At 59.7% G+C, this 457,922-nt stretch carries 437 protein-coding genes, 6 tRNA genes, 6 pseudogenes and 1 riboswitch (2 of these 450 cut by a window edge); of the genes and pseudogenes, 254 read left to right on the top strand and 195 right to left on the bottom strand.

What is annotated here, in order from left to right:
• The 6 genes from BD293_RS09125 to BD293_RS09100 form a co-directional block, all read left to right on the top strand.
• Positions 1-387 carry the final stretch of an acyl-CoA dehydrogenase C-terminal domain-containing protein gene (locus tag BD293_RS09125; RefSeq protein WP_142081038.1) on the top strand. Its footprint begins 1,389 nt before the window's first position, so the window shows 387 of its 1,776 coding nt (coding positions 1,390-1,776); the start codon falls outside the window, past its left edge; the stop codon is at positions 385-387.
• 63 nt (positions 388-450) lie between these two features.
• Positions 451-663, top strand: a complete 213-nt coding sequence (locus BD293_RS09120) for a hypothetical protein (protein ID WP_142081036.1) — start codon at positions 451-453, stop codon at positions 661-663.
• Between the two features lie 268 nt (positions 664-931).
• Entirely contained in the window at positions 932-1,561 is a 630-nt protein-coding gene (locus tag BD293_RS09115; protein WP_142081033.1) for a glutathione S-transferase family protein, read from the top strand.
• A gap of 12 nt (positions 1,562-1,573) precedes the next feature.
• Complete coding sequence (locus BD293_RS09110) at positions 1,574-2,785, top strand: acetyl-CoA C-acetyltransferase (protein WP_142081031.1); 1,212 nt, start codon at positions 1,574-1,576, stop codon at positions 2,783-2,785.
• Entirely contained in the window at positions 2,785-3,276 is a 492-nt protein-coding gene (locus BD293_RS09105; RefSeq protein ID WP_142081029.1) for a cupin domain-containing protein, read from the top strand. Before BD293_RS09110 ends, BD293_RS09105 begins: the two co-directional genes overlap by 1 nt.
• A 1-nt stretch (position 3,277) precedes the next feature.
• Positions 3,278-5,473, top strand: a complete 2,196-nt coding sequence (locus tag BD293_RS09100) for a 3-hydroxyacyl-CoA dehydrogenase NAD-binding domain-containing protein (protein WP_142081027.1) — start codon at positions 3,278-3,280, stop codon at positions 5,471-5,473.
• A 42-nt stretch (positions 5,474-5,515) separates the two neighbouring features.
• Here BD293_RS09100 and BD293_RS09095 read toward each other — a convergent pair whose 3' ends face one another.
• The 3 genes from BD293_RS09095 to BD293_RS09085 all read right to left on the bottom strand — a co-directional run bounded on the left by BD293_RS09095 (position 5,516) and on the right by BD293_RS09085 (position 8,258).
• On the bottom strand, positions 5,516-6,178 hold the full coding sequence (locus BD293_RS09095; protein WP_142081025.1) for a Hint domain-containing protein: 663 nt from the start codon (positions 6,176-6,178) through the stop codon (positions 5,516-5,518).
• A gap of 212 nt (positions 6,179-6,390) precedes the next feature.
• Positions 6,391-7,128: a Hint domain-containing protein gene (locus tag BD293_RS09090; RefSeq protein ID WP_142081023.1), complete on the bottom strand. Its 738-nt coding sequence runs from the start codon at positions 7,126-7,128 to the stop codon at positions 6,391-6,393.
• A 65-nt stretch (positions 7,129-7,193) separates the two neighbouring features.
• Positions 7,194-8,258 carry an IS630 family transposase gene (locus tag BD293_RS09085; protein ID WP_142079384.1) on the bottom strand — a complete coding sequence of 355 codons (1,065 nt, stop codon included), beginning with the start codon at positions 8,256-8,258 and terminating at the stop codon, positions 7,194-7,196.
• A 200-nt stretch (positions 8,259-8,458) separates the two neighbouring features.
• Between BD293_RS09085 and BD293_RS09080 the strand changes: the two genes are divergently transcribed.
• Positions 8,459-9,522, top strand: a protein-coding gene (locus tag BD293_RS09080; RefSeq protein WP_142079576.1) for an IS630 family transposase whose coding sequence is annotated in 2 segments (ribosomal slippage) — positions 8,459-8,944 and positions 8,947-9,522 — 1,062 coding nt in all. Because the reading frame shifts where the segments join, the coding sequence is not laid out codon by codon here.
• 148 nt (positions 9,523-9,670) lie between these two features.
• Positions 9,671-10,711 (top strand): hypothetical protein, encoded by a 1,041-nt coding sequence (locus BD293_RS09075; protein ID WP_142081021.1) that lies wholly within the window; start codon positions 9,671-9,673, stop codon positions 10,709-10,711.
• A gap of 39 nt (positions 10,712-10,750) precedes the next feature.
• Here the strand turns inward: BD293_RS09075 and lnt are convergent, their stop codons facing one another.
• The 6 genes from lnt to BD293_RS09045 all read right to left on the bottom strand — a co-directional run bounded on the left by lnt (position 10,751) and on the right by BD293_RS09045 (position 16,998).
• The gene (gene lnt, locus BD293_RS09070) at positions 10,751-12,274 is read right to left on the bottom strand and encodes an apolipoprotein N-acyltransferase (protein WP_142081019.1); all 1,524 of its coding nucleotides are present in this window, start codon (positions 12,272-12,274) and stop codon (positions 10,751-10,753) included.
• A 25-nt stretch (positions 12,275-12,299) separates the two neighbouring features.
• A complete protein-coding gene (locus BD293_RS09065; protein ID WP_142081017.1) occupies positions 12,300-13,172 on the bottom strand; it encodes a transporter associated domain-containing protein in 873 nt (290 codons plus the stop codon).
• Positions 13,173-13,187: 15 nt separating this feature from the next.
• On the bottom strand, positions 13,188-13,709 hold the full coding sequence (gene ybeY / locus BD293_RS09060) for an rRNA maturation RNase YbeY (protein WP_142081015.1): 522 nt from the start codon (positions 13,707-13,709) through the stop codon (positions 13,188-13,190).
• A gap of 4 nt (positions 13,710-13,713) precedes the next feature.
• A complete protein-coding gene (locus tag BD293_RS09055) occupies positions 13,714-14,730 on the bottom strand; it encodes a PhoH family protein (protein ID WP_142081013.1) in 1,017 nt (338 codons plus the stop codon).
• Positions 14,731-14,906: 176 nt separating this feature from the next.
• Positions 14,907-16,226, bottom strand: a complete 1,320-nt coding sequence (gene miaB / locus BD293_RS09050) for a tRNA (N6-isopentenyl adenosine(37)-C2)-methylthiotransferase MiaB (RefSeq protein WP_142081011.1) — start codon at positions 16,224-16,226, stop codon at positions 14,907-14,909.
• 31 nt (positions 16,227-16,257) lie between these two features.
• The gene (locus BD293_RS09045; protein ID WP_142081009.1) at positions 16,258-16,998 is read right to left on the bottom strand and encodes an endonuclease/exonuclease/phosphatase family protein; all 741 of its coding nucleotides are present in this window, start codon (positions 16,996-16,998) and stop codon (positions 16,258-16,260) included.
• A gap of 100 nt (positions 16,999-17,098) precedes the next feature.
• On the opposite strand from BD293_RS09045, the gene BD293_RS09040 reads away from it, so the two are divergent.
• Positions 17,099-18,274 carry a TIGR03862 family flavoprotein gene (locus BD293_RS09040; protein WP_246086256.1) on the top strand — a complete coding sequence of 392 codons (1,176 nt, stop codon included), beginning with the start codon at positions 17,099-17,101 and terminating at the stop codon, positions 18,272-18,274.
• 105 nt (positions 18,275-18,379) lie between these two features.
• Here BD293_RS09040 and BD293_RS09035 read toward each other — a convergent pair whose 3' ends face one another.
• Positions 18,380-19,621, bottom strand: a complete 1,242-nt coding sequence (locus BD293_RS09035; RefSeq protein ID WP_142081007.1) for an MFS transporter — start codon at positions 19,619-19,621, stop codon at positions 18,380-18,382.
• A gap of 62 nt (positions 19,622-19,683) precedes the next feature.
• Entirely contained in the window at positions 19,684-23,136 is a 3,453-nt protein-coding gene (gene smc / locus BD293_RS09030; protein WP_142081005.1) for a chromosome segregation protein SMC, read from the bottom strand.
• Between the two features lie 208 nt (positions 23,137-23,344).
• Between smc and BD293_RS09025 the strand changes: the two genes are divergently transcribed.
• Positions 23,345-24,556, top strand: a complete 1,212-nt coding sequence (locus tag BD293_RS09025) for a TsoY family (seleno)protein (protein ID WP_142081003.1) — start codon at positions 23,345-23,347, stop codon at positions 24,554-24,556.
• Positions 24,557-24,960: 404 nt separating this feature from the next.
• Here the strand turns inward: BD293_RS09025 and argF are convergent, their stop codons facing one another.
• The 3 genes from argF to BD293_RS09010 form a co-directional block, all read right to left on the bottom strand.
• Positions 24,961-25,887, bottom strand: coding sequence for an ornithine carbamoyltransferase (gene argF / locus BD293_RS09020; RefSeq protein ID WP_142081001.1), 927 nt, complete (start codon positions 25,885-25,887; stop codon positions 24,961-24,963).
• Between the two features lie 73 nt (positions 25,888-25,960).
• Positions 25,961-27,136: an aspartate aminotransferase family protein gene (locus BD293_RS09015; RefSeq protein ID WP_142080999.1), complete on the bottom strand. Its 1,176-nt coding sequence runs from the start codon at positions 27,134-27,136 to the stop codon at positions 25,961-25,963.
• Between the two features lie 211 nt (positions 27,137-27,347).
• Positions 27,348-27,683 (bottom strand): DUF2794 domain-containing protein, encoded by a 336-nt coding sequence (locus BD293_RS09010; RefSeq protein ID WP_142080997.1) that lies wholly within the window; start codon positions 27,681-27,683, stop codon positions 27,348-27,350.
• A 145-nt stretch (positions 27,684-27,828) separates the two neighbouring features.
• Between BD293_RS09010 and BD293_RS09005 the strand changes: the two genes are divergently transcribed.
• From BD293_RS09005 to smpB, 5 genes are read left to right on the top strand one after another with little or no spacing between them, the layout of a single operon-like run.
• A complete protein-coding gene (locus BD293_RS09005) occupies positions 27,829-28,956 on the top strand; it encodes an S-(hydroxymethyl)glutathione dehydrogenase/class III alcohol dehydrogenase (protein ID WP_142080995.1) in 1,128 nt (375 codons plus the stop codon).
• Positions 28,953-29,357 carry a hypothetical protein gene (locus tag BD293_RS09000; protein ID WP_142080993.1) on the top strand — a complete coding sequence of 135 codons (405 nt, stop codon included), beginning with the start codon at positions 28,953-28,955 and terminating at the stop codon, positions 29,355-29,357. Before BD293_RS09005 ends, BD293_RS09000 begins: the two co-directional genes overlap by 4 nt.
• The gene (locus BD293_RS08995; protein WP_246086255.1) at positions 29,350-29,844 is read left to right on the top strand and encodes a GNAT family N-acetyltransferase; all 495 of its coding nucleotides are present in this window, start codon (positions 29,350-29,352) and stop codon (positions 29,842-29,844) included. The genes BD293_RS09000 and BD293_RS08995 overlap by 8 nt, the downstream gene beginning before the upstream one ends.
• Positions 29,845-29,874: 30 nt before the next feature.
• Entirely contained in the window at positions 29,875-30,582 is a 708-nt protein-coding gene (locus BD293_RS08990; protein WP_142080990.1) for an NYN domain-containing protein, read from the top strand.
• Between the two features lie 33 nt (positions 30,583-30,615).
• Complete coding sequence (smpB, locus tag BD293_RS08985) at positions 30,616-31,089, top strand: SsrA-binding protein SmpB (RefSeq protein ID WP_142080988.1); 474 nt, start codon at positions 30,616-30,618, stop codon at positions 31,087-31,089.
• Between the two features lie 78 nt (positions 31,090-31,167).
• Here smpB and BD293_RS08980 read toward each other — a convergent pair whose 3' ends face one another.
• A complete protein-coding gene (locus BD293_RS08980) occupies positions 31,168-31,884 on the bottom strand; it encodes an LrgB family protein (protein WP_142080986.1) in 717 nt (238 codons plus the stop codon).
• Positions 31,877-32,356, bottom strand: a complete 480-nt coding sequence (locus BD293_RS08975) for a CidA/LrgA family protein (RefSeq protein WP_342781395.1) — start codon at positions 32,354-32,356, stop codon at positions 31,877-31,879. Before BD293_RS08975 ends, BD293_RS08980 begins: the two co-directional genes overlap by 8 nt.
• On the opposite strand from BD293_RS08975, the gene BD293_RS08970 reads away from it, so the two are divergent.
• A complete protein-coding gene (locus BD293_RS08970; RefSeq protein ID WP_142080982.1) occupies positions 32,345-33,238 on the top strand; it encodes a DMT family transporter in 894 nt (297 codons plus the stop codon). The genes BD293_RS08975 and BD293_RS08970 overlap by 12 nt on opposite strands.
• Before the next feature lie 4 nt (positions 33,239-33,242).
• Here BD293_RS08970 and irr read toward each other — a convergent pair whose 3' ends face one another.
• On the bottom strand, positions 33,243-33,680 hold the full coding sequence (gene irr, locus BD293_RS08965) for a Fur family transcriptional regulator Irr (RefSeq protein WP_142084457.1): 438 nt from the start codon (positions 33,678-33,680) through the stop codon (positions 33,243-33,245).
• A 137-nt stretch (positions 33,681-33,817) separates the two neighbouring features.
• On the opposite strand from irr, the gene fabA reads away from it, so the two are divergent.
• On the top strand, positions 33,818-34,327 hold the full coding sequence (gene fabA / locus BD293_RS08960) for a bifunctional 3-hydroxydecanoyl-ACP dehydratase/trans-2-decenoyl-ACP isomerase (RefSeq protein WP_142080980.1): 510 nt from the start codon (positions 33,818-33,820) through the stop codon (positions 34,325-34,327).
• A 7-nt stretch (positions 34,328-34,334) separates the two neighbouring features.
• Here the strand turns inward: fabA and BD293_RS08955 are convergent, their stop codons facing one another.
• From BD293_RS08955 to rbfA, 4 genes are read right to left on the bottom strand one after another with little or no spacing between them, the layout of a single operon-like run.
• Positions 34,335-34,841 carry a DUF1643 domain-containing protein gene (locus BD293_RS08955; protein ID WP_142084455.1) on the bottom strand — a complete coding sequence of 169 codons (507 nt, stop codon included), beginning with the start codon at positions 34,839-34,841 and terminating at the stop codon, positions 34,335-34,337.
• A gap of 14 nt (positions 34,842-34,855) precedes the next feature.
• The gene (gene truB, locus BD293_RS08950) at positions 34,856-35,764 is read right to left on the bottom strand and encodes a tRNA pseudouridine(55) synthase TruB (RefSeq protein ID WP_142080978.1); all 909 of its coding nucleotides are present in this window, start codon (positions 35,762-35,764) and stop codon (positions 34,856-34,858) included.
• Between the two features lie 30 nt (positions 35,765-35,794).
• Positions 35,795-36,550 carry a phosphodiester glycosidase family protein gene (locus tag BD293_RS08945; protein WP_246086254.1) on the bottom strand — a complete coding sequence of 252 codons (756 nt, stop codon included), beginning with the start codon at positions 36,548-36,550 and terminating at the stop codon, positions 35,795-35,797.
• Positions 36,531-36,953, bottom strand: a complete 423-nt coding sequence (gene rbfA / locus BD293_RS08940) for a 30S ribosome-binding factor RbfA (protein WP_142080976.1) — start codon at positions 36,951-36,953, stop codon at positions 36,531-36,533. Before rbfA ends, BD293_RS08945 begins: the two co-directional genes overlap by 20 nt.
• 110 nt (positions 36,954-37,063) lie before the next feature.
• Here rbfA and dapB point away from each other — a divergent pair, with 110 nt between their 5' ends.
• The 4 genes from dapB (at position 37,064) to BD293_RS08920 (ending at position 39,941) form a co-directional block, all read left to right on the top strand.
• The gene (dapB, locus tag BD293_RS08935) at positions 37,064-37,864 is read left to right on the top strand and encodes a 4-hydroxy-tetrahydrodipicolinate reductase (RefSeq protein WP_142080974.1); all 801 of its coding nucleotides are present in this window, start codon (positions 37,064-37,066) and stop codon (positions 37,862-37,864) included.
• A gap of 61 nt (positions 37,865-37,925) precedes the next feature.
• Positions 37,926-38,279 carry a dihydrodipicolinate reductase gene (locus BD293_RS08930; protein WP_142080971.1) on the top strand — a complete coding sequence of 118 codons (354 nt, stop codon included), beginning with the start codon at positions 37,926-37,928 and terminating at the stop codon, positions 38,277-38,279.
• A gap of 473 nt (positions 38,280-38,752) precedes the next feature.
• Positions 38,753-38,950 (top strand): putative quinol monooxygenase, encoded by a 198-nt coding sequence (locus tag BD293_RS08925; protein ID WP_342781412.1) that lies wholly within the window; start codon positions 38,753-38,755, stop codon positions 38,948-38,950.
• An 88-nt stretch (positions 38,951-39,038) separates the two neighbouring features.
• Positions 39,039-39,941, top strand: coding sequence for an alpha/beta fold hydrolase (locus BD293_RS08920; protein WP_142080969.1), 903 nt, complete (start codon positions 39,039-39,041; stop codon positions 39,939-39,941).
• Between the two features lie 10 nt (positions 39,942-39,951).
• Here the strand turns inward: BD293_RS08920 and BD293_RS08915 are convergent, their stop codons facing one another.
• The 4 genes from BD293_RS08915 to BD293_RS08900 are packed head-to-tail and all read right to left on the bottom strand — an operon-like array spanning position 39,952 to position 46,671.
• Complete coding sequence (locus BD293_RS08915; RefSeq protein ID WP_142080967.1) at positions 39,952-42,027, bottom strand: hypothetical protein; 2,076 nt, start codon at positions 42,025-42,027, stop codon at positions 39,952-39,954.
• Positions 42,024-44,789, bottom strand: a complete 2,766-nt coding sequence (locus BD293_RS08910; protein WP_142080964.1) for a DUF4159 domain-containing protein — start codon at positions 44,787-44,789, stop codon at positions 42,024-42,026. The genes BD293_RS08915 and BD293_RS08910 overlap by 4 nt, the downstream gene beginning before the upstream one ends.
• Complete coding sequence (locus BD293_RS08905; RefSeq protein WP_142080962.1) at positions 44,789-45,667, bottom strand: DUF58 domain-containing protein; 879 nt, start codon at positions 45,665-45,667, stop codon at positions 44,789-44,791. Before BD293_RS08905 ends, BD293_RS08910 begins: the two co-directional genes overlap by 1 nt.
• Entirely contained in the window at positions 45,664-46,671 is a 1,008-nt protein-coding gene (locus tag BD293_RS08900) for an AAA family ATPase (RefSeq protein WP_142080960.1), read from the bottom strand. Before BD293_RS08900 ends, BD293_RS08905 begins: the two co-directional genes overlap by 4 nt.
• A gap of 88 nt (positions 46,672-46,759) precedes the next feature.
• Between BD293_RS08900 and BD293_RS08895 the strand changes: the two genes are divergently transcribed.
• From BD293_RS08895 to BD293_RS08865, 7 genes are all read left to right on the top strand, one after another.
• Positions 46,760-47,350: a DUF1285 domain-containing protein gene (locus BD293_RS08895; RefSeq protein WP_142080958.1), complete on the top strand. Its 591-nt coding sequence runs from the start codon at positions 46,760-46,762 to the stop codon at positions 47,348-47,350.
• A gap of 235 nt (positions 47,351-47,585) precedes the next feature.
• On the top strand, positions 47,586-47,897 hold the full coding sequence (locus BD293_RS08890) for an ETC complex I subunit (protein ID WP_142080956.1): 312 nt from the start codon (positions 47,586-47,588) through the stop codon (positions 47,895-47,897).
• Between the two features lie 16 nt (positions 47,898-47,913).
• On the top strand, positions 47,914-48,819 hold the full coding sequence (locus tag BD293_RS08885) for a DMT family transporter (RefSeq protein ID WP_246086253.1): 906 nt from the start codon (positions 47,914-47,916) through the stop codon (positions 48,817-48,819).
• A gap of 168 nt (positions 48,820-48,987) precedes the next feature.
• Positions 48,988-50,097, top strand: a complete 1,110-nt coding sequence (locus BD293_RS08880; protein ID WP_142080954.1) for a TRAP transporter substrate-binding protein — start codon at positions 48,988-48,990, stop codon at positions 50,095-50,097.
• A 103-nt stretch (positions 50,098-50,200) separates the two neighbouring features.
• A complete protein-coding gene (locus tag BD293_RS08875) occupies positions 50,201-50,758 on the top strand; it encodes a TRAP transporter small permease subunit (protein WP_142080952.1) in 558 nt (185 codons plus the stop codon).
• 1 nt (position 50,759) lies between these two features.
• A complete protein-coding gene (locus tag BD293_RS08870; protein WP_142080950.1) occupies positions 50,760-52,148 on the top strand; it encodes a TRAP transporter large permease in 1,389 nt (462 codons plus the stop codon).
• A gap of 145 nt (positions 52,149-52,293) precedes the next feature.
• Positions 52,294-53,252, top strand: a protein-coding gene (locus BD293_RS08865; RefSeq protein WP_142079597.1) for an IS630 family transposase whose coding sequence is annotated in 2 segments (ribosomal slippage) — positions 52,294-52,635 and positions 52,638-53,252 — 957 coding nt in all. Because the reading frame shifts where the segments join, the coding sequence is not laid out codon by codon here.
• Between the two features lie 85 nt (positions 53,253-53,337).
• Here the strand turns inward: BD293_RS08865 and BD293_RS08860 are convergent.
• The 7 genes from BD293_RS08860 to BD293_RS08830 form a co-directional block, all read right to left on the bottom strand.
• Positions 53,338-53,937 carry a superoxide dismutase gene (locus BD293_RS08860; protein ID WP_142080948.1) on the bottom strand — a complete coding sequence of 200 codons (600 nt, stop codon included), beginning with the start codon at positions 53,935-53,937 and terminating at the stop codon, positions 53,338-53,340.
• Between the two features lie 102 nt (positions 53,938-54,039).
• Positions 54,040-54,606, bottom strand: a complete 567-nt coding sequence (locus BD293_RS08855) for a sarcosine oxidase subunit gamma (protein ID WP_142080946.1) — start codon at positions 54,604-54,606, stop codon at positions 54,040-54,042.
• On the bottom strand, positions 54,599-57,613 hold the full coding sequence (locus BD293_RS08850) for a sarcosine oxidase subunit alpha family protein (RefSeq protein WP_142080944.1): 3,015 nt from the start codon (positions 57,611-57,613) through the stop codon (positions 54,599-54,601). The genes BD293_RS08855 and BD293_RS08850 overlap by 8 nt, the downstream gene beginning before the upstream one ends.
• Complete coding sequence (locus BD293_RS08845; RefSeq protein ID WP_142080943.1) at positions 57,610-57,933, bottom strand: sarcosine oxidase subunit delta; 324 nt, start codon at positions 57,931-57,933, stop codon at positions 57,610-57,612. The genes BD293_RS08850 and BD293_RS08845 overlap by 4 nt, the downstream gene beginning before the upstream one ends.
• Before the next feature lie 105 nt (positions 57,934-58,038).
• Complete coding sequence (locus BD293_RS08840) at positions 58,039-58,413, bottom strand: hypothetical protein (protein WP_142080941.1); 375 nt, start codon at positions 58,411-58,413, stop codon at positions 58,039-58,041.
• 255 nt (positions 58,414-58,668) lie between these two features.
• Entirely contained in the window at positions 58,669-58,854 is a 186-nt protein-coding gene (locus BD293_RS08835) for a hypothetical protein (protein WP_142080939.1), read from the bottom strand.
• A gap of 124 nt (positions 58,855-58,978) precedes the next feature.
• The gene (locus BD293_RS08830; RefSeq protein ID WP_142080937.1) at positions 58,979-60,226 is read right to left on the bottom strand and encodes a sarcosine oxidase subunit beta family protein; all 1,248 of its coding nucleotides are present in this window, start codon (positions 60,224-60,226) and stop codon (positions 58,979-58,981) included.
• A gap of 217 nt (positions 60,227-60,443) precedes the next feature.
• Here BD293_RS08830 and ccmI point away from each other — a divergent pair, with 217 nt between their 5' ends.
• The 7 genes from ccmI to BD293_RS08795 all read left to right on the top strand — a co-directional run bounded on the left by ccmI (position 60,444) and on the right by BD293_RS08795 (position 67,896).
• The gene (ccmI, locus tag BD293_RS08825) at positions 60,444-61,709 is read left to right on the top strand and encodes a c-type cytochrome biogenesis protein CcmI (protein ID WP_142080935.1); all 1,266 of its coding nucleotides are present in this window, start codon (positions 60,444-60,446) and stop codon (positions 61,707-61,709) included.
• Positions 61,709-62,191: a Holliday junction resolvase RuvX gene (gene ruvX, locus BD293_RS08820; RefSeq protein WP_211841006.1), complete on the top strand. Its 483-nt coding sequence runs from the start codon at positions 61,709-61,711 to the stop codon at positions 62,189-62,191. The genes ccmI and ruvX overlap by 1 nt, the downstream gene beginning before the upstream one ends.
• Before the next feature lie 74 nt (positions 62,192-62,265).
• Positions 62,266-62,499 (top strand): DUF1289 domain-containing protein, encoded by a 234-nt coding sequence (locus BD293_RS08815; protein ID WP_142080933.1) that lies wholly within the window; start codon positions 62,266-62,268, stop codon positions 62,497-62,499.
• A gap of 259 nt (positions 62,500-62,758) precedes the next feature.
• The gene (locus BD293_RS08810) at positions 62,759-64,321 is read left to right on the top strand and encodes an ABC transporter substrate-binding protein (RefSeq protein WP_142080930.1); all 1,563 of its coding nucleotides are present in this window, start codon (positions 62,759-62,761) and stop codon (positions 64,319-64,321) included.
• Positions 64,322-64,403: 82 nt separating this feature from the next.
• Positions 64,404-65,357, top strand: coding sequence for an ABC transporter permease (locus tag BD293_RS08805; protein ID WP_142080927.1), 954 nt, complete (start codon positions 64,404-64,406; stop codon positions 65,355-65,357).
• Positions 65,358-65,359: 2 nt separating this feature from the next.
• On the top strand, positions 65,360-66,274 hold the full coding sequence (locus BD293_RS08800) for an ABC transporter permease (protein ID WP_246086252.1): 915 nt from the start codon (positions 65,360-65,362) through the stop codon (positions 66,272-66,274).
• A 5-nt stretch (positions 66,275-66,279) separates the two neighbouring features.
• A complete protein-coding gene (locus BD293_RS08795; protein WP_142080923.1) occupies positions 66,280-67,896 on the top strand; it encodes an ABC transporter ATP-binding protein in 1,617 nt (538 codons plus the stop codon).
• Between the two features lie 12 nt (positions 67,897-67,908).
• Here the strand turns inward: BD293_RS08795 and BD293_RS08790 are convergent, their stop codons facing one another.
• Genes BD293_RS08790 through tsaD form a run of 4 tightly spaced genes read right to left on the bottom strand, consistent with a single transcriptional unit; the run spans position 67,909 to position 70,696 of the window.
• Positions 67,909-68,328, bottom strand: coding sequence for an EVE domain-containing protein (locus BD293_RS08790; protein ID WP_142080922.1), 420 nt, complete (start codon positions 68,326-68,328; stop codon positions 67,909-67,911).
• The gene (locus BD293_RS08785) at positions 68,328-68,603 is read right to left on the bottom strand and encodes a YciI family protein (protein ID WP_142080919.1); all 276 of its coding nucleotides are present in this window, start codon (positions 68,601-68,603) and stop codon (positions 68,328-68,330) included. Before BD293_RS08785 ends, BD293_RS08790 begins: the two co-directional genes overlap by 1 nt.
• Positions 68,604-68,615: 12 nt before the next feature.
• Positions 68,616-69,566: an NAD(P)H-dependent glycerol-3-phosphate dehydrogenase gene (locus BD293_RS08780; protein ID WP_142080917.1), complete on the bottom strand. Its 951-nt coding sequence runs from the start codon at positions 69,564-69,566 to the stop codon at positions 68,616-68,618.
• Positions 69,563-70,696 (bottom strand): tRNA (adenosine(37)-N6)-threonylcarbamoyltransferase complex transferase subunit TsaD, encoded by a 1,134-nt coding sequence (gene tsaD / locus BD293_RS08775; RefSeq protein ID WP_142080915.1) that lies wholly within the window; start codon positions 70,694-70,696, stop codon positions 69,563-69,565. The genes BD293_RS08780 and tsaD overlap by 4 nt, the downstream gene beginning before the upstream one ends.
• Positions 70,697-70,795: 99 nt before the next feature.
• Here tsaD and BD293_RS08770 point away from each other — a divergent pair, with 99 nt between their 5' ends.
• The 12 genes and pseudogenes from BD293_RS08770 to BD293_RS08715 all read left to right on the top strand — a co-directional run.
• Positions 70,796-71,539 carry a uroporphyrinogen-III synthase gene (locus BD293_RS08770; protein ID WP_142080913.1) on the top strand — a complete coding sequence of 248 codons (744 nt, stop codon included), beginning with the start codon at positions 70,796-70,798 and terminating at the stop codon, positions 71,537-71,539.
• A gap of 56 nt (positions 71,540-71,595) precedes the next feature.
• Positions 71,596-73,131 carry a COG4223 family protein gene (locus BD293_RS08765; RefSeq protein WP_142080912.1) on the top strand — a complete coding sequence of 512 codons (1,536 nt, stop codon included), beginning with the start codon at positions 71,596-71,598 and terminating at the stop codon, positions 73,129-73,131.
• A gap of 10 nt (positions 73,132-73,141) precedes the next feature.
• Entirely contained in the window at positions 73,142-74,611 is a 1,470-nt protein-coding gene (locus tag BD293_RS08760; RefSeq protein ID WP_142080910.1) for a heme biosynthesis protein HemY, read from the top strand.
• 47 nt (positions 74,612-74,658) lie between these two features.
• Positions 74,659-74,734: transfer RNA gene (locus BD293_RS08755), tRNA-Thr, on the top strand.
• 304 nt (positions 74,735-75,038) lie between these two features.
• Entirely contained in the window at positions 75,039-76,250 is a 1,212-nt protein-coding gene (locus BD293_RS08750) for a glycosyltransferase 61 family protein (protein ID WP_142080908.1), read from the top strand.
• Between the two features lie 135 nt (positions 76,251-76,385).
• Entirely contained in the window at positions 76,386-78,359 is a 1,974-nt protein-coding gene (locus BD293_RS08745) for a protein meaA (protein WP_211841005.1), read from the top strand.
• Between the two features lie 171 nt (positions 78,360-78,530).
• On the top strand, positions 78,531-79,145 hold the full coding sequence (locus BD293_RS08740) for a LysE/ArgO family amino acid transporter (protein WP_211841004.1): 615 nt from the start codon (positions 78,531-78,533) through the stop codon (positions 79,143-79,145).
• A gap of 65 nt (positions 79,146-79,210) precedes the next feature.
• Entirely contained in the window at positions 79,211-80,647 is a 1,437-nt protein-coding gene (locus BD293_RS08735; protein ID WP_142080906.1) for an FAD-linked oxidase C-terminal domain-containing protein, read from the top strand.
• A 101-nt stretch (positions 80,648-80,748) separates the two neighbouring features.
• On the top strand, positions 80,749-81,849 hold the full coding sequence (locus tag BD293_RS08730) for an FAD-binding protein (protein ID WP_142080905.1): 1,101 nt from the start codon (positions 80,749-80,751) through the stop codon (positions 81,847-81,849).
• Between the two features lie 6 nt (positions 81,850-81,855).
• A complete protein-coding gene (gene glcF, locus BD293_RS08725; RefSeq protein ID WP_142080903.1) occupies positions 81,856-83,172 on the top strand; it encodes a glycolate oxidase subunit GlcF in 1,317 nt (438 codons plus the stop codon).
• Positions 83,173-83,251: 79 nt separating this feature from the next.
• Positions 83,252-84,082: a trypsin-like serine peptidase gene (locus BD293_RS08720; protein WP_142080901.1), complete on the top strand. Its 831-nt coding sequence runs from the start codon at positions 83,252-83,254 to the stop codon at positions 84,080-84,082.
• Positions 84,083-84,277: 195 nt separating this feature from the next.
• Positions 84,278-84,397 (top strand): annotated as a pseudogene (locus tag BD293_RS08715) (heat-shock protein); the annotation flags it as partial.
• Positions 84,398-84,412: 15 nt separating this feature from the next.
• On the opposite strand, the gene BD293_RS08710 reads toward BD293_RS08715, so the two are convergent.
• A protein-coding gene (locus BD293_RS08710; RefSeq protein WP_142079576.1) for an IS630 family transposase occupies positions 84,413-85,476 on the bottom strand; the annotation gives its coding sequence in 2 pieces (ribosomal slippage) (positions 84,413-84,988 and positions 84,991-85,476; 1,062 coding nt in all).
• Between the two features lie 99 nt (positions 85,477-85,575).
• On the opposite strand from BD293_RS08710, the pseudogene BD293_RS08705 reads away from it, so the two are divergent.
• Positions 85,576-85,935: pseudogene (locus tag BD293_RS08705) on the top strand (Hsp20 family protein); the annotation flags it as partial.
• 101 nt (positions 85,936-86,036) lie between these two features.
• Here BD293_RS08705 and BD293_RS22675 read toward each other — a convergent pair.
• The 4 genes from BD293_RS22675 to lgt all read right to left on the bottom strand — a co-directional run bounded on the left by BD293_RS22675 (position 86,037) and on the right by lgt (position 89,014).
• Positions 86,037-86,183: a hypothetical protein gene (locus BD293_RS22675; protein ID WP_170207091.1), complete on the bottom strand. Its 147-nt coding sequence runs from the start codon at positions 86,181-86,183 to the stop codon at positions 86,037-86,039.
• 118 nt (positions 86,184-86,301) lie between these two features.
• On the bottom strand, positions 86,302-87,066 hold the full coding sequence (gene pgeF, locus BD293_RS08700) for a peptidoglycan editing factor PgeF (protein ID WP_142080898.1): 765 nt from the start codon (positions 87,064-87,066) through the stop codon (positions 86,302-86,304).
• Positions 87,063-88,127 (bottom strand): class I SAM-dependent methyltransferase, encoded by a 1,065-nt coding sequence (locus BD293_RS08695; protein ID WP_142080896.1) that lies wholly within the window; start codon positions 88,125-88,127, stop codon positions 87,063-87,065. Before BD293_RS08695 ends, pgeF begins: the two co-directional genes overlap by 4 nt.
• The gene (lgt, locus tag BD293_RS08690; protein WP_142080894.1) at positions 88,124-89,014 is read right to left on the bottom strand and encodes a prolipoprotein diacylglyceryl transferase; all 891 of its coding nucleotides are present in this window, start codon (positions 89,012-89,014) and stop codon (positions 88,124-88,126) included. The genes BD293_RS08695 and lgt overlap by 4 nt, the downstream gene beginning before the upstream one ends.
• 118 nt (positions 89,015-89,132) lie before the next feature.
• On the opposite strand from lgt, the gene BD293_RS08685 reads away from it, so the two are divergent.
• Positions 89,133-89,387, top strand: coding sequence for an accessory factor UbiK family protein (locus BD293_RS08685; RefSeq protein ID WP_142080892.1), 255 nt, complete (start codon positions 89,133-89,135; stop codon positions 89,385-89,387).
• 46 nt (positions 89,388-89,433) lie between these two features.
• Here BD293_RS08685 and BD293_RS08680 read toward each other — a convergent pair whose 3' ends face one another.
• Entirely contained in the window at positions 89,434-91,302 is a 1,869-nt protein-coding gene (locus tag BD293_RS08680) for a hypothetical protein (RefSeq protein ID WP_142080890.1), read from the bottom strand.
• A gap of 147 nt (positions 91,303-91,449) precedes the next feature.
• On the opposite strand from BD293_RS08680, the gene BD293_RS08675 reads away from it, so the two are divergent.
• From BD293_RS08675 to rplA, 11 genes are all read left to right on the top strand, one after another.
• Positions 91,450-93,753, top strand: a complete 2,304-nt coding sequence (locus BD293_RS08675; protein ID WP_142080888.1) for a DNA topoisomerase IV subunit A — start codon at positions 91,450-91,452, stop codon at positions 93,751-93,753.
• Between the two features lie 81 nt (positions 93,754-93,834).
• Entirely contained in the window at positions 93,835-94,455 is a 621-nt protein-coding gene (locus BD293_RS08670; RefSeq protein ID WP_142080886.1) for a hypothetical protein, read from the top strand.
• 188 nt (positions 94,456-94,643) lie between these two features.
• Positions 94,644-95,819, top strand: a complete 1,176-nt coding sequence (gene tuf, locus BD293_RS08665) for an elongation factor Tu (RefSeq protein WP_142080884.1) — start codon at positions 94,644-94,646, stop codon at positions 95,817-95,819.
• Positions 95,820-95,892: 73 nt separating this feature from the next.
• Entirely contained in the window at positions 95,893-97,743 is a 1,851-nt protein-coding gene (locus BD293_RS08660) for an ABC transporter ATP-binding protein (RefSeq protein WP_142080882.1), read from the top strand.
• 184 nt (positions 97,744-97,927) lie between these two features.
• Positions 97,928-98,599 (top strand): CatB-related O-acetyltransferase, encoded by a 672-nt coding sequence (locus BD293_RS08655; protein ID WP_142080880.1) that lies wholly within the window; start codon positions 97,928-97,930, stop codon positions 98,597-98,599.
• A gap of 51 nt (positions 98,600-98,650) precedes the next feature.
• A tRNA-Trp gene (locus BD293_RS08650) sits at positions 98,651-98,726 on the top strand.
• Positions 98,699-99,607, top strand: coding sequence for a hypothetical protein (locus tag BD293_RS08645; protein ID WP_142080879.1), 909 nt, complete (start codon positions 98,699-98,701; stop codon positions 99,605-99,607). Before BD293_RS08650 ends, BD293_RS08645 begins: the two co-directional genes overlap by 28 nt.
• A 90-nt stretch (positions 99,608-99,697) precedes the next feature.
• Positions 99,698-99,895: a preprotein translocase subunit SecE gene (gene secE, locus BD293_RS08640; protein WP_142080877.1), complete on the top strand. Its 198-nt coding sequence runs from the start codon at positions 99,698-99,700 to the stop codon at positions 99,893-99,895.
• A gap of 182 nt (positions 99,896-100,077) precedes the next feature.
• Positions 100,078-100,611: a transcription termination/antitermination protein NusG gene (gene nusG, locus BD293_RS08635; RefSeq protein ID WP_142080875.1), complete on the top strand. Its 534-nt coding sequence runs from the start codon at positions 100,078-100,080 to the stop codon at positions 100,609-100,611.
• Between the two features lie 111 nt (positions 100,612-100,722).
• Entirely contained in the window at positions 100,723-101,175 is a 453-nt protein-coding gene (rplK, locus tag BD293_RS08630) for a 50S ribosomal protein L11 (protein ID WP_142080873.1), read from the top strand.
• A 4-nt stretch (positions 101,176-101,179) separates the two neighbouring features.
• Positions 101,180-101,878, top strand: coding sequence for a 50S ribosomal protein L1 (gene rplA / locus BD293_RS08625; protein WP_142080871.1), 699 nt, complete (start codon positions 101,180-101,182; stop codon positions 101,876-101,878).
• 125 nt (positions 101,879-102,003) lie between these two features.
• On the opposite strand, the gene BD293_RS08620 is transcribed toward rplA, so the two are convergent.
• The 4 genes from BD293_RS08620 to nudC all read right to left on the bottom strand — a co-directional run bounded on the left by BD293_RS08620 (position 102,004) and on the right by nudC (position 104,410).
• The gene (locus BD293_RS08620; RefSeq protein ID WP_142080869.1) at positions 102,004-102,447 is read right to left on the bottom strand and encodes a molybdenum cofactor biosynthesis protein MoaE; all 444 of its coding nucleotides are present in this window, start codon (positions 102,445-102,447) and stop codon (positions 102,004-102,006) included.
• A gap of 2 nt (positions 102,448-102,449) precedes the next feature.
• Positions 102,450-102,701, bottom strand: coding sequence for a molybdopterin converting factor subunit 1 (gene moaD, locus BD293_RS08615; protein ID WP_142080867.1), 252 nt, complete (start codon positions 102,699-102,701; stop codon positions 102,450-102,452).
• The gene (pgsA, locus tag BD293_RS08610) at positions 102,698-103,366 is read right to left on the bottom strand and encodes a CDP-diacylglycerol--glycerol-3-phosphate 3-phosphatidyltransferase (RefSeq protein WP_142084444.1); all 669 of its coding nucleotides are present in this window, start codon (positions 103,364-103,366) and stop codon (positions 102,698-102,700) included. Before pgsA ends, moaD begins: the two co-directional genes overlap by 4 nt.
• A gap of 102 nt (positions 103,367-103,468) precedes the next feature.
• The gene (gene nudC / locus BD293_RS08605; RefSeq protein ID WP_142080865.1) at positions 103,469-104,410 is read right to left on the bottom strand and encodes an NAD(+) diphosphatase; all 942 of its coding nucleotides are present in this window, start codon (positions 104,408-104,410) and stop codon (positions 103,469-103,471) included.
• Positions 104,411-104,639: 229 nt separating this feature from the next.
• Here nudC and BD293_RS08600 point away from each other — a divergent pair, with 229 nt between their 5' ends.
• The 4 genes from BD293_RS08600 (at position 104,640) to gcvP (ending at position 111,399) form a co-directional block, all read left to right on the top strand.
• Positions 104,640-106,580, top strand: a complete 1,941-nt coding sequence (locus BD293_RS08600) for a bifunctional 2',3'-cyclic-nucleotide 2'-phosphodiesterase/3'-nucleotidase (RefSeq protein WP_170207090.1) — start codon at positions 104,640-104,642, stop codon at positions 106,578-106,580.
• Between the two features lie 140 nt (positions 106,581-106,720).
• Positions 106,721-106,813: riboswitch (glycine riboswitch) on the top strand.
• 134 nt (positions 106,814-106,947) lie between these two features.
• On the top strand, positions 106,948-108,087 hold the full coding sequence (gcvT, locus tag BD293_RS08595) for a glycine cleavage system aminomethyltransferase GcvT (protein WP_142080861.1): 1,140 nt from the start codon (positions 106,948-106,950) through the stop codon (positions 108,085-108,087).
• Positions 108,088-108,099: 12 nt separating this feature from the next.
• Entirely contained in the window at positions 108,100-108,459 is a 360-nt protein-coding gene (gcvH, locus tag BD293_RS08590; RefSeq protein ID WP_142080859.1) for a glycine cleavage system protein GcvH, read from the top strand.
• 99 nt (positions 108,460-108,558) lie between these two features.
• Complete coding sequence (gene gcvP / locus BD293_RS08585) at positions 108,559-111,399, top strand: aminomethyl-transferring glycine dehydrogenase (RefSeq protein WP_142080857.1); 2,841 nt, start codon at positions 108,559-108,561, stop codon at positions 111,397-111,399.
• 214 nt (positions 111,400-111,613) lie between these two features.
• Here gcvP and trpE read toward each other — a convergent pair whose 3' ends face one another.
• The 4 genes and pseudogenes from trpE to BD293_RS08565 all read right to left on the bottom strand — a co-directional run bounded on the left by trpE (position 111,614) and on the right by BD293_RS08565 (position 116,996).
• On the bottom strand, positions 111,614-113,140 hold the full coding sequence (gene trpE, locus BD293_RS08580; protein WP_142080855.1) for an anthranilate synthase component I: 1,527 nt from the start codon (positions 113,138-113,140) through the stop codon (positions 111,614-111,616).
• 6 nt (positions 113,141-113,146) lie between these two features.
• Positions 113,147-115,003: a peptidylprolyl isomerase gene (locus BD293_RS08575; RefSeq protein WP_142080853.1), complete on the bottom strand. Its 1,857-nt coding sequence runs from the start codon at positions 115,001-115,003 to the stop codon at positions 113,147-113,149.
• 75 nt (positions 115,004-115,078) lie between these two features.
• A pseudogene (locus tag BD293_RS08570) lies at positions 115,079-116,164 on the bottom strand (aminotransferase); the annotation flags it as partial.
• 7 nt (positions 116,165-116,171) lie between these two features.
• Positions 116,172-116,996, bottom strand: a complete 825-nt coding sequence (locus BD293_RS08565) for an IS5 family transposase (protein ID WP_142079963.1) — start codon at positions 116,994-116,996, stop codon at positions 116,172-116,174.
• 357 nt (positions 116,997-117,353) lie between these two features.
• On the opposite strand from BD293_RS08565, the gene rlmJ reads away from it, so the two are divergent.
• Complete coding sequence (gene rlmJ, locus BD293_RS08560; protein ID WP_142084442.1) at positions 117,354-118,136, top strand: 23S rRNA (adenine(2030)-N(6))-methyltransferase RlmJ; 783 nt, start codon at positions 117,354-117,356, stop codon at positions 118,134-118,136.
• An 89-nt stretch (positions 118,137-118,225) separates the two neighbouring features.
• On the opposite strand, the gene BD293_RS08555 is transcribed toward rlmJ, so the two are convergent.
• The 6 genes from BD293_RS08555 to BD293_RS08530 all read right to left on the bottom strand — a co-directional run bounded on the left by BD293_RS08555 (position 118,226) and on the right by BD293_RS08530 (position 124,564).
• Positions 118,226-119,218: an ABC transporter ATP-binding protein gene (locus BD293_RS08555; RefSeq protein WP_142080850.1), complete on the bottom strand. Its 993-nt coding sequence runs from the start codon at positions 119,216-119,218 to the stop codon at positions 118,226-118,228.
• Positions 119,211-120,203: an ABC transporter ATP-binding protein gene (locus BD293_RS08550; protein ID WP_142080849.1), complete on the bottom strand. Its 993-nt coding sequence runs from the start codon at positions 120,201-120,203 to the stop codon at positions 119,211-119,213. Before BD293_RS08550 ends, BD293_RS08555 begins: the two co-directional genes overlap by 8 nt.
• Positions 120,203-121,144 (bottom strand): ABC transporter permease, encoded by a 942-nt coding sequence (locus BD293_RS08545; protein WP_142080847.1) that lies wholly within the window; start codon positions 121,142-121,144, stop codon positions 120,203-120,205. Before BD293_RS08545 ends, BD293_RS08550 begins: the two co-directional genes overlap by 1 nt.
• 12 nt (positions 121,145-121,156) lie before the next feature.
• On the bottom strand, positions 121,157-122,143 hold the full coding sequence (locus tag BD293_RS08540; protein ID WP_142080845.1) for an ABC transporter permease: 987 nt from the start codon (positions 122,141-122,143) through the stop codon (positions 121,157-121,159).
• A 94-nt stretch (positions 122,144-122,237) separates the two neighbouring features.
• Positions 122,238-123,836, bottom strand: a complete 1,599-nt coding sequence (locus tag BD293_RS08535; RefSeq protein WP_425467923.1) for an ABC transporter substrate-binding protein — start codon at positions 123,834-123,836, stop codon at positions 122,238-122,240.
• A gap of 254 nt (positions 123,837-124,090) precedes the next feature.
• On the bottom strand, positions 124,091-124,564 hold the full coding sequence (locus tag BD293_RS08530) for a MarR family winged helix-turn-helix transcriptional regulator (RefSeq protein WP_211841003.1): 474 nt from the start codon (positions 124,562-124,564) through the stop codon (positions 124,091-124,093).
• Positions 124,565-124,872: 308 nt separating this feature from the next.
• Here BD293_RS08530 and ectA point away from each other — a divergent pair, with 308 nt between their 5' ends.
• The 8 genes from ectA (at position 124,873) to BD293_RS08490 (ending at position 132,177) form a co-directional block, all read left to right on the top strand.
• Positions 124,873-125,415, top strand: a complete 543-nt coding sequence (gene ectA / locus BD293_RS08525) for a diaminobutyrate acetyltransferase (RefSeq protein WP_142080840.1) — start codon at positions 124,873-124,875, stop codon at positions 125,413-125,415.
• A 51-nt stretch (positions 125,416-125,466) separates the two neighbouring features.
• Positions 125,467-126,747, top strand: coding sequence for a diaminobutyrate--2-oxoglutarate transaminase (gene ectB / locus BD293_RS08520; protein WP_142080837.1), 1,281 nt, complete (start codon positions 125,467-125,469; stop codon positions 126,745-126,747).
• 5 nt (positions 126,748-126,752) lie between these two features.
• Positions 126,753-127,139 carry an ectoine synthase gene (locus BD293_RS08515; RefSeq protein WP_071480637.1) on the top strand — a complete coding sequence of 129 codons (387 nt, stop codon included), beginning with the start codon at positions 126,753-126,755 and terminating at the stop codon, positions 127,137-127,139.
• 44 nt (positions 127,140-127,183) lie between these two features.
• Positions 127,184-128,617: an aspartate kinase gene (locus BD293_RS08510; RefSeq protein ID WP_142084439.1), complete on the top strand. Its 1,434-nt coding sequence runs from the start codon at positions 127,184-127,186 to the stop codon at positions 128,615-128,617.
• A gap of 372 nt (positions 128,618-128,989) precedes the next feature.
• The gene (gene rpsA, locus BD293_RS08505; RefSeq protein ID WP_142080835.1) at positions 128,990-130,669 is read left to right on the top strand and encodes a 30S ribosomal protein S1; all 1,680 of its coding nucleotides are present in this window, start codon (positions 128,990-128,992) and stop codon (positions 130,667-130,669) included.
• Positions 130,670-130,872: 203 nt separating this feature from the next.
• Complete coding sequence (ihfB, locus tag BD293_RS08500; protein ID WP_142080833.1) at positions 130,873-131,160, top strand: integration host factor subunit beta; 288 nt, start codon at positions 130,873-130,875, stop codon at positions 131,158-131,160.
• Positions 131,161-131,166: 6 nt separating this feature from the next.
• Positions 131,167-131,520 (top strand): lipopolysaccharide assembly protein LapA domain-containing protein, encoded by a 354-nt coding sequence (locus BD293_RS08495; protein ID WP_246086251.1) that lies wholly within the window; start codon positions 131,167-131,169, stop codon positions 131,518-131,520.
• A 9-nt stretch (positions 131,521-131,529) separates the two neighbouring features.
• Positions 131,530-132,177: a phosphoribosylanthranilate isomerase gene (locus BD293_RS08490; RefSeq protein WP_142080830.1), complete on the top strand. Its 648-nt coding sequence runs from the start codon at positions 131,530-131,532 to the stop codon at positions 132,175-132,177.
• 17 nt (positions 132,178-132,194) lie between these two features.
• Here BD293_RS08490 and BD293_RS08485 read toward each other — a convergent pair whose 3' ends face one another.
• Positions 132,195-132,683 carry an RrF2 family transcriptional regulator gene (locus tag BD293_RS08485; protein WP_142080828.1) on the bottom strand — a complete coding sequence of 163 codons (489 nt, stop codon included), beginning with the start codon at positions 132,681-132,683 and terminating at the stop codon, positions 132,195-132,197.
• A 237-nt stretch (positions 132,684-132,920) separates the two neighbouring features.
• On the opposite strand from BD293_RS08485, the gene BD293_RS08480 reads away from it, so the two are divergent.
• The 16 genes from BD293_RS08480 to BD293_RS08405 all read left to right on the top strand — a co-directional run bounded on the left by BD293_RS08480 (position 132,921) and on the right by BD293_RS08405 (position 146,373).
• Positions 132,921-134,243, top strand: a complete 1,323-nt coding sequence (locus BD293_RS08480) for an NAD(P)/FAD-dependent oxidoreductase (protein WP_142080826.1) — start codon at positions 132,921-132,923, stop codon at positions 134,241-134,243.
• A 107-nt stretch (positions 134,244-134,350) separates the two neighbouring features.
• Positions 134,351-134,707: a DUF5368 domain-containing protein gene (locus BD293_RS08475; protein ID WP_142080824.1), complete on the top strand. Its 357-nt coding sequence runs from the start codon at positions 134,351-134,353 to the stop codon at positions 134,705-134,707.
• A 267-nt stretch (positions 134,708-134,974) separates the two neighbouring features.
• Positions 134,975-136,474: a cysteine--tRNA ligase gene (gene cysS / locus BD293_RS08470; RefSeq protein WP_142080822.1), complete on the top strand. Its 1,500-nt coding sequence runs from the start codon at positions 134,975-134,977 to the stop codon at positions 136,472-136,474.
• Positions 136,471-138,099 (top strand): citramalate synthase, encoded by a 1,629-nt coding sequence (gene cimA / locus BD293_RS08465; RefSeq protein ID WP_142080820.1) that lies wholly within the window; start codon positions 136,471-136,473, stop codon positions 138,097-138,099. The genes cysS and cimA overlap by 4 nt, the downstream gene beginning before the upstream one ends.
• The gene (locus tag BD293_RS08460; protein ID WP_142080818.1) at positions 138,087-138,830 is read left to right on the top strand and encodes a class I SAM-dependent methyltransferase; all 744 of its coding nucleotides are present in this window, start codon (positions 138,087-138,089) and stop codon (positions 138,828-138,830) included. The genes cimA and BD293_RS08460 overlap by 13 nt, the downstream gene beginning before the upstream one ends.
• Positions 138,823-139,593 (top strand): squalene/phytoene synthase family protein, encoded by a 771-nt coding sequence (locus BD293_RS08455; protein WP_142080816.1) that lies wholly within the window; start codon positions 138,823-138,825, stop codon positions 139,591-139,593. The genes BD293_RS08460 and BD293_RS08455 overlap by 8 nt, the downstream gene beginning before the upstream one ends.
• A gap of 193 nt (positions 139,594-139,786) precedes the next feature.
• Positions 139,787-140,110: a preprotein translocase subunit YajC gene (yajC, locus tag BD293_RS08450; protein WP_142080814.1), complete on the top strand. Its 324-nt coding sequence runs from the start codon at positions 139,787-139,789 to the stop codon at positions 140,108-140,110.
• Positions 140,111-140,161: 51 nt separating this feature from the next.
• On the top strand, positions 140,162-141,829 hold the full coding sequence (gene secD, locus BD293_RS08445; RefSeq protein ID WP_142080812.1) for a protein translocase subunit SecD: 1,668 nt from the start codon (positions 140,162-140,164) through the stop codon (positions 141,827-141,829).
• A 10-nt stretch (positions 141,830-141,839) separates the two neighbouring features.
• On the top strand, positions 141,840-142,811 hold the full coding sequence (secF, locus tag BD293_RS08440; RefSeq protein ID WP_142080810.1) for a protein translocase subunit SecF: 972 nt from the start codon (positions 141,840-141,842) through the stop codon (positions 142,809-142,811).
• A 1-nt stretch (position 142,812) separates the two neighbouring features.
• Positions 142,813-143,169 (top strand): Mth938-like domain-containing protein, encoded by a 357-nt coding sequence (locus tag BD293_RS08435; RefSeq protein ID WP_142080808.1) that lies wholly within the window; start codon positions 142,813-142,815, stop codon positions 143,167-143,169.
• Positions 143,170-143,231: 62 nt separating this feature from the next.
• Entirely contained in the window at positions 143,232-143,855 is a 624-nt protein-coding gene (gene ccmA, locus BD293_RS08430) for a heme ABC exporter ATP-binding protein CcmA (RefSeq protein WP_142080806.1), read from the top strand.
• On the top strand, positions 143,852-144,508 hold the full coding sequence (gene ccmB, locus BD293_RS08425) for a heme exporter protein CcmB (RefSeq protein WP_142080804.1): 657 nt from the start codon (positions 143,852-143,854) through the stop codon (positions 144,506-144,508). Before ccmA ends, ccmB begins: the two co-directional genes overlap by 4 nt.
• Positions 144,509-144,559: 51 nt before the next feature.
• Positions 144,560-145,291: a heme ABC transporter permease gene (locus tag BD293_RS08420; RefSeq protein ID WP_142080802.1), complete on the top strand. Its 732-nt coding sequence runs from the start codon at positions 144,560-144,562 to the stop codon at positions 145,289-145,291.
• Positions 145,288-145,446 (top strand): heme exporter protein CcmD, encoded by a 159-nt coding sequence (gene ccmD / locus BD293_RS08415; protein ID WP_142080800.1) that lies wholly within the window; start codon positions 145,288-145,290, stop codon positions 145,444-145,446. The genes BD293_RS08420 and ccmD overlap by 4 nt, the downstream gene beginning before the upstream one ends.
• On the top strand, positions 145,439-145,975 hold the full coding sequence (locus BD293_RS08410; protein WP_142080799.1) for a DsbE family thiol:disulfide interchange protein: 537 nt from the start codon (positions 145,439-145,441) through the stop codon (positions 145,973-145,975). The genes ccmD and BD293_RS08410 overlap by 8 nt, the downstream gene beginning before the upstream one ends.
• Complete coding sequence (locus tag BD293_RS08405; RefSeq protein ID WP_142080797.1) at positions 145,972-146,373, top strand: GNAT family N-acetyltransferase; 402 nt, start codon at positions 145,972-145,974, stop codon at positions 146,371-146,373. The genes BD293_RS08410 and BD293_RS08405 overlap by 4 nt, the downstream gene beginning before the upstream one ends.
• Here the strand turns inward: BD293_RS08405 and BD293_RS08400 are convergent, their stop codons facing one another.
• The 3 genes from BD293_RS08400 to acnA all read right to left on the bottom strand — a co-directional run bounded on the left by BD293_RS08400 (position 146,374) and on the right by acnA (position 150,336).
• Positions 146,374-146,769: a hypothetical protein gene (locus BD293_RS08400; RefSeq protein WP_142080795.1), complete on the bottom strand. Its 396-nt coding sequence runs from the start codon at positions 146,767-146,769 to the stop codon at positions 146,374-146,376.
• Positions 146,770-146,875: 106 nt separating this feature from the next.
• Complete coding sequence (locus tag BD293_RS08395) at positions 146,876-147,589, bottom strand: SDR family NAD(P)-dependent oxidoreductase (protein ID WP_142080793.1); 714 nt, start codon at positions 147,587-147,589, stop codon at positions 146,876-146,878.
• On the bottom strand, positions 147,586-150,336 hold the full coding sequence (acnA, locus tag BD293_RS08390) for an aconitate hydratase AcnA (RefSeq protein ID WP_142080791.1): 2,751 nt from the start codon (positions 150,334-150,336) through the stop codon (positions 147,586-147,588). The genes BD293_RS08395 and acnA overlap by 4 nt, the downstream gene beginning before the upstream one ends.
• Positions 150,337-150,580: 244 nt before the next feature.
• On the opposite strand from acnA, the gene BD293_RS08385 reads away from it, so the two are divergent.
• The 3 genes from BD293_RS08385 (at position 150,581) to BD293_RS08375 (ending at position 154,078) form a co-directional block, all read left to right on the top strand.
• A complete protein-coding gene (locus tag BD293_RS08385) occupies positions 150,581-151,297 on the top strand; it encodes a DUF1223 domain-containing protein (protein ID WP_142080788.1) in 717 nt (238 codons plus the stop codon).
• Positions 151,298-151,379: 82 nt separating this feature from the next.
• Positions 151,380-151,853, top strand: coding sequence for a (2Fe-2S)-binding protein (locus BD293_RS08380; protein WP_142080787.1), 474 nt, complete (start codon positions 151,380-151,382; stop codon positions 151,851-151,853).
• On the top strand, positions 151,850-154,078 hold the full coding sequence (locus BD293_RS08375) for a xanthine dehydrogenase family protein molybdopterin-binding subunit (RefSeq protein WP_142080785.1): 2,229 nt from the start codon (positions 151,850-151,852) through the stop codon (positions 154,076-154,078). The genes BD293_RS08380 and BD293_RS08375 overlap by 4 nt, the downstream gene beginning before the upstream one ends.
• Positions 154,079-154,088: 10 nt before the next feature.
• Here the strand turns inward: BD293_RS08375 and BD293_RS08370 are convergent, their stop codons facing one another.
• Complete coding sequence (locus tag BD293_RS08370) at positions 154,089-155,300, bottom strand: cytochrome P450 (protein ID WP_142080783.1); 1,212 nt, start codon at positions 155,298-155,300, stop codon at positions 154,089-154,091.
• 139 nt (positions 155,301-155,439) lie between these two features.
• Between BD293_RS08370 and lptF the strand changes: the two genes are divergently transcribed.
• From lptF to BD293_RS08350, 4 genes are all read left to right on the top strand, one after another.
• Positions 155,440-156,555: an LPS export ABC transporter permease LptF gene (lptF, locus tag BD293_RS08365; RefSeq protein ID WP_170207089.1), complete on the top strand. Its 1,116-nt coding sequence runs from the start codon at positions 155,440-155,442 to the stop codon at positions 156,553-156,555.
• Positions 156,552-157,646 (top strand): LPS export ABC transporter permease LptG, encoded by a 1,095-nt coding sequence (lptG, locus tag BD293_RS08360; protein ID WP_170207088.1) that lies wholly within the window; start codon positions 156,552-156,554, stop codon positions 157,644-157,646. The genes lptF and lptG overlap by 4 nt, the downstream gene beginning before the upstream one ends.
• On the top strand, positions 157,646-159,880 hold the full coding sequence (locus BD293_RS08355) for an LPS-assembly protein LptD (RefSeq protein WP_142080777.1): 2,235 nt from the start codon (positions 157,646-157,648) through the stop codon (positions 159,878-159,880). The genes lptG and BD293_RS08355 overlap by 1 nt, the downstream gene beginning before the upstream one ends.
• A 162-nt stretch (positions 159,881-160,042) precedes the next feature.
• Entirely contained in the window at positions 160,043-161,284 is a 1,242-nt protein-coding gene (locus BD293_RS08350; RefSeq protein ID WP_142080775.1) for a peptidylprolyl isomerase, read from the top strand.
• Positions 161,285-161,338: 54 nt separating this feature from the next.
• On the opposite strand, the gene BD293_RS08345 is transcribed toward BD293_RS08350, so the two are convergent.
• Entirely contained in the window at positions 161,339-162,352 is a 1,014-nt protein-coding gene (locus BD293_RS08345) for a GlxA family transcriptional regulator (RefSeq protein ID WP_142080774.1), read from the bottom strand.
• Positions 162,353-162,518: 166 nt separating this feature from the next.
• Between BD293_RS08345 and BD293_RS08340 the strand changes: the two genes are divergently transcribed.
• The 4 genes from BD293_RS08340 to BD293_RS08325 all read left to right on the top strand — a co-directional run bounded on the left by BD293_RS08340 (position 162,519) and on the right by BD293_RS08325 (position 165,664).
• The gene (locus tag BD293_RS08340; RefSeq protein ID WP_142080772.1) at positions 162,519-163,886 is read left to right on the top strand and encodes a class II 3-deoxy-7-phosphoheptulonate synthase; all 1,368 of its coding nucleotides are present in this window, start codon (positions 162,519-162,521) and stop codon (positions 163,884-163,886) included.
• 94 nt (positions 163,887-163,980) lie between these two features.
• The gene (locus tag BD293_RS08335) at positions 163,981-164,487 is read left to right on the top strand and encodes a GNAT family N-acetyltransferase (RefSeq protein WP_142080770.1); all 507 of its coding nucleotides are present in this window, start codon (positions 163,981-163,983) and stop codon (positions 164,485-164,487) included.
• Between the two features lie 45 nt (positions 164,488-164,532).
• Entirely contained in the window at positions 164,533-165,216 is a 684-nt protein-coding gene (locus BD293_RS08330; RefSeq protein WP_142080769.1) for a molecular chaperone DjiA, read from the top strand.
• Between the two features lie 7 nt (positions 165,217-165,223).
• Entirely contained in the window at positions 165,224-165,664 is a 441-nt protein-coding gene (locus tag BD293_RS08325) for a hypothetical protein (protein ID WP_142080767.1), read from the top strand.
• Here BD293_RS08325 and BD293_RS08320 read toward each other — a convergent pair.
• Positions 165,574-167,226 (bottom strand): Ppx/GppA family phosphatase, encoded by a 1,653-nt coding sequence (locus BD293_RS08320; protein WP_142080765.1) that lies wholly within the window; start codon positions 167,224-167,226, stop codon positions 165,574-165,576. The genes BD293_RS08325 and BD293_RS08320 overlap by 91 nt on opposite strands.
• 204 nt (positions 167,227-167,430) lie before the next feature.
• Between BD293_RS08320 and serS the strand changes: the two genes are divergently transcribed.
• The 4 genes from serS to BD293_RS08305 all read left to right on the top strand — a co-directional run bounded on the left by serS (position 167,431) and on the right by BD293_RS08305 (position 169,997).
• Positions 167,431-168,723 carry a serine--tRNA ligase gene (gene serS / locus BD293_RS08315; protein WP_142080764.1) on the top strand — a complete coding sequence of 431 codons (1,293 nt, stop codon included), beginning with the start codon at positions 167,431-167,433 and terminating at the stop codon, positions 168,721-168,723.
• 123 nt (positions 168,724-168,846) lie between these two features.
• The gene (locus BD293_RS22670) at positions 168,847-169,002 is read left to right on the top strand and encodes a hypothetical protein (RefSeq protein WP_170207087.1); all 156 of its coding nucleotides are present in this window, start codon (positions 168,847-168,849) and stop codon (positions 169,000-169,002) included.
• Between the two features lie 144 nt (positions 169,003-169,146).
• Complete coding sequence (locus BD293_RS08310; protein ID WP_142080762.1) at positions 169,147-169,491, top strand: TfoX/Sxy family DNA transformation protein; 345 nt, start codon at positions 169,147-169,149, stop codon at positions 169,489-169,491.
• Positions 169,488-169,997, top strand: a complete 510-nt coding sequence (locus BD293_RS08305) for a lytic transglycosylase domain-containing protein (protein WP_142080760.1) — start codon at positions 169,488-169,490, stop codon at positions 169,995-169,997. The genes BD293_RS08310 and BD293_RS08305 overlap by 4 nt, the downstream gene beginning before the upstream one ends.
• Before the next feature lie 52 nt (positions 169,998-170,049).
• Here BD293_RS08305 and BD293_RS08300 read toward each other — a convergent pair whose 3' ends face one another.
• Both BD293_RS08300 and BD293_RS08295 read right to left on the bottom strand, forming a co-directional pair.
• Entirely contained in the window at positions 170,050-170,493 is a 444-nt protein-coding gene (locus tag BD293_RS08300; RefSeq protein WP_142080758.1) for a DsrE family protein, read from the bottom strand.
• Between the two features lie 453 nt (positions 170,494-170,946).
• Complete coding sequence (locus BD293_RS08295; protein ID WP_142080757.1) at positions 170,947-172,764, bottom strand: extracellular solute-binding protein; 1,818 nt, start codon at positions 172,762-172,764, stop codon at positions 170,947-170,949.
• Between the two features lie 293 nt (positions 172,765-173,057).
• Here BD293_RS08295 and BD293_RS08290 point away from each other — a divergent pair, with 293 nt between their 5' ends.
• Together BD293_RS08290 and BD293_RS08285 are read left to right on the top strand one after the other, a co-directional pair.
• Positions 173,058-173,831 carry a 3-hydroxybutyrate dehydrogenase gene (locus BD293_RS08290; RefSeq protein ID WP_142080755.1) on the top strand — a complete coding sequence of 258 codons (774 nt, stop codon included), beginning with the start codon at positions 173,058-173,060 and terminating at the stop codon, positions 173,829-173,831.
• 132 nt (positions 173,832-173,963) lie between these two features.
• Positions 173,964-174,998, top strand: a complete 1,035-nt coding sequence (locus tag BD293_RS08285) for a patatin-like phospholipase family protein (protein ID WP_142080753.1) — start codon at positions 173,964-173,966, stop codon at positions 174,996-174,998.
• Here the strand turns inward: BD293_RS08285 and BD293_RS08280 are convergent.
• The 3 genes from BD293_RS08280 to BD293_RS08270 form a co-directional block, all read right to left on the bottom strand.
• Positions 174,991-175,686, bottom strand: coding sequence for a DUF502 domain-containing protein (locus BD293_RS08280; protein WP_142080751.1), 696 nt, complete (start codon positions 175,684-175,686; stop codon positions 174,991-174,993). The two genes, BD293_RS08285 and BD293_RS08280, sit on opposite strands and share 8 nt — an antisense overlap.
• Positions 175,687-175,751: 65 nt before the next feature.
• Positions 175,752-176,654 carry a pseudouridine-5'-phosphate glycosidase gene (locus tag BD293_RS08275; protein WP_142080749.1) on the bottom strand — a complete coding sequence of 301 codons (903 nt, stop codon included), beginning with the start codon at positions 176,652-176,654 and terminating at the stop codon, positions 175,752-175,754.
• A gap of 10 nt (positions 176,655-176,664) precedes the next feature.
• Entirely contained in the window at positions 176,665-177,561 is an 897-nt protein-coding gene (locus BD293_RS08270; RefSeq protein ID WP_142080747.1) for a PfkB family carbohydrate kinase, read from the bottom strand.
• 69 nt (positions 177,562-177,630) lie between these two features.
• Here BD293_RS08270 and BD293_RS08265 point away from each other — a divergent pair, with 69 nt between their 5' ends.
• Positions 177,631-178,203 carry an aldehyde dehydrogenase family protein gene (locus tag BD293_RS08265; protein WP_142080744.1) on the top strand — a complete coding sequence of 191 codons (573 nt, stop codon included), beginning with the start codon at positions 177,631-177,633 and terminating at the stop codon, positions 178,201-178,203.
• Positions 178,204-178,215: 12 nt separating this feature from the next.
• Here the strand turns inward: BD293_RS08265 and BD293_RS08260 are convergent, their stop codons facing one another.
• Positions 178,216-178,434 carry a hypothetical protein gene (locus tag BD293_RS08260; protein WP_142080742.1) on the bottom strand — a complete coding sequence of 73 codons (219 nt, stop codon included), beginning with the start codon at positions 178,432-178,434 and terminating at the stop codon, positions 178,216-178,218.
• Between the two features lie 275 nt (positions 178,435-178,709).
• Between BD293_RS08260 and recA the strand changes: the two genes are divergently transcribed.
• The 4 genes from recA to BD293_RS08240 all read left to right on the top strand — a co-directional run bounded on the left by recA (position 178,710) and on the right by BD293_RS08240 (position 183,366).
• On the top strand, positions 178,710-179,777 hold the full coding sequence (gene recA, locus BD293_RS08255; RefSeq protein ID WP_142080739.1) for a recombinase RecA: 1,068 nt from the start codon (positions 178,710-178,712) through the stop codon (positions 179,775-179,777).
• Positions 179,774-180,352, top strand: a complete 579-nt coding sequence (locus BD293_RS08250) for an MOSC domain-containing protein (protein ID WP_142080737.1) — start codon at positions 179,774-179,776, stop codon at positions 180,350-180,352. The genes recA and BD293_RS08250 overlap by 4 nt, the downstream gene beginning before the upstream one ends.
• Before the next feature lie 69 nt (positions 180,353-180,421).
• The gene (gene alaS / locus BD293_RS08245) at positions 180,422-183,082 is read left to right on the top strand and encodes an alanine--tRNA ligase (RefSeq protein ID WP_142080734.1); all 2,661 of its coding nucleotides are present in this window, start codon (positions 180,422-180,424) and stop codon (positions 183,080-183,082) included.
• Positions 183,079-183,366 carry a DUF1330 domain-containing protein gene (locus BD293_RS08240; RefSeq protein WP_142080732.1) on the top strand — a complete coding sequence of 96 codons (288 nt, stop codon included), beginning with the start codon at positions 183,079-183,081 and terminating at the stop codon, positions 183,364-183,366. The genes alaS and BD293_RS08240 overlap by 4 nt, the downstream gene beginning before the upstream one ends.
• Positions 183,367-183,386: 20 nt before the next feature.
• Here BD293_RS08240 and truA read toward each other — a convergent pair whose 3' ends face one another.
• Complete coding sequence (gene truA, locus BD293_RS08235; protein ID WP_142080730.1) at positions 183,387-184,181, bottom strand: tRNA pseudouridine(38-40) synthase TruA; 795 nt, start codon at positions 184,179-184,181, stop codon at positions 183,387-183,389.
• Between the two features lie 36 nt (positions 184,182-184,217).
• A complete protein-coding gene (locus tag BD293_RS08230) occupies positions 184,218-185,069 on the bottom strand; it encodes an SDR family oxidoreductase (RefSeq protein ID WP_142080727.1) in 852 nt (283 codons plus the stop codon).
• 118 nt (positions 185,070-185,187) lie between these two features.
• Here BD293_RS08230 and BD293_RS08225 point away from each other — a divergent pair, with 118 nt between their 5' ends.
• The 3 genes from BD293_RS08225 (at position 185,188) to BD293_RS08215 (ending at position 187,008) form a co-directional block, all read left to right on the top strand.
• Positions 185,188-185,643, top strand: a complete 456-nt coding sequence (locus tag BD293_RS08225) for a DMT family transporter (RefSeq protein WP_142080725.1) — start codon at positions 185,188-185,190, stop codon at positions 185,641-185,643.
• A gap of 108 nt (positions 185,644-185,751) precedes the next feature.
• Entirely contained in the window at positions 185,752-186,789 is a 1,038-nt protein-coding gene (gene ppk2, locus BD293_RS08220; RefSeq protein WP_246086250.1) for a polyphosphate kinase 2, read from the top strand.
• Positions 186,790-186,918: 129 nt separating this feature from the next.
• Positions 186,919-187,008 (top strand) — tRNA-Ser (locus tag BD293_RS08215).
• 235 nt (positions 187,009-187,243) lie between these two features.
• On the opposite strand, the gene BD293_RS08210 is transcribed toward BD293_RS08215, so the two are convergent.
• A tRNA-Arg gene (locus BD293_RS08210) sits at positions 187,244-187,320 on the bottom strand.
• Positions 187,321-187,454: 134 nt separating this feature from the next.
• Here BD293_RS08210 and BD293_RS08205 point away from each other — a divergent pair.
• Together BD293_RS08205 and BD293_RS08200 are read left to right on the top strand one after the other, a co-directional pair.
• Positions 187,455-188,483, top strand: coding sequence for a LacI family DNA-binding transcriptional regulator (locus BD293_RS08205; protein WP_425467922.1), 1,029 nt, complete (start codon positions 187,455-187,457; stop codon positions 188,481-188,483).
• Between the two features lie 99 nt (positions 188,484-188,582).
• Positions 188,583-191,633: a valine--tRNA ligase gene (locus BD293_RS08200; protein WP_142080723.1), complete on the top strand. Its 3,051-nt coding sequence runs from the start codon at positions 188,583-188,585 to the stop codon at positions 191,631-191,633.
• Between the two features lie 77 nt (positions 191,634-191,710).
• Here BD293_RS08200 and BD293_RS08195 read toward each other — a convergent pair whose 3' ends face one another.
• On the bottom strand, positions 191,711-192,319 hold the full coding sequence (locus tag BD293_RS08195; RefSeq protein WP_142080721.1) for a MarR family winged helix-turn-helix transcriptional regulator: 609 nt from the start codon (positions 192,317-192,319) through the stop codon (positions 191,711-191,713).
• A 97-nt stretch (positions 192,320-192,416) separates the two neighbouring features.
• Between BD293_RS08195 and BD293_RS08190 the strand changes: the two genes are divergently transcribed.
• Entirely contained in the window at positions 192,417-193,271 is an 855-nt protein-coding gene (locus BD293_RS08190) for an RNA polymerase factor sigma-32 (RefSeq protein ID WP_142080720.1), read from the top strand.
• A gap of 53 nt (positions 193,272-193,324) precedes the next feature.
• Entirely contained in the window at positions 193,325-193,729 is a 405-nt protein-coding gene (locus tag BD293_RS08185) for a VanZ family protein (RefSeq protein WP_142080718.1), read from the top strand.
• Here BD293_RS08185 and BD293_RS08180 read toward each other — a convergent pair.
• Entirely contained in the window at positions 193,679-194,629 is a 951-nt protein-coding gene (locus BD293_RS08180; protein WP_142080716.1) for a DUF2125 domain-containing protein, read from the bottom strand. The genes BD293_RS08185 and BD293_RS08180 overlap by 51 nt on opposite strands.
• Before the next feature lie 68 nt (positions 194,630-194,697).
• Between BD293_RS08180 and BD293_RS08175 the strand changes: the two genes are divergently transcribed.
• The gene (locus BD293_RS08175) at positions 194,698-195,237 is read left to right on the top strand and encodes a gamma-glutamylcyclotransferase (protein WP_142080715.1); all 540 of its coding nucleotides are present in this window, start codon (positions 194,698-194,700) and stop codon (positions 195,235-195,237) included.
• Here the strand turns inward: BD293_RS08175 and BD293_RS08170 are convergent.
• The 3 genes from BD293_RS08170 to proS form a co-directional block, all read right to left on the bottom strand.
• The gene (locus BD293_RS08170; RefSeq protein WP_142080713.1) at positions 195,234-195,800 is read right to left on the bottom strand and encodes a hemerythrin domain-containing protein; all 567 of its coding nucleotides are present in this window, start codon (positions 195,798-195,800) and stop codon (positions 195,234-195,236) included. The two genes, BD293_RS08175 and BD293_RS08170, sit on opposite strands and share 4 nt — an antisense overlap.
• Before the next feature lie 140 nt (positions 195,801-195,940).
• Complete coding sequence (locus BD293_RS08165; RefSeq protein ID WP_142080711.1) at positions 195,941-197,083, bottom strand: beta propeller repeat protein; 1,143 nt, start codon at positions 197,081-197,083, stop codon at positions 195,941-195,943.
• A gap of 64 nt (positions 197,084-197,147) precedes the next feature.
• On the bottom strand, positions 197,148-198,488 hold the full coding sequence (proS, locus tag BD293_RS08160; protein WP_142080709.1) for a proline--tRNA ligase: 1,341 nt from the start codon (positions 198,486-198,488) through the stop codon (positions 197,148-197,150).
• Between the two features lie 136 nt (positions 198,489-198,624).
• Here proS and BD293_RS08155 point away from each other — a divergent pair, with 136 nt between their 5' ends.
• Positions 198,625-200,964 carry a Tex family protein gene (locus tag BD293_RS08155; RefSeq protein ID WP_142080707.1) on the top strand — a complete coding sequence of 780 codons (2,340 nt, stop codon included), beginning with the start codon at positions 198,625-198,627 and terminating at the stop codon, positions 200,962-200,964.
• A 3-nt stretch (positions 200,965-200,967) separates the two neighbouring features.
• Here the strand turns inward: BD293_RS08155 and rimO are convergent, their stop codons facing one another.
• The 3 genes from rimO to BD293_RS08140 form a co-directional block, all read right to left on the bottom strand.
• Positions 200,968-202,356, bottom strand: a complete 1,389-nt coding sequence (gene rimO / locus BD293_RS08150; protein ID WP_170207192.1) for a 30S ribosomal protein S12 methylthiotransferase RimO — start codon at positions 202,354-202,356, stop codon at positions 200,968-200,970.
• A 40-nt stretch (positions 202,357-202,396) separates the two neighbouring features.
• Positions 202,397-203,383: a class I SAM-dependent methyltransferase gene (locus BD293_RS08145; protein WP_142080704.1), complete on the bottom strand. Its 987-nt coding sequence runs from the start codon at positions 203,381-203,383 to the stop codon at positions 202,397-202,399.
• Positions 203,384-203,484: 101 nt separating this feature from the next.
• On the bottom strand, positions 203,485-204,114 hold the full coding sequence (locus BD293_RS08140) for an ImuA family protein (RefSeq protein WP_142080702.1): 630 nt from the start codon (positions 204,112-204,114) through the stop codon (positions 203,485-203,487).
• 139 nt (positions 204,115-204,253) lie between these two features.
• On the opposite strand from BD293_RS08140, the gene BD293_RS22665 reads away from it, so the two are divergent.
• The 3 genes from BD293_RS22665 to BD293_RS08125 all read left to right on the top strand — a co-directional run bounded on the left by BD293_RS22665 (position 204,254) and on the right by BD293_RS08125 (position 206,317).
• Positions 204,254-204,514 (top strand): I78 family peptidase inhibitor, encoded by a 261-nt coding sequence (locus tag BD293_RS22665; protein ID WP_170207086.1) that lies wholly within the window; start codon positions 204,254-204,256, stop codon positions 204,512-204,514.
• A 70-nt stretch (positions 204,515-204,584) separates the two neighbouring features.
• Positions 204,585-205,625 carry an aldo/keto reductase gene (locus BD293_RS08130; protein ID WP_142080698.1) on the top strand — a complete coding sequence of 347 codons (1,041 nt, stop codon included), beginning with the start codon at positions 204,585-204,587 and terminating at the stop codon, positions 205,623-205,625.
• Entirely contained in the window at positions 205,625-206,317 is a 693-nt protein-coding gene (locus tag BD293_RS08125) for an HAD family hydrolase (protein ID WP_142084431.1), read from the top strand. The genes BD293_RS08130 and BD293_RS08125 overlap by 1 nt, the downstream gene beginning before the upstream one ends.
• A 19-nt stretch (positions 206,318-206,336) precedes the next feature.
• Here the strand turns inward: BD293_RS08125 and dtd are convergent, their stop codons facing one another.
• The 9 genes from dtd to hisB form a co-directional block, all read right to left on the bottom strand.
• Positions 206,337-206,780: a D-aminoacyl-tRNA deacylase gene (gene dtd / locus BD293_RS08120; RefSeq protein WP_142080696.1), complete on the bottom strand. Its 444-nt coding sequence runs from the start codon at positions 206,778-206,780 to the stop codon at positions 206,337-206,339.
• Entirely contained in the window at positions 206,780-207,868 is a 1,089-nt protein-coding gene (locus BD293_RS08115) for a TFIIB-type zinc ribbon-containing protein (RefSeq protein ID WP_142080694.1), read from the bottom strand. Before BD293_RS08115 ends, dtd begins: the two co-directional genes overlap by 1 nt.
• Before the next feature lie 124 nt (positions 207,869-207,992).
• Positions 207,993-209,105 (bottom strand): SPFH domain-containing protein, encoded by a 1,113-nt coding sequence (locus tag BD293_RS08110; RefSeq protein ID WP_142080693.1) that lies wholly within the window; start codon positions 209,103-209,105, stop codon positions 207,993-207,995.
• A gap of 48 nt (positions 209,106-209,153) precedes the next feature.
• A complete protein-coding gene (locus tag BD293_RS08105; RefSeq protein WP_170207085.1) occupies positions 209,154-210,110 on the bottom strand; it encodes a DUF2927 domain-containing protein in 957 nt (318 codons plus the stop codon).
• A 58-nt stretch (positions 210,111-210,168) separates the two neighbouring features.
• The gene (locus tag BD293_RS08100; protein ID WP_142080689.1) at positions 210,169-211,347 is read right to left on the bottom strand and encodes a toxic anion resistance protein; all 1,179 of its coding nucleotides are present in this window, start codon (positions 211,345-211,347) and stop codon (positions 210,169-210,171) included.
• A gap of 45 nt (positions 211,348-211,392) precedes the next feature.
• Positions 211,393-212,259 (bottom strand): 5-bromo-4-chloroindolyl phosphate hydrolysis family protein, encoded by an 867-nt coding sequence (locus tag BD293_RS08095; protein WP_142080688.1) that lies wholly within the window; start codon positions 212,257-212,259, stop codon positions 211,393-211,395.
• Positions 212,260-212,491: 232 nt separating this feature from the next.
• On the bottom strand, positions 212,492-213,424 hold the full coding sequence (locus tag BD293_RS08090; protein ID WP_142080686.1) for a pseudouridine synthase: 933 nt from the start codon (positions 213,422-213,424) through the stop codon (positions 212,492-212,494).
• Between the two features lie 54 nt (positions 213,425-213,478).
• Positions 213,479-214,117: an imidazole glycerol phosphate synthase subunit HisH gene (gene hisH / locus BD293_RS08085; protein ID WP_142080685.1), complete on the bottom strand. Its 639-nt coding sequence runs from the start codon at positions 214,115-214,117 to the stop codon at positions 213,479-213,481.
• 5 nt (positions 214,118-214,122) lie between these two features.
• On the bottom strand, positions 214,123-214,710 hold the full coding sequence (gene hisB, locus BD293_RS08080) for an imidazoleglycerol-phosphate dehydratase HisB (protein ID WP_142080683.1): 588 nt from the start codon (positions 214,708-214,710) through the stop codon (positions 214,123-214,125).
• Positions 214,711-214,808: 98 nt separating this feature from the next.
• Between hisB and deoD the strand changes: the two genes are divergently transcribed.
• The 3 genes from deoD to tsf all read left to right on the top strand — a co-directional run bounded on the left by deoD (position 214,809) and on the right by tsf (position 217,453).
• Positions 214,809-215,522: a purine-nucleoside phosphorylase gene (gene deoD / locus BD293_RS08075; protein WP_142080681.1), complete on the top strand. Its 714-nt coding sequence runs from the start codon at positions 214,809-214,811 to the stop codon at positions 215,520-215,522.
• Positions 215,523-215,697: 175 nt separating this feature from the next.
• Positions 215,698-216,477, top strand: coding sequence for a 30S ribosomal protein S2 (rpsB, locus tag BD293_RS08070; RefSeq protein ID WP_142080679.1), 780 nt, complete (start codon positions 215,698-215,700; stop codon positions 216,475-216,477).
• 82 nt (positions 216,478-216,559) lie between these two features.
• Complete coding sequence (gene tsf / locus BD293_RS08065) at positions 216,560-217,453, top strand: translation elongation factor Ts (RefSeq protein WP_142080678.1); 894 nt, start codon at positions 216,560-216,562, stop codon at positions 217,451-217,453.
• A 387-nt stretch (positions 217,454-217,840) separates the two neighbouring features.
• Here the strand turns inward: tsf and BD293_RS08060 are convergent, their stop codons facing one another.
• The 8 genes from BD293_RS08060 to BD293_RS08025 form a co-directional block, all read right to left on the bottom strand.
• Positions 217,841-219,601 (bottom strand): SulP family inorganic anion transporter, encoded by a 1,761-nt coding sequence (locus BD293_RS08060; RefSeq protein WP_246086249.1) that lies wholly within the window; start codon positions 219,599-219,601, stop codon positions 217,841-217,843.
• Positions 219,602-219,791: 190 nt separating this feature from the next.
• A complete protein-coding gene (guaB, locus tag BD293_RS08055; protein WP_142080673.1) occupies positions 219,792-221,240 on the bottom strand; it encodes an IMP dehydrogenase in 1,449 nt (482 codons plus the stop codon).
• A 68-nt stretch (positions 221,241-221,308) separates the two neighbouring features.
• Positions 221,309-222,301 (bottom strand): TDT family transporter, encoded by a 993-nt coding sequence (locus tag BD293_RS08050; RefSeq protein ID WP_142080671.1) that lies wholly within the window; start codon positions 222,299-222,301, stop codon positions 221,309-221,311.
• A complete protein-coding gene (gene gph, locus BD293_RS08045; protein ID WP_142080669.1) occupies positions 222,298-222,963 on the bottom strand; it encodes a phosphoglycolate phosphatase in 666 nt (221 codons plus the stop codon). Before gph ends, BD293_RS08050 begins: the two co-directional genes overlap by 4 nt.
• A complete protein-coding gene (rpe, locus tag BD293_RS08040) occupies positions 222,960-223,658 on the bottom strand; it encodes a ribulose-phosphate 3-epimerase (protein WP_142080666.1) in 699 nt (232 codons plus the stop codon). The genes gph and rpe overlap by 4 nt, the downstream gene beginning before the upstream one ends.
• A gap of 153 nt (positions 223,659-223,811) precedes the next feature.
• Positions 223,812-224,762 (bottom strand): lipoyl synthase, encoded by a 951-nt coding sequence (gene lipA / locus BD293_RS08035; RefSeq protein ID WP_142080664.1) that lies wholly within the window; start codon positions 224,760-224,762, stop codon positions 223,812-223,814.
• A 115-nt stretch (positions 224,763-224,877) separates the two neighbouring features.
• A complete protein-coding gene (locus tag BD293_RS08030) occupies positions 224,878-225,813 on the bottom strand; it encodes a hydrogen peroxide-inducible genes activator (protein WP_142080661.1) in 936 nt (311 codons plus the stop codon).
• 51 nt (positions 225,814-225,864) lie between these two features.
• A complete protein-coding gene (locus BD293_RS08025) occupies positions 225,865-226,803 on the bottom strand; it encodes a nucleoside hydrolase (RefSeq protein ID WP_142080659.1) in 939 nt (312 codons plus the stop codon).
• A 150-nt stretch (positions 226,804-226,953) separates the two neighbouring features.
• On the opposite strand from BD293_RS08025, the gene BD293_RS08020 reads away from it, so the two are divergent.
• From BD293_RS08020 to BD293_RS07885, 28 genes are all read left to right on the top strand, one after another.
• Entirely contained in the window at positions 226,954-228,117 is a 1,164-nt protein-coding gene (locus tag BD293_RS08020; RefSeq protein ID WP_142080657.1) for an isovaleryl-CoA dehydrogenase, read from the top strand.
• Positions 228,118-228,340: 223 nt separating this feature from the next.
• Entirely contained in the window at positions 228,341-228,676 is a 336-nt protein-coding gene (locus BD293_RS08015; protein WP_246086248.1) for a lysozyme inhibitor LprI family protein, read from the top strand.
• 48 nt (positions 228,677-228,724) lie between these two features.
• On the top strand, positions 228,725-230,329 hold the full coding sequence (locus tag BD293_RS08010) for a carboxyl transferase domain-containing protein (RefSeq protein ID WP_142080655.1): 1,605 nt from the start codon (positions 228,725-228,727) through the stop codon (positions 230,327-230,329).
• A 128-nt stretch (positions 230,330-230,457) separates the two neighbouring features.
• A complete protein-coding gene (locus BD293_RS08005) occupies positions 230,458-232,401 on the top strand; it encodes an ATP-binding protein (protein WP_142080654.1) in 1,944 nt (647 codons plus the stop codon).
• A gap of 79 nt (positions 232,402-232,480) precedes the next feature.
• Positions 232,481-233,122, top strand: a complete 642-nt coding sequence (locus BD293_RS08000) for a glutathione S-transferase family protein (protein ID WP_142080653.1) — start codon at positions 232,481-232,483, stop codon at positions 233,120-233,122.
• Positions 233,119-233,976, top strand: a complete 858-nt coding sequence (locus BD293_RS07995; RefSeq protein ID WP_142080652.1) for a hydroxymethylglutaryl-CoA lyase — start codon at positions 233,119-233,121, stop codon at positions 233,974-233,976. Before BD293_RS08000 ends, BD293_RS07995 begins: the two co-directional genes overlap by 4 nt.
• Positions 233,976-234,758: a crotonase/enoyl-CoA hydratase family protein gene (locus BD293_RS07990; RefSeq protein WP_142080651.1), complete on the top strand. Its 783-nt coding sequence runs from the start codon at positions 233,976-233,978 to the stop codon at positions 234,756-234,758. The genes BD293_RS07995 and BD293_RS07990 overlap by 1 nt, the downstream gene beginning before the upstream one ends.
• A 265-nt stretch (positions 234,759-235,023) precedes the next feature.
• Positions 235,024-235,389, top strand: coding sequence for an NADH-quinone oxidoreductase subunit A (locus BD293_RS07985; RefSeq protein WP_142080650.1), 366 nt, complete (start codon positions 235,024-235,026; stop codon positions 235,387-235,389).
• On the top strand, positions 235,389-235,913 hold the full coding sequence (locus BD293_RS07980) for a NuoB/complex I 20 kDa subunit family protein (protein WP_142084429.1): 525 nt from the start codon (positions 235,389-235,391) through the stop codon (positions 235,911-235,913). The genes BD293_RS07985 and BD293_RS07980 overlap by 1 nt, the downstream gene beginning before the upstream one ends.
• Before the next feature lie 12 nt (positions 235,914-235,925).
• Complete coding sequence (locus BD293_RS07975; protein WP_142080649.1) at positions 235,926-236,534, top strand: NADH-quinone oxidoreductase subunit C; 609 nt, start codon at positions 235,926-235,928, stop codon at positions 236,532-236,534.
• A complete protein-coding gene (locus BD293_RS07970; RefSeq protein ID WP_142080648.1) occupies positions 236,531-237,754 on the top strand; it encodes an NADH-quinone oxidoreductase subunit D in 1,224 nt (407 codons plus the stop codon). The genes BD293_RS07975 and BD293_RS07970 overlap by 4 nt, the downstream gene beginning before the upstream one ends.
• Positions 237,754-238,887 (top strand): NADH-quinone oxidoreductase subunit E, encoded by a 1,134-nt coding sequence (locus BD293_RS07965; RefSeq protein WP_142080647.1) that lies wholly within the window; start codon positions 237,754-237,756, stop codon positions 238,885-238,887. The genes BD293_RS07970 and BD293_RS07965 overlap by 1 nt, the downstream gene beginning before the upstream one ends.
• Before the next feature lie 22 nt (positions 238,888-238,909).
• The gene (locus BD293_RS07960; RefSeq protein ID WP_142080646.1) at positions 238,910-239,137 is read left to right on the top strand and encodes a DUF5337 domain-containing protein; all 228 of its coding nucleotides are present in this window, start codon (positions 238,910-238,912) and stop codon (positions 239,135-239,137) included.
• A 21-nt stretch (positions 239,138-239,158) separates the two neighbouring features.
• Positions 239,159-240,457 (top strand): NADH-quinone oxidoreductase subunit NuoF, encoded by a 1,299-nt coding sequence (nuoF, locus tag BD293_RS07955; protein ID WP_142080645.1) that lies wholly within the window; start codon positions 239,159-239,161, stop codon positions 240,455-240,457.
• A 2-nt stretch (positions 240,458-240,459) separates the two neighbouring features.
• Positions 240,460-240,957 carry a DUF3291 domain-containing protein gene (locus BD293_RS07950; protein ID WP_142080644.1) on the top strand — a complete coding sequence of 166 codons (498 nt, stop codon included), beginning with the start codon at positions 240,460-240,462 and terminating at the stop codon, positions 240,955-240,957.
• 4 nt (positions 240,958-240,961) lie between these two features.
• On the top strand, positions 240,962-241,387 hold the full coding sequence (locus BD293_RS07945) for a DUF5333 family protein (protein ID WP_142080643.1): 426 nt from the start codon (positions 240,962-240,964) through the stop codon (positions 241,385-241,387).
• A 2-nt stretch (positions 241,388-241,389) separates the two neighbouring features.
• The gene (gene nuoG / locus BD293_RS07940; RefSeq protein ID WP_142080642.1) at positions 241,390-243,408 is read left to right on the top strand and encodes an NADH-quinone oxidoreductase subunit NuoG; all 2,019 of its coding nucleotides are present in this window, start codon (positions 241,390-241,392) and stop codon (positions 243,406-243,408) included.
• 5 nt (positions 243,409-243,413) lie between these two features.
• A complete protein-coding gene (locus tag BD293_RS07935; RefSeq protein ID WP_142080641.1) occupies positions 243,414-243,827 on the top strand; it encodes a hypothetical protein in 414 nt (137 codons plus the stop codon).
• Between the two features lie 15 nt (positions 243,828-243,842).
• Positions 243,843-244,880 carry an NADH-quinone oxidoreductase subunit NuoH gene (gene nuoH / locus BD293_RS07930; protein ID WP_142080640.1) on the top strand — a complete coding sequence of 346 codons (1,038 nt, stop codon included), beginning with the start codon at positions 243,843-243,845 and terminating at the stop codon, positions 244,878-244,880.
• A 2-nt stretch (positions 244,881-244,882) separates the two neighbouring features.
• On the top strand, positions 244,883-245,374 hold the full coding sequence (nuoI, locus tag BD293_RS07925; RefSeq protein ID WP_142080639.1) for an NADH-quinone oxidoreductase subunit NuoI: 492 nt from the start codon (positions 244,883-244,885) through the stop codon (positions 245,372-245,374).
• A 99-nt stretch (positions 245,375-245,473) separates the two neighbouring features.
• A complete protein-coding gene (locus tag BD293_RS07920; RefSeq protein ID WP_142080638.1) occupies positions 245,474-246,091 on the top strand; it encodes an NADH-quinone oxidoreductase subunit J in 618 nt (205 codons plus the stop codon).
• A 74-nt stretch (positions 246,092-246,165) separates the two neighbouring features.
• A complete protein-coding gene (nuoK, locus tag BD293_RS07915; RefSeq protein WP_071468931.1) occupies positions 246,166-246,471 on the top strand; it encodes an NADH-quinone oxidoreductase subunit NuoK in 306 nt (101 codons plus the stop codon).
• A gap of 4 nt (positions 246,472-246,475) precedes the next feature.
• Positions 246,476-248,440 (top strand): NADH-quinone oxidoreductase subunit L, encoded by a 1,965-nt coding sequence (nuoL, locus tag BD293_RS07910; protein ID WP_142080637.1) that lies wholly within the window; start codon positions 246,476-246,478, stop codon positions 248,438-248,440.
• On the top strand, positions 248,440-249,981 hold the full coding sequence (locus tag BD293_RS07905; RefSeq protein ID WP_142080636.1) for an NADH-quinone oxidoreductase subunit M: 1,542 nt from the start codon (positions 248,440-248,442) through the stop codon (positions 249,979-249,981). Before nuoL ends, BD293_RS07905 begins: the two co-directional genes overlap by 1 nt.
• Positions 249,982-249,992: 11 nt before the next feature.
• Positions 249,993-251,432, top strand: a complete 1,440-nt coding sequence (gene nuoN / locus BD293_RS07900; RefSeq protein WP_142080635.1) for an NADH-quinone oxidoreductase subunit NuoN — start codon at positions 249,993-249,995, stop codon at positions 251,430-251,432.
• Complete coding sequence (locus BD293_RS07895; RefSeq protein ID WP_142080634.1) at positions 251,422-252,168, top strand: biotin--[acetyl-CoA-carboxylase] ligase; 747 nt, start codon at positions 251,422-251,424, stop codon at positions 252,166-252,168. Before nuoN ends, BD293_RS07895 begins: the two co-directional genes overlap by 11 nt.
• A gap of 16 nt (positions 252,169-252,184) precedes the next feature.
• Positions 252,185-252,973: a type III pantothenate kinase gene (locus BD293_RS07890; RefSeq protein ID WP_142080633.1), complete on the top strand. Its 789-nt coding sequence runs from the start codon at positions 252,185-252,187 to the stop codon at positions 252,971-252,973.
• Entirely contained in the window at positions 252,970-254,643 is a 1,674-nt protein-coding gene (locus tag BD293_RS07885; protein ID WP_142080632.1) for a ribonuclease J, read from the top strand. The genes BD293_RS07890 and BD293_RS07885 overlap by 4 nt, the downstream gene beginning before the upstream one ends.
• 127 nt (positions 254,644-254,770) lie before the next feature.
• On the opposite strand, the gene BD293_RS07880 is transcribed toward BD293_RS07885, so the two are convergent.
• The 3 genes from BD293_RS07880 to BD293_RS07870 form a co-directional block, all read right to left on the bottom strand.
• Positions 254,771-256,768, bottom strand: a complete 1,998-nt coding sequence (locus BD293_RS07880; RefSeq protein ID WP_142080631.1) for a capsular polysaccharide biosynthesis protein — start codon at positions 256,766-256,768, stop codon at positions 254,771-254,773.
• Between the two features lie 15 nt (positions 256,769-256,783).
• The gene (locus tag BD293_RS07875) at positions 256,784-257,791 is read right to left on the bottom strand and encodes a polysaccharide biosynthesis/export family protein (protein WP_246086247.1); all 1,008 of its coding nucleotides are present in this window, start codon (positions 257,789-257,791) and stop codon (positions 256,784-256,786) included.
• Positions 257,792-258,006: 215 nt separating this feature from the next.
• On the bottom strand, positions 258,007-259,314 hold the full coding sequence (locus tag BD293_RS07870) for a capsule biosynthesis protein (RefSeq protein WP_246086246.1): 1,308 nt from the start codon (positions 259,312-259,314) through the stop codon (positions 258,007-258,009).
• 162 nt (positions 259,315-259,476) lie between these two features.
• On the opposite strand from BD293_RS07870, the gene BD293_RS07865 reads away from it, so the two are divergent.
• The 6 genes from BD293_RS07865 to BD293_RS07840 all read left to right on the top strand — a co-directional run bounded on the left by BD293_RS07865 (position 259,477) and on the right by BD293_RS07840 (position 266,916).
• Positions 259,477-260,082: a riboflavin synthase gene (locus BD293_RS07865; RefSeq protein ID WP_142080629.1), complete on the top strand. Its 606-nt coding sequence runs from the start codon at positions 259,477-259,479 to the stop codon at positions 260,080-260,082.
• 50 nt (positions 260,083-260,132) lie between these two features.
• Positions 260,133-260,915 (top strand): segregation and condensation protein A, encoded by a 783-nt coding sequence (locus tag BD293_RS07860; protein ID WP_142080628.1) that lies wholly within the window; start codon positions 260,133-260,135, stop codon positions 260,913-260,915.
• Positions 260,916-260,923: 8 nt separating this feature from the next.
• Positions 260,924-261,604 carry an SMC-Scp complex subunit ScpB gene (gene scpB / locus BD293_RS07855; RefSeq protein WP_142080627.1) on the top strand — a complete coding sequence of 227 codons (681 nt, stop codon included), beginning with the start codon at positions 260,924-260,926 and terminating at the stop codon, positions 261,602-261,604.
• Between the two features lie 66 nt (positions 261,605-261,670).
• Complete coding sequence (locus BD293_RS07850; RefSeq protein ID WP_142080626.1) at positions 261,671-262,831, top strand: M20 aminoacylase family protein; 1,161 nt, start codon at positions 261,671-261,673, stop codon at positions 262,829-262,831.
• Between the two features lie 311 nt (positions 262,832-263,142).
• Positions 263,143-264,108 (top strand): TAXI family TRAP transporter solute-binding subunit, encoded by a 966-nt coding sequence (locus tag BD293_RS07845; RefSeq protein ID WP_142080625.1) that lies wholly within the window; start codon positions 263,143-263,145, stop codon positions 264,106-264,108.
• 102 nt (positions 264,109-264,210) lie between these two features.
• A complete protein-coding gene (locus BD293_RS07840; protein WP_142080624.1) occupies positions 264,211-266,916 on the top strand; it encodes a TRAP transporter permease in 2,706 nt (901 codons plus the stop codon).
• 51 nt (positions 266,917-266,967) lie between these two features.
• Here BD293_RS07840 and BD293_RS07835 read toward each other — a convergent pair whose 3' ends face one another.
• The 3 genes from BD293_RS07835 to BD293_RS07825 all read right to left on the bottom strand — a co-directional run bounded on the left by BD293_RS07835 (position 266,968) and on the right by BD293_RS07825 (position 269,680).
• Entirely contained in the window at positions 266,968-267,927 is a 960-nt protein-coding gene (locus BD293_RS07835; RefSeq protein ID WP_142080623.1) for an NAD(P)H-binding protein, read from the bottom strand.
• Between the two features lie 69 nt (positions 267,928-267,996).
• Positions 267,997-268,509 carry a flavin reductase family protein gene (locus BD293_RS07830; protein ID WP_246086245.1) on the bottom strand — a complete coding sequence of 171 codons (513 nt, stop codon included), beginning with the start codon at positions 268,507-268,509 and terminating at the stop codon, positions 267,997-267,999.
• A gap of 64 nt (positions 268,510-268,573) precedes the next feature.
• Positions 268,574-269,680, bottom strand: coding sequence for a UDP-3-O-(3-hydroxymyristoyl)glucosamine N-acyltransferase (locus tag BD293_RS07825; RefSeq protein ID WP_142080622.1), 1,107 nt, complete (start codon positions 269,678-269,680; stop codon positions 268,574-268,576).
• A 119-nt stretch (positions 269,681-269,799) separates the two neighbouring features.
• Here BD293_RS07825 and BD293_RS07820 point away from each other — a divergent pair, with 119 nt between their 5' ends.
• The 9 genes from BD293_RS07820 (at position 269,800) to cueR (ending at position 280,675) form a co-directional block, all read left to right on the top strand.
• Complete coding sequence (locus tag BD293_RS07820) at positions 269,800-270,510, top strand: SGNH/GDSL hydrolase family protein (RefSeq protein WP_142080621.1); 711 nt, start codon at positions 269,800-269,802, stop codon at positions 270,508-270,510.
• A gap of 12 nt (positions 270,511-270,522) precedes the next feature.
• The gene (locus tag BD293_RS07815; RefSeq protein ID WP_142080620.1) at positions 270,523-270,885 is read left to right on the top strand and encodes a hypothetical protein; all 363 of its coding nucleotides are present in this window, start codon (positions 270,523-270,525) and stop codon (positions 270,883-270,885) included.
• Positions 270,878-272,026 carry a succinyl-diaminopimelate desuccinylase gene (gene dapE / locus BD293_RS07810; RefSeq protein WP_142080619.1) on the top strand — a complete coding sequence of 383 codons (1,149 nt, stop codon included), beginning with the start codon at positions 270,878-270,880 and terminating at the stop codon, positions 272,024-272,026. Before BD293_RS07815 ends, dapE begins: the two co-directional genes overlap by 8 nt.
• Positions 272,023-272,445 (top strand): GNAT family N-acetyltransferase, encoded by a 423-nt coding sequence (locus BD293_RS07805; protein ID WP_142080618.1) that lies wholly within the window; start codon positions 272,023-272,025, stop codon positions 272,443-272,445. The genes dapE and BD293_RS07805 overlap by 4 nt, the downstream gene beginning before the upstream one ends.
• Before the next feature lie 136 nt (positions 272,446-272,581).
• Positions 272,582-274,825: a ribonuclease R gene (rnr, locus tag BD293_RS07800; protein WP_142084423.1), complete on the top strand. Its 2,244-nt coding sequence runs from the start codon at positions 272,582-272,584 to the stop codon at positions 274,823-274,825.
• Between the two features lie 71 nt (positions 274,826-274,896).
• Positions 274,897-276,072, top strand: a complete 1,176-nt coding sequence (locus tag BD293_RS07795; RefSeq protein ID WP_142080617.1) for an acetyl-CoA C-acyltransferase family protein — start codon at positions 274,897-274,899, stop codon at positions 276,070-276,072.
• 77 nt (positions 276,073-276,149) lie between these two features.
• Positions 276,150-277,694 carry an FAD-binding domain-containing protein gene (locus BD293_RS07790; RefSeq protein WP_142080616.1) on the top strand — a complete coding sequence of 515 codons (1,545 nt, stop codon included), beginning with the start codon at positions 276,150-276,152 and terminating at the stop codon, positions 277,692-277,694.
• 120 nt (positions 277,695-277,814) lie between these two features.
• Positions 277,815-280,295, top strand: coding sequence for a heavy metal translocating P-type ATPase (locus BD293_RS07785; protein WP_142084421.1), 2,481 nt, complete (start codon positions 277,815-277,817; stop codon positions 280,293-280,295).
• Positions 280,292-280,675 (top strand): Cu(I)-responsive transcriptional regulator, encoded by a 384-nt coding sequence (cueR, locus tag BD293_RS07780; protein WP_142080615.1) that lies wholly within the window; start codon positions 280,292-280,294, stop codon positions 280,673-280,675. The genes BD293_RS07785 and cueR overlap by 4 nt, the downstream gene beginning before the upstream one ends.
• Before the next feature lie 77 nt (positions 280,676-280,752).
• Here the strand turns inward: cueR and BD293_RS07775 are convergent, their stop codons facing one another.
• The 4 genes from BD293_RS07775 to BD293_RS07760 all read right to left on the bottom strand — a co-directional run bounded on the left by BD293_RS07775 (position 280,753) and on the right by BD293_RS07760 (position 283,135).
• On the bottom strand, positions 280,753-280,995 hold the full coding sequence (locus tag BD293_RS07775) for a hypothetical protein (protein WP_142080614.1): 243 nt from the start codon (positions 280,993-280,995) through the stop codon (positions 280,753-280,755).
• A 325-nt stretch (positions 280,996-281,320) separates the two neighbouring features.
• Entirely contained in the window at positions 281,321-281,617 is a 297-nt protein-coding gene (locus tag BD293_RS07770; RefSeq protein WP_142080613.1) for an FtsB family cell division protein, read from the bottom strand.
• Positions 281,618-281,719: 102 nt separating this feature from the next.
• Positions 281,720-281,935: a hypothetical protein gene (locus BD293_RS07765; protein ID WP_142080612.1), complete on the bottom strand. Its 216-nt coding sequence runs from the start codon at positions 281,933-281,935 to the stop codon at positions 281,720-281,722.
• A gap of 6 nt (positions 281,936-281,941) precedes the next feature.
• On the bottom strand, positions 281,942-283,135 hold the full coding sequence (locus BD293_RS07760; RefSeq protein WP_142080611.1) for a phosphoglycerate kinase: 1,194 nt from the start codon (positions 283,133-283,135) through the stop codon (positions 281,942-281,944).
• Positions 283,136-283,276: 141 nt separating this feature from the next.
• On the opposite strand from BD293_RS07760, the gene BD293_RS07755 reads away from it, so the two are divergent.
• The gene (locus BD293_RS07755; RefSeq protein WP_142080610.1) at positions 283,277-283,783 is read left to right on the top strand and encodes a peptidylprolyl isomerase; all 507 of its coding nucleotides are present in this window, start codon (positions 283,277-283,279) and stop codon (positions 283,781-283,783) included.
• The gene (locus BD293_RS07750; protein ID WP_142080609.1) at positions 283,776-284,390 is read left to right on the top strand and encodes a peptidylprolyl isomerase; all 615 of its coding nucleotides are present in this window, start codon (positions 283,776-283,778) and stop codon (positions 284,388-284,390) included. Before BD293_RS07755 ends, BD293_RS07750 begins: the two co-directional genes overlap by 8 nt.
• Positions 284,391-284,491: 101 nt before the next feature.
• Here BD293_RS07750 and BD293_RS07745 read toward each other — a convergent pair whose 3' ends face one another.
• From BD293_RS07745 to BD293_RS07725, 6 genes are all read right to left on the bottom strand, one after another.
• Positions 284,492-284,884: a DUF4168 domain-containing protein gene (locus BD293_RS07745; protein ID WP_142080608.1), complete on the bottom strand. Its 393-nt coding sequence runs from the start codon at positions 284,882-284,884 to the stop codon at positions 284,492-284,494.
• A 153-nt stretch (positions 284,885-285,037) separates the two neighbouring features.
• Entirely contained in the window at positions 285,038-286,222 is a 1,185-nt protein-coding gene (locus BD293_RS07740) for a vWA domain-containing protein (RefSeq protein WP_142080607.1), read from the bottom strand.
• Positions 286,223-286,226: 4 nt separating this feature from the next.
• Positions 286,227-286,391 (bottom strand): hypothetical protein, encoded by a 165-nt coding sequence (locus tag BD293_RS22660; protein ID WP_170207084.1) that lies wholly within the window; start codon positions 286,389-286,391, stop codon positions 286,227-286,229.
• Positions 286,392-286,409: 18 nt separating this feature from the next.
• Positions 286,410-287,762 carry a DUF2927 domain-containing protein gene (locus BD293_RS07735; protein ID WP_142080606.1) on the bottom strand — a complete coding sequence of 451 codons (1,353 nt, stop codon included), beginning with the start codon at positions 287,760-287,762 and terminating at the stop codon, positions 286,410-286,412.
• The gene (locus BD293_RS07730; protein WP_142080605.1) at positions 287,759-288,205 is read right to left on the bottom strand and encodes a GNAT family N-acetyltransferase; all 447 of its coding nucleotides are present in this window, start codon (positions 288,203-288,205) and stop codon (positions 287,759-287,761) included. The genes BD293_RS07735 and BD293_RS07730 overlap by 4 nt, the downstream gene beginning before the upstream one ends.
• 1 nt (position 288,206) lies before the next feature.
• On the bottom strand, positions 288,207-289,049 hold the full coding sequence (locus BD293_RS07725) for an AAA family ATPase (protein ID WP_142080604.1): 843 nt from the start codon (positions 289,047-289,049) through the stop codon (positions 288,207-288,209).
• Positions 289,050-289,293: 244 nt separating this feature from the next.
• Here BD293_RS07725 and dksA point away from each other — a divergent pair, with 244 nt between their 5' ends.
• The 6 genes from dksA (at position 289,294) to BD293_RS07695 (ending at position 294,267) form a co-directional block, all read left to right on the top strand.
• Entirely contained in the window at positions 289,294-289,716 is a 423-nt protein-coding gene (gene dksA / locus BD293_RS07720; RefSeq protein WP_142080603.1) for an RNA polymerase-binding protein DksA, read from the top strand.
• A gap of 87 nt (positions 289,717-289,803) precedes the next feature.
• Positions 289,804-290,970, top strand: coding sequence for an FAD-dependent monooxygenase (locus BD293_RS07715; protein ID WP_142080602.1), 1,167 nt, complete (start codon positions 289,804-289,806; stop codon positions 290,968-290,970).
• Positions 290,971-291,034: 64 nt separating this feature from the next.
• The gene (locus BD293_RS07710) at positions 291,035-291,619 is read left to right on the top strand and encodes a retropepsin-like aspartic protease family protein (RefSeq protein ID WP_142080601.1); all 585 of its coding nucleotides are present in this window, start codon (positions 291,035-291,037) and stop codon (positions 291,617-291,619) included.
• A 108-nt stretch (positions 291,620-291,727) separates the two neighbouring features.
• A complete protein-coding gene (gene trpB, locus BD293_RS07705) occupies positions 291,728-292,954 on the top strand; it encodes a tryptophan synthase subunit beta (RefSeq protein WP_142080600.1) in 1,227 nt (408 codons plus the stop codon).
• 375 nt (positions 292,955-293,329) lie between these two features.
• Positions 293,330-293,680, top strand: coding sequence for a hypothetical protein (locus BD293_RS07700; RefSeq protein WP_142080599.1), 351 nt, complete (start codon positions 293,330-293,332; stop codon positions 293,678-293,680).
• Positions 293,681-293,745: 65 nt separating this feature from the next.
• Positions 293,746-294,267, top strand: a complete 522-nt coding sequence (locus BD293_RS07695; RefSeq protein WP_246086244.1) for a helix-turn-helix transcriptional regulator — start codon at positions 293,746-293,748, stop codon at positions 294,265-294,267.
• On the opposite strand, the gene BD293_RS07690 is transcribed toward BD293_RS07695, so the two are convergent.
• The 3 genes from BD293_RS07690 to pth are packed head-to-tail and all read right to left on the bottom strand — an operon-like array spanning position 294,264 to position 296,431.
• On the bottom strand, positions 294,264-294,647 hold the full coding sequence (locus BD293_RS07690) for a DUF2237 family protein (RefSeq protein ID WP_425467921.1): 384 nt from the start codon (positions 294,645-294,647) through the stop codon (positions 294,264-294,266). The genes BD293_RS07695 and BD293_RS07690 overlap by 4 nt on opposite strands.
• A 60-nt stretch (positions 294,648-294,707) precedes the next feature.
• Entirely contained in the window at positions 294,708-295,745 is a 1,038-nt protein-coding gene (locus tag BD293_RS07685) for a DUF2332 domain-containing protein (RefSeq protein ID WP_211841002.1), read from the bottom strand.
• Positions 295,742-296,431, bottom strand: coding sequence for an aminoacyl-tRNA hydrolase (pth, locus tag BD293_RS07680; protein ID WP_142080597.1), 690 nt, complete (start codon positions 296,429-296,431; stop codon positions 295,742-295,744). The genes BD293_RS07685 and pth overlap by 4 nt, the downstream gene beginning before the upstream one ends.
• 118 nt (positions 296,432-296,549) lie before the next feature.
• Between pth and hmuQ the strand changes: the two genes are divergently transcribed.
• Complete coding sequence (gene hmuQ / locus BD293_RS07675) at positions 296,550-296,879, top strand: heme-degrading protein HmuQ (protein WP_142080596.1); 330 nt, start codon at positions 296,550-296,552, stop codon at positions 296,877-296,879.
• 60 nt (positions 296,880-296,939) lie between these two features.
• On the opposite strand, the gene BD293_RS07670 is transcribed toward hmuQ, so the two are convergent.
• On the bottom strand, positions 296,940-297,560 hold the full coding sequence (locus tag BD293_RS07670) for a 50S ribosomal protein L25/general stress protein Ctc (RefSeq protein WP_142080595.1): 621 nt from the start codon (positions 297,558-297,560) through the stop codon (positions 296,940-296,942).
• A gap of 253 nt (positions 297,561-297,813) precedes the next feature.
• Here BD293_RS07670 and purB point away from each other — a divergent pair, with 253 nt between their 5' ends.
• From purB to BD293_RS07655, 3 genes are all read left to right on the top strand, one after another.
• Positions 297,814-299,121: an adenylosuccinate lyase gene (gene purB, locus BD293_RS07665; protein ID WP_142080594.1), complete on the top strand. Its 1,308-nt coding sequence runs from the start codon at positions 297,814-297,816 to the stop codon at positions 299,119-299,121.
• 64 nt (positions 299,122-299,185) lie between these two features.
• Complete coding sequence (locus BD293_RS07660; RefSeq protein ID WP_142080593.1) at positions 299,186-299,350, top strand: adenylosuccinate lyase; 165 nt, start codon at positions 299,186-299,188, stop codon at positions 299,348-299,350.
• A 136-nt stretch (positions 299,351-299,486) separates the two neighbouring features.
• On the top strand, positions 299,487-300,593 hold the full coding sequence (locus tag BD293_RS07655) for a FliG C-terminal domain-containing protein (protein ID WP_170207083.1): 1,107 nt from the start codon (positions 299,487-299,489) through the stop codon (positions 300,591-300,593).
• 68 nt (positions 300,594-300,661) lie between these two features.
• On the opposite strand, the gene BD293_RS07650 is transcribed toward BD293_RS07655, so the two are convergent.
• Positions 300,662-302,458, bottom strand: a complete 1,797-nt coding sequence (locus BD293_RS07650; RefSeq protein ID WP_142080591.1) for an acetate/propionate family kinase — start codon at positions 302,456-302,458, stop codon at positions 300,662-300,664.
• 206 nt (positions 302,459-302,664) lie between these two features.
• Between BD293_RS07650 and BD293_RS07645 the strand changes: the two genes are divergently transcribed.
• Positions 302,665-304,293, top strand: coding sequence for an alpha-D-glucose phosphate-specific phosphoglucomutase (locus tag BD293_RS07645; protein WP_142080590.1), 1,629 nt, complete (start codon positions 302,665-302,667; stop codon positions 304,291-304,293).
• Positions 304,294-304,363: 70 nt separating this feature from the next.
• On the opposite strand, the gene BD293_RS07640 is transcribed toward BD293_RS07645, so the two are convergent.
• Positions 304,364-304,822 (bottom strand): iron-sulfur cluster assembly scaffold protein, encoded by a 459-nt coding sequence (locus BD293_RS07640; RefSeq protein WP_142080589.1) that lies wholly within the window; start codon positions 304,820-304,822, stop codon positions 304,364-304,366.
• 63 nt (positions 304,823-304,885) lie between these two features.
• Between BD293_RS07640 and hisI the strand changes: the two genes are divergently transcribed.
• Positions 304,886-305,254: a phosphoribosyl-AMP cyclohydrolase gene (hisI, locus tag BD293_RS07635; RefSeq protein WP_142080588.1), complete on the top strand. Its 369-nt coding sequence runs from the start codon at positions 304,886-304,888 to the stop codon at positions 305,252-305,254.
• Here hisI and gluQRS read toward each other — a convergent pair.
• The 6 genes from gluQRS to sciP form a co-directional block, all read right to left on the bottom strand.
• On the bottom strand, positions 305,238-306,098 hold the full coding sequence (gene gluQRS, locus BD293_RS07630) for a tRNA glutamyl-Q(34) synthetase GluQRS (protein WP_246086243.1): 861 nt from the start codon (positions 306,096-306,098) through the stop codon (positions 305,238-305,240). The two genes, hisI and gluQRS, sit on opposite strands and share 17 nt — an antisense overlap.
• The gene (gene trmFO, locus BD293_RS07625; protein WP_142080587.1) at positions 306,076-307,428 is read right to left on the bottom strand and encodes a methylenetetrahydrofolate--tRNA-(uracil(54)-C(5))-methyltransferase (FADH(2)-oxidizing) TrmFO; all 1,353 of its coding nucleotides are present in this window, start codon (positions 307,426-307,428) and stop codon (positions 306,076-306,078) included. The genes gluQRS and trmFO overlap by 23 nt, the downstream gene beginning before the upstream one ends.
• 336 nt (positions 307,429-307,764) lie before the next feature.
• Positions 307,765-309,855 (bottom strand): ATP-dependent DNA helicase RecG, encoded by a 2,091-nt coding sequence (gene recG, locus BD293_RS07620; RefSeq protein WP_142080586.1) that lies wholly within the window; start codon positions 309,853-309,855, stop codon positions 307,765-307,767.
• Between the two features lies 1 nt (position 309,856).
• On the bottom strand, positions 309,857-311,965 hold the full coding sequence (ligA, locus tag BD293_RS07615) for an NAD-dependent DNA ligase LigA (RefSeq protein ID WP_142080585.1): 2,109 nt from the start codon (positions 311,963-311,965) through the stop codon (positions 309,857-309,859).
• A 117-nt stretch (positions 311,966-312,082) separates the two neighbouring features.
• Positions 312,083-312,799, bottom strand: coding sequence for a response regulator transcription factor CtrA (gene ctrA, locus BD293_RS07610; protein ID WP_142080584.1), 717 nt, complete (start codon positions 312,797-312,799; stop codon positions 312,083-312,085).
• A gap of 85 nt (positions 312,800-312,884) precedes the next feature.
• Complete coding sequence (sciP, locus tag BD293_RS07605) at positions 312,885-313,163, bottom strand: CtrA inhibitor SciP (RefSeq protein ID WP_142080583.1); 279 nt, start codon at positions 313,161-313,163, stop codon at positions 312,885-312,887.
• A 144-nt stretch (positions 313,164-313,307) separates the two neighbouring features.
• On the opposite strand from sciP, the gene mnmA reads away from it, so the two are divergent.
• From mnmA to rsmA, 3 genes are all read left to right on the top strand, one after another.
• Positions 313,308-314,447 carry a tRNA 2-thiouridine(34) synthase MnmA gene (gene mnmA, locus BD293_RS07600; protein WP_142080582.1) on the top strand — a complete coding sequence of 380 codons (1,140 nt, stop codon included), beginning with the start codon at positions 313,308-313,310 and terminating at the stop codon, positions 314,445-314,447.
• Between the two features lie 92 nt (positions 314,448-314,539).
• On the top strand, positions 314,540-315,505 hold the full coding sequence (gene pdxA / locus BD293_RS07595) for a 4-hydroxythreonine-4-phosphate dehydrogenase PdxA (protein WP_142080581.1): 966 nt from the start codon (positions 314,540-314,542) through the stop codon (positions 315,503-315,505).
• Positions 315,502-316,344: a 16S rRNA (adenine(1518)-N(6)/adenine(1519)-N(6))-dimethyltransferase RsmA gene (rsmA, locus tag BD293_RS07590; RefSeq protein ID WP_142080580.1), complete on the top strand. Its 843-nt coding sequence runs from the start codon at positions 315,502-315,504 to the stop codon at positions 316,342-316,344. The genes pdxA and rsmA overlap by 4 nt, the downstream gene beginning before the upstream one ends.
• 3 nt (positions 316,345-316,347) lie before the next feature.
• Here the strand turns inward: rsmA and BD293_RS07585 are convergent, their stop codons facing one another.
• Positions 316,348-317,319, bottom strand: a complete 972-nt coding sequence (locus tag BD293_RS07585) for a hypothetical protein (protein ID WP_142080579.1) — start codon at positions 317,317-317,319, stop codon at positions 316,348-316,350.
• Positions 317,320-317,818: 499 nt separating this feature from the next.
• Between BD293_RS07585 and BD293_RS07580 the strand changes: the two genes are divergently transcribed.
• From BD293_RS07580 to BD293_RS23065, 5 genes and pseudogenes are all read left to right on the top strand, one after another.
• On the top strand, positions 317,819-318,754 hold the full coding sequence (locus BD293_RS07580) for a phosphoadenosine phosphosulfate reductase (protein ID WP_142080578.1): 936 nt from the start codon (positions 317,819-317,821) through the stop codon (positions 318,752-318,754).
• Positions 318,755-318,803: 49 nt separating this feature from the next.
• The gene (pyrC, locus tag BD293_RS07575) at positions 318,804-319,838 is read left to right on the top strand and encodes a dihydroorotase (protein ID WP_142080577.1); all 1,035 of its coding nucleotides are present in this window, start codon (positions 318,804-318,806) and stop codon (positions 319,836-319,838) included.
• A 14-nt stretch (positions 319,839-319,852) separates the two neighbouring features.
• A complete protein-coding gene (locus BD293_RS07570) occupies positions 319,853-320,515 on the top strand; it encodes an orotate phosphoribosyltransferase (RefSeq protein ID WP_142080576.1) in 663 nt (220 codons plus the stop codon).
• 357 nt (positions 320,516-320,872) lie between these two features.
• Positions 320,873-321,004, top strand: a pseudogene (locus tag BD293_RS23545) (PRC-barrel domain-containing protein); the annotation flags it as partial.
• Positions 321,005-321,067: 63 nt separating this feature from the next.
• A complete protein-coding gene (locus BD293_RS23065) occupies positions 321,068-321,256 on the top strand; it encodes a hypothetical protein (RefSeq protein ID WP_246086241.1) in 189 nt (62 codons plus the stop codon).
• Here BD293_RS23065 and BD293_RS07560 read toward each other — a convergent pair.
• A protein-coding gene (locus tag BD293_RS07560; RefSeq protein ID WP_142079576.1) for an IS630 family transposase occupies positions 321,244-322,307 on the bottom strand; the annotation gives its coding sequence in 2 pieces (ribosomal slippage) (positions 321,244-321,819 and positions 321,822-322,307; 1,062 coding nt in all). The two genes, BD293_RS23065 and BD293_RS07560, sit on opposite strands and share 13 nt — an antisense overlap.
• A gap of 350 nt (positions 322,308-322,657) precedes the next feature.
• Here BD293_RS07560 and BD293_RS07555 point away from each other — a divergent pair.
• The 5 genes from BD293_RS07555 (at position 322,658) to BD293_RS07535 (ending at position 328,783) form a co-directional block, all read left to right on the top strand.
• A complete protein-coding gene (locus BD293_RS07555; protein WP_142080575.1) occupies positions 322,658-323,233 on the top strand; it encodes an ANTAR domain-containing response regulator in 576 nt (191 codons plus the stop codon).
• Complete coding sequence (locus BD293_RS07550) at positions 323,230-324,399, top strand: CmpA/NrtA family ABC transporter substrate-binding protein (protein ID WP_142080574.1); 1,170 nt, start codon at positions 323,230-323,232, stop codon at positions 324,397-324,399. The genes BD293_RS07555 and BD293_RS07550 overlap by 4 nt, the downstream gene beginning before the upstream one ends.
• A gap of 255 nt (positions 324,400-324,654) precedes the next feature.
• Complete coding sequence (locus tag BD293_RS07545; RefSeq protein ID WP_142080573.1) at positions 324,655-326,019, top strand: CmpA/NrtA family ABC transporter substrate-binding protein; 1,365 nt, start codon at positions 324,655-324,657, stop codon at positions 326,017-326,019.
• A gap of 26 nt (positions 326,020-326,045) precedes the next feature.
• Positions 326,046-327,116, top strand: coding sequence for an ABC transporter permease (locus tag BD293_RS07540; protein WP_142080572.1), 1,071 nt, complete (start codon positions 326,046-326,048; stop codon positions 327,114-327,116).
• 5 nt (positions 327,117-327,121) lie between these two features.
• A complete protein-coding gene (locus BD293_RS07535; protein ID WP_211841001.1) occupies positions 327,122-328,783 on the top strand; it encodes an ABC transporter ATP-binding protein in 1,662 nt (553 codons plus the stop codon).
• A gap of 4 nt (positions 328,784-328,787) precedes the next feature.
• Here BD293_RS07535 and BD293_RS07530 read toward each other — a convergent pair whose 3' ends face one another.
• Both BD293_RS07530 and BD293_RS07525 read right to left on the bottom strand, forming a co-directional pair.
• Complete coding sequence (locus BD293_RS07530; RefSeq protein ID WP_142080570.1) at positions 328,788-329,048, bottom strand: hypothetical protein; 261 nt, start codon at positions 329,046-329,048, stop codon at positions 328,788-328,790.
• Complete coding sequence (locus BD293_RS07525) at positions 329,035-329,319, bottom strand: BrnT family toxin (RefSeq protein ID WP_142080569.1); 285 nt, start codon at positions 329,317-329,319, stop codon at positions 329,035-329,037. The genes BD293_RS07530 and BD293_RS07525 overlap by 14 nt, the downstream gene beginning before the upstream one ends.
• A 196-nt stretch (positions 329,320-329,515) precedes the next feature.
• Here BD293_RS07525 and nirB point away from each other — a divergent pair, with 196 nt between their 5' ends.
• The 5 genes from nirB to cysG are packed head-to-tail and all read left to right on the top strand — an operon-like array spanning position 329,516 to position 337,242.
• Positions 329,516-331,957 carry a nitrite reductase large subunit NirB gene (gene nirB, locus BD293_RS07520; RefSeq protein WP_142080568.1) on the top strand — a complete coding sequence of 814 codons (2,442 nt, stop codon included), beginning with the start codon at positions 329,516-329,518 and terminating at the stop codon, positions 331,955-331,957.
• A complete protein-coding gene (gene nirD, locus BD293_RS07515) occupies positions 331,954-332,286 on the top strand; it encodes a nitrite reductase small subunit NirD (protein WP_142080567.1) in 333 nt (110 codons plus the stop codon). Before nirB ends, nirD begins: the two co-directional genes overlap by 4 nt.
• The gene (locus tag BD293_RS07510; protein ID WP_142080566.1) at positions 332,283-334,883 is read left to right on the top strand and encodes a nitrate reductase; all 2,601 of its coding nucleotides are present in this window, start codon (positions 332,283-332,285) and stop codon (positions 334,881-334,883) included. The genes nirD and BD293_RS07510 overlap by 4 nt, the downstream gene beginning before the upstream one ends.
• Positions 334,880-335,872, top strand: a complete 993-nt coding sequence (locus tag BD293_RS07505) for a glycosyl transferase family protein (protein WP_142080565.1) — start codon at positions 334,880-334,882, stop codon at positions 335,870-335,872. Before BD293_RS07510 ends, BD293_RS07505 begins: the two co-directional genes overlap by 4 nt.
• Positions 335,869-337,242 carry a siroheme synthase CysG gene (gene cysG / locus BD293_RS07500; protein ID WP_142080564.1) on the top strand — a complete coding sequence of 458 codons (1,374 nt, stop codon included), beginning with the start codon at positions 335,869-335,871 and terminating at the stop codon, positions 337,240-337,242. Before BD293_RS07505 ends, cysG begins: the two co-directional genes overlap by 4 nt.
• A 21-nt stretch (positions 337,243-337,263) precedes the next feature.
• On the opposite strand, the gene mltG is transcribed toward cysG, so the two are convergent.
• The 4 genes from mltG to fabG form a co-directional block, all read right to left on the bottom strand.
• Positions 337,264-338,430: an endolytic transglycosylase MltG gene (gene mltG / locus BD293_RS07495; RefSeq protein WP_142080563.1), complete on the bottom strand. Its 1,167-nt coding sequence runs from the start codon at positions 338,428-338,430 to the stop codon at positions 337,264-337,266.
• The gene (gene fabF / locus BD293_RS07490) at positions 338,427-339,692 is read right to left on the bottom strand and encodes a beta-ketoacyl-ACP synthase II (RefSeq protein WP_142080562.1); all 1,266 of its coding nucleotides are present in this window, start codon (positions 339,690-339,692) and stop codon (positions 338,427-338,429) included. The genes mltG and fabF overlap by 4 nt, the downstream gene beginning before the upstream one ends.
• Positions 339,693-339,934: 242 nt before the next feature.
• A complete protein-coding gene (locus BD293_RS07485) occupies positions 339,935-340,168 on the bottom strand; it encodes an acyl carrier protein (RefSeq protein ID WP_142080561.1) in 234 nt (77 codons plus the stop codon).
• Between the two features lie 182 nt (positions 340,169-340,350).
• On the bottom strand, positions 340,351-341,088 hold the full coding sequence (gene fabG, locus BD293_RS07480) for a 3-oxoacyl-[acyl-carrier-protein] reductase (RefSeq protein WP_142080560.1): 738 nt from the start codon (positions 341,086-341,088) through the stop codon (positions 340,351-340,353).
• Between the two features lie 165 nt (positions 341,089-341,253).
• Between fabG and BD293_RS07475 the strand changes: the two genes are divergently transcribed.
• From BD293_RS07475 to BD293_RS07435, 9 genes are all read left to right on the top strand, one after another.
• Positions 341,254-342,480 (top strand): glycerate kinase type-2 family protein, encoded by a 1,227-nt coding sequence (locus BD293_RS07475; RefSeq protein WP_142080559.1) that lies wholly within the window; start codon positions 341,254-341,256, stop codon positions 342,478-342,480.
• Between the two features lie 40 nt (positions 342,481-342,520).
• Positions 342,521-344,080, top strand: a complete 1,560-nt coding sequence (gene guaA / locus BD293_RS07470; protein ID WP_142080558.1) for a glutamine-hydrolyzing GMP synthase — start codon at positions 342,521-342,523, stop codon at positions 344,078-344,080.
• A 192-nt stretch (positions 344,081-344,272) separates the two neighbouring features.
• Positions 344,273-345,454, top strand: a complete 1,182-nt coding sequence (locus BD293_RS07465; protein WP_142080557.1) for an ABC transporter substrate-binding protein — start codon at positions 344,273-344,275, stop codon at positions 345,452-345,454.
• A gap of 113 nt (positions 345,455-345,567) precedes the next feature.
• Entirely contained in the window at positions 345,568-346,359 is a 792-nt protein-coding gene (locus tag BD293_RS07460; protein WP_142084409.1) for an ABC transporter ATP-binding protein, read from the top strand.
• Positions 346,352-346,894 (top strand): hypothetical protein, encoded by a 543-nt coding sequence (locus tag BD293_RS07455; RefSeq protein WP_142080556.1) that lies wholly within the window; start codon positions 346,352-346,354, stop codon positions 346,892-346,894. The genes BD293_RS07460 and BD293_RS07455 overlap by 8 nt, the downstream gene beginning before the upstream one ends.
• Before the next feature lie 3 nt (positions 346,895-346,897).
• A complete protein-coding gene (locus BD293_RS07450; protein ID WP_142080555.1) occupies positions 346,898-347,608 on the top strand; it encodes an ABC transporter ATP-binding protein in 711 nt (236 codons plus the stop codon).
• A gap of 4 nt (positions 347,609-347,612) precedes the next feature.
• Positions 347,613-348,626, top strand: a complete 1,014-nt coding sequence (locus tag BD293_RS07445; protein WP_142080554.1) for a branched-chain amino acid ABC transporter permease — start codon at positions 347,613-347,615, stop codon at positions 348,624-348,626.
• A complete protein-coding gene (locus BD293_RS07440) occupies positions 348,623-349,927 on the top strand; it encodes a branched-chain amino acid ABC transporter permease (RefSeq protein ID WP_142080553.1) in 1,305 nt (434 codons plus the stop codon). Before BD293_RS07445 ends, BD293_RS07440 begins: the two co-directional genes overlap by 4 nt.
• Entirely contained in the window at positions 349,924-350,526 is a 603-nt protein-coding gene (locus BD293_RS07435; RefSeq protein ID WP_246086240.1) for a nucleotidyltransferase family protein, read from the top strand. The genes BD293_RS07440 and BD293_RS07435 overlap by 4 nt, the downstream gene beginning before the upstream one ends.
• Here BD293_RS07435 and BD293_RS07430 read toward each other — a convergent pair.
• From BD293_RS07430 to BD293_RS07395, 8 genes and pseudogenes are all read right to left on the bottom strand, one after another.
• Positions 350,511-351,644, bottom strand: a complete 1,134-nt coding sequence (locus BD293_RS07430) for an NUDIX domain-containing protein (RefSeq protein WP_142080552.1) — start codon at positions 351,642-351,644, stop codon at positions 350,511-350,513. The genes BD293_RS07435 and BD293_RS07430 overlap by 16 nt on opposite strands.
• Positions 351,641-352,099, bottom strand: a complete 459-nt coding sequence (locus tag BD293_RS07425; protein ID WP_142080551.1) for a TrgA family protein — start codon at positions 352,097-352,099, stop codon at positions 351,641-351,643. Before BD293_RS07425 ends, BD293_RS07430 begins: the two co-directional genes overlap by 4 nt.
• Positions 352,100-352,182: 83 nt before the next feature.
• Entirely contained in the window at positions 352,183-353,424 is a 1,242-nt protein-coding gene (locus tag BD293_RS07420; RefSeq protein WP_142080550.1) for an SAM-dependent methyltransferase, read from the bottom strand.
• A 37-nt stretch (positions 353,425-353,461) separates the two neighbouring features.
• Entirely contained in the window at positions 353,462-354,880 is a 1,419-nt protein-coding gene (locus tag BD293_RS07415) for a cryptochrome/photolyase family protein (protein WP_142080549.1), read from the bottom strand.
• A 26-nt stretch (positions 354,881-354,906) separates the two neighbouring features.
• Positions 354,907-355,407: pseudogene (locus tag BD293_RS07410) on the bottom strand (aminotransferase class V-fold PLP-dependent enzyme); the annotation flags it as partial.
• A 17-nt stretch (positions 355,408-355,424) separates the two neighbouring features.
• Complete coding sequence (locus BD293_RS07405; RefSeq protein ID WP_142079320.1) at positions 355,425-356,384, bottom strand: IS1595 family transposase; 960 nt, start codon at positions 356,382-356,384, stop codon at positions 355,425-355,427.
• A gap of 68 nt (positions 356,385-356,452) precedes the next feature.
• Positions 356,453-357,214: pseudogene (locus BD293_RS07400) on the bottom strand (aminotransferase class V-fold PLP-dependent enzyme); the annotation flags it as partial.
• Between the two features lie 69 nt (positions 357,215-357,283).
• The gene (locus BD293_RS07395; RefSeq protein WP_142080546.1) at positions 357,284-357,922 is read right to left on the bottom strand and encodes a lytic transglycosylase domain-containing protein; all 639 of its coding nucleotides are present in this window, start codon (positions 357,920-357,922) and stop codon (positions 357,284-357,286) included.
• A gap of 179 nt (positions 357,923-358,101) precedes the next feature.
• On the opposite strand from BD293_RS07395, the gene ssb reads away from it, so the two are divergent.
• From ssb to BD293_RS07370, 5 genes are all read left to right on the top strand, one after another.
• Positions 358,102-358,584 carry a single-stranded DNA-binding protein gene (ssb, locus tag BD293_RS07390; RefSeq protein ID WP_142080545.1) on the top strand — a complete coding sequence of 161 codons (483 nt, stop codon included), beginning with the start codon at positions 358,102-358,104 and terminating at the stop codon, positions 358,582-358,584.
• Positions 358,585-358,629: 45 nt separating this feature from the next.
• A tRNA-Gly gene (locus tag BD293_RS07385) sits at positions 358,630-358,703 on the top strand.
• Between the two features lie 166 nt (positions 358,704-358,869).
• Positions 358,870-359,799: a class I fructose-bisphosphate aldolase gene (locus BD293_RS07380; protein ID WP_142080544.1), complete on the top strand. Its 930-nt coding sequence runs from the start codon at positions 358,870-358,872 to the stop codon at positions 359,797-359,799.
• 126 nt (positions 359,800-359,925) lie between these two features.
• Positions 359,926-361,137: a zinc metallochaperone GTPase ZigA gene (gene zigA, locus BD293_RS07375; RefSeq protein ID WP_142080543.1), complete on the top strand. Its 1,212-nt coding sequence runs from the start codon at positions 359,926-359,928 to the stop codon at positions 361,135-361,137.
• 3 nt (positions 361,138-361,140) lie between these two features.
• Positions 361,141-361,449: a DUF6525 family protein gene (locus tag BD293_RS07370; protein ID WP_142080542.1), complete on the top strand. Its 309-nt coding sequence runs from the start codon at positions 361,141-361,143 to the stop codon at positions 361,447-361,449.
• A gap of 45 nt (positions 361,450-361,494) precedes the next feature.
• Here the strand turns inward: BD293_RS07370 and BD293_RS07365 are convergent, their stop codons facing one another.
• Positions 361,495-362,721 carry a lytic murein transglycosylase gene (locus tag BD293_RS07365; RefSeq protein ID WP_142080541.1) on the bottom strand — a complete coding sequence of 409 codons (1,227 nt, stop codon included), beginning with the start codon at positions 362,719-362,721 and terminating at the stop codon, positions 361,495-361,497.
• Between the two features lie 168 nt (positions 362,722-362,889).
• Between BD293_RS07365 and BD293_RS07360 the strand changes: the two genes are divergently transcribed.
• From BD293_RS07360 to BD293_RS07340, 5 genes are all read left to right on the top strand, one after another.
• Positions 362,890-364,137, top strand: a complete 1,248-nt coding sequence (locus BD293_RS07360) for a lytic murein transglycosylase (protein ID WP_142080540.1) — start codon at positions 362,890-362,892, stop codon at positions 364,135-364,137.
• Positions 364,138-364,185: 48 nt separating this feature from the next.
• Positions 364,186-365,340, top strand: a complete 1,155-nt coding sequence (locus tag BD293_RS07355; RefSeq protein ID WP_142080539.1) for a sulfotransferase family protein — start codon at positions 364,186-364,188, stop codon at positions 365,338-365,340.
• A 115-nt stretch (positions 365,341-365,455) separates the two neighbouring features.
• Positions 365,456-366,745, top strand: coding sequence for an O-acetylhomoserine aminocarboxypropyltransferase/cysteine synthase family protein (locus tag BD293_RS07350; protein ID WP_142080538.1), 1,290 nt, complete (start codon positions 365,456-365,458; stop codon positions 366,743-366,745).
• A 124-nt stretch (positions 366,746-366,869) separates the two neighbouring features.
• Positions 366,870-369,797: a hypothetical protein gene (locus BD293_RS07345; protein WP_142080537.1), complete on the top strand. Its 2,928-nt coding sequence runs from the start codon at positions 366,870-366,872 to the stop codon at positions 369,795-369,797.
• A 50-nt stretch (positions 369,798-369,847) separates the two neighbouring features.
• Complete coding sequence (locus BD293_RS07340; RefSeq protein WP_142080536.1) at positions 369,848-370,447, top strand: inner membrane-spanning protein YciB; 600 nt, start codon at positions 369,848-369,850, stop codon at positions 370,445-370,447.
• A 40-nt stretch (positions 370,448-370,487) separates the two neighbouring features.
• Here BD293_RS07340 and BD293_RS07335 read toward each other — a convergent pair whose 3' ends face one another.
• The 7 genes from BD293_RS07335 to BD293_RS07305 form a co-directional block, all read right to left on the bottom strand.
• Positions 370,488-371,189, bottom strand: a complete 702-nt coding sequence (locus BD293_RS07335) for a glutathione S-transferase N-terminal domain-containing protein (protein ID WP_142080535.1) — start codon at positions 371,187-371,189, stop codon at positions 370,488-370,490.
• Positions 371,190-371,306: 117 nt separating this feature from the next.
• Positions 371,307-372,095 (bottom strand): FAD binding domain-containing protein, encoded by a 789-nt coding sequence (locus BD293_RS07330; RefSeq protein WP_142080534.1) that lies wholly within the window; start codon positions 372,093-372,095, stop codon positions 371,307-371,309.
• Between the two features lie 13 nt (positions 372,096-372,108).
• The gene (locus BD293_RS07325; RefSeq protein ID WP_142080533.1) at positions 372,109-374,481 is read right to left on the bottom strand and encodes a xanthine dehydrogenase family protein molybdopterin-binding subunit; all 2,373 of its coding nucleotides are present in this window, start codon (positions 374,479-374,481) and stop codon (positions 372,109-372,111) included.
• A gap of 82 nt (positions 374,482-374,563) precedes the next feature.
• On the bottom strand, positions 374,564-375,049 hold the full coding sequence (locus tag BD293_RS07320) for a (2Fe-2S)-binding protein (protein ID WP_142080532.1): 486 nt from the start codon (positions 375,047-375,049) through the stop codon (positions 374,564-374,566).
• Positions 375,050-375,121: 72 nt separating this feature from the next.
• Complete coding sequence (locus BD293_RS07315) at positions 375,122-376,150, bottom strand: molybdopterin-binding protein (protein ID WP_142080531.1); 1,029 nt, start codon at positions 376,148-376,150, stop codon at positions 375,122-375,124.
• On the bottom strand, positions 376,147-377,133 hold the full coding sequence (locus tag BD293_RS07310; RefSeq protein ID WP_142080530.1) for an XdhC family protein: 987 nt from the start codon (positions 377,131-377,133) through the stop codon (positions 376,147-376,149). The genes BD293_RS07315 and BD293_RS07310 overlap by 4 nt, the downstream gene beginning before the upstream one ends.
• Positions 377,134-377,265: 132 nt before the next feature.
• Positions 377,266-377,478, bottom strand: coding sequence for a hypothetical protein (locus BD293_RS07305; protein WP_142080529.1), 213 nt, complete (start codon positions 377,476-377,478; stop codon positions 377,266-377,268).
• A 160-nt stretch (positions 377,479-377,638) separates the two neighbouring features.
• Between BD293_RS07305 and BD293_RS07300 the strand changes: the two genes are divergently transcribed.
• The gene (locus BD293_RS07300; protein WP_142080528.1) at positions 377,639-378,409 is read left to right on the top strand and encodes a glycerophosphodiester phosphodiesterase family protein; all 771 of its coding nucleotides are present in this window, start codon (positions 377,639-377,641) and stop codon (positions 378,407-378,409) included.
• Here the strand turns inward: BD293_RS07300 and trhA are convergent.
• Positions 378,401-379,060, bottom strand: coding sequence for a PAQR family membrane homeostasis protein TrhA (gene trhA, locus BD293_RS07295; RefSeq protein ID WP_142080527.1), 660 nt, complete (start codon positions 379,058-379,060; stop codon positions 378,401-378,403). The two genes, BD293_RS07300 and trhA, sit on opposite strands and share 9 nt — an antisense overlap.
• Before the next feature lie 170 nt (positions 379,061-379,230).
• On the opposite strand from trhA, the gene BD293_RS07290 reads away from it, so the two are divergent.
• The 6 genes from BD293_RS07290 to BD293_RS07265 all read left to right on the top strand — a co-directional run bounded on the left by BD293_RS07290 (position 379,231) and on the right by BD293_RS07265 (position 383,054).
• Positions 379,231-379,842, top strand: a complete 612-nt coding sequence (locus BD293_RS07290; RefSeq protein ID WP_142080526.1) for a ribonuclease D — start codon at positions 379,231-379,233, stop codon at positions 379,840-379,842.
• Positions 379,843-379,845: 3 nt separating this feature from the next.
• Entirely contained in the window at positions 379,846-380,481 is a 636-nt protein-coding gene (locus BD293_RS07285) for a hypothetical protein (protein ID WP_142080525.1), read from the top strand.
• A 13-nt stretch (positions 380,482-380,494) separates the two neighbouring features.
• On the top strand, positions 380,495-380,989 hold the full coding sequence (locus tag BD293_RS07280; protein ID WP_246086238.1) for an LptA/OstA family protein: 495 nt from the start codon (positions 380,495-380,497) through the stop codon (positions 380,987-380,989).
• A 4-nt stretch (positions 380,990-380,993) separates the two neighbouring features.
• Positions 380,994-381,746 carry an LPS export ABC transporter ATP-binding protein gene (lptB, locus tag BD293_RS07275; protein ID WP_142080523.1) on the top strand — a complete coding sequence of 251 codons (753 nt, stop codon included), beginning with the start codon at positions 380,994-380,996 and terminating at the stop codon, positions 381,744-381,746.
• A 193-nt stretch (positions 381,747-381,939) separates the two neighbouring features.
• The gene (gene hpf, locus BD293_RS07270; RefSeq protein WP_142080522.1) at positions 381,940-382,506 is read left to right on the top strand and encodes a ribosome hibernation-promoting factor, HPF/YfiA family; all 567 of its coding nucleotides are present in this window, start codon (positions 381,940-381,942) and stop codon (positions 382,504-382,506) included.
• Positions 382,507-382,589: 83 nt separating this feature from the next.
• Complete coding sequence (locus BD293_RS07265; protein WP_142080521.1) at positions 382,590-383,054, top strand: PTS sugar transporter subunit IIA; 465 nt, start codon at positions 382,590-382,592, stop codon at positions 383,052-383,054.
• 10 nt (positions 383,055-383,064) lie between these two features.
• On the opposite strand, the gene BD293_RS07260 is transcribed toward BD293_RS07265, so the two are convergent.
• From BD293_RS07260 to cysQ, 7 genes are all read right to left on the bottom strand, one after another.
• Positions 383,065-384,501, bottom strand: a complete 1,437-nt coding sequence (locus BD293_RS07260; RefSeq protein WP_142080520.1) for a nodulation protein NodH — start codon at positions 384,499-384,501, stop codon at positions 383,065-383,067.
• A gap of 26 nt (positions 384,502-384,527) precedes the next feature.
• Positions 384,528-386,192, bottom strand: coding sequence for a DUF5927 domain-containing protein (locus BD293_RS07255; protein ID WP_142080519.1), 1,665 nt, complete (start codon positions 386,190-386,192; stop codon positions 384,528-384,530).
• Positions 386,189-387,199: a glycosyltransferase family 2 protein gene (locus tag BD293_RS07250; RefSeq protein ID WP_211841000.1), complete on the bottom strand. Its 1,011-nt coding sequence runs from the start codon at positions 387,197-387,199 to the stop codon at positions 386,189-386,191. Before BD293_RS07250 ends, BD293_RS07255 begins: the two co-directional genes overlap by 4 nt.
• Before the next feature lie 85 nt (positions 387,200-387,284).
• Positions 387,285-388,244: an IS1595 family transposase gene (locus BD293_RS07245; RefSeq protein WP_142079320.1), complete on the bottom strand. Its 960-nt coding sequence runs from the start codon at positions 388,242-388,244 to the stop codon at positions 387,285-387,287.
• Between the two features lie 213 nt (positions 388,245-388,457).
• Positions 388,458-389,486: a glycosyltransferase family 2 protein gene (locus BD293_RS07240; RefSeq protein WP_246086237.1), complete on the bottom strand. Its 1,029-nt coding sequence runs from the start codon at positions 389,484-389,486 to the stop codon at positions 388,458-388,460.
• Positions 389,487-389,571: 85 nt separating this feature from the next.
• Positions 389,572-390,465, bottom strand: a complete 894-nt coding sequence (gene galU / locus BD293_RS07235) for a UTP--glucose-1-phosphate uridylyltransferase GalU (RefSeq protein WP_142080518.1) — start codon at positions 390,463-390,465, stop codon at positions 389,572-389,574.
• 117 nt (positions 390,466-390,582) lie between these two features.
• Positions 390,583-391,383 carry a 3'(2'),5'-bisphosphate nucleotidase CysQ gene (cysQ, locus tag BD293_RS07230; protein WP_142084401.1) on the bottom strand — a complete coding sequence of 267 codons (801 nt, stop codon included), beginning with the start codon at positions 391,381-391,383 and terminating at the stop codon, positions 390,583-390,585.
• A 146-nt stretch (positions 391,384-391,529) separates the two neighbouring features.
• Between cysQ and BD293_RS07225 the strand changes: the two genes are divergently transcribed.
• Positions 391,530-392,351, top strand: coding sequence for an ABC transporter permease (locus BD293_RS07225; protein WP_142080517.1), 822 nt, complete (start codon positions 391,530-391,532; stop codon positions 392,349-392,351).
• A gap of 9 nt (positions 392,352-392,360) precedes the next feature.
• On the opposite strand, the gene pyrF is transcribed toward BD293_RS07225, so the two are convergent.
• The 9 genes from pyrF to BD293_RS07180 form a co-directional block, all read right to left on the bottom strand.
• Positions 392,361-393,062 carry an orotidine-5'-phosphate decarboxylase gene (gene pyrF / locus BD293_RS07220; protein WP_142080516.1) on the bottom strand — a complete coding sequence of 234 codons (702 nt, stop codon included), beginning with the start codon at positions 393,060-393,062 and terminating at the stop codon, positions 392,361-392,363.
• Positions 393,063-393,128: 66 nt separating this feature from the next.
• Positions 393,129-394,766 (bottom strand): peptidoglycan-binding domain-containing protein, encoded by a 1,638-nt coding sequence (locus BD293_RS07215; protein ID WP_142080515.1) that lies wholly within the window; start codon positions 394,764-394,766, stop codon positions 393,129-393,131.
• A gap of 34 nt (positions 394,767-394,800) precedes the next feature.
• Positions 394,801-396,018, bottom strand: a complete 1,218-nt coding sequence (locus tag BD293_RS07210; protein ID WP_142084399.1) for a phenylacetate--CoA ligase family protein — start codon at positions 396,016-396,018, stop codon at positions 394,801-394,803.
• A gap of 43 nt (positions 396,019-396,061) precedes the next feature.
• Positions 396,062-396,886, bottom strand: coding sequence for an ABC transporter ATP-binding protein (locus tag BD293_RS07205; RefSeq protein WP_142080514.1), 825 nt, complete (start codon positions 396,884-396,886; stop codon positions 396,062-396,064).
• Positions 396,887-396,951: 65 nt separating this feature from the next.
• On the bottom strand, positions 396,952-398,244 hold the full coding sequence (locus tag BD293_RS07200) for an ABC transporter substrate-binding protein (RefSeq protein WP_246086236.1): 1,293 nt from the start codon (positions 398,242-398,244) through the stop codon (positions 396,952-396,954).
• Between the two features lie 47 nt (positions 398,245-398,291).
• Complete coding sequence (locus BD293_RS07195; RefSeq protein WP_142080513.1) at positions 398,292-399,368, bottom strand: branched-chain amino acid ABC transporter permease; 1,077 nt, start codon at positions 399,366-399,368, stop codon at positions 398,292-398,294.
• 3 nt (positions 399,369-399,371) lie between these two features.
• Complete coding sequence (locus tag BD293_RS07190; protein WP_142080512.1) at positions 399,372-400,358, bottom strand: branched-chain amino acid ABC transporter permease; 987 nt, start codon at positions 400,356-400,358, stop codon at positions 399,372-399,374.
• Positions 400,359-400,384: 26 nt separating this feature from the next.
• Positions 400,385-401,209 carry an ABC transporter ATP-binding protein gene (locus BD293_RS07185; RefSeq protein WP_142080511.1) on the bottom strand — a complete coding sequence of 275 codons (825 nt, stop codon included), beginning with the start codon at positions 401,207-401,209 and terminating at the stop codon, positions 400,385-400,387.
• 17 nt (positions 401,210-401,226) lie between these two features.
• Entirely contained in the window at positions 401,227-403,209 is a 1,983-nt protein-coding gene (locus tag BD293_RS07180; RefSeq protein WP_281286627.1) for an AMP-binding protein, read from the bottom strand.
• A gap of 190 nt (positions 403,210-403,399) precedes the next feature.
• On the opposite strand from BD293_RS07180, the gene BD293_RS07175 reads away from it, so the two are divergent.
• The 3 genes from BD293_RS07175 to BD293_RS07165 all read left to right on the top strand — a co-directional run bounded on the left by BD293_RS07175 (position 403,400) and on the right by BD293_RS07165 (position 406,586).
• Entirely contained in the window at positions 403,400-405,328 is a 1,929-nt protein-coding gene (locus BD293_RS07175; RefSeq protein WP_142080509.1) for a hybrid sensor histidine kinase/response regulator, read from the top strand.
• Positions 405,325-406,029: a response regulator transcription factor gene (locus BD293_RS07170; protein WP_142080508.1), complete on the top strand. Its 705-nt coding sequence runs from the start codon at positions 405,325-405,327 to the stop codon at positions 406,027-406,029. Before BD293_RS07175 ends, BD293_RS07170 begins: the two co-directional genes overlap by 4 nt.
• Before the next feature lie 95 nt (positions 406,030-406,124).
• Entirely contained in the window at positions 406,125-406,586 is a 462-nt protein-coding gene (locus BD293_RS07165; protein WP_142080507.1) for a universal stress protein, read from the top strand.
• 41 nt (positions 406,587-406,627) lie between these two features.
• Here the strand turns inward: BD293_RS07165 and BD293_RS07160 are convergent, their stop codons facing one another.
• From BD293_RS07160 to BD293_RS07125, 8 genes are all read right to left on the bottom strand, one after another.
• A complete protein-coding gene (locus BD293_RS07160) occupies positions 406,628-406,870 on the bottom strand; it encodes an HP1242/YdcH family protein (protein ID WP_142080506.1) in 243 nt (80 codons plus the stop codon).
• An 84-nt stretch (positions 406,871-406,954) separates the two neighbouring features.
• The gene (locus BD293_RS07155) at positions 406,955-409,435 is read right to left on the bottom strand and encodes a DUF3772 domain-containing protein (RefSeq protein ID WP_170207082.1); all 2,481 of its coding nucleotides are present in this window, start codon (positions 409,433-409,435) and stop codon (positions 406,955-406,957) included.
• On the bottom strand, positions 409,419-410,450 hold the full coding sequence (locus BD293_RS07150) for a cysteine synthase A (RefSeq protein WP_142080504.1): 1,032 nt from the start codon (positions 410,448-410,450) through the stop codon (positions 409,419-409,421). Before BD293_RS07150 ends, BD293_RS07155 begins: the two co-directional genes overlap by 17 nt.
• Before the next feature lie 96 nt (positions 410,451-410,546).
• Positions 410,547-410,993, bottom strand: coding sequence for a hypothetical protein (locus BD293_RS07145; protein ID WP_142080503.1), 447 nt, complete (start codon positions 410,991-410,993; stop codon positions 410,547-410,549).
• 121 nt (positions 410,994-411,114) lie between these two features.
• Positions 411,115-411,897, bottom strand: a complete 783-nt coding sequence (locus tag BD293_RS07140; RefSeq protein ID WP_246086235.1) for a DUF2189 domain-containing protein — start codon at positions 411,895-411,897, stop codon at positions 411,115-411,117.
• Positions 411,898-411,983: 86 nt separating this feature from the next.
• Positions 411,984-413,111 carry a peptide chain release factor 2 gene (gene prfB / locus BD293_RS07135; protein WP_142080502.1) on the bottom strand — a complete coding sequence of 376 codons (1,128 nt, stop codon included), beginning with the start codon at positions 413,109-413,111 and terminating at the stop codon, positions 411,984-411,986.
• A gap of 115 nt (positions 413,112-413,226) precedes the next feature.
• Positions 413,227-415,752 carry a penicillin-binding protein 1A gene (locus BD293_RS07130; protein WP_142080501.1) on the bottom strand — a complete coding sequence of 842 codons (2,526 nt, stop codon included), beginning with the start codon at positions 415,750-415,752 and terminating at the stop codon, positions 413,227-413,229.
• A 90-nt stretch (positions 415,753-415,842) separates the two neighbouring features.
• Entirely contained in the window at positions 415,843-416,988 is a 1,146-nt protein-coding gene (locus BD293_RS07125; protein WP_142080500.1) for an N-acetylmuramoyl-L-alanine amidase family protein, read from the bottom strand.
• Between BD293_RS07125 and BD293_RS07120 the strand changes: the two genes are divergently transcribed.
• On the top strand, positions 416,987-418,051 hold the full coding sequence (locus tag BD293_RS07120) for an IS630 family transposase (protein WP_142079384.1): 1,065 nt from the start codon (positions 416,987-416,989) through the stop codon (positions 418,049-418,051). The genes BD293_RS07125 and BD293_RS07120 overlap by 2 nt on opposite strands.
• Here BD293_RS07120 and BD293_RS07115 read toward each other — a convergent pair.
• Positions 418,022-418,264 carry a hypothetical protein gene (locus BD293_RS07115; RefSeq protein ID WP_142080499.1) on the bottom strand — a complete coding sequence of 81 codons (243 nt, stop codon included), beginning with the start codon at positions 418,262-418,264 and terminating at the stop codon, positions 418,022-418,024. The genes BD293_RS07120 and BD293_RS07115 overlap by 30 nt on opposite strands.
• A gap of 199 nt (positions 418,265-418,463) precedes the next feature.
• Here BD293_RS07115 and BD293_RS07110 point away from each other — a divergent pair, with 199 nt between their 5' ends.
• The 3 genes from BD293_RS07110 to BD293_RS07100 all read left to right on the top strand — a co-directional run bounded on the left by BD293_RS07110 (position 418,464) and on the right by BD293_RS07100 (position 421,518).
• Entirely contained in the window at positions 418,464-419,330 is an 867-nt protein-coding gene (locus BD293_RS07110; protein WP_142080498.1) for a DsbA family protein, read from the top strand.
• Positions 419,331-419,555: 225 nt separating this feature from the next.
• Complete coding sequence (locus tag BD293_RS07105) at positions 419,556-420,842, top strand: lipoprotein-releasing ABC transporter permease subunit (RefSeq protein WP_142080497.1); 1,287 nt, start codon at positions 419,556-419,558, stop codon at positions 420,840-420,842.
• Positions 420,835-421,518 (top strand): ABC transporter ATP-binding protein, encoded by a 684-nt coding sequence (locus BD293_RS07100; RefSeq protein ID WP_142080496.1) that lies wholly within the window; start codon positions 420,835-420,837, stop codon positions 421,516-421,518. The genes BD293_RS07105 and BD293_RS07100 overlap by 8 nt, the downstream gene beginning before the upstream one ends.
• 19 nt (positions 421,519-421,537) lie before the next feature.
• On the opposite strand, the gene BD293_RS07095 is transcribed toward BD293_RS07100, so the two are convergent.
• Positions 421,538-422,203 (bottom strand): GntR family transcriptional regulator, encoded by a 666-nt coding sequence (locus BD293_RS07095; RefSeq protein WP_142080495.1) that lies wholly within the window; start codon positions 422,201-422,203, stop codon positions 421,538-421,540.
• Between the two features lie 164 nt (positions 422,204-422,367).
• Here BD293_RS07095 and BD293_RS07090 point away from each other — a divergent pair, with 164 nt between their 5' ends.
• The gene (locus BD293_RS07090; protein ID WP_142080494.1) at positions 422,368-422,916 is read left to right on the top strand and encodes an SRPBCC family protein; all 549 of its coding nucleotides are present in this window, start codon (positions 422,368-422,370) and stop codon (positions 422,914-422,916) included.
• Between the two features lie 63 nt (positions 422,917-422,979).
• Positions 422,980-424,149 carry an alpha-hydroxy acid oxidase gene (locus BD293_RS07085; RefSeq protein ID WP_142080493.1) on the top strand — a complete coding sequence of 390 codons (1,170 nt, stop codon included), beginning with the start codon at positions 422,980-422,982 and terminating at the stop codon, positions 424,147-424,149.
• A gap of 117 nt (positions 424,150-424,266) precedes the next feature.
• On the opposite strand, the gene BD293_RS07080 is transcribed toward BD293_RS07085, so the two are convergent.
• The 10 genes from BD293_RS07080 to iscR form a co-directional block, all read right to left on the bottom strand.
• A tRNA-Arg gene (locus tag BD293_RS07080) sits at positions 424,267-424,343 on the bottom strand.
• 48 nt (positions 424,344-424,391) lie between these two features.
• A complete protein-coding gene (locus tag BD293_RS07075; RefSeq protein WP_142080492.1) occupies positions 424,392-425,612 on the bottom strand; it encodes a cysteine desulfurase in 1,221 nt (406 codons plus the stop codon).
• 1 nt (position 425,613) lies between these two features.
• Positions 425,614-426,186, bottom strand: a complete 573-nt coding sequence (locus tag BD293_RS07070; RefSeq protein ID WP_170207081.1) for a YIP1 family protein — start codon at positions 426,184-426,186, stop codon at positions 425,614-425,616.
• Between the two features lie 25 nt (positions 426,187-426,211).
• Positions 426,212-426,712, bottom strand: a complete 501-nt coding sequence (locus BD293_RS07065) for a YIP1 family protein (RefSeq protein WP_142080490.1) — start codon at positions 426,710-426,712, stop codon at positions 426,212-426,214.
• 70 nt (positions 426,713-426,782) lie between these two features.
• Positions 426,783-428,078, bottom strand: a complete 1,296-nt coding sequence (locus tag BD293_RS07060) for a SufB/SufD family protein (protein ID WP_142084393.1) — start codon at positions 428,076-428,078, stop codon at positions 426,783-426,785.
• A complete protein-coding gene (gene sufC / locus BD293_RS07055; RefSeq protein WP_142080489.1) occupies positions 428,078-428,839 on the bottom strand; it encodes a Fe-S cluster assembly ATPase SufC in 762 nt (253 codons plus the stop codon). Before sufC ends, BD293_RS07060 begins: the two co-directional genes overlap by 1 nt.
• A 129-nt stretch (positions 428,840-428,968) precedes the next feature.
• Complete coding sequence (locus tag BD293_RS07050; protein WP_142080488.1) at positions 428,969-429,223, bottom strand: hypothetical protein; 255 nt, start codon at positions 429,221-429,223, stop codon at positions 428,969-428,971.
• Positions 429,223-430,734 carry a Fe-S cluster assembly protein SufB gene (sufB, locus tag BD293_RS07045; protein WP_142080487.1) on the bottom strand — a complete coding sequence of 504 codons (1,512 nt, stop codon included), beginning with the start codon at positions 430,732-430,734 and terminating at the stop codon, positions 429,223-429,225. The genes BD293_RS07050 and sufB overlap by 1 nt, the downstream gene beginning before the upstream one ends.
• Before the next feature lie 50 nt (positions 430,735-430,784).
• Positions 430,785-431,831, bottom strand: a complete 1,047-nt coding sequence (locus BD293_RS07040; RefSeq protein WP_142080486.1) for a cysteine desulfurase family protein — start codon at positions 431,829-431,831, stop codon at positions 430,785-430,787.
• Positions 431,832-431,882: 51 nt separating this feature from the next.
• Positions 431,883-432,341, bottom strand: coding sequence for a Fe-S cluster assembly transcriptional regulator IscR (gene iscR, locus BD293_RS07035; RefSeq protein ID WP_142080485.1), 459 nt, complete (start codon positions 432,339-432,341; stop codon positions 431,883-431,885).
• Between the two features lie 256 nt (positions 432,342-432,597).
• Between iscR and BD293_RS07030 the strand changes: the two genes are divergently transcribed.
• The 5 genes from BD293_RS07030 (at position 432,598) to typA (ending at position 436,949) form a co-directional block, all read left to right on the top strand.
• Positions 432,598-433,257, top strand: a complete 660-nt coding sequence (locus tag BD293_RS07030) for an alpha/beta hydrolase (RefSeq protein ID WP_142080484.1) — start codon at positions 432,598-432,600, stop codon at positions 433,255-433,257.
• 157 nt (positions 433,258-433,414) lie between these two features.
• A complete protein-coding gene (locus BD293_RS07025; RefSeq protein ID WP_246086234.1) occupies positions 433,415-434,113 on the top strand; it encodes a M48 family metalloprotease in 699 nt (232 codons plus the stop codon).
• 11 nt (positions 434,114-434,124) lie between these two features.
• On the top strand, positions 434,125-434,454 hold the full coding sequence (locus BD293_RS07020; protein ID WP_142080482.1) for a DMT family transporter: 330 nt from the start codon (positions 434,125-434,127) through the stop codon (positions 434,452-434,454).
• Position 434,455: 1 nt separating this feature from the next.
• A complete protein-coding gene (locus BD293_RS07015; protein WP_142080481.1) occupies positions 434,456-435,058 on the top strand; it encodes a YitT family protein in 603 nt (200 codons plus the stop codon).
• A 70-nt stretch (positions 435,059-435,128) separates the two neighbouring features.
• A complete protein-coding gene (gene typA, locus BD293_RS07010; protein WP_142080480.1) occupies positions 435,129-436,949 on the top strand; it encodes a translational GTPase TypA in 1,821 nt (606 codons plus the stop codon).
• Between the two features lie 63 nt (positions 436,950-437,012).
• On the opposite strand, the gene thrS is transcribed toward typA, so the two are convergent.
• A complete protein-coding gene (gene thrS, locus BD293_RS07005; RefSeq protein ID WP_142080479.1) occupies positions 437,013-438,959 on the bottom strand; it encodes a threonine--tRNA ligase in 1,947 nt (648 codons plus the stop codon).
• A 142-nt stretch (positions 438,960-439,101) separates the two neighbouring features.
• Here thrS and BD293_RS07000 point away from each other — a divergent pair, with 142 nt between their 5' ends.
• Positions 439,102-440,409 carry an MFS transporter gene (locus tag BD293_RS07000; RefSeq protein ID WP_142080478.1) on the top strand — a complete coding sequence of 436 codons (1,308 nt, stop codon included), beginning with the start codon at positions 439,102-439,104 and terminating at the stop codon, positions 440,407-440,409.
• On the top strand, positions 440,402-441,142 hold the full coding sequence (locus BD293_RS06995) for an alpha/beta hydrolase (RefSeq protein ID WP_142080477.1): 741 nt from the start codon (positions 440,402-440,404) through the stop codon (positions 441,140-441,142). The genes BD293_RS07000 and BD293_RS06995 overlap by 8 nt, the downstream gene beginning before the upstream one ends.
• Before the next feature lie 28 nt (positions 441,143-441,170).
• Here BD293_RS06995 and hisN read toward each other — a convergent pair whose 3' ends face one another.
• Complete coding sequence (gene hisN, locus BD293_RS06990) at positions 441,171-441,977, bottom strand: histidinol-phosphatase (protein ID WP_142080476.1); 807 nt, start codon at positions 441,975-441,977, stop codon at positions 441,171-441,173.
• Between the two features lie 122 nt (positions 441,978-442,099).
• Entirely contained in the window at positions 442,100-442,468 is a 369-nt protein-coding gene (locus BD293_RS06985; RefSeq protein WP_142080475.1) for a helix-turn-helix domain-containing protein, read from the bottom strand.
• 357 nt (positions 442,469-442,825) lie between these two features.
• Here BD293_RS06985 and BD293_RS06980 point away from each other — a divergent pair, with 357 nt between their 5' ends.
• The 6 genes from BD293_RS06980 to BD293_RS06955 all read left to right on the top strand — a co-directional run bounded on the left by BD293_RS06980 (position 442,826) and on the right by BD293_RS06955 (position 447,673).
• Complete coding sequence (locus BD293_RS06980) at positions 442,826-443,791, top strand: NADPH:quinone oxidoreductase family protein (protein ID WP_142080474.1); 966 nt, start codon at positions 442,826-442,828, stop codon at positions 443,789-443,791.
• A 143-nt stretch (positions 443,792-443,934) separates the two neighbouring features.
• Positions 443,935-444,720 carry a Bax inhibitor-1/YccA family protein gene (locus BD293_RS06975; protein WP_142080473.1) on the top strand — a complete coding sequence of 262 codons (786 nt, stop codon included), beginning with the start codon at positions 443,935-443,937 and terminating at the stop codon, positions 444,718-444,720.
• Positions 444,721-444,983: 263 nt separating this feature from the next.
• Entirely contained in the window at positions 444,984-445,487 is a 504-nt protein-coding gene (locus tag BD293_RS06970; RefSeq protein ID WP_142080472.1) for a type III secretion system chaperone family protein, read from the top strand.
• Between the two features lie 70 nt (positions 445,488-445,557).
• Complete coding sequence (gene proC / locus BD293_RS06965; protein WP_142080471.1) at positions 445,558-446,370, top strand: pyrroline-5-carboxylate reductase; 813 nt, start codon at positions 445,558-445,560, stop codon at positions 446,368-446,370.
• Complete coding sequence (locus BD293_RS06960) at positions 446,367-446,708, top strand: tRNA-binding protein (RefSeq protein WP_142080470.1); 342 nt, start codon at positions 446,367-446,369, stop codon at positions 446,706-446,708. The genes proC and BD293_RS06960 overlap by 4 nt, the downstream gene beginning before the upstream one ends.
• Positions 446,709-446,719: 11 nt before the next feature.
• The gene (locus tag BD293_RS06955) at positions 446,720-447,673 is read left to right on the top strand and encodes a 2-hydroxyacid dehydrogenase (protein WP_142080469.1); all 954 of its coding nucleotides are present in this window, start codon (positions 446,720-446,722) and stop codon (positions 447,671-447,673) included.
• Between the two features lie 152 nt (positions 447,674-447,825).
• Here the strand turns inward: BD293_RS06955 and BD293_RS06950 are convergent, their stop codons facing one another.
• The 3 genes from BD293_RS06950 to BD293_RS06940 form a co-directional block, all read right to left on the bottom strand.
• Positions 447,826-449,631, bottom strand: a complete 1,806-nt coding sequence (locus BD293_RS06950) for a M3 family oligoendopeptidase (protein WP_142080468.1) — start codon at positions 449,629-449,631, stop codon at positions 447,826-447,828.
• Positions 449,632-449,693: 62 nt separating this feature from the next.
• On the bottom strand, positions 449,694-449,984 hold the full coding sequence (locus tag BD293_RS06945) for a DUF4389 domain-containing protein (RefSeq protein WP_142080467.1): 291 nt from the start codon (positions 449,982-449,984) through the stop codon (positions 449,694-449,696).
• 24 nt (positions 449,985-450,008) lie between these two features.
• A complete protein-coding gene (locus BD293_RS06940) occupies positions 450,009-451,100 on the bottom strand; it encodes an anhydro-N-acetylmuramic acid kinase (protein WP_142080466.1) in 1,092 nt (363 codons plus the stop codon).
• A 64-nt stretch (positions 451,101-451,164) separates the two neighbouring features.
• On the opposite strand from BD293_RS06940, the gene tyrS reads away from it, so the two are divergent.
• The 3 genes from tyrS (at position 451,165) to BD293_RS06925 (ending at position 453,890) form a co-directional block, all read left to right on the top strand.
• Positions 451,165-452,415 (top strand): tyrosine--tRNA ligase, encoded by a 1,251-nt coding sequence (gene tyrS / locus BD293_RS06935; protein WP_142080465.1) that lies wholly within the window; start codon positions 451,165-451,167, stop codon positions 452,413-452,415.
• Positions 452,416-452,537: 122 nt separating this feature from the next.
• Positions 452,538-453,137, top strand: a complete 600-nt coding sequence (locus tag BD293_RS06930; protein WP_142080464.1) for a L,D-transpeptidase — start codon at positions 452,538-452,540, stop codon at positions 453,135-453,137.
• A 153-nt stretch (positions 453,138-453,290) separates the two neighbouring features.
• Positions 453,291-453,890, top strand: a complete 600-nt coding sequence (locus tag BD293_RS06925; protein ID WP_142080463.1) for a L,D-transpeptidase — start codon at positions 453,291-453,293, stop codon at positions 453,888-453,890.
• Positions 453,891-453,970: 80 nt separating this feature from the next.
• On the opposite strand, the gene trpS is transcribed toward BD293_RS06925, so the two are convergent.
• Positions 453,971-455,005, bottom strand: coding sequence for a tryptophan--tRNA ligase (gene trpS / locus BD293_RS06920; protein ID WP_142080462.1), 1,035 nt, complete (start codon positions 455,003-455,005; stop codon positions 453,971-453,973).
• An 80-nt stretch (positions 455,006-455,085) separates the two neighbouring features.
• Here trpS and BD293_RS06915 point away from each other — a divergent pair, with 80 nt between their 5' ends.
• The gene (locus tag BD293_RS06915) at positions 455,086-455,760 is read left to right on the top strand and encodes a rhomboid family intramembrane serine protease (protein WP_142080461.1); all 675 of its coding nucleotides are present in this window, start codon (positions 455,086-455,088) and stop codon (positions 455,758-455,760) included.
• On the opposite strand, the gene murJ is transcribed toward BD293_RS06915, so the two are convergent.
• Both murJ and BD293_RS06905 read right to left on the bottom strand, forming a co-directional pair.
• On the bottom strand, positions 455,737-457,305 hold the full coding sequence (gene murJ / locus BD293_RS06910) for a murein biosynthesis integral membrane protein MurJ (RefSeq protein WP_142080460.1): 1,569 nt from the start codon (positions 457,303-457,305) through the stop codon (positions 455,737-455,739). The two genes, BD293_RS06915 and murJ, sit on opposite strands and share 24 nt — an antisense overlap.
• A protein-coding gene (locus BD293_RS06905) for a [protein-PII] uridylyltransferase (protein ID WP_142080459.1) crosses the window boundary here: on the bottom strand, positions 457,305-457,922 show its 3' portion. It continues 2,130 nt past the right edge of the window; the window shows 618 of its 2,748 coding nt (coding positions 2,131-2,748); its start codon lies beyond the right edge, outside the window; the stop codon is at positions 457,305-457,307. Before BD293_RS06905 ends, murJ begins: the two co-directional genes overlap by 1 nt.

Below are 457,922 nucleotides of genomic sequence, written 5' to 3'. Positions count from 1 at the left end.
ATGGTCAAAACCTTCATCAAGGAAAACGAAGGGGATGCGCGCCTCGAAGGCTTCCTTGTGCCACTCAAATCCGCGTCAAAGGATTTGCAGGCGGCGGGCATGTATTTCATGCAGCATGGTATGAAATCCCCAAATGACGCGCTCTCAGGTTCGAGTGATTTCATGCATCTCTTCGGGCATGTCTGCCTAGGGCTGGTCTGGGCAAGGATGGCGAAAGCGGCCTATGCGGCGCTTGATGGCGGCGCAAGTGATCGTGACTTCTATGAAGCCAAGATTGCGACGGGTCGCTACTACATGGCACGCCAACTGCCCGCCACAGCGCTGCATCTTGCCCGCATCCAAACCGGGGCTGAAACCGTCATGGCTCTGGACGCCGCGCAGTTCTGAGTGGACAGTGGCGCGCAGGACACGCGCGCCACTGCGCCCAAGATCTGTGAGAGGGAATAGATCATGCCAAAGCGGTTTCGACTGACACGCCGCGTCAATATCGCAATGACCGAAGACGGCTATCGGCGGTTGCGTCGCTTCGCACAAGATGCCGGGCTGGACGAGGGCGAGGCACTCTCGTTCCTGTTCGAAAACTTCGATTCCATCACCGATGAAGAAAAACTGGGTCATCGCCTCAGAGTGTTCAACTCGGATCTGGAGGATCGGAAGAAATAAAAAGGCGCCTCCGGCGGGAGCATTTGGGCAAGAAAATGAATGGAACAGCGTAACCCCGCCTGACTGACGGCCCAGAGTAGAAACAAAAAGGGTCCGGGCGGCCGACAGGCGGGGCATTTCCTTGCACGGTCATCGGCTCTCCAGCCTGTACCGCACATTAACCTTAACGCGCGGCGGTTAAAGAAAAGTGAAGGATGCGGGCATTTTCTTGCCAAAAATACTCAAACACCCGATCCGACACCGGGTGTAACGCCAGAAGGGAAGAGCGATGAAACTGCACTGTTTCGGAGAGAGCGGAAATGCCTATAAGGCGGCCCTGACCCTCAGACTGTCCGGTCTGGAGTGGCAGCCCGTCTGGGTCGATTTCTTCGGCGGTGCCACGCGCAGCCCCGAATTTCGCGCCTTGAACCCCATGGGTGAAGTGCCGGTCCTTGAAGATGAGGGCATTATTGTAACCCAATCTGCGGTCATTCAGCGTCACGTCGCCGCGCGCGCCGGGCAATTTCTGGGCGCGGATGACGCCGAGAGCCGCGAGGTGCTGCGCTGGCAATTCTGGGACACACATAAACTGTCGGGTCTTGCCGGATCGACACGGTTTTTGATGAATTTCCTGCCCGAAGACAAGCGCCCGCAAGCGGTGATTGCCTTTCAGCAGGCGCGACTTGAGGCAAGCTGCAAAGTGCTGGAGCAGCACCTTGGCGCGCGTGACTGGATCGTGGGCACCACCCCGAGCCTCGCGGATTTTGCCTGCTGTGGCTATCTGTTCTACCCCGAGCCGTTTGGTTTCTCGCGCACCGAATGGCCTGCAATCGACCGTTGGCTGACCCGCATCGCGGATTTGCCCGGCTGGAAACACCCCTATGATTTGATGCCCGGTTCGCCTGCGGACCGCACCTGAGGAGGAGCAACAATGCAAGACGCTTATATTTTTGATGCCATACGTACACCGCGCGGCAAGGGCCGCGCCGATGGCAGCCTACACGAGGTGACATCTGTGCGCCTGTCAGCCCTGATGCTGAACGCGCTGAAATCGCGCAATGATCTTGATACGCGCGCCATTGAAGATGTGATCTGGGGCAACGTCACCCAAGTGGGCGAACAGGGTGGCTGCCTTGCGCGCACAGCAATCATGGCGTCGGATTTCGATGAACAGGTGCCGGGGCTTGCGATTAACCGCTTTTGCGCCTCGGGTATGGAGGCGGTGAATATCGCCGCCAATCAGGTGCGCGGCGGCGCGGGCACCGCCTATGTGGCAGGCGGGGTCGAGATGATGAGCCGTGTTGCCATGGGCTCGGACGGGGCAGCGGTGGCGGTTGATCCCGCCGTCGCAATGGAGCGCTATTTCGTCCCGCAAGGGATTGCCGCCGACATTATCGCCACCGAGTACGGCCTCACCCGCGAGATGGCCGATGCACTGGCCGTTGAGAGCCAGCGCCGCGCTGCCCTTGCATGGGATGAGGGGCGGTTTGCAAACTCTGTTGTGCCTGTCACCGATGTCAACGGGCTGACAATTCTGGACCGCGACGAATACCCGCGCCGCGGCACCGACATGCAGAGCCTTGGCGCCTTGAAGCCTGCCTTCAAGGATATGGGCGAAGTGATGCCAGGTTTCGACAAGGTTGCGCTGATGAAATACCCGCATCTTGAGAAGATCAGTCATATTCACCATGCGGGCAATTCGTCGGGCATTGTCGATGGTGCCGCTGGTGTGCTGATCGGCAGCAAGGAATTTGGCGAGAAACACGGGCTCAAACCCAGAGCGCGCATTCGGGCAACCGCCAAGATCGGGACAGACCCGACGATAATGCTGACGGGTCCGGTTCCTGTGACAGAGAAGATCCTGCGCGACGCAGGCATGCAGATCTCTGACATTGATCTGTTCGAGGTGAACGAGGCATTTGCCGCAGTCGTATTGCGCTTCATGCAGGCGTTTAATGTCAGCGAAGACCGCGTCAATGTGAATGGCGGCGCGATTGCCATGGGCCATCCGCTGGGGGCCACAGGGGCCATGATCATCGGCACGCTGCTGGATGAATTGGAACGTACCGGCAAGAGCACCGGGCTGGCGACACTCTGTGTGGCGTCGGGCATGGGGGCGGCGACCCTGATTGAGAGGGTGTAATGCCGAAACTTGATCTGTCCAAGGCCCCGGTCAAAACCGGCTCGGTCTACCCTGAACCCTATGCCAGCCAGATGGTGGGGCGTTCCTCGCAAAGACTGGGTGAGCAGGCGGGGCTGACGCAATTCGGTGTCAATATCATCACGCTGGAGCCGGGCGCTGTTGCCTCGCTGCGCCACTGGCATTTGCGCGAAGACGAGTTCGCTATGGTGCTGGAAGGGGCGCTGACGCTGGTCGAGGACGATGGCGAGGCGGAAATGCAGCCCGGCGATTGCGCGGCGTGGAAAGCAGGGGTTGCGAACGGGCACCGGTTTGTGAACCGATCCGAGGCCCTTGCGCGGTTTCTGGTCGTGGGCACCAAGGTCGAGGAAGATGTCTGCACCTATGTCGATGTGGACATGAAGGTCCATATTTCGGGCGCGCAAAATACATTCACTTATCACGATGGCAGCGACTGGGCCGGACCCCGCGATCTGCCGAGCGGAGGGAACTGAGATGACCGATTTTCACTATTCCACAGATGCCGATGGCGTGGCTACGATCACTTGGGACATTCCCGAGAAGTCGATGAATGTCCTCTCGATGGAGGGGTTGCGCGAGTTGGATGCGCATATTGACACTGCCTTGGCCGATGCGGCGGTCAAGGGTGTCATCATCACCTCGGCCAAGGCGGATTTCGCGGGTGGCATGGACCTGAATGTCATTGCCAAGATGAAGGAAATGGCCGGCGATCAGCCCGAGAAAGGGCTGTTCGAGGGGATCATGTCGATGCACCATGTCTTGCGCAAGATCGAGCGCGCGGGCATGGACCCGAAATCGCTGAAAGGTGGCAAGCCGATTGTCGCGGCGCTGCCCGGCACGGCTCTGGGCATCGGCTTGGAGATACCGCTCTCCTGTCACCGGATCATCGCGGCGGATAACCCCAAGGCCAAGATCGGCTTGCCCGAAATAAAAGTGGGCATATTCCCCGGCGCAGGCGGCACCACGCGACTGGCGCGAAAGCTGGGCGCGATGGGCGCGGCCCCTTTCTTGCTGGAAGGCAAGCTGTCCGAGCCGAAAAAGGCCAAATCCGCCGGGATCATTGACGAGGTTGTCCCTGCCGCAGACCTGTTGGCGCGTGCAAAAGACTGGGTTCTGGGCGCCACAGAGGCCGATCTGGTCAAGCCGTGGGATGCGAAAGGCTACAAAATGCCTGGTGGCGCGCCCTACCATCCGGCGGGCTTCATGACTTTTGTGGGCGCGTCCGCCATGATCAATGGCAAGACGCAAGGGGTGTATCCTGCCGCCAAGGCGCTGTTGTCGGCAGTCTATGAGGGCGCGCTGGTGCCCTTTGACACCGCGCTGAAGATCGAGGCGCGCTGGTTCACGCATGTGCTAATGAACCCTTCGTCCAGTGCCATGATCCGGTCGCTCTTTATCAACAAGGAAGCGTTGGAAAAGGGCGCGAACCGCCCCGATGTTGCGGATGAAAAGGTGCGCAAGCTGGGGGTTTTGGGTGCGGGCATGATGGGTGCGGGCATTGCCTATGTCGCGGCCAATGCAGGCATCGAGGTGGTTTTGATCGACGCTGAACAAGCCTCTGCCGAGAAGGGCAAGGCACATGCCGAGGGGATACTCGACAAGGGCATGTCGCGTGGCAAAGTCAGCGCCGAGCAGAAAGCCGAAGTGCTGAACCGCATCACTGCGACCACGGAGTATGCCGCGCTGGACGGGTGCGATCTGGTCATCGAGGCCGTGTTCGAGGACCCATCCGTCAAGGCCAAGGTCACCGCCCGCGCCGAGGCAGTATTGGGCAAGGACGCGATTTTTGCCACCAACACTTCGACCTTGCCGATCACCGAACTGGCCAAGGCGTCGGAACGGGCCGAGAACTTCATTGGCATTCACTTCTTCAGCCCGGTCGACAAGATGCTTCTGGTCGAGATCATCAAGGGCCAGAAGACAGGCGCGCGTGCGGTTGCCAAGGCGCTGGATTTCGTCCGCCAGATCCGCAAAACGCCAATTGTTGTCAATGACGCGCGGTTCTTCTACGCCAATCGCTGCATCATCCCCTATCTGAATGAAGGGATGCGGATGGTGCGCGAAGGGGTTGCGCCTGCGCTGGTCGAAAATGCTGCGCGCCTGATGGGCATGCCGCTGGGACCGTTGCAACTGGTCGATGAAACCTCGCTCGATCTGGGCGCGAAGATCGCCAAAGCCACCCGCGCCGCAATGGGCGCGGATTATGCGGATGGCGATGTGGACGAGGTTGTCTTCTGGATGGTGGATGAGGGGCGTCTGGGGCGCAAATCCGCAGCCGGGTTCTATGAGTATGATGGCAAGGGCAAGCGCCAGGGCTTGTGGCCGGGGCTGGCCGCGAAATTTGCCCCCGCTGATACGCAGCCTGATCTGATAACCGTGCAGCACCGTCTGATGTTCGCGCAGGCGCTGGAAGCCGTGCGCGCATTGGAAGAAGGTGTGCTGGAGGATATCCGCGAAGGCGATGTCGGCGCCATTCTTGGCTGGGGGTTTGCCCCGTGGTCAGGTGGGCCATTTGCATGGCTCGACATGCTGGGTGCGGAATTTGCAGTGTCGGTTTGCGATGATCTGGAAGCGCGCTATGGGGCGCGGTTCAGCGCCCCTGATTTGCTGCGCCAGATGGCGCAGGCGGGGCGTGGCTTCTACAAAATCAAAGATGCGCAGGCGGCCTGATAGGCCACCCTCTTGCCGCGCGGTGAAAGCCGCGCGGCGCGATTAATGTCCGTTCTCTGCGTTGACCAGTTCAAGAACCTGTGCCTGCGTCAAACGCGGATACACATTCCGGTCGGCCCCGACAGTTTCTGCAAAGGGCGAAAAACAGCGCTCGCTTTGGGCCAGCACCAGAATCTCGCCATCTGTCTGCACGATCTGTTCTTCCTTGAATGTCAGCATATGCAGTTTGATGTCCGTCATGATCGGGTGACGCGTGATGCCCTGATAACCCGCAAGCAAAACGGCGGGGGTCAGCACAAAAGCGTTTCCAAACATTTCCTCGGCTGCATCTGATTCAAGAATAACCTCCTGCATCGGCAGCAAATTCAGATCAGTGCGGTTGCCCAGAACACCGCGCGGCACAAACATGCTAAAGGCCTTGTGGTCGGGGATGTCCTTGCGCCGGATCACAATTGCGCGGTTTTGCACCACGGTCTGCATCCCATTGTCAAATGTCATGATCTGGTCATCGGCAAGGACACGTTCAATCGGGCACCAGCCGGTATCTGTGGCGACCATTGTGCCCGACATCAGGCCGACTTCGCGCAACATGGAACCGGTTGATGGCACCTTAGCCGTCGAGCGGCGCGGCGCGCGCGCCGAAATATCAAGAAAAGGCTTCAACCGTGTTGTGAGAATATCCATCGAAGATGACAAGAGGGACATGGGCTTTCCTTCAATTCCGGCTGTGTTGCGACGCGGTTTGCGCCTGTCTGTGACTTTATTTAGACGTGTCTACGCGTCCAAAATTGGCCGCAAATAAGGTAACTTTATGTCGCGCGCTTTTGCCCGATGGTGCGCTATGCGCGGGGCAGGGCGGAACATGGCACCCCCCAAATGCTGGACAACCATATCTTTGGCGGGTGGGGCGCATGTTCCTATAATTTGAGCTTCGTGTTAAGATCGGCCCATGTTTCTTCAATGCTTTGCGCCGCAAATGCTGGGTAGGCGATGGGGGCATCGTTTCGCCATTCCGCAACCAGCATCATTTCATTTTGGGTAAGGCGCGGATAGGCGGCGTCGGCGTGCAACCGATGCGGTGCATCGCTCAGCGCGCTCGCCAGCATTTGCCCAAGTGCCAGCAAGCCGCCATTGGTGTAGATAATCTGCTCTGTCTCAAACAGCAGGATGAAAACCTGCAAGTCATCGTCAAAACTTTGCTTTTGAATCCCCCTGTAGCCATCCAGCAGATAGGCAGGCATCAGCACGAAAGGATCGCCAAACAAGGTTTCCGCGCGGTCCGACTCGACGATCAACTCCTGCATCGGCAGGATGTGCATGTCCTTGCGATTGCCAAGCGCCCCTTTTGGCACGAACATGGTAAAGGCCTTGTTTAACGGGATCGCCCCGCGCTCCAGGGTCACATGATGTTTTGCCGCAACTCGTTGCATTCCGTTGTCGAATGTCAGCACCATATCGCCGGGCGCGATGGTGTCCACTGATACCCACCCGTTTTGGTTGGCGACCAGTGTCCCAGACAACAATCCCTTTTCTCGCAATGTGTGGTCAGATTGATAGGGTTGGATGGATTCGCATAATGGGTCTTGTGTCGTGTATCGGTAATGGCTGCCAAAACGCGCAGCAAACTGGTGTACTGAGGGATCAAGGGAAATCATATTCGTATCCTTTATCTCAGTGAATCGGGCAATTACCCGGTTTGGTAATGATTGTTATACCCGCCTTACGCGAAAACCCGAAAATTGTCGTGTGAGATGACACGGAAGTTGTCGGAGATGGTGTCGCGGAAGCTCCGCCATTCGTTGGGGAGGGTTTTTCGAAAAAATGCGAGTATCGCATCGGCAAATTGCTTTTGCGTGGGATAATACTGATTGTGTGTGACACAGCGGTGCATGACGGCCCACAATCGTTCAATCGGGTTGAGATGTGGGCAATATGGCGGCAATGGGATCAAGTGGATGCGGCAGTCCGGCCTTGCAAGGAAGTCTCGCACCTCTTGCCCTTTATGATACGCCGCGTTGTCCCAGATCACGTGGATGAGGCGCTTGTAAGGGTTGGATGCCTCGATTTTGGCCAAGAGCTGGACAGCGCTGATCCCGTCTACCGTAATCGGCTCGACAAACGACAAATCGAATGTTTCCAAGTTCAGTGCACCATGGATGTTCACACGCCCACGCCCTGCTGTGGTCTGCACGGCAGGATTTGTCCCGGCCTTCACCCAACCATAAGCCGGTTTCGTCTGATACTCCGGATGCACGGCATCTGCGAAATAGACAGCTTCATCAGCCCCCAACTCGTTCAGCAAGCGCTGATACATCTCGATGAAGGCGGCTTGTGCTGCGGCAGGCGCAACGCGCGGAAGTCCCTTCGGCTTGCGATACTCAAACCCCAGACGCGTCAGAAGCTTGATGCAGCCAGAATGGGAATACTCCAAGCCATACGTCGCGGAGATATGGGCCCGGACCTCGGTCGTCGAACGACAAAAACGATCCTCCAGCCACGCGCTGAGTTCGGCCTCCTGAGCCGAGGTCATCCGGGATTGACCGCCCTTCCATCCATCAGTGGATAGGAGGTCCCAGCCCCCTTCGCGGTAAGCCTTGTACCAAAGACGAACCGTATCATCGTCAAGGTAAAGAAATTCGGCGATCAGTTGGCAGGATTTGCCCTCATCCAGCAGCAAAATCGCATTGGCGCGACGCGCAACACCGTGATCCTCGCGATGGCGTCGCACACAGGACATCAGCTCAGCACGTTCTGAAGATGTCAGGAATTTCGGCTCAATACGCATGAACCCATCAGAATCCAATCAAACCGAACCGTCAAGCAAAACTCGGGTTCCACAGGACTCGGAGTATAACAAGACCGAAACGGCGAAAACGCGAACTAATACCAAGTCTCGCGAAATCTGACTCTTCTGAGGGTTTTGGGATTCCCAAATCTATGAAGATCTGACTCAATGGCGTCAGATTTTCTGGGGAGGGCCTCTCTATGGGCGCAGCGCTCGCGTTACGGACAGACTACGACGGCATGAAGTTGAGAGAACTTGCGCGAAAGACAAAGGATGCCAACCAAGCCCGCAGGCTTTTGGCGCTGGCGGAGATCTATGATGGCGGTCGGCGCAGCGATGCTGCTCGGATTGGTGGTGTTGGCCTACAAATTGTCCGTGACTGGGTGGAGCGGTTTAATGCCCGCGGGCCTGACGGCTTGATCAACGGCAAAGCTCCTGGTCAGCAGTCTAAGCTTAACGATGAGCAGCGCAGGGCGCTTGCTGCAATTGTTGAGAGCGGTCCGACCTTATCGGTCCATGGGGTCGTCCGCTGGCGCCTGAGTGATCTGAGGAAATGGATTGCAGACACATTTGGGATTTCACTTCACGAGACGTCGATAAGCCGGGAACTCAGGGCGCTTGGTTATGTCAAACTCACAGCACGCCCGCGCCATCACGCGCAAGATACAGCCGCACTGGAGGACTTTAAAAAAAAGGGTTTGCAGCCGCAGTAGCAAAGCTCCGCGCACGGCTCCTGCAAGGCACTGTGATCGAAGTCTGGTTCCAAGATGAAGCGCGTGTCGGCCAGAAAAACAAGATCACGCGCCGATGGGCGAAGCGCGGTACGCGACCTTCCGCCCCACATGATCAGCGCACGAGTTCAAGCTACATCTTTGGAGCGATTTGCCCAGCCCTCGGGAAAGCTGCAGGTCTTGTGCTGCCAGCGTGCAATACCGAAGCGATGGCCCTGCATCTTGCTGAAATCTCCCAAACTGTCGCACCCAAAGCACATGGGGCTGTGCTCGTGGATCAAGCCGCATGGCACATGACTGACAAGCTGGTCATTCCGGACAACATCACCATCATCCCGATCCCCGCAAAATGCCCAGAACTCAATCCAGTCGAAAACATCTGGCAATTCATGCGAGACAACTGGCTATCAAACCTCATCTTCGAAACCTATGAAGACATCGTAGATCATTGCTGCAAGGCTTGGAACAAATTGGTCAGCATGCCCGACACAATCACCTCCATTGGAACCCGCGACTGGGCTCAAGAGTTCTGATCAATGCTGATTGGTATAATCGGGGCTTTTTCGTGTCACGATAATCTGCAGAATCGCATTTTGCAGTCCGATATGGGGTATCTGAACGCTGGCTTTGCAAGCAGCCTTGATGTAGGATCCCGCAAAACAACAAGAGCAGGCAGGCGGCATGACCGCGCTCGAGCAGTATCGCAGACTAGAAGGTCCGGGTTTATGGACCGCCTCTGGTAATGACCAGAGGCGCGACGTCGTGGTCAGCTTCGGCGAGGCAACGCTCGTTATTGCCGACAGCCGCAGCATGATCGTACTCAGCCATTGGTCGCTGCCCGCCGTGATCCGCCTGAACCCCGGCAAGCGCCCCGCGCTCTATAGCCCCGAAGGCGACGGGGGCGAGGTGCTGGAGCTGGATGATGACTGGCTTATTGATGCGCTAAAGGTGGTGCAAGCAGCACTCAGCCCCCCCCGCAGCCTGATGGCGCGATTGCGCAGGCCCATACTTGCGACCCTCAGCCTTGGGGTGGTGCTGGCGGCGGCGCTGATTGTGCCGCCCGCCCTTGTGCAGCATACTGCCTCTGTGGTGCCGATGGCAAAGCGGGTCGAGTTGGCGGACCGGATGCGCCATGACCTTGTGTTGACAGGGGCGCGCGAATGCCTCAGCCCTTATGGCGGCCCCGCGATTGCCAGTCTGCAACGCAGATTGTTTCAGACCCCTGCGCAGATTGTTGTCATGCGCGGGCTGCCGGTCGATCAGCCGCGCGTGCAGCATGTCATGGGGCGGCTGTTCATCATCGATGCCCGCCTGCTGGATGAGGCCGACAGCCCAGAGGCTTTGGCCGGTGCATTGCTTATGGCAGCACAGCGCAACGCAGATGACGATCCGTTGCACCCGCTATTGACCTATGCGGGCGTGGTGGCGACCTTCCGTCTGCTGACTTCGGCAGAGATGCCCGCTTCGGCAATGTCGGGCTATTCAGAAGCGGTGTTACGTGCCCCGCTTGCTGTGCCCGACGCCAATGAGGTCTTGGAGCGGTTTGCGCGGGCCGAGCTGTCGACCCGCCCGCTGGTCGACAATCCCTTCCCCCTCGACCCCGCGCTGGAGCAACTTGGCGCAGCACTGCGCGCAGGCGATCCAATGGCCGGAGAGCCGCCCATGTCCGCCCTGTTAACGGATGGGCAATGGGTCAGCCTGATGAATATCTGTGACGGCTGATCTGCCCTGACCGAATGGCAGTTACCCAATGGCGTTGCGTCAAGCCTCACCAAGTCTGCGGCGCAGTCGGCAGGCCGTGACCGCCCCACCCAACAAAACGGCCAGCACCAAAATCATGGGCCAATCGCCGTGGCGTGCGTATACTGTGGGGGGCAGGGCACCGGGAATGGCGCTGTCGATAAACCCCGTCTCGCCCAGTCCCAGCTTCGCTATGATCGCGCCGCGGGCGTCGATAAAGGCCGACACGCCTGTATTCGCCACCCGCAACACCGGCAAGCCCTGCTCGACTGCGCGCAAGCGCGCCTGTTCAAGATGCTGGAAGGGGCCGGTCACTTCGCCAAACCATGCGTCATTTGTGACTTGCAGCACCCAATCGGGGCGCGTCTCGGTGCGCAGATGGCGCGGAAAAATCGATTCGTAGCAGATCAGGGGCAGCGCCAGCCCCAATGGCCCCAGATCCAGCACTTCCGGCCCCGGACCGGCGCTATAGCCGCGCAACGCCTGACCCGCCAACCCGCCAATGGGCGTGCCCATCAGCCATTCGGCCAAAGGGATATATTCGCCAAACGGCACAAGGTGATGCTTGTCATAGATATGGGTGATGTCGGCATCGACATTCAACAGCGCAAGGCTGTTGTAAAACCGCTCCTCCTCCAGACGTTGCACCCCGAAGCCGACCACTGTGTCCGGCCCCTGCAAGGCTGCCGCATCCGCGATGATCTGCAACGCATCGCCTGCATATTCCAGCAAGAACGGCACCGAGGTTTCCGGCCAAAGGATCAGGTCTGGCGCAGGGTCTGCCGGACTTGCAGTCTGGTCCAGCAACCGGTTGAAGAACATCAACATATTGTCGTCGCGCCATTTCTGGTCTTGTGGCGCATTGGGTTGCGCAAGGCGCACAGTGGCATCACGCGAAGCGGGCAGGGCGGTTTGCGTGCTGCCCCACCCCCACAGCGCCGCAAGGCACGCCGCTCCCAGTGCAGCACCCGCGCCGCGCATCGCCCAACCGCGCCCCAGCACCGGCACAGCCGCCACCAGCACCAGCAGCAGGCTTAGCCCGCCCGCACCCGTAATGGCCGCAAGCTGCATCAGCGGCGTGCCGATCAGCGCATGGCCCAGCATCGCCCAAGGAAAGCCGGTAAAGACCCAGCCGCGCACCATTTCCAGCGCCACGATCAGGACCGCCAGCACCAACAGCCGCAAACGCCCCTGCGCCAGTCGCGCTGACAGCAGGCCCGCAAGCCCCCAGAACAGCGCCATGCCCGCCGCCATCAGCACCAGCGCAAAAGGGGCCATCCAGCCGTGTATCTCGGGTTCAATGAAAAACGGCTCGATGATCCAGAACAGCGCCGCGCCGAAATAGCCGGTGCCCGCCAACCACATCCGCCCGCCAAAGGCGCGCGGCGTGCCCGCCAGCGGCAGCGAAGCGAACACCCCCGCCAAGGTCGCGATAGACAGCCACCACCACCCCAGCGGTGCCTGACCTGTGGCCACAACCACACCAAGCCCGCCATAGAGCGCCGCGAGCCGTGCGCGGTGCAGCCAGAGGTGCCGGGCGCTCATGCCTGCATCCGCAAATCAGCAAAGGTCATTGTGCCGCGTCACGCAAGGTTTCAGGCAGGTGCACACGCAACCGCTTGATGCGGCGCGGCTCGGCATCAATCACCTCGAACTCAAGCCCGGACGGGTGGGCAATCACTTCGCCACGCACAGGCACGCGACCTGATAGCAGAAAGACCAACCCGCCAAGCGTGTCGATTTCTTCCTCTTCATCCTCGTCGGTCAGCGCAAAGCCCAGTTCTTCTTCCAGTGCGGCCAAGGGCGCACGCGCATTGGCCAGCAGGCTTGCGCTGCTTTCGCGCACGATGTCGGCCTCGTCTTCGGTGTCGTGCTCATCCTCAATCTCGCCGACGACCTGCTCCAGCAGGTCTTCGATTGTGACCAGTCCGTCAACGCCGCCATATTCGTCAATGACAAGCGCGAAATGCGTGCGCTCGGCCTGCATCTTGCGCAGCAGAACCGACAGCGGCATCGAAGGGGGGACATACAGGATCGGGCGCAGAATGGCGCGCAGATCAATGGCGTGATGGCCATTGAACCCGTAGCGCAGCGCCAAGTCCTTCAGCAGCAGCAGCCCCAGCGGCTTGTCGAGGGTTTCATCATAGACCGGAATGCGCGAATAGCCGGATTCGCGGAATGTTGCCACGATGTCGGGCAATTCCGCGCCTTGCTCCAGCGCGATAATCTCGGCTTTGGGGATGGCGACATCTTCCACCTTCAGGCGTTGCAGATTGGCCAGCCCCGGAAGGGTCTGTCCCAAAGCATGCGCCCGCTCGGGGTCATCTTCGTCATCGGGGGTTAAGGCATCGAACAGCCGGCCAAACAGGCCGCGCGTGTAACTCTCTTTTAGATCCTCTAGCGCGCGATGCGCTGCTCTAGATCCGTCGGTCGTATCGCCCATTTTTCCTTTCCAGTATCACAAGGGCATCTCGGCCCCAGCCTCATATGGGTCTGTTACCCCAAGTTGCGCAAGTATCCGCACTTCGGTTTCTTCCATCAGCGCGGCATCTTTGTCACGTATATGGTCAAATCCCAGCAGATGCAGCACCGAATGCACGATCAGATGGGTCACATGCGCGTCAAATGGCTTGCCCTGCGCCAGCGCTTCGCTTTTGCACGTGTCATAGGCCAGCGCGACATTGCCCAACGGCTCTGGCGCATTCTTTGTGCCTGCTTCGGGCGGCTCCGGTGCATCGCCTTCTGTTTCCGCCGACAAGTCCCATTCTGGCCAGCTGAGCACATTGGTGGGCAACGCCTTGTCCCGAAAATCGCCGTTCAGGGCTGCAATCCGCGCGTCATCGCAGGCCAGAAGCACAATCTCATACCCGTCAGGCGCATGGCCCAGATGGCGCAACGTGGCGCTTGCTGCCTGTTCGGCCAGACGCGCCAACGCATCCTCATTCCAGCGCGGGTCTTCGCTGACCACATCGACAAGCACGCGCCTAACTCACTTTTTCTTCGTCGCGCTCATAGGCCTGAATGATGCGCGCGACCAGCGGGTGGCGCACAACATCAGCCGAGGTGAAATAGCTAAACCCAACCCCCTCGACGCCGTCCAGAATCCGCTCTGCGGCACGCAGGCCCGAATTGACACCGCGCGGCAGGTCAATCTGGCTGCGGTCACCCGTGACCGCCATGCGAGAGCCTTCGCCCAAACGGGTCAGAAACATTTTCATCTGCATCTCTGTGGCGTTCTGTGCCTCATCCAGCACCACGAACGCGTTGGACAATGTGCGCCCCCGCATAAAGGCCAGCGGCGCAATCTCGATGCGGCGCTCCTCCATCAGCTTTTGCAACTGCTTGCCGGGCAGAAAATCATTCAACGCATCATAAAGCGGCTGCATATAAGGGTCGATTTTTTCCTTCATATCACCGGGCAAAAAGCCCAGCCGCTCGCCCGCCTCGACCGCCGGACGCGACAGCAGAATCTTGTCGACCAGCCCGTCCGAGAACATCTGCACTGCAACCGCCACCGCGATATAGGTTTTGCCAGTGCCCGCAGGACCAATGCCGAAATTCAACTCGTGGTTCAGCAATGCGCGGGTGTAATCCTGCTGCGCCTTAGTGCGCGGGGCGATGATTTTCTTGCGCGTGCGGATTTCCAGCCGACCCGTGCGGAACATCTCCATCTGCTCGGCCGGACCCTCTGGCGTATCCGGGGTGGCGCCAAGCTTTATCAGTGCCGCCACATCCCCCGGCTCCACGCTGCGGCCGTCCTCCAGCCGTTCATACAACGCTTCAAGAATGCGGCTCACGTGATCGCGCGCATCTTCGGTCCCGATGATGTCCAGTTGGTTGCCACGCCGGATAATCTGAACGCCAAGATGGCTTTCTAGCTGGGTCAGATTGCGATCATACTCACCGCAAAGATCGACCAGCAGGCGATTATCGGAAAATTCCAGATGCGAAGGCGCGCTGCCTGTCGCGGCGGTCGGGGGGGTCAAGGCGCTGATGCCCAAGCAATTCTCCCTATGATGCGGTCAAAAGCAACCGCGAGTCGCTAATGATATGCTGCCAACGGACGGTTGGCCGTGCAAGCTTTGTTTTCAAGTGCCACGCGTAAACAGGCCAGATTCAGCCAAATCACACAGTAACACCCCTATATCTTGCGCTATTATCGGGCAGGGCACCTGCGTCACACCAGCACACCTGCCAGCGAATTCGAGGTGCGGCCCGTGATACGCACACGCGCAATCTGGCCGATCTGCGGGCGGGGGTCGGTCACATGCACCGCGTGCAGATATTCGGATTTGCCCACCATCTGCCCTGTCTCGCGCCCTGTCTTCTCGAACAAAACCGATACGTCGCGCCCAATCATGGCGTCTTGTGCGGCATATTGCTGTTCGGTCAGCAGGGCTTGCAGGCGCTGCAACCGCGCGGACGCCACCTCATCGGGGACGCCTGCGCGCTCGGCTGCGGGTGTGCCGGGGCGGGCGGAATATTTGAAACTATAGGCCTGCCCATAGCCCACCGCGCGCACCAGCGCCATCGTGTCATCAAAATCCTGATCGCTCTCGCCCGGAAAGCCAACGATGAAATCGCCCGACAGCAGCATGTCTGGCCGCGCGGCGCGCAACCGCTCGATCAATCGCATATAGCTGTCCGCCGTATGCTTGCGGTTCATCGCCTTCAGAATCCGATCGCTGCCCGATTGCACCGGCAGATGCAGATAGGGCATCAGCTTCGGTTCATCCCCATGGGCGGCGATCAGATCATCTTCCATGTCATTGGGGTGCGAGGTGGTGAAGCGGATACGCTCCAACCCCTCAACCTTCGCCAATTCGCGGATAAGCCGCGCCAGCCCCCAATCCCCGCCATCCCCTGCACCATGATAAGCATTCACATTCTGGCCCAGCAGCGTGATCTCGCGCACCCCGCGCGAGACAAGATCGCGCGCCTCCGCCAGAATACGCGCCACAGGGCGCGACACTTCCGCTCCGCGCGTATAGGGCACCACGCAAAAGGCGCAGAATTTGTCGCAGCCTTCCTGCACGGTCAGAAACGCAGTTGGCCCCCGACCGGCGCGCGGCCCTTTTGGCAGGTGCTCGAACTTGTCTTCTTCGGGAAATTCGGTGTCGACAGCGCGCGCGCCGGCGCGCACAGCTTTCTCCATCGCGGGCAGGCGGTGATAGGTTTGCGGCCCGACCACCAGATCAACTAGCGGCTGGCGGCGCATGATCTCCGCGCCCTCGGCTTGCGCGACGCAGCCTGCCACCCCGATTTTCAACTCAGGATTGGCCGCTTTCAACGCCTTGAACCGCCCCAATTCCGAATACACCTTTTCCGCCGCCTTCTCGCGGATATGGCAGGTATTGAGCAAGATCATATCTGCGTCATCAGCAGTATCTGTCGCCACATAGCCCGACGCGCCCAGCGCTTCGGCCATGCGCTCGCTGTCATAGACATTCATCTGGCAGCCATACGTCTTGATAAACAGCTTCTTTGCTTCGGCCATGGGCCCTCTCGCGCGATTGGGGGTCTGCGGCTCACATAACCGCGCTTTGCACGCGGGGCAAGTTCAGGGCCGCGCGAATGGGCAAATGGTCCGACGCCTTGCGTGCCAGAATGCTGTCATGGATGCGCAGATCCCCGATTTCCGCCCGCCTGCACCCGATGATCCGGTCCAGCGGCAGAACCGGCATTTGCGCGGGAAAGCTGGCAATCGTCTGGGCCGAGCGTTTGACCGCGCGCAATTCGCGCCGCAACGGCATTAGCGAACAGCCCGCCCCCAACCGCCATTCGTTGAAATCGCCCATCACCAGCGTGGGCCGCCCGTCACCTTCTTCGATCACCTTGGACAAAAACCTCGCCTGCAACAGCCGCGACTGGTGCAGCAGCCCCAGATGCGCGGTAATCACCCGCAAGGGCTGGCCGTTGATGCGAATATCTGCAACGATCGCGCCACGCGGCTCCAGCCCCGGCAGGGTGACCGCGCGCGCCTCTTCCACCTCGGCGCCGCCATGCAGCAGCAGCAGATTGCCATGCCAGCCATGCGCCCGCGCGCCCAAGCGGTCCGTCAGCGCAACAGGCACCAGCCCGGTCACGCTGTGCAGCATCTCGGGGTCCAGCACACCCCTGCGGTCGCCAAAGCGCCGGTCCACTTCCTGCAAAGCCACGATATCCGCACCGATTTCCCGAATGACCTGAACGGTGCGCGTCGGATCGCGGCGCATATCGGTTCCGACGGCTTTGTGAATGTTGTAAGAACTGACAATCAGGTCGGACATGGGCCTCTTGGGGGTTTTGGCGCTGCTCTGTCTCGAATATGTGGGTTTTGAGATGATTTAACAATATCCATGAAACCTCACAGAATCGTTAAAGGGCACCATGCAGGAAAAAGAGGCAATCGACGCGCTGGTGATCGGGGCTGGCCCGGCGGGTCTGATGGCGGCCGAAGCCATGGCGCAGGCAGGCCGCAGCGTGGTCATCTGTGACGCCAAACCCTCGCCCGCGCGCAAATTCCTGATGGCAGGCAAATCCGGGCTGAACCTGATGAACGCGGCCCCGCTGCCGCGCCAGATCGCCACCTACGGCGCAGCGTCCGATTGGCTGGCCCCGATGCTGCATGCCTTTGGCCCCGACCAGATCCGCGACTGGGCCACGGGCTTGGGGCAAGAACTGTTCACCGGCTCATCTGGGCGCATCTTTCCCCGCACGATGAAAGCCTCGCCGCTTTTGCGCGCATGGCTGGCACGGCTCGAAGGGCAGGGTGTCAGCTTGCGCCGCAACTGGCGCTGGACGGGGGACGAATTTGCCTTCGCAACCCCGCACGGCCCGCGCATCCTCGCCCCCAATGTCACAGTGCTGGCGCTTGGCGGCGCAAGCTGGGCGCGGCTTGGCTCGGATGGCGCATGGTCCGCACATCTCAGCGCGCGCGGCATCCCGCTCGCCCCGTTCCAGCCCGCCAATATGGGCTTTCACATCGCGTGGTCCCCTCATATGGCCCCCCATTTCGGCCAGCCCATCAAGGGCGCACGCCTCCACGCGGGCAGCCAAAGCCTGCGCGCCGAGTTTGTGATCTCGCAGCGCGGGGTTGAGGGGGGCGGCATCTACGCCCTCTCGCGCGCCTTGCGCGAAGGCGCGACACTCACGCTCGACCTGTTCCCTGACCTCAGCCTGCCCGAAATATCCGCCCGCATCGCCCGCCAGCCGCGCAAACTCTCCACGGCCAACCGCCTGCGCCGCGCGCTGCGCCTTGAGGGGGCGCGGCAGGCCCTCGTCATGGAATGCGCGCGCCCCTTGCCCGCGACCCCCGATGCATGGGCAGCACAGCTCAAATCCCTGACCCTGCCCCTGCAAGGCCCGCACCCGATGGATGAGGCCATCTCGACCGCAGGCGGCATCCCCCGCGCGGCCTGTGACGCGCGCCTTATGCTCACCCAATGGCCCGGTGTCTTTGCCGCAGGCGAAATGCTGGATTGGGAAGCGCCGACAGGCGGCTATCTGCTAACCGCCAGCTTGGCCACAGGCCACTGGGCAGGCCGTCACGCGGCAGAATTCTGATCTTATTTTCTTGCTCTAAATACTCCGGGGGGCAAGGGGGCAGCGCCCCCAAACCCCGCCAGCGGCACGTGCCCAGATGGACATAATGCAAAAACCCGATAATGCTCACGCCGCCCGCAAATTCAGCGCACGCTCGCGTACCGGCAGATGCACGATGGCCGAGAACAGCCCCACACCAACCCCCACCCACCAGACCAGCGTGTAATCTCCATGCAGATCATACAGCGCGCCACCCAACCAGACGCCCAGAAAACTGCCCAGCTGGTGGCTGAAAAACACAATCCCATAAAGCGTGCCCATATAGCGCAACCCATAGATATGCGCGATCAACCCCGAGGTCAGCGGCACGGTTGCCAGCCACAGCGCCCCCATGACCAACGAGAACAGCAGCACCGAGCCCGGCGTGATCGGCGACAGAATAAACGCCGCCGCCACCACTGTGCGCGCCATATAGATCGAGGCGAGAAGGTATTTCTTGGAATAGCGCTTGCCCAGCCATGCGGCGGCAATCGTGCCGCCTATATTCGCCAGTCCGATCAAGGATATGGCGACCGCCCCCAGCGCCGATGTGGTCGTGATCCCGAACGCGGCCAGCATCCCGTCAGGCGCAATGGGGCCGCACATCTCGGTCACCATCGCCGGGAAATGCGCGGTGACAAAGGCCAGTTGGTAGCCGCAGGAAAAGAAGCCCAGAAAGATCAGTGTGAAACTTGGGTCACGAAATGCCTGTTTCAGGGCCGCCCCCATGCTTTGCTCCAACTCGCGGCGGCTGGCGGGGGCGGGGCTGCGCATCATGGGCAGGGCAAACAGACTTAGCAGCACCAGCCCGGCAAAGATGATGAACACAACTTGCCACGTATAAAATGACAGCAAGACCTCGGCCAAAGGTGCGCCAAACACCTGCCCGGCAGAGCCGGCGGCGGTCGCAACCCCCAGCGCAAGGCTGCGATTCTCGTCCGAGGCCGCGCGGCCCACCACCGCCAGAATCACCCCGAACCCTGTGCCCGCAATCCCGAACCCCACCAGAATTTCCAACACCTGATGCGCGCCGGGTGTCACCGCGAAAGACGACAGCACCAACCCCGCCGCATAAACCAGCGCGCCCAGAATAATCGCGCGGCGGTCGCCGAATTTCTCGGCAATCGCACCGAAAATCGGCTGGCCAATGCCCCAGGCCAGATTCTGAATGGCAATCGCCAAGGAAAACTCAGCGCGCAGCCATCCAAATTCTTCCGCAATCGGGATCTGGAACACGCCAAAGCTGGCGCGAATGGCAAAGCTGATCATGATGATGATGCAACCGCCAATCAGCACAGGCGTCATCAGGGGTGTTTGCGGTTGGGTCATGTCGGATGCTCTGGCCGGATTAAGACCTGAACATGTGAAATTATCGCACTGCGGTCAAGCGCTCACGCGACCAGCGTTTCGGCCTGTTTCAGATCGACACTGACCAACTGGCTGACCCCGCGTTCGCCCATCGTCACCCCGAACAGCCGGTCCATCCGCGCCATGGTCAGCGCGTTATGGGTGATAATCAGATAGCGCGTATCGGCACGCCGCGTCATTTCATCCAGCAGGTCACAGAACCGCGCCACATTGGCGTCATCCAATGGCGCGTCCACCTCGTCCAGCACGCAGATCGGCGCGGGGTTGGCCAGAAACACCCCAAAAATCAGTGCCAGCGCAGTCAGGGTTTGCTCGCCCCCGGACAACAGCGACAGGGTCGACAGTTTCTTGCCCGGTGGCTGGCACATGATCTCCAGCCCTGCATCCAATGGGTCGTCGCTTTCCACCAGCACCAAGCGCGCCTCGCCGCCCGAGAAAAGATGCGTGAACAGCGTGGTGAAATTGGCGTTCACCTTGTCAAAGGCAACCAGCAACCGCTCGCGCCCCTCGCGGTTCAGCGCATTGATCCCAGAGCGCAGCTTGGCAATCGCGGCCTCCAGATCGGCTTTTTCCTGGACCAGCGTGTCATGCTCGGTCTGCACCTCGCGCGCGTCTTCTTCGGCGCGCAGGTTCACGGCCCCCAGCGCATCGCGCGCGCGGCGCAGGCGGATCAGTTCTTCGTCCAGCGCGCTGGCATCGGCCATCGTCTCGGGGTCGGTTTCCAACTGCGCGAGCAGGGCATCGGGCGAGCAGCCCATTTCCTCGTCAATGCGCCCGGCGGCAACTGCGACAGTCTCGCGCGCGGCGTCGCGCCGTGCTTCAAGGCGCGCGCGTTCCTCGCGGGCGTCTGATGCGGCGCGCTCTGCCATGCGCTCGGCCTCGGTCGCCATGCGCAAGCCGTTCTCTGCGCCGAACAGCGTGTCTCTGGCAGCGGTAGACCTTTGCCCTGCGCGTGCAATCTCGTCGCTCAGCGCGGCACGTTTTGCGGCCATGTCTTCGGGGGCCGTGCGCGCGGTCGTCAGGTCGGCTTCGGCCTTTGCCTTGCGCGCGTTAAGGTCATTTATACGGCTATCGGCACTGTCCAGCCGCAAGCGCCACCCGCTGAGCGATTTGGTGATCTCCTGCGCGCGGGCCGTGCGTGCAGTGGCTTCGCGGCGCAACTCATCCGCCGCCGCACGGCGCGAGATCATGGCAATGCGCGCGCCCTCGACATTTGCGCGCAGATCATCCGCGCGGGCGCGCTCTACCTCCAGTTCAGGCAACTCGGCCTGCTGGGCCTGCGCCTCCTCCAGCACCTCCGCCAGATCGGCCATTTCCTGTTGCAACCGGTCCAGTTGCGCTGTCGCGGCATCCAGCCGGTTCACGGCCCCAGAGCGCGCGCTTTCGCTGCGCGACAGGGTGCGCGTGGCCTCTGTCAGGCGCTGGTCGGCGGCGCGGCGGGCCTCGCGCGCGCTGCGCTCGGCCTGCGCCAGATCGTCCAGCCGCGCCTTGCGCGTGGCGTGCGTGGCCTGCATGTCATCGCGTTTCGCATCAAGCTGCGCCAGATCATCGCGCAACACGTCCAGCCGGTTAATCTGTTGCAGGCGCAGTGCGGTCGCGCTGGGGGCATCGCTGGCGGCCATATGCAGCCCGTCCCAGCGCCAGACATCCCCCTCGCGCGAGACAAGCCGCTGGCCGGGGCGCAAGCCAGATTGCAGGCGCGCGCCATCCTTTGCATCGACAAGCCCGATCTGCGACAGGCGCCGCGCCAGCGCATCGGGCGCTGTGACATGCGCGCGAAGCGGCGCGATTGCGTCGTCAAGCGGGGTGGCGTCGTCATAGGGCGCAAGCGTCACCCAGCCAGAGCCAGATTTTTCCGCCAAGGGCGCGCGCAGATCATCGGCCAGCGCTGCCCCAAGTGCTTGTTCATAGCCCGCAGCCACGCGCACAAGGTCCAACATGCGCGTGCCATCGCCGCGGTCGCGCTCCAGCAGGCGCGCCAATGCAGCCACTTCGGCGCGCAGGGTCGCGGCCTCGCCCTCTGCCTCGGCCAATGCGCCACGGGCGGTGGCTTCGTCGGTCTGCGCCTCTGCGCGCGCGGCTTCGATATCGACAAGCGTGGCCTCTGCCTCTTCGGTCAGGGCTTGCGTTGCGTCCAACTCGTCTTGTGCGGCTGCAAGTTCCGCTTCCAGTTCCGCCAAGGCCGCTTCGGCATCGAGTTTCGACAGGTTGGCGGTTGTGCGCGCGCCTTCGGCCTTGGTCAGGCTGGCGCGCAATTCGCTGATCTGGCGATGCGCGGACTGGTGGCGGGCAGCAAGGCGCGCGACATCTTCCGTGACCCTGCTCAGGGCGGTTTCAAGGTCTTGCAGGGCTTGCGCTGCCTCTGCGGCAATGTCCGAGGCTTCGGCAACCGCGTCGTCCTGACCGTCCGCCGCCTTGGCGATCTGTGCTTGCTCCCATTCCAGTTGGGTGACCATCTCCTGCGCGTCGCGGTTCAGGCTGGTTTCACGCTCAATATCTTTGGCAAGCTGGACAATGCGGGCCTCCAACGCTTCCAAAGCTTCGGCGGCGCGGGCTTCTTCAGCCGCCAGCGTGTCGCGCTGCACTTCCAGGCGCTGCAAGACCGCGCCCGCAATGGCTTCTTCTTCGCGCAGCGCAGGCAGTCCGTCTTCCGAGGCCGCGCGCCGCTCTGTCGCCTGTTTGGCGGCGATTTCTGCATCGGCACTGGCGCGCAGCGCGGTTTGCAGGGTGTTCTCAGCTTCCAGCCGCGCCTGATCGGCCTCGCGCCAGCGCCGGTACAGCAACAACCCCTCGACCTGACGCAACCGCGCGCCGATCTGGCGGTAGCGCTCGGCCTGCCGCGCTTGCCGCGACAGTTGCGCCAACTGCCCCGCCATCTGGTCAATCACATCGCTGATGCGCTCCAGATTGGTTTCGGTCGCGCGCAGGCGCAACTCTGCCTCGTGCCGGCGCTGATACAGGCCGGAAATGCCTGCCGCTTCTTCCAGAATGCGGCGGCGCGCCTTGGGTTTGGCGTTGATCAATTCGGAAATCTGCCCCTGCCGCACAAGTGCCGGGCTATGCGCCCCGGTCGAGGCATCGGCAAACAGCATCTGCACATCGCGGGCGCGCGCTTCTTTGCCATTGATCTTATAGGCGCTGCCCGCATCGCGGGTGATGCGGCGCACAATGTCCAACTGGTCGGCATCATTGAACGCAGCAGGGGCCAGCCGTTCGGTATTGTCGATTTGCAGATGCACTTCGGCAAAATGCCGCCCCCCGCGCGTGTCGGTGCCTGCGAAAATCACATCTTCCATGCCCGCGCCGCGCATGGCGGTGGGGCGGTTTTCGCCCATCACCCAGCGCAACGCTTCCAGCAGGTTCGACTTGCCACAGCCATTTGGGCCCACCACACCGGTCAGACCCCGATGGATCACCAGATCCGTCGGGTCGGTAAAGCTTTTGAAGCCGTTGAGGCGAAGACGGGTGAACTGCACGGGGGGCCAGACTTAGGGTTGGGTACGCCGATACTTTCACCGCAGACCCGGCACGAGTCAAGATGATTGCGCTGCATTTGGGCGATCATGCGCCAATGCCTGCAAGATATAGAGTTTTGACCGCAGGGATTGCGACACTCCGCCACAGTGCAATCCCACCAACACATAGACATATTCACATTATAGAATTTGCATAGGAGGCAAGACCATGTCCCACGTTCCAACACGTCCATCTGACAACTATTCCCCGCTCTACTTTCTGGCCTCACTTGGGGCAGGGGGGCTGGCGGTCACCTTCTTCATGTGGCTGATGCACTGGATACCACATCCCGGCAAGACAGTCCCGGTCTATGAGGATATCGCCGCTGCATTCACGGGTGGCCCGCTCATGACCCAAGCCATGATCGTGGTGGCGATGGCCGGGATCGCGGTGTTCTCATTTCTGAACCTGAAACTGCTGGTCTGGAACCTGCGCCGCTTCAGTGCGTGGACCAAGACCGAAAGCTTCGCCAAATTCAGCCAGACCAATGCGCAAAGTCAGGTTCTGGCACTGCCGCTGGCGCTGGCCATGTCGGTCAATGTGCTGTTCGTTATCGGCATGGTGTTCGTGCCGGGGCTGTGGTCGGTGGTCGAATATCTGTTCCCGCTCGCACTGGTCGCATTCCTCGCAATCGGCGCCTATGCGTTCAAGCTCTATGGCGGGTTTCTGGGACGCGTGCTGACCGAAGGCGGCTTTAACTGCGCGGCCAACAACAATTTCGGGCAAATCCTGCCTGCCTTTGCCTTCGCGATGGTGGGCGTCGGTCTTGCGGCCCCTGCCGCGCTCAGCACAGTGCCTGCGCTGTCGGGTCTGGGGCTGGTGCTATCGACCTTCTTTCTGATGACCTCTGGCCTGATTGCGGTTGTCGCCATGATCCTTGGGCTGCGCTCGATGATGGAAAACGGGGCAAACCCTGAAACCGCACCGACGCTGTCGATCATCGTGCCGCTGCTGGCCGTGCTGGGCATCCTCAGCCTGCGCCAGAACCACGGACTGGGCGAACATTTCGGATCAGCCGAGATGTCCGGGGAAACGCTGGTGATGCTGGCCCGCTTCCTGTCGGTGCAAGTGCTGTTCTTGCTGTTCGCCGGTCTGATCCTGATCCGTCAGTGCTATGCCAAACGCTTCTTGTTCGGGAATGAGACTTCACCCGGCTCTTACGCGCTGGTCTGTCCCGGCGTGGGCTTTGCGGTGTTGATGCATTTCTTCGTCAACAAAGGGCTGGTCGATGCGGGTCTGATTGCGAAATTCGGCGCAGGCTATTGGGCGCTGACAGCCGTGGCGCTGGCCTCGCAACTGGCAATGATCTGGCTGGTGCTGCATCTGAACCGCCGCCATTTCGGAGCGCCCAAAAGCGCTGAGGCAGTGCCCGCAGAATAAGCCAGACTGCGGGATGCAAACAGGCCGCGCAGGGATGCGCGGCCTTTGATTTTTGGTTGATATGCAGTGTGACGAATTGGGGCATTGTGGACGATGAGGCTATGTACCTGCGCGGAATAGAGGCCGAAGGCCGCCGCGCATCGCCGGGCCGCCCCCGGGCACGGCGATTTGGCTGACATAGGCGCAACGCTTTGCTTTCGCGCGGATTTGGCCAGAATAAAACACTTTAGCAGAAAGGTATGATCGCCATACCGCGGCCCGACGCTGCGCGGCTTGATCCACTCCGCCTTGCCGGGAAAGGCGAGGCCATACGCCCGCTCAAATGTCGCTCCAATGGCCCACAGTCGTTGTCTGCAACCCGAGGCCGCGCAGGGATGCGCGGTCTGTGTCATATTCCGCTAGGATCACAGCCCCAGACAATAGCGCATGATCGCCTTTTGCGCATGCAGGCGGTTCTCGGCCTCGTCAAACACAACCGATTGCGGGCCGTCCATGACCGAATTGGTGACTTCTTCTTCGCGGTGGGCGGGCAGGCAATGCATGAACAGCGCGTCAGGCTTGGCGCGCGCCATCAGCGCGTCATTGACCTGATAGGGGCGCAGCAGGTTGTGGCGCCGCTCGCGCGTGGATTGGCTGTCATGCATGCTGACCCATGTGTCGGCCACAATCAGATCAGCCCCCTCAACCGCGCGTTCTGCGTCGCGGATGATCTCGACCTGCACCCCTTGCGACCGCGCCAGCGCCACGAATTCAGGGTCAGGGTCCAACTGCTCTGGCCCGGTGAAGGTCAGATCAAAGCCGAACTGGCCCGCCGCATGCAAGAACGAGGCGCAGACATTATTGCCATCGCCCGACCAGACCACCTTGCGCCCTGCAATCGGGCCACGATGTTCCTCAAACGTCTGGATATCGGCCATGATCTGACAGGGATGCGTGCGGTTGGTCAGCCCGTTGATGACCGGCACAGAGGCATATTCCGCCAATTCCTGAAGCACCGATTCCTCGAATGTGCGGATCATGATCATATCGACATAGCGCGACAGCACGCGCGCGGTGTCGGCAATCGTCTCGCCATGCCCCAGCTGCATTTCCGAGCCGGACAGTACCATGGTCTGCCCGCCCATCTGGCGCACGCCGACATCGAAACTGACGCGCGTGCGGGTCGAGGGTTTCTCGAAAATCAGCGCGACCATGTGGTTTTTCAGCGGTTGCGCCGCGTCTGGCGTGCCTTTGGGGCGGCCATTGCGCGCGGCTTTCATGGTATGCGCCTGATCGATCATGGCGCGCAGCGCGGTCTTGTCGGTGGTGTGGATGTCTAGAAAATGCGGCATCGGACTCAAGGCCTCTCAAAGGGGGGTGCGAGGGCGCTGCCCTCGCGCTCCCGGAGTATTTGGAGCAAGAAAATCAGGACAGCGACGCCGCCGCGCGGTCAAGGCGCACAAGGGCTTCGGTGATCTCATCTTCGGTTATGGTCAGGGGCGGCAACAGGCGGATGACATTGTCAGCCGCCGGAACCGTCAGCAGCAAGGCCGCCTGCGCCGCCTTGACGATCTCGGTATTCGGAGCGCGGCATTTCAGGCCCAGAATCAAGCCCTGACCGCGCACCTCCTCGAAGATGTCGGGATGGCTGGCGACCAGCCCTTCGAGGCGCTGACGCATCAGCGCGCCCTTGGCGCTGACCGCGTCCAGAAACCCGTCTGTGGTGATGATCTCGACGACCTTGGCGCCCACCGCGCAGGCCAGCGGGTTGCCGCCATAGGTAGAGCCATGCGTGCCCGCCCCCATGCCGGATGCGGCCTTCGCGGTGGCCAGCACCGCGCCCAGTGGAAAGCCGCCGCCAATGCCCTTGGCGACCATCATGATATCGGGTGCGATACCGGCCCATTCATGGGCGAACAGCTTGCCCGTGCGCCCCATGCCGCATTGCACTTCATCCAGCACCAGAAGCGCGCCAGTCTGGTCGCACAAATCGCGCAGCCCCTTGAGGCATTGGTCGGGCAGGGGGCGGATGCCGCCTTCGCCCTGAACAGGCTCGATCATCACAGCGGCGACCGATGTATCAAGGGCGGCGCGCAGTGCGTCATGATCGCCCCAGGCCAGGGTTTTGAATCCGGGCATTAGCGGGCCAAACCCCTTGGTCATCTTCTCGGACCCGGCGGCGGCGATGGCCCCGGTGGAGCGGCCGTGAAACGCGCCCTCAAAGGTCAGGATGGTGGGACGCTCGGCCCCCAGATCAGACCAGTATTTGCGCACCATCTTGATGGCCAGTTCAGCCGCCTCGGTGCCGGAATTGGTGAAAAACGCAGTGTCGGCAAAGGTCTGGTCAACCAGCGCCTGCGCCAGCGCTTCTTGCGCAGGAATGCGGTACAGGTTCGAGACATGCCACAACGCCTGCGCCTGCGTATGCAATACGTCGACCAAAGCGGGATGCGCATGCCCCAGCGCATTCACGGCAATTCCAGAGGTCAGGTCCAGATATCGCGCGCCCGACTCCTCGATCAGCCAGCTGCCTTCGCCGCGGACAAAACTCAGCGGCGTGCGGTTATAGGTGGGCAATAGCGCGGGGAAGGGTGCGTTCATGGATATGGTCCCGTTCAGGCAAAGCACTGACCTGCCAAAGCAAGAGGGTCAAGTCAACACAGGTTTTTCGGAGAGGTTGAATGTCGCGCCATGTCGGTGACAGGCGCGCAAGTGAACAGTCGCGCGCTCAGCGGCGTCGCAGGGCAGATGCAGAGGGGGTCAGACTGTTCATGCATATCGATTAGCAACTGCGCAGGGCGCTGTAAATCCCCTAATCCTTGATGACGCGCAGCATCTTGCGTTCCAGCACCTTGAGCACCTGCGCCAGATCATGCCCGCGCTTGAGGATCTGCCCGTCCATCCCGATCACGCAATACATGCCTTGGCGGTTGCGCAGGTCAGGGTGTTTCTCGATCCGGTAAAGCGGGTGCTCAGCGGTGCGCCGGAACACCGAAAACACGGCCGAGGCGCGCAGGCAGGAAATCCCGTAATCGCGCCATTCCCCCGCTGCCACCATGCGACCGTAAAGTGACAAGATCACACCAAGTTCGCGCCGGTCAAAGCTGACCTGCTGATCGGTGCTGCGAAAAGGTGTTTGCATATTCATCACACGGGAGTGTGAGGCGGCGGGCGCGGAAAATCAAGCCTTAGCTGTGCGCGGCGGTTTCAAGCTGCAAACCGGCGTTCTTGTGCTTGCGCTGGGGTTTGCATTTGCGTCATGGTAGCGCCAGCAAGATATGGGGAGAAAAAACATGCGCACACGTGCCGCCGTGGCCCTAGAGGCCGGAAAACCGCTGACGATCATGGAGGTGAACCTTGACGGCCCGAAGGCGGGCGAGGTTCTGATTGAGATCAAGGCAACAGGCATTTGCCATACGGATGAATTCACCCGCTCGGGCGCGGACCCCGAAGGGCTGTTCCCCTCCATTCTGGGTCATGAGGGCGCAGGCATCGTGATCGAGGTCGGCGAAGGGGTCACAACCCTGAAACCGGGCGATCATGTCATCCCGCTTTACACGCCCGAATGCCGCGAATGCTATTCCTGCCGCTCAGGCAAGACCAACCTCTGCACCGCCATTCGCGGCACCCAAGGCCAAGGGCTGATGCCCGATGGCACGACGCGGTTTTCGATGCTCGATGGCACGCCGATCTATCACTATATGGGCTGCTCGACCTTTGCCAATCACACAGTCATGCCGGAAATCGCACTGGCCAAGGTGCGCGACGACGCGCCCTTTGACAAGATCTGCTATATCGGCTGCGGCGTGACGACCGGCATTGGCGCGGTCATCAACACAGCAGGGGTTGAGATCGGGTCCACTGCGGCGGTGTTCGGGCTGGGGGGCATTGGCCTCAACGTCATTCAGGGTCTGCGCATGGCGGGTGCGGATATGATCATCGGGGTCGACCTGAATGACGGCAAGGAAGAGATGGCGCGCAAATTCGGCATGACGCATTTCATCAACCCGTCCAAGGTCGAGAATGTGGTGGCTGAGATTGTGAAACTGACGCAGCGCGGCGATGACGCGATTGGCGGCGTGGATTATTCGTTTGATGCGACAGGCAATGTGAAGGTGATGCGCGACGCGCTGGAATGCAGCCACCGGGGCTGGGGTGTGTCGGTCATTATCGGCGTGGCCCCTGCGGGTGCGGAAATCTCGACCCGGCCTTTTCAGTTGGTCACGGGGCGCGTGTGGAAAGGCACGGCGTTTGGCGGGGCGAAGGGGCGCAGTGATGTGCCGAAATTTGTGGACTGGTACATGAATGGCAAGATCGAGATCGACTCGATGATCACCCACAAGCTGACACTCGACCAGATCAATGACGGGTTCGATCTGATGCATGAAGGCAAATCCATCAGGGCGGTGGTCGAGTTTTGATCTGCCTTCGTCCCCTGATTGTGTCCGGCGCGCTGGGAGTTGTGGCAGCAGGCCCCGCCACCGCCGACGCGTCGGAGATCATGCTGGAGTTTCACGCAGCGACAAGCCAGTTTTCGGTCGCGTTGCAAGATATGGACATCGTCCATGACCCGGCGGGCGGCGGCCAGATGCACTATCAGATGACGGGCGATGACCGTTCGGGTTTCATGGCCTTCACCGAAACCGCACTCGGCGAGAGGGTTGTCACGTCGGTGTGCGATACGGTTCTGTCTGAAGCTGTCATCATGGCGCAGATCGACAGCGGAGTCTTCGTCCACACGATCCCCGAGGCCGATCTGGCAGATGCCATTGTTGCAATGGCCACGGACGGGGCAGAATGCGCGGGTATTGAACGTGAATGACAGCATCCATATCCGGCCTATCAAGGACGCGGAATATCCGTCGCTCTGGGCGATGCTGGAGCCTGTGTTTCGCGCGGGCGACACTTATGCAATTGACCCGGCCATCAGCCGCGCGGATGCGCTGGACTGGTGGTGCAAAGGCACGCACCGCGCCTTTGTCGCCACGGTGGAGGACAAGGTACTGGGCAGCTATTATATCTGCCCGAACCAACAAGGCGGGGGCGCGCATGTGTGCAATTGCGGCTTTGTCACCGACGCTGCGGCGCAGGGGCGGGGTATCGCGCGGGCGATGCTGCTGCATGCGCTGGAAACAGCACGCGCCGCAGGCTTCCGCGCCATGCAGTTCAATTGCGTGGTGGAAAGCAACACCCGCGCCGTGGCCTTGTGGCAGTCGCATGGGTTTGACGTGGTGGGCCGCTTGCCGGGCGCGTTTCACCATCCCAAGCTGGGCTATGTCGATGCGCTGGTGATGTACCGTCAACTGTGACAGGGTGACAGAAATACAGGAGTTATGCTTATGGCCCGCGCAGGGATTCCGCTGCTTGCCGTTCTGATCGACGCTGACAATTCCTCGCCCAGATGGGCCGAGGCGATTTTCGAGGAAATCGCCTCGCTGGGAGAGGCCAGTGTGCGGCGCATTTATGGCGATTTCTCGCGCCAGCAAATGTCAGGCTGGCAGGACAAACTGCCGATGCTGGCGCTGGTACCGCATCACCAGCCCGCCAATACCGTGGGCAAAAACTCCAGCGATATCGCACTGGTGATTGATGCGATGGATTTGCTGCATTCAGGGCGCTTCGACGGGTTTGTTCTGGTCAGTTCCGACAGCGATTTTACGCGACTTGCCTCGCGCATCCGCGAACAGGGGCTGGATGTCTACGGCATCGGCCAGCAAAAGACGCCAGAGGCGTTTCGCAAGGCCTGCAAACGGTTTATCTTTGTCGAGAATATCCTGCCCGAGACAGAACCGAACCCCACCGGCAAGGACAAGAAAGCCGCGCCTGCGCAGGCGGTGCCGCTGATCAAGGCGGCGATGGCGCATATCGACAAGGACGAAGAGTGGTTCTCTCTGGGGCCGCTTGGGCAGTTCATTGTCGCCGCCAATCCCGATTTCGACAGCCGCAATTATGGCTGCGCGAAACTGAGTGAACTGGTCGCGCGCACGGGGGCGTTTGAATTGCGGAAATCTGCGGGCAATGCAATGCAAGTGCGGCTCAAGCCCTAGACAGCGCGGCACGCGCCCCTTATCTGCAAGATCATGGCCGAAAAATCAGACCCGAATTACAAGATCATCGCTGAAAACCGCCGCGCGCGGTATGATTACGCTATCGAGTATGACCTCGAATGCGGGATCATGCTGTTGGGGTCCGAGGTCAAGTCATTGCGTGTGGGGCAGGCGAATATCGCCGAAAGCTATGCCAGTGTCGAGAATGGCGAGCTGTGGTTGGTCAATTCCTATATCGCGCCCTACAAACAGGCCAAGACCTTCGGCCATGACGAGCGCCGCCGCCGCAAATTGCTGGCCTCTAACCGCGAATTGGCGCGGCTTTGGGCGGCCACCGCCAAGGATGGCATGACCCTTGTGCCGCTGGTGATGTATTTCAACCATCGCGGGCTGGTGAAGCTGAAGATCGCGGTCGCCAAGGGCAAGAAACTGGCCGATAAACGCGCGACCGAGGCCAAGCGTGACTGGGACAAGCAAAAGCGCCGGTTGATGAAAGAACATGGATAGGTTTTTCATCAGGTGAAAAAAGGGGCCTCTCGCGGACCTCTGGCCTGCGCAAGTTTTTTCATCTGTTGAAATGGGCTTTCACATAAACAACCCAAGCGCCCAAGGGGCCAGAAACGCCGTCAGCATCGCGTTGAGCGCCATGCCGATCCCTGCGAAGGCACCCGCCTGCGGATTGACCTGAAACGCCCGCGCCGTGCCGATGCCATGCGCCGCCACCCCCACCGCCAACCCACGCGCGCGCCAGTCGCGGATGCGCAAGGTGTTCATCAAAGGCGTGACCACAATCGCGCCGATCATGCCTGTCAGGATCACCAGCACTGCGGTCAGCGTGGGAGAGCCGCCAAGGCTTTGGCTGATGCCCAAGGCCACCGGCGCTGTGGTGCTTTTGGGCGCAAGAGTGGCCAGAAGCTGCGGGCTGAGGCCAAGAGCATGGCCGATTGCCAGCGCCGACAGCACAGCCGTGACGCTGCCTGCCAGCAACGCCGCACAGATGGGCAGAAAGGCGCGGCGCACGGCATGGCGTTGTTGCCATAGCGGGATGGCCAGCGCGACGGTTGCGGGGCCAAGCAGGAAATGCACGAATTGCGCGCCCTCGAAATAGGTGGCGTAGCTGGTCTGGGTCAGCCACAACAACGCCGCCAGCAGGATCACCGCAATCAGCACAGGGTTTGCCAGCGGTGCGCGGCCTGCGGCCTGTGCCAAGGCGTCACCGATCACATAGGCGATCAGCGTCGCTGTCAGCCAGATCAGCGGGCTTGCGGCCAGATAGGACCAGATTTCCGCAAATTCAAACATCTTCGCTGCCCTTGTCGCCAGTCAGCCGCGCCACAAGCACGAACGCCCCGGCCCCTGCGCCAAGCGCCAGCACCGTCGAGACGATCAGCGCCAGTGCAAGGCCCAACCCGTTGGTGCCAAGTTGCTGCAAATGCCCGACCACCCCCACACCCGCAGGCACAAACAAAAGCGACAGATGGCGCAGAATGCCTGTCCCTGTGGGCGTGACCAGTTCCGCCACCCGCACCGAGGCCAGCATCAGCGCAAATAACAGCGCCATGCCCAGAACCGGGCCGGGAACGGGCCAGCCGAACAGGCGGGCCAGCGCTTCGCCCGCAAGCTGGCAGGCAAGGATCAGGGTCAGGGCATGAATCATCGGGCGTGGCCTTGTTGTGACATGTCCCCCATAGGCCCAGATCCTGCGCCAAAAGGAAAGAGTTACGCGCTTGACACCCGCAATGCCCGCGCGCAGGACTGTCGCATGAATAGCCATCTGAAAGGGTTGTTGATCACCACGCTGGGCGTGCTGTTCATTGTGCCCGACTCACTCTTTATCCGGCTGATCGACGCGGATGCGCTGGCCATCGCATTTTGGCGCGGGCTGATCGGGGGCGGGTTGATCCTTGGCTTTGTGCTGATGCGCGAAGGGGTGGGGGCGTTCGGGCAGGTGTTGCGCGCAGGGCGGCCCACACTTGGCTATATCCTGTTTTTCGGCATCTCTGCACCGGGCTTTGTGTTGGCGGTTTCCCTGACAAGCGTGGCGAATGTGGTGTTTATTCTGGCCGCAATGCCAGTTTTTGCAGCCATTTTCAGCCGGATTTGGTTGGGCGAGCCGATTTCCAGACGTATGGTCTGGACGATGCTGGGGGTGTTTGTGGGCCTTGGCGTGATCTTGTGGGGCTCGCATGAGCGGGCAGGGGCCACGTGGCAGGGCGATCTGGTGGCGTTGGCGGTATCGGCGTCTTTCGCGGCGGCCCTGACTGCGGTGCGGGGGTTGCGTACAAGGTCGATGTTGCCCGCCGTGCCGATTGCGATGATCGGGGCGGCGCTGCTGATCTTGCCGTTTACCGATGTGATGGCCCCTGTGGCGGCGCAATGGCCGCTTTTGCTGGGCCACGGTGTCTTCATCGCTTTTGCGGCGGGGCTGATGGTGCTGGGACCACGGTATCTGAGTTCGGCAGAGGTGTCGTTGCTGATCTTGCTGGAATCGGTTCTGGCGCCGCTGCTGGTCTGGTTCGCCATTGGCGAAGACCCCGGCCCGTGGGCGCTGGTGGGCGGCGGGCTGGTGATCTGTGTGCTGCTGGTGTCAAATCTGGTGATGCTGGTGCAGGTCAGGCGCATACGGGCGACCCTGCCGCAGACGGACGCGCTGTAGGGTGTCAGCGCCGCCGCAGGCGGATGACGACATCAACGCGCGCAATCTCGGCCCCTTCGGGCGGTTCTGGCAGGCGTGAGAACGCAACTTCTGCCGAGGGGGCATCTGTCAGTTCCTGCGTATCTTCCCAGAAGTAATGCGGATGATCCTCGACACAGGTGTCGAAATAGGACCGCGTTGCATCGACCGTGATTTCATTCATCAGCCCTGCATCGCAGAACGCCTTGAGCGTGTTGTAGACGGTCGCCAGCGAGACCGCCTCGCCGCTGGCCTTGGCCGCGAGAAACAGCCCTTCGGCGGTCACATGCCTGTCCTTGCCATCCCCGACCAGCAGGGCCGCGAGCGACATGCGCTGCCGCGTCGGACGCACTTTTGCATGCGCCAGCCATTTTGTGCCTGACGCCAGTGCCGTATCAGTGAGTGAAGCGAAGCTGTGATCCATCATGCCCTTATATAAAGTATGATTTGGGTAGATTTCAAATGAAATTCAGTCGCAGGTCATTCTGTAGCGCTGACCGGCGGGGTTGTCAGCGCTTGGAGCGGGGTGCTAGAGGAAGAAAACCCTTGCAGGAGTATGATATGTCCGCTTTTCCCAGTTCCTTTGACAAAGAGGCCTTGCTGGCCTGTTCGCGCGGCGAATTGTTCGGCCCCGGCAATGCACAACTGCCTGCCCCACCCATGCTGATGATGGACCGGATCACCGAAGTTTCCAGCGACGGGGGCGCACATGGCAAGGGCCATATCGTGGCAGAGTTCGATATTCACCCTGATCTGTGGTTTTTCGAGTGCCATTTCCCCGGCAATCCGATCATGCCGGGCTGTCTGGGGCTGGACGGGCTGTGGCAATTGACCGGCTTCAACCTTGGCTGGCGCGGCTGGCAGGGGCGGGGCTATGCGCTGGGCGTGGGCGAGGTGAAGCTGACCGGCATGGTGCGCCCGGATCGCAAACTGCTGACCTACAAGATTGATTTCACCAAGGCCCTTCAGACGCGCCGCCTGACGATGGGGGTGGCCGATGGGATTGTCGAAGCGGATGGCGATGTGATCTATCAGGTCAAGGATATGAAGGTCGCGCTGTCCGAGGCGTGAGGCGCGGCTAAGCCCAAGGCACCGGCTGCACGGCATAGCCGATATAGAGCGGGTGCTTGGGGTGGCCGTGTTTGCTCAGGCCCAGATGCGACAGCGCTTGGCCGGTTGCGCGCAACACGGCCTCGACCTGCGCGCCGCGGTTCAGATGCGCGCCATGTGTGCCCCATGCGCAGATGATCTGATCGGCCCATGCCGCACTTTCGGCGATAGCTGCGTCATTCAGGGGGCCAACCGGGTCAGGGGCGGCGCGCATGACGCGCGGGTCGGTCGCGCGATAGGCAAAGATGTTGCACACGCGGAACGCACCAAACCCCAGCGCGCGGGCGCGGCGTTCGCAGCGCTCGACCGTGGGGTCGTTCTGCACTTCGGTCGCGGTGGAGGGGTTGAGCATGACAAACAGCGCGCGCCCCCGCTCGGGCGCCCATTCGCGCGTCAGCATGTAGCGAAAACATTCGCAGGGCGAGTACACCGCGCTGGAAGCCGCATCGCCCTTTATATGGGTGCGGGTTATCAGGTCGGGTTGGTCCATCAGTCGGGGTTGAACACGCGATTGGGGTGCAATTCGCCAGCCTTGTAGATGCCCACTGCCACAGCGCGGCCCTGATAGCTGGCCCATGCCGTGTCGCCATACGCAACCGAGGATGTCAGCACCATGCCGGGATTGCCGTTGCGCAGTTTGGCGGCCCCTTCGGGCGTGGCGGGCAATTCGGGCAGATCGCACAGGCCCTGCTCCAATGGGCGCAGGTGGGTGTCGAGCGCGGGGCTATGGGCCAGCGCCTCGATTTGTTCCATGCTCAGCCCGTCGCTTGCCTCGAACGGGCCGGACCATGTGCGGCGCAGCCATGCGACATGGCCTTGGCACTCGAGCGCTGCCCCCAGATCGCGCGCGATAGAGCGTACATAGCCGCCCTTGCCGCAGACCATTTCCAACTCGACATGGTCCGCGTCCGGGCGGGCAATCATGTCCAGCCGTTCAACCCAGAGCGGGCGGGCGGCCAACTCCATCTCGTCGCCTGCGCGGGCAATGTCATAGGCGCGCTCGCCCTCGACCTTGACGGCGGAGAACTGGGGTGGGATTTGCTGGATGTCGCCGCGAAAGGCGGCCAGAGCGGCCACGATCGCCGCGTCGGTGGGGCGCTGGTCTGATGTGGCGATAACCGCGCCTTCGGCGTCATCGGTGGTGGTGGCCTGACCCAGCCGCACCATGAAACGGTAGCACTTGAGTGCGTCGGTGATGAAGGGCACTGTTTTCGTGGCCTCGCCCAAGGCGACAGCCAGAACGCCCGTTGCAGCAGGGTCCAGCGTGCCTGCATGGCCCGCCTTTTGCGCCTGAAGCGCCCAACGCACCTTGTTGACCACTGCGGTCGATGTGATGCCCGCAGGCTTGTCGATCACCAGCCACCCCGAAATGGCGCGGCCCTTGCGCTTGCGTCCCATGTCTGTCCCTTGTTGCCGTATCGCGGTCTGCTAGTTGGTCGGGGTGGTGACGTCAACAACCTTGCCGACGATTGGCCCCAGCAGAGTGCCCCAGTCCGACCGCCTGAGCGCGGGCGCATGCAAGCGCGAGACATTGCCATCAATATACAACGCCTGCGGCATTTCCAGATAATCACGGAAAAACCGTGCAAATTCATAGAAATTCACCGGGCTATTGGCGATGGCGAAAACGGCGCGCTTTCCATCGGCGCTGACACCCACACCATTGCGGATCAGCCGCGAGTCGGAATCGTTCAGAAAGCGCGGATGATAGGCACCGTCAATCACCAGCATTGGCCCCGATTGCGCGGCATATTGGCATTGTGGCGGGGCCGACGCAAAACTGCGGCTCTCAATCAGGGTAAAGCGGCTGTCTTCGATGCAGAACACACCATTGGGCAACAGCCCGAAATTGCCCGGCCCCTCTGAGGTGACAATGCGCGAGACCTCCTCACCCTTCTCAACGAACAGGCCCACCGGGCTGCGGTCGGGGTGATACATGCTGCCATTCATCGCAAAGGCCAGCTTCTTGCCATCGCGGGCCAAGGCTTCGTCCACTGTGCGGAAATTGCCGTAAACCTGTGTGTCTTTGGCATAAAGGAACAGGCGGATATCGTCGCTGGCATTGGCGCGGCAATAGGTGAAGTTCTGCCCCTGAAACTCGGTGTTGGCGCAGTCGGCAGCGGCGCTGGTTGCACACAGCAAAAGGGCCGCCAAGGCCGCGAGGTTACGCCTGAGGTTCATCATCCTCGCGTCCGTTTGCGACGTCGCGCTGCACGCGTTCATCTTGCAGCAATCTGCGCGTTTCTTCCATCCGGTCAAAGCTTTCATCCAGTTGAAAGCGCAGATCGGGGGCATATTTCAGGGTCATGTCGCGCGTCATCTGGTGGCGCAACTCGCCTTTGTTGCGCCGCAGGGCTGCCAGTGCTTCTTTCTGGCCTTTGCCGCCCAAGGGCATGATATAAGCTGTCGCCACCTTCAGATCGGTGGCCATGCGCACTTCGCTGACGGTGATGACCCAGCGCGTCAGCTCCGGGTCATGGACATCCCCACGCGCCAGCACTTCCGACAAATTGCGTCGGATCAGCTCGCCCACGCGAAGCTGACGTTGAGATGGCCCTCGAGGTGTATCAAAGCGATTTGTTCCCATAAGCATCACTTAGGTCAAAGCTGGCGCTTGCGCAACGAGGCTTTGCCATTTTCCGCGCCGCTGGTTATGCATACGCGAAAATGTGACTTTGTCAGGATAGAGGTGCAGGAATGGTCAGGATTGCCGTGATGGGGGCTTCGGGGCGCATGGGGCAAATGCTTGTGCGGCTGGTGGATGACAGCGATCTGGCGACATTGTCGGCGGTGGTGGAGCGCGCGGGCCATGACTGGGTGGGGCGCGATCTTGGCGTGGCGACGGGGGGGAGTGCTCGCGGGCTGATCGTGACCGATGACCTTGATGAAGCGCTGGAGCAATCCGATGTCGTGATAGATTTCACTGCGCCTGTGGTGTCGGTCGCCTTGGCGCACAAGGCTGCTGCGGCAGGGGTGGCGCATGTGATCGGCACGACAGGCTTTAGCGCGGAGGATCTGAGCGCCATTGCGCAGGCGGGCAAAACCGGGCGGATTGTGCGGGCGGGCAATATGAGCCTTGGCGTCAATCTGCTGGTCAAGCTGACACGACAGGTCGCCGAAGCCTTGGGCACGGATTACGATATCGAGATTGTCGAGGCGCATCACCGCCACAAGGTCGACGCCCCCTCGGGCACGGCATTGATGCTGGGCGAGGCTGCCGCAGACGGGCGCGGTGTGGCGCTGGGCGATGTGGCAGACAGGGCGCGCGACGGGATCACGGGCGCGCGCGCCGTGGGCGATATCGGCTTTCATGCCATTCGGGGGGGCGATTACATCGGCGAGCATGATGTGATCTTCGCGGGCGAGGGCGAGCGGATCGTGCTGCGCCATGTTGCATCCGACCGGGCTTTGTTCGCGCGCGGGGCCATTCGCGCCGCGATCTGGGCCGAAGGGCAGGGGCCGGGCGAATACTCCATGCTGGATGTGCTGGGATTGTGAAACTAATCCAGCTTGCGCATCGTCACGTACACCACATGCAACCTAGTGTGGAGTATCACCGATGCGGATCATCACAGGATATATCACAGCATTCATATTGAGTGCGGCACCGGCATTTGCAGATTTCCAACCTGTCCGTGAGGAAAGCAATTTCCGCGCACTGGTGGAAGGCCGCGATCTGACGCGGTTCGGTGTGCGATTACAGGTCTTGCCCCAAGGGCAGATCACAGGGCGCGGGTTCGGGATGCGCGTGGGCGGTGAATGGGAATGGCGCGACGGCTATTTCTGCCGGACCCTGGTGTTTGGCCAGTCGGGCGACCCGTATAATTGCCAGCTGGTGCTGCAAGATGGCGACACTTTGCGCTTCATCTCGGATCAGGGGCAGGGCGATCAGGCAGATTTGCGGCTGCGGTAGAGGGCGTTTCTGGCATTGTTGCTTGCTGTCCGTGCAGGTGCATTGCGGACCTTCCATGTTACGTCCCATGCGCGGAGTAAAGGCCGAAGGCCGCCGCGCATCGCCGGGCCGCCCCCCTGCACGGCGATTTGGCTGCCCCAAGCACGATGCTTTGATCTTTCTCGGATTTGGCTGGCATAAAGTGCCATAAATCGGCGGGGGATCGCCGTACCGCGGCCCGACGCTGCGCAGCTTGGTATGCGCGCCCTCTATGTCTGAAACGTCCCGCACAGCTGTCCGCTACCGCTGCGGCGCGCATCATTTCTGAACTGGCTTTGGTACTTTGTTTGTGGGAACTATTCGTCGGAATGGGCATCGAACAGAAAGGCAGGTCGCACATGGATATGGATACCGGGCACGTGCGTCTGACGGGGTGCCTGATTTGCCGTTCGGCGCAGGATGTGGAGACAGTTCAGCGACATCTGCCTTAGCATATCCGCCTGACCAAGGCCGAGGCAGGATGCGTTTCTTTTGAGGTTTCCCAGTCGGATAACCCCCTTGTCTGGAATGTTGACGAGTGTTTTGTCGACAGGCAAGCGTTTGAATTCCACCAGCAAAGAACCCGCGCTTCGACTTGGTGGACGGCCACTGCGGAAATTCCACGCCAGTTCGAGGTATCCGGGCTTTCGTGAGAAACGCCTGTTTGTGCGCAGGTTCGGAACGCATTGACGCGCCAGCCGTTCTGGCCACATGCTTTTGCAACAGCGGAGGGGCGCAGGGATGGCCACAGAATCTGACACCGGACTGATGCCCGTGAACGGGGTGGAGATTGCGTATACGGTCAAAGGGCGCGGCCCGCCCGTCTTGCTGCTGCATGGCTTTCCGCAGACGCGCGCCATGTGGGGGCCGGTCACGCAAGTGTTGGCGCAGCGTCACACAGTGGTCATGGCGGATTTGCGCGGCTATGGCGGATCAGGCAAGCCGGGGCTGGACCGCCCGCAAGATTGCGCCGCATACAGCTTTCGCGCGATGGGGCTGGATCAGTTTGGCCTGATGTCGGCGCTGGGGTTTGAGCGGTTTCATCTGGTGGGCCATGATCGCGGGGCGCGGGTTGCGCACCGGATGGCGCTGGATGATGGTGCGCGCCTTGCCAGCCTGACGTTGATGGATATTGTGCCCACGCATCTGCTGCTGACAGAGCTGCATCACGCGGTGGCGCGCAGCTATTTTCACTGGTTCTTTCTTGCACAGCCGCACCCGTTTCCAGAGCAGATGATTGCCACTGACCCCGATTATTTCTTTGAAAGCTGTCTGTTGGGCTGGGGCGGTGCCACGCTTGAAGACTTCGCGCCAGCGCAGATGGCGGCTTACCGTGATGCCTGGCGCGATCCGGCGGTGATTTTTGGCATGTGTCAGGATTACCGCGCGGCGCTGGATCATGATCTGGCGCAGGACGCGCAGGCTATTGGTGCCAAGTTTGATGGCCCGTCACTGGTGCTGTTTGGCGCACAGGGGGCTATGGCGCAGCATTTTGATGTGCCCGCCACATGGGGGCCGTGGCTGGCGAACATGCAGGCACAGGGGATTGCGGGCGGGCATTTCTTTCCAGACACCGCTCCGTCTGAAACGGCACAGGCGCTGCGGGATTTTCTGGGCGCGCAGGCGGATGTCGTGCAGCGCTAAGGCGTGCAGGTCAGCGGCTGCGCCCCTCGCGCAGCCACGCGCCCAGTGCCAGCCCTGCTGCCAGCAACAGCCATGCCCAGCCCGGCAGCACGGCTGCGGTGCGCAACTGCGTTGTCACATAGGCATCGCGCGGGGTCAGGCCCATCCAGCCGCGACCGGATGCGGCACGCCCTTCGCGTACAAAGCGAAGCTCGGGCAGATCATCGTGCACGCGCATAACACCGCCGCGTGTGGCGGTGACCAGCGGGCGCAGCTTGTCGGCGGTGGCAATCGTTTCCTCAAACTCGCGCGGGGCTTGGGGACCAAGGGCCACAACTGTGTCCAGTTCCCCTTCGGACAGGCGGTAGAGGCCGATTTCAGGCGCGTCAAATTCGGCGCGGTAATCGCCCGGCGCGTCCTCGGTCAGCTTTAACGTGAAGCTTTCGCCATCGGGGCCGGTGACTGTCACCTCGCCCACTTCATCTTGCAGCGAGCGGCGCAGGACGGTCACGCGCTGCCCTTCGGCGGTGGCGGTCAGGGTTTCCTCTTCGAGATCCGGCTCGCCCATCATCCAATGGGCCAGACGGCGCAACAGTTCCAGTTGTGGCCCGCCGCCCTCATAGCCGCGATCCCACAGCCATGTCTGGTCAGAGGCCAGAAGTGCCAGCCGCCCTTCGCCAACACGGTCCAGCATCAGCAGCGGGCGCCCCTCAACGCCGCTCATCACGGTTTGACCGCGCTCTGGTTCCAGCTCGATCTGGCGGAACCAGCGGCCCCAGCCCGGCCCGTCTTCGGTGGCAGGCACCAGCGCTTCCAGCCCTGACGTGACAGGGTGGCGCTGGCCCAGTTCAGTGATCTGCGGGCGGAATCCTTCATCAATCACGCGGGCGGTGGGCCGTGCGGGGAACACATCGCCCAAGGGCGAGCGCCAGATGCTGTCCGCGCTGGCCAGTTCCGGCCCGCCAACAACCAGCAATGCGCCGCCTTCTTCGACATAGCGGGCGATATTGCTGAAATAGCTGTTGGGCAGGATGCCGCGCCGCCGGTAGCGGTCGAAGATAATCAGATCAAACTCGTCGATCTTGTCGACAAACAATTCGCGGGTCGGAAAGGCGATCAGCGACAGCTCGTTGACCGGCACCCCGTCATGGCGGTCGGGCGGGCGCAGAATTGTGAAATGAACCAGATCAACCGCCGGATCGGATTTCAGCAGGTTGCGCCACGTGCGTTGTCCGGCATTCGGCTCGCCCGAGACGAGCAGCACACTCAGCCGGTCGCGCACGCCGTTGATCTGCACGATGGCCGAGTTGTTGCGTGTGGTCAACTCGCCCGGTTCTTCTTCCACCTCGAATTGCAGGACGTTCATGCCGCCGCGCTCTAGCGTGACGGTGATTTCCATATCCTCGCCGACGGGCACCATTGCCGTGCTGGGGTCTTCGCCATCAATAGAATAATTCAGGGTTGCAAAGCGGCTTTGGTCGGGCGGGACTGCGCCCTGATCTTCGACCCGCAGGCCAAGGGTGATCGGCTCTCCCAGAATGGCGAAGGAGGGGGCGTTGCGGATAATCAGCCGCCTGTCCCAATCGTCAGCCTCGCCTGTTTGCAACAGATGAAAGGGGGCAGGAAGGGACAGTTCTGGCATCTCGTCATGGACCTGCCCGTCAGAGATGGCAAACACCCCCGCCAGCCGGTCGCGCGGCAGATCGGACAGCGCTTCGGCCATGACTGTGTTCAATTCGGTGCCGGTGTTGCGTGGCCCGTCAGGCACCGAGACGATGCGTGTTTCCAACCCGCCAAGGCTGTCGAGTTCGGCCTCAAGATGGGCGCGCGCGGCCTCTGTCTGTTCGCCGCGCACGCCAAGGCGGTTGGACGCAGAGTCGTCGACGACGATCAGGGCGATGTCGGACAGGCCATCACGTTCCTCGGATTGCAGCGAGGGGTTGGCGAGGGCTGCGATCAGTGCGAGTGCCGCCAGCCCGCGCAACCACCAGCCGCGCAAGCCCTGCCACAGCGCCAGACCGACCATCAGCGCGCAGACCCCCATCAGCGCCCAAAGGATCGGCCAATCCAGCCGCGGCGCAAAGACAAGCCCGTCCCACCCGGTCATTGGCCGATCCTTTCCAGAAGGGCAGGCACATGGACCTGATCAGATTTGTAATTGCCCGTCAGCACATGGGTGATGAGGTTCACACCGAAGCGGTACGCCATTTCGCGCTGCTGCTCGCCTGTGACGCCCATGCCAAGCCGTACAAGCGGGCTGCCTGCATCATCCACGGCCCAAGCCGAGGCCCAGTCATGCCCGCCAATGATCACTGGCGTCACCCCGTCATTGAGGTTGCGAAACGGCATCCCGTCTGCGCGTTCGGCATCGGCGGGCGACGCCTCGACCCAGACATCGCGGCCTGAGAACCGGCCCGGAAATTCCTGCAACAGATAGAAGGTGCGGGTCAGGACATGGTCTTCGGGGACGGGTTCCAACGGGGGGATGTCGAGCGGGCGCGCGATGGCTTGCAGGCGGCGCGCTTCGGGGGTGGTGCGGGTCAGGCCCGCCAGTTCGGCGTCGCGGGTATCGAACATGATCATGCCGCCGCCGCGCAAGTAGCGGTTGAGTTTGGAATAGGCGGCGTCTGACGGGATCGCGGACTCTTCTGTGATGGGCCAGTAAAGGAAGGGAAAGAAGGTCAATTCATCGCTTTCCAGATCGACGCCGATGGGTGGGCCTGGCTCGACCGAGGTGCGCGAAAAAAGCGTGCGGCCCAAGCCCAGAAGGCCCGCGCGCGCCATGTCATCGACACGCGCATCACCGGTCAGCACATGAGCCAGCACCATGTCGGATGTCGCCTGTAGGGCCAGCCGGTCATCGCCCGGTGCGTCATCCGCCTGCGCTGGCGTGCCGTGCAGTCCAAGGGCGACGAGCGCCAGAATGGCGGTTGCCCCGCGCAAGCGGCCCGAGATCCAGAGTGCGGCCAGTATGTCGATCATGAGAGCCCCTAGGCCAAGTGTCAGAAAGAAAGCGGTCAGGTCGCGCTCTTCGCGTTGTGTGTCGCGCTCGACCTGCACGGTTGCAGGCCAGTCGCTGGTGCTTAAGGTCATGTCGGCCTGCCCGATATTCAATGCCAGCGACCCGACAGCACTGCGGTAGACGCCGGGCAGAAGGTCGGGGCCATACTGCCCTTCGGCCAGAACCTCGCCCGGTACAACCGGGTTGGCGCTGGCGTCGATGACCTGCCCGAATCCATCCAACAGGCGCTCCGGCTGCCATTGTGTCCCGATCAGCGCGTCGCGCGTGGGCGCTGTGGGGCGGGTGGATACGGCAAGCCGCTCCAGCATGTCGACAAACAGGCCAGAGAGCGGCAGGGTCGACCATTCCGCATTGGCGGTGGTGTGGATCAGCGCGACCTGACCGTCGCCCGAGAATTTGCGCGTCACCAAAGGCGTGCCATCGGCCAGTGACGCAATTGTCCGCTCGCCCAATGCGGGGTCGGGCTGGGCCAGCACTTGTGCGCTGATTGTCACCTCTTGCGGGATGGACAGCCCGGCAAAGGGCGAGTCCTGACTGAACTCGCGCAGGCGGCGCGGCTCGCCCCAACTCATGGCACCGCCGACCGTGCGCCCGCCAATGCGCAGGCGCACCGGCAAGAGCGGGTCTTCTTCGGCGCGGGCGACGTCACTGGCGGCAAGGCGCGGACCTGCAAAGCGCAAGAGCAACCCGCCATCATTGACGAAATCGAGGATTTGCGCGGTTTCCAGTTCGCCCAGTTGCGCCACATCCACAAGGATCAGCACATCGGGCGAGGTCAGCAGCAGATCATCGACGGACGGGCTTTCGATCAGTTCCGCGACCGGCTCCAACGCTTGCCGCAGATAGAAAAACGGTGACAGCAGGTCCAGCCCCTCGCGCCCGTCACGGCCTGCCAGAAGTGCGACCTTGCGCCGTTGAAGCGCGTCATCGGCCAGCGCCACAGCCCCGGCAGAACGCTCGCCGCTGATCTGAAAGCGGGTGATCCGGTTGCGCAATTCGGGTTGCAGGGTCAGTTCCAGCGTTGTTTGGGTGGCGTCTGCGTCGAAACGGGTCGCAGCGCTGGCGAGTACCCGTTCAACCCCTGCCGGATCGCGGCCAGAGGCGGTGATCTCGATCTCGCGCTCTGGCAGGCCTTCGGTGCGGTGGGCGGTCAGGTGGATCACGCCTTCGCGCAATTCGGGCGGGGCGAGGGCAACGACCGGGCGCGATGTCTCGAAGGCGGTGAGCACGCCGCGCGCTTGCAGCGCGTCGGTCAGCCCGTCGCGGTAGTCATGCGCTAGCCCGTCCGACAACCAATAGGTGTCAAACGCGTCGGGCAAGCGGTCCAGCCACGCGTCCAATTGCGCTTGGTTTGCGGTGAAGGGGGCAGGGGCGAGCCCCGGCACGCGCTCGGCCCAGTATTCGGCGGCACGAAATGCCGTCTCGCCCGAAGGCAGGTCGGTCAGGGCCACCACGGCAACCGGGCGGCTGGCGCGCTGCGCCTCTGACAACAGGTCTTCGACGCGTGTCTGGCGGCGTTGCCAGTCGGCCGCACTGGCCCAACTGGCATCCATCACGATCAGCAGCGGGCCCGTGCCATCGCGCGCGGCCTGCGGGTTGAGCACAGGGCCGGAGAACCCGAAGATCAGCGCGGCCACGGCAAGTGCGCGCAAGACCAGCAGCCACCACGGGGTCTTGTCCGTCTCGGTGGTTTCATCCTTCAGGCCGATCAGCAGCGCCACACCGGGAAAGCGCCGGATCACCGGCGCGGGCGGCACCGCGCGCAACAGCCACCACAGCAGCGGCAAGGCCACCAGTGCCAGCAGCAGGGCGGGTGTTGCGAATCCAAGCGGGCCAAGTGTGAACATCAGCGCCCCCGCCCTGCGTCAAGTTCATGCCACAGCCACATCAGTGCAGTTGCGGCAGGCTGGTCGGTGTGATGGGTCAACACTTGCCAGCCCGTGACGCGGGCCAGTTCTGCCAGCATGTCCTTGCGCTCGGCCAGTCGCAGCCGGTAGCGCGTTTGCAGATCATTGGCGCGCAATGTCTCGTGGCGCAGCCCGCCTGCCATGGATTCAAAGATCGAGCGGCCCTGATAGGGAAACTCTTCTTCTGCGGGGTCGAGTACCTGTACCAGCGCCCCTTTCACACCTTGATCCGCCGCACGGCCCACAGCCTCTTGCAAGGCGGTGGGGTCGCCCAGAAAGTCCGACAGGAACACGGCCTGTGAATAGGCAGGCAGATGGCTTAGCGGCGGGGTGCCGTAATCGGTAGTGTCTGCCGCGTCGTGCAGTGCAAGCGCCAGCGGGTCAAGCTGTGCGCGGCCAGAGCGGGCGGGCAGGCCGGGCATCAGCCCCACGCGCTCGCCGCTTTTGAGCAGCAGGACCGACAGCGCCAGCGCCAGAAGCTTGGCGCGCTCGGCTTTTGGCAGGCGGGCCTTGTCGCCTGTAAACCCCATTGCCTGCGATTGATCGACCCACAGCGTCACCGACTGCGCCGCCTGCCATTCGGTTTCGCGCACGAAATGCACATCGGCCCGACCAGAACGCCGCCAGTCGATTCGCGCGCCGCTGTCGGACGAGGTCGCTTGCCGGTATTGCCAGAACTCATCGCCCATGCCTGCCCGCCTGCGCCCGTGTGCGCCAGGTAGAACCGACGCAGACAGATGCTCTGCCTGCGCAAGCAGCGCGGGCAGGGGGGCGGCCAATGCCTCGGCATGGGTGCGCAGGGTGGCGGGTGTCGTCAAGCTGCGGCCTCCATCTGCGTGGCGGTGGCGGCCACGCGGGCGATGATCGCGCTCAGGCTTTCGCCGCGTGCGCGCGCCGCAAAGCCCAAGGCCATGCGGTGGGTCAGGACAGGGCGCGCCATTGCCGCCACATCCTCGACCGACGGGGCAAGTCGTCCGTCCAGCAAGGCGCGGGCGCGCACGGTCAGCATAAGTGCTTGGGCGGCACGTGGCCCCGGCCCCCAACTGACGGAGCCCTTGACGGCCTCATGGGCCTCTGCCTCATCAGGGCGGCAGGCGCGGACCAGATCGAGAATGGCCTCGACCACGGTGTCCCCGACGGGCATGCGGCGCAGCAATTGCTGTGCGGCCATCAGTTCGGCGGAACTGAACACTTCATGCGCGGCATCCTCGCCCTCGCCTGTGGTGGCGATCAGGATGTCGCGTTCGGTGGCGCGGTCGGGATATTCGACATCAATCTGCAACAGAAACCGGTCAAGCTGGGCTTCGGGCAGGGGGTAGGTGCCTTCTTGCTCGATCGGGTTCTGGGTGGCCAGCACGTGAAAGGGCCGCTCCAACTTGTGATGATCGCCCGCAACAGTGACTTCGCCTTCCTGCATGGCTTGCAGCAGGGCGGCTTGTGTGCGCGGGCTGGCGCGGTTGATCTCATCCGCCATCAGAAGCTGGCAGAAAATCGGCCCCTCGATAAATCGAAAGGCGCGGCGCCCGTCTTCGGCCACGTCCAGCACTTCAGAGCCCAAAATATCGGCAGGCATCAGATCGGGCGTGAACTGGATGCGGTTGCCTTTCAGCCCCATGACCGTGGACAGCGTGTCCACCAGCCGGGTTTTGCCCAAGCCGGGCAGACCAATCAGCAACCCATGCCCGCCGCAGAGCATGGCGGTCAGGGTCAGGTCGACCACATTCTTCTGTCCGATAAAGCGGCGGTTGATGCTGGCGCGCGCCAGTGCGAGTTTCTCACCCAGCGTTTCTATCTCGGCGATCAGATCGGTCTCGGTGCTCATGCGCGTTCCTCGTCGGGGTGAAATTCCGTGTTTGCAACTTATGTGCTATCATCAAACATATCGCATAGGCATCCAATGGCAAAAAATCATGAGTGAACAAAATACCGTGACACCGACCCCCGATACGCTGGCTCAGGCCGCGAGTGCCGCGTCAAAAGGCAAAGGTCTGCCGCCCGTGCATCTGTGGAACCCGCCGTTTTGTGGCGATATTGATATGCGGATCGCCCGCGACGGGACGTGGTTCTATGAGGGCACCCCCATCGGGCGGCCCGCACTGGTTAAGCTGTTTGCTAGTATCCTGAAGCTGGAAGACGGCAAGTTCTATCTGGTCACACCGGTCGAGAAGGTGGGAATCACAGTCGATGACGCGCCGTTTGTCGCGGTGGATTTCCGTGTTGAGGGGGACGGGCGCGCGCAAAAGCTGACCTTCGTCACCAATCTGGGCGATGAGGCAGAGGCGGGGTCTGCGCATCCCGTGCGCGTGATCCGCGATGCCGACACGGGCGAGCCGTCACCCTATGTCATGATCCGTGCCGGGCTGGAGGCGCTGATTGACCGCAAAAGCTTTTATCGGCTTGTCGAGCTTGGGTCGCATGAGCCCCATGAAGGGGAAAGCTGGTTCGGCCTGTGGTCGGGCGGGGTTTTCTTTCCTGTGATCGCGTCGAAAGAGTTGGGCTGAGGGGCAGGGCCGCTTGGGCATTCACGGCGGTCTGCGCGAAAAGATGAGTTTGAAATGTAAAATAAGTTGCAGGGCCTGTTTTTGAGTTTAAATCTGAGTTGGCAGGCAGGAAAAGGTCGCGGCCCGGAAGACTTACTCCTCGTTCCCTCCTTTCGGGCGACCCTTTCCTGTCTGCACCCTTGTCTTTGGCCTGTTTTTTTCCCATAAGATGCGCAATTCGCAAGGAGCAGCACATATGCGCGCACGCATCTACAAGCCCGCCCGCAACGCAATGCAATCAGGAAACGCCAAGGCCCACGGATGGGTGCTGGAATTTTCACCTGCGCAGGCCCGCGAGATTGACCCGCTGATGGGCTGGACCAGTTCGGGCGACATGGATTCGCAGGTCAAGCTGCACTTCGCAGATCAGGCCGCCGCCGAAGCCTATGCGCGCGCGCACGGCATTGACTATAACGTGATCGCGCCCAAAAGCCGCCGCGCCAATCTGCGCCCCGGTGGTTACGGCGACAATTTTGCGACCAACAGGCGGCAGGTGTGGACACACTGACAGCCCTGACAGTGTCGTGACGCCCGATCTGGCGGCCAGCGACACGCAACCGGGACGTGCCGCATTGTGGATGTCCGGGGCGATTGTGTCGTTTACGGCCATGGCCATTGCAGGGCGTGCCATCCAGCAAGAGCTGGATTCATTTGAATTGATGTTCTGGCGCTCGCTTATCGGGTTTGCGATTGTCGTGGGCGTGGTGCTGTATTCCCTGCGCAAGCCCGGTCGGATGCTGGCGGAAATCCGACCGACCAGCCCGAAGCTGCATCTGACGCGCAATCTGTTTCACTTTGCAGGCCAGAATCTGTGGTTTTACGGGATCATGGTGATCCCTTTGTCGCAGCTTGTGGCGCTGGAGTTTACCATGCCGATCTGGGTGGCGCTGTTGGCCCCGCTGGTGCTGGGCGAGCGGTTCACCCTGCGCCGCGTAATGGTGGCGCTGTTGGGGTTTGCGGGCATTGTGATCGTGGCGCAGCCGGGTGTGCAGCCGCTGAACACCGGGCATCTGGCGGGGATGCTGTGTGCAATCGGGTTTGCCATGAATGTCATGCTGACAAAACGGATCATGCGGGCAGACAGTATCCTGTGCGTTTTGTTCTGGATGACGTTGTCACAAACGCTTTTCGGGCTGGTGCTGGCGCAATGGGGAGGTTTCACATGGCCGCCTGCTGCGATCTGGGGGTGGCTTGCCGTTGTCGGGGTGACCGGATTGAGCGCGCATTTCGCCTTGTCATCCGCGCTTGCGCTGGCGCCTGCCTCTACTGTGGCGCCGATGGAGTTTTTGCGCCTTCCGGTGATCGCATTGGTCGGGGTCTGGCTGTATGCAGAGGCGTTGGAGCCGCTCGTCTTTGTCGGGGGGGCGGTAATTTTATTTGCGAACTGGGTGAACTTGCGCAACACAGATATCCAACCCCGACCCAGTTAGGGCGTTTTCACGACAGATTGTAAAGCAATGGAGTAAATTGCCCGAAATTTCAGCAGATTTCAGGGGGTATGCCCTGAAAAAAAAGGTTCACACCTCGGTCACACTGTGCTTTTAATCAAGCCCCTGTCCGCAAGGGCAATGGATAAAAATAACCCATGGGAGGAAAACATGGATCGTCGTTCTTTTTTGAAAACCTCGGCGCTGGGTGGCGGCGCGGCTGCTGCCACGAGTCTGGCGGCACCTGCTGTTGCGCAAGGGCGCATCAACTGGCGCATGGTCACAACATGGCCGCGCAACTTTCCCGGTCTGGGAACAGGGGCGCAGCGCGTCGCTGACCGGATCAATGCCGCCGCTGATGGCGCTATGAATGTTGAAGTGTTTGCCGCAGGCGAGATGGTGCCCGCGCTGCAATCACTGGATGCTGTGATCGACGGCTCGGCTGAAATGAGCCATGGTGCGGCTTATTACTGGCAGAATAAATCTGTCGGCCTGTCATTTTTCACAGGTGTGCCCTTCGGCATGACCTCGCGCGAGTTGGCGGCTTGGGTGCGCTATCTGGGCGGTCAGGAACTGTATGACGACATCTACGATGATTTCGGCCTTCAGGCGTTTCTGTCCGGCGATACCGGCACGCAGGCGGGCGGCTGGTTTCAGGACGAGCTGACAGGGATTGACGACATTCAGGGTATGCGCTTCCGCACACCCGGTCTTGGTGGTCAGGTCTGGCAGAAAATGGGCGCGTCTGTCACCAACCTTGCGGGCGGTGAAATCTTTGCGGCGCTGCAATCTGGTGCGCTGGACGCGGCTGAATTTGTTGGCCCCTATAATGACCGCGCGCTGGGCTTCCATCAGGTGCGCAAGCATTACTACACCAGCTCCTTCATCGAGCCGGGACTGGCGACAGAGCTGGTTGTGGACAAGGCCAAGTATCAGGAATTGCCCTCGAATCTGCAAGCGATCATCCGCGATGCGTGTCAGGCGGAATACGATCAGGTGCCGTCAGAGTTCTATGCCAATGACCCGATTGCGCTGAATGACATGGTCGAGAACCATGATGTGATCGTACACAACGACTGGCCCGAGAGCATTCTAGAATCCGGTGCGGCTGCGTCGCGCGAATTGCTGGTCGAGATTCTTGACAGTTCCGACGCGAAGACCAAAGCCACTGCGGAAAGCTTCGTTGAGAACTTCAATCTCTTGCGCCAGCGCACCGAGAATACGGATCTGACCTTTGCGCAGGCCCGTCTGAAGTATTTTGATATTTCGGACCTTGGCTAAACATCACGCGCGTCGGCAGTTGCCGATGATCTGCTAATATGAGATGGCCCCGGACATGATCCGGGGCCACTTGTCCACCTGACCCCCACCGCCGGAGGATGACATGATAGCGCTTTCCTATCTGATGCGCCTTATCAATCTGGTTAACCGCATCATGGGCAATGTGTTCATGTGGCTGTCGGTTGGCATTGTGCTGGTTTGCTTCTGGGTGGTGGTGGAACGCTACCTGTTCCAGAATACGCGCCTGTGGATGCAGGATTTATACCCTTGGATGAATGGGGTCATGTTCACGGCTGTTGCGGGCTATGCGCTTTATCGCAACGACCATGTGCGGGTCGACATCTTCTACAGACCGGCCTCGACGCTGCGCAAGGCGTGGCTGGATTTGCTGGGTGTGTGCATCTTCCTGACACCATTTGCTTGGGTGGTCTGGAGTTATTCGCTGGTGTTCGTCCAGCGCTCGATCCGGCTGGGCGAAGCCTCGGCCAATCCGGGCGGGATGCCGGGGCTGTGGCTGCTGAAAAGCTTTATACTGGTGCTCGCGGTCGTCATCGCGCTGCAAGGCATAGCGATGGTCATTCGGTCGATCCTGATCATTGCCGGACGGTATGATCTGGTGCCTGACGACTATAAATACAAATACGACCCGGAGATCGTCTGATATGGACCCAGTGCTGATTGGCGAGATTCTTGCCGGGCTGATGTTTTTTGCCGTGATTGGCTTTTTGCTGATCGGCTTCCCCGTGGCCTTTACACTGGCGGGCACATCGGTGCTTTTTGCCTATATCGGTCTGTATTTTGGCGTGTTCGACATGTCGAACCTGCGCGCCCTCGCGGGCCGCTACACAGGCTATATGATTAACGAGGTGCTGGTCGCGGTGCCGTTGTTCATCTTTATGGGCGTGATGCTGGAACGCAGCAATATTGCCGAGCAATTGCTGACCACAATGGGCCGCTTGTTTGGTGATCTGCGCGGCGGGCTGGGTATATCGGTCATTCTGGTGGGCGCGCTGCTGGCGGCGTCGACGGGCGTTGTGGGTGCAACTGTGGTGACGATGGGTCTGATCTCGTTGCCTGCAATGTTGCGGGCGGGGTATGACCCGAAACTGGCCAGCGGGGCGATTTGTGCCAGCGGTACGCTGGGGCAGATCATTCCCCCCTCAACTGTGCTGATTTTCATGGGCGACATGATTGCGGGCATGAACTCTCAGGTGCAGATGAGCCTTGGCAATTTCGCCCCCAAGACTGTCTCGGTGGGTGATCTGTTTGCGGGGGCAATGATCCCCGGTTTGCTGCTGGTGGGACTGTATATCAGCTATATCATCTTCAAGGCGGTTTTCGACCCTGAGAGCTGCCCCGCAACCCCTGTGCCACCGGAAGAAAAGCAAGGGCTGTGGAAGGAAATCCTGTCCGCACTGGTGCCGCCATTGTTGCTGATTGGTGCGGTGCTTGGGTCCATTCTGGGCGGGATCGCCACCCCGACCGAGGCGGCATCGGTGGGTGCTGTAGGCGCGACGCTGTTGGCGGCAGCCCGTTGGCGGTTGTCCTTTAAGGTTTTTGCCGAAGTGGCGCGGCGCACGGCAGTCGTGACCTCGATGATCTTTATCATCCTTTTTGGCGCGTCGGTTTTTGCCATCGTCTTCCGCCAGATGGGTGGCGACAATCTGGTGCGCGAATTCCTGACCACCATGCCGGGTGGCGCGATGGGTGCGATGATTACCGTCATGATCATCATGTTCGTGCTGGGCTTTATCCTTGATACATTCGAGATCATTTTCATCGTGTTGCCAATCACTGCGCCGACCCTGCTGCTGCTGGGGATCGACCCTGTGTGGTTGGGGGTTATGATCGGGGTGAATTTGCAGACGTCTTTCCTGACCCCGCCCTTCGGGTTTTCGCTGTTCTATCTGCGCGGGGTGGCGCCAAATTCGGTCAGCACAGGGATGATCTACAAGGGGGCGATCCCGTTTGTGTGCCTGCAAATTGTGGCGATAGCGCTGCTGTTCATCTTCCCCGGACTGGTCTTGTGGTTGCCATCGCTTTTGTTCTGAGACTTGCGCAGATTTGGCGGCTTGCCGCCCGTCTGAGGGGGGCGGACCATCTTCGGTGTTGGTCTAGAGCGCCGCGCTTGAAACGTGAATCGATGGATTCCCTTTGAGGTTGATTTGTGATTCATGTTCCTTGGGAGGATGTCTTATGTCATCAGCATTGCCGTCAGCGCTTCGTGCGCGGTTTCAAGAGTGTATTGTAGAAGGATTGAGCGGTCGTGCCGCAGCAGCACGGCTGAAGTTGTCCGCCGCCACTGGTGTGCGATGGCAACGCAGGCTGCGGGAAACGGGTTCGATTGAGCCGGAGCCCCAAGGCCGTCCTCCTGGTCATGGGAAGCTGTCTTCTCATCAAGCGTTGCTGGAAGAATTGGTGGCGCAGGATGGTGATATCACTTTGCCAGAACTTGCCGGTGCATTGGAAGCTGCCACTGGCATTACCGCGCACGCGGCCTCCATCGGGCGGTTTCTGCGCAAGCTCGGATACACATATAAAAAAAGTCGCTGGTTGCCACCGAACGGTTGCGCGCTCATGTGAAGGAGCGGCGTAAGAACTGGTTCAGGCATCACCTGCCTGCCATGCAAGCGCATCCTGATCGGCTTGTCTTTATTGATGAAACCTCCGTCAAAACCAACCTGACCCGTCAATACGGACGCAGTCTCTGCGGAAAGCGCCTGGAAATGGATGCCCCGTTCGGGGCGTGGGGAACGCAGACATTTATCGCTGGTTTGACGCACGACAATCTGATCGCGCCGTGGGTCATCAAAGGGGCAATGGATGGTGAAGCCTTTGAGGCCTATGTCCGAAATGTCCTGGCCCCGGAATTACAGCCAGGCACTGTCGTTATTTGCGACAACCTCGCCACCCATTACAACAAGGCTGCTGCGACGGCTTTAAGAGATGTGGGATGCTGGTTCTTGTACCTGCCGCCATACTCCCCTGACCTCAACCCCATCGAGATGGCTTTCTCAAAGCTCAAGGCACATCTGCGTAGGATTGGAGCCAGAACATTCGATCAGATGTTCGACGCGCTCACGGAAATCTGCGACCTCTTCACACCGGACGAATGCTGGAACTTCTTCTGTGGGGCTGGATATGCATCAGGTTAAAGGCTCGACGCTCTAGAGCATGTCCGTGATCTGCATAAAAAAAGGGGCGCAAATGCGCCCCTTTTTCGTGAATGTGCAAAGATGCTTACATCCGGCCTGCGACGTTTTCCCAGTTCACCAGCTTCTCAAGGAAGTTGCTGAGATAGGCCGGGCGCTTGTTGCGGAAGTCGATGTAATAGCTGTGTTCCCACACATCGCAGCCCAGTAGGGCTGTTTGGCCAAAGCACAGCGGGTTGACGCCGTTTTCGGTCTTGGTGACTTTGAGCGAGCCGTCCTTGTCCTTGACCAGCCAAGCCCAGCCAGAACCGAACTGACCTGCGCCTGCGGCCGAAAACTCTTCCTTGAACTTGTCGACAGACCCGAAGCTTTCGACCAGTGCTTTTTCCAGTGCGCCCGGCATACCGCCAGTGCCCGGACCCATCATTTCCCAGAACTGGGCATGGTTCCAGTGCTGGCTGGCATTGTTGAAGATGCCCGATTGCGCGACCGCGCCCGACTGATAGGTGCCGGTGATGATATCCTCAACGGATTTGCCTTCCCATTCGGTGCCGGCGATCAGTTTGTTGCCATTGTCGACATAGGCTTTGTGGTGAATGTCGTGGTGAAACTCCAGCGTCTCGGCGCTCATGCCCAGATTGGCGAGCGCATCATGCGCGTAGGGTAGGTCAGGAAGTTCAAAAGCCATGTTTTCCTCGTCTGTGTTATTGTGTTTGACTGTCTTGAATAAGGGCCTTCCCCCCCCGCAGGTCAAGGGGCGGGGAGAAATAACTCTGAAAAATCTGAGGGCTCAGCGATAAAGCGCAGGTTCAGAGCCGGGCTTGGACACAGTCGAGAGAAGCTCGAACATGTACTCCGCGACAGATCGGAAACAGACCAATGTCGCCTCGTCCGTGCCAGACACCCAGATCGCGGCTGCGACCTGAGCCGCACGGGTGCGGCGGATATCGCCTTCGGTCAGTGTGCCGAAATCGACGGGGCAGATTTTTGCCAGCGCGTTGCGCCAGCCTGCGCCGTGCAGGGTGAAGACCGCGCGGGCGTCCGACACGACTGCGAGTGTTGCGAAGCTGTCCTTGAGCGCGTCAGCAAGGCCGCTTGCGATTTCGCGCGCTTTGTCATGCGGGCACAGGATCATCACCTCGTCCGGCGACATCCATGCCACTGCATATGCGCCTGTCGATGTCACGCGCCGTGGCGCTGGCATGGCGCAACCCGTTGCCTGCTGCACGGCGTTGGTGACTGCTTCGCTGTCCAACGCACCGCGCAATGTGATCATGCCCTGCAAGCCTGCTTCGCGCACGCTCACAAACCCATCGAACTGTGCGCCGGGCAGGGCGCTTTGTGCCAGATCAGACATTTTGCTTCTCGCCTTCCTTGTCATAGAGCACGGTGTCCACGATCCGGGCCTTGATGCGGGTGTCGCCGTCGCCTGCAAAAGCAAGCTCCTCGCCCATGCGGTCTGGCCCGCGTTCGACCAGCCCCATCGCAATGCCGCGCCCCAGCGTGGCCGAATAATAGGTCGAGGTTACGCGCCCTTCGGTGACGGCTTGGCCATTGGCGTTTTTCTCTGGCCGGACCGCCAGCGCCCCATGCGGCAGCACAGAGCCATCCAGCGTTTGCAGCCCGACCAGCTTCCAGCGTGTGGGGCTGAGCATGGCTTCGCGCTCCATGCCGCGCTTGCCAAGGAAGTCTTCCTTCTTCTTGCTGATCGCCCAGTTCAGGCCCAGATCTTGCGGAATCACTGTGCCATCGGTTTCGTCCCCGATCATGATGAACCCTTTTTCCGCGCGCAGGATATGCAGCGCTTCGGTGCCGTAAGGCATGATGCCCAGATCAGCCCCTTCGGCCAACAGCCTGTCCCAGAAGGCGCGGCCCTGACTTGCGGGCACCGCAACCTCGAAGCTCAACTCACCCGAAAAGCTGATGCGGAAGACCCGCGCGTTGAAGCCCCCCAAGGTGCCTTCGCGCCAGTCCATAAAGGGCAGGGCGTTGCGGCTGACATCCATGCCGCCCAGTCGCTCCAGCAGTTGCCGCGCTTTCGGCCCGACAACGGCGATCTGGGCGAATTGCTCGGTCAGGTTGATCGTGTGAACCTTCCAGTCCCACCATTCGCATTGCAGCCAGTCTTCCATCCACGCATGGATGTGATCGGCCCCGCCAGAGGTGGTGTGCACAAGGAAAGACTGGTCATCAATCCGCGCGACGACACCGTCATCCATCAGAAAACCGTTTTCATTGCACATCAGCCCATAGCGGCATTTGCCGGGCTTCAGACTGCTCATCATATTGGTGTAGAGCATATCAAGGAAGCGGCCCGCATCCGGCCCTGAGACAAGGATTTTCCCCAATGTAGAGGCGTCCAGCAAGCCTATGTTCTCGCGCGCATTTTTTACTTCGCGGTTCACGGAATCATGGCGCTTTTCGCCTGCGCGCAGATAGGTATAGGGCCTGCGCCACTGGCCCACGGGTTCCCAATCCGCGCCATTGCCCTCGTGCCAGTCATGCAGGGGTGTGCGACGTAGGGGCTGGAAGATCGGCCCGCGTGCCTCGCCCGCGATTGCGGCAAGGGAAATGGGGGTATAGGGCGGGCGGAATGTGGTGGTACCCGTTGCCGGAATAGGTTGTCCCAATGCATCAGAAAGTATCGCTAAGCCGTTGATATTGCTTAGCTTTCCTTGATCCGTCGCCATGCCCAATGTGGTGTAGCGTTTGGTATGTTCGACCGATTGATACCCTTCGCGCGCAGCCAGCTGCACATCGGCAACTTTGACATCATTCTGGAAATCCAGCCACATTTTCATGCGCAGATCATATTCTGCGTTGCGCGGCATCATCCAGACGGGTTCCATCGGCTCATTCGTGGCGACCGCGTCTGTCGCGGGGGGCGTGGGGTCCGCGGTTGCCCCAAGGATCTGAGCGGCGCTAAACCCGCAGGCATGGGCATCGGCCAGCACCGCGCCCAACGCGCCCGCTGCGGACCCGCACACGCGCACGAAGCCCGCACCATCTGCACCCAAGGGTGGGCGTTCCGGGTCGGGGCGAAAGAAACTGCCTGCCTCGTCCCAGATCAGTTTGCCGCCGCAATGCGACCACAGATGCACAACCGGCGACCAGCCGCCTGACATGGCGACGGCGTCACAATCGAATTTCTCTGTGAAAGCAGTGCCTTTGCTGTCGATCCGGCAGATTTCAACACCGGTGACGCGCTTGCCGCCCTTGACCTTGCGAATGCCGCGCCCGGTCAGGACGCGGATACCCTGCGCGCGTGCTTGCTGCGGCAGTTCCCCGGACGCCTCGGCGCGGGCATCGACCACTGCGGCCACACCGACACCTGCGCGGCGCAGGGCAATCGCTGTGCGGTAAGCGTCGTCATTATTGGTGACGACCACCACTTCTTGCCCCGGTGCCACTGCGTAATTCACCAGATAGTCGCGCATTGCGCTGGCCAGCATGACGCCGGGCACATCATTGCCCGCAAAGGACAAGGGCCGCTCGATTGCACCCGTTGCGGTGATGATCTGGCGGGCGCGCATCCGCCACAACCGGTGGCGCGGCGCGTCGGATTGCGGCAGATGATCGCTGACACGCTCATACCCCAGCATATAGCCGTGGTCGTGCACACCAGCCCCCATGCACCGCAGGCGAAGATGAACATTGTCCATTTTTTCAAGGGCTTCTATGGTGGAGTCAATCCATGCCTCTGTCGGCTGCCCGTCAATTTCGACCCCGTCGACAGGGGCGCGTCCACCCCAATGGTCGGTCTGTTCCCACAAGCAAACTTGTGCGCCTGCCTGTGCGGCTGTCAGGGCTGCTTGCAGACCGGAAATGCCGCCGCCAATGACCAGCACATCGCAAAACGCATAAATCTGCTCGTAGGTGTCAGGGTCGCGGGCGTCTTGCTTGGGCGCTTTCCCAAGACCGGCAGAGCGGCGGATGATCGGCTCGTACACATGTTTCCAGAATGCGCGCGGTTGGATGAAGGTTTTGTAGTAAAACCCTGCCGTCAGGAATTGCGGCACCAGATTGTTCAGCGCCATCATATCGAAATTCAGGCTGGGCCAATGGTTCTGGCTTTCTGCGACCAGACCGTCGAACACTTCGGTTGTGGTGGTGCGCTGGTTCGGCTCATACCGGTCGCCGCGCGACAGCCCGACAAGCGCGTTTGGTTCCTCTGCCCCTGAGGCCACGACCCCGCGCGGGCGGTGATACTTGAAGGACCGGCCCAGCAGCATTTGATCATTGGCCAGCAGACTGGCGGCAAGCGTATCGCCCTTAAACCCGTTCATGGGTTTGCCGTTAAAGGTGAACTTCTGGACTTGGGCGCGGTCGATCAACCGCCCTCCGGTGGTGAGGCGGTGGCTCATTCATAGCCCTCCCATTGCGGGCGTTTTTCTTTAATCTTGGCGACAATCTCGGCGGGGGGTGCTGCGGTCTGGGCGGGGTAGGTGCCAAAGACTTCCAGCGTCATGGTATCGCGCGCGGCCAAAAACCATTTGCCGCACCCATAGGCGTGGCGCCAGCGTTCAAAATGCACACCGCGCGGGTTTTTGCGGTTGAACATATAGGCCTCGAAGTCTTCGTTTGACGACCCCGCGCCAGAGCGTTTCAAATGTGCCTCACAGCCCGGCGCAAATTCGGTTTCTTCGGCGGTGACGCCACAGCAGGGGCAGGTTAGCATCAGCATGAGCGCGCCTTTCTTGGTTCGCCGTGATGGCGGGACATGCAAAAGCCGGGCGTCGCAAAACGCCCGGCTTGGGAAACGGTGTCAGTGGAATCGCAGTCGACTGTATCAGTCAGCGGGCGCAGGTTCAGGTGCAGCTTCGCCTGCATCATCTGTGGCGGCTGGCTCTTGTGGTGCTGCCTCTGGCTCTGCCGCGGGTGCTGTTTCCGTTGTGGATGTGCCCGGCTCGACTGTGATGTTGGTCGAGCTGTCGACAGCGCCGCTGTTTGTTGGCGCGGCATTGTTGGTGCCAAAGCCGTCGAACAGGAAGTACAGAATGACAAGCCCGACAGTGACACCGCCGACAACGAATGCCAGCACAGTGTTGCTACGCTTCTCTGGTGGTGGGGCGGATGGTGTTGTGTGAATGTGGGTTTCATTCCGCGCGCCCGGCTCGGTGCCGGGAGTCCGCGGCGGTGTGTGGGGCGTGTTGTTGTCAGCCATGTCTCTCTCTCCAAGTAGGAAATTCTGAGAGAAATAACACGGCTAGATAGGCTATTGTTCCGTTCTGCGGCAGGCGACCGGTATGACATTACCGTGTTCTGTGGCCAAGCGGATGCGGGGCGCATGTATGGAATGCGAAGGCCCACCCCGCCAAATGAGAGCGCGCATGTGGTCTGGCGGGGGGTGGTGGTGTGAAAAGCGCCGCTTTCCATAGGAATACGACCAGCGCAGATGATCGGGGCGCAGGCCCGTGTGTCAGTCGGTCTGGACGACAAATGCCGGTGGGCGCGGGTCCACCAAGGGGCCAGCAAGCCCGCCGGACGTTTGCGCCCAAATAAGGGCCGCGACGACAAGTGGAATGCCTGCGCCACATAAAAAGCCGAGGGTCTTGTGTGGGTTGGACTGGGCCGCCGCAAGAACCCGTTGCACCGCTTTACGCATGTCGTCTCCTCAGGTTGATCTGCGAGAGACTTAGGGTGTGGTGTGGCAGTTGTCATCGGGCGAAACTGACCTTTGGGTGGATTTTTGCTTATTTCGCGCTGGGGTTGCAAAGGCTGGGGGGTCATCAATGCGCCACCCCTGCCGCGACACTCTCGTCGATGAAGCGCCCCTCGCGGAAGCGGGTCATGGAAAATGCCTCGGCCAGCGGTCCCGGTTCGCCTTTGGCGATCAGTTCGGCCATGGCATAGCCCGACCCCGGTGTGGCCTTGAACCCGCCTGTGCCCCAGCCGCAATTGATAAAGCAATTGCCAAGTGGCGTTTTCGAGATGATGGGCGAGCGGTCGCCGGTCATATCGACGATCCCGCCCCATTGGCGCAGCATTTTCAAGCGCGAGATCATGGGAAAAGTCTCGACCAATGCGCGCACGGTTTCCTCGATATGGTGCCAAGAGCCGCGCTGGGTGTAGTTGTTGAACCCGTCAGCGCCGCCACCGATGACCATTTCGCCCTTGTCGGATTGCGACATATAGCCATGCACAGTGTTGGCCATGACGACCACATCCATGCAAGGTTTGATCGGTTCCGACACCAGCGCTTGCAGGGCCACCGATTCGACGGGCAGCCGGAAGCCCGCCATATCGGCCAGCGCGCCGGAATGGCCCGCGACGACGATCCCCAGCTTGCCACAAGTGATGCGGCCCTTGGTGGTGTTGACGGCTGTCACCTGACCGCCCTCGGAGTCCACACCCGTGACGGCGCATTGCTCGATGATATGCATGCCCATGTCAGAGCAGGCCCGCGCAAAACCCCAAGCGACCGCGTCATGGCGCGCTGTGCCGCCGCGTGCCTGCCACAACGCGCCAAGGACGGGGTAGCGCGGCCCGTCAAGATTGATGATCGGCACCAGTTTCTTGACCTCGGCGGGTGGGATGAAGCGCGTCTCGACGCCTTGCAGGGCATTGGCGCGTTCGGTGCGCAGATAGCCGCGCTTTTCATGCTCGGTTTGTGCCAGCATCATCACGCCGCGGGGCGAGAACATGATGTTGTAGTTCAGTTGTTGCGACAGCGTCTCGAACAGGCTGCGCGATTTCTCATAGAGGGCGGCAGACGGGTCTTGCAGGTAGTTCGAGCGAATGATCGTGGTGTTGCGCCCGGTATTGCCGCCGCCCAGCCAGCCTTTCTCGATCACGGCCACATTCTTGATGCCGTAGCGGTGGCCAAGGTAATAGGCTGTGGCCAGCCCATGCCCGCCGGCCCCCACGATCACGACATCATAATGTGCGCGCGGCTCGGGGCTGGCCCAAGCCTGTTTCCAGCCTGTATGCTGGCGAAACGCCTCTCTGGCGATGGCGAAAGCGGAATAGCGTTTCATGCGCGGGCAGCTCCTGCGTCAGGGCGGGTGTGTGCTATGTGGCTTACCCCGGCGCAGACAGGTTTTCCAGAAGCGTCACTATGAGGGCGAAAACCGAAATCATACGCGCCTGCGACCCGCCGTCGCGGTTTGCAAGTTTGTGAGGGGGGAGGGCGCCATTTCGCCTTTTGTGTCTTGGTAAGACAAGATAGACAGCGGTGAACCGTCAGGAGGACGCATGGGCTTTTTTGTTCAGACCGCAGGTTTCTTTGTCATCGCACTGTTGGTGGGTGTGATCTTGCTGCGGGCGATGGCGCGCGCGGGGCAATCTGCCGCCGCCGATGGTACAGAGCGCGCGATGCGGGTGTATCGTGACCAGATTTCTGAAATTGAACGCGATCTTGCGCGCGGGATCATTGCCGAGAATGAGGCCGAGCGTTTGCGCCTTGAAGTCTCGCGCCGGATTTTGGACCTTGATAAGGGCGACCGTGGACGCCCCGTTGGTGGACCCGCGCCAAAGACCATGCGCATGATTGCCTTTGCAACGATCATCGTTGCAGTCGGGGGCAGTGGCTTGCTGTATCTGAGCATTGGCGCGCCCGGCTATTCGGACATGCCCTTGGTTGAACGTCATGCCCAAGCTGCCGAGGCGCGGCTCAGCCGCCCCCGACAGGCCGAGATGGAGGCGGAATTTGCCGCAGCTTTCCCCGAGCCAGAGGATTTTCCCGGTCGCGCAGAGTTGGAACCGATGGTCGCGCAACTGCGCGAAGCGCTTGCCACACGTCCGCAGGATGAGACGGGCTTTTCCTTGCTGGCGCAAAACGAAGCGCGGCTTGGAAATTTCCGCGCCGCGATTGAGGCACAGGTCCGCGTGATCGAGCTGAAAGGCGATGACGCAGATGTCGAGGATTATGCCTATCTGCTGGACCTGATGGTCATTGCAACAGGCGGGTTCGTGTCGCCAGAGGCCGAGAATATCATCGAGCAGGTTCTTCGGCGGGATTCGACGAATAATGTGGCGTTGTATTATTCGGGTCGGATGTATGCACAGACAGGTCGGCCCGACATGACCTTCCGCGTCTGGCGCAGGCTGCATGACCTCAGCCCCGGCGATGCCCCTTGGATGCCTGAAATCCGCGCGGCCCTGCCAGAACTTGCCCAGATTTCGGGTGAGCCGCGCTATCAGTTGCCACCACGCCCCGCACCCGCGGATGCGCGCGGCCCCAGCGAGATCGATCTGGAGGCGGCCCAAGACCTGCCGCCCGAGGACCGCGCCCAGATGATCGAGGATATGGTCGGCGGGTTGTCTGCGCGGCTGGCCAATGATGGCGGCACCGCCGAGGAATGGGCGCAGCTTGTCCGTGCCTTGAGCGTGCTGGAGCGCGAAGAGCAGGCCGTTGCCGTCTTGCAAGAGGCGCGCACTGTCTTTGCAGCGCGCGCAGAAGACCTTGCACTGATCAATGCCACCGCCGAAGAGGTGGGCCTGAGCATCACGGCGCCCTGATGGCGGTGATCAACGATTTCGACGCGTTCGCAGCGCAGTTGCGACCGGGATGGGCGCTTGCGGGGCTGGATTTGGGCGAAAAGACCATCGGCGTTGCGGTGTCTGACCGGATGCTGTCTGTCGCCTCGCCTTTGCAAACGATCCGGCGCTCGAAGTTCCAGTTGGATGCGGCGGCTTTGCTGGCGATTATTGCTGCGCGCGAAATCTGTGGCTTGGTGTTGGGACTGCCGCGCAATATGGACGGATCAGAGGGGCCACGGTGCCAGTCGACACGCGCTTTTGCCCGCAATCTGTCAAACCTGACCGAAGTGCCGATAGGGTTTTGGGATGAACGCCTGTCAACTGTCGCCGCCGAGCGCGCCTTGCTGGAGGCAGACACCTCGCGGCGCAAACGGGCGGCAGTGATTGACCATGTGGCGGCGGGCTACATCCTGCAAGGTGCGCTGGACAGGCTGGCGGTTATGCGGCGTCACAATTCTTGACGGATTGGCTTTTTTCTACTGGTCGCGGTGCAGAGTTCGGTTATCTGACGTGAAACGAATGAGAGTATCGGGCGATGACCGACGAAATCTGGAAACGCGAAGAGATTGCAAGCCCTTGCATCAAGGTCTGCGTCATTCACCCCGAGGCGCGGCTGTGCACCGGTTGCCTGCGTACGATTGACGAAATCACGCAATGGAGCCGCATGAGCCACGAGCAGCGCCATCAGGTTATGGCCGAATTGCCAGACCGGAAAACGCAGATCGCACAGCGCAGGGGCGGGCGGGCTGCACGTTTGGCGCGCGGATAATCGCGTCATGGCCCATTAATCAGGCAGTTGCGTTCCCCATCCTATATTCTGGCCGAACAAGAACTTGATTGACGCGTCAGTCAATCACAAGGCTTGACTGCTGCGCGTCAGCGGGTAAACCTGACGTTACATACATCAATTTGGTTGTAATTTTGTTACAACGCCTCATGATAATCAGGGGAAGACCGCGGCTTATGGCCGGGTATAAGTGTTGGCAGGTTCTTAAACCTGTCGCGGCCAATAACAGGGAGAAATCAAGATGAACAACACGACCAATCGTCAGGGCGTGACCCGTCGGGGACTGATGCAGGGTGCGGCGGCCCTTGGGGCGGCAGGGCTGATCCTGCCTGCCAGCATGCGCAAAGCCAAAGCCGAGCCGCAGCGCGGCGGCACGTTCCGTGTCGGCATCGGTCATGGGTCCAGCACCGACTCGCTTGATCCGGGGCTGTGGGACAACTTGTATGTGCAGGTTTTCGCAGCCGCGCGTCACAACCAGCTGATCGAGGTGGATAATGAGGGACAGTTGATCCCCGAAATCGCCGAGAGCTGGGACAGCGATGATGGCGCGACATGGGTGTTCACCATCCGTGAAGGGGTGACATTCCATTCGGGCAAGACCGTCACGCCAGAGGATGTTCTGGCCTCGCTCAACCATCACCGTGGGGACGAGTCCACATCTGCAATCAAGACCTTCTTTGATCCGGTGACTGATATTCGTGTCGACGGGCGGAATATTGTCGTGACACTGAACGCGCCGAATGGCGATTTCCCCTATCTGATGTCGGATTACCATCTGGCGATCATGCCCGAGACGGATGGCAAGATTGACCCCACCTCTTTCGATGGCTGCGGCCCCTACATTGTGGAAAGCTACGAGCCGGGTGTTCAGGCCAGTCTGGACCGCAACCCGAATTACTGGAAATCCGACCGCGCCCATTTTGACCGCGTCGAAATCTTGTCGATCGTCGATTCCACCGCACGCCTGAACGCGCTGATGACCGGCGGGGTGGACACGATTGATCAAGTCGATCCAGCCACCATCGGAATGCTTGAAGCGCGCGGCACGGCGAATATTCTGTCGATTCCGGGCAATGCGCATTACGTCTTTCCCATGGACAGCCGTGTCGGTCCGTTCAGCGACAACAATGTCCGGCTGGCGCTGAAATACGCCATCGACCGCGAAGATATGGTCGAGAAAATCCTTGGCGGTCATGGCGCTGTGTCCAATGACAACCCTATCGGCCCCGCCAACCGCTATTTCCATGCGGATATGGAAGCAAAAACTTTTGACCCTGATCGTGCGCGATACCATCTGCGCGAGGCCGGCATGGACAGTCTGGACGTCACGCTGCATGTCGCGGATGCGGCCTTTTCAGGTGCGGTGGATGCAGGCGCGCTGTTTGCTGAAACGGCGGCACAATGCGGCATCAATATCGACCTCGTGCGCGAACCCAATGACGGGTACTGGGACAATGTCTGGATGCAAAAACCGTTTGTGGCCAGCTATTGGGGCGGGCGCGCGGTCGAGGACCAGATGCTCACCACGGGCTATGCCTCTGGCTCGTCATGGAATGACAGCTTCTGGGAGCATGAACGCTTCAACGAATTGCTGGTTCAGGCCCGGTCCGAGATTGACGAGGATCTGCGTCGTGAGATGTATCACGAATTGCAGGAAATCGTGTCGTTTGAAGGGTCTGTCATCATCCCGATGAACAACAATTACGTCATGGCGACGGCGCTGAATGTTGCCACGCCAGAGCGCGTATCGGCGAACTGGAACCTTGACGGGTTCCGCTGCGTCGAGCGTTGGTGGTTCACCTGATCTGAAATTGCCCCGGCCCGTCACGCGGGCCGGGGTTTTCGCCCTATTTGGGCGCAAGAATAACAATCAAAGGGGGGGGACGATGCACGCTGTCCTCAAGATGATTGCGCAGCGTCTGGCGCTTGGGGCGCTGACGTTGATCGTTGTGTCGATCGTGATTTTCAGCGCAACCGAGTTGTTGCCGGGCGATCTTGCCTCGGCGATCCTTGGACAAGCGGCCACGCCGGAAACGCTGGCGGCGATGCGCGCGCAGCTTGGGCTGAATGACCCGGCCCCTGTGCGCTATTGGGCGTGGCTGACGGGCGCGATACAAGGGGATTTCGGGGTGTCACTGGCCACCCGTCGTCCCATCGCTGACATGATCGACGCGCGTTTGGGCAATACGCTGTTTCTGGCGCTGTATGCGGCGGCCCTTGCTGTGCCTTTGGCGCTGGTTCTGGGGGTTCTTGCGGCCCTGTGGCGCAATTCGATCTTTGACCGTATGGCCAATGCGGGGGCGTTGAGTGCGATTTCCTTTCCCGAATTTTTTGTCGCCTATATTCTGGTGTTGTGGCTGGCCCAAAGCGGGTATTTCCCGTCAATGGTGCGCCTGACCCCTGCAACCAGTTTCGGGGACAAGCTGTATATGAGCTTTCTACCCGCGCTGACCCTGACCTTGGTGGTCACCGCCCATATGATGCGCATGACGCGCGCGGCGATTATCAACCTGATGGCGCAACCCTTTATCGAGATGGCGCGCCTGAAAGGGGCCTCGCCCCTGCGGATCGTGCTGCGCCATGCCCTGCCCAATGCATTGGCCCCGATCATCAATGTCATCGCGCTTAATCTGGCCTATCTGATTACTGGTGTGGTCGTGGTTGAGGTGGTGTTTGTCTATCCCGGCCTTGGGCAGTTGATGGTCGATTCTGTCGCCAAGCGTGACATTGCGGTGGTGCAGGCCATCGCGCTGATCTTCGCCTCGGCCTATGTGTTGTTGAACCTGACAGCAGATGTGCTGTCGACCCTCACCAACCCCCGCCTGATGAAGCGGGGATGAGCATGTCACTTCCAGTTTTTCTGATCCTGTTCCTGATTGCCGGTTTTGCGCTGGCAATGGCCTTTCGTGCGACACTGACGCGGACCTTGCCACATAATCAGGCGATCATTGCGCGCGATATGCCACTGACGGCGGCCTTCGGGATCATGGTGATTATCGTCTATATCTTTGTTGCGGTGACCGCCCCTGTGCTGGCCCCTTTCGCCGAGCGCGAGGTGGTCGGCAGCCAGTTCCAGCCTTGGGGCGGGGCGCACCCATTGGGCACTGACCGGCTGGGCCGGGACATGCTGTCGCGGCTGATCTTTGGCGCGCGCAACACGGTTGGCATTGCCTTTGCCACCACAGTGCTGGCCTTCGTTGTGGGCGCGTTTCTGGGCATCTGGGCGGCGCTGCGCGGGGGCTGGCTGGATCAGGTGCTGTCGCGCTTTGTCGATGCGCTGATGGCGATTCCCTCGCTGATTTTCTCGCTTTTGTTGCTGACGATTTTCGGCACCTCGGTGCTGACGCTGATCCTTGTGATCGCGGCTGTGGATGCGACCCGCGTCTACCGGATTTCGCGCTCGGTCGCGCAAGGGATTGTCGTGATGGACTATGTCGAGGCTGCGCGTCTGCGCGGCGAAGGGACATGGTATCTGATCCGGCGCGAGATCTTGCCCAATGCGCTGGCCCCCTTGGTTGCGGAATTCGGGCTGCGGTTTTGTTTTGTATTCCTGACCATATCTTCGCTGTCCTTTCTGGGCCTTGGGATCAAGCCGCCGATGGCTGATTGGGGCTCTATGGTGCGCGACAATGCCACGCTGATCACCTTTGGCGATATCACCCCGTTGCTGCCTGCGGGGGCGATTGCGCTTCTGACTGTCGCGGTGAATTTCGTGGTCGATTGGCAGTTGCACCGCGCATCCGGCCTGAAGGAGTGAGCGCCATGACTGACGAGCCGCTGCTGAGCATTCGTGATCTGTATATCGAGGGGCGCGCGGGCGATGAATGGTTGCCCATCATCAAGGGGCTGGACCTGACCCTGCATAAGGGCGAGGTTTTAGGGCTGATTGGCGAATCCGGCGCGGGCAAATCCACGCTGGGGCTGGCCGCGATGGGGTTTGCGCGCGATGGCTGCCGAATTTCGGGCGGGGAAATCCGCTTTGACGGGATTGATCTGCGCACCGTGTCCGAGCGCAAGAAGCGCGGGCTACGTGGGCATCGGATTGCCTATGTCGCGCAATCGGCGGCGGCCAGTTTTAACCCGGCCCACAAGCTGATCGACCAATATTCCGAAGCGCCCCTGCTGCACGGTGTCATGGAGCGCGGGCAGGCGCGAAAGGACGCGGTCGAGTTGTATGCCAAGATGCGCTTGCCCAACCCTGAAGAGATCGGCTTTCGCTATCCGCATCAGGTGTCGGGCGGGCAGTTGCAGCGCGCGATGACCGCAATGGCGATGGCCTGTCGCCCTGATCTGATCATCTTTGACGAGCCGACGACCGCGCTGGATGTCACCACCCAGATCGAAGTCTTGGCCGCCATCCGCGATATCGTGCGCCAGTTCGGAACCGCCGCGATCTATATTACGCATGATCTGGCGGTGGTGGCGCAGATGGCGGACCGCATCAAGATTCTGCTGCGCGGCGAGCAGGTCGAAGAGGCGGATACCCGCACCATGCTGAGCGCTCCACGTGAAGATTATACCAAAAGCCTGTGGGCGGTGCGCAGTTTTGCCCGCGCCGAGCAACCGCCTGTGTCGGGTGAGCCGGTGATTTCGGTGCGCGGGATTACTGCCGCCTATGGCAAGACGACTGTGCTGGAAGATGTCAGCTTCGACATTCATGCTGGGCGCACTGTGGCTGTGGTGGGCGAAAGCGGGTCTGGCAAATCGACCGCGGCACGGGTTCTGACCGGGTTGCTGCCGCCAAGCAGCGGCGAGGTGCTGCTGGATGGCACGCCCTTGCCCCCGGATTACCGCGCGCGCAGCCGTGACCAGTTGCGCCAGTGCCAGATGATCTATCAGATGGCTGACACCGCCCTGAACCCCAAACTGACCTTGCGCGAAATTATCGGGCGGCCCGCCGAAATGTATCTGGGACTGAAGGGGCGCGCCTTGCGCGAGCGGGTGCGCGCGCTTCTTGAAATGATCGAGCTGGAGCCAGACCGCTATATCGACCGTCTGCCCTCAGAGTTTTCGGGCGGGCAAAAACAGCGCATCGGCATTGCCCGCGCATTGGCCGCAGAGCCGCGCCTGATCATCTGTGACGAGGTGACATCGGCGCTGGACCAGATCGTTCAGGAAGGAATATTGCGGCTGCTGGACAAGCTGCAAACCGATCTGGGGCTGGCCTATATGTTCATCACCCATGATCTGGCGACAGTGCGCGCGATTGCGGATGATGTGGTCGTCATGCAGCGCGGGCGCGTTGTGGAACAGGGGCCGAAAGAACAGGTCTTTGCGCCGCCCCATGCGCCGTACACGGAATTGCTGCTGTCCTCGGTGCCCGAAATGGACCCGGACTGGCTGAGCAATCTGTTGGTGGAACGCGCCAGTCAGGCGTGAACGGCGCGCCGCCTAGGGATCAATCCCGCCCATCTGGCAGATGATCGCCCATTCTTCGGCGGAGACAGGCTGCACGGACAGGCGCGAGGTTTTGACCAGCGCCATATCGCTCAGGCGCGGGTCGGATTTGCACATTGCCAATGTCACTGGCTGCGGCAGTGGGGCCACGGCCTTCACATCGACACACTCCCAGCGCAGATCATCCGTGGTGCTGTCGGGATGCGCCAGCGCGATCACTTCGCATATGCCCACCACGGCCTTTTCCTTTTGGCTGTGATAGAAAAACGCGCGGTCCCCCAGCGCCATTTCGCGCATGTTGTTGCGCGCCTGATAGTTGCGCACGCCGTCCCATTCCTCGCCCGTGTCGCCCTTGGCCACCAGATCGTCCCAGCTGAACGCATCGGGTTCGGATTTCATCAGCCAGAAGCGCATCAGCCGATGACCTTTTTCCATTCCTGCACGCGCACGGCCTCGAACAGGCCTGCTTTTGCATAGGGGTCATTGGCCCCCCAGAGTTTGGCCGCCTCGATATCGGGCAGGTCCAGCACGATCAGTGAACCAGCCATCTGGCCTGCCGCGTCCAGCAGCGGGCCCGCCTGCACGACACAACCCGTCTCGGCGACATAGGCAAGATGCGCCTCGCGCGTGGCTTTGCGCAACTCCAGCGCGTCGGATTTGTCGGTGCACAGCATCATGTAAAGCGGCATCGGGCAGTCCTTTCATTCATCGGTCAGGGGGCGGGCCAGCAATGCGGCCAGCGCTTCGGGCATAGTTATAAGCCCTTCGACAAGGGCCGCAACCATGCGCGTCACCGGCATGTCCAGCCCCTGTGATTTCGCCAGCTTCGCCACCGCGCGCGCGGTCGCAGCCCCTTCAACGGTTGTGGCGCTGTCAAATGCCTCGCCACGCCCCAACGCGGCCCCGTAACGGAAATTGCGTGATTTCTCTGATCCGCAGGTCAGGATCAGATCCCCCAACCCCGACAGCCCCGCCAAGGTATCGGGCTGCGCGCCAAGGCTGAGAGCAAGCCGCTGCATTTCGGCATAGCCGCGCGCCATCAGGGCCGCGCGCGCAGACTCGCCCAGACCCGCGCCAATGGTGACGCCTGCGGCAATCGCGATCACGTTTTTCAACGCGCCGCCCAGTTCTGCGCCAATCACATCGTCATTGCGATACAGTCGCAAATGCGAGGTCGAGAGCTGTTCTTGCAATGCCATTCCAAGCGCGCGGTCGGCGCAGGCAAGGGTCAGCGCCGTGGGCAGGCCGCGCGCAATGTCATCGGCAAAGCTGGGGCCGGTCAGGAGTGCGGCCTGCGCATCTGGCAAAACCGACTGGATCACCCCGACAGGCCCGATCATCAGTTCCAGATCAACGCCCTTTGAGCACGCAACCAACTGGCGGTCGCGCAAAGCTGCGCCATGCGTTTTCAGAAACGGGCGGGTTTGTTGCATGGGAATGGCAAGCAGCACAGTTTCGGCACTCACCTGACCCAGATCGCTGGTAATGCTCACGCCTTCGGGCAAGGGCACACCGGGCAATTTGGCCGCATTCTCGCGCTTGCTTTGCAAGGCTTCGGCCTGTGCCGGATCGCGGCACCACAGTGTTACATCGCCAAGTGCACAGGCCAGCGCTGTGCCAAATGCGCCCGCACCAAGGATTGCTACGCTCATGATTTCGCCCCTTTCTTGCCCGCACCAAGCAGGGGGGCGGCCGTCTTGTCCAGTGGCCAGCGGGGCCTTGCAACAAAGTCCTGCGGGGCAGGGGTGCCCGCACGGATTTGCTCAAGGCCCGCCCATGCGATCATCGCGGCGTTATCGGTGCACAGCGCCAAAGGCGGCGCAAGAAAGCGCGCACCCGCCTGCTGTGCGACATGATCCAGCGCGCCGCGCAAGGTCGCATTCGCCGCGACCCCGCCTGCCACAGCAAAGACGGGCTGCGCGGGGTGCTCTGCCATATAGAGGGCCAATGCGCGGCGCGCCTTGCCTGACAACACATCGGCAACTGCTGCCTGAAAGCTGGCGCAAAGATCGGCGCGGTCGCTTTCACGCAATCCGCCATGTGCGGCAACCAGTGCGTCACGCGTGCGCAACACGGCCGTTTTCAGACCAGAGAAAGACATGTCGCAACCGGGCCTGTCCATCAGCGGGCGGGGCAGGGTGAAGCGCTTTGGATCGCCGCTGCGCGCGGCCGCTTCCACACTTGGCCCACCGGGTTGGGGCAGGGCGAGCAGCTTGGCCACCTTGTCAAATGCCTCGCCGGGGGCATCATCTATCGTGCCGCCCAGTCGGGTGAAGTCATCCGCGCCCGAGACCAGCAGAAACTGACAATGCCCGCCCGAGACCAGCAGCATCAGATAGGGGAATGCAATCGTGTCGGTCAGCCTTGGCGTCAGGGCATGGCCCGCCAGATGGTTCACGCCCAAAAGCGGCAAGCCGGTGGCCGCAGAAATTCCGCGTGCCAGCATGACGCCTGACAGCACGCCACCAATCAGCCCCGGCCCTGCTGTTACGGCTATGGCATCGAGATCCGTAAATGTGACACCGGCCTGCGTCAGCGCGGCCTCGACGGCGTGATCCAGTTTTTCGGCATGGGCGCGGGCTGCAATTTCGGGAACAACACCGCCAAAGCCTGCGTGCAATTCGGTCTGGCCCCAGACCACGCTGGACAATATCTGCGCGGGAGCCGGTGGCGCATGGCGGATGACTGCGGCAGCCGTGTCGTCACAACTGCTTTCAATGCCCAGCACGGTCAGTGCAGCCCTGTCAGGGGCGGGCAGGTTGGGCCTGTTTGTAAGTGTCATTCCGGCTCCGGTTGCAAATGCCGCGTATTTCCAGCTACCACTGGCATCAGGGCTGCACAATCCCAGGCCCCACTTGCCCGCGCAAACACTGGATGAAACATGCCCCAGCGCCCATGTCTTATGCTAACGCGCCCAGAAACCGAGTCTGCGCGGTTTGCAGAACAGGCGCAGGCGGCGGGCTGGCGGGGGTCGGTTATGAGCGCCCCCTTGCTGGAGATTGTTCTGCTGCCCTTGGACGTTGCCGCGCTGACAGGCGCGCGCACGCTCGTCTTCACCTCGCAGCACGCGGTCAGCGCCCTGAGCCTTGCGACAGATGCGCGCGACTGGGTGGTCTGGGCTGTGGGGCCGCGCACGGCGCAGGCGGCGCGCGCGGCAGGGTTTGCTATAGTGCACCAGTCGGGCGGGGATGCAAACGCGCTGTTGGACGATTTGACGCACAGCCCCCCTCTCGCGCCGGTTGTTCATCTGCGGGGCCGGCACGCAGCGTCGGATATTGCGGCGGCACTGCGTGCACAGGGACAAGACGCCTCTGCGGTGGTTTGTTATGAACAGGTTGCACAGCCGCTGAGCGCGCAAGCAATGGCGCGGTTGCGCCAAGGGGGCCATGTGGTTTTGCCGGTCTTTTCGCCACGCTCCGGCCGCTTGCTTGCAGATGCGATCGCCGCGATTGCGCCCCTCCCCACGCGGCTGCATTTGGTTGCGATCAGCACCGCTGCCGCCAATGCCGCAACGATCAGTCCGCTGGCAAGTTGTCATGTCGCTGCGCGGCCAGATGCCCGATCCATGTGCGATGCACTGGCCACTATGCAGCAGACGCTTGAGCCTTTGGGAAAGCCGCGATAAGGTAAGAGAAAGAATATTGCTGTCACAGTACGGCGTAGGGGAGTGAGGGTAAGAATTTGGCGCGTAGAACGACCAGCAAAAAAGGCCCGTCGACAACCGGCCCGTCAACAACAGGCTCTGACACGGCAGGATCGGACCCCTCAAACGCCCCAGACCCAAAAGCGACGGATCAACCGGACCGCGCCAAAAGCACCGAAAGCGGCGCGAAAGATGCGCCCAAGACAGCGCCAGACAGCAGCACCACGCCAGACCCCAAACCAAAGCCGGGTGCGCGCACAGCGAAAAGCGAAGCGTCCGTCGCCACGGCCACCGAATCACAACTGGCAAAAGATATCTCTCCGCCCGCACCTACTGATGCGCCAAAGGCTGCATCGCCCGACGCGGATGCTGGCAAAGACAGCCGTGGCACCGATGTCGACACGCCTGAAATGGTGCCGATGGCGGGCAAGGCGACACCCACCGAGCCCGATCCGAATGCTGCGCCATCTGACAAGGATGCGGCATCAGCGGGTGCCAAGGAGACACCGACCTCAAAGGGCGCAACCGACAGCGCGCCAGTTGACACAGTTGTGCCGACCGCACCGCCCCCAGTTGCACTAGAGCGTTCAGGCGGGTTGTTTCCCTTGTTGCTTGGGGGGGTTCTTGCCGGGGGGATCGGGTATGCCGCAGCCTATTTCACGGCGCAGCAAACACCAGACACAACCGAGCTGACACAACTTAAAAGCGAAATGGCCAGCCTTCGGGCAGAGCTGGAGGCCGTGCCACCCGCCGCCGATACGCAGGCATTGGAGGCGGAGATTGCCGAGTTGCGCGCGCAGATTGCCGGTCTGCCCGCCGCGTCCGAGGCAGAGTTAAGCGCCGATATTGACGCCGAGCTTGCACAATTGCGCGCACAGCTTGGCGAGGACACAGACCTGTCCGCGCTAGAGGCCCGTCTGGATGATCTTTCCGCGCAATCCGAAACTGTCGCCGAAGAGGTGAGCAGCCTGCGCGCAGCATTTGGCGATGCCGACGAACAGATTGCCGCACTCACGGCTGATATGGCGGATTTGCGCGATCTGGCAGAACGCCGCGTGGCCGAGGCCGAAGCCGCAGTTGACACGGCCTTGGCGCAATCCGGGTTGGACAGCTTGCGCGCAGCCCTTGAAACAGGCGCCCCCTATGCCGATGCTGTCGCGCGTCTGCAAGAGGCGGGCGTAAGCGTTTCCGAGGATTTGACCGCCCCCGCCGCGTCGGGAATTGCAACCCTTGAGGAGTTGCAAGACGCGTATCCGGAAGCTGCGCGCGCCGCTTTGCGCGCCGCCTTGCAAGATGCGCCCACCGATAGCACCGCTGACCGCTTGGCCAATTTCCTGCGTGCGCAAGTCGGCGCGCGCTCGACCGTGCCGCGCGAGGGGGATGACCCCGATGCCGTGTTGTCGCGCGCAGGCGCCGCACTCGAAGCGGGCGATCTGGACGGTGCCCTTGCCGAGATTGACGCATTGCCGGATACCGCACAGGCGGCCATGAGCGATTGGCTGGGTGCAGCGCGTGCGCGGCTTGCCGCGCGCAATGCTTTGCCTGACCTGACCAACGCCATCACGACAGAGTAAGGAAGTCTCTATGTTCTGGACATTAATCAAGATCCTGCTCTTTGTGATGCTGGTTGTTGCGATTGCCTATGGCGCGGGCCAGTTGATGGACAGCAACCAGACAGTCGGGTTGCGCATTCTGGATATGGAATTTGTGCTGGGTCCGATTCAGGCGCTTGTTGCCTTGGTGGTCTTGCTTGTCGCGCTTTGGCTGGTGCTGAAATTGCTGGGCCTGTCGATGGCGATGCTTCGGTTCATGAATGGCGATGATACGGCTGTGCAGCGTTTCTTTATGCGCAACCGCGAAAAGCGCGGCCTTGATGCGCTGCTTCTGGCGATGGTTGCGCAGGCCGAGGGGGATGGAAAAACCGCCATCGCAAAGGCCGAGAAAGCGCATAAGCTTCTCAACCGCCCCGTAATGACCAATCTGCTTGTCGCACAGGCTGCCGAGATCAAGGGCAACAGCGCCTTGGCCGAGGAACGCTACAAGGCATTGCTGGGCGATAATCGCAGCCGCTTTGTGGCGGTGCAGGGGTTGATCCGCTCGAAGCTGGATCAGGGCGACAAGGACAAAGCCCGCGCGCTTGCGGCGAAAGCGCTGGAAATGCAGCCCGCCCATGAGGCGACGCAAAACACGCTTTTGCAGTTGCAGACCGACGCCGAAGACTGGAGCGGTGCGCGCAAGACGCTGATGATCAAGAAATCCTCGGGCACTCTGCCGCGCGATGTCTGGCGCAGACGCGATGCGATCCTTGCCCTGCAAGACGCGGATAAGCTGGCAGCACAGGGCGAGTTGCCCCGCGCGCGCGAGGCCGCGATCGAGGCAAATCGCCTGTCGCCCGACCTGATCCCTGCCGCAGTCGCCGCTGCGCAGGCTTTGACCGCCCAAGGCAAGGGCAGTTACGCCGCCAAGGTAATTAAACGCGCATGGAAAGTGCAGCCGCATCCTGATCTGGCCGCAGCTTTTGCCGCCATTGAAAAAGACGAAACACCGTTGCAGCGCAAAACCCGGTTCGAAAAGCTGCTGCGCATGCACCCGGACGCTGCTGAAACCAAGCTGCTGCGTGCGGAGTTGCTGATCACCACCGAAGATTTCCCTGCCGCGCGGCGCGCCCTTGGGGATGTCTATGAAACCGATCCAACCGTGCGCGCGCTGACCATCATGGCCGCAATCGAGCGTGGCGAAGGGGCAGATGATGCGGTTGTGCGCGGCTGGCTTGCGCGTGCCCTGACAGCCAAGCGCGGCCCGCAATGGATCTGTTCCAAATGCCAGCACGTGCATGCGTCCTGGCAGGCGATATGCGACAATTGCGGGGCGTTCGACACATTGGAATGGCGCGATGCGCCTGACAGCACCGGGCCATCCGCAACCCAGACAGAACTGTTGCCGTTGATTGTGGGCAGCCTTCCCAAACCTGTTGAACCAACAGAGGACGAGGGTGGCGATGTGGTCGAAGGCGACATCGAAGAAAGCACGGGTTCGGACAAGAAAACCGCGTGAAGGGTCTGGTCGCTTCGAAAAACCGGTGCTAAAGACCGCGCCATGTCGCCGCTGTAGCTCAGATGGTAGAGCACGTCATTCGTAATGATGGGGTCGGGGGTTCGAGTCCCTTCAGCGGCACCAGCACTGCTTCAGAAACTTGCGCCGTCATGTGATCGCCTATGTTCTGCGTCATACAGGTTCGCGCCACGCACCCGCCCTAAGCAAGACCGTCACCGCAACTTGGTGCGTGTGACATGATGGGAATGCGGGCCAGTTACATGTGTCGGTGGGCGGAGTGTGTCTTTTCTACGGAGATATGCGCAGATTTGCAGCTAAGGGCTTGTGAGCGTGCGCAAACTGCGGCAGTTTCGGGGCTGAACACGCGGTGCCATGTGCATATAAAATTCATATTATATTCAGGTCTTTGTAAACCGATGCTTCCCAAATGACGACAGATTCAGCAAGCTCTCGCGGACCCAATGGCGCACTTGATCGCCTGCCGCCAGTACAGACATTTCAGAATGTTCTGGTTAGCCCGGCGGCCAACCGCGACTCGCCGGGGGCTGCATGGCCGCAATTCGATACGCAGGTTCATGCGCGCCTGTTCCGTCGGGGGCGGCTGGTGTGCAAAACGCCTGCCCTTGATGTGGCGCCGGAAGAAATCCGCGAAGACCCTGTTATTTTCGCATCGGTCTATGAGGATCATTTTGGGCACCTGACGGCAGAGACGGTTCCGCGATTGCCGCAATCTCTGGCAGAGCATGGCGATCTGCCAATCATCTTCACGCGGATGAAATCCGACACGTCAAATGCGCGCTCGCGCATGTTCCGGTCAGTTATGGACTGGCTGCACATCCCCGAGGACCAGATCGAAATTATCGAGAAACCGACCTTGTTTCGGGAGGTTCATGTTGCCGCGCAGGGGGAGCATCTGGATGGGCCAAAGACACCGCCAGATTATCTCGAGCTGCTGGAACACCGGATTGCCGCGAATCTGCGGCCGCGCACGCCCAGAGGGGTGGCCTTTGTCACGCGTGCGGGGCTGGAGCACAAGATGGGGGCGCATGCGGCTGAACGCTATCTGGTGTCGTGTCTGCGGGAATTGGGGGTAAGGATCGTCTATCCTGAGGTGCTGACGCTGCGCGAACAGATGCGGATTTATGCGCGTGCAAAGCATCTTGTCTTCTCCGAGGGGTCTGCGGTGCATGGCCGCCAGCTTCTGGGGCGGATAGATCAGACAATCTCGGTCCTCAGGCGTCGGCGTCAGAGCAATATGGCGCGTGGCCAGATGGGACCAAGATGCGCGGCGCTGACATATGTGCCCTGCTTCGGCGGCGCTTTGCATGTCACCAATCGCTATGGCGCAAAACTGCATTACGCGATGAAAAGCTTTTACCAGATCGACGCGTTGCACGCTTATTTCGCAGAGCTGGGCATAGGGTTGGCGCAGATATGGAGTCAGGACAAGTATCGCCAGATCCGCGATCAGGATGTGCTGAATTGGGTATTTGCCATGTATGACCCCCATATCGAGCCTTGGCTGAGCCCTGCAAATGACGACGCGTATCTGCTCGATCAGTTTGGTCCGCTGTATCTGGGCCATATCCGCGATCAGGCGGCGGCCATTATCAAGGCCCGTAAAGTGGCGCAGCGCTGAGTTCCGCGGGATCGGGCGGGCCGCTTTGCCGCATTGCAGCGATTCCGTCTTGACATTATCTTGCGTGTGAAGCATCCGAATGGGTAAGAAAATTACCAACCCCTTGCGCAAGCTGCGATGTTACAGGAGTCGATAATGTCTGACGCAAAGCCGATGAAAGACAAACCCTGGCTGTTCCGCACCTATGCTGGCCATTCCACGGCCAAAGCCTCGAACGCGCTCTATCGCAACAACTTGTCCAAAGGCCAGACCGGTCTGTCGGTTGCTTTCGATCTGCCTACGCAGACGGGGTATGACAGTGACCACAAGCTGGCACGGGGCGAGGTGGGCAAGGTGGGCGTGCCGGTCGCGCATTTGGGTGACATGCGCATGTTGTTCGATGACATTCCGCTGGAAAAGATGAACACGTCGATGACGATCAACGCCACCGCCCCTTGGCTGCTGGCGCTTTATATTGCGGTGGCTGAGGAGCAGGGCGCGGATGTTGCGCAGCTCAATGGGACCGTCCAGAATGACCTCATCAAGGAATATCTGTCGCGCGGCACCTATATCTGCCCGCCAGAGCCATCTTTGCGCATGATCACCGATGTTGCGGCTTATACGCGCGAAAATCTGCCAAAATGGAACCCGATGAATGTTTGTTCCTACCATTTGCAGGAAGCGGGCGCCACGCCGCAGCAGGAACTGGCCTTTGCACTGGCCACGGCCTGCGCGGTGCTGGATGATCTGAAAACCAAAGTCCCGCCAGAGCATTTCCCGCAAATGGTGGGGCGGATCAGCTTCTTTGTGAATGCGGGCATCCGTTTTGTGACCGAGCTGTGCAAGATGCGCGCCTTTGTCGATTTGTGGGATGAAATCTGCCGTGACCGCTACGGCATTGACGACCCGAAATTTCGTCGCTTCCGGTATGGTGTTCAAGTCAACTCGTTGGGCCTGACCGAGCAGCAGCCCGAAAACAATGTCTACCGTATCCTGATCGAGGCTTTGGCAGTCACATTGTCCAAGAAAGCGCGCTGCCGCGCGTTGCAACTGCCCGCATGGAACGAAGCATTGGGCCTGCCGCGCCCTTGGGATCAGCAATGGTCCCTGCGTATGCAGCAGATTCTGGCCTATGAGACTGACCTGCTGGAATTCGATGATCTGTTCGACGAAAACCCCGCAATCGAGCGCAAGGTGGCTGCTTTGATGGAGGGCGCGCGCGAAGAACTGGCCCGGATCGACGAGATGGGCGGTGCGGTGAAATCCATTGAATACATGAAATCGCGGCTGGTCGAAGCGAATGCCGAACGTATCTCCGGCATCGAATCAGGCGAGACTGTCGTGGTTGGCGCAAACAAATTCACGACGACAGAGCCGTCGCCCCTGACCACCGGCGAAGGGGCCATCATGATGGCCGACCCCAAGGCCGAGGCAGACCAGATTGCACGTCTGGACGCATGGCGCGCTGCGCGTGACGAAGGGGCCGTGCAGGCGGCATTGGCCGATCTGCGCGAGGCGGCGCGACTGGGGACAAATGTAATGCCCGCCTCGATTGCGGCGGCAAAGGCAGGGGCCACGACCGGCGAATGGGGCGAGACAGTGCGCGCGGCCTTCGGCCAGTACCGCGCCCCCACCGGTGTGAGCCACGCGCCGTCAAACCGGACCGAGGGGCTGGAGCCTGTGCGAGAGGCGGTGGATACTGTCAGCGCCAAGCTGGGGCGAAAGCTGAAATTCGTTGTCGGCAAGCCGGGGCTGGACGGACATTCCAACGGTGCCGAGCAGATCGCCGCGCGGGCGCGCGATTGCGGGATGGATATTCACTATGAGGGTATCCGTCTGACGCCCGCCGAGATTGTCGCGGCTGTGCGCGACGAAGATGCGCATGTCGTGGGCCTGTCGATCCTGTCGGGCAGCCACATGCCGCTGATGGCGGAGCTGATGCAGGTGATGCAAGCCGAGGGGCTGGGGCATGTGCCTGTGATCGTGGGCGGAATCATCCCTGATGAGGATGCCGCCAAGTTGCGGGCAATGGGCGTGGCGCAGGTCTACACACCCAAGGATTTCCAACTCAACACCATCATGATGGATATTGTCGCATTGGTCGATCCCGAACCGATTGCCGCCCAGTGAGCAAGGGGGGGCCGCCCTTGGGGGGATTGACCCCCCTGCGGGCGGCATTGCCATGGCGCGCCAGATGCGGGAATCATTCTTGTATAGGGTCTGCCCCGAGGCTGCGGGCGGCCAGTTGACTTTGCGCGCCTGCTGACCGATCACATCGCGCTGACAGGGATGGGCTTGACTATGCTGGGAAGTGGTGTTGCCGGGTTTTTGTCGGGGCTGGGTTTGATTGCGGCCATTGGGGCGCAGAATGCTTTTGTGCTGCGTCAGGGTTTGCGGCGCGAGCATGTGGGCGCGGTCGTTCTGATCTGTGCAATCTCTGATGCGATTCTGGTGGCGCTTGGGGTGGCAGGCGCGCAAGCGTTGACCAGCACATATTCCGGTTTTCAGACCGTCATGCTGTGGGGCGGGGTCGGGTTCTTGCTGGTCTATGGCGGTTTGCGGTTTCGCGCGGCGTGGCAAGGGGGGACAGCCCTTGTGCCGATGCAGACCAAACCGGCACCATTGCGGCGCGTCGTGCTGATCTGTCTGGCGCTGACTTGGCTTAATCCGCATGTCTATCTGGACACGGTCGCGTTGCTGGGTGCGCTTTCGATGCAATATGCGCCCTATAACTGGGGGTTCGGGGCAGGCGCGATCCTTGCGTCTTTCGTATTTTTCGCAACCCTTGGTTATGGCGCGCGCCTGCTGGCCCCAGTGCTTGCGCGCCCGCGTGCATGGGTGGTGCTAGAGGTGGGGATCGGGCTGATCATGTGGGCGATTGCCGCTACATTGGCCTTGCGTGCGCTGGCGGCCTGAAGTTTTCCTTGCGTTTTGTATAATTGGTAATATTATTTTACCAATCAAGACGGGAGGGTCTGATCATGGAAATGCCAATACCGAATGCAGGTGTGCTGTCCAAGCGCGAGCGGGTGCTTGCGCGACTGGCGCAAGTGGTCCCGCAAGCCGCGCTGATTACGGATGAGGCCGAGTGCCGCGCATATGAATGTGACGCGCTGACCGCATATCGTTGTATTCCTTTGGCCGTGACCTTGCCCTCGGACACAGCCGAGGTCGCCGCGATATTACGGATCTGTCATGAGGAGGGTGTGCCAGTTGTGCCGCGCGGCTCTGGCACCTCGCTTGCGGGGGGGGCATTGCCGACGGAAGACTCGGTTATCTTAGGCGTTGCGCGGATGCGCGATATGCTGGAGATCAATTATGCGGATCGCTATGTCCGCGTGCAAAGCGGCATGACCAATCTTGCCGTGACCGGGGAAGTGGAAACCGACGGTTTTTTCTATGCTCCCGACCCGTCCAGCCAATTGGCCTGCGCAATCGCAGGCAATATCGCCATGAACTCGGGCGGTGCGCATTGCCTCAAATACGGTGTGACGACCAACAACCTGTTGGGTGTCACCATTGTGCAGATGGATGGCACGGTGCTGGAACTGGGCGGTGCCCATATGGATGCGGCAGGCTATGATCTGTTGGGGGTGATCTGCGGATCAGAAGGGCAGTTGGGGGTTGTGACTGAAGCGACCTTGCGCATTTTGCCAAAACCCGAAGGGGCGCGGCCTGTCCTGATGGGGTTTGACAGCAATGAGGTTGCGGGTGCCTGTGTGTCAGACATCATCAAGGCGGGGGTGCTGCCGGTGGCCATCGAATTCATGGACCGCTTGTGCATTCAGGCTTGCGAAGATTTTGCCAAAGCGGGCTATCCCGATTGCGAGGCACTGCTGATTGTCGAGGTTGAGGGGTCACCCGCCGAAATTGACACGCAGCTTGACGTCATCAAGCAGATTGCGCGCCGTCATAATCCTGTCGAGCTGCGCGAAAGCCAGTCCGAGGAGGAAAGCAAGAAAATCTGGCTGGGGCGCAAATCTGCCTTCGGGGCGATGGGAAGTATCAACGATTATATGTGCCTTGACGGGACCATTCCAGTGTCCAGTCTGCCCTTTGTGCTGCGCCGCATTGGCGAGATGTCAAAGCAATTTGGTCTGGATGTGGCCAATGTGTTTCATGCGGGCGATGGCAATATGCATCCGCTGATCCTGTTTGATGCCAATAAACCGGGTGATCTGGAGCTGTGCGAAGAGTTTGGCGCTGAAATCCTGAAACTTTGTGTCGAAGTGGGCGGATGCCTGACAGGCGAGCATGGAGTGGGGATTGAAAAGCGCGATCTGATGAATGTCCAGTTCGCCCCCGTTGATCTGGACGCGCAGATGCGTGTGAAGGATGTGTTTGACCCAAAATGGCTGTTGAACCCGGCCAAGGTCTTTCCATTGGACGCAAGTGCCACGCGGAGGCAGGCGGCGTAAGGGGGCGTTGCCCCCTCTGGGCGCAAGGGCGCCCATTCACCCCCAGAGTATTTGAAGCAAGAAAATGCCCGCTTTGGGCAGATAATCGGGAGGCATGGCGCATGCAGCCAGCAGGCGAGGAAGAGCTGTCAGAGATGGTACGCGGGGCCACAGGCCCGTTGCGGATATGCGGCGGCGGAACCCGCCCCGTTGGCAAGCCGGTCTTGGGCGAGATGCTGTCGAGTGCGGGACTGAATGGCATCACGCTTTATGAACCGGGTGCATTGACGCTGGTGGCAAAGGCGGGAACCCCTTTGGCAGAGGTTGAGGCGGCGCTTGGCGCAGAGGGGCAGCGGTTGGCATTCGAGCCGATGGATATGCGCGCGCTATTGGGGCAGAGCGGAACACCAACAGTGGGCGGGATGGTGGCGGCCAACGCCTCTGGCCCAAGGCGGGTGCAGGTGGGCGCATGCCGCGACGCTCTGATCGGGGTGCGGTTTGTCGACGGGCAGGGGAATGTGATCAAGAATGGCGGGCGGGTGATGAAGAACGTCACCGGCTATGATCTGGTCAAGCTTATGGCGGGAAGCTGGGGCACGCTGGGGGTTCTGACCGAATGCGCGTTCAAGTTGCTGCCCATTCCCGAGACGCAGGCAACCCTTGTCAGCGACCCGATGACCCCGCAAGATGCCGTTGCCGTTATGGCGCGCGCCCTGTCCACCCCGTTTGAGGTAAATGGTGCCGGATGCGGAAGCGATGGCCGGGTCTGTTTGCGCGTGGAGGGGTTTGCCCAACAGGTCACGTACCGCACGCAAGCGCTGATTGCGGCCTTGGGCGGCGCATGGGAGTTGCGCGAGGCGGCGGCGAGCGCAGCAGTGTGGCAAGAGATGCGCGATCTCATAGAGTTTGTTCAGACGCCGGGCGATGTCTGGCGCATTTCGGTCAAGCCCTCGGACGCGCCTGCTGTGGTGGCGCGTGCCGGATGCCCCGTAGTGATGGATTGGGGCGGTGGGCTGATCTGGGCGCTGATGCCTGAAGGGGCCGATCTGCGTGCAAGCCTTGGCGCATTCTCAGGCCATGCGACCTTGATCCGGGGCAGTGATGCGACCCGCGCCGCCCTGCCAGTGTTCCAGCCAGAGGCCGCGCCGGTGGCCGCACTTGCCCAAGGATTGCGGGCGAAATTTGATCCGCGTGGGGTGCTGAACCCCGGATTGATGGGATAGAGCATCATGCAAACAACATTTACCCCCGAGCAGTTGAAAGACCCTGCGATCCAGCGCTCTAACGAGGTGCTGCGCACGTGTGTGCATTGCGGCTTTTGCACTGCCACATGTCCCACCTATGCGGTGCTGGGCGACGAGTTGGACAGCCCGCGCGGACGCATCTATCTGATCAAGGATATGCTGGAAAAGGGCCGCCCGGCGGATGAAAAGACCGTCAAGCATATTGACCGGTGCCTGTCCTGTCTGGCCTGCATGACGACCTGTCCTTCGGGGGTGCATTACATGCATCTGGTCGATCATGCGCGCGAGTATATCGAGCAGACCTATAAGCGCCCAGCGACGGACCGGGCCTTGCGCTGGGTGCTCGCACGAATTTTGCCATATCCGACGCGGTTTCGACTGGCGCTTCTGGGGGCAAAAATCGGGCGGCCCTTTGCCCGGCTGATGCCCGATGCCCGGCTGCGTGCGATGCTGGAGATGGCACCAAAGAAAATCCCGCCCGTCAGCCGCAATGATGACCCGCAGGTCTTTGCGCCCGAAGGCGAGAAGAAGATGCGCGTGGCGCTGATGACGGGCTGTGCGCAACGCGCGCTCAACACCGATATCAATGACGCGACCATCCGTCTGTTGCGCCGCTTGGGGGCAGAGGTGGTGATCGCCGAAGGGCAGGGCTGCTGCGGTGCGCTGACCCATCACATGGGCAAAACCGCCGAGAGCCATGCGACCGCCGCCAAGAATATTCGCGCTTGGCACAGCGAAATGCAGGGTGCAGGGTTGGATGCGATTGTGATCAACACCAGCGGCTGTGGCACGACCGTTAAAGATTATGGCCATATGTTCCGCAATGAACCACTGTCACAAGAGGCGGCGGCGGTTGCGGGAATCGCCATGGACATCTCGGAAGTGCTGGTCAAGCTGGGTCTGCCACAGGGTGAAAAACAGGCGATGACTGTGGCTTATCACGCGGCCTGTTCGTTGCAGCATGGCCAGCAGATCAAGACCTATCCCAAAGACCTGCTGCGCCGCGCAGGCTTTGACGTGGTCGAGCCGAAGGACAGCCATCTGTGCTGCGGGTCTGCCGGGACATATAACCTGATGCAGCCCGAAATATCAAAACAACTCAAGGGCCTGAAAGTCGCAACGCTGGAGGCAAAATCGCCTGACGTGATTGCGGCGGGCAATATCGGCTGCATGATGCAGATCGGCAGCGGCACCAAGCTGCCAGTTGTGCACACGGTCGAATTGCTGGATTGGGCAACCGGCGGGCCGATGCCGCCTGCCATGCTTGGGGATGACGGGGCGCAGGTGCCGATCCTTCGGTGATCTGTGGCTTGTGCCTTGCGCCATGTTCCTGCCATACTCGCGCGGTACGCGACTTGGGTGCTGTTTTGCGGAGGGATGCATGATCTGGCGCCATATCTGGGCATTCGGTGTCGCTTTGGGATGTGCTTTGCCTGCTTTGGCGCAGGACAGGCCGCTGGAATTACTAGAGACAAGCTTTCAGGCCCAAGGCTGGGAGGCGGTTGGCCGGATCGATATCGGACGGACCGGGTTTTGCACCGGTACGCTGATTTCAGAGCGGCTGGTGCTGACAGCGGCGCATTGCCTGTTTGAACGCGAGAGCGGGGTGCGATTGCCCGATGAACAGATTTTGTTTCGGGCTGGGTTTCGCAATGGACGTGCGGCCGCAGAGGGGCAGGTCTACCGATCGGTCGTGCACCCGCAATATTCCTCGCTTGGGGGGGTAGGCATGGAAAACGTGTCGCATGATCTGGCGCTGCTGGAACTGTTGCACCCGATCAGAAATATGGGGGTTGTCCCCTTTGATGTGTTTTCCGAGCCGCGCGGCGGGGATATGGTCGGGGTCGTGTCCTATGGCCGCGACCGGCTGGAGGCGCCCGCCTTGCAGGAAAGTTGTCAGGTGTTGGAGCGCGACCGCACTGGGGTTTTGATGATGTCATGTTCGGTTGATTTCGGGTCTTCCGGCGCGCCGGTTTTCGCCATGTCACACGGGCGGCCACATATTGTATCGGTTGTCTCGGCCAAGGCGACAAGTCACGTGCAGGGACAGCTTTCTGATGTGTCGCTTGGGGTTTCATTGGGTACGCAACTGGATACTTTGCGTGCGGCACTCGACAGGCGTGACCAAAGGTTCATTCAACCGCCCCGCCATGATACAGGTGAGCCGCGTGTCATGAGTTCGGGTGGCGGCGCTCGGTTCATGCGTCCATAAACTTATATATTACAACGCACTGCTGCGTGTTGTTGAAGTTGCGTTGCAAAGCAGATTCAGGTCTTGAAACTGCGCGGATTGCTTCCCAAATATCTTCCGCACCAAGGTGCCAAATCTGGGCCTTGGGGCATTGAGCAGCACCCGTCCATGCCGGAGGGTGCATAAATCTGTATCGCTTCTGAATGGAGGATGCTTATGCGTCGATTTGATCCAACCCCACTTTACCGTGCAACCATCGGTTTTGACCGTATGGCCGACATGCTGGACCGCGCCCTTGCGGCAGACCTGCAAGCGCCCAGCTATCCCCCCTATAATACCAATCAGCATTGATCAGAACTCTTGAGCCCAGTCGCGGGTTCCAATGGAGGTGATTGTGTCGGGCATGCTGACCAATTTGTTCCAAGCCTTGCAGCAATGATCTACGATGTCTTCATAGGTTTCGAAGATGAGGTTTGATAGCCAGTTGTCTCGCATGAATTGCCAGATGTTTTCGACTGGATTGAGTTCTGGGCATTTTGCGGGGATCGGGATGATGGTGATGTTGTCCGGAATGACCAGCTTGTCAGTCATGTGCCATGCGGCTTGATCCACGAGCACAGCCCCATGTGCTTTGGGTGCGACAGTTTGGGAGATTTCAGCAAGATGCAGGGCCATCGCTTCGGTATTGCACGCTGGCAGCACAAGACCTGCAGCTTTCCCGAGGGCTGGGCAAATCGCTCCAAAGATGTAGCTTGAACTCGTGCGCTGATCATGTGGGGCGGAAGGTCGCGTACCGCGCTTCGCCCATCGGCGCGTGATCTTGTTTTTCTGGCCGACACGCGCTTCATCTTGGAACCAGACTTCGATCACAGTGCCTTGCAGGAGCCGTGCGCGGAGCTTTGCTACTGCGGCTGCAAACCCTTTTTTTTAAAGTCCTCCAGTGCGGCTGTATCTTGCGCGTGATGGCGCGGGCGTGCTGTGAGTTTGACATAACCAAGCGCCCTGAGTTCCCGGCTTATCGACGTCTCGTGAAGTGAAATCCCAAATGTGTCTGCAATCCATTTCCTCAGATCACTCAGGCGCCAGCGGACGACCCCATGGACCGATAAGGTCGGACCGCTCTCAACAATTGCAGCAAGCGCCCTGCGCTGCTCATCGTTAAGCTTAGACTGCTGACCAGGAGCTTTGCCGTTGATCAAGCCGTCAGGCCCGCGGGCATTAAACCGCTCCACCCAGTCACGGACAATTTGTAGGCCAACACCACCAATCCGAGCAGCATCGCTGCGCCGACCGCCATCATAGATCTCCGCCAGCGCCAAAAGCCTGCGGGCTTGGTTGGCATCCTTTGTCTTTCGCGCAAGTTCTCTCAACTTCATGCCGTCGTAGTCTGTCCGTAACGCGAGCGCTGCGCCCATAGAGAGGCCCTCCCCAGAAAATCTGACGCCATTGAGTCAGATCTTCATAGATTTGGGAATCCCAAAACCCTCAGAAGAGTCAGATTTCGCGAGACTTGGTATAACATCGAGAAGACCGACGAGAATGCGTATCGCATTTCCATCGCGGTGGCCGGTTTCTCGGCTGATGACCTTGTGGTCGAAGTGAAGGAGAACGCGCTTGTCGTGTCTGGGCGTTCCGCAGACGAGCAGGGCGCGCGCGAGTATTTGCACCGTGGTATCGCCAACCGCGCCTTTGAGCGGCGGTTCCAGCTTGCCGATCATGTCCGCATTTCGGGCGCGTCGCACCGTGACGGAATGCTGCATATCGAGCTTGTCCGCGAATTGCCGGAAGCGCTGAAGCCACGCCAGATCGAGATCAGAACGACCGGTGACCGGTTGCTTCAGTCAAATTCGGATCAGGCACAGGTCGCGGCGTAACGCGGTCGCAGTCTCAAAAGGCGGGCGCTCACTTGGGCGCCCGTCTATACGTTTGGGGTCGGAATTAAAATAATAAACTTCAAAGCTTTGCGGCAGAAACTTCACGCCGTTGCGCGTAGGGGGGCCACTTGAGCCGCGTGAATGCGCCGTGCGCGTTTGGCGGCGCGTTCCCATGGAAGCGCGGGCACGAATGTTGCGCTTTCAAGGACTGCTGTGTTGATCCAGCGATGCTTTGATGTGGCCTGCATATCTGTCTTCCTTTCGGGTGGGGACGCTTTTTGATCTGCTATGGATCACTGTCACCCGAAACTGAGGCCAGATTTGGGCCAGATATAGGAGTTTGCAGGGCCAAATCCGGGCGCGCGCCTATATGCAGATGGCAGAGATCAGCCGTCCGTAATCAGCCTGCCCTTCGTGTGTGGCGCGCCTGTAGGAATAAAAGCGCACCGGGTCTGCATAGGTGCAATGGCCAATCCAGCTTGCATCTGCAACACCGGCGGCCCGCAGCCGAGACAGGCCAAACCCGATCAGGTCGAACTGGTATTTTCCGTCCACACCATTTGCGAAAAACCGCGCAAAATCAGGGTCTTCTGCAAGAAAGCTGTCAAGGAATTCTTCGCCGACCTCATAGGCTTGCTGGCTGATGGATGGGCCGATGACCGCGTTAATCCGCGCGCGCTCTGCACCCAGATCCAGCATTGCCTCGACTGTGTTTTCCAGCACTCCCGACAGCGCGCCGCGCCAGCCCGCATGTGCTGCCCCGATGACTTTTGCAACTGGATCGGCCAAGAGCACCGGCTGGCAATCTGCGGTCAGGATGCCGAGCGCCAGTCCCGGCGTGGCCGTGACCATTGCATCCGCTTCGGGTTTGGGCTGCGCCTGCGGGAGTGGCGCGGTCAGTGTGACGACATTGGCGGAATGCGTTTGATGCACTGTGACCAATGTATCGTGTGACACCCCCATCGCGTCGGCCACACGTGCGCGGTTCAGCCGCACGCTGTCGCTTTGGTCAGAAGACCCCGGCCCGCAATTCAATCCTGCAAATATGCCCGAAGACGCCCCGCCGCGCCGGGTAAAGAACCCGTGCCGAAAGGGGGAGAGGCTGTCTGCAGTCAGGATTTCGAGTGTCATTCGTCAAATCCGGGTGGTGCATCGGCGGTGGGTGGATAAAATGCCATCGTCTTGAACAACTGACCCATTTCTTGCGGATGCGTCAAGCGTCGATGTGCGGCGACATGGGATTGCAGGGTCGCATCGGTGAGCCCCGCCGCCAAGGCCTGTGCACGCGCCGTGATTCCCAACCGTTCCAGCAATACGCCTTGCGGGGTCAGCTTGGTTGCGCGCAGGGGTGCGGCGGCATGGGCCAGTGCTTCAAAATCTACATGCGCGGTCAGATCGGCCGCACCGGGATGCGCGAGGGGGTCGTCAAAGCGGTGCTTGTGCAGGGCTTGCAACGTGTCACCACGGCTGCGCCAGTCGCCATAGTCAACAACCAGCGCAAAGCCGCCATGCGCCATGATCCGCGCGCTGAGCGCTGACAGGATGGGCGCGAAGGCGGGGCAGATTTCGACCATCTGGTCCTCTTGCGTGTCATCCAGCCGATGGGCCAGTTGCGCCAAGGGGGCGGCGGGCGACAGCCCAAAGCACAGATCGTCGCTGTCATGGCCCACCATGCGTTCGGCCCAGCCCGTGCCCTTGCGCATGAACTGACGAATCGGCAAGGCGTCGAAAAACTCGTTTGCGAGGACAAAAAGCGGCTGTTCCGGCAATGTGTCAGGGGTGTCGTGAAATTCGGGGGCGTGGTCGGACAAAAGCGCGGATTGCAGCTTGCGCAAGGTGGGGCTGGCCTCGATCAGATGCAGGCGCATGGCCTCATGAAACCCCGGCACGCGCGCCGTTGCGCGCAAGGCATCCGCCATCAATGTGCCGCGACCGGGGCCAAGCTCCGCAAGGGTGAAGGGGGTGGGGCGCCCTTGATCTGCCCAGACCTGCGCCACCAACAGCCCCAGCATTTCGCCAAACATCTGGCTGATTTCGGGGGCCGTGGTGAAATCGCCGCGTGTTCCCAAGGGATCGCGCGTTGTGTAATAGCCGTGCTGCGGGTGCAGCAGGCATTGCGTCATATACTCGGCCACTGTGATCGGCCCCTGCGCCCGGATCTGGCGCAAAAGCAAGTCCTTCAGTGCGGTCATGCGCGCCTGCGCCACAGCAGCAGTCCGATGCCAATGGCGATCATCGGCAGGGACAAGACCTGACCCATCGTCAAACCCATCGGCCCAAGGCTGATGACATGGCCCAGCGGGTTGCCCGGCGTAATGAATTGGGCATCGGCCTGCCGCCATATTTCAACCGTGAAGCGTGCCAGCCCGTAGCCTGCGACAAAGGTGCCGGTCACCAGACCGGGCCGTTTTAGCCAACCGCGCCGCCAGACAACAAAGGCAAGCACAGCGAACAGAACCAGCCCTTCCAGCGCCGCCTCATAAAGTTGCGTCGGATGGCGCGCGCAGGCGGCGGCAGGCCAGTCCCATGGGCAGTTCTGAGCCTGCGGGCCGGGGAAGATCACGCCCCAAGGTTGCAGCGTGGGCCGCCCCCATAATTCGGCATTGATGAAGTTCGACAGCCGGCCCAGCCCGATTCCGATCGGGGCGACAAGGGCCATCGCATCTGCAATCTGCAACGGCGGGACAGCATGGCGGCGGCAAAAGATCAGCCCTGCCACGATGACACCGCCAAACCCGCCATGAAAGGACATACCCCCCTCCCAGACCCGCAAAATCTCGGTCGGATTGGCCAGATAATAGCCCGGCTGATAAAACAGCACAAAACCAAGCCGCCCGCCCAGAATGACGCCGATGATGACATAGGTCAGCAAGGCCTCAACCTTGGCAGGCTCCATCGGGGGGGTGTCTGCGGGCCACAGGGCAGGGCGCTGCATCAAGCGCTGGATGATCCACCAGCCCGCGATAAATCCTGCGATATAGGCCAGAGCATACCAGCGCAGGGCAAAATTGAAGTTTCCAATGCTGATCGAGAAAATCTCGGGGCTCAGATCGGGGAAAAGAATGGCAAAGGGGGTCATGCGTGCCTACGGCTTATACTGGTTGCGACTGTCTGGCGCGGGCGGGCAGGGGAAGTCAACCTTGAGTTTGGCGCACTCAGGTCACATATAGGGGTAAGTTCAACCACCGAGGTGCCCGATGCAGACCCGTAACCGTTTATTGGATGATGTCTCGCAACTGATGACAAATGCTATGGGCGTCGCCCAGGGCGCGCGGACAGAGGCCGAGACTGCCATGAAAAGCCTGATGGATCGCTGGCTTGCCGACCGCGATTTCGTCACGCGCGAGGAATTTGATGCCGTGCGCGCCATGGCCCAGAAAGCCCGCGAAGAGAATGAGGCGCTCAAAGCGCGCCTTGCCGCCCTCGAAGCGCGCGGCGACAGCACAACCTGACTTGCGGGCCGGAGAGGCGCTGAGCGCCTGTCCGGCCATTTCAGGTTCAGCTGTCGCGCAACATATCTCGCAATGTGTCTTCGATCTCGGTTTGCCGGGTTTCGGCCTCGTCACGTGCGGTGCGGGCCTGTTCGATTTCGCGCTCAATCACATCCACACGGGTGCGGCGCTCGCGCGTGGCGGGGCTGTCATCGCCAAGCTGCACAATCAACCCGACGAGACGTTCCTGATCCTCGATCAGTTGCGCTTCCAGCGCGCGCTGGCGTGTGATCTCGCGGCGCAGGTCGGCCTGTTGCGCGCGCAAGGTCTGTATTTCCTCTAGCATTGCGCGCAATTCCGGGTCGGGCAGGCGTGTGGACCAAAATGCCAGCGCGTCACTGTCCAGATCCAGCAATGCGACACGGGTGCTGGTTATGCGCTGCTCGACCACGTCTTGCGTCACGATTTCACCTGCGGGCACATCAACAAGAAAGCGTGTATCGTCAAACCCGGTTTCGCCGCCGCTTGTCTGCATGTCCCAGCCATGCCGCAGCGGGTGAGAAATGGTCATCGCGCGGTCGGCATCGGGCGCGCCCTCAACGCGGTAGCTGGTGCGCCGTTCCTGACGTTCTTCGACCACCAGCACGCCGTCCACCATCCGGCCGGATTGCACGACCTGTGTCTCGTCTTCGCTCTCTTGCACCTGCATGGCGGTGTCGCGGGCAAATTCGATCACTTCATGCGCACCGGGGGCCAGTTCCGGGATCATCGCATCGCCGGCATGGCCGCGCCCCTCCTCGTATAAGGTAACGACGCCCGCTGGCAGGCGCAGCGGCAAGGGGTTTTCAAACGCGATGGCGATGGACGGGTGCGTTGCCCCGGACCCGCCACGATAGAGCGTCAGGCGCGCATCTTCTAAGGTTTCGCGCAAAAAAGGCAGCGAGATCATGTCGCCCGCCCGGAGCGTGACGGGCGTGGACAGGGTGAAGCGTGAAAAGCTGTCGCCATCATCCATGCTGACCGGTGCGATATCCATCGCCGAGTCGAACGCCATGCCGCGCGCCATGGGCGCACTTTCCATCATCGCGGGTGCCATGGTCGTATCGGCCAGTTTGCGCGCAGCGTCCAGACGGTCATACAACTGCGCCTGCAAGGCTTGCACTGCACCTGTGGCAAGGGTCACTTCGACTGCGTCCCAGTCCTGACCTGTTGTATTCTCGATCACGGCCCAAGCGGTCAGCTCCAGCCCGCCTGCGCCATCTTCGGCCCGCCATGCGGTTTTCCAGACAGGGGCAGGTTGCAGCCAGCCAAGGCCAATCTCGCGCGGCGAAGTCTCGGTGCTGGTCAGGCTGACATCGAGCATCAGGGCGCGGCCCGCGTCACGCAGTGCGGCGATGCCGCGCGCAACTGCGTCCTGATCGGTGGTGTCACTGAAGTGCAGCTCGGTCGCGTCATCCAGCAGGATCTGGCGAATCTCGCGCCCGCTGCCCAGTACCGCAACTGCGATGCACCCGCGCTGGTGCTCTTGGGCGCACGGCACCTCTCGTGTGCCCATCAGATCGCCGGAAACACTTATGCCGCGCCGTTCTGCGGTGACGGGTGCGCCGATCATTGCATCCACCAGTTGGCGCAGATCTTTCAGCGCGTCGGGGCTGAAGGGCAGGGCGGCGAACACATCCTCAACCCCGCCCGGCCCGGTCATCGACAGCATGGGCACGCCGCCGGATGGATCGGACAGGCGCAGCGATTTCAGGAAATCGTCAATATCGGCACGACGGATAGGCAGGCGGACCCCGTCGCGGCTCAATTCCGCCTGTGCCTCGATCATCACAAGCCCGGCGGTCGACAAGGTGACGGCCTGCACCTCTGGCCGCTGGTCCGCAAATGCAGGAGCGGCGATTGCCCCCAAAACGAAGCCGATGGACACGATACGCATGAACAGACCCTCCAGGTCGGGTAAAGATGTGTCGCCAAATCTAGGCGCGACATCATGACGCCTTCAAGCGGCAAGTTTTTGGGCATCGTAACTTTGCCGTGTTGTTGGGGCTGGACGCGAGGCATTGCTTGGGGGTATTGCAGGAAAATGGCACAAGATGATGACGCGCTTCCCGATCTGACCGCCCCAGTGGCCGAACCCCTGCGCCGTGCGCTTGGGTCGCGCTATCTGCAATATGCACTCTCGACCATCATGCACCGTGCACTGCCGGATGCCCGCGACGGGCTAAAGCCTGTGCACCGGCGTATTCTGTTCGCCATGCGCGAATTGAAGCTGGCCTCGAACGGGGGGTTTCGCAAATCGGCCAAGATCACGGGCGATGTGATGGGCAATTATCACCCGCATGGTGATTCTGCGATTTACGACGCCATGGCGCGGCTGGCGCAAGATTTCAACGTGCGCTATCCGCTGGTCGACGGGCAAGGCAATTTCGGCAATATCGATGGCGACAACCCCGCCGCCGCCCGCTACACCGAGGCCCGCATGACCGCCGCCGCCGAGGCGCTGCTGGAAGGGCTGGCCGAGAATTCGGTCGATTTCCGCCCCAATTACGACGGCACGCTGGAAGAACCGATTGTTCTGCCTGCTGCCTTTCCCAACCTGCTGGCGAATGGGGCCAGTGGCATTGCGGTTGGCATGGCCACCAATATTCCGCCGCATAATCTGGACGAGCTTGTCGAGGGTTGTCTGGCGCTGATCGGCACGCCCGATCTGCCAGAGGAAGATTTGATTAAACTCATTCCCGGCCCCGATTTCCCGACAGGCGGGGTGGTGGTGGAGCCGCGCGAGTCGATTCTCAATGCCTATAAAACAGGGCGCGGGTCGTTTCGGCTGCGTGCCCGCTGGCAGGTCGAGGACCTGGGGCGTGGTCAATGGCAGGTCATTGTCACCGAAATTCCGTTTCAGGTGCCCAAATCGCGCCTGATCGAAAAACTGGCCGAGGTGATCCAGACCCGCAAAGTGCCCCTTCTGGCAGATATCCGCGACGAATCGGCGGATGATGTGCGAATCGTTCTGGAACCCAAAAGCCGCAGCGTTGACCCTGAATTGATGATGGGCATGTTGTTCAAGAATTCCGATCTGGAAACGCGTTTCAGCCTGAACATGAATGTGCTGGTTGATGGTGTGACGCCGCGTGTCTGCGGGCTGCGCGAGGTGCTGCACGCTTTTCTGGACCACCGGCGCGAGGTTCTGACACGGCGCAGCCAGCACCGGCTGGACAAGATCGACCACCGGCTGGAAGTGCTGGAAGGGTTCATCATCGCCTTCCTCAACCTTGACCGGGTAATCGACATTATCCGCTATGACGAGGCCCCGCGCGCGGCGCTGATGCGCGAGCAGTGGGGCCGCGCGTTTGTGCGCGCCGTCTCCGAGGCCGATTACGTCTCGCCTCCGCCCAGCGAGGGGGAGCTGTCAGAGCTACAGGCCGAAGCGATCCTGAACATGCGCCTGCGCAGCTTGCGGCGTCTGGAAGAGTTGGAGTTGAAGCGCGAGCGCGACGAGTTGCTGAAGGAACGCGCCGCACTAGAGGATCTGCTGGCCTCGGACCGGTTGCAATGGAAACGCATCAGCACCGAGTTGCGCGATGTGCAGGCCAAATTCGGCAAGGCCACTGATCTGGGCCGTCGGCGCACTGATTTTGCCGAAGCGGGCGTCGTCGAGGATGTACCTCTGGAGGCGATGATCGAGCGTGAGCCGATCACGGTTGTCTGCTCGAAAATGGGCTGGATACGGGCCATGAAAGGGCATGTCGCCCTAGATCAGGCGTTCAAGTTCAAGGACGGCGACGAGGGGCGCTTTGCCCTTCACGCCGAAACCACAGATAAAATTGTGATCTTTGGCTCTAACGGCAGGTTCTACACGCTGATGGGCGTCAATCTGCCCGGCGGGCGCGGTATGGGAGAGCCTGTGCGCCTGATGATCGATCTGCCCAATGAGGCGGAAATCTTGGACATTTTCACCCATAGGCCGGATTTGAAGCTGGTTGTCGCCTCCTCCAGCGGGGATGGGTTCATTGTGCCCGCGGATGAGATTATCGCCCAGACCCGCTCTGGCAGGCAGGTGCTGAACCTCAAGGAAGGGGTGCGCGCGCATGTCTGCCGCCGCGTTGAGGGGGATCATCTGGCTGTGGTGGGCGAGAACCGCAAGCTGCTGATTTTCGCGCTGGACGAACTGCCCGAGATGGCGCGCGGCAAGGGCGTCAGGTTGCAATCCTACAAGGATGGCGGCCTGTCCGATCTGCGCACGATCACACTTGCTGAGGGGCTGTCGTGGAAAGACCCTGCAGGGCGTACGCGTCTGGAAACGGATCTTGCCGAATGGCAGGGCAAACGCGCCAGCGCAGGCCGCATGGCCCCGCGCGGCTTTCCCCGCGACAATCGGTTCAACTAGAGGGCGGGACGCTTTCGGGCGTGATTTGCCTCTTGCGCGATGATCAGTTAGCAATGCGGTGTATCAACTCGGAGATTGCAGATGGTTGCTGTAACTGTTCCGCGCCCGATCAAGGCGCTTTTGGTGGCTTTCACCGTCTCGGCCTGCGCCAGCGGGGCGGAATTGAGAGATGAGCGCGCAGAATTGGGGGATTTCTTCCTCAGCCATGCGATTGTCGTTGCAGATGACGCCACGCCCTTGCCCGGCTCGCGCCCCGCAGAAGCGGATGAATGGGAAGAGACGATTGTCTCGGAAATGCGCCGCAGACTGGGGCGCTATGATGGCGACAAGCTTTATCATATCGGAGTCAATGTTCAGGCTTATATGATCGCCCCACCGGGCATTCCGCTGGTGCTGTCGCCTCGCTCGGCATTGGGGGTCACAGTTGATTTGTGGGATGATGCCGCGGGCGAGAAGCTGAATGCGCGGCCTCACCGGATCATTGTCGGCGAAGCGATTTCAGGCGAAACCATTGTCGGCTCTGGCAACACCCAGACGCGCGAGCAGCAGATGCAGAACCTTGCGGAAAACGTTGTTTTGTCTATCGAAAACTGGCTCGCGTCCAATTCCGACTGGTTCCCACCAAAGCCTGAAAGCACAGAGTCAGAGGGTATCAATGCCGAAGCCGCAGCAGAGTTGGTTGAAACCGGAGATGCCAGTTAGCGCCGATGGGGTTTGCGGCAACGACGCGGCCCCAGCGGTTATAGCAATCTGAGCAGTTTGCCCAAAACCCGGCACCTTGTCATTTCCTGACGAAACCGTGCTTGATTTTCCGGGCCAAGCTGAGTAAGTGGCCCGCGTGTCTTTTCGGGTCACACTGACGTGGCCCAGCAACAAAGGGTGCCGAAACCATGGCAAAGCAAAAGTTTGAACGCAATAAACCGCACGTGAATATCGGGACGATTGGTCACGTGGACCACGGCAAGACAACGCTGACAGCGGCGATCACCAAGTATTTCGGCGATTTCCGGGCCTATGATCAGATTGATGGCGCCCCCGAAGAGAAAGCACGCGGTATCACGATTTCGACTGCGCATGTCGAATATGAAACCGATGCGCGCCACTATGCGCATGTCGATTGCCCCGGCCACGCCGATTATGTGAAAAACATGATCACCGGTGCGGCGCAGATGGATGGTGCTATTCTGGTTGTGAACGCCGCCGATGGCCCCATGCCGCAAACACGCGAGCACATCCTGCTGGGCCGTCAGGTCGGCATTCCGTTCATGGTTGTCTACATGAACAAGGTCGATCAGGTGGATGACGAAGAGCTGCTGGAACTGGTCGAAATGGAGATCCGCGAGCTGCTGACCTCCTACGACTATCCCGGCGACGATATCCCTATCATCAAAGGCTCTGCTCTGGCAGCGATGGAAGGCCGCGATCCCGAGATCGGCGAAAACTCGATCAAGGCGCTTCTGGCTGCGGTTGACGAATACATCCCCACGCCTGAGCGTGCGGTTGACCAGCCCTTCCTGATGCCGATCGAGGATGTGTTCTCGATTTCCGGTCGCGGCACAGTTGTGACCGGCCGTGTGGAGCGTGGCGTGATCAATGTGGGCGACGCGATTGAAATCGTTGGTATCCGCGACACCAAGACCACGACCTGTACCGGTGTGGAAATGTTCCGCAAGCTGCTGGATCGCGGGGAAGCGGGCGACAATATCGGCGCATTGCTGCGCGGGATTGGCCGTGAAGATGTCGAGCGTGGTCAAGTTCTGTGCAAACCGAAATCGGTTCAGCCCCACACCAAGTTCGAAGCCGAAGCCTATATTCTGACCAAGGAAGAAGGCGGTCGTCACACACCGTTCTTTGCGAACTATCGTCCGCAATTCTACTTCCGCACGACAGATGTGACCGGCACGGTTCAACTGCCCGAAGGCACTGAGATGGTGATGCCCGGCGACAACCTGAAATTCACGGTTGAGCTGATCGCCCCCATCGCGATGGAAGAGAAGCTGCGTTTCGCCATCCGCGAAGGCGGCCGCACCGTCGGCGCTGGCGTTGTGTCGAAAATCATCCAGTAATCAAGCCTTTACGCCTTGATCTTGCAAGGGGCGTGCAGGCATTGCGCGCCCTTTTTCTATGGTCGAGGCCAACATGAATAAACTATTCTCGCGTTTCGAGGCGCAGATAGACGCCTATCCTGCGGCACTGCCCACCCAGCCCCCCACCACGCTTTCGGGTTTTTGCCTGCATTTCGCGCGCCCGTTGCTGCCATGGCTGTTTGCCATGTCGGGCCTGTCGGTGATGTTTGCCATCATCGAGATTATTCTGATCGGCTATCTGGGCCGGCTGGTCAATCGCATGTCCGAATTGGGACCAGAGCGCTTTATGGCTGAAGAACTCGGCCGATTGATGGGCATGGCGGGGCTGCAACTGATCGCGTTGCCCATCATTTCGGTGATTGGGGCGCTGGTTATGTATCAGGCCATCATGGGCAATTTCCCCCAGCGCATCCGCTGGCAGGCGCATCGCTGGATATTGGGCCAGTCGATGGGCTATTTTCAGGATGAATTTGCCGGGCGCATTGCCACACGCTTGATGCAAACCGCGATTTCGGTGCGCGAAGTGGTGATGAAGCTGATGGATGTCGCTGTCTATATCAGCGCATATTTCATTGGCACATTGTGGCTGGCAGCGACGCAGGATGCGCGGCTTGCCTTGCCCTTTTTGCTGTGGTCGTTCGCCTATGGCGCGCTGTTGTGGGTCATCGTGCCGCGTCTGGGCCGTGTGTCGCAGGAGCAGGCGGATGCCCGCGCGAATATGACCGGGCGGATTGTCGACAGCTACACCAATATCGCCACAGTCAAATTGTTCAGCCATTCTGCGCGCGAGGAAAGCTATGCCCGCGCAGGGCTGGACGGGTTCTTGCAGACGGTTTACCGCCAGATGCGGCTGGTGGCCTTGCAGGATATCGGGGTCAATCTGATCAATGCGGTGCTGACAGCCTCGGTCACGGGGCTGGGCCTGTGGCTGTGGTTGCAGGGGCGTGTCGATCTGGGGGCGCTTGCGGTGGCCATTCCGCTGGCACTGCGTCTGGGCAACATGTCGCATTGGATCATGTGGGAATTTGCCGCGCTGTTCGAGAATATCGGCACTGTGCGCGACGGAGTCTCGACACTGTCCTTGCCGCGCCAGATCAACGACGCGCCCGGTGCACTGCCGCTTGAGGCCAAATCGGGCGCTGTGGAGTTCAAGGCCGTGACCTTTCGCTATGAAGGGGCCGCGATCAAGAAACCCGCTGTGCTGGATGGCTTGTCGCTGAGTATTGCGCCGGGCGAGAAGGTGGGGCTGGTCGGGCGCTCTGGCGCAGGCAAATCGACATTGGTGAACCTGCTCTTGCGCTTTTACGAGGTTGATCAGGGCCGGATCGAGATTGATGGACAGGACATCTCGAAGGTTACGCAAGAAAGCTTGCGTGCGGCCATCGGGGTTGTGACGCAGGACACAGCCCTTTTGCACCGCTCGGTGCGTGACAATATCGCCTATGGTCGGCCCGAAGCGAGCGAGGCTGAAATCTGGGCCGCCGCCGACATGGCCGAGGCGCGTGATTTCATCGAGGATCTGGCCGATGCACAAGGCCGGCGCGGGCTTGAGGCCCATGTTGGCGAGCGTGGCGTAAAGCTGTCGGGTGGACAACGCCAGCGCATCGCGATTGCGCGGGTTGCGCTGAAGGACGCGCCGATCCTGATTCTGGATGAGGCGACATCCGCCCTCGACAGCGAGGTCGAGGCCGCCATTCAGGCACAACTGACCCATCTGATGCAGGGCAAGACCGTCATTGCGATTGCACACCGCTTGTCGACGATTGCCGCGATGGACCGGTTGGTGGTGATGGATCAGGGCCTGATCATCGAGCAGGGTCGGCATGAAGACCTGCTGGCACAAGGCGGGCTATATGCACGGCTGTGGGCGCGGCAATCGGGCGGGTTCCTGATTGAGGGGTAAGATTGACGGGTGGCGCCTGAGCTGAACAGGCGCCACCTGCCGGGCCTGTCGCGTTGGTTTTACCTCGGTTTGGAATTGCGCGCGCGGCACATCTCTGGCAGAAATCTGGCACCTGTCAGAACCTGCAAGACGGGATTTATGGCTGTGCAATGCGGTGCAGGTCCAGCCCAATCTGGAGTTCTTGATGCCCCCGAATTTTCCGGCCCCCTCAATCGTGTATCCGATCATTCTGGCAGATGGCAGTCCGCATAGGGACACAGTTTTCCTGCGCGCCGTGATTGACCATCCGCGCTGGGAAATCGGCGCGTATACCTATGCGAGTTCCGAGTCTGCGCCACAGGACTGGGCACGGTATCTGGCCCCTTATCTGCACCCGTTTTCGCCCGAGCGGCTGATCATCGGGCGGTTTTGTCAGATCGCCGACAGTGTGCGCATTATCACCGCATCGGCCAATCACCGCTATGACGGGTTCTCCAGCTATCCATTCGCCATTTTTCACCGTGAGTTCGAGGGCGACTCGTCCATGCCTGTGTCGGGGCGCGACACGATCATCGGCAATGATGTCTGGATCGGGCAGGGCGCGCGCATTCTTCCGGGCGCTGAAATTGGTGACGGGGTGATCATTGGCGCGGGGGCTGTCGTGGGCGGGCGTGTTGCACCCTATCAGATCATGACCGGCAACCCCGCCCAGCCTTTGCGCGTGCGCTTCGCGCCGGATGTGATTGCCCAACTTCTGACGATTCGGTGGTGGGACTGGCCGATTGCGCATATCATGCGCTATCAGGCAGCGATTTGCGGCGCTGATCTGGACGCACTTGCTGCGGCAGCGGCAGAATTGTCGGGAGGGGAGGCGTGATTTCCCTCTTGATCTTGGGCAGGCGCTGTCATAACCCTGCGCCCACGGACTAGGGGTATAGCTCAGTTGGTAGAGCATCGGTCTCCAAAACCGAGGGTCGTGGGTTCGAGTCCCTCTGCCCCTGCCAGTCCGCCGGCGGTCACGATTCATATCGGGGCACACAAGACCGCAAGCACACATCTGCAAAAGGCACTTCTGGCGCATCGTGACGAGCTTGCCGCGATGGGGTGTCGCTATATCGGGCCTGATACGCTGCGCAAGCGACACGCGTATCCGGCACCCCGCAAGGCCGAACATCGCGCACCCGCAAACCCGCATACCTTGCTTCAGGCGCTGGCGACGGCCCACAGGGCAGGCCAACGTGTCGTCTTGTCGGACGAGAATATTCTGGGTCGTCCACGCCCCCCTTTTATCGCAGAGGGATCGCAGCTTTATCCGCAAGCTGCCCCACGCATCGCGCACCTGATTTCAAGCCTCGGCTTGCAAAATGTCACACTTGCGCTTTGCCTGCGCGACCCGCTTGGGTTTCTGATCTCGGCGCATGGGCATCAGGCGCTGGCAGGACATCCGGTTTGCTTCGACGCGTTTGTGGATGGCATTGACCCGCTTGCCTTGCGTTGGCCTGAATTGATATCGCGCCTGCTGGGGTGTGCAGGTGTTTCGCATATATTGCTGTGGCGCTATGAGGCGTATCCGGAAATCGCACCTGTTCTGGCCGAGCAACTGCTTGGGGATGCGCGTGCGTGTGCGTGGCTGGGCGCTGACGGGCCGCGCCTGTTGGGAATCTCGGCGCAGGCTTGGCAACAGGCAAGGGCGCTGATTGCCGAAGATCCGGCGCGCGATCCGAAAAAGACGGTCAAACAGCAGATACGAAAATTTCCGAAATCTGCGCAATACCCGCCGCTACAGCCGTTTTCTTCCGCGCTGGTTGCGCAGTCGCGTAGCCAGTATGACAGCGACTGGAAACAACTCGCCCTCTGGCCCCGTGTCACATGTCTGACCCTGTGACATCGGCATAGCTGCAACAGACACCGAAAAGCGACTTGAAACCGGGGCAGGGGCTGCGTATGTCGACCACTAAGCAAAAGGATTAGTCGCATGGCCAAGACCAACCCCTTCCAGTTCATGCAGCAAGTGCGCGCAGAGGCCGCAAAGGTCACGTGGCCTACACGGCGCGAAGTGCTGGTAACAACCGTCATGGTGTTTATCATGGCAGCCCTTACGGCTGTTTTCTTCTTTTTAGTCGACCTTACGATCCGTACAGGACTTGGTGGACTTCTGGGAATGTTCAATTAGCATCCGGCGGACAGGCGGCAGGGCTTGAAAACCCCCCGCTCTGCCTGTAATGGACTGCTCAAAGCGCACCGACTCGGTGCGCTGTTTGTTTTGACCTTCTGACAGGAAAGATCGTCAGTATTTGACGAAAACCTGACAGGCCGGTGCAGTTCGCATCGGAGAAGAGCAGAAAGATGGGGAACATGGCCAAGCGCTGGTATTCGGTAAGCGTTCTGTCGAATTTCGAAAAGAAAGTGGCCGAGGCCATTCGCACCGCCGTAGCAGAGGCGGGGCTGGAAGAGCAGATTGAAGAAGTTCTGGTGCCTACGGAAGAAGTGCTTGAGGTGCGCCGCGGCAAAAAAGTAACCTCCGAGCGCCGCTTCATGCCCGGTTATGTGCTGGTGCGCATGGAGATGAGCGCGAAAGCCTATCACCTGATCAATTCCATCAATCGCGTCACAGGTTTTCTGGGCACCCAAGGCAAGCCCATGCCGATGCGCGATGAAGAAGTGAACCTGATCCTGAACCGCGTTCAGGAAGGCGAAGAAGCGCCGCGCACGCTGATCCATTTTGAGGTCGGCGAGCAGGTCAAGGTAAATGACGGGCCATTCGAGGGGTTCTCGGGGCTGGTCGAAGAAGTAGACGAGGCCAGCAGCCGCCTGAAGGTGATGGTCTCGATTTTTGGCCGGGCTACCCCGGTCGATCTGGAATTCACACAGGTGTCGAAAGACATCTGATGTGATGTGCGTGGGAGGCTGGCTGGGCGCGCCCGGACCATGCCTGACCACTAAACCGCAACAGCCCCTTGCACGCGTGCGATCGGGGTGAGGTGAAAAAGGAGAGGCCAGATGGCCAAGAAAGTTATCGGGCAGCTAAAGCTGCAAATTCCGGCGGGTAAAGCGACCCCGTCCCCACCTGTTGGCCCGGCCTTGGGTCAGCGCGGCATCAATATCATGATGTTCACCAAGGAATTCAACGCACGCACGGCCGAGCTGGAGCCAGGCGCGCCGATTCCGACGGTGATTACGTATTATCAGGACAAGTCCTTTACGATGGACCTGAAAACACCACCTGCATCGTGGTATCTGAAGCGCGCGGCAGGCCTGAAACCTGTGGGCAAGCGCAACCGGGCGCGTGGCTCGGAAGCCCCGGGGCGCAGCATGGCTGGCTCTGTCACCACCAAACAGGTGCGCGAAATCGCCGAGGCCAAAATGCGTGACCTCAATGCAAACTCCATCGAAGGCGCCATGCAGATCATTGCTGGTTCGGCCAAGTCGATCGGTCTCGAGGTGAAAGGCTAAGGTCATGGCAAAAGTTGGAAAACGGATAAAAGCCGCCCGCGAAGCCTATGTGGGCAAGCAGAACCTGACAGTCGAAGACGCGCTGGAACTGGTGAAAGCCAATGCAACCGCGAAATTTGACGAGACAATCGAGATTGCAATGAACCTGGGCGTTGACCCGCGCCATGCAGACCAGATGGTCCGCGGTGTGGTGATCCTGCCCAACGGGACAGGCAAGACCGTCCGCGTTGCAGTCTTTGCACGCGGCCCCAAAGCGGATGAAGCCAAGGCGGCAGGGGCTGACATTGTCGGTGCCGAAGACCTGATGGAAACCATCCAGTCCGGCAAGATCGAGTTCGACCGTTGCATCGCAACGCCGGACATGATGCCGGTTGTGGGGCGTTTGGGCAAGATTCTTGGCCCACGCAACCTGATGCCAAACCCGAAGGTCGGCACTGTGACGATGGATGTCGCAGAAGCCGTGAAAAGCGCCAAAGGTGGTCAGGTACAGTTCAAAGCCGAGAAAGCCGGGATTGTGCATGCCGGGATAGGCAAAGCATCGTTTGATGCGGCCAAACTGGCACAAAACCTGCGCGCTTTCGTCGATGCCGTCGCCAAGGCCAAGCCGACAGGGGCAAAAGGCGCTTATATGAAGGGCGTTTCTGTCAGCTCTTCCATGGGCCCCGGTGTCACAGTCGATGTGACCAGCGCGACACAAGGTTAAGTGTAACAAAATTGAAAAAAGGGCGGCGAGAGCCGCCCTTTTTGCGTGATGGGGAAGGGTTAGGGGCTTTGCCCCTCTTGGGCCTGCGGCCCAATTCACCCCAGAGTATTTTGTGCAAGAAAATGCTACCAGCGCAGGAGAGCGGCTTCATCCGTGTCTTTTGCCGCGACCCATTCTGCCCCCGACATGCTGATTTCCTTTTTCCAGAAGGGGGCGCGTGATTTCAGGTAGTCCATCAGGAAATCGGCGGCGCAGAATGCGTCACTGCGATGGCGCGCGGCGGTTGCCACCATCATGATCTGTGCACCGGGGGCAAGCTGGCCGTAGCGGTGAATGATCAGGCAGTTGTGCAAAGACCAGCGGTCCTGCGCCTCAGTTGCGATCCGGGTCAGGGCGCGTTCTGTCATGCCGGGATAATGCTCGATCATCATGGCGGATAGCGTCTTGTCGTCGCTGTTGCGCACAAGCCCGCAGAATGTGACGATTGCGCCCGCATTATCGCATGATTGTGCAAATTTCGCGCATTCCTGCCCGAAGTCGAAAGGCGCATCCTGAACGCGGATCGTCATGCCTAGCCCCCTGTCATCGGCGGAAAGAAGGCCACTTCGCGCGCGCCCGCGAGCGGGCTGTCAAACTCGGCCAGATCCTGATCAATGGCCACGCGCAGCGCCGACAGATCAGAGAAGGCCAGAGCGTAGCGGTCGTCGCGCGTGCTGAGTTCGCGCACCAGTTCGGCCACTGTGACAGCATCGGTCTGAACGGTTTCGCGCGGCACACCTACGCGTTCGCGGACCCATGCAAAATAGAGGATTTCAAGGCTCATGTCATGTCATCCTTCAGATGGGGTTGGGCCTTGCGGAAATAGTCCCAGCCGGTGATCAGGGTCAGAATGCCAGCGATCCAGATCAATGCCAATCCGACATTCCACACAGTGCTGCCGCCATATTGGGCCAGTTCCACGACATTCACCTCGGGGGTGCCAATATCGCTGAGGGTTGCGATCAGGTCGGCATGGCTGCGCAGAAAGCTTGCCTCGCGGACATATTCCAGACCCATGGCCATAAACAGAACTGCGATCGCAGTCATCTGTGCTGTCGTTTTCCATTTGGCAAGGGGTGTGACCTTCAAAAGCCCGGCCTTGTCACCCAGAAATTCACGCAAGCCCGATACAAACACTTCGCGGAACAGGATCGCTGTGGCGGGCAGGATCAGCCAGGGGTCCATGCCCGAATAGCCGGTAATGACCAGCAGGGCGATAACAACCATCGCCTTGTCGGCAATCGGGTCGAGCATAGCGCCAAGGCGGCTTTCCTGCTTCCACGCGCGTGCCAGATAGCCGTCGAAGAAATCCGTGATCGCGGCCAGCGCAAAGAGCACCAGCGCGAACCAATCCGCCCAGGGACGATGGAAATACAAAAACATTACGGCGACACCGGGTGCTGCGAGCAAGCGCATGACTGTCAGTATATTCGGGAAAGTCCATCGCAAGGTGCCGGTTCCATTTCGAGAGGTCATAGCTGGTTTCAATGCGTGTATCCTGAAAGCCACGGGTTTGAAATGCAAGCGGTCATGCGGGCAGATCACATGTGTTCAAACCTGCCCGGACAGCCACTGCCCGATCATATAGTGCGCGATCGAGCCTTTGCGCGCAGGCAAGACATTTTCGTGATGCCCGCTCCATGCCAGCAAGACATCTTCGCGCGACATCCAGAGCGCATCTTCCAGTTCATCATCAAGGGTCAATTCTGTGTTTTCGGCATGCGCGATGCACCCAAACATCAGCGAGTTTGGAAAGGGCCAAGGTTGCGAGGCGAGATAGCGGATATCGCGCACAGCGATGCCGGTTTCTTCCGAGACTTCGCGCGCGACGGCTGATTCCAGCGTCTCGCCCGGTTCGATGAAGCCGGCAAGTGCGGAATACATCCGCTCTGGCCAGCCATGCGAGCGGCCCAAAAGCAAATTATTGCCATGTGTCACCAGCATAATCACGACCGGATCGGTGCGGGGGAAATGCTTGGCCGCGCAGACGGTGCAGACACGTTCCCAACCGGCGGCACTGGTTTGGCTGGGCTGACCACAGGCCGCACAGAACCGATGTGTCCGGTGCCAGTTGAACAGGGCGCGCGCGGTGGCCGCAAGCGCGGCGTCAGTGCGCGACAGCTGCACCATCGCCAACCGCAATTCGCCGAAATACGCGCCTTTCGGGGCGGCGGGGTGAATCTGGATGCTGGTATCGGTGAACATGGCCAGTGCCGCGCGGTCAAGCGCGTCTGGTTCCCAAGCCGATATGTCGGCGGCAAAGAGGTCGCGGTTGTCATGCTGACCGAGATAGAGAAATGGCGCTTTGGCGTGTTTCAGGATCGGGTCATTGACCGCAGCCCAACATACCGCGTCGCCCGCAAGATGTGGTTTTCCGCGCCACACCGGCAGGACCCGCGTTTGCGGATTGGCCAGAGCCTGCGTGATGGCCGTGGCATCCGTGCGCGCCTGCGCGTTGCGTGCGTGCCATTCATCCCCAAAGGCAAAACGCATTATCCCCCGATTTCTGCACCCCTGTCGAAATGGGTGTTTTTCCCTTTAAGAGCAATCGCTTTGCATATGCAAGCAACTCTGGGTTATATTGCACGCACCTGAGCTGTCGGAGAGTCTGCTTCGGGTGCTCAGGTGTTCTTGACACAAAATGACCTTGTTTTTGGCCGAAATTATACTCTGTTGGCGATCAGACCAGAGGAGGAAATGATGTAACGGTATGCATAGCGACATGAAACAACACCTGAGTTCCTTCGCCCGCAGTCAAGAGGTTTCAGCCGCAGTCGATCTGCGCATTATGGAAACCACGGATCTGCACGTCCATTTGCACCCCTATGACTATTACGCCGATTGCCCGAATCCCGATCTGGGGTTGGCGCGGCTGTCGGAATTGATTGATATTGCGCGCCAGCAGGTTCCAAATTGTCTGTTATTTGACAATGGTGATTTTTTGCAGGGAACCCCTGTGGGGGATTTTTTCGCCTATGACCGGTCCATGCGCGCGGGCGAAGTGCATCCCGTCATCGCCGCGATGAATGCGCTTCGCTATGACGCGATCACTTTGGGCAATCACGAATTCAATTATGGCCTCGAATTTCTGATGCGCTCGATGTCACTGGCCAAGTTTCCGACTGTTTCGGCCAATATCCTGCGCAAGGCGGGGGCTGTGCCGCGCAAGGATACACATCTGTTCCGACCTTATCGTTTGCTGCGGCGTGATGTGACCGACCGGGCAGGCCAACAGCGCGCGCTGTGCATCGGGGTGATTGGGGTTGCGCCTGCGCAGATTGCAATATGGGAGCGTCAGCATCTGGATGGCCGCGTGCAAACGCGCGATATGGTTGACGCAGTCAGCGCATGGGTGCCGGAGATGCGCGAAGCAGGTGCCGATCTGATTGTGGTGCTGGCGCATTCGGGCATTGGCGAAAGCCGACATACCGAGAATATGGAGAATGCGGTGATCCCTCTGGCCCGTATTGACGGTGTCGATCTGATCCTGAGTGGACATAGCCATCAGGTGTTTCCATCGCCCCTTTTCGCCAAAATACCGGGTGTGAATATTGAGCGTGGCACGATTTGGGGCACACCAACTGTGATGAGCGGTTTTTTCGGGTCTCATCTGGGGTTGATTGATATGACGCTGTTGCAAGATGGCGGCAAATGGCATGTCCTCGATACCCATGTCAGCACGCGCGCTTTGCGCGATGCCTCGTTGCATTTCGCACAGCCCGTGCAAAAGGAAAGCACGTCCCCCATTCTCAGCCCTGCCGTGCGCAAGATTGTCGCATCGGCACATGATGCGGTGCTGGAAAAAATCCGCCAGCCCATTGGTGCGACGGACACCGCGATCAACAGTTTCTTTGCCTTTCTGGGCCACAGTGCGGCGACACAACTGGTCGCACAGGCGCAAAAGGAATTTGTGGCCGAGCATCTGGAAGACAGCGCGCACAAAGATTTGCCGCTTCTCTCCGCGGCGTCCCCCCCGAAGGTGGGCGGGCTGGGAGGTGCGCGCAATTTCACAAATATCGCCACAGGCCTGCTTACCTTGCGCTCGCTTGCTGATCTGTATGTCTTTCCCAACCGGGTGGCGGCCTGTCGCCTGACCGGAGCAGAAATACTGCTTTGGCTGGAACGCTCTGCCTCGGCGTTTGGACAGCTGAAACCGGGACAGCCGGATCAGGCGCTCATGAACCCGAGTTTTCCGGGTTATAATTTTGAAATCATCTATGGGCTGGACTATGCCATAGACCTGACAGCGCCTGCGCGCTTTGCCGCGGATGGCACCGAGATTGATCCAACCTTCTCTCGTGTGCGCAATGTCACATGGAACGGCGCGCCGCTGGATGTGAACGCAGAGTTTATCCTGTGCACAAACAGTTTTCGTGCCCAAGGGGCCGGTGGCTTTGCTGGCACCGGACCAGAGGGGATTGTGATGGAGCATCCTGCCATCACCCGCGATATTCTGAGCAATTATGTCAGCGCGCATTCGCCCCTGAATATGGCCCCGCAATCGCCGTTTCGTCTGACCTGTGCTGCGGGCACAACGGCGATCTTACGCACAAGCGTTGCAGCCCATGCCCATCTCGATAAGATCGCTGAGTTCAGTCCCAAGATGCTGGGTGTCGATAAAGATGGTTTCATGCGGATTCAGGTGAGTTTTGACACGCATTAGCGGCGGGCCGGGGGTATCACTGCCCGCTCTTCGGAAATGGCGATGATGCCTTGGTGTCGGTTTCGCGCGATAAGTGACGTGATAGCGCAAGCGCAGAAAAAAGGCTTGCAAGACAGGACCGTTTTCCATTAGCACAATGCAACTTGGATACGGGAGACACTGAGGCGCAAATCTCAGGGCCGAAGGAGCAACCGCCCCGGTAAACTCTCAGGCAAAAGGACCGGTTCAAGTAACAGACTCTGGAGAGAGGCGCGCAAGCGTCCGCCGAAGGGATAGCGATCTCAGGCGTCAAGGACAGAGGGGGCATGGCAGGCGGCACGCGCCGCATTCATGAACCCGGCCTATTGGCCCGAATGACAGGGGCGACATGTCAGAGCAGTTGACCGAGTTAAAGCAAACGCCGCTCAAGGACCTACATCAGGAACTTGGCGCAAAAATGGTGCCTTTCGCGGGCTATGCCATGCCTGTGCAATATCCGATGGGCGTCATGGCCGAGCATCTGCACACCCGCGCACATGCTGGGCTGTTTGATGTCAGCCATATGGGGCAAGTGATTCTGACACCCAGCGGGGGAATGGCCGCATTGGAAGCCGGGCTTGAAGCCCTGATGCCGGTTGCCGTGTCCGGGCTGGCCGAGGGGCGCCAGCGCTATGGGCTGTTCACCAATGCGCAGGGTGGTATTCTGGATGATCTGATGTTCGCCAATCGCGGGGATCATGTGTTCGTCGTCGTAAATGCTGCATGCAAGGCCGAGGATATCGCACATATGCAGGCGCATCTGGGGGATGTGGCGCAGGTGCAGCCTGTGACGGATCGCGCGCTGCTTGCCTTGCAAGGGCCACAGGCCGAGACGGTGCTGGCAAATCTGGTGCCTGATGTGCGGGCCATGCGCTTTATGGATGTGCTGACGGTCGACACGCTGTTTGGCGCGCTCTGGATTTCGCGGTCGGGCTATACTGGCGAAGACGGGTTCGAGATTTCGGTGCCTGATGCTACCGCCGAGGATTTTGCCCGCGCCTTGCTTGCCAGAGACGAGGTTGCCCCGATTGGCCTTGGCGCACGCGACAGCTTGCGGCTGGAGGCGGGCTTGTGCCTCTATGGGCATGACATTGATCAGACCACGACACCGGTTGCGGCGGGGCTGACTTGGGCGATCCAGAAATCCCGCAGGGCAGGGGGCGCACGCGAAGGCGGCTTTCCCGGTGCTGAACGCATATTGTCCGAGCTTGCCGAGGGCACGTCTGAGTCGCGCGTCGGCTTGCAACCACAGACCCGCGCGCCCATGCGCGAAGGCACAGAAATCTGGGATGCGCCTGAGGGCGGTCACAAGATTGGCCGCGTCACGTCAGGCGGGTTCGGCCCCTCGATCGGTGCGCCGATTGCGATGGGCTATGTCGCAAAGGGGTTTGCCGCCCCCGAAACCCAACTCTGGGGCGAGGTGCGCGGCAAGCGCCTGCCTGTTACAGTTTGCACCCTTCCGTTTCGTCCATCCACCTATAAGCGCTGAGGAGCGTTTCCTATGAAATACACTGAAGAACATGAATGGCTGCGCGTCGAAGGCGATGTTGTGGTCGTAGGGATTACCGAACATGCCGCCGAGCAATTAGGCGATGTGGTTTTTGTCGAATTGCCTGAGATCGAGGCGAAGGTCGTCAAAGGGGATGAGGTCTGCGTGATCGAATCCGTCAAGGCCGCCTCTGACATTCTAGCCCCCGTCGATGGCGAGATTGTTGCCGTGAATGACGCGCTCAGCGACACTCCGGGTTTGGTCAATGAAGACCCGCAGGGTGACGCGTGGTTCTTCAAGATGAAGCTGGATGACCTGCGCGTGCTCGACGATCTGATGACCGAAGACGAGTATAAGGAATTTCTGGGCTGAACTGCCTTTGGGAAGGATTGCGCCGCGATAACCCGCCTTGCGGGCCACGCGGCCAATTCTCCCGCTCGCGAATGCTCGAAAGCAACCACAAGGTGCATGATGACCTATACCCCCACCGATTATAACCCGTATGATTTTGCCAACCGTCGCCATATCGGCCCGACGCCCGAAGAAATGGCCGAGATGCTGACGGTTCTGGGCTGCGACAGTCTGGAGCAGTTGATCGCGCAGACGATCCCGGCGGATTTGCGACAGGCGGACCCGCTGACTTGGGCACCCTTGTCGGAAGGCGAGTTGCTGGCAAAGTTGCGCGCGGTGGGGGCGAAAAACAAGATCATGACCTCGCTGATTGGTCAGGGTTATTACGGCACTGTCACGCCGCCCGCGATCCAGCGCAATATTTTTGAAAACCCCGCTTGGTATACGGCCTATACCCCCTATCAGCCCGAAATCGCCCAAGGGCGACTGGAAGCGCTGTTGAATTTCCAGACTATGGTCGCTGATCTGACCGGTCTGCCTGTGGCCAATGCCTCGCTCTTGGACGAATCCACTGCTTGCGCCGAAGCGATGGTCATGGCGCAGCGCGTGGCGAAGTCGAAAGCGACCGCGTTCTTTATCGACAAGAATTGCCACCCGCAGAACATCGCCGTGATGCAGACCCGCGCAGCCCCCTTGGGGATTGAGGTCATTATTGACGAGCCGGAGATGCTGCAAGCGGATAAGGTCTTTGGCGCAATCTTCCAGTATCCCGGCACTTATGGTGACCTGTACGATTTCACTGGCGCGATTGAGGGGCTGCACACCGCCCGCGCTGTGGCGATCATGGCCACCGATCTGCTGGCGCTGACCATGATCAAGGAACCCGGTGCCATCGGCGCTGACATCGCCGTGGGCAGTGCGCAGCGCTTTGGCGTGCCGATGGGATATGGCGGGCCACATGCAGCGTTTATCTCCTGCGCGGATGCCTATAAGCGCTCGCTGCCCGGCCGTCTGGTGGGCGTCAGTGTGGATTCGCGGGGCAACAAGGCTTACCGGCTGTCCCTGCAAACCCGCGAGCAACATATCCGCCGTGAAAAGGCCACCAGCAATGTCTGCACCGCGCAAGCGCTGCTGGCTGTTATGGCGTCCATGTATGCGGTGTTCCATGGCCCCAAAGGGTTGCGTGCCATCGCCGAGCGGGTGCATTTTCTGACACAACGCCTGTACCGCGCGCTCAGTGCGGCAGGTGCGCATGTGGTCGTGAAAGAGTTTTTTGACACGATCACAGTTGAAGTGGGTGTGGGGCAGGCGGGCATTCTGGCTGCCGCCCGCGCCGAAGGGCTGAACTTTCGCAAAATCGGGGCCGCCCATGTCGGTATCTCGCTGGATGAAACCACAGATGAGCGCGTGCTCATGCGGGTCTTGCGGGTCTTTGGCATTGAGGGGGTGCCGCCGCATCGGGGGGATCTGGGCTTTTCCGAAACCTTCATCCGCGAAAGCGACTATCTGACCCATCCGATCTTCCATATGAACCGTGCCGAGACGGAAATGATGCGCTATATGCGCCGCCTTGCCGACCGCGACCTTGCCCTTGACCGTGCCATGATCCCGCTGGGGTCGTGCACAATGAAGCTGAATGCCGCCGCCGAAATGATGCCGCTATCGTGGCCTGCATTCGCCTCTCTGCACCCGTTCTGCCCACCCGATCAGGCTTTGGGCTATGCCGAGGCGATTTCAGACCTGAAGGCGAAACTTTGCGAACTCACCGGCTATGAGGGCATGTCGATGCAGCCCAATTCCGGCGCGCAGGGCGAGTATGCAGGGCTGTTAACCATTCAAGCTTATCACCGCGCACGCGGGCAGGGGCATCGTGACATATGTCTGATCCCTGTCTCGGCCCACGGCACCAACCCCGCCAGCGCGCAGATGTGCGGGATGCAGGTGGTCGTGGTGAAATCATCGGCCAATGGCGATGTCGATCTGGATGATTTCCGCGAGAAGGCGGCCAAGGCAGGCGACCGACTGGCGGCCTGCATGATCACTTACCCCAGCACACACGGGGTGTTCGAGGAAACCGTGCGCGAGGTCTGCGCGATCACCCATGACCACGGGGGCCAAGTTTATATCGACGGGGCCAATCTGAATGCGATGGTCGGGCTGGTCAAACCGGGCGAGATTGGGGGCGACGTGTCGCACCTGAACCTGCACAAGACCTTTGCCATTCCGCATGGCGGCGGTGGGCCGGGCATGGGGCCGATTGGCGTCAAGGCGCATCTGGCCCCCTTCCTGCCGGGTCATCCGGAAATTGGCGGGGCAGAGGGGCCGGTCTCGGCGGCGCCCTATGGGTCGGCCTCGATCCTGCTGATCTCTTGGACCTATTGCCTGATGATGGGCGGGCCGGGGCTGACACAGGCGACCCGCGTGGCCATTCTGAACGCCAACTATATCGCAGCACGTCTGACAGGGGCTTATGATATTCTGTTCATGGGCAACAAGGGCCGCATCGCACATGAGTGCATTCTGGACACGCGGCCCTTTGCCGAGGCAGGAATAACGGTCGATGACATCGCCAAACGCCTGATCGACAACGGCTTTCACGCCCCAACGATGAGCTGGCCTGTCTCTGGCACGCTGATGGTGGAGCCGACGGAATCCGAGAATAAGGCCGAGATTGACCGCTTTATCACGGCTTTGCTGTCCATCCGCGAGGAAATTCGCGCGGTAGAGCAAGGCGAGATTGACGCGGAAAACAACCCGCTGAAACACGCCCCTCATACTGTTGAGGATCTGATCGCAGATTGGGACCGGCCCTATTCACGCGAACAGGGCTGTTTCCCGCCGGCCAGCTTCCGGGGTGACAAATACTGGCCGCCGGTCGGGCGCGTGGACAATGTTTACGGTGACCGCAACCTTGTCTGCACCTGTCCTCCTGTGGAGAGTTACGCAGAGGCGGCGGAATAGTATCGGCTGACAGGGTGGGCGGCGGCTTTGCGGTCGTTCGCCCCCCCGCGCGGAATCAAGGGCGTTAGCCCGCCGCGCATCGCCGGGCCGCCCACGGGCCCGACGATGCGCGGCTTGGTGCTTTTCACGCCAATCCGCGAACACCTTAAATCGACACCATACCTGCATTGAGCTGGTTCTGGCCGATGCCACCGCCGCTCGGGTCGTCAGTCCGTCATCCATTCCCGCCGGCAAACCGTCCGGCATCTTCTGCCGCGCGGCGCAGGGCGCGGGATTTGTTGACGGTTTCCAGATACTCCGCCTCCGGGTCGCTGTCATAGACGACGCCGCCGCCTGCCTGAATATACAACGTCTCGTCTTTCAGAACGGCCGTGCGCAGGCAAATGCACATGTCCATCTCGCCATTGGCGGCGAAATAGCCGGCCCCCCCACCATAGACACCGCGCTTTTCCGGCTCCAACTCGTCTATGATCTGCATCGCGCGTACTTTGGGCGCGCCGGATACCGTGCCCGCAGGCAGGCCCGCCAGCAGGGCCGACAACGCGTCCTGCCCCTCGGCCAGTTCACCCACCACGTTGGACACGATATGCATCACATGGCTGTAGCGCTCGATGATGAATTCCTCGGTCGGGTGCACGGTGCCGATCTTGGCCACACGCCCCACATCATTGCGCCCAAGATCGAGCAGCATCAGATGCTCTGCCAGTTCCTTTTCATCGGCCAGTAGATCGGCCTCATGCGCGCGGTCTTCCTCTGGGTTGGCCCCGCGTGGGCGTGTGCCCGCAATAGGTCGGATCGTCACCTCGCCGTCGCGCAGGCGCACCAGAATTTCCGGGCTGGCGCCGATGATCTGAAAATTCCCGCCACTGGATGCAAAGTCGAAATAGAACATAAAGGGCGAGGGGTTTGTCCGCCGGAGGGAGCGATAGAGCGCGAAGGGTGGCAGCGCAAAGCGCTGCGACCAGCGCTGCGAGGGCACGACCTGAAAGATATCGCCCGCCCGAATGTAATCCTTGGCCTTCTCGACGGCGGCCAGATAATCGGGTTTGGCGAAATTCGAGACGGGCTCCCCGATGGGCGCTGTGTCGCTGCGCAATTCGCGTGGTACTTGCGGGACTGCGCGTTCGAGATCACGCACGGCGTCCATGACGCGTTCTGCCGCCTGCGCATAGGCTGCACGCGCCGACAGGCCCGACCCTGCCCATGCAGGCGAGACGACAATCACTTCGCCCTTCACCCCGTCCAGCACCGCCACGACCGAGGGGCGCAGCATGACCGCATCGGGCACGTCAATCGGGTCGGGGTTCACATCGGGCAGATGTTCAACCAGCCGAATCATGTCATAGCCCAGATAGCCAAACAGCCCGACAGAGGCCGCAGGCAACCCCTCTGGCATGGTCACACGGCTTTCGCCAAGCACGGCGCGCAGCGTATCCAGCGGGTGCCCTTCAAGATCTGCCCATGCGTCGGGATCAAAACGCGCTTCGCGGTTGATACGGCTTGCGCCCCCGCGACATTCCCAGATCAGGTCCGGCTTCATCCCGATCATGGAATAGCGCCCGCGCACCTCTCCGCCAGTGACGGATTCAAGAATGAAACTGTCCCGGCTGGCCCCTGCCAGTTTCAGATAGAGTGAGACGGGCGTGTCCAGATCGGCGGCCAGCCGCGTATAGACAAGTTGGTTTTCACCGCTCCGCCAGCCTGCCTCGAACGTTGCGAAATCCGGTGTGAACTGGGCCATGGCGTTTCAGAAATTGGCCTGAACAGCATCAATCATCTGCTGATCAATCTGGATTGGTGTGGATTGACGCAAACTGCCCGAAAAGTAGCCAAACAGGTCTTGTGCAATGCTTTGCTCGATCTGCATTTCCAGACCTGCGCGCATGTCAGCGACATCTTCCAGCATCAGATCGGGGCTTTGGACGCTGTGCAGTTGCAACACATGCACGCGGCTGTCGCCCTCGACGATGCGCACTTCGCCCTCGTCCATTTCGAAGGTCGTGCCAACAAGGTCACGGGGCAGATCGGGCAGTGTGTCGTTGCGGCGCAACCCGTCGAAACGGACAGGTGCTACGGCCAGTTCCGGCGCGTCCGTATTGTCGCGCAGGCTGGTGGCAAGCTGCTCTGCGACCGAGCGTAGCCCTTGCAGGGTCTGTTCATTTTGCCAATCAGCAATCACCTGCGCCTCAATTTCCTCTAGCGGGCGGGGGGTCGCGGGAAGAGTGTCGAGATATTCCAGTGCGAACATGCCACCATCTTGCATGAACTGGATTTCTGGAAACTCGCCTTCTTGCAACTGCCCTGCTGCATCGCGGAAGCTTTCATAGGCGGCGATGCCATCGGTCACGCCGGGCCGCCAGTCTATCTGGCCGCTCTGCATTTCGGTTTCCTGTGCCAGTTGTTCAAGTGTGGCCCCGCCTGCCAGCAAATCCTCGTACAGGTCGTAGTCATCCGACAGGGTGCGGCGCGCAAGATCGGCCAACTGTTCATCGCGCAACTGGTCGCGGGCATCTTCAAAGCTGACTTCTTGCGCGGAAAGGATGGCATTCATGCGAAAGATTGCAGGGCCAAGCGATGTCTCAGCGGGGCCAGCAATGCCCGGTTCTTCCAGATCGAAGACAAGATCGCCAGCCGCGCCAAGCTGGGCACGGGTGACATCGCCCATATCGGCATCTTCCAGTTCCAGACCGCGTTCGCGCACCAGCTCATCAAAGGTCACGGCACCAGAGGTGAGGCGCGCAAGTGCCTCTTCGGCGGCGTCCCTGTCAGAGAAAACCAGACGCTCGACCAGCCGCCGCTCGGGTTGCGAGAATTGCGCGAGGCGGGCCTCATAGGCGTCGCGCAGGATCGCTTCATCGACCTCAATCGTGTCGATCACCATCTCAGGGGTGATCCATGCGTAGCGAATGCTCTTGCCTTCTGGCTGGGTGTAGTTGTCCAGATTTGCCTCATAAAAGGCTTGCAATTCTGCCGTGTCGGGCAATCCGACAGGGTCGGGCAGTGTGTCCGCGCTCAGGCTTTGAACTGTGACATCGCGGGTTTGTGCCTGGTATTCCAGCAAGGGGGTCACAATCCGTTCCGGTGCGGCGGCCCCGCTGATAACCGACATTTGCAGGATCGAGCGCGCGACATCCTCGCGCACCGAAGTTTCAAACTCTGCTTCATTCATACCGGCATTCTGAAGTGCGAAGCGATACGCCTCGCGGTCGATGTTTCCGTCCAGCCCCTGAAACGACCCGATCTGCAAAATCTCGCGCTGCACGGTCGTGTCGCCTACGGATACGCCCAGTCGTTCGGCTTCATTGTCAAGGACGGCACTGGTGACAAGCTGCTCCAGAACCATCTGGTCAATCCCGAACATGCGGGCTTGCTCCATGGTGACGGCTTGTCCGACCTGACTTTGCAGAGCGCGCAATTCGTTTTGCAGGGCGCGTGCATAGGCATCGGCGTTAATGTCACGATCCCCGACAGTGGCGACATTTTGTGAGCGGCTGCCAAACCCTTCGACCCCGAAGCCCAACAGGCTGAGCGCAAGCAGGGCCATCAGAAAACCTGCGGCAATGTTCTTGGCGCTCATTTTCTTTTTCGGTTGTGTCTTGGCCATGCCGTTTCTCTTACCTGTCTTGATATGGAAAATATGTGTGCGTGTGTAAGCAAAGGTGCTGGCGGGGGCAAGCGCTCAGAGGTCAAGTTTTCCCAAGCGCTGCGTGAGTTCGGCAATCCCGTCGCAATCGGCATTGGCAAAGGCGATACGAAGATGGCGCGCACCTGTCGGGTCATCAGTCGGGGTGAACATGCTGCCCGGCAGCACAAGCAAGCTGGCTGTTGTGACCAGTTTTTGTGCCAATTCCGCTGCGTCCATCGGAAAGGGATGCGCGACATAGCCGAAATACGCGCCGCAGCCTTTCAGCCCCCATTCGGACAGATGCGCAAACTCGTCTTGCAGGGCTGCGCGGCGGCGCAGGATTTCAAGGCGCTCGCCCGCCAGCCAGTCCCCCAGATGTTCCAGCCCCCAAAGTGCTGCGCGCTGACCCAAAGCCGTGGGGCAGATGGTGACGGTATCGAGGAATTTCTCGATCTGCGCCAAGCGCGCAGGGTTCGTGGCGAGCGCGCCGACGCGGTGGCCTGTCAGCCGGAAGGACTTTGAAAAGCTGTAGAGGTGGATCAGCGTGTCGTCCCAATCGGGGTCTGTAAACAGCGTGTGGGGCGCGCCGTCCTGACTGTGGAAATCGCGGTACGTCTCGTCAATGATCAGGGCCAGCCCGCGTGTGCGCGCAAGATCACGAAACGCGGCAATCAGGGCCGGCGGGTATTCAACCCCTGTCGGGTTGTTGGGTGTGACCAGCACAATGGCGCGCGTGGTGGGTGTTATAACTGTGGCGGCAAGGTCAGGGTCGGGCAACATGTCGGGCCCGCAGGGCAGTGGGGTTGCGTCAATCCCTTGCATTTGCAACCACATGGCATGGTTGAAATACCACGGTGTCGGCAAGATCACCGCATCCCCTGGCCCGGCGAGGCTGGCAATGGCCGCGCAGAATGCCTGATTGCAGCCAGAGGTGATGGCGATCTGACTGGCGGCGATCTGACCGCCATAATGGGTGCGCATGTTCCGCGCCAGCGCATCGCGCAATTCTGGCAGGCCAAGCACAAGGCCATAGAGATGCGTGGCCGGGTCGCGCAACGCCTCACGCATCGCATCTTGCAACTCTGGCGGGGGCGGGGCCACGGGCGCGGCTTGGCTAAGAGTCGGATTCAAAACTCTTCGTTGTATTTCAGTTTCTTGCGAGATGCCGCGTTACGCGTCTAATGTGTGCGATGAGGATCCAAGCTTCTGCGCTTGCGATGGATTTCTCCCAGTCTTTCGACAGGCGCCGACATCGGTTCAGCCAAGCAAAGGTGCGCTCGACGACCCACCGTCGTGGCAGCACTTCAAAGCCCTCCGCGGTGTCGGAGCGCTTGACGATCTGGACGGTCCATCGGCCGAGGGCTTTTAGCGCATCCCGTAGCTTGGGCCCTGCATACCCGCCGTCAGCGAATACGTGCCGCAATGACGGGTAGCGTGCGACGATAGCTTTCAACACATCCGGCGCACCATCCCGGTCCTGAATTCCGGCGCTATGGACCACCAGGCTCAGCAGTAATCCTACCGTGTCGGTTACGATGTGGCGCTTGCGGCCCTTGATCCTTTTGCCTGCATCATAGCCGCTAACCCCTCCACTTTCAGTGGTTTTTACGCTCTGGCTATCGATGACCCCGGCTGTTGGCTGGGCTTTACGGCCCTCGGCCAATCGCGCGGCTTCAACCAGCTGGCGGTTCATCTCCTCAAGCAAGCCGTTATCACGCCACGTGTAGAAATAACCCCGCACCGTCGACACCGGCGGAAAGTCGTGGGGCAACATGCGCCACTGGCATCCGGTCGTTGCGATGTAGAGGATCGCGTCGAAGATGTCGCGCAAATCTGTCGTGCGTGGTCTGCCGGTTGTCTTGGGTGGCGGCATCAAAGGCGCTATCAACGACCATTCTGCGTCAGTCATATCGCTTGCGTATCTGCCGCCTTTTCGGTCATGTTGGCGACGGGTGAGTTCGGTCCAGGCCATTGGGGTCTCCGTTCAGCTTCACAACCGAATAGAATCACAACCTGCTGAACTCACTCAACTACTTTTAAATCGGGCTCTAAGGTTCAAGAGCGGGCGTTCAGGCGGGAAATTCACGCCTTCAAGCCAGGTGCGCGCCTGCATAACCGGAGGTGAGAGTGTCGCGGCAAGCGCAGGCGAGAGATGCATGTGTGTGATCCTTTCATCAGCCCGGACAGCCTATGATCTTCTGCGCGCGGGTGCCAGCGTCGTTTGGCAGATTGAGGGCGCGCGCTGTCGCGCCAAGCGCCTCGCCTCGGTGCTTGTCGCACGCGCACAAGGTGGATTGATGTTATGCGCGCGACATGCCACATCCGCGCCATGCTGTCGTATCAACATAGTTACCACGCCGGAAATCTGGCAGATGTTCACAAACATGCGCTTCTGGCATGGGTGCTGGCCTATCTGACAGCCAAAGACAAACCGCTGAGCTATATCGAGACGCATGCAGGGCGCGGGCTCTATGCGCTTGATGCACCCGAAGCCCGCAAAACGGGCGAGGCTGCGGCTGGTATCTTGCGTGCAGAGGCGGCTTTTGGCCCGGACCACCCCTATGGCCGCGTGCTGGACGCGGTGCGTGCGCGCTATGGGGATATGGCCTATCCCGGGTCACCCCTGATTGCGGCCAGCCTGTTGCGCGCGCAAGACAGCCTGACATTCGCCGAATTGCACCCACAGGAATACAGCGCGCTTCATGGCGCGTTGGTTGAATATGGTGCGTCCGTGCAGCGCCGCGACGGGTTCGAGTTGGCGCAAGCCATCTGCCCGCCCATGCCGCGCCGGGGTGTGCTGATGATCGACCCGTCATACGAAGTGAAGGCGGATTATGCCACTTTGCCCGGTTTCGTGACGCAAATCCGGCGCAAGTGGAATGTCGGCATACTCATGCTGTGGTATCCGGTGCTAAGCGCGGGACTGCATCGTGATATGATTGCCGAGATCCGCACGGACCACCCGGACGCCGCCGTTCTGGAAACCGCCTTTCCACCGATCCGCGAAGGGCGCGGGATGTTTGGCTCTGGTCTGGTGGTCATTAACCCGCCTTGGGGTATGGTCGAAGAGGGCGCGCGTCTGGATGCCATGATCCGTGCGCTTGGCGGTTGAGAGGCGAAGGTGGCGCGCCTTTATTACACAAATAAACAAGCGCTTAGCGTGCCTTCCTCAAGCAAGTGACTCGCCTGATCCCCTTCGTTTTAGGTCGCATCTTCCGTCGTCAGCAAGTGGCATTCGGCAGTGCCGGTGGCAGTTGTTGTGATGCGGGGAACCTCTCGACGGCAGATATCCATCACCTTTGGGCATCTTGGGTGAAAGGTACAGCCAGAAGGCGGGTTGATCGGGTTGGGGATTTCGCCTGTTACCGGCATCCGTCTGCGGCCCGACAGCGCAAGGTCCGGCACCGCGTCCAGCAACATGCGCGTGTAAGGGTGCTGCGGGTCGGTGAACAGACGTTTGGATTCAGCAACCTCGACCAGTCGGCCCAGATACAGCACGCCAATACGTTTGGCCATGTGGCGCACTACGCTCAGGTCATGGCTGATAAGCAGATAGGTGAGGCCGAATTCATCCTGCAAATCGCGCATCAGGTTCAGGATTTGCGCTTGCACCGACACATCCAGCGCCGAGGTCGGCTCGTCACAGACAATAAATTCAGGCTTCGAGGATAAGGCCCGCGCGATGGCGATGCGCTGGCGTTGCCCGCCAGAGAATTCATGCGGAAATTTCGTCCCGTCTGCTGCCGACAAGCCGACCAGATCCAGCAATCGGCCCACTTCGTTGCTGATTTCAGCCCCGCGCAGCAACCCGAACGTATGGATAGGTTCCGCGATGATATCCTCTACGCGCCAACGCGGGTTCAGGCTGGCGAACGGGTCTTGAAAGATCATCTGAAAACGGCGGCGCAGGGTGCGCATGGCAGCACCTGATGCGAAGTCCATCTCTTGCCCGTCGAACTTGATGACACCTGCCGACGGCTCCAGCAGGCCCACAATCATCTTGGCGATGGTTGATTTGCCAGAACCCGACTCGCCCACCAGCGCGAATGTCTCGCCGCGCTTGATCTCGAATCCGACGTCCTCTGTGGCGGTCAGGAATTGCTTGCCCTCGCGCTCGATCACGCGGTTCAGCCACGGTTTCGAGACATCAAACCGGCGCGTCAGCCCCTCGACCGACAACAGCACATCAGCCATTGGACACCTCGCTTTTCGCGGTTTCATACAGCCAGCACGCCACCTGTCGCCCATCCGCGCGCGGGATCAGGTCCGGCTGGTCGCGGAAGCAGCGATCAAACGCCTTGGTGCAGCGCGGGTTAAAGGCGCAGCCTTGGGGGATCGCATTCAGACGCGGCATGGAGCCGGGAATTTGCGTCAACCGCTCTGCCGTCTGGGTCAATGTCGGGATCGAGCCCATCAGCCCTGCCGTGTAGGGGTGTTCAGCGGCCTGAATCACGTCGCGCACCGGTCCAATCTCGGCCAGCCGCCCGGCATAGAGTACGGCCACACGGTCAGCCGTCTCCGCAATCACCCCCATGTCATGCGTAATCAGCATGACCGACGCGCCACGTTCAGCACAGATTTCCTTCAGCACATCAATGATCTGTGCCTGAACCGAGACATCCAGCGCGGTCGTCGGCTCATCCGCGATCACCAGTTCCGGCTCTGCGCAAAGTGCGAGGGCAATCACCACACGCTGGCGCATACCGCCTGAGAAATGATGCGGGTAGTCGTCAATCCGGCGTGCCGCTGCGGGAATGCCGACACGGTCCAGCAGGGCGACCGCGCGTTTGCGCGCTTCTTTCTCGGACACGTCCATATGCGTGCGGATCGTCTCGATCAGTTGCTCGGCCACTGTGTAAAGCGGGTTGAGGCTGGTTAGCGGGTCTTGAAACACCATGCCAATCCGCCGCCCGCGAATGCGCCGCATCTTTTCGCGCGGCAGGTTGTCAATCCGCTCGCCGCGCAGCCAGATTTCGCCGCTGGCCACGCGCCCCGGCGGCTCTAACAAACCGATAATTGCGGCCCCCGTCAGCGATTTGCCTGCGCCGGATTCGCCGACCATGCCCAGAACTTCCCCCTCGGCAATGTCGAAAGACACATGATCAAGCGCGCGTAGGGTGCCGCGACGGGTGGGAAACTCGACCACCAGATCGCGGACGGACAGAATAGGGGGCTTCATCAGCGCAACCTCGGGTTCAGGGCGTCGCGCAGCCAGTCACCCAGCAGGTTGACCGACAACGCCAGCGCCAGCAGCGTCAGCGACGGGAACAACAAAATCCACCACTCGCCCGAAAACAAAAATCCCTGCCCGATGCGGATCAGCGTGCCAAGGCTGGGCTGGGTCGAGGGGACACCGACGCCAAGGAAGGACAAGGTCGCCTCGGCAATAATCGCCAGCGCTAGGCCAATCGTGGCAATCACCAGCACCGGCCCCATGACATTGGGCAGGATGTGGCGGATCAGGATCTTGGCCGGATGCGCGCCAATCACGCGGGCGGCCTGCACATATTCCTTGGACTTCTCGACCATCGTGGCCCCGCGCACAACGCGTGCATATTGCACCCATTCCGACAGGCCGATCGCCACGATCAAGACCCAGATGGCCATCGCTTCTCGGTAGGCAGGGGGGATGAAGCCGCGCGCCACCCCGAAAATCAGCAATGCCAGCAGAATAGAGGGGAAGGTCAGCTGCACATCGGCAACCCGCATCAGCAGGCTGTCGATCCAGCCGCCGCGATAGCCTGCAATCAACCCCAGCGTGATGCCCAGCACCATCGCAAAGGCCACGGCCATGAAGCCCACGAACAAGGATATGCGCGCGCCATACAGGATGGTCGAGAACACATCGCGCCCCTGATTATCCGTGCCCAACCAATAGGTGTTGCCGGTAAACTGGTTCGGCTCCATCGGGGGGGTGAAGCCGTCCATCAGGTTCAGCGAGGCGGGGTTAAACGGATCATGCGGCGCAATCCAAGGGGCAAAGATAGCCGCCAGAATAATCAGCAGCGACACACCTGCCGCGACGATTGCCAAGGGCGATTTCCGAAAGGAATAGGCGATATCACTATCCCATGCACGCGCAACACGCCCCGGCTCTGGCTTTTTGATGATGTCACTCATGGTGTTTTCCCCTCAGTGCCGCGCATTGGCCCGGTCCACGCGCAGGCGCGGATCGACAGCGTAATAGAGCAGATCAACGATCAGGTTGATGACGACAAAGACCAGCGCGATCAGCATCAGATAGGCCGCCATCACCGGCACATCGACAAACCGGACCGAGTTGATGAACAACGCGCCTACGCCGGGCCATTGGAACACCGTCTCGGTGATGATCGAGAACGCGATGATCGAGCCAAGCTGCAAGCCCGTGATGGTGATGACGGGCACAAGCGTGTTTTTCAGCGCATGACCGAAATTCACAGCGCGGTTCGACAGCCCGCGCGCGCGGGCGAATTTGATGTAGTCGGTACGCAGAACTTCCAGCATTTCGGCGCGTACAAGGCGCATGATCAGCGTCATCTGGTACAGCCCAAGCGTGATCGCCGGCAGGATAAGCGAGGCGCGTCCTGATTCGGTCAAAAGCCCGGTGCGCCACCAGTCCCCGATGTAAACCGTGTCCCCGCGCCCAAAGGACGGAAGCCATTGTAATTCAACGGCGAAAACCCATATCAGAAGCACACCGATCAGAAATGTCGGCAGCGATACCCCGATCAGCGAGACTGTCATGATCGTGCTCGACGCCCAGCCACCACGGCGCAACGCAGTATAGACGCCAAATCCCACCCCGAACGCGAAGGCCAGAATGCCCGAAACCATCGCCAGTTCCAGCGTGGCGGGCAGGCGTGACATGATCAATTCCATCACCGGCTGTTGCAGGCGGTATGAGATGCCGAAATCCCCTGTGACCGCGCGGGCAACGAAATTCCCGAATTGCACAAGGAACGGTTCATCCAGCCCAAGGGCTGTGCGCAACTCTGCCCGTTCGGCCAGCGTGGTTTCCTGCCCCACCATCGAGGCGATGGGATCGCCCACAAACCGGAACAGGGCAAAAGCCACCAAGGCCACGGTCAGCATCACAATGACCGATTGAGCCAGTCGACGCAGAATGAAAGCAGCCATCCGAGACCCCCGAGCTTGCAGAAATAGTCAGCATTCCTGCCCTAAAGCGTGCTCGCGCGAGGTACCCCGCGCGGGCAAACAGGTCAAGGCCGGATCAGTCGAACGTGACAGTCGTCATGCGCGGCTGGTTCTCTGGGTGCACATCAAGATTGATGTCATCGCGCATCGCATAGGCCAGAACCTGATTGTGCACGTTCAGGAAGATTCGCTCTTCCATCACCTCTTCCCAGATTTCCGCGATCATGGCGTCGCGCGCTTCCAGATCGGTCATCGTGGACAATGACTGGATTTTGGCGTCCAGATCAGGGTTCGAGTAGCGTGACCCGTTGAACGAGCCGTAGCTGCCTTCGCGCGTATGCACGAGGAAATCGAACACATACTGGCTGTCAAATGTCGGCACACCCCAGCCCAGCAGATAGAAGTCGGTTTCCCAGTTCTCGATCAGCGGGAAATGCAGCGAACGTGTCTGTGCATTCAGGTCCACGCGAATGTCGATGCGCGCCAGCATACCGACCAGCGCCTGACAGATCGATTCGTCGTTCAGATAACGGTCATTCGGGCAATCAAGCTGCACCGAGAACCCGTCGGGATAACCCGCTTCAGCCATCAACTCGGCCGCGCGTTCCAGATCAGGGTCGCCGAACGCGTCCATCTCTTCGGTCCAGCCGTTGACGAAGGGGGGCAGGGGTGCCGCAGAGGGCTGCGATTCGCCGCGCATCACCACCTGACGGATGGCGTTGCGGTCAATTGCCAGTGACATGGCCTCGCGCACTTCGGGCTTGGCGAAAGGGTTGTCATCCGCATCCGAGCTGGCCAGCGTTTCCGAGCTCATGTCATAGCTGAAGAAGATATTGCGATTCTCTGGCCCGCGCACGACGCGCACGCCGTCCGTCTGTTCCAGCCGCGCGATATCCTGAACCGGCACGTCCTGCACGATGTCCACTTCGCCCGACAACAGGGCGGCCACGCGGGTCGCCGCTTCGGAGATCGTGGTGTAGATAACTTCGGTCACTTCGGGCGCGTCGGCCCAATGGCCGTCAAAGGCTTGTAGCACAGTACGCACTTCGGGGTCGCGCTCGACCATGACATAGGGGCCGGTGCCATTGGTGTTGCGTACCGAATACGCTTCTTCACCGGCGGCGAAGTTCGGCGCTGTCTCAACACCGTTTTCCTCGGCCCATGCTTTCGACATGATGAAGGTGTTGGTCAGGTTTTGCACATAGAGGGGGGCAGGGCCGGACATGCGCACATGGACTGTGGTGTCATCTACCGCAGTCACTTCTTCAACGGCCGCATGAAGGGCGGCCATGCCCGATGGGGGCGTGCGTGCCCTGTCCAGCGAGAAGACGACATCTTCCGCAGTCATGGGCGTGCCGTCATGGAAGGTGACACCTTCGCGGATCTGGAACACCCAGACATTCTCGTCATCTTCACTGATGCCCCACTCGGTGGCCAGACCTTCTGTCAACGACCCGTCGACAGCACGGCCCACCAGCGTTTCATAGATATGGTGGTTAAGTGTATGTGTGGGGCCTTCGTTCTGGCTGTGGGGGTCCAGCGTCAAGGCGTCTGCGACCCGTGCCCAGCGCACAGTTTCCGCGCTGGCCATTACGCCCGTCAGCGTTACCGCAGCCGTCGCGATTCCCGCCATCAGGCGCGCGCGTGTCTGCGCTCGGTTGGTTTTCATGAACATGGTATACTCCCTGTGTTGTATCTCTCATTTGAGGCAGCTCATTGCCGAGAGACCTGCTCAATTCAGGTGTGGTTTCTCACAGTGAGTCAAGCAAGCACCGTGGGATGGCGCGGCGGCGCAACGTTTCAGGGAATATACGTCATCACAGTGGGTTGCGCGCAGCGTGGCCTGTGACCGCGCCAGTCAACAGACCGTGACAGAAGCGTATTTCGTAGGTCTTGTCGCTGGGTCAACTTCGGGATGCTGTGGCTGGGTTATGACGACTCGGATGAGTAGAGCGCAGCGACATCGCCCGTTTCAGCAGGGTGCAACAGCGGCGTGGTATCTTCTGCGTCCAGCATTCCGGCCACACGCTCGGTGACCGCCATAAGCATCGCTTGCTCCCAAGGTGACAGGTCGCGAAAGCGTGCGCTGAACCGCTCGTATAACGGGTCTGGCGTCTGATCCAGCAGGTTGCGCCCCGTTGCGGTCAGGATAACCCAAATCGCGCGACGATCGGCCTGCCGGCGCTCGCGGCGCACAAGGCCGCGGGCTTCCAGCTTGTCGATCTGGATCGAGATTGTTGCTTGTCCGACACCCAGTGACCGCGCGATGTCGCGCGGCATTTCTTGCCCGTTGCGCGACAATGTGTGCAGCACAAGCAGTTGCGCCTGCGTCAGCCCCGACGCACGCGCCATCTCGCGGGCATTCGCCTCAAGCGCATGTACAATGCGGCGTAGGGCAATCAAAGTTTCAGAAGATCTGTCTAACACTTGGTCCAGCGAAGGCTATTAAAGGTGGCGATGACTGTGCCCCGCCAAATGCGAAAAGGCAAGCTGCCCTGCGCCGCCTTTCGCAATAAAGTTCGTAAGACTAATCAATCTGTAAGCAAACTAAATTTTTAATCTACCTGCGAATATGAGGGGCGGTTCGTCTGTAACTAACTGTTATAAATAATTAAAGTCGTCAACGTTGGGTCAGGTATTCTTTGTGTTGAAATATAAATCAGACCTCTTATATTGAGCGCTCACAGATGGGACAACGGAAAAGAATTTACATGTCAAAACAAAATCTGACCTTGCACACGAATCCGAAAGGCATGCTCGCACTGCGCATGCCATCGACAGCTGATGGCTCAGAGGTGTGGAAGCTTGTATCCGAGTGTCCACCTCTCGATCAGAATTCGATGTATATGAATGTCGTGCAATGCGATCATTTTGCGCAGACCTGCGTCATAGCAGAGCGTGACGGCCAAATTCTGGGCTGGGTATCTGGGCATATTCCACCCGACAGCCCCGACACGGTGTTTGTCTGGCAGGTTGCGGTCCATGATGATGCGCGCGGCCTAGGGTTAGGCAAGCGTATGCTCAAGGCATTGCTGGAGCGCCCAGCCTGCACAAAAGTGACGAAGCTGGAAACCACGATCACCAAAAGCAATGCTGCTTCATGGGGTCTGTTCAAAAGTTTCGCACGCGACATGGGCGGAGAGTTGACCGATGCACCGCATTACGAGCGCGAAGAGCATCTGGATGGCCAGCACGCCACAGAACATTTGGTGACGATCTCGTTGCCACGCAAAAAGCTGCGCTCTGTCGCCTGATCGGTCGACGTCACAGCTTCTTTAATCAAAATAACCGAAAGGCTTATCGCCATGACCATTGGTACACATACCGATATCTACACGCGTCGCGAATCGCAGGCACGCAGCTATTGTCGCGCATTTCCTGTCAGTTTCTCGAAGGCGCAGAACGCAACCCTGACCGATTCCGAGGGGCGCAGCTACACAGATTTTCTGGCGGGCTGCTCGTCGCTGAACTACGGCCATAACGACCCGGACATGAAAGAAGCGCTGATCGCGCACATCACGCGTGATGGCGTGACGCATGGTCTGGATATGCACACCGACGCCAAGGCCGAGTTCCTTGAAGTGTTCGAGCGTGTCATCCTGAAGCCGCGCGATATGGACTATAAGTTCATGTTCACCGGCCCCACAGGCACAAACGCGGTCGAGGCCGCGATGAAACTGGCGCGCAAGACAACAGGGCGCGACACGATCATTGCGTTTACCAACGGCTTTCATGGCATGACGATGGGCGCACTGGCCGCGACCGGCAATGCTGGTAAGCGGGCAGGGGCGGGCACAACGCTGAGCGGCGTTGCACGCATGCCATATGAAGGGGCAATCGACGGCGTTGATTCGTTGGCGATGATCCGTTCCATGCTGGAAAATCCGTCCAGCGGCATCGAGGCACCTGCGGCTTTCTTGATCGAGCCTGTTCAGGGCGAAGGCGGCCTTAATGCTGCTTCTGGCGAGTTTCTGAAGGGTCTTCAGGAATTGGCGCGCGAACATGGCGCTTTGATCATCATGGATGACATTCAGGCCGGGATCGGGCGCACGGGACCATTCTTCAGCTTTGAAGGTATGGGTATCAAGCCTGATCTTATTCCGCTGGCGAAATCGCTGTCCGGCATGGGCCTGCCCATGGCTGGCCTGTTGATCCGCCCGGATCTGGATATCTGGAAACCTGCCGAGCATAACGGCACATTCCGTGGCAATAACCACGCCTTTGTCACTGCGCGGGTCGCGTTGGAAAAATTCTGGTCTGATGACAGCTTTCAGCGCCAGACTGAGGCCAAGGCCGCTTTTCTGACCGAACGCCTGCAAGAAATTGCAGCGCTTGTGCCGGGGGCCAGCCTCAAGGGGCGCGGCATGATGCAGGGCATTGATGTCGGAGCAGGCGACATGGCGGCAGACATCTGCGCGACCTGTTTCGAGCAAGGTCTTATCATCGAGACGTCGGGCGCCCATGATGAAGTCGTCAAAGTTCTGGCCCCTCTGACCATTCCGCAAGAACAGCTTGCGAATGGCCTGGACATTCTGGAAGCTGCCGTCAAGGCGCAGCGCGCGTCCTATCAAATAGCAGCGGAGTAAGCACAATGATTGTAAGAGATCTACACGAAGTCAAACATACCGATCGTCGCGTGAAAGACCAGCAATGGGAATCGGTACGCATGTTGCTGGCCGATGACGGGATGGGGTTTTCATTCCACATCACCACAATTGCGGCGGGCAGCGAACACACGTTCCACTACAAGAACCACTTCGAGAGCGTCTATTGCATCTCGGGTGAGGGGAGCATCGAAGACCTTGCAACCGGCACGGTCCATGAATTGCGCCCCGGCGTGATGTACGCGCTGAACCTGCACGACAAACATACTTTGCGGTGCCGCACCGAGATGGTGTTCGCTTGTTGCTTCAATCCGCCTGTCACAGGCAAAGAAGTGCATCAGGCTGACGGCTCTTACGCACTGGAAACTTCCTGATCAAAGGGCGGGCAGGGGTGAAAAGCCACCTGCCCAAGCTGACGATGACGCATACTGTTGAAAAAATTGGCGGCACTTGCATGAGCCGCGCGCGCGAACTTGTTGATACGCTCTATGTAGGGCCGTTTGCACCCGACGCGGTCTATGGCCGGGTCTTTGTGGTGTCGGCCTTTGGTGGCATCACGAATATGCTGCTGGAGCACAAAAAAACCGGCTCGCCCGGTGTGTTTGCGCGCTTTGCCGCAGATGATGGCGGCTCTGGCTGGCAAGATAGCCTGCGCGACACTGCCGCCAAGATGTGCGAAATCCACGCAGAAATTTTGGAACATGACGCAGACCGTGAACGCGCCGATGCTTTCGTGCGTGACCGGATCGAGGGGACGCGTGCCTGTCTGCTGGACCTTCAGCGCCTTGGCTCATACGGGCATTTCCGTATCTCTCAGCAGATGCAGACTGTGCGCGAATTGCTGTCAGGCATGGGAGAGGCGCATTCGGCCTTTGTGACAACTCTGTTGTTGCAACGCCGTGGCGTGAATGCACGGTTTGTCGATCTGTCGGGCTGGCGCGATGAGAATAACCCGACCTTGGCGGATCGTCTGGATCAGGCGATGGCTGGCATAGACCTGACAACAGAGATGCCGATTGTCACAGGTTATGCGCATTGTGCCTCTGGCCTGATGAATGAATATGATCGCGGTTATTCCGAAGTGGTGTTCGCACATCTTGCCGCCCAGACCGGTGCGCGCGAAGCAATCATTCACAAGGAATTTCACCTGTCCTCGGCGGACCCGCGGATTGTGGGGGTTGAAAACACCGTCAAGATCGGGCGCACGAGCTACGATGTGGCAGACCAGTTGTCGAACATGGGCATGGAAGCCATCCATCCGAACGCGGCCCGCGTGCTGCGTCGTGCCGATGTGCCCCTGCGCGTAAAGCACGCGTTCGAACCCGAAGACCCCGGCACCTTGATCGGTCCCGAAGGCGGCACGTCCGGGCGCGTTGAAATGGTAACAGGACTGCCCATTCATGCGTTCGAAGTGCACGAGCCGGACATGGTGGGTGTCAAAGGGTATGACAGTTGCATTCTGGATGCGCTGACGCGGCACAACCTGTGGATCGTGTCCAAGCACTCCAATGCCAACACGATCACGCATTACCTGACAGGTTCTTTCAAGGCCATCCGGCGGGTAGAGGCAGAAGTGCTGAAAACTTATCCAAATGCCGAAATCAACACACGCCCCATGGCGATGGTTTCGGTGATCGGGTCTGACCTCAGTCAGGTTTCGGTTCTGGCGCGGGGTCTGGATGCGTTGGAGACAGGTGGCGTGCGCCCCTTGGCCGCGCAACAGGGCTTGCGCCGTGTCGAGGTGCAGTTTCTTGTGCCGCGCGACAAGATGGATGATGCTGTAAAGGTCTTGCATGAAGCGCTTGTGGACACCAGCACCGAGCAACACGCAGAAGCACGCGTGGCGGCCTGAGACGGGGCCGCCCCTTGATGCCAATGTCTGAGCCGCGCTGCGGCGTGTATGGGATGGGCGCAAACCTGACGAGCGCGCGCACCCATTGGCCCACATGGTGCGGATACGCCCTCAAATCGGCAAAAACCCCCCGATTTGGGTGCGAAACCTGCCAATACAGCTTGTCAGGCGCGCCACACGCGCCTATAGAGCAGCCAATCAAGAAGACGTCGAGGTCACATAAGCGGGATGGGCAGGGTCGGGCGCAAGCCGCGACCCTTTGTGTTTGTTGCTCGTCTCGTGTGGAATTCGTCGATTTCTTGAACCCGAAACCAAAGACCGGCGGAGGCAACCGCTCGGCCAGAAACATGAATGTAAAGGATGCAGAACTGAATGTGCGCTAAAGCAACCATGGAAGAATTCGAGGCAATGCTCGCTGAGAGCCTCGAGATGGACACACCCGACGAGGGTAGCGTTGTCACAGGCAAGGTCATCGCCATTGAGGCGGGACAAGCCATCATCGATGTCGGCTACAAAATGGAAGGCCGCGTCGATCTGAAAGAATTTGCAAACCCCGGCGAGACCCCACAAGTTGAGGTCGGCGACGAGGTTGAAGTCTATCTGGAGCGCGTCGAGAATTCGCGCGGCGAAGCTGTCGTCAGCCGTGAAAAAGCCCGCCGCGAAGCAGCTTGGGACCGTCTGGAAAAAGCCTATGCGGATGAAACCCGCGTCGAGGGTGCAATCTTTGGCCGCGTCAAAGGTGGCTTTACGGTCGATCTTGGCGGCGCTGTGGCGTTCCTGCCCGGCTCTCAGGTCGATGTGCGCCCCGTGCGTGATGCCGGCCCACTGATGGGCCTCAAGCAGCCGTTCCAGATTCTGAAAATGGACCGTCGTCGCGGTAATATCGTTGTGTCCCGCCGCGCCATTCTCGAAGAATCCCGCGCCGAACAGCGCGCCGAAGTTATCGCGCAGCTGGCCGAAGGTCAGATTGTCGATGGCGTCGTCAAGAACATCACCGAATACGGCGCATTTGTCGATCTGGGCGGTGTTGACGGTCTGTTGCACGTCACCGACATGGCATGGCGTCGGGTCAACCACCCGTCGGAAGTCGTCACAATCGGCGAGACGATCAAGGTGCAAGTCATCAAGATCAACAAGGAAACGCATCGCATCTCGCTTGGTATCAAGCAGCTGCAAGCCGATCCGTGGGATTCGGTCTCGGCGCAATATGCGCTTGGCACCGTCCACAAAGGCCGCGTGACCAACATCACCGATTACGGTGCATTTGTTGAACTGGAAGCAGGCGTCGAAGGTCTGGTCCATGTCTCGGAAATGAGCTGGACCAAGAAGAACGTCCATCCCGGCAAGATCGTGTCCACCTCGCAAGAGGTTGATGTCATGGTGCTGGAAATCGACGGCGCGAAGCGTCGCGTGTCGCTGGGTCTGAAACAGACCATGCGCAACCCATGGGAAGTGTTCGCAGAATCCAACCCAGTCGGGACGCAGATCGAAGGCGAGATCAAGAACATCACCGAATTTGGTCTGTTCATTGGTCTGGAAGGCGATATTGACGGCATGGTTCACCTGTCCGACATCAGCTGGGACCAGCGCGGCGAAGAAGCGATCACCGAGTTCCGCAAGGGCGACATGGTCCACGCTGTTGTGTCCGAAGTCGATATCGAGCGCGAGCGTATTTCGCTGTCGATCAAGGCGCTTGAGAATGACAACTTCTCGGATGCGGTCGAAGGCGTCAAGCGCGGCGCAATCGTCACCTGTGCGGTCACTGCCATCGAAGAAGGCGGGATCGAGGTCGAGTATAACAGCATGAAGAGCTTCATCCGTCGCTCTGACCTTGCGCGCGACCGTGCTGACCAGCGCCCCGAGCGTTTCCAGGTCGGTGACAAGATCGATGCGCGCGTGACTTCGGTAGACAGCAAGACACGTCGTCTTGGCCTGTCGATCAAGGCACGCGAAATCGCAGAAGAGAAAGAAGCTGTCGAGCAGTATGGCTCGTCCGACGCTGGCGCAAGCCTCGGCGACATTCTGGGCGCTGCCCTGAAAGATCGCAGCTAAGCTTTTCGCATCTGCGCAGAAACAAAGAGAACCCCGGCATCTGCCGGGGTTTTTTATTTTCCGGCGTCAGATCGGCAGGAATTGCGCAGTTCCGCGCAGTTGCGCTTTTTCTGTGTTCCTTCGGAAGATGATTCCGCCTATAGTTCCCGACAATTAGGCAATGCCCGTCAAGGGTTGCCGCTTGCGACCGGGGGAAGACCACGATGATCCGATCAGAATTGATCCAGATAATAGCAGACGAGAACCCGCATCTTTATCAACGCGATGTCGAGCGGATCGTAAACACTGTCTTTGGCGAGATCACAGAGGCGCTGGCCCGGGGCGAGCGGGTGGAGCTGCGCGGCTTTGGCGCATTCTCCGTCAAGAAGCGGGACGCGCGTGTTGGCCGCAACCCGCGAACCGGCGAGAGTGTCGAGGTTGACGCCAAGGCTGTGCCATTTTTCAAGACCGGCAAGCTGTTGCGTGACCGGTTGAACGGGCTGGAGGTATAACGCGCTATGATGGCTTATTTGCGCTATGGGTTTGCAGCACTGGTTGCGCTGGTGTTTGTCACGATTGCTTTGGCGAACCGCTCGATCGTGACGGTCAAGCTCTTGCCGGACACGCTGGCCTCTCTCACGGGTATTGATGTATCGGTGTCGCTGCCACTTTTCATCTTGCTTGGCCTCGGAATTACCATCGGGTTGTTGCTGGGTTTTGTCTGGGAATGGTTCCGCGAATATGGCTACCGCGCCGAGGCCGCGCGCTTGCGCCGCGAAAGCGAGGAAATGCGCTCGGAGCTGAAGCGCGTGGAAAAAGTTGCGCCCCAGACGCGCAAGGACGACGTGCTGGCACTGGTCGAAAGCAAGTGATCTGACGTTATGACAGATGCAGTCCATGTGAAAATCTGCGGTGTGACCAACGCGGCGGCGATCGACAGTGCCGTTTCGGCAGGTGCGCATTACTTGGGCTTCAATTTCTATCCCCCATCCCCCCGCTACCTTACGCCAGAGCGCGCCAGCGTCCTGATGCGCGACGTGCCGGCAGGTGTTACGAAGGTCGCATTGGTGGTGGATGCGCAGAACGATGAACTTGGGGCGCTTCTTCACGCCGTGCCAGCGGATGTCCTGCAACTGCATGGACATGAAAGCCCCGAGCGCGTGGCCGAAGTGCGGGCGCGCTTTGGCCTGCCAGTGATCAAGGTGGTGGGAATTGCCGATGCAGATGATCTGGCGGATCTGGACAAATATCTTACGGTAAGCGACCAGATCCTTGTCGATACCAAGCCCCCGAAAAATGCACGCCTGCCCGGCGGCAATGGGCTGGCCTTTGACTGGCGCTTGTTGCAGGGGCGGCAATGGCCTTGTCCATGGCTTCTGGCGGGTGGGCTGACGCCGGAAAATGTTGGCGCGGCCATTCGGCTGACAGGGGCGCGGCAGGTCGATGTCTCGTCAGGGGTGGAAAGCGCGCCGGGCGTGAAAGATGCGCAACGCATGGCTGCTTTTATTCAGGCAGCACAAGCGGGCTGAAAGTTGTGCGCCAGGGTTCATTCGGCCGCCAGTTGTGGTGCAGGCTGCACCGCACATTTCGCAGGCGCGCGCGGGCCACTTATGCTCAGCAAGGCCTCTAGCCCAGAGTTACAGCTGACCAGTTCGTTCAGGTACAACTCGTCCAGTGCCGAATAAAACGAATCGACCGCGCGGGACAAATGCGGGCGCACGCCGCAATGCGCCTTTAGTGGGCAGGTGTTTTTGTCAGAGAAGCACTCGATAAAGGGCAGGCCGGATTCAAAGGCCCGAAACACCGCCCCCACGCTGATTACGTCCGCAGCGCGTGCCAGATGAAACCCGCCATGACGCCCGCGCAAAGTGGTGATGAACCCTTCTTGCGACAGTTTATTGATGACCTGCGCCAGATGGTTTTCTGAGGCATTGATCGCCTTGGCCGCGTCTTGCTTGCGCACCAAAATGTCCTTGTTGACCGCGCAGAACATGAGCGTGCGCAGGGCAAGATTGGTCTTGGTCGTCAGTCGCATGGTTGCCGCTCCTCAACAACTCACCGCGTTTGGTCCGTTGTTTAATGGTTTCCCTCTGGTGCCGAATATCAGCCATTCAATCGCTTCGGTCCTTGATCCGTGTCAAAGTGGCAGGGATCGATGTGGGATAATTTGTCACATGCCAGATTGCCCGGTTCGTTTTGATATGGATCAAAGATACGTATAATCATATATGACATTGTGAACATATGTATGCAGAACAGATCGGGGGAGCGCATGAAGGAACTTGAACAGATCACAGCCAGCCGAAGGGGCTTTCTTGGCCTTGCAACCGGCGGCGCGGCACTGGCCTTGGGGGCGGGGCAGCCCGCGCGGGCAGCACAGGTGCGGACCAATGCGCGCATCCTGATCCTTGGGGCGGGCGCCGGTGGTGCCGCGATAGCCAACCGTCTGTCTGAACGGCTGGATGGTGCAGAGATCACGGTTCTGGATGGACGCCCGCAGCACTGGTACCAGCCGGGCTTTACGCTGATTGCCACGGGCCTGCGCAAGGCAGATTACGCCATCACGTCGACCGAGCAATGGCTGCCACGCGGGATTAGCTATATCAACGAGTATGCTGCCGAACTCGACCCCGAGGCCAACCGCGTCACCACAACCGGCGGCACGCGGATCGAGTATGACTATCTGATCGTGGCAACCGGCCTTGTGCTGGATTGGGACGCGATTGAAGGGTTTGACCTGAACATGGTCGGGCCCGAAAATGGCATATCTGCGCATTACGCAAGCCCCGAACTGGCAGAACTTAGCTGGCACGCGATGGATAAATTCACCAGTGAGGGCGGCGTCGGTATGTTCGGCCGCCCCGCCACCGAGATGAAATGCGCGGGCGCGCCGGTCAAACTGTGTTTTATGGCCGAAGATATCGCCACCACCAAGGGCAACCGCGACAAATGCGAATTTGTCTATAACGCACAGGCAACAAACCTGTTTGGTGTGCCGGTCATTCACCACCGTGTGCGCCAGATCATGGACGAGCGCGACATCACCTACCGCTATCAGCATGTTTTGAAAGGGATTGATCTTGGCGCAAAGACTGCGACCTATACCACAGCCGAAGGCGATGTGACGGATACTTGGGACTTCATCAATGTCATCCCGCCCCAGCGCGCGCCGCAAGTTATCCGCGATTCTGGCCTGTCTTGGGCAGATCGCTGGACAGATCAGGGCTGGATCGAAGTGGATATGCAGACCCTGCGCCATGCGCGTTATCCCAATGTCTTCGGGATCGGCGATATTGACGGGGTGCCCAAAGGCAAGACAGCGGCTTCGGTCAAGTTCCACATACCTGTGGTCGAAGATCACCTAGTTAGCGAGATTGCCGGGCGCGAAGGCACCCGCATCTATGACGGCTACACTTCCTGCCCGCTGATCACACGCATTGGCCGCGCGATGCTGGTGGAATTTGACTATCACGACAATCTGACGCCGTCCTTTCCCGGCCTAATCGCCCCGCTGGAAGAGTTGTGGATTTCGTGGCTGATGAAGGAAGTCGCGTTGAAAGCCACCTATAACGCCATGCTGCGCGGTCGCGCTTGAAGGCAAACGTGATGAGGGGGCTGCCGCCCCCTCGGCGGGCAAGCCCGTCTCCCCCGCGAGTATTTGAGGCAAGAAAATGAAATCTTGTCGGCAGAAAGGTTAAGAGAATGGAAGAATTCAGTTTCATGACGATCATCGCCGTGTTCGAGGAGATGTTTGGGCGAGGTCTGTTCTGGGCCATGGTTGCGGTCGCCGCCGCGATTACAGCGGCATATCTGTATGTTTTGATCCGGGATCGGGCGATGTCGATGCGCAAGTTTCTGCTGGCGCAACTGTCAATGCCTGTCGGCGGTGTCCTTGCCGTGTGGTTTGTCATGCTGATGACGAACTCGGGCTTTCGCGATATTGGCGGGCCGATTGACTGGCTGGTGCTGCTGGGTGTGTTTGGCGCAGGGGCGGTCGGCTTTGCGATCCTTGTCTATGTGGTGCAATCTTTTGTGCGGGGCAGGACATCCGACATCTGAGACTTTGCACCGGAAGAGTGGCTGATCGCGGTTTCTCCCAGTGCTGATCGGCTTGCCTGCCCGCGCCTTTCCTTCCAAAGGCGCGGGCATTGGCATTTTCGGGCTTGGCAGGCCAGTTTCGCGCGCATATGGTCGCACGCATGAAGACCTTGACCCGCATCATTACCTGCTGCATTTGCCGCTGAGTTTCTCGGCGGTTGGTCTTTTTGGCATTCTTCCTTGTCTGACAGCACCTTCCGCCGGGCCCGCGCGCCTTGAGAGGATGGCATGACCGAAATCAGACTGCACAATTCGCGCACCCGCCGCAAAGACCCCTTCGTGCCCTTGGACCCCCAGAATGTGCGGATGTATGTCTGCGGCCCCACGGTCTATGACCGCGCGCATTTGGGCAATGCGCGGCCTGTCGTGGTGTTCGATGTGCTGTATCGGTTGTTGCGCCATGAATATGGTGCGGATCAGGTGACCTATGCGCGCAATTTCACGGATGTCGATGACAAGATCAATACCCGCGCACGCGTGTTGCAGGAGGCGGGCGATAAACGCCCCTTGAACGAGATCATCCGCGCGCTGACGGATGAGACGATTGACTGGTATCACGCGGATATGGACGCCTTGGGCGCGCTGCGCCCTGACCACGAGCCGCGCGCGACCGAGTATATCGCCCAGATGGTCGAGATGATCGAGGGGCTTGTCGCCAAGGGTCATGCCTATGCGGCAGAGGGGCATGTGCTGTTCGATGTGCGCAGCTACCCCGATTACGGCGCGCTGTCGGGCCGGTCGGTCGATGACATGATCGCAGGCGCGCGGGTCGAGGTCGCACCATACAAGCGTGACCCGATGGACTTCGTCTTGTGGAAGCCGTCAAGCGCGGAAGAGCCGGGTTGGGACAGCCCTTGGGGGCGGGGGCGTCCGGGCTGGCATATCGAATGCTCGGCCATGGCGGATGACTTGCTGTGGCAAAAACCGCTGGCCGAGGGGCGCTTGAGCGCTGAAGCGCTGGCGCATCCGCATGGGTTTGACATTCATGGTGGCGGCATTGATTTGCAATTCCCCCATCATGAGAACGAGATCGCGCAATCTTGCTGTGCCCACAAGCATGAGGGGGCCGCGCATGGCGAATTTGCGCGCTACTGGCTGCATAACGAGATGGTGCAGGTCGAGGGCAAGAAGATGTCCAAATCCTTGGGCAATTTCTTCACAGTGCGGGATTTGCTAGATCAGGGCTGGCCGGGCGAGGTGATCCGGTTTGTGATGCTGTCCACGCACTATCGGAGTCCGATGGATTGGACGGAGGAGAAAGCGCGAGAATGCAAGAGAACGCTCTCTGGTTGGTACAATTTGACTGAAGGTGTCAAAGCTAGCAACATAGTCGACTTTTCAGCTTCAGACGTGCTTGCGGATGATCTCAATACACCAGCTGCGATTGCGAGACTTCATGAATTGGCGAAAGCCAATAAGACCGCAGAGCTCAAGTCTGCGATGACTCTACTTGGTTTCCCTAATTCAGAAAATGTGCAATGGTTTCGTGAGTATCATGTGACACTTTCAGGAACGATGTCGAGTGGAAATACTCCATTGTTTTTAAATGAAATTGTACCGTTTCTGGAAAAGTGGCAGTCGCTAAGAATGGAAAAGAATTACGAGGCGGCTGATGCATTGAAGCGAGCACTCGAAAGTACAGGCTTGAGGGTTCAGAACTTCCAAGGTGGGCCCTCGGCGAGGGTGCCAAGTGACTTCGACCCCAGCAAACTAGAGGCCCTCAAATGACCCGTGAGCGCCTCACCCTCTACGACACCACGCTCCGCGACGGCCAGCAGACGCAGGGTGTGCAATTCTCGACGCCGGAGAAACACGCCATCGCGGCCATGCTCGACAGCCTCGGCATTGACTATATCGAGGGCGGCTGGCCCGGTGCGAACCCCACTGACAGCGAGTTTTTCGCCGCAAAACCGCAAACCAAGGCCATCTTCACCGCCTTTGGCATGACCAAGCGCGCGGGGCGGTCCGCGGAGAATGATGATGTGCTGGCGGCAGTGCTGAATGCAGGCACATCTGCGGTCTGTCTGGTGGGCAAGACCCATGATTTTCATGTGACCACGGCCCTTGGGATCAGCCTTGATGAGAATATCGACAATATTGGTGCGTCGATCAAACATTGCGTGGCCCAAGGGCGCGAGGCACATTTTGATGCCGAGCATTTCTTTGACGGCCACAAGGCGAATCCGGACTACGCCTTGCAAGCCCTGCACGCCGCCCATGATGCGGGCGCGCGTTGGGTGGTTTTGTGCGACACCAATGGCGGCACGCTGCCAAGTGAAATTCGGGCCATCACCAAGGCGGTGATTGACAGCGGCATTCCGGGCAATCGCTTGGGCATTCATTGCCATGATGATACGGGGCAAGCCGTGGCCTGTTCGCTGGCGGCTGTAGAGGCCGGCGCGCGCCACATTCAAGGCACGCTGAACGGGTTGGGGGAGCGGTGCGGCAATGCCTCGCTCACCACGTTGATCCCGACGCTGCTGTTGAAGCCCGCCTATGCCGACCGGTTCGAGACGGGTGTCAGCCATGACGCGCTTCAGGGGCTGCTGCGCATTTCGCGCAAGCTGGATGATATTCTGAACCGCGTGCCGCTGCGTACGCTGCCCTATGTCGGGGCCTCGGCCTTTGCGCATAAGGCCGGATTGCATGCCAGCGCCATTCTCAAAGACCCCAGCACCTATGAGCATATCGCGCCTGCGACCGTGGGCAATGCCCGCGTGGTGCCGATGTCCAATCAGGCGGGGCAGTCGAATCTGCGTATGCGGCTGGAAGATATGGGCGTTGCGGTGGCCAAGGGCGACCCGCGCCTTGGCGTGATTCTCGACGAGATCAAAACGCGTGAGGACGTGGGCTATGCCTATGACAGCGCGCAGGCGAGTTTCGAATTGCTCGCGCGGCGCGCGCTGGGGCAGGTGCCCGATTTCTTCGAGGTCAAGCGCTACCGCGTCACGGTCGAGCGGCGCAAGAACAAGTATAACCAGATGGTCACGCTGTCCGAGGCGGTGGTCGTGGTCAAGATCGGAGACGAAAAGAAGCTCTCGGTGTCGGAATCGATGGATTCTGAGGGGCATGATCGCGGCCCGGTCAATGCGCTGGCAAAAGCGCTGGCGAAAGATCTTGGCCCCTATCAGGCTGCGATTGATGACATGAAGCTGGTCGATTTCAAGGTGCGTATCACCCAAGGCGGGACCGAGGCTGTGACCCGCGTCATCATCGATTCCGAGGACGGGCAGGGCCGCCGCTGGTCGACCGTGGGGGTGTCGCCCAACATAGTGGATGCGAGTTTCGAGGCGTTGCTCGATGCCGTTGTCTGGAAATTTCTGCGCGACGGAGTGCGCTCATGTCCGACCTGACCCGCGAAGACGCCTTTCTGACGCTCTACACGGATCTGGCGCGCGAAGGGCCGGGGGCGGCGGCAGATCTTGGCTGGGCCTTGTCGGTCGCAGCAACGCCGTCAGCGGCGCGGATTTGCGATGCGGGCTGCGGGTCGGGTGCGGATACGGTCACGTTGGCCAAGGAACGGCCACAAGCGCAGATCGACGCGGTGGACCAGATCGCCCATTTCGTGGCAGCCGCACAAAAGCGCACGGCCCCCTTTGGTGCGCGCGTGCAGGTGTATCAGGAAGATATGGCCGCGCTGAAGGGTCCGTATGATCTGATCTGGTGCGCGGGTGCATTGTATTTTCTGGGCGTGACCGAGGGGCTGACGCGGTGGCGCACAGCACTTGCACCGGGTGGGGCAGTGGCGTTTTCCGAGCCGTGTCTTTTGTCCCGCCCGTCCGAGGCTGCGCGCGCTTTCTGGGCCGAGTATCCGCAAATCACCGATGTGGCAGGCATTCGGGCGCGGGTCGCGGCGGCGGGCTACCGCGTGTTGGGCGAGCAGATGCAGATCGGCGACGCATGGGAGGCGTATTATATCCCCATGGCCAAACGCATCGCAAAGCTGCGCCCTGAGGCCACCGGCGCATTGAGTGAGGCGCTGGACGAGGCCGAGCGCGAGATCGCGCGCTGGCGCGCGGCCCCGTCCGAGATTGCCTATGCCTTGATGGTGGTCGCGCCGGACTTACCTTTGCCGCATGAATGATCTTGCAAAAAAGCTGCGCATTGGTGACCCCGACCGCTATGCCGCGACCTTGGCCGCGCCGGAAGATGTCCGTGAACAACTTTGGCCGCTTTATGCTTTCAATCTGGAAATCGCGCGCGCGCCGTGGATGACGGCAGAACCGATGATTGCCGAGATGCGGCTGCAATTCTGGGCAGATGTGCTGGACGAGATTGCACAAGGCAAAGCGCCGCGCGCCCATGAGGTGGCAAGCCCCTTGGCCGAACTCTGGCGCGCCGCTGACCTGCCGCTTGCGTTGGGTCATGAGATGATCGCCGCGCGGCGCTGGGATATCTACCGCGACCCCTTTGCCGATAACGCGGCACTGGAGGCGCACCTGAACGCGACCAGCGGCCATCTGATGTGGCTGGGCGCGTTGGCCTTGGGGGTGGGGCCGCAGGCCGAAGCGCCGCTGCGCGACATGGGCTATGCGGCCGGGCTGGCGAACTGGTTGCTGGCTGTTCCGCGCCTCGAAGCGGCGGGGCGTATTCCGCTGGTGGATGGGCGCGACAATGCTGTCGCGGCGCTGGCGCAGGCTGGGTTGATGCGGCTAAAGCGCGCGCGGGCACAGCGCGCCAAAGTGCCCGCCTGTGCGCTGCCGGTCATGCTGACGGGATGGCAGGCGGATGCAATCCTGACAACCGCTGCGAAAGCGCCGCATCTTGTGCAGGCAGGCGGGATACAAAGCTCGGAATTCAAGCGCCGGGGCAGTCTTTTGCTGCGCGCATTGTCCGGGCGGTGGTGAATCGCTTGCAGGCAAGACAGGGTGTTCACGCTTTTTCGTCCGGATGGGATGAAAACCAGATTTGAATCGCCCCGCCTTCGCCTTGCCAATATCCGCGCCTGCCAGTAGGGTGCGCGCGAAATTGCCCTTTGGATACGTGTCCGGGGCGTGCTTTCATGCCCGGATTTTCGGGTTTCAAATGACAGGAGCTTCCATGTTCGTTACACCTGCCTATGCGCAAGATGCCGGTGCCGCCAGCGGTCTGATTTCGATCATTCCCTTTATTCTTATCTTCGTCATCATGTATTTCCTGCTGATCCGTCCACAGCAGAAAAAGATGAAGGAACATCAGGCAATGGTCGGTGCATTGCGGCGCGGCGATCAGGTCGTGACCCAAGGCGGGATCATCGGCAAAGTGGTCAAGGTCAAGGAAGATGGCGAGGCAGAGGTCGAGATTGCAGAGGGCGTCAAGGTTCGCGTTCTCAAGGCGACCATCGCCAATGTGATTTCCAAGACAGAGCCTGCTGCGAAAGAATGACAGTCCTGTACGGCCTGTCCTGACACCTGAACACCCGGGGGCGATGCTCTGATGCTGCAAATACCGATGTGGAAACGCGTCTTGATCTGGTCAATCTGCGCTTTGGCGCTGTTGTTCGCTATTCCCAACCTGTTCTATGACCGGGTTGAGCGACATAATGATGCCGTTGCAATGATTGAGGCAGGGCAAGGCGATGCTGCGATGCAGGACGCGCGCGCAGCGTGGCCGTTCTTCCTGCCGTCGTTCCTGGTCAATCTGGGACTGGATTTGCGCGGTGGCGCACATCTGCTGGCAGAAGTGCGTGTGTCAGAAGTCTATGCAGACCGCATTGACGGCATGTGGCCCTCGGTGCGCGACCGGCTGCGTGACGACCGTGACGTCGTAGGCGCGGTGCGGCGCATTCCATCCGATGATCCGGGCGAATTGCGGGTGCGCATCACCAATACAGATGCGATTGACGAGGCGGCCAGCTTCGTGCGCGAACTGGCGCAGCCGACACAGTCAATCTCGGGGTTTTCGCAGGCCCGTGATCTGGAAGTACGTGTAGAGGGCGAAGATATCGTCGTCACCCTGTCCGAGGCCGAGCGCGTTGCCACGGATGAACGCACAATGCGTCTGTCGCTGGAAATCATCCGTCGACGCGTGGATGAGGCAGGCACGCGAGAGCCTACCATTCAACGCCAAGGCTCGGATCGGATTCTGATACAGGTGCCCGGCATCGGCTCTGCGGAAGAACTGAAAGAGCTGATCGGCACAACCGCGCGCTTGACCTTTCATCCGGTTGTGAATGTGACGTCAAACCCCGATCAGGTTCCCGAACCCCGGCAGGTGATCTATCCGTCGATAGACGAGCCGGGAAGCTATTACATTCTGGAACAAACACCTGTCGTGACCGGCGAACAGCTGGTTGATGCACAGCCCGGCATGGACCAGAACAACCGCCCAGCAGTGAATTTCCGCTTCAATCCGGCAGGTGGGCGCGCTTTCGGCATCTATACCGCCGAGAATATCGGCAATCCCTTCGCCATTGTGCTGGACGGCGAGGTGATTTCTGCCCCTGTGATCCAAAGCCATATTCCCGGCGGCTCGGGCATTATCACAGGCCGGTTCACAGTTGAGGAGACAAGCCAACTCGCCGTGTTGCTGCGCGCAGGCGCGCTGCCCGCCGAGATGGATTTTCTGGAAGAGCGCACAGTTGGCCCTGAATTGGGGCAAGACAGTATCGACGCGGGCCGCATTGCCGCCATGGTGGCGATGGTCGCGGTGCTGGGCTTCATGCTGGCCAGCTATGGCATATTCGGGATCATCGCCAATATCGCATTGTTGCTGAACATCTCGATGATATTTGCGCTTCTGTCGCTGATCGGGGCCACGCTGACGCTGCCGGGCATTGCCGGGATCGTGCTGACAATCGGTATGGCCGTTGATGCGACAGTGCTGATCTTCGAGCGAATACGCGAAGAAATGCGAACGGCGAAAGGGCCAGCGCGTGCCATCGAGCTGGGCTATGACAAGGCATTGTCAGCCATTCTGGATGCCAATATCACCACTTTCATCACAGCATTGATCCTGTTTGCGATGGGCTCTGGTCCGGTGCGGGGCTTTGCGATCACGCTGGGCTTGGGCATTCTGACGTCGGTCTTTACGGCGCTGATGGTCACGCGGCTGATGATGGTTATCTATTTCGAGCGCAGACGCCCGAAAACACTCGCAATCTGAGGGGTTGAACATGCGACTTAAACTGGTTCCGCAAGGCACCTCTGTTGACTTCTTCCGTCATTGGAAGACAACTTTCGGCGGCTCTGTGGTGGCGATGGTGCTGTCGATCGTCGCGTTCGCGGTGATGGGGCTGAATTTCGGCATCGATTTCCGTGGCGGCACCTCGATCCGCACCGAGGCGCAGGCCCCGGTCGATATCGGCGAATACCGCGCGGCGATTATGCCGCTGGGCTTTGGCGATGTGGCCATCACAGAAGTGTTCGACCCTGCCTTCGGGACTGATCGTCATGTTGCGATGGTGCGTATTCAGGCACAGGAAGGCACAGAGGCCATCACCACAGAACAGATTTCTGCGGTGCGCGACGCGTTGCAGGGTTTGGACCCGACGCTGACTTTTGCCGCCGTAGATTCGGTCGGGCCAAAGGTGTCGGGGGAGTTGATCCAGTCAGCCATCATCTCGGTGGTTCTGGCGCTTGCGGCGGTGCTGTTCTATATCTGGCTGCGCTTTGAATGGCAGTTCTCTGTGGGCGCGGTGGCCGCATTGGTGCATGACATTGTGCTGACAATCGGGATTTTCAGCGTGCTACAGATCCGCTTTGATCTGGCGATTATTGCTGCACTCCTGACAATCGTGGGCTACTCGCTGAATGATACGGTGGTGGTGTTTGACCGGGTGCGCGAGAACCTGATCAAATACAAAAAGCGCCCTCTCAAGGAAGTGCTGACCCTGTCCATCAACGAGACGCTGTCGCGCACGGTGATGACCTCGGTCACCACATTGCTCGCACTGCTTGCGCTGTTCATCCTTGGGGGCGATGTGATCCGTGGATTTGTATTTGCCATGATCTGGGGTGTGATCGTGGGGACGTATTCCTCGGTCTTCGTGGCCTCGGCGGTGTTGCTGCGGCTTGGGGTCAAACGCGACTGGTCCAAGAATTCGGGTGATACGGCAGGCACCCAGTTCGGCGTCAAGGAGAGTTGAGATGCGCCTGACCGAAGTTGATTTCGGTGCGGCTCAGCCCGTCGAAGGATACGGGCCGGGTTTCTTCCGCATCGGCGGCGTGGCGCATGAGGCCCCTTTGCTGGTCGTGCCAGGGCAGGTGCTGCCATGGGGCGGATATGACGACACCGAAGCGCTGCTGGCGCTGGCTGGACAAGTGGATGTCGTGTTCATCGGCACAGGCGGTGAGATTGCGCATATTCCGGCACCCTTGCGGGGCGCGCTGGAGGATGCCGGATTGGGGGTCGAGGCAATGGACAGCCCCGCCGCCTGTCGGACATATAACGTTCTGCTGTCCGAACAGAGGCGCGTTGCCCTTGCCGTTTTGCCTGTGGGCTGAGGGCGGGATTTGAGTATTTATTGCAAGAAAATGATGCGGGTTTGTGCGCAGCGGGGCAGCCTGTGGCGCTTGGTGTAACGAATATTGCCTGCGCACGGGGGGGGCTTGCCTTGTTGGAGGGGGTAAGTTTCACAGTGACCCCCGGTGCGGCCCTCGTGTTGCGCGGACCCAACGGCTGCGGCAAGACAACCTTGTTGCGCACCATTGCCGGATTGCAGCCCGCATTGGCGGGCAAGATTGACTGTGCGCCTGATGCCATTGCCTATGCGGCACATGCCGATGGGATCAAGGCCACCCTGACCGTGGCGGAAAACCTGCGTTTCTGGGCGGCGATTTATGGCACCATCGGAATTGATACTGCGCTAGAGCAGATGAATTTGCGCGGTCTGGCGGAACGCGCGGCGCAAAACCTGTCAGCGGGACAAAAGCGGCGGCTTGGACTGGCACGGTTGATGGTGACGGGTCGACCGGTCTGGGTGCTGGACGAGCCCACAGTCTCGCTGGATACGGCGTCGGTTGCGCTGTTTGTGGATGTGGTGCGCCAGCATCTGGCTGGCGGAGGAATGGCGGTGATGGCCACGCATATTGATCTGGGTCTGCCAGAGGCCGAGATCCTTGATTTGTCGCGCTTCAAAGCCCGTTTGCCAGAACCGGGCCGCGGCAGTTTTGATGAGGCATTCTTGTGATCGCGCTGTTGATGCGGGATTTGCGACTGGCCTTTAGGGCGGGCGGTGGCTTTGGGCTGGGGCTTGCGTTTTTTCTGATACTGGCTGTGCTGGTGCCGTTGGGCGTGGGGCCGGAGCCGCAGATTCTGGCCCGCATCGCGCCCGGTATTTTGTGGGTTGGCGCGCTGCTGGCCTGTTTGTTGTCGCTTGACCGGATCTTTGCGCTGGATTTCGAGGATGGCTCGCTTGACCTGTTGGCGACAGCGCCGGTGCCGCTGGAAGCGGCGGTCAGCATCAAAGCACTGGCGCATTGGCTGACGACGGGTCTGCCGTTGGTTCTGATCTCGCCAGTCTTGGGGTTGCTGCTGTTCTTGCCCGGCGAGGCCTATGTCTGGCTGATCGTGTCGCTGGCTTTGGGCACGCCGGCCTTGTCGGTTATCGGCACTTTCGGCGCGGCGCTGACTGTCGGGTTGAAGCGGGGGGGATTGTTGCTGTCCTTGCTGGTGCTTCCTTTATATATTCCGACACTCGTTTTCGGCGCAGAAGTGGTGTCGCGCGGGGCGATGGGGCTGGCGGTTGACACGCCGCTGGCGCTGCTTGCGGGCATCACGGCGGGGGCTGTGGCAATATTGCCCTTTGCATCTGCCCATGTGCTGCGGATAAACCTTCGGTGAGCCGCGCGATGCGGAGTTGAGAGCGACCCAAGTGAAAGATAGGTAAGTCTCATGGCGTCCTTTTGGGAATATGCAAACCCGCTGAAATTCATGCGGACCACAGATTGGCTGTTGCCGATTGTGGCGGTGGCAGCGCTTGTCGTGACAGCGACCGGGCTGATCTGGGGGTTTTTCTTTACGCCGGATGATTTTCGGCAGGGGTCCACTGTGAAGATCGTGTTCCTTCATGTGCCCGCCGCCATGATGGCGATCAATGCGTGGGTGATGATGCTGGTGGCCTCGCTTGTGTGGTTGATCCGGCGGCATCATGTCAGCGCCTTGGCGGCCAAGGCGGCGGCCCCTGTGGGGCTGGTCATGACCTTGATCGGGTTGATAACGGGCGCAGTCTGGGGCCAGCCGATGTGGGGCACATGGTGGGCGTGGGATCCGCGCCTGACCAGCTTTCTGATCCTGTTCCTGTTCTATCTGGGCTATATTGCGCTGTGGTCTGCAATTGATGACCCCGATACTGGTGCGGACCTGACGGCTGTGCTTTGTCTGGTGGGATCGGTTTTCGCGGTGCTGTCGCGCTATGCGGCAAATTTCTGGAATCAGGGCTTGCATCAGGGGGCGTCGCTGTCGGTGGCACCCGGCACACGTATGGATTGGGCGTATAAGGCACCGCTTTACACCTGCATGGTGGGCTTTGGGCTGATTTTCCTGACGCTTGTGCTGGCGGGCACGCGCACTGAAATCCGGGCGCGCCGTATGAAGGCGCTTGTCACGCGGGAGCGGATGGCATGATGCCCGATCTTGGACGCTATGCGCTGGAAGTATCGCTGGCCTATCTTGTGTCATTGGGACTGATCGGGGTTCTGGTGCTGTGGTATTGGGTGCGAGGCCGCTCGGTGCGCCGACAGCTGAATGAAATTGAGTCACGTCGAGGAGAGAATGGGTAAATTCAGACCGCTGATGTTCTTGCCGCCAGTGTTGTTTTTGGCACTCGCCGCATTGTTTTGGTTCGGAAATCTGCGAGAGGATCGTGAAGCACTGCCCTCTGCGCGCGAAGGGCAGGCGGCACCTGCTGTGATGCTGACGCAGTTGGGGGATCTGGAGATGTTCGACGATGACACCTTGCGCGACGGCGAGGTGAAACTGGTGAATTACTGGGCCTCGTGGTGTGCGCCTTGTCGGGCCGAGCATCCGTTGCTGGAAGAATTGGCGTTGGAATTGCCCGTCTATGGGATCAACTACCGCGACCAGCCAGATCGTGCGCTGGAGTTTCTGGACGAATTGGGCAATCCCTTTGCCGCGAGCGGAGCAGATGCGGCAGGCAGGATGGCGCTGGATTGGGGCCTGTATGGCGTGCCGGAAACCTATGTCGTGGCAGGGGACGGGACAATCGTCTTGCGCTTTGCAGGGCCAATCACACGCGAGGTTGTCGCCAACCGCATTCGCCCCGCGATCGAGCAGGCGGCTGCGCGGTGAGCGTAAGCTATCAGTTGGAACCGGATCTGAGCGCCGCAGAATTTGCGGCGCTTTTGACATCGTCAGGGCTGGCCGCGCGCCGACCCACAGACCTGACGCGGCTGGATGCCATGCTGCGCGGCGCGCAACTGGTGGTCACCGCGCGGTATGCTGGGCGCTTGGTGGGGGTTGCCCGTTCGATCACTGATTGGGCCTATTGCCTGTATTGCTCTGATCTGTGCGTAGATCGCGCGCAACAGGGCAGGGGCATTGGCAAGGCGCTGCTTGCGCGCACGGCGGCAGAGGCATCGGGCGTCAAAACCTGTTTGCTGCTATCAGCCCCGGATGCGGTCAGCTTTTACGAGGTGGCGGGCTATACGCGCCACACGGGCGCTTTCGTCTTTGCCAAAGGGTCGTGATTATTCGCGCACGATGAAGGGCATGATCTCGCGCTCTGTGCCGTTGGTCAGGATCAGCTCCCAACGGCCTGGACGCGTCATCTGGCCAGAGCCGGACCATGCGCCGCTGCTATCCGTGCCTGTGTCCAGCATGATTGCCTGACCGCCGACGGGGCGCAGCACCACTTGCGGGTCTTGTGCCTCTGAATGCTCGACTGTCAGGTCAACTCGGTAGCCGCCGTCAATGGCAACCGATGTGCGGATTTGCGGGGTCAGTTCCACTGTGTGAAGCAACAAGGTCTGGTTTGCGCCGACGATTGGCAGCGGCTCGCGCACGAAGAAAGACACGGACGCCATCAAGATGATAAAGCCCATCACAAGGCCGAGGAGTGTTAGGGCGATGATGCGGGTAGACATGGGGCGTGGCTCCTGGTCGAGTGTGAGCGCCTGCCTAGCCGTGTGGCGTGGTGGCGTCAAGCAACTGACCTGCGATGGTTTTCAGGTCAAGGCGATGCAAAATCTATCAAAGTCGAAAGCCTGCTGAGACAGGCAGCACAGTTCCCGTTATGCCGCTGGCCGCGTCCGAGAGCAGGAAGCGCACGGCCTGCGCCACCTCATCCAGTTGGGCCAGCCGCGACAGCGCGGTTTCATCGGTGAATCGCTTGATCATTTCTGCGGAACGCGGCGCATAATCGCGTTCAATCGCCCCCGGTGCCACGGCATTCACTCGAATGCTGCGCGGGCCAAGCGCCTTGGCGCAGCCGATGGTCAGGTTTTCCAGCGCAGCCTTGCTCGCGCCGTAAACCGGGGCAGAGGCGGGTGGAAAACGGGCATTGATACTGGTGATGTTGACGATTGCACCACCGCGCGGCAAATGCGGCAGTGCCGCGCTGATAAGGGCCATCGGGGCGAGCGCATTAACGTGAAGAATGTCTTGCGCAAGTGCCATGTCGAATGCATCTGGCGGGGGTTCGGCGCTGATAAGGCCCGCACTATTCACCAGCCCGTCCAGCCGCCCGAAGCGCGCAATTACTGAGGCAATCAGCGCTGTCGGGTCTGCACTGCGCAGGTCGGCCTGTAGGGCAAGCGTTTGGGGGTGCTGTTGGCAAAAGACCGCGGCATCCTCTGCCGCGGTCTTGTAGGTGATTGCAAGGTCATGATCCGGGGCCAAGACATCTGCAATGGCGCGCCCGATCCCTCGGGCGGCACCAGTTATCAGTATGACGCGCCGCGTCATGCCGCCTTGGCAAGATTGCGCAGCACATAGTGCAGCACGCCGCCATGCTCGACATATTCCTTCTCAATGGCGGTATCGATGCGGCATTTGAGTGCTATCGTTTTCTCGCGCCCATCCGCATAGGTGATCGTGCAGGGCACTTCGGAAAGCGGTTTCAGATCGCCCTCCAGCCCCGTGATCGAGACGGTTTCGTCACCCGTCAGGCCAAGCGATTTGCGCGTATCGCCGCCCGTGAATTCGAAGGGGATGACGCCCATGCCGACCAGATTGGAGCGGTGGATGCGCTCGAACGATTCGGCGATCACGGCCTTGACGCCCAGCAGGTTGGTGCCTTTTGCCGCCCAGTCGCGTGACGAGCCTGCGCCATATTCGATGCCGCCAAAAATGACCAAAGGTGTTCCATCATTCTGATAGGCCATCGCCGCGTCAAAAATGGCGCTTTGCTCGCCATCGGGGCCTTTGGTATAGCCGCCCTCGACGCCGTCCAGCATCTCGTTGCGGATGCGGATATTGGCGAAAGTGCCGCGCATCATCACTTCATGGTTGCCCCGACGCGATCCGTAGCTGTTGAACTCGCGCACTGGCACCTGACGCTCTTCCAGATACTTACCAGCGGGCGTGGATTGCTTGAAGCTGCCTGCCGGGCTGATGTGGTCGGTGGTGATCATGTCGCCGAGGATGGCCAGCACGCGTGCGCCGGTAATATCCGAGATGGTGCCTGCCTCTTTCGGCATGTCGCGGAAATAGGGCGGGTTCTGGATATAGGTCGAGCTGGAAGGCCAGTCATAGGTTTCGGAATCGGTCGTCTCGACGCCCTGCCATTTTTCGTCGCCTTTGAAGACATCGGCATATTTCGACTGGAACGCTTCGCGCGTGACGGTTTGCTGTACCAAATCGGCGACTTCTTTCTGGGTGGGCCAGATGTCTTTCAGGTAGACATCCTTGCCGTCGGGCGTTTGTGCGATTGGGTCTTTGGTGATGTCGATATTCATATCACCGGCCAGCGCGTAGGCGACCACCAGCGGCGGGCTGGCCAGATAGTTCGCGCGCACATCCGGGCTGATGCGCCCTTCAAAGTTGCGGTTGCCTGACAGGACAGACGTGGCGATCAGATCGTTGTCGCTAATCGCCTTCGAGATTTCCTCTTGCAGCGGGCCGGAATTGCCAATGCAGGTGGTGCAGCCATAGCCCACAAGGTTGAAGCCGATGGCGTCCAGGTCTTCTTGCAGCTCTGCCGCTTCCAGATAGGCGGACACGACCTGAGAACCGGGTGCAAGCGAAGTTTTCACCCAAGGCTTGCGGGTCAGACCCAGTGCACGCGCCTTGCGCGCAACCAGACCGGCCCCAATCATGACATAGGGGTTGGAAGTGTTTGTGCAGGATGTGATCGACGCGATCACGACCGAGCCGTCGCGCAAGGTGTAACCCTCGCCATCGACTGTTGCTGTTTTGCGCGGGTCGGCAGGGGCGGATGGGGCAGGCCCTTCGTCGGCCATATCGCCCGCATCGGCATCGGCAGCAACACCGCGATATTCGGACACAACGTCGAGAAATTTCTCGGCCGCACGGTCCAGTGGCGTATGGTCTTGTGGGCGCTTGGGACCAGAAATGGCGGGTACAACGGTGCCCATGTCCAATTCAAGCGTACTGGTGTAGACGGGGGCATAATCCGCACCGCGCCAGAACCCGTTTTCTTTTGCGTAAGCTTCGACCAGCGCAATGCGATCTTTGTCGCGGCCAGTCTGCTCCAGATAACGCAAGGTTTCCTGATCAATCGGGAAGAAGCCGCAGGTTGCGCCATATTCAGGTGCCATATTGGCGATGGTCGCACGGTCGGCCAGCGGCAGGTGGTCCAGCCCGTCGCCGTAGAATTCGACGAATTTGCCAACCACGCCATGCGCGCGCAGCATTTGCACGACCTTCAGCACTAGATCGGTCGCCGTGGTCCCTTCCAGCATCGCGCCGGTCAGTTTGAAGCCGACAACTTCAGGGATCAGCATGGAGACAGGCTGGCCCAGCATCGCGGCCTCGGCCTCGATCCCGCCGACACCCCAGCCCAGCACGGCCAGACCGTTGACCATAGTGGTGTGGCTATCGGTGCCGACGAGCGTGTCGGGATAAGCGACAGTTTCGCCATTCTGGTCTTCGTCGGTCCAGACGGTCTGGGCCAGATATTCGAGGTTCACCTGATGGCAGATGCCGGTGCCCGGTGGTACAACGCGGAAATTGTTGAACGCGCCCTGACCCCATTTCAGAAAGGTGTAACGTTCCATGTTGCGTTCATATTCGCGGTCGACATTCATCTGGAAGGCGCGCGGATTGCCGAATTCGTCAATCATGACCGAGTGGTCAATGACCAGATCAACAGGATTCAGCGGGTTGATCTTCTGTGCGTCGCCGCCCAATGCCTTGATCCCGTCGCGCATGGCGGCCAGATCGACCACTGCCGGAACGCCGGTGAAATCCTGCATCAGAACGCGGGCAGGGCGATAGGCGATTTCGCGGGGGTTCTTGCCGCCATTTGCCGCCCAGTCCGAGAAGGCCTTGATGTCATCAAGGGTGACAGTGTTGCCATCCTCAAAGCGCAGCATGTTTTCCAGCACGACCTTCAGCGCGGCAGGCAATTTCGAGAACGTGCCCAAGCCCGCAGCCTCTGCGGCGGGAATGGAGTAATAGGCAACGGTTTTGCCGCCTGCACTAAGGGTCTTGCGCGTGCCTGCGCTGTCTTTTCCGACGAATACGGTCATGGGGCTTTGGCCTCCCTTGAGGGTGAAAATGGCTGTTGCTGACCATGCCATACCCTTTTCTGGCAAGGCCGATCAAGTAAAATCCGGCGATTTGTATACCGTTGTGCACAAAAAATTCATCTGCTTTGCCACTTGGGGCCGGTGTTGCGTTCTTGTCGCGTTTCAGGGTACTCGCAAAACCTTGATTGGCCCCGGCATCCGTGCATGGTTAGATCAGCGCTACCGAAACAAACAGGATACTCACATGAGGCTGGCCAATCGCTGCGGAGTATTGATATCTGCGATCCTTGGTCTGGCAACACCTGCCGTTGCGCAGCAAAGCCCTGTGCTTGTGGAATTATTTACATCTCAAGGCTGCGCAGCCTGCCCCCCAGCGGACAGATTGCTTGATGCGCTGGCCGACCGCGATGATGTCATAGCGCTGGCACTGCATGTGGATTACTGGGATTACATTGGCTGGGCCGACAGTTTCGGCAAGTCGAAGTTCAGCAAACGACAAAAGGATTACGCACGCTCCAAGGGGCGCGCTTCGGTCTACACGCCGCAAATGATTATTGGCGGGATTGATGAAGTGAAAGGGTCATCCGAGCAGCAGGTAATGGGAACATTGGCGCGGCATTTGTCGATCTTCGTTTCTGATACGGATGTGCGGCTTACACTGACAGGTAGCCCCGGCAGCGAAGTCAGTATCGAGGCTGTGGCGCAGGACGGGCTTGCCTATGCCGCAGATGTGCAATTGGTGCGCTACCGCGACGCAGAGACTGTCGATATCACCGGTGGCGAAAATAACGGCAAATCCGTTGTCTACCGTAACATAGTCACCTCTTGGGAGGTGATCGGCACATGGGACGGCGTCAACCCATTCCGGCATTCTGTCCATACCAGCGGCGATGATCCCGTTGTGGTCGTGATTCAGGAGCAAGGCCACGGGCCGGTGCTTGCAGCCGCGCGACGGCGTTAAAAAAAATACTATATTGTTTCATGAATAATTGCGCGGTCGCGCTACTGTTTTGGTGTGGCTCGAGAGCAAGCAGGCGGATGCGATGACAGTGACATTTGTTGTGAACGGAACCCCAAGGCAGACCGATATGGCACCCGAGACACCGCTTTTGTGGGTGCTGCGGGATGATTTCGGCCTGACCGGCACCAAATTCGGCTGCGGTATAGCGGCCTGTGGCGCCTGCACCGTGCATATCGACGGCGAGGCAGTGCGCGCCTGCCAGATACCAGTTGGCGATGTCTGGGGCGATGTCACGACGATTGAAGGGATGGCGCAAGACGACACCCTTGCGCCCTTGCAAGAGGCGTGGGTCCGCCATCAGGTTGCGCAATGCGGCTTTTGCCAGTCTGGCCAGATCATGCAGGCCGCAGACTTGCTATCTGAAAACCCGGACCCGACGGATGAAGACATCGACGCCGCGATGGGCGGCAATCTGTGCCGCTGCGGCACCTATTCGGCCATTCGCGCGGCCATCCATGACGCTGCGCGCGTCCTGAACGGAGGGCGCGCAGGATGAGCAGGCTTGGCAAAATCACGCGTCGCACTCTTCTGGTGGGGGCTGTGGCTGTAGCTGGCGGGGCTGCGTTCGGGGTGTATCAGGTCCGCAAGCCTGTCACGAACCCTCTGCGCCCTGAACAGGGGGCCAGCCTGAACCCTTATGTCATTATTGACCAGCAAGGCATCAGCATCATCGCGCCGCGCGCCGAGATGGGGCAGGGGGTGCACACAACGCTGGCCGCCCTTGTGGCCGAGGAACTGGACGCCGATTGGGAAAACCTGCGCGTTCTGCACGGCCCACCCGCTGCGGCCTATTTCAATGCCGCGCTGGCGCATGGGGCCTTGCCGGTGCCTGAATATAACATGAAAGATTGGCAACGCCGCGTGACCGAAGGGCTGGGCGCGGCCAGCAAATTGTTGGGCTTGCAGGTGACTGGCGGCTCTACCTCGACCGTGGACGGGTTTACGCGGATGCGCATGGCGGGTGCCTCGGCGCGTGAGGCGCTGAAGGCGGTGGCGGCGGAGCGGATGGGTGTCGATGCCGGCGATTTACGCACGGAATTGGGCCATGTCATTGCGCCAGATGGCACCAAGATCGACTATCGTGATCTGGCGTCAGAAGCCGCAACACGCGATGTGCCACAAGTGGCCCTGCGCAACCCTGATGACTGGACATTGCTGGGCCGGTCGCTGCCGCGCAGCGACATGCGCGCCAAGGTGACAGGGCAGGCGCAGTTCTCCACCGATATCGTGCTGGAGGGGATGAAGTTTGCGACCGTGCGGAACTGCCCCTATCTGGGGGGCGGCATGGCAGGGTTTGACCCCGCACCCGCGCTGGCCCTTGCAGGGGTCGAGCAGGTGCTTGATCTGGGCGATGGGGTGGCGGTGATTGGCAGCAACACTTGGGCCGCGATGCAAGGGGCAGAAGCGGTCGAGATTGACTGGACCCCCTCGCCCTTGCCCGCCACACCCGATGCGATGTTCGACCAGATCGCGCGGGCTTTTGACGCGCGGCCTAATTCTACCATGCGCGATCAGGGCGCGCCCGATGAGGTGGCGGCAGAGATCGAAGTGGAATACCGCGTGCCGTTCTTAGCCCATTCAACGATGGAGCCGATGGGCGCCACTGCCGTGCTGCAAGACGGACATCTGACACTCTGGGTGGGCAATCAGGCCCCGCGCGAGCACGCGAAAGTCGCGGCGGAAGCGGCTGGAATTGAAGTGGAAAATGTCACTCTGCATACGGTGTTTTTGGGCGGTGGTTTCGGGCGCCGGGTCGAGACGGATGTCACCCGTCAGGCGGCAACTCTGGCCGCGATGTTGCCGGAAACCCCGATCCGACTGACATGGTCGCGCGAAGAGGACATGCGCCATGATTTCTACCGTCCCGCCGCCATTGCCCGTATGCGCGGCGCTGTGACGGAGGGGCGTGCAGTGTTGTTTGATGCCAAGATCGCCGCCCCGTCCGTGACGCGTGCGGCCATAGGGCGGATCATCGGGCGCGAGATGGGCGGGCCGGATAAGGGCCATGTCGAGGGCGCGTTTGACCAGCCCTATGAAATCCCGAATTACCGCGTTGCGGGCCATCTGGCGGAACTGGATGTGCCAATCGGGTTCTGGCGGGCGGTGGGCAGCTCCTTCAACGGGTACTTTCATGAGTGCTTTATTGACGAGTTGGCCCATGCGGCGGGCCGTGATCCGTTGCAATTCCGGCTGGATCATGTCGGCGCGGAAAGCCCCGTCGCGGGCGGTGTGCTGGAGAGTGTGCGCGATCTGTCAGGCTGGGGCGCGCCTGTGCCCGAGGAGGTGGGGCGCGGGGTGGCGATGACTTGGTCATTTGGAACGCCGACAGCCGTTGTGATTGATCTGGAACGTGAGAATGGCGGCATTCGCATTGCACGCGCTTTCATGGCCTGTGATCCCGGCCTTGTGCTGGACCCTGCAATCGTGCGCGCACAGATGGAATCGGGGCTGATTTACGGGCTGTCGGCGGCGCTGATGGGCGAGATTACCTTTACCGACGGGCGCGCGGATCAGGGCAATTTCCCCGAATATGATGCGCTGCGTATGTTCAACACGCCGCGTATCGAGGTGGCGATTGTGCAGGACAATCCGCATATGGGTGGGGTCGGAGAGCCGGGCACGCCGCCTGCCATGCCCGCACTGGCCAATGCGCTGTTTGCCCTGACCGGCCAGCGGGTGCGGTCGCTGCCCTTGCTGCCCCATGCGGATTTTCTGGTTTGAACGCTGCGCGTCACAAACGGGCGGGCAGGGCGGCGTAGCCGCGAAAACGGATGCGCCCGCCCGGTATGCGCCCGACCTTCAAGCTGTAGTCTGGAAAGCGCGCCAGAAAGCGATCCACGGCGATGCGCCCTTCCATCCGCGCGAGGGTCAGGCCCACGCAGATATGTGGCCCGCCTGCAAAGGCCAGATGGCGGTTGGGCTTGCGGGCAATGTCGAAACGCTGCGGGTGGTCGAACACGTCCGGGTCGCGGTTGGCAGCCCCGATGCACAGATGCAGATTGGTCCCGCGCGCGATGTCCACCCCGCCAATTGTGACCGCTTGCGTGGTTTCGCGGTTCCCGAACTGGTTGGGCGAAAGATAGCGCAAGCTTTCCTCGATTGTGCTGTTGAGCAAGGTCGGGTCAGCTTTTAGCCCCGCCAGTTGGTCAGGGTGGTCATGCAGCAGGGCCAGCGTATTGCCGATCAGGTTGGTGGTGGTTTCATGGCCCGCATTCAGAATGAAAATGCAGTTTTGCAACAACTCGCGCTCGGACAGTTGCTCGCCTGCGCTGGTGCCTTGGATCAGGCGGGTCAGAACATCGGTTTCAGGGTCGCCCGGTTGCGCACGCCGCCGCGCGACAAGGTCTTGCAGATAGGCCACGAACTCTTCAACCGCGCGGTTTCCGCGGGTCAGTTCCGCATCGCTCAAAACCGGCTCTAGGGCGCCCAGAATCGCCAGTGACCAATCGCGCAGGGGGCCACGTTCGTCATGGGGGACATCCAGCAGGTTGCCGATGATCTGGATCGGAATGGCCGAGGCGAAATCCTCGATCAGGTCCACCGAAGCGCGGCCTTGCATCTGGTCGAGCAAATTGTCGACCGCCGCCACCAGTCCCGGTTCCATCCGCGCGATTGCGCGCGGGGTCAGGGCCGAGGTCATGATCTTGCGCACGCGGGTGTGCAAGGGTGGGTCATTGAACACAAGCGAGGAGGTGTGATGCGCGTATAGCGGCGAATCGCGCCCGAATTTCGGTTCAAAAACAACGGTCTTGTCAGATGAGAAGCGCATTGTGTCGCGGTAGATGGCATCAAGGTCCGCGTGACGCGTGATCAGGACTGATCCGTCAGGTTGGGGCAGCACCGGGTGGCTTGCAAGCAGATCGGCATAATAGGGAAACGGATCATCACGGAACCCTTCCGGCGGGTTGGACAGGTCAAATCCGGCGATCCCGGCGCATGTCATGGCATTTCTCCTCTCCTCGATTTCCCTTGCGCGCGAGACTGCGCAAGGAATGCGCGCAGGGCAAGGGCGTGATGCGCTTTTCTTCTGTGATCGGTGTCGATAGTCTGGAGCGTGCAATATGACATGGAGTGCTGCGAGGGTGAGTCGGATCGACAGATATCTGTTGGCGCAGCTTTTGGCCGTTTTTGCATTCTTCTCGCTTGTGCTTGTCTCGGTCTATTGGGTCAACCGCGCCGCGCGATTGTTTGACGCGCTGATCGGGGATGGCCAGAGTTTCTGGGTATTTCTGGAATTATCGGCCCTGACCCTGCCAAATGTTATCCGCGTGGTGCTGCCGCTTTCGGCCTTTACGGCGGCGGTCTATGTCGCCATCCGGCTGACGCGCGACAATGAAATGATCGTGCTGCAAGGCACAGGCATGTCTTATCTGCGGATGCTGCGCCCGGTGGCGATGTTCGGGATCATCGTTGCGATGATGCTGGCATTGCTGATGCATGTGTTGATGCCCTTGTCGCGTGCGCAACTGGCCGAGCGGCAGGTCGAGATTGCAGAGAATATCACCGCGCGCTTTCTGCGGGCGGGCGAGTTCCTTGAACCTGCCGACGGGGTCGTCGTGTTCCTGCGCAGCGTGACATCTGAGGGGAAGCTGGAAGATGTGTTTCTGTCTGATGCGCGCACGCCGGGCACGCGGGTGGACTATAACGCCACCTCGGCGCTGCTTGTGCCCGGATCGCAAGGACCGGTTCTTGTCATGCTGGACGGTGTTGCTCTGGTCTATTCAGAGGCGACGAACCGGCTGACGACGATTGCCTTTGATGATCTGGGTTTCGATATCGGTGCGTTGATCGGGCCTGCGGGGCGCGGGCCGGATGTGCGCGAATTGCCCACGCATGTGCTGCGCAATTCTGATGGCCCGACATTGGAGCAGATGGGGCTGACACTGGCCGAAGCGCGATTCGAGGTGATGTCGCGGCATGCGCACCCGCTTTTGGCGCTGGTGACGTCGCTGATCGGGTTTGCTGCGGTGTTTCTGGGCCAGTTCAGCCGCCTTGGCGCATGGCGTCAGGTGTTGGGGGCCATTGCCGCAATGGCGGTGATCCAGCTTGTGGGCAGTGCCAGCACAGGCCCTGCGCTGGGCAATGCGTCCCTTGCGGGGCTGGCCTTTGTTCCGGTGGTGCTGGGGATAGTGGTGATCGCGCTGATGGTGTTGTGGGTCAGTTGGCCGCGCGGCGCGCGGCAATGGGGGCGCGCATGATCCTAGAGCGGTATTTGATGCGGCGAATTGGCGGAACCTTTCTCATGGTTTCGGGCATTTTCCTGGGCATGCTGTTGCTGCTGGATATGGTCGAGCAGATGTTCAGACTTGCAGGCCAGTCGGTCAGCATTGGTCAGATCGTGCAACTGTCTGCCTTGAATCTGCCAGAGGGATTTTATGAAATTGCCCCCCTTGTTCTGATGCTGTCGGCCATGTGGGTGGGCCTTGGCTGGTCGCGCACGTCGGAAGTTGTTGTCATTCGTGCGATTGGCCGGTCTGTGCCGCGTCTTGTTATTTTGCCTGCTGTGGCGGTGCTGGTGGTCAGCATGGTCTTTGTGGCAGTGATGAACCCGCTGGTGGCGGGTGCGTCACGTGAATACGACCGGACGATGGCGCAAATCCGGGGCACGCCCACAAGTGTCGCTACGATCAGTGCGCAAGGGCTGTGGTTGCGGCAGGCGGATGCGCAGGGTCAAACGGTCATTCACGCCTCTAGTGCCGAGGCCACGGGCACGATTTTGCGCGATGTGACCTTTCTGGTGTTTCACGCGACCGAAGGGGTGACACGCAGGCTTTATGCGGAACGCGCAGAGTTGCGGCCCGGTCTGTGGCAACTTGATGAGGTCAAGCTGTGGGATCTCTCGGCGCTCAACCCCGAACAATCGGCGGAGTTCCAGCAGCGGCTTGATGTGCCCACCGATCTGACACCAGAGCAGATCCGCGACAGTTTCGGGCAAGTGCGCGCCATCCCGCTGATGCAACTGCCCGGTTTCATCGCAACACTGGAGCGCGCGGGCTTTGCTGCGCTGGAACACCGGATGCGGCTGAACATGGAACTTGCCTTGCCGATCATGCTGACCGGCATGATGCTGTTGGCGCTGGCACTGAGCATTCACCACATGCGCGCAGGCAGTGCCGGTGTTCGTGCGCTGATAACGATTCTCGCTGGATTTGCCCTGTTCTTTCTGCGTAACTTTGCGCAAGTCTTGGGGGAATCCGGACAAATTCCGGTGATTCTGGCTGCTTGGGGACTGCCTGTTGCCACGCTTTTGCTGGCAATTGGTGTAATGCTGAATCTGGAGGAAGTGTGATGCCCGAAAGGCATCCGACTGGGGGCATGGCTGCGTGGTTTGCGCGGCCTTTTCGCGTGCGCGCCGTCATGGCCGGTATCGCGTTTCTGGTCGCTTTCGCCTTCGCACATCCCGCCCTTGCCCAAAACCCGGAGCCGGAGCCGCAATTCGCAACGCTTGTCGCAGACCAGCTGCGCATCGAGGGGGCGGATGTTCTGGTCGCTGAGGGCAATGTTGAAGCGCTTTTTGGCGATACGCGCCTGCAAGCAAGACGGGTTGTTTTCAACCGGCGCGATGGAACGCTGCGGATTGACGGGCCTTTGGTGCTGAATGAGGGGCGCGAGGTTATCATTCTGGCAGATCAGGCGGACATGTCGGATGCGCCGCGCCGCGGTTTGATCCGGTCCGCCCGCGTGGTTTTTGACGAGCAGTTGCAGATCGCCGCCCATTCGGTCGAACGTCTGGACGAACGCTTTACCGAGATGAACAATGTAATCGCCTCGTCTTGCGAAATCTGTGCGCAGCGGCGCACGCCCTTGTGGGAAATCCGCGCGCGGCGTGTGGTGCATGACGATCAGGAGCAGCAGGTGTATTTCGAGAATGCGCAGTTCCGGCTGTTCGGACTGCCTGTGGCCTATATCCCACGCCTGCGGGTTCCCGACCCGCGCCTGCAACGGGCCAGCGGTTTTCTGAGCCCGCGTTTCGTAATCGACACGGGGCATGGGGTTGGCTTGCGCGCCCCTTATTTTCTGGCCTTGTCGCAAGACAGGGATCTGACTGTGACGCCGTTTGTAGGGACCAAGGGCACGCGGGCGCTGGAATTGCGCTACCGGCAGGCCTTTGCGAACGGGCGGTTGGAACTGGGCGGGCTTGTTGCGCGCGATTCAATTCGTCCGGGCGGGTTGCGGGGCTTTGGCTATGCAGAGGGTGAATTTGCGGTGGGGCGCGGATTTATCTTCAGCTTTAACGTGATTCAGCCGTCTGACAGGCAGGTTCTGGATGATTATGACCGAGGTGCGTCGCGTCTGACAAGTGACCTGACCTTGCAGCGCGTGCGGCGCGATGAGCGTATCCGGCTGCAATTTCTACAGTTCCGATCCATGCGCCTGAATGAGGTAAACGCAACCTTGCCCAATCGAGTGGGACAGGCGGTGCTGGAGCGGCGCATGGATGTGCCGGGCGTGGGCGGTGTGGCCGGGTTCCGGCTGGAGGCGCATCTGCATCAGCGCAGTCAGGCTGTGGGGCTGGGCGGAGAGCCTGCACCCGTGCCCGGAATTGCCGCAGGGCCACGCCCCCGGCAGGTGGGCCGCCTGAGCCTTGATTTGGATTGGCGGCGTGATGCTGTGCTGCCCGGTGGTGTGCTGGGGGCTGTGGGCGGGCATATCGGGCTGGACCGCTTAACGCTGACACAAACGCAAGGCGTCTTTCCCACCTCGGCCACGCGGGTCACCCCGAATGCCATGGTCGAATTGCGCTGGCCGCTGGTGCGCACAGGGCCGGATGCCGTGTCGCATGTGGTCGAGCCGGTTGCGCAAGTGATCTGGGGCCGCGACTCTGTGTCGGACCTTCCGCATGAGGCAAATCGCCTGCCAGAGTTCGATGAAGGCAATCTGTTCAGTTATGACCGCTTCGCTGCCCGCGATGTGCGCGAGGGTGGGTTGCGGGCCAATCTTGGCATAAGCTGGACGCGCCATGACCCGACTGGCTGGTCCAGCACCCTGACGCTTGGCCGGATTTGGCGACAGCGCGATCTGGAACAGTTCTCACCCGAGACGCCGCTTTCGGGGGCGCGGTCAAGCTGGCTGGTCGCTGGCAGTATCGACGCGATTGATGGGCTGCAACTCAGCAATCGTTCGGTGTTTACGTCGGAATTCAGGCTGGAACGCACGGCTTTTGAGTTGGATTGGAGCGCCGACAATTACACGATCTCGACCAGCTATATGCGGATTATCGCCAACCCGTTCGAGGGGCGTGACAGAACATCTGCGGAATGGAGCTTTGACGGCGCGCGCGATATAGATGAATTCTGGACCGCACGCGTGGGGTGGCGCTATGATGTGGCGCGAAACCGCGCCGCACGTGCGTCAATCGGGGTGGAGTATGAAAATGAGTGTTTGCGCATGAGCATGGGGGTTGAACGTCAGTTTGCGTCGGCGACATCGCCCAATAACCGGACAAGTCTGGGCTTTACGGTCGATATACTTGGCATTGGCGGCAATCCATCGCGTGCAAGACGCAGCTGCAACGACATCTGAGCATGCAACCGCCCACGCGCCCTATTTTCAGGGCCATTCAGGCCCGGATGCGCATACGCAAGCTTGATGCTGCGCTGCAAGTGTGATGACAATGCAGGGAAAAGCGTGTAATCCCCACTGAAACAGCACTTCTTCTGCCATGGCAAGAAACGGACGGACCTAATGCCCTTTCTCAAGACTTCATTTCTGAAACACGCTGGTTTGGTGCTGACGGCCGGTCTGTTGCTGGTTTCTGTCACAGCGACTGCGGTTCAGGCCCAGAATCTTTTTGCCCCAGCGCGCAAGGTCAATGACCGTGTCATCAGCATCTATGATGTCGAACAGCGCATGAATTTCATGGCAGTCCTGAATTCAGGCGGTGCCGATCTGCGCGCCGAAGCAATAAGAAGGCTGACAGAAGAAGCGGTGCAGCGCGATTATGCGCAACGCCAAGGTGTGCGCGTCAACCGCGACCAGATCCGCGACGGCATGGCAGAATTTGCGTCACGCGCAGATTTGTCGACCGATGAATTTCTAGCAGCACTGGCAGAGAACGGGGTCGATCGAGAAGCTTTTGAGAGTTTCGTCGAGGCGGGCCTGCTGTGGCGCAGATCTGTTGGGCAACGGTTTCCCGCGTTGGTGAGTGTGTCTGATTCGGATGTGCGCCGAGCACGCGACACGGCAGCCATCCTTGGGCGGCAGCGTGTGCTTATGTCCGAAATATTCTTGCCTGCCGACCCCGAATTCGAAGAGGCCGTCGGCCAGATCATGGAAATGATCGAAGCGGCGCGCAGCGTGGAAGAGTTCTCTGAAATCGCGCGGGAATTCTCGCTTGCCGGATCGCGCGATCAGGGTGGGCGTTTGCCGGACTGGGTGCCGGTCGAAAACCTGCCCGGACAGATTGCAGATTCCATTTCTCGGGCCAGCCCCGGCCAGATTGTTGGCCCTATTTCACTGAGCGGGGCAATTGCCTATTTTCAACTGCGCGCAAGCGAAAGCACGCGCGATGTTCCCGCCGACAGAGTGATGCTGAAATACAAAAGATTGCTTTTGCCGGGCGGGCGGAGTGAGCAGAATCTGGCGCTCGTGGCACAGATCCGCTCTCAGGTACGCAGCTGCGAAGCGCTTGGCCCCTACGCACGCGACCTACCCGAACCAGCGTTGATCGAGCGTGAGGCCCGCATGAATGATGTCCCCAGCTCGGACGCGGTGGAACTGGCGCGCCTTGATCGCAACGAAGTGTCGGCCAATACCACCGAGGGCAGCAATCTGGTTGTTCTGATGCTGTGCAGCCGCGAGCTGGAATTCGACGATGCGCCGAGTGACGATCAGGTCAGGGAGATCGTGTTTGACCGACGGTTGAGCGACATGGCGAATGTGAAGCTGCAAGAACTGGTCGCCGACGCGGATATCCGCGATTTCTGATCGTGCCAGCGCGTCAATTATGACTCCGCCCAAAGCAGTTTTGGGCGGGGTTTCTTATTCCTCGATGTCGTCCTCATCGCTGCCATGCGTGCCACGTTCGCGGTAAGGTGTCGTGTCGTAATGTGCGCGGTAGCATTTTGAGAAATGTGAGGGTGAGGTGAAGCCTGTGGCCAGCGCCACGCTGATGACGCTCATATCCGTTTGCATCAGCAGGTTGCGCGCGCGTTCCAGCCGCAACTCCATGTAATAGCGTTTTGGGCTGCGGTTCAGGTAGCGGCGGAACAGTCGTTCCAACTGGCGCGTGGACATGTCCACTTCATTGGCAAGGTCCGACGGGCTGATCGGATCTTCGATGTGGTTTTCCATGAATTCGATCACCCGCGCCAGTTTCGGGTGGCGCACACCGATGCGCGCCGGGATCGACAAACGCTGCGTGTCACGATTGGTGCGGATCGACGAGTAGATCATCTGATCGGCCACTGCATGGGCCAGATCGGCACCTTCGGCATTGGTGATAAGTGTCAGCATCATGTCCAGCGGGGCCGTACCCCCTGCCGATGTCAGGCGCTTGCCATGAATGACGAACACCGATTTCGTCAGGTCGATTTCAGGAAAATCCTCGACCAAAGCGTCGTGATTTTCCCAATGAATGGTCGCGCGATGCCCGTCCAACAGGCCCGCTTTGGCCAATGTCCAAGCGCCGGTGCAGACACCGGCAATCGTGTTGCCATGGCGCGCGCGTTTGCGCAGCCAGGACAGGATTGCAGGTGTGGTGGCACGCTGCACATCAACACCGCCGCAAACCATAATCATGGCGTCCGTGGCGATATCGCCCAAACCCTCGCTAACCGAAACTTGCGTCCCGTTGGAACAACTGACTGCCTTGCCGGTCTCGCTGACCAGTTTCCAGCTGTAAAGGGGCTTGCCTGCCACGCGGTTGGCCAGACGCAACGGCTCTACCGCGGCGGCATAGGCCATCAGCGTGAAGCGTTCCAGCAACAGAAATACAATATGATGCCGCGCGGCGTCGGAGGAGCGCGTTGTGGGGCGTGCAGGAGAAGTGAGCATGTGTTTTTGTGCATATGTTGATAAGCTGGCTGAGACACAAACAACTTTCCAATGCCCGCGCAAGAGCAATCGTATTTGCAAGCTGCATTCCGCTTTTGTATAGAAGGCCCGAGCAGCCATGCGACCGCTAACGCTGCAAGACAGAATTGACACCCGGAGGCACCTGATGACCCAAGGCTGGACGAAATCGACATGGCGCGACCGCCCGCGTATCCAGATGCCTGATTATCCGGATGCTGCGAAGCTTGGCACTGTAGAGGCGCAGTTGCAGCAATACCCGCCGCTGGTCTTTGCTGGCGAAGTGCGCGCGCTCAAGCGCAAGCTGGGCGCTGCGGCCCAGGGCGAGGCGTTCTTGTTGCAGGGCGGTGATTGCGCCGAGAGCTTTTCCGAGTTCAGTGCCGACAGCATCCGCGACACGTTCAAGGTGATGTTGCAGATGGCGATGGTCCTGACCTATGGGGCCAAGGTGCCTGTGGTCAAAGTCGGGCGGATGGCCGGTCAATTCGCCAAGCCGCGCTCGGCCCCGACCGAAGTGATTGGCGGGCAGGAATTGCCCAGCTACCGTGGCGACATCATCAACGGGTTCGACTTTACCGCCGAGGCGCGCATCCCAGACCCAAGCCGGATGCTGCAAGCCTACACCCAAGCGGCGGCAGGCCTGAACCTGTTGCGTGCCTTTTCCAAGGGCGGCTATGCCGACATGCACCGCGTGCACGCGTGGACATTGGGCTTTGCCGAAGGCGAGAAGGCTGAACGCTACCGCGAGATGACCGACCGCATCACCGACACGCTGGATTTCCTGACAGCGGCAGGCATCACATCCGAGAACAGCAAGGAATTGTCCTCGGTCGATTTCTACACCAGCCATGAAGCGTTGCTTCTGGAATATGAAGAAGCGCTGGCGCGGATCGATTCGACCTCTGGCCTGCCAGTCGCAGGTTCTGGCCATTTCATCTGGATCGGGGATCGCACACGCCAGCCGGATGGGGCACATGTGGAATTCTGTCGCGGTGTGCAAAACCCGGTTGGCCTGAAATGCGGCCCCTCGATCACCCCGGATGACCTGAAACGGCTGATGGCGACCCTGAACCCAGAGAATGAAGCAGGGCGGCTGACGCTGATTGCGCGCTTCGGGGCAGGGCAGGTGGGCGATCATCTGCCGCGCCTGATCCGCGCAGTCGAGGAAGAAGGGGCCAATGTGCTGTGGACCTGTGATCCAATGCACGGCAACACGATCAAATCCTCGTCTGGCTATAAGACGCGGCCCTTCGATTCGGTGTTGCGCGAAGTGTGCGAATTTTTCGCCATTCACAATGCCGAGGGCACGATTCCGGGCGGTGTGCATTTCGAGATGACCGGCAAGGACGTGACCGAATGCACAGGCGGCTTGCGGGCGGTGTCGGATGAAGACCTGTCGCAGCGCTATCACACGGCCTGTGACCCGCGCCTGAATGCCAGCCAGTCGCTGGAACTGGCATTCCTTGTGTCGGAGGAACTGGTGGGTCGCCGTCAGAAGCTTGCAGCCGCGATCTGACAGGCTGGCAACTGACTGACCTTTCCCTGTTACTGCGGGGGGGCACAACGGGCATGTATCCCCTTGTGGCCCCTGCCATCGCCGGAATGTGCTGATGCCCACCCTTTCCCTGCGCGATGCCACGCCCGATGACGCTGCGGCCATTGTCGCAATCTGGAACCCGATCATTCGTGACACTGTCGTGACGTTCAATCCCATGCAACGCAGCCAGCCCGAGATTGCCGATATGATCGCCACGCGTCAGGGCGCGGGGCATGCCTTTCTTGTTGCCGAGCAAGGCGGGGAAATGTTGGGGTTTGCCAGCTATGCGCAGTTTCGCCCCGGTTTAGGGTATGCGCGTTGCATGGAGCATACGATCAACCTTGCGCCCGCCGCGCGCGGCAAGGGGGCAGGGCGGGCCTTGCTGCTGGCGCTGGAAGCGCATGCCGCAGGTGCCGGGCACCATGTCATGGTCGCTGCTGTCACCGGGTCCAATACCGCCAGTGTCGGTTTTCACGAAAAGCTGGGTTATTTGCATGTCGGTACCATGCGTCAGGTGGGCTGGAAATTCGACGCGTTGCACGATTTGGTGCTGATGCAAAAATTCCTTTCGGTGCGGTGATTTGTGCTGCTGCATTCCAATCTTGCCCCTGCTAGGCTAATTCCCATGTCGATCTGGACCCGAATAGCAGACGCCCTGACCGCCCTTCGCAAGGGCGAACCACTGAGCAGTGTCTTTGACCGTCTGCGCACCCCGCCAGAGCGGACAGTGGCCTTTACCATCGCTGTCATCGCGCTTGGGGCGAAGCTGGCCAAAGCCGATGGGCAGGTCACGCGCGGTGAAGTTGCCGCGTTTCGCCGGATTTTCACCATACCGCCCGAAGATGAGGCGAATGCCGCGCGCGTGTTCAATCTGGCGCGGCAGGATGTGGCGGGGTTTGACCTTTATGCGCGCAAGATCGCGGCGATGTTCCCGCAGCGTGATCCGGTTTTGGTTGATCTGATGGAAGGGCTGTTCGAGGTGGCAATGGCCGATGACGGCTTTCACCCGCAGGAAGAAGCGTTCTTGCGTGAGGTGGCTGATATCTTCGGCCTGTCAGAGCGGTGTTTTCGCAGCTTGCGTGCGCGATTCGTAGGCGATGTGCCGCCAGACCCCTATGACGTGCTGGAAGTCAGTCAGGATGCGCCCATCGAGGTAATCCGCCGTGCCTACCGCGACGCTGTGCGTGAAACCCACCCCGATAGGCTGGCGGCGCGCGGTGTGCCCGCCGAGGCAGTGAAACTGGCCGAGCATCGCTTGCGGGACTTGAACCGCGCATGGGAAGAAATTCAGCAGGGGCGCGCGGCCTGACACGTTTTTGCGATTGGCGCGCGTGGTGCTGGCTGTTGCGCGCGGGCGGGCCTATACTCGCCCCATGAAAACCTTGGTCACATCCCTTGCGCTATGCGCCTTGCTGGTTCTGCCTGTTCAGGCCGAAGTTGAGGGCGCGCCGCCCACTGTGGAGGAAAGCACGCCACGGATGTTCGATCTGTTCGAGCGGATGTTGCGCGGCTTCATGACGGAAGTAGAGCCACAAATGCGCGAGTTAGAGCGTGGCTTCACTGAAATGGAGCCGGAATTGCAGCGGTTCCTTCAGCAATTGCGCGACATGACACAATTTCATCCGCCGGAAATCCAGCCCAATGGCGATATTCTGATTCGCCGTCGTCAGGCAGAGGATGTTGTGCCGGATTCGGATGAGTCGATGCCGGATGAAGATGCATCTGGCGATACGTCTGCCGACCCGTTCGAGTTGTGAGAACGGCGCACGCGCACTTTCGCTTCTGAGCCCACCTGATTCGCCAATGCAGCAAAGCGTTGCTCAGCAACTTCCGTCAGCAAGGCCTGCATGTCGCGCTCCAGAATAAGCTCCAACACTTTCTTTTTGGGATAGAAGCGCAATTCCCCAGCGTTTTCAGGGCCATCCATCGAGAACATTGCCCCGAATCGCAACGCGCGCCCCAGCATTTTCGCCTCTGCCAGATCCTTATCCGACATCAGCCCTGCAATTTCCTTGATGCGCGGGCGCATGCCATTGGTTTTGTAGCGGTGCATCAGCGCAATGCCCAAGTAAACGCGGCCCTGGTGGTCCAGCCCGCCCAAGTTGGCGCGGGTGGTGGTGTCAAAGCAGGCATCCGCGCGGTAATCGGGATGCGCGCGCCAGTTCACGTCATGCAACAGGCAAGCGGCGCGGATCAGGCGCAACCGCTCAGGCGGGCGATTGCGATAGAGCGGCAGCAGGAAGTGATACAGTTTCTTGCCAAAGCCCGGAATGCGCGAGCTGGAATATTCCATAAAATGGCACGCTTCGATCAGCGGGTCGCGGCGGCGCAGGTCTTCGGGCATCTGTTCATACAAAATGCCCTCTCTGATGCCATAGCTTGAGACATAGACCTGTTTGGGGCCAAACACATGCACCAGTTGGCGCAAGACCTGACAGGCCAGCGGCACAAGGCTCATGCGTTCGGCGGAAACACCGGTCAGGGCGCGCAGTTTGGCCGGATCTTGTTCCAGTATCCACTCTATTGTTTTGCGGATTGCCTTCGGGGTCATGGCGTATTCGTGCAAAACCTTTAGCGGATATCCACGCCGCTCCATGTCCATGCGCGCAATGGCGCGCCATGATCCGCCCACCAGATAGAGCGCGTCATGATGGTCGCTGATCTGGGCGCGCAGGTCTTTCAGAACCGCACTGATATGATCGCGCAACCCTTTCTTGCCGCCACTGATCTGTTGCAGGCGAAACGGCCCAAGGCCCGAAGTGACATTGCAATGCACCTTGCCGTCCCCGATCACGGCCAGCTCCATGCTGTTGCCGCCGATATCGCAGACAAGGCCATTTGCCTCTGGCCAGCCGGTCAGCACGCCTTGTGCGGACAGGCGCGCCTCTTCTGCGCCATCAATGATGCGCATACGCAGGCCGGTTTCGCGCTCGATCAGGGCGCAGAAGTCGGGGCCATCCTCGGCCTCGCGCATGGCGGCGGTGGCGACCATTGTCAGGTTTGACAGCGACATGCCACGCGCCAGCAGGGCAAACCGCTCGAGCGTGGCAAGTGCGCGGCGGCGCCCCTCGGGGTTCAGTTTGCCGGTTTCCGCCAGCCCACGCCCCAGCCCACACAGCACTTTCTCGTTGAAAAAATACGCAGGGCTGCGGGCCGCGCCGTCGAACACAACCAAGCGGACAGAGTTTGATCCAACATCAATCACGCCAACATGCGTCAGCGCGCGTGCCTGAGGATCAGAGAATAGGGGTGTGTCGAACAAGCCCGATGCTTTCGGGGCGTTATAGCCCGCAGTTTCCGCGAGCGTGTTGCCATCCATTAGGGCAGCTCCTGTCTGGCATCCGTTGGGGTATCTTAGCGCTTCGCACATCATCGGGTCAATCGTTCCTGACAGATGCCGTTGCGCCATTTTGTCTTACGTTTCGCACAGACCAACATCCCCTTTCGTGCGCGCGCGCAATGCGGCATAAGGACTGCGTTAAGATATGGGCGTCTTGCCCGCTTTTGCCTGACGAGAGGTTCCATGCACGATATCCGCGCGATTCGCGAAAACCCCGCTGCTTTTGATGCCGGTCTGGCCCGTCGTGGCCTTGCGGCACAGTCATCCGAGGTTCTGGCGCTGGATCAGGCGCGGCGGGCCGCAATTTCGCAAGCAGAAGCGGCGAAGGCGGCGCAGAATGCGGCGTCCAAACAGGTGGGCGCTGCAAAGGCGCGCGGGGACGATGCCGAATTCGAGCGGTTGCGCGCCCTTGTCGCCGAGAAGAAAGCCGAGATGGCGGCTTTGGAAGAAGACGCGCGCACAGGCGACGCAAAACTGACAGCGATTCTGGAAACCCTGCCGAATCTGCCACTGGACGAAGTGCCGGATGGCGCGGATGAGGCCGGCAATGTCGAGACGCACCGCTGGGGAACCCCGCGTGTGTTCGATTTCACGCCGGTCGAGCATTACGAGATCAAGGGTATTGCGCAGGATATGGATTTCGCCACAGCGGCCAAACTGTCCGGCGCGCGGTTCGTGGTGCTGCGCGGCGCTGTGGCGCGGGTGCACCGTGCCTTGGCACAATTCATGTTGGATCTGCATGTCGAAGAGCATGGCTTGCGCGAGGTCAACAGCCCGGTTCTGGTGCGCGATGAGGCGATGTATGGCACCGGGCAGTTGCCGAAATTTGCCGAAGACAGCTACCGTACGACCAATGGCTGGTGGCTGATTCCGACATCGGAAGTGACGCTGACCAATTTCGCGGCCGGTGACATACTGGACGGCGCAACACTGCCGCTGCGGTTTTGCGCGCATACGCTGTGCTTCCGGTCCGAGGCGGGCAGTGCGGGCAAAGATACCACCGGTATGCTGCGCCAGCACCAGTTTGAGAAGGTCGAGATGGTGTCCATCACGCGGCCAGAAGACAGCCTTGCCGAGCATGAACGCATGACCCGCTGCGCAGAGACAGTGCTGGAGCAGCTGGGGCTGCCCTATCGCCGCATGGTGCTTTGCGCGGGCGATATGGGGTTTGGGGCACAGAAAACCCATGATCTGGAAGTCTGGCTGCCGGGTCAGGACACCTACCGCGAGATTTCCAGCGTATCGGTCTGTGGTGATTTTCAGGCGCGGCGGATGAACGCGCGCTTCCGTCACGAAAATGGCGCAAAACCAGAATTTGTCCACACGCTCAACGGTTCTGGCCTGGCAGTCGGGCGCTGCCTGATCGCGGTGCTGGAAAATGGACAGACCGAAGACGGGGGCGTGGTCTTCCCCCAAGCACTGCATCCTTATTTGCGCGGGCGCACCCGGATCACCCCTGACGGTGAGTTGGTCTGAGCGCGCAGAAAATGGATCAGGGCGCGATGGGGCGCATGTTAACAAAGTCTTAATGCCACCCCATTGCGGCCATGTTTTCAAGGTTTCCTGACAGGATCAATTTTGAGAACAAGGAGAATTTACATGCGCAATTTCACCGCCTCCCGCGCCGAATCCGGCACTGACGCCGCACCCCCACGCCCGACGCTGCAGCCGCGCGCTGATACCCGCTTTGCCAAAGCGCGCGACACAGCGTCCGAGGTTCGGGCCATTCGGTTCACGGATTGGGCCTTGATCTGAGATAACGATGGCGCATTGGCTGAATCTTGCCGATGCGTGAGCGTCAAAGCCTGACCGCGCGAAATACTGCTGGGCGCGCTGCCGTATGATGCGGTAGCACAAAGACTGTGCAGCCCGTAATCGGGCGTTGTCTGTTTGCCCGTTATGTCAACTCCGATCTCATCAATCCGAAATCTTGGCCCCGCAATGGAAGATGCCTGTGCGCGTGCCGGGATCGCCTGCGCCGAAGACCTGCGCGCGCTGGGAACAGATGTCGCATATGCAAAATTGCTGAACAGCGGGCACAAGCCACATTTCATCGCATATTACGTGCTTGAAATGGCGTTGCAGGGCCGACCGTGGAATGATTGCAGGGGGGAAGAGAAAGCCCGTCTGCGCGCCCGGTTCGACACCCTGAAAGCCGCGCATACCCCCAAATCAAATGTGATGGACGCCTTTCTAGATGAAATGGGCGTCATCCCCGCGAACCGAGAGGCGCATTCACCATGATCCGGCCCCTATTTTTGACGCTGTTATGCCTTGGCCTTGCGGCCTGTGCCAAGCCCGGCGCGGACGTGTCGCGCGCAGCCCCCGTGCCAAGCAATCTGTATCCGGGAGAGACGCCGCAGATGCGCACGCTGGTGCGCCAATATGCAGCCAAGCATGACATTCCCGAAGCCCTGTTGCACCGTGTCATCCAGCGCGAAAGCGATTACCGGCCGCATGCACGTAACGGTCCCTATTGGGGGTTGATGCAGGTTTTGCCCCAGACCGCGCAGCAAATGGGGTTTCAGGGCGCGCCAGAGCGACTTTTGGATGCAGAGGTCAATCTGACATATGCAGGCCGGTATCTGCGCGGGGCATGGCTGGTGTCGAACGGCGATATTGACCGCGCCGTGATGTGGTATGCGCGCGGCTATTACTATGAGGCGCGTGACCGCTGCATGTTGGTCGCAACCGGATTGCGTGATCGTGAAGTGCGCCGCGATTGCCCCTCACGCGCGCAAGAATCCTGACGCAGGTCTGCGCGCCCCGGAACTGGTCCGGGGCGCGCGGTCGTAACGTGCTTCAGAAAGACCAGACGCGCGCGTCTACGTCCAGCATCGCGCCTGCCATCGCGGGCGGTTGGGCAACGCCGACGCCTTCGATCAAGACCGACTCATCGGCCCCAAGTCCGGGCAGATAGATCGCGCAAACCTCGACGGTCACACCATTCGCCATCAGCATTTGCAACATGCCTTGCGGGCTTGCATCGCGCGGTGGTTGCGGGGCTGTGGCCGCTTCCGGCGCCTCGATCAGGGCCAGATCACCACCGGGGCCGCAAAGCAGAATGCGCGTCTCGGCCCCCTGTTCGACAGCCTGCGCCGTTAGCACCATTGCCATCAACTGGGTTTGCGGGTTCTCGGAAGTGACGACTGTTACCAGCTTTTCAGCGGTATCAGCCAGTGCGGGCGCGCCAAGGCCAGCACCCAAAAGGGCGGCAATGGCGGTTGTGCGGATCATATGGGTCATAACAAACGTCTCCTTTACATGCCGGACATTGCCGGTCTGCGTCAGGATGACATGCTATTTATAAAATTCATATATGACGATGTGTCGCGTTGCGCTTTGGTTTTTCTGACATCGCCCAATATGCGCCACAGTTCGGAGTATGCATTAACCACGAATGAACAAGGGATTTTGGGTGAAATGCGAATTTCAAGAACCTTCTGGTGGGGCCGGTTATCCCGACTATGGCCTGTAGCACAAATAAGCCGCGCGATACGATTGCGCGTCAGTTCGATCCCCTTTTTCAGCGGAAAAACTGAAAAATCTTTCAGAACGGCATTCAGTATGCTGCCTCTGGGTAGAAGAAATGACCTGATTGCCTATTATCAACGCAAGCATAGTTGTTCGCGCACGCAAGCCATGCGCCGCGCTAATCGAAGATCGCGCGCGCGACAATGGATACCGCATGTAAGCGCGTCAGTCCTCCCACCACCAGACATCTGGTTGAAAGCCGATCCAGTCGCCGTAGACAGGCAGGTGATCGGGGAATTTCAACTCGGTTGCATGGGCAATGCGGGCGCGGTCATTGAACCAGAAGGGCACGACATAGCGCCCCGCGATCAGAACACGGTCCAGCGCGCGGGTTGTGGCGATAAAATCGTCCTGCTCGCGCGAGTTGAGCAAGCGTTCAATCAGGGCATCAATGGCGGGGCTTTCGACCCCCATCAGGTTGCGTGACCCCGGCACATGTGCCGCCTCGGACCCCCAGTAAAGCCGCTGCTCGGTGCCCGGACTCAGCGAGAGGCCGCGCACGAAATAGGTCATGTCAAAGTCAAAATTATTCGTCCGCTCAGTATATTGGGCGGAGTCGATTTGCGATACCCTGACATCCATTCCAAGGCGTTTTAGCGCCTCGACATAGATATCGGTGATTGAAGCCACTTCTGACGACCCCTGCCGCAAGAGAATCGAGAACCGGAACGGCTCGCCCGCGCTGTTGCGCAAGACGCCTGCGGTGTCGGCCTCCCACCCGGCGTCACTCAGCAGGTTGGTTGCGGCACGCATATTGGCGCGGTTGGCGACGCTGCCATCAGAGGATGGCAGACGATACCCTTCTAATGTGCCGGGATAGAGCTGGTCTGCGAAAGGTTCGAGAAATTCGGCCACGCGCCCTTCGGCGGGGCCGTCTTTCATGGCCAGCTCCGAGTTCGAGAAATAAGAGGTGATGCGCGGGTCTTCACCGCCATTGATGACCTGACTGGTATACTCAAAATTGAACGCGTGGATCATCGCCTCGCGCACGCGCCAATCCGAAAACAACGGGTTGCGGGTGTTCATCACAAGTCCCGCAATGCCCGAAGGGCGCTGATGCGGGATTTCGGATTTCACGATTTCGCCTGCCTGTGCGGCAGGGAAATTATAGCGCGTGTTCCATGCATTGGCGTTGGTTTCGCGCATGGTGTTCAACAGGCCAGAGGTGAACGCCTCGAACATGGCGGTGCCATCGCCAAAAAACTCCATGCGGATTTCTTCAAGATTGGCCTGACCGCGCATAAACGGCAGGTCATTGCCCCAATAATCGGGATCGCGCTTGAGATATACATAGCGCCCTGCCTCGAAGCGGTCGATGACATAGGGGGCGGTCGTGATCGGAATGACCGAGGTTCCGGATTCCGCGAAATCAAGGTTCTCCCACTGCGCCTTTTGCAGGATCGGGCGCAGACCCATGATCAGCGGCAATTCGCGGTCCGGTTCGGTAAAGGTGAAGCGGATGGTGCGTGTGCCCACAATCTCGGAGCTTTCAATGCGCGACCATGTTCCGTGGAACCGCGGGTGGCCGATTGTGCCGAGTGTTTCGTAGGACCACAGCACATCTTCGACGGTGACGGGGCTGCCATCCGAGAATCGGGCCTCTGGTCGCAGGGTGAATTCCACCCATGAGCGGTCGTCATCCGTCTCGACTGATTCGGCCAGCAACCCGTAAAGGGTGAAGGGTTCGTCCCAATTGCGGCCCATCAGGCTTTCATATGTCAGATATTGTAGTTGCCAGGGTGCGCGCCCTTTCAGGATGTTCGGATTAAGGGAATCGAAATTGCCAACCTCGCCCTGAACGATGCGCCCTCCTGCGGGTGCGTTCGGGTTGGCATGGGGCAAATGCTCAAAATCTGGTGGTAGGGCGGGCTCGCCATACATAGCTATGCCATGGCTGGGCTGCGCGACGCTATGTTGCGCTGCGAATATCGTGGGCGCAAGTATGGCCATCGCTGCGGCGATTTGGCGCAATTGAGATTTCATGCAAGCTGCTCCGAAGGTTTTGAGGGGCCGATTTCTGTTCAAGCTACAGTGCGTTGCGAGAGTTTTCAAACTTTTAGCTTGGAAGGCTAAGGTAGAATGGTTATATATGAATCACTGCTCGATAGGTTTCTTGCCTGTATGAAACCTGCCTCAATAACTGACGCCCGCCTTGTGCGGGCGTTTTTTTTGCGCGCCTGTTCCGCCAGATACGCCGTCGGCCCGCTTGGGTCTGGTGCTTGTATATGCAGCCACTATGTTAGATGACTGTGTAAAGTTGACCAAGGAGCAGAGTGATGCAGCTTGCAGGAAAACGCGCGATTGTGACCGGATCGAATTCGGGAATCGGGTTGGGTGTCGCCAGAGAACTTGCGCGCGCTGGTGCGGATGTCGTTCTCAATTCCTTCTCAGATGAGGCGGAAGATCACAAGCTGGCAGCCGACCTCTCGGCGGAAACTGGCGCGAATGTGACCTATATTCAGGCCGACATGTCCAAGCCCGAAGAATGCCGTGCGCTGATCGAGAAGGCGGGTGGATGCGACATCCTGATCAATAACGCAGGTATCCAGCATGTCGCGCGCATCGAGGAATTTCCGCTTGAGAAATGGGACGCGATCATCGCCATCAACCTGTCATCGGCCTTTCATACCACGGCCGCCGCGTTGCCTGCTATGTATGCCAATGGCTGGGGACGGGTAATCAATATTGCGTCCGCGCATGGCCTGACCGCCAGCCCGTATAAATCAGCCTATATCGCGGCCAAGCATGGTGTTGTCGGCCTGAGCAAAACCACAGCACTGGAGGCCGCGGGCAAAGGGGTGACCTGCAATGCCATTTGTCCCGGTTATGTGCTGACCCCCATCGTGGAAAAGCAAATTCCCGATCAGATGAAAACCCATGACATGGACCGCGAGACGGTCATCAAAGAGGTGATGCTCTCGCGCCAGCCCTCGGGCGAATTTGCAACCGTCGAGCAGATGGGTGGCACGGCGGTGTTTCTCTGCTCAGACGCGGCGGCGCAGATTACCGGCACGACCATTTCGGTGGATGGGGGCTGGACCGCCATGTAAGCGGTGCCATGCGCTGAAAGGGCGGGATTTGAGTATTTTCGGCAAGAAAATGACCGGTGCGTGCCGCTGTATTCCAGCGTGTATATGCGGATCAACGCGTATTGCGGGCCGTGCGCCCTTGGAGTGTGATGAATGACGAAACGCATAAATCTGGCCCTACAGGGCGGCGGCGCGCATGGGGCTTTTACCTGGGGTGTGCTGGACCGGCTGTTGCAGGAGAAAGATATCGAGATTGCCGCGATTTCCGGCACCTCGGCAGGCGCACTGAATGGCGCGGCGCTGAAGGCGGGCTTGGCACAAGGGGGCGCGCAGGGGGCGCGTGTGCTGCTGGACCGGATCTGGCATCAGGTGGGATCGGTGCATGACTTGCGTCTGACGGGTTGGATCGCGCAGGCGCTGCCTCCGATCGGGATGATCAATGCGTGGATGGAATCGCTCATGCCGGTCTCGCCCGCAGACATCGCAGCGCTTGTGACCAGCCCATACCAATATGGCGCGCTTTATCGCAACCCGTTGGAGCAGGTCGTGCGCTCGTTCAATTTCGATCAGGTCTGCGCGAAAGAGGGGCCGGAATTGCATATTGCCGCAACCAATGTGCGCACGGGAAAGATCCGGGTGTTTTCAGGTCAGGAGGTCTCGGGCGAGGTTATCATGGCCTCGGCCTGTCTGCCGACCCTGTTTCAGGCTGTTGAAATTTTGGACCCGGCCACTGGCAAGACAGAGGCGTTCTGGGATGGGGGCTATACCGGCAACCCCGCGCTGTTCCCGCTATTCGAGGCGCATTTGCCCGATGATGTTGTCATCGTGAACATCAACCCGCTGCACCGTGATGCCGTGCCGCAAACTCCGCAGGATATTCAGAACCGCATCAACGAGATCAGCTTCAATACATCGCTGCTGCGCGAGTTGCGCGCCGTGCAATTCGTCAAGCGCCTGATTGGCGAGGGTCGGATGGAGCGTGGAACGATGAAAGATGTGCTGGTACATATGGTGTCGGATGATGATTTGATGAATACGCTGTCGGTCACCAGCAAGGTAACGCCCACACCTTATTTGCTGCACAGCCTGAAGGAAGCAGGGCGCAATGCCTGTGAAGGCTTTCTGAAAGGGCATAAGTCAGATTTGAACGTGCAGAGCACTGTCAATCTGGAAGAGATGTTTAGCTGATATGGCGCGGCGGCTGCACGGTTGCGGGGGCGGGGCGCGTTTTGCCTGTGCGCGAGTCCGGGTATACCAAACCGGCTGAAATAATCAGTTTGGCGGCATCTTCGATCATCATATCCAGTTCAATGACATCCGCGCGCGGCACGAACAGCAGAAAACCGGAGGTCGGATTGGGCGTGGTCGGCAGGAAGATCGAGACCATCTCGCCATTCTCGCCCAGTTTCTGGCCGACCTCGCCGCGGGTGGTGGTCGAGATGAAGGCCATCGCCCAGATGCCGGGGCGGGGGTATTGCACCAGACAAGCGCGGTCGAAAGTGGGTGCCTGACGTGACAGGATCGTTTCGGCAATTTGTTTGACGGCATTATAGATCGAGCGGATGACCGGCATCGCTTCGACGATGCGTTCGCCCCAGCCGACCAAAGTGCGCCCGATCAGACCCTTGGTGAAATAGCCCATGATCAGCGTGAAGATCACGAAAACCACAACCCCTACGCCGGGCACATCCAGCCCGATCAGGTTCTCGGGGTGAAAGCGGCGCGGGATCAGCGGCAAGACCAGTCCGTCAATCCAGTTGATGACATTCCACACCAACCAGAGTGTCAGCACGCCCGGCGCGATAACCGCAAGCCCGGCTAGAAAATTGCCGCGCAGAGAGGCTATAAGACCGCGTTTGCTGTGATCCTGGCTCATGTCTGTCCCTTCGGGGTCGGTTCGGCGTGAGGATGGGGCAGGGCGCGATTATATGCAAGCATTGCTCATGCCAGCGCGCGCGCGATTTCGGCCGCAAGCCGGGCGTTGTTGCGCACCAATGCGATATTTGCAGCAAGGGACGCACCGTCCGTCAACTCGAATATCCGGCGCAGCAGAAACGGTGTGACATCCTTGGCCGAAATGCCCTGCGCCTGTGCCTCGCGCAGGGCTGTGTCTATCAGGGGCGCGAGCATGGCATAGGGGAGTTCATCGGCCACGGGGATGGCGTTGGCGACAAGCTGCCCGCCGGGCAGGCCGAGTCGGGTGCGCACCTGGTGGCTGGCGGCGATCTGTGCGGCACTGTCCATCCGCAAAGGCGCAGTCAGCCCGCTGTCGCGCGACCAAAAGGCAGGCAGCGCATCCTGCCCATAGGCGATGACCGGCACACCAAGGGTTTCAAGCACTTCCAGCGTCTTGGGCAGATCAAGTATCGCCTTGGCCCCTGCCGCCACAACAGTCACGCGCGTTTGCGCCAGTTCCTGCAAATCGGCCGAGATATCGAAGCTGAGTTCCGCACCGCGATGAACCCCGCCAATGCCACCCGTTGCAAAAACCTCGATACCGGCAAGGCGGGCGCAGATCATAGTGGCGGCGACAGTCGTGGCCCCGGTGCGGCCCGTGGCCAATGCAACAGCCAGATCGGCGCGGCTGAGTTTCAGTGCATCTTGGGTTTGGGCCAGACGGTCAAGCTGCGCCTCGCTCAGGCCAATCAGGATCTCGCCGTTCATCACGGCAATCGTGGCGGGAATGGCCCCTGCCGCGCGAATGTCTCTCTCGACCTGTTGCGCCATCTCCTTGTTCTGTGGCCACGGCATGCCATGGGTGATGATGGTGGATTCCAGCGCGACAATTGGCTGGCCATTCGCGCGCGCCTCTTGGAGTTCGGGGGTATAGGTCAGCGAAGTCATGGCATGTCCTTCATGACAGGTGGGGCGCATCGGCCACATAGGCTGCGGCGGCGCGCAGGGCAATATCCAGTGCATCCTGTCGCGGGGCGCCTGCAAGCTCTTGCGTGATATGTGCGGCCATGAACAGATCGCCTGCGCCAGTGACGCGTTGTGGCACGGTGGCGGGCGGGGGCCGTGTGATCTGCGCATGTGTATCGGCATCTGTTGCGGCGTTTGGACCATCGGTCACCAGCACGCGGGCTGCGCCAAGCGCCAAAAGCGCGCGTGCCGCATGCGCACTGTCGGCAAAGCGGGTGCCGCAAATCTGGCCCGCCTCTGCCAGATTGAGGTAGAAGCTGCACTTAGGCCGCCCCATGAAAGCACGAAGCCGCGCGGCCTTTGCGGGCGAGGCGGCGGTCAGGCGCAGATCCGCGGCACGCAGCCAGGTCGCGTGTACTAGATCATTGATCAAGGCAGGGGTGAGCCCACTGTCAAGCACGACTGCCCCGCGCCACGGCGCAACGTCCGACCCAAGCCTGCCATCGTGCAAGGGGGCAAGCGCGTGCATGTCCATACTCTCAAGCGCGGCGGCGGTGGCGATGGCGGCGATCAGCCCGTTTGCCCCTTCAATTGCCAAGTATGTATCGGTTGACAGGGTGTCCGGCCTGACGAGAAAGCGGGTGTCGATTCGGAGTGCGTCAATTTGGGCAACAAGTGCCGTGCCTGCAGCGTCCCGACCGATTGCGGCGAAAAGCGCAGGGCGGTGACCCTGCTTTGCCAGCGCGCGGGCTATATTCAACGCCACCCCGCCGGGGGTTTGATGGATCGTGCCCGGCAGGTCATCGCCTGGCGTGATTTGCGCGCGGCTATGGCCGATTACGTCCCAATGGGCCGCGCCAGCACACAGGATATCCGGACCATCTGTCATCTGCGCGTGGTGCCGCAAAGTTGCGCCTTTGGCAAGCGGGCTGGCGGGGCGCGCGGGGGCCTGCTAGGCATGTATATGTTTGAAGATCTTTCAGAGCGCCTGTTTGCGCATTTCGTCGCTGGACGCTGGCGCGTGCCCTTTGGCAGCGCCGCCTGTCCGGTGCTGTCGCATACTGGCAAAGCACTGGGGCAGGTTGTGGCAGCCGGCCCGCTGGATGTCACGCGCGCAGTGCAGGCGCTGCGCCCTGCGGATGATCGCGCCTGTCACCGATTGGCCGAGGCATTGGCGCAGCACAGCGATGGGCTGGCGCAAGCCATTGCAATCCAAAGCGGGCAAGCCCCAACAGCAGACCAAATGGCGCAGATGCTGGACGCTGTTGGCTTAGCGCACACCGCAAAGCCCGGTATCTTGCTGTCAACCCGCGACAGTGATCTGGGCCGCTTTGGTCATGCGCTGGGCGCGGGCGTCAGGGGCGGTGTCATCTGGTGCCCGCCTGTCGAGCGCGCGGTCTTTGCAACTGCGATCGCGTGCGTTGTGCAACATGCCGAGATGCCACCCGGCGCTTTCGCTGTGCTGCACGCGCGCGCCCCCGAAACGGAAACGGCCCTGCGTGCAATGCCTCTGTGCATCCACGAAGACTGAGTCGCGGGGCTGTTACAAGCCCATACGCGCCCCGAAAATGCGGTGGACAACATCAGCCCGCGTCATGCCCAACTCTGCCAATTCGGCGTCCGACATGGCGTTATAGTGCTGGATCGCGCGGTAGTTTGGTGAGTTTTCTGCGACCCGGATCAAGAAGCCCATGATGCGCTCGCCGATGGGGCGCAGTTTTGTGGGTGCGAAATCGCGAATATTGGTTGTAAAGCTCGTCATTTGGAAACCCTTTCAATTAGGTGTTTCCCCCCTTGCTTCTCAAATTAGGTCATAGATGCTGATATGACTATGCCCGATGTTGAAATGCCGCTCTGCGCTGACTGCAAGGCTCGATAGGCAACGATTGCTTAACCAATTCCGGGTAACGTGATCATGTGTCATGCGGTATGCCATGCAAAAGTTCTCGCTTTGTCCCAAATCTTCGTGTATGGAACAATGGTAGAACAAACGGGCGATTGCTGCGCGTGGCACGCTGTGAAATAAGGGGCAAGGAAATGGCAATAGCGGACCTGCTGACAATGACTGACAAACGCACTGCGGAAAAACAAAAAGCACTTGATTCAGCGCTGGCACAAATTGAGCGGCAGTTTGGCAAAGGCTCGATCATGAAGCTGGGTGGCGACAATCCGGTGACCGAGATTGAGGCGATATCCTCCGGCTCATTGGGGCTGGATATCGCCCTTGGGATCGGTGGTTTGCCCAAGGGCCGCGTCATCGAAATTTATGGGCCTGAAAGCTCGGGCAAGACCACGCTGACACTGCATGTCGTGGCCGAAGCACAGAAAAAGGGCGGTGTCTGCGCTTTTGTCGATGCCGAACATGCGCTAGATCCGCAATATGCCCGCAAACTGGGTGTTGATCTGGATGAATTGCTGATCTCGCAGCCAGACACGGGCGAGCAGGCGTTGGAAATCGTGGACACGCTTGTGCGCTCTGGCGCGGTTTCGCTGGTGGTGGTCGATTCGGTTGCGGCCCTGACGCCCAAATCGGAACTCGAAGGCGATATGGGCGACAGCTCGGTCGGTGTGCATGCACGTCTGATGAGTCAGGCCATGCGCAAGCTGACCAGCTCCATTTCACGCTCGAATTGCATGGTGATTTTCATCAACCAGATTCGTATGAAGATCGGCGTGATGTTCGGCTCTCCCGAAACGACTACAGGCGGCAATGCGTTGAAATTCTACGCCTCTGTGCGTCTGGATATTCGCCGGATCGGGTCGATCAAGGACCGTGATGAAATCGTGGGCAACCAGACGCGGGTCAAGGTCGTCAAGAACAAGGTGGCCCCCCCTTTCAAGCAGGTTGAGTTCGACATCATGTATGGCGAAGGTATCTCGAAACGGGGCGAATTGCTGGATCTTGGCGTAAAGGCCGGTGTGGTCGAGAAATCGGGTGCATGGTATTCCTACGGTGATGAACGCATCGGTCAGGGGCGCGAGAATGCGAAAGCCTATCTGAAGGAAAACCCCCAAACCGCAACGCAGATCGAAGATAAGATCCGCGCGGCGCATGGGTTGGATTTCCATATGAACGAAGGCGACGATTCCGTACTAGGGGAATGAGTCCGCACGCAACCCGCGCCGAGCTTGACGCGCGATTGCCGCAAATTTTGTCGGCCCCCAAGGATGAGGGGCTGATAGAAATGCTGTGTCTTCGACCCGGATATGGTCAGCGCAAATTTGTCGACCGAATATCCGTCACAGTGGAACAGGGCATACCGGGCGAGCGGTGGTCCACGCACCCATTGCTGCGCTTGGCCGATGGGGCACCGCATCCGGGCATACAGGTCTGCATCCTGTCCAAGCATGTGCTGGACCTTGTGTGGCGTGATCGGGTCAACACCGTGCATCCCGGTGATACATTCATAACCGATATGGACTTGTCAGAAGCCAATCTGCCCACGGGACAGTTGCTGTCAGCCGGGACTGCGGTCTTGCGCGTGTCCGAGGTTTTCAACGATGCCTGCGTCAAGTGGAAAGCCCGCTACGGGGCCGCTTCGCGGGAGTGGATCAATGCCCCGGCGCACCGCGCATTCCGGTTGCGCGGTATTCTATGCGCGGTCGTTCAGGATGGCGAGATTTCCTGCGACGCGCGACTGCACAAGCTTTCCGGCGGAGCGCTGCGCGCTGCGGATTGACACAGGTGTGGACAGCCCCTGCCAGCAAGGCTAAACCGTGCCAACTTGCATTCGCGCCGGAGGAAGTTCATGGCCAGCCTCAATGATATCCGCTCGACTTTCCTTGATTATTTCGCCCGGCAGGGTCATGCCGTCGTGGACAGCTCGCCCCTTGTGCCGCGCAATGACCCGACACTGATGTTCACCAATTCTGGCATGGTGCAGTTCAAGAATGTCTTTACAGGGCTTGAGCACCGCGATTACAGCCGCGCCACCACCAGCCAGAAATGCGTGCGGGCGGGCGGCAAGCATAATGATCTGGACAATGTCGGCTACACGGCGCGCCACCACACGTTTTTTGAAATGTTGGGAAATTTCAGCTTTGGCGACTATTTCAAATCCGAAGCGATTCCCTTTGCGTGGGAATTGCTGACCAAGGATTTCGACATCCCCAAGGACCGGCTTCTGGTCACCGTCTATCACACAGATGACGAAGCCGCCGAGATGTGGAAAAAGGTCGCTGGCCTGTCCGATGATCGTATTATCCGCATCCCGACGGATGACAATTTCTGGCGCATGGGCCCAACTGGGCCTTGCGGCCCTTGCACCGAGATTTTCTTCGATCATGGCCCGAGCATCTGGGGCGGCCCCCCCGGTTCGCCCGAAGAAGACGGGGACCGCTTTATCGAGATATGGAATCTGGTCTTCATGCAGAATGAACAGCATGAAGACGGGCGTATGACCGACCTGCCGCGTCAGTCGATTGACACTGGCATGGGGCTGGAGCGGATTGGGGCGCTGCTGCAAGGCAAGCATGACAATTACGACACTGATCTGATGCGCGCTTTGATCGAGGCATCTGCACATGCCACATCAAGCGATCCAGACGGGCCGGGCAAGATGCATCACCGTGTGATTGCCGACCATTTGCGCGCCACGTCATTTCTGATTGCCGATGGTGTCATGCCGGCCAATGACGGGCGCGGCTATGTGCTGCGCCGCATCATGCGCCGTGCGATGCGCCATGTGCATATGCTGGGTGCACAAGACCCGGTCATGCACCGGCTGGTTTCGGCATTGGTCCATCAGATGGGCGGGCATTACACCGAATTGCGCGAAGCGCAGGCGCTGATCACCGAGACGCTGCGCGTCGAAGAGACCCGCTTTCGCCAGACCCTTGAACGTGGGCTGAAGCTGCTGGATGCCGAACTTGAAGGCATGAGCGAGGGGGCAACTCTGTCGGGGGGCGCAGCGTTCAAGCTTTATGACACATTCGGTTTTCCGCTGGACCTGACGCAAGACGCGCTGCGCGAACGAGGGCGCACTGTCGATGTGGCCGGTTTCGATGCCGCGATGGCCGAGCAAAAGGCCCGCGCGCGCGCCAGTTGGTCCGGCTCGGGCGAGGCGGCGGATGCCGCGATCTGGTTTGATCTGGCCGAGCGTTTCGGCGTGACCGAATTTCTGGGCTATGACATGGAAAGCGCCGAAGGGCAGGTCATGGCACTGGTGCGCGACGGGACAGAGACGGACCGCGCCGAGGGCGAGGTGCATATCATCACCAACCAGACCCCGTTCTATGCTGAATCGGGCGGGCAGGTTGGTGATACGGGGTTCATCCGGTCTGCGACCGGGGTGGCCGAGGTTACAGATACACGCAAGATTGCGGGCGTGTTCATCCATGTCGCGCGCGTCACCGAAGAAGCGATCGAAAAGGGCCAGCCCGTCAAGCTGGAGGTGGACCACAGCCGCCGCGCGGCCATTCGCGCCAACCATTCCGCGACGCATCTGCTGCATGAAGCACTGCGCCGCGCACTTGGGGATCATGTGTCGCAAAAAGGCTCGCTCAATGCGCCCGACAGGTTGCGGTTTGACTATAGCCATGGTGCGGCGCTGAGCGCAGATGAACTGGCGCGCATTGAGGCCGAGGTGAATGCCTTTATCCGCCAAAACTCAGGAGTGGACACGCGCATCATGACCCCGGACGAGGCGCGCGCGCTTGGCGCACAAGCGCTGTTTGGCGAGAAATATGGCGATGAAGTGCGCGTCGTCTCGATGGGACATGAGGGCAATTCGGGCAAGGGGCAGGACGGGCACACCTATTCGCTGGAACTTTGCGGCGGCACGCATGTTGCGCGGACGGGCGATATTGGTGCGTTTGTCTGTCTGGGTGACAGCGCCTCTGCTGCTGGTATCCGCCGGGTTGAAGCGCTGACAGGACAGGCGGCGCTGGATTATTTGCGCGCGCAGGATGCGCGGCTTGGAACAATTGCCGGCCTGTTGAAAGCCCCTGCGCAGGACGTACCGGACCGCGTGAAAGCGCTGATGGATGAACGCCGTGCGCTGGCCAATGAAGTGGCACAACTCAAGCGCCAGATCGCGCTGGGGGGCGAGGGCACGCAGGGCGATGACATCCGCGACGTCGGAGGACTGCGCGTGGTTGCCAAGGTCATGACCGGTGTCAGCGGCAAGGATTTGCCCTCAATGATTGATGCGATGAAGGAAAAGCTTGGCTCTGGCGCTGTTGTGCTGATCGCTGATACAGGCGCGAAACCGGCCGTCGCGGCAGGTGTCACGTCGGATCTGACCGACCGCATCTCGGCGGTGGATCTGGTGCGCGCCTGTGTGGTGGAACTGGGCGGCAAAGGTGGTGGCGGGCGGCCTGACATGGCGCAGGGGGGCGGCAGCGATATTGCGGGCGCTGACCGGGCGCTGGCGGCTGCAATCTCTTATCTGGAAGGAGTGAGTGCATGAGTGCGTTATGGATTGCCCATGTCGAAGTGACAGACGCGCAGGCTTATGGCGAATATGCTAAACGGGCGACAACTGCGATTGCGGATCATGGGGGTGTCTTTCTGGCGCGGGCCGGGCGCTATGTGCAACTGGAAGGCAAAGAGCGCGCGCGCAACGTCGTGGCGCGGTTTCCTTCACTAGAGGCGGCGGTGGCCTGCTATAACTCGCCCGAGTATCAAGAGGCGCTGAGCTATGCCAAGGGCGCTGCCGAACGTGATCTGGTGGTGGTTGAAGAAGTGGCGTGATGCCACTGTCCTGACGCTTGTCAGTCCGGCTGGGCCTGTTCATCCAGATTGGCGAACGGGTCTTTGGCATAGCCAACTGCTGTCAGATACAACCCATCGGGCGGGCTGACCGGACCGCAAGCGGTGCGGTCACGCGCCTCAAGGGCCGTTTTCACATCATCAGGCGTCCATGCAGCAGCCCCCACGCGTTCCAATGTGCCGACGATGCTGCGCACCTGATTGTGCAGAAATGACCGCGCGCGCAAGGCAAAGTGGAACTCTTGCCCATATGGCACATCGTGCACGGAAATTTCTACGGTATCCAATGTCTTGATGGGCGAGGGGGCCTGACATTTGCTGGCGCGGAAAGTCGTGAAATCATGCGTGCCGATCAGATGCCGGGCTGCTTGCTGCATGGGGGCAAGGTGCAGCCTGTGGCGGACATGCCAGATTTGTCCAGCTTCAAAGGTTGGCGGCGCGCGGCGCGCAAGCACGCGGAACAGATAGCGCCGCTCATGTGCCGAGAAGCGTGCGTGAAAGTCATCTTCGACCTTGGCGCAGGCCAGAACAGCCACGGGCAAGGGGCGCAGATGGTGATTAATCGCCTCTATCAGGCGAAAGGGGTTCCAGTCGCGAGTCAGGTCGCAATGCGCAACCTGTCCGGTCGCGTGCACGCCGGTATCTGTGCGTCCCGCAGCACCGATGCGCGGCAGGCCAGGCTCTAGCCTTGCGAGGGCTGCTTCAACCGCACCTTGCACAGATTTCTGAGCAGCCTGCGTTTGCCACCCACAAAAGGGGCGTCCGTCATATTCGATTTTCAGTGCGTATCTTGGCATGACGCGCGAGTTAGCGCGCGGCGCGGCGCTTTGCAATCACGCTTCTGCCTGTAGGATCGCGGCCAGCCCGCTTTTGTAATCGGGGTGGCGCAACTCAAACCCCAATTCGCGCTTTATGCGGTCATTGCGCACGCGTTTGCTGTCTTTATAAAAGCTGCGCGCCATGGGCGAGAGGTCTGCATCTTCAAAGGCTGTTTCTGGTGGTGGATCAATGCCCAGCAGATGTGCTGCATGTTCCAGCACATCTTGCGGCGGGGCAGGGTGGTCGTCACACAGATTGAAAACACAACTGCCCAACTTTGATGTGATGCCCAGTTCCAGTGCGCGCCCGATATCGTCGTAATGGATGCGCGAAAAATATTGTCCGGGCTTGATGATGCGCTGCGCACGCCCGCTGCGCAGTTTCTCGAACGGGCCGCGTCCGGGGCCATAAATGCCCGCCAGCCGAAAGATATGAAGCCGTATGCCCGCACGGTCGCAAATGTCTTGCCATGCCTCCTCGGCCGCCACGCGTGCGACCGCGCGCTCCGAGCGCGCATTGGGGGGTGTCTGCTCATCCACCCAGCCGCCGCGCTGGTCTCCATAGACGCCAACAGTTGAAAGATACCCAACCCATTGAAGATGCGTGGCGCTGGCCAGTTCTGCGCCAATCTCGTCCAGAACCGGATCGCCTGCGCGCGGCGCGACCGAGGTAAGCAGATGCGTCGCACGCGCAAGCGGCAGGGGGGTGCCGGGCCAGATCAGCGATTCGATGCCGCGTGCTGCCATCGCTGCGGCCTTCTGTGCGCTGCGGGTGGTGCCTATGACGTGCCACCCTTGCGGCAAAAGTCGGTCCGCCAGCGCCTGTGCGCTGTACCCGTGCCCAATGGAGAGAAGTGTGCCTGTCATGGCGCACAGTATCCGGTGCGGCGCGCGCAGACGCAAGAGGGGGGATGCATTTGCACTGGTGGGCAGGTTGCCGCAGTGGCAGGGTGCGCCGAGGTAAAAATGACGGAGTAATTGCGCAATGGTCCCTGACTTCACGAAATATGCGCTGATCATGTTGGCGGCGGGGATCGGTGTGCCGGTTCTGGCGGCCCTGAATGCGCAAATGGGTGCGCGCATCGGATCGCCCGCAGTGGCAGGGGCGGCGATGTTCCTGATTGCCTGTGTCACTGCGATTGTGGTGGCGGCAAGTCTTGGTCAGACGAGCGCCTTTGCGCGGCTTGCCGATCAGCCGCGCCATCTGTTCATCGCGGGGCTGTTGATTGCCTTTTATCTGCTGTCAATTTCATGGGTGGCCCCAAGGTTCGGGGTCGGCAATGCGGTCATGTTTGTGCTGGTGGGCCAGATCATAGCGATAAGCCTGATTGACCATTTCGGCCTGTTCGGCGCGCGCCTGCGCCCATTGGACATGACGCGCACAGGGGGAATTGTGCTTTTGGCAATCGGTGTGATTTTGGCGCAGCGCCCCCCGACCTAGCCAGAGAGGGTAACACAGGTCGCCCATTGAATTGATCAGTGTCAAAGACAGGTTTTCACAAAACGGTTACCGGTTCTCTCAGACATTTGCCCAAAGCAGGAGAAACCCATGCCCGACGTCGCGATCAGCCCCCCAAACACTGCCATGAGCGAAACACAGGCGGGGCAGGATTCATTGACCACCCCTGCCATTGGGTCTGATGGTACGCCGCTGGATACAACGGCGACTAAGGCATTCCCGGCGCCGGGCATACGCCTGAAGACTGCGCCCAAAGGGCATAGCTGGAAGCCTGACCCCGCAACCTTGACCACCGAGGAGATCCGCAAGTTCTTCGAGTCTGATCGCTACCCGTATCGCTACAAGCTGGCGCGCAAGCCATATGAAGACGAAAAAGCGCTGTTGCAGGCGGAATTGCTGAAAGTGCAGAAATGGGCCATCGAGACGGGCGAGCGGTTTGTTTTTCTGTTCGAGGGGCGTGATGCGGCTGGCAAGGGCGGCACAATCAAACGTTTCAACGAACATCTGAATCCCCGCTTCGCGCGGGTGGTCGCGCTGAACAAACCCTCCGAGACCGAGCTGGGCCAGTGGTATTTCCAACGCTATATCGAACATCTGCCAACGCATGGGGAAATGGTGTTCTATGACCGCTCTTGGTATAACCGCGCAGGCGTTGAGCGGGTGATGGGCTTTTGCACGCCGACGGAGTATCTCGAATTTATGCGCCAGGCCCCGGAGTTCGAGCGGATGCTGGTGCGGTCGGGTATCAGATTTTACAAATACTGGTTCTCTGTCACGCCGGAAGAGCAACGCCGCCGCTTTCTGTCGCGTGAAACAGACCCGCTGAAGCGCTGGAAGCTGTCGCCCATCGACAAGGCCAGCCTTGGCAAATGGGATGAATATACCAAAGCCAAAGAGGCGATGTTCTTTTACACCGACACCGCCGATGCACCTTGGACGGTAATCAAATCCAAGGACAAGAAGCGCGCGCGGTTGGAATGCATGAAGCATTTTCTCTCGACACTCGATTATCCGGACAAGGACAGCTCCATAACGGGCACCCCTGACCCTCTGATCGTGGGACGCGCAAGCCATGTGGTCCTGTCGGGTGTCGAGCTTGATCATGTGATGGGCGGCAGTGCGACCTAGTATTGGGGGGTGAGCGCGCAGCTTTGACCAAACGGGTGGGTGCGCAGCTACGGCCGCGTATCTTTTCTCACAGCCGCGCACGGTCTCGCTTGAAACCCCTACGGCAAGACGCTAATCACTGCGCGCAACGGATGGGTGGCCGAGTGGTTTAAGGCTCTGGTCTTGAAAACCAGCGTACGTGAGAGCGTACCGTGGGTTCGAATCCCACCCCATCCGCCAATCTCTCGTTTTGATGTTGGTTTTCAGCCGGTTACATGCGTCGCCACGAGATGCCTCATCGGGTTTCATGAACTTGCAGCTTTGTTGGCTTTTCAACTCACTGCTGCTTTTGGGAAATGTCGTGCAATACTTGGAGCAAAGGCGCGAAAGCGTAACTTCGTGCCCCAACTGATTTCGCGTTTCTACGACGTCCTTCGCAAAGCCCTGAGAAAACGCCATATTTTATTGGGTTTTTTGGTGACCCCGACAGGATTCGAACCTGTAACCTGCCCCTTAGGAGGGGGCTGCTCTATCCAGTTGAGCCACGGGGCCACGTATGCGCCTCGCAATATCGCCTTTTCGCGGTGCTGTCACCACCGAGTTATCGCGCTCAAAATCAAGTGCTTGGCCGCCGGGAATTGTGGCGCTAACATGGGGGCATTCAGTATCAGACAGAAAGATCGCCCGTGCCCCCTTATCTGCCCCCAGAAGCGCATCGCCCCCTGACCTTGCGTGACGTATCCGAAGCAAGCGGCGTTAGTGAAATGACGGTCAGCCGGGTGTTGCGCAACCGTGCAGACGTGTCGCCCGCGACGCGTGAAAGAGTCATCGCTGCGGCCAAAATGCTGGGCTATGTGCCCAACAAGATCGCGGGGGCATTGGCAAGTCAGCGGGTCAATCTGGTGGGCGTGGTGATCCCGTCGCTGTCAAACATGGTGTTTCCAGAGGTTTTGGGCGGGATTTCGGCCGCTTTGGAGGATTCGGGGCTGCAACCGGTTTTCGGCGCAACCGATTACAAGGCCGACCGCGAAGAGAATGTGCTCTATGAGATGCTGTCATGGCGCCCTTCCGGTATGATCGTAGCCGGGTTGGAGCATACGGATGTGGCGCGCGCGATGCTTGCGAATGCTGGCATTCCGATTGTCGAGATCATGGATATCGACGGCGAGCCGGTTGATTCGATGGTCGGTATTTCGCACAAGCGCGCAGGGCGCGAGATGGCCGAGACCATTCTGAATGCGGGCTACAGAAAGATCGGGTTTCTTGGATCGAAGATGCCCGATGACCACCGTGCGCGCAAACGGCTGGAAGGGTTCTCCGAGGCGTTGCAGGCGGCGGGGCTGGAACTGGCCGAGGTCGAGCATTACGCAGGGGGATCGTCGTTGGCCAAGGGGCGCGAGATGACGGCCTCAATTCTGTCGCGGCGCCCGGATCTGGATTTTCTTTATTACTCCAATGACATGATCGGGGCAGGCGGGCTGCTATACTGCCTTGACAAAGGGCTGGATGTGCCGGGAAAAATCGGGCTTGCGGGGTTCAACGGGCTGGAATTGCTGGATGGGTTCCGTCTGCGACTGGCCACAACAGATGCTTGCCGCCGCGAAATCGGCCTGCGCGCCGCTGAGATTGTGGCGGGCAAGAACAGTGACGGTGTTATCGGTTCAAAACACATCGAACTGTCACCTATCGTCAACCGGGGCGACACAATCCGGTAGCGGGGCTACTGCCCGCCATCTTGCCTGTCCAAGGGCTTCCCCTTGTTGCGCGAGGGCGCTACATACGGGCGAACTCTCGGGATGAATGGGGCGGGACAGATGGCAATGGACAAGAATTTCGACGCGAAATCCGCAGAAGACCGGATCGCCGCTATGTGGGACAAGGCCGGTGCGTTTCGCGCAGGGGCCAACAAGCGGCGCGATGACGCGTTCAGCATAATGATTCCCCCGCCCAATGTGACCGGCAGCTTGCATATGGGCCACGCGTTCAACAACACGTTGCAGGATATACTGGTGCGCTGGCACCGGATGCGCGGGTTTGACACGCTGTGGCAACCAGGACAGGACCATGCGGGTATTGCGACCCAGATGGTGGTCGAGCGCGAACTGGCGAAAGAGGGCAAGAAGCGCACCGATTTCACACGCGAGGAATTTCTGGCGCGTGTCTGGGAATGGAAAGCGCAATCGGGCGGCACCATTATCGGGCAGTTGCAGCGCTTGGGCTGCTCACTGGATTGGGACCGAAATGCCTTCACCATGTCGGGCGCGCCGGGCGCACCCGCGGGCGAAGAGGGCAATTTCCACGACGCCGTGATCAAGGTGTTTGTGGATATGTATAACAAAGGCCTGATTTACCGTGGAAAAAGACTGGTCAACTGGGACCCGCATTTTGAAACAGCGATTTCCGATCTTGAGGTCGAGAATATCGAGACGGACGGCCATATGTGGCATTTCAAATACCCGCTCGCGGGCGGGGTCACATATCGCTACATCGAGAAAGACGCGGAAGGCGCTGTAATCGTGGATGAAACCCGTGATTACATAAGCATCGCCACGACGCGGCCTGAAACCATGCTGGGCGACGGGGCGGTGGCTGTTCATCCATCGGATGAGCGTTATGCGCCAATTGTCGGAAAACTATGCGAAATTCCGGTTGGCCCGAAAGAGCATCGCCGCTTGATCCCGATCATCACCGATGACTACCCGGACCCGAATTTCGGGTCTGGCGCGGTCAAGATCACCGGCGCGCATGATGCCAATGACTATGGCGTGGCCAAGCGCGGCGGGATTCCGATGTACCGCCTTATGGATACCCGCGCGCAGATGCGCGACGATGGCGCGCCCTATGCCGAGGCCGCCGCGATTGCGGGGGCTGTGGCGCGGGGCGAGCAGGTGTTGTCAGAGGCAGAGGCCGATGCACTGAACCTCGTGCCCGACCATCTGCGAGGCTTGGACCGCTATGCGGCGCGTAAGGCGGTTGTGGAAGAAATCACGGCCGAGGGGCTGGCCGTGATGACGCGGGCCGATGACCCACTTCTGGGGCGCAAGCTGGGCGAAGATGACGACCCCGCCGCGCCCGTCGCCTTGGTCGAGGCGAAGAAGATCATGCAACCCTTTGGGGACCGCTCCAAAGTTGTGATCGAGCCGATGCTGACCGATCAGTGGTTTGTGGATGCGGAGAAGGTTGTGGGGCCAGCACTGGACGCAGTGCGCGATGGTCGTGTGAAGATCATGCCGGAGAGCGGCGAGAAGACTTATTATCACTGGCTGGAGAATATCGAACCTTGGTGCATTTCGAGGCAGTTGTGGTGGGGGCATCAGATCCCGGTTTGGTATGGACCGAGCAAAGAGCAAGTCGCAGAGTTTAGGGACAGAGATCGTAGCCAGCCTTTTGTTGTCAAAGACATAGTAGATTTCTGTGCAGCGACAGAGGACGAGGTCTTTGCAAAAGCAATAGACTATTATGGGGATAGCTTCTGCATCAAAACCAGCAATTTTTCGGTATCCCGAGACGTTGACTATGTTCCGATTGGTGGCGCAGACGAAAAAACGATTGAATTGTCACGCGACCCCGACGTCCTAGACACATGGTTTTCCTCGGGCCTCTGGCCCATCGGGACGCTGGGCTGGCCGGAGCAGACGGATGAGTTGAAACGTTTCTTCCCGACATCGGTGCTGGTCACGGGGCAGGACATCCTGTTCTTCTGGGTCGCGCGGATGATGATGATGCAACTGGCGGTCGTCGGCGAGATACCGTTTCACCATGTCTATCTGCATGGGCTGGTGCGCGATGCCAAGGGCAAGAAAATGTCCAAGTCCTTGGGTAATGTCGTTGATCCGTTGGAAATCATTGACGAATACGGTGCGGATGCGTTGCGCTTTACCAATGCGTCGATGGCCAGCCTTGGCGGTGTGCTGAAGCTGGATACGCAGCGCATTGCGGGCTATCGCAATTTCACCACCAAGCTGTGGAATGCCTGCCGCTTTGCCGAAATGAACGGGGTTTGGGAGGGGCACCGCACGCAAGCGGCGCCGCCCGAAGCGCACGCCACAGTGAACCGCTGGATCATTTCGGAAACCGCGCGCGTGCGCGAAACTGTTGATGCGGCGCTGGCGGAATACCGATTCAACGATGCGGCCAATGCGCTCTATGCCTTTGTCTGGGGCCGAGTGTGTGACTGGTATGTGGAATTTGCCAAGCCGCTCTTTGATGGCGCAGATGCGGATGAGACACGCGCGACAATGGGGTGGGTGCTGGACCAATGCATGATCCTGCTGCACCCGATGATGCCCTTCATCACTGAGGAGCTGTGGGGGCTGACAGGGCAGCGCGACAAGTTGTGTGCGCATGCCGACTGGCCCGAATACGGCGCTGGTCTGGTTGATGCAGAGGCCATGCGCGAAATGCGCTGGGTGATCGGGCTGATTGAGGGGGTGCGCTCGGCGCGGGCGCAACTGCGTGTGCCGGTTGGGTTGAAGCTGAACATGGTGCAGCTTGAACTTGATGCGCAGGGCCGCGCGGCGCTGGCGCGCAACATGGCGCTGGTAATGAAGCTGGCGCGGATTGCATCGCTGGAGGAAATCGACCGCCTGCCCAAAGGCTCTATCACGGTGACGGTGGAAGGGGGCACATTCGGCCTGCCACTGGAAGGCGTGATCGACATTGCCGCCGAGCGTGACCGGCTGGAGAAGACCTGCGCCAAGGCCGAGAAGGAACTCGGGGGCATAGAGGGGCGCTTGCGCAATCCGAAATTTGTTGCAAGTGCGCCGGATGAGGTTGTCAGTGAAGCGCGCGAACGGGCGCATGTTCTGGGTGAAGATCTGAACCGACTGCGCGCGGCCATTGCCCAGCTTGATGGCGTGATGTGAAATCAAGGGGGGCGTGCTTGCCCCCCATCGAGGGGGGACGCGCCCGCGTCGGACCAAAATGGCCCTCCCGCATAAATTCAGGTGTCGGGATATGTGGTCAGGCGGGCCGGTTGGAAATCGACGCATATGGCGCGCATATCGGGCAGGGACAACATGCTTTGGGTGCAATGGCAGTAGCTGGTGCTGCCTTCGGTTTCGCAATGATTGCAATCCGCGCACGTTCCAAAGACAGGTGCATTCCGGGCCTGCGCCAGATCGGATATCGCCTGACCCAGCGCATCGGCCAAGGCGCCCTGTGTCTCGGGTTTGAGGCGTGACAACACCTGACGCAGATCACGCATAGGGTCATGGCGCAGCAGATCATGGCCCGCTTCGGTCACATCCAGCACGGTGCTGCGCCCGTCAGACTGGTGGGTGCGGCGGCTCAGCAGGCCCAGCGTCACAAGTGATTTCACTGTTTGCGACGCCGTGCCCCGCGTGGTGGCATGGTATTGCGAAAACCCCGAAGGCGTGCGCGAGAAGCGGTTTGCATGCGCGAAGTAGCGCAGGGCTGTCCATTGCGCGCCAGTCAGGCTCGGGTGTCCTTCGGCGGGCGCAGTGCATGCCCCGGACGCCTGTCCCAAGCGGGCCAGATACACAATCAGATCCGCAAGATCACTGCCGGGGTCAGAGTTGGGTTTTGTCATGGACGATAGATAATCCTGCGAGGGCGCGTTGACAAGCTGAAGCGCGAAATGGTAGCGTATCGAAACTATATCGAGTCGATACAAAAAGGCGTATCTTATGGAACCCCGTGACCCAAGCACCAGCCGTTTCATCCGCGAGGCTATGGCCAGCGAGATGCTGGATGCCGAGACAGAACACGCCCTTGCCATCGCGTGGCGTGATGAGCGCAATGAGGCCGCATTGCACCGCTTGATTACGGCCTATGCACGGCTTGCGATTTCGGTGGCAACGCGGTTTCGCCGGTATGGCATGCCGCTGGATGATCTGATCCAGCAGGGCAATCTTGGCCTGATGCGGGCTGCCGAAAAATACGACCCCGAGAATGGTGCGCGGTTCTCGACCTATGCGGCATGGTGGATTCGCGCCTCGATGCAGGAATATGTCATGCGCAACTGGTCTGTGGTGCGCACGGCAACCAACGCGTCGCAGAAAAAGCTGTTCTTCCATCTGCGCAAGACATTGGTGAAGCTGGATGATGGCGAAGTCCGGCGCGAGAACCTGAGCAAATCGGTCGCGCGCGAGTTGGATGTGCCTGAAGAACAGGTAGAAATCATGCTGGGACGCATGGCAGGGCAGGACTTGTCGCTGAACTCGCCGCAATCTGATGGCGAGGAAGGGCGCGATTGGCTGGACACGATCGAAGATCCCAGCATCCAGACCGAGGCCCGCGTGCTGGGCGATCTGGAGGCGCAGCGCCGGCGCAAAATGCTATATTCCGCCGTTGAGGACTTACCGGAGCGCGAGCGCCGCATCATTGCAGAGCGCCATTTGAATGACAGCCCGCGCACCCTGTCTGATATCGGTGTGGAACTGGGCATCTCGAAGGAGCGCGTGCGCCAGTTAGAGGAGCGTGCGATGTCGCGCATCACGACGGCTGTGCGACATGCCGCGCAGGAAGGAATTCCCGCTTGAACCGCGCTGTGTGACATGTAACCAGCCTCTTACACGACGTAAGGGGTCATTGGGTGCCACACAGCAAACAGAAATTGCGCAGGCGGGGGATCATTCTCTCGGGGATAGTCGGCGTTGTCATCACGGTGCTGCTGTTGATCCCGATCTCTGGCCCAGACACGTCCAGTTCCGCCATTGGCATTGATAAGGCAGTTCATTTTCTGTTTTTCTTCGCGCTGGTCGTGCCGGTCCTGTCGTTTTATCCGCGCGCATGGGTCTGGGTTGTGCCCGTGGCCATCGCCTATGGCGGGATGATCGAGGTCATTCAGCCCTATTTCGGGCGCGGTATGGAGCTTGGTGATTTTGTGGCCAACTCACTGGGTGTGATTTCGGCTGTGCCGGTCTCGCGTTGGGCGCATAAACGCTGGTTAAAACCGCGGCAGGTGCGCAAGCGTGAAGGGGCCAAGCGCGACGACTGAATCGCGGACATTCAGCGTCAGGGTGATCTGAGTGCTGCCTGATTGTGCCTGCGAGCCCAGAAAAAGGCCCGCCATCATGGCCGCATCACCATCGATTGTGCCTGTTTCAACCAACAGCGCATGCAGGACACGCCAATCTTCAAGTGTGAGAGAGACCGTGCCGTCAAGCCCGCCCGTCTCGGCGCGCGCCAGTTGCCCGGTCCCTGTTACACGCATCTCGCCCCAGTCAAGGCGCATGGATTGGATATCCATGCTGTGCGGCAGGGGCATCGGGCTGTTCAAAGTAAGCGGCGCGTCGAACTGCGTGTCTGCGGTCAGCGCCAGATAAGCGATCTGATCGGGGTGACTGCCCCTTGGGTCAATTGCCTGCCGCAATTCGGGCGACAGATGGAGGCCTTGTGCTGCAAGGCTTAGATCATATCGGTCAGGCGCGGTCCGCTCCATCGTCACGCGCAGACTGTCCATGTCTTGCAGCAAGAGCGGGGGCGTGGCGGTTGCGGAATCAATATTCAGCGCCGCGGTCACAATGCTCAGGCTCTGATCCACCGAGAGATTGGCCACCATTGCATCGTGTTGCAACTCAACCGGCTGGCCTGCGTAATCCACGCTGTGGATGGGTGAAAATCTGGCGCTAATCTGGTTTGGCCGATAGCTGGCCGATTCAAATTCCACATGGGGCACGTGCCAGACAACCGAGCGGTCATCATTTTGCCAGCGCAGATCTGCCCACTCGGTGCGAAATGCCAAAGGAAAACCCGAGACCTTGCCGGATTGCGCATCAATTCTGTGTGTTTGCGCAAGGGCATCAGGGCCAATTCGGGCGATCGTCTGAGCGGAAATCACCCAATAGCCCGCAAAGACTGCACTGCCGATGATACAGATTGTCAGGATCACACGCATTTGCCCGGCCTCTCTTTTGTCTTGTTACAAATCCGTTTACATCGGAACCCGAAGGAAGGGCCAGTCACATGCACGCGCGTCAATCAGTTTGGGTGTTCGGATACGGGTCGTTGATCTGGGAGCCGGGCTTTGCCTTCTCCTCGCGCCAGATTGCGCGGTTGGAGGGGTATCAGCGCAGTTTCTGTATGCGGTCTATCCATCACCGGGGGACTGTGGCGCATCCGGGGCTTGTGCTGGCGCTGGACGAAGGTGCGGGCGACTGTGAAGGCGTGGCCTTTGAAATTCCGGCGGGCATTGCAGAAGAAAGTCTTGAATACCTGCGCGCGCGCGAGTTGATCTCGGCCGCCTATCTGGAGGCCTGCGCGCCGGTGCAGTTGCGCGACGGGCGGCAGGTCGAGGCGGTGACCTATGTGATTGACCGCGCACACGAGCAATACTGCGCGGGGCTGTCACTGGAAGATCAGGCGCAGATTATCGCGGGCGCTGTGGGTGGGCGCGGTCCCAACTATGAGTATCTGTTCAACACCACCGCACATCTGACCGAATTAGGCCTGCGTGATGCCCAGCTTGATTGGCTGGCCGCGCGGGTTCGGGCGTTGCGCAGCTAGAATTTCAGCGCGTGATGCAGGATGACAGGGACGACGAGTTCTTCTTCATCGATCAGATGGCGGTTCAGAAACCGCTCGAACCCGTCCAACTGCGTCAGCATCTTGCCCGCGCTGGCTTTTGCGTCGGCGTTGCGGTTTTGCAAGGCGCGCAGATGGGTATTAGCCGCTTTGGTCAGTCCTGCGAGTTGGGCGTCCAGCGCATGATGGTCGTTATCAAGCAACTCGAACCCGTGTGACAGCCGCTTTTCGGACGCAGAGAGCACTGGAAAATAATGGGCATCCTCGATCTGGTGGTGCCCGTGCAGCTCATTGATCAGAAATCCCCCAATCCGTCCGGTCAACTGCCCATGTGCGCGCGGGTCGCGCCCCTTGTCCAGAAAACCGCGCGTGTCTCCTTGCCATTGCTTCAACGCCTTGCGGAACATCAGGTGCCGTTCCAGCCAGAAGCGAGTCAGGCCGTCAAAATTCCTGTGGCTTTCCCACATGTTGCGCGGATACTTTTCCAGCAACACGCGCAGCGCATCGGGCAGGCGGTCGCGCCGTCCAAGGTCGGTTTCAAACATGCTGGTCCTTATCTGTCATCTTTTGTTTGCGCGTGCGGGTATTCGCGGGCGCGACGTTTTGCGACAGATAAACCCTTGGCATGCGTGGTCAATGCGCAGGCGCGCTATGACGGGCAAAACGCACGGAAGGTGGTGCAGGGTCAGAGTATCTCGACACTCTGGATGGTGGGCAAATGGCGCGCGATTTCATGCCACAGCGCCCCTTCATCAAAGGACGCAAAGACCGAGCCGCTGTTCGTGCCGAAATATATGCCTGCCGGATCGGCCTTGTCTGTGGCCATAGCCTGACGCAAAACAGTGAAAAAACAAGAACTTTGCGGCAACCCTTCGCGTTGGTCTTGCCAGCTTTCACCGCCATCTGTGGAATGCCAGACTGCCGCTTTTGCATCCGGCGGAAAGCGGCCTTCCATGTCACCATTCAGCGGAATGACCCAGATTTTCTGCGGGTCTTGCGGGTGTACGGCAATGGGAAAGCCAAAGCTAGAGGGCAGCCCTTCGGTCTTGTCTTCCCAGCTGCGCCCCCCATCGGGGCTGCGCCAGACGCCGTGGTGGTTTTGCTGATACAGCAAATCGCCATCCCCTTGCGGTGCGCGCACAAGGTTGTGCACGCAATGGCCCGTCTCACCGCCAGAGGGGGCGGCGGGATGATGGTAATGCACGCAGCTTTCCGTGTTGGACAGGCGGTTGCGCCGGTCCCATGTCGCGCCGCCATCTTCCGTGGCGAATATTCCGGCTGCGGAAATGCCGACCCATAGCTTTTCGGGGGTGCTCTGGTCCGAGGCGATGCTGTGTAAGATCAGACCTGCCGCACCCGGTTGCCATTCGTCACGCGAGGGATTCGCGCCCAGTCCCGAAACCCGCGCAAATGTCGTGCCATTGTCGTGGCTGACCAGCAGATCAGCGGGTTTCGTTCCGGCATACAGCCTGTTGTTTGAATGATGCAACGACCAGATTTGCGAAAATTCGGCCTCAAAGGGGAAATCCTGTTTCTGCCAGCCGATCATAGCCGCGAAATCGGCGTCGTTTTCGGCCCAGTCATCCATCTGGCCGCCCGTCAGGCGTGTGAGCGTCCATGTTGCGCCGCCATCGACTGAATGCCAGATGCCCGCCCCGAACCATTCACCACCCCCAGCAGCCCAGATATGGCCTGAGGCGCTGTCGCCGATCACATGGTTGATGGGCCAACCATCGCAATGGGGGCCGGACACTGTGAAGGCGCCGTCAGGCTGCTGATGCAGCATGAAGGCGCCCTTTGTCGTTCCCACAAGCACAGTCCGCGACATCGCAATCTCCGACAAGACTGCGTCAGAATGTCGTGCTTTGTGGCGCTTTGGTCAAGCCTGCGGGTCAGACGGTGGCGTAAATCTGCGCAATCCGGTCCACCGCCGCCTCAAAGCTGAGTTCCTCGCTCTCGCCGCTGCGGCGCGAGGTCAACTCGACCACGCCCTTTGCCAGCCCGCGCGGGCCGACAGTTATGCGCCACGGCAGCCCGATCAGGTCCATGGTGGCGAATTTTGCGCCCGCACGTTCCGAGCGGTCGTCATAAAGCGGCTCCAGCTCCTTGGCGACCAGCGCCTTGTACAGGCCGTCGCAAGCCGCATCTGCCTCCGCATCGCCTTGCTTGAGGTTCACGATTCCGCAATGGAACGGCGTCACACCTTCGGGCCAGATAATGCCCTTGGCATCATGGCTGGCCTCAATGATCGCGCCCAGCAGGCGCGAAACGCCAATGCCGTGGCTGCCCATGTGAACAGGCGTGCGCTGTCCGTCCGGGCCAACAACTGTGGCCCCCATTGCCTCGGAATATTTGGTGCCGAAATAGAAGATCTGACCCACTTCGATGCCGCGCGCGCTGCGGCGGCGTTCCTCTGGAACTTGGTCCTGAAACACAGTGTCGTCATGGGTCTCATCCGTGCGCGCATAGCGCGAGGTGAATTCCTCCAGCACGGCCTGACATTCGGGGACGTTATCGTAATCCACGGCGCGATCCCCGAATTTCAGATCGGTGATTTCGCTGTCATAAAACACTTCTGACTCGCCCGTTTCGGCCAGCACAAGGAATTCATGCGTGTAATCGCCGCCAATCGGGCCACCATCGGCGCGCATCGGGATCGCTTGCAAGCCCATGCGTTCATAGCTGCGCAGATAGCTGACCAGATGGCGGTTATATGCGTGCAGCGCTGCTTCCTTGTCGAGGTCGAAATTATAGCCGTCTTTCATCAGGAATTCACGGCCACGCATCACGCCGAAACGCGGGCGCACCTCATCGCGGAATTTCCACTGGATGTGATACAGCGTCAGCGGCAAATCCTTGTAGCTGTTCACATGGGCGCGGAAAATATCGGTGATCAGTTCTTCATTGGTCGGCCCGAACAGCATGTCGCGCCCGTGCCGGTCCTTGATGCGCAGCATTTCTTCGCCGTAATCGTCATAGCGGCCGGATTCGCGCCACAGATCAGCAGATTGAATGGTTGGCATCAGCATAGGAATATGGCCCGCGCGGGTTTGTTCCTCATGCACGATCTGCTCAATGCGGCGCAGAACCTTGTAGCCCAGTGGCAACCACGAATAAATGCCTGCTGAGGATTGCTTGATCATGCCCGCGCGCAGCATCAACCGGTGAGAGACGATCTGCGCCTCAGACGGGGTTTCCTTCAGCACAGGCAGAAAATAGCGGGTCAGGCGCATGGGTTTGCCTCTCTTGAATGACGATACCGGTCAGGGTTTAGGCGAGACTGGGGGCAGGGGCAAGGTGTGTCGCCCCCTCTTGGCGGCACGCGCGCAAGCGACTAAGACAAGGGTCCGCCATTAAAGGACGCCCCATATGCAAGACCCCGCACAGCGCATCACACAAGAGATTGCCAATGAGATCAACGCGCGGCCCGCGCAAGTCGCGGCGGCGATTGGCTTGCTGGACGGGGGTGCGACTGTGCCTTTCATCGCGCGTTACCGCAAAGAGGTGACAGATGGACTGGACGACACGCAATTGCGCAACCTGTCGGACCGGCTGAGTTATCTGCGCGAACTTGATGCGCGGCGCAGCGTGATTCTGGGCTCGATCCGCGAACAGGGCAAACTGACCGATGCCCTGACCCATGCGATTACGACCGCCCAGACCAAGGCCGCGCTGGAAGATATTTACCTGCCCTTCAAGCCCAAACGCCGCACCAAGGCGATGATCGCACGTGAAAACGGGCTAGAGCCGTTGATGCAGGCGATTCTGGCGGACCGCATGGCCGAGCCAGAGGCGCTGGCGCAAGCCTTTGTGAGCGAAGCGGTGCCCACAGTGAAAGCCGCACTGGACGGCGCGCGCGATATCCTGACCGAAGAGTTGAGCGAGAATGCCGCCCTGTTGGGCAAGCTGCGCGATTTCATGCGCAAGGAAGCCTTCATCGCCGCCCGCGTCATGCCGGGCAAAGAGGCAGAGGGAGCCAAGTTTTCCGACTATTTCGACCATCAAGAAAGCTGGGCCACCATCCCCTCGCACCGCGCGCTGGCAATATTGCGCGCGGCCAAGGAAGAGGTCGTGACCATCGACATCGCACCCGACCCGGACACGGGGGTGGAGCGCGTGCAGGCCATGATCGCCGCCGCTATCGGCATTCCGGGCAATGGGCCGGGGGATGCGTGGTTGCGCAAGACCGCTGCATGGACATGGCGCGTGAAGCTCAGCCTGTCGATGTATGCCGATCTGATGGGCGAATTGCGCCAGCGCGCGCATGAAGATGCGATCATGGTTTTTGCGCGCAATCTGAAGGATTTGCTGCTTGCAGCCCCCGCCGGGCCGCGCGCGACCCTTGGGCTGGACCCCGGTATCCGCACAGGCGTCAAGGCAGCGGTGGTTGATGCGACAGGCAAGTTGGTGGCAACCGACACGCTCTATCCGTTCCAGCCAAAGAACGACCTGCGCGGCGCACAGGCGCGTGTCTTGCAACTGATTGCACAACACAAGATCGAGTTGATCGCGATCGGCAACGGCACTGCCAGCCGCGAGACGGAACGCATGGTCGCGGATGCCTTGAAGGCCATGCCACAGGGGGCCGCGCGCCCCACAAGTGTGATCGTGTCAGAAGCGGGCGCGTCGATTTACTCTGCCTCGGAACTGGCGGCCAAGGAATTTCCTGATCTGGATGTCAGCCTGCGCGGGGCAGTGTCCATTGCGCGGCGCTTGCAAGACCCTCTGGCCGAACTGGTGAAGATCACACCTCAATCCATTGGTGTGGGGCAGTATCAGCATGATGTTGACCAGCGCCGCCTTGCCCAAAGCCTTGATGCGGTGGTTGAGGATGCGGTGAATGCGGTGGGGGTTGATCTTAACATCGCTTCGGCCCCGCTGCTGGCGCGGGTGGCGGGCTTGGGCGCGTCGCTGGCGCAGGCCGTTGTCGCGCACCGCGATGCGCAAGGGGCGTTTGCCAGCCGCAAGGGATTGTTGAAAGTGCCGGGGCTGGGGCCAAAGGCGTTCGAGCAATGCGCGGGTTTCTTGCGCATCCGCGACAGTGCCGAGCCGCTGGATGCCACATCTGTCCACCCCGAAGCCTACGGTGTGGCACGCCGGATCGTGCAGGCTTGCGGGCGCGATATTCGCGCGATCATGGGACAGCCCGAAGCGTTGAAGGGCCTGCGCGCGCAAGACTTCGTGGACGAGACATTCGGCCTGCCGACTGTGCGCGATATTCTGACTGAACTGGAAAAACCGGGTCGCGACCCGCGCCCCAGCTTTGTCACGGCGCGCCTGACGGATGGGGTGGAAGATATCAAGGATTTGCGCCCCGGAATGCTGATGGAAGGGACAGTCAGCAATGTTGCGGCCTTTGGTGCCTTTGTCGATATCGGGGTACATCAGGACGGGTTGGTGCATGTCAGCCAATTGGCCGACCGTTTCGTGAAAGACCCGCATGAGGTGGTCAAGGCAGGCGATGTCGTCAAAGTGCGCGTGACCGAGGTGGATGTGGCGCGCAAGCGCATCGGGCTGAGTATGCGCAAGGATGGCGGCGCTGATACAAGTGGCGCGCATTCGCAAAAGGACGCAAAACCGCGCGGGCAGCAGACTGGCAAAGCCGCCAAACCTGCACCGCAGCCCGCAAAACAGGCAAAGCCGCAAACGCCAGAGAGTCAGGGCGCTTTGGGGGCGGCGTTGTTGCAGGCCATGCGCGGCAAGACCTGACCTTCAGGGGCGGGATGCGCTGACCAACTGGCCCCATAGGTCGTATTCGCCTGCCTCGTCAACTTCCACGCGGACGATATCACCGACGCTTATGGCGTCGGTGCCTTCGTCAATGAACAGGTTGCCGTCGATTTCGGGCGCATCGGCTTTGGTGCGGCATGTGGCGATGCCGTCAGTGTCGATATCATCGACGATCACATCCATGTGCTGGCCGACCTTGGCGGCCAGTTTCGCCTCGGAAATGGCCTGTGCTTTGGCCATGAAACGGTCCCAGCGGTCGGCTTTCACGTCATCGGGCACATGGTCTGGCAGCGCATTTGAGCGCGCGCCTGCAACGTTTTCGTACTGAAAACACCCCACACGGTCCAGTTGCGCCTCGTCCATCCAGTCGAGAAGGGTCTGAAACTCTGCCTCTGTCTCGCCGGGATAGCCGACGATGAAAGTCGAGCGCAGCGTGATCTCGGGGCAGATGCTGCGCCACTCGGCGATGCGGTCAAGGGTGCGTTCCGCCGCTGCCGGGCGCGCCATGCGCCGCAGCGTGTCGGGATGGGCGTGCTGAAATGGGATGTCCAAGTAAGGCAACACCAGCCCTTCGGCCATCAGCGGAATCAACTCGCGCACATGTGGGTAGGGGTAGATGTAATGCAGCCGCACCCATGCGCCCAGACTGCCCAAATCGCGTGCGAGATCAGTAATATGGGCGCGGTGCCCGCGGTCGGATTTATGCTGAATATCCACCCCGTAAGCGGATGTGTCCTGACTGATCACCAGCAATTCCCGAACACCCGCCTCAACCAGCTTTTCTGCTTCACGAACAATGGCATGGGCGGGGCGGCTGACAAGTTTTCCGCGCATATCGGGGATAATGCAGAACTTGCACTTATGGTTGCAACCCTCAGATATCTTTAGGTAACTGTAATGACGCGGAGTCAGGCTGACGCTGGTGGCGGGCATCAGGTCGATGAACGGGTCTGGGCTTGGCGGCACAGCGGCATGCACGGCATCAAGCACAGCCTCATATTGGTGCGGGCCCGTTACGGCCAGAACCTTAGGGTGCGCGCCGGTGATATATTCGGGTTCCGCGCCCAGACAGCCGGTGACGATGACGCGGCCATTCTCGCTAAGGGCCTCGCCAATCGCATCAAGGCTTTCGGCCTTGGCGCTGTCCAGAAACCCGCAGGTGTTGACGATCACGGCATCCGCACCTGCGTAGTCGGCACTGATCCCGTACCCTTCGGCACGCAGCCGCGTCAGGATGCGTTCGCTGTCGACCAGCGCCTTGGGGCAACCGAGCGAGACCATGCCGATGGTCGGCTGTCCGGTACGCGGTGTGTCGCGCAAAAGCGCGCGCGGGGCGAGGTCGGGGCGAAGACTGGGCGGGTTTTGACTCATGCGCGGCATATACGCTGCCGCAACAGTTCTGGAAAGGCTTTCACACAGGTTTTTCAGCGATCAGCACGCTATAGGTCAGGCAGGCTTGCGTATCGCCGGAACGCGGGCCTGCACCTTCGATCATATAGGGGCCTGTCAGCCCGCCGACGGCATTACGGATCAGGTATTTGGGCATGACATGGCGCAGCATGCGATATTTCCATGACTTGAAGAATTTGGCCGAACGCCGTTGCAGCACACGCATGCCCGCAATGGAATGATCTGTAATGTCGTCAGAGCGCAGGATGACCAGCCCTGCGCGGACAAGCGCTGCTTCCCAATCCTCGATTTGCCAGAAGCCGTTTGTGACGGCAGTGGTCACTTCAAACAACCGCGCCGCTGTAATCACATCGGGCGGGGCGCTGTGGAAATCGGCGCGGCGAAAGCCGTCATACATGACAAACCGCCCACCGGGCACAAGCGCTGCTGCGATCTGGCGCGCGACATTGTCCAGATCGGATGCATAGCAGAGCGTCTCGATCCCGAAAATCACATCAACGCCAAAAAGGGATTCCGGCACAGCCTCGTATGACCCTTGCTGGAAATCGACATTCTTCAGATCAGCGGCATTCTTGGTGGCGGTTTTGATGTGATGCGCCATCAGGTCCAGACCTGTGAAGTGCACATCCGGGTGATCCGGCGCGAGGGCGAGGGTGTTGAACCCCATGCCACTGCCCAATTCGAGGACTTTTTTCGCACGGGTTGCCTGTATCTGCGCGGCCACTTCGCGGCCTTGGGTCAGATACCCGTCCGGGTCAAATTGGCCGTTTTCATTCAGCGCGATATGCATGCACCCTTTTTGGGAATGCACCCGATTATATCCCAGTTCAGATTGAATGTAGTAGGGGCTGATGATGTCGCGCCCCTCATCGGCCAGAATAGTGTCAATCCCGAAGGTCCGGTCAATACGTGTCAGGGCTTCAGACAGGGGCATGCAAAACGGCGTGTCTTTGGCATGGGGCGTGATGGGCGCTGAAACAGGTGTCACTCGGTACTCCGGAAAATTGAATTAAATATCGGTCCGTGGCTGAACGAAAAATAGCAGGTGCGCGGGTTACAGGCAACTCCGCGGCGCGCCGCAGCGGTGCATCAGGCCTCTGGGGCGGTACTATGGACTTTAATTTCATCATATAGCCTGCTGATCCGCCACGCTGTTGGCGGTTTCATACGTGCGCGCAAGCGTTGCAGCGTCCATGCAGGGGGGGCAGATGCCGCCGAAGGATGCGGGGCCAGATGCCATCGGCTTTCCACACCCGCTGTGCCGCCATTCTCCGGTGTCAGAACCAGCCCCAGAACAGTGCTGTCGCGGGCCTGAATGCGGCGGCGGTCCAACCCTGCCTCGGCAGCCAGATGCAGCCGCCGCAGCGGGGTCAGCGCCAAAGGGCTGGCAAGTTCCATCACCACCAGCGCCACAGCACCGGAACGCAGCGCTTCCTCGGCGCAGGCGAGTGAGTCGGCCTCGCGGGGTGATTCGACAACGATCAGCCCCTCTGGGCTGACCCAGTCACAAAGCGCTTGCGGGTTCACGCGGTCGGCCTTCCAGTCTGGGCGTATCCATATGACCGGTGCACTGGGGGGCTGTTGTGCCATGATCCAGACCGCCAGCAACTGCCGCGCAGGCCCGCATAATTCATGCGTGCGACCGGGATGCAGTTTCAGGATCTGCGCCAGCGGCTGCGCAGATGCCGTGTTTGGCAGGGCCATGGATTGAAAGGACATGATATTTGTTCCTTTTTTGTTTCAATCTATCACAGTCTTGATGCTGGGCAAGATTGTTCCTATTCCCCATGAACACAGATGCAGGCCGGGCGCAGATTTGCTAGGCAGGTGCCAATACGGTCACAAAGGGAGCTTCGAGATGAGACATTTCATTGCGATAGGGGCACTGCTGCTGGGGGCGTGCCAGATGACGGATGTCGCGGATGAGCCTGAAACCTGCATGGCCGCAGAGTTTCAACAGTATGTGGGCCAGCCTCTCTCTGCGTTGGACAAGGACGAATTGCTCCAGCCAGACCGCATTATCGGGCCAGACACGGCTGTCACGATGGATTTCAGGCCGGAACGCCTGAATGTTGAGCATGACGATGAACGTGTTATCACGCGAATCTATTGTGGCTGAAATCGCGGCTTTTCCTGCGGATAAAACCCGTTAGATTGCGCAGCAACACACAGACGGGAAAGATTACAATATGCAGGAACTCAAGCTTGGGCACTCGGATCTGATGGTCTCGCAGTATTGTCTGGGGACAATGACCTTCGGCACCCAGACCGACGAACAAGACGCGCATCGTCAACTGGACATGGCGCGCGATGGCGGGATCAATTTTCTGGATGCAGCAGAGATGTATCCGGTCAATCCCGTACTGCTGGAAACCGCTGGCGAGACCGAGGCGATCATCGGGCGCTGGATGGCCAGCCGCAAACCAGATGATATGGTGATTGCCACCAAGATCACGGGGGCCGGCTCGAACGCCGTGAAGGATGGCGCCCCCATTTCACCTGCGCGCATGCGTCAGGCGGTCGAGGCGTCGCTGCACCGTTTGCAGGTAGAGTGTATCGACATCTACCAACTGCACTGGCCCAATCGCGGGTCGTATCATTTCCGCAAGGGCTGGGGCTTCGACCCGTCTGGCCAGAACCGAGACGAGACGCTGGCGCATATGCGCGACATCCTCATCTGCGCGCAGGAGTTGATCTCGGAAGGCAAGATCAAGCATCTGGCGCTGTCAAATGAAAGTGCGTGGGGGCTGGCCACATGGCTGCATCTGGCGCAAACGGACGGGTTGCCAAGGGTTCTCAGCCTGCAAAACGAATATTCGCTGCTTTGCCGCATGTTCGATCTGGATCTGGCCGAGGCATGTGTGAATGAAAATGTGCCCCTTCTGGCCTATTCGCCTTTGGCGGCGGGGCTGCTGACAGGAAAATACGCAGGCAATGTCACCCCCGAGCAGTCGCGCCGCGCGCGCAATCCCGATCTGGGCGGGCGCGTGACCGGGCGTGTCTTCGAGGCCGTGTCCGGTTATCTGGCCGTCGCCCATGAATTCGGGCTGGACCCGGTGCATATGGCCATTCAATGGACCTGCTCGCGCCCGGCAACGACCCTGCCGATCATCGGGGCCACCACATCGAAGCAACTGGCGCATATTCTCGCCGGGCGCGAGGTTGTTCTGGAAGACGAGGTCAAGGCCGCAATCGACCAGTTGAACCGTGCCATGCCGATGGTGTTTTGATGCTGTCAGGGGTGCAGGGGGTTTTGTTCGACAAGGATGGAACCCTGTTTGACTTCTCGGCAAGTTGGTCGGCTTGGGCTGCGTCCTTGCTGCACCATCTGTCAGACGGTGATGCGGCACGCGCGCGCGCCATGGCGCAGGTGATCCGCTTCGACCTTGCGGCGCAAGAGTTTCTGCCCGACTCGCCCGTCATTGCAGGCACGATGGACGAACCTGTGCGCCTGCTTGGTCCCTTGTTGCCGGATTGGTCGACAGACGCGTTAAAGACCTATCTGTTTCGCCGTGCTGCACAGGCCGAAATGGTGCCTCCAATCCCGCTTGCCCCCCTGATGCAGGATTTGCGCGCGCGCAATCTGGTGCTGGGGGTTGCCACGAATGACGCCGAATCCATCGCCCGCGACCATTTGCGGCAAGCGGGCATTCTGGATCAATTTGCGCATGTGCTGGGCTATGACAGCGGCTTCACGCCCAAACCCGCGCCCGATATGTTGCTGGGCTTTGCCAGATTTGCCGGATTGAACGCGCGCGCGGTGGTGATGATTGGCGACAGCACGCATGATCTTGTCGCAGGGCGGGCGGCGGGTATGCAGACCATTGCAGTTCTGACCGGCATGGCCGGCGCGGCCGAGTTGGCCCCTTATGCGGATCATGTGGTGCCAGATATCGGGCATTTGACGCAATTGCTTGCGTGATCCGCCTGCGCGCCTGACGTCAGGCAGTCGTGTCCAGCCAGATTGTGACGGGGCCATCATTGACCAGATGCACGGCCATCTCTGCGCCAAAGCGCCCCGTCTCGACCTGCACGCCCTGCGCGCGCAACGCCTCTGCAAAATGCAGATACAGCCGCTCCCCCTCTGCCGGGGGCGCGGCGGTCGAGAAACCGGGGCGATTGCCGCTGCGGGTGTCTGCGGCCAATGTGAACTGGCTGACCACCAGCGCAGTGCCGCTTGTATCTTTCAGCGCCAGATTCATCTTGCCTGCCGCATCACGAAAAATCCGTAGCTTGTGGATTTTCAGCGCCAGCGCTTCTGCCGCCGCTTCAGTGTCGCCCTGCATCGCACACACCATAATCATCAGCCCCGGCCCGCATGCGCCGATGGTTTCGCCAGCAACCTCGACCCGCGCCTGCGTCACCCGCTGGACCAATGCGCGCATTAGCCGCCCATTTCAGCAATGAAAAAGGCCAGCGCCAGCAAGGCCAGACCGGCCAAAACCGCGCCCGCAATCTTCGGCCAGGACCAGGGGCGTTCACCCTGAACCCGCCCGGTCTGGCCATTGACGATAAACCGGTAGCTCTTGCCGCGGTAACGATAGGCGGCCATCCAGATGGGCAAAAGCAGATGCTTGAACCGCTCGTCGCTGTAATCTGTACTGAGTGATGAAATGCGCTGCTCGTCACCGCCGATATCGCGGCAGATATCGGCACGGATCTGCTCTTCCATGCGTTCCTTTGCGATCTCGAACCCGTCAGGCAATTCAACAGTATAGGCCTCTGCCCTGAAACCGGACAGATAGTCTGCATTATAGGGCTGAAGGTCTGCCATGGTCCAAGGTTCCAGCCGTCGGATATTGGCACGCGGCAGCGATTGTGCGGCCATGACCAGCAGATCCAGAAACTTCCGCGAGACCTGCCCCGATGCTGCACTCCAGCGCGTGCGCCGCACGCGCCGCCGGTTTTTGCCGGTGCCCGTCGTGACATAGTAATACGTCCCGCGCTGACCTGAATAGCTGGACCGTGTTGCGACATCGAAGGCCCAATAGGGCACATATAACCCGTTCAACTTGCCTGTGCTGCGGGCATATTTCGCCAGTGTCGACGGGGCGAACCACAACCCTTTCAACCATGCCGACATCTTGTCATGCGCATCGCGCTCGCTCAGCTTGAAGGCCAGAATTGCGTGTGGCTTGATATGCCGGTGTGTCCCTGTATCCGTCACAACAGGACTGGCGCAGAACGGGCATTCTGCGGAATGCACATGCTCTTCAAACTCGACCTGAGCTCCGCAGGTCGCGCAATTCACGACCGTTGTCTCTTCAATCTCCTCGGGTGGCAGAGCATTGGCAACCGCGTCATGATAATCGACCGATTGCAATGCGGTCCCGCGGGTTGCGTCATCCATCTGCGGGATGGGTTGTTCATGACCACAATAGGCGCAACTCAGCCGCGCCTGTCCCGGCTCGAACCGCAAGGACGCGCCGCATTGCGCACAGGGGAAGCGGTGTTCTTGTTGTAAGGTTGCCATTCCCTGTCCTGCATCTTGCGGGCCGTGACCCGGCCTCTCATCCCAACGGCAAGCCTCATTTTCTTGCCAGAAATACTCATTTTACAATACCAGACACCAGACCAACGCTTGATCCGGCACGCCCTTACCCTATCGGCGGGGGTGGCGGCGGTGGCGTAGCCGAGAACAGCCCGCTCAGTGCAGGAATATCACCTGCTTTTTGCCAGCCGGACTGACCCTCACTCCAGACAAGTGTGTCGCGGGTGATATGCTCTGCCAGTTGCGATTGGGGGAAAGGGCCGCGCGTCTGGCCGTTCTCGGCAATATGCCACATCGGCTCTGCCGCAGGGGGTGGCGGGGGCGGAGGGGTTGCGGCGGCAGGGGCGGCGTGCTGTCCGCCCACCGACTGGCCCATGGCTTGGGCCATACCCATGCCCATGCCCATACCCATTCCGGCCCCCAAACCCGCACCCATGCCACCATCGCCGCTTTCAGCGGCTTTTTGCATCGCCTGCGCAGCCGAAAACTGGGTAAACTTGTTCAGATCGCCCACAATCCCCATGCTGGTGCGCTGGTCGAGCACTTTTTCCACTTCGGGCGGCAGCGAGATATTCTCGATATACAGCTCGGGCATTTCCAGCCCGTATTCCGTCAGTGTGGGCGCAATGGCTTTGCCAATCACATCGGACAGGTCTTTGGTATTGGCGGCCATGTCCAGCGCCGGAATACCGCTTGCCGCCAGCACGCGGCTGACCTTTTGCACCACGATATTGCGGATCTGGCCTGCGATTTTCTCCTGCGTGAAATCGCCATCCGTGCCCACGATCTCGCGCATGAAGGCAACGGGGTCTTGCACACGCACGGCATAAGACCCGAAAGCGCGCAGACGCAGCGGGCCGAACTCCGGGTCGCGCAGCATCACAGGGTTCTGCGTGCCCCATTTCAAACCGCCGAAGCGGCGGGTATTGATGAAATATATCTCGGACTTGAAGGGCGAGTTGAAGCCGTGACTCCAATGTTGCAGCGTTGTCATGATCGGCATGTTGTTCGTCTCAAGCATATACATGCCCGGCTCGAACACATCGGCAAGCTGGCCCTCATGCACGAAGACGGCCAGTTGCCCCTCGCGCACAGTCAGTTTGGCGCCGTATTTGATCTCGTTTCCATACCGCTCGAAGCGATAGACCATTGTGTTGCGGGTGTCGTCTGTCCATTCGATGACATCGATGAACTGACCCTTCAGGAAATTAAAAACCATGACCGCACCTTTATTTTTAATGTGCAATTTCTTCGTCGGTAGTATCGCCTAACTTTCCCCGCCCATCAACTCTGCTGCGATCCGGCGGATAACGGGGCGGGCTTCGCGTTCGCGCATGCCGATCCGCAGGCGCGGATCATAGAGCATGCGCAACAGCTGCTCATCCAGCGTGGTCAGAACGGCAAATTCGGCAGTATCATTAAACAGGGACGGGCGCGCGCGCGGGCTGTCATTGGGCAGACCCATGCCTTGGGCCAGTTCCTCATAATAGCAAGCACGGCGTGACAATTCGGGCAATTCGGCACGAATGACGGCAATCGCGTCGGTATAGACATCCGTGCCACTGCGCGAGAAGGCCAGAACAAGGCAGGACACGCTCAGGGGCAGGTCGCGCACCAGATCAAGCGTGACTTGGTCAATCCCCGGCACCAGCCGTGTCAGACGCGGCGCAATGGCCTGACGCTCTGCCTCATTGACCACAAGCACATGGAAATTCGCATCATTCTCGACCACCGAGATGGGCTGGCCGGTCAGCCGACTCAAGCGGCTGGCATAGCCTGACACAAAGCGCCGGTCCGATGCCTGAACAGAGGCAGGAACCGCGTCGCCAAAATCCAACCGCATCCGCACCGGATCTTGCCAACGCCGCAACACGGTCGGGCTTGCGCGTTCAACGATCCGGTCACCGGTGACGCTGTATTCCTCGTACAGGGCAATCTGGACAAAGATATCTTCAAGGTCGCGTGCCGAAAAGGGCAGGTCGCGCGGGCTGCGTTCGCTGCGCATCAACCCGTCACTGAGGCGGCGTTCTTCCAGTGCTTCAAAATAGGCCGACACGCTGTCGGTCGGCGCTGTCACTTCGATCTGGGCGCGTTGCGGCGGGGGCGGGGATGCAGCCTCGGGGGCGGGGGCGGCCGTCTCGACCGCGCCCGGTGTCCATGTGCAGCCCGTCAGCCACAGCCCAGAAGCAAGCACCAACCCGCAACCCGCCGCAATATGTGTCATATTGCGCGGGCGCGGGCCTTTGGCTGGTCCAGATATTGGTGTGGCATGCATCATGATGTCAAACGTCAGAGCGGTGTGCGCTGTCATCGTCGCGCGCGCGCGCCGAGGACAGGGACTGGCGCAGCTCTGCTTCCATTTTGCCCAGCTCGACCTCAGCCTCTGCGCGTTTGGCGCGTCCGGCATCGGCGATCTGCAAGCTGTCTTCGATTGTGGCGATCAAGGTATCATTGGCCTGTTTCACCGCTTCGATGTCAAATACCCCGCGCTCGATCTCCTCGCGGACCTCGCGGTTGGCGTCGCGCAGGTTGTCGGCATTCGAGGTCAGCAGATCATTGGTCAGATCATTGGCCGCGCGCACGGCTTGCGCGGCTTCGCGCGAGCGTTGAATGGTCAATGCCTGTGCAAGCTGCGTTTCCCAAAGCGGGACAGTGTTGACCAGTGTCGAGTTGATCTTCGTGACCAGTGATTTGTCATTCTCCTGCACCAGCCGGATCGAGGGCAGCGATTGCATCGTGACCTGTCGTGTCAGTTTCAGATCATGCACCCGGCGTTCCAGATCGTCGCGCGCGGCGCGCAGATCGCGCAATTCCTGCGCTTTGAGCACCTGATCATTCTCTGGGGCGGCCTCGACCTCGGTCTGCTTGGCGGGAATGTCGTTTGTATCCAGTTGCTTGATCTTCGCTTCGCCTGCCGCGATATACAGCGCCAGCTCGTGATAAAACTCCAGCGTCTTTTCATACAGCTTGTCGAGGCCCTTGATATCCTTGAGCAGTGTCGTCTCATGGTTCAACAAATTGCCGGTGATCCGGTCGATCTGGCTTTGCACAGTCGAATAGCGTTCCTGAAACTTCGCCATCGGGGCAACTTTTCCGGTCAGGCGTTCCCACCAGCTGCGCTCGCGGCGGGTGTCCAATTCGCTGACGGAGAACCCGCGCAATGTTGTGACCATCTCGCGCAGGCCGTCGCCTGCCGGGCCAAGATCCTTGTTTTTCACATCAGCGAGCATTGACTGGCTGATCTGCTGCAAATCCATCTGCGCGCGCGACCCGAACCCGATGATCGAGCTGGTCTGGCTCATGTCAATCTCGGACATGCGGGTGTTTATGGCCTTGGCGTCATCCTCAGATGCGTCGTCAAGAACCACCAGTTCTGTCGAGGGTTCGGCCAATGGTGTATCGACCAGTTCGCTGATTTCATGCGTCAAGGCTTCGGCTTGGACGCGGAGTGTTTCTGACATGGACAATCCCTCTTTTTTATATACTGTAACGGGGTACGGGTAATTTCATTCGTTTGTTCGCAGCCCTTCGCGCTCCAATCGTTCGCGCAAGACTTCGATTTCAATATCAAGGGCAGTCCGGTCATCTGCCAATAATGCCTCGCGTCGCAAAGAGAAGCGCGATTCCAGATCATCCAGAAGCGCTTCATACTCAACGCGCGCCTCTGTATCTTGGTTGCGTGCATAAAACTCTGCAAATTTGACCGTCGCGTCGCGCGCACCCATCAAATAGATGCCGAGATAGCGCCGTGCCGAATTCAGCCTGCGCGGATCATTCTCGATTGTGCGAAACAGGGGGCGGATATTGGCAGCAAACCCTTCGACACGGCGCGCAAGGGCACGATCACCACTGCGCTTGATCGCAGCTGTCATCTCGGTCAAGTGACGCTCTGCCTCTTCAATCGCGTGTGCGGCGCGGTCTGTCTGGAAAGTGTCGATCCCTTCCATTCCCTTGTCTTTCAGCGGGTCAGGTCCGAAAGCACCAAAATGTAGGGCTGCGCCAAGCACGGCAAAAATCATCGCGGGGACAACGCCTGTGGCAAATGCAGCCACAGCCAGCCCTGCGCCGGTCAGCACAGAGGCGAAAATTTTGCGCGGAATGGCGGGTCTGCGCGCCACGTTGCGTGCGGCGTAAGCGGCCTGCGCAAGCACCCCTTCGCGCGTCAGCCATGCGGCCAACATCAGAATGGCGAAGGCGGAAAGGTTTAACGCCAATCCGGTCGCGTCCTGAAAGAAGGCGCGAAGGGCAAAAGCGAAGGGCAATACGAACAGCAAGTTTACACGTGCCCCGACAGGATGCGGGCGTGCCACGGTCGCGGGCGCATCTTGTTTTGTGGCATTCGGGCTGTAGCGCCCGCTAAAACGCTGGCTCATTTCCCTAGCCCCCGACAATCGCGACATAGAGCATTACCGCCACCAACAGGGCGAAAGAGGTTTTCTGCAACCCTGTGGAGGACATTGTTAACTACTCCGATACACCTTTTACAATTTAGGTATATGACAAGATGAACAGGTTTTGAAGATGCCTTGCGTTATACGTTGAAATGCCTACATCGCCGCGTTGGCGCAAGGCACACCAAATTCAAGCTATTGTGAACACAAATGATCAGGGCTTGCGTGGTGGACGGCTGCGCAGCGCAGGTTTGCCTCTTGCGGTTTTAGCAGGTCCGGCTTTGGTGTGCGCCGCATCGCTTGGCCCGTCCTTGCGCCGAGCATCCGTGCGCGCCACATGCGGGCGGGGTTTGTTCTTGCGCGGTGGTTTGGCCACCTCTGCCTCTGTGGCGCTGTCCGCCGATTGGCCAAGTTGTTCGCGCAAGACCCGCGCCTTCACTTCCTCGACAGCGCCTTTGGCAAGGGTGCCAAGCTGGAAAGGGCCATAGCTGATACGGATCAGGCGGTTCACACTCAGGCCCACATGCGACAGCGCGCGGCGCACCTCGCGGTTGCGGCCCTCGCGGATGCCGATGGTCAGCCACGCATTCGCGCCTTGCTGGCGGTCAATCGAGACGATCATGGGCTGAAAATTCTCGCCCTCGACCATCACGCCATCGCGCAAGGGGGCCAGCATATCATCCGTGGGCGCACCATTCACGCGCACACGGTATTTGCGCAACCAGCCTGTGCTGGGCAATTCCAGCTTGCGTTTCAGGGTGCCGTCATTGGTCAGCAGCAACAACCCCTCGGAATTCAAATCGAGCCGCCCCACCGACATAACACGCGGCAGCCCCTCGGGCAGGTTGTCGAAAACGGTGGGCCGCCCCTCATCATCGCGGGTGGTGGTCACAAGGCCCAAAGGCTTGTGATACAGCCACAGCCGCGCGGGTTCCGGCTCTCGCAAGGGTTTGCCATCGACCGTGATGCGATCGGACGGCGTGACATTCAGCGCGGGGCTGTCGATGCGCTTGCCGTTGACCGTGATGCGCCCTTCGACGATCAGGATTTCCGCTTGCCTGCGCGACGCGACGCCCGCACGTGCCAGAACCTTGGCGATACGATCACCGTCAGGCGATGCGGCTTTGTTTTCGCTATTCTGGGGCATCGCGCTTCTTTCTTGCTGGTTCAAAAGGGCCGGGGCAGGGCGTGTTGGCAGGGCTCAGGGACGCCAGCGCAAAAAGTTGGCGATCATGCGCAACCCTGCGGATTGCGATTTCTCGGGGTGGAACTGCATCCCGATGATCGTATCACGCGCAACGATGGCCGTCACGGGGCCAGCGTAATCGACATGGGCCACCAGATGCGCGGGGTCTGCGACAAGAAAGTGGTAGGAATGCACGAAATAAGCGTGATCTCCGCTTTCTACGCCCTCCAGCACAGGGTGCGGGCGGTCAATTACCAGATCATTCCAGCCCATATGCGGTACTTTCAGCGCTGTATCCTGCGGCGCGATGCGCACGACCTCGCCGCCGATCCAGTCCAGACCCGCCACATCGTCATATTCGCGCCCAAGCGTGGCCAGCATCTGCATGCCGACACAAATGCCCATGAACGGCACGGCGCGCTGTTGCACCGCTTCTTCCAGTGCTTGCACCATCCCATCGACCGCGCCCAAGGCACGGCGGCAGGCGGGATAGGCCCCGTCGCCCGGCAACACGATCCGGTCCGCACGCGCCACATCTTCGGCGCGCGAACTGACCAGCACATCGCCGCCGCCAACCTCTAGCGCCATGCGCTGAAAGGCCTTGCTGGCGGAATGCAAATTGCCGCTGTCGTAATCAACCAGAACCGTCAGCATAGCGCTTACAGTGCCCCTTTGGTGGAAGGGATGGCATCGGATTTGCGCGGGTCCGTCTCGACTGCGGCGCGCAGGGCTTGGGCCACGGCCTTGAACGCAGCCTCTGCAATGTGATGCGCATTGAAGCCATGCAGCTGGTCAATATGCAGGGTAATCCCCCCATGGGTGGCCAGCGCCTGAAAGAACTCGCGCACCAGTTCGGTGTCGAATGTCCCAATCTTGCCGGTCGGAAACTCGACATTCCACACCAGATAGGGGCGGCCCGACAAATCCAGCGCGCAGGCAACCTGCGCATCATCCATCGGCAGGTTGCACGCGCCATACCGCCGGATGCCACGCTTGTCGCCAAGCGCCTGCGCCAGTGCTTGCCCAAGGGCGATGCCGCAATCCTCGACCGTGTGGTGATCGTCGATATGCAGATCGCCCGTCGCGCGCAGCTCGATATCGATCAACGAGTGGCGCGCAAGCTGGTCCAGCATATGGTCGAAAAACCCCACGCCGGTCTGGCACTCATAGCGGCCAGTGCCATCCAGATCGATAGTGACCGAAATATCTGTCTCATGGGTCTTGCGGGTAATGGTGGCTGTGCGCATCGGGCTTTCCTTGGCGGTTCTGCGCGCGAACGTATAGGCGCTTGCGTCGCGCGGGGGAAGGGGGCAATCTGCGCGCAAAGCGAACAACGGGGGCACAAATGACCATTCATATCGGGGCCAAGCCGGGCCAGATTGCCGAAACAGTGCTGATGCCGGGCGACCCTTTGCGCGCGAAATGGGCCGCCGAGCAGTTTCTGGAAGATGTCATTTGCGTCAATCAGGTGCGCGGTATGCTGGGTTTCACCGGCACATGGCGCGGGCATCGGGTGACGATACACGGCTCTGGCATGGGCATGGCATCGGCATCGATTTATGCCAATGAACTGATCCGCGACTATGGGGCCAAGACGCTGATCCGCGTGGGGTCTGCGGGTGCCATGCAACACAGTTTGGGCATTCGGGACATTGTTCTGGCGCAGGGGTGCACCACCCTGACCATGCCCTCGCGCGGGATCTTCCGCGAACTCAATTTCGCCCCCTGTGCCGATTTTGGCCTGTTGCATGCGGCCTATCAGGCAGCACAGGCGCGGGATGTGCGCACGCATGTTGGCAATGTCTATTCGTCCGACGTGTTCTATGATGAACGCCCCGACCTGAACGAGATCATGCAACGTCACGGCGTGCTGTGTGTCGAGATGGAAGCGGCAGAACTCTACGCGGTTGCCGCCCGCCACAATGTGCGCGCGCTGGCGGTTCTGACCATCTCGGATCATCTGCTGACGCAAGAGGCCTTGCCTGCCTCGGAGCGCGAACACAGCTTTGGCGCAATGATCGAGTTGGCGTTGGAGTCCGCATTCGCCCCCCAGCCGTAACACAGAGCGCATTTTAAGTGGAAACCGCCTTGCATCCGCGGATGCAAGGCGCTAAGGCAACCGCACTTCACAGGCAGAGGCGGGCGCGCGGGACAGACAGACCCCGCAGGTCCACCGGTTGAGGCGATACGCCTTGAAATACTCTGCTCAGGCGCAAACCGGAAAGGAAAACGATATGGCGCTTCCTGATTTCACGTTGCGTCAGCTTTTGGAAGCTGGCGTTCACTTCGGCCACCAGACTCAGCGCTGGAACCCACGCATGGCACCGTATATCTACGGCGAGCGTAATGGCATTCACATTCTCGACCTGACACAGACGCTGCCCCTGCTGGACGCGGCGCTGAATGTTATTCGTGAAACTGTTGCCAAGGGCGGCAGCATTCTGTTCGTCGGCACCAAGCGTCAGGCGGCCAAGTCGATCGCAGACGCTGCCGAGCGTTCGGCACAGTTCTACATGAACCACCGCTGGCTGGGCGGCACATTGACCAACTGGAAAACCGTGTCGCAATCCATCCAGCGCCTGAAGGCAATCGACGAGCAGCTGGAAAGCGGCGCCGAAGGCCTGACCAAGAAAGAGCGTCTTGGCATGGAGCGCGAGCAGGCCAAACTGCAAGCGTCGCTGGGTGGTATCCGTGACATGGGCGGCCTTCCAAGCCTGCTGTTTGTCATCGACGTCAACAAAGAAGATCTGGCCATTCTGGAAGCCAAGAAATTGGGCATTCCGGTTGTGGCTGTGGTTGACACCAACTGCCCGCCAGAAGGCGTTGATTACATCATCCCCGGCAATGACGACGCAGCACGCGCGATTGCGCTGTATTGCGATCTGGCTGCACGCGCAGCCCTTGACGGGATGAGCGCGCAGATGGGTGCTGCCGGGATCGACCTTGGCGCATTGGAGGAAACTCCGGTCGAGGAAGCCCTTGCCGAGGCTGGCGTAGAGCAAACCGACGCATAATCTGTGACCCATTGACATGAATATGTGACAGGGACGTGTTAGAAACGCCCTGTCACACCGCATTTCTGCAGGAGAAAAACCCATGACAATCACCGCTGCAATGGTGAAGGAACTGCGCGAGTCGACTGGCGCAGGTATGATGGACGCCAAAAAGGCGCTGACTGAAAACAATGGCGACATGGACGCGGCCCTTGATTGGCTGCGCACCAAAGGTCTGGCCAAGGCCGCCAAGAAAGCGGACCGTGTGGCCGCCGAGGGTCTGGTTGGCGTGAGTGTCGACGGCGGCAAGGGCGTCGCAGTCGAGATCAACTCGGAAACCGATTTCGTGGCCAAGAATGCTGAATTTCAGGGCATGGTCGCACAGATCACGACCGCCGCACTTGGCGTGTCATCCGTGGACGAGTTGAAAACCGCGACTGTAGACGGCAAGCCGGTCGAAACACTTGTGACCGAGGCGATTGCCAAAATCGGTGAGAACCTGACGCTGCGCCGCATGGACACAATCGAGGGTGACGCAGTTGCGGCCTATGTGCACAACTCTGCCGCTGAGGGCATGGGCAAGATCGGTGTGCTGGTCGCGCTGAAAGGTGCCGATAACGGCATCGGCAAACAGCTTGCCATGCACATTGCCGCAACCAGCCCGCTGGCGCTGAACGAAGAAGCGCTTGATCCTGCGCTGGTCGAGCGTGAACGCACTGTCCAGACGCAAAAAGCGCTGGAAGAAAACGCGACCGCTGACAAGCCCAAGCCCGAAGCCGTGATCCAAAACAACATCATCCCCGGCCGGATGAAGAAGTATCTGGAAGAAAACACCCTGGTAAACCAGAAGTTCGTCATGAACCCTGACATCACTGTGGCACAGGCCGCAAAAGATGCAGGAGTCGAGATTCTGGGCTTCATCCGCATGGGTGTCGGCGAAGGTATCGAGAAGAAAGAAGAAAACTTCGCTGAAGAAGTCGCGAAGATGAACAGCTAAGGTTTTCTTGCCTTTGCATGTAGGAACGGCGCTCTTCTGGGGCGCCGTTTTTTTTTTGAACATGAGCATGGCTGGGACACGTCCTGTCGGGTATGTCCGTAATGCGGGATTTACGGTCGTCGCCTCCGCGCGGAATCAAGGGCGTCAGCCCGCCGCGCATCGCCGGGCCGTCCACGGGCACGGCGATTTGGCTGCCCCATGCGCGAAGCTCTGATCTTGCTCGGATTTGGCTGGCATAAAGTACTATAGATCAACGGGGGATCGCCGCACCGCGGCCCGACGCTGCGCGGCTTGGTGCATCACCTCAACTTCCGCAAAATCCTCAAACCGCATCCCAAAAGCTTCTCTCACATGGGTAGGCAGCCTCCAGAGAAAGGCTTTACGCGCTCACACCTTGTCCAACTGTGTCTCGCAACGCTCGGACGTGAGGCAGTCACGGGTCAGGTCGGGAGCGAGGGCCAGCATTGCGTCATATTGTGTCAAAAACACCTGTCCTGTCAGATCGTGCAGAAAGTGGCTGCGGTTCAACTGGTCCATGACCGGCCCTTTGACCTCGGACAGATGAAAGGCGACACCTGCACCGTCCAGACGCTCATTGATCGCCTCAAGGCTCTCTAGCGCCGAGGCGTCGATGTAATTTACCGCCCCGCATTGCAGCACGACATGGCGCAGGGCAGGCGTATCGGCCAGCGCCTGCACGATCCGGTCTTCCAGCGCGCGGGCATTGGGGAAATACAGCGACTCGTCCACGCGGATGGAGAAGATCGCGGGGTCCGTCACCACAGCGTGGCGGGTTACATTGCGGAAATGCTCGGTGCCCGGAACTTGACCGACCACAGCCATATGCGGGCGCGAGGTGCGGTACAGATACAGCAGCAGCGACAGCCCGACACCGGCCAGAAGCCCTTGTTCCACCCCGATCAGCAGTGTGACGGCCATGGTTGCCGCCATCGCGGCCCCATCGGCGCGTGAATAGCTCCATGTGCGGGGCAGGGCGCGGAAATCGAGCAGTGAGAATACCGCCACAATGATGATGGCCGCCAATGTGGCGCGCGGCAGGTAGAACATCAGAGGTGTCAGAACCAGCACGGCCAGCCCGATCAGAACCGCGGTGATCGCGCCCGCCGCCGGGGTTGCGGCGCCTGCATCGTAATTCACGATCGAGCGGGACAAACCGCCTGTCACCGGCATGGCATTGCTGAGCCCCGCGCCCAGATTGGCCAGCCCAAGGGCTACCAACTCACGGTCAGGGTCAATGAACTGGCGTTTCTTGGCCGCAAGAGTTTGCGCAATCGAGATCGACTCGACATATCCGACAATTGCGATCATCGCAGCAGGGGCTAATAACAGATGTATCAGGTCAAACTCGAAGGCGGGCAGACCGATCTGCGGCAAGCCGCGCGGTATATCACCGACCGAGGCGACCCCCATCTGGTCCAGCCCAAAACCCCAGACCGCCAATGTGGACCCGACAACCGCAATCAGCAGTCCGGTTTTGCCCAGCAATTTCGCTGCAGGTGCAGACAGGCCCAGCCGGACAAGCAGTTTTGCCAGCCCCGCGCGTGACCAGAACAGAAATGTCAGCATGACCACAGACAGCGCCAGTGTGGCGGGTGACAGGCCGCCGATATTACTGACAAGCGACGGGATCACCTCTGGCAAGGTTTTGCCGCTGACATCAGCGCCCAGCAAATGCCGCAACTGGCTGGAGGCGATCAGGATGCCTGCGGCCGTGATGAAGCCGGAGATCACCGGATGGCTTAGGAAATTGGCTAGAAACCCCAGCTTGAACAGCCCCAGCGTCAGCATCATGATGCCGGACAGCAGCGCAATCCACAGGGCGGCCAGATGGTATTCCGGCCCGCCAATTTCGGCCACGGACCCCGCTGCAGCTGCGGTCATCAACGCGACAACCGCCACCGGTCCCACTGCCAGCGCGTTCGAGGTGCCGAACGCGGCATAAAGAAGCAAGGGCAGCATCGCGCCATAAAGGCCCGCTTGCGGGGGCAAGCCCGCCAGCATGGCATAGGCCATGCCTTGCGGCACCAGCATGATGGTCACGACCGCCGCTGCGATCAGATCATTCGTCATATCTGCGCGTGAATAGACGCGCGCCCATGACAGGAATGGCAGAAAACGGTGAAGCATGGCCGGAAAACCTGACATCGCAAAAAGTGAAGGCGCAGATGCTTGCAGCAGCAATCCAACGCAGGGTTGGCCGGTATATATGGGATTTTATATATATTGCAAGTATTGAATATGAATGTCAGGCGCAATTTACCAAATGCGCTCTCGCACAGCCCGTTGATGCAAGCCTGCGCGAGAGTGCGTGTCTGCCTTAACCTATGCGGTAATTCGGGCTTTCGCGTGTGATCTGCACATCATGGACATGGCTTTCGCTCAATCCGGCATTGGTGATCCGCACGAATGTGCAGTTCTGCCGCATCTCGGCTACGGTTGCATTGCCGGTATAGCCCATTGCTGCGCGCAAACCGCCCACAAGCTGATGAACCACCGCGCCCGCTGCCCCTTTATAGGCCACTTGCCCTTCAATCCCTTCGGGCACCAGCTTGTCGCTGGCGGCATCCTTTTGGAAATACCGATCCGCCGACCCGCGCGCCATCGCACCCAGACTGCCCATGCCGCGATAGCTTTTGAAGCTGCGCCCCTGATACAGGATGACTTCGCCCGGCGCTTCATCTGTACCCGCGATGGCGCTGCCAACCATGGCACAGCTTGCACCGGCAGCAATCGCCTTGGCGAAATCGCCGGACATCTTGATGCCGCCATCTGCGATGACAGGAATATCGCCTGCTGCCTGCGCGCAATCCATGATCGCCGTCAGTTGCGGCACGCCGACACCGGCCACGATCCGCGTGGTACAGATCGAGCCGGGCCCGATCCCCACTTTGACTGCATCTGCGCCCGCATCAATGAGCGCGCGTGTTGCATCCGCAGTGGCAACATTGCCCGCCACAACCTGAACTGTGTTTGTTTCCGCCTTGATCCGTGCGACGGCTTGCGCGACGCCCTCGGAGTGGCCATGCGCCGTGTCGATCACCACCAGATCAACACCGGCATCAATCAGCGCCATTGACCGCTCGTACCCGGCATCGCCGACAGTGGTCGCCGCCGCCACGCGCAGACGGCCCAACTCGTCCTTGCACGCGGTCGGGTTCAGCACGGCGCGGTCAATATCGCGCAGCGTCAAAAGGCCGGTCAGGCGACCGTCGCCATCAGTAACCAGCAGCTTCTCGATCCGGCGCGCCTGCATCAGGCTGCGCGCCTCGTCCCGGTCGGCGGGTTCGCGCAGGATCGCCAGATTATCCGCGCTCATCATCGCTTTGACGGGGGTGCTGTCCTCATTGGCAAAGCGCATATCACGGTTGGTTACGATCCCAAGGACACGCCCTTGTTCGTCCACCACGGGAAAGCCCGTGACATTATAGCGCGCCTGCAATTCCTTGGCATCGCGCAGCGTCTGGTTCGGGGTCAGGGTGATCGGGTTATAGACAATGCCCGATTCAAACCGCTTCACGCGCCGCACATCGCGGGCCTGCGTCTCGATATCGAGATTGCGGTGGATCACGCCCATGCCGCCTGATTGCGCCATGGCAATGGCCATGCGCGCCTCGGTCACTGTGTCCATAGCCGAGGATAGCAGCGGAATATTCAACCGAATGGATTTTGTGACGAAGGTTGATGTATCCGCTTGCGTCGGCAGCACGCGGGACGCGGCAGGTACCAGCAGCACGTCGTCAAAGGTCAGCGCCTCGCGAATCTCCATGATCGGTCTCCTTATGGGTGGATCGCTTGGCAGGTTCCTTTTTCATGTCTTGACAGAAATGAAAAGCCCTAAGCCTCTGCGGCGTTGGTCTTGGCGGCAAGCGGGCCACTGGCCCACATCTTGAGGATGCGAAAGGCGATCAGCGGAATGGCGATGGTTGCTCCGGCCAGAAGGACACCCCCCGCCCATGCCATGGGTCCCACGCCTTGCGACACTGTGATCAGCGCTGTCGCAAAGGCGGCCAGCGGAAAGGTGAACGCCCCCCAAAGCGGTGAGAACCCGCTGGCAGTCAGCCAGCGCAGCGCGACCAGAAGTGCTGCAAAAATCGCCGCCGCCAAGGCCGTGAACGCATATGCGGCCCCCTCCAGCCCTGCGCCCTGCGCGACAATCGCAAACAGCGACGCGGGTGCCAGATGGATGGCCAGCAGGGGCCGCAGGGGGGCAGGCGGCACACGCGCCAGAAGCTGACGCGCGCTTATGCCCCAGATCAGCCCTGCGGGCACAAGCATGGCCCATAGCAGCCATTTTGCTACCTCATGATGCCCCAGCGCATTGGCCACCAGCCCCCCCAGAATGAAGCCCACGAAACTGAGGTGAAAGATCGGTGTGACCACGCGCCCCTCTGCCGGACCGGTGCGCATGACATAGGTCAGCAAGATAATAAACGTGGCTTGCGCAAGTGCGGCCAGCAGTGCCAGCCCCAAGGCCAGCACAGGCGCGAAAGGTACAAGACTTGCCGCCAGCAGCATCAGGCACAAGCTGGCCGCCGCAACGCCTGCGCGCCCCGGCAAAACCCGCAATTCTTCCAGCACTACAGTGGGCCTGCGCAAAGGTTTGGCCAACCATGCGACCAGCGCAAACAGGAATAATATGGCCACCGCCCCAAGGATCATATCCCCAAATCCGGGTGAAACTCCAAAAGCCTGTGCCGCCGCGCGCCAGCCCAGCCCCAGTCCGAACAATCCTAAAATCGGTGGAAAGATTGCGGGCGGCGTGCGCCGCCACAGTCCGGGTGCAGGCGGTTTCAGCGGGGGCGGCATGGGGCGGCGGGGGCGGATCATGCGGTTTTCAACTGCGCTAGGTGATCCGGCAGGTGCCGGTAATCATCGAACAGAAAGTCATGAAACAATGTCTCTGGCGCGGCCTTGCGATAGCCCTCGGTATACAGGCCAAAGCGCGCGCCCGCGCGCTCGGCAGTCTCGGCGTCGGTTTCGCTGTCGCCGATATAGGTGATCTCGGGCAGGCTCAGCCCCATGCGCGCAATCACTTCCAGCAAAGGGGCGGGGTCCGGCTTGGCGACTGGCAATGTGTCGCCGCCGATCACAACCTCGAACAGGTCCGACCATCCCAGATGCCGCAATGCGGCTTCGGTCGGGCGAAAGGGCTTGTTGGTGCACAGGCCCAGCCGCAGCCCAGCGCTGCGCAACCCCTTCAGCGCTTCTGCGACATGGGGGTAGACGCGCGTGTTCTCATGCGCGCGTTCATAGAAATGCAAAAAACGCGCATGCAAATGGGTGGTGCGCGCCGCCTCGTTCGCGCCGGTGACAGCCAGCTCCATCCGCTCGACAAACACGCGCGCGCCGCGCCCGATAAAGCCGCGCGATTGCTCGAATGTGACCAGCGGCAGGCCCTCACCTTCAAGCACGGCATTCGCCGCGCGCCAGATGTCGGGGGCGCTGTCAATCAGCGTGCCATCCAGATCGAAAATGACAGCGCGGCTCACAAGGCAACCCCGGTTGCGCTCTCTGCCGCAGCCCGGATCGCGCGGATATTCGCGCCATAGGGTGCGGGGTCACTGACCGAGCCGCCCTTGAACACTGCCGAGCCTGCGACAAGCACATCTGCGCCTGCGCGTGCCATAAGGGGTGCGGTTTCCGGGGTGATGCCGCCATCAATCTCGATATGGATGGGGCGCGCCCCGATCAGCGCGCGCAAGCGCTGCACCTTGTCGGTCATATCAATGAATTTCTGCCCGCCAAAGCCGGGGTTGACGGTCATGACACAGACCAGATCAATCATATCCAGCAGGTTCTCCACGCCGTCGAGGCCGGTTCCTGGATTGATCGCAAGACCCGCTTTTGCACCACTGGCGCGGATCGCCTGCAAGGTGCGGTGGATATGCGGCCCCGCCTCAATATGCGCCGAGATGATATCTGCCCCTGCCTTGGCGAAGCCCTCAATATAAATATCCACCGGCGCGATCATCAGATGGACGTCCATCACCCCTTTGATATGCGGCCGGATTGCAGCGCAGGTAGCGGGGCCAAAGGTGATATTGGGCACGAAATGGCCGTCCATGACATCAATATGGACCCAATCGGCGCCCTGTTCCTCAACCGCGCGGCATTCCGCGCCGAAATTGGCGAAATCAGCAGCAAGGATGGACGGGGCAATCTTGATTGCGCGGGAAAAGCTCATGAAGCACACTCCTGACTTGGCTTTCGCAGTCTCTCAGCGAGAGCTATGCAGGAAACACCCCCCTTGGAACAAGGCCTCTTTTGCAACATTTTCTTGCGACAAATACTCCCGCCGGAGGCATCTGCAATCGGCAAGCCCCCGCAACCGCTGACCTTAGGCGCGCGCAACCTGTGCCAGACGCGCGGCGCGCAGGCGTGCGAAATCATCGCCCGCGTGATAGCTGGAGCGCGTCAGCGGTGTGGCCGACACCATCAAAAACCCCTTGCCCCAAGCTGATTTATCATAGGCTTTGAATTCATCCGGTGTCACGAAACGGTCCACACGGTGGTGGCGCGGGCTGGGCTGTAGATACTGGCCGATAGTTATGAAATCCACATCTGCGGCGCGCATGTCATCCATGACCTGCAACACGCCTTGCCGGTCCTCGCCCAATCCGACCATGATGCCGGATTTCGTGAACATTGTGGGGTCCAGTTCCTTCACCCGCTGCAACAGGCGCAGGCTGTGGAAATAGCGCGCGCCGGGGCGCACTTCAGGATAGAGGCCGGGCACCGTTTCAAGATTGTGGTTAAACACATCGGGTTTTGCCGCGACCACCTCTTCCAACACCGAAGGCGCACATTTCAGGAAATCGGGGGTCAGGATCTCGATGGTTGTGTCGGGGCTGCGATGGCGCACCGCGCGGATGGTCTGGGCGAAATGTTCGGCCCCGCCATCTTCCAGATCATCACGGTCAACGCTTGTGATGACCACATGTTTCAGGCCTAGCTTCTCGACCGCGTGGGCGACGCGCCCCGGCTCGAATGCGTCGAGGGTCTGTGGCTTACCTGTGGCGACATTGCAAAATGTGCAACCGCGCGTACAGATTTCGCCCATGATCATCATGGTCGCATGGCCTTGTGACCAGCATTCACCGACATTTGGGCAGCCTGCCTCTTCGCACACGGTCGTCAGATTGTGCTCGCGCATGATCTTGTGTGTTTCGGCATAGCCCTTGCCGCCGGGCGCTTTGACGCGAATCCAGTCGGGTTTTTTGGGCTGCGCCTGCACAGGGCGATGGGCCTTTTCCGGGTGACGCTGGTCAGGCAGTTTCAAATCGCGCAAGGCTTCCCCTCCAATGGATGCTGGCTGCACGTGACATAGCCCCAGTCGCGGCGAAAAACAACGCTTTGCATGAAAACCTGCCCTGCAATAGGCGCATGGCAGCGCGCACCCTTTGCTAGCCTGTGGGGGCCACCTGACGGGCGCGTTGCAACAGGTCGTGTCCTGCGGCGCAGAGATGGCTGTGCAGATCATCGAACCACGCGCCACCCTCGCTGGCATGTCGGCGCACAAGGGCCAGTTGGCGCGCGGGTTCGGGCGCTTCAAAGCGGCGCAGGCGCATATCGGGCGCGGCAGAGGATTCTGCGGGCAGGGCTATTTCCGGCAGGAATGTCAGCCCGAACCCCTGCGCCACCAAACCGCAAAGCGTGGCCATGCTTGAGGCCCCAAGATCCAGCCGCGTCTGGCGGCGGTCCAGCCTGCACACATCCAGCGCCTGATCCGCAAGGCAATGCCCCTCATCCAGCAACAGCAGATGTTCAGGCCGCAAGGCCATCGGGCGCAGCACATCCGACGTGGTTCCAAGCGCTGTAAGCCGTGCGGTCGAGCCTGCAAGCACGAAGCGATCCTCGAATAGCGGGTCTGCATAGAGGTCAGGCGCGCGCGGCGGATCGGCCAGAACAACCGCGTCCAGACGGCCATCGCGCAGCGCCGACAGCAAGTCGTTTGTCTGCGCCTCGCGCAGGCGCAATTCGCGGGTAATGTCAGCCGCCCGCAGCCGCGCCAGTGTGCCCGCCAGCAGGTAGGGGGCCACGGTCGGGATCATGCCGACATTCAGGGCGGCACCCAGATTTTCATGATGCGCTGTCGCTTCCAGCTCCATCGCTTCGGACAACACGCGCTCTGCGCGCTCCAACACGGCGCGCCCTTCTCGTGTCAGGCGCACGTCGCGGGGCAAGCGCTCGACCAGTTTGACGCCCAGCACCCCTTCCAACTCTTTGATCTGCATGGACAAGGCGGGTTGTGTGACGTTCGCCAACTCTGCCGCGCGCCCGAAATTCCGCGCCTCGGCCAAGGCGCGGAAATACAGCAACTGCTTGAGCGTGATTTTCATGACGCGGCTTCAGCTTTCAAAATGCTGGTGCTGACAGGTGCTTTGCAAGGCTCATAGCCGCGCCAAACGCTCGGTCAGCAGCGCAAAGAAGCCGTCTGCATCTACCCCGCCTATAAAATTCGCATTCGGCGTGCGGGTCGTGACGCGCCACCAATCGGCAACAGTCATGCCAAGGGTCAGCTCCGCCCCTGTCTCGACTTCGACATTGATGTTGCGGCCTGAAAACAACTCTGGCTTGAGCAGATAGGCAATAGTGCAGGGGTCATGCAGGGGGGCACCTTCTGATCCGTATTTTTCCTTGTCATAACGCTCGAAGAAATCGGTCCAGCTTGCGACCGCAGGGCCGACACGGCCGGGCAGGGCGCGGAAGGCCTCGACCCGCGCGCGGGTGGTCAGCGCCTTGTGCGTCACATCCAGCGGCATCACGGTCAGCGGCACGCCCGCGCCAAAGACGATCTTCGCGGCCTCGGGGTCTACGTAGATATTGAACTCGGCTGTGGGGGTGATGTTGCCTACCTCGAAATAGGCCCCGCCCATCAGCACGATTTCCTGAATACGCGGGATGATGTCCGGCGCGCGTTCCATCGCCGTGGCGATATTGGTCAAAGGCCCGATGGGGCAGATCGTGACCGTGCCCGCAGGCTCGGTGCGCAGCGTCTCAATCAGGAAATCGACGGAATGCTGATCTTGCAAGGGCATACTTGGGTCGGGCAGGTCAATGCCGTCCAGCCCGGTCTTGCCATGCACATGCTCTGCGGTCACAAGCGGGCGCGCCATGGGGCGGTCGCAGCCTGCGAAAACCCGAACCTCCGGCCTGCCTGCCAATTCGCACACGATCCGGGCATTTTTTGACGTCAGGGCCAGCGGCACATTGCCCGCCACACAACTGATACCCAGCAGCTCCAACTCGGGCGAGGCGAGGGCCAGCAGAATGGCGACCGCGTCATCCTGTCCGGGGTCTGTGTCGATAATTATCTTGCGCGCGCTCATGCAATCCTCTCTTTTGTGTTCACGACAGAATGCGCGCAAGTTCTGCCAAGTGCAATGATTGCGCGACCACCACACCAGAATTCATTTGACGCAGGCCCACCCGCATGCGTATTAAATGAACAAGCGTTCAGTTTTGGGAGGCAAGACGCAATGTTCACCGCATCCATGACATTTGATCTGGGCGAAGATGTGAATGCTCTGCGCGATATGGTGCATCGCTGGGCGCAAGATCGCGTCAAACCGATGGCCGCAGAGATTGACCGCAGCAACAGTTTTCCGAACGCGCTCTGGCGCGAAATGGGCGATCTGGGGCTGCTTGGCATTACTGTTCCCGAAGAATTGGGCGGCGCAGGCATGGGCTATCTGGCGCATGTCATCGCGATTGAGGAGATTGCGCGCGCCTCTGCGTCCGTGTCGCTCAGTTACGGGGCGCATTCCAACCTGTGCGTCAACCAGATCAAGATCAATGGCACGGACGCGCAGCGAGCGCGCTACCTGCCGGGGCTGATTTCGGGCGAGCATGTGGGCGCGCTGGCCATGTCTGAAGCAGGCGCAGGCTCTGATGTGGTGGGCATGAAGCTGAAAGCCGAGAAGAAGAATGACCGCTTCATCCTGAACGGCACAAAATACTGGATCACCAATGGTCCCGATGCCGATGTGCTGGTCGTCTACGCCAAGACCGACGCATCAGCAGGTTCCAAAGGGATAACGGCGTTCCTGATCGAGAAATCCATGGCCGGATTCTCGACCTCGCCGCATTTTGACAAGCTGGGGATGCGCGGGTCCAACACGGCGGAATTGGTGTTCGAGGATGTCGAAGTCCCGTTCGAGAATATTCTTGGCGAAGAGGGGCGCGGCGTGCGCGTTCTGATGTCGGGACTGGATTATGAGCGCGTGGTGCTGTCAGGCATTGGCACGGGCATCATGGCCGCCTGTCTGGACGAGATCATGCCCTATTTGCGCGACCGCCACCAGTTCGGCCAGCCGATTGGCAGCTTCCAACTGATGCAGGGCAAGATCGCCGATATGTACACGGCGATGAATTCCGCCCGCGCTTATGTCTATGAGGTGGCGAAGGCATGTGATCGGGGCGCTGTGACGCGCGCTGATGCGGCGGCCTGCGTGCTTTATGCGTCCGAAGAAGCGATGAAGCAGGCGCATCAGGCGGTGCAGGCGATGGGCGGGGCAGGGTTCATGAACGACTCTGCTGTCAGCCGATTGTTCCGCGATGCAAAGCTGATGGAAATCGGCGCAGGCACATCCGAGATCCGGCGGATGCTGGTCGGGCGTGAACTGATGGCGGCGATGGGGTGATTTGCCTTGCGGTAAGTATCGGGCAAGGGGCATTCTGCACGCATTGCATTTATGTCAGCGGAGAAACGTCATGCGCATTTTAATTCTACCGATCGTCCTTATGGCCACGCCTCTTTCAGCGCAGGAGTTGTCGTTCGCGCCTGAACCAACCGAGAGTTGTCGATATAATGCTGCCCACGGTGATGACAAATCGCAGTGTATCGGTTTGGCGGCAAATCAGTGCATGTCGAGCACTGACGGCCAGACCACAATCGGGATGGGATTCTGCCTTGATGCGGAGCTGAGCTACTGGGACGGCATTCTCAACAGCGGCTACCAGCAGTTGCGTGCCGCACTGCAATCATCAGATGCTGAATTGCCAGAGACGTTGGCCATTCAGGCAGATCAGTTGCGCGATATGCAGCGGGCCTGGATGGCATTTCGTGATGCAAAGTGCAGCTTCGAAGCCGCCCAATGGCAAGGCGGCACAGGGGCAAGCCCGGCCTATCTGGCCTGTATGATGAACGCGACGGGTGAGCAGGCGCTTTATCTTATGTCCGTCTTTTCGGGCGAAGGGTGACATGCCGCAAAATTACCGGGTGACGCGCGGGTACGGGAGAAGACTTGGATGAAACTCAATTCTGCCATCTTGACGGGATCAGAGCAGTTCCGCACCAACACATTGGCGCATGAATCCGCGCTGGCCGAAATAGAGGCCGCGCAGGCCCTCGCCCGTGCGGGCGGCGGTGAAGCGGCCCGTGCGCGCCATGTGTCGCGCGGCAAGATGCTGCCGCGGGACCGGGTGGCCAATCTGCTCGATGCAGGTAGCCCCTTTCTGGAAGTGGGCGCAACCGCCGCGCATGGCCTTTATGATGGGGCGGCCCCTTGTGCGGGCGTGATCGCAGGGATTGGCCGTGTCTCGGGGCAGGATTGTATGATCATCTGCAATGATGCAACTGTTAAGGGGGGCACCTATTACCCGATGACCGTGAAGAAGCATCTGCGCGCGCAAGAAATCGCAGAAGCGAACCATTTGCCCTGTATCTATCTGGTCGATTCCGGCGGCGCGAACCTGCCCAATCAGGATGAGGTGTTTCCAGACCGCGACCATTTCGGGCGCATCTTCTACAATCAGGCGCAGATGTCCGCCAAGGGAATTGCGCAGATCGCTGTTGTCATGGGCTCGTGCACCGCAGGTGGCGCCTATGTTCCGGCCATGTCGGATGTGAGCATCATCGTGAAAGGGCATGGCACGATCTTTCTTGCGGGCCCGCCGCTGGTCAAGGCCGCAACAGGCGAGGTGGTCAGCGCCGAGGATCTGGGGGGGGGCGACGTGCATACGCGCCTGTCAGGGGTCGCCGACTATCTGGCCGAAGATGATGCACATGCTTTGGCACTTGCGCGCCGCGCGATCTCCAACCTCAACCGCGCCAAACCGGCGACCGTGCAATGGCAAAGCCCCGAAGACCCCGCCTATGACCCCTCCGAGCTGTTCGGTGTGGTCCCCGCCGATCTGCGCACCCCATATGATATCCGCGAAGTGATTGCCCGCGTGGTGGACGGATCGCGGTTTGACGAATTCAAACCCCGCTTTGGCGAAACGCTGGTCACAGGCTTTGCCCATGTGATGGGCTGCCCGGTGGGGATTGTCGCCAATAATGGCGTGCTGTTCTCCGAAAGCGCCATCAAGGGCGCGCATTTCATCCAGCTGTGCAGCCAGCGTCGTATCCCGCTGGTCTTTTTGCAAAATATCACTGGCTTCATGGTTGGGCGCAAATACGAGAATGAGGGGATCGCGCGGCACGGGGCCAAGATGGTGACCGCCGTCGCCAGCACCTCTGTCCCCAAGATCACCATGCTGGTTGGCGGCAGCTTCGGGGCGGGCAATTACGGCATGGCCGGGCGTGCCTATTCCCCCCGCTTTTTGTGGACATGGCCCAACAGCCGAATTTCGGTGATGGGGGGCGCACAGGCAGCGGGGGTGCTGGCAACCGTCAGGCGCGATGCGATCGAGCGAGCAGGCAAAAGCTGGAGTGCGCAGGAGGAGGCAGAGTTCAAGCGCCCCACCACCGAGATGTTCGAGCGCCAGTCCCACCCGCTTTATGCGTCCGCACGCCTCTGGGATGACGGGATCATCGACCCGCGCCGCACGCGCGAGGTTCTCGCCCTGTCACTGTCAGCGGCCTTGAACGCCCCGATTGAGGAGACGCGCTTCGGCGTGTTCCGGATGTAGACCGATTTCATGCCTCCGGCAGGAGTATTTAAAGCAAGAAAATGCCCCTTCATCATTTTCTTGCGCCAAATACTCCGGGGGGTCCGGGGGGCTGGCCCCCCGGCGCTGACCAAAAGGAACTCGCACCCATGTTTGACAAAATCCTGATTGCCAATCGCGGTGAAATCGCGTGCCGGATCATCCGCTCCGCGCGCGCGCTTGGGGTGCGCAGTGTCGCGGTCTATTCTGAAGCCGATGCGCGGGCCGCGCATGTCGAACTGGCCGATCAGGCGGTCGCAATTGGTGGGCCGGCCCCGCGCGACAGCTACCTGCGCGGCGACGCGATCATTCGGGCCGCGCTGGATACAGGCGCGCAGGCCATCCATCCCGGCTATGGCTTTCTGTCGGAAAACCCCGATTTCGTGACGCAGGTCGAGGCGGCAGGTTTGGTCTTCATTGGCCCCTCTGCCCGCGCAATCCGTGCCATGGGGCTGAAAGATGCAGCCAAGGCACTGATGCAGGAAGCCGGTGTGCCGGTTGTGCCGGGCTATCACGGGGCCAATCAGGATGCGGGGCATCTGGCCGGGGCCGCGGATGCAATTGGCTATCCGGTTCTGATCAAGGCCGTGGCAGGGGGCGGCGGCAAGGGCATGCGGCTGGTCGAGCGGCGCGAGGATTTCGCGCAAGAACTGCAAAGCGCGCGCAGCGAGGCCGCGACGGCCTTTGGCAATGACGCTGTTCTGGTCGAGAAATTCATCCTCAAGCCGCGCCATATCGAAATACAGGTCTTTGGTGACGGCGTCGATGCCGTACATCTTTTCGAACGCGACTGCTCGCTTCAGCGCCGCCACCAGAAAGTCATCGAGGAAGCCCCGGCCCCCGGCATGACACCTGAGATGCGCGCGGCCATGGGCAAGGCGGCGGTGCGCGCCGCGCAAGCGATTGGCTATAAGGGCGCAGGTACGGTCGAGTTCATCGTGGATGGTGCGCGCGGTCTGCGCCCTGACGGGTTCTGGTTCATGGAAATGAACACGCGTCTGCAAGTCGAGCATCCTGTAACCGAGGCCATCACAGGCGTGGACCTAGTGGAGTGGCAGTTGCGCGTGGCAGCGGGCGAGGCTTTGCCCAAGACACAGGATGCACTCACGATCACGGGCCATGCCTTCGAGGCGCGCCTCTATGCCGAAGATGTGCCCGCAGGATTTTTGCCCGCAACCGGGCGGCTGGAGCATTTGCGCTTTTGCGACGCAGCGCGAAATGATGCCGGCGTGCGTGCCGGGGATGACATCAGTCCTTGGTACGACCCGATGATCGCCAAGATCGTCACGCATGGTGCCACGCGCAGAATCGCGCTCAAGCAGTTAGAGGCCGCATTGGGGAACACCGAAGTGGCCGGTACAGTCACCAATCTGGCGTTTCTCGGTGCGCTGAGCCGCCATGAGGGGTTTCAGGCTGGGCAGGTGGATACTGGTCTGATCGCACGCGATATTGACGCGCTGACCCATGAGCCTGACCTGCAGGACTGGCAGATCGCCGCCGCCGCCGCTTTCGCAATTGAACTGCCACGGTGCACAGACCCTTTGGCGGGTTTCACGCTTGGTGCTGCGATTTGGCAGGATGTGGCGCTTGATCTTGGGGATGCGCCTGTGGGCGATGTCCGCATTGCCGTGACGGGTGCATCGCGCGCGCGCGTGACATTGGACGGGCGCGAGATTTCAGTCCGCGCCGAAGGGGCGGGCCTGCGTGTTGAGGGCGCGCCGGGTCTGGTGCGGGGGTGTTGCGCGCATGGGCGCATCACCCTTTTTGGCACGGTGCCGCGCGTCTTGTGGCTGCGTGACCCGCTGTTGCGGGAAGGGGCCTTGGCGGCGGGCGCAGATCTGGTTCTGGCCCCGATGCCCGGACTGGTGAAAGCAGTCTTCGTGGTAGAGGGAGAGGCGGTCGAGATCGGCACGCGATTGGCTGTTCTGGAAGCAATGAAGATGGAATACACTCTGACAGCTGCGCGGGCGGGGTTGGTGGCCGAGCTTCTGACCCGCGAGGGCGCGCAGGTCGAGGCAGGGGCCGCATTGGTGCGTCTGGAGGATGGCGTTTGAGCGGGCGCATCTGCTCGCACGCGGCCGCAAGCCGTGATCGGGCACATGAGTATTTTCAGCAAGAAAATGAGGCAGGTGGATGATCAGGTTGTGGCATGTCAGTCAATCGCGGTCGTTCCGGGTACTTTGGGCCCTGGAGGAGTTGGGCGTTGAGTATGAACTCATCAGATGTTCCTTCTTTGACAAATCCTTGCGCGGGCCGGACCATCTGGCGCGCGCGCCTGCCGGGCGGGTGCCCGCGATCGAGATTGACGGGCAGTATCTTTGCGAAAGCGGCGCAATCTTGCTCTATCTGGCCGAGACGCGCGGGGTGCATCTGCGCCCGGCCGAGGGCGCGGCGGGGCGCGCTGTGTTCCTGCAAGGGCTGCATTACGCGGAAACACTGGGCGCGCATCTGGCCAATCTGACCCAGCATCACATAGTTCTGCGCGAGGCTTGGATGCGATCTGAGACTGTCATGCGGCTGGAAGCCAAGCGGCTGGAATTTGCATTGCGCGCGGTCGGGCCGGATTTTGTCACCGGCCAATTCAGCATGGCCGATATTGCCTTGGGATATGCCGTTTTGTTGGCGCAGCGTTTTGGGGCGTTGCCACGCGTCGCGGCCGCCTATCTGGAGCGCTGCCAGGCGCGCGCCGGGTTTGCGCGCGCCCTTGAGCAGGATGGCCCCGCTGAAATCTATACGCAGCCCTTCTATCCGCCACCACAGGAGGAGGGCGCGTGAGCAGGGTCGAGATCTTCGAGGTCGGACCGCGCGACGGTCTGCAAAACGAGCAGCGCTTCATTCCGACCGGCGACAAGGTGGCGCTGGTGGATTGTCTGAGCCGTGTAGGGTTCAAGCGTCTGGAAGTGGCGAGTTTCGTCAGCCCCAGATGGGTGCCACAGATGGCCGATTCTGCTGAAGTGCTGCGCCAGATCGCGCGCGCGCCGGGGGTGCGCTATGCGGCACTGACGCCCAATCAGAAAGGGTTTGACGCAGCACTTGCGGCCCGCGCGGATGAGGTGGCGATTTTTGCCTCGGCCTCGGAAGGGTTCAGCCGGGCCAATCTGAACTGCTCGGTCGCAGAGAGTTTGCAGCGGTTTGTTCCGGTCATGGCCGCAGCATCGGCGGCGGGCATCCCGGTGCGTGGATATGTGTCCTGCGTGACGGAATGCCCCTATGATGGGCCAACGCCCCCGGCTGCGGTGGCACGGCTGGCGGCAGATTTGCGCGATATGGGCTGCTATGAGATCAGCCTTGGCGACACGATTGGCCGCGCCACGCCGGACAGCGTGGCGGCGATGTTGCGTGTGGTGTTGCAAGAGGTGCCTGCCGCGCAACTCGCCGGGCATTTTCACGACACAGGCGGGATGGCGCTGGCAAATATCGAAGCCTCGCTCGAGTTCGGATTGCGGGTATTTGATGCGGCGGTTGGCGGGTTGGGCGGATGTCCTTATGCGCCCGGTGCTTCGGGCAATGTGGCAACTGAAGTGGTGCATGAATGGCTGACCGGTATGGGATGGCAGACCGGACTTGACCGCGATGTGCTGGCACAGGCGGCCGCTATGGCGCGCGATCTATGCAAGGGAGAGAGCTGATGTATCAGACCATCACAGTCGAGACAGATGCGCGCGGGGTTGCCGAACTGACGCTTGAGCGCGCGGAGAAACACAACGCGCTGAATTCCCCTATGATTGACGAACTGACCGACGCAGCCACCCGGCTGGCGCAGGATGACGCTGTAAGGGTCGTGGTGTTGCGGGCCAGCGGCAAGAGTTTTTGTGCTGGTGGCGATCTGGGCTGGATGCAAGAGCAGATGCGCGCCGACAGCGCCACGCGCGCAGTCGAGGCAGGCAAGTTGGCGGCCATGCTGGGCGCGCTGAACCAGTTGCCCAAACCCCTGATCGGGCGGGTGCAGGGGCAGGCCTTTGGCGGCGGGGTTGGAATGATGGCCGTATGCGATGTTGCTATCGGGGTTGAAGGGGTGTCGTTCGGGCTGACCGAAACGCGGCTTGGGTTGATTCCGGCCACGATTGGCCCCTATGTGCTGGCGCGCATGGGCGCGGCAAAGGCCCGGCGCGTGTTCATGTCGGCGCGGATTTTCGATGCACAGGAAGCCGTGGCACTGGGGTTGCTGGCGCGCGCGGTCCCGCAGCACGAGCTGGATGCAGCTGTCGCAGCGGAAGTCACCCCCTATCTGGCCTGCGCGCCCGGCGCAGTTGCGCGTGCCAAACGGCTGGCCCAACGGTTTGAGGCTGGCGCAGACAAGGACGCCGTTGCGCATTCCATCTCGGAGCTGGTGGCTTGCTGGGAAGGGGAGGAAGCGCAGGAAGGGCTCGCTGCCTTTTTCGAGCGGCGCAAACCGGGTTGGGCAACCTGACCTTGCGTAAGCGCTACATCCCGAGCAGGCGCTTGGACGCGCCATTTTGAAGCAGGCCTTGCCACCGCAGGATGCCAGATTGTGCGCAAAGACCAAGATATCATTCATTCTTAGGAATATTTATTAGTATACAATAGTATTCCGTACAGTGTTTTTCCGGCAAGTTTGGCTGTAGTTCAGTTGACCCTGTCGGTCTTCGGGAGTAGATGAAGGGTGCCAACACGCGGCAAGCGCTTCTGTCCGCCGCGCGATAAAGGAGCCAAAGGTGGAAGACCTACTCGCATCCTACCTGCCTATCCTGATTTTCCTTGCCATCGCAGTTGCCCTTGGGCTGGTTTTGCTGCTGTCAGCGATTGTTATAGCTGTGCGCAACCCTGACCCGGAAAAGGTATCGGCCTATGAATGCGGCTTTAACGCCTTCGATGATGCGCGGATGAAATTTGACGTGCGCTTTTACCTTGTGGCCATTCTATTCATCATTTTCGATCTGGAAATTGCGTTCCTGTTCCCGTGGGCGGTTGCCTTCTCGGATATGTCGATGACCGGTTTTTGGTCGATGATGGTGTTTCTTGGGGTTCTGACCGTAGGCTTTGCTTATGAATGGAAGAAAGGAGCGCTGGAATGGGAGTGATGACAGGGGCGAACACCGCCGGTCCCGACCGCGAGGTTGCGACCAGCGACCTGAACCGCGAGTTGCAGGACAAAGGCTTTTTGCTGACCTCGACCGAGGATATCATCAACTGGGCGCGCAATGGATCGCTGCACTGGATGACCTTCGGTCTGGCCTGTTGCGCGGTCGAGATGATGCACACCTCGATGCCGCGCTATGATCTGGAACGTTTCGGCACGGCCCCCCGCGCCAGCCCGCGCCAGTCAGACCTGATGATCGTGGCAGGCACGCTGACCAACAAGATGGCTCCTGCCTTGCGCAAGGTCTATGACCAGATGCCAGAGCCGCGCTATGTTATTTCAATGGGGTCTTGCGCCAATGGCGGGGGGTATTACCATTACAGTTATTCCGTTGTGCGGGGCTGCGACAGGATCGTGCCGGTCGATATCTATGTGCCTGGCTGCCCACCAACTGCCGAGGCGTTGTTATATGGTATTCTACAGTTGCAGCGCAAAATTCGCCGCACCGGGACATTGGTCAGGTAAAGGGGCGCGAAAATGTCTGATGCATTGAATGAATTGGTCGCCTTGCTGGAAATGCGTATGGGCGAGGCGCTGGTCAGCCATGAAATCTCGCATGGTGAATTGACCATCACCACCACGCTGTCGCACCTGATAAAGCTGGTGCGGCATTTGCAGCATGATGACAGCATGAAGTTTTCGACGCTGGTGGACATCACGGCGATTGACTGGCCGGGGCGGCGCAAGCGGTTCGATTTGGTCTATCACTTCCTGTCGATGTATCTGAACCACCGCATCCGTGTGAAAGTTGCTGTGGCCGAGGATGATATTGCCCCCTCACTGACAGCTATTCACCCATCGGCAAATTGGTTCGAGCGTGAAGTTTTCGACATGTTCGGCATCCTGTTTTCCGGCCATCCCGATTTGCGCCGCCTGCTGACAGATTACGGCTTTCGCGGCCATCCGCTGCGCAAGGATTTCCCGACAACGGGCTATACCGAAGTGCGCTATGATGATGCGCTCAAACGTGTGGTCTATGAGCCGGTTCATCTGGTGCAGGAATACCGCCAGTTCGATTTCATGTCACCATGGGAAGGGGCAGAGTATATCCTTCCGGGTGATGAGAAGAAGGAAGCTGCAAAATGATGGACGGCGCCAAAGGGTTTGATGACACGCTGACGGGCGAGCAGAAGATTCGCAATTTTAACATCAATTTCGGCCCGCAACACCCGGCGGCGCATGGTGTGCTGCGGCTGGTGTTGGAGCTGGATGGCGAGATTGTGGAGCGCTGCGATCCGCATATCGGGCTGCTGCATCGCGGCACCGAAAAGCTGATGGAAAGCCGGACATACCTGCAAAACCTGCCGTATTTTGACCGTCTGGACTATGTTGCCCCGATGAATCAGGAACATGCCTGGTGTCTGGCGATTGAACGGCTGACCGGCGTTGAAGTGCCGCGCCGTGCGTCACTGATCCGGGTTTTGTATTCCGAAATCGGGCGCATCCTCAGCCATTTGCTGAATGTCACGACGCAGGCCATGGATGTGGGGGCGCTGACGCCGCCGCTCTGGGGGTTTGAAGAGCGTGAAAAGCTGATGATATTCTACGAGCGGGCCTGCGGCGCGCGTCTGCATGCGGCCTATTTCCGGCCCGGTGGCGTGCACCAAGACCTACCACCCGCGCTGCTCGACGATATCGAGGCATGGGCGCATGAGTTCCCCAAGCTGTTGGATGATATCGACGGGCTGCTGACCGAGAACCGCATCTTCAAGCAGCGCAACGCGGATATCGGTGTGGTTAGCGAACAGGATATCCTTGATTGGGGCTATTCGGGTGTCATGGTGCGCGGCTCCGGCCTCGCCTGGGATTTGCGGCGTGCGCAACCCTATGAATGCTATGATGAATTCGAGTTCAAGATTCCCGTCGGCAAGAATGGCGATTGCTACGACCGCTATCTGTGCCGCATGGCCGAGATGCGCGAGTCGACCAAGATCATGTTGCAGGCCATCGCCAAGTTGCGCGAACCTGAAGGGCAGGGCGATGTGTTGGCACGCGGCAAAGTCACGCCGCCGTCGCGCGCCGAGATGAAAACCTCGATGGAAGCGCTGATCCATCATTTCAAACTCTATACCGAGGGCTTCCATGTGCCCGCAGGCGAAGTATATGCCGCTGTTGAGGCCCCTAAGGGCGAATTCGGCGTCTATCTGGTGGCCGATGGCACCAACCGACCCTACCGCGCCAAAATTCGCGCGCCGGGTTACCTGCACCTGCAAAGCATGGATTATATTGCCAAAGGGCACCAACTGGCCGATGTGGCCGCCATTATCGGCACAATGGATGTCGTGTTCGGAGAGATTGACCGCTAATGCTGCGCCGCCTGCACCCAAACCAACCCGACAGCTTCGCCTTTACGCCCGCCAATCAGGCTTGGGCCGAAGGGCAGATCACAAAATACCCTGAAGGCAGACAAGCTTCGGCCATCATCCCGCTATTGTGGCGTGCGCAGGAACAGGAAGGGTGGCTGACCCGTCCCGCGATTGAGCATATCGCCTCGATGCTGGATATGGCGTATATCCGGGCGTTGGAAGTGGCGACGTTCTACTTCATGTTCCAACTGCAACCCGTTGGTTCTGTTGCGCATATTCAGGTATGCGGTACGACATCCTGCATGATTTGTGGCGCTGAAAAGCTGGTCGAGATCTGCAAGGAAAAGATCGCGCCGCGCGCACATATGCTCTCGTCCGATGGCAAGTTCAGCTGGGAAGAGGTGGAGTGTCTGGGTGCCTGTGCAAATGCGCCCATGGCACAGATCGGCAAGGATTATTACGAAGATCTGACTGCCGAAAGCTTTGCCAAGATTCTGGATGACATGGCCGCAGGAAAAGTGCCGACACCGGGGCCGCAGAACGGGCGCTTTGCGTCTGAACCGCTTGGTGGTGTGACCAGCCTGCACGACTATAGCGGCGAGCCGATGAACGGCTCTGTCGCGCTGGCCGACGCGCATGGAGATACGTTGAAGCGGATTGATGGCACTGAAGTGCCGCTCATCACGCCTTGGGTTGCGAAAGCATCAAAACCCACCAAGCCAAAACCCGTCGACAGCGCGACCGCAAAAAAGAACGAGCCAAAGCCGGCGGCCAAGAAGCCGGTCGACACAACCGGAGTGAGCAAGCAAGCTGACACTGACAAGACAATCGCCAAGCCTGAAGCCGTGGCCAAAGGGGCTGATCTGGTAGAAACTGCGCCCGAGATGCTGAAAACCGCGCGCGGCACACCGGATGATCTGAAAAAGATCAAAGGTGTTGGCCCGAAACTCGAAGGCGTGCTGAATGATCTTGGCGTCTGGCATTACTGGCAGATCGCTGGCTGGAGTGCTGCTGAAATTGAGTGGGTGGACGCACGGCTGAAATTCAAGGGCCGGATTGCGCGGGATGGCTGGGTAGAACAGGCCAACAATCTTGCCGCAGCCGGTGAGGCTGATAAGTCACAAAGCTCCTGACGGGGCATAAGGATGAGAGCGCATGGCGAAACCTTCGTCCCGCGAAATGGCACTGGCCCGGCAGGCGCGGCTTGCAGGGCTGGTCATGGCTGTGACCATCGTGGCTTGGGTGGTTCTGGGCTGGATGGGGCGCGAATTTGGCTGGGACCCGCGCTACGCGTTCTTGATAGATTTTTCCGCGCTGGCGGCGTTCGTTTGGGCATTGATTGTAACGTTTCGCGTCTGGCGACAGGGCAAGGCCGACAAATAGTCGGCAGATAAGGGTAAGCACATGCTTGAAGACAAGGACCGGATCTTTACCAATATCTACGGGATGCATGACCGCTCGCTCAAGGGCGCGCAGGCACGCGGACATTGGGATGGAACCAAGGCATTGCTGGAAAAGGGCCGCGATTGGATCATCGACGAGATGAAACAATCGGGCTTGCGCGGGCGCGGGGGTGCAGGTTTTCCCACTGGCCTCAAATGGTCGTTCATGCCCAAGGAAAGCGATGGTCGCCCCTCTTATCTCGTGGTCAATGCAGACGAGTCCGAACCGGGCACCTGCAAAGACCGCGAAATCATGCGCCATGATCCGCACACCCTGATCGAGGGCTGCCTGATTGCCAGCTTCGCCATGCAGGCGCATGCCTGCTATATCTATATTCGCGGCGAATATATCCGCGAGCGTGAAGCGTTGCAAAACGCGATTGACGAAGCCTATGACGCTGGCCTTGTCGGCCCCAATGCCAGCGGGTCGGGCTGGGATTTCGACATCTACCTGCATCACGGTGCAGGCGCCTATATCTGCGGCGAGGAAACGGCCTTGCTGGAAAGCCTTGAGGGCAAAAAGGGCATGCCGCGCATGAAGCCGCCCTTTCCGGCGGGTGCGGGGCTGTATGGGTGCCCTACAACTGTGAACAATGTGGAATCGATTGCTGTGGTGCCCACTATCCTGCGCCGTGGTGGCGCGTGGTTTGCGGGCTTTGGGCGTCCCAACAATGCCGGTACCAAGTTGTTCGCCATCTCGGGCCATGTGAACCGCCCCTGCGTGGTGGAAGAGGCCATGTCGATCAGTTTCGAGGAATTGATCGAAAAGCATTGTGGCGGCATTCGCGGTGGCTGGGACAATCTGCTGGCGGTTATCCCCGGTGGCAGTTCAGTGCCGTGCGTGCGCGGCGAAAAGATGCGCGATGCCACGATGGATTTCGATTACCTGCGCAATGAGCTTGGCTCTGGCCTTGGGACAGCGGCTGTGATCGTGATGGACAAGCAGACCGACATCATCAAGGCCATCTGGCGGCTGTCGAAATTCTACAAGCATGAAAGCTGCGGCCAGTGCACGCCGTGTCGCGAAGGCACCGGCTGGATGATGCGCGTCATGGACCGCCTGCTGCGCGGCGAGGCCGAGATCGAGGAAATCGACATGCTGTGGGACGTGACCAAGCAGGTCGAAGGTCACACAATCTGTGCGTTGGGGGATGCGGCCGCTTGGCCAATCCAAGGTCTGATCCGCAATTTCCGAGATGTGATCGAAGATCGGATTACCGCACAAAAGGCGGGTCGCATGTCCAAGGTCGCAGCGGAGTAAGCATGTCGCAGTCAGGCCATCATCTTGCGCAACTCAATATCGGGCGGCTGGCAGCGCCGGTCGATGACCCGCGCGTGGCCGAGTTCATGGGCGCGCTGGATCTGGTCAACGGCATTGGCAAGCGCAGCCCCGGATTTGTCTGGATGATGGAAGGCTCGGGCGAACCGGGCCGCGGCAACACCGAAAATTGCATTGCAGGTGATCCGCAATTCGTGGCCAATCTGACTGTCTGGACCGATGTTGCGGCGCTGGAAGCCTTTGTCTGGAATACAGTGCACCGGCAATTCTATGCCCGCCGGGCAGAGTGGTTTCAGGTGATGGCGGATCAGCATTTTGTCATGTGGTTTGTGCCCCAGACCCATCGCCCGAGTTTGGACGAAGGGCTTGCGCGGCTTGAACATATGCGCGCGCATGGGGCCAGTGAACATGCCTTTGGCTGGGACTGGCTGGCCGAGGCCAACCTTTGGAAGCGGCAGTCTTGCACTGTCGCAGCGGAGTAACACCATGAAACGTCATCTACTTGCCTTCAGCCTTGCCATATTGTGCAGCGGCTCTGCCGTGGCTGCGACCACGCAGGCGCAGGTTAATGAAACCCTGCGCACCACGCCGGCTGTCTATAACGGTCTGTTTACGGCTGCGCTGATAAAACACATTGTCGATACCTGCCCTGCGATCAGCCCGCCGGGCCGATTTGCGCGGACAAGTCATTTCTTGTCGCTGTATAACAGGGCCAGAAATCTGGGGTTCAGTCGCGCACAAATCGAAGCCTTTGTCGAAGACAAGCAAGAGCAGGCGCGCCTGAAAGGTATTGTCGAGGCGCATTTGCAAAGTGCCGATGTCGATCCGACCAATGAAGCCGCGGTCTGTGCTTATGCGCAGGCCCAGATTGCCGAACGCTCGGCGCTTGGCCGCCAGTTGCGGGAGAGGTAAATATGTCCAAGTTGCGTAAGATCATCATTGACGGCAAGGACGTTGAAGTACCGCCAGAGATGACACTGATTCAGGCATGCGAAGAAGCGGGTATCGAGATTCCGCGCTTTTGCTATCATGAGCGGCTGTCCATTGCGGGCAACTGTCGCATGTGTCTGGTCGAAGTTGTCGGCGGACCACCCAAGCCCGCGGCAAGCTGTGCGATGCAGGTCAAAGACCTGCGCCCCGGCCCCGAAGGCGCGCCGCCCGTCATCAAAACCAATTCGCCGATGGTCAAGAAGGCTCGCGAAGGGGTGATGGAATTCCTGCTCATCAACCACCCGCTGGATTGCCCGATCTGCGATCAGGGCGGCGAGTGCGATTTGCAGGATCAGGCGATGGTTTACGGTGTCGATTTCTCGCGCTTCCGCGAACCCAAACGCGCGGTCGAGGATTTGCAACTTGGCCCCTTGGTCGAGACGCATATGACTCGCTGCATTTCCTGCACACGGTGCGTGCGCTTCACCACCGAAGTGGCGGGCCAGACGGTTATGGGCCAAACCGGACGCGGCGAGGATGCCGAGATTACCACTTATCTGGGTGCGCTGATCGAGTCTGAAATGGTGGGCAATATCGTGGATCTGTGCCCTGTCGGCGCGCTGGTGTCCAAGCCCTACAGCTTTACCGCGCGCCCTTGGGAATTGACCAAGCATGAAACAATTGACGTGATGGACGCGCTTGGTTCCAACATCCGGGTCGATACCAAGGGCCGCGAAGTCATGCGCATTCTGCCGCGTAACCATGACGGTGTGAATGAAGAATGGCTGTCGGACAAGTCGCGCTATGTTTGGGACGGGTTGAAGCGTCAGCGCCTTGACCGGCCCTATATCCGCGAAAACGGCAAGCTGCGTCCTGCAAGCTGGGGCGAGGCGTTGACGGCTGTGGGCGCTGCGATGAAGGGCAAGAAGGTCACCGGACTTGTGGGCGATCTTGTCTCGACCGAGGCGGCCTATGCGCTGAAACTGCTGATCGAGGGGCAGGGCGGCGTGGTCGAATGCCGCACCGATGGTGCCAAACTGCCTGCGGGCAACCGCGCGGGCTATGTCGGCACGGCGGCGATTGAAGATATTGATTTTGCCGATAAAATACTTCTCGTGGGCACCAATCCACGCAGCGAAGCGCCTGTGCTCAATGCGCGCATTCGCAAGGCGTGGCTGAATGGGGCGGATGTCACCCTCGTGGGTGCTGCCGCTGATCTGACCTATGAGTACGAGCATATGGGAACCGACCGCGCGGCGCTGGCACATATGGCCGATCTCGACATGTCGCAGGTGCAAGACAAGAATTGCATTGTGATCGTCGGGCAGGGCGCGCTGATCGAGGCGGATGGCGCAGCCGTATTGGCCACAGTTCAGGCGATCTGCGAGAAATCAAATGCCAAACTGCTGGTGCTGCACACAGCGGCTGCCCGCGTCGGGGCAATGGATATCGGCTGCACATCCGAGGGCGGAATCACCTCTGCGACCGAGGGCGCAGAGGTGATTTACAATCTGGGCGCAGATGAAATCGACATCGCACCGGGCGCATTCGTGATTTATCAGGGCAGCCACGGCGACAGGGGCGCGCACCGCGCCGACATTATCCTGCCGGGCGCAGCCTATACGGAAGAACCCGGAATTTTCGTCAACACCGAGGGTCGCCCGCAACTGGCATTGCGCGCCGGGTTTGCGCCGGGCGAGGCGAAGGAAAACTGGGCCATTTTGCGCGCACTCTCTGGCGAAATGGGCGCGACACTGCCTTTCGATAATGTGACGGCGCTGCGCAAGCACCTGACAGCGGCATATCCGCATCTGGGCGATATCGACATCGTGCCTGAAAATACATGGGTGCCGCTTGCCGCCGCCCCTCTTGGCAAGGCTGATTTCCGCAATGTGGTGACAGATTTCTACCTGACCAACCCGATTGCACGCGCGTCCAGCCTGATGGCAGAATTGTCTGCAATGGCGAAGCAGCGCCAGCAAGCGCCCTTGGCGGCAGAGTAGGACATATGGCGCGCGCCCTTCCTCTGTTTGGTCTGGTCCTGCTTGCCTCTGGTGGGTTGATGGGCTGTGGCGAACGGACAGCGGCACGCGCGGCACTGTCGCCGCCGGACCGGGCGGAGTATATGGGCATTGAAACGCAACTGCTCGATGCGTCAACGGTCAGTTTCATTGTACGTATGCGCGGTGCGCGAGATCGATCAGATGTGGTGGCCTATGCGCGTTGTGCTGCGGCGCAATATACGGTAATCCGCGGCTATAGTTTTGCGCAGCACGTGCGGACGAATGTGCGCCGTTCGGGGGAAATATGGGAAGGGGATGGCGGTTTTGTCATTTCACCCGATCTTCCGGCAGGTCGGCGCAATCTGGACGCCGAAGTGATCGTGGATGATTGTCGGGAACAAGGCATCCCCACGGTGTGAGGAATTGAGGGACGAATGACAGAGTTTCTGCAAACCGGACTGGGAATCACCGTGTTGATTGCGGCGCAATCGATGTTGGTGGTTGGTTTCGTCATGATCAGCCTGATCTTTCTGGTCTATGCTGACCGCAAGGTCTGGGCGGCTGTGCAGATGCGTCGCGGGCCGAATGTTGTCGGGCCATGGGGGCTGCTGCAAACCTTTGCCGATGCGATCAAATTCGTCGTCAAGGAAGTGGTGATTCCGGCAGGTGTGGACCGGCCCGTCTATTTTCTGGCCCCGCTGCTGAGTTTTGTTTTGGCGATGCTGGCGTGGGCGGTGATTCCGTTCAATGATGGCTGGGTGCTGGCTGACATCAATGTGGCGATCCTGTTCGTCTTTGCGATTGCCAGCCTTGAAGTTTACGGCGTCATTATGGGCGGCTGGGCGTCAAACTCGAAATATGCCTTCCTTGGGTCATTGCGGTCTGCCGCGCAGATGATTTCTTATGAAGTGTCGCTTGGCCTGATTATTATCGGGGTCATCATTTCGACCGGCAGCATGAACTTTGGCGCGATCGTCGCCGCGCAAGACACAGGCTATGGCCTGCTGGGCTGGTACTGGCTGCCGCATCTGCCGATGGTGGTGCTTTTCTTTGTCAGCGCATTGGCCGAAACCAACCGCCCGCCCTTCGATCTGCCAGAGGCGGAATCGGAACTTGTGGCGGGGTTCATGGTCGAATACGGCTCCACCCCGTATCTGCTGTTCATGGCGGGCGAGTATATTGCCATCTTCCTGATGTGCGCGCTGCTGTCGTTGCTGTTTTTCGGTGGGTGGTTGTCGCCCATTCCGGGGCTGCCCGACGGGTTCCACTGGATGTTCCTGAAGATGTCGTTTTTCTTCTTCATGTTCGCCATGGTGAAAGCGATTGTGCCGCGCTACCGCTATGACCAACTGATGCGGATTGGCTGGAAAGTGTTTCTGCCATTCTCGCTGGCTTGGGTCGTGTTGGTGGCATTCCTTGCGAAATTCGAAGTGCTTGGCGGCTTCTGGGCCCGCTGGGCGATTGGAGGGTAGTCATGGGTTTTGACTGGAACCGCGCGATCAAATACACGCTGATGACCGATTTCATCCGTGGCTTCGGCTTGGGCGTGAAGTATTTTGTCGCGCCGAAACCGACGCTGAACTATCCGCATGAAAAAGGGCCCCTCAGCCCCCGCTTTCGGGGCGAGCACGCGTTGCGCCGTTATCCGAATGGCGAGGAACGCTGCATTGCCTGCAAATTGTGCGAAGCCGTCTGCCCGGCTCAGGCGATCACCATTGATGCAGAGCCGCGCGATGACGGCTCGCGCCGCACCACGCGCTACGATATCGACATGACGAAATGCATCTATTGCGGGTTTTGTCAGGAAGCCTGCCCTGTGGATGCCATCGTTGAAGGGCCGAATTTTGAATTTGCGACCGAGACACGCGAAGAACTGTTCTACGACAAGGCCAAGCTGCTGGAAAACGGCGACCGCTGGGAAGCGCAGATTGCGCGCAATCTAGAGATCGACGCGCCCTACAGATAAGCCTAAAGCGTGCCGGAAGACACCGGCACTGAATGGCGCAAGACTGAACACCGGGCGCGCGCCAGCGCGTCTGACACGACAAAAGGGAACCCGAGGGACATGGGGATTACCGATATCACATTCTACGCGTTTGCGGTGACGCTGCTTGGCGCTGGATTTCTCGTCACGATTTCGCGCAACCCGGTGCATTCTGTGCTGTGGCTGATTTTGACCTTTCTGTCAGCCGCGGGCTTGTTCGTCCTGCTGGGCGCGGAATTCATCGCCATGCTGCTGATCATCGTCTATGTCGGCGCTGTTGCGGTTCTGTTCCTGTTTGTCGTGATGATGCTCGACGTCGATTTTGCTGCACTCAAGGGGGAAATGGCGCGCCATTTCCCGATTGCAAGCATTGTTGGCATTGTCTTGTTGATGCAGATGGCGCTGCTGTTCGGGTCTTGGCAAGAGGCAGAGGGCGCACGCGACCTGCGTCAGGCCCCGACGCCCGATCTGGCCGAGACGCACAACACCAAAGCCTTGGGCATGATCATTTATGACCAGTATTTCCTGCTGTTTCAGGTGTCTGGCTTGATCCTGCTGGTGGCCATGATTGGCGCGATTGTGCTGACCCTGCGCCACCGCAAGGATGTGAAGCGTCAGGACGTCGTGGCGCAGATGCACCGTGACCCGGCCAAGGCGATGGAGCTGAAGGACGTCAAGTCAGGGCAGGGGCTGGGCTAAGCCCTGCAACCTGCACTGAATAAGAACGAGGGTCCGGAAGCGACCCCGCAAAAACGGAAGAACGAGGGATCTTGATGGTTGGACTTGAACATTACCTGACCGTGGCGGCGGCACTATTCGTCATCGGCATTTTCGGGATATTCCTGAACCGCAAGAATATCATCATCATCCTGATGTCGATCGAGTTGATGCTGCTGTCGGTGAATATCAATCTGGTCGCCTTCTCCTCTTTCCTGAATGATCTGGTGGGGCAAGTCTTTACCATGTTCGTGCTGACCGTGGCGGCTGCTGAGGCGGCCATCGGGTTGGCAATTCTGGTGTGCTTCTTCCGCAATCGCGGCACGATCGATGTCGAAGACGTCAATGTGATGAAAGGCTGAACAGATGGCTGTAACTGTCCTTCTGGCCCCGTTGCTGGGCGCGATCATCGCAGGTCTGTTCTGGCGCGTGATTGGCGAACGTCCGGCCCAGATCATCGCCACCGCGCTTCTGATGCTGTCGGCGCTCTTGTCATGGGTTATCTTCCTGACGCATGACGGGTCTGTCCAGCAGATCACTCTGATGCGCTGGATCGACAGCGGCTCGCTTGTCGGCGACTGGGCGATCCGTCTGGACCGTCTGACGGCAGTGATGTTGATTGTCATCACCACAGTCTCGGCGCTCGTGCATCTGTACAGCTTTGGCTACATGGCGCATGACGATAATTTCCGCGAGAATGAAAGCTATCGGCCCCGTTTTTTCGCGTATTTGTCCCTGTTTACCTTTGCCATGCTGATGCTGGTCACAGCAGATAATCTGGTGCAACTGTTCTTCGGCTGGGAAGGGGTTGGGCTGGCCTCTTACCTGTTGATCGGGTTCTATTTCCGCAAGCAAAGCGCCGGTGCGGCGGCGATGAAAGCGTTTATCGTCAACCGTGTGGGCGATATGGGGCTGATCCTTGCGCTGATGGTGATCTATTTTCTGGTCGACTCGATCCAGTATGATGATCTGTTTGCCGCAGCGCCGATGCTGGCCGAAACCACTGTCAGCTTCCTGTGGACAGACTGGAACGCAGCCAACCTGATCGCGTTTTTGCTGTTTGTAGGGGCGATGGGCAAATCGGCACAACTGTTCCTGCACACATGGTTGCCCGACGCGATGGAAGGGCCGACACCTGTGTCCGCGCTGATCCATGCGGCAACGATGGTCACGGCGGGCGTATTCCTTGTCGCGCGCATGTCGCCACTGATGGAATACACGCCCGAGGTTATGGCGTTTGTGGTGTTCATCGGGGCAATGACTGCGCTGTTCGCAGCAACTGTTGGCCTTGTGCAAAACGACATCAAGCGCGTGATCGCCTATTCGACCTGTTCGCAACTGGGTTTCATGTTCGTCGCGGCAGGTGTGGGCGTCTATTCGGTGGCCATGTTCCACCTGCTGACCCATGCCTTCTTCAAGGCGATGCTGTTTCTTGGGGCAGGGTCCGTGATCCACGGGATGCACCATGAACAGGACATGCGCAATTATGGCGGGTTGCGGCACAAGATGCCCTATACGTTCTACGCCATGCTGATCGGCACACTTGCGATCACCGGGGTGGGCATTCCGCTGACCATGATCGGCTTTGCGGGGTTCGTGTCCAAGGATGCGATCATCGAGTCGACTTTTGCTGCGGGCGCAGGCTATGCGTTCTGGGCGTTGGTGGCCGCAGCGCTGATGACCAGTTTCTATAGCTGGCGGCTGATGTTCCTGACATTCTGGGGCAGCCCGCGCGGTGACAAGCACACACATGAACATGCCCATGAAAGCCCGACTGTCATGCTGGTGCCGCTGGCGGTACTGGCAGTAGGTTCGGTTCTGGCGGGCATGGTGTTCTATGGTCCGTTCTTCGGGTCCACCGATCAGGTGCGCGACTACTTCGGCGCTGCGATTTTCATGGCCGAAGGCAACGACCTTATCTCGGAGGCGCATTATGTGCCGGGCTGGGTCAAGGTGTCGCCCTTCATCGCCATGCTGCTGGGTCTGGGACTGGCTTATATGTTCTACATCCGCGACACGTCGCTGCCCAAGCGCCTGGCCGAGACATTCCCCGGTGCCTATCAGTTCTTGCTGAACAAATGGTATTTCGATGAGGTTTACGAATTCCTGTTTGTGCGCCCAACGAAATTCATGGGGCGGTTCCTGTGGAAAAAAGGCGATGGTGCGGTGATTGATGGCGGCATTAACGGGCTGGCGATGGGGATTGTTCCTTTCATCACCAAACTGGCCGGTCGGGCACAATCCGGCTTTGTGTTTCATTATGCGTTTGCAATGGTTCTGGGGATTGTCGTGATTGTCACCTTTGTCACACTGACAGGGGGGGCAAACTGATGCTGAACCTGCTGTCCATCATCACCTTTACCCCGGCGATTGCTGCGGCCATTCTGGCGATCTTTCTGCGTGGCGAAGATGAAGCAGCCCAGAACAATGCCAAATGGGTCGCACTTGCCGCGACATTGGCGACGTTTGCGGCCTCGCTTATTTTGCTGGTCGGGTTTGACCCGCAAGATACCGGTTTTCAGTTTGTCGAAGAACATGACTGGGTCATGGGCTTCACCTACAAGATGGGGGTGGATGGCATCTCGATCCTGTTCGTGATGCTGACTACATTCCTTATGCCCATCACCATTGGCGCGTGCTGGAATGTGAAGCACCGGGTCAAGGAATACATGATCGCGTTTCTGCTGCTGGAAACGCTGATGATCGGCGTGTTCACCGCGCTCGATCTGGTGCTGTTCTATCTGTTCTTCGAGGCGGGCCTGATCCCGATGTTCCTTATCATTGGCATCTGGGGCGGCAAGGAGCGCATCTATGCCGCGTTCAAGTTCTTCCTCTATACGTTCCTTGGTTCCGTGCTGATGCTGATCGCGATGATCGCAATGTATGTAGATGCGGGCACAACAGATATTCCGACACTGCTTCAGCACCAGTTCAGCACCGAGACGTTCAGCCTTGCTGGCTGGCAGGTGATCGGGGGGCTGCAAACACTGTTGTGGCTGGCGTTCTTTGCGTCCTTCGCTGTGAAGATGCCGATGTGGCCGGTGCATACATGGCTGCCGGATGCCCACGTTCAGGCCCCCACGGCAGGCTCGGTCATTCTGGCGGCAGTGCTGCTGAAAATGGGCGGCTACGGGTTCTTGCGCTTCTCTCTGCCAATGTTTCCGGTGGCCTCTGACATCTTTGCGCCTTTGGTGCTGTGGCTGTCGGCGATTGCCATCGTCTACACATCGTTGGTGGCGCTGATGCAGGACGACATGAAGAAGCTGATCGCCTATTCTTCGGTCGCGCATATGGGCTTTGTGACTATGGGCATCTTTGCGGCCAACCAGCAGGGTCTGGATGGCGCGATTTTCCAGATGATCAGCCACGGCTTCATCTCGGGGGCGCTGTTTCTCGCGGTGGGCGTGATCTATGACCGGATGCACACGCGCGAAATTGCGGCCTATGGCGGGTTGATCAACCGTATGCCGGTTTATGCGGCGGTGTTCTTGCTGTTCACCATGGCGAATGTCGGCCTTCCGGGCACATCTGGCTTTGTTGGCGAATTCCTGACCTTCATGGGTGTGTTTCAGGTCAATACTTGGGTGGCGCTGTTTGCGGCGACCGGTGTGATCCTGTCGGCGGGCTATGCGCTGTGGTTGTTCCGCCGTGTCGTCATGGGCGAGTTGATCAAGGAATCGCTGAAAGGCATCAAGGATATGGACCGCCGCGAAAAGCTGCTGATCGGGCCGCTTGTTGCGATGACGCTGCTCCTTGGGGTGTATCCCGCCCTTGTCACAGATATCATAGGCCCCTCGGTCACTGCGATGGTCGACGGGCATACGCTGGCGTTGCAGGTCCATGAGGCCGCATCTCAGCATGTACAGAACTGAAAGGTCTCGCGATGATCGGAGCTGATCTCTATACGGCGCTGCCCGAAATCGTGCTGGCATTGTTTGCCATGGCGGCGCTGATGGTGGGTGTCTATGGCGGCAAGGACAAGCTGGTAGAGCCAATCCTATGGGCAACTGCGGGGCTGATGGTGTTGCTGGGCCTGCTTGCCGGTTCCAAGGGACTGGAAGCGCAAACCGCCTTCAACGGCATGTATATTGCCGACGCCTTCGCGCATTTCTCGAAAATGCTGATCCTGTTCTCGGCTGCGGTCGTGATGGTCATGGGCCAAAGCTATATGGCCGCGCGGGGCTTGCTGAAATTCGAGTATCCCATCCTGATTGCCTTGTCAGTTGTGGGCATGATGCTGATGGTCTCCTCCGGGGATCTGATCGCACTTTATATGGGGTTAGAGCTGCAATCGCTTGCGCTCTATGTCGTCGCCACGATGAACCGCGACTCGCTGCGCTCGACCGAGGCGGGTTTGAAATACTTTATCCTTGGCGCTTTGGCCTCTGGCTTGCTGCTTTATGGCGCGTCGCTGACCTATGGCTATTCGGGGACAACGCTGTTTGCGGGCATCATCACGACCATTTCGGAAGATGGCATGTCGATTGGCCTGCTGATGGGGCTGGCCTTTATGCTGGCGGGGCTGGCGTTCAAAGTGTCGGCAGTGCCGTTCCACATGTGGACACCCGATGTGTATGAAGGCGCGCCAACGCCCGTGACCGCGTTCTTTGCAACCGCCCCGAAGGTTGCGGCGATTGCGCTGATCGCGCGTGTGGTGCACGATGCCTTTGGGGTGGTGCCCGGCGACTGGACGCAGATTATCGCGTTTCTGGCGGTCGCATCCATGTTTGTGGGGGCAATCGCTGCAATTGGTCAGCGTGATATCAAGCGGCTGATGGCGTATTCCTCTATCACGCATATGGGCTTTGCGCTTGTGGGCCTTGCGGCGGGTACGGCGCAGGGTGTGCAGGGGATGCTGGTCTATATGGCGATCTATGTGACCATGAATATCGGGGTGTTCGCCTTTATTCTGATCATGTCGCGCGATGGAAAACCTGTGGCTGATATCGACAGCCTGCGCCAGTACTCAAAGGCCGAGCCGTTGCGCGCATTGGCACTGCTGGTGCTGATGTTCAGCCTTGCGGGCGTGCCGCCATTGGTCGGCTTCTTCGGCAAATTCTATGTGCTGTGGGCAGCGGTCGAGGCGGGCATGACATGGTTGGCCGTGGCAGGTGTCGTGGCGTCGGTCATCGGCGCGTTCTATTACCTGCGCATCGTCTATTACATGTATTTCGGCGAGGAAGTGGAGCCGATGGACACCGTGCGCGCACCTGTGCAGGCCACGCTTCTGGTGGCTTCGGCGGCGATTATGGTGCTTGGGGTGATTAACCTGTTCGGGATCGAGGGTGCGGCCGCGCTGGCGGCAAACGCTCTTGTCAAGTAACTGGCCCGAAGGCGTCGGGCGGATTGTTCTGCCCGAAATCGACAGCACCAATGCCGAGGCCGCGCGCATCGCACCCAGCCTGTCTGGCCCGACTTGGATTCTGGCCCTGCGCCAGACTAAAGGGCGCGGGCGGCGTGGGCGCGACTGGCGCGACCCGGAAGGCAATTTTGCCGCAACCTATATCACCCGTCCCGGTGGCCCGCCCGATCAGGTGGCGCTGCGGTCCTTTGTGGCCGCGCTTGCGCTGCACGAGGCGCTTCTGACACTGACCGGACGGCCAGAGAGTTTTGCGCTGAAATGGCCCAATGATGTGCTGCTGAATGGCGGCAAGCTGGCAGGTATCTTGCTGGAAAGCATTGGTCACGGTGCGCAGGTCGGCCATCTTGCCATCGGAATCGGCGTCAACCTGCAACACGCCCCCGAGGGCGAGGCGGGCGCGGTTTCCCCTGTCAGCGTGATGTCCGAGACAGGTATCTGCGCTTCGCCAGAGGAATTTCTGGACATTCTGGCACCTGCCTATGCGCGCTGGGACCATCAGTTGGTGACCTATGGCTTTGCGCCCATCCGGCAGGCGTGGCTGACCCGCGCGGCGCGTTTGGGCCAGCCGATTGTCGCGCGAACAGTGACTGAAACGCATGAAGGCACGTTCGAGGGGATCGATGCAACCGGTGCCCTTGTGCTGCGCATGACACATGGCCTGCGTGCCATTCCTGCGGCAGAAGTCTATTTCTCATGATCGGGGGGGCAGGCGTATGCTTCTGACTATTGATTGCGGCAATACCAATACGGTGTTTTCTGTCTGGGACGGGGCGCAGGTTCTGGCCACATGGCGCACCTCGACCGAGCATATGCGCACGGCGGATCAGTATTTTGTGTGGCTGTCCACATTGATGCGGATCAAGGGGGTCGAGTTGGACATCAGCGATGTCATCATCGCCTCGACTGTGCCGCGGGTGGTTTTCAACCTGCGGGTGTTGTGTGACCGTTATTTCAATTGCCGCCCCTTAGTGGTCGGCAAGCCTGAATGCCTGTTGCCTGTGGCACCGCGCGTGGATGACGGGGTTAGGCCCGGTCCCGACCGGCTGGCAAATGCGGCAGGCGCGTTTGAACGCTTTGGCGGCGATGTGGTGGTGGTGGATTTTGGCACCGCCACGAATTTCGATGTGGTGGCCCATGACGGGGCTTATGTGGGCGGGGTGATCGCACCGGGCGTGAACCTGAGCCTTGAGGCGCTGCATCAGGGGGCCGCGGCCCTGCCGCATGTCGATATTTCGCGTCCTGACAAGGTGATTGGCACGAATACGGTTGAATGTATACAGTCGGGCGTGTTTTGGGGCTATATCGGACTGATCGAGGGCATAACTGCGCGGATCAAGGCCGAGTATGGCAGACCGATGACGGTGGTCGGCACAGGCGGGTTGGCGCCGTTATTCGCGCAAGCCGAAACCCTGTTTGACAGGGTCGAGGATGATCTGACATTGCATGGCCTTCGCGTCATTCACGCATATAACAAGATAAACGGTAGCGAGGAGCGACCATGAGCAAAGACAGACTGATCTACCTTCCCCTTGGGGGGGCAGGCGAGGTGGGCATGAACGCCTATGTGTTCGGCTATGGCCCCAAAGGGCGCGAGCGTCTGATCTTGGTGGATCTGGGTGTTACCTTTGCAGATATGGATTCCAGCCCCGGCGTTGATCTGATCCTGCCGGACATCTCGTGGCTGGAAGAACGCCGCGACCGTCTGGAAGCGATCATCATCACCCACGCACATGAAGATCATGTCGGTGCTGTTGGCCTGCTTTGGGACAAGTTGCAGGTGCCGGTCTATGCGCGTGATTTCACGGCACGGATTGCGCGTCTGAAGATGCAGGATGCAGGCCAAGACCCCAAGCAGGTCATCACCGTGGGCAAAGCCCCCGAGGCGCTGGAGTTGGGCCCCTTCCGGGTGCAGTTCTTCCCTGTGGCGCATTCGCTGCCCGAAGCCTCTGGCCTGATCATCGACACGCCAGAAGGGCGGATCGTGCATTCGGGCGATTTCAAAGCCGATGAAACACCCGGTGTGGGCGAGCCGCATGACCCTGCATTGTTGGCGGAAATCGGCCGTACAGGGGTCAAGGCGCTGTTTTGTGACAGCACCAATGTGATGAACCTGCATGAAGGCCGGTCCGAGGCCACGCTGAATGGCCCGATTGCAGATCTGATGCGCGACGCCAAGGGTATGGTCGTGGCCACGACATTCGCGTCAAACGTGGCGCGGCTGAAAACACTGGCAGTGGCCGCACAAGAGGCGGGACGCTCTGTCTGCCTGATGGGCCGCGCAATGCTGCGCATGACGCAAGTGGCCAGAGAGGCGGGCATTCTGACGGATTTCCCGAACACCATCAGCCCGGAAGAAGCAAAATCCATCCCGCGTGAAAACCTGCTACTGATCGTCACCGGATCGCAAGGCGAACGCCGCGCGGCTTCCAGCCAGTTGGCACGTGGCAATTACATGGGGTTGAGCATGAAGGAAGGGGATACATTCCTGTTCTCCTCCATGACGATTCCGGGAAACGAGCGCGAAGTCGGGCGTGTGGTCAACGCGCTGTCGCAGATGGGGGTAGATGTCCTCGATAATTCTGCACGGCTGTACCATGTATCGGGCCATGCCAACCGGCCTGATCTGGTGGCAATGCATGATCTGATTGCGCCCAAGGTGATGATCCCTATGCATGGCGAGCATCGCATGATGCACGAACATGCCAAACTTGCGCTTTCGAGCGGGATGCAGTCTGTTGTCGTGCCCAACGGTTCGGTTCTGGACCTGACCGGCGATGTGCCGGGATTGGTTGATGAAGTGCCGACAGGCCGTATCTATCTGGATGGCAGCCGTTTGATTGGTGCGATGGACGGAATTATCCGCGACCGGATTCGGATGGCCATCGGCGGGCATGTGTTTGTCACTCTTATTCTGGATGAAGAGAATGAGGCGCTTGGCGCACCTTGGGCCGAGATCGCAGGCCTGCGCACAGAAGCGCGCGGCGGGCAGATGCTGAATGAAGTGATCGAGAGCGCGCTGGAAGAGTTTGTCTCGCGCGCGAGCCACAAGGTTCTGGCGGATGACGACAAGCTGAATGACGGGTTGCGGCGCGTCGTGCGTCAGGTGGTGATGGAAGAGATCGGCAAAAAGCCCGAGGTCACGATTGTGGTCAGCCGGCTGCTGAACGACTGAGCGCATCTGATCTGAATGTGGCCTTCGGCCAAGTCTATTGTCAGAAGTGGGGGGCTTTCGCCCCCCCCATGCAGCTTGGCGCTGCATTCCCCCCGAAGATGAGTATTTGACGCAAGAAAATGCGTGCCTAGCGCCAGAGCGGGGCATAGCTTGCAAACAGCCCTTGAAGTTTTGCCAGCAGGCGCAAGCTTGGGGGGCGCGAAGAACTGTGATCTGAAAGGCGCTCGACTGCGACCTCTGGCGGGCAGGGCAGGCGCGAGACGGGGTCGAAATAGCGCGGATAGGCGATGAGCGCCGCATGTGCGAGGGCGGCAAGACTGGGGCGGGCCGTGCGGCGCGCGGGCACCGCGCCCAAGTCACAGGTCAGGCCCCAACCTGCATAGAAGGGCGCGCCAAACGTTGTGACAGGCACCTCTCGCAAAAGCGCCTCGAATCCCATGGTTGAGGTCATCGTCCAAACTGCGTCGACATGCGCGAGCAGTTGGGCGGGATCAGCCTGTTCCAGAACCAGATCGGCATGGCGCAGGGCCTCTGAGGGGGGGATCGCGCCGGGGCGCAGGCCTGCCTCGACGTCGGGATGGGGTTTGTAGAGGATCTGCGCGTCCGGGTTGCGGCGGCGCGTCTCGGCCAGAAGGGCGAGATTGGTACGGATTGTCCCGGCACCCAGCCGGATGGAGGCATCATCTTCGACCTGACCGGGGACAAGGATGCGGTGCCCTTGCGGCAGGTCTGGCAGCGCATGGTCGAGGTTGTATTTGCTGAGCCTCTGCGCGCGGATGCGTTCCACAAGTGCGGTGGCGCGCGCCTCGCCGCCGGGCGGAAGGGGCGCCGCTATGAGCGCTTCAAACCGTGAGTGGGTTGTCGGATCGTAATAGATACCCAGATCATCGGCGACCAATGACAGCGGTGGGGTAAGATCTGCCCCGAGCCCGCGCGAGCGCAAAAAGCCATCCTCGATGCGGATTGCATGCGCTGGCCCATCTGCCATGCCCCAGACCAGCACAGGCTGTTGTGTGCACGGCGTCTTTGCGAAACGCAGCTTTTTCCAGCGCCCGAAGAAAGCCCGCAGATGCGCGCGCTTCCAAAGCCGCATGTTCAGCGCGATATATCCGTGGCGATCTTCACGCCAGGCGCGGGTCTGCGCCTCCAGATGATCGAGCGCGTCCTCGAATGTGCACAGCCGGTCACGGCAGGGATCATACCATGTCGGATAGAGCAGCATGGCCCCTGCGAAAAGCTGTGCGCGGGTCAGTTTGCGTCGGCGGCGGGGATGAGGGGTCTGATCGAGGGTTAGCCCCCAGCCGGCATAAAACGGCAGGCCAAAAACGCGCGGTTTATGGCCCGCGAAAATCGCCTCAAACCCAAGCTGAGAGGATACTGTGTAAACAGCCAATGCCCCTTCCAGCAATTCCCAAGGCGAGATGGGATCGGACAGAAGCGTGATGTGATCTTCCGCTGCATCGGCGGGGGTAAAATGGCCCTGCCTGTGGCCATTCTGCGTTTCAGGGTGGGTGCGGATAATGATACGCGCGCCCGGAAAATCCAGTTGCGCCTGAACCAGCATATCACGAAACAGATGCGGCGACAGCGGGCCATCCAGCCCGCCCTGCGTGAGTGAGGCGTCGCCGCGCACCTGATCGACGACCAGAACATAGCCAGGCGGGGGTGCGGAAAGATCCGGGTCGTGCGCGGCGTATTTTGAAAGCTGAAGCGCCTTTAGCCGCGCCATGCCAAGGCGCGCGCGCTCCAGCAGCGCATGATCATCAAGCGGGTTGGTGGCCAGCAATGTCTCGATATCGGACGGGGTGGCGGGATCATAATGTGCGCCTTGGCCGTCGATCAACAGCCCAAGGGTCGGCTCGCCCGAGCGGCCCGGAAAGAGCGAGCGCAAAAAGGCATCTTCCAGACGTAGGAGTTGCGCGCCGCGGCGGGCGGCAACCCATTCGCCGCGTGCAGCACGTTTGGCATGGCCCCAGACAGCAACCCCGTCACCCTTGCCCGGAAAGCCGATGCGAATCGCAAGTCCGGCCAGTGACAGGATGCGGCGTATGCGTCGCGCTTGCCGACCGGGGCCAAGAAATCCGCCAGAATATGCGTAAAGATTTTCTGGCGGAAGATTTGGCATGTGAGACCGAGACCCTTAGTCGGCAGCGCGTCGGATTGCGCCAGCCGCTGTGAGTGTGCCGGTCAGCGAAGATATCTGACGTGCCCAGACAGCTGATGACGCCTCGGTCACGAAGATCGTATCGCCGTCACGGACCTTGAAGTCGCGTGCGTTGAACATTCCGGTCGGGGCCGTCAGGTCCAGAACATAGACAAAGCGCACATCCGTTACGAATTGACCTATGCCCAGAATTTCAGTCGCAACTTCGGGAATTTCGTCGCGGAAGATAAAGACACCTTTCGGGTCTGCGCGCAGCGGGTCAAGCCCGCCGACCATGGCAATCGCATCAATAGCTGAAATCTGCCGTGTGTCGAAGGTCATTCGATCTGCGCTGCCTGTCGCACCGAGCACAGTGAACGACCGCTGATCCTGACGCAGCAGAATCCGGTCGCCTGCGCGCATGGCAATATCAAGCGAAGGATCGGAATAGATGTCCTGCAACCATGCCGAGTCCTGCCGATTGCCACGCGTGACCAAAACTTGTGCGGTTTCCAGTGGGATGTTCAGGCCGCCCGCTGTTGCGATCATGGAGCTGAGGCGGTTGCTGGCACGGGTTACGGGATAGACGCCTTGTGCGCCAACGCCGCCTGCGACAGACACAGTCGCGCCATCACCGGGTGCGCGGGTTACCATTACCTGAGGATCGGGAGTTTGCTCGTCCAGCGATTGCGTCAGAATGCGGCGCAAAGCGTCAGGGGTGTGGCCAGCAGCGCGTACGCGCCCCGCATAGGGCACAAAGATGAAGCCCGCGTCATCGACCTGCACTTCCTCGATGATGGCATTGTTGGTTCCGGACTGCGCAAGCAGGCCTTCGGGTACATTTTCATACACATTCAAGCGGATCACATCGCCGGGCCGGATCGTATCGCCGCCCATGAGAGCGCCCGCGCGCAGGGCGTGGCTGAAGCCCAAGGCCTGCGGTTTATTTGCGGCCTCGCTGACCCGTTTGTTAACCATGATGATATGCGCATCGCCAGAGCGCATAACAGAACCTTCATAGATTTCTCGTTTGCTGGGTCCGTCGCGTGAAACGGCGCAGGAAGCGACTGCGATCACAGCCGTAACCAGGGCCATCCTGCGGCCCAGGGTAAAAGATTTTGCGAACACTGCTCGGGCTCCTTCTTGGGGTTTGCCTCAGATTTTTTTATTTAACATACAGGGTTCGCGTGAAAACGCCAAGCAGTGAAACGGGTTAGCGCCTATCTGACCATCCGCAACTGTTGCCTTGGTGCCGCTTCTCCGCGGATCAGAGAGGTGTAGGGGTCATCTGCAGCGAGCATCATATCTACCAGATGTCGCATCAACTGGCGTCGCCCACCCAACGAATAGTAGCCACCGGGGATTTGCGACGTTTCCAGCAGGAAATGGCGGTAGTCACGATATGCACGCGCATCGGGGCGCTTAGGTTGCGCAAAAAATGCGCGGATCGACTGATCCGAGACAAATTCAGGCTTGTCATAGACCGCGCGGCCAAAAATCCGCAAGGGCATACCGCGCCACAGCACCTGTTGTGCAGCAGTAGAATTGACCGTCACACCAGAGCGCGCGTGGTTCAAAAGCCGTGCAAGTTTGCCGCCCCGCAGATAATGCACGCGCCCTTCCAGCCCATGCGTTTTGGTCAGATGGCGGATGGTTTCGCGCAGGGGTGCGCGGCCATCTTCGAGGGGGTGTGCTTTGATTACAAGATGGTGGTGCCGTGCTGCGCCGCGTGCGAAACCCGAAAAGACCTTTTCAAGAAATTGCGTTTGCGACTTGAAGGGGCTGTGCGCGCGAAAGCTGCTGTCATGTTCAAGCTGAAGCAGAACAAGATGATAGGGAAAGCCACCGTTGCGCACTCGCCAGCTTTCGATGTGCCGCTCGACCCAATGCAGCGGCATCAGCCACAACCGTTTCATGTACAGGCCAAATTCCTGACTGACCGACAAGTCACGATGGGGGCGGAAATTCCGGTAGCGCTGGTTAAAGGCCATGACACAGAAATGATATAGCGCGCCATAAAAGATGTGCTGGCGCATATCGCCCCAATGTGCGGGCGGATCAGGCAGTTCAAGATCGCATTTTTCCAGCGCCTTGCGCATTTCTGGCAGGTCGATATTCATCAGCGCAGAATTGCCGTTTGCGCCATCGCGTTCATATGTGACCCAATAGGGGCGCAGATACCCTTCCTCGAATATATGGATTGTCACCCCCAAGTCGCGGGCGGCCTTGACCGCTTCGGCATGAACCGGGCGCACATCGCCATAAAGGGCGATGTCAGTGATCTTGTGGTGCTCAATAAGGTCACGGATGCGGCTGGGCCATTGATCCTGTGTCGCGTCAAAGGGGATGTAATGCGCCTTGTCGCGCCAGAAAAATGCATCCCCCTGATTGAAACCGACGCGCCAGACTTCTGCGCCTGCGGCACGCAATCCTTGTGCCAGCCGGTTGAAGAACCAGCCATGTGGCCCTTGCAGGAACAGAAACCGTCTGTTTTCGCCGCTATCGGTCATGAAATCGTTCCAACTCATCTACAACTTTTGTCGGTGCAGCGCCGCGCGACCGTTTGGGCGCGCTTTGATGCTCTGTGCGACACAATGTTAAATAAATGCGGTAGATTTATGGCGCGCTTGTCATCAAGCTGTGGCAGCGTTACCTCTGCCGGGGATGCAGGTTTTGGGAAAGGAACCGAGATGTTCACAGGGATCATTACGGATATTGGTGAAATCCGTGCCTTGAAACAGGAAGGCGACCTGCGCGCGCGCATTGGCACGGGCTATGATATGGCCAGTGTCGATCTGGGCGCATCAATTGCATCGGATGGGGTGTGTCTGACGGTCGTTGCAAAAGGGCCGGACTGGTACGAGGTGCAGGTCTCGGCCGAGACTGTGTCGAAAACCAATCTGGGGGGCTGGACGCTGGGCAAGCGCGTCAATCTGGAACGCGCCCTCAAGGTCGGTGACGAGTTGGGCGGTCATATCGTCTCGGGGCATGTGGATGGCGTGGCCGAGGTGGTTGCCCTGACCGATGAGGGCGGCAGCACGCGGCTGGTGTTTCGCGCACCCGATCATCTGGCGGGATTCATCGCGCCAAAAGGGTCTGTGGCACTCGATGGTACATCGCTAACCGTCAATGAGGTGTCCGGCGCTGAATTTGGCATCAATCTGATCCCGCATACCAAGCAGGTCACAACATGGGGTGACATTGCCTTGGGGGACCGGATCAATCTGGAGATAGACACATTGGCACGCTATGTGGCGCGGCTGCGCGACTGGGAACGCCATGTTGCGAGTGCGTGATGGACATGACACTTGGCGGCGGCGTATGATCGCTGAAAACAAGGCAGATCATGTCCGATCTATTCGACAATGACGACAGTGTAATCGCCCGGCGAGAAGCCGAGGCGCTGATCGTTGATGTTGACGGGTTTGAAGGTCCGCTTGATTTGCTGCTGACGCTGTCGCGCACGCAAAAGGTTGATCTGCGCCGCATCTCAGTGCTGCATCTGGCGGAACAATATCTGGGCTTTGTAGAGCGCGCGCGCTCGTTGCGCATTGAATTGGCCGCCGATTATCTGGTCATGGCCGCGTGGCTGGCCTATCTGAAATCGCGCCTGTTGCTGCCACCCGACCCGTCCGAAGAAGGGCCAAGTGGCGCAGAGCTGGCAGCCCATCTGGCGTTTCAGTTGGAGCGCCTGCAAGCCATGCGAGAGGCGGCAGCCCGGTTGATGGGGCGCGACCAGAAAGGCCGCGATTTCTTCGCGCGCGGTGCACCCGAAGCCTTGGCCGTCAATCGTAAGACATTGTTCGAAGCCAGCCTACTGGATCTGATGCGCGCCTATGCCAGACTGCGCACGCGCGATGAGTTCCGGCCCTATGCCTTTGATCGCTCGGACATCTACCCATATGAGGCAGCACTGGAACGGTTGCGGCAGATGGTGCCGGGGGCAGGGGACTGGACCAGCCTTCAGGCATATCTGCCCGCAGGCTGGCGCGGCGCGCCTGCGCGCAAGCGCTCTGCGATTGCGTCCACGTTTGCCGCGACGTTGGAACTGGCCAAGCAGGGCCAGATCGAATTACGACAGTCCGATACTTTTGCGCCCCTGCATTTGCGGCGCAAGACCGGGCAATGAGGCACGAGATGGAAGATGACACCGAAGCACAGGCGCACAATCCCCGCAGCGCCGAAGACAGCCCCAGCCTGTTTTCTGCCCCCCCCATCGCCGAGCAAGAGCGCATGGTCGAGGCGATCTTGTTTGCCTGCGCGTCACCGCTGACCCTGTCCGAGATATCCGAACGTATGCCGCCGGGCTGTGATCCGGCCGAAGCGCTGGTGCATTTGCGGTCGCGCTATATGGGGCGTGGTGTCAATCTGCTGCGCATCGACGACCGCTATGCCCTGCGCACCGCGCCAGATCTGGGCTGGCTGATGCAGACAGAACGGGTCGAGACGCGCAAACTCTCGCGCGCGGCCATCGAGACGCTTGCTATCATCGCCTATCACCAGCCCGTCACCCGCGCCGAGATCGAGGAGATTCGCGGCGTCGCCGTGTCGCGTGGAACTGTAGACCAGTTGCTTGAACTGGAATGGATCAGGCTTGGGCGCCGCCGGATGACACCGGGGCGTCCGGTGACATTTGTGGTGACGGATGAGTTTCTTGACCATTTCGGGCTGGAAAGTGCGCGTGACTTGCCGGGGCTGAAAGAATTGCGCGAAGCGGGGCTTCTGGACAGCCGTCCGCCACCGGGCCAGTCAGTGATGCCTGATGATGAGGCAGAGGACGGGCCAGAACAGGGTCAGTCTGAACTGTTCGAGGACTGACGCCTTGTAGCCCGCCCAATGTAGGGCTAGGTTTTGCGGCAAGAGTGTAAATCTGTCAGGATCATTATGCCCATACGCAACCGTTTCGCCGAATTGCTGCCCGAGATCACGGAATGGCGGCGTGATTTTCACGCGCACCCGGAATTGCAGTTTGAATGCCACCGCACGGCGCAGATCGTGGCCGAAAAATTGCGGGATTTCGGGTGTGATGAGGTGATCGAGAAGATCGGCGTAACCGGGCTTGTGGGGCTAATTCATGGGCGCAGCCGTGCCTCTGGCCGGGTGGTGGGACTGCGCGCGGATATGGACGCGCTGCCGATCATGGAGGCGACGGGCAAACCCTATACATCCATTCACCATGGCAAGATGCATGCCTGTGGTCATGACGGGCACACGGCAATGCTGCTGGGCGCTGCCAAATACCTGTGCGAAACGCGCAATTTCGATGGCACTGTTGCCGTCATCTTCCAACCCGCCGAAGAAGGCGGGGCGGGGGCCAAGGTGATGTGTGACGCGGGGCTGATGGCGCGGTTTGGCATTCAGGAAGTCTATGCCATGCACAATCGCCCCGGCCACGGCTTGGGTGAGTTCAACATTCGCGCAGGCGCTTTCTACGCCGCGTGTGACGAGTTTCGCATCACGGTTGAGGGGCTGGGCGGACACGCCGCCAAGCCGCACGCGACCATCGACCCGACTGTTGCTGCCAGCCACCTTATTCTGGCGTTGCAAACCATCGCCAGCCGCAATGCAGACCCGACACAGAATATCGTGCTGTCAGTCTGCGGGGTACGCACCGAGTCGCAGGCGTATAATGTCATTCCACAACGGGTGGAGTTGCGTGGTACCATCCGCACCCATGATGCCGGTTTGCGCAAACTGGCAGAGACGCGGCTTCATGCCGTGGCGCAAGGGACCGCGGCGGCATTTAGCGCGTCAGCCGAAGTGGAGTTTGTCGAAGGCTATCCCGTCATGGTCAACCACGAGGCCGAAACCAAGATTGCGCGCGACGTGGCATTGGAGGTGTCCAACCAATGCCTTGAAGCGGGATTTAATATGGGGGGTGAGGATTTCTCCTACATGCTCGAAGAGCGCCCCGGTGCCTATATTGTGCTTGGCGCAGGCGAGGGGGCAGGGCTGCACCATCCGGAATATGATTTCAACGATGAGATAATTCCCTATGGTTGCAGTTGGTTCGTGGGGATCGTGGAAACCCGCCTTTCCGTGTGATTTGTCACACATTACGCCCTGCGCGGCAGTGTTGCCTTGAGTGACGCTTCACATATCCTGTGCGTGCCCAAATCGGTTTGAGTCGCTTTGATGTGTGAATTTTCCGGCGTCGATGTGCAGAAAATTTCAGAGTTTTACTCGTATAAACAAATAATTGACCTTGGTTTTTCACCAAGATGTGTTTCTGGGTTGACTCCTTTGTGTTGTCGCAGTCCACTCACCCTATGGGACGCGCCACATAGCCTAAAACAGGCGTGGCTACAGAACCCTTTTGCTGCACCGAAATAGCAGCGTTTCACATGGAGGAATACATGAACAAACCGTTTACAGCAGGACTGGTTGCCGCAGGTATAATGATGGGGACGACTGCGCTTGCGCAAGAAACCTTTATCTCTATCGGCACTGGCGGCGTAACTGGCGTCTACTACCCCGCAGGTGGCGCGATTTGCCGTCTGGTGAACCGCGACCGTGCCGAGCATGGCATCCGCTGTGGTGTGGAATCAACCGGTGGGTCGATCTTCAACATCAACGCGATCCGTTCGGGCGAGCTGGAATTTGGCGTTGCGCAATCCGACTGGCAGTTCCACGCTTACAATGGCAGCTCCAGCTTTGAAGAAGATGGCGCGTTTGAAGGTCTGCGCGCAGTCTTCTCGCTGCACCCGGAGCCGTTTACTGTCGTGGCACGGGCTGATTCCGGGATCACCACATTCGATGATCTGGAAGGCAAGCGCGTCAATATCGGCAATCCAGGGTCCGGCCAGCGCGGCACAATGGATGTCGTGATGGAAGCAATGGGCTGGACGCTTGACACCTTTGCGCAAGCCACAGAATTGCCACCAGCCGAGCAGTCCTTGGCACTGTGCGACAACAATGTCGATGCTATCGTCTATACTGTCGGACACCCATCCGGTGCGATTCAGGAAGCAACCACCGCCTGCGACACAGTTCTGGTGAATGTCGATAACGACGCGATCCGCGAACTGGTTGGCGAGCGTGACTATTACCGCATGGCCACCATTCCGGGCGGCATGTATCGCGGCACAGATGAGGACATCACCACCTTTGGTGTCGGTGCCACATTTGTCAGCTCGGACGAGGTCAGCGAAGAAGTTGGCTATCAGGTCACACGTGCGATTTTCGAGAACCTTGATCAGTTCACCGCACTGCACCCCGCATTGGCAAACCTCGATCCAAGCGAAATGGTCAGCGATGGTCTGTCAGCGCCACTGCATCCCGGCTCCGAGCGGTATTTCCGCGAAGCTGGTTTGATCGAGTGATCCGACCTACCTAACCTGTTGCGCGGCGCGTTATGACGCGCCGCGCAACTATGTTGTGACTGCAAGATTAAATAACAATCAGCATCAATGGGGGACAGGCGTATGTCGACTGCGCAAAAGCCGGAAGCTCGGCAATTCTCGGATGATGAATTGCAGGATCTCGTCGCCAGCACGGATTCGGGTGGACGCGCCCCGGAAAACCGCGCCGTTGCCATTTTGATCGCATCGGTAGCGTTTTTATGGTCCGCCTTTCAAATCTGGATTGCCGATCCGCAGTTTCAGTTTGCGCAGAATATTCCCTACCTGCGGGTCATCGGGTCAGACATGACGCGGCCCATGCACCTGACATTCGCGCTGTTTCTGGCCTTCCTTGCATATCCTGCATTCAAAAGCTCTCCACGGCGCTACATCCCGCTATATGATTGGGCGCTCGCCTTTATCGCTGCGGGGTCTGTCTTTTATATCTTCTGGTTCTCACGCGAGATTTCCGGCTCGGCGCGGCAAGGCCGGCTGACGCAATTGCAAACCGCAGATGTGCCCATCCTCAACAATTTTGAGGGTTTGATTGGCCCTGTTATCTTTCCCCAGATCATTATTGGCACGATTGGCCTTGTCTTGTTGCTGGAGGCGTCGCGCCGCGCGCTTGGCCCCGCGCTGACAATCGTGGGCAGTATTTTTCTTGCCTACAGCTATTTTGGCCAAGGTTGGCTGATCCCGGATCTGATCGCGCATGAAGGGCGCAGCTTCAACGGCATCATCAACACACAATGGCTGTCCACCGAAGGGGTATTCGGCATTCCATTGGGGGTATCGACCGCATTTGTGTTCCTGTTCGTGTTGTTTGGCGCATTGCTGGATAAGGCGGGGGCGGGCAACTACTTCATCAAGCTGGCCTTTGCCGGGCTTGGCCACCTGCGCGGCGGGCCTGCGAAAGCTGCGGTTGTCGGGTCTGGCGCGACGGGTCTGATTTCCGGGTCATCCATCGCAAATGTTGTGACCACAGGTACATTCACCATTCCCTTGATGAAGCGCGTGGGCTTCACCTCTGAAAAGGCGGGCGCGGTTGAGGTGTCATCATCGGTCAATGGCCAGATCATGCCGCCTGTCATGGGCGCTGCTGCGTTCCTGATGGTCGAATTTGTCGGTATCTCGTATCTGGAGGTTATCAAGCACGCGTTCATTCCGGCCGTGATTTCTTATATCGCGCTGGTCTATATCGTGCATCTCGAAGCGTTGAAGAATGGCATTCCCGCGCTTGGCAAAGGGGCCAGCCTGCTGACAATGGCGTGGAAAACCGCGCTTGGCTTTGTCATTGCGGGGGTGGCTTTCTACAGCGTGATCGCCGCAGTCGATTTCTTGCGCGCCACTGCGCCTGCCATCGCGGGCACCATCACGATATTGGCGCTGCTTGGGGTTTATCTTGGGTGTCTCTGGGTTGGATCGAAGCGGCCAGATCTGGAACTGGATGACCCGAAAGAGAAGGAAATCAAGCTGCCGGTGATGCGCGACGTCTTTCCGACGGGGCTGCATTATCTGTTGCCGATCATAATTCTGATCTGGTTCCTGATGGTCGAGCGGCAATCACCTGCGAAATCGGCCTATTTCGCGGTCATGACGATGCTGTTCATCATCCTGACCCAGCGGCCCCTGAAGGCGCTGTTTCGCGGCCAGACGGACCTGATTGCGCAGTTTCGTCAGGGGGTAACAGATCTTGTCGAGGGCATGATCGCGGGCGCACGCAATATGATCGGCATTGCCGTTGCAACAGGTGCGGCGGGTGTGATCGTGGCGACTGTGACGCGCACGCCAATTGGCACCGAACTTGCCGGGCTGGTCGAGATGCTGGCGCTTGGCAACCTGTTCCTGATGCTGGTTCTGGTGGGGCTGTTCTCGCTGGTTCTGGGGTTAGGGCTGCCGACAACGGCGAATTACATTGTGGTGTCGTCGCTGATGGCGACTGTGGTTGTCAGCTTGGGCGCACAAGAAGGGCTGATCGTGCCCTTGATCGCGGCGCATTTGTTCGTGTTCTATTTCGGGCTTATGGCAGATGTCACGCCGCCGGTAGGGCTGGCCAGTTTCGCGGCCTCGGCTGTGTCGGGGGGCGATCCGATCAAGACCGGCTTTCAGGCGTTCTTCTACAGCCTGCGCACGCTCGCGCTGCCGTTCCTGTTTATCTATAATCCGACACTTATCCTTTACGGCGTCGATTTGGGCACAGCGGCCGGGATGATGCAGGCGGTGTTCATCTTTGTGATTGCCACCTTTGCGATGCTTCTATTCGCGGCCGCCACGCAGGGCTATTTCCTTGCGCGGTCCAAATTGTACGAATCAGCAGCATTGTTGCTTGTAGCCTTTACGCTGTTTGTGCCGAATTTCTGGCTGGACCGCGTGCAGCCAGAATTCAACCGCCTGTCCGGTCTGGAATTCGAGCAAGTGCTGGAACAGGCCGACACAGGCGATCAGTTGCGGCTAGAGGTGACAGGGCCGGATTTCAACACCGGACAAATGCGATCTGTTACGCTGGTGCTTGATGTGGATGAGACCGCACCCGATGCGCGTGTCGGGCAGACGGGACTGTTCCTGATGCCAGAATCTGACCGTATGGTGCTGGACGAGCCTATGTTCGGCTCTCCGTTCCAGCGCTCGTTGGGGGATTTCGACTTCTATGGCAGCGAACCGGTTGAACTGTCTGCGGTGTTGCGCCCGGCAGATCGCGTGCCAGAGCAACTGTTCTATATTCCGGCGTTGCTGCTGTTGTTCGGCGTGATCTTGCTGCAACGTCGGCGTCAGACAGTGCCTGCATTCTAAACCATCGGCCCCGCCTGTCACTCTGGTAGGGCCGACGGAGGATACAGCGTCTCAGAAGATGGCGTGGTCGCCCAGACCTGCCTCGCCGTTACCAAGCAGCAGGCGCTGGTAATGCGCACGCAGACTGTCGTCGCCAAAAGCGGGTGTCGCCTCGGCGTCATATCGCGCGGTTGTCGGGTTCCAGACCAGCATCGACTCGGTTGCGTAATAGCGACCGATGCGGGCAAATTCGGCCTTTTCGGCCATACCCTGGTTGACCCGTCCCAAAGTTGACAGGGTGGCGATAATCCCATCCATCAGTGCCACTGGCACCTGTCGAAAGCGGGGCTTTTTGCCCAGCAGATCAAACAAAACCTCACCCTGTGCGTGCGGGGTCAGCGCTGGACCCGGCCCGCCTATGGGCAGGATGCGGTTCAAACGCGCGGGCGCATTCAGACAGCCCACCAGATACCGCGCAAGATCACGGTCGCTGATCGGTGTGCAGGCGGTTAGTGTGCCATCGCCAAACACCAAAAACGGCTTGCCTGCCTGCACGCGCCTGACCTGACCAGACAGCGATTTGAAGAAGGCCGTTGGCCGCACGATTGACCAGTGCAGTCCCGAGGCGGTCAGCGCTGCCTCAAACGCAAGTTTTGCGCGCTGAAACTCCAAAAGCGGCTTTTGAACGCAGATGGCTGAAAGCAGGATGAAATGCGCGCAGCCCACCGCCTGCGCGGCGGTCAACACGTTCATATTGGCCTGATAATCGACTGCCCATGCGTCCGCAGGCCGTCCCGTTCGTGACGCCATGCACGAAATAACTGCCGCCCCGCCGCGTGTGTCCATACAGCGCGCAACTGCGTCGGGGTCACCCAGATCGACCTCAAGGAACTTTGCACCGCTCGGCAGTTTGTCACCGCTGCCCTGCCGCACCAGACAGGTCACATCATGGCCCTGTGCGCGCAATTCCGACAGCGTGGCGCGCCCGATTGTGCCAGTGGCCCCCAGCAGAATTATGGACGGTGCGGACATAAGAGCAGACCTGTCACTATTTGATGGCGATCTTGTCCCTTTTGCGGGCGTCAGGCAAGGGGCGCCCTGTCACTCGGGGTTAATGACCCCGTAATTGCCAGCAAAGAAACTCAGGCCCGCACCTGTATTCGTGCTGACACGCAGCACTTCGCCCACGACGATCGCATGGTCGCCGCCGGGGTGAACCGCATGGCGGCGGCATTCAAAACGCGCAAGGCATCCCCCCAGAAGCGGCGTGCCGCCAACCCCCTCGGACACATCCGGCAACTCGAAATTCAGCCCGTCTTGTGCGAAATGTTGCGCCAACGGCATCTGATCGGCAGCCAGCACGTGAATTGCGAAATGCCCTGCCTCGGCAAAGGCGTCGAAGCGGCGCGAAAATTTACCCGGTGCCCACATCACCAGCGGCGGGTCAAGCGAGAGCGAGGCAAAGCTGTTGGCCGTAATTCCCAACGGTCCCTTGTCGCTTTGCGTGGTCACAACCGTAACCCCCGTTGCAAAACGCCCCAGCGCATCACGAAACGCACGCGCGTTTGCGGCATCCGGGGGAAAGCTGTGCTCGTTCATAAAAGATCCGTCCATCTTGTCATAGTCCTGCCTGCTTCTCTGGCGCGTGAGGTAAGCCGTAGCGCGGACAGGGCAAGTGTCATTCGGGGCGGCTCTTGTCGGTTTTGGCCGCTCCGAATACTGCCGCATGAAGCGCTGCCACCTGCGCTGCCAGACGCGGCAAGCGGCGCACAGCCTTGCGAATTTCCAACTGTGTCTCAAGTTTTGTTGCCGGGTCACCCAGAACCGTTCGCCCTGTGGCGACATTGGTGTAAACGCGGCTGGCCCCGCCCACGATCACATCGTCGCCGATGAAAATATTGTCGTTCACCGCCACTTTGCCCGCCAGCAACACGCGATTGCCGATCCGGGCTGACCCCGCGACACCGGCCATGCCGCACATCATGCAATCTTCGCCCATTTGGACATTATGACCGATCTGGCAGACGGAATCGATTTTTGTGCCCGACCCGATCACCGTGTTGCGGATGGTGCCCCGATCAATCGAGGAATTGGCCCCAAGTTCCACGTCATCGCCAATCTCGACCGCCCCAAGCGACTGGATGCGGTGCCATTTCTGTGCCCTGAGTTGACGCTCGCCCGACAGCGTGCCGCGCACATCTTCTGCGCCCGACGGCTCTGGCGTCACGAAGCTGAACCCGCAGCCGCCGACAACGCTGTTGGGCTGGCCGATATAGCGCGCGCCAATCCGGCAGCGTGCCCCGATCCGAGCGCCTGCGTGCAAGATGACATCTGCGCCGATCTCGACATCTTCGGCCACGGTTACATTGGCCGCGATGCGTGCATTCGCGCCAATCTTTGTGCGCGCACCAATGCTGGTGAAGGGGCCGATCTGCGCGCCCTCGCCAATATCCGCACTGGGATGGATATAGCTTTGCGGGTGAATGTCGCCGCCAAAGTCGTATCCGGGGTCAAGAATCTCGCTGACGCCCGCCATCGCCCAGCGCGGGCGCGGTGCAAAGATCGCGGCTTTCAGCCCCAGTTCGCGCCAGTCGGCCCCAGCCCAGAGGATGGCCGCCTGTGCGCGCCCCTCGGCCAGACCAGCAGCATATTTGGGATTGGTTGCCATCGCCAGCGCATCGGGGCCAGCAGGGGCAGGTTCAGCCGCGTGGGTGATTGTCAGGTCCAGCGCGCCTTCGGCCTGCAATCCAAGGGCCTGTGCGATATCTGCGATAGTATGGGGCATGAGAGCATCCGCCTGTGGTCAAGCTATGACACAGCCATACCGAATGCGCGCCCTGTCGACCAGCCCCCAGAGGCCGCAATGGCAGGTGACAAGCCTGCGGGTTGGCGGCATCATGGCAGATGATGTTTCACCAACTTATCCCATTCGGCCTTGGCCCTGTCTATGCTGCGCAGATGTTGGCACTTGTGTGGCGTGCCGAACGTTTGCCCGAAGCGGCAGGCCCGCGCACCGGGGTTGCGGGTCAGGGGCGGCGGGTGCGCCTGCTGATACTTGGCGATTCCTCGGGCGCGGGTGTGGGGGTGGCGCGGCAGCACGATGCGCTAATCGGTCGAATGCTGCATCACATGACCCCGCATGTCCGCGTCGAATGGCAACTCATCGCGCGATCCGGTGCAACATCGCGCGCGGCGCGTTCCATGCTGCGCGGCGTGGGGCAGTTTGACGTCGCCGTGCTGGCGCTGGGTGTAAATGATGTGCTGCGCCAGACCCGCACGGCGCGGTTTCGGCAGGTTCAGACCGCACTGATGCACGATCTGCGCCAGGTGCATGGGGTCGGCTGCATTCTCGCCTCTGCTGTGCCGCCTTTGGGTGCATTTCCGGCATTTCCCGAACCGTTGCGCGGGTTTCTGGGCAGGCGTGCAGTGCGGCTGGACATGGCCCTGCGCGACGTCTGCAATAGCACCGGCGCGCTGCATGTGCCCTTTGATATAACCCCCAGCGCGGATTTGCTGGCGCGTGACGGATTTCATCCCGGTGCAAACCTGTATTGCCATTGGGGCGCACGAATGGCACAGCTTGCCCTGCGCGCGTCCCGGACAGGGAAAAGCTGAGAGGACATGACCATGACCAAGCCCCCAAAAGACGCCACCAAGCCCGAGAAACGCCCGCAACAGGTCTATACCTTGCTGGTCGAATTGGGCCGCAGCGCTGGTGACGATTTGCCCAAAGGCGCGACTGGTGCCGGGCTTTTGCTGTATGCCACAGGTGTGGATGAGCCAGAGGCCGTGCGCGAAGCGGTTGCCGTGCTCAAAACCGCAGGGGTTTTGCCGCTGGATGTCACGAGCTATGGCACGCTGGACGAACGGCTGGCTGCGGGCGACAACGTTCCCGATGAAGAGCGCGAGTTGATGGCGCGCGCGTTGAACGAAAATTCCGTGATCGTTGCGCAAAAAACCTATTTCACGGATGAGGCCGAAGATGACTGACCCTGTTTGTCCGGTTGCACTGACAGCAGACTTGATTCGCTGCCCCTCGATCACGCCGCAAGAAGCTGGCGCATTGGTGTTGCTGGAAGCGCTGCTTTCTGACGCTGGTTTTGATTGCACACGGGTCGACCGCAACGGCACACCCAATCTGTTCGCGCGCTGGGGGCGCAAGGGGCATGAGCGGTCGTTTGGGTTCAACGGCCATACGGACGTCGTGCCGCTTGGCAACCCCGATGACTGGACGCGCGCCCCCTTCGGGGCCGAGGTTTCAGACGGGCGCATATTCGGGCGTGGGGCGTGTGACATGAAATCAGGCGTTGCCGCTTTTGCGGCGGCTGCGGTGGATTTCGTGCGTGACACCCCCCCTGATGGTGCCGTTATTCTGACGATTACCGGCGACGAAGAAGGGCCGGGCGGAGATGGCACAATCGCCATCCTCGACTGGATGGCATCACAGAATGAAGCGATGAGCGCCTGCATCGTGGGCGAGCCGACCTGCCCCGAGCAAATGGGCGAGATGATCAAGATCGGGCGCCGCGGGTCGATGACCGCTTATGTTACAGCGCGCGGGAAACAGGGGCACGCCGCCTATCCACACAAGGCGCGCAACCCGTTGCCGCTGCTGGTGGCCTATCTCGACGGGCTGGCGCGGCATGAACTGGATCAGGGCACCGAACATTTCGACCCCTCGACCCTTGCGCTGACCACGATTGATGTGGGCAATCCGGCCTCGAATGTCATTCCTGCCACTGCACGCGCAACCCTGAACATTCGGTTCAACGATCTGCATTCGGGCGCGTCCTTGACTGAATGGCTGCAACATGAATCTAAAAAGACATTCAAAGACAGTGGGGTAGCGCTTGATCTTGAAGTTCACATCTCGGGCGAAAGCTTTCTGACGCCGCCGGGCACGCTGTCGGATCTGGTCGCGCGGGCTGTGGCGGCGGAATGTGGCATCACCCCTGTGCTGTCAACGTCCGGTGGTACATCGGATGCGCGCTTTGTCAAGAATCACTGCCCCGTGGTAGAGTTCGGGCTGGTCGGCACTTCGATGCATCAAGTAGATGAATTTGCAGAAGTTGCACAAATTCATCAGCTTAAGTCAGTATATTCGCGCATTTTGCGGGACTATTTCGCATGAATCTGCATGTCGGGCTGACGACCGATCTGGCCGCCTGCCATGCGCTGCGCCGTGTCGTGTTCATCGAAGAACAGAATGTCCCCGCAGCGGAGGAGGTGGATGGGCGCGACCCGGACGCTTTGCACCTGCTGGCGGTGCTGGACGGGCAACCTGTCGGCTGCGCGCGGATTTTGATTGTGGGCGAGACGGGCAAAATCGGGCGCGTCTGTGTGCTGCGCGCCCTGCGCGGGCAGGGCATTGGTGTGGCCCTTATCAACGCGGCTCTGGATGCGCTGCGCAATCTTGACGGGGTGCACCGTGCCAAGCTGGGCGCACAAACCCACGCGATCGGGTTTTACGAGGCGTTGGGTTTTGTGGCGCAAGGCCCGGAATATCTGGATGCCGGAATCGCGCATCGCGACATGGTGCGCATGCTGTAAGAATGGGCGGTGACTGCGCCCAGATGGCGTGATACTGCGGCGGGATGATACGCATTATTTCTGGCTTGTGCCCGCACCGTTCAATTTGTCACGCATCCATTCGGGCCGCGCGCCTGACTTGCGCGAGGGCGATCTTGTGAAGCAGCTTCCTTCCATCAACGACATTCGCCTGTGGCTTGCCGATAATCCAGGCGCCACACGGCGCGATATTGCCAAGGCTTTTGGCATCAAGGGCGGCGCGAAGATCGACCTGAAGGTCATGCTGCGCGAGTTGGAAGATGAGGGCACCCTTGCCCCGCGTCACCGCAGCTCTGGCGGCGGCGACAAGTTGCCGTCTGTGACAGTTCTGGAAATCAGCGCCCCAGATACCGAGGGCGATCTGTTCGCGCGTCCCGTTGAGTGGCGCGGCGAGGGCGTGGCCCCTGTGATCCTGTTCCTGACCCAACCGGGCGATCCGGCGCTGGGACAGGGCGACCGGGTTCTGGCCAAGCTGGAGGAAATTCGCGGCCCCGATTACGACTATCAGGCGCGTCTGATCCGCAAACTGGGGGCCAATCCCAGCCGCATCTTGGGCATTTTCCGCAAAGAAGCGCAAGGCGGGCGCATCGTGCCCATTGACAAGGGTGCGGACAGATTCTGGAGCGTGACTGAAACAGGCGGCGCAGAAGATGGCGAGTTGGTCCATGCAGAGCCGCTGACCAAGGGGCGGTTTGGCCCCAGCCGCGCAAAAGTGCTGGAACGGCTGGGTGATCCGACCGCACCCAAGGCCGTGTCGCTGATTGCCATTCACCAGCACGGCATTCGTGATGCCTTTCCCGATGATGTGGTGGCCGAGGCCGACAAGGCTGGACCTGTGCAGGAAAAAGGCCGCCGCGACTTGCGCGCGCTGCCCTTGATGACCATCGACCCGTGGGACGCGCGCGACCATGACGATGCCGTTTATGCCGAGGCAGACAGCGACCCCGAGAATGCCGGCGGTTATATCCTATGGGTGGCGATTGCTGATGTCGCCGCCTATGTGCGCCCCAACTCTGAGCTGGACCGAGAGGCGCGCAGACGCGGCAATTCCACTTACTTCCCTGACCGCGTGGTGCCGATGTTGCCTGACATCCTGTCGGGTGATCTGTGCTCGTTGCATGAAGGGGTGGACCGGCCCTGTATTGCACTGCGCATGGTGATTGGCGAAGATGGCACTAAGCGTAGCCATGAGTTCTTTCGCGCCATGATGTGCTCGGTCGCTTCGCTGACTTATGAGCAAGCACAAGCCGCAGATGACGGGCAGTTGGATGACGCGACGGCCCCTTTGGCGCAGGCTTTGGCGGACCTGTTTGGCGCATACCGTGCGCTGACCCGCGCCCACCACCGCCGCCAGCCCCTTGATCTGGACCTGCCAGAGCGGCAGATCATCTTGTCGGAAGAGGGGCGCGTCATATCCGTGGCCTTCAAACAACGGTTTGATGCGCATAAACTGGTCGAGGAATTCATGGTGCTGGCCAATGTCGCCGCCGCCGAGACATTGCGCGAAAAGGGGTCCGCGCTGCTCTACCGCGTGCATGAGGAACCCAGCCCTGAAAAGATGGAATCCTTGCGCGAACTGGCGCGAGAAGCCGGGTTCAATCTGGCCAAAGGGCAGGTTCTGATGACGCGGCATTTCAACCAGTTGTTGAAACAGGCCGAAGGCACAGAATTTGACGAGTTAATCAATATGGCCACGCTGCGGTCAATGACGCAGGCCTATTATGCGCCGCAGAATTTCGGGCATTTCGGGCTGGCCTTGCGCGAATACGCTCATTTCACCTCGCCTATCCGGCGCTATGCCGACCTGATCGTGCATCGCGGGCTGATTTCTGCGCATAAATGGGGCGATGACGGGCTAAGCCCGTGGGATATCGAGAATCTGGAAGAGACGGGCAAACAGATATCAGAGGCCGAGCGCCGCTCGATGGCGGCGGAGCGCGACACGGCAGACCGCTACCTTGCCGCTTATCTGGCTGACCGTGTGGGTGCAGAATTCACTGGCCGCATTTCGGGCGTCGCGCGGTTCGGGGTGTTTGTGAAGCTGGATGAAACCGGCGCCGACGGGCTGGTGCCGATCCGCGCGATTGGCGACGAGTATTTCCGCCACGACCCCGAAGCCCAGACATTGGAGGGCGAGCGGACAGGTTTCCGCATCGGCCTTGGGCAGCGCGTCAAGGTCAAGCTGGCCGAGGCAGAGCCGGTGACCGGCGGGATCGCATTGGAACTGCTCGAGGTTGACGGCGAAGCCCCGGCACGCAGCGGGGGGCGGCGTGGCCGCAAGGGGCCTATCGGTCGGGCTGCGGGCAAGGGGCGCGCAGGTGCTGCCAAGGCGAAGAAAAAGGTAAAACGCAAACGTGGCTAAGGACGCTGCGTTGTGCTGGATTGCGAATGCAACACCGCGTAAGCTGCTCTTGAATTTTATGGGGGGCTTTCATGGACGACATCGTAATCTTGGGCGGAACACGTACGGCGATTGGCAGCTTCGGCGGCGGGCTTGCCTCTGTCGCGCCAATTGATCTGGCGCAGCTTGTGGCACGTGATGCGCTGTCGCGGGCAGGGGTCGAGGGGCCCCAGATTGGCCATGTGGTCTTTGGCACCGTTATCGCCACGGACCCCGCCGATATGTATCTGTCGCGTCGCGCTGCAATGGGCGCGGGTATCCCCGACAGCGTCCCTGCGATGAATGTAAACCGGCTGTGTGGGTCTGGTGTGCAGGCCATCATCTCGGGGGTGCAGTCCTTGGCGCTGGGGGATGCAGATTTCGCCCTTGTCGGTGGCGCCGAAAGCATGAGCCGCGCGCCACACATTCTGCAATCCGCGCGCTTTGGCAGCAAGATGGGCGATACACGCGCGATTGACATGATGGTGGGGGCGCTGACCTGCCCGTTTGGCACAGGCCATATGGGTGTCACCGCCGAAAATGTCGCGCGTGAACATGACATTACCCGCGAAGCGCAGGACGCGTTTGCGCTTGAAAGCCAGAACCGCGCAGCAAAAGCGATTGCTGAGGGGCGTTTCAAGGACCAGATCACCCCTGTCAGCGTGAAAACCCGCAAGGGCGAAGTTGTGTTTGACACAGACGAGCACCCGAAACCCACAACCATGGAAGCGTTGGCCGGTCTGCGCCCCGCATTTGAAAAGGGCGGCTCGGTTACCGCAGGCAATGCCAGCGGCATCAATGACGGCGCAGCGGCGCTGGTTCTGGCGCGCGCGGATGCGGCGGATAAAACGGGGCTGAAACCCTTGGCGCGAATCATTGGCTATGCCCATGCGGGCGTGCGGCCAGAGGTGATGGGCATCGGACCGGTTCCTGCAGTTCAGGCGCTTTTCGCGCGTACGGGCCTGTCCGCCGGGGATTTTGATGTGATCGAATCAAACGAGGCGTTTGCCGCGCAAGCGCTGGCGGTCAGTGCGGCGCTTGGGCTGGACGCGGCCCGCGTGAACCCCAATGGCGGCGCGATTGCGCTGGGGCATCCGGTGGGCGCGACAGGTGCGATTATCACCATCAAGGCGCTGCACGAATTGGCCCGAATTGGTGGCAAACGGGCAATTGTCACCATGTGCATCGGGGGCGGGCAGGGGATCGCGTTGGCCTTGGAGCGGGTCTGAGCGGGGCTAAATCTAGTAGGAACAATAGCAGAACATATCGCTTGACCGTATCTTGTCAGGCGTTATGTCTCGGCCCTATGTCACCTGCACACAAAGCCCCTGTCCTGTTGTGGTTCAAACGCGATTTGCGCGTATTGGATCATCCTGCATTGGCTGCGGCAGGCGCTTATGTCTTGCCTGTCTATATTATCGAGCCAGAATATTGGGCACTGCCGGATACATCCGCGCGCCAATGGGCCTTCACCGCCGAGGCGTTGGAAAGCCTGCGCGCCGATCTGGCCGCGATGGGCCAGCCTTTGATTGTGCGCATGGGCGATGCGGTCACTGAACTCGCGCGGCTGTGCAAGGCGCAGGGCATCACGCAGATGATTAGCCATGAAGAAACCGGCAATGGCTGGACCTATGCGCGCGACAAGCGTGTGGCGGCATGGGCGGCGGCCTCTGGTGTGCGTTGGCAGGAACTTCCGCAATCCGGCGTTGTGCGCAGGCTGCGGTCGCGCGACGGATGGCAGGGCCAGCGCAACGCGTTCATGCGGGCCGCGCCCGCCGATCCACCGCAAGCCCTTGCCCCTTTGTCGCGCGATATTTCCACAGTTGCGCGTCTGCCCGACGCGCGCGCCCTGCGCCTTGCGCCTGACCCGTGTCCGCATCGCCAGAATGGCAGCAGGACCGCCGCAGACCGCGCGCTGGACTCGTTCCTGTCGGTTCGTGGCGAGAGGTACCGCGTCGCAATGTCCTCGCCCCTGACGGCAGAGCGCGCGTGTTCGCGCCTTTCGCCCTATCTGGCGCTTGGGGTGCTGTCGGTCCGACAGGTCGAGCAGGCACGCGTCATTGCACGCGCGCAGCATCAAGGCCAGCGCGACTGGCAAGCCGCGCTGAACAGTTTTGCAAAGCGGCTGGCATGGCGCGATCACTTCATCCAGAAACTCGAAGATGAACCGGGCATCGAGCACCACTGCCTGCACCGCGCCCATGAAGGGTTGCGCCCGCGCGTGGCCGATGTTGTTTTGCTGCGCGCATGGGAACGGGGCGAAACCGGCGTGCCCTTTGTCGACGCCTGTATGCGCTATCTGCGCGCAACCGGCTGGCTGAATTTTCGGATGCGGGCAATGCTGATGTCCTTTGCCAGCTATCATTTGTGGCTGGACTGGCGCGCTACCGGCCCTGTGCTGGCGCGGCTGTTCACCGATTACGAACCGGGTATCCACTGGTCGCAGGTGCAGATGCAATCGGGCACGACAGGGATCAATACGATTCGCATCTATAACCCCGTCAAGCAAAGTCTGGACCAAGACCCGAGCGGGCAGTTCATTCGGACTTGGGTTCCCGAACTGGCGCAGGTGCCGGCGGCGTTTGTGCATACACCTTGGGCGTGGTCCGAGGGGGCTGCGGGGCTGCAAGCGCGCTACCCTGCACCCGTGGTGGATATTGCGCAGGCAGGGGCGCAGGCGCGTGATGCACTTTGGGGCTTGCGCCAGCAGGCGGGATTTCGGGATGTCGCGCAGGCGGTGGCGCAAAAACACGCGTCGCGGGCGCGCAACACAGACCGATCAAGTGCTACGAGCCTTAAGGCTGCGCGCCGCAAACCGGCGCATCCTGACCAGTTGAGCCTTGATTTATAAGGCGCGCGTCAGGGGTGTGGGTGCCCATTGATGATTATATTCGGTTTGCCCTTGACCTTCCATTAGCTAGAAGCCCCATATCATCGGCACAGGACAAAAGAATGTAGGACCGCCATGCTGATGACGAACACCGCCCAAACCGGAGTCGAGCGCAGATTTCCCATTGGCAACCTGAGTTGCGCGGGCTGCGTCAGGCGTGCGGAAACGGCTTTGGCCGCAGTTCCGGGCGTGAGCGCGCCATCGGTCAATCTTGCAACACATGAAGCGCGTGTTCTGACGGCCCCCTCGCTCGAAATGGACGTCCTGCGCCAAGCCATGCAGCGGGCGGGCTATCCGATCCGCACCGCGCAACTGGAACTGGCGCTGGAGGGCATGACCTGCGCATCCTGTGTTGCGCGCGTCGAGGCGGCGTTGCTGGCGCAACCGGGCGTGGTGCGCGCATCGGTCAATCTGGCCACCAGCCGCGCGCAGATCGAACATATCGAAGGGCAGGGCGATGCAGGCGCGCTGATCGCGGCGTCAACTGCGGCGGGTTATCCTGCAACACTGCTTGGCGACACTGCCGAACCCGAAGATCCGCAAATGCGCCACCATGTTGAGGCGCAGGGCTTGCGCGGCGCATTGATACTTGCGGCGCTGCTGACCTTGCCGGTGTTTATTCTGGAAATGGGCGGGCATATGATGCCTGCCTTTCACCATTGGTTGCACCATCAAATCGGGATGCAAACCCTGTGGATCGTGCAATTCGTGCTGACCACAGCGGTGCTGGCCGGGCCGGGGCGACGGTTCTACACGACCGGTCTGCCCGCGTTGATGCGGGGCGCGCCTGATATGAACAGCCTTGTCGCCATCGGCACATTGGCGGCATGGGCTTATTCCGTGGTTGCAACATTCGCGCCCGCCCTGCTGCCCGCGACAGCGCGCGCTGTGTATTTCGAGGCGGCGGCCGTCATCGTCACGCTCATCCTTCTGGGCCGCTGGCTGGAAGCGCGCGCAAAAGGGCGCACGGGCGCGGCGATTGCGCGGCTGGTGGGCATGCAGCCGCGTTCTGCCCGCGTGGTGCGCGGGGATGAGAATGTCGAGGTTGCGATTGCCGATCTGCGCGCAGGCGATATCGTACAACTGCGCCCCGGAGAGCGGATACCGGCAGACGGTGCGCTGATCTCGGGCGAGGCGGTCATTGATGAAAGCATGATCACCGGTGAGCCTATTCCCGTCACCAAACAGGCGGGGGACAAGGTGGTTGGCGGCACTGTGAACGGCACAGGCGCGTTCCGTATGGAGGTGAAGCACACAGGCGCGGACACGGTGTTGTCGCAGATCATCCGTATGGTCGAAAGCGCGCAGGGTGCCAAACTGCCGGTGCAGGCGCTGGTGGACCGTGTGACAATGGTGTTTGTCCCTATCGTCATCGGGATTGCAATTTTGGCGGTGTTGGTCTGGTTGGTGTTCGGGCCTGACCTGACATTCGCGCTTGTGGCAGGGGTGTCGGTGCTGATTATCGCTTGCCCCTGTGCGATGGGGCTTGCGACACCGACATCTGTGATGGTGGGCACCGGGCGTGCGGCCGAATTGGGGGTGCTGTTTCGCAAGGGAACCGCATTGCAATTGCTGGACAAGGTGCAAATCGTGGCCTTTGACAAAACCGGCACGCTGACCGAAGGGCGCCCCATCCTGACCGATCTTGAAACGGCTGGCACATGGGGGACAAATGACGCGCTGACACTGGCCGCCGCGATGGAACAGACATCCGAGCACCCCATTGCGCGGGCCATCCTTGAGGCCGCCAAGGAAAAAGGACTGAGCCTGCCAGAAGTTGCTGGCTTCAAATCTTTGACGGGTCTTGGCGTGCGCGGGCAGATTGACGGACAGACTATCTTGCTGGGGGCGGCGCGGTTGATGGCGCAAGAAGGCGTTGATGTGGCACCACTTGCCGACAGGGCGCAGGACATGGCCGCAAAAGGGCGTAGTCCCCTCTATCTGGCTGTTGACGGGCAGCTTGTGGCCTTGCTGGCAGTCGCGGACAAGGCCAAGCCGGGCGCACGCGAGATGATTGCCGCACTCAAAGCGCATGGGTTGCGCGTGGCGATGATTTCGGGCGATGCACAAGCCACAGCCAACGCCATTGGGCAGGAATTGGGCATTGACGAAGTGATGGCCGAGGTCATGCCCAAGGGCAAGGTCGACGCCTTGCAAGCCTTGCGCAAAAGCGGTGGCAAGCTGGCCTTTGTGGGTGATGGCATCAACGATGCGCCTGCACTGGCCGAAGCAGATGTGGGCATAGCGATTGGCACCGGCACGGATGTGGCCGTTGAAACCGCGGATGTAGTGCTGATTTCGGGCGCGCCTGATGCGGTTCTGACGGCACTTGGCGTGTCGCGCCAGACCATGCGCAACATCCGCCAAAACCTGTTTTGGGCCTTTGCCTATAACACAGCGCTTATTCCGGTTGCGGCGGGGTTGCTGTATCCGGCATTCGGGCTGATGCTGTCGCCCATGCTGGCGGCCGGTGCTATGGCCTTCAGCTCGGTCTGTGTTCTGTCCAACGCATTGCGGCTGCGCTTCATGGCACCACATCATTTGCAGGGGAAACACGCATGAATATTTCAGAAGTTGGAAAGCGCGCAGGATTGCCGCCCAAGACGATCCGCTTCTATGAGGATATCGGGCTGATCCTGCCGCGCCGTGATACGAACGGATACCGGCTTTTCAGCGACGCGGACCTGCACCGGCTGGCCTTTTTGCGCCGTGCGCGTGCGCTGGGGTTTTCGGTGCAGGAATGTCGCCAACTCTTGGCGCTGTATCATGATGAGACACGCGCCAGTGCAGATGTAAAAGCGCTTGCACGCGAACATCTGGCCCGGATCGACAAGCAATTGGAAGAGTTGGGGCAGATGCGCCGCACATTGACCGATCTGATTGAATCATGCGCCGGTGACAACCGCCCCGATTGCCCGATTCTGCGCGACCTCGCACGCTAGTACAATCGCCTATAGCCGCTTGCGCACTCCGCCCTTGCAGACAGGACACATGGCCCAGAATAAGGGCCATGACATGCTTATGCGTTTACGAGTGACGCGTCTTTCGCGCTCTGCTTGGGTGCCGCTGGCTTGGTGGTTTTGTTCACGGCACGCACAGTCTTTTTCGCCGCTTCCGCTTCGCGCGCGATGTCGGCGGCGGTTTCATGGGGGATTTTTTCAGCGAAACTGCCCAGCATTTTCAGATAGGCGTCGTGCTGTTGTTTGAACACTTTCATCCACATGACGGTGCTCTGCATCCATAGCGATACCGGGTCAAACATGATCCTCAACTCCCTCTCTTGGCACTTTCGTCTGAAGTGCCCCCCCTTGAATTCACACGCGCTGTTGCGCTGCGGTTAGCCTGTGCCCTGTAACGGACATATGACGTTTATGCGCCTTGCGCACTGTCACAGGTGATGTGAGGGTCAACTGCAGCGTGTGCAACCCCTTGAAGCTACAAGGCAGGGCATAGCCATGTCAAAGGCGCAAGAACTTGCTTAGCTCTTATCCGCATATACGCTTATAGTTTAGTCAGAACCGGCGCGAAAATGATCTGCATCAATTCGCGGGGTTTTCATGTGGGCACGTCTGAAACGAGGCTTGAATCTAACGGATGATAATTTCGTCTGGCCGCGCAAGGCCCAGAATGTAGCGCGCGCGCTCGTCCAGAAGGTCCAGATCAAGGTAATCATCGGATAGGCGCCGCGTCTTGTTTTCGACTTCGGCCAGTTCCACCTGCAATGTGTCGCGTGTGGCGACAAGGGTGGTGATTTCGGCTTCGATCTGAACACGGTTGAACAACCCGAATGCGCCCTGCACCGCTGCAAATGTGAAGTATAATCCCAGCACAATCGCAGTGCCGAAATAAAACAACGGGCCGATTGCCGGTGTGGTGCGCTTCATGGGTTTGCCTGCTCTGTCCGCGCCTCTCTGGGCGCTCCTGCGTGACCACTATGGCACAAGATTAGGGCAGTGGGAATCCTGACTGTGCAGATTTCAGCGTGTTCAGCCCAGAAATATGCCGACAACCACCATCATCAGGCCCAGAGTTGACACGCCAAGTGCTGCAAAATTCATGATGACCGCTTTTTGCATACGGGCGCGCATCTCGGAATCGTCCAGCGTTTGGCGGCGCAGTTTCATAACATAGACGATACACCAGCCCAGCCCGGCGACACCGGCCAGCGAAATTGCAGCTCCGATCCAGATCAATGAGTCCATGCGCGTTTACTCTTTTTCCAATGCGGCGACGCCGGGCAATGTCTTGCCCTCCATCCATTCCAGAAAGGCACCACCCGCCGTCGAGATATAGCTGAACTCCGCTGCTGCGCCAGACTTGTTCAATGCGGCAACGGTGTCGCCCCCGCCAGCAACCGATGTCAGCATCCCCTCATGCGTCAGCCGCGCAGCTTCTTTGGCGGCAGCATTGGTTGCGGTATCGAAGGGGGCAATCTCGAACGCGCCCAGAGGTCCATTCCATAGCAAAGTGCGGCATTGTGCAAAAACACCGGCAATTGCGGTGACGCTGTCTGGCCCTGCGTCCAGTATCATCGCATCTGCGGGGCATTGATCGACCGGCAGCACCTCATGCGCGGCATTGGCGGCAAATTCACGGGCGACAACAATATCGACCGGCAGATGCAGCGTGCAGCCAGCCGTCTGCGCCTGATCCATGATCTCGCGCGCTGTGTCGGCCATATCGCGCTCGGCCAGCGAGGTGCCGATTTCCAGCCCCTTGGCCACCAGAAATGTATTCGCCATGCCCCCGCCGATGATCAGGTGGTCAACCCTGCGGATCAGGTTTGACAGCAATTCCAGCTTGCTTGACACCTTGGCACCGCCGACCACGGCTGCGACAGGGCGGGCAGGGGCCTCCAGTGCGGCCTCAAGGGCTTTAAGTTCCGCCTCCATCAACCGTCCGGCACATGCAGGGCGCAAATGCGCAATCGCCTCGGTCGAGGCATGTGCGCGGTGTGCGGCAGAAAAAGCGTCATTGACATAGAAGTCGCCCAAGGCCGCCATCGAGGCTGCCAGAAGCTTGTCATTCTTTTCTTCCCCTTCATGAAAACGGGTGTTTTCCATCAGGGCCACTTCGCCTGCCTGCATCGCGGCAACAACTTTCTTGGCAGGCGCGCCAATGCAATCTTCGGCAAAGGCAACGGGCTGGCCAAGGGCTGCTTCCAGTGCGGGGCACACCACAGAGAGCGACATCTCAGCCACGCGCGCGCCCTTTGGACGCCCGAAATGTGCCAGCAGAACGACCTTGCCCCCTGCTTCGGTAATGTGGCGAATGGTCGGCACGATACGCTCTATCCGGGTTGCATCTGTCACCCTGCCGCTTTCCACCGGCACATTGATATCTACGCGAACCAACGCGGTCTTGCCCGCGAACTCCAAGTCATCCAGTGTCTTGAACGCCATTGCACCGCACCTTTTCACATAGTTTGACGCTATGTCGCGCAAAACTGGGGGCAGGGTCAATGGTCTGCGGCGTCAACAGGGGTTTTCCTGCGCAACGTGGCGCAGTAGGATGGCGCCAATCGTAGTCTACAGGAGCGCCACATGGCCGAGATCAAAGACCCGGAAAACACAATCCTGATGGAGCTCAAAACCGGCACCGTCACAATCGAGTTGCTGCCTGATATCGCGCCGGGCCATTGCGCGCGTATGAAGGAACTTGCCCGCGCAGGGGCCTATGACAATGTCGTCTTTCACCGCGTGATCGAAGGCTTTATGGCCCAGACCGGCGATGTGGCGAATGGCAACACGGAAAACAATTTCGACATTCGCCGCGCAGGTACTGGCGGGTCTGACCTGCCAAATCTGAAAGCGGAGTTTTCGGGCGTGCCGCATGACCGAGGCACAGTGGGTGCTGCGCGGTCGCAAAACCCCGACAGTGCCAACAGTCAGTTTTTCATCAATTTTGGTGACAACCATTTCCTGAACCGTCAATACACCGTTTATGGCCGTGTGATTGCCGGAATGGACCATATTGACCAGATCGTGCGCGGCGAGCCACCTGCGAGCCCCGACAAGATGATCAGCGTCAAGGTGGCCGCCGATGCGTGATAAACTAATATTCGCAGGCGTATTTGCCGTTGGCGTTGGTATTCTGGGTGCATCCTACATGAACCTGATGAGCGTCAACGCAGACACCGCTGTGCCAGAGGACCACACCGGCCCTGTCATGGTAATCGAAACTGCGGGCGAGGCGACCGGCACCATGCGCATTGCGTTGCGCGATGATCTGGCCCCCAATCATGTCGAGCGGATCGTCACATTGGCAGAGCAAGGCGACTATGACGGAGTGGTGTTTCACCGCGTGATTGATGGCTTCATGGCGCAAACAGGCGATGTGCAACACGGTCGGCTGGACGGCACGCCACGTATGTGGGGAACGGGCGGATCCGAGCTGCCCAATCTGCAAGCCGAATTCACGGATGTGCGATTTGAACGCGGTGTTGTCGGTATGGCGCGCTCGCAAAGCCCTGATAGTGCCAATAGCCAATTCTTCATCATGTTCGCCCCTGCGCCCAGCCTTGACGGGCAGTATACGGTCGTCGGGCAGTTGATCGACGGGTATGACGTTCTGGACGCGATCAAACGCGGCACAGGCGGCAATGGTGCGGTCGTAGGCGAGCCTGACCGCATGGAACGCGTGACAATCGAACGCTAAGCCAAAAGACACGGCGGATGCGAAAGAAAAAGGCCGGGGGCATGTGCCCCCGGCCTTTAACGTATGCTGTGGCAGATGCGGTCATCTGCCCCGCAAGAAGATCACTCTTGGCCAGCAGTTTCGGTGAAGCGTGCATCAATCTCGGCTGCAAGCTCTGGGTCTACCGAAGCAGCCTCGCCGATTGCGATATATTCATCGACCGAAATGTCGGGCGTATCTTCGACAACCTGCAAGATCGCTGCATCTGCTTCTTGAACAATTGCCATCTGCTGCTCTTCGTCGGTGACGCCTTCAAGCTGCGCGATATAGCTTTCGCGTGTCTCGGCCACGGCCAGTGCCGCAACGATGAAGGCATCAATCATGTTGTCGTCCATGGCGATGTCTGGCGCTTCGACAGGGGCCTGCGCCTGTGCCACTGCTTGCGATGCCAGGACAGGCGTCATAGCCATACCGGCTGCAAGGATGGTCGAGGTCAGATACTGTTTCAGTTTCATGTCAATCTCCTGTTGTGACGGCGATCAGGACCACTCATGCCCCACGCTCCCGCAAGACCTATGAGCGGCACTACAAGGATGCAAATCCCCTGAGCGGAATTCCGCTTTTCTACCATTGGGTTAGCCGCTGTTCCTCAGAGATCGGACGCGCCGTCAGCGCCCCAACTCTTTGATTCCGCGCGAAAGTCCTTCCAGCGTCATCGGGACCATCCGCCCCTCAAACTGCTGTGAGATCATGCCGATCGACTGGGTGTAACGCCAATGGGGTTCAGGTGTCGGATTGATCCACAGATGGTCCGGCCACTGGCGGCGCGCGCGCTCCAGCCACACCTCGCCCGCTTCCTCGTTCCAATGCTCATTCGCGCCGCCAGGTATCTTGATTTCATAGGGGGACATGGCGGCGTCACCCACAAAAATGCATTTCCAATCGCTGCCATAGGTGCGCAAAATATCCCATGTGGGCATCCGCTCGGTCCAGCGCCGCGCATTGTCGCGCCAGACAAATTCATACAGGCAATTGTGAAAATAGAAATGCTCCAGATGTTTGAATTCAGATTTGGCGGCGCTGAACAACTCTTCCACAGCGCGGATATGGTCATCCATCGACCCGCCAATATCGAGCAGTAACAAAACTTTGACCGCGTTTCTTCGCTCTGGGCGGGTGCGCACATCCAGCCAGCCTTGCTCGGCGGTCGAACGGATGGTGCCGTCAAGGTCCAGTTCTTCATGTGCGCCGTCACGCGCCCATTTGCGCAGGCGTTTCAGCGCGACCTTGATATTGCGTGTGCCCAATTCGACTGAATCGTCCAGATTGCGAAATTCGCGCTTGTCCCAAACCTTGACCGCCCTGCGGTGGCGCGATTCCTCTTGTCCGATCCGCACCCCTTCGGGATTGTAGCCATACGCCCCAAAAGGCGAGGTGCCTGCGGTCCCGATCCATTTGCTGCCACCCTGATGGCGGCCCTTCTGCTCTTCCAGCCGTTGTTTGAGGGTATCCATCAGCTTATCAAAGCCGCCCATCGCCTTGATCGCCTCACGCTCTTCGGCGCTCAGGTGCTTCTCCGCCATTTTCTCCAACCAGTCGGCGGGCAGATCAACAGCGTCAAGCAATTGCTCCAGCGAGATTGCCTCCATGCCCTGAAAGCTTTGGGCAAATGCGCGGTCAAAGCGGTCAAGATGGCGCTCGTCCTTCACCATCGTCATGCGTGCAAGGTAGTAAAACCCTTCCACATCATAGCTGACCAATCCTGCCTGAACCCCCTCAAGAAAGGACAGATACTCGCGCAAAGAGACTGGAACAGAATGATCGCGCAAGGACAGGAAGAATTTCAAAAACATAGGCTTACAACAGCTTTTCAAGCCCGATCGTGACAAACAGTCCGACCAGCCCGCCGATGATCGCACCGACACCGCCATATTGCGCGATATCCTTGCGGTCGCCGTTTTTCTGTTTTGCGCTGCGCACGCCCCAGAGTGCGCCCGCCACAATGCCAAGAATGACGATCATAGTCTTTTTTCCCCTGTTTTATTGGCGGATCAGCGCGGCGATCTCATCGCGCCGATCATCTGCCGCGCGCTCTGACCCGAAGCCGAAAATGGCAAAGGGCATTGCATCGCGGCGAAGTGTTTCCGCCTCGGTCACGCGCCCCATACGCTCTAGCGCCTGTGCGCGCAACAACATCAGCGACGACAGGAGCGCCCCATTCTCGCTGCGCCGTGCCGGACCCATCGCATTTTCGGTCAGGCGCAGCACGATGGGATATTGCCCCGATGCCAGCGCCTGTGCGGCCAGATGCAACTCGACATGCGCGCGCGGCACCTCGCCACCGGGTCGCGCGGAATAGATCGAGGCAGCACTTATCAACGCATCCAGCGCTTCCTCGCCTTGGCCGGGGGGGGCGAAGCGCGCGGCAAGGAACAGGCTGAAGGCCAGTCTTTCATCCTGCCAATCCTGATCCAGCGCGATACGCAACGCCGCCTGCGCAAAAGCAAAACTGCGCCGGCGATTGGATGCGGCCAATGAATTCTCGATAGCATCCGTCCATGCACGCGGGGTCGGGATCGGGTCCAGCGCCAATGATCTGCTTGCACCGCTACGCGGATTCAACTGCGCCAGAATGGCCGGAAGGCGCGCACCCACTTCCGCGCGGGTCATGCCGGGCTGCAAGTCGGGGTGGTTCCACGCGCGCAGCACCAGCATGTCAAAGCCGGTCAGCGCGGTCTGGAAATTATCATCATTCATGACCGTCTCGCCGATGCGGTAAAGGTCATTCAGGGGGCCGAGCGCTTGCGCGACCTCCTCATGCAGGCAATCACGCATCTCCTGAACGGTCGCATCTGCTGGCGCGACAACTAGGGCCTTCTGCCGCTCTGCGATAACGGCCCAATCCAGATGATCGGCGCGGGGGGCTGCGCGAAACTCATCCCATGACGCCACATTGGGCAGCACGAAACATGACGCCGCGGGCACAAGCCTGCGCATTGCGGCGCGGGGCACAAATTCGATTGTGATCTGGGCCGCACCCGAGACGCGGCGAACATCCAGACCAGCCTCGCTGCGCAAACGGGCGATCAGGCGATCCGTTTCAATCTCGGCGAGGGGGGGGACTTGTCCGGTCAGGCGCAGCGCAACCGGCCCCTCAAACCGTGAGAATTGCGGTATTTCGCGCCCCGATTCCAGCCTGAACCCCAATTCAAGAATATCCTGTGCAATCTGGGCGTTACTGCGCGCAGGTGCGTAAGGTCGGGGGGGACCAAACAATGTGGCCGAACTGATGGCCCGCGACTGCACGGACAGATCATCCTGCGTGTCAGGTGCAGGCACCGCACCGCAGGCCGACACTGCCAGCACCAGCGCGAATGGGCGTACCCCCCTCATTCTGGCCGAGCATATTTGATGAACGGCGTCTGTACGCCGATCCGGTCATAGAGTTTGCGCGCTGTTGTGTTGAAGTCCTGTGTCATCCAATAGACACCAGATACGTTGCGCGCATCGGCTGCGGCATAGACTGCTTCGATCAAGGCACGTCCCGCGCCCTGACCACGGGCCTGTTTGCTGGTAAAGAGGTCTTGCAGATAGCAAATCCCCTCAGGGCGCCAGCAATGGGCATGAAACAGGTAATGCACCAGCCCGACGGCTGTGTCCCCGTCCCATGCCAACAAGCCGCTGGGGCTGTGCGGATCATCTGACATCAGCGCATCAAAAGTCGCGTCATAGACCGATGGCGGAAGCTCTGTCTCGTAATAGGCGAGATACCCTGTCCAGAGCGGCGCCCAAAGGGGTTTATCTTCGGCTTGCAAGGCTTTGATTTCAATTGCCATATCAGCGCCCCTGACGCCGCGCCATAAAGGCCAGCCGTTCAAACAGATGCACATCCTGCTCGTTCTTGAGAAGCGCGCCGTGCAGTTTTGGCAACGCGTTTGGGCCATCCCGCTTCAGGTCTTCGGCGCTCAGGTCTTCGGCAAGCAGCAGCTTCAGCCAATCCAGCACTTCCGAGGTTGAGGGTTTCTTCTTCAGCCCCGGTGTGTCGCGGACCTCATTGAACTGTGTCAATGCGGCGGTCAGCAGGGCGGGCTTGATGCCCGGAAAGTGCACATCGACAATCGCCTTGAGTGTTTCCATATCTGGAAACCGGATATAGTGGAAAAAACAGCGGCGCAAAAACGCGTCGGGCAGGTCTTTTTCATTGTTCGAGGTGATGATGACAATTGGGCGGTGCGTGGCGCGCACCATCTCGCCCGTCTCGTAGACAAAGAATTCCATCCGGTCGAGTTCTTGCAACAGGTCATTGGGAAACTCGATATCGGCTTTGTCGATTTCGTCGATCAACAGCACGACGCGTTCCTCAGCCTCGAACGCCTGCCACAGCTTGCCCTTGCGAATGTAGTTTTTTACATCATTCACGCGCGCATCACCCAACTGGCTGTCGCGCAGGCGCGATACCGCATCGTATTCATACAAGCCCTGTTGCGCGCGGGTGGTGGATTTGATCGACCATTCGATGATCGGCAAGTTCAACGAGGCCGCGACCTGCATGGCAAGTTCGGTTTTCCCTGTGCCTGGCTCTCCCTTTACAAGAAGGGGGCGCTGCAAGGTTACCGCCGCATTCACGGCGATCTGCAAATCGTCACTTGCTATGTATCGGTCGGTAGAGGTGAACCGCATCCTGTTCCTGCCTTGCTGAATGTTATACGCACAAAAAAGTGCACGCTTTTCGCAACTTAGCCTGCGTATTCAACCACGACAAGGCAACTTGCGGCGGTCAAGCAACCTACGGCGGCAAGAATCAGCGAAAGAGCGTGACATTCGCGAACGCATCCGCTATTCGGCCCGCGAGGGTACGGAATATAGGTGAATCAAGATGGGAAACCTCAACACTTATGATCCGGGTGACACTGAGGAGCGTGGCATGAAACCAGAGACTTTCCTACCGGATGATTACCGACCAGCCGAAGATGAACCGTTCATGAACGAACGTCAGCTCGAATATTTTCGTCGAAAGCTGATGGTCTGGAAAGAAGACATTTTGAAGGGCAGTCAAGAGACGCTGGCCGAGTTGGCAAATTCCAGCCGCAACATTCCAGATGTCGCAGATCGTGCCTCGGAAGAGACAGATCGCGCGTTGGAATTGCGCACGCGGGACCGGCAGCGCAAGCTGATTTCCAAGATCGACGCGGCATTGCGGCGCATCGAGAATGGCGAATTTGGGTATTGCGAAGCGACAGGCGAGCGGATTTCGCTTAAGCGCCTCGATGCGCGCCCGATTGCAACCATGACACTGCAAGCGCAAGAAGCGCACGAGCGCAATGAACGTGTGCATCGCGACGACTAATTGCCGCGCAGACCAAACAATGATCAGATGATACAGGAACACCGGGTGGCACAAAGCGCCCGGTGTTTCTGCTTTCAAGGAGATGTGATGCAGCTTGCAGGGCTAGAAGTTCTGGTTATCGGGGGAGGTGTTGCCGGATTGGCAGCAGCAGCAGCCCTGCGGCAGCGGGGTGCATCAGTTCTGGTGCTGGAACAGGCGGCAGGCCTGCTGGAAGTGGGCGCTGGCTTGCAGATCAGCCCCAATGGGGCGCGTGTTGTTCGCGCCTTGGGGCAGGGTGGGGCACTTGCTGCACATGCGCAGCGCAACGACTCTGTCATTTTGCGTGCAGCGGGCAGTGGTGCACAGGTTTTGCGGCTTGATCTGCCCCAAACCGGCCCCGGTTTTCATCTGATCCACCGCGCTGATCTTATTTCAGTGCTCAAAGGGGCCTGCGACGGCGTCGAGATGCGATTTGTGGCGCATGTCGCGCGTGTTGCACCGGACCGCGCCCGCCCCTCGGTCACGCTAGAGGGGGGCGAGGTGCTGTCGGCGGATCTGGTTATCGGCGCCGATGGATTGCATTCGGTCCTGCGCCCCAGCCTCCAAGGTGGCCAACCGTCACAGCCTTTTTTCACCGGGCAGGTGGCATGGCGCGCGCTGATCCCGTGCACCCCAGCAGAGTCTGCGCAGGCTCAGGTGTTCATGGGTCCGGGACGGCACTTGGTCAGCTATCCGCTGCGCGGTGGCACCTTGCGCAACATTGTGGCTGTGGAGGAACGCAAGGCATGGGCACAAGAAGGCTGGAACCACCCCGACGACCCCAAGAACCTGAGACACGCGTTCGCGGATTTCGGCGGGCCAGTGCCGGACTGGCTGGCGCAAGTTTACAAGCTGTGGCTATGGGGGTTGTTCCGCCACGAGGTGGCCGCGCATTGGTATCGGGGACAGGCGGCCATTCTGGGGGACGCCGCCCATCCGACACTGCCCTTTATGGCGCAAGGCGCGAATATGGCGCTGGAAGATGCGTATGTTTTGGCCCGCGAGCTTGCGCGTGCGGGAACACTTGCGGCAGGACTTGCCGCTTATCAGGCAGATCGCCGCGACAGGGTTATCCGCGTGGTCAAAGCGGCCAACCGCAATGCACGCAACTACCATTTGCGCACGCCACTTGCACAAATCGCCCATCTTGCGCTGCGCATCTCTGGCAAGGTTATGCCCGATGCCCCCTTGCGCCAGTTTGCCTGGATGTACGATCATGATGTCACGGAGGCGTGATAGGCCATGAATATGCCTCACCGGCACACCAGATAGAATTGTTGGAACAAATGGGGCGCGTGTGATGGATACAGATCAAACTATGCGACTGGTATATCTGAGCGTCTGGGGCACAGTGCTTATCAGCTATTTTCTAATCGCGCGCACCCAAAGTCTGGGGCAAAGCCTGCGCCACCTGTTGCTGTGGGGGCTAATCATTGTCGGGGTCGCGGCTGGTTATGGCCTCTGGCAGGATATCACACAGCAGAATGATGTCGTGGTATCGGGCGATGGCGAAGTCATCTTGCGCGCGGGGCGCAACGGGCATTTCCACCTTGGGCTGGAAGTGAACGGAACGCCAGTGCGCTTCATCATTGATACCGGCGCGTCCGATCTGGTCCTGTCACAAGAAGATGCTGCGCGTGTCGGGCTGGACCCGCAAAGCCTGCCATATTTGGGGCAGGCGCGCACGGCCAATGGTATTGTGGGGCTGGCGCGCGTCACATTGGACGAAGTTGCGTTGCTGCATGATGGACTGGAAATCCGTGACAGCAATGTGCCTGCATTCGTCAATGAAGGTGAGTTGGATGTCTCGCTTTTGGGCATGGGCTATCTGCGGCGCTACGCGCGCATTGCAATCGAAGGCGACCGGCTTATCCTTGAGAGGTGACGCCGCGCGCGCCAAGCTGCTGGATTGGCAGCCACCTTTGCATTCCACTTGTCTGACCGTCGCGCGGACGCTAGGACACTACAAACGCCAGACAAAGGACAACACCTCATGCCCGAAGACCTGATCAATTCCTATCTGACCGGCCCGGACGAGCAGGGGCGTTTTGGCATTTACGGCGGGCGTTTTGTCTCTGAGACATTGATGCCGCTGATTCTGGAGTTGGAAGCCGAGTATGAGCGCGCCAAAACAGACGACTCGTTCTGGGCGCAGATGGATGATTTGTGGAAACACTATGTTGGTCGCCCGTCGCCCCTGTATTTCGCCGAACGTCTGACCGAGCATTGCGGCGGCGCGAAAATCTACCTCAAGCGTGATGAGTTGAACCATACCGGCGCGCATAAAATCAACAATGTGCTGGGCCAGATCCTGTTGGCAATGCGTATGGGCAAAACGCGGATCATCGCAGAAACCGGGGCAGGGCAGCACGGTGTTGCAACGGCAACTGTCTGTGCGCGGTTCGGCCTGAAATGCATCGTCTATATGGGCGCGCATGATGTTGAGCGGCAGGCGCCCAATGTGTTTCGGATGAAACTGCTGGGGGCCGAAGTGGTGCCGGTCAAGTCTGGCCGTGGGACGTTGAAAGACGCGATGAACGACGCGCTGCGCGACTGGGTGACGAATGTGCGCGACACATTTTATTGCATCGGCACAGTCGCTGGCCCGCACCCGTATCCGGCGATGGTGCGCGATTTCCAGTCGATCATCGGCAAGGAAACCCGCGAGCAGATGATGGAACGCGAAGGGCGTTTGCCAGACACATTGATCGCCGCAATTGGCGGCGGGTCCAATGCGATGGGCCTGTTTTATCCGTTTCTGGATGACAAGGAAGTTGCGATCATCGGGGTCGAGGCCGGGGGCAAAGGTGTTGATGACCGCATGGAGCATTGCGCCAGTCTGACCGGGGGCAGGCCGGGTGTGCTGCATGGCAACCGCACTTATCTGTTGCAGGACGAAGATGGCCAGATTCTGGAAGGGCATTCGATTTCCGCAGGTCTTGATTATCCCGGTATTGGCCCGGAACATGCCTGGCTGAAAGATGTGGGTCGGGTCGAATACGTCTCGATCACGGATGACGAAGCATTGGCCGCCTTTCAGACCTGCTGCGCATTAGAGGGAATCATTCCCGCGTTGGAGCCAAGCCATGCCTTGGCGCATGTCCTAAAGATTGCACCAAAGCTGCCAGAGGATCATTTGCTGGTCATGAACATGTGCGGACGCGGTGATAAGGACATATTCACTGTGGCACGGCACCTTGGGTTCGAAATGGAGGCATAAACTCTGGTTTATGGCCTGTTTATAAACACAATGCCGATAGATTTGACGCCATTTGTCTTGTACCACAGAAGCGCGATGGCCGGAAATTTCGCCGGACCCCCATCGCAAATCGAGTGGCGCGCTTTAACGGTATGGCTGTTTTTTTGTAGCCCGAATGTGCATGAATTTTGAACTGGTATCAGTGAATGTCCAATTTTGAATAGTATTCCAGATTCGTCTGTGCAGGAAATGCAGTGTCGGTGTCTTGGCTTATTTTGTTTTGTTCGCCGGCATCTGCAAATGTAATTGGTTTCGCGCGTCAGGCGCACCTCGTGTATTATTGGCGGGGTGCGCCACTTCTCCATCTATCGGAGGGACTGCACAAGGGGGTGGGCCATGAGTGTTCGGGCTCTGTTTATCAAGAGTGTTGTGGTCTTGGCCTTTATCTGGGCTGGTCCCATACAAGCCTCGGATCAGCGCATAACTCCCGAAATGATCAGCGTTGCGTTGCTGCAACAAGGGTATGAGATCATCGCCGAAACCCGCACGCTTCTGGGCCGCGTTCGATTTGTTGCATCCAATGAATTGATCTGGCGAGAGGTTGTCCTCGATTTGTCATCAGGGCAAATCATACGGGACTACGCGGTCGAATTCAGCCCAAGCAATCCACCAGAAATTCACAAGGATGAAATGCCGCGCGGTGGCACAGTATTGCCTGGATCCTCCATCCCGCAATTAAGTAATTGAGGGGACGGTTTTGCTTGTATTAACTTCCTTATGCGATGATTGGGCCGTCATGGCAGGGGGCTCGGGTGAGGCTTAACTTCATCATATTGCTGATGGTGTTGGTACAGACTGCCGGTGCGCTGTTTTTCATCGGCGATATCGGCATGTCTGTTTTGGGCATTGAACGTCAGCCGATTGACTGGCGGTTGCGCGAAGCAATGGAAATCGGCGCGGCAATCGCCTTGCTGATCGGGCTGGTTTTGTCTGGTGTTTTGCTGCTGCAATCCCAGCGCAGACTCGGCAGGGCAGAAGCCCGGTTGCAGCGGGCCTCTGGGGCATTCATGGAAGTTGTGGATGAGAGTTTTGCGCTTTGGGAGCTTACCCGCGCAGAGCGCGATGTCGCTTTTCTGCTCCTCAAAGGGTTCTCGACGCAGGAAATAGCAGGAATACGCAAAACTTCGGAAGGGACGGTCAAGGCTCAGACCAACGCCATTTATCGCAAAGCGGGGGTCAGCGGTCGGGGGCAACTACTGAGCCTCTTTATTGATGACCTGCTGGCCGAGACGCATATTCCATCACCCCCGATTGAGCCTGAGCCACGCGCCTAATCCAGATCTCTGGCATATTGTTTCAACACGTCCATCGGCACCAGATCCAGCGCGCGCTGATGCGTGCTTTGCAACAAAACACGCGGGGCCACCCCTTCGTGATGGGCTTGCAGGAACCGCGCGGCACATAAACACCATCGATCGCCCGCCTTCAAACCTGCAAATGCAAATTCAGGGCGCGGTGTTGAAAGATCATTTCCCAGATATTTCGAGAATGCCAAAAATTCTTCGGTCATCACCGCACAAACTGTGTGAGAGCCCGCATCCTCGGGGCAGGTGTCGCAAGCCCCATTTCTGAAAAACCCTGTAATTGGGTCGCGGGAACAGGGTGTTAAACTTCCGCCCAGAACGTTTACCGACAGATCCATTCTGATACTCATTTTGTCCCTCTTTCTGGTCTATATTCGAGACTTAAGCCCTGTGACTTGGAAAGCCAGTGCTTACGGGGCAGGGGCGTGCCATTCTACCCAGCGGCCATGAAAATCGGCGCGTCCCAGATTGAATTGCACATTCTCAGGCCAAAGGTGTAAATTGAGCGCGGCACCGGGGCGGGTTCCGTCATCTTCCATCGACAGATAAGCAAGCGGCTCATCCATGCGGCACTTGGCCCCGGCACGCGCCAATATATCCAATCCGCGCGTCTGATCTTCGGGTGTGAAATACTGCCATGCAATGGTGTGAAAGACCAGATGAATGGCGTGCGGGACAGGACGGGCCAAGCGTGTTTCCAGCCAGTCGATGGCATTTGCCCGCGCGATCTGGGGCCGCTTCTCGATCGCTATATCAAGGGCATGGGCGGTGCGCGTCATGCGGTCGGGTTGATCCGGCCAGATATACGACAACAGGCGCAGCCGATCCGCGTCTGGATCAAGCGGGTTCAGGTCAACCCCGGCACGCGCGCGGATGACCGGCCGTACCTGTTCGGGCAAATCACCATGCCACTCGGGCGTCAGCACCACAGGCGAATCTGCCGCCCCAAAGCGCTGGCCGTCAATGTCCAACGTGTAATTGTCCCACAGCAGGTTTAACCCCGCAGAGCTGCCCAATTCTGACAGCACAAGCGGCAGCTTATAGGTTGCTGCCAGCCAGTTTGCGGCGGCAATCAGCACTGCGGAGCGGCGCAATTCGTTGGTCTGGGGCGCGCTGTCGAGCGTGACAAGGATATCTGACGCATAAAGGCGCAAAGCGGCGTCAACCACGCGCCAAAGCTGGCTGTCCGAGGCAACCTCGGGGCTGTCATATAACCGCCTCAGGACGGGTGCCTTGTTGCTGAGCACGAGATGATGCAACGCGCCGGCCAGTCGCAGCGCGACAGCATCCGGTCCCAAACGATCTGCCGGCCAGTTCAGCAGACGCTCGGCCACGCTTGGGCCGGGTGCAAGCCTGTCGGCCAGCACATCCAGCAAACGCGCCGTGAACGCAGAGCCAAGCGCGGCACAGGCTTTGGATTGCACACGGGCGTGGTCACGAAAATTCACCGGAATTTATCCATCAGTTTTTGCAACGGGCTGCGCGTATCTTCTTCTTGCGGCGGGGAAGCAGGGGCGGGCGCAGGTTCCTTGGTGGGTTTTGGGGCAGGGGGGCTGGATTTGCGCACAGGCCCAGTGCGCAGCGCCACGGCATTGCTGAACCGCGCGCCATCCCCGCTTGCCAGTGCCGCAGCACCGTCGGATATGCCGCGCAGCAGGTCATCCAGCCAGTCCTGATCGGATTTTGCGAAATCCGACAACACATAGGGTGCGACCCTGTCCTTGTGGCCGGGATGTCCAATACCAAGGCGCACGCGTGCATATTCCGGCCCGACATGCGCATGGAGTGAACGAAGCCCATTATGGCCCGCATGTCCGCCGCCCTGTTTCAGCCGCAGCTTGCCGGGGGCAAGGTCCAACTCGTCATGAAAGACCATCAGGTCGGCAGGTTCCAATTGGTAGAATCGCATCGCTTCGCCCACAGCCTGACCTGAAAGATTCATGAAAGTCATGGGCTTGAGCAGCGATACTTTCGCGCCCCCCAGCATGCCTTGGCAGATTTCGCCCTGAAACTTTTTCTGCCACGAACCAAAGCCGTGATCGGCCGCGATACGGTCCAGCGCCATAAAGCCGATATTGTGGCGGTTGGCCGCATATTTCGCGCCCGGATTGCCCAAGCCCACAAAGAGTTTCATCGCATCGTCCTTTCTCGCTTGGGCGCACAATAGGCAAACCATGGCCAAGTGGAAAGCGCCTGCTTGCACCGGCGGGACGCTTGGTTAGAGTGTGGCAACATGTAATTCAGGGGGCAAAATGTATCTGACAATCAACCGCTTCAAGGTGCGTCCTGGACAGGAAGCCGCATTCGAGGAAATCTGGACATCGCGCGAAAGCAAATTGCCGGAGCTGGACGGTTTTGTCGAGTTTCACCTGTTCCGAGGTGCGCACACAGATGAGGCGACGATTTATCTGTCCCATACCCTGTGGCGTGACAAGGCCGCGTTTGACGGCTGGGCAAAGTCGCAGAATTTTCGCGGTTCGCACAAGGGCGTGCGCGCGCATTCAGATATATATCTTGGGCCACCAGAGCTGGAATTCTACGACTCGGTTCAATGTATCACCGGGGCGCAGCGCGAAGGGTAGGGCGCAAACGAACGGGGCACCCGATTGGGTGCCCCGCACAATAACCACGTCAGCCAAAGATCACTCTTCTGAGACGGTTTCGGTGTCTTCTTCGTCATCGGCTGCAACCAGCGCACGTGGTGCCGCAAGGTTCGCGATAACAAAATCACGGTCGATTGTGGGCTTGGTACCTTCGGGCAGCGTTATCGCCGAAATGGTGATCGTGTCGCCGATTTTGCGGCCTTCAAGATCAACCACCAGCTTTTCAGGGATTTCCCCCGCAAGCACGTTCAATTCGACTTCACTGCGCACGACGGTCAATGTGCCACCGCGCTTGATGCCGACACAGATTTCTGCGTTGATGAACTCAACCGGAATAAACAAGTTGATCCGGCTCGTGCGGCGTAGGCGCATCAGGTCCACATGTGTGGGCAGGCCCTTGACGACGTCGCGCTGTACACCACGACAGATCACGCGGACATCTTCTTGTCCTTCAACCTTCAGGTTGAACAGCGTCGACAGGAAGCGGCCTGCCTTCAGCTTTGCAATCAGGTAGTTGTATTTGAAATTCAGCGGCAGTGGGTCTGCGCCACCACCGTAAACAATACCGGGTACGAGATGCTCACGACGAGCTTGACGAGCGGCCCCCTTGCCTGTCCCCGTCCGTACCTCGGCCTCAAGATCCGGGATCTCACCAGCCATTTTCGTGTTCCTTTTACAAGATCAAAAGCCCGCCTCCAAGGGTGCGGGCTACAAGTAGGGGCGCTATAGGCGAGAATGATCCCTTTGAAAAGACCAAATGCAGGGGATATTGTGATCTGGGGCGGTTGAGCGCACGCTTATCCATATAACCCATAATCAGTATTATGTTAAATAACCAGATACCCGATTACCTTGCGACTTGTCCAGCAAGCCGCTATCAGGCCCGCGAGAAGCTTTCAAAAGGTTTGGCCCAATGATCCCGCGTTATTCCCGCCCCGAGATGGTTAATATCTGGTCACCAGAGACCAAATTCCGCATCTGGTTTGAAATTGAGGCCCATGCCTGCGATGCGCAAGCCGAACTTGGCGTCATTCCCACCGAGAGCGCCGCCGCCGTTTGGAAAGCCAAGGATGTCGAGTTTGATGTCGCCCGCATTGACGAGATCGAAGCCGTCACCAGACATGATGTCATCGCCTTTCTGACGCATCTGGCCGAGATTATCGGCAATGACAAAGCGCGCTTTGTGCATCAGGGCATGACCAGCTCTGACGTTCTGGACACGACCTTTAATGTGCAGCTTGTGCGCGCCTCTGATCTGTTGCTGGCCGATATTGACGCGCTTCTGGCCGCGCTGGAACGCCGCGCGATGGAACATAAATTCACCATCCGCATGGGCCGCAGTCATGGCATTCATGCCGAACCCACGACCATGGGTCTGACGTTTGCGCGCTTTTATGCGGAAATGAAGCGCAACCGCGACCGCCTGACCGCTGCCCGTGCTGAAATTGCGACTGGCGCCATTTCGGGTGCAGTCGGCACATTTGCCAATATCGACCCATTCGTCGAGGCGCATGTCTGCGCGCAGATGGACTTGCAGCCCGAACCCATCAGCACGCAGGTCATCCCGCGCGACCGCCACGCTATGTTCTTTGCCACATTGGGTGTGATCGCCTCCAGCATCGAGAATATTGCCATTGAAATCAGGCACATGCAGCGCACAGAAGTGTTGGAAGCTGAAGAGTTCTTCTCAAAGGGCCAGAAAGGTTCCAGTGCGATGCCGCACAAGCGCAATCCAGTATTGACCGAGAATCTGACAGGTCTGGCGCGACTGGTGCGCATGGCGGTGATCCCTGCGATGGAAAATGTGGCGCTTTGGCATGAACGCGATATTTCGCATTCCTCGGTCGAGCGGATGATCGGCCCGGATGCAACTGTAACGCTGGATTTCGCGCTTGCCCGTCTGACAAATGTGATCGACAAGCTGGTGGTCTATCCAGACAATATGATTGCCAATATGAACAAGTTTCGTGGCCTGATCCATTCGCAGCGCGTGCTTCTGGCGCTGACACAGGCCGGTGTCAGCCGCGAGAACAGCTATACACTGGTTCAGCGCAACGCGATGAAGGTCTGGGAAAAGGGTTGCGATTTTCTCGAAGAACTGCTGGCCGATGATGATGTGCTGGCAGCTTTGGGAGAAGAGAATATCCGCTCAAAATTTGATCTTGATTACCATACAAAGCATGTCGAGACGATTTTTGCGCGGGTTTTTGACGGAAAATAACCGCCGGGCGCTTGTTTTTGAAAGAATCGTGCTATTGTCGGTCCCACAGCAAAAGGAGACTGACATGAAACTGAAAATCACTCTTGCTGCCTTGGCTCTGAGCATCAGCCCAGCCATTGCCTCGGCCATGTGCTCTAGCACGAAAATGGATCAGACAGCTTCGGTATGTGCCGAGGGTCAGGTTTGGGATGCAGCGACGTCTGTCTGCGTCGAACCTGTAAGCAGCTAACGCACGACCGATATTTTAAGGGCGCCCCGAACAATCGCTTCGGGGCGCCTTTTTTAATTGATCGCGATGTAAACGCTTTTTTGATCTGTGTGTGGCTATGGTCAGGTCCAGACCACAGGCAGTGCAGCAAAGTGACATGACAGACCAACAGCGCGACATCCAGACATTGCCCCTGAAACTCGCAACTGATCGCGCAGGCATGGGCAGAACAAGCACCCCCCCACAGCCCGAAAACCGGCGCGTTCGGACCGACCATCTGACCGGCGCGCAAAAAGCGGCGATTGTCGTGCGTGCCCTGATCGCACATGGCGCAGATATACCGATATCGAAGCTGCCAAATGAAATGCAGGCTGAACTGACGCAAACCTTGGGGCGGATGCGGTTGGTCGACCGCGCGACCATGAACGCTGTGGTCGAGGAATTTATCGAGATGTTGGAACAGGTCGGGCTGTCATTTCCCGACGATCTGGATGCGGCATTGTCCTTGATTGAGGATAAACTCGATCAACGGACCGTGAAAAGATTGCGGGCAATCTCGCGCGGGGGTGATCTTGATGATGCCTGGATGACGCTTGAACTGGCCGAAGACGAAACCTTGCTGGCGGTGTTGAAACAGGAATCTCAGGTTGTGTCCGCCGTATTGCTGTCGAAACTCACCACCGAGAAAGCCGCCCGGCTGCTGATGCAGCTTGGCCCTGATCTGGCGCAATCGTTGGCCATGGGCATTGCCCAGACCGAAGCGATTGGCCCTGATGCTGTCGCGCGGATCGGGGCCACGCTTGCGGACCAGATCAGCGCAAAACCGTTGCGGGCCTTTGCCGATCCACCAAAGAAGCGCGTGGGCGAAATTTTGAACTCCTCCACCCCGGAGATGCGCGATTCCGTGTTGGAACGGCTGGAAACCGCGGACAAGATTTTTGCGCGTGACGTGCGCAAATCAATCTTTACCTTCAAGGATATTGCTGACCGCATTCACGCACGCGACGTCCCCATAGTGATGCGCGAAGTGGCCAATGAGGATATGCTCACTGTCATTGCGGCCAAAGACGAAGAGGAGGGCGCCTGCATCGCCTTCTTGCTCGAAAATATGTCCAAGCGCGCTGCGACCACTTTGCAAGATGATGCCGCCGCCCTGCCCCCACCCGCCAAGCTGGATCATGGCGCGGCGTCCAACCGGATTGCGGCGGTGGTGCGCAGACTTGTCGACACTGAGGAGATCAGCCTTAAACCGGTGCCGGACTGAGCTTGCACCGCCCTGCCCCAGATTTTCACCCGAATGCCGCGCGGTGCAATTTGGTGGCGGTTTGCCGATCAAGTGCTGCGCAACACCGCTTCACCGCTCAACTCGCCTTCGACAGCGCCGGAAATACCCGCCGCATTGGCCTCATCCGTGTCGATATGCATTTCAGTAAAGGCATTGTCCGTCACCCGGATCAACACACCGCCAAAGGTCAGACCACGCCCCGATGTCGTCAGGGTGACATTCACCGTGTCGCCATCGGACAGCCCGATCTGCTGTGCGTCGGCGCTGTTCATATGAATGTGACGCGCGGCAATAATCAGCCCGTTCGTATCATATTGCCCCGCCGGACCAATCAGCCGGATATGTGGCGTGCCATCCAATGCGCCGCTTTGGCGGACAGGCGCATCGATCCCAAGGGCAAACCCGTCCGTGCGCGAAATCTCGACCTGTGTGCGGTCGCGCAATGGCCCCAGAATGGCGACATTTGCAATCTCGCCCTTTGGCCCGTGCAAGACGACGCGTTCGCGCGCGGCCCAGTGGCCTTTTTGGCGCAAGGGCTTGTCCGGCGTCAGTTCATATCCCGGCCCGAACAACGCATCGACCGCGCACTGCGACAAATGCACATGCCGCGCGGATACAGCAATCGGAATGCGCAAGGCTTCGCCTTGGGGGGTGCGGATCGCCTGCGCCACTTCGCGTGCAATCATCAATTGCTCGGCGGTTTCTGTGACCAACACATTGACCCGCGTACCATAGGCCTGAATTTGCGGCGCAGCATGCGCGCCCAGCTCTACGGCCATATTTCTGTCATGGTCCAGCTTCAGGCCCATAAATTCCAGCCCATCACAAATGCGCCGCCGCATGGAGGGGGAGTTTTCGCCAATCCCGCCCGTAAAGATCAGCGCATCCAGCCCCCCCATCGCCGCCGCATAGGCGCCAATATATTTTCGCGCACGATAAGCATAAATGTTGATCGCAAGCTGCGCATCTGCATCGCCTGCCGCAGCGCGGTCTTCGACATCGCGCATGTCTGACGATCCGGTCAATCCCTTCAAGCCGCTGTCACGGTACAATGCATCCTCGATCTCGGTGATGCCAAGGCCCATCTGGCGCGACAGATATCCAAACAGCCCCGGGTCCACATCGCCTGAGCGCGTGCCCATGACCAGACCTTCCAAGGGGGTCATGCCCATAGAGGAATCGATACTTTCGCCCAAGGCAACCGCACAGGCACTGGCCCCATTGCCCAAATGCAGACTGATCAGGCGCAGATCACGCAACTCCCGGCCCAAGGCTTCGGCTGCGCGCTGTGCCACATATTTATGCGATGTGCCGTGAAAGCCGAACCGCCGCAGGCCCGCGTCACGCCAGTGTTGTGGCACCGCATAGGTGACAGCACGGGCCGGATTGGTCAGATGAAAACTGGTATCAAACACGGCCCATTGCGGCAGATCGGGCCAGACGTCGCGCGCAATTTCGACTGCTTTCAGATTGGCGGGGTTATGCAAGGGCGCAAGCGGGGTCAGCGCATGGATTTTTTCCAGAACCTCGGCACTCAGCGCGGTGGCAGCGGTAAATTCCGCACCGCCATGCGCAATGCGGTGCCCAACCGCCTCAATCCCTGTGATGCCCGCGCGCGCCAGCATGTCGGGCACGGCCTGCGTCGCGGATGCAAGATCTGTGTATGGGGCGCGGGTCACCGTCCCCTCGTCAAGGCCGGCGCGGTAGTCGCACCCCCCTGCCCCAAACCGATCAAAACTGCCTTTGAAACACTGCTGCATCTGCACCAGACCACCCCCGCGCGGAATGTCGTAAACACCGAACTTCAACGAAGAGCTGCCCGCATTAAACACAAGTATCCGCATATTGCCTGTTCCTTTTTCCCACGCTCTGTGTCGCAAAAGCCGGGCCGTGCCGCATTGATTTGACACAAGTGGTTGCCACTTTCCCAAGATTTTTCTGCCGCCAGAATGACAAAAACCACCCCTAGTGATCTGTATCACGTTGCGCCGCTTGTAAAACCATCAGCGCGCAGACAGGGTATGCACAGTTTGACAGGCCAGAGGTAAAGATGATTACGACAATTGCCACCACACCGATTGAAGGGCAGAAACCCGGCACATCGGGGCTGCGCAAGAAAACCCGCGTTTTCAGAACACCGGGATATCTGGAGAATTTTGTCCAGAGTATCTGGAACGGGATTGGCGGTTTGCAGGGCAAAACGCTTGTGGTGGGGGGCGATGGCCGGTTCTTCAATGCGGATGCGGTGCAGATCATCATTAAGATGGCCGTTGCCGCGCGTGCAGCCAAGGTGATTGTGGGGCAGGATGGCTTGCTGTCCACGCCTGCGGCCTCGAACCTCATTCGGCTGCGGGGCGCGGATGGTGGGGTAATTCTGTCGGCCAGCCACAATCCCGGCGGGCTCGATGGTGATTTCGGGGTGAAGTTCAACACCGCCAATGGTGGCCCGGCACCGGAATCTGTGACCGATGCTATCTTCAAGGCCACGACCACAATCACGACCTATCAGATCGCAGAAAGCCCAGACATAGATTTGTCATCAGTCGGGACAATCCATCTGGGCGATACAGTGGTCGAGCTGGTCGATCCGGTTTCCGATTATGCCGCGCTGATGGAGCAGTTGTTCGATTTCAATGCCATTCGGGCGCTTATGGCGGGCGGATTTCGGCTGCGGTTTGATGCCATGCACGCCGTGACCGGGCCTTATGCCCGCGAGATTCTGGTCAATCGCCTTGGCGCGCCCGAAGATTGCGTCATGAACGCAGTCCCCCTGCCCGATTTTGGCGGCGGACACCCGGACCCGAACCCGGTCTGGGCACATGAGTTGATGGCCGTGATGATGGCAGATGATGCCCCGGATTTTGGCGCTGCCTCGGACGGGGATGGGGATCGCAACATGATCGTGGGACGCGGGGTCTATGTCACCCCGTCCGATTCGCTTGCTGTGATCGCGGCGAATGCGCATCTTGCACCGGGCTATGACAAGGGTCTTGCAGGGGTCGCACGCTCGATGCCCACATCCTGTGCGCTCGACCGCGTGGCACAGGCGTGCGGGCTGGACTGCTATGCCACGCCCACAGGTTGGAAGTTTTTCGGCAATCTTCTGGACACAGGGCGCGCAACACTTTGCGGCGAGGAATCTGCTGGGACGGGCTCTGACCATATTCGTGAAAAGGATGGATTATGGGCCGTGTTGATGTGGCTTAATATTCTGGCCCATAAGCGATGCCCGGTGGCCGATGTGATGGCGGCGCATTGGCGCGAATTCGGACGCGACTATTATTCCCGCCATGATTATGAAGAAGTGGATGCGGCCGCGGCACAGGAGTTGATCACCGATTTGCGCGCCCGTTTGGATGCGCTAGCGGGGCAGGATTTTGGCCCGTTGACGGTGACGCAGGCCGAGGATTTCTCGTATCTTGATCCGGTAGATGGGTCGGTCACGGTGCATCAGGGGCTTCAGATACATTTCAAACAAGGCGCGCGGCTGGTGCTGCGCTTATCGGGGACGGGAACCGCGGGGGCAACTTTACGCGTCTATATGGAGCGCTATGCTACTGGACCAGAGGGATTGACCCAAGATGCGCAATCCGCGCTAGCCCCGGTGATCGCCGCAACCGACGCGCTGAGCGATCTTAAAACCCGTTTGGGGCGCGAGGCCCCCGATGTGGTGACATAAGGGGGCTTAATGCCCCCTCTTGGCCTGCGGCCAATTCACCCCCTTGAGTACTTGACGCAAGAAAATGCGGTCACAAGGCGTTTGTTGACTGATCTTGCAAGTGCAAACAGCCTTCGACTGTCGCGTCCAAGGCGAGAAGGATCGAGGCGTGGCGGTTGCGATATTCTTGCGCAGGTATCAGTACCTCATAGCCCTCGAAGGGCGCATCCGGCACGGGACCAGACGCGGTGAGCATTGCGCGCAACTGATCGCGCGCCGTTGTCAGCTCGCTCGGGGAGCGCCCGATGACCACCTGCCCCAGAACTGCCGCGGCGGCCTGACCAAGCGCACAGGCCTTTACATCTTGCCCGAAACGGCTGATGCGCCCGTCCTGCATGTCGAGATCAACAGTGACCGTGGACCCGCACAAGGGTGAGCGGCGCTTGACGCTGGTTTGTGGTGTATCGAGCCGGGCATGATGCGGGATATCTGCGGCCAAGGCCAGAATGCGCCCGGAATAGAGTTTGATCAGATCGGCATTATCGGCCATAGCGGGTTTTCCTTGGTGGCGGGGTGCGGTAAGAGTTGCACTGCTTATTTAGGGACATAGCCCATGAATTTCGATCCGCAAACCCTCACATATGACGAAAAAGGTCTGATCCCCGCGATTGCGCAGGATCATGCAAGCGGTCAGATCCTGATGATGGCGTGGATGACTGCAGATGCCGTGCGTCGCACGCTGGAAACCGGGCGCGTTACATACTGGTCGCGCTCGCGTCAGGCCTTTTGGGTGAAGGGCGAAAGCTCTGGTCACGTGCAAAAGCTGGTCGACTTCCGCTTTGATTGCGACCGCGATTGCGTGCTTGTAGTGGTCGAGCAATCCGGCCCCGCCTGCCATACGATGCGTCAAAGCTGCTTTTACACGGCCGTGCGCGGGGGCGCGGAGGTGGAATTGATGGCACCGCTTACAGACCCAGCATAAGCCGGATATCCTGCGCACTGGCCTCTTCGGCGCGCAGTTGCGCAATCGCGCGCGCATTGTCGCGCTTGGCCAGACGTTTGCCAGAATCGTCGCGAATAAGTTTGTGATGATAATAGCTTGGGCGGGGAAGTTCGAGCAGCGCCTGAAGCAGGACATGGATAAAACTTGCCTCGAACAGATCATCGCCGCGGGTCACTTCCGTGATGCCCTGTGCGGCGTCATCGACCACTACCGACAGATGATAGCTGGTTCCCATATCGCGGCGGGACAGAACCACATCGCCGACATTCTCAATCATCCAATCCGGGTCGAGGGGGTGCAGTGCATCATGCAACGGCCCTGTTTCGATAAAAGAGAGGGGGCCGCAATGTGACAGTGCTGCGCGCATATTCAGGCGCAGGGCATCATCTGGCAGTGCCTGTTCCATAGGGCGGGCGCGGCATGTGCCGGGATAGACCAGCCCGTCGGGGCCATGAACTGCGGCCATTTCCTGCGGTGCGCTGAGGGCTGCGCGAATATCGGCGCGGGTACAGGAGCAGGGGTAAATCACGCCCAGAGCGGCCAGTTTCTCCAGCGCAGCGCGGTAGGCCGGGAGGCGCGTGGATTGGCGCATCACAGGTTCAGGCCACCGAAGGCCCAGCCAGCGCAGATCTTCGTAAATCTGCGCCTCGAACTCGGTGCGACAGCGGCTTTGGTCGATGTCCTCGATCCGTAGAAGGAACCGCCCTGCCACAGCGCGCTGCGATGCGACAAGGGCCGCATAGGCATGGCCCAGATGCAGCGGGCCTGTCGGGGATGGCGCAAAGCGTGTGATGCGCCCCTCAGGCGGCATCGCGGCCCGCATGTCCCAGCCATTCGGTGAACGCGGCTTTGGCGCGGTCAGTATAGGCTTTGTAGCGATCACGCCGTCCGCGCCGCCCACCCTTGGCGTCAATGGGCGGAAACAGGCCGAAATTCACGTTCATGGGCTGAAAGGTTTTGGCCTCTGCCCCGCCGGTGATGTGATGGACCAAGGCCCCGAGTGCGGTTTCGCGCGGCGGGGGTGGCGCGGATTGGTCCAGCAACTCCGCCGCCGCAAGTCTGCCTGCAAGCAAACCCATCGCCGCGGATTCGACATAGCCTTCGACCCCGGTGATCTGGCCTGCAAACCGGATATTAGGCTTGGAGCGCAGGCGCAGTTGATCGTCCAGCAAGGTTGGCGCATTCAGAAACGTGTTGCGGTGAATGCCGCCCAGACGCGCGAATGACGCATCCTGTAGGCCGGGTATGGATTTGAAAACAGATGTTTGCGCGCCATACTTCATCTTGGTCTGGAAGCCGACGATATTGTAGAGCGTGCCCAAAGCATTGTCGCGGCGCAATTGCACGACGGCATAGGGTTTGACGCCGGGTGTATGGGGATTGGTCAGGCCCACAGGCTTCATCGGGCCGTGGCGCAGGGTTTCGCGCCCGCGCTCCGCCATCACCTCGATCGGCAGGCAACCATCAAAATAGCCCGCAGTTTCCCCCTCATGGAACTCGGTCTTGTCAGCGGCAATCAGCGCGTCGATGAAGGCTTCATACTCTTCGCGGGTCATGGGGCAGTTCAGATAGGCTTTGCGCTCTGCTTCCGTCTCTCCCTTGTCGTAGCGCGACTGGAACCATGCTTTCGACATGTCGATGGACTCGAAATAGACAATCGGCGCAATGGCGTCGAAGAAAGCCAACGCATCACTGCCCGTCTCGGCCGCAATGGCCTGCCCCAGCCTGTCCGAGGTCAGCGGGCCCGTGGCAATGATCCACTGCCCGTCATCGGGCAATGTGTTGATCTCGCCCCGCTCTAGCCGGATATTCGGGTGGGCAAGAAGTGTCTCGGTCACGGCTTGGGCAAAGGCATCGCGGTCCACGGCCAATGCGCCCCCGGCTGGCAAGGCGTGGCGGTCAGCCATATGCATGATCAAGCCACCCGCCGCACGCATTTCCCAATGCAGCAACCCCACGGCGTTTTGTTCATCATCGTCCGAGCGGAAGGAGTTGGAGCAGACCATTTCCGCCAGATACTCGGTCTGATGCGCAAATGTGCCTCTGGTCGGGCGCATTTCATGCAGCACCACCTGCACACCCATATTGGCCGCCTGCCACGCAGCTTCGGACCCGGCCATCCCGCCGCCCACGATGTGAAGTGTCTTGGTCATGTCACCACCTGTTCTAAGTTATGCACCAGATAGCCAGTGTGTGCGCCTTTGGCAAATGACACGCATAAAAAAAACCGCCGCACATGCGGGCGGGCATGGAGGCGGCAGGTTAGGGCAGACATCAGTGCGTGGCAGTATGAGCGGCAATCTGACTGGCAGGCAGTTCAGCTAAACAAAGGCAGATGTAGCGTGGCAAAAACCAACACGCCAAGCGCAAGTGCGCCAGCAAGATCCTGCCAAAAAGCGGGGTTTGATTTGGGGTTCATGGCATCCTCCATCTGGTGTTGCCGCTTTGTTCTCATATGTTCCCGAATCAGTCAAGAACATTTTAGGAACTTATCCGACGGACAGGTAGCGGATCGCCTTGTCCTGCTCCATCAGCCACAGCAAAACACGTGCCGCCTGCCCGCGCTCACCGGTCAGGTCGGGGTCGCTTTGTAGCAAATTGCGTGCGTCACTTTGGGCGATGGCCATCAACCCCGCCTGTTGTTCCAGATCGGCCACACGAAACCGTGGCACGCCAGATTGGGCCGTACCGATCAGATCGCCCGCGCCACGAATGGCCATATCTTCTTCAGCAATGCGAAAACCGTCTTCGGTGTCACGCAGCAGTTTCAGGCGGCGCGCCGCAGTCTCGCCCAAGGGCGGCTCGTACATCAGCAGGCAAGTCGATGCCGCCGCCCCGCGCCCGACCCGGCCCCGCAACTGGTGCAGTTGCGCAAGGCCGAAACTTTCGGCGCGTTCGATCACCATGATCGTGGCGTTGGGCACATTCACCCCCACCTCGATCACCGTGGTTGCCACCAGCAATTTGGTCTGACCGGCGATGAACCGCGCCATGGATGCGTCTTTCTCGGCGGGGGGCAGCTGGCCATGAACAAGGCCCACCACCCCCTCGCCAAGGGTGGCGCGCAAATGCTCGAACCGGGCATGGGCAGCGGTCAGGGTACTGACCTCGGATTCCTCGACCAGTGGGCAGACCCAATAGGCCTGCCGCCCTTCGGCCACGGCGGCGCGCAGATGATCGACCACCTCGTCCATCCGCGCGGTCGAAACCAGTGCCGTTTGCACCGGTTTGCGGCCCGGTGGTTTTTCATCCAGCACCGAGACATCCATATCGCCATATTGCGCCAGCGCCAACGAACGGGGAATGGGCGTTGCGGTCATAACCAGCACATCAGCGCCCGCGCCTTTGGCCGCAAGGGCGGCGCGCTGTGCCACGCCAAAGCGGTGTTGTTCATCCACCACCGCAAGGCGCAGGTCACAAAACTCGACGCCCTTCTGGAATACGGCATGGGTGCCGACAACGATCTGCAAGCGCCCCTCGGCCAGCGCTGCAAGCTTCGCAGCGCGCTCTGCCCCCTTGTCGCGCCCGGTCAGCAGTGCCAGTTTAACTCCTGCCGCTTGCGCCAACGGCCCAAGGCTTTCAAGATGCTGACGCGCCAGTATCTCGGTCGGGGCCATCATAACGCCCTGCCCGCCCGCCTCGACCGCGACCAGCAGCGCCATCAGTGCCACCAGCGTTTTGCCTGCGCCCACATCGCCTTGCAAAAGGCGGTTCATGCGGCTGGCAGAGGCCATATCGGCAACAATCTCGGCGATTGCGCGGTTTTGTGCGCCTGTCGGGGCATACTCCAATGCCGACAACACCTTGGCCTGCAACGCGCCTGTGCCGTGACTTTGCCTGCCGGGTTTACGACGCTGGCGCGCGCGGGCCAGTGCCAGCGTCAGTTGATGGGCCAGAAATTCGTCATAGGCCAAACGTGTGCGTGCCGGGCTGGATGCGGCCAGATCAGACAGATGCGCGGGCTGATGGGCCGAGGCGATGGCGCTGTGCCAATCCGGCCAGCCTTCGCGCGCCTTTTGCGCGGGGTCGATCCATTCGGCCAATACAGGCACGCGGGTCAATGCCCCTGAGACGGCCTTGGCCATCAGCTTGGGGCTGACACCCGCGCTTAGGGCATAGACGGGTTCTGCTTGTGGCAGATCTGTCGCCTCGTCTGGCCGCAGGATATGATCGGGGTGCACCATTTGCGCAATCCCGTCGAACAATTCGACCTTGCCAGACACAAGCCGCTTTTGCCCGGTGGGCAGCAGCTTTTGCAGATAGTCCCCGCGCGCATGGAAAAAGACCAGCTGAAATTCGCCTTGCGCATCCTGCACATGCACGCGGTACGGACGCCCGCGACTGCGCGGCGGATGGTGCGCGCCAATTGTCACCTCGACTGTCGCAGTGGTTGGAAATTCCAGCCCGCGAAGACTGGCGCGGCGGGTCCGGTCAATCAGGTTATGAGGTAGATGAAAGATCAGATCGCGCGGCGTCTCAATATGCAAGGCGCTGAAACTTTTAACAGTTTTTGGCCCCACCCCCTCTAGCGTGTCCAGCCCGGCAAAAAGGGGGAACAGGATTTCAGGGCGCGCGGCCATCTTAGCCCGCTCCGATCAGGGCCAGCCAGGCGTCTTCGTCCAGCACCTCTATGCCCAGATCAGCCGCCTTTTTCGCCTTGCTGCCCGCGCCCGGACCCGCCACCAGAAAATCGGTCTTGGCCGATACCGACCCCGCCACCTTGGCGCCCAAACCTTCGGCGCGGGCCTTGGCTTCGGCGCGGGTCATGCGCTCCAACGTGCCGGTGAACACAACCGTCTTGCCCGCGACCGGACTGTCAGAGGCGCGCATCTCGGCGGGAATTACATCAAGATAAGCCGCAAGCGCGTCAATCTCATCGGCCTCGGCCTGAAAACTGGTCAGCAGCGAATTTGCCATCACCGGGCCGACACCATCAATCGAGATCAGATCGGCATGGGCGGGGGTGTCCGGGTCGATGGCCTCTCGCATGGCCTGTCGGAAGGCGCTCCATGTGCCGTAATGCCCTGCCAACATTCCGGCAGAGGTTTCGCCGACATGCCGGATGCCCAGCGCAAAGATCAACCGTGCCAGCGGGATGCGGCGTTTGTCGTCAATCGCATCAAACAGGTTTTGCGCCGATCTCTCGCCCCAGCCTTCGCGGTTCTTCACCTGACGCGGCTGGCCCGGCCCGTACCTGTCTTTGAGCGTGAAAATATCCTGCGGGGTCTTGATCCAGCCGTCGCGCCAGAACGCCTCGACCTGTTTGGCGCCCAGCCCTTCGATATCAAATGCGGCGCGGCTGACAAAATGCTTCAACCGTTCAACCGCTTGCGCAGGGCAGATCAACCCGCCAGTGCAGCGGCGCACGGAATCGCCGGGTTCCCGAAGGGCCGGGCTGCCGCATTCGGGGCACATCTCGGGGAAGCTGTAGGGTTGCGCATCGGCGGGGCGGCGCTTTGGGTCAATATCTCGAATTTTAGGAATAACATCGCCCGCGCGGTACACTTCGACCCAGTCGCCGATGCGGATGTCGCGCCCCTCGCGCAAAGGCTGGCCGCGCGAATCGCGCCCCGCGATATAGTCTTCGTTATGCAGCGTCGCATTCGAGACGACGACCCCGCCCACCGTGACAGGCCGCAGCCGCGCAACCGGGCTGAGCGCGCCCGTCCGCCCCACCTGAATGTCGATGCCAAGCAGTTCCGTCCATGCCAGTTCTGCCGGAAATTTATGCGCAATCGCCCAGCGCGGTGTGGTGGAGCGCAGCCCCAGACGATCTTGCAGCGCCAGATCATCAAGCTTGTAGACAACCCCGTCAATGTCATAGCCCAGACTGGCACGTTGCGTCGAAATTTCGGCATAAGTGGTGAACATCTCCTCCAACGTCTCGCAGCGGCGAAAGAGCGGGTTGGTCACGAATCCCATCTGTGCAAGGCGTTCTATCGCGCCTGATTGGGTGTCTGCCAACGGCTGGGACAGCGCGCCCCAAGCATAGGCGAAAAAGCGTAACGGGCGCGCACGGGTGATATTGGCATCGAGTTGGCGCAAAGACCCTGCCGCAGCATTGCGCGGGTTGGCAAAGGTCTTGCCCCCGATCTCGGCTTGCCGTGTGTTAAGGGCCGCGAAATCGGCGTGGGACATATACACTTCGCCCCGGATTTCCAGAATGCCGGGCGCATCGTCTATCTGCTGTGGAATGTCGCGGATGGTGCGCGCATTCGCGGTGACATCTTCGCCGGTTTCGCCATCGCCACGTGTGGCCGCATGGACCAGCGCGCCGTCCTCATACCGCAGCGACAAAGACAGCCCGTCAATTTTCGGCTCGACCGTGAAGTGCAGGGGTGCTGCTTCGCCAAGGCCCAGAAACCGACGGATACCTGCGACAAAATCTGCCACATCCTGTTCACTGAAGGCATTGGCCAATGACAGCATCCGGCGGGCATGGCGGATTTTGCCAAACCCTTCCGCCGGAGCGGCCCCGATCTGGAGGCTGGGACTGTCCTCGCGCGTGAGTGCGGGAAACCGTGCCTCGATTTCCGCATTGCGGCGGCGCAAGGCGTCATACTCGGCGTCAGAAAGTATAGGCGCGTCTTCACCGTGATAGGCGCGATCTGCGCGCGCGATGATGTCAGCGAGCCGCTCCAGTTCTGCGCGCGCTGTCTGCTCATCAAGTTCCGTGACGGCCTGCGTCATGCCAGTTTCTTGCGAACCAGAGCCTTGTGCCACTGTCCTGCCCCTGTCCTCTCAACCACGTTGGGCATGTGATAGGTCTGCAGCGCGGTTACGTCCAGTCCAAAGGCGCGCGCCCCCTCATGCCGACAGCGCATCCTGTGGCTGCGAGGTGGATTTGATCGCAGGGTCGCGCAGCACATACCCCCGGCCCCAGACGGTATCTATGTAGTTGTCGCCATCGGTCGCTTCGGTCAGCTTCTTGCGAAGTTTGCAGATGAACACATCAATGATCTTCAACTCTGGCTCATCCATGCCGCCATAAAGATGGTTCAGGAACATTTCCTTGGTCAGCGTGGTTCCCTTGCGCAAGCTGAGCAATTCGAGCATCTGGTATTCCTTGCCGGTCAGATGCACGGCCTGCCCATCCACATCGACCGTCTTTGCATCCAGATTGACTGCAAGTCTGCCGGTGCGGATGACAGACTGCGCATGCCCCTTGCTGCGGCGGATAATGGCGTGAATGCGCGCCACGAGTTCTTCGCGGTGAAATGGCTTGGTCAGGTAATCATCTGCCCCACCCCCGAAGCCGCGCAGCTTGGTGTTCGTGTCTGTATCACCGGTCAGAATCAGGATCGGCGTGTCAACGCGCGCAAGCCGCACCTGACGCAACACATCCAAACCCGCCATGTCAGGCAGATTCAGATCCAGCAAGATCAGATCATAATCATATAACTTACTGAGTTCGATCGCATCTGCGCCCAGATCGGTCGCGTAAACATTGAAGTCGGAATGCGTCAGCATCATCTCGATACTGCGAGAAGTCGTGGGGTCATCTTCAACAAGCAAAACGCGCATCTGGTTCTCCTTTTACGTCGTTAACCGAGACTCGCGCAAAAACGTTAACTCTCCGTTACCGAACGATGAAGAAAACCGATTCAACCTACAAGCGTCTATATTTTTGCAATGCGGTGACTTTCAGCGCGTCCAGACCATGATCGGTGATGGCATCTTTCCACAGATCATATTCTTCTTCGGACAGATCATACCGATCTAGCGCGGCTTTCTTTGACAAAAGCCCCGATTCGACCGCTTTGATGACAATTGCCTTGCGACTGGCCACCCAGCGCCGCGTATCGTTTGGCGGCAGGTCTGCCAGAGTAAGAATCGAGCCATCTTGCAACGTTATTGCGCGCGGCCCATCGACACGTTTGATGTACATTTTGCAGTCCCTCTTCACCCTATATCCCGTGGATGAAGACAGAATCGCGCCATCTGATTAATGTCGGGTTGATTGAAATGGGATATGGGCCTTGAGAATAGAGAGGATTTTCTTATATTTCGCGCAATCTTGCGGAGCAGCTCAATGCCATATGATCCACCCCTGAATTCGCTTGGCCTTGCCAAGCCACCTGCCGACACGCGGGTTGTCGTAGCCATGTCCGGCGGTGTGGACAGTTCGGTGGTTGCCGCAGAGCTGGCGGCAGAAGGATATGATGTCGTCGGCGTAACCCTGCAACTCTATGACCACGGGGCCGCCTTGGCGAAAAAAGGAGCGTGTTGCGCGGGGCGCGATATTCATGATGCCCGCCGCGTGGCCGATGAAATGGGCTTTGCGCATTATGTGCTGGATTACGAGTCGCATTTCCGCGAATCGGTAATTGACGAATTCGCAGACGCCTATCTGGCCGGGGCCACACCTGTGCCCTGCATTCGCTGCAATGAGCGCGTGAAATTCCGCGATCTGCTGGAGACGGCAAAGGATCTGGGTGCTGATTGCATGGCAACAGGGCATTACATCCAGCGCAAGATGGGCCTGCACGGGGCAGAATTGCACCGCGCCGCCGACCCTGTTCGGGATCAGAGTTATTTTCTGTTCTCGACCACGCGCGAGCAGTTGGAGTATTTGCGCTTTCCGCTTGGCCATCTGGAAACCAAGGCCGAAACCCGCGCGCTGGCAGCACGGCATGGGCTGAGTGTGGCGGACAAGCCTGACAGTCAGGACATCTGCTTTGTGCCCGATGGCAACTATGCCGCGGTCATCGAGAAGCTGCGCCCCGGCGCGGCTGACCCCGGCGAGATAGTCGATCTTGAAGGCCATGTGCTGGGCACGCATCGCGGCGTGATTCACTACACCATAGGGCAACGCAAGGGGCTGGGCATCGGCGGGCTGAGTGATCCGCTTTATGTGGTGCGACTGGACCCTGTGGCGCGGCGCGTGATTGTCGGCCCGAAAACGGCACTGGCCACGCGTACCGTGCCGGTGCGCGAGATCAATTGGCTGGGCGATGCGCCCTTCACCTCGCAGCCCGAATGGGAGATGGGGGTCAAGCTGCGCTCGACCCGCCCGCCGGCCCCTGCGATCGTGCGCCCGCTCTCAGAAACAGAAGCGCAGGTGGAGTTGTTGAGCCCGGAAGAAGGGATCAGCCCCGGTCAGGCATGTGTGTTCTATGCCCCAGAGGGCAGCCGTGTCTTTGGGGGTGGTTGGATATGGAAAGGGCCCTGAAGAAAAGGGGGGCGCTGCCCCCCTCTTGGCCTTGCGGCCAATTCACCCCCCGGAGTATTTGAGGCAAGAAAATGTTGGGGCGGTGAGTGCATATGAAGCCTTTGATCATGACCTGTGGCGATCCGTGTGGCATAGGCCCGGAAATCGCCGTGAAGGCACACGAAGCGCTGGGCGCGCGGGCGGGTTTTGTCTGGCTGGGTGACCCGCAGCATTTGCCAACAGGGGCGCGTTGGGAACTGGTTTCTGCCCCGGATGACGCGGTCGCGGTTGAGGTGGGGGTATTGCCGGTGTTACGCCATGCCTTTCCTGCCCCTGCCCTGCCGGGTGCCCCCGATGCGGCCAATGCGGCGGCAGTGATTGAGGTGATCGCGCGCGCAGTCGGTCTGGTGCAGGACGGTGCGGCCTGCGGGATCGTGACATGTCCGATCAACAAGGGTGCGTTGAAAACTGGCGCTGGCTTCGCGTTTCCCGGCCATACGGAATTTCTGGCCGAATTGGCAGGTGTCCGGCGGGTGGTGATGATGCTGGCCTGCGACGCGCTGCGGGTTGTGCCTGTGACCATTCATATCCCCCTGAAAGATGTGCCGGGTACGCTGACAGAGGCCGTGCTGGAAGAAACTTTGCGCATCACCCATGCAAGCCTGATCCGGGATTTCGGGGTTGCGGCACCGCGGCTTGCGGTGGCCGGACTGAACCCGCATGCAGGAGAAGGCGGACATATGGGACAAGAGGACGGGACCGTGATTGCCCCGGTTCTGGAGCGGTTGCGCGCCGAGGGCATGGTGCTGAACGGCCCATTGCCTGCGGATACAATGTTTCATGCAGCCGCGCGCGCAACGTATGACGCGGCTGTCTGCATGTATCACGATCAGGCGTTGATCCCGATCAAGACCCTTGATTTCGCGCATGGGGTGAATGTGACTTTGGGACTGCCTTTCGTTCGTACATCGCCCGATCATGGGACGGCTTACGATATTGCGGGCAAGGGAGTAGCGGACCCCTCGTCATTGATTGCGGCGGTGCAGATGGCGCAAGATATGGCTGGACGTCGGCAATGATCGACGCCCTTCCGCCCTTGCGCGACGTCATCCGCACCCATGATCTGCGTGCGAAGAAAAGCTTTGGTCAGAATTTTTTGCTGGATTTGAACCTGACGGCGCGGATTGCGCGCGCGGCAGGGGATTTGTCGGGCGCGGATGTGTTGGAAGTGGGCCCCGGCCCCGGCGGGTTGACGCGGGGGTTGCTGGCCGAAGGCGCACGGCGTGTGCTTGCCATCGAGAAAGACCCGCGCTGCATGGCGGCACTGGCCGAGATTGCAGTCGCCTACCCGGAGCGGCTGCTCGTGATCGAGGGGGATGCGCTGGATGTGGATGCGTTGGCGCATCTGACCCCTCCGATCAAGGTGGTGTCAAACCTGCCCTATAATGTGGGCACAGAATTGCTGATCCGCTGGATGACGCCGAAACAATGGCCGCCGTTCTGGGACAGCCTGACCCTGATGTTCCAACGCGAAGTGGCCGAGCGGATCGTGGCACGTCCGGGCAGCAAGGGCTATGGGCGTCTGGCGCTGATGGTGCAATGGCGCGCCGATGCGCGGATTGTGCTGAGCCTGCCGCCCGAAGCCTTTACCCCTGCGCCCAAGGTAAGTTCGGCGGTCGTGCACATCACCAGCTTGCGCACGCCGCGTTTTCCCGCAAATGCGGCCACACTGGAGCGCGTGGTCGCCGCAGGCTTTAACCAACGGCGCAAGATGCTGCGTGCGGCCTTGCGTGGGGTGCATCCGCAGATTGAGGCGATGCTGGTCGCAGCCGAAATCGCACCGACCGCACGCGCAGAGGAAGTCGGTCTGGAGGCATGGTGTCGCCTTGCGCGGCTGCTGGATGGTGGTCAGGCGTAACGCTCAGTCAGGCAGCGTCGGGACGCTGCGCAAAGCAGGCACATAGCGTTGATACTCGCCTTGCAGCCAAGTGGCTGCGCAGGTGTCAATGTCGCCGAGTTCGCGCAACATGACGTCGCGGGTGCGCGCCGTGTGCCGGACCAGAATCTGGCGGGCAACTGACTGGATGCCGCGCGCACTTTCGGCGAACTCTTCCTCGGGAATGATGTTGGCGCTGGGGCTGCCCATCACGAGAAGTGCGTAATAACTGCTCAATCCGTGATACAAGGCCAGCATACAATCGGCTTGCGTATCAGGGCATGTGCGCGCACAGGCGGCGCGAAAATGCAGCGATAGGGGCGACTGTTTTAACCACGCGCGCAGATCGTCATCGTCCACCGGCAGGCCCGCAGATTTGCGAATGGGATGACCAGCATGCAGCCCGATGACATCATCGACCGACAGCGCGCGCGAATGTGTCAGATGGCGCAGGCTTTCGGGATACCAAGGCGCGGTCAGGACTGGTGGCGCAAAACCGGTTCCTTGCCGGTTTGCGGTCATGAGCAAGGCCGTGCGCGCGGCGCGGGCCTCGCCCATTGCAGAAAACCGCTCGGCAATATCAACCCCGCCCTGCATCTGCCACAGGGCGACCCAGCCTTGTGCAATCTGGTTGGACTCGGCCGCAACGGACATCCAGTTCCGCCCCGACATTGCACCCGGCGCGCGCAGCAACTCCACCCTGTCAGTGCGGGGCAGCAATGCGATCATTGGCCCTTGCCATGCAGCGGTCTTGTCGATCAGTGCCAGAAGTATCTGACTGGCGGGATGGTCCTCATGTGCAAGCGCTGCAAACCCCGGAATGGAGTTTGTATCATCCCCCTCCAGCCAAAGGGACAGGGCTGTGCGGAACTCCGGGTCATCCACACCATCTATGTGTTGGCCATAGGCAGGTGACAGGCCTGTCAGGGCTAGGAACAAAGCAAGCAGCAGGGTCATAACGCAGCGCAAAGCATACGAATCCACCCTAGTTGATTCACCCTGACACATGCCCCCTCCTCGGCTGGCGCGATTGTATTCGATGAAGTCCCAAGCGCAACAAGGGATTGCCGCCATCTTGGCGCTGGTGCTGCAACCTGCTGACATGGCACATAAAAAACCACCTCGGGCTGTCCGAGGTGGTCAAGTCGGTACACGCCTTGGCGGTACAGGGAGGATTACATGTTCAAGCCGGTTGAAAAAGCACTTTGAAAAATGACACAGAATAAAACCATTACCTATGTTTGCTCTTGGTCAGGCTCAAACATTCCCCAAAGCCTCAACAATCCGGATAGCTATGAAAGATTACACAAGAATTGGAAACAGGCAAGCATTAGAGCACGGGCCGAACTAAAGCAGGTCAGGGTTTTGCAGCGGATGCTTCTTGTTTAGGTGCAAGACTTGGTTACGCTACACGCTACATTGGTTAAATTACGCCCTCGGGCGAGGCTGACGGGTAATGAAGCAATTTTTTGAAGAAATAGACCTGACAACCGCGCTGACGGAGGCCGAATGGCTGGCGCGTCTTGATGAGATCGGGGATGAAGTCGGAGCATTCACGCCGCTTGGTTCCCAACATGCTTCGTTTTTTCTGGATGGCGACGACACTCTGCTGGTCAGCTTTGAAAGTGTTGCAAGCATCCGCAAAGACTTCGCCATGCAGCGACCGCGCGCGGTGGAGATTGCGCTGCAACACGGGTGGTCGAGTTTGGTGATACTGGCCCGCGCCCCCAGATTCTACCGCGACGCGGAAGTGCTGGATTTCTTCGACGCCCAGATTGATGACAGCTTCTTTGATAGTTTCCGACGTGTCCTGTTCTTTGGGACTGGCCAGCATGGCTACGCGGCCTGCACGTTCAGCCTTGCGGCGCCGGGCGCGACAGTGTTGGCGATCAGCCCTCAAGCCACGCTTGACCCCGAAATCGCCCCTTGGGAAAACCGGTTTCCCAGCCAGCGCCGCCTTGATTTCCGGTCTCGTTTTGGCTTTGCCCCGGCCATGCTCGAAGGCGCGCGCACGGCCTTTGTCGTCTATGACCCAAGCGAGAAACTGGATGCCATGCACGCAACCCTGTATCGCCGCCCCCCTGTTTGCGTGTTGCGAACGCCTGCGCTTGGCCCCGACACAGTGGCGGCGCTGGATCGTCTGGGTTTGGTAAATACGCTGATTGAAGCGGCCATGCGCGGGCGGCTGTCACAGCGCCGGTTTGCCGACATGATGCGTGACCGACGCAAGGATGCAATCTATATGCAAGATCTGGTCCGGCGCGTCGCGCAAAGCAATCATCCTAGACTGACGGCGATTGCGGCCCAACATGCGCTTGCGCTGATTTATGGGGCATCCGCACCGGCTGGCGACCAATTGCTGCAAGAAGAGCTTGTCGAACACCCTGAGTAGCGCCGATTACATCTGGAACTAGTCTGTGATTCTCTTGTAGGACAGCTTCATGATCCAGACATTGACCATCCCCCGCCCTGACGATTGGCATCTGCACCTGCGCGACGGCGCTATGCTGGCTGGAATTGCGCCCGAAACCGCGCGCCATTTCGCGCGGGCCATCATCATGCCAAACCTTGTTCCGCCTGTTGTCACCGGGGCGGAGGCGACCGCCTATCGTGACCGTATCCTGCCTGTGACAGGTACAGGCTTTACGCCACTGATGACGCTTTATTTGACCGAGGCGACTGACCCTGCCGATGTGGTTGCGGCCCATGCCGCTGGTATCATCACGGCCGTCAAGCTTTATCCCGCCGGTGCCACGACCAATTCCGCCTCTGGTGTGCGCGATTTCGACCGGGTGCGTCCGGTACTCGAAGCAATGGCCGAGGCAGGCATTCCACTGCTGTGTCATGGCGAAGTGACTGACCCTGAAATTGATATTTTCGACCGCGAAGCCGTGTTCATTGACCGTGTGCTTGACCCGATCCGCCGTGCGACGCCCGGTTTGCGGGTGGTGATGGAACATATCACCACATCGGATGCTGTGGCCTATGTGCAATCGCAGCCGGAGAATCTGGGGGCTACGATCACCACGCATCACTTGGTCATCAATCGCAACCATATTCTGGTCGGTGGGATCAAGCCGCATTACTATTGCTTGCCTGTGGCCAAGCGTGAAACGCACCGCCAAGCGCTGGTTGCAGCCGCCACATCGGGCGATGCACGGTTTTTCCTTGGCACGGACAGCGCCCCTCATACGGATGACGCGAAAGAATCCGCCTGCGGCTGCGCGGGGTGTTTCACGGCGACCAATACGATGTCCATTCTGGCGCAGGTGTTCGAGGATGCGGGCGCTTTGGGCAAGCTGGAATTTTTTGCATCGCGCAACGGCCCCGCTTTCTATCGCTTGCCTGTGAATGACACGACCCTGACACTGGAGCGCACGGACACGCCTGTCGCCTACCCTGCGCGGATCGAAACAGGTGCGGGACCGGTCACTGTCTTTGACCCCGGATTTCCGCTGTATTGGCGCGTTACTTAGCAAAGGCTCTGAGCATGATTCCGACGACATATCCCGACCGTGCCACTGTTGCCCGCCTGACTGCGCGTATGCTGCTGGACATCAAGGCCGTGCATTTCAACGCGACAGAGCCGTTTACCTTCGCCTCTGGTCTAAAAGCACCGACATACATCGATTGCCGCAAGCTGATCAGCTATGCGCGCATCCGCTCTACGCTCATGGATTTTCTGACATGCCGCGTCATGGAAGACGCAGGGTTTGAGGCGTTCGACAATATCGCTGGCGGTGAAACGGCAGGCATTCCTTTCGCCGCGCTGGTGGCCGAACGGATGGCCCTGCCTATGACTTATGTGCGCAAGAAGCCCAAAGGCTACGGGCGCAATGCCCGCATCGAGGGCGCGATGAGTGAGGGGCAGCGCGTGCTGCTGGTCGAGGATCTGACCACGGATGGCGGATCAAAGCTCAGCTTCGTCGATGCAATCCGCGAGACGGGTGCGACCTGCGCGCATACGGCGGTGATCTTCTATTACGGCATTTTCCCCGAAACCGAACCCCGGCTGGCAGAGCATGGCGTCAAACTGCATTACCTGTGCACATGGTGGGATGTTCTGGCCGAAGCACGGCGCGGTGCGGATTTTGACGCAGCGACGCTGGACGCAGTAGAAGCGTTCTTGCGCGCCCCTCGGGAATGGGGGTGAAGGGCAAGCGCCCTCACCTTTCCCGCTGCGCCAGACAAACGACGACACATTCCCTAAACCCTTCTGAATCACTGTAAACGCGCACTAAATTCGGCATTTGCGCTGAATTTTGCCGATCACCAAAGCGTTTCTGGCAACAGTTTGCCGATCAATTTGGGTTGATCAGCACCATTCCTTACATGGAGGTTATGGACGTCCGGCATCCCGCCGGATGAGGAGATCAACAAAGGTTTGTTGAAGGAGGCACATCATGCGACGCACGACATTGGCACTTTTGGCAGGGTTTTCAATTGCAGGCGCAGCTGCGGCACAAGAAGCAGTGGTCACACAGCAAAGCCCGGATGAGCTGCTTGGCGGCTGGGTGTTGGGGTCACGTCCGTTGACGGAGAGCGTATCGGCTCGATTGATGACATTACAATCGTCGCCGGAGAAGGCCAGATTAATGCTGCGATTATTTCCGTTGGCGGGTTTCTGGGCTTTGGTGCAAAAAGCATTGCTGTCGATTGGTCAGAGTTGGAAATCAACTGGGATGCGCGCGAGGTCGTCTTGAACATGTCGCGCGAGGAGATGGAAGAAGCTGAGGAGTATGTCTTCCGTGACCGCGAGTATATTCCTGCAACGGATGAAGGCGTTGGCGCTGATCCCATGGATGCGGGCGGCGCAACGGATGATGGCGGCGGCACCATGGATGGTGGCGGAACTGGTGGGCTTATACCAATCAGCATTGATCAGAACTCTTGAGCCCAGTCGCGGGTTCCAATGGAGGTGATTGTGTCGGGCATGCTGACCAATTTGTTCCAAGCCTTGCAGCAATGATCTACGATGTCTTCATAGGTTTCGAAGATGAGGTTTGATAGCCAGTTGTCTCGCATGAATTGCCAGATGTTTTCGACTGGATTGAGTTCTGGGCATTTTGCGGGGATCGGGATGATGGTTATGTTGTCCGGAATGACCAGCTTGTCAGTCATGTGCCATGCGGCTTGATCCACGAGCACAGCCCCATGTGCTTTGGGTGCGACAGTTTGGGAGATTTCAGCAAGATGCAGGGCCATCGCTTCGGTATTGCACGCTGGCAGCACAAGACCTGCAGCTTTCCCGAGGGCTGGGCAAATCGCTCCAAAGATGTAGCTTGAACTCGTGCGCTGATCATGTGGGGCGGAAGGTCGCGTACCGCGCTTCGCCCATCGGCGCGTGATCTTGTTTTTCTGGCCGACACGCGCTTCATCTTGGAACCAGACTTCGATCACAGTGCCTTGCAGGAGCCGTGCGCGGAGCTTTGCTACTGCGGCTGCAAACCCTTTTTTTTAAAGTCCTCCAGTGCGGCTGTATCTTGCGCGTGATGGCGCGGGCGTGCTGTGAGTTTGACATAACCAAGCGCCCTGAGTTCCCGGCTTATCGACGTCTCGTGAAGTGAAATCCCAAATGTGTCTGCAATCCATTTCCTCAGATCACTCAGGCGCCAGCGGACGACCCCATGGACCGATAAGGTCGGACCGCTCTCAACAATTGCAGCAAGCGCCCTGCGCTGCTCATCGTTAAGCTTAGACTGCTGACCAGGAGCTTTGCCGTTGATCAAGCCGTCAGGCCCGCGGGCATTAAACCGCTCCACCCAGTCACGGACAATTTGTAGGCCAACACCACCAATCCGAGCAGCATCGCTGCGCCGACCGCCATCATAGATCTCCGCCAGCGCCAAAAGCCTGCGGGCTTGGTTGGCATCCTTTGTCTTTCGCGCAAGTTCTCTCAACTTCATGCCGTCGTAGTCTGTCCGTAACGCGAGCGCTGCGCCCATAGAGAGGCCCTCCCCAGAAAATCTGACGCCATTGAGTCAGATCTTCATAGATTTGGGAATCCCAAAACCCTCAGAAGAGTCAGATTTCGCGAGACTTGGTATTAACTAAGCGGATCTGACCCCTGCCTCGGCCCCATCACGATTCAGGGCTGAACAGTATTTTTCAAGCCCCGGCGCTGTTTTGGTGCCGGGGCATTGCTTTGCGCATCTGCTGATATTGTCGGCGAATTTTCGTCGAAAGCGTATTTTTCGGGCAACAACGGCTTGGCGGTGTTCGTATTTCAATCGGGTGTCTTGTCCTGCCTGTGCGTTCATGTGCTGGAGGTCTGGCACTGGGCATAAAGTCGAGCATGAAACTTCACATCGTCATTGTAGAACCTGATGTAACCCGCGCGCGGCTGGTGATTGATAGTCTTCAGCCCTTGGGCCATCAGGTGACAGTTATCAGCGAAGCATCGGGGCTTGCGCGGCGTGTATGCGATATTGCGCCCGATATTGTGTTGATCGACATGTCCAATCCTTCACGCGATATATTGGAAGAAATGGCGCTGGCCTCTGGCCCGATGGAGCGGCCCGTCGCCTTTTTCGTGGACCGCACAGATCGTGATCTGACCTTGCAAGCAATCGAGGCGGGCGTTTCGGCCTATGTCGTCGATGGCTTGCAGCCAGAGCGTGTTGCGACTGTCATGGATGCCGCAATCGCACGGTTCCAGATGTTTCGCCGCATGAGAACAGAATTGGAAACCACGCGCCGCGCACTGGAAGAACGCAAGCTGATCGACCGCGCCAAGGGAATTTTGATGAAAGCGCGCGGCCTGAATGAAGAAGAAGCCTATGCGCTTTTGCGTAAGGCTGCCATGGATCAGGGCCGCAAGGTCGCCGAAGTGGCCAGCGCCTTAGTCACGGCTGCGGGGCTTTTGTCATGAACCTGACGACATTCCGTATCGGCTTTGTCCCGCTTCTGGATATGGCCCCGATTGCCATTGCGCATGAGATGGGATTTGCCGCCGCCGAGGGGCTGGCACTTGAGCTGCACCGCGCGCCGTCATGGTCCAGCCTGCGCGACATGTTGCTCTGGGGGCAGGTCGATGCCGCGCAGATGCTGGCCCCGGTGCCCGTGGCAATGGCGCTTGGCCTTGGTGGTGCAGTGGCGCGGCTGGATATATTGCAGGTCATGTCCATCAATGGCGATGTCATTGGAGTTGCGCAAATTCTGGCTGACAAGCTGCGCGTGCACGGGCATGACTTTGCCTTTACCGATGCGCGTGGCGCGGCTGACGCGCTGGCAAAGGCAGTCGATGGCCCATTGCGCATTGGCGTGCCCTTTCCGTTTTCAACCCATGTCGAGTTGGTCACATACTGGCTGCGCGACACAGGGCTTACATTTGAACTATGCACCATCCCGCCCCCCCGCATGGCCGACGCGCTGGCCGCGGGCGAAATCGACGCGTTTTGTGTGGGCGAGCCGTGGGGCTCTGTCGCCGTGGAATTGGGCGCGGGCACGCTGCTTTTGCCCAGCCGCGCCATCTGGGCGGTGGCCCCCGAAAAGGTTTTGGCCGCGCGCCATGACTGGGTGCGTGACAATTCTGCGCTGACAGGTCAGATCATGCGCGCGATCTGGCGCGCCGCCAAATGGCTGAGCGTGCCGGGAAACCGCCTGATTGCGTCGGAAATCTTGGCGCGCGCGGAATATGTAAACGCATCAGTCGAGGTGCTGGACCGTGCCTTGCGCGGTGAGATGATCATTTCCCCGCAAGGTGAAATTCGGCAAGTGCCCGACATGATCCGATTCTATGACGGCGCGGCCACCTTTCCATGGCGGTCGCAAGCGGCATGGTTCGCCACGCAAATGGCTGCACGCCACGGGCTTGACCCCGATACAAGTTTGCGCGCGGCAAAGGAAATTTGCCGCACCGATTTATATCGCCAGAATTTGCGCATGGCGGGTGCCGATCTGCCCGGCGCATCCGAGAAACTAGAGGGCAGCCTGCACCATCCGACAGCTGTCGCGTCAGAGCGGGGACAGATGATTCTGGCGCCGGATGCTTTCTTTGATGGTCAGGTTTTCGACGCCAGCGGCAAATCCTGCTGATTTTTTCAGCAAAAGATTGCTGCACCTGCGAAAAGCCGAATTCTTTACAATTTCATGTTGTTTTCGCGCTGATGCATAGGTGAGAGTGATATTTGACCGAGACGACAACGGTGTCGATTCGTAAAATCGGGGTTCAATGATGAACCCCAATGGGCACAGCCGCCTGACCAGATTGCGCTTGTTTTGCGCGATACCGGTCGGCGGCTTTTTTCGTTTCGGCCCCCTTGATCGGGGCCACAGCCAGAGGACATCCCTATGATCCGCAAGCTTCTTGCCTCTACATCCATTCTCGCAACACTGGGCGCGACCGCCCTGCATGCAGACACGTTCCCCGAAGTGGAAGACCTGACACTGGGCTTTATCAAGCTGACCGACATGGCCCCGCTCGCCATCGCATATGAGCGCGGATATTTCGAAGATGAGGGGCTGTTCGTCACACTCGAAGCGCAGGCCAACTGGAAAGTGCTGCTCGACGGTGTGATCGACGGCAATCTGCATGGCGCGCATATGCTGGCAGGCCAGCCCTTGGCCGCAACCATCGGCTTCGGGACCGAGGCGCATATTGTCACGCCCTTCGTGATGGACCTCAACGGCAATGCGACAACCGTCTCCAATGAAGTGTGGGACATGATGCGCCCTGCGATCCCGTCAGACGCGGATGGCAAACCGGTCCACCCGATTTCCGCGAGAGCCCTGCGCCCCGCGATTGAGGCGTTTGCCGATCAGGGCCGCCCGTTCAACATGGGCATGGTCTTTCCTGTCTCGACCCATAATTTCGAGCTGCGCTACTGGCTTGCCGCAGGCGGTATTCACCCCGGTTTCTACAGTACTGACAACATCAGCGGTCAGATTGGTGCAGAGGCGCAACTCTCCGTCACCCCGCCGCCGCAAATGCCCGCAACCCTCGAGGCAGGCACAATATCAGGCTATAGCGTGGGCGAGCCGTGGAACCAGCAAGCGGTCGCTATGGGGATTGGTGTGCCCGTCATCACTGATCTGGATATCTTTCCCATGCGCGCCGAAAAGGTGCTGGGGCTGCGCGCAGATTTCGTTGAGGAAAACCCCAACACAGTGCGCGCGCTGACCCGCGCCCTGATCCGCGCGACGATCTGGCTGGATGCCGATGACAACGCCAACCGCGAAGAGGCAGTGCAAATCATCAGCCGCCCGAACTATGTTGGTGCCGACCCGGATGTGCTGCGCAACTCCATGACCGGTACATTCGAGTACGAGCAAGGTGATATCCGCTCGGTCCCTGATTTCAACGTCTTCTCGCGCTATTACGCAAACTTTCCCTTCACCTCCGATGCGGTGTGGTATCTGACGCAAATGCGCCGCTGGGGCCAGATTTCTGATGCGCAGACCGATGACTGGTATGCCGAAATTGCCCAAAGCGTGTTCCTGTCCGACCTGTTCATGGACGCCGCCCAATCACTGGTCGATGACGGCCTCGCCCCGTCCGAAATGTTCCCCTTTGGCAGTGATGGCTACCGCGATGCCGTCGATCACGCCATCGACGGCGTGCCTTTCGATGGCCGCACCCCCAACGCTTATATCGACAGCCTGCCAATTGGCCTGAAGGGCGAGCAAGTTGTCGTGGGGACAGAGGTGCAGGGCTAAGGCCCTGTAAGAAAGGAGTGCATGACATGACTGCAATCGACCCCACCCAAATTCAGGCCGCGCGCCGCGCAAAACTGTTCACCCGCATCAACAAACTGGATGGCTGGTTCAAGGTTCTGGGCCTGTCCTTCATGACCCCGCTGTTGCGCGCCGCCGCAGGCGACAACCCCAAGGCACAAGGTAAGGAGTTATGGCAGTTGCTGGGGGTGCCGCTGCTGGCAATTCTTGGCTTTCTGCTGCTCTGGGGCAATCTGGCACCGCGTGTTGTCACCTCGCTTGGGGCTATTCCCGGTCCTGTGCAGGTGTGGGAACAGGTCGGTGTGCTGCATGCCGACCATGTGGCCGAGCGCGAACGCGAAACGGCTTTCATGGAACGTCAGGACGCGAGAAATGCCGAATTCATCGCTGCCGGTCAGGAAGATCGCGTGCGCGAGCGGCCCTATACCGGCTCGCCCACCTATTACGACCAGATCTGGACCTCGGTGAAAACCGTGTTCTTCGGCTTTCTGATTGCGACGGTCGTTGCCGTGCCGCTGGGCATCGCGGCGGGTCTATCGCCCACCACGAATGCTGCGCTGAACCCGTTGATCCAGATATTCAAACCTGTCAGTCCGCTGGCATGGCTGCCCATCGTGACGATGGTTGTGTCGGCGGTGTATGTCACGCAGGACGGCATGTTCTCGCGCGCCTTTCTGACCTCTGCGATCACTGTGACACTGTGCTCGCTCTGGCCGACGCTGATCAACACGGCGCTGGGCGTGGCCAGCATCGACCGCGACCTGATCTCGGTCAGCCGCGTGCTCAAGCTGAATACATGGACCAAGATCACCCGGCTGGTGCTGCCCTCTGCCCTGCCCCTTATCTTTACCGGGTTGCGGCTGTCGCTTGGTGTTGGCTGGATGGTATTGATCGCGGCGGAAATGCTGGCGCAGAACCCCGGCCTTGGTAAATTCGTCTGGGACCAGTTCCAGAACGGGTCATCCAACAGCCTCGCGCTGATCATGGTGGCGGTTTTCACCATCGGGATCATCGGCTTCCTGCTGGACCGGCTGATGTATGCGCTGCAATCGCTTTTCACATATTCCAATAACCGGTGAGCATCATGGCCATTCTCGAATTCAAGAACGTCTGCAAGGGGTTCGGCTCTGGGCTTGATCGCAAGGAGGTGCTGAAAAACATCTCGCTTACGGTTGAGGAAGGGGAATTTCCGGCGATCCTCGGATTTTCCGGCACAGGCAAGACCACGCTGATCAACCAGATCGCGGGGCTTGACCAGCCCGATAGCGGCGCGGTGTTGTTCAAGGGCGCACCCATCACCGGGCCGGGGCCAGAGCGCGGGCTGGTGTTCCAGTCCTATTCGCTGATGCCATGGCTGACGGTCGCGGGCAATGTTGCCCTCGCGGTGGATGCAGTGCACAGGTCTGCCAGCCGCGCCGAGCGCGGCGCGATGGTGGATAAATTCGTTGGCATGGTCGGGCTGTCCCATGCCAAGGGGCGACGTCCTGCGGAATTGTCGGGGGGAATGCGCCAGCGTGTCTCTGTGGCCCGCGCTCTTGCCATGAACCCGCAGGTGCTGTTGCTGGATGAACCACTCTCCGCTCTTGACGCGCTGACCCGCGCCAATCTGCAAGACGAGATCACGGAAATCTGGCAGGCCGACCAAAAAACCGTCGTCCTGATCACCAATGACGTGGACGAGGCGCTGCTGCTTGCTGACCGGATCATCCCGCTGAACCCCGATGGCACACTGGGCGCGGCCTTCAAGGTGGGTATCCCCCGCCCCCGCGCGCGCACCGCCATGAACAATGACCTGAATTTCAAGAAACTGCGAGCCGACATTACCAAATACCTGATGGATGTGGGCATCGCCGCCAAAGTCGCGGAAACACGCAAACTGCCACAGGTCACGCCAATCCACGGCGCCCCAAAAGCCTATGCGCAGGCCGCAAAAAGCGGGATCGACGAGAAGTATCTGGAATTCTCGCAACTCTCCAAAGTGTACCCGACCGCCGAGGGGCCACTGACTGTGGTGGACCGCTTTGATTTGAAGATGAAGAAGGGCGAATTTATCAGCCTGATCGGGCATTCGGGGTGCGGCAAATCCACAGTGTTGACAATGGCTGCGGGCCTCAATGACATTTCGGGCGGCGCGATCAAGCTGGACGGGATGGAAGTGCGCGATGCGAACCCCGAACGCGCGGTTGTGTTTCAATCCCCAAGCCTGTTTCCATGGCTGACCGCCAAAGAGAATGTCGCCATCGGCGTGGACCGTGTCTACCCGCGCGCCAGCCGTGCCGAACGGCAGGATGTTGTCGAGTATTATCTGGAGCGTGTGGGTCTGGGCGAGTCTATGGACCGGCAGGCGTCAGAGCTGTCGAATGGCATGAAGCAGCGTGTGGGCATTGCCCGCGCCTTCGCTCTTAGCCCCAAACTGCTGCTTCTGGATGAACCCTTCGGGATGCTCGACAGCCTGACGCGCTGGGAATTGCAGGAAGTGCTGATGGAAGTATGGTCGCGCACCAAGGTGACGGCGATTTGCGTCACCCATGACGTGGATGAAGCGATCCTGCTGGCCGACCGCGTGGTCATGATGACCAATGGCCCGCGCGCCCGCATTGGCAAGATTGTCGATGTGAACCTGCCCCGCCCGCGCACCCGCAAAGCCCTGCTGGAACACCCCGATTACTACAACTACCGCGCAGAAGTTCTGCAATTCCTAGAGGATTATGAACACGGCGCGGATAAGAAGAAGGATGCCGCGTGATGGTTTATTCCGCAACAACCCCTGCAACAGACAGGAAAGCACGCTTCACGCGCGCATCAAACCCCGGCTTGTTCGGCTCAAAAGGCGTCAGCATATCTTTGGTTATACCCGCCGCCTCTGCGGCGCGGAAGATGCGCTTGCGCCGGATCAAGAATTGCGACGCGGCCAATGGGTCGCCAAAATCCGCCACGTCAATCGCCCAAGCGCTTTCATACGCGGCCCATTCGGGTGACAACGCATCGGGCGTATCATCAGGGTCTGGCACGTTTCTTGGCATATCTCTGACACTCGCGCGTGTTGGCTCGTCTCAGAGATATAATACGCAACCTGTCATTACGCAAAACATAAACAAGAATGGGCAATCGTCCGTCAAGCATGCCACGGGCAACGAAACGCTCTTCGGAATAGTCCTGACGGTCATCAAGAAAAACCTGCGCGCTCTGCCAGTCGAAACGGGACGCATCGGAAAAATGCAGACCGCGCTCAGCAAGATTTTGCGCGGCTTTGGCCTCGTCCCATTCAAACTGCCAAGTCATATGTTTGCTTCCGATACTACATCTAGTGGCGCAATCTACCATGAGCGCAAGTCGCCGAGCAAATTGTATATGCCTGTGGGTGGGCTGTGGATAAACAACATCTTGCGCCAAGCTGAATCCCGGATGCGAAATGTGGTATCGGTCGAGGTGCTGTCGAATCTGAAATACGGCCATCTGATTAGGACGGAGGCGACAAATGCGTAAAAGACTCGTAATCATCGGCGCAGGCATGGCCTCTGGGCGCGTCATTGAGCATCTGCTGGCGCAAGACCCGGACGGCTGGGATATCACGCTATTCAACGCAGAGCCGCGCGGCAACTATAACCGCATCATGCTGTCGCCGGTTCTGTCTGGTGAAAAGACCTATCAGGACATCGTCACCCATGATGACGACTTCTACACGCAGCACAACATCACCTGCCGCTTTGGCGAGGCTGTGGTGCGCATCGACCGTGTAAAGAAGGTCGTTTACTCGAACGAGGGCGGCGCACCTTATGACAAGCTGCTCATCGCCACAGGCTCTGCGCCCTTCATCATCCCGGTGCCGGGCCATGAGTTGCCCGGTGTGATCACCTACCGCGACATGGCCGACACACAGGCCATGATCGACGCCTCTGCCAAGCCCGGTGCGAAGGCTGTGGTTATTGGCGGTGGTCTGCTGGGGCTGGAAGCGGCGGCAGGCCTGAAAGCGCGCGGCATGGAGGTGGCAGTTATTCACCTGATGGGCTATCTGATGGAGCGCCAGCTGGACCCCGCCGCAGGCTACCTGCTGCAAAAGGATCTGGAGGCGCGCGGCATCACCGTGCATTGCAAGGGCGCCACCAAGGCCATTCTGGGCACGGACAGGGTTGAGGCGGTGTTGCTGGACGATGGCACCGTTTACGGTGCGGATCAGGTCTGCATGGCCGTGGGTATTCGACCCGAAACCCGCATCGCCACGGACGCCGCCTTGGAAATCGGGCGCGGGATTACTGTGAATGACCAGATGGTCACATCCGACCCCGATATTCTGGCAGTCGGCGAATGTGTGGAGCATAACGCGCAGCTTTTCGGGCTGGTCGCCCCCTTTTATGATCAGGCGAAAGTCGTTGCTGCGACCCTGCTGGGCAACGACGCCGCCTTCCAGCCTGTCCAGACCGCAACCAAGCTGAAGGTCACAGGCGTGGACCTGTTCAGCGCAGGCGATTTCGCCGATTCTGAAGGGCGCGAAGATATCGTGTTCCGCGACCCTGCGCGCGGCGTCTACAAGCGGCTGGTGATCGAGGAGGACCGCCTGATCGGCGCGGTTATGTATGGCGATACCGCTGACGGGTCATGGTTCTTTGGCCTGATCAAGGATGGCACGAATATCTCGGATATGCGCGACACCCTGATCTTTGGCCCCGCCTATCAGGGGGGTACCCAAGCGGACCCTTTGGCAGCCGTTGCAGCCTTGCCGCTTGATGCGGAAATCTGTGGCTGTAACGGCATTTGCAAAGGCACCATCGTTTCCGCGATCGAAGGGGGGGCTGCATCCCTTGCAGATATCAAGGCACAGACCAAGGCCAGCGCGTCTTGTGGCACCTGCACAGGGCTGGTGGAACAGGTTCTTGCCAGCACGCTTGGCGATGCGTTCAAGATGCCTGCCGCACAACCCATGTGCGGCTGCACCGAGCTGACGCATGAAGATGTGCCCCGCCTGATCAAGGCGCGCGAGTTGAAATCCATGCCGGCTGTCATGCAGGAACTGGGCTGGAAAACATCTTGCGGCTGCCATGTCTGCCGCCCTGCGCTGAATTTCTACCTGCTGGCCGATTGGCCGGAAGATTACACCGATGATGCGCAAAGCCGCTTTGTGAATGAACGCAACCACGCCAATATCCAGAAAGACGGCACCTATTCGGTGGTCCCGCGCATGTGGGGTGGCATGACCAACCCGCGCGAATTGCGCGCGATTGCGGATGCCGCCGACAAATACGACATTCCGGCGGTCAAGGTTACAGGTGGGCAGCGCATCGACCTGCTGGGCGTGCAAAAGGAACACCTGCCCCATATCTGGGCCGATCTGAACGCGGCAGGGCTGGTCTCTGGCCACGCCTATTCCAAGGGGCTGCGCACAGTGAAAACCTGTGTCGGCACAGATTTCTGCCGCTTCGGCACGCAGGACAGCACAGGTCTGGGCATCAAGCTGGAAAAACGCCTTTGGGGGTCATGGACCCCGCACAAGGTCAAGCTGGCCGTGTCGGGCTGTCCGCGCAACTGTGCGGAATCCACCTGCAAGGATGTGGGGATCATCTGTGTCGATTCAGGCTATGAGATTGGCGTGGGCGGGGCGGCGGGGATGGATCTGAAGGAAACCGAACGTCTGGCCAAGGTCGCCACGGAACAAGAGGCGATCGACCTGACCGTGGCTTTCGTCCAGCTTTACCGCGAACACGCCAAATATCTGGACCGGCCTTACAAATGGCTGGCCAAGGTTGGGCTGGAATGGGTGCAGGCGCAGGTGGTCGAGGATCTGGACAACCGCGCGGCCCTGATCAAACGCTTCGATCTGTCGCAAACCATCTACCAGCGCGACCCATGGGCGGACCGCGCGACCCCACAGGCACAGGCCGATTTCGCGCCGCTTGCCGATCTGACACGGGAGGCGGCGGAATGAGCTGGCTAGATATCGGCGCATTGAACGACATCCCCCAGCGCGGGGCGCGCCTCGTCAAAACCGTGCATGGCTGCGTGGCGGTGTTCCGCACGGGCGATGATCAGGTCTTTGCCATTGACGACCGCTGCCCGCACAAGGGCGGGCCGTTGTCCGAAGGGATCGTGCACGGCCATTCTGTGACCTGCCCGCTGCATAACTGGGTATTTTCACTGGAAACCGGCATGGCGCAGGGCGCAGATGAGGGGGCGGTTGCGACATACCCCGCGCGGGTCGAGGGCGGGCGCATTCTGCTGGACGCCAAGCGCCTGATCCGGGGGGCAGCAGCATGAGCGGGGTCCGCACCACCTGCCCCTATTGCGGCGTGGGCTGCGGGGTTCTGGTCACACCGGACGGCGCGGGCAATGCAAGCGTCAAGGGCGACCCCGACCATCCGGCGAATTACGGGCGGCTGTGTTCCAAGGGCACGGCTTTGGGCGAAACGCTGGGCCTTGAAGACCGCATCCTGACGCCAGTGATTGGCGCAAGCGCGGCAAGCTGGGACGCAGCACTTGATCTGGTGGCGGACCGCTTTGCCACAGCCATCCGCGAGCACGGGCCGGATAGCGTGGCGTTCTACCTCTCCGGCCAGATGCTGACCGAGGATTATTACGCCGCCAACAAGCTGATCAAAGGCTATATCGGCACGGCCAATGTGGACACCAATTCGCGGCTGTGCATGGCGTCCAGTGTCGCGGGGCACAAGCGCGCATTCGGCGCGGACACTGTGCCCGGCGCCTATGAAGATCTGGATCAGGCCGATCTGGTTGTGCTGGTGGGCAGCAACCTGGCATGGTGCCATCCGGTGCTTTATCAGCGGCTGGTTGCTGCGAAAAAGGCGCGTGGCACGAAGGTTGTGGTGGTAGACCCGCGCCGCACCGCAACCTGTGACATTGCAGACCTGCATCTTGCGCTGGCCTCCGGCTCTGACGCAGCACTCTTCAACGCCGCCCTTGTGGCGCTGGCGGACCGGGACGCTGTGGATGAAACTTACGTCGCGCGCCATGTCACCGGGTTTGACGCGGCACTTGCCAGCGCCCGTGCCTCTGACCCCGCCATGACCGGGCTGCCTGTGAGTGATCTGGCCATGTTCCTTGACTGGTTCACCACCACCGAACGTGTCGTGACCGTCTATTCCCAAGGGATCAACCAGTCCTCCAGCGGCACCGACAAGGTGAACGCGATCCTGAATTGCCACCTTGCCAGCGGGCGCATTGGCCGCCCCGGCATGGGGCCGTTTTCTGTCACCGGCCAGCCCAACGCGATGGGTGGGCGCGAAGTGGGCGGCTTGGCCAATATGCTGGCGTGCCATCTGGAGCTTGAGAACCCCGCCCACCGCGACGCAGTGCAAGGGTTCTGGAACAGCCCCGCCATGCCCGACAAACCCGGCCTGAAAGCAGTCGAGTTGTTTGACGCTGTGGCCCAAGGCCAGATCAAGGCGTTGTGGGTCATCCACACCAACCCTGCCGTGTCGATGCCCGATGCCGATGCGGTGGCGCGCGCCATCAAGGGCTGCGATTTCGTGGTGGTCAGCGATGTGACCCAGACCGACACCACACGGCTGGCCGATGTGATCCTGCCTGCAACCGCATGGGGCGAAAAATCCGGCACTGTCACCAATTCCGACCGCACCATCAGCCGCCAGCGCCCGTTTTTGCCCGCGCCCGGCCAGGCCCGTGACGACTGGCGCATGATCGCGGATGTGGCCGCGCGCATGGGCTGGTGCGATGCGTTCGGTTGGTCAAATGCGGGCGATGTGTTTGCCGAATACGCGGCACTTTCCGGCATTGCAGGTGATCTGGGGCGCGATTTCGACATATCAGGGCTGGTACAGGCCGATTATGACGCCCTGCCCCCAACCCGCTGGCCGGTCAGCGCACAAAGGCAGGGCGGGCGCTTCTTCGCGCAAGGTGGTTTCTTCACCCCCGATCAACGCGCCCGTATGCTGCCCATCACCCCGCGCCTGCCTGTGGCCAAGACAGCGCCGCACTATCCGTTTCGCCTGAACACGGGCCGTGTGCGCGACCAGTGGCACACGATGACGCGCACAGCCCTTTCGCCGCGTCTGAACCAGCATATTGCCGAGCCGTTTTTGGAAATCCACCCGGACGACGCCGCCACCCTTGGTCTTGCACCCGCAACGCTGGCGCGCGTCACCAGCCCGCAAGGCGCGGCGATCCTGCGTGTGGCCATCACGGACCGTGTGCAGCGCGGGCAGGTCTTTGCCCCCATGCACTGGACCGGCGAAACGGCCCCTACTGGCCGCGTCGATGCGCTGGTGGCCGCTGTGACCGCCCCCTTTTCGGGCCAACCCGAAAGCAAAGCCTCGGTCGTGGCACTCACGGCTTTAAGCCCTGCATGGTATGGCTTTGCCGTATCAGTAGGGCCACAGACGCCCGACGCAGCTTATTGGGCACGCGCCCGCCATGCGGGCGGCTGGCGCAGTGAACTGGCGGGAACGGACGTGCCAGACGACTGGGAAGCCTATTCCCGCGCGCTGTTCAACCTGCCAGATGCCACCTGCTTGAGTGTCGAGGACCGCGTGCGTGGCACCCACCGCCTTGCCCTGATGGAGGGCGGGCGCACCTTGGCCGCGCTATTCGCCGCGCCCGACCCCGTGCAGCTTGCGCGCGGGCATCTGGCAGCACAGGTCGGGCAAGCGGGCGCGGCCCTTCTGGCCGGACGCCCCGGAGCAGGTATGGTCGATCCCGGCCCCACGATCTGCGCGTGCCTGAATGTTGGGCTGAATACGATCACAGCGGCGATCGCCGCGCAAAATCTGATCTCGGTCGAGGATATCGGTACAGCACTTCAGGCTGGCACAAGCTGCGGGTCTTGCCGCCCCGAACTGGCCGCCCTGCTGGCCGGACGGCTGGAGGCGGCGGAATGACCCTCGCCCCCTATATCCACGCGATGGGGCGCGGGCCGGGGCGCGCGCGTAATCTGGGCATAGCCGAGGCCGAGGATGCCATGCGCCTGATCCTGTCGGGCAAGGCCGACCCCCACGCGATTGGCGCGCTGTTGATGCTGATGCGCTACCGGGGCGAAACTCCAGCCGAAATCGCCGGTTTCGCGCAGGCGATGCGAGCAACCCTGCCCGCCCTGCCGCAGACCGATCTGGACTGGCCCAGCTACGCGGCGGGCCGCACGCGCGGTCTGCCATGGTTCCTGCTTTCGGCGCGTCTGGTGGCGCAAAGCGGCGCGCGCGTGCTTTTGCATGGCTGGAACTCGCACCAGTCCGACGGCGCGGATCTGCGCTCTGCGCTGGCCCATGCCGGGATCACGCAGGCGACAACCCTTGAGGATGCCGCGCGCCTGCTGGACCGCGACGGCATCACCTATCTGCCGCTGGAATGCTTTGCCCCCCGCGTGCTGGACCTGCTGCGCCTGCGCGCGGTTTTCGGCCTGCGGTCCTGCGTCAACACTGTCTGCCGCATGCTCAACCCCGCCCGCGCCCCCGCCGCTGTGCAAGGCGTGTTCCACCCGCCTTACCGCCCGTTGCAACAGGCGGCAGGCGAAATCCTCGGGCAAAAGGGGCTGTGCATCCTGAAAGGCGGCGGCGGCGAGTTTGAACGCAATCCCACCAAGGACGTGACCCTGTTCCGCCTGCAAGACGGTACGCCCTTGGAAACCGTGCTGCCCCCACTTCTGCCAGACGCGCGCAAGCTGGCCCATGCCAGCTATGCCCCCGATGCGCTGCATGCCCTGTGGCGCGGCACGCTTCAGGACGACTTCGCGCAATCCATCGTCACCGGCACAGCGGCGGCGGCGCTCATCGCGCTTGGCAGCACGCCAAAAGATGCTGCCACGCAGGCCAGCGTCCTTTGGGCCGCGCGACTCAACTATTCCCAAGCCACCGCAAGGAGCCTCGCACCATGAAAACCTTTCCAATGTTTCTGCAAATGGCCGGTCGGCATGTTGTCATTGTGGGCGGTGGTGAACAGGCCGCGCAAAAGGCGCGGCTGATGCTGAAAACCGAAGCGCGGCTGGTACTGCTTGCCCCCGAACTAGACCCCGAACTGGCCGCTTTGGTGGCCGAACGGCGCGCCGAGCAGGTCAAAACCCTTTCAATTGAGGTGTTCAAAGATGCGGCGCTGGTTTTCGTGGCAACAGGCTGCGTCGGGCTTGATTATGCGGTTCATGCGCTGGCAAAGGACGCGGGCGCACTGGTCAATGTCGTGGACAGGCCCGCGCTGTGCGATGCCGTGACCCCATCTATCGTGGATCGTGATCCGGTCGTGGTGGCCATTTCCACCGAAGGTACTGCCCCCGTCTTGGCCCGCCAGATCCGCGCCAAGATGGAAACCTTGCTAGAGCCGGGATTGGGCGGATTGGCGGAACTTGCGGGGCGTCTGCGCCCCGAAGTGGCCCGCTGCATCCCCCAGCGCGAGCGGCGCTTTTTCTGGGATTGGGTGTTCAGCGGTCCGCCGCGTGCTGCGATGGCACGCGGTGCCACGCGAGAGGCGGCAGCATTGGTCAAGGCCACGCTTGCCAATGGCAGTGCACGCACTGCGCAAGGCTCTATCGCGCTGGTGGGCGCAGGGCCAGGGGCTGCCGATCTGCTGACATTGCGCGCCCTGCGTCTGCTGCAAGATGCAGATATCATCTATTATGACCGGCTGGTGGACCCTGCTGTTCTGGAACTGGCGCGGCGCGATGCCGAGCGGGTGTTTGTCGGCAAGGAAGTTGGCGCATGTTCCTGGCCGCAGGACCGTATCAACGCGGTTATCGTGGCGGCGGCCAAGCAGGGGCAAAAGGTTGTGCGTCTGAAATCGGGCGATCCGGGTGTATTTGGCCGCCTGACTGAAGAACTGGATGCGGCACATAGTGCCGGTATCCCTATCGAGATTGTGCCCGGTGTTACCGCCGCCAGTGCGGCCAGTGCCAGCCTTGGCCGCGCGCTGACCGAACGCGGGGCAACGGACCGGCTGATGCTGGCGACAGCAACCTGCAAGCCGGGCGATCCAGACCCCGACTGGTGCGCGATGCTGCAACCGGGCACAACTCTGGCGATCTATATGGGGGTTAAGAAAGCGTCTTGCCTGACCCAAAGCCTGCAAAAGGCAGGGGTTCCAATGGGGCTGGAGGTTGAGATTGTCAGCAATGCCTCGACCGCGCGCGAAATGCAGGCGCGGTGCAGGCTGGGCCACCTGCCCGACGTGCTGACGCGCGAGAATATCACAAACCCTGCCATTATCTTCATCAGATGGCCAAAGCAGGCGGTAGCACGCGCGCAGACCGCTGCCTAAGAAACGCCCCGCGCGCGCGGCTTAGTCTTCGGCCTGCTGGCGTTCGCGCATCTCTGCCTCAATCTCGCGCCAGCGCGCCACGGCGCGGTTATGGTCCGCCAGATTGGTCGTAAAGGTGTGGCCCCCTGTCCCATCGGCCACGAAGTACAGATAGGGCGTATCATCAGGGTTGAGCGCTGCCGCAATTGCCGCGCGGCCCGGATTGGCAATCGGCGTGGGCGGCATTCCGTCTATGCGATAGGTGTTATAAGGTGTCGTTGCGTCCAGTTCAGAGCGCCGCAGCCCCCTGCCCAAAGTGCCTTGCCCTTGCGTAATGCCGTAAATCACGGTCGGGTCCGTTTGCAGCCGCATAGGTATGCCCAAGCGGTTAACGAAAACAGAGGCCACCTGCCGCCGTTCATCGGCCTGCCCGGTTTCCTTCTCGACAATGGACGCCATAATCAGCGCTTCTTCCGGGCTGTCATAGGGCAGACCGTCCACACGGTTTTCCCACAGATTGGCCAATATGCTTTCCTGCCGCGCCTCCATCTCGGCCAGCAATGCCTGCCGGTCAGCACCGCGCTGCACCGAATAGCTGTCGGGGGCCAGCCAGCCCTCGCGCGGCACATCTCCGGGTTCTCCGTCCAGGAACTCGGCCAGACGCAGCCCTTCCCAGATCTGCCAGCTTGTCGCCCCTTCAGCCACCGTGATCCGATACTGGATATCGGCTTGTTCGGCAAAGCTGGCGTAGTCTTCAGGCGGTTCTTCATCGCTGGAAAACTGCACCATCACTTGGAAATTCTGCGTCGCGGGGTCCAGTTCGCGGACCAATGTTTCGATCCGTGTCACACCAATACGGTAGTGGATTTCAGACCCGCAGGTTGATGCGCCGCCGCGTGTCAGCAAGTCCATGATCTCATCCATCGAGCTGCGCTCGGGGATCAGGTAAGAGCCAAAGCGCAGATTGCCTGCGCGCTCGGTATATTGCGCGCCGATGCGGAACACTTGCGCAGATGCAATCGCGTCTTGTTGCGCCAGCCCGGAAGAGACGGCGCGCAAAGTAGACCCAGGTGCGACGCGAAAGCAGATCGCCTGCTCCAGCGGCCCTTCGGCATAGAAATTGCGCTTGCCTGAAGAAATGACAATCGCAAGCCCGATCAACCCCACGATCAGAAGGGTCAGGAAATTGGCAAACAAATGACGGATCATCCTGCGTTAACTTTCCCCAGAATCAAGCTGGCGTTGGTGCCCCCGAAGCCGAAGCTGTTTGACAGTGCAATGTCAATCTTGCGCTGGCGGGCGGCGTTCGGGGCAAGATCGATGGGTGTCTGAACTGCGGGTGTGTCAAGGTTCAGCGTTGGCGGCGCGATCTGGTCGCGGATAGCAAGAATGCTGAAAATCGCCTCAACCGCGCCTGCGGCGCCCAGCAAATGCCCGATGGCCGATTTCGTCGAGGACATGGTGGCCTTGTCAGCCCCTTCGCCCAGCAAGCGCTCGACCGCTGCCAACTCGATGACATCTGCCATGGTCGATGTGCCATGTGCGTTGATGTAGTCAATCTGCGCGGGTTCCAACCCCGCGCGTGCCACGGCCGCTTTCATGGACCGCAGCGCACCGTCGCCGTCTTCGGCGGGGGCTGTGATGTGATAGGCGTCGCCCGACATGCCGTATCCCAGCACCTCGGCATAAATCTTTGCGCCGCGCGCTTTCGCGTGTTCGTACTCTTCCAGCACCACGACGCCTGCGCCCTCGCCCATGACAAAGCCGTCACGATCCGCGTCATAGGGGCGCGAGGCCGATTTTGGATTATCAGCGCGTTTGGTAGACACCGCCTTGCAGGCGTTGAAGCCCGCAATGCCAATCTCGGAAATGGGGCTTTCTGCGCCGCCCGCGACCATCACATCGGCGTCGCCCCACTGGATCAGGCGGGCGGCGTCGCCAATGGCATGTGCGCCGGTCGAACAGGCAGTGACCACCGCGTGGTTCGGCCCCTTGAACCCATAGCGGATGCTGACTTGACCAGAGACGAGATTGATCAATGCGCTGGGAATGAAGAACGGCGACACGCGGCGCGGTCCCCGTTCCTTTAGCAGCACTGCCGTATCGGCAATGGCCGAAAGTCCGCCAATACCAGACCCGATCATGACCCCGGTGCGGCAGCGGCTGTCTTCGTCCTGCGGCATCCAGCCGGAATCGCGCACGGCCTGTATTGCGGCGGCCATCCCATAGAGGATGAACTCGTCTACCTTGCGCGCCTCTTTCGGCTCCATCCAGTCATCAGGGTTGAAGGTGCCGTTTGACCCGTCACCGCGCGGCACTTCGCACGCATAGGTTGTGGCCAAGTGGCTGGCGTCAAACCGTGTAATGGGTCCGGCACCGGATTGGCCCGCAAGAAGGTGTGCCCACGTCTCTTCAACGCCGCATGCCAGCGGGGTGACCATCCCAAGCCCTGTGACGACGACTCTGCGCATGCGCCCTATCTCCATATTCTCTAGTTAATTCTATCGATCTGATACTGGTATTTTGTTCGCAGGGGAAGGCACTTGCCACAAATCGCGGCAACGCTCCGCTCACACATCGATAAAAAACTTTCGTTTGGCCCGGCGCATTGCCGTCAGCCATGCACGGATCACGGGTGCGCTCCGATCCATATCCAACACGCAAAAACGCCACCCTTTCGGATGGCGTTTTCACATATGGACCAAATCTTGTATCAGGCCGCTTCGGAGATGAACTTTACAGCATCGCCAAACGTCTGGATGTTCTCGGCGGCGTCATCTGGGATCTCGATCCCGAATTCTTCTTCAAACGCCATGACCAGCTCGACCGTATCAAGGCTGTCGGCGCCCAGATCATCAATGAAGGACGCGCCTTCGGTGATCTTGCCTTCGTCAACGCCCAAATGCTCGACAACGATCTTTTTCACACGATCCGAGATATCGCTCATGTTCTTCCCCTTAGGTTTTGCCGGTCTCCGGCCTGAAAATTCCCTCGTTCGTCGCGCTGTGCGATGTCACGTTGCGCGCCCAATAGGGCCAATGCTGCGGTAGGTCAAGTGCCGCCGCGAAGCATCCGCTCGCAAAGGCTATAGCACATGGCGCGCAAGCCTCAAACGGATTCGCACAGCGCTCAGATCATCGCCATGCCGCCATTGATATGCAGCACGGCGCCCGTCACATAAGCGGCCTCTTGACTGGCCAGATACAGAACGCCCGCAGCAATATCGCCTGCGCTGCCCATACGCCCCGCAGGAATACGCGTATTGATCGCGGCTTTCTGTTCCTCGCTCAGGGCATCGGTCATTGGGGTTGCGATAAACCCCGGTGCCACGCAATTCACCGTAATCCCGCGAGAGGCAACTTCTTGCGCAAGCGCCTTTGACATGCCCACCAGCCCCGCTTTCGCAGCCACATAATTCGCCTGCCCCGGATTGCCCGTCGCCCCCACAACAGAAGACACGTTGATGATCCGGCCCCAGCGCGCCTTCATCATTCCGCGCAAAGCCCCGCGCATCAGCCGCATAGAGGCCGTCAGGTTCACATCCAGAACACTGCTCCACTGCTCGTCTGTCATGCGCATCAGCAGATTGTCGCGGGTGATGCCCGCATTGTTGACCAGAATATCCAGCCCCCCCATCGCCGCTGTCGCCGCTTTGGGCAGCGCTTCGATGGCCTCGGGGTCGGACAGGTTGCAGGGCAGCACATGGGCGCGTGTACCCAGTTCTTCCGCAAGGGCTTGCAAGGGCGCTTCGCGTGTGCCCGACAAACCGACCGTCGCGCCTGCCGCATGCAGGGCGCGCGCAATCTCTGCGCCAATGCCGCCAGAGGCACCGGTCACAAGGGCGCATTTTCCAGTCAGATCAAACATGATGTGTCCTTATCGTATAAAATTGGGCCATTCAGCCCGGTTTCGGGGCCGTCTATATCAAGACCGCGCGCCGCATGCCATTGCGAATGCAGGATGGGGCCTTGTCAGGGGTCACTGCCGCGCGGCATAGATAAACCCCCGACCATTGCAGGGAAAGGTTGCACTATGGTGCTAAGCCCCGAAGAGATGACCGACCTGTTTCGCGCAGGAATTGCTGCCGCCGACCCACGGGACGCGGTCTTGCACAGCCTTGCGCACGACCCATTTCACGTGCCTGCGACTGGCAAGCTGTTCCTTCTGGGTCTGGGCAAAGCCGCCTGCACCATGACCGAAGCGGCCCTGTCGCACCTTCAGCCTGCTGCGGCGTTGGTGGTGACAAATTACGAGAATGCGCGCGACGTGTCCGGCGCAACTGTTATGCCTGCCGGTCATCCCGTCCCCGATGAAAACGGCCTTCGCGCCGCTTGCGCGCTGGAGGCGCTGCTTGCGCAGGCCACTGAAATGGACCGGGTGCTGGTGCTTGTGTCGGGCGGTGGCTCTGCCTTGCTGCCGGCCCCTGTGGAGGGGTTAAGCCTGTCTGACAAGGCAGAAGTCAGCCGCCTGCTGCTGGGCGCAGGTCTGGACATCGTGCAGATGAACGCAGTGCGGCAGTATCTTTCGCGGCTGAAAGGGGGTGGGCTGTTGCGGCAAGCGGCCCCTGCCCCTGTAACCGCGCTGATCCTGTCTGATGTGATTGGCGATGATTTGCGGGCCATCGCCTCTGGCCCCACTGTCGCACCGATCATGCAGCGCGCGGAGGTGATTGATATGCTGCGCGCGCAGGGCTTGTGGGACAAGTTGCCGCAAGCGACCCGTACCTCCCTGGAGCGCGCGCAGGACACCCCCACCCTGCCCAAAGCGGAAAACCGGCTTATCGGGTCGAATCGGTTGTCGCTGGATGCGATGGCACAGGCGGCCCCGCAGGCGTATATCGCCTCGGATGCGCTTGTCGGTGATGTGGCCGAAGCGGCAGAGCGCGTTGTTACCATTGCACAAGGCAAGGGGCCGCAACTGGCGCTGTTTGGCGGCGAAACCACAGTGATCTTGCGCGGAGATGGACGCGGCGGGCGCAATCAGGAGCTTGCGTTGCGCGTGGCAATGGCCTTGCAGGGTAAGCCGCATTGGCGGTTTCTGTCCGGGGGCACCGATGGGCGCGACGGCCCGACCGACGCGGCAGGGGCGATTGTTGACGGCGGCACCATTGACCGCATTCGGGCGGCTGGCGGTGACCCTGACAGATTGCTGGCCAATAATGACAGCTACCGCGCCTTGGAACTGGCGGGCGATCTGTTGATCACCGGTGCCACAGGCACGAATGTCGCTGATCTGCAAATCTTGTCGCTTGGCGCGTGAGCCCTTGATAGCGCCCGCCCTTTGGCATAAGCGAGCGCGCATGACACAGCATGATTTCTGCCTCATCATCGACTTTGGCTCTCAGGTAACGCAGTTGATTGCGCGTCGCCTGCGCGAATCAAATGTTTATTGCGAAATTCACCCGTTCCAGAACGTGGATGACACCTTTCTGAAGGCGCGCAAGCCCAAGGCGGTTATCCTGTCGGGCGGCCCCGGCTCGGTCCCGCAAGCCGGAAGCCCGCGCGCCCCGCAATACCTGTTTGAAATGGGCGTGCCGCTGTTTGGCATCTGCTATGGTCAACAGGTGATGATGGACCAACTTGGGGGGCGTGTTGAATCCGGCCACCATGCGGAATTTGGCCGCGCCTATGTGGAACCCACCACCGGCCACAAGAATGACGGCATTTTCGCGGCCTTGTTCGAGGCCGGGCGCGAACAGGTCTGGATGAGCCATGGCGACCGCGTCACTGCCCTTGCGCCGGGCTTTGAGGTCATCGGCACCTCGGCCAATGCACCCTTCGCCATGATCGCGGATGAAGCGCGCCGTTTCTACGCGGTGCAGTTCCACCCCGAGGTGCACCACACCCCGCATGGGGCACGTATGCTGGGCAATTTCCTGAAACTTGCAGGTTTTACCGGCGACTGGACAATGGGCGCGTACCGCGAGGAAGCGATTGCCAAGATCCGAGCGCAAGTGGGCGACAAACGTGTCATCTGCGGCCTGTCCGGTGGGGTTGACAGCTCGGTCGCGGCGGTTCTGATTCATGAAGCAATCGGCGATCAGCTGACTTGCGTGTTCGTGGATCATGGGCTTTTGCGGCTGAACGAAGCGGACGAAGTCGTGACCATGTTCCGCGACAACTACAATATCCCTCTGATTCATGCGGACGAATCCGATCTGTTTCTGGGAAAGCTTGAGGGTGTTTCCGATCCAGAAACAAAGCGTAAGATTATCGGCGGATTGTTCATTGATGTGTTCCAGAAATACGCCAATGAGATTGAGGGCGCAGAATTTTTAGCCCAAGGCACGCTGTACCCTGACGTAATCGAATCGGTCAGCTTTTCGGGCGGTCCGTCTGTCACAATCAAAAGCCACCATAATGTCGGCGGCCTGCCGGAAAAAATGGGTCTGAAACTGGTCGAGCCGCTGCGCGAGTTGTTCAAGGACGAAGTGCGCGCGCTGGGCCGCGAATTGGGCCTGCCTGCCGGTTTCATTGGCCGCCACCCCTTCCCCGGCCCCGGCCTTGCGATCCGCTGCCCCGGTGAGATTACGCGCGAAAAGCTGGAAATTCTGCGCAAGGCAGATGCGGTCTATATCGACCAGATTCGCCGTCATGGCTTGTATGACGAAATCTGGCAGGCGTTCGCGGCGATTTTGCCCATGCGGACTGTCGGTGTCATGGGGGATGGGCGGACTTATGACTTCGCGCTGGCCTTGCGCGCTGTCACCTCTGTTGATGGCATGACCGCTGATTATTACCCCTTCACGCATGATTTCCTGGGCGAGACTTCGACGCGCATCATCAACGAAGTGCGCGGTATAAATCGCGTGTTTTACGATTGCACATCCAAACCCCCCGGAACAATCGAGTTGGAGTGACCACGACTTCGGCACCACGGCGCAGTTCAGCGGCAGAAAATAAATCGCGTTGCAATCTGACGTAACAGAGTTCCGAAAAATCTTCCCCTTGTGAAAACACCATGCTAGGCATTTGGATAAGGCGGTCAAAACCGCCGGATCTGCGTGGGTCACATGCAGGTCAGTCGACAACAAATCTATGGGAGATTTCTAATGAAAAAGCTTCTTCTTGCCAGCACTGCTCTGGCATTCTCGTCGGGCATGGCGCTGGCCGATGAGGTCAAGATGGGCGTTTTGCTGGGCTTCACTGGCCCGATTGAATCAATCACACCATACATGGCCGATGGGGCCGAAATGGCGTGGAATGAAATCAATGAAAGCGGTCTGTTCCTTGGCGGTCATACGATCTCGTCGGTGCGCGCGGATTCGACCTGTGTTGACTCGTCGGCAGCACAAGCGGCGGCAGAGCGCATGATTTCCTCGGACGGTGTTGTTGCGATCATGGGCGCGGATTGCTCGGGCGTGACAATGGCTGTTTTGCAAAACGTGGCCATGTCCGCAGGCGTTCCAATGATCTCGCCTTCGGCGACCTCACCTGCATTTACCACAACAGAATCGAACGGCCTGTTTTTCCGCACATCGCCATCTGATGCGCGTCAGGGCGAAATTCTGGCCGGTATCGTGATGGAGCGCGGTTTCTCGGAAGTTGCTCTGACCTACACAAACAATGACTACGGTTCGGGTTTTGCCAATGCGTTCGAGGAATCCTTCCTTGAAATGGGCGGCACGATCACATCAAAAGTGGCGCATGAAGAAGCGCGCGGCGACTATTCTGCCGAAGTGGGGCAGCTTGCCTCCGCCGGTGGCGATGCGCTGGTGATTCTGGGCTATGTTGATGGCGGCGGCTCTATGCTGCGCACAGCGTATGAGTTAGGCGCGTTCGAGAGCTTCTTCATCGGTGACGGCATGTATGGCGATGAAATGATCTCGGCTGTTGGTGAGGCGCTTGAAGGCACCATCGGCACGATCCCATGGGCTGAGGGCGAAGGTGCGGATACATTCCACGCCATGGCCGAAGAAGCAGGCGTTCAGGGCCAGTCCAGCTATACCCGCGAAAGCTATGACGCTGCCGCACTTCTGGCACTGGCGGCACAGGCCGCTGGCGAAGCAACCCCTGAAGGGATTGCCGCGAACATCCTGAACGTGGCGAATGCGCCGGGTGAAGAAATCCTGCCGGGTGATCTGGCACGCGCTTTGCAAATTCTGGCAGATGGCGGTGAGGTCAACTACATGGGCGCCACCAATGTCGAGTTGGTCGGTCCGGGTGAGGCCGCTGGCAGCTACCGTGAGTATGTCGTCGAAGGCGGCGAATATGTAACGGTTCGGTTCCACTGAACCTGAAAACGGGTCCGAAGCAGGATCTGCGGCCCGAGGGGGAAGTTCCTCGGGCCGTTTTCAAACGAATACCAAAAAAGGCGTCCCGCAATGGGGAGTAGATAACAATGGCGATGATCCGGGTCGAGAATTTGCACAAGCATTTCGGTGGCTTTCATGCGGTAGACGGTGCAACGCTTGAGGTCGAGAAAGGCTCGATCACAGGGTTGATTGGCCCCAATGGCGCAGGCAAAACGACGCTGTTCAATGTGATCGCGGGTGTGCTGCCGCCCACATCAGGCCAAGTGCTGATGGAAGGCGAAGATATCACCGGCCTGCACCCGCATGCGTTGTTTTCCAAAGGCTTGTTGCGGACATTTCAGGTCGCACATGAATTTCACACCATGACGGTGCGCGAAAACCTGATGATGGTTCCGCCGGGCCAATCCGGCGAAGATCTGTGGTCTGCATGGTTTCACCCAACCCGTGTGCGCGAGGAAGAACACCGGATTCGTGCGCGGGCCAATGAAGTTATGGAATTCCTGACCATTGACCACATTGCCGATGAAAAGGCGGGGCAGATTTCCGGCGGTCAGAAAAAACTGCTGGAACTGGGCCGCACGATGATGACCGATGCCAAAATCGTCTTTCTGGACGAAGTCGGCGCAGGTGTGAACCGCACATTGCTCAACACGATTGCAGACGCCATTTTGCGGCTGAACAAGGAACAGGGCTATACTTTCGTCGTGATCGAACACGACATGGATTTCATCGGGCGCATCTGTGACCCAGTAATCTGCATGGCCGAAGGCAAGGTTCTGGCGCAAGGCACGCTGGACGAAATCAAGGCCAATGAGCAAGTGATCGAGGCCTATCTGGGCACAGGGCTGAAGAACAAGGTCTTGAAGGAGGAGGGGCATGTATAGATCAATCGCCTCGGCCCCCATGCTGGCGGCGGGGCTCAGCCTGCTTGTGCTTGCTTCGCCCGCCGCATTTGCCGCAGCGCCCTGTCACCCGTTGCCCAACGGATTTGAATTCTGCGCGGCGGGGTCGGATTGGGAAGATGCCGAGAGTTTCGCTTTTGACGACGCGGTTGTGCTGGAAAGCGATATGCTCTGGCTGGAAATCATGCCCCTGCCCGAAGAGTTTGCGGGCCAGTCGCTAGACGCCATGTTGGACAGCATCGCAACCGAAGCGGCGCAGGATGCCGCGTCTGAAGGGGTTCCTGCCCCCGACATGCTGGGCCGCGATCAGTTCCAGACCGCCACTCTGAACGCCGTCACGATGACAATGACCGAATCTGACGACGGGTTTGAGTATGTCGTCGTCATGGCTGTTGCAGAATCCAATGACCGCCACCTTGTTCTGGCGCTGGATGGTGACGAAACCATCAGTGCCCCCGAAATGGAAGAAAACATGCGCAATATCGCGGAACTGATCCGCCCAACGGAAGAGGGCTAGGTCATGGCAGAGCCGTTTCTGATAGGCGAAAACATGACCGGTGGTTATGGGGGGGCCGATATTCTGCATGATTGCACGATTGCTGTCGAAAAAGGTCAGATCGCTGTCATCGTCGGCCCGAACGGTGCGGGCAAGTCCACGGCCATGAAAGCTGTGTTTGGAATGCTGAAGCTGCGCCAAGGCAGCGTCCGGTTGCAGGGCGAGGATATTACCGCCCTCACCCCGCAAGCCCGCGTGAACAAGGGCATGGGTTTTGTTCCGCAAACCAGCAATATTTTTCCCTCGATGACCGTGGAGGAGAATCTTGAAATGGGGGCATTCATCCGCCGTGACGAGATCAGGACCACGATGGAACAAGTTTATGAGTTGTTTCCCATCCTGCGCGACAAACGGCGTCAGGCGGCAGGCGAATTGTCCGGCGGGCAGCGCCAGCAAGTTGCCGTTGGCCGCGCGCTGATGACCAAACCCTCTGTCCTGATGCTGGATGAACCCACCGCAGGCGTCAGCCCTATTGTGATGGACGAATTGTTTGACCGCATCATCGAGATTGCGCGCACGGGTATTTCCATCCTGATGGTGGAACAGAATGCGCGTCAGGCCCTGAACATTGCCGACAAAGGCTATGTCATGGTGCAGGGCGAAAACCGATACACCGACACCGGGCAGGCCCTGCTGGCCGATCCCGATGTGCGCAAAAGCTTTCTGGGGGGCTAAGGCAATGGAACCGCTTAACGCACTTGTCAGCCTGTCCAATTTTATGCTGATCCCGGCACTGGCTTATGGCAGTCAACTGGCACTTGGGGCGCTGGGGATCACGTTGATCTTCTCGATCCTGCGCTTTGCCCATTTTGCACATGGCGACACGATGGCGCTTGGCACTGCGGCTGTGATCGGAGGCACCTTTTTCCTGCAAGCGCAGGGTGTTACCGGTCCCTTGGGCATGCCGACCGCCATTCTGGCCATTCCTTTCGGTCTGGTCGTCATGATCGGATATTTGTTGGCCGCTGACAAACTGGTCTACAAATATTTCCGCAAGGTAAAGGCCAAGCCGCTGACCTTTGTGATGGCCTCGCTTGGGGTGATGTTCGTGACCAACGGGATAACCCGGTTGTTCATGGGGGTGGGCGAAACCCGGTTTGAAGACGGCAACCGCTTCTTGTTCACAGTGCGGGAGTTTCGGGAATATACCGGGCTGGCAGAGGGCATGGCCCTGCGCAACGCACAGGCCATCACGGTTGTGACGGCGCTGATTGTCATGGTGGTGCTGTTCTGGTTCCTCAACCGTACCCGTTCGGGCAAATCCATGCGCGCCTATTCCGATAACGAGGATCTGGCCCTGCTGTCGGGCATCAACCCTGAACGCGTGGTCATCATCACATGGACAATCACCGGCATTTTGCTGGTGCTGGCAGGAACACTTTACGGGTTGGACAAGGGGTTTAGACCGTTCAACTACTTCCAATTGCTGCTGCCGATGTTCGCTGCTGCCATACTTGGCGGTCTTGGCTCTCCCTTCGGGGCGATTGTGGGGGCTTATGTCGTGGCGTTCGCCGAGTTGGGGATCACCTATGCGTGGCGGCGTGTGTTCACCTACCTCATGCCCGAAGGCTTGGAGCCGACATCCATGATGCAGCTTCTGCCAGTTGACTACAAATTCGCCGTGACCTTTGCAATTCTGGTCATTGTGCTGCTGTTCCGTCCAACCGGTATCTTCAAGGGGAAAGTGATATGAGCCTGACCGCACGCGACTTGGGCCTGTTTGCGATCATGGGCGCTGTGCTGGCCTTGGTCGCCATGTTCCAAAGCCCACAGCTTGCAATCACCATCCTGAATATGAGCCTAATCTCGGCGATCATGGCCTTGGGTGTGAACATGCAATGGGGTTATGCCGGTCTGTTCAATGTCGGCATCATGGGCTTTACCGCTGTTGGCGGTCTGGCGGTTGTGCTGATCGCGCAGCCGCCCGTGCCCGAAGCTTGGGCTGCCGGAGGCTTGGGAATTTTGCTGGGGCTGATGCTGGGTGTTGCCACCATTCTGGCCGCAGTCATCGTCTATAAGCGCATGGCCCCAAGTAAACTGCGCGGGATTGCGATCTTTGCGGTTCTTGCTGTGGGCTATCTGGTCACATCCTATGTGTTCGGCCCCGCCAAACAGGCTGTGCAAGCGGTCAACCCCGCATCCGAGGGGTATCTGGGGGGCGCTGGTCTGCCTGTTGTTCTGGCATGGCCCGTGGGCGCTGTCTTTGCCGCTGGGGTTGCATGGCTGGTGGGCAAAGTCAGTCTTGGGCTGCGGTCTGATTATCTGGCGATTGCGACGCTCGGCATCTCGGAAATCGTGATTGCAGTGCTTAAGCATGAACGCTGGCTGGCGCGTGGTGTGAACAATGTCACAGGCATTGAACGGCCCGTCGCCCGCCCGATCGAGTTGCAGCCGGTGCCTTGGGTGCAATCCTTGGCGGATACTTTGGGCTGGACAATTTCGCAAACCGCCTCGGTCGTCTCGGGGCTTGGCTATAGTGCGTTATTCGTGATCGTGCTGGGCATTCTGATCTGGCTGGCAGAGCGGGCGCTGAATTCGCCTTGGGGCCGGATGATGCGCGCCATTCGTGACAACGAAGTTTCTGCCCGCGCCATGGGCAAGGATGTCACACGGCGGCACCTGATGATCTTTGTGCTCGGCTCGGCTGTGTGCGGGCTGGCGGGCGCAATGATGGTGTCGATGGATGGTCAGTTGACACCGGGCAGTTACGAGCCGCTGCGCTATACCTTCCTGATCTGGGTGATGGTGATCGTGGGCGGATCGGGCAATAACTGGGGCGCTGTGCTGGGGGCTTTCGTGATCTGGTTCTTGTGGGTTCAGGTGGAACCTGCCGGGCGCTGGTTCATGGAGATTGTCACCTCGGGCATGGCAGACGGGTCGGATCTGAAGCAGCATTTGCTGTCCTCTGCTGCCTATATGCGCCTGCTGACGATGGGGGTGGCGTTGTTGCTCATGTTGCGCTTTGCACCGCGCGGCCTGATCCCGGAGCGGTGAGCAAAACCTGCGCGATCCTGCTGCCTGCTGCAGGCGCCTCCAGCCGGATGCGGGGCGCTGACAAACTGTTGCAACAGGTTGGCGGCATGGCGCTGCTGACCTGTGTGGCGCGACGGGCCTTGCAGGTCACACCACATGTCGCGGTCAGTTTGCGCGCAGAAGATGAAGCGCGCAAGCAAGCCTTGGACGGGCTACCTGTCGCGTTCTTGCAAATCACGGATGCCGCTGAAGGAATGAGCGCGTCTTTGCGCGCGGGCGCACGCTGGGCGATGGCGCTGGATGCGCAGGCAGTTATGATCGCCCTGCCCGATATGCCTGACATCACGGCACAGGATATGCGTGATCTGTTTGCGGCGCAGGCGCAGGAACCGCAGCGCCCCTTACGGGCCTGCGCGGCTGACAAGCAGCCCGGTCATCCGGTCATCCTGCCACGTGCATTGTTTCCGGCCATGCTAAAGCTGCGCGGCGATGAGGGGGCGAAGTTGCTTTTGCGCAGTCCTTCACCGCACTTGCACCCCCTGCCCGGTCAGCGCGCCGTAACGGATCTGGACACGCCCGAGGATTGGGATGCTTGGCGCAAGGATCAACCGCCGTCCTGAGGCACCGCATCCGCGCGCAGCCTGTCGCGGTTCAGCGCAAGCCAATAGGCTGATTGCAGCAGCGGGCCATTCTGCACCTCGCCACTGGCGATCAATGCCATCAAACGATCAAAGGGCACAAGATGGCTGCGGATATCCTCGGCCTCGCTGTCAAGGCCCGCGACCCCGTCACTCCCCTCGGGCAGATCGCACAGTGCCACGAATTGATACAGAAATTCTGTGATGGCACCGGGGGATGGATAGACATGTCCCACCGACATCAGCGCGTCCGCACGCAAAGTGATCTGCGCCTCTTCCTGTGCTTCGCGCAAGGCGCAGTCTTGCGGGCTTTCAAATGGGTCAACGCGCCCGGCGATAGGTTCCAGAAGCCACGCATTGCCCGCACCCCGCAACCACGGCCCGAAGCGGAACTGCTCGATCACCATCACTATGTCGCGCACCGGGTCATAAGGCAGAACCGTGACCGCATCGCTCATCACCAAGCCCGCGCGCTTTACCACCGCGCTGAATGCCCCGTCAAACTGACGAAACCGCAGATCATCTTCGGCCACAGCGAAATACCACGCATAGGGCATCGCTCCATGCACCAGTTCCACATCATTGCGCGTCCAATCCTTGCGCAACTGGGCAGGATCATCGCCCTTGCGCGCGCGCACCTGTGACGCGGCATGTGCCAGCGCCATCGGCCAGCGCGCGTGCAGCGCAGCTATCGGTGCGCGATCTGCCAAACCCATGATCTCGGCGGTGGCAAGGTGCATGATCTGCGATTGATCTTTGGTCCAGCCGGTTGACACGGGGTCGCTTGGCTGTCGCCCCACATGGTACGCCAAAGCAGCCATCTTTGTGCCTGCGCCCTCCACCACAACGCCAAACCGCTCTGCCGAATGCAGGCCGAAGAAAATATCAAGCCGCGCCAATGCAGGTGCATCCACCGCCACGACCATGCCGTCAACGGATGCGCCGGGTTCGGGCACAAGACACGGCATGATGGACGGTCCCACCATGCCCAGCCGGTAATCATGCAAAAGCGCGCGCTGCCCTGTGGCGCGCTTGTGCAGAATGACCTCTGCAAGCTTCGCGTCGCATAGGGGGCCGAACAGGAAAACTGTTTGCGTCATCCCGATATGCGCCGCGTTTCCGCAGTTCGATAGATCAGAACCAGAAGGAAACTGCAAAGCAAAGCACTGCCCAGAACCCACGACAAAAACGGGACATCTTTCATTTGCAGCAACACCTCGTAGGCATTGGACATGCTGCCGGTAAATGCCTCGGCAAAGCTACGGTAACGCAATCTGTAGCCATTGGCGAAAATGTCGTACATTCCGGCAACGGTAAGTGAAATCAGCAATGTAGCGACATAGCCCTGCACCACAATCGTGAAACCGGCAGCGAAGTCGCGCGTGATGCGCAGGCCGACAAATCGCCAGCCAACAAGCCCTGCCACAACGGCAAAAAGAAAATTGCTTGCCTGCGATCTGGGCGGGTCTTCATCCAACAAATGGAATTGCGTCACGAGGGAAAATGCCACTATGCCGAACAGCACCATGGCGACCAGTCTGGTAATTGTGGGCATAGCGGCCTCTCAAAATACGCGCAGGCACAAACCTAAACGCCTGCGCGCCAAGGCGCAATCTGTCGCTGCCACAGAATTCCGGCTCAGTTGCCGTTCGGTCGCTGCAAGACAAGCTGCGTTACATCGCAGGTGCCGTTTCGAAATGCGCCTGCGCAAGATGTCAGATAAAACTCCCACATCCGCTTGAAGCGGGTGTCATAGCCCATCGCGGAAATTTCGGGCCATTGCGCCTGAAAGCTGTGATTCCAGCGGCGCAGGGTTTCGCTATAACTTTGCCCGAAATCATGGGTGTCACGGTAGTGCAGACCCTGATCTTCGGCCACGCGCCGCACAGGACCGGGCGCGCCAAGCATCCCACCGGGGAAGATGTATTTCTGTATAAAATCAACGTGATTGCGGTAAGAGTTAAAGCGCTCATCCGGCACCATGATGATCTGGATGACAGCTTGCGCGCCGGGTTTTAACCGCTCAAACACCGCCCGGAAATAGCGCGGCCAGTATTTCTCGCCCACGGCCTCGAACATCTCGATCGAGGCGATGCCATCAAATTGCCCGCCTGTGTCGCGGTAATCCTGCATCCGTATTTCGACCTGTTCCGACAACCCGGCCTGCGCCATGCGCGCCACTGCGAAATCACGCTGCGCTGCACTGATCGTCAAGCCGGTCACTTTCAGTCCGCGTTTGGCGGCGGCATATTCAGCAAACCCCCCCCATCCGCACCCGATTTCCAGTACATGATCGCCGGGTTTCACCCCCATATGATCGACCATGGCGCAATACTTGGCCTCCTGCGCGGCCTCCAGACTTTCTTGTCCGGTGGTGAAAATGGCAGAGGAATAGGTCATGCTGTCATCCAGCCATAACCCATAGAAATCATTACCCAAATCATAATGATACGAGATATTCCTGCGCGCCTGCGTCTTGGAATTCGAGCGCAGCCAATGGCGCGCACGTTCCACAAGGCGCACCAGCCGCAACCCGACCGCTTCGTCATAGACGGACGGGTTGTCATCATTGATAAGATCCATGAATGCCTGCAAATCAGGCGTGGACCAGCCGCCTTCCATATAGGATTCGGCAAAGCCCACATCGCCCTCGCGGATCAGGCGTCCGAACAGGTCGGCGTCATGGACATGAAGTTCTGCCACATGACCGGGGGCCGCGCCTTCCATACGAAACTGGCGCCCATCCGGCAAGATCACATCCAGCCGTCCCTTGTTGAGCAGCGCCGCGCGCGCATAGGCTTGGCGGAAATAGCGCGGCAAATCCTGCTGCCCCTCGATAGAGGTCAGGATCGCTTTCTGAGATTTTGTTGCATTCGCCATGTCATTCACCTGCAAACATGCCCCTATTATCGCCAATTCAGGCTGTTTTTCTATGTTCATATGCGGACAGCGCCCTGTTTCGCCCTGTCGCGAGCTCTACCACAGGTGCGGGATATGCAGCATCTGGCGTCAGGTTCCAGTTGCGCGGGCAGGCGCTGAAGAACTCCAGCGCTGTGCCGGGCGGGTCTTGTGACAGCTCTGCGACCCAAGCGGACCGATATGCGCGTTTAGGATCGAATTTTTCAGCCTGCGTGTCAGGGTTGAATATGCGGAAATACGGTGCAGCATCCGGCCCGGACCCAGCAACCCATTGCCAACCCATCGCATTCGCCGCCGGGTCCCAGTCGATCAGGCATTCCTCGAACCAGCGCTGACCGACGCGCCAATGCGTCATCATATGCTTGGTCAGATATGAGCCGACAAGCATCCGCGCGCGGTTGTGCATCCGACCTGTGACATACATTTCGCGCATGGCGGCATCGACCACCTCAATGCCGGTGCGCCCTTGCTTCCAGCGCAAAGTCTCGGCGCTTTCATCCTGCCACGGAAAGCTGTCCCACCCCGCACGCCAGCTATCATGGGTTATCTGGGGCGTGTGATATACCAGATGGTAAGCAAATTCGCGCCAGACGATTTCCTTGAGAAACGTCTCGGCTCCGGCCTTGCCGGCCTCCATTGCGCGTTGGCCGGTTTCCCACAGCGCCAAGGGGCTGATCTCGCCGTAAGTCAGGTTCTCGGACAGGCCAGAGGTTGCGTCCTTGTCCAGACGGTCGCGGTCGGTGCCATAGCTGTCGAACCGGTCGCGCGCGAAGCTGGCCAGTCGCTGGCGCGCCGCTGCCTCACCGATATGCAGATAGGGGCGCACCACATCTGCGCCGCGGTTCATCGCGTGCCCCATCTGCCACGACTCCAGCGCATCGCTTTCGGGCCAATGCGCAGGCGCAGCCACATCCGCAGGCGCAGGCAAGCGTACCGCAACATCGCGCCCACGCACCGAGCGCCAGAAAGGTGTGTAGACCTGATAGAATTTGCCCTGTCCGGTCGCCACGTCCCACGGCTCGAACAGCAGATGACCAGGGAAGCTTTTTGCTTCAATACCAGCGCCTTGAAGCGTGGACTTAATCTCACTGTCACGCTCGATTTGATCGGGGTCATATTGGCGTGTCCACCAGACTGCGCCTGCACCAGTCTCGCGCACCAGCTTTTGCAACTCGGCCAAGGCGTTTCCACGGCGCAGGATCAACCGCAGCCCAAGTGCTTCAAGGCTGTCTGAAAACGCCTCGATCCCCAATCCAAGACGCCATTTCGGAGCTGCGCCAAGCCCCTCAATCACCTGATCATGCAGGAAAACCGGAACCACAACCCGCCCGCTGCGCGCCGCTTCATGCAGCGCGGGATGATCGCTCAGGCGTAAATCACGCCGAAACCATACCAGTATGGGACGATTGTCGTTCAAACTCGTCTGCCTGTGTTAAATTCAAGTCACAAGACCTGATCTAGCACGGTTAACAGGCGGTCAAGGTCAGCTTGCGTTGCATAATGCACAAAAGACAGACGCAGGACCCCATGCGCAGGCTCAACCCCCTGTGCATGCAGGGCGCGGTCGGCATAGAAACTGCCACCACCCGCCATAATCCCCTCGGCGGCCAGCGCGCGTGCCAGCTCGGCACCGGGGCGCGCATGAACCAGCGCAACCGTCGGCGCGCGCCCTTCGGCCCGGTCAGGACCGAGCAGGCGGATATCATTGCGCCCTGCAAGGTGGTCGAGCAAAGGTTGCAGCAATGTAGTTTCATGCCCGCGCATCAGATCATGAATCGCCGTATTGCGCTGCGCCGGAGGTGTTGCTTGTTGGCCAGCCTGATCGCCAAAATGATGGCTATGCAGGGCGTCAATATAATCGGCCATCCCCGCACAGGCCGCAATCTGCGCATGGTCCGGCCCGGCCGGGGTGAAGCGTTTGTAAAGCGCGTCAGCATTAAAATAGGCTCAATTGGCGTTAATTATGCGTGCCTTGAGATAGGCAGGATTCCTGCGGCGGCGGCGAGTATCGCGCGGGGAGTTTGGTGTTTTGGAATGACTGCAAGTTGAAACCAGCGCAGGTAGCTGTCCAAGTACTTGGTTGCGATGCCGCGATGGCGCCGCAGGAATGTCTTGAGCCGCTCATGTCGACTGTTCACGGTTTGAATGTGCAACTCCCCGCGAACACGTTGTCCTGCAGTCTGGTTGAGGCTTTCATGGCTGATGCCCATTGCTGCTGCGCAAGGCGGGTAACTGGTGCAGCCATCAGTGACCAAGAGCGCATCAGGATCGAGAAGCGGCTGCAAAACCGCCTGCAGATGTGCGGCCGTCACTGCTGGCAAGACAGCACTTATGGTGGTGCCGGATCGGTCGGCTGCGACCAAGACCGGAACCTGCTCCTCCGACAAGCCGCGTTTGGCGGCCTTGCCGCCACGTTTACGGGCCTTACGATCAAGGTTTCGTTCACCTTTTCGGCTGCTCAGAAAGAAGGTCTCGTCGGCTTCGACGATGCCGCGCAACTTGATCGCCCCAGCCGTCACCGCCCGAAGAAAACGATGACGCCAACGAAAAGCGGTCGTGCGCGCCACCATGCAACGCTCAGCGGATACCTTTACCGTTTCGCCGTCACGTAACGAAGCAGCGAACTCTGCCCAACGGCCCTTGTGGCGCAGGCGCGCCAGCGGAGTACCGGTCAACGCGTTGAAGGTTTTGCCGCAGCCTTTGCAAAAGAACCGGGAAAGGCCACTTGCATGACCCCTGATGATAGCTCCTTCTGAAGCGCAGTGCGGGCAGATACGGTCCTCACGAACCTTTGCCTCAAGGAGATCGACCACCGCCTGCAATGACGGAGACCCAGAAAGGATCCGACTCGCCTCGGCGCGCTGGTCCGGCGAGAGGTTATCCGTCTCATTGAGCCAAACCAGAAAGATGTCGTGGTCCATATATACCCCTCCACACAGTATGTTCACTATATGTTCTATCGCACATGGGCACGCATAACAAACGCTAATTGAGCCTTAAAATAATGCCCTTGATTGGGCAGCATCTCGGCGAGTGCGCGGCGGATCACCATCAGCCCCTGATGCGGCCCATAGGTTTTGTAGGCCGAAAACAGATAGATATCCGCCCCAAGCCCTGCCACATCCGGCAGCCCATGCGGCGCATAGGACACGCCATCGACACAGGAATACACGCCCGCGTCACGCAGCCGCGTGCAGATTTCGGCCACAGGATTGATTTCGCCCACCACATTCGAGCAATGCGGAAAGCATACCAGCTTGACCTTGTCGTCAATCATCTCCCACAGCGCGGCCGGGTCCAGATGCCCGGTTTGCGGATTGATCTGCCATTCGCGCACCTCGACCCCGCGCGCCGCCAATCTGCGCCACGGGCCGGAATTGGCCTCATGGTCCTGATCGGTGACAATGATGGCATCGCCCGGCGCCAGCCATTCCCCAAAAGCCTGCGCCAGAACATAGGTGTTCGCTGTGGTCGAGGGGCCGAAGCTCAACTCATCCGCCGCGACGCCCATCATCGCGGACAGGCGCGTGCGCGCTTCGTCCATCTCTGCGCCCGCAAGTCTGGACGCCTCATAAGCCCCATAAGGCTGCACCTTGCGGCTGTGGTAGAAGCGCGTCAGCCGGTCAATGACGGGCTTGCAGGTATACGACCCGCCGGCATTCTCGAAAAAATGCTGACCTTGCAGGCTTGGCTCGGCAAAAGCGGGAAATTGCGTGCGGACGAATTCAAGATCAAGGACTGGCGCGGACATCACGACTCCGGGGTGGTTGGGGTTTCGTTAATCTGCGCAGCGCCGCAGCCCCACTGCAAGCCCGAAAACTCAGCCAGCGCCCAAGATGATGCGCACGTAATTCTGTGTCTCGGCATAGGGGGGGATACCGCCATGCTGTTCAACCTTGCCCGGCCCCGCATTATAGGCGGCAAGTGCCAGTTTCCAATCGCCGAACTTGTCGTACATCATCCGCAGATAGCGCGCGCCACCGTCAAGGTTTTGCTGCGGATCAGTCGGGTCTACCCGCAGCATCTGCGCAGTTCCCGGCATAAGCTGCGCCAACCCGATCGCCCCCTTCGAAGAAATGGCGGCCGTGTTCCAGCGGCTTTCCTGATGCACCAGTCGCAAGAACAGGTCTTCGGGGATATTATGCTTGCGTGCCGCCGCGCGTGCCACTTCCAGATAGGCCCCAGTGTAGCGCCCGGAATAGCGCGGAATAGCCTCGGCCTTGGGGGTCGCGGCACCCGCATTGGGCAACAGCCGCGCCGAGGCAGAATACTGTTCTGACATCCGCCCATCTATGACCCGCCCGGCAGAGCGAATCGTGTCCAGCCGATTGCCACCACCAGACCCGGACAGACTAAGGCCCTGCGCATACACGTTGCCGCCTGTGCCCGCAAAAAGCACCGAAGCGGCCAAGAGCGCCCCGCAGAGCGCCGACAGGTTTTGTGGCAAAACACATCTCATAACGTTCTCTTTATCCAGTCCCGAAAATTTTTTCCACATATTCTTGCACGTGCTGTGCAGTTGGGTTGCGCATCTTCATTGCTTCTTTACCATGCCGCCGTGATAAGGAATGTAGGCGCAAGTGTGACAGCGGCGGATTCGGCAGTCACAGCCGTGCAAAAGATCAAAAGGAAAGTCCCATGGCAGGATCAGTGAACAAGGTCATTATCATCGGCAATCTGGGGCGTGATCCCGAGGTGCGCAACTTTCCGAATGGCGGCAAGGTCTGCAACCTGCGCATCGCAACGTCGGAACGCTGGCGCGACAAGGCCAGTGGCGAGCAGCGCGAAAAGACAGAGTGGCACAGCGTCGCCATCTTTTCCGAACCTCTGGTGCGGATCGCCGAGCAGTATCTGCGCAAAGGCTCGACCGTGTATATCGAGGGCCAGCTTGAAACCCGCAAATGGCAGGATCAATCCGGTGCCGACCGCTATTCGACCGAGGTGGTCTTGCGCCCCTACAAGGGCGAATTGACCATGCTGGGCGGGCGCGGCGACAGTGGCGGCAGCAGCAGCGGTGGCGGTGATTACGGCGGCGGACAGGATCGTGGCAATGATTATGGTGGCGGTCGCAGCTCTGCCCCCGCAGGTCCGGCTGACATGGATGATGAAATCCCGTTCTGATCTGGCTTGACGCGAAATAGGGCACAGGGTATTGCCCAAAGCCACGCGGGTGTAGCTCAATGGTAGAGCAGCAGCTTCCCAAGCTGACGACGAGGGTTCGATTCCCTTCACCCGCTCCATCTTGAAATATCACTGAATGCATCTGTTTTGCATGATCGTAGGGCCTCGTCGCAACTCTGCATGCATGTTTGCGCTATCTTTGGCGTTTGGCGCGCTATCGTCATTGTTTCGCCGCAAGCTGCAGATTAACCCTGCCTGAAATAACCCACCGGACAGGAGCACCCCATGCGCGCAACCCGCATCGTTCAAAAGATACTCGCCAATTACGAGGGCGAAACCCCCGGCGTAAAAGCCAATCTGTGCCGCATGCTGATGCAGGGCAAACTGGGTGGCACGGGCAAGATGATTATCCTGCCGGTCGATCAGGGCTTCGAGCACGGGCCTGCGCGCACTTTTGCCGCCAATCCCGCCGCGTATGACCCGCACTATCACTACCAACTGGCACTGGATGCCGGTCTGAATGCCTATGCCGCCCCACTTGGCATGATCGAGGCAGGTGCCGACACTTATGCAGGCCAGATCCCGACCATTCTGAAGGTCAACAGCGCCAATTCGCTCATGTCCAATACGGCGGGCAAGAATCAGGCCATCACCGGCTCGGTCGATGATGCGCTGCGTCTGGGCTGTGCGGCCATCGGCTTTACCATCTATCCCGGCAGCGACTGCGCATTGGGCATGTTCGAGGAAATCTCGGCCATGCGCGAAGAAGCCGCCGCCAAGGGGATCGCAACAGTAATCTGGTCCTATCCACGTGGCGAGGCGATCACCAAGGATGGCGAAACTGCTATCGACGTGGCCGCCTATGCCGCGCAGATCGCAGCCCTTCTGGGCGCACATGTCATCAAGATCAAACTCTCGACCGATCACCTGATGCTGCCCGAAGCCAAGAAAGTCTATGAAGACCAGCAGATCGACATCGCCACACAAGCCGTGCGCGTCAAGCATTGCATGCAGGCCAGCTTTAATGGCCGCCGGATTGTTGTCTTTTCGGGCGGTGCCAAGAAAGGTGCCGATTCTGTTTATGACGATGCCCGCGCCATCCGCGATGGCGGTGGCAATGGCTCGATCATCGGGCGCAACAGTTTCCAGCGCCCCCGCGACGAGGCCTTGGCGATGCTGGCAAAACTGGTCGACATCTACAAAGGCAAGGCCTAAGCGCCACAGTCTTTGAATGCACAGCGCGCGCCACATCTGGCGCGCGCTTTTTTTCATGCCCCCTTGCGCCCGGATTATCCCCCCTCTATTTGTTATGTTATGTCATAACACTTGAGAGGTGCCATCATGAAATCCCCTGCCCCTCGTCTGCCCGTCACGGTTCTGTCCGGTTTTTTGGGCGCTGGCAAAACAACACTTTTGAACCATGTGCTGAACAACCGCGAAGGGCGGCGTGTCGCGGTCATTGTCAATGACATGTCCGAAGTGAATATCGACGCTGATCTGATCGCGGCAGGTGTGGACTTCAAACGCGGCGAGGAGAAGCTGGTTGAAATGTCCAATGGTTGCATCTGCTGCACCCTGCGCGACGATCTGCTTGCCGAGGTGCGCAGACTGGCCTCGGAAGGGCGGTTTGACTATCTGCTGATCGAATCGACCGGGATTTCAGAACCCCTGCCCGTGGCCGCTACATTTGAATTCCGGGACGAGGCGGGCGACAGCCTGATGGATGTCGCAAGACTGGACACGATGGTCACGGTCGTTGACGCGGTCAATCTGCTCAAAGACTTCTCCAGCCATGACTTTCTGTCAGACCGGGGCGAGACGCTGGGCGAAGACGATGAGCGCAGCCTTGTCAATCTGCTGACCGAGCAGATTGAATTTGCCGATGTCATCTTGCTTAACAAGGTCACAGATGCCGAGCGCGAGCGTACGGATGCCGCGCGCAAGATCATCAAGGCGTTGAACCCCGATGCGGAATTGATCGAAACCGATCAATCGCGCGTGGCAGCGGAACGTATTTTCGACACCGGTCTGTTTGATTTCGAGACAGCGCATGAACACCCGCTTTGGGCCAAGGAACTCTATGGCTTTGCCGATCATGTGCCCGAAACCGAAGAATACGGCGTGTCCAGTTTTGTCTACCGTGCGCGCAAGCCGTTTCATCCGGCGAAAGTGCATGATGTTCTAAATGGCGATCTGCCGGGTGTGATCCGGGCAAAGGGGCATTTCTGGGTGGCAACGCGGCCCAACTGGGTGGCCGAATTCTCGCTTGCAGGTGCGATGTCCAGCGTGATCCCCTTGGGCGGCTGGTGGGCCGCCGTCCCGCGAGAGCGCTGGCCCGACCACGAAGAAGCGCTTGAAAAAATGCGTGAAAACTGGGTCGAGCCTTGGGGCGACCGGCGGCAGGAACTGGTTTTTATCGGTGCAGGCATGGACAAGGCGGCGATTACCGCAGCACTCGATGCCTGTCTGGTCGCGGAAGATGACTTCGCGCCGCAAATCTGGAAAGACCTAGCGGACCCCTTTCCCCAATGGGGCCAGCGCAAGGCGGCGTAACGAATGGCACGCAATATCAAGACAGCCCTGGGCCGCAGGCAATCGCCTATGTCGCAATTTGACCGCCTGCCACCGGATTTGCGCCAATGGCTTGCAACCGCGATCCTGCCTTGGAGCGTGCATTCCGTACTCAAGCACTGGAATGCCGCCCTTCACTGCGCGCAGGGCAATACCGATCAGGCGCGCGCGCGGCTTTCGCAGATAGAGGCGCGCTGCATCGCGCGGGACGCGGCCCATATCTGGGGCGACCAGCACCCGGCTGCCGCACATGCCCCGAACGCTAGACGCACCGCGCAGCAGTTCCGGCCCTGAGACGTGGTCCAGCTTGGGGGGCTGGCGCGGCCCCCCAAAAACACATCAGTTGCGCAGTCGCGCCACCAAACTTGCATTGACATACCCGTCAGGGGGCAGTCCGACAGATTTTTGCCACGCCTGCACTGCCGCGACAGTGGCAGGGCCGATGCGACCATCAACGCCCCCTGTATCAAACCCCAATGCGGTCAGCCGCCGTTGCAATTCGGTGCGTTCTGACGTGCTCAGTGCGCGATCCCCGCGCGGCCATTGCCCGCGCAACGCCCCGCCGCCCCGCAACCGGTCTGACAAATGCCCCAGCGCCAGCACATAGGCATCCGAGATATTATATTCCTTCAGCACAGTGTAATTGTCATAGGCCAGAAATGCCGGCCCCTGCGCCCCACCGGGCAGGATCAGGCGCGACTGCCCGCCCGCAAGGCTGCCACCTGCCGCCACGCGCAGTCCTGCACTGGTCCACGCATCCGCAGTTTGGCGCTCGCCCGTCAGGCCAAGATCAAAGCCGGAAGGCAGCGTCACCTCAACAGCCCAGGGTTGGCCGCGCGTCCAGCCGCGCTGCGCCAGATAGTTGGCCGCAGAGGCCAAGGCATCACTCGGATCAGATGCCCAGACATCGCGCCGCCCGTTGCCGGTGAAATCCACCGCATATGTCAGAAAGCTGGAGGGCATGAATTGCGTATGCCCGAACGCACCGGCCCATGACCCGATCATCGCTTGCGGGTTGATATCGCCCGCCTGCACGATCTTAAGTGCATCAATCAACTGCTCTTCAAAGAAATCGCCGCGCCGCCCGTCCTTGGCCAGTGTCGCAAGGGTGGCGAGCGTTGGTGTATTGCCGCGGTTTCCCCCGAACGACGTCTCAATCCCCCAGATGGCGACGACCACTTCGGGGGGCACGCCATAACGCCCCTCGATCCGGGACAGCACGTTTGCATGTTGGCGCATCGCGGCTTGCCCTTGGCTGATGCGCGCAGAGGTTACTGCGCTTTCCAGATAGTCCCAGATCCGCGCGCCAAACTCGCTTTGGCGGCGATCCAGTTCAACCGTTTGGGGCAAATGGCGGATGTGGGGCCGTGCTTGGGCCAATGTTGCCTGCGATATGCCCGCCTGACTTGCGCGGGCCTCAAACCCGGAAAGCCACGTGCCAAAATCACCTGACGGCACGGCGCTCCGGCTTTCGCCGCGCGCCTCGGGGCGGGGTGAGGTTTCAACATTTGCAGCCACGCATCCCGGCAAAACCAGAACAAGCGCAATAACCAGAAAACGCGACATTAGGATACTCCGTTACCTCATGCAGCAATGCTAACCGCGCTTTGACCCCGAACCAAGTGCGAAGCCCGCGACATCGGGGAATACTGCCGATTTTGGCATGGCACCGCTTAACAGGGTGCGTACAATCGGATAAGGTTTTCAAAACACCATAACGGGGCGCGCAGTGTCATGTATCTTTCCAGACGAACTTGTATCCTTGGGCTGTCCGCCCTGTCACTTTCTGCTTGTATGGGCGGGGGCGTCCAGATGAGCGCGCCAACGCGGCAGGCGCCCATGCGCCCGCAGGCAAACCCAGCCTTTGACACATGGAAGCAGCAGTTTCAGGGCCGCGCCACGGCGGCTGGCATCCCTGCCTCGGTCGTCACTCCGGCCATGAGCGGTGCAGGGTTCCTGCCCGATGTGATCGCGCGCGACCGCAGGCAGACTGAATTCACCCGCACATTGGAAGATTATCTGGGCATCGCCGTGTCGCCCGAACGGCTATCGGGGGGGCGTGCGGCCCTGTCGCGCCACGGCAGCACCTTGCGCGCAATTGAATCGCGCTACGGCGTCGAGGCCGAGGTAATCACCGCGATCTGGGGGCTGGAATCGCGCTACGGCACGGAACGCGGTGATATTCCGGCCATTTCGGCGCTGGCAACACTGGCTTTTGACGGGCGGCGCGGTGCATTTTTCGAATCGCAACTGATCGCGGCCCTGCGCATCTTGCAGCGCGGCGATACCAGCGCGGCCAATCTGCGCGGGTCATGGGCGGGTGCGATGGGCCACACACAGTTCATCCCGACCACCTATCAGGAATATGCAGTCGATTTCACCGGCAACGGTCGGCGCGATATCTGGGCGGAAGACCCCAGCGATGCGCTGGCCTCTGCGGCCAATTACCTGTCGCGGATGGGATGGCGGCGTGGGCAGCCTTGGGGGGTCGAAGTGCGCCTGCCCGATGGGTTCGACAGAGGGGCCGCGGGCCGCGGCTCGTCCCGTCCGGTGTCGGCATGGACAAGCGCGGGCGTGCGTGACATGGACGGGCGGCCAGTGCAGGATCATGGCGCATCTTCAATCATCATTCCCGATGGGCCCAACGGCCCTGCCTTCATGACCTTCCGGAATTTCACCGCGTTGACGCGCTACAATAACTCCGAGTTCTATGTGATTGGAATTGGTCACCTTTCTGACAGGTTGCGTGGCGGCGGTCCGATCCGGGGCAATTTTCAGCCTGATCGCTTTGGGTTGCGTTTGGGGGACCGGCAGGAAATTCAGCGCCGCCTGACGCAAGCCGGGTTTGACACTCAAGGTGCAGATGGGGTTATCGGGCCAAATTCCGAAAGTGCCATTCGCGCATGGCAACAAGCGCGCGGGCAATCGGTGACGGGTCAGCCCTCGCGCGGGATGCTGGAACAGTTGCGAAATGAAACTTGACGGCATTCCGTGCTGCTGCCTGCGCGCCAGCGCCGCGCGGGCAGCAGAATGAAAGACGCAGAGATAAAATCTGCCCTTGAGCAGGCACAAAAACACGCCGCCGCTGGTGCGTTTAACGATGCGCGCGCGATCTGCCTGCGCATCTTCGCACATAATCCCGGCGTGATCGGTGCGTTGCAAACCTATATGTCGGTCACCCGCGTCACACCGCGCGATCCGGTGCTGAAGCGGTTGCGCGCCTTTGCACGCGGGGCGCAAATGCCCGCAGCCATTGCCAGTCAGATCCAGTTCATGCTGGGCAAAGGGCTGGACGATATTGGCGATCATTCGGGTGCATTTGCTGCCTTTGTGCGGGCCAATGCGCTGAAGCCGGTGCAGTTCGACGCGGCCGCACAGGCACGACTGACCACAGTGACATTGCATGCCGTGGCACAAGCCCCGCGCTTGCAACTGGACCCGGTTGCGCCGCGTATGGTGTTCATTGTCGGAATGCCCCGCTCTGGCAGTTCGGTGCTGGCGCAACTGCTGGGTATGCACCCGGATATCTGCTCAGTCGGCGAGATGACGGCGCTGGGGCGCGCCTTGCAGGCGATTGACCCCAGCCTACCGCGCTTTATCCAGACCATGACGCTTGACAGGCTGGTGGCGCTGCGCACAGCCTATCTGGCCGAAATCGTCGCGGCGGGGCGCGGTGCACCGGTGATCGTCGACAAAATGCCTGAGAATTACTGGCTTGGCTGGCTTATCCCCATGCTGTTTCCAGACGCCGTAGTCCTCGAGACGCAGCGCCTGGCCTTGGCCACTTGTTGGAGTTGCTTTCGCAATGATTTCGGCCAAGGGCACGGCTATAGCACCGACTTCCCGACGCTCTGGGCGCATTATCATCGCTACAAGACCATGGCAGAGGCGTGGCGCGCCCGCGCAGGCGCACAATGGCAGGTTATCGCACTGGATGATCTGGCAGCGGCACCGCGTGCCACGATCCAGCCATGCCTGACCTCGCTGGGGCTGACATGGGTCGAGGCGATGGCAAGGCCAGAGGATGCCGACAGCGATCTGCGCACCCTGTCCAAATGGCAGGCGCGTCAGGCACTTGCGCCGGAAATCGCATCAGCGTGGACGCATTATCAGTCCTTGGTCCTTAACCGGTGGGGCAGCAAGCTGGACCCGCCACCAACACGCCAAGGCAGCGCCCCTATCTGATCGCGGTAAGTGGTCTGTTTCATCGTGTAGGCCGGTTGCGCGAAAAGTGGAATTGCGTCGGGCGGTCTGCTGGCGTAGCGTCAAGCGCGAAACCTGTTCTGCGGAGGAGACACGCATGGCTGATAAAGCACCCGGATTCGACACCCTTCAGATTCACGCAGGCGCACGCCCCGACCCCGCCACCGGCGCGCGGCAGGTGCCAATTTACCAAACCACAGCCTTTGTATTCCGCGATGCCGATCACGCAGCGGCGTTGTTCAACTTGCAAGAAGTTGGCTATATCTATTCGCGCCTGACCAACCCGACGGTCGCCGCGCTGCAAGAACGCATGGCAACGCTTGAAGGGGGGGCTGGCGCTGTGTGCTGCTCATCTGGACATGGCGCGCAGCTCATGGCGTTGTTTCCGCTGATGGGTCCGGGGTTAAATGTTGTGGCGTCAAGCCGCCTCTATGGCGGGACGGTCACGCAATTCAGCCACACGATCAAGCGCTTTGGCTGGTCGGCGAAATTCGTGGATTTTGACGATCTTGAGGCTGTTGAGGCCGCGATTGACGAAAACACCCGCGCTGTTTTCTGCGAATCTATCGCCAATCCCGGTGGCTATATCACCGATCTGGATGCGATATCGGCAATCTCGGACCGCGCAGGCATTCCCTTGATCGTCGATAACACCACCGCAACCCCCTATCTGTGTCGCCCGATTGAGCATGGCGCGACATTGGTTGTGCACTCGATGACCAAATACCTAACGGGCAATGGCACCGTCACGGGCGGCGTTGTCATTGATTCGGGCAAATTCGACTGGTCCGCGAATGGCAAGTTTCCTGCCATGTCAGAACCTGAACCCGCCTATCATGGCCTGAAATTCCATGAAACTTTTGGCCCACTTGCCTTTACCTTCAATGCGATTGCCATTGGTTTGCGCGATCTGGGCATGACCTTGAACCCGCAAGCCGCGCATTATACGCTGATGGGCATCGAAACATTGTCGCTGCGCATGGAGCGCCATTGCGCCAATGCAGTGAAAGTTGCCAATTGGCTAGAGCAAGATGACCGCATCGCGTACGTGACGTATGCGGGCCTTCCATCCTCGCCCTATTATGACCGGGTCAGCCGGATTTGCCCCAAAGGGGCTTCCTCCTTGTTCACTTTCGCGCTGAAAGACGGGTATGAAGCCTGCGTGAAATTGATTGATTCAGTTAATCTTTTCAGTCATGTAGCTAATCTTGGTGACACAAGATCGTTGATTATTCATTCGGCCTCGACCACACACCGCCAGTTGACCGAAGCGCAGCAATCCGCTGCGGGGGCCGCGCCTGATGTTGTGCGTCTGTCCATCGGGCTGGAAGACGCGGATGATATCATCGCTGATCTGGATCAGGCGCTGTCAAAGGCTTGCGCCTGAAGGGGTGGCTTGACGATAGGCCCATTGCACGTTTCAGTGTGCAATGGGCGAGATTTTGCGCTAGGCAAGCAGATGAGGGTATTGTGACTCCCGTTTTATTTCATAGTTGTGCTAAAGCCTCTGCATGAAACCAAATTTTGCACTTGGCCTGACAGTAGACGGGGTTACGCTCTGGCACCGCGACGCGACCGGTTGGTTGCGTGTTGGTGCTGTTGCCCTGAACTCACCAGATATGGAGGCACAGATGCGCGATATGTCGCGCGTCGCCTCCGCCCTCGCGCCAGAGGGGGTGACTACGAAACTGGTCATCCCTGACGACCAGATCCTCTATTGCGACCTCGCCATAGCTGGTCGCACACCAGAGGAGCAGGAGCAGGAACTTCGCGCCCAGCTTGGCGGCCGCACCCCGTACCCTGTTGAGGAACTTGTTTTAGACTGGTCCCTGACCAGCGGCAAAGGTGACGCGCAAGCCGTGGTTGTCGCGCGCGAGACAATCCTGGAGGCCGAAGAATTTGCAAACCTGTATGGGTTGAACCCTGTCAGCGCTGTAGCCGAGGCCAAGAACTCCAAGACAACGCGCGAGCCGTTTTTCGGGGCCACGCGGTCAGCGCAAAAGATCGTGCCCGATATCGCGCAGATAGAGCGCGACCATACACCACTGGTTGAAACGGGTCTTGTGACCCTGCCAGATCCAGAGCCAGTTGTTGAAAAACCGGCAACCGTGCCAGCCAAGGCGCCGACCGAAGCGGCAAAAACTGCACCACCCGCCGATGCAAAGCCGGCACCTGCAACCAAAGAGAAAACGCCCGCGCCCGTGGGCGCGACGGACGCCCCCAAGTCAGATAAAGCCGCGACGCCAGACAAAGCCGCCAAACCGGACGACGCGTCCAAAACACCAGCCAAAACCGCAGCACCGCCAGCGGGTACAAAGTCCGAGGCTGAGCGCAAAGCCTATGCATCGTCGCAGGCGGCGACTGACCGAAAGTCAGCTCTTTTAGCGAAACTCAGCGCGGCCAAACCCTCAATCCTGTCGCAGACCAAAGACTCGTCTGACAGAAAATATGGGTTGGGCCAGCTTCTGGGTGGAAAAAAATCCGATGCCACCACGCCCCCCGAACCCGCCGCAGACCTGCCAAGGCCAGCGGCAGATGTGGCCGCTTTCAGATCGCGCCGGGGCGATAGCGCGCCCGAACGCACCGCATCTGCAATGCCCAAGCCTTTGGGGCGTAATTTTTCCGCCTTGGTGCGTGGCAAGACACTGGGCGCAAAGGCCGCGTTTGCCGCGGCACTAAGCGGCGGCGCCAAGAAGGCAGATGCCAGCACCAGCGCACCTGCGGCACAACCCGAAACAGGCGCGGCATCCAGCAAGGCATGGGTGTCACCTCTGGCCAGCACCGGCAAGCCGAGCCAAGCCAAGGCCAAGGCCAAGCCAGACGCGAAAGCGGCCGCCAAGATACCGGCAGCAGAGAAACCAAAAGTTCAAGCTGCGCGCAAAGGCCCGTTAGAGACACTGCAAGAACGCGGCGAGCGCAAGCAAAGCAGCGAGGCAGAGCGCCTTACCATTTTCGGCGCGCGCAACAATCAGGACATTCAGCCCGCTGGAAAAAACCGCGCTTTGCTGGTTCTTGGGGGCGTGGGCCTTGTGCTTGTTGCCGCAGCAATCTGGGCGGGGTATTTCTTCGCCAATCAACCCGGTGGCCTGCAACTCGCGCAGGAGCCCGCGCAAGACATCGCCCTTGAACCGGAAATCACCGCCCCGGAACAGCCTGCAACAGCACTGGAAGATATCGAAGCCGCCTTGGGTCTTGAAGATGCAGCGCAACAATTGCCCCTCGACACGACAGAGGGGGCAATTGCCCCTGACAGCGCAACGGCTGAGGAGACAGAGGCGACACCCGACACAGCAGTCAGCGCGCAAGACCCGCAAGCCGGGCGCATTGCCGGGCTGCGCTCGGTCGCATTGCTGCCCCCGCAAGAGGCTGCGCCACTGCCTTCCGCGCCCGCTGCCCCGGCCCCTTTCGGCTCTGAACCGCTTGCGCCCTTGCGCGAGGAGGTGGAGCAGGCGGCCGCAGCAGCCGATGCTGCGCCTGACGAAACGGCAACACCAGCCGAAGACGCCGCCCCCGCCCTGCCTGCCGGAGAGGAACTGCTTGAGATAGCCGTGTCAGACGGCACACCTTCTGTTGTTCCCCCGACACGTCCCGAAGGGTTGGCCCCAGAACTCGAAGCGCCCGCCGAACCAGAGGCTGTGCCCGAGCCAGAGGCCGCCGCCGAACAGGTGCCCGTGGACCCGACAGATGAAAGCTTGCTGGAAATCTTGGTCACGCCGGGGTCACCATCTGTCACCCCGCCCACGCGGCCAGAGGGTATCGCGCCTGAGCAACAAACACCCGCCGAGGGCGCAACCGACGCAGAACCGCAGCCCTCGCACGCCGGTGATGTGCAAGAGCTGCCGCCTGAGACACCGACAGATGCTGACGCCGCCGCTGAAAGCGACGAAGCCGCCCTGAGCACGCCTTCGGCTGGCGCACTGGCCTTGACTGCCCTGCGCCCCGCCGCCCGTCCTGAGGCATTGGCCATAGACCTGCCTGATGCAGACCAGACACCAAGTTTCAGCGATGCGTCGGATCTGGCCGTCGCGGCATCCTTGCGCCCCGGTTCGCGCCCCAGTCAGTTCTCTGCTGTTGTGCAACGCACCCTGCGCGCAGCTGAAACACCCCGGCAAGAACAGCAGCAGCAACAGCAACAACAGCAATCAGAGCCAATCCAGACCGCACGCGCCGCCGTGCCGGATGCGCCCCCAATCCCCACCTCTGCCTCTGTCTCGCGCGAAGCGACACAGGCCCGCGCAATCAATCTGCGGCAAATCAATCTGCTGGGCGTAATGGGCACGTCTTCGGAACGGCGCGCACTTGTGCGGCTGTCGAATGGCCGTGTGGTGACCGTCAGGGTGGGTGAAACCCTCGATGGTGGACAGGTTACAGCCATCGGCGATGATGAATTGCGGTATTCACGGCGCGGACGCAATGTCGTGTTGCGCATTGCATCCTGATCCAACAGCACCGATAAGGCGACACAGCCGAAATTGACCAAGGAAAAGACATGTCAGACAAGCAGGTGTCCCCCGCTGTAAAAATCGGGCTAGAGCTTGGGCCGGTATTTCTGTTCTTCGTGGGCTATATCACCACGCGCGGCCAAACCTATGTCATTGGCGGCACGGAATACGATGCCTTTATCCTTCTGACAGCAGCGTTCATACCGCTGATGGCAGTGGCAACATTTGTGTTGTGGAAGCTGTCGGGACGGCTGAGCCGGTTGCAACTGGTGACTTTGGTGATGGTGGTCTTGTTCGGCGGCTTGACGGTCTGGCTGAACGACGAGCGATTCTTCAAGATGAAGCCCACTGCGGTCTATATGATTTTTGCCCTATTGCTGGCACTTGGTTTGTCGCGCGGGCAAAGCTGGCTGGAAATGGTGATGGAGGGCGCATTGCCGCTGACGCATGACGGCTGGATGCTGCTGACCAAACGACTGGCGCTGATGTTCGCAGCGATGGCCTGCACCAATGAAATTGTCTGGCGCACGATGTCTACGGATGCTTGGGTCAATTTCCGCACATTCGTGCTGCCGCTGGCATTGTTCGGGTTTTTCATGGCGCAAGCGAAACTGTTTGAACGCTACAGCTCGGCCCCAAAAGACTGAGAATGGATCGGGCGGGGGCATTCCCCGCCCTGCCCCATAATCAGTCGCGCTTTCCAAACAGCACTTTTTGCGCTTCCTTGTCATCTTGCACGTTGGAGCGCTTTTCTTCGCCAAGCGCCTTGCCTTTCTGAACCGCAGGACGCGCGCCAACCAGATCCAGCCAGCGGGCCAGAGCGGGTTTGTCGTCCAGCGTTTGCTGCTGTCCTTCCCACAAAATAGCCCAAGGCCAGATCGCCATATCCGCGATGGAATACTCGGCCCCTGCGACATATTCATTTGTCGCCAGTTGCTTGTCCAACACCCCCAGCAGTCGCGCCACCTCGTTGCGGTAACGATCCTTGGCATATGGCAGGTCTTGGGGTGTCTCCAGCGCCGGGGCATATTTCAGGAAGTGATGCGCCTGACCGGCCATTGGCCCCAAGCCACCCATCTGCCACATCAACCATTGATCTACCGCAATACGGTCGCGCTCGGTCTTGCCCCCGAACTGGCCGGTTTTACGCGCCAGATACTGCAAAATTGCACCCGATTCAAAAATCGAGATCGGCGCGCCATCTGGACCCTCTGGATCGGTAATCGCAGGCATCCGGTTATTTGGCGCGATTTTCAGGAAATCGGGTTTGAACTGGTCACCCGCCCCGATATTCACATAGTGCACTGCGTAGGGCAGGCCCATTTCCTCTAATGCGATAGAAACTTTCCAGCCATTGGGCGTGGGCCAGTAATGCAGATCGATACTCATGAAGACTCCTGTCGGTGATGATTGCTGCACAAGCTAAGCATCTGCCGAAGGATTCCAAGGCGAAATAGAAAAAAGAGGGCCAGATGCGGCCCTCTTTGTTGGTGCTCTGGCGAAGCGTTACTTTGCAGCGGCAACGGCCCGCCGCGTCATCACACCGACCAGATGCGCGCGGTATTCAGGTGTGCCGTGCAAATCCGAGATCATCTCGTCAGAAGAGCATGTCAGCCCGGAAATCGCATCTGCCGAAAACTCCTGCGACAAGGCGGCTTCGGCTTCGGTCCAGCGAAAAACGCCGATCTCAGATGCGCCGGTCACAGCGACGCGCACACCAGTTGCGTATTTCGCCACAAACACGCCCGTCAGCGCGAACCGCGACGCCGGTTGCAGGAATTTCGCATAGGCCGATTTCTCGGCAATGGGAAACCGCACCGAGGTGATGATCTCGCCTTCGTCCAGTGCTGTGGTGAACATGCCTTGAAAATAATCATCCGCAGCAATTTCACGGGTATTGGTGACGATGGTCGCCCCTGTGCCAAGCACCGCCGCAGGGTAGCAGGCAGAGGGGTCGTTATTGGCCAGACTGCCGCCCAGAGTGCCGCGATTGCGCACCGCAGGGTCGCCAATCTGGCCTGCAAGCGCTGCAAGGCCGGGGAAATGCCCTGCCGCTTGTTCCGCGACCGTGGCGTGGGTTGTGGCCGCACCAATAACAAGGCTGTCCCCATCCGGGCAAACCCCCTGCATTTCGGGGATGCCGGTTAGGCTGACAAGTGTTTCCGGCGCATTCAACCGCGCCTTCATCGAGGGGATCAGGGTTTGCCCGCCCGACAAGGGTTGTGCGTCCTCGTTGGAGAGGGCGGCAACAGCCTCGGCGATGCTGCTGGGTTTCACGAACTCAAAATTATGCATGGGTTTTCCTCCCTCAACCTTTCATGGCCGCCCAGACGCGCGAGGGCGTCAGGGGCATGTCGATATGCGTGACATGCGTATGGCCCGCACGGTGCAGCGCATCAATTGCAGCATTGACCACTGCTGGCGGTGATCCGATGGCCCCGGCTTCGCCGCAGCCTTTTACGCCCAGCGGGTTGTGCGTGCAGGGTGTGATGCAGCTATGATCCACTGTGAAGCCCCGCACATCATCAGCGCGCGGCATGGCGTAATCCATATAACTGCCCGACAACAACTGGCCCTGATCGTCATAGACGCAGTTTTCCAGCAAAGCCTGACCGATCCCCTGCGCGATCCCGCCATGCACCTGACCTTCAACGATCATCGGGTTGACGATATTGCCGAAATCATCTGCCGCGATGAAGCGCAGGATGTCGATCTTACCGGTTTCCGGGTCCAGCTCAATCTCGCAGCCATAAGCGCCTGATGGGTAGGTGAAGTTCGACGGATCATAGAAGGCGGTTTCTTCCAGCCCCGGTTCCAGATCTTCCAGCGGGTAATTGTGTGGAACATAGGCGGCCAGTGTGACGCCGGACCAATCTACGGATTTATCGGTTCCCGCCACGCTGAACTTGCCGTCCTTCAGCTCGATATCTTCGGGGGCCGCTTCAAGCAGATGGGCGGCGATCTTCTTGGCCTTGTCGATGATCTTATTCGTGGCCTTTACAATCGCAGACCCGCCCACGGCCAAGGACCGCGACCCGTAGGTGCCCATGCCCATTGGGGTGTTCGCCGTGTCGCCGTGGTGAATTTCAATGCTGTTGGTATCAATCCCGATCATCTCGGCCACCACTTGCGCAAAGCTGGTCTCGTGCCCCTGCCCATGGCTGTGGCTGCCGGTATAAACGCTGATAGAGCCGGTCGCATTAACCCGCACAGACGCGGATTCATACAGGCCAGCACGCGCGCCCAACTGCCCCACAAGGTTCGAGGGCGCGATTCCGCAAGCCTCGATGTAATGGGCGATGCCAAAACCGCGCAGCTTGCCGCGTGCTTTCGACTCGGCAGCGCGTTTGTCGAAATTCGCATAGTCCGACAACTCCAGCATCTTGTCCATCGTGGCGTCGTAATTGCCTGTGTCATAGACCACCGCGACCGGGGTCTGGTACGGGAATTGATCGGCCCTGATGAAGTTCTTGCGCCGCAACTCAATCGGGTCCACACCCAGTTCGCGCGCGGCCTTGTCGACCAGCCGTTCAAGCTGGAACGTCGCTTCGGGTCGGCCTGCACCGCGATATGCGTCAACCGGCACTGTGTTGGTGAACACCGCCTTGACGTTTACATAAATCAGCGGCGTGCGGTAGTTCCCGGCCATCAAAGTGCCATGCAGCCAAGTCGGGACCGAGGGCGCGAAGGTCGACAGATACGCCCCCATATTCGCGTAAGTGTCTGTCCGCAGCGCGGTGAAATTATGCTCCGCATCCAGCGCCAGTTCGATCTTCGTCTTGTGGTCGCGGCCATGCGCGTCAGAGATGAACGCCTCGGAGCGCGATGAGGTCCATTTCACAGGGCGTTTCAGCACTTTTGCCGCATAGGTGCAAAACGCCTCTTCTGCGTAGTGGAAAATTTTTGTGCCAAAGCCCCCGCCCACATCCGGGGCCACTACGCGCAGTTTGTGCTCTGGGATATTGAGCACGAACGCACCCATCAGCAGCCGGATCACATGCGGGTTCTGGCTGGTGGTATAGAGCGTGTGATTGTCGCCCCACGGGTCGTAATCGCCCACCGCCACGCGCGGCTCCATCGGGTTGGCGACAAGGCGGCTATTGCTCAATTCCAACGACACGACATGCGCGGCACTCTCAAATGCCGCGTTCACCGCGTCCTTGTTTTCTTCGACAAAGCCCCAGTCATAGCACAGGTTCGAGGTCAGTTCGTCATGCACCTTTGGTGCACCGTCGGCCAGCGCGGCCTTCATGTCGACCACAGCTTCCAACTCTTCGATATCAACCTCGATCGCCTCGGCGGCGTCGCGCGCCTGCTCGTAGGTTTCGGCCACGACCGCAGCAATCGGGTCGCCCACATGGCGCACTTTGCCTTCGGCCAAAATGGGATGCTTGGGTTCTTGCATCACGCCGCCAAAACGGTCGGTGATCTGCCAGCCGCAGGGAATACCACCCGCGCTGTCAAAATCGGCCGATGTAAAGACCTTGAGCACACCGGGCATGGCTTCGGCCGCTGCGGTGTCAATTCCATTGATGCGCCCATGCGCTACATCCGAGCGCAGGAAATGCACGAAACTCTGGCCGCGCAGGTTAATGTCATCGGTATACTTGCCGTTCCCCGTCAGGAACCGCACATCCTCGCGCCGTTTGGTGCTGGCGCCAATGCCGTCATCTTTGGGCATCAAATCCTCCATCTGTCGCTGGTCGTGCCGGGCGGCACCATAGCTGCCCTGTCGCACGGAAATTCACTGGCTCAGGGGCAAATCACTCTGCCGCAAGCGCGCCTGCATCCTGCCCGGAGGCGGCCATTACGGACCGCACGATATTCTGATACCCGGTGCAGCGGCAGATATTGCCTTCCAGATAATGGCGCACTTCTTCTTCGGTGGGGGTTGGGTTCTCGGCCAGCAAGGCCGCAGTCGACATCACCATGCCGGGCGTGCAAAAGCCGCATTGCAGCCCATGATAATCCTGAAATGCCTGCTGGATCTTGCCAAGACTGCCGTCGGGGTTTGCCATGCCTTCCACGGTCGTGACCTCGGCCCCGTCCAGATCGGCGGCGAATGCGGTGCACGATTTGATGGCCTTGCCGTGCACCAGCACCACACAGGCCCCGCATTGGCTGGTGTCACAGCCCACATGCGTTCCGGTCAGGCCCAGCAGATCGCGCAGATAGCTGGACAGCAATGTCCGCCCCTCTGTATCCGCACTGACCTCGCGGCCATTTACCTTCATCTTCACCTGAGACATAAATTTCCTCCCACTTATTATCCTGAGTTCAGTTAAACACGGTTTTTTTCCCCCGCCTATGCGACCTTGGGCTTAGTCCACTGGCGCAGTGCGGTGCTGCGCAGGCTCTCCTTGTCTGCGCGGGCGCGGACGGGTGGGTATCTCTTTCAGCAGCCCGCCCACACCCATTGACATGATATCAGCAGGTGTCACGTCAAGCCCGCAAATGATCCGCTCCATCACCCAATCGGCACCGTTCAGCGCAGGACTTTTGGCGCAACCCGGCAGGCCAATTACGGGGCGCGCACCCAACTGGCCCAGAAACAACAGATTGCCGGGGTCTACGGGCATGCCAAAATGCGCCACCTTACCGCCTGCGCGGCGCAGGGCTTCGGGGGCTGTGTCATACAGATCAGAGGTGGCAGAGCCGGTCAGGATCAGCACCAATTCGCCCGTTGCCTTCTCCAACGTCTGCGCCAAGGGCGCGATCTGATGCGGCACAACACATACAGGGTCAAGCGCCACACCCATCCGCTCCAACCGGGCGGCGGTGATGGCATGGCCCTTGGCCCCGTCTTCGTCGGGGCGCACCCGCGTCTGAATCAAACTGGCACGGCGCAAGACAGGCGGAAGAAGCTGCAAAGCACCCTGCCCCGCCGCACAGGCTTGCGCCACGGCAGATGCCGCCACGCCATAGGCAATGATCTTGACAGTCGCCGCCATTGCGCCGGGGTCCATCCGCATCAGATCCGGCAGGGTCGCCACTGTTATCGCGGGGTCAATTGCATTCACGGCATGGACCTGTGCCGCGCGCAGCTTCAGCACCCCCGGCCCCTGCGCCACGATATTGACCCGCCCGGTGCCCACGGGTTTCAGCGCAAGACCCGCCGCCTTTGGGTCGGGCACCAGCGCGCGCGCCAGCGCTAAAGCGGCGGCGTCCTCGTCCATGTCGGTGGCGTCCAGCCGAGCAACCGTGACCTGTTCATGCCCCGCCGCGTGCAGGGCGTGCAGGTCTGCGATGTCCAGCACCCTGCCCTTGCGCAACCGTGTGGCCCCCAGCGCGATGGAATGCGCAAGAATGGCACCTGCCGCGTCAGACACTGCAACGGGTCCAAATTTCATCGCGGCCCCCGCAAGGCTTGTGTGATCTGCGCGAGGGTTGCCACCGCAATCTCTGCCGGGCTGCGCGCCCCGATATTCAGACCGACAGGCGCGTGGATGCGAGCGAGCTGCGCCTCTGACAACCCGTCCGCGCGCAACCGCTCCAGCCGCTTGGCATGGGTGCGGGTGGAGCCGAGACACCCCAGATAGAAGACATCTGAATGCAATGCAGCAATGATGGCAGGATCATCCAGCTTGGCGTCATGTGTCAGGGTCACAACCGCTGTGCGCGCGTCCAGCCCAATTGCGGCCAAGGCCTCATCCGGCCAGTCATGAAGCAACCTCTCGCCCGGAAAGCGCTGCTCAGACGCAAAGGCGTCGCGCGGATCGACCAGCACAGGCGCATATCCCGCAAGCCGCGCCATCGGCAAAAGCGCCTGCGCGATATGGACAGCGCCCACGACGACCAGTTGCAACGGCGGGTTGTGCAGGGTCACCAACTGCCCCGCTTCATCACGGCCCGACTGGTCAAGGCGGAACCTGTCGCCGAGGTCAGGGTCATCAGGGGTGCTTAAGTGGCGCGACCAGTCGGTCATATCCGTCACGCAGGCAACCGGCGCGCGCGCGGCGCGCTTGGCAACCAGTTCGCGCAGCAAGGACGCCGAAAGCCGTGGGCTGTCGTCGCCAATGGGTTCAACCAGCACCTCAATCGTGCCGCCACAGGCCAGTCCCACCTCGAACGCAGTCTCATCGGCCACGCCAAAGCTGAGAAGGCGCGGAATACCATCGCCAAGCGCGTCAAGCGCCTCGACCACCACTGCGCCTTCGACGCAGCCGCCCGAGACAGACCCCATAATCTCGCCCGCGCCGGAAATCGCCAACTGGCTGCCTGCCTGCCTTGGGGCCGACCCCCAAGTCTGAACCACAGTTGCCAGAACGGCCCCGCGTTCGGCCTCATGCCACTCAAGGGCGATTTCGGGAATCTGGTCAAAACGGGCATCCATGCCAAGCGCCTCCCTTCACTGCCCAAACTTGGGGATGAGGATGGCAGGTAATCTGAAACTTGGCAAATGCGACCTTGGGCGCATATCGGAAAATTCAACCTGCCTAGTCTTCAGATTGCAGGTCAGGAAATGTCAGAAGGGGAAATTGCGGCGCGCGGGGAAATCAGGGTGCGACGGAAGTTGCTGCGTGGGGCGCACACGGCACGGCCAACTTGCATCTTGCGCGGCTTTCACATCTTTCAGGGATCTTAGCGCCAGCTTCAGGATTGCGTTCTCACGCAGTTCCACGGACCGACAAATCCGACGAGGTTTTGCCTCTGAGAATGATTGGAATGTGTCGGGCATGTCCGTCCTTCCCCTCAAGACAATAGAAAGCTAGCGCAGCTCAAAACAGGTCAATATGATTCAGATCAATCCCCATAGACACTGAACTTGTCACGCTTGTATAGGTTTTTCTCATGCGACCTGCTCTCGACAAAAGCACAAATCCAGCGATGATGCGCGCATGACCAGCATGCACACACATCCGTTTCTGAACACTCCTACCGCCTTGGCAATCGCCCATCGCGGCGGAGCGCTTGAATGTGAAGAGAATACCTTGCCAGCGTTTTCTCATGCGGTGGCGTTAGGCTATACGCATATGGAACTGGATGTCCACGCGACCCGTGACGGGGTGGTTGTGGTTCATCACGACCCGGATCTGACGCGCGTTTTCAAAGACCCGCGGCGGATTGCGGATATGGACTATGCCGAATTGCGCCAGTTGCGCAGCCCGAAGGGCGCAGAAGTTCCAAAACTGGAAGATGTTCTGACACAGCTTCCAACGGTTTGCATCGCCATTGAGGCGAAGTCGCGCGCGGTCGTGGCTCCGCTATGCGCCCTGATCCAACGTCTTGGTGTGATGGACCGAATTAGCATTGGCGCTTTTGATCCCGCGCGCACCGAACTGGCGCGCCAGTCACTTGGCCCCGATTTGCTGTGGTCGCCCGCACATGGTCAGGTTGCGCGGTTGTGGGCGCGCGGCTGGGGGGTGCCTTTGGGGCTTACGGATTTCAAACTGGTGCAGGTGCCCGCTGTCTGGAAAGGCGTGCCTGTTGTCACCCCTCGCTTTGTGCGCGCGGCCCATCAGGCGGGAATCGCCGTTCAGGTCTGGACCGTCAATGACAGCGCCGAGATGACGCGGCTTTTGGATATGGGGGTGGACGGGCTGATGACCGACCGGCCAACATTGTTGCGCGAGGTTTTGACGCAGCGGGGCGCTTGGCCCCTAACCTGATAGCAGCAAGGCCATGACCGCAGCATAAAATATGAAACTCGCAACCAGAACAAAGATATGCCAGATCGCAAAGTGATAGGGCAATCGGGTCCACAGGTAGAAGAACACGCCGGTGGTATAGACGACGCCGCCTATGACCATAAGCACCAAGGTCGCCATAGGCAGGCTTTGCGCAAGTGACGGCAGGATCAAAACGCCGACCCACCCCATTCCAAGATAAAGCGCGAGTGCCACAAACCTGAACCGCACAGGCGAGGCCAGCTTCAACGCAACACCGACCGCCGCCGCCCCCCAAAGGCCCACCAACAACCCCAAACCCTGACCACTTATCAAGGTGAAGGGCGTATAGGTGCCCGCAATCTTGAGATAGATCGCCGCATGGTCGATGCGCTGGAACAGCCAGTTCATCCCCGGTTTGACACCCAGATTATACAGCGCAGAGGCCGACAGCATTGCAATAAAACAAGCGCCGTAAATGCTGACCGCCAACACAAAACTGCCAGAGCCGGTCTGCACACTGCGCATCAGCGCCGCTCCGATCAGAAGCGGCACCGCCAGAAGCGCAGCCCCGACCCCGACCAGATGGATCACGGAATCCAGCCGCTTTTCAGCGGCGCTGTAAGCCAGTCGTGGCGCGAATTGATTGTGCATTGCCATGTCTCCTAAGGTTTAAGGTAATGCGCCAGCCTTGTGATGCGAAGTCTTATCTTGGCATACGCATGATTGACCCTGCGTCAGCACCAGCATTGCGCAAATCGCTTGATTTCCTACCGCAACCCGCCTAGCCCCATATCGAAACTTGCTATGAGAGAGAGGCGCGGATGACCCTTCAGCTGCATATGGATGATTTGCCCGACGGGCTGGATCTGGGACCGGTAGTTGCAATCGACTGCGAATCCATGGGGCTTAATCCGCATCGTGACCGGCTATGTGTGGTGCAACTGTCATCGGGCGATGGCAATGCGCATCTTGTGCAGGTCGCGCGCGACATCAAATCGGCCCCCAACCTGACCCGCCTTCTGACCGATCCACAGGTCTTGAAGTTGTTTCATTTCGGGCGCTTCGACATTGCACTGCTCCGTCACAGCTATGGCGTCACCACTGCGCCGGTCTATTGCACAAAAATTGCATCGAAGCTGATCCGCACCTATACCGACCGGCATGGGCTGAAATATCTGCTGTCCGAGTTGCTGGATGTCGATATCTCGAAACAGCAACAAAGCTCGGACTGGGGCGCGCAGAAACTCACACAGGCACAGCAAAGCTATGCCGCGTCGGATGTTCTGTATCTGCACCGGTTGCGCACAGTGCTGGATGCGATGCTGGCCCGCGAAGGGCGCACCGGTCTGGCACAACGCTGTTTCGATTTTCTGCCAACCCGCGCCGAGCTGGACCTGATGGGCTGGCCGGAAACCGATATTTTTGCGCATTAAGCCATGCGGGGGGCATCCGTCAGCCGGTTTGGATTGTTGGGTGGGCAAATTGCCCAGGTGCTGCGTGTTGCGTTGCCGCTAGGCGCGCTGGCGCTGCTGTCGACCGTGTTTCTGGTTCCGCGTGGAATTGACCCGCAGCTTGCCGTCGACATGTCACAGATAGATGTCGAAGACTTGGCGCGCGACCCGCGCGTGGGCGGGGCCAGATTTGCGGGTATGACGCGCGATGGCACTGCCATGACCATCTCGGCGCAGACTGTCCGCTCGACCGAAGATTTGCAGGACAGCGGCCCGATCCATCTGCTGCTGGATACGCCGGATGGGGAATTGCAATTTTCCTCTGGGCGCAGGGCGGTGTTTCGCGGGCAAGAAGGGCGCATCGATCAGGCTCAGGATGAAATCACGTTGCAGGGGGCGGTGATGCTGGAAACCTCGGACGGTTACCGCGTCAATATGGCAGAACTGATTTCAGCGATTGAGACGACGCATGTGCAAGGCTTTGGCGGCATCACCGGGCACGGCCCAGCGGGTAACATCACCGCGGATTCACTGGAACTGACCAAGACAGATGCCCAGAGTGGCGGATATCTGCTTGCTTTCAAGGGCAATGTCAGGCTGATATACTTTCCAGATGACTAGGGGAGTGCGAAGCGTGCGATCATCAGGGGTTGTCCGGGTAGCGTTGTTGCTGATCGCATTCAGTGCCAATGCTCTATCCGCGCAGGGAACAGGCCTGTCATTCTCGGGTCTGGATGCCGTACGCGGTTTGCCCGTGGAAATCACCTCGGATGAATTGCAGGTGGACAACACCACAGGCGAGACGGTGTTTTCAGGCAATGTGGTGCTGGGACAAGGCGATATGCGCATCGCGGCCCCGCTGATCCGCATTATCTATGCGTCCGCCGATGGCGGGCGTATTGAACGGCTGGAGGCGTCGGGCGGTGTCACGCTTGTCACTGCGGAAGAAGCCGCCGAATCCCAAGACGCAGTTTATGCAGTCGAGGACGGGACCGTAACAATGCAAGGCTCTGTCATTCTGACGCAAGGGCCGAATGTCCTGTCAGGCGATAGACTGAACGTGAACGTGCGCACAGGACAAGGGCGCATGGACGGCAATGTGCGCACGATCATACAGACCAATCCCTGACCCTATGGCATTACAAGAAACACCCAGCGCGGACTCAGCGCTAGACGTCACACATCTGCAAAAGCGCTATGGCAAACGCGTGATTATACGCGATGTGTCGCTGCGCCTGCATCCCGGCGAAGTGGTGGCATTGCTTGGCCCCAATGGCTGCGGGAAGACCACATGCTTCTACTGCATTGCAGGCATTGTGCGCCACGAAGGCGGGGCGGTACGCATTGACGGCGCTGGCGCCACCGGGCTGCCGCTGTATCAGCGCGCACGCCTTGGGCTGGGATATCTGCCGCAGGAAATGTCGATATTCCGCGGCCTGAGTGTCGCGCAGAATATCATGGCCGTCCTTGAACTGTCCGAGCCGGATCGCGCACAGCGCAAGCAAAGATTGCTTCAGTTGTTGCAGGAATTTTCAATCGAGCATCTGCGTGACCAACCCGCGATGGCGCTTTCTGGGGGCGAGCGCAGGCGCGTCGAGATTGCGCGCGCCCTTGCTGCCAAACCGCGCTATGTTTTGCTTGATGAACCTTTTGCGGGGGTCGATCCGATTGCGGTGGGCGAAATCCGCGCATTGGTCGGTGATCTGAAGACACGCGGTCTGGGTGTACTGATTACGGATCACAATGTGCGCGAAACACTTTCGATTGTGGATCGGGCATATATCCTGCATGATGGTAAGGTGTTGAAAACCGGAACACCCGCAGAAGTTGTGGCCGACGCCGAGGTGCGCAGGGTCTATCTGGGCGCGGATTTCAAACTGGACTGACCGCACCCCTCGCATCACAACCCCCCGCGAGAAAGCATTGACAACCCCCCTACATTCGTTTCCAAATACCCCCATGAGGCACGCCCGCATTCATTGTAGCACTGTTTGAAATGGTGGGATTGAACGGGCAAGCGGCGCAAAAAATTACGGGGTGGGGCAGAGTATTCCCTGCCAAAACAGCGAGGAGAAGCGCATGCGTTATCAGATCAGCGGCAGACATATAGATATTGGAGAGGCTTTGCAGACCCATGTGAAAGCAGAGTTTGGCGAGTTGGTCGAGAAGTACCAGCAGCGCCCGACCGAAGCTGTGGTCGTCTTCTCACGCGATGCCCATAACCATGTCTGTGAAGCAACGCTGCACCTGTCCACCGGACTGACTGCTGCGGCCAAGGCGCAGTCGACCGAGATTTACGCCGCCTTCGAATCGTGCCGTGAAAAACTGGACAAGCAGTTGCGCCGCTACAAGCGCCGCCTGAAAGATCATCACCGCGACCGCGCAACCCCGGTTGAGTTTGGCGACGCTTCGTCTTATATCCTCGCTTCAGACAAGACTGAACCGGTGGACGAGCCCGACTCGTTGCAGCCAATAATCATTGCAGAGATGGAAACACGCATTCCCTCTCTATCCGCAGGAGAAGCCGTGATGCAGATGGAACTCGCTCATGCGCCAGTATTGGTGTTCCGAAATGAACGTCATGGTGGCCTGAATGTGGTTTATCGGCGCGAAGACGGCAATATCGGTTGGATTGATCCCGAGTAACGCCACAAATTTTCGGCACCACCCTCGCAGCATTGCTTCGGGGGTGGCATTGTGTTTTTCAAGAACGCGGGAGATGTTCCGCCATGCCCATGACGGCACTTCTCAACCCCAAGGCCGTGCGCTTCGTTGCTTCGGCAACCAGCAAGAAACGTCTGTTCCAAAGCATCGCAGAGGTCGCGCAATCGGTCTATGATCTTGACACCGAAACGGTCATCAGCGCCTTGCAGGAACGCGAAACGCTTGGCCCGACCGGTGTAGGGCACGGGGTGGCGGTGCCGCATGCGCGCCTTGACGGGATCGACAGGGTGCTGGGCGTGTTCTTTCGTCTGGAAAAGCCGCTTGATTACGGGTCTGTGGACAAAGCACCGGTCGATCTGGTCTTCGCTTTGTTTGCCCCGCGCGAGGCGGGTGTGGAACACCTCAAAGCGTTGGCCTTTATCTCGCGCACCTTGCGCAACACACAGACCTGCGAAAAGCTGCGCGCCAATGATGATCCGTCCAAGATCCACGCAATCCTGAGCAGCACCGAATCCAGCAAGGCGGCGTGACGCTTCTGCGTCAGTGCTGTGCTGACTTGGCGTAGTCCTCAAATCCCAACATCTCATAGTCGCGCCCATAGGCCGCGCGCCCTGCCCGTTCGACCTCGGTATCATAGATAGCCGCCAGTTCCAGCGGGCCGCGCGACTGCGAAACTTCAAACGCGGGCAAGCTGCGCCCAAGCGCGCTGCCCATGGCTGGCAATTCCTCGCTCAGATGCTCTTCGCGGATCAGGCGGTGCAGTGGGCATTGTGTCACAATCCCCTCGATCAGCCGCGACTGGCTGGCCCATATTGCGCGGGTCTGCAAGGCGGTCTGCCCATTCAGATTGGCCTGAACAAATTGCAGAAAGCCCAGAAACCCCCTGCGGTGCACATCTATGTCCATCTGTGCCAGTTGCGCCTTGTCATTTGGCAATTCCAGCCCGCGCACCCGCTCGATAAACGCGCGGACATTGACGCGATTGCCCAATATCACCTGATCCACAAACACGTCATGCGCGCGCTTCAACGGATGGCGCAACACTGTGAACGCCATACGCTGGCCATTGCTGCGTTGCCAGTCGCGCCACGCTTCTTTGGTGAAATTAGACAACAGCGCATCGGTATCAGCCCCGTCAATCTGGGCCATCCACTTAAAGATCGCGCGCTCCGAGCAGCCGGGGATTGGCGCATAGGCCAAGGGCAGGCTGCGGCACGCGCGATAGGCCCATAGGATCGGCGGGTGTGGTGGCTCGAAACTGGGGCTGCGCGTCAGGTTGAAACGATCAAGTCGCGCAATGCCTTCGGAAACGGCCTCGGGGTTGCGCAGTTTTTCATCCAGCGCCTCCGGGTTCTGGCGTTTGAACTTGCGCGGAAGGGCGTCAATCCGCGCCGCAATGCCAAGCCACTGCGCCAGCCCATTCAGAACATCCAACTCTTTGATATCCTCATAGGCGATGTAGAATGCCGTCTGACCCGTTGTCTGCAACAAATGCTGCAACTGGCACTGAAATTCTTGCAGGGTTCGGACATGGTCCTCAAACTCTGCGGGGTCAAATACCACCTGCGCGGCCTTGCGCTGCGTGACATCACCCAGACGCCATTGCTGCGTGGATTGCGCAATCTTCAACGAGACATAGGATTCCAGCGGATTGCGCGTCAGGATGATCTTGGCGCAGCTTGGATCACGCATGAAAGCATCCAGCACCCGTGGATCATGGTCGTGGAAATAGCGAAACCCGGCCAGCCCGTCTTGTTGGGCAAAACACCCCAAAACCGTCAGCGGTGCGTCATCCCGCGCGGCCTTGTCATAGCCAAACAGCGTTTCGGCTTTCGGGTAGCTGATGAAATGTGGATTGAAGGTTTCGCCGTGGCAGGAAAGCCCGTCAAATTCATTCAGACATGACTCCAGCAGGTTAGAGCCGGTGCGCATTTCTGCAAGGACAACAAAATAAGTGAAACGCGTTGCTGAAGGCATTGTACTCTCTCTACTCTGATCGGCGGTCACTGCTGAAAATCTTTCAAAAACTGTGTCGGCAAACCCTGATCGCGCAATTGCGCAAGATACTGGTCAAACCCGTCCATAGGTTTCAGGTGCGGCATTCCATGCGCCTGCAAGGCCGGGGCGCTGGCAATATCGCGCACCGCGTCTTGCAGCCTGGCCTCTGGGTCTTTCAGCATATCTGCGACCGACCAGACCTGCACCTTTGCCACCACCCATTGTGATTGCAGGACCGTCAGCCAAGCCTGTTCGCGCTTTTGCAAAACACCGATCTGGGCGATCACTTCGTCATTCACCAGCCCGCGCCGCCAGATGGGCAACAGCCATGCGCCGCGAATGACTGACAGTTCGGCATTGGTGTCCGTGGTCATGAACCAATTGACCTGATGATCCATATTATCTTCGGGACCATAGGCGAAACACTGTCGCTCGCCGCGCGTGGCCCAAAGCAGGTTTGTCAGGAACATGCGCGGATTATAGTCACGGGTCGCCGCGGAATTGCTGATCGCGCCATGCCAGACCTTGGCACCGCCATGAAACTGCACAATGTCCGGGGCGAATAAATGCCCATGCACCCGCGTTCCCAGCACCTGCCCCAACCAGTAGTCAAAATTCTCGAACATATGATCGAAGCCGGAAAACACCGAATACGGGCCGGCAGTCTTGGCCGAGGGGCTATCGGCCTGCGGCATGCGGCTTTGCATATATAGCCCGGCACGTCCTTCAAGGCGCTGCTTTTCTGCCAGCTCGAAATACCGGTCAATCTTGGCGGGCTCTGCCGCAAGGGGGGGTGTTTTTTCAGGCAGGTCCGACAGAAAGAACTCATACAGACGGTGAGCATCCGGCCAGATCTTGCGTGCCATGAAACAATCAGAACGGCGCAGCAATTGCTGGTGATCGTCATAGAACAAGTTGGGCCTGCCGTTACGGTCGAACTTCACAAGGGTAAGTGACCGGCTTTCGATCTGGGTTGCATGTTCGCGTGCAAGTGTCTGGAAATAGGATTCGTCGGGAATCCAGTTGCGGCGGAAGTACCGCTCATAGCGCTTGCGCTTGGGGTCGGTCAGAATCGCATTCAACGTCGCGCGGGTCAGGCACCACCATTGCGACCCCATATGCGGGCGCAGCGGGCGCGGAATTTCGCGGCGGATGTTCAGCTTGCGCTGCACTTCGACGAAGGCATCGAACAGGCCGCGCTGGCGGCGCCAGTTGAACGGGAAATGCAGCGTAAAGCGTTCTTCGGAGAGCCCGCCCATGATCCAGGTGGCATGTTCAACCGAGACGGATTCGATAAAATCGACCTGTGGTCGTTCCTGAAGATAGGCAATCATCTGCGCCGCAGAGCGCAAGGGCAGGCACGCGCCAGAGGTCAGCAGCACATGATTGACCTGTGCAAACTCACTCAGCAGGATTTCAGCACCCTCCTGCGAGGCCGCAACAATACGCCAAGACCCCCATTCACATCGCTGACGGGGGCTGAAGCGCAACAGCGGATGCGCGCCGATCTTGGCCTGCATTTCTTGCAGCTCTGCATCCGGCACCGCGCGATCAACATGAAGGACGACCGGACAGCCCGCATCCAGCCAGAATCGCGCAACCTGGGCCGCGCGGTTCAACGCCGTATGGCACAGCATCACGATTCCCAAAGATGCGCTGGCCGTGTTCATGCCCAATCCCCTTTTGACATCAGGCCCAGAATCTCTAGCTGACGCCAATTGATATATTCGGTGGACCACTCACACCACAAATCCTGCGAATGCGACAGACTGGCCTGATAGGCGCGATATTCGCGGCTGCCTGCATAATGTTCACCGCGCTGCAATTCTTCCTGCGCTTTCTCAAGGATCGTATCCAGAAACTTGGCATGCAGCAAAACACCCGAGGCAAATTCCCCGCCCGACTCGTCATAGACCTTGTTCAGCCCGCGCGGCAGCAATGTGTGGGTCGAGCTGATATAGGCATATTTGCGCGACCAGTTGACCAAGGGCGTCTTGTTCAAGGCAGGGGCTTTGGCGGGTGTCTGCGCCATGACGACGCGTTGGCGCACGCCGCCCTGTATCCACAGATTGTTGTATTTGGGATTGTGCCGGATGCTGAAATTTCCAGAATCGAAGAAGCGCGCAATCTCGAACGGGTTTTGACCGGCCTGATAGGGTTGCGCTGTAATCGGCCCTTTTGGGTACATATCCAGCAGCATAGCCCCGAAGGACCGCCTGCCCTGACTGTCCAGCCAATCCGTGAGCGCCTGCAAAGGGCGCGTGTCGCAAAACGGATAGAGCAGAAACTCATCCACATCGAGCACCAGCACCCAATGCCCAGCCCCGTAGCGCCACAGCAAATGGTTCAGCCAGTCCACACCGTAGCTTGCGCGCTTGTAGCTGTCGGTCGTGACCCAAAGCGAGACATCGCGCTGCCCTTCCAGATATTCGGTGGTGCCGTCGCTGGACCCGTTATCGACGATCAGGAAATGCTGCACCCCTTGCGCACGATAGTAGTCAAGGAAATAGGGCAGACGCAGCACCTCATTGCGCAGCGTGATAAAAGCCAGAATATCGCGTGGCCGGATGGTGTCGGTGTGCACAGTGCGCGGCTTCAGGCTGGCACTTTTGCGCAGACAGCGCAGCAATTTTGCCTGCCGTTCGCCCCGCAATCGAAGTTGACCAAGCACACCCATAATTCACAAAGCCCTCACGCATGCGCTTTACCAGCTTGGCGTAAACGCTTCACCTTGATAATTTATTTGGCTCAATTGGCGTTAATTATGCGTGCCTTGAGATAGGCAGGATTCCTGCGGCGGCGGCGAGTATCGCGCGGGGAGTTTGGTGTTTTGGAATGACTGCAAGTTGAAACCAGCGCAGGTAGCTGTCCAAGTACTTGGTTGCGATGCCGCGATGGCGCCGCAGGAATGTCTTGAGCCGCTCATGTCGACTGTTCACGGTTTGAATGTGCAACTCCCCGCGAACACGTTGTCCTGCAGTCTGGTTGAGGCTTTCATGGCTGATGCCCATTGCTGCTGCGCAAGGCGGGTAACTGGTGCAGCCATCAGTGACCAAGAGCGCATCAGGATCGAGAAGCGGCTGCAAAACCGCCTGCAGATGTGCGGCCGTCACTGCTGGCAAGACAGCACTTATGGTGGTGCCGGATCGGTCGGCTGCGACCAAGACCGGAACCTGCTCCTCCGACAAGCCGCGTTTGGCGGCCTTGCCGCCACGTTTACGGGCCTTACGATCAAGGTTTCGTTCACCTTTTCGGCTGCTCAGAAAGAAGGTCTCGTCGGCTTCGACGATGCCGCGCAACTTGATCGCCCCAGCCGTCACCGCCCGAAGAAAACGATGACGCCAACGAAAAGCGGTCGTGCGCGCCACCATGCAACGCTCAGCGGATACCTTTACCGTTTCGCCGTCACGTAACGAAGCAGCGAACTCTGCCCAACGGCCCTTGTGGCGCAGGCGCGCCAGCGGAGTACCGGTCAACGCGTTGAAGGTTTTGCCGCAGCCTTTGCAAAAGAACCGGGAAAGGCCACTTGCATGACCCCTGATGATAGCTCCTTCTGAAGCGCAGTGCGGGCAGATACGGTCCTCACGAACCTTTGCCTCAAGGAGATCGACCACCGCCTGCAATGACGGAGACCCAGAAAGGATCCGACTCGCCTCGGCGCGCTGGTCCGGCGAGAGGTTATCCGTCTCATTGAGCCAAACCAGAAAGATGTCGTGGTCCATATATACCCCTCCACACAGTATGTTCACTATATGTTCTATCGCACATGGGCACGCATAACAAACGCTAATTGAGCCATTTATTTTGACGCAATCACTTGCTTTACAGCCGACAGATTTGCCTAAGCCAGCCCGTGAATGCAACTCTCAAAAAGCGCACCGATCGCGCTTTCATGTCCTTGGCGAATGTCGCCCGTTATCCTTTGCCCGATCACATTATGCCCACCCCCCCCGAGAGATCAGGCCAAGCTCTTCCAACTGTTCCCAGCCTTCAAACCGGGTGGATGCGGGGCACCAAAGATCAGGCGCGCGCGCAACCGCGTCGTAATAGCTGTCAAAAACGGGCGCATTCCCAAAATGCTCGGCACGGTGTTTCTCGATGCGCGACTTCTCCACCACGGTCGCCAGAAATTTTGTGTGCAGCAAAGCGCCTGAAATCTGCTCGCCACCACAAGTTGCAAACTGGCGGTTGAGCGCGCGCGGCAGAATGGCATGGGTGGAATTGACCCAGACGTTGTGCCAGCTCCACTTTATCAGGGGCAGCTTGGTCAGGGTCGGTGCCCGGTTGGGCGTCTGGGCGAAGAAGCAGCGCGCGCGCGGCCCGCCCTGTATCAGCAGGCAATCCAGCAGCGGTTTATGCGTGATCGTATAATTCGCCGCATCAAACCAGTTCAGCGCAATGCACGGGTCAGTGCCGCGCACACACGGGGCGGCATCCAGCGGCCCTTGCGGGTACAGTTCCAGCATCATGGCGAGCAGCGCTGGCTGCGCCTCGGCGTCCAGCCATGCGGTCAGCGCAGGCAAGGGGCGGGTTTGCCAATGGGGGTAAATCAGCAATTCATCGGAATCTGCGACCACACACCAATGCCCGTTGGCATGGCGCGTCATCAGCCATGTGATCCAATCCATGCCGAAACGCGATTTTTTGTAACTGGCTGATGTGGCATAAACCGTGGTGTCTGGCTGTGCGCGCAATGTCTCGCGCGTGCCGTCGGTGCTGGCATTGTCGATGAAAATGAAATGCTGCACCCCTAGCTGGCGGTAATGGTGCAAGAACCAGTCGATGCGCTCTGCCTCGTTGCGGATCGTGCAGAACAGCAGGATATCGCCCTTGCCCCACTGCCCGCGTTTTATGCAGGTCAATTCGCGCGATTTGGCAATCGCGCGCAGACGCAAGCGCCGACGTTTCCAGCGCATGCGAAACTCGAACCAGCGATCTGTCATCAACGGCAATGGCGTGAACATAGCGGTTCCGGGACACCCCCTGCCCTGTGATGGGTCGCCAGAACATGCACAGCATGTCCTAGCATTTGCTCAGCCACAGGCTGCGTTATTCAGCCGCGCGACGCTGTGCGACCATATCGACCAGAAAATCGGCCAGTTCCACACCCAGTTCCGCGCGGGCCAGACCAAAGGCAACTGTCGCCTGCAAGAAACCCGCCTTCGAGCCGCAATCATATCTTTGCCCGTCAAAGCGGAAACCAAAGACATTCTGCTTCTCTGCAATCTCGCGCGCGATGGCGTCTGTCAGCTGGATTTCACCGCCGACACCGGGTTCAATCGCGTCCAGATGGCGCATGACATCCGGTGACAGGATATAGCGCCCGATGGCCGCCAGATTGGAGGGTTGCGTGCCCGGCGCGGGCTTTTCGACCATGCCCTGCATAGGCAGAATGCGGCCAACAGATGGTGGTACATCCATGATGCCATAGCTGGACGCCTTGTCCGGCGCGACTTCCATTGCGGCGATCATATTGCCGCCGGTCTGTTCATAGGCGTCAACCATCTGCTTGAGGCACGGGGTATCAGCGGCGATCACGTCGTCCGGCAGCAACACCGCAAAAGGTTCATCCCCGATCAGATGGCGGGCGCACCACACCGCATGCCCCAGACCAAGCGCCTGATGCTGCCGCACATACGCGATTGCACCGCTGTCCATGTTGGTCGCATTCAGCGTATCGAGCAGGTCAGTCTTGCCCTTGGCCCGGAGCGCGGCTTCAAGTTCGGGGGCGCGGTCAAAATAGTCTTCCAATGCGCCCTTGCCGCGTGAGGTCACAAAAATAAACTCGGTAATGCCTGCTTCGCGCGCTTCATCAATCGCATATTGAATCAGGGGGCGATCCACCAAAGTCATAATTTCCTTTGGCACCGACTTGGTCGCAGGCAGAAATCTGGTTCCCATTCCGGCAACCGGAAAAACCGCTTTTGTGACTTTACGCTTCATGACGTGCTCCAAATTTCATTCGTTGTGATATGTCATGACAGTAAAGACAGGTCAATTTTGGCATGTTTATGGTTAAAGTTAACTCAAAAAAGGCTTTTTCAGGAATTTTGCCGCGCATCACGCAGGCGGAACCAAGGTAACATCGGTATGGCGTGCGATGAAGAACGGGTTTTCATAGCCCGCTTTCCCATAACGCAGCGGCGCGTGCGTGTTGAAATCAAGCACTTCCCCCCCGGCGGCCTGCAAGACGGCATGTCCTGCGGCCGTGTCCCATTCCATCGTGCGGCCAAGCCGGGGGTAAAAATCAGCCTCACCCGCTGCGAGCAGGCAGAATTTCAGTGACGATCCGGCGGAACGCAAATCGGCAACCGCATATTGGCTGATATAATCATCGGTCGCCTGATCGCGGTGTGATTTTGACGCGACGACCACAAGCGCATTCTGGTCGGGTTCACGCATCCGCAGACCGCGTGTCTGCCCTGCCAGATCAAGGCTGAAGGGCCCTTGCTCTTCAATTGCGCTGCCATCGGCGCTGGTATAGAACATCCGCCCCTTGGCAGGTGCATAGACAATGCCGCGCACCGGAACGCCGCATTCGACAAGGGCGATATTGACAGTGAAATCGCCCCGTCGTTTCACGAATTCCTTGGTGCCATCCAGCGGGTCAACGATAAAGAAGCGATCCGCATGCAGCGCATGGCTGGCGGTTTGCTCCTCGGTCACAACGGCAATATCGGGGAACGCGGCCCGCAAGCCCGCACTGATGATCGCATCAGCCGCCTCATCCGCTTCGGTCAGCGGGCTCGTGTCGTCTTTCAGGCGGACCGAGAAGTCGGACTGTTCATAGATTTCCATAATCTTTGCGCCTGCCTGCAAGGCAAGTGTGCGAAAAACCGTCTCGACGCTGTTAAAATTCATATCCGCCATAATGATGACCTTTTTTTGGTGTCTAAATATGCCCAAACTACAGCGGTGCTGATTGCATGTCCTGCGGTCTTACGTAGATAGCTGCTGGTAATGGACCTAAAACACTTTCTTTTGTCCAACAAGATGAAAGGCACTTGATGCACGGCACTGCGCGGCGCGAGTCTCGATTAACGATTGCAATTACGACGTGCGAACTGATTTTCAATCAGGCCATTCGCAATGTGCGCAAGAATCATGGCAACGCCATCATTGGCCTGATGCTGAACATTGCGCAGACCGTGCTGCTGGTCGGCGTTTTCATGATTATCTTTATCTTCGCCGGAATGCGCGCCGCCGCCATTCGGGGTGATACGCTGATCTATCTGATGAGCGGCGTCTTTTTGTTCATGGCCCATATCAAGGTGCTGTCTGCCGTCTCGTCAGCGGAGGGGCCGACTTCCACGATGATGAAGCACCGGCCGATGAATTCCATCGTCTCGGTTTGCGGGGCGGCATTGGCAGAGCTGTATATTCAGGTGCTCTCGGTCGTGGTGATCCTGTTCATGTATCATGTGATCTGGACACCGGTCGAGATTCATCAACCCATTGCCGCCTTTGGGATGCTTTTGTCGGTGTGGTTTGCGGGTATGGCAATTGGGGTGGTGCTTTATGCGCTGAAACCTTGGGCGCCCGAGGCCAGCAAACTGATGACACAGTTATTCGCGCGCATGAACATGGTTGCGTCGGGCAAGTTCTTTCTCGCCAATACGCTGCCGGAATCCTATTTGCATTACTTCATGTGGAACCCGCTGTTCCACTGTATCGACCAAGCGCGCGGCTATGCTTTTATCAACTACAACCCGATGCACACCTCTGCGCTCTATCCGGTTCTGTTCGGGATCGCGGTTCTGTTCATCGGGATGCTGATCGAGTCATTTACCCGAAAACAGGCATCCCTCAGTTGGTCCGCGAAACACTAGGCCTGTGCGTCAGATACCCGTGATGTCCTGTAAGATTGCAGTCGCCGCTGCGCGCGGGTTTGTGGCTTGCGAGATAGGGCGGCCCACAACGATATGGTCTGCACCCGATTGCAACGCATGGGCGGGTGTTGCAATGCGTTTTTGATCGCCCGATGCGCTGCCCACAGGGCGCACGCCGGGTGTGACAATCAGCTTGCCCGCAGCCTCTGGCAAGGCGCGAATGCCAGCGGCCTCATGAGGGCTGGCAATCACGCCATCAGCACCGGCGGCAAAAGCGCGCGCCGCGCGTTCCAGTGTCAACTCGGTCAGATCACCCGCACGCATCAGCCCGTCATCCAGATCCTGCCGGTCGAGCGAGGTCAGCACCGTGACCGCAAGGATTTTCAACCCGGACCCGCCTGCCCCCTCGCGCGCCGCGCGCACGACATGCGGGTCGCCATGCACGGTCAGAAAATCCAGATCATATTGCGCGATCCCACGCACCGCAGACGTGACCGTGGCCCCGATGTCAAAGAATTTCATATCAAGGAACATGCGCTTGCCATGTTCCTGCTTCAACTCATTGGCCAGCGCCAGCCCGCCGCCCGTCAACATGCCAAGCCCGATTTTGTAAAACGAAACGGTGTCACCAAGCACGCGGGCAAGTTCAAGACCAGCAAGCGCATTGGGCACATCAAGGGCGACAATCAGACGGTCATCGGCAGGCAGCATGGTATTCTCTCTAAGTTCTTGGGGCCAGAAAGCGCATAGGCCAGCGCTCACCGACGCGCAACCGTCCTAATCAAAGAACTCGCGGAACAGGTTGCTGATCAGCATGGTCAGCAAGTCCTGATTGACATAGCCGGTTTGGCGCAGGTCGAACCGGTCCTGTGCCTGAGCAATCGCAACGCGGGTCTGATCATCGAACACACCGTCAACGGGTCCGGGGTCCAGCCCCAATCGCGCCAGTCGCTGCTCGATCAACAATCTGGTCGGACCGGCAAGCCCCAACTGCTGTTCTTCGGCACGGGCGCGGGCAACTGCCGCGCGCTCTTGTCCGGGCGGGGCCGCTTCGGGGCCGGGCCCTTCAGGTTCGGGCTGCAATCGTGCCAACCGACTGCGCGCGGCCGCCGAATACGTGCCGTCCGGCCAGTCATCGAGATAGGCTTCATACCCTGCAACCGTGTCCACATCGCGCGCACGTCGCCAAGCGGCCTCTTGCGCGTCGGCGACCATCTGGCCCAAGCGCTCCTGTGCAAGGCTTGCAAAAATTCCATCTGGATAGCGTTCCAGATAGCTGCGCAGACCTGCTTCATCGCCCGCCGCACCTGTCGCGGACCAGAAATCGCGGTCGCTTCGTTCTTCGGCTTCGCGCCGGGCACGGGTTTCCGCCTCTAGGGCCAAAGCCCGATCAGCGCCTTGTCCGGCGAGTTTGAAAATCTGGTCCTGCGTCAGGAACCCGCTTTCGTCCAGATCATTCTGGCGCTGCCAATTGGTGATTGCGCCGCGCGTGCCGGGGCCGAAAATGCCGTCAATGCCGCGGGTATCATAGCCCAAAACGGAAAGGTCATTCTGAATGGCGCGCCGCTCGTCGCGGGTCAGCATCAGGGCTTGCTCGACGCGCTCGGGTGATGTGCGGATGCGTTCCAGTGCGGCGCGGGCCGCCTGCGCGTTCTGACCATTGGGGAAAGCGTCAAGATAGGCCTGATAGGCCTCTTCGGTGTCTTCCTCTTGTGCGGCGGCGAAAACGCGCAGGTCCGCGCGCGTTGCAGGGGCGAAACCATCTGGCAGGAACGGAACCAAGGCCGGTATCGCCCCTTCACCTGTCAGGTTGCGGTTGCGGTCCACGACAGAGGCAAGGACAGTGCCGGGGCGCAGGGTCGCGCGCAAACCGCCGACAACATGGTCAGCGCGCCCCCGCACGACACCAACCCCCTGCGGCACCATCAGCCGCGGCGGCAAACCAGCTTCAACCCCGCGGCCAAGATCCAGCGACGTGCCGCTATCGGCCAGCCAGACCATCGCGCCCTCGGTTGCCAGCCCGGCAATTTCCAGCACGATATCCAGCCGCAGCGCCTGACCATCGGTCAGCGCCAGCCCCAGTTCCGCTGCCTCGCGGCCCATAAGCCACGCACCGCTGCGCGATTGTGCAAAATGTCCCGCCAGCACCACGACAACGCGCTCTGCCCCGTCGCGCATAATCCGTTCGTGCATACCTGCAAGCTGGGCGCGCATTTCCTCGGCGCTCAACCCCTCGCCCGTGAAGACGTGAAAGCCCATATCCTCCAGCGTTTCGCGGGTGGCGGAAACAGCGTTTGCGCCGCGCGCATCACTGAGCGTCTCATAGTCCTGATTTGCTATGACAAGGGCCACATTCGTGGCCTGAGCCGGCAACCCCAGACACAGCACAAAAATAAATGGCAGAAGTCGACGCATCTTTAAACCCCCTGCTGATTACGCGCAGTTCGGGTCAGTCGTAGCGGCGCAGATCCTCAATCACCAATCCATCATTGGGCAATGATCCCGGCGGCACCAACTCGACCAGACCCTTCAGCTTGAGAGTAGACAGCACAGTCTCTTCATACAATGCAGGATTTGCCGCGCGGGTCTCTATCTGGACGGTCATCACGTCCTTTTCACCGCTGCGCGTGGCGATGATGCGTGCGCGGTGGATTTCGTCATGATGGGCTACCAAGGCCGCGACCTGTTCAGGGCGCACGAACATGCCCTTGATCTTGGTTGTCTGATCCGCGCGCCCCATCCAGCCCTTGATGCGCATATTGCTGCGCCCGCACGGGCTGGCGCCGGGCAGCACAGCGCTCAGATCCCCTGTGGCAAACCGGATCAGCGGGTAATCCGCGTTCAGGGATGTGACAACCACTTCGCCCACCTCACCCTCGGGCAGCGGGTCGCCGGTACCGGGGCGGACGATTTCAACAATCACCCCCTCATCGACGATCATGCCGTCCACCGCGTCACTCTCATAGGCGACATTGCCCAGATCGGCGGTGGCATAGCATTGACGACAGCTTATTCCGCGATCGGCATAGAAAGAGCGAAGGGAGGGAAACAGCGCGCCCCCGCCCACCACGGCCTTGGTGATGCCAAGGGCGATGCCCATCTCATCGGCCTTTTCCAGAATGACCTTCAGATAATCGGGCGTGCCTGCATAGGCGGTGGTGCCAATGTCGCGCGCAGCACTCACCTGCAATTCTGTCTGCCCCGTCCCTGCGGGCAGGACTGTCGCGCCCACCGCGCGGGCGGCGTTTTCGAACATCATGCCGGCGGGCACCAGATGATAGGAAAAGCAGTTCTGAACGATATCGCCCTTGCCTATGCCCGACGCGTGCAGGAACCGGCCCAGCCGCCACCAGTCATGGCTGGTGCGCCCCGGCTCATAAATCGGGCCGGGGGATTGAAAGACGTGCTCGAAATCCGTCAGACCAAGGGCGTTTAAGGCGCCAAACGGGGGATTGGCCGCTTGTGCCGCGACCAGATCTGACTTGCGCAAGACCGGCAACCGCGCCAGCGCGTCGCGGCTGGTGAATTGCTCGGGCCGGATCTGGCCCAGATGTGCCGCAACCCCCGGCGCGGTCAGCGCGGCAGCAAGGACGCGCGGCAGCGCTTTCGCAAGGTCTGCCTCGCGTGCGTCTGCGGATCGTATCTCCAACGGGTCGAACGGGGTCATGGTCGTGCCCTCTGCACTGTGGCGGTTTTGTCCATCGGCCATATCACGCCAGCCAACGCTTGCGGCGGCGGTAGGAGCGCACCTCTCGGAAGCTCTTGCGGCCCTTGTCGGACATGCCAAGATAGAATTCTTTTACATCGGGATTTTCGCGCAGTTCCTGGGCATTGCCTTCCATGACGATGCGCCCATTCTCCAAGATATAGCCAGTATGGGCATAGCGCAGTGCGACATTGGTGTTCTGCTCGGCCAAAAGGAAGGTCACACCCTGTTCGCGGTTCAGACGAGAGACAATTTCGAAAATCTGTTCAACCAACTGCGGTGCCAGCCCCATGGATGGCTCGTCCAGCAAGATCATTGAGGGGCGTGACATCAGCGCACGGCCAATTGCGGTCATCTGTTGCTCACCACCTGAAGTGTAGCCTGCCTGCGATTTGCGGCGCTCTTTCAGGCGGGGGAAATATTCATAAACGAGGTCCAGTTCGGCAGCCACGGCCCCGCGCCCGTCACGGCGGGTATAGGCACCCGTCAGCAGGTTTTCTTCAACGGTCAGATGCTCGAAACAATGCCGCCCCTCCATCACCTGCACGACACCGGATTTCACCAGATCGGCAGGGTCCAGACCGACGACATTCTTGCCGTCATACAGGATCGAGCCTTTGGTAACTTCGCCGCGTTCCGAATGGATCAGGTTGGAAATCGCCTTGAGCGTGGTGGATTTTCCAGCACCATTGCCCCCCAATAGCGCGGTAATACCGCCCTTGGGCACATCAAAACTGACCCCTTTCAGCGCCAGAATGACATGGTTGTAAAGCACTTCGATGTTGTTGACTTCCAATAGGGTCGTCTGGGTCGGGCTTGTATCCAGCATGGGTGCGGGCCTTCGTCAAAAGGTGGTGTGGTGGCCCCGGACACGCGCCGGGACCACCAATTACATCAGTTCAAGCAAGCAGGCGTGATAGCGTTTTCCGCCGCATAGGCTGCGCTGTCGGCCATCGCCATATCCATGATCATTTCGCGGTCTGGTGCGATCCAGTCGGTGATCAGGTTCCACTCTCCGGCTTCTGCGTCCCATTGCTGGATCATCGCCTCGCCAGAGCCGCCATGGTTCTCACAGGCCACGGAAAAGGCAGGTCCGAAATTCGGCAGGCCAAGTTCGACCATCAGCTCTTCGGTGATTTCCAGATTGGCCATGCCGTCGCGCATCATTGCAGGGGTGATCGCTGCGACGCCGTGGATTTCCTGCGCCTTTTTCGCGGCCTCTACAGCCAGCATTGCCGCATACATACCGCGCGAATACAGCACTGTGCCAACCTCGTCGCCGGTGCCCGCATACAAGCCCGCGTCAATCACATATTGCTGCATGTCATCATAGATCGGGTAATCTGTGCCCGTTCCATGCATCGCCAGCGCCTTGTAGCCATGTGCGCCAGCGCCCACTGGCCGAACGTCCTGCTGCGAGCCGGACCACCACACGCCGATGAAATTCTCCATCGGGAAGCGGATATTCGCGGCTTCCTGAATGGCGGTCGGGTTCATAACCCCCCAGCCCCACATCACGACGTAGTCGGGCCGTTCACGACGTATCTGCAACCACTGGCTGCCCTGTTCCTGACCGGGGCTGTCGACGCCGATTGTCAGCAACTCATAGCCGTGACGCTCGGCCAGATTGGTCAGGGTCGGGATCGGTTCACGCCCATAGGCAGAGTTGTGGTAGAGCAGTGCGATCTTTTTGCCTTCAAGGCTGCCCTCGTTCTCATCAAGCAGGTAGTTGACGATCACGCTGGCCCCGTCCCAGTAATTCGCGGGGTAGTTGAAGGTCCAGTTGAACACTTCGCCATTCACAGCCGAGGTGCGCCCATAGCCCATTGTGTGCATGGGCACCCCGTCTTCCATGGTGCGCGGAATCAGCTGATAGGTGATGCCGGTGGACAGTGGCTGGATAACCAGCGGGTTGTCGCCCCGGATCGACTGGTAGCATTCCACGCCGCGCTCGGTGTTATACGCAGTCTCGCATTCGGTCTGCCGGATCGGCACGCCACCAATCCCGCCATCGCGTTCATTGATGAGCGTCAGGTAGTCGGAATACCCATCCGCAAAAGGAATGCCACCTGCGGCGAACGGCCCCGTGCGGTAGCTGAGTGACGGGAAATGCAGCGTTTCGGCCAATGTCGGGCCTGCTGCGATCATGGTTGCCGCAAATGTTGCGGCCAGTCTGGTCATCTTCATCGGTTCTCCTCCCATATGAATGACAGCTTTCAAGTCAGCCCGCCCCCTTAGTAGGGGAAAGGCCAGAGGCGTAGTTTTTCCTTGATCGTGCGCCAGAGCGCGGCGATGCCATGCGGCTCGAGGATCAGAAACACGAGGATCAGCGCGCCGATAATCATGATTTCAAGATGCGCCGCCAGATCGGTGGGCCAGCCTAAACCATTAACCAGCAGAAGTTTCAGCAAGACCGGCCCGATAATCAGGAAGGCCGCACCTGCGAATGCCCCGAAGATCGACCCAAGCCCGCCAATAATGACCATGAACAGCACAAGGAATGACTTCTCGATGCCAAACGCCTCGCCTGCTTCGGCGGCACCCAGATAGACAGTGAACAACAGCGCCCCCGAGATGCCGACGAAGAAGGACGACACCGCAAAGGCTGTCAGCTTGGCCATCAGCGGGTTCACCCCGATAATCTCGGCGGCGATGTCCATGTCACGAATGGCCATCCACTGCCGACCCAAAGAGCCGCGTGTCAGGTTTCGCGCCAGCCACGCCGTCGCTACTGTAAACACAAGACACAGCATATACATTGACACAGCACTTGCACGCGGGCCGGTGACCGGAACGCCGAACAATTCGCGTGTCGGCGCCGAGATCATACCGGTGGGCGAGTAGTTGTAGAACCACGCCGTGCGCGTAAACAGCCAGATCAGGAAGAACTGCGCAGCCAGTGTCGCCACGGCCAGATAGAACCCCTTGATCCGCAAACTTGGCAGGCCGAACAGCACCCCCACCCCAGCCGTGATGAACCCGGCCATGATGATCACGATCACGATGTTCAGGTCAGGAAATGCAGTCATCAGCTTGTAGCTGCCATAGGCGCCGCAGGCCATGAACGCCCCCGTGCCAAGCGAAAGCTGCCCGCAATAGCCGATCAGGATGTTCAACCCCAAGGCCGCTATTGCATAGATCAGAAAGGGCACGACAATCGAATTGGCCCAGTAATCATTGATGATCAGCGGCATCACCAGAAAAGCAAAGCCAAGGATGAAGTAATAGCCATACCGGTCAAATTTGATCGGAAAGGTCTGGTTGTCGGCGACATAGCTTGTCTTGAAATCGCCTGCTTCACGATACAGCATGTGTCAGACCCTCTCGATAATTCGTTCGCCAAACAGGCCTTGTGGACGGAACAGCAGGAAGACCAGCGCCAGCATATAGGCGAACCAGTTTTCAGTGGCCCCGCCGATAATGGGGCTCATGAAGAAGTCGAACAGCTTTTCGCCCACGCCGATAATCAACCCGCCAATGATCGCGCCGGGGATCGAGGTGAACCCGCCAAGGATCAGCACCGGCAGGGCCTTGAGCGCGATCAGCGAGAGCGAGAATTGCACCCCTGATTTTGACCCCCACATGATCCCGGCAACCAGCGCCACAATGCCCGCAATCGACCATGTCAGCACCCAGATGAAACGCAGGCTGATGCCCACCGACAGCGCTGCCTGATGGTCGTCTGCCACGGCGCGCAGCGCGCGGCCTTGCTTGGTGTACTGCGAAAACACGGTCAGCGCTGCGACCAGCAGTGCCGCAATACCAGCGGCCCAGATTTCCAGTCGGTCGATATAAAAGCCATATCCGAACCAAGCGAATGTCGTGTCATCAACCGCGCCCGACATGCCCTTGGGCAGGCCGACATCCAGCGCCTTGACCTCGGCCCCCCACATGATGTCACCGACACCTTCAAGGAAATAGGCCAGACCGATGGTCGCCATGAACAGAATGATTGGTTCCTGATTGACCAAGTGTTTCAGGATGTAGCGTTCCACCAGAATAGCCAGCAAGATCATGACCAGCACAGTCGCCGGGATCGCCAGCAATGTGGGCATGTTCCATCCGAAATGATGCAGCCTTGTGCCAAACATCGCGTTGATCAGATGCGAGAAAGGGATTTGCCCCGACTGAAACCCGACAAGCGTCAGGGCTGCAAACAGCGCCATTACCCCTTGGGCAAAATTGAAAATACCACTGGCCTTGAAGATCAGAACAAAGCCAAGCGCCACCAGCGCATACATCACACCCGCCGTCAGGCCGTTCAGTGTGGCTTCCATTGCGAAAAGCAGCGTATCAGACATTGGCTTTGCCCCCCGTCACAAATGACCTACTCATGCGCCACCCCCAGATAAGCCTTGATGACATCTTCATTACCCCGCACCTCATCAGGGGTGCCGTCACCAATTTTCTTGCCGTAATCCATGACCACCACGCGGTCGGACAGGTCCATCACCACGCCCATGTCATGCTCGATCAACACCGTTGTCGTGCCAAATTCGTCATTCACATCCAAAATGAAGCGCGACATGTCTTCTTTCTCTTCGACATTCATGCCGGCCATCGGTTCGTCCAGCAGCAGGATTGATGGTTCTGCCGCCAAGGCCCGCGCCAACTCGACCCGTTTCTTCAGCCCGTAGGGCAAACGGGCGACAGGGGTCTTGCGGATATGCTGGATTTCCAGAAAATCGATGATCTTCTCGACCTGCTCGCGGTTTTCTTCTTCTTCTTTTTGCGCGCGCCCCCACCACATGGCCTGTTGCAGAAGATTGGCCTTCATGTGGTGCAGACGTCCAGTCATGATATTGTCCAGAACGCTCATGCCCTCAAACAGGGCGATATTCTGGAACGTCCGGGCAATTCCCATACGCGCCACCTGATAGGGGCGCATTTTGGGGCGCTTATAGCCCTTGAAGATCACATCCCCTTCTTGCGGGTGGTAAAAGCCCGATATGACATTGAGCATGGACGACTTGCCCGCGCCATTCGGACCGATAATCGCGCGCACTTCGCCCCAGCGAATGTCGAAACTGATGTCCTTGATCGCCACAACACCGCCAAAGCGCAGGGTGATATTGCGCATTTCCATCGCAACCCCCCCGACCTTGCGCCCGTCGGCGGTGATATAACCCTCGTCCGGTGCCGTATCGCGCATCACGCCCCCCTGCCCGTTCATTCTGCTGCAACTTTGGCGGCGACTTGCCCGAAAACCTTGGCGTCGCGGATTTCCAGTGTTGCTTTCAGCTTGCCCTTGCGCCCGTCCTCGTAGGTGACTTCGGTTTCGGTGTAGACACTGTCTTGCCCGCCATAGAGCGCGTCAATCAGGTCGGAGAATTTCTCTTCGACAATCCGGCGGCGTACCTTACGGGTGCGGGTCATCTCGCCATCATCGGCGTCAAGTTCCTTATGCAGAACCAGAAAGCGATGGATCTGGCAGCCCGACAACATGTCATCCTGTGCCACACTTTCATTCACTGTCTCGACATGCTCTTGAATTGTATCAAGCACGGGCTTCAGGCTGGTCAGTTCCTGATAGCTGGAATAGGCGATATTGTTGCGCTCGGCCCATGATCCGACAGCACCAAGGTCGATGTTGATAAAGGCCACGCAGCGGTCGCGGTTGTTGCCAAAGACCACGGATTCCAGAATGTTGGGAAAGAATTTAAGTTTGTTCTCGACATATTTGGGCGCGAACATGCCGCCATCGGCCATTTTGCCCACATCCTTGGCGCGGTCGATTATGCGCAGGTGGCCGGTTGCTTCCTCAAAGAATCCGGCATCGCCTGTCGCCACCCACCCCTCCGGGTCTTTGGTCGAGGCTGTGCTCTCGGCGTTCTTGTAATAGCTCTCGAATGTACCGGGCGAGCGATAGAACACCTCGCCATTATCGGCAATGCGCACCTCGACACCCGGTGAGGGAACGCCGACTGTGTCCGAGCGCACTTCGCCATCCGGTTGCTGGGTGATGAAAACCGAGGCTTCGGTCTGGCCATAAAGCTGCTTCAGGTTGATCCCAAGTGCGCGGTAGAAATCAAAGATTTCCGGCCCAATCGCCTCGCCTGCGGTATAGGCAACCCGAATGCGGCCCAGTCCCAGCGTATCTTTCAGCGGGCCAAAAACAAGGAAGTTGCCAACCGCATAACGCAACCGCTCACTCAAACTTACATCCTTGCCATCCAACATGCGGGGGCCGGTTTTGCGCGCATGTTCCATGAAATAGTGAAACAGCCGCCGTTTGATGGGCGAGGCATCTTCCATACGGATCATGACTGTCGTCAGCATCGTCTCGAAAATACGCGGTGGGGCGAAGTAATAGGTCGGCCCAATTTCACGCAAATCGGTCAGCATGGTCTGCGCCGACTCCGGGCAGTTCACACAGAAGCCCGTCCAATAGGCCTGCCCGATGGCAAAGATGAAATCGCCCACCCATGCCATTGGCAGATAGGCCAGAATCTCATCGCCGGGGCGCAGATTGTCAAATTCGGAAGAGTTCTTGGATGTGGTGATGATGTTGCGGTTGCTGAGCACCACGCCTTTGGGCTTGCCGGTCGTCCCCGATGTATAAAGCATGACACATGTATGATCGAGCGTCAGCTCGGCCAAACGCTGGTCCAGTTCCGCGCCCAGCCGGGTTTGCGCCGCGCGCCCCTCGCGCATCGCGTCCTGTAGCCAGTTCATATGCGTATGGTCGTATTTGCGCATTCCGCGCTTGTCGAGATAGAGCAACTCTTCGATGCATTTGACGGTTTCCTGAACCTCCAGCACCTTGTCGACCTGTTCCTGATCGCCGCACACAACAAACCGCGCGCCGCAATGGTCCAGCACATAGGCCATCTCTTCGGCCACCGCGTCCTGATAAAGCGGCACGGGAATAGCACCCACAGATTGTGCCGCGATCATCGCCCAATAAAGTGCCGGTCGATTACGCCCTATAATGGCGACGTAATCGCCGCGCTTCATGCCAAGAACCAGAAAACCCAGTGCCATGGCGCGCACTTCTGCCTGTGTCTCGGTCCAGGTCCAGGATTGCCAGATCCCGAACTCTTTTTCCCGATAGGCAGTCTGCATTCCAAAGCGCTCGGCGTTATGCGCCAAAAGCGCTGGCACCGAAGAAAGATCGTCCAGCGACTTGCTGGTTTTGGCCGTGTTGCTCACGTGGCCTCCTCCTCTTGGCGTCATCTGTGTGGCACAGTCCCACTGCGCCGCACTCTCCCTGTGCGCCATCAAGCGCGGTGATTCTTGCCGTAGTTTTGCGCAATCCTTACGAATTGTAACGCGCTCTCTTCAGGGCTTTTCCGACAGGCACCGGCAGTCTAGCATCAGGGCCGGGGGAAGGAGCACCGCCATGTCAATATCGGAGGAAACCCGCATCAAGCTGATGGGGGCGGGGCTGAACATGATCCAGCAGGCGCTGTCGATCTTCGACAAAGATCTGCGCCTGTCGGTCAGCAACCGGCGCTATCAGGAAATGTTCGGCTTGCCCGACCATCTGGTGCAGCCGGGCGCGGAGTTCGAGCAGACCATCCGCCATCTGGTCAGTTGCGGGGAATACGGACAGGTTGACGATGAGGCCGAAGCCGTCCGCGTTCGTGTTGAGGCCGCGCGCGCCTTTGTCCCCCACTATATGGAACGCGAGCGCGCGAATGGCCGCTGGATCAGTGTCGAGGGCGCACCCCTTCCGCAGGGCGGCTGGGTGACCGTCTATACCGACATCACCGAAGTGAAGCTGCAAGAACGGCTGTTGCAGGCCCATTCCGAAGAATTGTCAGGCGAAGTGCTCGCCCATACCCGACGACTGGCGCAGACCAACCGCGCATTGGCAGCCTCGAATGCCGCATTGGAACAGGCCAAGCGCGAGCTGACCGAGATGGAAGCCCGCACGCGCCTGACCACCGAAATGATGCCTGCCCATATTGCCCATCTGGACCGCAATCTGCGCTACACTTTCTCCAACCGACGTCTGTCATCGGTGTTTCCGGGGTTGCCGCAAAACATTGTCGGGCTGACAGTGCGCGAGGTCATGGGGGCCGTCTATGACAAGATCGGCCTTTGGCTGGACCGTGCATTGCAGGGCGAAAACTCGGTGCATGAATTCACGCATGATGAAAGCGGCCGCCGTATCCGCCTGTCGCTGACACCCGATCAGGTCGATGACGGGCCGATAAACGGAATCTATGTCATGTCTATGGATGTGACCGAGGAAACGCAGGCGCGCGCAACCTTGGCGCAAACGCGCAAACGCGAACTGGCCGCGCAACTCTCTTCCGGTCTGGCGCATGATTTTGGCAATCTGCTGACCATCATTTTGGGGCTGCAAGGCCAGCTTGCCCGCCGTGCCCCCCTGCCCCCGGAGATTGCACAGATTGCACAATCGACTATTGCCGCTGCGCGCCGTGGCGGTGTGCTGCTGGAACGGATCGCTACCATATCTGGGCACCGCGAGATGCACCCCCAACCCACCAATCTGGCCGCCCTGCTGGACGATCTGCAAGTGATGGCCCGCCCGTCGCTGCCAGCAAGTATCCGGCTGAATGTCATGCTATGTGACGAGTTGCCCTTGCTGATGCTGGATCAGGGCGCGTTGCAGGATTCGTTGCTGAACCTTATCCTGAATGCGCGTGACGCGTTGGGCACAAGTGCAGGCGAAATCACATTATCTGGTCGGCGGGTTAGCGACACATGGTTGGAATTGCGCGTCGAAGATACCGGAACGGGGTTTAGCGATATGGCGCTCGACAAGGGGCTGGACCCGTTTTTCACCACCAAGGGGGGCGAAGGCTCTGGCCTTGGGCTGGCGATGGTCTATGACCAGATCACGCTGTCGGGTGGCACAGTGCGGCTGGCCAATCGCGCCGCTGGCGGGGGCGAAGTAACCTTGCGGCTGCCCTTCAAACCTGCCGCCCCGATCATCACCACGGACGCGCCCGAACTGGTGTTGCTGGTCGAGGATACAGTCGCAATCCGCGAAAGCGTGCGCGAAATGCTGTGCGCCCTTGGGCATAGTGTGATCGAGGCGACCAGCCATGACGAGGCGATGGGGCTGCTGGACCTGCCCGGCCTTGGGTTGGTGTTGTCCGATATCAATCTGGTTGGCGCAGGGTCGGGGCTTGATCTGTTGCGCGCGTGCCGTAAGCAGGGCATGACGCGATTGCACCTGATGACAGCGCTGCCCAAGGGCGACCCGCTCCACCGCGAAGCTGCCAAGGAATTTCCGGTTCTTGCAAAACCCTTTACGCTGCATGAATTGCGTGCCGCCCTGGAGATCATCGCATGAGCATTCCGCATATCGCCATTCTGGATGATGAACCTGAAATCCGGCAGGTCTTGTCAACCGCCTTGCAAGAAGCGGGTTTTCACACCACCACCTATGCGCGCGCGATGGAGTTTGAAGCCGCCTTGAAACGGACCACACCCGATGTCTGCCTTGTCGATCTGGGTCTGCCCGACCGCGACGGGCTGGCGTTGGTGCACCGTTTGGCGCTGGAATCGGGTGCCACAATCATCATCATTTCTGGCCGCGCACAGGTGCAAGACCGCGTGACCGGGTTAGAGCTGGGCGCGGATGACTACATCATCAAGCCGTTTGATCCCGCCGAGGTGGTCGCCCGCATTCGTGCGCGATTGCGCAAGCCCGGCACCCAGCCAGAGGCCCGCAACGCCCGCGCGCAGTTCAATGGCTGGACCGCCGAATTTGACCGTTATGTGCTGATCGATTCCGACGCAAAGGAAATCCCGATCAGCCATGCCGAAGGCGAGGTGCTGCGCCTGTTTCTGGACAGCCCGAAACGCCTGATTTCGCGCAACCAGATGCTGGATGCCTTGGGCGGGGCGGCGGGCGAAAGCTTTGACCGCGCGATGGATGTGCGCATTTCGCGCCTGCGCACCAAGCTGAACGAAGACCCGCGCAACCCGCGCCTGATCAAGACGATCTACGGAGCGGGCTATATCTTTCTGGGCGATGTGACTTGGGGATGACGCGGCGGCGATAGGCCCGCCCGCGATGGCTTTTTGTTTACACTGGCGCTGCTTTTGGCCAAGATGATCCCATTGCGGCAGCAAGCGGAGAGACAATGCGCAAATTTCTTGTCATTCTGGATGACAGTCGTGAATGCTTGAATGCCATGCGCTTTGCTGCATTGCGTGCAGCGCAAACAGGCGCAAAAGTGCAGATATTGTCGATCATCACGCCCGACGAATTTCAGGGCTGGATCGGTGTCGCAGACCTGATGCGCGCCGAGGCACGCGAACGGATCGAGGCCCATTTTGAAGTTTTCGCAAAATGGATGCGCGACCGGCAGGGCGTGAACCCCGAACTTGTCATCCGCGAGGGCGAACCTGTGGACGAGATACTCGGACAAATCAACGAGGATAAAGAGATCGGCATTCTGGTGCTTGGAGCGGGCACAGAAGGCAGCTCGCCCGGCCCCCTTGTGACGCAAATGTCGCGCAATTCGGGCAGTCTGCCAATCCCGATCACCATTGTGCCGGGCGAGATGTCGCGCGACAGGCTCGAAGCCATCTCGAAAGGGTAAACGACAGCGCAGCCAAGCCGCGTGCGCCGTCGCTGTTGGTGTCAGCCAGCGCTTGCAAGCATGGCCGCGATTTCGTCTTTCAGTGCCAATCGTTTACGGCGCATCTCGGTTTCATGCATATCCGAGACCGGCTCTACCAAGGTTTCAGCCCGGTGGATTGCACGATTGATGTCGTGATATTCTTCCGAAAGGCGGACGAAATGTGCATTTTCAAGCTTCAGCTTGTGTATCATTTCAACCGCGAGCGGGAATTCTTCTGCCAGTTCATGGGGGGTATGCGACATGGACGACTCCTCTTTTTCCAGTCCTGCGCCCCAGTCTAGCAGCTTGCCATATGCTGGCCTTGATCTGGCACAAGCTGCCCCCGATTATCGCCCACCATCCCCGTCACCATCGCCTGAATCACCGTCCGATATCTCGTCATAGCGCATCTTTGTGCGCGCATGTGCGTCGCGTGGATCGCGTGGCTCTGAGGGTTCTGGGGACGGTGCCTCTCCGCGCAAGGCTTCTGGGTTGCGCAACCAGATGTCGCGCTGTGCAAAGGGAATCTCAATCCCCTCTTCCTTGAACCGTTCTGCGATCTGGTGGCGCAATTCCGTGCGCACCGACAGCCCGAAGCCAACATCACTCAGCACAAGGCGCAATTCGAAATCAAGTGAATCACCGCCGAAATCTACAAAATGGACCTGCGGTTCCGGGTCAATCAGCGCAAGCGGTTCGGCATCGCCGATTTCCTTGAGAATGCGCGCCACTTTGCGCGTATCCGACCCGTAGGCCACGCCCACCGGAATGATGATACGTCCAAGCGAGTTGTGACGCGTCCAGTTCGTGACAGTTCCCGAAATCAGGTCCGAGTTGGGCACGATTACATCGGTGCGGTCAAATGTCTCGATGATGGTCGAGCGCACCGAGATCGAGCGCACAGTCCCCATAGTGCTGCCCACTTCGATCCAGTCGCCTTCTGCGACAGGGCGTTCAATCAACAAGATCAGCCCGGATATAAAGTTCGACACAATGTTTTGCAGACCAAAGCCAATGCCGACCGACAGCGCGCCTGCCACAAGCGCCAGCCCTGACAGATCAATCCCCGCAGTCGAGATGGCAATAAGCGCCGCCATCATTATCCCGAAATAGCCCGTCCCCGAGATGATGGCCTTTTGTCCGCCCTTGTCGATCTTGGTCTTGGGCAACACAGTGCTGCCAAGCGCGCCCTGCACCATGCGCGTCGCAAGAAAGCCAATCGAGAAAACGATCAAGAAACTCAGAATATTGGTCGGGGATATGCGCGTATCCCCCAGCCGGAACCCCTCGCGGAGCAATTGCCACACTTCCAGCAATTGCGTTCCACGAACACCCCAGATCATTGCGAAAACCGGCAGCGACACCAGCACAACGCCAAAGCCGATCAGCGCAGGAAGCAAGGCATCCGGGTCATCCGGGCTGCGGCCGGTCAAGCTGTCATACAGGTCATCAACCACTTGCGTCACGAACACCAGCACCGTGATCAGACCCAGCGATACAATAGAGGGGTACAGAAGCGCTTGCGCCGCTTGCACATAGCCCACTGCCGCAATGACAGGCGCGCCAATACCAATCGCCATTGCCAGTTTGCCCAGCACACCGATAATGCGGTCGAAAAACCGCATCTCTGCGATGTCTGCGGTCAACAGTCGCCAGTGCATGGATAACAGCGCCCCAAGGCGGAACAGAACCACCCCGGCCAGCACCATCAACGGAAAGGCGATAACTGCATTGGCGGCATCAGACTGGCGCGTGGGGTCGAACAACGTGCCAAGAATAACATTCAGCCCAATGAACAACCCTGCAAGGTTCGCCATCAGCCGTCCTTCGCGGCGGCGCGGTGCGGGCAATTGCAAAGGCGCGCGCTTGGACTCGTGCACGGGAAACAACTGGCGCCCTGCCCAGCGGGCCGTGAAATAGCCGATCCCTGCTTGAACAAGGGCGGTTGCAAGGTCTGCCCCGATCTCACCGGTAAGCGAGGTGAGCACCAACGCAGTGCTGAGTGCGGCCACAGCCGCGACCGGCACCAATATCTGCGTCAGCGACATGATCTGTGCCAGAAGGCGCTTGCTCTTGCGGTCTGCCCCCTCATCCAGCAGGCGACCGACAAGGCGTTCGATCCAGCCGCGCCCCCGCAGCAAAACAAACGCTGCAATCAGGATCATGACACCCACAATTGGCAGGTTCGAGCGGAACTCGCGCAGATGTCCCGGGTCTTCGAGCGCGCCGCTGACCTGCGTGCCCAAAGTGAACGCAGTTCCCCAGATCGAATCTGCCGCCGCAACCCAATTCACCGGATTGAGGGGCGAGGGCCAGAGTGTCAGCAATGCTTCGGCCTGACGCTCGCGCGTTATAAGATCAATCTGGCGGATTAGCCCGTCTGCCCGGCGAAACGCTTCTTGTGCCGCGATGCCCGGCGCTTGCAGTTGCGTCAACTGCTCGTTCAACTCTGCCCGGCGCGCGGCAACCTCCTCTGCCTCGGTGGCACCGTCTTCGGGCGGCGGGCCAAGTGCAGAGATTTGTTCACGCACAGTCGCAATCCGGCCAGCATTTGCATCCTGCGCGCTTAGAAAGCGGCTGCGGAAACCGACCAGTTCAGCGCGGATATCGGTCAGAACTTCGTCACTTGTGAATTGCAGGTCTATCAGGCGCTCTGCGCGCTCTGCAAAGCTGCGCCATTCATCATAATTGGGCGCAGAGTTTTGCTGCGTGGATTGCGCGACCGCCGCTGTCGGATGCACGCCAACAGCGCAAAAGGCCATTGCCAGCACCAGCAACAGCGTCCGAGCAACGGTAGGAAGTGTCAGGGAGTTATGCCTCGAAAACATCCGGCATCTCTCGCGGTGCGCGCGCCATCCAGTCTGGAACCGGCAGCCCCTTGCTGTGCAGGAATTCAGGATTGAACAGCTTGGACTGATAGCGCGTGCCATAGTCGCACAGGATCGTCACAATGGTGTGCCCCGGCCCCATCTCACGCGCCATGCGGATCGCACCCGCGACATTGATCCCGGACGAGCCGCCAAGGCACAGCCCTTCCTCGGCCAGCAGATCAAAGACAATGGGCAGCGCTTCGTCATCAGGGATGCGGGCGCAGAAATCAGGCGTAAACCCTTCCAGATTGGCCGTGATACGCCCCTGCCCGATACCTTCGGTGATCGAGTCACCCTCAGATTTGAACTCGCCAGAGGTGTAGAAACTGTAAAGCGCGGCGCCCATCGGGTCTGCAAGTCCCATCTTGACGCCTTTGGGTTGCAGCGCTTGCGCCACACCTGCAAGCGTGCCGCCTGATCCGACCGCGCAAATAAATCCATTAACCTTGCCATCTGTCTGTTCCCAGATTTCCGGCCCGGTCATTTCCAGATGCGCCTGACGATTGGCGACATTGTCAAACTGATTGGCCCAGATCGCACCATTCGGTTCGGTCTTGGCCAGTGCCGCCGCAAGACGGCCAGAATAGCGGACATAATTGTTGGGGTTGCGGTAAGGCGCAGCAGGCACTTCGACCAACTCCGCGCCGGCCAGCCGCAGCATGTCCTTCTTTTCCTGACTTTGGGTTTTGGGAATGACGATCACAGTGCGAAAGCCCAGCGACGCGCCGACAAGTGCCAGGCCAATGCCAGTATTGCCCGCCGTCCCCTCAACAATTGTGCCGCCGGGGCGCAATTCACCGCGCGCCACTGCGTCGCGGATAATATACAGCGCCGCACGATCCTTGACGGATTGCCCCGGATTCAGGAACTCCGCCTTGCCCAAAATCTCGCAGCCGGTGGCATCGCTGGCCTTGTTCAGCCGGATAAGGGGCGTGTTGCCGATTGCGTCCGATAGATTCGCGTGGCGTTTCATCTGATACTCCGGTCTGGCCAAGCGCAAACCTGAGGCACTGCGCCCAAAATTACAATCGCAACCCTGCGCCTGACAGGCGCATAAATTAAAGCATATTCAGATGGTCTGATACCGTTTTGCAGTTCGGGAATACAACCACAAACCGAATGTCATTGCCGTCTGGCTGCCAAGGAACATCAGCGGCTGTAGCCCGGCAACATCATGAATCCCTTCAAAAAATGCTATACCGGCCCAAGTGAGTGCGACCAGCGTTGCCAGCAATGTGAAGGACAGGATCAAAACCGAAGCCTTGTCGCCAAGCAGCAGCAGAAATGCGCCCAGAAAACCCAGCCAGATCGTTACAGTCAGCGCAATCCCTGCCCAAGCTGGCATTGCCTCAAACACCCCGGACAGTCCGAGGGGGGCGGGTAACGGAAAGCTGGCTTCCAGCGTGGCGTACCGCGCATAGACATATTCAACCGCGTGAACGGCGAACCAAAGCGTTCCGATGACCCCAAATACTGTAACAAAAAAACTGCGACGCGTTGCTGTTGTTGCGGGCATAACATACTCCCTCTTTGGGGTCAGATTGCCCTTTGCCGCGCGCAGTGTCCAGCCCCGCAGACCACAATCCAAGGCATTGATCTGCCAGCGGGGCGATGTTTTTCAGATTGATCCCTGTCGCTTAGGGCAGCGCGCGCCGATAGAGGTGCCATGTTGCATGTCCCAGAACGGGCAAGATCACGAACAAGCCCAGAAACAAGGGCACCATCCCGATGAACAAGAGCGCCGCAATCAGCCCCGCCCACACAACCATCGTGCCAAAATTCTTCATGACAACGCTGAAAGATGTGATCATTGCAGTAATGAAGTCCAGTTCGCGGTCCAGCAGCAGTGGCAAAGAGATGACCGTCAGCGCGAATAACACAGCCGCCATCACGCCCCCGATTGTGCCGCCAACCAGCAACATCATCAGCCCCGGTCCAGACAGCAGCATATCCGTGGTCGAGCTGGTGATAGGTTGCAGCCCGAAGAACAGCGCAAAGATCGTATGCGCGACAAACACCCAAAACATGAACGCCAGCATGATGACCATAGCCATCGAGGGGATTTGGCGGTCTTTTTGCGCCAGCACACATCCCGCCACCGCAGACCAACTTAGCGGCGCGCCCTGCTCAAGTCGGCGGCTGACCTCATAAAACCCTGTCGCCGCGAACGGGGCCAGAAGCGGAAACCCCACCGCAATCGGGATGAACCACCAGCTTTGTCCAGAGGCGAGAAAGATCGCATATAAGATCAGCCCGCCCAGCACATAGACCAGCGAGAATGCAATCCCATAGACCGGCGCGCGCAGAAAATCGCGCAGACCCGCTTGCAAGATTGCGCGCAAATCCTGGATCTTGATTGTCTGGGGTTCTGGTATTTCCGAGGGGGGCAGATGTGCCCGCTGCGTCATGTTGTCGTTCATCCCGTCCTCCGTTCCCTGTTACGGCAGAATAGGGTTGCGACAATCTGTCGTGCAAGCACAATCTTCAGCGGATCAGGGCTTTGGCCTCAATCCTCGGCAGTTGCCTCGGCGCGGGACTTGCCGGACACATCCATCGCCAGTGTTGCCGCCATAAACGCGTCAAGCGCACCATCCAGAACGCCCTGACTGTCCGATGTCTCGTGACCTGTGCGCAAGTCTTTGACCATCTGGTAAGGGTGCAGCACATAAGAGCGAATCTGATTGCCCCAGCCCGCATCGCCCTTGGCATCATGCGCGGCTTCAATCGCTTCGTTGCGTTTGCGCAACTCCATCTCATACAGGCGCGATTTCAGCGCGTTCATGGCAATCTCGCGGTTTTGGTGCTGCGATTTCTGGCTGGAGGTGACGACAATGCCGGTTGGAATATGCGTGATCCGCACCGCCGAGTCGGTCGTGTTGACGTGCTGTCCGCCTGCACCCGATGAGCGATAGGTGTCGATGCGAATGTCGGACGGGTTGATGTCGACTTCAATATTCTCATCGACCACAGGATAGACCCAGACCGAACTGAAAGACGTGTGCCGCCGCGCAGAGCCGTCAAACGGCGATATGCGCACCAGCCGGTGCACACCGGATTCGGATTTCAGCCACCCATAGGCATTATGGCCGCTGATCTTATAGGACACAGACCGGATGCCTGCTTCTTCGCCGGCGCTCTCGCTCATCATCTCGACTGTGTAGCCCTTCTTCTCGGCCCAGCGGACATACATGCGCGACAGCATCAAGGCCCAGTCACAGCTTTCCGTGCCGCCTGCGCCTGCGTTGATTTCGAGGAAGGTATCATTAGAGTCCGCCTCGCCGTTCAACAAGGCTTCCAGCTCTTTCTCGGCGGCGAGCTTGCCCAGTTTCGTAAGCTCGGCCTCTGCCTCGGCCACGACATCGCTGTCACCCTCGGCTTCGCCCAGCTCGATCAATCCGATCTGGTCCTCTAGCTCTTGCGAGATGGACCGATAGGTTTCCAGCGCATCCGACAACATGCGCCGGTCTTTCATCAAGGCTTGCGCGCGGGTCGGATCGTTCCACAGATCCGGATCTTCGGTCATCGCATCGAATTCTTCCAGTCGGTGCGGCGCTGTTTCAATATCCATCCGCTGACCCAGCAGGGTCAGGGATTTGCGGATCGCATCAATCGTGCTGAGCGTCTCAGAGCGCATAACAAGTCACCATAAGGTCTGGAAATATTCAGGCTGTGCATAGCGCGGCCCGGCGCAAGGAGCAAGCACCTGCGCCAGTCCCAAACTGTTCACACCATGTTGCCGCGCGCGTGCATCAATATAGCCCACCCGTCGAGACTGACCCAAGGCTTGCAGGCGCACTTGGGGCCGTTCCACGCCCCGCATCGTCACGCTGCAACGCCTCGTAGCTTTCGCCCGGCGCAAAGATTGGCAAATCAGAACCCAGCGAAAAGCCGCCATCAATCACAGCGGCAAGCCCGAAGATCGGCTCGACACCTTCGCGGAAGAACTCTGAAATGACATTCGGGCCGCTCGCATTATCCGCCAGACGCGCGCCGGAATCGCGGTCGATATTCAGGAAATAGCCGCCTTCTGGCACGCGAAAGCGACCGCCGCCGTATTTCTTGACCGCCTCTTGCATGAATTCGTTAAAGACCGGGCCGCACATCGCGCCACCTGCGGCCCCGCGTCCCAGCGGGCGCGGCTGGTCATAGCCGATATAGCAACCCGCCACGATGTTAGAGGTGTAGCCCACAAACCAGACATCACGCGCGTCATTGGTGGTACCGGTCTTGCCTGCGGCTGGCACAGGCAGATTGACAGTGCGCGCCGCAGTCCCGCGCTGGACAACCCCCTCCATCATCGAGGTCAACTGATAGGCGGTGACCGCATCCATCACACGCGCGCGGCTGGACGAAATCCAAGGGCCACTGCCCGCAGGCAATGCGCGGTCTTCGCAATCAACGCAATTGCGCTGGTCGTGGCGATAAACCGTGTCGCCCCAACGGTCCTGCACGCGGTCCACCAGTGTCGGCTCGACCCGCTCGCCGCCATTGGCAAACATCGCATAGGCGGCCACCATGCGAAACAACGTGGTTTCCTGTGACCCGAGCGAGGCGGCGAGGAATTGCTGCGCACGGTCATAGACGCCAAAGCGCTCGGCATATCCGCCGACAACATCCATCCCGACCTCCTGTGCCAACCGCACTGTCATCAGGTTGCGCGACAACTCGATCCCGCGACGAACTGGGGTTGGTCCATAGAACTGGTTTGAATAATTGGTAGGACGCCACAAGCCTTGCGATGTCTCAACTTCGATGGGCGCGTCGACAATGATCGTGGCGGGGGTATAGCCCGAATCCAACGCAGCGGCATAAACAAAAGGCTTGTAGGCAGAGCCGGGCTGTCGTTGCGCCTGCGTTGCGCGGTTGAACACCGATGCCTGATAGGAAAAGCCCCCCTGCATCGAGATGACGCGGCCCGTGTTCACGTCCATCGCCATGAACCCGCCCTGAACTTCTGGGATCTGGCGGAGCGACCAGCGGACATGGCTGTTGTCACTGTCAGAGGTTACGCGCCGCGTATAGACGACATCGCCAACACTCAGGTTGTCGGATAGTGAGCCGCGCGCCCAAGAAATATCGCTGCGCTCAATAACATGGGGCGCATGGTAATCATCGGCGACAGCCTCGATCCCCAGCCGCGCCTCGTCTGAGCTGACTTCCAGTACAACCGCCGGATACCAGCGATTGCCAAGCGTCACATCGCGCGCCAGTTCCAACTCGCCCAATGCGCGGCGCCACTGATTTTCGTTCTCCAGCAATTCCGGCGCAATGGTTTCGCCCGCCGTGCGCAACCGGCCAAGTCCACGGTCATACTGCTCCAGCGCGCGTTGCAAGGCATGTGCGGCATGAACCTGCATTTCGGGGTCGATTGTGGCACGGATCGACAAGCCACCTGCAAAAAACTCGTCCTCGCCAAAGCTGCTGGACAATTGGCGGCGCACTTCGTCGGTGAAATAGTCACGCGGCGGAAGATTGGCGCGCGAGCTGGAAAAATCACCCGATTGCACGGTCAGCAGCGGCAGGCCGCGCGCTTCATCATGTTCAGCTTGCGAGATGAAGCCGTTGCGCAGCATTTCACCCAACACATAGTTGCGCCGCGACACAACGCGGTCACGGTTGCGCACTGGATGATAGCTGGACGGGGCTTGTGGCAGTGCCGCCAGAAAAGCGGCTTCGTGCAGGTCCAACTCGTCCAGTGTCTTGTTGAAATAGGTCTGCGCCGCTGCGGTCACACCATAGGAATTCTGGCCCAGAAAAATCTCGTTGAGGTAGAGTTCCAGAATCTGGTCCTTGGTCAGCGTGCCCTCGACGCGGCTGGCAAGAATCAGCTCCTTGATCTTGCGCTCGCCCGTGCGGTCGCCGGATAGCAGAAAGTTCTTCATCACCTGCTGTGTGATCGTCGATGCACCGCGCACATTCTCGCCACGAGAGATGACCGCTTCATACCCGGCCACAGCAATCGCGCGCGCGTCAAAGCCAGTGTGGATGTAAAAATTACGATCCTCGGCGGCGATAAACGCGTCTTTCACCCGCTCTGGAATGTCGTCAATCGGCGTGAACAAACGCCGCTCTAGCGCGAATTCATCAATCAGGCGCCCTTCGCCGGAATAAATGCGGCTGATCGAGGGCGGCGCATAGCTGGCCAACTGGTCATGGCTGGGCAGGTCTTCACTGTAATACCAGAACACGCCCCCAATGGCGAATACGACAAAAACCAATGCCGTTATGGCAAAGCTGAACAGACCGCCAAAAAAGGAAAGAATCGCTCGTAGCACTGGCTACCCCTTATGTAGATATTTCGTGGTATAAAGCCTTAATTCGCCAAGGTCAAAAGCACCTGACGTTACAAACGCGTGACATCCCGTCTACTGCCTGAGCAACTCTTGCAGGGCAAGATCACGTTCGTGCCACAGTTCCAGCGCATCGGCCAAGGCGTCCGCCATGCGCAACGTCCAGTCCGGGTCTTGCAGATTGGCCAGATCGCGCGGGCTGGACATAAAGCCCAACTCGATCAGCGCCGACGGAATGTCGACCGCGCGCAACACCGTGAATGCGCCCGACTGGATTGGGCGGCGGTGCAAGCGCATTCCGGCCTCCCCCACCCCATCGACCAGCGCTTCGGCCAGTTGACGCGCCCGCGGCGCTGTGTCTTGCCATGCCACAGACATCAGCACCCGCGCGATTTCATCGGTGTTGCCTGTCAGATCGACGCCCGCCAGCATATCGGCGCGGTCATGGCGTTCTGCCAGATAGGCGGCTGAATCGTCGCTTGCCTCGTCGCCCAGCAGATAGATGACCGCCCCTGTCGCCAGACCTTCGGGCAAGGCATCGGCGTGCAGCGACAAGAACAAATCCGCCTGTGCCGAGCGCGCGGCCCTGATCCGCCCATCAAGCGAGACAAATTCATCTGCGTCCCGCGTCATCGCCACATCGAACACGCCGCGCCGCAACAGCACCTCACGCAACTGTCGTGCGAAAGTCAGGACAAGATCGGCCTCTCGGATTCCGTCGCGTTCGGCACCGGGGTCGATCCCACCATGACCGGGGTCCAGCATGACAATAGGTTTGCTTGGGGCCGCTGGCGGGGGGGATGCGGCCTTGGGGTTTAGAAACTCTGGGCTGGTCTGAACCGCAAATCGGCTGGCATCCTGCGCTGTGCGCTCGAATTCCTCCAATGCGACACGGCGCAGGCGCAAGCTGATGATCGCCTGCCCGCTCTCAGTATCGACCCGCTGCTCCGATGTCTCAAGCTGAAAAGGCGCGCCCAGATCCAGCACCAGCCGCGACCAGCCATCGGGCAAATGGCCCTGCCGCAGCGCCCGCAGATGACTGCGCGGCACCCCTGCCCCCAGATCCACCCCGTCCCAGTCCAATGTGTTGAAATCTAGCACCAGTCTGGGCGGTGCCGCCAAAACACGCAGCCGGTAGGGAACAGGTTGGCTATACTCCGAGTCCTGTGGAACCCGAGTTTTGCTTGACGGTTCGGTTTGATTGGATTCTGATGGGTTCATGCGTATTGAGCCGAAATTCCTGACATCTTCAGAACGTGCTGAGCTGATGTCCTGTGTGCGACGCCATCGCGAGGATCACGGTGTTGCGCGTCGCGCCAATGCGATTTTGCTGCTGGATGAGGGCAAATCCTGCCAACTGATCGCCGAATTTCTTTACCTTGACGATGATACGGTTCGTCTTTGGTACAAGGCTTACCGCGAAGGGGGCTGGGACCTCCTATCCACTGATGGATGGAAGGGCGGTCAATCCCGGATGACCTCGGCTCAGGAGGCCGAACTCAGCGCGTGGCTGGAGGATCGTTTTTGTCGTTCGACGACCGAGGTCCGGGCCCATATCTCCGCGACGTATGGCTTGGAGTATTCCCATTCTGGCTGCATCAAGCTTCTGACGCGTCTGGGGTTTGAGTATCGCAAGCCGAAGGGACTTCCGCGCGTTGCGCCTGCCGCAGCACAAGCCGCCTTCATCGAGATGTATCAGCGCTTGCTGAACGAGTTGGGGGCTGATGAAGCTGTCTATTTCGCAGATGCCGTGCATCCGGAGTATCAGACGAAACCGGCTTATGGTTGGGTGAAGGCCGGGACAAATCCTGCCGTGCAGACCACAGCAGGGCGTGGGCGTGTGAACATCCATGGTGCACTGAACTTGGAAACATTCGATTTGTCGTTTGTCGAGCCGATTACGGTAGACGGGATCAGCGCTGTCCAGCTCTTGGCCAAAATCGAGGCATCCAACCCTTACAAGCGCCTCATCCACGTGATCTGGGACAACGCGGCGTATCATAAAGGGCAAGAGGTGCGAGACTTCCTTGCAAGGCCGGACTGCCGCATCCACTTGATCCCATTGCCGCCATATTGCCCACATCTCAACCCGATTGAACGATTGTGGGCCGTCATGCACCGCTGTGTCACACACAATCAGTATTATCCCACGCAAAAGCAATTTGCCGATGCGATACTCGCATTTTTTCGAAAAACCCTCCCCAACGAATGGCGGAGCTTCCGCGACACCATCTCCGACAACTTCCGTGTCATCTCACACGACAATTTTCGGGTTTTCGCGTAAGGCGGGTATAAGCGCCAGATCAAGCGCCAGACTGTCACGGCTGGCCACAAGGGCGGTGCCCCCTTCCAACAGGCGCGCCTGCGCGCTCATGCTGCCTTGCGCAGCAGCCATCGGCGCGGCCAGCACAAGCATCAAAATGGCGCAGACCGCGTGCCGTACCACCTGCCACCCAAACCCGAAGCGCACCTCAATCCCTTTCGATATGTTCCCCACCTCATACACCCCCCACCCCGGACAGAAAACCGATGATGCGCGCAAGACGCACGGGAAAAGCGTTCACTTTCGCGAAATCACGAATTGCCAAGGCTCCAAGGGTTGATTCCCGCCCGCGCACAAGCTTTATAGGCAAGCATGTAAACTGGCCGGGAAGATTTTGCCTGTGCCGTGGTGCCGTATAGACAGGAGCATTAAAATGACATTGCCGCTGACCGACTCTGCGCTGATCGGAACCTGCCTTGCAGCTTCTGCGCTTGGGCTTCTTGTGCTGACCTCTTCCGGAAGCAATGGACAGACCACCACAGATGAAGACCAGCCGCCCACCACGCAAGTCGATGCACAGGCGGAGCAACAGGAAGAAACCCTGACACAGCTTGGTGCAACTGCGATACCAGAAGACGTGACTGTAGATCCGGAATTCGGGGAACAGGTGCGCAGCTATCTGTTGCAAAACCCCGAGGTGATCTTCGAGGCCGTCGCCGTGTTCGAGCAGCGCAATGCCGAAGCGCAGGCCGATATGGACAGCGCCATTCTTGATGCAAATGCGGATGCGTTGTTCAATGACCCGAATTCATGGGTCGGTGGCAATGTCGATGGCGATATCACACTGGTCGAATTTCTGGATTACCGCTGCGGATTTTGCAAACGCGCGCATGATGAAATTCTTGAACTGCTGGAAGCCGATACCGGCATTCGCCTGATCGTCAAGGAATTTCCGATCCTTGGCCCCGAATCCGAGCTTGCATCGCGCTTTGCCGTTGCCAGCCTGCGTTTGGGGGGGGATGACGTGTATGAACAGGCCAATGACACCCTGATCCGCTATGATGGCCCCATCACACCAGAGTTTCTGGACGAAGTGGCAGCCGAGCTGGGCCTTGATTTCGACGCTGTCGTTGCCGAAATGGAAAGCGCAGAGGTCAACGAAATTCTGGCCGCGAACCGCGAACTGGCACAGCGCCTTCAGATCACCGGAACCCCGACCTTCATCATGGAAACCGAGATTATTCGCGGCTTTGTAGAAGCGGATATTTTGCTAGAGGTCGCGTCCGAGCTGCGCAACTGATCTGACATGACGTCATGCCCATCTGCTGTGCGGATGGGCATTTGAACAGATCATGCCTTGCGAGACGGCCAACGCTGGTTTTGCGGCACGAAAACCCCGCCATGCGCGCCGCAAGCTGCAAGCCTGCGCGCAGATCAAACCAACGACAACGGGATTGCTTTGTGCTTGACCTTGTCGCGCAATACCATGAGTTTGCGCAAAAGCTTGAGCAGGACACTTTCGCGCATGACTGGCAACACGCCCCCCTTTGCAGCCTTTGAATGGATGATCGCATGGCGGTATCTGCGTGCGCGCCGGGCCGAGGGTGGCGTCAGCGCCATGACGATAATCTCGTTTCTGGGCATCATGCTGGCAGTTTTCGCACTGATTGCAACCTTGTCCGTGCGGTCGGGGTTTCGGGCCGAATTTGTCGACACGATCCTGGGCGCAAACGCGCATGTGACCCTCTATTCCTCTGTGCATGTCGATGAAGGCGGGCGCACCAGCCGCGTCATCGAAGATTACGAGGAAATGGCCGAGCGTCTGGCACAGGTGCGCGGCGTCACGCGGGTGGCCCCCCTTATCCGCGGGCAGGTTATGGCAAGCTCGGACGGGCGCAACACCGGTATTGAGGTGTTCGGCATCCATTACGAAGACCTGCTGACAATCCCGCGCGTTGCTGATCCCGAACAGTCACTGGGCGATATTTCCCGCTTTACCGAAGGTGTGGCAATCGGGTCTGGGGTCGCACGAGAATTGAACCTGTCGCTGGGCGATTCCATACGCGTAATCTCGCCCGATGGTGCCCGCACCGCCTTTGGCACCAGCCCGCGAATATCAGCCTATGAAGTGGTCTATATCTTTACCGCCGGGCGATACGACATTGACCGAACGCGGCTGTATATGCCCTTTGACGAGGCTCAAAACTATTTCAACCGCGACGGTGTTGCCGATGAAATGGAGGTGATGGTCACAAACCCCGACCAGATTGATAGCATGCGCAGCGATCTGCTGCGCGCAGGGGGTGAACGCGCAATGCTGTGGACATGGCGCGACAGTTCCGGCTCTTTCCTGCGCGCGCTGGACGTGGAGGATAACGTGATGTTCGTGATCCTGTCGATCCTTGTGCTGATCGCGGCCATGAATATCATTTCGGGGCTGATTATGCTGGTCAAGAACAAGGGCCGCGACATTGGCATTTTGCGCACCATGGGGCTTACCGAAGGGTCAGTCTTGCGGGTATTCTTTATCTGCGGGGCCAGTGTGGGTGTGCTGGGCACGGTTGCGGGCGTCATTCTGGGCTGTCTGTTTGCGATCTATATCGATCCGATTTTCAGTCTGGTGAATTACGCCTCTGGCGGCGGTGTTTGGGACCCCTCGATCAGGGGGATTTACAACTTGCCCGCCGAATTGCGCTTGGCCGATGTGCTCAAAGCGGTGGGGCTGTCGCTGACACTGTCCTTCATCGTCACAATTTTCCCTGCGCGGCGCGCCGCGCGCATGAACCCGGTAGAGGCGCTGCGCTATGAATGACAACGCCCTTTCCCTTCAGACCATCTCGAAGACCTACAATGCCGGCAAGCCCAATGAGGTCAAAGTTCTGAACGAGGCGTCGTTGAAGCTTGATCGCGGCGAGATCGTGGCGCTTGTGGCCCCGTCAGGTGCCGGCAAATCGACGCTTTTGCATATCGCAGGTCTGCTCGACACGCCCGATACAGGGGCGGTCATGATTGACGGGGCAGATATGACGCGGCTGGGCGACCGCGCGCGCACTGCCGCGCGGCGCGGTCAGGTGGGGTTCGTGTACCAGTTCCACCACCTGCTGCCGGAGTTTTCGGCATTAGAAAATGTGATCCTGCCGCAACTCGCCAATGCCGTGCCCCAAGCCAAGGCAGAGGCCCGCGCGCGCGAATTGCTAGAGCGCGTCGGTATTTCCGCGCGCGCCGAGCATCGCCCCGCTGCCCTGTCGGGCGGCGAGCAGCAGCGTGTTGCCTTCTGCCGCGCGCTGGCCAACACCCCCAGCCTGCTTCTGGCGGACGAGCCGACAGGCAACCTTGACCCTGCCACCTCGGATCAGGTTTTTGGCGCCCTCATGGCGCTGGTGCGCGACACGGGCCTGACAGCCCTGATCGCCACCCACAATCTGGAACTTGCGCGCCGCATGGACCGCGTGGTGCAGTTGCAAGACGGACAGATCACTGCGGGCTGACGCACGCCGCACCGCACAATCAGCCTTGCAAATGCCGCAACCCTTGCGTCACATCGGTCCGCAGCGCCAGACGCAGTGCTGCGTCATCGCCTGCGCGCAGGGCTTCCAGTATCAACCGATGGTGGGGCGGGGCCGTGGTGCGACGCAAGCGCGTATAGAGTGCCCGCATGGTCGGCCCAAGCTGCAACCATACCGTTTCCAGAAGACCCAGCATCGCAGGGCTTTGGGCGCGCAGATACAAGGTGCGGTGAAATTCCAGATTGGTGCGAATATACTCGACTGGGTCCTGGCGGTGAATCGCGCGGGCATTCGCCTCGTTTATCGTTTCCATCCGGTCAATCAGGGCCAAATGCGCGCGGCGCAAGGCGCGGCTGCCCAATTCCGGTTCCAGAAGGGAGCGGATTTGGGCCAGCTCCTCGATTCGGTCATTGGTCAATTCTGGCGTTGTCACCCGCCCCGAGGCCGATAGCGACAACGCCCCTTCTGCCGTCAACCTGCGCAGGGCTTCGCGCGCAGGAGTCATGCTGACCCCGAATGCCTTGCCAATCCCGCGCAGGGTCAGCGCTTGTCCGGGGGACAATTCGCCATGCATAACCTGCTGGCGCAGCCCCCGATACACGCGGTCATGTGCGGCCTGGGCCGGTTGTTCGGTCAGAATGGTGGGGCGGTTGGTTACATCGGGCATGGAAAAAAGCTGGCCACAAATTTGCGCAAGCGTCAATTGCCATCATCATCAGCAGCAGTGGAACTAAGACCAAAGTCCATGCGACCAAAGCCTGCTTTGACAACGCGCCCCAATCGCTTAACTTGCGGTGGCAGTTTCAAATGCGCAATGAGAGAGGTCACGCCATGCAAATGTCCGATGAACGCCAGATCGCGGCCCCGCCGGAAACTGTCTGGACCGCCCTGTTTGATCCCGAAATGCTCAAGGCCTGCGTTCCGGGGTGTCAGGAACTCAGCGGCTCTGCTGCGGAGGGGTATCAAGCTGTGGTCGTGCAAAAGGTCGGCCCGGTGAAAGCCACCTTCAAGGGTGTTGTGACGATGAAGGATGTCGTCGAGGGGGAAAGCTGCACATTATCAGGTGAAGGCAAAGGCGGGGCGGCAGGCTTTGCCAAAGGCGACGCCCATGTCCGCCTGTCACCGGGCGAGAATGGCGGCACATTGCTCAGCTATGAAGTGGACGCCAAGGTTGGCGGCAAGCTCGCACAGCTTGGCAGTCGTATCGTCGACGGCTTCGCACGACGAATGGCGGGCGAGTTTTTCAACCGGTTTCAGGCCGAAATTGAAGGGCCACCCCCCGAAGATGCGCCCGCCGAAGACCCGAAAACCGACGCGGACAGCCCTCAGACCGAGGGCGCGCCAGAGAAGAAAGGCTGGGTAAAGCGGGTGTTTGGCTGAACGCTTGCATCAGCCCCTGCGAGTCGGTAAACATTTTTTACCAATTTCAGGGGGAGAGCCAGAATGCCCACTATCACCAATATTGAGGATCTGCGCAAAATCTATGAACGGCGGACCCCGCGCATGTTTTACGATTACGCAGAGTCGGGCAGTTGGACTGAACAGACCTTTCGTGAAAACACATCCGATTTCTCGCAGATTCGTCTGAAACAGCGCGTTGCGGTCGATATGTCGGGCCGCTCCACCAAGTCACAGATGATCGGTGAAGATGTCGCCATGCCAGTGGCCTTGGCACCAGTCGGATTGACAGGAATGCAATCGGCAGATGGTGAGATAAAGGCCGCGCGCGCAGCCGAAAAATTTGGTGTGCCCTACACCTTGTCCACCATGTCCATCTGCTCGATCGAGGATGTAGCCGCGCATACGACAAAACCCTTCTGGTTTCAGGTCTACACCCTGAAAGATGACGATTTCATGCGCCGTCTGTTTGAGCGCGCGCATACGGCCAATTGCTCGGCCATTGTGGTGACAGTCGATTTGCAAGTGCTGGGCCAGCGCCACAAGGATCTGAAAAACGGCCTGTCCGCCCCGCCAAAACTGACCGCGAAATCCATCGCGAATATGATGACGAAAATCCCGTGGGGCTTGGAAATGCTGGGCACGAAGCGGCGCTCATTCGGCAATATCGTGGGCCATGCCAAAGGCGTCAGCGACCCGTCATCCCTGTCGACATGGACGTCCGAGGCGTTTGACCCTGCCCTGAACTGGGACCGGATCGCGCAGTTCAAGCAGTGGTGGGGGGGCAAGGTCATCGTCAAGGGGATCATGGACCCCGAAGATGCCCGCCGCGCCGCAGATGTTGGGGCCGACGCGATTGTCGTGTCCAACCATGGCGGGCGGCAACTCGACGGCGCTGTCAGTTCCATCCGAATGCTGCCCTCGATTGTTGAGGCCGTGGGCAAAGATGTCGAGATCCATCTGGATAGCGGCATCCGCTCGGGTCAGGACGTGCTCAAGGCCTTGGCGCTTGGCGCAAAAAGCACCTATATCGGGCGCGCTTATACCTATGGTCTGGGTGCGATGGGCCAAGCTGGCGTCACCAAGGCGCTGGAGGTGATCCATAAGGAACTTGACGTCACAATGGCGCTTTGTGGCGAAACAGACGTGAAGAACCTTGGGCCGCACAACCTCTATGTGCCCAAAGGGTATGACGATCCGACTGTGCTTTTATAACAGTAGAAATGCGGCCATCCAGCACCGGCAGATCGCAGGCGCGGGGCCGCATTCTAGAGCAAAGATGCCACGCGGGCGCGCTACGATAGCCGCACCACCATCAGCGTATAGGGAGTCTGGCGCACCCGACAGGATTCGAACCTGTGACCTCTGCCTTCGGAGGGCAGCGCTCTATCCAGCTGAGCTACGGGTGCGTCTGGGCTGTCTATAGAACGACATATTGCGCGATGCAATCGCCGTTTTCAGGCAAATAACTCGTGACAGAATTCCAGCGCTTCGACCAGTTTGTCCACATCATCGCGCGTGTTATACATTGCGAATGACGCGCGGCAGGTCGCTGTTACGCCCAGATGATCCATCAATGGGGCCGCGCAATGTTGGCCTGCGCGCACCGCGATCCCCTTTTTGTCCAGCACAGTCGAGATGTCATGCGCATGTGCGGCACCTTCCAGTGTGAAGCTGAAAATCGCCCCTTTGCCCAGTGCCGTGCCCTGAATGTTCAGCCAGTTCAGCCCCGCCAGACGCGATTGCGCATAGTCGCGCAAATCAGCCTCATGCGCGGCAATGGCCCCCATGCCCTGCGCCATCATGTAGTCAATCGCAACACCCAGACCGATTTGCTGCACGATCCCCGGTGTGCCTGCCTCGAATTTGTGTGGCGGGTCGTTATAGGTGACGGTGTCGCGCGTGACCTCTCGGATCATGTCGCCCCCGCCCAGAAAGGGGCGCATCTCGGCCTGACGCGCGCGCGAGATATACACCGCGCCAGACGCCGACGGGCCATATAATTTATGCCCTGTCACAGCGTAGAAATCACACCCCAAGGCCTGCATATCCACCGGCATATGCACCGCCGCCTGAGAGCCGTCGACCATGACCGGCACACCCTTGTCGTGTGCGCCCTTACAGATCGCGGCGACATCGACGACAGTGCCCAGCACATTCGACATATGCGTGATCGCCACAAGCTTGGTGCGCGGGCCAATCGCATCAATCACAGATTGCGGATCAAGCGATCCGTCGGGTGCACAATCGACCCAGCGCAAAACCACGCCTTGGCGCTCGCGCATAAAGTGCCACGGCACGATATTGGCGTGGTGCTCCATGATCGACAGGACAATCTCGTCACCGGGTTCAAACCGGGGCATGGCCCAGCCATAAGCAACCAAGTTGATCGCCTGCGTCGTGCCGGTCGTGAAGATGATTTCATCTTCATGCTGCGCATTAAGAAAGCGCTGCAATGTCCCGCGAACGGCCTCATATTTATCGGTCGCCAGATTGGACAGGTAATGCAGCCCGCGATGCACATTGGAATATTCCTCGGCATAGGCCCGCGTCACAGCCTCTATCACTGCAAGCGGCTTTTGGGCGGACGCACCACTGTCGAGATAGACCAATGGCTTGCCATTGACCGTGCGATCCAAGATCGGAAAATCCGCGCGAACCCGCTCGATATCGAGCATATCAGACACCTCCTGGTGCAAACCCCATCATCCCGAGCAAAATCGCCAGCACTGTGGCCATGGCAAAGAATGAAAAAATGATGCCCACAAACACTTTAACGGGCGATGTGAATCCATGTAGCGCCATGATAAAGTTTGTCAGCATCCACATGAAGAATACGAGTGCGACAATTGTGATCATTCCGAACACCGCCGGCACAATCAGCAGGCTGACAATCTGAACCAACTGGAACACCAGCATGACGAATTGCAGCCATGCCACCAGCAGCAGCGTATCGGGAAATGTCCCGCCGCCCCCAAGCGCGCGGCCAATCCCCTGCACGGCAACCACCATCCCCAGCAAGATCGAGGTCTGGAACATGGCCATGAACAACATGCTGCCCTGAAACCCCTCCTCGCCCATCAGCAATACCGAGACTTGGCCGATCAGCACCGACAGCACAACGACGATCACAAAGCCCAGCCACCGCGCATCGTCGGGCACATTCATGCTCAACAGGCGGCCCGCTGCTTCGCGTGGGCGCGTCAAGGAAAGGCGCACAAGCGCGCTGACATTCGCAGCATTCAGATTCATGGATTCGGTCCTTCCCGGCAAGCCTTCAAGGGGCATCACCATGGCGCGGGCGCGCCACTTCCAGAAGCCCTGCCCCAACTATGTAAAGAAATACAGCCGTCACCACAAACCCGAAAGCAGTCACACCTTCCGTTGGCCCAAGGAAAGCCGCAAGCCCCCCCTGCACCAGCATCAGCGGTGTCACACTCAGCAATGACCAGAACAGCACCAGCCGCACATGCAGCCCCTGCACTGGCCCCGCCAGCACACGAACTGCCAATTGCATCAGCCCCGCCACGCCATATAGCAGCAAGGGCAGCATGAACATGATCCCGAACAAGGCACCGCCCATACGCTGCTCGAATGTGATGGACGGATCGAGCGTTGCGGCACGCGACAAGCCCGGCCATTGCGCCACAAAAATCAGCCCGCACGACAGCAGCCCGAACGCCAGAACCTGCGGCTCGGTGACGCCTTGGGCGATCATGCCGCGCGTCACGATACGCGGGCTGCGATAGGTCCTGAGCATATTGCGAATTACGGACATGAGAAAAGCTTTCGACACTGTACGCGGCCAGTGTGGCCGCGCACCAAGACGGCGCAACAGGGTTCAGCCATCAGCCGCGCCGCTCAAACCAAGCTTCAAGCCGCGCGCGCAGGTCATCCGCATAGTCGGGGTCTGCGATTTCTTCCAATGCTTCGGCAAGGAAGGCCAGCACCAGCAGGGTCTTGGCGCTGTCTTCCGGCACGCCGCGCGCCCGCAGGTAAAAAAGCTGGTTGTCGTCAATCTCGCCCGAGGTAGACCCATGGCTGCATTTCACATCATCCGCATAGATTTCCAGTTCCGGCTTGGCCAGAAACTGCGCATTCTCATCCAGCAACAACGACTGGCTGATCTGATACCCGTCGGTCAGTTGCGCAATCTGGTCAACCAGAATCTTGCCCTGAAACACACCAACAGCGCCGCCCCGCAGCACTTTCTTGAACACCTGCCGACTTTCGCAGCGCGGCGCACCATGCGTGACAAAGACAGTGTCATCGTGGTGAAAAGCGCCGTCGCCCACAGTCGCACCCGCCAAATGTGCAGACCCGTCTGCACCGTCCAGCCAGATAATTGCATCATTGCGGATCAATGCGCCATTGGCGGTCAGGGTAAATGATTTCAGATGCGAACCTACGCCCAGACGCGCGAACAGATGCGCTGATCCCGCGCGCTCATGGTCGCGGCCCTGTGCGCGGATATGATGCAACGTGCCACCATCCGCGATGTCCACTTCCATCACCTGATTGAACCGCGTGGCAATTGGTCCGTTTTCCAGAATTGTTGCCTCGGCTCCGGTCTCTACGCGGATGACGTGGTGCACCATCGCGTCAGATGTTTCCGATTGGCGCAGATAGATCAGCGAAATGGGCTTTTCCGGCTTGCCCGTCACACGGATCAGCACCCCTTCGGTGGCATAGGCCGTATTCACACTGGCAAGCGGGCGCTCGACCGGTGCCTGCGCGCGCGCATCAAGCGTGCCATACAGATCACGCGCCCAGTGCAGGTCGGTTCCCGCCGCTTGCGACAGATGGCAGATTTCAACACCCGCCAGCGCCAGCGGGTCAGAGGCTTCGGCATCAAAGACGCCATCGACGAATACCAGCTTGATCCGGTCAAACCCGTCAAAAACAGGCGGCTCTCCGCGCGTGTCGTGCAAGGCGCCCGGCACCACCGCCGCGTCGGTCAGGCGGCGCGGATCGGTGTAGCGCCAGTATTCATCGCGTTTGCTCGGCAGGCCCATGTCGCGCACGCGCGCTTGTGCCGCCTTCCGCGCCTTGGTGATCCACGCACCCCCCTCAGGGATTGCGCGCGCGTCCAGCAGTGCATGCGCCGCCTCGACCTTCTGCGCCTTCAGTTTCGCACGTGGCATCATGCCTGCGCCTCCGCCATCAGATCGGTATAGCCGTTGCGCTCAACTTCCAGCGCCAGTTCCGGACCACCGGTCTTGATGATCCGGCCCTCGGACAGGATATGCACAACATCAGGAACAATATGGTCCAGAAGCCGTTGATAATGCGTGATAACCAAGAACGAACGTCCGGCATCGCGCAGCGCGTTCACCCCGTCCGCCACCAGCTTCATCGCATCCACATCAAGGCCCGAGTCGGTCTCGTCCAGAATGCACATCTTCGGCTCTAGCATGGCCATTTGCAGGATTTCATTGCGCTTTTTCTCGCCGCCTGAAAAGCCCACATTGACGGGGCGCTTCAGCATATCAGCGTCAATCTGCAAGTCCTTGGCCTTCGCGCGAATAAGCTTCAGAAACTCGGTTGCGGACAACTCGTCCTCGCCGCGCGCCTTGCGCTGTGCATTCACAGCCGTGCGCAGGAAAGTCATATTGCCGACACCGGGAATTTCTACCGGATACTGAAACGCCAGAAACAGCCCCGCAGCCGCGCGTTCTTCCGGGTCCATATCCAGCAGGTCTGCATCTTCCAACGTCGCGCTGCCCTCGGTGACAGTATAGCCATCACGCCCTGACAGCACATAGGACAGGGTCGATTTGCCCGACCCGTTCGGCCCCATGATCGCATGAACTTCGCCGGGCTTGATTGTCAGCGACAGACCCTTGAGGATTTTCACCTCTGAATCGTCTTCAAGCGCGGCGTGCAGATTTTCGATTTTCAGCATCTTCATTCCCTCAGTCAATTGTCTCGGCAGAACTGGTATCCGACGCAACCTGCGCCAAAGGGCCTGCCAGTCTATATTCCATATCAAGGCCGATACTGGCCTTTGCACCCCTGTGCAGCGCGCTGTTCTTTACGACGCGCCGCGCGCCTCTTGTTTGTAGCGGCGGACCTGCGACCACACGAAGACAGTAAATCCGGCGGTCATCATCACGAACATGCCGACGAAAAACACCACCGCCATAGGCAGGGCCATTTCCCCGTCGAACACATGTCCCGCCAACAGCGCAAGCGCCCCGAGATAGGCTGCAAGTGCAGCCCATCCCCGCCAGTTGGCTGGCCGCGCGCCAGAGCCGTGCGCGATTGGCTTGAACCACGGCCCAGCCATTAACCGACCGACCCTTCCAACGAGATTGCGACCAGCGCCTGCGCTTCCATAGCGAATTCCATTGGCAATTCCTGCAACACTTCTTTGCAGAACCCGTTGACCACCAATGCAACAGCCTCTTCTTCATCCATGCCGCGCTGGCGGCAATAGAACAGCTGGTCGTCATCCACCTTGCTGGTCGTCGCCTCATGCTCGACGCGGCTAGAGGCATTGCGCACCTCGATATATGGCACTGTATGCGCGCCGCATTTGTCGCCAATCAGCAAGCTGTCGCATTGCGTGTAGTTGCGCGAATTCTTGGCCTTCGGGTGCATGGATACCAAACCGCGATAGGTGTTCTGCGCCTGCCCCGCCGAAATGCCTTTGGACACAATGCGCGAGCGCGAGTTGCGCCCCAGATGCACCATCTTGGTGCCGGTATCGGCCTGCTGCCAATTGTTGGCGATGGCGATCGAATAAAACTCGCCCTGCGTGTCATCGCCGCGCAAAATGCAGGACGGGTATTTCCATGTGATCGCGCTGCCGGTTTCGACCTGCGTCCACATCACTTTCGCACGATCCTCGCGGCAATCTGCACGCTTGGTGACGAAGTTATAGATGCCGCCCTTGCCGTTTTCATCGCCCGGAAACCAGTTCTGCACGGTCGAATACTTGACCTCTGCATCCTCCAGAATAACGATTTCAACCACCGCCGCGTGCAACTGGATTGTGTCGCGCATCGGCGCGGTGCACCCTTCCAGATAGCTGACATGGCTGCCTTTTTCCGCAATGATCAGCGTGCGCTCAAACTGGCCGGTATTTTCGGCATTGATACGGAAATAGGTGGACAATTCCATCGGGCATTTCACGCCCGCAGGAATGTAGACGAAGCTGCCATCCGAAAAGACCGCTGAATTCAGCGCAGCGAAGTAATTGTCATTCTGCGGCACAACACTGCCCAGATAACGCTTTACCAATTCGGGATGGTCCTGCACCGCCTCCGAGATCGAGCAGAAGATCACGCCTGCCGCCGCCAGTTCCTTTTTGAAGGTCGTGCCCAAAGACACAGAGTCGAACACCGCATCGACCGCCACTTTACGGCCCTCATCGGCACCTTCAACACCGGCCAAAAGCATCTGTTCCTTCAACGGAATCCCAAGCTTGGCATAGGTTTCCAGCAGTTTGGGATCGACATCGTCCAAGGACTTCGGCTTTTCGGTCATCGATTTGGGTTTGGCGTAGTAATATTGGTCCTGATAGTCGATTTCAGGAATGTTCAGCATCGCCCAGTCCGGGCTTTCCATCGTCAGCCAGCGCCGATACGCGTCCAGACGCCATTCCAGCAACCATTCAGGCTCGTTGTTCTTTTCCGAGATCAGGCGCACGATGTCCTCGTTCAGCCCTTTGGGCGCGAAATCCATCTCGATGTCGGTTTCCCAACCGTGCTTATAGGTGCCCGCCATAGACTGCACTGTCTCGACAGTCTCGCGGTCCACCCCCTCGCGCATTTGCGTCTCGTCCAGTACAGCCATGTGCTTTCCTTCTTTCTGACCAGCCCTTGTGCAAGGGCCTTCTCGTCCGTTTACGCTGCGCGTGCAGCGAAGCGGTGGTATTCCTTCAGCCACGCTTCGGCAAAGCGCAGCACGTCTTCTTCGCGCGTTTGCGGCCCCAACGAGACACGGATCGCGCCCGACGCAGTTGCCGCATCAAACCCCATCGCGCCCAAAACAGCAGACGCCCGCAACTTGCCCGAGGAGCAAGCTGATCCAGCCGAAATGGCAAACCCTGCCAGATCCATCTGCATCACCTGCGTCTCGCCCTTCCAGCCCGGTGTCGCAAGACACACGGTATTGGGCAACCGGTCCCCTGCTTTCCCGACTAAAATAGTCTTGCTTGCGGCAGCGTCCAGAGCCTGTTCTAGAATATTTCTAATTTCAGATACAGAATTCCAGACCCCGTCTGCAAGGTCTTTTGCTGCGGCTTCGGCTGCTGCGCCGAAACCCGCTATCGCAATCAGGTTCTCGGTTCCCGCGCGGCGCCCCATTTCCTGACCCCCGCCACGGATCTGCGCGGCAATATCCGTGCCCTGCCGCATAACCAGTACCCCCACACCCTTGGGGCCGCCAATCTTATGCCCCGAGACAAATCCCATCTCGACGTCGAGCCAGTTAAACGCAAAGGGCAGCTTGCCAAACCCTTGCGTCAGGTCACTGACGGCCAGACCGGCAGGCAAGCTTTGCACGATACCCGTTTCGGAATTCGCCAGTTGCAACGTCGCAGCCGCGGGCTGCGGCACGGCAACCTTGCCCGAACTGTCTACGGCAAGCGTGTCATCACTCCACGCGCGCACGGCGTCATGCTCAATCGCAGCACCCGCCAACCCGCGCCCTGACAGCGCCAGCGCCGCAGCCTCGGTCGCGCCAGAGGTAAAGACGATCTCCGCACCCTGCGCCCCAAGTGCGGCCGCCACCTGCCCGCGTGCCTTTTCCAACACCGCCCGCGCGCGCCGCCCCTCGGCATGAACCGACGAGGGGTTGCCAACCACATCCATCGCCGCAATCATCGCAGCGCGGGCCTCCGGGCGCAGCGGCACAGTGGCATTATGGTCCAGATAGACCCTTGCAGGCATCGTTTTATCCATTTTCTTGCACTAAATACTCAAGGCCAAACCGCGCAGCGCTTATTCATCGACCACCTCGAACAAGACCGGCACGGCGGGGCACGGGGTCAGCGCATTTCCTGCGACATCGGACAGTCGGGTCTGATGCAAGAACACATAGACATGCGCCGACAGACCTTCCCACAACCGGTTGGTCATGGATTGCGCTTTCGATCCGGAAATGGCCCCAGTCGCCCCCGCACCTGTATGCATGGCGCTGACTGTTTCATCGACCGCTTCCAGTATCTCGGACACGCGGATCGAGTCTGCGGCGCGCGCCAAACGGTAGCCACCCCCGGGCCCACGCACCGAGTCCACCAACCCTGCGCGGCGCAATTTCACGAACAACTGTTCAAGATACGCAAGCGAGACCTGCTGGCGCCCTGCAATTCCATTCAACGACACCAATGCCCCTTGCGGGGCTTGCGCCAGATCAACCAGCGCAATCATGGCATATCGCCCTTTTGTCGAAAGCTTCATCGAAAACCTCGCTGAACACGCCACATGGTCGGATCGCACACATCTGAATGAGGTTGACGTACGCACCGCACGCGCCTACACCATGCGCGCAGCGCGACCCGAACCCAGGAGACATCGCGGCAACTTAGAACTCTTCTAAATTGCCTGAAGTAAAGAGTCAAGAATTAGCAAAATCGGTATAGGTGCAACACGCATAATACCGCAAGAGCAGTGATACAGACGTCTTTTAGCCCGTTACCACCAGATAAGGCCCCTAATGCCCGAGATTATCTTCCCCGGCCCAGAAGGCCGCCTAGAAGGCCGCTTCCACCCGCAACCCAAGACAGATGCGCCGATTGCAATCGTATTGCATCCGCATCCGCAATTTGGCGGCACGATGAACAACAAGGTTGTCTACAACCTGCATTATGCATTCCATAAAATGGGATTCTCGGTGCTGCGGTTCAATTTCCGTGGCGTCGGGCGCAGTCAGGGCGAGTATGATCAGGGCATCGGTGAATTGTCCGATGCCGCCGCCGCCCTCGATTATGTGCAGGCCCAAAGCCAGAATGCCCGCCATTGCTGGGTCGCAGGGTTCAGCTTTGGCGCGTGGATCGGAATGCAGCTTCTGATGCGTCGGCCCGACATTACCGGCTTCGTGTCGGTTGCGCCGCCCGCCAATCTATATGACTTCAGCTTCCTTGCGCCCTGCCCCGCATCCGGTCTGGTCATCAACGGCACCGCTGACCGTGTGGCCCCGCCGCACGATACAAGAACGCTTGTCAGCAAGTTGCAGGAACAGCGTGGCATCACCATCACCCATACCGAGGTTGAGGGCGCAGACCATTTCTTCAAGGATGAAGACCAGCATATGCAGCCCATGCTGGAAACCGTAACCAGCTATGTTACGCGCCGCCTGTCGGAATCCACACGCTAAGCACCTGGGCGATCCGGGGGGGGTGGGGTGCCAAGATCGGCCTGATCTGTGCCCCTGCCCCCAATGAGTTGATTTCACGCGCATTGTGCTTTTCGCGCGGCCCGCTATTTCTTGACAGACTCAAGAAAGGTCTGAGCTGATGTTGCATGCGTTGCGAATGACACTGATCCTGTGCCTGCTTGCGGTTACGGGTTGTACAATAGCCACCGCCCCGATGCTTGCCCCTCCGGCCCAGCAGTCGGCAGCCCCAAGCAGCACGCGCGCTGATTTCAATGCAGTTGTGTCGCGGATGCGCCCGGTCGCCAATCAGGTCTGCCGGGAACGCAGCCCACATCTGGATTGCAATTTCCTTGTGGTTCTGGACGATCGGCCCAACCAGCCGCCCAATGCCTTTCACACGCGCGACGAGAACGGGCGTCCGGTCATCGCCTTTTCGCTCGCATTGATCGACGATCTGCGCAGCCATGATGAAATCGCACTGATCTTCGGGCATGAGGCCGCGCACCACATCGCCGATCACCTGCCCCGCATCCAGCAACAGGCCATGACCGGCGCGCTTCTGGGCGGGCTTGTCGCAGCATTGTCCGGCGCGGATGAGGCCACAGCGCAGCGCATCGTCAACACCAGCGCGACCGTTGGCGCCAGACGGTACTCCAAAAGCTTCGAGTTGGAGGCAGATCGACTGGGCGCGTTGATCGCGGTGCGCGGCGGGTATGATCCGTTGCGCGGCGCGCAGATTTTCCGCCGCATTCCAGACCCCGGCAACCAGTTTCTTGGAACGCACCCGCCCAATGCCGAGCGCCTGCGCGAGATCGAACGCGCGGTTGAAAACATGGCGGCAGGCCGCCCGATTTAAGGAGATGTGCGATGCATTGGCTCTATCTGGGCGTCGCGATTGTGTTTGAAACCATCGGCACCACCGCGTTGAAAGCCAGCGATGGCATGACGCGGCTTGGTCCGTCCTTGCTGGTTGTCATGTCTTACGTGATCTCATTCTGGCTGTTGGCGTTGGTGCTGCGCATTATCCCTGTTGGGGTGGCCTATGCGATATGGGCGGGCCTTGGGGTTTGCCTGATTGCGGGGATCGGCTGGGTTGTCTTTGGCCAAAGGCTGGACGCCCCGGCCCTGCTGGGCCTTGTTCTGATCATTTCCGGTATCGTCGTCATCAACCTGTTCAGCAAAAGCGTCGGACATTAGGGTGACAACTGCCTCTACACACACAGCGCTGGAAGATGCTCAAGGCTTGGTCTTTGGCGCTGTCATGTGCGCCTTTGGCGTCCTGATCTTGACCGGTGCCGGTCTTGTGACCGGCCAGACGGCGGGGCTTGCCGTGCTGATTGCGTATATCACGGGCTACAGCTTCGGGGTGGTGTTCTTTGTTGTGAATATTCCGTTCTACGCGCTGGCATGGTGGCGGCTGGGTGCGGCCTTCACGATTAAGACATTCTTGTCGGTCGCCCTTATCTCGGCAGTGTCACTGGTGATCGAGGATCTTGTGCAGGTTGATCCCGCCCATCCCGCAGTGGCCGCGATACTGTTCGGGTTGATCGCCGGTGCCGGACTTCTGGCAATCTTTCGTCACCGCGCCAGCCTTGGCGGGGTCGGGATTGTCGCCTTTGATTTACAAGAACGCCTTGGCTGGCGCGCAGGTTGGGTGCAGCTTGCGTTCGATCTGGTGCTGTTTGCCGTAGCGCTTCTGGTCTTGGACCCCGATCTTGTGCTATGGTCGCTGCTGGGCGCGGCAGTGCTGAATGCCATTCTGGCAATTAACCACCGGCGCGACCGCTATATCGGGACGTAACGCGCTTGGGGGCTAGCCACAGGACGCGCAATCGGGTAATGCGGCGGCGCAGCATCAAAAGGCATGACTTATGACTCTTCGCAATATCGCGATCATCGCGCACGTTGACCATGGCAAAACCACACTTGTGGACGAGCTGTTGAAGCAATCGGGCACCTACCGAGAGAATCAATCGACGACCGAGCGCGCGATGGACAGCAATGATCTGGAACGCGAACGTGGCATTACCATTCTGGCCAAGGCAACTTCGGTCGAATGGAAAGACACGCGCATCAATATCGTCGACACTCCCGGCCACGCCGATTTCGGCGGCGAGGTTGAGCGTATCCTGTCGATGGTCGATGGTGTCGTTCTGCTGGTCGACGCCGCCGAGGGGCCAATGCCCCAAACCAAATTCGTCACCTCGAAAGCACTGGCACTGGGGCTGCGCCCCATCGTGCTGCTCAACAAGGTCGACAAACCCGCAGCCGAGCCTGACCGTGCACTTGATGAAGTGTTCGACCTGTTCGCCAATCTGGGCGCATCTGATGAACAGCTTGATTTCCCTGTGCTTTATGCCAGCGGGATCAATGGCTGGGCCGATGTCGAATTGGACGGGCCACGCAAGGACATGTCGGCGCTGTTTGATCTGGTGGTCCAGCATGTGCCTGCACCAGCGCAGGTTGAACGCCGCGCAGAGCCGTTTCGCATGTTGGCAACCACGCTGTCCGCAGACCCCTATCTGGGCCGCATCCTGACGGGCCGCGTTGAATCCGGCACATTGAAAGCGGGCGAAACCATCAAGGCCATGACGCGCGACGGCGCCAAGATCGAGCAGTTTCGCGTGACCAAGGTCATGGCGTTCCGCGGTCTGGGCCAGTCTGCCATCGACGCAGCAGAAGCAGGCGATATTGTAACTCTGGCAGGCATGTCCAAGGCCACGGTCGCCGACACACTCTGCGCGCTGGAGGTCGACACCGCCCTGCCCGCTCAGCCCATTGACCCGCCCACCATCAGCGTGACCTTCGGGATCAATGATTCGCCGCTGGCCGGGCGCGACGGCTCCAAGGTGCAAAGCCGCGTCATCCGCGAGCGGCTGATGCGCGAGGCAGAGTTGAATGTGGCCATCAGGATCAGCGACACACCGGGCGGCGAAGCCTTTGAGGTTGCGGGTCGTGGCGAATTGCAAATGGGCGTGTTGATCGAGAACATGCGCCGCGAAGGCTTCGAGTTGTCCATCTCGCGCCCCCGTGTGCTGATGCGCGATGAGGGCGGCCAGCGACTGGAACCCATTGAAGAAGTTACGATTGACGTTGATGACGAATACACCGGCACCGTAATCGAGAAACTGACCGGCCCACGCAGGGGCGATCTGGCGGAAATGAAACCGGCAGGTGTCGGCAAGACCCGCATCATCGCGCATGTGCCGTCACGCGGGTTGATCGGCTATCACGGCGAATTCCTGACCGATACGCGCGGCACAGGTGTTCTGAACCGCGTGTTCCATGAATGGGCACCTTATAAAGGGTCCATTCCCGGACGTCGTCAGGGTGTCCTGATCTCGATGGAAGATGGCACGGCTGTCGCATATGCGCTGTGGAATCTGGAAGATCGTGGCCGCATGATGATTCACCCACAAGAGCCGGTCTATCAGGGCATGATCATTGGCGAGCATAGCCGCGAAAATGATCTGGAAGTGAACCCGTTGAAGGGCAAGAAGCTGACCAACGTGCGGGCCTCCGGCACGGATGACGCGGTTAAGCTGACGACGCCTACCATTCTGACACTGGAACAGGCCATTGCCTATATCGACGATGACGAACTGGTTGAGGTGACACCAAACGCCATTCGTCTGCGCAAGCGCTTCCTTGATCCGAATGAGCGCAAGCGTCAGTCCAAGGCCAGCGCCTGACACCATTAGACACAAAAAACCCCGGCATTTGCCGGGGTTTTTTCATCGGTCTGATGGCGTACCTCACCGCAAATCTGGCGGCGTTGCCTCTGCCTGCAAAGCCGCAACCATCTCATCAAGGCCTTGCGTCTCTGTGCGGGTGTTGCCAAGCCTGCGCACCGATACTGTCCGCTCTTCGACTTCGCGCGCGCCAATCGCCAGAATGACCGGCACCTTGCCCACGGAATGCTCGCGCACCTTGTAGTTGATTTTCTCGTTGCGCACGTCCAGCTCGACCCGGATTCTGGCCGCTTGCAGCGCCTCGGCCACTTCACGGCAATAGTCATCCGCATCCGAGATGATCGAGGCAACCACCACCTGACGCGGGGCCAGCCAGAAAGGCAGCTTGCCAGCGCTGTTTTCGATCAGAATGCCGATAAACCGCTCGAAGCTGCCAAGAACAGCGCGGTGCAGCATGACGGGGCGGTGTTTGTTGCCATCAGCCGCGACATATTCCGCATCCAGCCGTTCGGGCAGGTTCGGGTCGACTTGCAACGTACCACATTGCCAGTCGCGCCCGATTGCGTCGGTCAGTACGAATTCCAGCTTGGGGCCATAAAAGGCACCTTCGCCGGGGAACAGCTCGTAATCATGGCCCGCAGCGTTGCAGGCATTGCCAAGTGCTGCCTCGACACGGTCCCAGCTTTCGTCACTGCCGATGCGCTTTTCAGGGCGTGTGGACAGTTTGATGCGCCACTGATCGAAGCCCAGATCGGCATAGACCGCTGACAGGAAGTCGATAAATTTCTTCGATTCCGCCTCGATCTGGTCTTCGGTGCAGAAGATATGGCCGTCATCTTGCGTGAAGCCACGCACCCGCATGATGCCATGCAACGCACCCGAAGGCTCGTAGCGGTTGCAGGCGCCGAACTCGGCCATGCGCAGCGGCAGATCGCGGTAAGATTTCAGACCGTGGTTGAACACCTGCACATGACAGGGGCAGTTCATCGGCTTGAGCGCATTGATCGACTTGGTCTTGGCATGTTCTTCCTCGACTTCGACGATGAACATATTTTCCTGATAATTGTCCCAATGCCCCGAATCCTCCCACAGCTTGCGGCTGACGACCTGCGGTGTGTTCACCTCCACATAGCCATCGGCGCGCTGCTTGCGGCGCATGTAATCTTGCAGATTGGTGTAGATCGACCAGCCATTCGGGTGCCAGAACACCTGACCCGGCGCTTCTTCCTGCATGTGAAACAGGTCCATCTCGCGGCCCAGCTTGCGGTGGTCGCGCTTGGCGGCCTCTTCCAGCATGGTCAAATGCGCTTTCAAATCCACGCGATTCTTGAAGGCCACGCCGTAAATGCGCTGCAACATGGGGCGCGAACTGTCGCCCAGCCAATACGCCCCGGCAATGCTCATCAGCTTGAACCCATCGGCGGGCAACTGGCCAGTGTGCTGCAAATGCGGGCCACGGCACAAATCCTGCCAAGGCCCGTGCCAATACATGCGCAGCGGCTCGCCCTCGGGAATGCGCTCGATCAACTCGATCTTGAACGGCTCGCCCACGTCTTTGTAGTGCTGGATTGCGCGCGCACGCTCCCAAACCTCGGTGCGCACCGGATCGCGCGCATTGATGATGTCGCGCATCTTCGCTTCAATCTGCGCAAGATCTTCGGGCACAAACGCCTCTGCCCGGTCAAAGTCATAGAACCATCCCTTGTCGCGCACAGGGCCGATTGTGACTTTCACGTCCGGCCAGATTTCCTGCACGGCGCGCGCCATGACATGCGCCAGATCGTGCCGGATCAACTCCAGCGCTTGCGCGTCATCTTGCATGGTGTGAATAGCGATACTGGCATCCGCCATGATCGGCCATTGCAGATCGAAATGCGCGCCGTCAACTGTGGCGGAGATGGCCTTTTTGGCCAAGGATGTGGAAATGCTGGCCGCGACCTCGGCAGGGGTGATACCTGCGTCATAGTCGCGCGCATTGCCGTCGGGAAATGTTAGGGAAATCTGGGCCATAGGCCTTGCTCCTCGTCGTTTTGGCGCCCACGGAACGCCCGGTTGCGGGTTATGTGGCGCAGGGTTTGACGTTGGAGGGAACGAAAGTCAAGCTGACATCGTTATACTCTTTTGCCAAAGTGGCGCCGCAAGGAGATGTTACATGCACACCCCCCGCCCCGCAGTCCGTTTGGCCTATAACATGCTGGTCAGCGAGGATGATGGGCGTATGTGCCGCGACATCTCGGATGAAGCCTGCAACCATCAGCCACAAAATTTCATGCGGCACGCCTTGGCCCTTGGGCTGAGCAAATCTGCCGACGGGCTGGCAGACCCGAAACTTGTCCTGTCTTGGCTGATGACCCATCTGGGCGCGCCCACTGCACTGGTGGGGCTCTTGGTGCCGATCCGCGAAGCAGGCGCATTGCTGCCGCAACTGTTCACCGCAGCGCGGATCAGGGCGATGGCGCAGCGCAAATGGGTATGGGCTGCCGCCGCAATCGGTCAGGGGCTTGGTGCCGCCATTATTCTGGCAGCGGCATTGGTGCTGCAAGGCGGTGCGGCGGGTGGCGTGATTCTGCTGGGCCTGACACTTTTGGCGCTGTCACGCTCGGTCGCGTCCGTCGCGTATAAGGATGTCTTGGGCAAAACCATCGACAAGGGCCAGCGCGGCACAGTCACAGGCGTTGCGGGCAGTTGGTCGGCGATGGTTGTGATTATATTTGCGCTGGTGCTGATTCTCTATTCCGACATGCGGGCGGGGATTGTACTGGGTGCAGTTGCGCTGGCAGCCGGGGCGTGGCTGCTGTCAGGGCTGGTGTTCACAGGGCTGGCCGAGGATAAGGGCGCGCAATCGGGTGGCGCGAACGGGTTTGCCGCAGCGCTCGCCAACTTGCGCTACCTGCGCGAAGACAGCCAGCTTGCCCGCTTTATCGTGGCGCGCGGCCTTCTGACCTCGACCGCCTTGGCCCCGCCCTATCTGGTGGTGCTGGCCTCTGGCGATGGCGGCACCGCACTGGAGGGGTTGGGCGCGCTGGTGCTGGCCTCGGCGCTGGCGGCATTGCTGTCGAGCTACGTCTGGGGTCGGCTTGCAGACAAATCCTCGCGGCAAGTGCTGATCTGGACAGGCATTTGCGGCGCGGCAGCAATGGCGCTGACGCTGGTCTTTTCGGCCACAGACCTTGCGGCAACGATCTGGGCCATGCCTGTGGCACTGTTCGGGTTGATGATCGCGCATCAGGGCGTGCGGCTGGGGCGTGCAACATATCTGGTCGACATGGTTGGACAGGACCGCCGGGCCATCTATACCGCGATTGCGAATACGGTCATCGGGGTGATCCTGCTGGCCAGTGGCGTGTTCGGTGCCCTTGCAGCCCTTGCCGGTGCAGGGGCTACGATGGCATTATTCGCCTGTATGGCCGCCGGCGGCGCGCTGGCGGCAAGTGGCTTGAAGGAGTTGGGCAATGGTTGAGTATCTGGACACAAGCGTGGGGCACCGACTGGCCTATCACAAAACTGACGGGGACGGGCCGGGCATCGTGTTTCTGGGCGGCTTCATGTCGGATATGTCAGGCACCAAAGCCGTATTTCTGGAAGACTGGGCAAAGAAACAGGGGCGCGCCTTTTTGCGGTTTGACTATACCGGACATGGGCAAAGCTCTGGCCGCTTTGAAGATGGCTGCATCGGCGATTGGACCGAAGATGCGCTAGAGGCACTCAGCAAACTGACCAGCGGGCCGCAAATACTTGTCGGCTCATCGATGGGGGGCTGGATCGCGTTGCTGCTTGCGCGCAGCGTGCCAAAGCGTGTCCATGCCCTGATCGGCATCGCCGCCGCCCCTGATTTTACTGAGGACAGCATGTGGCCGGGACTGAGTGATGCGCAGCGCGCAGAGATTCTGGAACAGGGCCAGACCAGCGTGCCCAACGCCTATGATGACACGCCCTATATCCTGACGCGCCGCCTGTTCGAGGACGGCAAAATGCAGCTTGTGCTGCGCACCGCATTGAACCTGCCATTTCCCGTCCGCTTGATGCAGGGCACTGATGACGAGGCTGTGGAAACCTCGGTCCCGCTGCGCCTGCTCGATCATGCCACTTGCCCCGATATGCGCCTGACCTTGGTCAAGGATGCCGATCACCGGTTCTCGACGCCGGACTGTCTGGCGATGATCACATCCGCGATTGCCGAGACATCGCGCTAAAGAGATCTTGCCCGCCGCCCGTTGGGTGTCATCCGCGCAGCAATGCAAGCGCCTGTGCGTGCAGTTCGGCATTTGCCGCTGCAATCACCTGCCCATTTTCGCCAACGCGCGCGCCGTGCCAGTCGGTGACAATGCCGCCTGCCGCCTCTATCACCGCGATTGGCGCGGCGATGTCATAGGGGTTCAGCCCCGCCTCAATCACCAGATCGACATGCCCTGCGGCCAGCAACGCATAGGCATAGCAATCCATGCCATAGCGTGTCAGACGGACATTCTGCTCAACCCGTTTGAAAGCGGCCTGCTCTGCCGTGGTGCCGATCTCAGGAAATGTGGTGAAGAGAATCGCATCACCCAGATTGGGCGTGGTGCGGGTGGCCAAGGCTTTGCGCCCTTGCGGCCCGTCAACCCATGCTTGCCCCAGACCGCCCAGAAAGCGCTCCGAAATATACGGCTGGTCAATTACCCCTAGAAAAGGCCCGTCCACATCAGCCAAGGCGATCAGAACCCCCCAACAGGGCGTTCCGGCCAGAAACCCGCGCGTGCCGTCAATCGGGTCGATGACCCAAGTCAGGCCCGATTGACTGGCTTTTGGCCCGAACTCTTCGCCCAAAATGCCGTCCAGCGGGCGCGCTTCTTGCAGATATGCGCGAAGCGCTTGTTCTGCGGCGCGGTCCGCCTGTGTCACCGGATCAAAACCCTCGGCAGTCTTGTTTGCTGCGCCCAACTCCGGGCTGCGGAACCAAGGTAAAATCGCCTCGCGCGCCAGATCGGCAAGCGTTTCGATTTGCTCAAGCACCACAGCGTGTTGCGACAGCGTTCGCCGATCGTCAGGCATTGGGCAGGTCCACTATCTGTTGCGTATGACCGCCTCAATTACAGCCCTCACAATGAAAAGCAACGGCAGATCCAGGATCTGCCGTTGTTAAAAATTTTTATGTCATAAAATTCGAATGCGCATCAAGACGCTACGCTAAAATCTCCAAGTGACTGTGCCAGATGCAAAAACCGCTTTCTCTGACCTTCGGGAATGGCATAGTAGCTGCGCAGCAGGTCAAGCGTTTCTTTTTGCTGCATGACCTGATCATCGGCGTGGGCTTCCTCTGAACCCTCAGACAACCCCTCAAAGAAGAAGCTTGCCGAGACACCTAGAGCGCGCGAGATATCCCACAATCTGGACGCCGATACGCGGTTCATTCCAGTTTCGTATTTCTGAATCTGCTGAAATTTAATGCCGACAGCTTCTGCAAGCTGCTGCTGGGTCATACCGACCATCCATCTGCGCTGCCTGATTTTCTGCCCAACATGTGAATCTACCAAATGTGTCATATTTTTTTCTCTCCACCTCTAAATGTCGCTCAGCTTCAACTCAATAAAATGGGCTTCCACTCGATTGGCCAGAACGCTATCTATCCCGACAATCACTCGATAAGTCGTCCGTTACACAAAGTTGCTCACAGTCCTTACACGCGATTCCTGTTGCACCAACTCATACGCAGGTTGTGAGGGGTTCAGGTCTTCAAGGAAAGAAATTACGAAGCCCGAACCGCATCTTTGCAAAATGCAACGCAATTTGCGAATGCGTCTAGGGCAAGCATCGCGCATTGCGAAACTTCAGATGCAGGATGGCTTGCGCTTTCCTGCGCTCTCGGCAAACACTCACTTTTCGACCAAGAGGATCTCCAGATGAAAGCGGTTTTGCTGACCGAAGCCAACACAATGCCCCAGATCGCCAAGGTTGATCGCCCCTTGCCCGCTGCGGGACAGGTGGTGATTGATGTGGCGGCTTGCGGGCTGAATTTTGCAGACCTCTTGATGACGCGGGGGCAATATCAGGAACGCCCAGAGCTGCCCTTTGTCATGGGAATGGAAGTGTCGGGCACCATCGCCTCTGTCGGCGCCGGTGTCGAGACTCTCCGCCCCGGTATGCGGGTTGCAGCATTCACGGGCAAAGGCGGGCTGGCCGAGCAGGTCTGCTGCCCCGCCAATTGCTGCGTGCCCATCCCCGACGCTATGCCCTTTACCGAGGCGGCAGGGTTTCTTGTTGCCTATGGAACCTCGCACCTCGCCCTCAACAATCGCGCACGCCTGCAAGCAGGTGAAAGCCTTGTGGTGCTCGGCGCGGCTGGCGGGGTCGGCTTGACGGCGGTCGAAATCGGTGCGGCGATGGGTGCGCGCGTGATTGCAGTTGCGCGCGGCCCCGAGAAGCTGGACATCGCGCGCAAAGCAGGCGCAGACATCTGTCTTGACAGCGAAGGGCTGGACCTGCGCGCGGAACTCAAGGCCGCAGGCGGTGTCGATGTGGTTTATGACGCGATTGGAGAACCTCTCGCCACACCCGCCCTACGTTCCCTGCGCCCCGAAGGGCGATTCCTGACAATCGGATTCGCGGGCGGCACGGTGCCACAATTTCCGGCGAATATTTTGCTGGTCAAAAACCTGACAGTCATTGGCCTCTATTGGGGCGGCTACCTTAAATTTGCCCCCCAGACCCTGACCGACTCGTTGTCGCAACTGATGGACTGGTATGCACAAGGACGCCTGCACCCCCATGTCAGCCATGTTTTGCCGCTCGATCAGGTTGCAGAAGGGTTTGAGCTGTTGCGCAGTCGAAAATCGACCGGAAAAGTTGTAATTGAGCTCGCAGGATGAACACTGTGCAGGCAAATTTGGGGATTAAGGTCAATTCCCGTCTATTTCACTCCGGAAATGCTTGAAACCTGCGCAGGACTTGACGATATTAAGCGCAAGACAGTTCGGGGCTCCCCGATCTGCGTCCATTTACGGAGGTAAGTATGGCAGACTTCAACACGATGCGTACGCAGCGCGTCAGTGGCGCCCGCGCCGCTGAGATCGATGCGGGCCTGCGCGCCCACATGAACAAAGTTTACGGGACCATGTCGGTCGGCATGCTGATTACAGCGGCTGCGGCTTGGGCCATTTCCGGTCTTGCGACCACAACCGACCCAAGCATGGCCGTTGCAGAACTGCCAAACGGCACGATGCTGAACACACTTGGCGGCGCAATCTACATGTCGCCGCTGCGTTGGGTCATCATGTTCGCACCGCTGGCCTTTATTCTGTTTGGCTGGGGCGCGCTGATGCGCCGCGCATCGCCTGCTGGTGTGCAGCTTGGCTTTTTCATCTTTGCAACAGCCATTGGCCTGTCACTCAGCTCGATTTTTCTGGTGTTCACCAGCTATTCGATCACGCAAACCTTTCTGGTGACATCCATCGCCTTCGGTGGCCTTAGCCTGTATGGCTACACCACCAAGAAAGACCTGTCCGGCATGGGCACATTCCTGATTATGGGTGTGATCGGTCTGATCGTGGCGATGATCATCAACCTGTTCCTGCAAAGCCCGGCGATGATGTTCGCCATCTCTGCAATCGGCATTTTGGTGTTCGCAGGTCTGACAGCTTTCTACACACAGACCATCAAAAGCGAATATGTCGCCCACGCCGCAAGTGGCGATCAGGACTGGATGGACAAAGCCGCAGTCGATGGCGCGCTCATGCTCTACATCAGCTTCCTGAACATGTTCCAGTTCCTGCTGATGTTCATGGGCCAGCAAGAGTAACCAATAAACCTACCGCTTTTGAAAGGGCGTGCCTTGGGCGCGCCCTTTTCTTTTGCCCGCATGGAAAACAGCACAATCACCCATTGATCGGCAGATAGGTTGCAGGGTTATCCCCAGCTTTCTGTTGGGCGCATACGATTTTCCTTTACAGATCGATTGTTTCGGCACACCATATTTAGTATGCGTTAACTCAAGCGCGTAAAATTGTTGCGGTCTTATCTGTGTCTAGCGGTGCCGGACACAGCCAACACAAAGGGGTGGGTATGTCAGCAGCAGAGTTTTACCTTTCATCAGACAGCTTGCATCCGATCGACATGGTGGAAACCTTGGCCGAACATCATGCGTGGGACTTTGACCGCATGAACGAGGACCAGATCGCCATGGCCGTCGAGGGGCAATGGCGCACCTACTCGATCAGCCTTGCACTGGCCCCGCGCGACAACATGCTGCGACTGGTCTGCACCTTCGAAATGGACCCGCCCGAAGGTGCCATGCCCGCCATCTATGAAACGATCAGCCGCGCGAATGACATGGTCTGGTCTGGCGCGTTCAGCTTTTGGGAAACGCAGCGCCTGATGGTGTGGCGCTATGGTCTGCTTCTGGCCGAAGATCAGCCTGCCGATATGGAGCAGATCGAGCGGATGATTACCGCAGCCCTGATGGCGGCAGAGCGCTTCTACCCCGCCTTCCAGCTTGTCGCATGGGCAAATCACAGCCCGACCGCAGCACTGGAAATGGCATTGGCCGAAGCGGTTGGCCGCGCATGAAACGCACAGCCCCTTGACCCTTTGACGTCCCGGCGTGACAAAGGGACAGATCAGGACAGGGATAGTGCGTATGGAATTTGACCAGATTGCCCGCAACGGCATGGTGCTTCTGGGATGTGGCAAAATGGGCTCTGCCATGCTTGCAGGGTGGCTGGCGCGCGGTGTGCCTGCAAAATCCGTCCATATCATCGATCCTAACCCGTCAGATTGGGTGCGCAACACGGGCGCACACCTGAATGGCGAACTGCCCGCAACACCAGCCGTCGCAATTCTCGCCGTAAAGCCGCAAATGATGGGCGATGCCCTGCCCGGTCTGCAAGCCTTGGGCAATGGCACGACCTTGTTCATCTCGATTGCCGCAGGCACATCTCTGGCCCGCTTTTCTCAGGCTTTGGGGCACGATACCCCGATCATCCGCGCAATGCCCAACACGCCCGCTGCCGTTGGCTGCGGGATCACGGCGCTGATTGGCAATGACAAGGTGTCACCGGCACATATGGAACTGGCCGAAGGTTTGCTGGCAGCAGTCGGCGCGACTGTCAGGCTGGAGGACGAATCGCAAATGGATGCCGTCACAGCGCTGTCCGGCTCTGGTCCCGCCTATGTGTTCCACATGATCGAGGCGATGGCGCAAGCGGGCACCGATGCGGGCCTTGCGCCCGATCTGGCGATGCAGCTTGCACGTGCAACCGTCATAGGTGCAGGCCAGCTTGCAGCAGGCGCGGATGAGACAGCAGAGCAGTTGCGCATCAATGTCACCAGCCCAAAGGGGACAACCGCCGCCGCGTTGGAGGTGCTGATGGATGCTGACACGGGCCTGTCGCCCCTGATGGCCCGCGCCGTTGCGGCTGCTGCCGCGCGCTCTCGGGAATTGGCGCAATGAGCGATCACATCGGTTTCGATGACTTTCTGAAGGTCGATATCCGTGCGGGCAAGGTCACACGCGCCGAACCTTTCCCAGAGGCGCGCAAACCCGCGATCAAGCTGTGGGTGGATTTCGGGCCGGACATCGGCATCAAGAAATCATCTGCCCAGATTGCGGACCTCTATACCCCAGACGGGCTTGTCGGGCGCATGGTCATGGCTGTGGTGAATTTCCCGCCCCGCCAGATCGGGCCGTTCATGTCCGAGGTGCTGGTTCTGGGCGCAAACGATTCTCAGGGCCAGATCAGCTTGCTGGCCCCTGACCATGACGTGCCCCCCGGCACGCGAATGCATTAAAGGCGCAACACATGAGCGAACTTTACATCACCCGCGCCCTGCCCGAAAAAGTACTGCGCGCGGCAGAGGCGCATTTCAATGTGACCCTGCGCACGCAGACCGCCCCTCTCAAGAAAGGCGAGATGCGCGCCGCTTTGGTCCTGTATGACGTGGTCCTGCCAACCTTGGGCGACCAGTTCTCGGCCGAGGTTTTCGAGGGGATGGAAGATGCGCGCTGCCGCTTGCTGGCGAATTTTGGTGTCGGGTATAATCATATCGACGTGGCCGCTGCGCGTGCCGCAGGCATCGCCGTCACCAACACCCCCGGTGCTGTGACCGAAGCGACCGCCGATATTGCGCTGATGCTGATGCTGATGTCCGCGCGCCGCGCCGCCGAGGGCGAGCGGCTTATGCGCACAGGCAAATGGACCGGCTGGCACCCGACCCAAATGCTGGGCCTGCATCTGGGTGGCAAGACCTGCGGCATTGTCGGCATGGGCCGGATCGGGCAAGCAATTGCGCGGCGGGCACATTTCGGACTGGGCATGGATGTCGTTTACCACAACCGCTCGGCTAGAGCGCTGGATATGCCCGCGCGACAGGTTGGATCACTGGACGAGCTGTTGGGCATATCCGATTGCGTGGTTCTGGCCGTGCCGGGTGGCGGCGAGACACGTCATCTGATTGGCGCGCAAGAGCTGTCCGCCATGCGCCCGCATGCGCATCTGATCAATATCGCGCGCGGGGATGTCGTGAATGAGGCCGCCCTGATCGCAGCTTTGGAGGCGGGCACGATTGGGGGTGCGGGTCTGGACGTTTATGAGAAAGAACCACAGGTGCCCGATGCGCTGCGCAAATTGCAAAACGTGACCCTGCTGCCGCATCTTGGCACCGCCGCCTTGGATGTGCGCGAAGAGATGGGGTTGATGGCGGTTGAGAATGCCATTGCCCATATCGAGGGGCGCGCATTGCTCAATCCGGTCTGAGGGTGCCGCATTCAGCGTTTTTCATCAGGTGAATAACGATTTCAGCTTTCCGTTATTCGCGCAAAATAAAAAACGATTTCATTTTCCTTGCATCGACGGAAATGGAAAAGGGGGGCAATGGCCCCCCTCTTGCCCCGATCACTGTCGGAGCGTCACTCCATCGCTTCCAACTCGTCGATGAAGCCCGCGATCATTTCCAGCCCCTTATCCCAGAATGCCGGGTCGGACGCATCTAGCCCGAAGGGCGCGAGAAGGTCTTTGTGGTGCTTGGACCCACCTGCGGACAGCATCTCGAAATACTTGTCCTCAAACCCTTCGGGCGCATCCTCATAAGCTGCGTAAAGCGCGTTTACCAAGCCGTCGCCGAAAGCATAGGCATAGACATAAAACGGCGAATGCACGAAATGCGGGATATAGGCCCAGAACGACTCGTAACCGTCCATGTAGTTGAACACCGGCCCCAGACTTTCTGCCTGCACGCTCATCCACAATGCGTTGATATCTTCGGGCGTCAATTCGCCGCCACGGCGCGCATCATGCAGCTTGCACTCAAAGTCATAGAACGCGATTTGGCGCACGACTGTGTTGATCATGTCCTCGACCTTGCCCGCCAGCAAGACCTTGCGTTCCGCCTGTGATTTCGCATTCGCCAGCATCCGCCGGAAGGTCAGCATCTCGCCAAAGACGGACGCGGTTTCAGCAAGTGTCAGCGGGGTGGAGGACAGCAATTCTCCCTGCCCGGCTGCAAGGCGCTGGTGCACACCATGCCCCAACTCATGCGCCAAGGTCATCACATCGCGCGGCTTGCCCAAGTAGTTGAGCATTACGAACGGGTGCGCATCTGTCACGGTAGGATGGGCAAATGCGCCCGGTGCCTTGCCGGGTTTGACGGCGGCATCAATCCAGCCTTGGGTGAAGAACGGCTCGGTCAGTTCGGCCAGCTTGGGCGAAAAGCCTGCATAGGCCTCCATCACAGTCGCGCGCGCCTCGTCCCAGCCGATCTGGCGGGGGGCGTCCATTGGCAAGGGGGCGTTGCGGTCCCAGACCTCCAATGTCTCTAGCCCCAGCCATTTGGCTTTCAGCGCGTAGTAGCGGTGGCTTAGGCGCGGATAAGCGGCCACGACAGAGTTGCGCAGCGCCTCGACCACTTCCGGTTCCACATGGTTGGCCAGATGGCGCGCGGTTTGCGGTGTCGGCATTTTGCGCCAGCGGTCTTCGATTTCCTTTTCCTTGGCAAGCGTGTTGTGCACGCGGGCAAAGAGTTTGACATTCTTGCTGAACACCTCGGCCAAGGCGCACGCGGCGGCTTCGCGCCGTGTCCTGTCTGTGTCGGTCAGCAGGTTCAGTGTCGCTTCAAGGCCCAGCGGTTCTTCCTCGCCTGCGACGTCGAATTCCAGCGCGGCCATTGTTTCGTCAAACAGCCGGTTCCACGCAGCGGCGCCGACGGTTGATTGGTCATGCAGGAATCTTTCCAACTCATCCGACAACTGGTAAGGGCGCATAGCGCGCATGCGTTCAAACACAGTGCGAAACCGCGCCAGATCGGCATTGGCATTCAGCAGCGCATCGAAATGCGCGTCATCAATCCGGTTCATTTCCAGCGAGAAAAACACCAGCGGCGTGGTGGCAACTGTCACCTTATCCTGCGCATCCGACAGGAATTTCGCGCGCTCCGTGTCGATGGAGTTTTGATAGTAGCGCAGACCCGCATAGGACATCAGCCGTCCGGCCACCATGTCGATCTTCTCGTAGCGGCGCACGCAATCGAGCATATTCGCTGCGTCCAGTTCTGCCAGCTTGCCCTCATATGTTTTTGCAAAATCAGCACAGGCGGTTTCAAGGAACGCGAAATCATGCGCTATTTCCGGGGCATCCGGCGCGGAATAGAGCACGCTCAGATCCCAGTCGGGCAATTCGCCAAATTCGGTGGTTGTGCAGCTTTGCTGGTCTAGGGCCATGGAAAATCTCCGCTAAGGTTATAGCGAACACTTAGGTCGCAACGGGCCTACCCGCAACCACTCTAGTCCATCTCCTTGAAGGGCCACGGCTTGGCGTCGCTGGAAATGGACAGATAGCGCGCCGCCTTGGCGACCCAATCGCCCACAAGACAGCCAAATTCCGCCAGCCGCGCGTTCGGATTGCGGTTGTCGATCAGGAAGATGATGAACTGAATGCAGGCAATCAGAAAGAGGATTGTTTGCGCGACAGACACCATTGCCGCAAGGATCAGCATATAGATCAACCGCTTCCACAGCTCTTCTTCTGGTCGGGTGAACGTGGTCGGGTTTTGGGTATCCTCACCGTCTTGCATGGCAACCTCCAACAGAGCAAAGCCTTAGGGCGTGCTGATCTGCCCCCCGCCAACCGCCGCCGCAACCCCTGTGGTGGACGGGCAGGATGTGGGAAGCCCGCGCGCCACGCGCATGGCCAGATAGGCGAAAGCTTGCGCCTCGATCATGTCGCCGTCAAGCCCCGCTACCTCTGCGGGTTGAACCGGACAGGGCAGATGGGCAGCAATGCGGGCCATCAGGTCGGTATTGTGCCGCCCCCCCCCGCAAACCAGCACACGGGCGGGCATTTGCGGCAGGTAATCGAACCCCGCCCCAACCGATGCGGCGCAGCATTCGCTGAGTGTCGCCAGCGCATCGGCATCTGCCAGATGCGCCACACGGTCCAGCATATCCGCAAACCCCCGGTCGAGTGATTTGGGCGGCACGCGGAAGAAAAACCCCTCGTTCAGGAACGCGTCAACGACAGCTTGGTCGACCGCGCCACTGGCCGCCAGCGCGCCCCCGTCATCGCGCGCGCGGCCCAGACGTGTGTGGCACAGGTCATCCATCGGCGCATTGGCAGGCCCAGTGTCAAACGCCAGCAACGCGCCTTGCTCTTCGGGTTTTGCCTTGCGCGGGTCCACCCATGTCAGATTGCCAACCCCGCCAAGGTTCAGGAACACGAGCGGCGCATCGGCCTTGATGTGACGTGCCAAGGCGAAATGGTAGAACGGGGCCAGCGGCGCGCCCTGCCCGCCCAGCTTCACATCGGATGTGCGAAAATCCCACACCACCGGATAGCCCGCGACCATTGCCAGCACCGCACCCGACCCCGCCTGATGCGTGCCGCGCCCGCGCGGGTCATGCGCAAGCGTCTGGCCGTGAAAGCCCGCAAGCTCGACCCCGTCGAACCGCGCCATCACTTCGGCATGGGCGGATTCGATTATTTCTGAGGCGGCCTCGACCTCGGGCGCGTCGGGCCAGCAGCCCATGACAGCGCGCAGTGCTGCGCGTTCTTCATCAGAGTAGGGGCGAAACTCTGTTGGGCCAAAGGCTTCGATCACCTCGCCATTGGTGTCCAGCACCGCCGCATCCACCCCATCGAAAGAGGTGCCTGACATCAGCCCCAACACTCGTTTGACATCGCTTTTCAACATGGGCTTTCCCTTGACACCTTGCAGCGATATAGAACCCGCATTCTGCCAGCCGGGACAAGCGAAAATGACCTACACGCCGAAATCAGATTTCATCCGCACGATGCAGGAACGCGGGTTCCTTGCCGATTGCACAGACCTGCAAGGTCTGGACGAGGCGCTGAGCAAGGGCGTCGTTCCGGCTTATATCGGGTATGATGCCACTGCGAAATCGCTGCATGTGGGCCATTTGCTGAATATCATGGTGCTGCGCTGGTTCCAGAAGACCGGGCATAAACCGATCACCCTGATGGGTGGGGGCACGACCAAAGTGGGCGACCCCAGCTTTAGGTCAGAGGAGCGGCCCTTGCTGGACGCCGCCGCGATTGATAGCAATATCAACGGGATGCAGCAGGTTTTTGCCAAATACCTGTCCTACGGTGCGGGGCCGTCAGATGCGATCATGCTCAATAACGCTGAATGGCTGGACGGGCTGAATTACCTTGATTTCCTGCGCGATGTGGGGCGACATTTCTCGGTGAACCGGATGCTGAGTTTCGAGAGCGTGAAATCGCGGCTGGACCGCGAGCAATCGTTGTCGTTTCTTGAATTCAACTACATGATCCTGCAAGCCTATGATTTCGTTGAAATCTACCGTCGGCATGGCTGCTTGTTGCAGATGGGCGGGTCGGACCAGTGGGGTAATATCGTCAACGGGATCGATCTTGCGCGCCGCATTGCGGATGCCGAGATTTATGGGATGACAACGCCCCTTCTGACCACCTCGGACGGGCGCAAGATGGGCAAAAGTCAGGGCGGCGCGATCTGGCTGAATGCCGATATGCTGTCGCCCTATGAGTTCTGGCAATTCTGGCGCAACACGACCGATGCCGATGTTGGACGGTTCCTGAAGCTATATACCGAGTTGCCAGTGGAGGAGTGCAACCGCCTTGGCGCGCTCGAAGGGTCCGAGATTAACGCGGCGAAGATCATTCTTGCCAATGAAGTGACCACACTGTGCCACGGGGTGGAGGCTGCGCAAGCCGCCGAGGCGACCGCGCGCGATGTGTTCGAGAAAGGCGGGCTGGGCGAGGAGTTGCCGACCTTTGCGCTAGACGAGCAGGAATTGCGCGACGGCGTGTCGATTGCACAGTTGTTCGTGCGGGCGGGCTTGGCAAAGTCGGGCAAGGACGCAAAGCGCTTGATCGCGGAAGGGGGCGCGCGCGTCAATGATGCGCCGGTCACCGATGCGGGCCAGATGGTCGCTGCCGAGGATTTGGCCGAGCCAATGAAGCTGACTGCTGGCAAAAAGCGCCATGCTCTGGTGACGCGCAGTTAAGCAATGTGCAGTAAAATCGGCCAATTTGCATCATGTTGCGCAGACCACGCGCTCGTGACTTGCCTTCATGTGCGCCAGTGGGGATACACGGCTCATATTCAAATAACACGGAGTGTGAAGTAATGTCCAAACCAAATCAGTCGCGCCGCGCACTTCTGTCAACGGGGTTGATGGCACTTGGCGGGCTTGCGGTGCCTTCGATTCTGCGCGCGCAGGCGTTGCCGGACTATGAGGAGGAAAGCAGCGTTGCAACTGCACGCCGCAATGTCATGGGGTTTCGCAACCATGATTGGCGCGATCATTTCTCGAACCTGCGGCGCGGTGCGATTCTGTGTGACACCCATTCGCGGGCCGTGCATTTCTGGTCAGAAGATGAGAGCACCTATTTGGCCTACCCCACATCTGTGCCGATGACCGAGGAGTTTACCCGCCGCGGCATGACCGAGGTCACGCTGAAGCGCTATCAGCCGACATGGATTCCCACCCCGAACATGCGCGAGCGCGACCCGTCCCTGCCCGCACGTGTTGACGGGGGCGACCCCAAGAACCCGATGGGAACACGCGCCATGAACCTGAGCTGGCAATATTACCGTGTGCACGGCATTGACGATCCTGCCAAGGTTGGTCGGCGCGCCTCTAACGGGTGTTTCGGGCTGATGAACGCGCATGTCGAAGACCTGTATGAATTGGTCCAAGTCGGCACCCAAGTCCGCGTTATCTGACGTTTTTTGTCTGTGAGGCATGGAACCAGACGCAAAATCGCGCGTTCTGTCTATTTGAAGCAACACCGGGGCCGTCCGCACGGCCTCGTGACTTGATTCCCCGCTCTCGAATACGTCATAATGGGGAAAAATTAATATTCGGAGAACGAAACCATGTCTGAGTCAAACCTGACACGCCGCGCAATACTGTCTACAGGCGTCGCTGCATTTGGGATGCTGGCAATGCCAGCCGTTCTGCGTGCGCAATCCGTGCCGGATTACGAGCCTGAGAACAATGCCAGTACCGCCCGCCGCAACGTCATGGGCTTTCGCAATCATGACTGGCGCGATCATTTCTCGAACCTGCGGCGCGGGGCCATTTTGTGTGACACCTATTCGCGCGCGATGCATTACTGGTCAGAGGATGAAAGCACCTATCTGGCCTATCCTTGCTCGGTCCCGATGACTGAGGAATTCACCCGCCGTGGCCTGACCGAAGTCACGCTCAAGCGGTTCGAGCCTACTTGGATTCCAACGCCAAATATGCGCCAGCGCGACCCATCGCTGCCCGAACGTGTTGAGGGGGGCGATCCGACCAATCCGCTTGGAACGCGCGCGTTGAACCTGAGCTGGCAATATTACCGCATTCACGGCATCGACAACCCCGCCAAGATCGGGCGTCGCGCCTCTAACGGGTGCTTCGGGCTGATGAACCAGCACGCCGAAAAACTGTACGAGCTTGCCATCATCGGCACGCAGGTCCGTGTGATCTGAGCAAGGTCAAGCTTGCCAAATGATAAAGGCCCCGGATGCGTTCCGGGGCCATTTGATTTGTGTATCACAGTGGGGTTTGCTTAGCTGCGCGACCGGATCAGGCCCACTATCTCGCGCGTTTGGGCAAGGATGGGTTCCGCAATGGCATTCGCCCTGTCGGCACCCTGCCCCAGAATGCGGTCAATCTCGGCCACATCTTGCATCAAGCGGCTCATCTCGGCGCTGATGGGGGACAGTTTCGAGACGGCCAGATCCGCCAGTGCAGGTTTGAACACGCCAAACCCCTGACCGCCAAATTCGGCGATCACGCCTTCGGGCGACATATCGGCAAGAGCGGCGTAAATATTTACCAGATTGCGCGCCTCTGGCCGATCTGCCAGCCCCTCAAGGGTTTCTGGCAGCGGTTCAGGGTCGGTGCGGGCCTTGCGGATCTTGGAGGCAATTGCATCCGCGTCATCGGTCAGGTTGATACGCGATTGGTCCGACGGGTCGGATTTCGACATTTTCTTGGTGCCATCGCGCAGCGACATCACGCGCGTCGCGGCCCCCTCAATCACCGGCTCGACCACAGGAAAGAAATCGACCCCGTAATCGTGGTTGAACTTGATGGCGATGTCGCGGGTCAGTTCCAGATGCTGCTTCTGATCCTCGCCAACAGGGACATGGGTGGCGTGATAGGCCATGATATCTGCCGCCATCAGGTTGGGATAGGCGAACAACCCCACCGAGGCTTCTTCCGCGTGCTTGCCCGCCTTGTCCTTGAACTGGGTCATGCGGCGCAACCAGCCCATTCGCGCGACGCAGTTGAAAATCCATGCCAATTCCGTATGCGCGGGCACCTGACTCTGGTTGAACAGGATCGAGCGCGCGGGATCAATGCCCGACGCAATGAAGCCCGCCGCCAGCTCGCGCGTTGCATGGCGCAGTTTGTCGGGGTCTTGCCAGACGGTGATTGCGTGCAGGTCGACCATGCAATAGACCGTGTCGGTGCCTTCATCCTGTGCAACGGCGAACCGCTTGAGCGCGCCAAGGTAATTGCCCAGCGTCAAGCCGCCTGATGGCTGGATGCCCGAGAAGATGCGCTGCGGAAAAGCCTTGGTCGGGGCGTCGGACATGTGAAAACTCCTGGCTGGAAAACTCGCCATCGCTGCATTAGCCTTGGCGCGATGTAACGTCAACCAAAGGCCCCGCGCCCATGACGCAAGACCCCCTTTCGACATCGGTGTTCAACCCGCTGCCAGTCGCAGTCTGGGTGCTGGTGCTGGCCATTGGAGCGGTTGAGCTGGTGCTTTCGGCGGGGGCGCATGGGTTGGTGAATTGGGCAGGCAGTGCAGGCTGGCGCGTGCAGGCCTTGGTCACAATCGGGGTCAGCCCCGAGGTGCAGGGCTGGATGCTGGAGACGCGCCAGTTCCCGCCTGAACACCTGATCCGGTATCTGACGTATGGGTTTGTCCATCTGGGCCCGGCACAGGCAGCGCTGGTGGTGGTTATCACAGTAGCGCTTGGCAAATACTGCACCGAGCGGCTTGGATCACTGCGGATGCTGGCGATTCTGGTGCTGGCGCAAGCCTTGGGCGGCTTTGCCTTTGGTCTGGTCGCGGCACCGGGAACATGGCTGATCGGGGGCTATGCGCTGATATTTGCGCTGGCGGGCACCTATGCGGGGCTGGTCTGGTCCGGGGCTGAGGGGCGGCGCGCACGGATCGGGGCGCTGGTGCTGGTGAGTGTGTTGCTGTCAGGGCGTATAATGCTGGCCGCCCTTATGGGTGGGGGTGCGGATTGGGTTGCCGATCTGGTGGCGTGCGCTGCGGGCTATGCCTTGGGCCATGTGCTGCGGCCCGGTGTTCTAGCCCGCCTCCGGCGGGTCTGAGCGGCGCGAGCGGCTGACAGAGGCGCGCAATTCCGCCACGCTGAATGCGCCGATCCACTGTCCAAAAGCGAAATACGCGACGGAACCGCCCGCAATTATCGCCAGCAAGGCCAGATAGCGCTTGCCCGATTGCACCAAAAACTCTGCCAGCAAGACATTCAGCCCATAAAGGGCCGCCCCCATTACCAACGCGGAGAGCGTGATGCGCCACAGGCGTGACTTCATCTGGTCATCCAACTGCGCGGCACGCCCCATGCCGCGCGACCCAAGCCACAGTTGCAGCACCATCATCCAGCCCGCAAGCGTGGTGGCCAATGCGGCAGCCACAAAGCCAAGAACCGGCATCAGCCCCACAGCAATGACGGCATTCACGACCATAGAGACGAGCGCATATTGGAACGGGCGCTTGGTGTCGTGGCGAGCATAATAGAGGGGCTGCAAGACCTTGTGCAGCACAAAGGCGGGCAGACCCAGCGCATAGATGGCCAAGGCCAGCGATGTCGCCTGTGTGTCGCTCTCGGTCCATGCGCCCCGCCCATAGAGGACCGACACAATCGGCGCGGCAATCACAACCAGCGCCACAGCCGAAGGGAGCGTCAGGAACAGCGAAAACTCTAGCCCACGGTTAAAACTGTGTTGCCCAGCCCCCTCTTCTCCCGCCCGCAGGCGGCGCGACAGTTCCGGCAAAAGCACGACGCCGACGGCAATCCCGACAACGCCCAGCGGCAACTGATACAGACGGTCTGCATAAGACAGCCACGAGACGGCATTCTCGGTGAAACTTGCCACTTGCCGCCCGACGATCAGGTTGATCTGCACCACCCCGCCCGCCAGAACCGCAGGGGCCGCGATGATCGCCAGCCGCTTGAGTTCCGGCGTCAGCCGTGGGCGCCGGAAGCGCATCGCAAAGCCTGCGCGCCGCACCGCGACCCACAGCATGACAAGCTGCGCCACGCCCGCCACAGGCACCGCGTAGGACAGCGTCAGCCCCATCGGCCAATCAGCGCGGTCGGCAAGGATCATGGCCGCGACAAACACCACATTCAGCAACACAGGTGCCGCCGCCGCCGCTGTGAAACGGCCCACAGCATTCAGCATCCCCGACAAAAGCGCGACCAGCGAGATGAAAAAGATATAGGGAAAGGCCACGCGCCCGTACACAACCGCCATGTCGAAGCGTTCGTCTTGCGCGAAACCAGCCGCCATGCCCCAGACCAGAAACGGCATAGCGATCACAGCGAGGGTTGAGAACACCAGCAATATGGCCGCCATGCCCCAGAACGCATCGCGCGCGAACCCTTCGGCGTCTTCGCCTGCTTCGTGCTTCTTGGCAAAAAGCGGAACAAAGGCAAAATTGAACGCCCCTTCGGCAAAGAAGCGACGGAACATATTGGGCAGCGAGAAGGCGACGAAAAACGCATCCGTTACAGGCCCGGCCCCCAGATATGACGCCATCAGAACGTCGCGCACAAACCCGAAAACCCGGCTGAGCAGCGTCCACAGCCCCACCGTCAGGAAACCCGCCACCAACCGGATACGTGCCATCAGCTAACGGCCCGTTCCGCACCAGCGGCAATGGCGGCGCGCAACTTGCGCTCCAGCGCTTCCTGCTTGGATTTGGCGTGCAGTTTCAACCCGAACATGTCTTTCACATAAAACGTATCGACAGCCTGCACCCCGTATGTCGCAATCACGGCGCTGGCAATATAGATATTTGCATCCGCCAATGCGCGGGCCAGATCGAACAGCAAGCCGGGCCTGTCGCGGGTATCCACCTCGATGATCGTATAGATTTCCGAGCCCTCATTGTCGAAGCTGATATTCGTCGGCACACGGAAGGCGCGTTCGCGTTTCTTGACCTTGTCGCGGTCGGCCAGCGCGTCGCTGGCGACCACTTCGCCGGCAAGGATTTTCTGGATCATCTTGCGCAGACGCGGCAGGCGAGCCGATTCGTACGGGTGGCCTTCGGCATCTTGTATCCAGAACACTGCCGTGGCGTAGCCATCCTTGGTTGTGTAGGTGCGCGCATCGACGATATTGGCACCGACCAAGGCCAGCGCGCCCGCGAACCGTGCGAAAATGCCCGGATGATCGGACAGCACGAAACAGGTGCGGGTGGCGTCGCGGTCCGGGTCCGGGTGCAGATCAACACGGATTTCATC

It is taken from the genome of Roseinatronobacter monicus, from assembly GCF_006716865.1.
Lineage (GTDB): Bacteria > Pseudomonadota > Alphaproteobacteria > Rhodobacterales > Rhodobacteraceae > Roseinatronobacter > Roseinatronobacter monicus.
The sequence above is the reverse complement of the archived record's forward strand: the minus strand, read 5'-3'. Positions and strand labels throughout refer to the sequence as shown.

Coding starts and splice junctions, on each gene's coding strand:
- secF (WP_142080810.1), top strand. CDS start 141,840: ATGCGACTTAAACTGGTTCCGCAAGGCACCTCTGTTGACTTCTTCCGT.
- BD293_RS23065 (WP_246086241.1), top strand. CDS start 321,068: ATGTCGCGCGAGGAGATGGAAGAAGCTGAGGAGTATGTCTTCCGTGAC.
- BD293_RS07790 (WP_142080616.1), top strand. CDS start 276,150: ATGTCACCTGCACACAAAGCCCCTGTCCTGTTGTGGTTCAAACGCGAT.
- BD293_RS07090 (WP_142080494.1), top strand. CDS start 422,368: ATGCAAATGTCCGATGAACGCCAGATCGCGGCCCCGCCGGAAACTGTC.
- BD293_RS08110 (WP_142080693.1), bottom strand. CDS start 209,105: ATGGTTTTTAATTTCCTGAAGGGTCAGTTCATCGATGTCATCGAATGG.
- BD293_RS08675 (WP_142080888.1), top strand. CDS start 91,450: ATGGCACAAGATGATGACGCGCTTCCCGATCTGACCGCCCCAGTGGCC.
- BD293_RS06975 (WP_142080473.1), top strand. CDS start 443,935: ATGGCAGACTTCAACACGATGCGTACGCAGCGCGTCAGTGGCGCCCGC.
- BD293_RS09085 (WP_142079384.1), bottom strand. CDS start 8,258: ATGCGTATTGAGCCGAAATTCCTGACATCTTCAGAACGTGCTGAGCTG.
- BD293_RS08240 (WP_142080732.1), top strand. CDS start 183,079: ATGAGTGCGTTATGGATTGCCCATGTCGAAGTGACAGACGCGCAGGCT.
- cysS (WP_142080822.1), top strand. CDS start 134,975: ATGACCGAAATCAGACTGCACAATTCGCGCACCCGCCGCAAAGACCCC.
- BD293_RS06985 (WP_142080475.1), bottom strand. CDS start 442,468: ATGACACATTTGGTAGATTCACATGTTGGGCAGAAAATCAGGCAGCGC.
- BD293_RS07355 (WP_142080539.1), top strand. CDS start 364,186: ATGAAAGACGCAGAGATAAAATCTGCCCTTGAGCAGGCACAAAAACAC.
- BD293_RS08310 (WP_142080762.1), top strand. CDS start 169,147: ATGTCAACTCCGATCTCATCAATCCGAAATCTTGGCCCCGCAATGGAA.
- BD293_RS08850 (WP_142080944.1), bottom strand. CDS start 57,613: ATGAGCCACCGCCTCACCACCGGAGGGCGGTTGATCGACCGCGCCCAA.
- BD293_RS07505 (WP_142080565.1), top strand. CDS start 334,880: ATGACCCTCGCCCCCTATATCCACGCGATGGGGCGCGGGCCGGGGCGC.
- BD293_RS07210 (WP_142084399.1), bottom strand. CDS start 396,018: ATGACCCCGTTCGACCCGTTGGAGATACGATCCGCAGACGCACGCGAG.
- BD293_RS08165 (WP_142080711.1), bottom strand. CDS start 197,083: ATGTCGCGGACTGTGCTTGTGGGAACGACAAAGGGCGCCTTCATGCTG.
- BD293_RS22675 (WP_170207091.1), bottom strand. CDS start 86,183: ATGCAGGCCACATCAAAGCATCGCTGGATCAACACAGCAGTCCTTGAA.
- BD293_RS07060 (WP_142084393.1), bottom strand. CDS start 428,078: ATGCCACGTGCGAAACTGAAGGCGCAGAAGGTCGAGGCGGCGCATGCA.
- BD293_RS06915 (WP_142080461.1), top strand. CDS start 455,086: ATGACGCAAGACCCCCTTTCGACATCGGTGTTCAACCCGCTGCCAGTC.
- BD293_RS08555 (WP_142080850.1), bottom strand. CDS start 119,218: ATGGCTGATGTGCTGTTGTCGGTCGAGGGGCTGACGCGCCGGTTTGAT.
- BD293_RS07125 (WP_142080500.1), bottom strand. CDS start 416,988: ATGAACCCATCAGAATCCAATCAAACCGAACCGTCAAGCAAAACTCGG.
- rbfA (WP_142080976.1), bottom strand. CDS start 36,953: ATGGGAACAAATCGCTTTGATACACCTCGAGGGCCATCTCAACGTCAG.
- BD293_RS08975 (WP_342781395.1), bottom strand. CDS start 32,356: ATGGCTATTCATGCGACAGTCCTGCGCGCGGGCATTGCGGGTGTCAAG.
- BD293_RS07065 (WP_142080490.1), bottom strand. CDS start 426,712: ATGTCCGTAATTCGCAATATGCTCAGGACCTATCGCAGCCCGCGTATC.
- BD293_RS08375 (WP_142080785.1), top strand. CDS start 151,850: ATGAGCAGGCTTGGCAAAATCACGCGTCGCACTCTTCTGGTGGGGGCT.
- BD293_RS22665 (WP_170207086.1), top strand. CDS start 204,254: ATGAGACATTTCATTGCGATAGGGGCACTGCTGCTGGGGGCGTGCCAG.
- BD293_RS06945 (WP_142080467.1), bottom strand. CDS start 449,984: ATGCAAGACGGTGAGGATACCCAAAACCCGACCACGTTCACCCGACCA.
- BD293_RS08230 (WP_142080727.1), bottom strand. CDS start 185,069: ATGACAGGCACACTTCTCTCCATTGGGCACGGGTACAGCGCACAGGCG.
- BD293_RS06955 (WP_142080469.1), top strand. CDS start 446,720: ATGAGCGAACTTTACATCACCCGCGCCCTGCCCGAAAAAGTACTGCGC.
- BD293_RS07830 (WP_246086245.1), bottom strand. CDS start 268,509: ATGGACGGATCTTTTATGAACGAGCACAGCTTTCCCCCGGATGCCGCA.
- BD293_RS09120 (WP_142081036.1), top strand. CDS start 451: ATGCCAAAGCGGTTTCGACTGACACGCCGCGTCAATATCGCAATGACC.
- dapB (WP_142080974.1), top strand. CDS start 37,064: ATGGTCAGGATTGCCGTGATGGGGGCTTCGGGGCGCATGGGGCAAATG.
- trhA (WP_142080527.1), bottom strand. CDS start 379,060: ATGCACAATCAATTCGCGCCACGACTGGCTTACAGCGCCGCTGAAAAG.
- BD293_RS08790 (WP_142080922.1), bottom strand. CDS start 68,328: ATGCGCTTCTGGCTGATGAAATCCGAACCCGATGCGTTCAGCTGGGAC.
- yajC (WP_142080814.1), top strand. CDS start 139,787: ATGTTCGTTACACCTGCCTATGCGCAAGATGCCGGTGCCGCCAGCGGT.
- BD293_RS07285 (WP_142080525.1), top strand. CDS start 379,846: ATGCGGGGGGCATCCGTCAGCCGGTTTGGATTGTTGGGTGGGCAAATT.
- BD293_RS08380 (WP_142080787.1), top strand. CDS start 151,380: ATGACAGTGACATTTGTTGTGAACGGAACCCCAAGGCAGACCGATATG.
- BD293_RS07460 (WP_142084409.1), top strand. CDS start 345,568: ATGATCCGGGTCGAGAATTTGCACAAGCATTTCGGTGGCTTTCATGCG.
- BD293_RS07120 (WP_142079384.1), top strand. CDS start 416,987: ATGCGTATTGAGCCGAAATTCCTGACATCTTCAGAACGTGCTGAGCTG.
- BD293_RS07260 (WP_142080520.1), bottom strand. CDS start 384,501: ATGCCTTCAGCAACGCGTTTCACTTATTTTGTTGTCCTTGCAGAAATG.
- BD293_RS07690 (WP_425467921.1), bottom strand. CDS start 294,647: ATGAGTATCAGAATGGATCTGTCGGTAAACGTTCTGGGCGGAAGTTTA.
- BD293_RS07875 (WP_246086247.1), bottom strand. CDS start 257,791: ATGCGCTCTGGCGATGCGCATATCATCATGGTTAACAAACGGGTCAGC.
- BD293_RS08400 (WP_142080795.1), bottom strand. CDS start 146,769: ATGTCTACCCGCATCATCGCCCTAACACTCCTCGGCCTTGTGATGGGC.
- BD293_RS07335 (WP_142080535.1), bottom strand. CDS start 371,189: ATGAGTATCGATCTGCATTACTGGCCCACGCCCAATGGCTGGAAAGTT.
- BD293_RS07970 (WP_142080648.1), top strand. CDS start 236,531: ATGATGGACGGCGCCAAAGGGTTTGATGACACGCTGACGGGCGAGCAG.
- BD293_RS09090 (WP_142081023.1), bottom strand. CDS start 7,128: ATGATTTCCCTTGATCCCTCAGTACACCAGTTTGCTGCGCGTTTTGGC.
- proC (WP_142080471.1), top strand. CDS start 445,558: ATGGAATTTGACCAGATTGCCCGCAACGGCATGGTGCTTCTGGGATGT.
- BD293_RS07310 (WP_142080530.1), bottom strand. CDS start 377,133: ATGGATGCCCGTTTTGACCAGATTCCCGAAATCGCCCTTGAGTGGCAT.
- BD293_RS07175 (WP_142080509.1), top strand. CDS start 403,400: ATGTCAATATCGGAGGAAACCCGCATCAAGCTGATGGGGGCGGGGCTG.
- gluQRS (WP_246086243.1), bottom strand. CDS start 306,098: ATGCGGGCCGCGATGCCGCCTGAGGGGCGCATCACACGCTTTGCGCCA.
- nuoF (WP_142080645.1), top strand. CDS start 239,159: ATGCTTGAAGACAAGGACCGGATCTTTACCAATATCTACGGGATGCAT.
- cysQ (WP_142084401.1), bottom strand. CDS start 391,383: ATGAATTTTAACAGCGTCGAGACGGTTTTTCGCACACTTGCCTTGCAG.
- BD293_RS07755 (WP_142080610.1), top strand. CDS start 283,277: ATGGCCGAGATCAAAGACCCGGAAAACACAATCCTGATGGAGCTCAAA.
- BD293_RS08855 (WP_142080946.1), bottom strand. CDS start 54,606: ATGTCTGATCTGGCACAAAGCGCCCTGCCCGGCGCACAGTTCGATGGG.
- sufC (WP_142080489.1), bottom strand. CDS start 428,839: ATGCTGAAAATCGAAAATCTGCACGCCGCGCTTGAAGACGATTCAGAG.
- BD293_RS22660 (WP_170207084.1), bottom strand. CDS start 286,391: ATGATCGTCATTCTTGGCATTGTGGCGGGCGCACTCTGGGGCGTGCGC.
- truA (WP_142080730.1), bottom strand. CDS start 184,181: ATGCCAAGATACGCACTGAAAATCGAATATGACGGACGCCCCTTTTGT.
- BD293_RS08980 (WP_142080986.1), bottom strand. CDS start 31,884: ATGTTTGAATTTGCGGAAATCTGGTCCTATCTGGCCGCAAGCCCGCTG.
- BD293_RS07805 (WP_142080618.1), top strand. CDS start 272,023: ATGAATCTGCATGTCGGGCTGACGACCGATCTGGCCGCCTGCCATGCG.
- deoD (WP_142080681.1), top strand. CDS start 214,809: ATGACCATTCATATCGGGGCCAAGCCGGGCCAGATTGCCGAAACAGTG.
- BD293_RS08285 (WP_142080753.1), top strand. CDS start 173,964: ATGACGAAACGCATAAATCTGGCCCTACAGGGCGGCGGCGCGCATGGG.
- hisN (WP_142080476.1), bottom strand. CDS start 441,977: ATGCCTGACGATCGGCGAACGCTGTCGCAACACGCTGTGGTGCTTGAG.
- BD293_RS08020 (WP_142080657.1), top strand. CDS start 226,954: ATGTTCACCGCATCCATGACATTTGATCTGGGCGAAGATGTGAATGCT.
- BD293_RS09045 (WP_142081009.1), bottom strand. CDS start 16,998: ATGTCCGACCTGATTGTCAGTTCTTACAACATTCACAAAGCCGTCGGA.
- BD293_RS08990 (WP_142080990.1), top strand. CDS start 29,875: ATGGCCCGCGCAGGGATTCCGCTGCTTGCCGTTCTGATCGACGCTGAC.
- pgeF (WP_142080898.1), bottom strand. CDS start 87,066: ATGACACTCGAAATCCTGACTGCAGACAGCCTCTCCCCCTTTCGGCAC.
- BD293_RS07315 (WP_142080531.1), bottom strand. CDS start 376,150: ATGAAATTTGGACCCGTTGCAGTGTCTGACGCGGCAGGTGCCATTCTT.
- BD293_RS07850 (WP_142080626.1), top strand. CDS start 261,671: ATGCCCATACGCAACCGTTTCGCCGAATTGCTGCCCGAGATCACGGAA.
- BD293_RS08490 (WP_142080830.1), top strand. CDS start 131,530: ATGACAGATGCAGTCCATGTGAAAATCTGCGGTGTGACCAACGCGGCG.
- BD293_RS07870 (WP_246086246.1), bottom strand. CDS start 259,314: ATGAGTTGGAACGATTTCATGACCGATAGCGGCGAAAACAGACGGTTT.
- BD293_RS08780 (WP_142080917.1), bottom strand. CDS start 69,566: ATGAGCGTAGCAATCCTTGGTGCGGGCGCATTTGGCACAGCGCTGGCC.
- tyrS (WP_142080465.1), top strand. CDS start 451,165: ATGACCTACACGCCGAAATCAGATTTCATCCGCACGATGCAGGAACGC.
- gcvP (WP_142080857.1), top strand. CDS start 108,559: ATGACCTATACCCCCACCGATTATAACCCGTATGATTTTGCCAACCGT.
- hisB (WP_142080683.1), bottom strand. CDS start 214,710: ATGCGCACAGCCACCATTACCCGCAAGACCCATGAGACAGATATTTCG.
- BD293_RS07420 (WP_142080550.1), bottom strand. CDS start 353,424: ATGGCGAATGCAACAAAATCTCAGAAAGCGATCCTGACCTCTATCGAG.
- BD293_RS07735 (WP_142080606.1), bottom strand. CDS start 287,762: ATGAGGGGGGTACGCCCATTCGCGCTGGTGCTGGCAGTGTCGGCCTGC.
- BD293_RS07640 (WP_142080589.1), bottom strand. CDS start 304,822: ATGGCCGATAATGCCGATCTGATCAAACTCTATTCCGGGCGCATTCTG.
- BD293_RS08290 (WP_142080755.1), top strand. CDS start 173,058: ATGCAGCTTGCAGGAAAACGCGCGATTGTGACCGGATCGAATTCGGGA.
- BD293_RS07475 (WP_142080559.1), top strand. CDS start 341,254: ATGGTGCTAAGCCCCGAAGAGATGACCGACCTGTTTCGCGCAGGAATT.
- BD293_RS08335 (WP_142080770.1), top strand. CDS start 163,981: ATGCCCACCCTTTCCCTGCGCGATGCCACGCCCGATGACGCTGCGGCC.
- BD293_RS09065 (WP_142081017.1), bottom strand. CDS start 13,172: ATGGGCGATACGACCGACGGATCTAGAGCAGCGCATCGCGCGCTAGAG.
- BD293_RS08000 (WP_142080653.1), top strand. CDS start 232,481: ATGATCAGGTTGTGGCATGTCAGTCAATCGCGGTCGTTCCGGGTACTT.
- ccmD (WP_142080800.1), top strand. CDS start 145,288: ATGATGCCCGATCTTGGACGCTATGCGCTGGAAGTATCGCTGGCCTAT.
- BD293_RS08265 (WP_142080744.1), top strand. CDS start 177,631: ATGTATATGTTTGAAGATCTTTCAGAGCGCCTGTTTGCGCATTTCGTC.
- BD293_RS07140 (WP_246086235.1), bottom strand. CDS start 411,897: ATGAACGACAACATGACGCAGCGGGCACATCTGCCCCCCTCGGAAATA.
- ctrA (WP_142080584.1), bottom strand. CDS start 312,799: ATGCGCGTTTTGCTTGTTGAAGATGACCCCACGACTTCTCGCAGTATC.
- BD293_RS06940 (WP_142080466.1), bottom strand. CDS start 451,100: ATGTTGAAAAGCGATGTCAAACGAGTGTTGGGGCTGATGTCAGGCACC.
- BD293_RS07405 (WP_142079320.1), bottom strand. CDS start 356,384: ATGGACCACGACATCTTTCTGGTTTGGCTCAATGAGACGGATAACCTC.
- BD293_RS07455 (WP_142080556.1), top strand. CDS start 346,352: ATGTATAGATCAATCGCCTCGGCCCCCATGCTGGCGGCGGGGCTCAGC.
- BD293_RS08900 (WP_142080960.1), bottom strand. CDS start 46,671: ATGAGCACCGAGACCGATCTGATCGCCGAGATAGAAACGCTGGGTGAG.
- BD293_RS08345 (WP_142080774.1), bottom strand. CDS start 162,352: ATGCTCACTTCTCCTGCACGCCCCACAACGCGCTCCTCCGACGCCGCG.
- serS (WP_142080764.1), top strand. CDS start 167,431: ATGCACGATATCCGCGCGATTCGCGAAAACCCCGCTGCTTTTGATGCC.
- BD293_RS08090 (WP_142080686.1), bottom strand. CDS start 213,424: ATGCCCCAGAATAGCGAAAACAAAGCCGCATCGCCTGACGGTGATCGT.
- nirD (WP_142080567.1), top strand. CDS start 331,954: ATGAGCTGGCTAGATATCGGCGCATTGAACGACATCCCCCAGCGCGGG.
- BD293_RS08155 (WP_142080707.1), top strand. CDS start 198,625: ATGCAAGACCCCGCACAGCGCATCACACAAGAGATTGCCAATGAGATC.
- BD293_RS08280 (WP_142080751.1), bottom strand. CDS start 175,686: ATGAGCCAGGATCACAGCAAACGCGGTCTTATAGCCTCTCTGCGCGGC.
- BD293_RS07945 (WP_142080643.1), top strand. CDS start 240,962: ATGAAACGTCATCTACTTGCCTTCAGCCTTGCCATATTGTGCAGCGGC.
- rpsB (WP_142080679.1), top strand. CDS start 215,698: ATGGCGCTTCCTGATTTCACGTTGCGTCAGCTTTTGGAAGCTGGCGTT.
- zigA (WP_142080543.1), top strand. CDS start 359,926: ATGAAATCCCCTGCCCCTCGTCTGCCCGTCACGGTTCTGTCCGGTTTT.
- dtd (WP_142080696.1), bottom strand. CDS start 206,780: ATGCGCGCATTGGTCCAGCGGGTGACGCAGGCGCGGGTCGAGGTTGCT.
- rlmJ (WP_142084442.1), top strand. CDS start 117,354: ATGCTGTCGTATCAACATAGTTACCACGCCGGAAATCTGGCAGATGTT.
- BD293_RS08540 (WP_142080845.1), bottom strand. CDS start 122,143: ATGGCTGCTTTCATTCTGCGTCGACTGGCTCAATCGGTCATTGTGATG.
- BD293_RS08170 (WP_142080713.1), bottom strand. CDS start 195,800: ATGTTTGAAACCGACCTTGGACGGCGCGACCGCCTGCCCGATGCGCTG.
- BD293_RS08655 (WP_142080880.1), top strand. CDS start 97,928: ATGCCCCCGAATTTTCCGGCCCCCTCAATCGTGTATCCGATCATTCTG.
- BD293_RS07365 (WP_142080541.1), bottom strand. CDS start 362,721: ATGTCGCGTTTTCTGGTTATTGCGCTTGTTCTGGTTTTGCCGGGATGC.
- BD293_RS08030 (WP_142080661.1), bottom strand. CDS start 225,813: ATGAAAATCACGCTCAAGCAGTTGCTGTATTTCCGCGCCTTGGCCGAG.
- BD293_RS08140 (WP_142080702.1), bottom strand. CDS start 204,114: ATGTCCTTTCAATCCATGGCCCTGCCAAACACGGCATCTGCGCAGCCG.
- nuoK (WP_071468931.1), top strand. CDS start 246,166: ATGGTTGGACTTGAACATTACCTGACCGTGGCGGCGGCACTATTCGTC.
- tsf (WP_142080678.1), top strand. CDS start 216,560: ATGACAATCACCGCTGCAATGGTGAAGGAACTGCGCGAGTCGACTGGC.
- galU (WP_142080518.1), bottom strand. CDS start 390,465: ATGAAGCGTAAAGTCACAAAAGCGGTTTTTCCGGTTGCCGGAATGGGA.
- BD293_RS08685 (WP_142080892.1), top strand. CDS start 89,133: ATGCAGACCCGTAACCGTTTATTGGATGATGTCTCGCAACTGATGACA.
- BD293_RS08550 (WP_142080849.1), bottom strand. CDS start 120,203: ATGAAGCCCCCTATTCTGTCCGTCCGCGATCTGGTGGTCGAGTTTCCC.
- sufB (WP_142080487.1), bottom strand. CDS start 430,734: ATGGCTGTACTGGACGAGACGCAAATGCGCGAGGGGGTGGACCGCGAG.
- trpB (WP_142080600.1), top strand. CDS start 291,728: ATGCCCGAAGACCTGATCAATTCCTATCTGACCGGCCCGGACGAGCAG.
- BD293_RS07555 (WP_142080575.1), top strand. CDS start 322,658: ATGAAACTTCACATCGTCATTGTAGAACCTGATGTAACCCGCGCGCGG.
- BD293_RS07070 (WP_170207081.1), bottom strand. CDS start 426,186: ATGAATCTGAATGCTGCGAATGTCAGCGCGCTTGTGCGCCTTTCCTTG.
- BD293_RS08970 (WP_142080982.1), top strand. CDS start 32,345: ATGAATAGCCATCTGAAAGGGTTGTTGATCACCACGCTGGGCGTGCTG.
- BD293_RS08720 (WP_142080901.1), top strand. CDS start 83,252: ATGATCTGGCGCCATATCTGGGCATTCGGTGTCGCTTTGGGATGTGCT.
- hisI (WP_142080588.1), top strand. CDS start 304,886: ATGAATTTCGATCCGCAAACCCTCACATATGACGAAAAAGGTCTGATC.
- BD293_RS08915 (WP_142080967.1), bottom strand. CDS start 42,027: ATGACCGGGTGGGACGGGCTTGTCTTTGCGCCGCGGCTGGATTGGCCG.
- pdxA (WP_142080581.1), top strand. CDS start 314,540: ATGAAGCCTTTGATCATGACCTGTGGCGATCCGTGTGGCATAGGCCCG.
- BD293_RS09095 (WP_142081025.1), bottom strand. CDS start 6,178: ATGTCCCTCTTGTCATCTTCGATGGATATTCTCACAACACGGTTGAAG.
- BD293_RS08795 (WP_142080923.1), top strand. CDS start 66,280: ATGACTGACGAGCCGCTGCTGAGCATTCGTGATCTGTATATCGAGGGG.
- BD293_RS07920 (WP_142080638.1), top strand. CDS start 245,474: ATGGGGATTACCGATATCACATTCTACGCGTTTGCGGTGACGCTGCTT.
- alaS (WP_142080734.1), top strand. CDS start 180,422: ATGGCCAGCCTCAATGATATCCGCTCGACTTTCCTTGATTATTTCGCC.
- BD293_RS07185 (WP_142080511.1), bottom strand. CDS start 401,209: ATGCGCGATACGGCACCGGACGAGGGTTATATCACCGCCGACGGGCGC.
- BD293_RS07195 (WP_142080513.1), bottom strand. CDS start 399,368: ATGCTGTATCGTGAAGCAGGCGATTTCAAGACAAGCTATGTCGCCGAC.
- BD293_RS07250 (WP_211841000.1), bottom strand. CDS start 387,199: ATGGGTGTGCTTGGTCAACTTCGATTGCGGGGCGAACGGCAGGCAAAA.
- gcvT (WP_142080861.1), top strand. CDS start 106,948: ATGTCAGAGCAGTTGACCGAGTTAAAGCAAACGCCGCTCAAGGACCTA.
- murJ (WP_142080460.1), bottom strand. CDS start 457,305: ATGGCACGTATCCGGTTGGTGGCGGGTTTCCTGACGGTGGGGCTGTGG.
- BD293_RS07145 (WP_142080503.1), bottom strand. CDS start 410,993: ATGCCCGCAACAACAGCAACGCGTCGCAGTTTTTTTGTTACAGTATTT.
- BD293_RS07820 (WP_142080621.1), top strand. CDS start 269,800: ATGATGTTTCACCAACTTATCCCATTCGGCCTTGGCCCTGTCTATGCT.
- BD293_RS07395 (WP_142080546.1), bottom strand. CDS start 357,922: ATGAGATGTGTTTTGCCACAAAACCTGTCGGCGCTCTGCGGGGCGCTC.
- fabA (WP_142080980.1), top strand. CDS start 33,818: ATGTCCGCTTTTCCCAGTTCCTTTGACAAAGAGGCCTTGCTGGCCTGT.
- BD293_RS07795 (WP_142080617.1), top strand. CDS start 274,897: ATGGACGACATCGTAATCTTGGGCGGAACACGTACGGCGATTGGCAGC.
- BD293_RS07265 (WP_142080521.1), top strand. CDS start 382,590: ATGCCCATGACGGCACTTCTCAACCCCAAGGCCGTGCGCTTCGTTGCT.
- BD293_RS08735 (WP_142080906.1), top strand. CDS start 79,211: ATGGAAATGCCAATACCGAATGCAGGTGTGCTGTCCAAGCGCGAGCGG.
- BD293_RS08250 (WP_142080737.1), top strand. CDS start 179,774: ATGAGTCCGCACGCAACCCGCGCCGAGCTTGACGCGCGATTGCCGCAA.
- BD293_RS09040 (WP_246086256.1), top strand. CDS start 17,099: ATGCAGGAAAAAGAGGCAATCGACGCGCTGGTGATCGGGGCTGGCCCG.
- scpB (WP_142080627.1), top strand. CDS start 260,924: ATGGAAGATGACACCGAAGCACAGGCGCACAATCCCCGCAGCGCCGAA.
- guaB (WP_142080673.1), bottom strand. CDS start 221,240: ATGGAGATTCGCGAGGCGCTGACCTTTGACGACGTGCTGCTGGTACCT.
- BD293_RS07255 (WP_142080519.1), bottom strand. CDS start 386,192: ATGAACACGGCCAGCGCATCTTTGGGAATCGTGATGCTGTGCCATACG.
- BD293_RS07215 (WP_142080515.1), bottom strand. CDS start 394,766: ATGCGTCGACTTCTGCCATTTATTTTTGTGCTGTGTCTGGGGTTGCCG.
- BD293_RS08410 (WP_142080799.1), top strand. CDS start 145,439: ATGGGTAAATTCAGACCGCTGATGTTCTTGCCGCCAGTGTTGTTTTTG.
- prfB (WP_142080502.1), bottom strand. CDS start 413,111: ATGCGCTCTGAGACGCTCAGCACGATTGATGCGATCCGCAAATCCCTG.
- BD293_RS08785 (WP_142080919.1), bottom strand. CDS start 68,603: ATGCCGCTTTACATGATGCTGTGCACCGACAAATCCGACGCGCTGGAG.
- BD293_RS08600 (WP_170207090.1), top strand. CDS start 104,640: ATGAAACAACACCTGAGTTCCTTCGCCCGCAGTCAAGAGGTTTCAGCC.
- BD293_RS08480 (WP_142080826.1), top strand. CDS start 132,921: ATGAAGGAACTTGAACAGATCACAGCCAGCCGAAGGGGCTTTCTTGGC.
- BD293_RS08435 (WP_142080808.1), top strand. CDS start 142,813: ATGCGCCTGACCGAAGTTGATTTCGGTGCGGCTCAGCCCGTCGAAGGA.
- nuoI (WP_142080639.1), top strand. CDS start 244,883: ATGGGTTTTGACTGGAACCGCGCGATCAAATACACGCTGATGACCGAT.
- BD293_RS09100 (WP_142081027.1), top strand. CDS start 3,278: ATGACCGATTTTCACTATTCCACAGATGCCGATGGCGTGGCTACGATC.
- mltG (WP_142080563.1), bottom strand. CDS start 338,430: ATGATCCGTCATTTGTTTGCCAATTTCCTGACCCTTCTGATCGTGGGG.
- BD293_RS08890 (WP_142080956.1), top strand. CDS start 47,586: ATGCGCGCACGCATCTACAAGCCCGCCCGCAACGCAATGCAATCAGGA.
- BD293_RS08745 (WP_211841005.1), top strand. CDS start 76,386: ATGTCTGACGCAAAGCCGATGAAAGACAAACCCTGGCTGTTCCGCACC.
- BD293_RS08810 (WP_142080930.1), top strand. CDS start 62,759: ATGAACAACACGACCAATCGTCAGGGCGTGACCCGTCGGGGACTGATG.
- BD293_RS08270 (WP_142080747.1), bottom strand. CDS start 177,561: ATGACAGATGGTCCGGATATCCTGTGTGCTGGCGCGGCCCATTGGGAC.
- BD293_RS08130 (WP_142080698.1), top strand. CDS start 204,585: ATGCAGGAACTCAAGCTTGGGCACTCGGATCTGATGGTCTCGCAGTAT.
- BD293_RS08740 (WP_211841004.1), top strand. CDS start 78,531: ATGCTGGGAAGTGGTGTTGCCGGGTTTTTGTCGGGGCTGGGTTTGATT.
- BD293_RS08620 (WP_142080869.1), bottom strand. CDS start 102,447: ATGACGATCCGCGTTCAGGATGCGCCTTTCGACTTCGGGCAGGAATGC.
- BD293_RS07645 (WP_142080590.1), top strand. CDS start 302,665: ATGATTACGACAATTGCCACCACACCGATTGAAGGGCAGAAACCCGGC.
- BD293_RS07190 (WP_142080512.1), bottom strand. CDS start 400,358: ATGTCTGATACGCTGCTTTTCGCAATGGAAGCCACACTGAACGGCCTG.
- BD293_RS07670 (WP_142080595.1), bottom strand. CDS start 297,560: ATGGCTGGTGAGATCCCGGATCTTGAGGCCGAGGTACGGACGGGGACA.
- BD293_RS07425 (WP_142080551.1), bottom strand. CDS start 352,099: ATGCCCACAATTACCAGACTGGTCGCCATGGTGCTGTTCGGCATAGTG.
- BD293_RS08105 (WP_170207085.1), bottom strand. CDS start 210,110: ATGACACATATTGCGGCGGGTTGCGGGTTGGTGCTTGCTTCTGGGCTG.
- ectA (WP_142080840.1), top strand. CDS start 124,873: ATGTCAAAACAAAATCTGACCTTGCACACGAATCCGAAAGGCATGCTC.
- BD293_RS07485 (WP_142080561.1), bottom strand. CDS start 340,168: ATGAGCGATATCTCGGATCGTGTGAAAAAGATCGTTGTCGAGCATTTG.
- secE (WP_142080877.1), top strand. CDS start 99,698: ATGGCCAAGACCAACCCCTTCCAGTTCATGCAGCAAGTGCGCGCAGAG.
- BD293_RS07725 (WP_142080604.1), bottom strand. CDS start 289,049: ATGCGGTTCACCTCTACCGACCGATACATAGCAAGTGACGATTTGCAG.
- BD293_RS08350 (WP_142080775.1), top strand. CDS start 160,043: ATGCCCTTTCTCAAGACTTCATTTCTGAAACACGCTGGTTTGGTGCTG.
- BD293_RS08860 (WP_142080948.1), bottom strand. CDS start 53,937: ATGGCTTTTGAACTTCCTGACCTACCCTACGCGCATGATGCGCTCGCC.
- BD293_RS08295 (WP_142080757.1), bottom strand. CDS start 172,764: ATGAAATCTCAATTGCGCCAAATCGCCGCAGCGATGGCCATACTTGCG.
- BD293_RS07450 (WP_142080555.1), top strand. CDS start 346,898: ATGGCAGAGCCGTTTCTGATAGGCGAAAACATGACCGGTGGTTATGGG.
- BD293_RS07320 (WP_142080532.1), bottom strand. CDS start 375,049: ATGTCTCAGGTGAAGATGAAGGTAAATGGCCGCGAGGTCAGTGCGGAT.
- tuf (WP_142080884.1), top strand. CDS start 94,644: ATGGCAAAGCAAAAGTTTGAACGCAATAAACCGCACGTGAATATCGGG.
- BD293_RS07160 (WP_142080506.1), bottom strand. CDS start 406,870: ATGTCGCATACCCCCCATGAACTGGCAGAAGAATTCCCGCTCGCGGTT.
- BD293_RS08175 (WP_142080715.1), top strand. CDS start 194,698: ATGCACGCGCGTCAATCAGTTTGGGTGTTCGGATACGGGTCGTTGATC.
- BD293_RS07730 (WP_142080605.1), bottom strand. CDS start 288,205: ATGGCAATTGAAATCAAAGCCTTGCAAGCCGAAGATAAACCCCTTTGG.
- truB (WP_142080978.1), bottom strand. CDS start 35,764: ATGGGACGCAAGCGCAAGGGCCGCGCCATTTCGGGGTGGCTGGTGATC.
- BD293_RS07880 (WP_142080631.1), bottom strand. CDS start 256,768: ATGCCAAATCTTCCGCCAGAAAATCTTTACGCATATTCTGGCGGATTT.
- iscR (WP_142080485.1), bottom strand. CDS start 432,341: ATGAAGCTTTCGACAAAAGGGCGATATGCCATGATTGCGCTGGTTGAT.
- lptB (WP_142080523.1), top strand. CDS start 380,994: ATGGCATTACAAGAAACACCCAGCGCGGACTCAGCGCTAGACGTCACA.
- BD293_RS08190 (WP_142080720.1), top strand. CDS start 192,417: ATGGAACCCCGTGACCCAAGCACCAGCCGTTTCATCCGCGAGGCTATG.
- trpS (WP_142080462.1), bottom strand. CDS start 455,005: ATGTCCGACGCCCCGACCAAGGCTTTTCCGCAGCGCATCTTCTCGGGC.
- BD293_RS07030 (WP_142080484.1), top strand. CDS start 432,598: ATGCCCGAGATTATCTTCCCCGGCCCAGAAGGCCGCCTAGAAGGCCGC.
- BD293_RS07370 (WP_142080542.1), top strand. CDS start 361,141: ATGGCACGCAATATCAAGACAGCCCTGGGCCGCAGGCAATCGCCTATG.
- BD293_RS07965 (WP_142080647.1), top strand. CDS start 237,754: ATGCTGCGCCGCCTGCACCCAAACCAACCCGACAGCTTCGCCTTTACG.
- BD293_RS08535 (WP_425467923.1), bottom strand. CDS start 123,836: ATGTTCATGAAAACCAACCGAGCGCAGACACGCGCGCGCCTGATGGCG.
- BD293_RS08370 (WP_142080783.1), bottom strand. CDS start 155,300: ATGACATGCGCCGGGATCGCCGGATTTGACCTGTCCAACCCGCCGGAA.
- BD293_RS08005 (WP_142080654.1), top strand. CDS start 230,458: ATGTTTGACAAAATCCTGATTGCCAATCGCGGTGAAATCGCGTGCCGG.
- BD293_RS07095 (WP_142080495.1), bottom strand. CDS start 422,203: ATGCCCGATGTAACCAACCGCCCCACCATTCTGACCGAACAACCGGCC.
- hmuQ (WP_142080596.1), top strand. CDS start 296,550: ATGTATCTGACAATCAACCGCTTCAAGGTGCGTCCTGGACAGGAAGCC.
- BD293_RS08815 (WP_142080933.1), top strand. CDS start 62,266: ATGACCGACGAAATCTGGAAACGCGAAGAGATTGCAAGCCCTTGCATC.
- BD293_RS08355 (WP_142080777.1), top strand. CDS start 157,646: ATGCCCGAAAGGCATCCGACTGGGGGCATGGCTGCGTGGTTTGCGCGG.
- hpf (WP_142080522.1), top strand. CDS start 381,940: ATGCGTTATCAGATCAGCGGCAGACATATAGATATTGGAGAGGCTTTG.
- ppk2 (WP_246086250.1), top strand. CDS start 185,752: ATGCCCGACGTCGCGATCAGCCCCCCAAACACTGCCATGAGCGAAACA.
- nudC (WP_142080865.1), bottom strand. CDS start 104,410: ATGCGTTTTGCCTTTGGGGATGAATGGCACGCACGCAACGCGCAGGCG.
- BD293_RS07950 (WP_142080644.1), top strand. CDS start 240,460: ATGTCGCAGTCAGGCCATCATCTTGCGCAACTCAATATCGGGCGGCTG.
- BD293_RS07100 (WP_142080496.1), top strand. CDS start 420,835: ATGAATGACAACGCCCTTTCCCTTCAGACCATCTCGAAGACCTACAAT.
- BD293_RS07935 (WP_142080641.1), top strand. CDS start 243,414: ATGGCGCGCGCCCTTCCTCTGTTTGGTCTGGTCCTGCTTGCCTCTGGT.
- ruvX (WP_211841006.1), top strand. CDS start 61,709: ATGGCGGTGATCAACGATTTCGACGCGTTCGCAGCGCAGTTGCGACCG.
- acnA (WP_142080791.1), bottom strand. CDS start 150,336: ATGACCGTATTCGTCGGAAAAGACAGCGCAGGCACGCGCAAGACCCTT.
- BD293_RS07330 (WP_142080534.1), bottom strand. CDS start 372,095: ATGCATAATTTTGAGTTCGTGAAACCCAGCAGCATCGCCGAGGCTGTT.
- fabG (WP_142080560.1), bottom strand. CDS start 341,088: ATGTTTGATCTGACTGGAAAATGCGCCCTTGTGACCGGTGCCTCTGGC.
- BD293_RS07205 (WP_142080514.1), bottom strand. CDS start 396,886: ATGCTGGATACAAGCCCGACCCAGACGACCCTATTGGAAGTCAACAAC.
- BD293_RS08455 (WP_142080816.1), top strand. CDS start 138,823: ATGAATGATCTTGCAAAAAAGCTGCGCATTGGTGACCCCGACCGCTAT.
- BD293_RS08730 (WP_142080905.1), top strand. CDS start 80,749: ATGCAGCCAGCAGGCGAGGAAGAGCTGTCAGAGATGGTACGCGGGGCC.
- BD293_RS07050 (WP_142080488.1), bottom strand. CDS start 429,223: ATGGCTGGGCCGTGGTTCAAGCCAATCGCGCACGGCTCTGGCGCGCGG.
- recG (WP_142080586.1), bottom strand. CDS start 309,855: ATGGCCGCGCGCCCTGAAATCCTGTTCCCCCTTTTTGCCGGGCTGGAC.
- BD293_RS08835 (WP_142080939.1), bottom strand. CDS start 58,854: ATGCGTAAAGCGGTGCAACGGGTTCTTGCGGCGGCCCAGTCCAACCCA.
- BD293_RS08475 (WP_142080824.1), top strand. CDS start 134,351: ATGGAAGAATTCAGTTTCATGACGATCATCGCCGTGTTCGAGGAGATG.
- smpB (WP_142080988.1), top strand. CDS start 30,616: ATGGCCGAAAAATCAGACCCGAATTACAAGATCATCGCTGAAAACCGC.
- BD293_RS08575 (WP_142080853.1), bottom strand. CDS start 115,003: ATGGCCAAGACACAACCGAAAAAGAAAATGAGCGCCAAGAACATTGCC.
- BD293_RS08565 (WP_142079963.1), bottom strand. CDS start 116,996: ATGGCCTGGACCGAACTCACCCGTCGCCAACATGACCGAAAAGGCGGC.
- guaA (WP_142080558.1), top strand. CDS start 342,521: ATGACACAGCATGATTTCTGCCTCATCATCGACTTTGGCTCTCAGGTA.
- typA (WP_142080480.1), top strand. CDS start 435,129: ATGACTCTTCGCAATATCGCGATCATCGCGCACGTTGACCATGGCAAA.
- dksA (WP_142080603.1), top strand. CDS start 289,294: ATGAAACCAGAGACTTTCCTACCGGATGATTACCGACCAGCCGAAGAT.
- BD293_RS09115 (WP_142081033.1), top strand. CDS start 932: ATGAAACTGCACTGTTTCGGAGAGAGCGGAAATGCCTATAAGGCGGCC.
- proS (WP_142080709.1), bottom strand. CDS start 198,488: ATGCGCCTGACCCGCTATTTTCTGCCTGTGCTGAAGGAAACCCCGTCT.
- BD293_RS08100 (WP_142080689.1), bottom strand. CDS start 211,347: ATGTCAGAAACACTCCGCGTCCAAGCCGAAGCCTTGACGCATGAAATC.
- BD293_RS08050 (WP_142080671.1), bottom strand. CDS start 222,301: ATGATCCGCCCCCGCCGCCCCATGCCGCCCCCGCTGAAACCGCCTGCA.
- BD293_RS07245 (WP_142079320.1), bottom strand. CDS start 388,244: ATGGACCACGACATCTTTCTGGTTTGGCTCAATGAGACGGATAACCTC.
- trpE (WP_142080855.1), bottom strand. CDS start 113,140: ATGGCCCAGTTCACACCGGATTTCGCAACGTTCGAGGCAGGCTGGCGG.
- lptG (WP_170207088.1), top strand. CDS start 156,552: ATGATCCTAGAGCGGTATTTGATGCGGCGAATTGGCGGAACCTTTCTC.
- recA (WP_142080739.1), top strand. CDS start 178,710: ATGGCAATAGCGGACCTGCTGACAATGACTGACAAACGCACTGCGGAA.
- BD293_RS07990 (WP_142080651.1), top strand. CDS start 233,976: ATGTATCAGACCATCACAGTCGAGACAGATGCGCGCGGGGTTGCCGAA.
- BD293_RS07535 (WP_211841001.1), top strand. CDS start 327,122: ATGGCCATTCTCGAATTCAAGAACGTCTGCAAGGGGTTCGGCTCTGGG.
- argF (WP_142081001.1), bottom strand. CDS start 25,887: ATGCCGCATTTTCTAGACATCCACACCACCGACAAGACCGCGCTGCGC.
- mnmA (WP_142080582.1), top strand. CDS start 313,308: ATGCCATATGATCCACCCCTGAATTCGCTTGGCCTTGCCAAGCCACCT.
- cimA (WP_142080820.1), top strand. CDS start 136,471: ATGACCCGTGAGCGCCTCACCCTCTACGACACCACGCTCCGCGACGGC.
- BD293_RS08545 (WP_142080847.1), bottom strand. CDS start 121,144: ATGAGTGACATCATCAAAAAGCCAGAGCCGGGGCGTGTTGCGCGTGCA.
- BD293_RS07835 (WP_142080623.1), bottom strand. CDS start 267,927: ATGTCCGCACCGTCCATAATTCTGCTGGGGGCCACTGGCACAATCGGG.
- BD293_RS08015 (WP_246086248.1), top strand. CDS start 228,341: ATGTCGAGCACTGACGGCCAGACCACAATCGGGATGGGATTCTGCCTT.
- BD293_RS08805 (WP_142080927.1), top strand. CDS start 64,404: ATGCACGCTGTCCTCAAGATGATTGCGCAGCGTCTGGCGCTTGGGGCG.
- BD293_RS08460 (WP_142080818.1), top strand. CDS start 138,087: ATGTCCGACCTGACCCGCGAAGACGCCTTTCTGACGCTCTACACGGAT.
- BD293_RS07980 (WP_142084429.1), top strand. CDS start 235,389: ATGACAGGGGCGAACACCGCCGGTCCCGACCGCGAGGTTGCGACCAGC.
- BD293_RS07580 (WP_142080578.1), top strand. CDS start 317,819: ATGAAGCAATTTTTTGAAGAAATAGACCTGACAACCGCGCTGACGGAG.
- BD293_RS07165 (WP_142080507.1), top strand. CDS start 406,125: ATGCGCAAATTTCTTGTCATTCTGGATGACAGTCGTGAATGCTTGAAT.
- BD293_RS08695 (WP_142080896.1), bottom strand. CDS start 88,127: ATGACCGCACTGAAGGACTTGCTTTTGCGCCAGATCCGGGCGCAGGGG.
- BD293_RS08910 (WP_142080964.1), bottom strand. CDS start 44,789: ATGTTCACACTTGGCCCGCTTGGATTCGCAACACCCGCCCTGCTGCTG.
- BD293_RS09010 (WP_142080997.1), bottom strand. CDS start 27,683: ATGAATATGCAAACACCTTTTCGCAGCACCGATCAGCAGGTCAGCTTT.
- BD293_RS07225 (WP_142080517.1), top strand. CDS start 391,530: ATGCACGGCACTGCGCGGCGCGAGTCTCGATTAACGATTGCAATTACG.
- BD293_RS09105 (WP_142081029.1), top strand. CDS start 2,785: ATGCCGAAACTTGATCTGTCCAAGGCCCCGGTCAAAACCGGCTCGGTC.
- moaD (WP_142080867.1), bottom strand. CDS start 102,701: ATGAGCCTTGAAATCCTCTATTTTGCATGGGTCCGCGAACGCGTAGGT.
- BD293_RS08330 (WP_142080769.1), top strand. CDS start 164,533: ATGTCGATCTGGACCCGAATAGCAGACGCCCTGACCGCCCTTCGCAAG.
- BD293_RS08300 (WP_142080758.1), bottom strand. CDS start 170,493: ATGACCCATATGATCCGCACAACCGCCATTGCCGCCCTTTTGGGTGCT.
- trmFO (WP_142080587.1), bottom strand. CDS start 307,428: ATGACCAAGACACTTCACATCGTGGGCGGCGGGATGGCCGGGTCCGAA.
- BD293_RS07200 (WP_246086236.1), bottom strand. CDS start 398,244: ATGAAGATGACCAGACTGGCCGCAACATTTGCGGCAACCATGATCGCA.
- hisH (WP_142080685.1), bottom strand. CDS start 214,117: ATGCTGACGGTTCTGGTTGATTACGACAGCGGCAATTTGCATTCCGCC.
- BD293_RS07650 (WP_142080591.1), bottom strand. CDS start 302,458: ATGCGGATACTTGTGTTTAATGCGGGCAGCTCTTCGTTGAAGTTCGGT.
- secD (WP_142080812.1), top strand. CDS start 140,162: ATGCTGCAAATACCGATGTGGAAACGCGTCTTGATCTGGTCAATCTGC.
- BD293_RS07815 (WP_142080620.1), top strand. CDS start 270,523: ATGACCAAGCCCCCAAAAGACGCCACCAAGCCCGAGAAACGCCCGCAA.
- BD293_RS07860 (WP_142080628.1), top strand. CDS start 260,133: ATGTCCGATCTATTCGACAATGACGACAGTGTAATCGCCCGGCGAGAA.
- BD293_RS09110 (WP_142081031.1), top strand. CDS start 1,574: ATGCAAGACGCTTATATTTTTGATGCCATACGTACACCGCGCGGCAAG.
- BD293_RS07975 (WP_142080649.1), top strand. CDS start 235,926: ATGTCTGATGCATTGAATGAATTGGTCGCCTTGCTGGAAATGCGTATG.
- BD293_RS07170 (WP_142080508.1), top strand. CDS start 405,325: ATGAGCATTCCGCATATCGCCATTCTGGATGATGAACCTGAAATCCGG.
- BD293_RS07865 (WP_142080629.1), top strand. CDS start 259,477: ATGTTCACAGGGATCATTACGGATATTGGTGAAATCCGTGCCTTGAAA.
- BD293_RS08125 (WP_142084431.1), top strand. CDS start 205,625: ATGCTGTCAGGGGTGCAGGGGGTTTTGTTCGACAAGGATGGAACCCTG.
- ssb (WP_142080545.1), top strand. CDS start 358,102: ATGGCAGGATCAGTGAACAAGGTCATTATCATCGGCAATCTGGGGCGT.
- BD293_RS07540 (WP_142080572.1), top strand. CDS start 326,046: ATGACTGCAATCGACCCCACCCAAATTCAGGCCGCGCGCCGCGCAAAA.
- BD293_RS07750 (WP_142080609.1), top strand. CDS start 283,776: ATGCGTGATAAACTAATATTCGCAGGCGTATTTGCCGTTGGCGTTGGT.
- BD293_RS09035 (WP_142081007.1), bottom strand. CDS start 19,621: ATGACCCAACCGCAAACACCCCTGATGACGCCTGTGCTGATTGGCGGT.
- BD293_RS08095 (WP_142080688.1), bottom strand. CDS start 212,259: ATGAGCCAGCGTTTTAGCGGGCGCTACAGCCCGAATGCCACAAAACAA.
- BD293_RS09015 (WP_142080999.1), bottom strand. CDS start 27,136: ATGAACGCACCCTTCCCCGCGCTATTGCCCACCTATAACCGCACGCCG.
- nuoH (WP_142080640.1), top strand. CDS start 243,843: ATGACAGAGTTTCTGCAAACCGGACTGGGAATCACCGTGTTGATTGCG.
- BD293_RS08060 (WP_246086249.1), bottom strand. CDS start 219,601: ATGCTTCACCGTTTTCTGCCATTCCTGTCATGGGCGCGCGTCTATTCA.
- fabF (WP_142080562.1), bottom strand. CDS start 339,692: ATGCGCAGAGTCGTCGTCACAGGGCTTGGGATGGTCACCCCGCTGGCA.
- BD293_RS08680 (WP_142080890.1), bottom strand. CDS start 91,302: ATGCGTATCGTGTCCATCGGCTTCGTTTTGGGGGCAATCGCCGCTCCT.
- BD293_RS07845 (WP_142080625.1), top strand. CDS start 263,143: ATGAACAAACCGTTTACAGCAGGACTGGTTGCCGCAGGTATAATGATG.
- ligA (WP_142080585.1), bottom strand. CDS start 311,965: ATGACGCAGGCCGTCACGGAACTTGATGAGCAGACAGCGCGCGCAGAA.
- BD293_RS08025 (WP_142080659.1), bottom strand. CDS start 226,803: ATGAGCGCGCGCAAGATAATTATCGACACAGACCCCGGACAGGATGAC.
- BD293_RS08770 (WP_142080913.1), top strand. CDS start 70,796: ATGCCCCAGCGCCCATGTCTTATGCTAACGCGCCCAGAAACCGAGTCT.
- BD293_RS07440 (WP_142080553.1), top strand. CDS start 348,623: ATGAGCCTGACCGCACGCGACTTGGGCCTGTTTGCGATCATGGGCGCT.
- thrS (WP_142080479.1), bottom strand. CDS start 438,959: ATGGCCCAGATTTCCCTAACATTTCCCGACGGCAATGCGCGCGACTAT.
- BD293_RS08920 (WP_142080969.1), top strand. CDS start 39,039: ATGGCCACAGAATCTGACACCGGACTGATGCCCGTGAACGGGGTGGAG.
- BD293_RS09005 (WP_142080995.1), top strand. CDS start 27,829: ATGCGCACACGTGCCGCCGTGGCCCTAGAGGCCGGAAAACCGCTGACG.
- BD293_RS08495 (WP_246086251.1), top strand. CDS start 131,167: ATGATGGCTTATTTGCGCTATGGGTTTGCAGCACTGGTTGCGCTGGTG.
- BD293_RS07960 (WP_142080646.1), top strand. CDS start 238,910: ATGGCGAAACCTTCGTCCCGCGAAATGGCACTGGCCCGGCAGGCGCGG.
- BD293_RS07305 (WP_142080529.1), bottom strand. CDS start 377,478: ATGCCCGACACATTCCAATCATTCTCAGAGGCAAAACCTCGTCGGATT.
- nuoN (WP_142080635.1), top strand. CDS start 249,993: ATGATCGGAGCTGATCTCTATACGGCGCTGCCCGAAATCGTGCTGGCA.
- BD293_RS08840 (WP_142080941.1), bottom strand. CDS start 58,413: ATGGCTGACAACAACACGCCCCACACACCGCCGCGGACTCCCGGCACC.
- cueR (WP_142080615.1), top strand. CDS start 280,292: ATGAATATTTCAGAAGTTGGAAAGCGCGCAGGATTGCCGCCCAAGACG.
- BD293_RS08845 (WP_142080943.1), bottom strand. CDS start 57,933: ATGCTGATGCTAACCTGCCCCTGCTGTGGCGTCACCGCCGAAGAAACC.
- BD293_RS08485 (WP_142080828.1), bottom strand. CDS start 132,683: ATGCGACTGACGACCAAGACCAATCTTGCCCTGCGCACGCTCATGTTC.
- BD293_RS07570 (WP_142080576.1), top strand. CDS start 319,853: ATGATTCCGACGACATATCCCGACCGTGCCACTGTTGCCCGCCTGACT.
- BD293_RS08510 (WP_142084439.1), top strand. CDS start 127,184: ATGACGCATACTGTTGAAAAAATTGGCGGCACTTGCATGAGCCGCGCG.
- rsmA (WP_142080580.1), top strand. CDS start 315,502: ATGATCGACGCCCTTCCGCCCTTGCGCGACGTCATCCGCACCCATGAT.
- BD293_RS07905 (WP_142080636.1), top strand. CDS start 248,440: ATGCTGAACCTGCTGTCCATCATCACCTTTACCCCGGCGATTGCTGCG.
- BD293_RS07825 (WP_142080622.1), bottom strand. CDS start 269,680: ATGCCCCATACTATCGCAGATATCGCACAGGCCCTTGGATTGCAGGCC.
- rplA (WP_142080871.1), top strand. CDS start 101,180: ATGGCAAAAGTTGGAAAACGGATAAAAGCCGCCCGCGAAGCCTATGTG.
- ihfB (WP_142080833.1), top strand. CDS start 130,873: ATGATCCGATCAGAATTGATCCAGATAATAGCAGACGAGAACCCGCAT.
- BD293_RS07085 (WP_142080493.1), top strand. CDS start 422,980: ATGCCCACTATCACCAATATTGAGGATCTGCGCAAAATCTATGAACGG.
- BD293_RS07325 (WP_142080533.1), bottom strand. CDS start 374,481: ATGCCCAAAGATGACGGCATTGGCGCCAGCACCAAACGGCGCGAGGAT.
- BD293_RS08225 (WP_142080725.1), top strand. CDS start 185,188: ATGGTCCCTGACTTCACGAAATATGCGCTGATCATGTTGGCGGCGGGG.
- BD293_RS07765 (WP_142080612.1), bottom strand. CDS start 281,935: ATGGACTCATTGATCTGGATCGGAGCTGCAATTTCGCTGGCCGGTGTC.
- BD293_RS07075 (WP_142080492.1), bottom strand. CDS start 425,612: ATGCTCGATATCGAGCGGGTTCGCGCGGATTTTCCGATCTTGGATCGC.
- BD293_RS08200 (WP_142080723.1), top strand. CDS start 188,583: ATGGCAATGGACAAGAATTTCGACGCGAAATCCGCAGAAGACCGGATC.
- BD293_RS08180 (WP_142080716.1), bottom strand. CDS start 194,629: ATGCGTGTGATCCTGACAATCTGTATCATCGGCAGTGCAGTCTTTGCG.
- BD293_RS08670 (WP_142080886.1), top strand. CDS start 93,835: ATGGTTGCTGTAACTGTTCCGCGCCCGATCAAGGCGCTTTTGGTGGCT.
- BD293_RS06950 (WP_142080468.1), bottom strand. CDS start 449,631: ATGGCCCTAGACCAGCAAAGCTGCACAACCACCGAATTTGGCGAATTG.
- BD293_RS07585 (WP_142080579.1), bottom strand. CDS start 317,319: ATGACCCTGCTGCTTGCTTTGTTCCTAGCCCTGACAGGCCTGTCACCT.
- BD293_RS07040 (WP_142080486.1), bottom strand. CDS start 431,831: ATGCCTGCAAGGGTCTATCTGGACCATAATGCCACTGTGCCGCTGCGC.
- BD293_RS07445 (WP_142080554.1), top strand. CDS start 347,613: ATGGAACCGCTTAACGCACTTGTCAGCCTGTCCAATTTTATGCTGATC.
- BD293_RS08260 (WP_142080742.1), bottom strand. CDS start 178,434: ATGACGAGCTTTACAACCAATATTCGCGATTTCGCACCCACAAAACTG.
- BD293_RS06960 (WP_142080470.1), top strand. CDS start 446,367: ATGAGCGATCACATCGGTTTCGATGACTTTCTGAAGGTCGATATCCGT.
- cysG (WP_142080564.1), top strand. CDS start 335,869: ATGAAAACCTTTCCAATGTTTCTGCAAATGGCCGGTCGGCATGTTGTC.
- sciP (WP_142080583.1), bottom strand. CDS start 313,163: ATGTACATCAAACGTGTCGATGGGCCGCGCGCAATAACGTTGCAAGAT.
- nirB (WP_142080568.1), top strand. CDS start 329,516: ATGCGTAAAAGACTCGTAATCATCGGCGCAGGCATGGCCTCTGGGCGC.
- BD293_RS07700 (WP_142080599.1), top strand. CDS start 293,330: ATGAGTGTTCGGGCTCTGTTTATCAAGAGTGTTGTGGTCTTGGCCTTT.
- nusG (WP_142080875.1), top strand. CDS start 100,078: ATGGCCAAGCGCTGGTATTCGGTAAGCGTTCTGTCGAATTTCGAAAAG.
- BD293_RS22670 (WP_170207087.1), top strand. CDS start 168,847: ATGCGCAATTTCACCGCCTCCCGCGCCGAATCCGGCACTGACGCCGCA.
- ectB (WP_142080837.1), top strand. CDS start 125,467: ATGACCATTGGTACACATACCGATATCTACACGCGTCGCGAATCGCAG.
- ccmI (WP_142080935.1), top strand. CDS start 60,444: ATGGGCTTTTTTGTTCAGACCGCAGGTTTCTTTGTCATCGCACTGTTG.
- lgt (WP_142080894.1), bottom strand. CDS start 89,014: ATGACCCCCTTTGCCATTCTTTTCCCCGATCTGAGCCCCGAGATTTTC.
- BD293_RS07660 (WP_142080593.1), top strand. CDS start 299,186: ATGAAACTGAAAATCACTCTTGCTGCCTTGGCTCTGAGCATCAGCCCA.
- gcvH (WP_142080859.1), top strand. CDS start 108,100: ATGAAATACACTGAAGAACATGAATGGCTGCGCGTCGAAGGCGATGTT.
- BD293_RS07770 (WP_142080613.1), bottom strand. CDS start 281,617: ATGAAGCGCACCACACCGGCAATCGGCCCGTTGTTTTATTTCGGCACT.
- BD293_RS08275 (WP_142080749.1), bottom strand. CDS start 176,654: ATGACTTCGCTGACCTATACCCCCGAACTCCAAGAGGCGCGCGCGAAT.
- BD293_RS07360 (WP_142080540.1), top strand. CDS start 362,890: ATGTATCTTTCCAGACGAACTTGTATCCTTGGGCTGTCCGCCCTGTCA.
- BD293_RS07465 (WP_142080557.1), top strand. CDS start 344,273: ATGAAAAAGCTTCTTCTTGCCAGCACTGCTCTGGCATTCTCGTCGGGC.
- BD293_RS07380 (WP_142080544.1), top strand. CDS start 358,870: ATGCGCGCAACCCGCATCGTTCAAAAGATACTCGCCAATTACGAGGGC.
- BD293_RS08340 (WP_142080772.1), top strand. CDS start 162,519: ATGACCCAAGGCTGGACGAAATCGACATGGCGCGACCGCCCGCGTATC.
- rpe (WP_142080666.1), bottom strand. CDS start 223,658: ATGAGCTTTTCCCGCGCAATCAAGATTGCCCCGTCCATCCTTGCTGCT.
- BD293_RS08515 (WP_071480637.1), top strand. CDS start 126,753: ATGATTGTAAGAGATCTACACGAAGTCAAACATACCGATCGTCGCGTG.
- BD293_RS07000 (WP_142080478.1), top strand. CDS start 439,102: ATGCACACCCCCCGCCCCGCAGTCCGTTTGGCCTATAACATGCTGGTC.
- BD293_RS07775 (WP_142080614.1), bottom strand. CDS start 280,995: ATGTTTGACCCGGTATCGCTATGGATGCAGAGCACCGTCATGTGGATG.
- BD293_RS08870 (WP_142080950.1), top strand. CDS start 50,760: ATGGACCCAGTGCTGATTGGCGAGATTCTTGCCGGGCTGATGTTTTTT.
- BD293_RS07430 (WP_142080552.1), bottom strand. CDS start 351,644: ATGACGCAAACAGTTTTCCTGTTCGGCCCCCTATGCGACGCGAAGCTT.
- BD293_RS08880 (WP_142080954.1), top strand. CDS start 48,988: ATGGATCGTCGTTCTTTTTTGAAAACCTCGGCGCTGGGTGGCGGCGCG.
- BD293_RS08115 (WP_142080694.1), bottom strand. CDS start 207,868: ATGGCAACCTTACAACAAGAACACCGCTTCCCCTGTGCGCAATGCGGC.
- glcF (WP_142080903.1), top strand. CDS start 81,856: ATGCAAACAACATTTACCCCCGAGCAGTTGAAAGACCCTGCGATCCAG.
- BD293_RS07350 (WP_142080538.1), top strand. CDS start 365,456: ATGGCTGATAAAGCACCCGGATTCGACACCCTTCAGATTCACGCAGGC.
- tsaD (WP_142080915.1), bottom strand. CDS start 70,696: ATGACACTTACAAACAGGCCCAACCTGCCCGCCCCTGACAGGGCTGCA.
- BD293_RS07740 (WP_142080607.1), bottom strand. CDS start 286,222: ATGTTTTTGAAATTCTTCCTGTCCTTGCGCGATCATTCTGTTCCAGTC.
- BD293_RS08830 (WP_142080937.1), bottom strand. CDS start 60,226: ATGAAACGCTATTCCGCTTTCGCCATCGCCAGAGAGGCGTTTCGCCAG.
- BD293_RS07290 (WP_142080526.1), top strand. CDS start 379,231: ATGACCCTTCAGCTGCATATGGATGATTTGCCCGACGGGCTGGATCTG.
- purB (WP_142080594.1), top strand. CDS start 297,814: ATGATCCCGCGTTATTCCCGCCCCGAGATGGTTAATATCTGGTCACCA.
- pth (WP_142080597.1), bottom strand. CDS start 296,431: ATGAAACTCTTTGTGGGCTTGGGCAATCCGGGCGCGAAATATGCGGCC.
- BD293_RS08930 (WP_142080971.1), top strand. CDS start 37,926: ATGCGGATCATCACAGGATATATCACAGCATTCATATTGAGTGCGGCA.
- BD293_RS07655 (WP_170207083.1), top strand. CDS start 299,487: ATGACAGACCAACAGCGCGACATCCAGACATTGCCCCTGAAACTCGCA.
- BD293_RS08195 (WP_142080721.1), bottom strand. CDS start 192,319: ATGACAAAACCCAACTCTGACCCCGGCAGTGATCTTGCGGATCTGATT.
- BD293_RS08320 (WP_142080765.1), bottom strand. CDS start 167,226: ATGGATGGCAACACGCTCGCGGAAACTGCGGGCTATAACGCCCCGAAA.
- BD293_RS07545 (WP_142080573.1), top strand. CDS start 324,655: ATGATCCGCAAGCTTCTTGCCTCTACATCCATTCTCGCAACACTGGGC.
- rimO (WP_170207192.1), bottom strand. CDS start 202,356: ATGAGTCAAAACCCGCCCAGTCTTCGCCCCGACCTCGCCCCGCGCGCG.
- BD293_RS08895 (WP_142080958.1), top strand. CDS start 46,760: ATGAGTGAACAAAATACCGTGACACCGACCCCCGATACGCTGGCTCAG.
- BD293_RS07840 (WP_142080624.1), top strand. CDS start 264,211: ATGTCGACTGCGCAAAAGCCGGAAGCTCGGCAATTCTCGGATGATGAA.
- irr (WP_142084457.1), bottom strand. CDS start 33,680: ATGGATCACAGCTTCGCTTCACTCACTGATACGGCACTGGCGTCAGGC.
- BD293_RS08660 (WP_142080882.1), top strand. CDS start 95,893: ATGAATAAACTATTCTCGCGTTTCGAGGCGCAGATAGACGCCTATCCT.
- rplK (WP_142080873.1), top strand. CDS start 100,723: ATGGCCAAGAAAGTTATCGGGCAGCTAAAGCTGCAAATTCCGGCGGGT.
- BD293_RS08395 (WP_142080793.1), bottom strand. CDS start 147,589: ATGACGCGGCGCGTCATACTGATAACTGGTGCCGCCCGAGGGATCGGG.
- BD293_RS07715 (WP_142080602.1), top strand. CDS start 289,804: ATGCAGCTTGCAGGGCTAGAAGTTCTGGTTATCGGGGGAGGTGTTGCC.
- rpsA (WP_142080835.1), top strand. CDS start 128,990: ATGTGCGCTAAAGCAACCATGGAAGAATTCGAGGCAATGCTCGCTGAG.
- BD293_RS07020 (WP_142080482.1), top strand. CDS start 434,125: ATGCATTGGCTCTATCTGGGCGTCGCGATTGTGTTTGAAACCATCGGC.
- BD293_RS07240 (WP_246086237.1), bottom strand. CDS start 389,486: ATGTTCACGCCATTGCCGTTGATGACAGATCGCTGGTTCGAGTTTCGC.
- BD293_RS08800 (WP_246086252.1), top strand. CDS start 65,360: ATGTCACTTCCAGTTTTTCTGATCCTGTTCCTGATTGCCGGTTTTGCG.
- BD293_RS07525 (WP_142080569.1), bottom strand. CDS start 329,319: ATGACTTGGCAGTTTGAATGGGACGAGGCCAAAGCCGCGCAAAATCTT.
- BD293_RS06995 (WP_142080477.1), top strand. CDS start 440,402: ATGGTTGAGTATCTGGACACAAGCGTGGGGCACCGACTGGCCTATCAC.
- BD293_RS07885 (WP_142080632.1), top strand. CDS start 252,970: ATGAGCAAAGACAGACTGATCTACCTTCCCCTTGGGGGGGCAGGCGAG.
- BD293_RS07025 (WP_246086234.1), top strand. CDS start 433,415: ATGACACTGATCCTGTGCCTGCTTGCGGTTACGGGTTGTACAATAGCC.
- BD293_RS06930 (WP_142080464.1), top strand. CDS start 452,538: ATGTCCAAACCAAATCAGTCGCGCCGCGCACTTCTGTCAACGGGGTTG.
- BD293_RS06970 (WP_142080472.1), top strand. CDS start 444,984: ATGTCAGCAGCAGAGTTTTACCTTTCATCAGACAGCTTGCATCCGATC.
- BD293_RS08420 (WP_142080802.1), top strand. CDS start 144,560: ATGGCGTCCTTTTGGGAATATGCAAACCCGCTGAAATTCATGCGGACC.
- BD293_RS08760 (WP_142080910.1), top strand. CDS start 73,142: ATGTTCTGGACATTAATCAAGATCCTGCTCTTTGTGATGCTGGTTGTT.
- lnt (WP_142081019.1), bottom strand. CDS start 12,274: ATGAGCGCCCGGCACCTCTGGCTGCACCGCGCACGGCTCGCGGCGCTC.
- pyrF (WP_142080516.1), bottom strand. CDS start 393,062: ATGCTGCCTGCCGATGACCGTCTGATTGTCGCCCTTGATGTGCCCAAT.
- BD293_RS08305 (WP_142080760.1), top strand. CDS start 169,488: ATGATCCGGCCCCTATTTTTGACGCTGTTATGCCTTGGCCTTGCGGCC.
- BD293_RS09075 (WP_142081021.1), top strand. CDS start 9,671: ATGACCGCGCTCGAGCAGTATCGCAGACTAGAAGGTCCGGGTTTATGG.
- BD293_RS07760 (WP_142080611.1), bottom strand. CDS start 283,135: ATGGCGTTCAAGACACTGGATGACTTGGAGTTCGCGGGCAAGACCGCG.
- BD293_RS07510 (WP_142080566.1), top strand. CDS start 332,283: ATGAGCGGGGTCCGCACCACCTGCCCCTATTGCGGCGTGGGCTGCGGG.
- miaB (WP_142081011.1), bottom strand. CDS start 16,226: ATGGCCGAAGCAAAGAAGCTGTTTATCAAGACGTATGGCTGCCAGATG.
- dapE (WP_142080619.1), top strand. CDS start 270,878: ATGACTGACCCTGTTTGTCCGGTTGCACTGACAGCAGACTTGATTCGC.
- BD293_RS07890 (WP_142080633.1), top strand. CDS start 252,185: ATGCTTCTGACTATTGATTGCGGCAATACCAATACGGTGTTTTCTGTC.
- BD293_RS07785 (WP_142084421.1), top strand. CDS start 277,815: ATGACGAACACCGCCCAAACCGGAGTCGAGCGCAGATTTCCCATTGGC.
- BD293_RS07105 (WP_142080497.1), top strand. CDS start 419,556: ATGACTGGCAACACGCCCCCCTTTGCAGCCTTTGAATGGATGATCGCA.
- BD293_RS08010 (WP_142080655.1), top strand. CDS start 228,725: ATGAAACTCAATTCTGCCATCTTGACGGGATCAGAGCAGTTCCGCACC.
- BD293_RS07745 (WP_142080608.1), bottom strand. CDS start 284,884: ATGAAACTGAAACAGTATCTGACCTCGACCATCCTTGCAGCCGGTATG.
- BD293_RS07300 (WP_142080528.1), top strand. CDS start 377,639: ATGACCAGCATGCACACACATCCGTTTCTGAACACTCCTACCGCCTTG.
- BD293_RS07110 (WP_142080498.1), top strand. CDS start 418,464: ATGACATTGCCGCTGACCGACTCTGCGCTGATCGGAACCTGCCTTGCA.
- BD293_RS07550 (WP_142080574.1), top strand. CDS start 323,230: ATGAACCTGACGACATTCCGTATCGGCTTTGTCCCGCTTCTGGATATG.
- pyrC (WP_142080577.1), top strand. CDS start 318,804: ATGATCCAGACATTGACCATCCCCCGCCCTGACGATTGGCATCTGCAC.
- BD293_RS08385 (WP_142080788.1), top strand. CDS start 150,581: ATGAGGCTGGCCAATCGCTGCGGAGTATTGATATCTGCGATCCTTGGT.
- BD293_RS08750 (WP_142080908.1), top strand. CDS start 75,039: ATGACGACAGATTCAGCAAGCTCTCGCGGACCCAATGGCGCACTTGAT.
- BD293_RS07340 (WP_142080536.1), top strand. CDS start 369,848: ATGTCAGACAAGCAGGTGTCCCCCGCTGTAAAAATCGGGCTAGAGCTT.
- BD293_RS07710 (WP_142080601.1), top strand. CDS start 291,035: ATGGATACAGATCAAACTATGCGACTGGTATATCTGAGCGTCTGGGGC.
- BD293_RS07150 (WP_142080504.1), bottom strand. CDS start 410,450: ATGAAACGCCACGCGAATCTATCGGACGCAATCGGCAACACGCCCCTT.
- BD293_RS08875 (WP_142080952.1), top strand. CDS start 50,201: ATGATAGCGCTTTCCTATCTGATGCGCCTTATCAATCTGGTTAACCGC.
- BD293_RS06980 (WP_142080474.1), top strand. CDS start 442,826: ATGAAAGCGGTTTTGCTGACCGAAGCCAACACAATGCCCCAGATCGCC.
- nuoL (WP_142080637.1), top strand. CDS start 246,476: ATGGCTGTAACTGTCCTTCTGGCCCCGTTGCTGGGCGCGATCATCGCA.
- BD293_RS09025 (WP_142081003.1), top strand. CDS start 23,345: ATGTCCCACGTTCCAACACGTCCATCTGACAACTATTCCCCGCTCTAC.
- BD293_RS07155 (WP_170207082.1), bottom strand. CDS start 409,435: ATGTTTTCGAGGCATAACTCCCTGACACTTCCTACCGTTGCTCGGACG.
- BD293_RS08945 (WP_246086254.1), bottom strand. CDS start 36,550: ATGATGAACCTCAGGCGTAACCTCGCGGCCTTGGCGGCCCTTTTGCTG.
- BD293_RS06925 (WP_142080463.1), top strand. CDS start 453,291: ATGTCTGAGTCAAACCTGACACGCCGCGCAATACTGTCTACAGGCGTC.
- nuoG (WP_142080642.1), top strand. CDS start 241,390: ATGTCCAAGTTGCGTAAGATCATCATTGACGGCAAGGACGTTGAAGTA.
- BD293_RS07345 (WP_142080537.1), top strand. CDS start 366,870: ATGAAACCAAATTTTGCACTTGGCCTGACAGTAGACGGGGTTACGCTC.